Annotated in this window: 390 protein-coding genes, 4 tRNA genes and 1 pseudogene (1 of these 395 running past the window's edge); 209 read left to right on the top strand and 186 right to left on the bottom strand. The window is 47.1% G+C overall.

The window, feature by feature from the left end:
• The 4 genes from GWK09_RS06815 to GWK09_RS06800 form a co-directional block, all read right to left on the bottom strand.
• Nucleotides 1–2,658, bottom strand: partial view of a TonB-dependent receptor gene (locus tag GWK09_RS06815; protein ID WP_163692238.1) — the 5' portion only. The gene continues 93 nt to the left of window position 1, outside the view; only the first 2,658 of its 2,751 coding nucleotides appear in the window; it begins with the start codon at nucleotides 2,656–2,658; its stop codon lies off the left edge, out of view.
• 228 nt (nucleotides 2,659–2,886) lie between these two features.
• Nucleotides 2,887–4,734, bottom strand: a complete 1,848-nt coding sequence (gene glmS / locus GWK09_RS06810) for a glutamine--fructose-6-phosphate transaminase (isomerizing) (protein WP_163692237.1) — start codon at nucleotides 4,732–4,734, stop codon at nucleotides 2,887–2,889.
• Nucleotides 4,735–4,847: 113 nt separating this feature from the next.
• Nucleotides 4,848–6,674: a DUF4270 domain-containing protein gene (locus GWK09_RS06805; protein ID WP_163692236.1), complete on the bottom strand. Its 1,827-nt coding sequence runs from the start codon at nucleotides 6,672–6,674 to the stop codon at nucleotides 4,848–4,850.
• A 5-nt stretch (nucleotides 6,675–6,679) separates the two neighbouring features.
• The gene (locus tag GWK09_RS06800) at nucleotides 6,680–7,489 is read right to left on the bottom strand and encodes a glycogen/starch synthase (RefSeq protein ID WP_163692235.1); all 810 of its coding nucleotides are present in this window, start codon (nucleotides 7,487–7,489) and stop codon (nucleotides 6,680–6,682) included.
• 103 nt (nucleotides 7,490–7,592) lie between these two features.
• Here GWK09_RS06800 and panC point away from each other — a divergent pair, with 103 nt between their 5' ends.
• The 6 genes from panC to GWK09_RS06770 all read left to right on the top strand — a co-directional run bounded on the left by panC (nucleotide 7,593) and on the right by GWK09_RS06770 (nucleotide 13,500).
• Nucleotides 7,593–8,441: a pantoate--beta-alanine ligase gene (gene panC / locus GWK09_RS06795; protein ID WP_239530729.1), complete on the top strand. Its 849-nt coding sequence runs from the start codon at nucleotides 7,593–7,595 to the stop codon at nucleotides 8,439–8,441.
• Nucleotides 8,442–8,454: 13 nt separating this feature from the next.
• Complete coding sequence (gene panD, locus GWK09_RS06790; RefSeq protein ID WP_163692233.1) at nucleotides 8,455–8,805, top strand: aspartate 1-decarboxylase; 351 nt, start codon at nucleotides 8,455–8,457, stop codon at nucleotides 8,803–8,805.
• 3 nt (nucleotides 8,806–8,808) lie between these two features.
• Nucleotides 8,809–9,774 (top strand): lysylphosphatidylglycerol synthase transmembrane domain-containing protein, encoded by a 966-nt coding sequence (locus GWK09_RS06785; RefSeq protein ID WP_163692232.1) that lies wholly within the window; start codon nucleotides 8,809–8,811, stop codon nucleotides 9,772–9,774.
• Nucleotides 9,775–9,801: 27 nt separating this feature from the next.
• Nucleotides 9,802–10,947, top strand: coding sequence for an alpha/beta hydrolase (locus GWK09_RS06780; RefSeq protein WP_163692231.1), 1,146 nt, complete (start codon nucleotides 9,802–9,804; stop codon nucleotides 10,945–10,947).
• A gap of 92 nt (nucleotides 10,948–11,039) precedes the next feature.
• On the top strand, nucleotides 11,040–12,401 hold the full coding sequence (gene radA / locus GWK09_RS06775; RefSeq protein ID WP_163692230.1) for a DNA repair protein RadA: 1,362 nt from the start codon (nucleotides 11,040–11,042) through the stop codon (nucleotides 12,399–12,401).
• A gap of 46 nt (nucleotides 12,402–12,447) precedes the next feature.
• Nucleotides 12,448–13,500, top strand: a complete 1,053-nt coding sequence (locus tag GWK09_RS06770) for a proline iminopeptidase-family hydrolase (RefSeq protein ID WP_163692229.1) — start codon at nucleotides 12,448–12,450, stop codon at nucleotides 13,498–13,500.
• A gap of 1 nt (nucleotide 13,501) precedes the next feature.
• Here GWK09_RS06770 and GWK09_RS06765 read toward each other — a convergent pair whose 3' ends face one another.
• Nucleotides 13,502–14,542 (bottom strand): NADP(H)-dependent aldo-keto reductase, encoded by a 1,041-nt coding sequence (locus GWK09_RS06765; protein WP_163692228.1) that lies wholly within the window; start codon nucleotides 14,540–14,542, stop codon nucleotides 13,502–13,504.
• 55 nt (nucleotides 14,543–14,597) lie between these two features.
• Nucleotides 14,598–15,365, bottom strand: a complete 768-nt coding sequence (locus GWK09_RS06760; RefSeq protein WP_163692227.1) for an exodeoxyribonuclease III — start codon at nucleotides 15,363–15,365, stop codon at nucleotides 14,598–14,600.
• Nucleotides 15,366–15,515: 150 nt separating this feature from the next.
• On the opposite strand from GWK09_RS06760, the gene GWK09_RS06755 reads away from it, so the two are divergent.
• The gene (locus GWK09_RS06755; protein ID WP_239530718.1) at nucleotides 15,516–16,085 is read left to right on the top strand and encodes a DUF3575 domain-containing protein; all 570 of its coding nucleotides are present in this window, start codon (nucleotides 15,516–15,518) and stop codon (nucleotides 16,083–16,085) included.
• 29 nt (nucleotides 16,086–16,114) lie between these two features.
• A complete protein-coding gene (locus tag GWK09_RS06750; RefSeq protein ID WP_163692226.1) occupies nucleotides 16,115–18,196 on the top strand; it encodes a TonB-dependent receptor family protein in 2,082 nt (693 codons plus the stop codon).
• A gap of 1 nt (nucleotide 18,197) precedes the next feature.
• Here GWK09_RS06750 and GWK09_RS06745 read toward each other — a convergent pair whose 3' ends face one another.
• Together GWK09_RS06745 and GWK09_RS06740 are read right to left on the bottom strand one after the other, a co-directional pair.
• Nucleotides 18,198–19,742 carry a glycine--tRNA ligase gene (locus GWK09_RS06745; protein ID WP_163692225.1) on the bottom strand — a complete coding sequence of 515 codons (1,545 nt, stop codon included), beginning with the start codon at nucleotides 19,740–19,742 and terminating at the stop codon, nucleotides 18,198–18,200.
• Nucleotides 19,743–19,779: 37 nt separating this feature from the next.
• Complete coding sequence (locus GWK09_RS06740; RefSeq protein WP_317174502.1) at nucleotides 19,780–20,700, bottom strand: hypothetical protein; 921 nt, start codon at nucleotides 20,698–20,700, stop codon at nucleotides 19,780–19,782.
• 199 nt (nucleotides 20,701–20,899) lie between these two features.
• Here GWK09_RS06740 and GWK09_RS06735 point away from each other — a divergent pair, with 199 nt between their 5' ends.
• Both GWK09_RS06735 and GWK09_RS06730 read left to right on the top strand, forming a co-directional pair.
• Nucleotides 20,900–21,427: a ComF family protein gene (locus GWK09_RS06735; RefSeq protein ID WP_283401216.1), complete on the top strand. Its 528-nt coding sequence runs from the start codon at nucleotides 20,900–20,902 to the stop codon at nucleotides 21,425–21,427.
• Between the two features lie 49 nt (nucleotides 21,428–21,476).
• Nucleotides 21,477–23,096 (top strand): Ig-like domain-containing protein, encoded by a 1,620-nt coding sequence (locus GWK09_RS06730; protein WP_163692223.1) that lies wholly within the window; start codon nucleotides 21,477–21,479, stop codon nucleotides 23,094–23,096.
• Here the strand turns inward: GWK09_RS06730 and GWK09_RS06725 are convergent.
• Nucleotides 23,083–23,856 (bottom strand): amidohydrolase, encoded by a 774-nt coding sequence (locus tag GWK09_RS06725; protein ID WP_163692222.1) that lies wholly within the window; start codon nucleotides 23,854–23,856, stop codon nucleotides 23,083–23,085. The genes GWK09_RS06730 and GWK09_RS06725 overlap by 14 nt on opposite strands.
• Nucleotides 23,857–23,869: 13 nt before the next feature.
• Entirely contained in the window at nucleotides 23,870–24,346 is a 477-nt protein-coding gene (locus tag GWK09_RS06720; protein WP_163692221.1) for an ankyrin repeat domain-containing protein, read from the bottom strand.
• Nucleotides 24,347–24,483: 137 nt separating this feature from the next.
• Here GWK09_RS06720 and GWK09_RS06715 point away from each other — a divergent pair, with 137 nt between their 5' ends.
• Nucleotides 24,484–24,861, top strand: a complete 378-nt coding sequence (locus tag GWK09_RS06715) for a DUF2237 family protein (protein WP_163692220.1) — start codon at nucleotides 24,484–24,486, stop codon at nucleotides 24,859–24,861.
• Between the two features lie 17 nt (nucleotides 24,862–24,878).
• On the opposite strand, the gene GWK09_RS06710 is transcribed toward GWK09_RS06715, so the two are convergent.
• Together GWK09_RS06710 and GWK09_RS06705 are read right to left on the bottom strand one after the other, a co-directional pair.
• On the bottom strand, nucleotides 24,879–26,255 hold the full coding sequence (locus tag GWK09_RS06710; protein ID WP_163692219.1) for a DUF5689 domain-containing protein: 1,377 nt from the start codon (nucleotides 26,253–26,255) through the stop codon (nucleotides 24,879–24,881).
• A 1-nt stretch (nucleotide 26,256) separates the two neighbouring features.
• Nucleotides 26,257–28,962 carry a TonB-dependent receptor gene (locus tag GWK09_RS06705; protein WP_163692218.1) on the bottom strand — a complete coding sequence of 902 codons (2,706 nt, stop codon included), beginning with the start codon at nucleotides 28,960–28,962 and terminating at the stop codon, nucleotides 26,257–26,259.
• Nucleotides 28,963–29,144: 182 nt separating this feature from the next.
• Between GWK09_RS06705 and GWK09_RS06700 the strand changes: the two genes are divergently transcribed.
• Complete coding sequence (locus tag GWK09_RS06700) at nucleotides 29,145–30,209, top strand: endonuclease/exonuclease/phosphatase family protein (protein WP_163692217.1); 1,065 nt, start codon at nucleotides 29,145–29,147, stop codon at nucleotides 30,207–30,209.
• On the opposite strand, the gene GWK09_RS06695 is transcribed toward GWK09_RS06700, so the two are convergent.
• The 10 genes from GWK09_RS06695 to uvrC form a co-directional block, all read right to left on the bottom strand.
• On the bottom strand, nucleotides 30,192–30,785 hold the full coding sequence (locus GWK09_RS06695; protein ID WP_163692216.1) for a 3-keto-disaccharide hydrolase: 594 nt from the start codon (nucleotides 30,783–30,785) through the stop codon (nucleotides 30,192–30,194). The two genes, GWK09_RS06700 and GWK09_RS06695, sit on opposite strands and share 18 nt — an antisense overlap.
• Nucleotides 30,786–30,796: 11 nt before the next feature.
• Nucleotides 30,797–31,234: a hypothetical protein gene (locus GWK09_RS06690; RefSeq protein ID WP_163692215.1), complete on the bottom strand. Its 438-nt coding sequence runs from the start codon at nucleotides 31,232–31,234 to the stop codon at nucleotides 30,797–30,799.
• An 87-nt stretch (nucleotides 31,235–31,321) separates the two neighbouring features.
• Nucleotides 31,322–34,576 (bottom strand): TonB-dependent receptor, encoded by a 3,255-nt coding sequence (locus tag GWK09_RS06685; protein ID WP_163692214.1) that lies wholly within the window; start codon nucleotides 34,574–34,576, stop codon nucleotides 31,322–31,324.
• A 172-nt stretch (nucleotides 34,577–34,748) separates the two neighbouring features.
• Nucleotides 34,749–36,386 carry a glucose-6-phosphate isomerase gene (gene pgi, locus GWK09_RS06680; protein WP_163692213.1) on the bottom strand — a complete coding sequence of 546 codons (1,638 nt, stop codon included), beginning with the start codon at nucleotides 36,384–36,386 and terminating at the stop codon, nucleotides 34,749–34,751.
• Between the two features lies 1 nt (nucleotide 36,387).
• Nucleotides 36,388–37,668: a peptidoglycan DD-metalloendopeptidase family protein gene (locus GWK09_RS06675; RefSeq protein WP_163692212.1), complete on the bottom strand. Its 1,281-nt coding sequence runs from the start codon at nucleotides 37,666–37,668 to the stop codon at nucleotides 36,388–36,390.
• A 6-nt stretch (nucleotides 37,669–37,674) separates the two neighbouring features.
• Nucleotides 37,675–38,640, bottom strand: coding sequence for a tryptophan 2,3-dioxygenase family protein (locus GWK09_RS06670; RefSeq protein WP_163692211.1), 966 nt, complete (start codon nucleotides 38,638–38,640; stop codon nucleotides 37,675–37,677).
• Between the two features lie 7 nt (nucleotides 38,641–38,647).
• The gene (locus GWK09_RS06665; RefSeq protein ID WP_163692210.1) at nucleotides 38,648–39,427 is read right to left on the bottom strand and encodes a DUF3108 domain-containing protein; all 780 of its coding nucleotides are present in this window, start codon (nucleotides 39,425–39,427) and stop codon (nucleotides 38,648–38,650) included.
• Nucleotides 39,428–39,735: 308 nt separating this feature from the next.
• Nucleotides 39,736–40,878, bottom strand: a complete 1,143-nt coding sequence (hppD, locus tag GWK09_RS06660) for a 4-hydroxyphenylpyruvate dioxygenase (RefSeq protein ID WP_163692209.1) — start codon at nucleotides 40,876–40,878, stop codon at nucleotides 39,736–39,738.
• Between the two features lie 200 nt (nucleotides 40,879–41,078).
• Entirely contained in the window at nucleotides 41,079–43,343 is a 2,265-nt protein-coding gene (locus tag GWK09_RS06655) for a patatin-like phospholipase family protein (RefSeq protein ID WP_163692208.1), read from the bottom strand.
• A 17-nt stretch (nucleotides 43,344–43,360) separates the two neighbouring features.
• On the bottom strand, nucleotides 43,361–45,148 hold the full coding sequence (uvrC, locus tag GWK09_RS06650) for an excinuclease ABC subunit UvrC (RefSeq protein ID WP_163692207.1): 1,788 nt from the start codon (nucleotides 45,146–45,148) through the stop codon (nucleotides 43,361–43,363).
• Between the two features lie 392 nt (nucleotides 45,149–45,540).
• Between uvrC and GWK09_RS06645 the strand changes: the two genes are divergently transcribed.
• Complete coding sequence (locus GWK09_RS06645; RefSeq protein ID WP_163692206.1) at nucleotides 45,541–46,101, top strand: 5-formyltetrahydrofolate cyclo-ligase; 561 nt, start codon at nucleotides 45,541–45,543, stop codon at nucleotides 46,099–46,101.
• On the opposite strand, the gene GWK09_RS06640 is transcribed toward GWK09_RS06645, so the two are convergent.
• The 8 genes from GWK09_RS06640 to GWK09_RS06605 all read right to left on the bottom strand — a co-directional run bounded on the left by GWK09_RS06640 (nucleotide 46,089) and on the right by GWK09_RS06605 (nucleotide 57,260).
• Complete coding sequence (locus GWK09_RS06640; protein WP_163692205.1) at nucleotides 46,089–46,745, bottom strand: lipoprotein signal peptidase; 657 nt, start codon at nucleotides 46,743–46,745, stop codon at nucleotides 46,089–46,091. The genes GWK09_RS06645 and GWK09_RS06640 overlap by 13 nt on opposite strands.
• Nucleotides 46,746–46,827: 82 nt before the next feature.
• Nucleotides 46,828–47,451 carry a DUF4097 family beta strand repeat-containing protein gene (locus GWK09_RS06635; protein ID WP_163692204.1) on the bottom strand — a complete coding sequence of 208 codons (624 nt, stop codon included), beginning with the start codon at nucleotides 47,449–47,451 and terminating at the stop codon, nucleotides 46,828–46,830.
• A 39-nt stretch (nucleotides 47,452–47,490) separates the two neighbouring features.
• On the bottom strand, nucleotides 47,491–47,874 hold the full coding sequence (locus GWK09_RS06630) for a TraR/DksA family transcriptional regulator (protein ID WP_163692203.1): 384 nt from the start codon (nucleotides 47,872–47,874) through the stop codon (nucleotides 47,491–47,493).
• 4 nt (nucleotides 47,875–47,878) lie between these two features.
• Nucleotides 47,879–51,280 carry an isoleucine--tRNA ligase gene (gene ileS, locus GWK09_RS06625; RefSeq protein ID WP_163692202.1) on the bottom strand — a complete coding sequence of 1,134 codons (3,402 nt, stop codon included), beginning with the start codon at nucleotides 51,278–51,280 and terminating at the stop codon, nucleotides 47,879–47,881.
• 162 nt (nucleotides 51,281–51,442) lie between these two features.
• The gene (locus GWK09_RS06620; RefSeq protein ID WP_163692201.1) at nucleotides 51,443–53,854 is read right to left on the bottom strand and encodes a TonB-dependent receptor; all 2,412 of its coding nucleotides are present in this window, start codon (nucleotides 53,852–53,854) and stop codon (nucleotides 51,443–51,445) included.
• 2 nt (nucleotides 53,855–53,856) lie between these two features.
• On the bottom strand, nucleotides 53,857–54,576 hold the full coding sequence (gene recO, locus GWK09_RS06615) for a DNA repair protein RecO (RefSeq protein WP_163692200.1): 720 nt from the start codon (nucleotides 54,574–54,576) through the stop codon (nucleotides 53,857–53,859).
• 81 nt (nucleotides 54,577–54,657) lie between these two features.
• Complete coding sequence (gene gdhA / locus GWK09_RS06610; protein WP_163692199.1) at nucleotides 54,658–56,001, bottom strand: NADP-specific glutamate dehydrogenase; 1,344 nt, start codon at nucleotides 55,999–56,001, stop codon at nucleotides 54,658–54,660.
• A gap of 104 nt (nucleotides 56,002–56,105) precedes the next feature.
• A complete protein-coding gene (locus tag GWK09_RS06605; RefSeq protein WP_163692198.1) occupies nucleotides 56,106–57,260 on the bottom strand; it encodes a cystathionine gamma-synthase in 1,155 nt (384 codons plus the stop codon).
• A gap of 135 nt (nucleotides 57,261–57,395) precedes the next feature.
• Between GWK09_RS06605 and GWK09_RS06600 the strand changes: the two genes are divergently transcribed.
• Nucleotides 57,396–58,145 carry a DUF3298 and DUF4163 domain-containing protein gene (locus tag GWK09_RS06600; protein WP_163692197.1) on the top strand — a complete coding sequence of 250 codons (750 nt, stop codon included), beginning with the start codon at nucleotides 57,396–57,398 and terminating at the stop codon, nucleotides 58,143–58,145.
• Between the two features lies 1 nt (nucleotide 58,146).
• Here GWK09_RS06600 and GWK09_RS06595 read toward each other — a convergent pair whose 3' ends face one another.
• A complete protein-coding gene (locus GWK09_RS06595; RefSeq protein WP_163692196.1) occupies nucleotides 58,147–58,614 on the bottom strand; it encodes a DinB family protein in 468 nt (155 codons plus the stop codon).
• Nucleotides 58,615–58,700: 86 nt separating this feature from the next.
• On the opposite strand from GWK09_RS06595, the gene GWK09_RS06590 reads away from it, so the two are divergent.
• Both GWK09_RS06590 and GWK09_RS06585 read left to right on the top strand, forming a co-directional pair.
• Nucleotides 58,701–59,057, top strand: coding sequence for an arsenate reductase family protein (locus GWK09_RS06590; protein WP_163692195.1), 357 nt, complete (start codon nucleotides 58,701–58,703; stop codon nucleotides 59,055–59,057).
• Nucleotides 59,054–59,959, top strand: coding sequence for a DMT family transporter (locus GWK09_RS06585; RefSeq protein ID WP_163692194.1), 906 nt, complete (start codon nucleotides 59,054–59,056; stop codon nucleotides 59,957–59,959). The genes GWK09_RS06590 and GWK09_RS06585 overlap by 4 nt, the downstream gene beginning before the upstream one ends.
• Here GWK09_RS06585 and GWK09_RS06580 read toward each other — a convergent pair.
• Complete coding sequence (locus tag GWK09_RS06580; RefSeq protein WP_163692193.1) at nucleotides 59,931–60,410, bottom strand: acyl-CoA thioesterase; 480 nt, start codon at nucleotides 60,408–60,410, stop codon at nucleotides 59,931–59,933. The genes GWK09_RS06585 and GWK09_RS06580 overlap by 29 nt on opposite strands.
• 101 nt (nucleotides 60,411–60,511) lie before the next feature.
• Between GWK09_RS06580 and GWK09_RS06575 the strand changes: the two genes are divergently transcribed.
• From GWK09_RS06575 to GWK09_RS06530, 10 genes are all read left to right on the top strand, one after another.
• A complete protein-coding gene (locus GWK09_RS06575) occupies nucleotides 60,512–61,486 on the top strand; it encodes an NAD(P)H-dependent flavin oxidoreductase (protein WP_163692192.1) in 975 nt (324 codons plus the stop codon).
• Between the two features lie 9 nt (nucleotides 61,487–61,495).
• On the top strand, nucleotides 61,496–62,503 hold the full coding sequence (locus GWK09_RS06570; protein WP_163692191.1) for a bestrophin family protein: 1,008 nt from the start codon (nucleotides 61,496–61,498) through the stop codon (nucleotides 62,501–62,503).
• On the top strand, nucleotides 62,503–63,462 hold the full coding sequence (locus GWK09_RS06565) for a YheT family hydrolase (RefSeq protein WP_163692190.1): 960 nt from the start codon (nucleotides 62,503–62,505) through the stop codon (nucleotides 63,460–63,462). Before GWK09_RS06570 ends, GWK09_RS06565 begins: the two co-directional genes overlap by 1 nt.
• 45 nt (nucleotides 63,463–63,507) lie before the next feature.
• Nucleotides 63,508–63,987 carry a c-type cytochrome gene (locus GWK09_RS06560; RefSeq protein ID WP_163692189.1) on the top strand — a complete coding sequence of 160 codons (480 nt, stop codon included), beginning with the start codon at nucleotides 63,508–63,510 and terminating at the stop codon, nucleotides 63,985–63,987.
• Between the two features lie 118 nt (nucleotides 63,988–64,105).
• Nucleotides 64,106–65,539, top strand: coding sequence for a sodium:solute symporter family protein (locus GWK09_RS06555; protein ID WP_163692188.1), 1,434 nt, complete (start codon nucleotides 64,106–64,108; stop codon nucleotides 65,537–65,539).
• 35 nt (nucleotides 65,540–65,574) lie between these two features.
• The gene (locus GWK09_RS06550; RefSeq protein WP_163692187.1) at nucleotides 65,575–65,934 is read left to right on the top strand and encodes a hypothetical protein; all 360 of its coding nucleotides are present in this window, start codon (nucleotides 65,575–65,577) and stop codon (nucleotides 65,932–65,934) included.
• 47 nt (nucleotides 65,935–65,981) lie between these two features.
• A complete protein-coding gene (locus GWK09_RS06545) occupies nucleotides 65,982–66,716 on the top strand; it encodes an NAD(P)-dependent oxidoreductase (RefSeq protein ID WP_204260365.1) in 735 nt (244 codons plus the stop codon).
• 79 nt (nucleotides 66,717–66,795) lie between these two features.
• A complete protein-coding gene (locus tag GWK09_RS06540) occupies nucleotides 66,796–67,245 on the top strand; it encodes a hypothetical protein (RefSeq protein WP_163692185.1) in 450 nt (149 codons plus the stop codon).
• 188 nt (nucleotides 67,246–67,433) lie between these two features.
• Nucleotides 67,434–68,504, top strand: coding sequence for a serine hydrolase domain-containing protein (locus GWK09_RS06535; RefSeq protein ID WP_163692184.1), 1,071 nt, complete (start codon nucleotides 67,434–67,436; stop codon nucleotides 68,502–68,504).
• 122 nt (nucleotides 68,505–68,626) lie between these two features.
• Complete coding sequence (locus tag GWK09_RS06530; protein WP_163692183.1) at nucleotides 68,627–68,929, top strand: hypothetical protein; 303 nt, start codon at nucleotides 68,627–68,629, stop codon at nucleotides 68,927–68,929.
• A 23-nt stretch (nucleotides 68,930–68,952) separates the two neighbouring features.
• Here the strand turns inward: GWK09_RS06530 and GWK09_RS06525 are convergent, their stop codons facing one another.
• A complete protein-coding gene (locus GWK09_RS06525; RefSeq protein ID WP_163692182.1) occupies nucleotides 68,953–69,171 on the bottom strand; it encodes a hypothetical protein in 219 nt (72 codons plus the stop codon).
• Between the two features lie 308 nt (nucleotides 69,172–69,479).
• Here GWK09_RS06525 and GWK09_RS06520 point away from each other — a divergent pair, with 308 nt between their 5' ends.
• On the top strand, nucleotides 69,480–70,748 hold the full coding sequence (locus GWK09_RS06520; protein WP_163692181.1) for a DEAD/DEAH box helicase: 1,269 nt from the start codon (nucleotides 69,480–69,482) through the stop codon (nucleotides 70,746–70,748).
• Between the two features lie 19 nt (nucleotides 70,749–70,767).
• Here the strand turns inward: GWK09_RS06520 and GWK09_RS06515 are convergent, their stop codons facing one another.
• Entirely contained in the window at nucleotides 70,768–71,778 is a 1,011-nt protein-coding gene (locus GWK09_RS06515) for a hypothetical protein (RefSeq protein WP_163692180.1), read from the bottom strand.
• On the bottom strand, nucleotides 71,775–72,803 hold the full coding sequence (locus tag GWK09_RS06510; protein WP_163692179.1) for a prenyltransferase/squalene oxidase repeat-containing protein: 1,029 nt from the start codon (nucleotides 72,801–72,803) through the stop codon (nucleotides 71,775–71,777). Before GWK09_RS06510 ends, GWK09_RS06515 begins: the two co-directional genes overlap by 4 nt.
• 186 nt (nucleotides 72,804–72,989) lie before the next feature.
• On the opposite strand from GWK09_RS06510, the gene GWK09_RS06505 reads away from it, so the two are divergent.
• The 6 genes from GWK09_RS06505 to GWK09_RS06480 all read left to right on the top strand — a co-directional run bounded on the left by GWK09_RS06505 (nucleotide 72,990) and on the right by GWK09_RS06480 (nucleotide 80,422).
• Complete coding sequence (locus GWK09_RS06505) at nucleotides 72,990–73,361, top strand: hypothetical protein (protein WP_163692178.1); 372 nt, start codon at nucleotides 72,990–72,992, stop codon at nucleotides 73,359–73,361.
• A gap of 2 nt (nucleotides 73,362–73,363) precedes the next feature.
• On the top strand, nucleotides 73,364–75,124 hold the full coding sequence (locus GWK09_RS06500; RefSeq protein WP_163692177.1) for an adenylate/guanylate cyclase domain-containing protein: 1,761 nt from the start codon (nucleotides 73,364–73,366) through the stop codon (nucleotides 75,122–75,124).
• A gap of 114 nt (nucleotides 75,125–75,238) precedes the next feature.
• Entirely contained in the window at nucleotides 75,239–76,051 is an 813-nt protein-coding gene (locus tag GWK09_RS06495) for a patatin-like phospholipase family protein (RefSeq protein ID WP_163692176.1), read from the top strand.
• An 81-nt stretch (nucleotides 76,052–76,132) separates the two neighbouring features.
• Nucleotides 76,133–77,782: a DUF885 domain-containing protein gene (locus GWK09_RS06490; protein WP_163692175.1), complete on the top strand. Its 1,650-nt coding sequence runs from the start codon at nucleotides 76,133–76,135 to the stop codon at nucleotides 77,780–77,782.
• Between the two features lie 79 nt (nucleotides 77,783–77,861).
• Nucleotides 77,862–78,578, top strand: a complete 717-nt coding sequence (locus GWK09_RS06485; protein ID WP_163692174.1) for an SIMPL domain-containing protein — start codon at nucleotides 77,862–77,864, stop codon at nucleotides 78,576–78,578.
• 107 nt (nucleotides 78,579–78,685) lie between these two features.
• The gene (locus tag GWK09_RS06480) at nucleotides 78,686–80,422 is read left to right on the top strand and encodes a glycoside hydrolase family 13 protein (protein ID WP_163692173.1); all 1,737 of its coding nucleotides are present in this window, start codon (nucleotides 78,686–78,688) and stop codon (nucleotides 80,420–80,422) included.
• Between the two features lie 9 nt (nucleotides 80,423–80,431).
• Here GWK09_RS06480 and GWK09_RS06475 read toward each other — a convergent pair whose 3' ends face one another.
• The 3 genes from GWK09_RS06475 to GWK09_RS06465 all read right to left on the bottom strand — a co-directional run bounded on the left by GWK09_RS06475 (nucleotide 80,432) and on the right by GWK09_RS06465 (nucleotide 84,083).
• Nucleotides 80,432–81,961 (bottom strand): SulP family inorganic anion transporter, encoded by a 1,530-nt coding sequence (locus GWK09_RS06475; RefSeq protein WP_163692172.1) that lies wholly within the window; start codon nucleotides 81,959–81,961, stop codon nucleotides 80,432–80,434.
• A gap of 82 nt (nucleotides 81,962–82,043) precedes the next feature.
• Complete coding sequence (locus GWK09_RS06470; protein WP_163692171.1) at nucleotides 82,044–83,015, bottom strand: phytanoyl-CoA dioxygenase family protein; 972 nt, start codon at nucleotides 83,013–83,015, stop codon at nucleotides 82,044–82,046.
• Between the two features lie 129 nt (nucleotides 83,016–83,144).
• Nucleotides 83,145–84,083 (bottom strand): nicotinic acid mononucleotide adenyltransferase, encoded by a 939-nt coding sequence (locus tag GWK09_RS06465; RefSeq protein WP_163692170.1) that lies wholly within the window; start codon nucleotides 84,081–84,083, stop codon nucleotides 83,145–83,147.
• A 126-nt stretch (nucleotides 84,084–84,209) separates the two neighbouring features.
• Here GWK09_RS06465 and GWK09_RS06460 point away from each other — a divergent pair, with 126 nt between their 5' ends.
• Complete coding sequence (locus tag GWK09_RS06460) at nucleotides 84,210–85,211, top strand: NAD(P)H-dependent glycerol-3-phosphate dehydrogenase (RefSeq protein ID WP_163692169.1); 1,002 nt, start codon at nucleotides 84,210–84,212, stop codon at nucleotides 85,209–85,211.
• An 8-nt stretch (nucleotides 85,212–85,219) separates the two neighbouring features.
• Here GWK09_RS06460 and GWK09_RS06455 read toward each other — a convergent pair whose 3' ends face one another.
• The 3 genes from GWK09_RS06455 to GWK09_RS06445 form a co-directional block, all read right to left on the bottom strand.
• The gene (locus GWK09_RS06455) at nucleotides 85,220–86,890 is read right to left on the bottom strand and encodes a glycerol-3-phosphate dehydrogenase/oxidase (protein WP_163692168.1); all 1,671 of its coding nucleotides are present in this window, start codon (nucleotides 86,888–86,890) and stop codon (nucleotides 85,220–85,222) included.
• Nucleotides 86,891–86,970: 80 nt separating this feature from the next.
• Entirely contained in the window at nucleotides 86,971–87,291 is a 321-nt protein-coding gene (locus GWK09_RS06450) for an antibiotic biosynthesis monooxygenase family protein (RefSeq protein WP_163692167.1), read from the bottom strand.
• Nucleotides 87,288–87,644 (bottom strand): hypothetical protein, encoded by a 357-nt coding sequence (locus tag GWK09_RS06445; RefSeq protein ID WP_163692166.1) that lies wholly within the window; start codon nucleotides 87,642–87,644, stop codon nucleotides 87,288–87,290. Before GWK09_RS06445 ends, GWK09_RS06450 begins: the two co-directional genes overlap by 4 nt.
• Nucleotides 87,645–87,734: 90 nt before the next feature.
• Between GWK09_RS06445 and GWK09_RS06440 the strand changes: the two genes are divergently transcribed.
• The 6 genes from GWK09_RS06440 (at nucleotide 87,735) to GWK09_RS06415 (ending at nucleotide 92,373) form a co-directional block, all read left to right on the top strand.
• Nucleotides 87,735–88,244, top strand: a complete 510-nt coding sequence (locus tag GWK09_RS06440; RefSeq protein WP_163692165.1) for a CvpA family protein — start codon at nucleotides 87,735–87,737, stop codon at nucleotides 88,242–88,244.
• A gap of 191 nt (nucleotides 88,245–88,435) precedes the next feature.
• Complete coding sequence (locus tag GWK09_RS06435) at nucleotides 88,436–88,912, top strand: CAP domain-containing protein (protein WP_163692164.1); 477 nt, start codon at nucleotides 88,436–88,438, stop codon at nucleotides 88,910–88,912.
• A gap of 76 nt (nucleotides 88,913–88,988) precedes the next feature.
• Nucleotides 88,989–89,534, top strand: a complete 546-nt coding sequence (locus GWK09_RS06430; RefSeq protein WP_163692163.1) for a 3-hydroxyanthranilate 3,4-dioxygenase — start codon at nucleotides 88,989–88,991, stop codon at nucleotides 89,532–89,534.
• Between the two features lie 9 nt (nucleotides 89,535–89,543).
• Nucleotides 89,544–89,903: a DUF1304 domain-containing protein gene (locus GWK09_RS06425; RefSeq protein WP_163692162.1), complete on the top strand. Its 360-nt coding sequence runs from the start codon at nucleotides 89,544–89,546 to the stop codon at nucleotides 89,901–89,903.
• 102 nt (nucleotides 89,904–90,005) lie between these two features.
• The gene (gene amaB, locus GWK09_RS06420; RefSeq protein ID WP_163692161.1) at nucleotides 90,006–91,559 is read left to right on the top strand and encodes an L-piperidine-6-carboxylate dehydrogenase; all 1,554 of its coding nucleotides are present in this window, start codon (nucleotides 90,006–90,008) and stop codon (nucleotides 91,557–91,559) included.
• A 289-nt stretch (nucleotides 91,560–91,848) separates the two neighbouring features.
• Nucleotides 91,849–92,373: a hypothetical protein gene (locus tag GWK09_RS06415; RefSeq protein WP_163692160.1), complete on the top strand. Its 525-nt coding sequence runs from the start codon at nucleotides 91,849–91,851 to the stop codon at nucleotides 92,371–92,373.
• Nucleotides 92,374–92,402: 29 nt separating this feature from the next.
• Here GWK09_RS06415 and GWK09_RS06410 read toward each other — a convergent pair whose 3' ends face one another.
• Nucleotides 92,403–93,398 carry an acyl-ACP desaturase gene (locus GWK09_RS06410; protein WP_163692159.1) on the bottom strand — a complete coding sequence of 332 codons (996 nt, stop codon included), beginning with the start codon at nucleotides 93,396–93,398 and terminating at the stop codon, nucleotides 92,403–92,405.
• 64 nt (nucleotides 93,399–93,462) lie between these two features.
• The gene (locus GWK09_RS06405; RefSeq protein ID WP_163692158.1) at nucleotides 93,463–94,188 is read right to left on the bottom strand and encodes a metallophosphoesterase family protein; all 726 of its coding nucleotides are present in this window, start codon (nucleotides 94,186–94,188) and stop codon (nucleotides 93,463–93,465) included.
• Between the two features lie 159 nt (nucleotides 94,189–94,347).
• Here GWK09_RS06405 and GWK09_RS06400 point away from each other — a divergent pair, with 159 nt between their 5' ends.
• Nucleotides 94,348–95,304: a carbohydrate kinase family protein gene (locus tag GWK09_RS06400; protein WP_163692157.1), complete on the top strand. Its 957-nt coding sequence runs from the start codon at nucleotides 94,348–94,350 to the stop codon at nucleotides 95,302–95,304.
• The gene (locus tag GWK09_RS06395; RefSeq protein ID WP_163692156.1) at nucleotides 95,301–97,241 is read left to right on the top strand and encodes an alpha-amylase family protein; all 1,941 of its coding nucleotides are present in this window, start codon (nucleotides 95,301–95,303) and stop codon (nucleotides 97,239–97,241) included. The genes GWK09_RS06400 and GWK09_RS06395 overlap by 4 nt, the downstream gene beginning before the upstream one ends.
• Here the strand turns inward: GWK09_RS06395 and GWK09_RS06390 are convergent.
• From GWK09_RS06390 to GWK09_RS06380, 3 genes are read right to left on the bottom strand one after another with little or no spacing between them, the layout of a single operon-like run.
• On the bottom strand, nucleotides 97,238–98,374 hold the full coding sequence (locus GWK09_RS06390; RefSeq protein ID WP_163692155.1) for an ATP-binding protein: 1,137 nt from the start codon (nucleotides 98,372–98,374) through the stop codon (nucleotides 97,238–97,240). The two genes, GWK09_RS06395 and GWK09_RS06390, sit on opposite strands and share 4 nt — an antisense overlap.
• Nucleotides 98,371–99,135: an SDR family NAD(P)-dependent oxidoreductase gene (locus tag GWK09_RS06385; protein ID WP_163692528.1), complete on the bottom strand. Its 765-nt coding sequence runs from the start codon at nucleotides 99,133–99,135 to the stop codon at nucleotides 98,371–98,373. Before GWK09_RS06385 ends, GWK09_RS06390 begins: the two co-directional genes overlap by 4 nt.
• An 11-nt stretch (nucleotides 99,136–99,146) precedes the next feature.
• A complete protein-coding gene (locus GWK09_RS06380; protein ID WP_163692154.1) occupies nucleotides 99,147–100,022 on the bottom strand; it encodes an aldo/keto reductase in 876 nt (291 codons plus the stop codon).
• Between the two features lie 156 nt (nucleotides 100,023–100,178).
• Between GWK09_RS06380 and GWK09_RS06375 the strand changes: the two genes are divergently transcribed.
• The 13 genes from GWK09_RS06375 (at nucleotide 100,179) to pheS (ending at nucleotide 114,896) form a co-directional block, all read left to right on the top strand.
• Entirely contained in the window at nucleotides 100,179–101,180 is a 1,002-nt protein-coding gene (locus tag GWK09_RS06375) for an AAA family ATPase (RefSeq protein ID WP_163692153.1), read from the top strand.
• Between the two features lie 63 nt (nucleotides 101,181–101,243).
• Complete coding sequence (locus GWK09_RS06370; protein ID WP_163692152.1) at nucleotides 101,244–102,110, top strand: DUF58 domain-containing protein; 867 nt, start codon at nucleotides 101,244–101,246, stop codon at nucleotides 102,108–102,110.
• A gap of 10 nt (nucleotides 102,111–102,120) precedes the next feature.
• Complete coding sequence (locus GWK09_RS06365) at nucleotides 102,121–103,770, top strand: BatD family protein (protein ID WP_163692151.1); 1,650 nt, start codon at nucleotides 102,121–102,123, stop codon at nucleotides 103,768–103,770.
• Nucleotides 103,771–104,769, top strand: a complete 999-nt coding sequence (locus tag GWK09_RS06360; RefSeq protein ID WP_163692150.1) for a vWA domain-containing protein — start codon at nucleotides 103,771–103,773, stop codon at nucleotides 104,767–104,769. It begins immediately after the preceding gene.
• 3 nt (nucleotides 104,770–104,772) lie between these two features.
• Nucleotides 104,773–105,819 carry a VWA domain-containing protein gene (locus GWK09_RS06355; RefSeq protein ID WP_163692149.1) on the top strand — a complete coding sequence of 349 codons (1,047 nt, stop codon included), beginning with the start codon at nucleotides 104,773–104,775 and terminating at the stop codon, nucleotides 105,817–105,819.
• A complete protein-coding gene (locus tag GWK09_RS06350) occupies nucleotides 105,812–106,615 on the top strand; it encodes a tetratricopeptide repeat protein (protein ID WP_239530704.1) in 804 nt (267 codons plus the stop codon). Before GWK09_RS06355 ends, GWK09_RS06350 begins: the two co-directional genes overlap by 8 nt.
• Nucleotides 106,615–108,399, top strand: a complete 1,785-nt coding sequence (locus tag GWK09_RS06345; protein WP_163692147.1) for a BatD family protein — start codon at nucleotides 106,615–106,617, stop codon at nucleotides 108,397–108,399. The genes GWK09_RS06350 and GWK09_RS06345 overlap by 1 nt, the downstream gene beginning before the upstream one ends.
• Nucleotide 108,400: 1 nt before the next feature.
• On the top strand, nucleotides 108,401–109,159 hold the full coding sequence (locus GWK09_RS06340; protein WP_163692146.1) for a tetratricopeptide repeat protein: 759 nt from the start codon (nucleotides 108,401–108,403) through the stop codon (nucleotides 109,157–109,159).
• Between the two features lie 46 nt (nucleotides 109,160–109,205).
• Entirely contained in the window at nucleotides 109,206–109,517 is a 312-nt protein-coding gene (locus GWK09_RS06335) for a hypothetical protein (RefSeq protein ID WP_163692145.1), read from the top strand.
• 68 nt (nucleotides 109,518–109,585) lie between these two features.
• On the top strand, nucleotides 109,586–111,166 hold the full coding sequence (locus GWK09_RS06330) for a SulP family inorganic anion transporter (RefSeq protein WP_163692144.1): 1,581 nt from the start codon (nucleotides 109,586–109,588) through the stop codon (nucleotides 111,164–111,166).
• Nucleotides 111,167–111,186: 20 nt separating this feature from the next.
• The gene (locus GWK09_RS06325) at nucleotides 111,187–111,813 is read left to right on the top strand and encodes a carbonic anhydrase (RefSeq protein WP_163692143.1); all 627 of its coding nucleotides are present in this window, start codon (nucleotides 111,187–111,189) and stop codon (nucleotides 111,811–111,813) included.
• Between the two features lie 100 nt (nucleotides 111,814–111,913).
• The gene (locus tag GWK09_RS06320; RefSeq protein ID WP_163692142.1) at nucleotides 111,914–113,791 is read left to right on the top strand and encodes a SulP family inorganic anion transporter; all 1,878 of its coding nucleotides are present in this window, start codon (nucleotides 111,914–111,916) and stop codon (nucleotides 113,789–113,791) included.
• A gap of 85 nt (nucleotides 113,792–113,876) precedes the next feature.
• A complete protein-coding gene (gene pheS / locus GWK09_RS06315) occupies nucleotides 113,877–114,896 on the top strand; it encodes a phenylalanine--tRNA ligase subunit alpha (RefSeq protein WP_163692141.1) in 1,020 nt (339 codons plus the stop codon).
• A 3-nt stretch (nucleotides 114,897–114,899) separates the two neighbouring features.
• Here the strand turns inward: pheS and GWK09_RS06310 are convergent, their stop codons facing one another.
• From GWK09_RS06310 to GWK09_RS06300, 3 genes are read right to left on the bottom strand one after another with little or no spacing between them, the layout of a single operon-like run.
• Nucleotides 114,900–115,403: a YciI family protein gene (locus GWK09_RS06310; RefSeq protein ID WP_163692140.1), complete on the bottom strand. Its 504-nt coding sequence runs from the start codon at nucleotides 115,401–115,403 to the stop codon at nucleotides 114,900–114,902.
• On the bottom strand, nucleotides 115,388–115,864 hold the full coding sequence (locus tag GWK09_RS06305; RefSeq protein WP_163692139.1) for a CYTH domain-containing protein: 477 nt from the start codon (nucleotides 115,862–115,864) through the stop codon (nucleotides 115,388–115,390). Before GWK09_RS06305 ends, GWK09_RS06310 begins: the two co-directional genes overlap by 16 nt.
• Nucleotides 115,857–116,525, bottom strand: a complete 669-nt coding sequence (locus GWK09_RS06300) for an NAD(P)H-binding protein (protein ID WP_163692138.1) — start codon at nucleotides 116,523–116,525, stop codon at nucleotides 115,857–115,859. The genes GWK09_RS06305 and GWK09_RS06300 overlap by 8 nt, the downstream gene beginning before the upstream one ends.
• Nucleotides 116,526–116,553: 28 nt before the next feature.
• Between GWK09_RS06300 and dinB the strand changes: the two genes are divergently transcribed.
• Nucleotides 116,554–117,651 (top strand): DNA polymerase IV, encoded by a 1,098-nt coding sequence (gene dinB / locus GWK09_RS06295; RefSeq protein WP_163692137.1) that lies wholly within the window; start codon nucleotides 116,554–116,556, stop codon nucleotides 117,649–117,651.
• 4 nt (nucleotides 117,652–117,655) lie between these two features.
• Here dinB and pyk read toward each other — a convergent pair whose 3' ends face one another.
• The 5 genes from pyk to GWK09_RS06270 form a co-directional block, all read right to left on the bottom strand.
• Entirely contained in the window at nucleotides 117,656–119,098 is a 1,443-nt protein-coding gene (pyk, locus tag GWK09_RS06290; protein WP_163692136.1) for a pyruvate kinase, read from the bottom strand.
• 3 nt (nucleotides 119,099–119,101) lie between these two features.
• Nucleotides 119,102–119,548: an IPExxxVDY family protein gene (locus GWK09_RS06285; RefSeq protein WP_163692135.1), complete on the bottom strand. Its 447-nt coding sequence runs from the start codon at nucleotides 119,546–119,548 to the stop codon at nucleotides 119,102–119,104.
• 108 nt (nucleotides 119,549–119,656) lie between these two features.
• A complete protein-coding gene (gene rnc, locus GWK09_RS06280; RefSeq protein WP_163692134.1) occupies nucleotides 119,657–120,394 on the bottom strand; it encodes a ribonuclease III in 738 nt (245 codons plus the stop codon).
• A gap of 7 nt (nucleotides 120,395–120,401) precedes the next feature.
• Nucleotides 120,402–121,652, bottom strand: coding sequence for a beta-ketoacyl-ACP synthase II (fabF, locus tag GWK09_RS06275; RefSeq protein ID WP_163692133.1), 1,251 nt, complete (start codon nucleotides 121,650–121,652; stop codon nucleotides 120,402–120,404).
• A 110-nt stretch (nucleotides 121,653–121,762) separates the two neighbouring features.
• Nucleotides 121,763–121,996, bottom strand: coding sequence for an acyl carrier protein (locus GWK09_RS06270; RefSeq protein ID WP_009778413.1), 234 nt, complete (start codon nucleotides 121,994–121,996; stop codon nucleotides 121,763–121,765).
• Between the two features lie 243 nt (nucleotides 121,997–122,239).
• Here GWK09_RS06270 and purN point away from each other — a divergent pair, with 243 nt between their 5' ends.
• From purN to GWK09_RS06250, 4 genes are all read left to right on the top strand, one after another.
• On the top strand, nucleotides 122,240–122,809 hold the full coding sequence (purN, locus tag GWK09_RS06265) for a phosphoribosylglycinamide formyltransferase (protein WP_163692132.1): 570 nt from the start codon (nucleotides 122,240–122,242) through the stop codon (nucleotides 122,807–122,809).
• On the top strand, nucleotides 122,809–123,447 hold the full coding sequence (locus GWK09_RS06260; RefSeq protein WP_163692131.1) for a ribonuclease H1 domain-containing protein: 639 nt from the start codon (nucleotides 122,809–122,811) through the stop codon (nucleotides 123,445–123,447). The genes purN and GWK09_RS06260 overlap by 1 nt, the downstream gene beginning before the upstream one ends.
• An 80-nt stretch (nucleotides 123,448–123,527) precedes the next feature.
• Entirely contained in the window at nucleotides 123,528–124,454 is a 927-nt protein-coding gene (locus tag GWK09_RS06255) for a PfkB family carbohydrate kinase (RefSeq protein ID WP_163692130.1), read from the top strand.
• A gap of 38 nt (nucleotides 124,455–124,492) precedes the next feature.
• Complete coding sequence (locus GWK09_RS06250) at nucleotides 124,493–126,391, top strand: amidophosphoribosyltransferase (RefSeq protein ID WP_163692129.1); 1,899 nt, start codon at nucleotides 124,493–124,495, stop codon at nucleotides 126,389–126,391.
• A gap of 690 nt (nucleotides 126,392–127,081) precedes the next feature.
• Here GWK09_RS06250 and GWK09_RS06245 read toward each other — a convergent pair.
• Nucleotides 127,082–127,690, bottom strand: coding sequence for a superoxide dismutase (locus GWK09_RS06245; RefSeq protein ID WP_163692128.1), 609 nt, complete (start codon nucleotides 127,688–127,690; stop codon nucleotides 127,082–127,084).
• 74 nt (nucleotides 127,691–127,764) lie between these two features.
• Between GWK09_RS06245 and GWK09_RS06240 the strand changes: the two genes are divergently transcribed.
• The 4 genes from GWK09_RS06240 (at nucleotide 127,765) to GWK09_RS06225 (ending at nucleotide 136,434) form a co-directional block, all read left to right on the top strand.
• Nucleotides 127,765–130,923, top strand: a complete 3,159-nt coding sequence (locus GWK09_RS06240) for a UvrD-helicase domain-containing protein (protein WP_163692127.1) — start codon at nucleotides 127,765–127,767, stop codon at nucleotides 130,921–130,923.
• A 2-nt stretch (nucleotides 130,924–130,925) separates the two neighbouring features.
• Nucleotides 130,926–132,119 carry a glycine C-acetyltransferase gene (kbl, locus tag GWK09_RS06235; RefSeq protein ID WP_163692126.1) on the top strand — a complete coding sequence of 398 codons (1,194 nt, stop codon included), beginning with the start codon at nucleotides 130,926–130,928 and terminating at the stop codon, nucleotides 132,117–132,119.
• 111 nt (nucleotides 132,120–132,230) lie between these two features.
• Nucleotides 132,231–133,598 carry an OmpA family protein gene (locus GWK09_RS06230; protein WP_163692125.1) on the top strand — a complete coding sequence of 456 codons (1,368 nt, stop codon included), beginning with the start codon at nucleotides 132,231–132,233 and terminating at the stop codon, nucleotides 133,596–133,598.
• An 82-nt stretch (nucleotides 133,599–133,680) separates the two neighbouring features.
• Nucleotides 133,681–136,434 carry a PD-(D/E)XK nuclease family protein gene (locus GWK09_RS06225; RefSeq protein WP_163692124.1) on the top strand — a complete coding sequence of 918 codons (2,754 nt, stop codon included), beginning with the start codon at nucleotides 133,681–133,683 and terminating at the stop codon, nucleotides 136,432–136,434.
• 2 nt (nucleotides 136,435–136,436) lie between these two features.
• Here the strand turns inward: GWK09_RS06225 and GWK09_RS06220 are convergent, their stop codons facing one another.
• On the bottom strand, nucleotides 136,437–137,141 hold the full coding sequence (locus GWK09_RS06220; RefSeq protein WP_163692123.1) for an SDR family oxidoreductase: 705 nt from the start codon (nucleotides 137,139–137,141) through the stop codon (nucleotides 136,437–136,439).
• Between the two features lie 136 nt (nucleotides 137,142–137,277).
• Here GWK09_RS06220 and GWK09_RS06215 point away from each other — a divergent pair.
• Nucleotides 137,278–137,351: transfer RNA gene (locus tag GWK09_RS06215), tRNA-Ala, on the top strand.
• 768 nt (nucleotides 137,352–138,119) lie between these two features.
• Nucleotides 138,120–139,121, top strand: coding sequence for an Acg family FMN-binding oxidoreductase (locus GWK09_RS06210; protein WP_163692122.1), 1,002 nt, complete (start codon nucleotides 138,120–138,122; stop codon nucleotides 139,119–139,121).
• Nucleotides 139,122–139,127: 6 nt separating this feature from the next.
• Here GWK09_RS06210 and GWK09_RS06205 read toward each other — a convergent pair whose 3' ends face one another.
• Nucleotides 139,128–139,925, bottom strand: a complete 798-nt coding sequence (locus GWK09_RS06205) for a universal stress protein (protein ID WP_163692121.1) — start codon at nucleotides 139,923–139,925, stop codon at nucleotides 139,128–139,130.
• 50 nt (nucleotides 139,926–139,975) lie between these two features.
• On the opposite strand from GWK09_RS06205, the gene GWK09_RS06200 reads away from it, so the two are divergent.
• From GWK09_RS06200 to GWK09_RS06170, 7 genes are all read left to right on the top strand, one after another.
• Nucleotides 139,976–140,476: a GNAT family N-acetyltransferase gene (locus tag GWK09_RS06200; protein WP_163692120.1), complete on the top strand. Its 501-nt coding sequence runs from the start codon at nucleotides 139,976–139,978 to the stop codon at nucleotides 140,474–140,476.
• A 10-nt stretch (nucleotides 140,477–140,486) separates the two neighbouring features.
• Nucleotides 140,487–141,821 (top strand): MATE family efflux transporter, encoded by a 1,335-nt coding sequence (locus tag GWK09_RS06195; protein ID WP_163692119.1) that lies wholly within the window; start codon nucleotides 140,487–140,489, stop codon nucleotides 141,819–141,821.
• A gap of 21 nt (nucleotides 141,822–141,842) precedes the next feature.
• Nucleotides 141,843–142,610: an enoyl-CoA hydratase/isomerase family protein gene (locus GWK09_RS06190; protein WP_163692118.1), complete on the top strand. Its 768-nt coding sequence runs from the start codon at nucleotides 141,843–141,845 to the stop codon at nucleotides 142,608–142,610.
• 23 nt (nucleotides 142,611–142,633) lie between these two features.
• Nucleotides 142,634–143,512, top strand: coding sequence for a LytTR family DNA-binding domain-containing protein (locus GWK09_RS06185; protein ID WP_163692117.1), 879 nt, complete (start codon nucleotides 142,634–142,636; stop codon nucleotides 143,510–143,512).
• Between the two features lie 90 nt (nucleotides 143,513–143,602).
• Nucleotides 143,603–144,763 carry an acyltransferase family protein gene (locus tag GWK09_RS06180; RefSeq protein ID WP_163692116.1) on the top strand — a complete coding sequence of 387 codons (1,161 nt, stop codon included), beginning with the start codon at nucleotides 143,603–143,605 and terminating at the stop codon, nucleotides 144,761–144,763.
• A gap of 49 nt (nucleotides 144,764–144,812) precedes the next feature.
• Entirely contained in the window at nucleotides 144,813–145,265 is a 453-nt protein-coding gene (locus GWK09_RS06175) for a 6-pyruvoyl trahydropterin synthase family protein (RefSeq protein WP_163692115.1), read from the top strand.
• A 33-nt stretch (nucleotides 145,266–145,298) separates the two neighbouring features.
• A complete protein-coding gene (locus tag GWK09_RS06170) occupies nucleotides 145,299–146,066 on the top strand; it encodes a UDP-2,3-diacylglucosamine diphosphatase (protein WP_163692114.1) in 768 nt (255 codons plus the stop codon).
• Here GWK09_RS06170 and recJ read toward each other — a convergent pair.
• The gene (gene recJ / locus GWK09_RS06165; protein WP_163692526.1) at nucleotides 146,063–147,757 is read right to left on the bottom strand and encodes a single-stranded-DNA-specific exonuclease RecJ; all 1,695 of its coding nucleotides are present in this window, start codon (nucleotides 147,755–147,757) and stop codon (nucleotides 146,063–146,065) included. The two genes, GWK09_RS06170 and recJ, sit on opposite strands and share 4 nt — an antisense overlap.
• Nucleotides 147,758–147,855: 98 nt before the next feature.
• Nucleotides 147,856–148,278 (bottom strand): OsmC family protein, encoded by a 423-nt coding sequence (locus GWK09_RS06160; RefSeq protein ID WP_163692113.1) that lies wholly within the window; start codon nucleotides 148,276–148,278, stop codon nucleotides 147,856–147,858.
• A 74-nt stretch (nucleotides 148,279–148,352) separates the two neighbouring features.
• Here GWK09_RS06160 and GWK09_RS06155 point away from each other — a divergent pair, with 74 nt between their 5' ends.
• Together GWK09_RS06155 and GWK09_RS06150 are read left to right on the top strand one after the other, a co-directional pair.
• Nucleotides 148,353–148,955, top strand: a complete 603-nt coding sequence (locus tag GWK09_RS06155; protein WP_163692112.1) for a carboxymuconolactone decarboxylase family protein — start codon at nucleotides 148,353–148,355, stop codon at nucleotides 148,953–148,955.
• Between the two features lie 12 nt (nucleotides 148,956–148,967).
• The gene (locus GWK09_RS06150; RefSeq protein ID WP_163692111.1) at nucleotides 148,968–149,438 is read left to right on the top strand and encodes a hypothetical protein; all 471 of its coding nucleotides are present in this window, start codon (nucleotides 148,968–148,970) and stop codon (nucleotides 149,436–149,438) included.
• 11 nt (nucleotides 149,439–149,449) lie between these two features.
• Here GWK09_RS06150 and GWK09_RS06145 read toward each other — a convergent pair whose 3' ends face one another.
• The 3 genes from GWK09_RS06145 to GWK09_RS06135 all read right to left on the bottom strand — a co-directional run bounded on the left by GWK09_RS06145 (nucleotide 149,450) and on the right by GWK09_RS06135 (nucleotide 152,053).
• Nucleotides 149,450–150,577, bottom strand: coding sequence for a DUF819 family protein (locus GWK09_RS06145; RefSeq protein ID WP_204260362.1), 1,128 nt, complete (start codon nucleotides 150,575–150,577; stop codon nucleotides 149,450–149,452).
• A 38-nt stretch (nucleotides 150,578–150,615) separates the two neighbouring features.
• The gene (gene rsmI, locus GWK09_RS06140; protein WP_163692110.1) at nucleotides 150,616–151,287 is read right to left on the bottom strand and encodes a 16S rRNA (cytidine(1402)-2'-O)-methyltransferase; all 672 of its coding nucleotides are present in this window, start codon (nucleotides 151,285–151,287) and stop codon (nucleotides 150,616–150,618) included.
• Between the two features lie 79 nt (nucleotides 151,288–151,366).
• A complete protein-coding gene (locus GWK09_RS06135; protein ID WP_163692109.1) occupies nucleotides 151,367–152,053 on the bottom strand; it encodes a hypothetical protein in 687 nt (228 codons plus the stop codon).
• Nucleotides 152,054–152,155: 102 nt separating this feature from the next.
• On the opposite strand from GWK09_RS06135, the gene GWK09_RS06130 reads away from it, so the two are divergent.
• The 5 genes from GWK09_RS06130 to GWK09_RS06110 all read left to right on the top strand — a co-directional run bounded on the left by GWK09_RS06130 (nucleotide 152,156) and on the right by GWK09_RS06110 (nucleotide 158,480).
• Nucleotides 152,156–152,818 carry a thymidine kinase gene (locus tag GWK09_RS06130; protein ID WP_163692108.1) on the top strand — a complete coding sequence of 221 codons (663 nt, stop codon included), beginning with the start codon at nucleotides 152,156–152,158 and terminating at the stop codon, nucleotides 152,816–152,818.
• Nucleotides 152,819–152,887: 69 nt separating this feature from the next.
• Nucleotides 152,888–154,006 carry an alanine racemase gene (alr, locus tag GWK09_RS06125; protein WP_163692107.1) on the top strand — a complete coding sequence of 373 codons (1,119 nt, stop codon included), beginning with the start codon at nucleotides 152,888–152,890 and terminating at the stop codon, nucleotides 154,004–154,006.
• Between the two features lie 181 nt (nucleotides 154,007–154,187).
• Nucleotides 154,188–155,192: an aspartate-semialdehyde dehydrogenase gene (locus tag GWK09_RS06120; RefSeq protein ID WP_163692106.1), complete on the top strand. Its 1,005-nt coding sequence runs from the start codon at nucleotides 154,188–154,190 to the stop codon at nucleotides 155,190–155,192.
• Nucleotides 155,193–155,272: 80 nt separating this feature from the next.
• Nucleotides 155,273–157,429 (top strand): prolyl oligopeptidase family serine peptidase, encoded by a 2,157-nt coding sequence (locus tag GWK09_RS06115; RefSeq protein ID WP_163692105.1) that lies wholly within the window; start codon nucleotides 155,273–155,275, stop codon nucleotides 157,427–157,429.
• Nucleotides 157,430–157,499: 70 nt separating this feature from the next.
• Nucleotides 157,500–158,480, top strand: a complete 981-nt coding sequence (locus GWK09_RS06110; RefSeq protein ID WP_163692104.1) for a sulfate/molybdate ABC transporter ATP-binding protein — start codon at nucleotides 157,500–157,502, stop codon at nucleotides 158,478–158,480.
• On the opposite strand, the gene GWK09_RS06105 is transcribed toward GWK09_RS06110, so the two are convergent.
• From GWK09_RS06105 to pdxA, 8 genes are all read right to left on the bottom strand, one after another.
• Nucleotides 158,477–159,811, bottom strand: coding sequence for a GntP family permease (locus tag GWK09_RS06105; protein ID WP_163692103.1), 1,335 nt, complete (start codon nucleotides 159,809–159,811; stop codon nucleotides 158,477–158,479). The two genes, GWK09_RS06110 and GWK09_RS06105, sit on opposite strands and share 4 nt — an antisense overlap.
• Nucleotides 159,812–159,899: 88 nt before the next feature.
• On the bottom strand, nucleotides 159,900–161,009 hold the full coding sequence (locus tag GWK09_RS06100; RefSeq protein WP_163692102.1) for an NAD(P)/FAD-dependent oxidoreductase: 1,110 nt from the start codon (nucleotides 161,007–161,009) through the stop codon (nucleotides 159,900–159,902).
• A 36-nt stretch (nucleotides 161,010–161,045) separates the two neighbouring features.
• On the bottom strand, nucleotides 161,046–162,401 hold the full coding sequence (gene accC, locus GWK09_RS06095; RefSeq protein ID WP_163692101.1) for an acetyl-CoA carboxylase biotin carboxylase subunit: 1,356 nt from the start codon (nucleotides 162,399–162,401) through the stop codon (nucleotides 161,046–161,048).
• 77 nt (nucleotides 162,402–162,478) lie between these two features.
• The gene (gene accB / locus GWK09_RS06090; protein ID WP_163692100.1) at nucleotides 162,479–162,964 is read right to left on the bottom strand and encodes an acetyl-CoA carboxylase biotin carboxyl carrier protein; all 486 of its coding nucleotides are present in this window, start codon (nucleotides 162,962–162,964) and stop codon (nucleotides 162,479–162,481) included.
• 26 nt (nucleotides 162,965–162,990) lie between these two features.
• The gene (locus GWK09_RS06085) at nucleotides 162,991–163,983 is read right to left on the bottom strand and encodes a beta-ketoacyl-ACP synthase III (RefSeq protein WP_163692099.1); all 993 of its coding nucleotides are present in this window, start codon (nucleotides 163,981–163,983) and stop codon (nucleotides 162,991–162,993) included.
• 168 nt (nucleotides 163,984–164,151) lie between these two features.
• Entirely contained in the window at nucleotides 164,152–164,349 is a 198-nt protein-coding gene (gene rpmF, locus GWK09_RS06080; protein ID WP_163692098.1) for a 50S ribosomal protein L32, read from the bottom strand.
• Between the two features lie 8 nt (nucleotides 164,350–164,357).
• On the bottom strand, nucleotides 164,358–164,891 hold the full coding sequence (locus GWK09_RS06075; protein WP_163692097.1) for a YceD family protein: 534 nt from the start codon (nucleotides 164,889–164,891) through the stop codon (nucleotides 164,358–164,360).
• Between the two features lie 114 nt (nucleotides 164,892–165,005).
• The gene (gene pdxA, locus GWK09_RS06070; RefSeq protein WP_163692096.1) at nucleotides 165,006–166,058 is read right to left on the bottom strand and encodes a 4-hydroxythreonine-4-phosphate dehydrogenase PdxA; all 1,053 of its coding nucleotides are present in this window, start codon (nucleotides 166,056–166,058) and stop codon (nucleotides 165,006–165,008) included.
• Nucleotides 166,059–166,187: 129 nt separating this feature from the next.
• On the opposite strand from pdxA, the gene GWK09_RS06065 reads away from it, so the two are divergent.
• Nucleotides 166,188–166,772: a riboflavin synthase gene (locus tag GWK09_RS06065; RefSeq protein ID WP_163692095.1), complete on the top strand. Its 585-nt coding sequence runs from the start codon at nucleotides 166,188–166,190 to the stop codon at nucleotides 166,770–166,772.
• Nucleotides 166,773–166,793: 21 nt separating this feature from the next.
• Here the strand turns inward: GWK09_RS06065 and GWK09_RS06060 are convergent, their stop codons facing one another.
• Genes GWK09_RS06060 through GWK09_RS06040 form a run of 5 tightly spaced genes read right to left on the bottom strand, consistent with a single transcriptional unit; the run spans nucleotide 166,794 to nucleotide 171,880 of the window.
• Nucleotides 166,794–167,990: a hypothetical protein gene (locus GWK09_RS06060; RefSeq protein WP_163692094.1), complete on the bottom strand. Its 1,197-nt coding sequence runs from the start codon at nucleotides 167,988–167,990 to the stop codon at nucleotides 166,794–166,796.
• On the bottom strand, nucleotides 167,987–168,823 hold the full coding sequence (locus tag GWK09_RS06055) for a type 1 glutamine amidotransferase (RefSeq protein WP_163692093.1): 837 nt from the start codon (nucleotides 168,821–168,823) through the stop codon (nucleotides 167,987–167,989). The genes GWK09_RS06060 and GWK09_RS06055 overlap by 4 nt, the downstream gene beginning before the upstream one ends.
• A gap of 60 nt (nucleotides 168,824–168,883) precedes the next feature.
• Nucleotides 168,884–169,981: a carboxylate-amine ligase gene (locus tag GWK09_RS06050; RefSeq protein WP_163692092.1), complete on the bottom strand. Its 1,098-nt coding sequence runs from the start codon at nucleotides 169,979–169,981 to the stop codon at nucleotides 168,884–168,886.
• Between the two features lie 18 nt (nucleotides 169,982–169,999).
• Nucleotides 170,000–171,148 (bottom strand): ATP-grasp domain-containing protein, encoded by a 1,149-nt coding sequence (locus GWK09_RS06045; protein ID WP_163692091.1) that lies wholly within the window; start codon nucleotides 171,146–171,148, stop codon nucleotides 170,000–170,002.
• Between the two features lie 21 nt (nucleotides 171,149–171,169).
• Nucleotides 171,170–171,880: an alpha/beta hydrolase-fold protein gene (locus tag GWK09_RS06040; RefSeq protein ID WP_163692090.1), complete on the bottom strand. Its 711-nt coding sequence runs from the start codon at nucleotides 171,878–171,880 to the stop codon at nucleotides 171,170–171,172.
• Between the two features lie 125 nt (nucleotides 171,881–172,005).
• Between GWK09_RS06040 and GWK09_RS06035 the strand changes: the two genes are divergently transcribed.
• Complete coding sequence (locus tag GWK09_RS06035; RefSeq protein ID WP_163692089.1) at nucleotides 172,006–172,827, top strand: alpha/beta hydrolase; 822 nt, start codon at nucleotides 172,006–172,008, stop codon at nucleotides 172,825–172,827.
• Between the two features lie 29 nt (nucleotides 172,828–172,856).
• On the opposite strand, the gene GWK09_RS06030 is transcribed toward GWK09_RS06035, so the two are convergent.
• Together GWK09_RS06030 and GWK09_RS06025 are read right to left on the bottom strand one after the other, a co-directional pair.
• Nucleotides 172,857–173,945: an acyltransferase family protein gene (locus GWK09_RS06030; protein WP_163692088.1), complete on the bottom strand. Its 1,089-nt coding sequence runs from the start codon at nucleotides 173,943–173,945 to the stop codon at nucleotides 172,857–172,859.
• A gap of 12 nt (nucleotides 173,946–173,957) precedes the next feature.
• Complete coding sequence (locus GWK09_RS06025) at nucleotides 173,958–175,769, bottom strand: sodium:solute symporter family protein (RefSeq protein ID WP_163692087.1); 1,812 nt, start codon at nucleotides 175,767–175,769, stop codon at nucleotides 173,958–173,960.
• A gap of 64 nt (nucleotides 175,770–175,833) precedes the next feature.
• Here GWK09_RS06025 and GWK09_RS06020 point away from each other — a divergent pair, with 64 nt between their 5' ends.
• Nucleotides 175,834–176,592 carry a sulfite exporter TauE/SafE family protein gene (locus tag GWK09_RS06020; RefSeq protein ID WP_163692086.1) on the top strand — a complete coding sequence of 253 codons (759 nt, stop codon included), beginning with the start codon at nucleotides 175,834–175,836 and terminating at the stop codon, nucleotides 176,590–176,592.
• Between the two features lie 66 nt (nucleotides 176,593–176,658).
• Nucleotides 176,659–178,122: an MltF family protein gene (locus GWK09_RS06015; RefSeq protein ID WP_163692085.1), complete on the top strand. Its 1,464-nt coding sequence runs from the start codon at nucleotides 176,659–176,661 to the stop codon at nucleotides 178,120–178,122.
• Here GWK09_RS06015 and GWK09_RS06010 read toward each other — a convergent pair.
• Nucleotides 178,108–179,130: a CotH family protein gene (locus GWK09_RS06010; protein ID WP_163692084.1), complete on the bottom strand. Its 1,023-nt coding sequence runs from the start codon at nucleotides 179,128–179,130 to the stop codon at nucleotides 178,108–178,110. The two genes, GWK09_RS06015 and GWK09_RS06010, sit on opposite strands and share 15 nt — an antisense overlap.
• A 185-nt stretch (nucleotides 179,131–179,315) precedes the next feature.
• On the opposite strand from GWK09_RS06010, the gene GWK09_RS06005 reads away from it, so the two are divergent.
• From GWK09_RS06005 to GWK09_RS05985, 5 genes are all read left to right on the top strand, one after another.
• Nucleotides 179,316–179,492 carry a hypothetical protein gene (locus GWK09_RS06005; protein WP_163692083.1) on the top strand — a complete coding sequence of 59 codons (177 nt, stop codon included), beginning with the start codon at nucleotides 179,316–179,318 and terminating at the stop codon, nucleotides 179,490–179,492.
• Between the two features lie 330 nt (nucleotides 179,493–179,822).
• Entirely contained in the window at nucleotides 179,823–180,749 is a 927-nt protein-coding gene (locus GWK09_RS06000; protein ID WP_163692082.1) for a DUF3078 domain-containing protein, read from the top strand.
• A 49-nt stretch (nucleotides 180,750–180,798) separates the two neighbouring features.
• Nucleotides 180,799–181,203 carry a large conductance mechanosensitive channel protein MscL gene (gene mscL / locus GWK09_RS05995; RefSeq protein ID WP_163692081.1) on the top strand — a complete coding sequence of 135 codons (405 nt, stop codon included), beginning with the start codon at nucleotides 180,799–180,801 and terminating at the stop codon, nucleotides 181,201–181,203.
• A gap of 133 nt (nucleotides 181,204–181,336) precedes the next feature.
• A complete protein-coding gene (locus GWK09_RS05990; RefSeq protein ID WP_163692080.1) occupies nucleotides 181,337–181,861 on the top strand; it encodes a peptide-methionine (S)-S-oxide reductase in 525 nt (174 codons plus the stop codon).
• 67 nt (nucleotides 181,862–181,928) lie between these two features.
• On the top strand, nucleotides 181,929–182,351 hold the full coding sequence (locus tag GWK09_RS05985; protein WP_163692079.1) for a DoxX family protein: 423 nt from the start codon (nucleotides 181,929–181,931) through the stop codon (nucleotides 182,349–182,351).
• Here the strand turns inward: GWK09_RS05985 and GWK09_RS05980 are convergent, their stop codons facing one another.
• Nucleotides 182,352–182,846, bottom strand: a complete 495-nt coding sequence (locus GWK09_RS05980) for a heme-binding domain-containing protein (protein ID WP_163692078.1) — start codon at nucleotides 182,844–182,846, stop codon at nucleotides 182,352–182,354.
• Nucleotides 182,847–183,121: 275 nt separating this feature from the next.
• Between GWK09_RS05980 and GWK09_RS15080 the strand changes: the two genes are divergently transcribed.
• On the top strand, nucleotides 183,122–183,250 hold the full coding sequence (locus GWK09_RS15080; protein WP_262886019.1) for a hypothetical protein: 129 nt from the start codon (nucleotides 183,122–183,124) through the stop codon (nucleotides 183,248–183,250).
• 453 nt (nucleotides 183,251–183,703) lie between these two features.
• On the opposite strand, the gene GWK09_RS05975 is transcribed toward GWK09_RS15080, so the two are convergent.
• On the bottom strand, nucleotides 183,704–184,105 hold the full coding sequence (locus GWK09_RS05975; RefSeq protein ID WP_163692077.1) for an endonuclease domain-containing protein: 402 nt from the start codon (nucleotides 184,103–184,105) through the stop codon (nucleotides 183,704–183,706).
• Between the two features lie 100 nt (nucleotides 184,106–184,205).
• A complete protein-coding gene (locus tag GWK09_RS05970) occupies nucleotides 184,206–184,619 on the bottom strand; it encodes a hypothetical protein (RefSeq protein ID WP_163692076.1) in 414 nt (137 codons plus the stop codon).
• Nucleotides 184,620–184,744: 125 nt separating this feature from the next.
• Here GWK09_RS05970 and GWK09_RS05965 point away from each other — a divergent pair, with 125 nt between their 5' ends.
• Together GWK09_RS05965 and GWK09_RS05960 are read left to right on the top strand one after the other, a co-directional pair.
• Nucleotides 184,745–185,140, top strand: coding sequence for a hypothetical protein (locus GWK09_RS05965; RefSeq protein WP_163692075.1), 396 nt, complete (start codon nucleotides 184,745–184,747; stop codon nucleotides 185,138–185,140).
• A gap of 63 nt (nucleotides 185,141–185,203) precedes the next feature.
• Nucleotides 185,204–185,593: a hypothetical protein gene (locus tag GWK09_RS05960; RefSeq protein WP_163692074.1), complete on the top strand. Its 390-nt coding sequence runs from the start codon at nucleotides 185,204–185,206 to the stop codon at nucleotides 185,591–185,593.
• Nucleotides 185,594–185,662: 69 nt separating this feature from the next.
• On the opposite strand, the gene GWK09_RS05955 is transcribed toward GWK09_RS05960, so the two are convergent.
• Nucleotides 185,663–185,953, bottom strand: coding sequence for a DUF2188 domain-containing protein (locus tag GWK09_RS05955; protein ID WP_163692073.1), 291 nt, complete (start codon nucleotides 185,951–185,953; stop codon nucleotides 185,663–185,665).
• Between the two features lie 521 nt (nucleotides 185,954–186,474).
• Between GWK09_RS05955 and GWK09_RS05950 the strand changes: the two genes are divergently transcribed.
• Nucleotides 186,475–186,768: a helix-turn-helix domain-containing protein gene (locus GWK09_RS05950; RefSeq protein ID WP_163692072.1), complete on the top strand. Its 294-nt coding sequence runs from the start codon at nucleotides 186,475–186,477 to the stop codon at nucleotides 186,766–186,768.
• Nucleotides 186,769–186,784: 16 nt separating this feature from the next.
• Here GWK09_RS05950 and GWK09_RS05945 read toward each other — a convergent pair whose 3' ends face one another.
• The 14 genes from GWK09_RS05945 to GWK09_RS05880 all read right to left on the bottom strand — a co-directional run bounded on the left by GWK09_RS05945 (nucleotide 186,785) and on the right by GWK09_RS05880 (nucleotide 218,189).
• Nucleotides 186,785–188,635: a hypothetical protein gene (locus GWK09_RS05945; RefSeq protein WP_163692071.1), complete on the bottom strand. Its 1,851-nt coding sequence runs from the start codon at nucleotides 188,633–188,635 to the stop codon at nucleotides 186,785–186,787.
• Nucleotides 188,628–194,387, bottom strand: coding sequence for a hypothetical protein (locus GWK09_RS05940; protein WP_163692070.1), 5,760 nt, complete (start codon nucleotides 194,385–194,387; stop codon nucleotides 188,628–188,630). The genes GWK09_RS05945 and GWK09_RS05940 overlap by 8 nt, the downstream gene beginning before the upstream one ends.
• A 9-nt stretch (nucleotides 194,388–194,396) precedes the next feature.
• On the bottom strand, nucleotides 194,397–197,996 hold the full coding sequence (locus tag GWK09_RS05935) for a hypothetical protein (RefSeq protein ID WP_163692069.1): 3,600 nt from the start codon (nucleotides 197,994–197,996) through the stop codon (nucleotides 194,397–194,399).
• Nucleotides 197,993–201,490, bottom strand: a complete 3,498-nt coding sequence (locus GWK09_RS05930; RefSeq protein ID WP_163692068.1) for a DUF6603 domain-containing protein — start codon at nucleotides 201,488–201,490, stop codon at nucleotides 197,993–197,995. The genes GWK09_RS05935 and GWK09_RS05930 overlap by 4 nt, the downstream gene beginning before the upstream one ends.
• 23 nt (nucleotides 201,491–201,513) lie before the next feature.
• The gene (locus GWK09_RS05925) at nucleotides 201,514–203,472 is read right to left on the bottom strand and encodes a hypothetical protein (protein WP_163692067.1); all 1,959 of its coding nucleotides are present in this window, start codon (nucleotides 203,470–203,472) and stop codon (nucleotides 201,514–201,516) included.
• A 1,075-nt stretch (nucleotides 203,473–204,547) separates the two neighbouring features.
• Complete coding sequence (locus GWK09_RS05920; protein ID WP_163692066.1) at nucleotides 204,548–207,892, bottom strand: DEAD/DEAH box helicase; 3,345 nt, start codon at nucleotides 207,890–207,892, stop codon at nucleotides 204,548–204,550.
• Nucleotides 207,893–207,895: 3 nt separating this feature from the next.
• Entirely contained in the window at nucleotides 207,896–209,839 is a 1,944-nt protein-coding gene (locus tag GWK09_RS05915) for a site-specific DNA-methyltransferase (protein ID WP_204260361.1), read from the bottom strand.
• A 3-nt stretch (nucleotides 209,840–209,842) separates the two neighbouring features.
• The gene (locus tag GWK09_RS05910; protein ID WP_163692065.1) at nucleotides 209,843–212,590 is read right to left on the bottom strand and encodes an ATP-dependent helicase; all 2,748 of its coding nucleotides are present in this window, start codon (nucleotides 212,588–212,590) and stop codon (nucleotides 209,843–209,845) included.
• A 119-nt stretch (nucleotides 212,591–212,709) separates the two neighbouring features.
• Entirely contained in the window at nucleotides 212,710–213,363 is a 654-nt protein-coding gene (locus GWK09_RS05905) for an NUMOD1 domain-containing DNA-binding protein (RefSeq protein WP_163692064.1), read from the bottom strand.
• The gene (locus tag GWK09_RS05900; protein ID WP_163692063.1) at nucleotides 213,356–214,759 is read right to left on the bottom strand and encodes a primase-helicase family protein; all 1,404 of its coding nucleotides are present in this window, start codon (nucleotides 214,757–214,759) and stop codon (nucleotides 213,356–213,358) included. The genes GWK09_RS05905 and GWK09_RS05900 overlap by 8 nt, the downstream gene beginning before the upstream one ends.
• 208 nt (nucleotides 214,760–214,967) lie before the next feature.
• Entirely contained in the window at nucleotides 214,968–215,714 is a 747-nt protein-coding gene (locus GWK09_RS05895) for a hypothetical protein (protein WP_163692062.1), read from the bottom strand.
• A 164-nt stretch (nucleotides 215,715–215,878) separates the two neighbouring features.
• Nucleotides 215,879–216,856 carry a DUF3871 family protein gene (locus tag GWK09_RS05890; protein WP_163692061.1) on the bottom strand — a complete coding sequence of 326 codons (978 nt, stop codon included), beginning with the start codon at nucleotides 216,854–216,856 and terminating at the stop codon, nucleotides 215,879–215,881.
• The gene (locus GWK09_RS05885; RefSeq protein WP_163692060.1) at nucleotides 216,837–217,730 is read right to left on the bottom strand and encodes an AAA family ATPase; all 894 of its coding nucleotides are present in this window, start codon (nucleotides 217,728–217,730) and stop codon (nucleotides 216,837–216,839) included. The genes GWK09_RS05890 and GWK09_RS05885 overlap by 20 nt, the downstream gene beginning before the upstream one ends.
• 114 nt (nucleotides 217,731–217,844) lie before the next feature.
• Nucleotides 217,845–218,189 carry a hypothetical protein gene (locus tag GWK09_RS05880; RefSeq protein ID WP_163692059.1) on the bottom strand — a complete coding sequence of 115 codons (345 nt, stop codon included), beginning with the start codon at nucleotides 218,187–218,189 and terminating at the stop codon, nucleotides 217,845–217,847.
• Nucleotides 218,190–218,353: 164 nt separating this feature from the next.
• Here GWK09_RS05880 and GWK09_RS05875 point away from each other — a divergent pair, with 164 nt between their 5' ends.
• The 7 genes from GWK09_RS05875 to GWK09_RS05845 all read left to right on the top strand — a co-directional run bounded on the left by GWK09_RS05875 (nucleotide 218,354) and on the right by GWK09_RS05845 (nucleotide 225,500).
• Nucleotides 218,354–218,647, top strand: a complete 294-nt coding sequence (locus tag GWK09_RS05875; RefSeq protein WP_163692058.1) for a helix-turn-helix domain-containing protein — start codon at nucleotides 218,354–218,356, stop codon at nucleotides 218,645–218,647.
• A gap of 53 nt (nucleotides 218,648–218,700) precedes the next feature.
• Nucleotides 218,701–219,399: a hypothetical protein gene (locus GWK09_RS05870; RefSeq protein WP_163692057.1), complete on the top strand. Its 699-nt coding sequence runs from the start codon at nucleotides 218,701–218,703 to the stop codon at nucleotides 219,397–219,399.
• A gap of 90 nt (nucleotides 219,400–219,489) precedes the next feature.
• Nucleotides 219,490–220,287 carry a DNA adenine methylase gene (locus GWK09_RS05865; RefSeq protein WP_163692056.1) on the top strand — a complete coding sequence of 266 codons (798 nt, stop codon included), beginning with the start codon at nucleotides 219,490–219,492 and terminating at the stop codon, nucleotides 220,285–220,287.
• 60 nt (nucleotides 220,288–220,347) lie between these two features.
• On the top strand, nucleotides 220,348–222,252 hold the full coding sequence (locus GWK09_RS05860; RefSeq protein WP_204260360.1) for an ATP-binding protein: 1,905 nt from the start codon (nucleotides 220,348–220,350) through the stop codon (nucleotides 222,250–222,252).
• Between the two features lie 19 nt (nucleotides 222,253–222,271).
• Nucleotides 222,272–223,579 (top strand): hypothetical protein, encoded by a 1,308-nt coding sequence (locus GWK09_RS05855; protein ID WP_163692054.1) that lies wholly within the window; start codon nucleotides 222,272–222,274, stop codon nucleotides 223,577–223,579.
• Nucleotides 223,580–223,680: 101 nt separating this feature from the next.
• On the top strand, nucleotides 223,681–224,226 hold the full coding sequence (locus tag GWK09_RS05850) for a hypothetical protein (protein ID WP_163692053.1): 546 nt from the start codon (nucleotides 223,681–223,683) through the stop codon (nucleotides 224,224–224,226).
• A gap of 8 nt (nucleotides 224,227–224,234) precedes the next feature.
• Nucleotides 224,235–225,500, top strand: coding sequence for a DGQHR domain-containing protein (locus tag GWK09_RS05845; protein ID WP_163692052.1), 1,266 nt, complete (start codon nucleotides 224,235–224,237; stop codon nucleotides 225,498–225,500).
• 17 nt (nucleotides 225,501–225,517) lie between these two features.
• Here GWK09_RS05845 and GWK09_RS05840 read toward each other — a convergent pair whose 3' ends face one another.
• The 5 genes from GWK09_RS05840 to GWK09_RS05820 all read right to left on the bottom strand — a co-directional run bounded on the left by GWK09_RS05840 (nucleotide 225,518) and on the right by GWK09_RS05820 (nucleotide 229,662).
• Nucleotides 225,518–227,002, bottom strand: coding sequence for a DUF2779 domain-containing protein (locus GWK09_RS05840; RefSeq protein ID WP_163692051.1), 1,485 nt, complete (start codon nucleotides 227,000–227,002; stop codon nucleotides 225,518–225,520).
• Between the two features lie 11 nt (nucleotides 227,003–227,013).
• On the bottom strand, nucleotides 227,014–227,502 hold the full coding sequence (locus tag GWK09_RS05835; RefSeq protein ID WP_163692050.1) for a hypothetical protein: 489 nt from the start codon (nucleotides 227,500–227,502) through the stop codon (nucleotides 227,014–227,016).
• A 110-nt stretch (nucleotides 227,503–227,612) separates the two neighbouring features.
• Nucleotides 227,613–228,494, bottom strand: coding sequence for an 8-oxoguanine DNA glycosylase OGG fold protein (locus tag GWK09_RS05830; RefSeq protein ID WP_346770606.1), 882 nt, complete (start codon nucleotides 228,492–228,494; stop codon nucleotides 227,613–227,615).
• Nucleotides 228,495–228,705: 211 nt separating this feature from the next.
• Nucleotides 228,706–229,167, bottom strand: a complete 462-nt coding sequence (locus tag GWK09_RS05825) for a 5' nucleotidase, NT5C type (protein WP_163692048.1) — start codon at nucleotides 229,165–229,167, stop codon at nucleotides 228,706–228,708.
• A 27-nt stretch (nucleotides 229,168–229,194) separates the two neighbouring features.
• Complete coding sequence (locus GWK09_RS05820; protein WP_163692047.1) at nucleotides 229,195–229,662, bottom strand: 5' nucleotidase, NT5C type; 468 nt, start codon at nucleotides 229,660–229,662, stop codon at nucleotides 229,195–229,197.
• 74 nt (nucleotides 229,663–229,736) lie between these two features.
• On the opposite strand from GWK09_RS05820, the gene GWK09_RS05815 reads away from it, so the two are divergent.
• Nucleotides 229,737–230,717 (top strand): helix-turn-helix transcriptional regulator, encoded by a 981-nt coding sequence (locus GWK09_RS05815; protein ID WP_163692046.1) that lies wholly within the window; start codon nucleotides 229,737–229,739, stop codon nucleotides 230,715–230,717.
• 38 nt (nucleotides 230,718–230,755) lie between these two features.
• On the opposite strand, the gene GWK09_RS05810 is transcribed toward GWK09_RS05815, so the two are convergent.
• The 3 genes from GWK09_RS05810 to GWK09_RS05800 all read right to left on the bottom strand — a co-directional run bounded on the left by GWK09_RS05810 (nucleotide 230,756) and on the right by GWK09_RS05800 (nucleotide 234,644).
• Nucleotides 230,756–232,885 (bottom strand): BspA family leucine-rich repeat surface protein, encoded by a 2,130-nt coding sequence (locus GWK09_RS05810; RefSeq protein WP_163692045.1) that lies wholly within the window; start codon nucleotides 232,883–232,885, stop codon nucleotides 230,756–230,758.
• 213 nt (nucleotides 232,886–233,098) lie between these two features.
• Entirely contained in the window at nucleotides 233,099–234,307 is a 1,209-nt protein-coding gene (locus GWK09_RS05805) for a site-specific integrase (protein ID WP_163692044.1), read from the bottom strand.
• A 263-nt stretch (nucleotides 234,308–234,570) separates the two neighbouring features.
• Nucleotides 234,571–234,644 (bottom strand) — tRNA-Ile (locus tag GWK09_RS05800).
• A gap of 268 nt (nucleotides 234,645–234,912) precedes the next feature.
• On the opposite strand from GWK09_RS05800, the gene hemG reads away from it, so the two are divergent.
• Nucleotides 234,913–235,440 (top strand): menaquinone-dependent protoporphyrinogen IX dehydrogenase, encoded by a 528-nt coding sequence (gene hemG, locus GWK09_RS05795; protein WP_163692043.1) that lies wholly within the window; start codon nucleotides 234,913–234,915, stop codon nucleotides 235,438–235,440.
• A gap of 63 nt (nucleotides 235,441–235,503) precedes the next feature.
• Here hemG and GWK09_RS05790 read toward each other — a convergent pair whose 3' ends face one another.
• Entirely contained in the window at nucleotides 235,504–236,286 is a 783-nt protein-coding gene (locus GWK09_RS05790) for a formyl transferase (protein ID WP_163692042.1), read from the bottom strand.
• Nucleotides 236,287–236,422: 136 nt separating this feature from the next.
• Between GWK09_RS05790 and GWK09_RS05785 the strand changes: the two genes are divergently transcribed.
• The gene (locus GWK09_RS05785) at nucleotides 236,423–237,280 is read left to right on the top strand and encodes a glycoside hydrolase family 16 protein (RefSeq protein WP_163692041.1); all 858 of its coding nucleotides are present in this window, start codon (nucleotides 236,423–236,425) and stop codon (nucleotides 237,278–237,280) included.
• Between the two features lie 58 nt (nucleotides 237,281–237,338).
• Here GWK09_RS05785 and GWK09_RS05780 read toward each other — a convergent pair whose 3' ends face one another.
• The 17 genes and pseudogenes from GWK09_RS05780 to GWK09_RS05705 form a co-directional block, all read right to left on the bottom strand.
• Nucleotides 237,339–238,064, bottom strand: coding sequence for a DUF6090 family protein (locus tag GWK09_RS05780; RefSeq protein WP_163692040.1), 726 nt, complete (start codon nucleotides 238,062–238,064; stop codon nucleotides 237,339–237,341).
• A gap of 76 nt (nucleotides 238,065–238,140) precedes the next feature.
• Nucleotides 238,141–238,902, bottom strand: coding sequence for a DUF6090 family protein (locus GWK09_RS05775; RefSeq protein ID WP_163692039.1), 762 nt, complete (start codon nucleotides 238,900–238,902; stop codon nucleotides 238,141–238,143).
• An 11-nt stretch (nucleotides 238,903–238,913) separates the two neighbouring features.
• The gene (locus GWK09_RS05770) at nucleotides 238,914–239,690 is read right to left on the bottom strand and encodes a DUF6090 family protein (protein ID WP_163690981.1); all 777 of its coding nucleotides are present in this window, start codon (nucleotides 239,688–239,690) and stop codon (nucleotides 238,914–238,916) included.
• The gene (locus GWK09_RS05765) at nucleotides 239,687–240,469 is read right to left on the bottom strand and encodes a DUF6090 family protein (RefSeq protein ID WP_163692038.1); all 783 of its coding nucleotides are present in this window, start codon (nucleotides 240,467–240,469) and stop codon (nucleotides 239,687–239,689) included. The genes GWK09_RS05770 and GWK09_RS05765 overlap by 4 nt, the downstream gene beginning before the upstream one ends.
• A gap of 4 nt (nucleotides 240,470–240,473) precedes the next feature.
• The gene (locus GWK09_RS05760) at nucleotides 240,474–241,250 is read right to left on the bottom strand and encodes a DUF6090 family protein (protein ID WP_163692037.1); all 777 of its coding nucleotides are present in this window, start codon (nucleotides 241,248–241,250) and stop codon (nucleotides 240,474–240,476) included.
• 128 nt (nucleotides 241,251–241,378) lie between these two features.
• Nucleotides 241,379–242,167 (bottom strand): DUF6090 family protein, encoded by a 789-nt coding sequence (locus GWK09_RS05755; RefSeq protein WP_163692036.1) that lies wholly within the window; start codon nucleotides 242,165–242,167, stop codon nucleotides 241,379–241,381.
• Between the two features lie 117 nt (nucleotides 242,168–242,284).
• Nucleotides 242,285–246,583 (bottom strand): adenylate/guanylate cyclase domain-containing protein, encoded by a 4,299-nt coding sequence (locus GWK09_RS05750; protein WP_239530701.1) that lies wholly within the window; start codon nucleotides 246,581–246,583, stop codon nucleotides 242,285–242,287.
• 93 nt (nucleotides 246,584–246,676) lie between these two features.
• Nucleotides 246,677–247,429: pseudogene (locus GWK09_RS15125) on the bottom strand (serine/threonine protein kinase); the annotation flags it as partial.
• 23 nt (nucleotides 247,430–247,452) lie between these two features.
• Nucleotides 247,453–248,808, bottom strand: a complete 1,356-nt coding sequence (locus tag GWK09_RS05745; RefSeq protein WP_163692034.1) for an FAD-dependent oxidoreductase — start codon at nucleotides 248,806–248,808, stop codon at nucleotides 247,453–247,455.
• Between the two features lie 150 nt (nucleotides 248,809–248,958).
• Nucleotides 248,959–250,458: a carotenoid oxygenase family protein gene (locus GWK09_RS05740; RefSeq protein WP_163692033.1), complete on the bottom strand. Its 1,500-nt coding sequence runs from the start codon at nucleotides 250,456–250,458 to the stop codon at nucleotides 248,959–248,961.
• A 48-nt stretch (nucleotides 250,459–250,506) separates the two neighbouring features.
• Nucleotides 250,507–251,826 (bottom strand): patatin-like phospholipase family protein, encoded by a 1,320-nt coding sequence (locus GWK09_RS05735; protein WP_163692032.1) that lies wholly within the window; start codon nucleotides 251,824–251,826, stop codon nucleotides 250,507–250,509.
• A gap of 174 nt (nucleotides 251,827–252,000) precedes the next feature.
• Nucleotides 252,001–253,860: an NHL repeat-containing protein gene (locus GWK09_RS05730; protein WP_163692031.1), complete on the bottom strand. Its 1,860-nt coding sequence runs from the start codon at nucleotides 253,858–253,860 to the stop codon at nucleotides 252,001–252,003.
• A gap of 41 nt (nucleotides 253,861–253,901) precedes the next feature.
• A complete protein-coding gene (locus tag GWK09_RS05725; RefSeq protein WP_163692030.1) occupies nucleotides 253,902–254,576 on the bottom strand; it encodes a hypothetical protein in 675 nt (224 codons plus the stop codon).
• Nucleotides 254,577–254,878: 302 nt separating this feature from the next.
• Nucleotides 254,879–255,916 (bottom strand): serine hydrolase domain-containing protein, encoded by a 1,038-nt coding sequence (locus tag GWK09_RS05720; protein WP_163692029.1) that lies wholly within the window; start codon nucleotides 255,914–255,916, stop codon nucleotides 254,879–254,881.
• Nucleotides 255,917–255,973: 57 nt separating this feature from the next.
• Nucleotides 255,974–256,780 (bottom strand): DUF6090 family protein, encoded by an 807-nt coding sequence (locus tag GWK09_RS05715; protein WP_163692028.1) that lies wholly within the window; start codon nucleotides 256,778–256,780, stop codon nucleotides 255,974–255,976.
• Between the two features lie 67 nt (nucleotides 256,781–256,847).
• Complete coding sequence (locus GWK09_RS05710; protein WP_163692027.1) at nucleotides 256,848–257,972, bottom strand: acyltransferase family protein; 1,125 nt, start codon at nucleotides 257,970–257,972, stop codon at nucleotides 256,848–256,850.
• Nucleotides 257,973–257,993: 21 nt separating this feature from the next.
• On the bottom strand, nucleotides 257,994–258,566 hold the full coding sequence (locus GWK09_RS05705; RefSeq protein ID WP_163692026.1) for an ankyrin repeat domain-containing protein: 573 nt from the start codon (nucleotides 258,564–258,566) through the stop codon (nucleotides 257,994–257,996).
• Between the two features lie 211 nt (nucleotides 258,567–258,777).
• Here GWK09_RS05705 and GWK09_RS05700 point away from each other — a divergent pair, with 211 nt between their 5' ends.
• Entirely contained in the window at nucleotides 258,778–260,826 is a 2,049-nt protein-coding gene (locus GWK09_RS05700) for a helix-turn-helix domain-containing protein (RefSeq protein ID WP_163692025.1), read from the top strand.
• A 48-nt stretch (nucleotides 260,827–260,874) separates the two neighbouring features.
• Here GWK09_RS05700 and GWK09_RS05695 read toward each other — a convergent pair whose 3' ends face one another.
• Nucleotides 260,875–261,744 (bottom strand): DUF808 domain-containing protein, encoded by an 870-nt coding sequence (locus GWK09_RS05695; RefSeq protein WP_163692024.1) that lies wholly within the window; start codon nucleotides 261,742–261,744, stop codon nucleotides 260,875–260,877.
• Between the two features lie 173 nt (nucleotides 261,745–261,917).
• Nucleotides 261,918–264,455 (bottom strand): DUF2339 domain-containing protein, encoded by a 2,538-nt coding sequence (locus GWK09_RS05690; protein ID WP_163692023.1) that lies wholly within the window; start codon nucleotides 264,453–264,455, stop codon nucleotides 261,918–261,920.
• Nucleotides 264,456–264,802: 347 nt separating this feature from the next.
• Between GWK09_RS05690 and GWK09_RS05685 the strand changes: the two genes are divergently transcribed.
• On the top strand, nucleotides 264,803–265,537 hold the full coding sequence (locus tag GWK09_RS05685) for a carbonic anhydrase family protein (protein WP_163692022.1): 735 nt from the start codon (nucleotides 264,803–264,805) through the stop codon (nucleotides 265,535–265,537).
• A 184-nt stretch (nucleotides 265,538–265,721) separates the two neighbouring features.
• Here the strand turns inward: GWK09_RS05685 and GWK09_RS05680 are convergent, their stop codons facing one another.
• From GWK09_RS05680 to GWK09_RS05665, 4 genes are all read right to left on the bottom strand, one after another.
• Nucleotides 265,722–266,522: a carbonic anhydrase gene (locus tag GWK09_RS05680; protein ID WP_163692021.1), complete on the bottom strand. Its 801-nt coding sequence runs from the start codon at nucleotides 266,520–266,522 to the stop codon at nucleotides 265,722–265,724.
• 167 nt (nucleotides 266,523–266,689) lie between these two features.
• On the bottom strand, nucleotides 266,690–266,881 hold the full coding sequence (locus GWK09_RS05675; RefSeq protein ID WP_163692020.1) for a hypothetical protein: 192 nt from the start codon (nucleotides 266,879–266,881) through the stop codon (nucleotides 266,690–266,692).
• A 216-nt stretch (nucleotides 266,882–267,097) separates the two neighbouring features.
• On the bottom strand, nucleotides 267,098–267,283 hold the full coding sequence (locus tag GWK09_RS05670; protein ID WP_163692019.1) for a hypothetical protein: 186 nt from the start codon (nucleotides 267,281–267,283) through the stop codon (nucleotides 267,098–267,100).
• 263 nt (nucleotides 267,284–267,546) lie between these two features.
• Nucleotides 267,547–268,275: a DUF6090 family protein gene (locus GWK09_RS05665; RefSeq protein WP_163692018.1), complete on the bottom strand. Its 729-nt coding sequence runs from the start codon at nucleotides 268,273–268,275 to the stop codon at nucleotides 267,547–267,549.
• 539 nt (nucleotides 268,276–268,814) lie between these two features.
• On the opposite strand from GWK09_RS05665, the gene GWK09_RS05660 reads away from it, so the two are divergent.
• The 4 genes from GWK09_RS05660 to GWK09_RS05645 all read left to right on the top strand — a co-directional run bounded on the left by GWK09_RS05660 (nucleotide 268,815) and on the right by GWK09_RS05645 (nucleotide 272,026).
• Nucleotides 268,815–269,735, top strand: a complete 921-nt coding sequence (locus GWK09_RS05660) for a nuclear transport factor 2 family protein (RefSeq protein ID WP_163692017.1) — start codon at nucleotides 268,815–268,817, stop codon at nucleotides 269,733–269,735.
• Between the two features lie 254 nt (nucleotides 269,736–269,989).
• Nucleotides 269,990–270,433, top strand: coding sequence for a hypothetical protein (locus GWK09_RS05655; protein ID WP_163692016.1), 444 nt, complete (start codon nucleotides 269,990–269,992; stop codon nucleotides 270,431–270,433).
• A gap of 169 nt (nucleotides 270,434–270,602) precedes the next feature.
• On the top strand, nucleotides 270,603–271,100 hold the full coding sequence (locus GWK09_RS05650) for a GNAT family N-acetyltransferase (protein WP_163692015.1): 498 nt from the start codon (nucleotides 270,603–270,605) through the stop codon (nucleotides 271,098–271,100).
• Between the two features lie 551 nt (nucleotides 271,101–271,651).
• Complete coding sequence (locus GWK09_RS05645) at nucleotides 271,652–272,026, top strand: hypothetical protein (protein ID WP_163692014.1); 375 nt, start codon at nucleotides 271,652–271,654, stop codon at nucleotides 272,024–272,026.
• Between the two features lie 124 nt (nucleotides 272,027–272,150).
• Here the strand turns inward: GWK09_RS05645 and GWK09_RS05640 are convergent, their stop codons facing one another.
• The 5 genes from GWK09_RS05640 to GWK09_RS05620 all read right to left on the bottom strand — a co-directional run bounded on the left by GWK09_RS05640 (nucleotide 272,151) and on the right by GWK09_RS05620 (nucleotide 280,461).
• Complete coding sequence (locus GWK09_RS05640; protein ID WP_163692013.1) at nucleotides 272,151–273,902, bottom strand: hypothetical protein; 1,752 nt, start codon at nucleotides 273,900–273,902, stop codon at nucleotides 272,151–272,153.
• Nucleotides 273,903–274,012: 110 nt separating this feature from the next.
• The gene (locus GWK09_RS05635; protein ID WP_163692012.1) at nucleotides 274,013–276,841 is read right to left on the bottom strand and encodes a type I restriction endonuclease subunit R; all 2,829 of its coding nucleotides are present in this window, start codon (nucleotides 276,839–276,841) and stop codon (nucleotides 274,013–274,015) included.
• Entirely contained in the window at nucleotides 276,841–277,668 is an 828-nt protein-coding gene (locus tag GWK09_RS05630; protein WP_163692011.1) for a DUF2971 domain-containing protein, read from the bottom strand. Before GWK09_RS05630 ends, GWK09_RS05635 begins: the two co-directional genes overlap by 1 nt.
• Nucleotides 277,669–277,673: 5 nt before the next feature.
• A complete protein-coding gene (locus tag GWK09_RS05625; protein ID WP_163692010.1) occupies nucleotides 277,674–278,897 on the bottom strand; it encodes a restriction endonuclease subunit S in 1,224 nt (407 codons plus the stop codon).
• 1 nt (nucleotide 278,898) lies between these two features.
• On the bottom strand, nucleotides 278,899–280,461 hold the full coding sequence (locus GWK09_RS05620; RefSeq protein WP_163692009.1) for a type I restriction-modification system subunit M: 1,563 nt from the start codon (nucleotides 280,459–280,461) through the stop codon (nucleotides 278,899–278,901).
• Nucleotides 280,462–280,786: 325 nt separating this feature from the next.
• Here GWK09_RS05620 and GWK09_RS05615 point away from each other — a divergent pair, with 325 nt between their 5' ends.
• From GWK09_RS05615 to GWK09_RS05600, 4 genes are all read left to right on the top strand, one after another.
• Nucleotides 280,787–281,239, top strand: a complete 453-nt coding sequence (locus GWK09_RS05615) for a 5' nucleotidase, NT5C type (RefSeq protein WP_163692008.1) — start codon at nucleotides 280,787–280,789, stop codon at nucleotides 281,237–281,239.
• A gap of 273 nt (nucleotides 281,240–281,512) precedes the next feature.
• Complete coding sequence (locus tag GWK09_RS05610; protein WP_163692007.1) at nucleotides 281,513–284,335, top strand: alpha/beta hydrolase family protein; 2,823 nt, start codon at nucleotides 281,513–281,515, stop codon at nucleotides 284,333–284,335.
• A gap of 530 nt (nucleotides 284,336–284,865) precedes the next feature.
• Nucleotides 284,866–285,285 carry a hypothetical protein gene (locus GWK09_RS05605; protein WP_163692006.1) on the top strand — a complete coding sequence of 140 codons (420 nt, stop codon included), beginning with the start codon at nucleotides 284,866–284,868 and terminating at the stop codon, nucleotides 285,283–285,285.
• A complete protein-coding gene (locus GWK09_RS05600) occupies nucleotides 285,282–285,977 on the top strand; it encodes a helix-hairpin-helix domain-containing protein (protein WP_163692005.1) in 696 nt (231 codons plus the stop codon). Before GWK09_RS05605 ends, GWK09_RS05600 begins: the two co-directional genes overlap by 4 nt.
• An 855-nt stretch (nucleotides 285,978–286,832) precedes the next feature.
• Here GWK09_RS05600 and GWK09_RS05595 read toward each other — a convergent pair.
• From GWK09_RS05595 to GWK09_RS05565, 7 genes are all read right to left on the bottom strand, one after another.
• The gene (locus GWK09_RS05595) at nucleotides 286,833–287,906 is read right to left on the bottom strand and encodes a formylglycine-generating enzyme family protein (protein ID WP_239530699.1); all 1,074 of its coding nucleotides are present in this window, start codon (nucleotides 287,904–287,906) and stop codon (nucleotides 286,833–286,835) included.
• Nucleotides 287,907–287,994: 88 nt separating this feature from the next.
• On the bottom strand, nucleotides 287,995–288,699 hold the full coding sequence (locus tag GWK09_RS05590) for a hypothetical protein (protein WP_163692003.1): 705 nt from the start codon (nucleotides 288,697–288,699) through the stop codon (nucleotides 287,995–287,997).
• Between the two features lie 87 nt (nucleotides 288,700–288,786).
• Nucleotides 288,787–290,343, bottom strand: a complete 1,557-nt coding sequence (locus GWK09_RS05585; RefSeq protein WP_163692002.1) for an aryl-sulfate sulfotransferase — start codon at nucleotides 290,341–290,343, stop codon at nucleotides 288,787–288,789.
• Nucleotides 290,344–290,404: 61 nt separating this feature from the next.
• Nucleotides 290,405–290,962, bottom strand: coding sequence for a lipase family protein (locus tag GWK09_RS05580; RefSeq protein ID WP_163692001.1), 558 nt, complete (start codon nucleotides 290,960–290,962; stop codon nucleotides 290,405–290,407).
• A gap of 156 nt (nucleotides 290,963–291,118) precedes the next feature.
• Complete coding sequence (locus GWK09_RS05575; RefSeq protein WP_239530697.1) at nucleotides 291,119–292,801, bottom strand: arylsulfatase; 1,683 nt, start codon at nucleotides 292,799–292,801, stop codon at nucleotides 291,119–291,121.
• Between the two features lie 50 nt (nucleotides 292,802–292,851).
• Entirely contained in the window at nucleotides 292,852–294,390 is a 1,539-nt protein-coding gene (locus GWK09_RS05570; protein WP_163692000.1) for a flavin-containing monooxygenase, read from the bottom strand.
• On the bottom strand, nucleotides 294,387–294,914 hold the full coding sequence (locus GWK09_RS05565; RefSeq protein WP_163691999.1) for a hypothetical protein: 528 nt from the start codon (nucleotides 294,912–294,914) through the stop codon (nucleotides 294,387–294,389). Before GWK09_RS05565 ends, GWK09_RS05570 begins: the two co-directional genes overlap by 4 nt.
• 238 nt (nucleotides 294,915–295,152) lie before the next feature.
• Here GWK09_RS05565 and GWK09_RS05560 point away from each other — a divergent pair, with 238 nt between their 5' ends.
• A complete protein-coding gene (locus tag GWK09_RS05560; protein ID WP_163691998.1) occupies nucleotides 295,153–295,644 on the top strand; it encodes a hypothetical protein in 492 nt (163 codons plus the stop codon).
• 1 nt (nucleotide 295,645) lies between these two features.
• Nucleotides 295,646–296,056, top strand: coding sequence for an RDD family protein (locus GWK09_RS05555; protein WP_163691997.1), 411 nt, complete (start codon nucleotides 295,646–295,648; stop codon nucleotides 296,054–296,056).
• A gap of 86 nt (nucleotides 296,057–296,142) precedes the next feature.
• Here GWK09_RS05555 and mce read toward each other — a convergent pair whose 3' ends face one another.
• Complete coding sequence (gene mce / locus GWK09_RS05550; protein WP_163691996.1) at nucleotides 296,143–296,544, bottom strand: methylmalonyl-CoA epimerase; 402 nt, start codon at nucleotides 296,542–296,544, stop codon at nucleotides 296,143–296,145.
• Between the two features lie 264 nt (nucleotides 296,545–296,808).
• Here mce and GWK09_RS05545 point away from each other — a divergent pair, with 264 nt between their 5' ends.
• From GWK09_RS05545 to GWK09_RS05530, 4 genes are all read left to right on the top strand, one after another.
• The gene (locus tag GWK09_RS05545; protein WP_163691995.1) at nucleotides 296,809–298,632 is read left to right on the top strand and encodes a PAS domain-containing sensor histidine kinase; all 1,824 of its coding nucleotides are present in this window, start codon (nucleotides 296,809–296,811) and stop codon (nucleotides 298,630–298,632) included.
• Nucleotides 298,625–299,026 (top strand): response regulator, encoded by a 402-nt coding sequence (locus GWK09_RS05540; RefSeq protein ID WP_163691994.1) that lies wholly within the window; start codon nucleotides 298,625–298,627, stop codon nucleotides 299,024–299,026. The genes GWK09_RS05545 and GWK09_RS05540 overlap by 8 nt, the downstream gene beginning before the upstream one ends.
• A gap of 199 nt (nucleotides 299,027–299,225) precedes the next feature.
• Complete coding sequence (rbfA, locus tag GWK09_RS05535) at nucleotides 299,226–299,615, top strand: 30S ribosome-binding factor RbfA (RefSeq protein ID WP_163691993.1); 390 nt, start codon at nucleotides 299,226–299,228, stop codon at nucleotides 299,613–299,615.
• Between the two features lies 1 nt (nucleotide 299,616).
• Nucleotides 299,617–300,816: an ABC transporter permease gene (locus tag GWK09_RS05530; protein WP_163691992.1), complete on the top strand. Its 1,200-nt coding sequence runs from the start codon at nucleotides 299,617–299,619 to the stop codon at nucleotides 300,814–300,816.
• Here GWK09_RS05530 and dusB read toward each other — a convergent pair.
• From dusB to GWK09_RS05515, 3 genes are all read right to left on the bottom strand, one after another.
• Complete coding sequence (gene dusB, locus GWK09_RS05525) at nucleotides 300,813–301,805, bottom strand: tRNA dihydrouridine synthase DusB (RefSeq protein WP_163691991.1); 993 nt, start codon at nucleotides 301,803–301,805, stop codon at nucleotides 300,813–300,815. The two genes, GWK09_RS05530 and dusB, sit on opposite strands and share 4 nt — an antisense overlap.
• Nucleotides 301,806–301,858: 53 nt before the next feature.
• Entirely contained in the window at nucleotides 301,859–304,270 is a 2,412-nt protein-coding gene (locus GWK09_RS05520; protein ID WP_163691990.1) for an outer membrane beta-barrel family protein, read from the bottom strand.
• Nucleotides 304,271–304,382: 112 nt separating this feature from the next.
• On the bottom strand, nucleotides 304,383–305,609 hold the full coding sequence (locus GWK09_RS05515) for a M28 family peptidase (RefSeq protein WP_163691989.1): 1,227 nt from the start codon (nucleotides 305,607–305,609) through the stop codon (nucleotides 304,383–304,385).
• Between the two features lie 38 nt (nucleotides 305,610–305,647).
• Between GWK09_RS05515 and GWK09_RS05510 the strand changes: the two genes are divergently transcribed.
• Together GWK09_RS05510 and lepA are read left to right on the top strand one after the other, a co-directional pair.
• Nucleotides 305,648–306,754, top strand: coding sequence for a TolB family protein (locus tag GWK09_RS05510; RefSeq protein WP_163691988.1), 1,107 nt, complete (start codon nucleotides 305,648–305,650; stop codon nucleotides 306,752–306,754).
• 53 nt (nucleotides 306,755–306,807) lie between these two features.
• Nucleotides 306,808–308,604 (top strand): translation elongation factor 4, encoded by a 1,797-nt coding sequence (gene lepA / locus GWK09_RS05505; protein ID WP_163691987.1) that lies wholly within the window; start codon nucleotides 306,808–306,810, stop codon nucleotides 308,602–308,604.
• Here the strand turns inward: lepA and GWK09_RS05500 are convergent.
• A complete protein-coding gene (locus tag GWK09_RS05500) occupies nucleotides 308,594–310,465 on the bottom strand; it encodes a cation:proton antiporter (protein WP_163691986.1) in 1,872 nt (623 codons plus the stop codon). The genes lepA and GWK09_RS05500 overlap by 11 nt on opposite strands.
• Nucleotides 310,466–310,696: 231 nt before the next feature.
• On the opposite strand from GWK09_RS05500, the gene GWK09_RS05495 reads away from it, so the two are divergent.
• Genes GWK09_RS05495 through GWK09_RS05480 form a run of 4 tightly spaced genes read left to right on the top strand, consistent with a single transcriptional unit; the run spans nucleotide 310,697 to nucleotide 315,992 of the window.
• Nucleotides 310,697–311,557: an MBL fold metallo-hydrolase gene (locus GWK09_RS05495; RefSeq protein WP_163691985.1), complete on the top strand. Its 861-nt coding sequence runs from the start codon at nucleotides 310,697–310,699 to the stop codon at nucleotides 311,555–311,557.
• A complete protein-coding gene (locus GWK09_RS05490) occupies nucleotides 311,541–312,431 on the top strand; it encodes an SMP-30/gluconolactonase/LRE family protein (protein ID WP_163691984.1) in 891 nt (296 codons plus the stop codon). Before GWK09_RS05495 ends, GWK09_RS05490 begins: the two co-directional genes overlap by 17 nt.
• Nucleotides 312,432–312,441: 10 nt before the next feature.
• Complete coding sequence (locus tag GWK09_RS05485) at nucleotides 312,442–314,112, top strand: S8 family peptidase (protein WP_163691983.1); 1,671 nt, start codon at nucleotides 312,442–312,444, stop codon at nucleotides 314,110–314,112.
• Between the two features lie 8 nt (nucleotides 314,113–314,120).
• Nucleotides 314,121–315,992 (top strand): M1 family metallopeptidase, encoded by a 1,872-nt coding sequence (locus tag GWK09_RS05480; RefSeq protein WP_163691982.1) that lies wholly within the window; start codon nucleotides 314,121–314,123, stop codon nucleotides 315,990–315,992.
• A 6-nt stretch (nucleotides 315,993–315,998) separates the two neighbouring features.
• Here GWK09_RS05480 and GWK09_RS05475 read toward each other — a convergent pair whose 3' ends face one another.
• Together GWK09_RS05475 and GWK09_RS05470 are read right to left on the bottom strand one after the other, a co-directional pair.
• Nucleotides 315,999–317,192 carry a succinylglutamate desuccinylase/aspartoacylase family protein gene (locus GWK09_RS05475; RefSeq protein ID WP_163691981.1) on the bottom strand — a complete coding sequence of 398 codons (1,194 nt, stop codon included), beginning with the start codon at nucleotides 317,190–317,192 and terminating at the stop codon, nucleotides 315,999–316,001.
• A gap of 3 nt (nucleotides 317,193–317,195) precedes the next feature.
• Nucleotides 317,196–319,046: a CBS domain-containing protein gene (locus GWK09_RS05470; RefSeq protein WP_163691980.1), complete on the bottom strand. Its 1,851-nt coding sequence runs from the start codon at nucleotides 319,044–319,046 to the stop codon at nucleotides 317,196–317,198.
• Between the two features lie 119 nt (nucleotides 319,047–319,165).
• On the opposite strand from GWK09_RS05470, the gene rnpA reads away from it, so the two are divergent.
• The 7 genes from rnpA to GWK09_RS05435 all read left to right on the top strand — a co-directional run bounded on the left by rnpA (nucleotide 319,166) and on the right by GWK09_RS05435 (nucleotide 326,449).
• Nucleotides 319,166–319,552, top strand: a complete 387-nt coding sequence (rnpA, locus tag GWK09_RS05465; protein ID WP_163691979.1) for a ribonuclease P protein component — start codon at nucleotides 319,166–319,168, stop codon at nucleotides 319,550–319,552.
• On the top strand, nucleotides 319,533–321,161 hold the full coding sequence (locus tag GWK09_RS05460) for a S41 family peptidase (protein ID WP_163691978.1): 1,629 nt from the start codon (nucleotides 319,533–319,535) through the stop codon (nucleotides 321,159–321,161). Before rnpA ends, GWK09_RS05460 begins: the two co-directional genes overlap by 20 nt.
• A 147-nt stretch (nucleotides 321,162–321,308) precedes the next feature.
• Nucleotides 321,309–322,952, top strand: coding sequence for an alpha-glucan family phosphorylase (gene glgP, locus GWK09_RS05455; RefSeq protein ID WP_163691977.1), 1,644 nt, complete (start codon nucleotides 321,309–321,311; stop codon nucleotides 322,950–322,952).
• A complete protein-coding gene (locus tag GWK09_RS05450) occupies nucleotides 322,949–323,947 on the top strand; it encodes an MBL fold metallo-hydrolase (RefSeq protein WP_163691976.1) in 999 nt (332 codons plus the stop codon). The genes glgP and GWK09_RS05450 overlap by 4 nt, the downstream gene beginning before the upstream one ends.
• A 3-nt stretch (nucleotides 323,948–323,950) precedes the next feature.
• Nucleotides 323,951–324,811: a fructosamine kinase family protein gene (locus tag GWK09_RS05445; RefSeq protein ID WP_163691975.1), complete on the top strand. Its 861-nt coding sequence runs from the start codon at nucleotides 323,951–323,953 to the stop codon at nucleotides 324,809–324,811.
• A 90-nt stretch (nucleotides 324,812–324,901) separates the two neighbouring features.
• Complete coding sequence (locus GWK09_RS05440) at nucleotides 324,902–325,972, top strand: Gfo/Idh/MocA family protein (RefSeq protein ID WP_163691974.1); 1,071 nt, start codon at nucleotides 324,902–324,904, stop codon at nucleotides 325,970–325,972.
• A 102-nt stretch (nucleotides 325,973–326,074) separates the two neighbouring features.
• The gene (locus GWK09_RS05435; protein ID WP_163691973.1) at nucleotides 326,075–326,449 is read left to right on the top strand and encodes a hypothetical protein; all 375 of its coding nucleotides are present in this window, start codon (nucleotides 326,075–326,077) and stop codon (nucleotides 326,447–326,449) included.
• On the opposite strand, the gene GWK09_RS05430 is transcribed toward GWK09_RS05435, so the two are convergent.
• From GWK09_RS05430 to rpiB, 3 genes are read right to left on the bottom strand one after another with little or no spacing between them, the layout of a single operon-like run.
• Nucleotides 326,446–326,931, bottom strand: a complete 486-nt coding sequence (locus GWK09_RS05430) for a GNAT family N-acetyltransferase (RefSeq protein ID WP_163691972.1) — start codon at nucleotides 326,929–326,931, stop codon at nucleotides 326,446–326,448. The two genes, GWK09_RS05435 and GWK09_RS05430, sit on opposite strands and share 4 nt — an antisense overlap.
• Before the next feature lie 4 nt (nucleotides 326,932–326,935).
• Complete coding sequence (locus GWK09_RS05425) at nucleotides 326,936–327,841, bottom strand: cation diffusion facilitator family transporter (protein WP_163691971.1); 906 nt, start codon at nucleotides 327,839–327,841, stop codon at nucleotides 326,936–326,938.
• A gap of 40 nt (nucleotides 327,842–327,881) precedes the next feature.
• Nucleotides 327,882–328,313 (bottom strand): ribose 5-phosphate isomerase B, encoded by a 432-nt coding sequence (gene rpiB / locus GWK09_RS05420; RefSeq protein ID WP_163691970.1) that lies wholly within the window; start codon nucleotides 328,311–328,313, stop codon nucleotides 327,882–327,884.
• A 607-nt stretch (nucleotides 328,314–328,920) separates the two neighbouring features.
• On the opposite strand from rpiB, the gene rnr reads away from it, so the two are divergent.
• The 3 genes from rnr to GWK09_RS05405 are packed head-to-tail and all read left to right on the top strand — an operon-like array spanning nucleotide 328,921 to nucleotide 332,526.
• Nucleotides 328,921–331,107, top strand: coding sequence for a ribonuclease R (gene rnr, locus GWK09_RS05415; RefSeq protein ID WP_163691969.1), 2,187 nt, complete (start codon nucleotides 328,921–328,923; stop codon nucleotides 331,105–331,107).
• Between the two features lie 50 nt (nucleotides 331,108–331,157).
• On the top strand, nucleotides 331,158–331,838 hold the full coding sequence (locus GWK09_RS05410) for a head GIN domain-containing protein (protein ID WP_163691968.1): 681 nt from the start codon (nucleotides 331,158–331,160) through the stop codon (nucleotides 331,836–331,838).
• 10 nt (nucleotides 331,839–331,848) lie between these two features.
• Nucleotides 331,849–332,526: a LysE family translocator gene (locus GWK09_RS05405; protein WP_163691967.1), complete on the top strand. Its 678-nt coding sequence runs from the start codon at nucleotides 331,849–331,851 to the stop codon at nucleotides 332,524–332,526.
• A gap of 37 nt (nucleotides 332,527–332,563) precedes the next feature.
• Here the strand turns inward: GWK09_RS05405 and GWK09_RS05400 are convergent.
• The 8 genes from GWK09_RS05400 to GWK09_RS05365 all read right to left on the bottom strand — a co-directional run bounded on the left by GWK09_RS05400 (nucleotide 332,564) and on the right by GWK09_RS05365 (nucleotide 352,028).
• Nucleotides 332,564–332,634: transfer RNA gene (locus tag GWK09_RS05400), tRNA-Cys, on the bottom strand.
• 88 nt (nucleotides 332,635–332,722) lie between these two features.
• A tRNA-Cys gene (locus GWK09_RS05395) sits at nucleotides 332,723–332,797 on the bottom strand.
• A 55-nt stretch (nucleotides 332,798–332,852) separates the two neighbouring features.
• A complete protein-coding gene (gene folB, locus GWK09_RS05390; protein ID WP_163691966.1) occupies nucleotides 332,853–333,209 on the bottom strand; it encodes a dihydroneopterin aldolase in 357 nt (118 codons plus the stop codon).
• Between the two features lie 45 nt (nucleotides 333,210–333,254).
• Complete coding sequence (locus GWK09_RS05385; RefSeq protein WP_163691965.1) at nucleotides 333,255–334,199, bottom strand: PorP/SprF family type IX secretion system membrane protein; 945 nt, start codon at nucleotides 334,197–334,199, stop codon at nucleotides 333,255–333,257.
• Between the two features lie 23 nt (nucleotides 334,200–334,222).
• Nucleotides 334,223–347,395, bottom strand: a complete 13,173-nt coding sequence (locus tag GWK09_RS05380; protein WP_163691964.1) for a T9SS type B sorting domain-containing protein — start codon at nucleotides 347,393–347,395, stop codon at nucleotides 334,223–334,225.
• A gap of 6 nt (nucleotides 347,396–347,401) precedes the next feature.
• Complete coding sequence (locus GWK09_RS05375) at nucleotides 347,402–347,629, bottom strand: hypothetical protein (RefSeq protein WP_163691963.1); 228 nt, start codon at nucleotides 347,627–347,629, stop codon at nucleotides 347,402–347,404.
• A complete protein-coding gene (locus GWK09_RS05370) occupies nucleotides 347,629–349,764 on the bottom strand; it encodes a PorP/SprF family type IX secretion system membrane protein (RefSeq protein ID WP_163691962.1) in 2,136 nt (711 codons plus the stop codon). Before GWK09_RS05370 ends, GWK09_RS05375 begins: the two co-directional genes overlap by 1 nt.
• Before the next feature lie 8 nt (nucleotides 349,765–349,772).
• Nucleotides 349,773–352,028, bottom strand: a complete 2,256-nt coding sequence (locus GWK09_RS05365; RefSeq protein WP_163691961.1) for a T9SS type B sorting domain-containing protein — start codon at nucleotides 352,026–352,028, stop codon at nucleotides 349,773–349,775.
• Between the two features lie 230 nt (nucleotides 352,029–352,258).
• On the opposite strand from GWK09_RS05365, the gene GWK09_RS05360 reads away from it, so the two are divergent.
• Nucleotides 352,259–353,944, top strand: a complete 1,686-nt coding sequence (locus tag GWK09_RS05360; RefSeq protein ID WP_163691960.1) for a glutamine--tRNA ligase/YqeY domain fusion protein — start codon at nucleotides 352,259–352,261, stop codon at nucleotides 353,942–353,944.
• 225 nt (nucleotides 353,945–354,169) lie between these two features.
• On the opposite strand, the gene GWK09_RS05355 is transcribed toward GWK09_RS05360, so the two are convergent.
• From GWK09_RS05355 to GWK09_RS05345, 3 genes are all read right to left on the bottom strand, one after another.
• Nucleotides 354,170–355,102 carry an SPFH domain-containing protein gene (locus tag GWK09_RS05355; RefSeq protein ID WP_163691959.1) on the bottom strand — a complete coding sequence of 311 codons (933 nt, stop codon included), beginning with the start codon at nucleotides 355,100–355,102 and terminating at the stop codon, nucleotides 354,170–354,172.
• 112 nt (nucleotides 355,103–355,214) lie between these two features.
• Nucleotides 355,215–356,726, bottom strand: coding sequence for a glutamate--tRNA ligase (gene gltX / locus GWK09_RS05350; protein WP_163691958.1), 1,512 nt, complete (start codon nucleotides 356,724–356,726; stop codon nucleotides 355,215–355,217).
• Nucleotides 356,727–356,794: 68 nt separating this feature from the next.
• Nucleotides 356,795–357,871 (bottom strand): alkane 1-monooxygenase, encoded by a 1,077-nt coding sequence (locus GWK09_RS05345; RefSeq protein ID WP_163691957.1) that lies wholly within the window; start codon nucleotides 357,869–357,871, stop codon nucleotides 356,795–356,797.
• A gap of 73 nt (nucleotides 357,872–357,944) precedes the next feature.
• Here GWK09_RS05345 and GWK09_RS05340 point away from each other — a divergent pair, with 73 nt between their 5' ends.
• From GWK09_RS05340 to GWK09_RS05320, 5 genes are all read left to right on the top strand, one after another.
• Nucleotides 357,945–361,295 carry a DUF4175 family protein gene (locus tag GWK09_RS05340; RefSeq protein WP_163691956.1) on the top strand — a complete coding sequence of 1,117 codons (3,351 nt, stop codon included), beginning with the start codon at nucleotides 357,945–357,947 and terminating at the stop codon, nucleotides 361,293–361,295.
• Nucleotides 361,288–361,707 carry an rRNA maturation RNase YbeY gene (gene ybeY / locus GWK09_RS05335; protein ID WP_163691955.1) on the top strand — a complete coding sequence of 140 codons (420 nt, stop codon included), beginning with the start codon at nucleotides 361,288–361,290 and terminating at the stop codon, nucleotides 361,705–361,707. The genes GWK09_RS05340 and ybeY overlap by 8 nt, the downstream gene beginning before the upstream one ends.
• Before the next feature lie 3 nt (nucleotides 361,708–361,710).
• On the top strand, nucleotides 361,711–363,579 hold the full coding sequence (gene mnmG / locus GWK09_RS05330; protein WP_163691954.1) for a tRNA uridine-5-carboxymethylaminomethyl(34) synthesis enzyme MnmG: 1,869 nt from the start codon (nucleotides 361,711–361,713) through the stop codon (nucleotides 363,577–363,579).
• Nucleotides 363,580–363,651: 72 nt separating this feature from the next.
• A complete protein-coding gene (locus GWK09_RS05325; protein WP_163691953.1) occupies nucleotides 363,652–364,479 on the top strand; it encodes a class I SAM-dependent methyltransferase in 828 nt (275 codons plus the stop codon).
• A 248-nt stretch (nucleotides 364,480–364,727) separates the two neighbouring features.
• A complete protein-coding gene (locus tag GWK09_RS05320) occupies nucleotides 364,728–365,243 on the top strand; it encodes an OmpH family outer membrane protein (RefSeq protein ID WP_163691952.1) in 516 nt (171 codons plus the stop codon).
• On the opposite strand, the gene GWK09_RS05315 is transcribed toward GWK09_RS05320, so the two are convergent.
• Nucleotides 365,240–365,638, bottom strand: a complete 399-nt coding sequence (locus tag GWK09_RS05315; protein WP_163691951.1) for a DoxX family protein — start codon at nucleotides 365,636–365,638, stop codon at nucleotides 365,240–365,242. The two genes, GWK09_RS05320 and GWK09_RS05315, sit on opposite strands and share 4 nt — an antisense overlap.
• A 31-nt stretch (nucleotides 365,639–365,669) precedes the next feature.
• On the bottom strand, nucleotides 365,670–366,821 hold the full coding sequence (locus tag GWK09_RS05310) for a DNA polymerase III subunit (RefSeq protein ID WP_163691950.1): 1,152 nt from the start codon (nucleotides 366,819–366,821) through the stop codon (nucleotides 365,670–365,672).
• 108 nt (nucleotides 366,822–366,929) lie between these two features.
• Between GWK09_RS05310 and GWK09_RS05305 the strand changes: the two genes are divergently transcribed.
• The 3 genes from GWK09_RS05305 to GWK09_RS05295 all read left to right on the top strand — a co-directional run bounded on the left by GWK09_RS05305 (nucleotide 366,930) and on the right by GWK09_RS05295 (nucleotide 370,826).
• Nucleotides 366,930–368,123, top strand: coding sequence for a phosphoglycerate kinase (locus GWK09_RS05305; protein WP_163691949.1), 1,194 nt, complete (start codon nucleotides 366,930–366,932; stop codon nucleotides 368,121–368,123).
• A gap of 110 nt (nucleotides 368,124–368,233) precedes the next feature.
• On the top strand, nucleotides 368,234–369,817 hold the full coding sequence (locus tag GWK09_RS05300; protein ID WP_163691948.1) for a lytic transglycosylase domain-containing protein: 1,584 nt from the start codon (nucleotides 368,234–368,236) through the stop codon (nucleotides 369,815–369,817).
• A gap of 28 nt (nucleotides 369,818–369,845) precedes the next feature.
• Nucleotides 369,846–370,826, top strand: a complete 981-nt coding sequence (locus GWK09_RS05295) for a DUF4837 family protein (RefSeq protein ID WP_163691947.1) — start codon at nucleotides 369,846–369,848, stop codon at nucleotides 370,824–370,826.
• 41 nt (nucleotides 370,827–370,867) lie between these two features.
• Here GWK09_RS05295 and GWK09_RS14940 read toward each other — a convergent pair whose 3' ends face one another.
• The 4 genes from GWK09_RS14940 to tatA form a co-directional block, all read right to left on the bottom strand.
• Nucleotides 370,868–371,038, bottom strand: coding sequence for a DUF6747 family protein (locus GWK09_RS14940; RefSeq protein WP_204260359.1), 171 nt, complete (start codon nucleotides 371,036–371,038; stop codon nucleotides 370,868–370,870).
• 214 nt (nucleotides 371,039–371,252) lie between these two features.
• Nucleotides 371,253–371,423, bottom strand: coding sequence for a DUF6747 family protein (locus tag GWK09_RS14935; RefSeq protein ID WP_204260358.1), 171 nt, complete (start codon nucleotides 371,421–371,423; stop codon nucleotides 371,253–371,255).
• 221 nt (nucleotides 371,424–371,644) lie between these two features.
• Nucleotides 371,645–374,500, bottom strand: coding sequence for an OmpA family protein (locus GWK09_RS05290; RefSeq protein WP_239530687.1), 2,856 nt, complete (start codon nucleotides 374,498–374,500; stop codon nucleotides 371,645–371,647).
• A gap of 331 nt (nucleotides 374,501–374,831) precedes the next feature.
• Nucleotides 374,832–375,014, bottom strand: coding sequence for a twin-arginine translocase TatA/TatE family subunit (tatA, locus tag GWK09_RS05285; protein WP_163691946.1), 183 nt, complete (start codon nucleotides 375,012–375,014; stop codon nucleotides 374,832–374,834).
• A 196-nt stretch (nucleotides 375,015–375,210) separates the two neighbouring features.
• Here tatA and GWK09_RS05280 point away from each other — a divergent pair, with 196 nt between their 5' ends.
• From GWK09_RS05280 to purD, 19 genes are all read left to right on the top strand, one after another.
• Nucleotides 375,211–376,080, top strand: coding sequence for a M23 family metallopeptidase (locus tag GWK09_RS05280; RefSeq protein WP_163691945.1), 870 nt, complete (start codon nucleotides 375,211–375,213; stop codon nucleotides 376,078–376,080).
• A gap of 5 nt (nucleotides 376,081–376,085) precedes the next feature.
• Nucleotides 376,086–377,585, top strand: coding sequence for a GH3 auxin-responsive promoter family protein (locus GWK09_RS05275; protein ID WP_163691944.1), 1,500 nt, complete (start codon nucleotides 376,086–376,088; stop codon nucleotides 377,583–377,585).
• Between the two features lie 58 nt (nucleotides 377,586–377,643).
• A complete protein-coding gene (locus GWK09_RS05270) occupies nucleotides 377,644–379,326 on the top strand; it encodes a DUF6909 family protein (protein ID WP_163691943.1) in 1,683 nt (560 codons plus the stop codon).
• 5 nt (nucleotides 379,327–379,331) lie between these two features.
• Nucleotides 379,332–380,336, top strand: coding sequence for a hypothetical protein (locus GWK09_RS05265; protein ID WP_163691942.1), 1,005 nt, complete (start codon nucleotides 379,332–379,334; stop codon nucleotides 380,334–380,336).
• Nucleotides 380,336–381,424, top strand: coding sequence for a dTDP-glucose 4,6-dehydratase (rfbB, locus tag GWK09_RS05260; protein WP_163692516.1), 1,089 nt, complete (start codon nucleotides 380,336–380,338; stop codon nucleotides 381,422–381,424). The genes GWK09_RS05265 and rfbB overlap by 1 nt, the downstream gene beginning before the upstream one ends.
• Nucleotides 381,421–382,281 carry a glucose-1-phosphate thymidylyltransferase RfbA gene (gene rfbA, locus GWK09_RS05255; RefSeq protein WP_163691941.1) on the top strand — a complete coding sequence of 287 codons (861 nt, stop codon included), beginning with the start codon at nucleotides 381,421–381,423 and terminating at the stop codon, nucleotides 382,279–382,281. Before rfbB ends, rfbA begins: the two co-directional genes overlap by 4 nt.
• A gap of 1 nt (nucleotide 382,282) precedes the next feature.
• A complete protein-coding gene (gene rfbC, locus GWK09_RS05250) occupies nucleotides 382,283–382,837 on the top strand; it encodes a dTDP-4-dehydrorhamnose 3,5-epimerase (protein ID WP_346770607.1) in 555 nt (184 codons plus the stop codon).
• Nucleotides 382,834–383,610, top strand: a complete 777-nt coding sequence (gene rfbD, locus GWK09_RS05245) for a dTDP-4-dehydrorhamnose reductase (protein WP_163691939.1) — start codon at nucleotides 382,834–382,836, stop codon at nucleotides 383,608–383,610. Before rfbC ends, rfbD begins: the two co-directional genes overlap by 4 nt.
• A 27-nt stretch (nucleotides 383,611–383,637) precedes the next feature.
• Nucleotides 383,638–384,768 (top strand): non-hydrolyzing UDP-N-acetylglucosamine 2-epimerase, encoded by a 1,131-nt coding sequence (wecB, locus tag GWK09_RS05240; protein ID WP_163691938.1) that lies wholly within the window; start codon nucleotides 383,638–383,640, stop codon nucleotides 384,766–384,768.
• A gap of 1 nt (nucleotide 384,769) precedes the next feature.
• Nucleotides 384,770–385,981, top strand: a complete 1,212-nt coding sequence (gene wecC / locus GWK09_RS05235; RefSeq protein WP_163691937.1) for a UDP-N-acetyl-D-mannosamine dehydrogenase — start codon at nucleotides 384,770–384,772, stop codon at nucleotides 385,979–385,981.
• A gap of 80 nt (nucleotides 385,982–386,061) precedes the next feature.
• On the top strand, nucleotides 386,062–387,459 hold the full coding sequence (locus tag GWK09_RS05230) for a D-glucuronyl C5-epimerase family protein (RefSeq protein WP_163691936.1): 1,398 nt from the start codon (nucleotides 386,062–386,064) through the stop codon (nucleotides 387,457–387,459).
• Between the two features lie 23 nt (nucleotides 387,460–387,482).
• Nucleotides 387,483–388,724, top strand: a complete 1,242-nt coding sequence (locus GWK09_RS05225; RefSeq protein WP_163691935.1) for a lipopolysaccharide biosynthesis protein — start codon at nucleotides 387,483–387,485, stop codon at nucleotides 388,722–388,724.
• A 65-nt stretch (nucleotides 388,725–388,789) separates the two neighbouring features.
• Nucleotides 388,790–389,860, top strand: coding sequence for a glycosyltransferase family 4 protein (locus tag GWK09_RS05220; protein WP_346770608.1), 1,071 nt, complete (start codon nucleotides 388,790–388,792; stop codon nucleotides 389,858–389,860).
• Nucleotides 389,847–391,088 carry an O-antigen ligase family protein gene (locus GWK09_RS05215; protein WP_317174497.1) on the top strand — a complete coding sequence of 414 codons (1,242 nt, stop codon included), beginning with the start codon at nucleotides 389,847–389,849 and terminating at the stop codon, nucleotides 391,086–391,088. Before GWK09_RS05220 ends, GWK09_RS05215 begins: the two co-directional genes overlap by 14 nt.
• Before the next feature lie 145 nt (nucleotides 391,089–391,233).
• Nucleotides 391,234–392,337 (top strand): O-antigen ligase family protein, encoded by a 1,104-nt coding sequence (locus GWK09_RS05210; protein ID WP_163691932.1) that lies wholly within the window; start codon nucleotides 391,234–391,236, stop codon nucleotides 392,335–392,337.
• A gap of 40 nt (nucleotides 392,338–392,377) precedes the next feature.
• Nucleotides 392,378–393,076: a WecB/TagA/CpsF family glycosyltransferase gene (locus tag GWK09_RS05205; RefSeq protein ID WP_163691931.1), complete on the top strand. Its 699-nt coding sequence runs from the start codon at nucleotides 392,378–392,380 to the stop codon at nucleotides 393,074–393,076.
• Nucleotides 393,077–393,087: 11 nt separating this feature from the next.
• Nucleotides 393,088–394,233, top strand: coding sequence for a glycosyltransferase family 4 protein (locus GWK09_RS05200; RefSeq protein WP_163691930.1), 1,146 nt, complete (start codon nucleotides 393,088–393,090; stop codon nucleotides 394,231–394,233).
• A complete protein-coding gene (locus tag GWK09_RS05195) occupies nucleotides 394,233–395,228 on the top strand; it encodes a UDP-glucuronic acid decarboxylase family protein (protein WP_163691929.1) in 996 nt (331 codons plus the stop codon). The genes GWK09_RS05200 and GWK09_RS05195 overlap by 1 nt, the downstream gene beginning before the upstream one ends.
• Nucleotides 395,229–395,272: 44 nt before the next feature.
• Nucleotides 395,273–396,544 (top strand): phosphoribosylamine--glycine ligase, encoded by a 1,272-nt coding sequence (gene purD / locus GWK09_RS05190; RefSeq protein ID WP_163691928.1) that lies wholly within the window; start codon nucleotides 395,273–395,275, stop codon nucleotides 396,542–396,544.
• On the opposite strand, the gene GWK09_RS05185 is transcribed toward purD, so the two are convergent.
• The gene (locus tag GWK09_RS05185; protein WP_163691927.1) at nucleotides 396,539–396,760 is read right to left on the bottom strand and encodes a DUF6341 family protein; all 222 of its coding nucleotides are present in this window, start codon (nucleotides 396,758–396,760) and stop codon (nucleotides 396,539–396,541) included. The two genes, purD and GWK09_RS05185, sit on opposite strands and share 6 nt — an antisense overlap.
• A gap of 40 nt (nucleotides 396,761–396,800) precedes the next feature.
• Between GWK09_RS05185 and GWK09_RS05180 the strand changes: the two genes are divergently transcribed.
• The 3 genes from GWK09_RS05180 to GWK09_RS05170 are packed head-to-tail and all read left to right on the top strand — an operon-like array spanning nucleotide 396,801 to nucleotide 399,402.
• A complete protein-coding gene (locus GWK09_RS05180; protein ID WP_163691926.1) occupies nucleotides 396,801–397,739 on the top strand; it encodes a DUF6427 family protein in 939 nt (312 codons plus the stop codon).
• A gap of 27 nt (nucleotides 397,740–397,766) precedes the next feature.
• Complete coding sequence (locus GWK09_RS05175; RefSeq protein WP_163691925.1) at nucleotides 397,767–398,375, top strand: DUF4254 domain-containing protein; 609 nt, start codon at nucleotides 397,767–397,769, stop codon at nucleotides 398,373–398,375.
• Nucleotides 398,356–399,402, top strand: a complete 1,047-nt coding sequence (locus GWK09_RS05170; RefSeq protein ID WP_283401218.1) for a glycosyltransferase family 9 protein — start codon at nucleotides 398,356–398,358, stop codon at nucleotides 399,400–399,402. Before GWK09_RS05175 ends, GWK09_RS05170 begins: the two co-directional genes overlap by 20 nt.
• A 2-nt stretch (nucleotides 399,403–399,404) precedes the next feature.
• Here the strand turns inward: GWK09_RS05170 and GWK09_RS05165 are convergent, their stop codons facing one another.
• The 3 genes from GWK09_RS05165 to GWK09_RS05155 form a co-directional block, all read right to left on the bottom strand.
• Nucleotides 399,405–400,019, bottom strand: coding sequence for a TetR/AcrR family transcriptional regulator (locus GWK09_RS05165; protein WP_163691924.1), 615 nt, complete (start codon nucleotides 400,017–400,019; stop codon nucleotides 399,405–399,407).
• 242 nt (nucleotides 400,020–400,261) lie between these two features.
• Nucleotides 400,262–401,317: an arsenosugar biosynthesis radical SAM (seleno)protein ArsS gene (gene arsS / locus GWK09_RS05160; protein WP_163691923.1), complete on the bottom strand. Its 1,056-nt coding sequence runs from the start codon at nucleotides 401,315–401,317 to the stop codon at nucleotides 400,262–400,264.
• Between the two features lie 49 nt (nucleotides 401,318–401,366).
• Nucleotides 401,367–401,702 (bottom strand): arsenosugar biosynthesis-associated peroxidase-like protein, encoded by a 336-nt coding sequence (locus GWK09_RS05155; protein ID WP_163691922.1) that lies wholly within the window; start codon nucleotides 401,700–401,702, stop codon nucleotides 401,367–401,369.
• A gap of 438 nt (nucleotides 401,703–402,140) precedes the next feature.
• Between GWK09_RS05155 and GWK09_RS05150 the strand changes: the two genes are divergently transcribed.
• Nucleotides 402,141–402,923, top strand: a complete 783-nt coding sequence (locus GWK09_RS05150) for a patatin-like phospholipase family protein (protein WP_163691921.1) — start codon at nucleotides 402,141–402,143, stop codon at nucleotides 402,921–402,923.
• A gap of 18 nt (nucleotides 402,924–402,941) precedes the next feature.
• Here the strand turns inward: GWK09_RS05150 and GWK09_RS05145 are convergent, their stop codons facing one another.
• A complete protein-coding gene (locus GWK09_RS05145) occupies nucleotides 402,942–403,985 on the bottom strand; it encodes a ferredoxin--NADP reductase (protein ID WP_163691920.1) in 1,044 nt (347 codons plus the stop codon).
• A 122-nt stretch (nucleotides 403,986–404,107) separates the two neighbouring features.
• Between GWK09_RS05145 and GWK09_RS05140 the strand changes: the two genes are divergently transcribed.
• The 21 genes from GWK09_RS05140 to GWK09_RS05040 all read left to right on the top strand — a co-directional run bounded on the left by GWK09_RS05140 (nucleotide 404,108) and on the right by GWK09_RS05040 (nucleotide 423,614).
• A complete protein-coding gene (locus GWK09_RS05140; protein ID WP_163691919.1) occupies nucleotides 404,108–404,446 on the top strand; it encodes a PadR family transcriptional regulator in 339 nt (112 codons plus the stop codon).
• 876 nt (nucleotides 404,447–405,322) lie between these two features.
• Nucleotides 405,323–406,015: a hypothetical protein gene (locus tag GWK09_RS05135; RefSeq protein WP_163691918.1), complete on the top strand. Its 693-nt coding sequence runs from the start codon at nucleotides 405,323–405,325 to the stop codon at nucleotides 406,013–406,015.
• A 61-nt stretch (nucleotides 406,016–406,076) separates the two neighbouring features.
• Complete coding sequence (locus GWK09_RS05130) at nucleotides 406,077–407,558, top strand: DUF5687 family protein (RefSeq protein WP_163691917.1); 1,482 nt, start codon at nucleotides 406,077–406,079, stop codon at nucleotides 407,556–407,558.
• Nucleotides 407,559–407,573: 15 nt separating this feature from the next.
• A complete protein-coding gene (locus GWK09_RS05125) occupies nucleotides 407,574–408,269 on the top strand; it encodes an ABC transporter ATP-binding protein (protein ID WP_163691916.1) in 696 nt (231 codons plus the stop codon).
• Between the two features lie 127 nt (nucleotides 408,270–408,396).
• On the top strand, nucleotides 408,397–410,949 hold the full coding sequence (porW, locus tag GWK09_RS05120) for a type IX secretion system periplasmic lipoprotein PorW/SprE (RefSeq protein WP_163691915.1): 2,553 nt from the start codon (nucleotides 408,397–408,399) through the stop codon (nucleotides 410,947–410,949).
• 5 nt (nucleotides 410,950–410,954) lie between these two features.
• Nucleotides 410,955–411,419 (top strand): bactofilin family protein, encoded by a 465-nt coding sequence (locus GWK09_RS05115; RefSeq protein WP_163691914.1) that lies wholly within the window; start codon nucleotides 410,955–410,957, stop codon nucleotides 411,417–411,419.
• Entirely contained in the window at nucleotides 411,397–411,627 is a 231-nt protein-coding gene (locus GWK09_RS05110) for an AtpZ/AtpI family protein (RefSeq protein WP_163691913.1), read from the top strand. Before GWK09_RS05115 ends, GWK09_RS05110 begins: the two co-directional genes overlap by 23 nt.
• Nucleotides 411,627–412,025, top strand: coding sequence for a DUF6168 family protein (locus GWK09_RS05105; RefSeq protein ID WP_163691912.1), 399 nt, complete (start codon nucleotides 411,627–411,629; stop codon nucleotides 412,023–412,025). Before GWK09_RS05110 ends, GWK09_RS05105 begins: the two co-directional genes overlap by 1 nt.
• A 114-nt stretch (nucleotides 412,026–412,139) precedes the next feature.
• The gene (atpB, locus tag GWK09_RS05100) at nucleotides 412,140–413,267 is read left to right on the top strand and encodes a F0F1 ATP synthase subunit A (RefSeq protein WP_163691911.1); all 1,128 of its coding nucleotides are present in this window, start codon (nucleotides 412,140–412,142) and stop codon (nucleotides 413,265–413,267) included.
• Between the two features lie 61 nt (nucleotides 413,268–413,328).
• Entirely contained in the window at nucleotides 413,329–413,520 is a 192-nt protein-coding gene (gene atpE / locus GWK09_RS05095) for an ATP synthase F0 subunit C (protein WP_129606654.1), read from the top strand.
• A gap of 80 nt (nucleotides 413,521–413,600) precedes the next feature.
• Entirely contained in the window at nucleotides 413,601–414,101 is a 501-nt protein-coding gene (locus GWK09_RS05090; protein WP_163691910.1) for a F0F1 ATP synthase subunit B, read from the top strand.
• Between the two features lie 4 nt (nucleotides 414,102–414,105).
• Nucleotides 414,106–414,645, top strand: coding sequence for an ATP synthase F1 subunit delta (gene atpH / locus GWK09_RS05085; RefSeq protein ID WP_163691909.1), 540 nt, complete (start codon nucleotides 414,106–414,108; stop codon nucleotides 414,643–414,645).
• Between the two features lie 60 nt (nucleotides 414,646–414,705).
• Nucleotides 414,706–416,286 (top strand): F0F1 ATP synthase subunit alpha, encoded by a 1,581-nt coding sequence (gene atpA / locus GWK09_RS05080; RefSeq protein ID WP_163691908.1) that lies wholly within the window; start codon nucleotides 414,706–414,708, stop codon nucleotides 416,284–416,286.
• 19 nt (nucleotides 416,287–416,305) lie between these two features.
• Nucleotides 416,306–417,166, top strand: coding sequence for an ATP synthase F1 subunit gamma (gene atpG / locus GWK09_RS05075; protein WP_163691907.1), 861 nt, complete (start codon nucleotides 416,306–416,308; stop codon nucleotides 417,164–417,166).
• 119 nt (nucleotides 417,167–417,285) lie between these two features.
• The gene (locus tag GWK09_RS05070; RefSeq protein WP_163691906.1) at nucleotides 417,286–417,804 is read left to right on the top strand and encodes a hypothetical protein; all 519 of its coding nucleotides are present in this window, start codon (nucleotides 417,286–417,288) and stop codon (nucleotides 417,802–417,804) included.
• 55 nt (nucleotides 417,805–417,859) lie between these two features.
• The gene (locus GWK09_RS05065; RefSeq protein WP_163691905.1) at nucleotides 417,860–419,326 is read left to right on the top strand and encodes a lipopolysaccharide biosynthesis protein; all 1,467 of its coding nucleotides are present in this window, start codon (nucleotides 417,860–417,862) and stop codon (nucleotides 419,324–419,326) included.
• Nucleotides 419,316–419,750 (top strand): dUTP diphosphatase, encoded by a 435-nt coding sequence (gene dut / locus GWK09_RS05060; protein ID WP_163691904.1) that lies wholly within the window; start codon nucleotides 419,316–419,318, stop codon nucleotides 419,748–419,750. Before GWK09_RS05065 ends, dut begins: the two co-directional genes overlap by 11 nt.
• A 30-nt stretch (nucleotides 419,751–419,780) precedes the next feature.
• Nucleotides 419,781–420,695, top strand: coding sequence for a tetratricopeptide repeat protein (locus GWK09_RS05055; RefSeq protein ID WP_163691903.1), 915 nt, complete (start codon nucleotides 419,781–419,783; stop codon nucleotides 420,693–420,695).
• Nucleotides 420,685–421,485, top strand: coding sequence for a DUF4292 domain-containing protein (locus GWK09_RS05050; protein WP_239530677.1), 801 nt, complete (start codon nucleotides 420,685–420,687; stop codon nucleotides 421,483–421,485). The genes GWK09_RS05055 and GWK09_RS05050 overlap by 11 nt, the downstream gene beginning before the upstream one ends.
• A gap of 1 nt (nucleotide 421,486) precedes the next feature.
• The gene (locus tag GWK09_RS05045; RefSeq protein WP_163691902.1) at nucleotides 421,487–422,716 is read left to right on the top strand and encodes a murein hydrolase activator EnvC family protein; all 1,230 of its coding nucleotides are present in this window, start codon (nucleotides 421,487–421,489) and stop codon (nucleotides 422,714–422,716) included.
• A 10-nt stretch (nucleotides 422,717–422,726) separates the two neighbouring features.
• Nucleotides 422,727–423,614 (top strand): aldo/keto reductase, encoded by an 888-nt coding sequence (locus tag GWK09_RS05040; protein WP_163691901.1) that lies wholly within the window; start codon nucleotides 422,727–422,729, stop codon nucleotides 423,612–423,614.
• On the opposite strand, the gene GWK09_RS05035 is transcribed toward GWK09_RS05040, so the two are convergent.
• Nucleotides 423,603–424,112, bottom strand: coding sequence for an acyl-CoA thioesterase (locus GWK09_RS05035; RefSeq protein ID WP_163691900.1), 510 nt, complete (start codon nucleotides 424,110–424,112; stop codon nucleotides 423,603–423,605). The two genes, GWK09_RS05040 and GWK09_RS05035, sit on opposite strands and share 12 nt — an antisense overlap.
• A 56-nt stretch (nucleotides 424,113–424,168) precedes the next feature.
• Nucleotides 424,169–425,158 (bottom strand): HU domain-containing protein, encoded by a 990-nt coding sequence (locus GWK09_RS05030; RefSeq protein WP_239530674.1) that lies wholly within the window; start codon nucleotides 425,156–425,158, stop codon nucleotides 424,169–424,171.
• A 58-nt stretch (nucleotides 425,159–425,216) separates the two neighbouring features.
• Between GWK09_RS05030 and dprA the strand changes: the two genes are divergently transcribed.
• Nucleotides 425,217–426,320, top strand: a complete 1,104-nt coding sequence (gene dprA / locus GWK09_RS05025; protein WP_163691899.1) for a DNA-processing protein DprA — start codon at nucleotides 425,217–425,219, stop codon at nucleotides 426,318–426,320.
• Between the two features lie 24 nt (nucleotides 426,321–426,344).
• Here the strand turns inward: dprA and trpS are convergent, their stop codons facing one another.
• Nucleotides 426,345–427,313, bottom strand: coding sequence for a tryptophan--tRNA ligase (gene trpS / locus GWK09_RS05020; RefSeq protein ID WP_163691898.1), 969 nt, complete (start codon nucleotides 427,311–427,313; stop codon nucleotides 426,345–426,347).
• 72 nt (nucleotides 427,314–427,385) lie between these two features.
• On the opposite strand from trpS, the gene GWK09_RS05015 reads away from it, so the two are divergent.
• Complete coding sequence (locus tag GWK09_RS05015; RefSeq protein ID WP_163691897.1) at nucleotides 427,386–428,126, top strand: lysophospholipid acyltransferase family protein; 741 nt, start codon at nucleotides 427,386–427,388, stop codon at nucleotides 428,124–428,126.
• A 95-nt stretch (nucleotides 428,127–428,221) separates the two neighbouring features.
• Here GWK09_RS05015 and GWK09_RS05010 read toward each other — a convergent pair whose 3' ends face one another.
• The 4 genes from GWK09_RS05010 to recA all read right to left on the bottom strand — a co-directional run bounded on the left by GWK09_RS05010 (nucleotide 428,222) and on the right by recA (nucleotide 431,749).
• The gene (locus GWK09_RS05010; protein WP_163691896.1) at nucleotides 428,222–429,673 is read right to left on the bottom strand and encodes an outer membrane beta-barrel protein; all 1,452 of its coding nucleotides are present in this window, start codon (nucleotides 429,671–429,673) and stop codon (nucleotides 428,222–428,224) included.
• Nucleotides 429,674–429,683: 10 nt separating this feature from the next.
• Complete coding sequence (locus GWK09_RS05005) at nucleotides 429,684–430,214, bottom strand: RNA polymerase sigma factor (protein WP_163691895.1); 531 nt, start codon at nucleotides 430,212–430,214, stop codon at nucleotides 429,684–429,686.
• 40 nt (nucleotides 430,215–430,254) lie between these two features.
• Nucleotides 430,255–430,674, bottom strand: a complete 420-nt coding sequence (locus GWK09_RS05000) for a hypothetical protein (protein WP_163691894.1) — start codon at nucleotides 430,672–430,674, stop codon at nucleotides 430,255–430,257.
• Between the two features lie 67 nt (nucleotides 430,675–430,741).
• On the bottom strand, nucleotides 430,742–431,749 hold the full coding sequence (gene recA / locus GWK09_RS04995) for a recombinase RecA (protein ID WP_163691893.1): 1,008 nt from the start codon (nucleotides 431,747–431,749) through the stop codon (nucleotides 430,742–430,744).
• 269 nt (nucleotides 431,750–432,018) lie between these two features.
• Here recA and trhO point away from each other — a divergent pair, with 269 nt between their 5' ends.
• The 8 genes from trhO to GWK09_RS04955 all read left to right on the top strand — a co-directional run bounded on the left by trhO (nucleotide 432,019) and on the right by GWK09_RS04955 (nucleotide 440,557).
• Complete coding sequence (gene trhO, locus GWK09_RS04990; RefSeq protein WP_163691892.1) at nucleotides 432,019–433,089, top strand: oxygen-dependent tRNA uridine(34) hydroxylase TrhO; 1,071 nt, start codon at nucleotides 432,019–432,021, stop codon at nucleotides 433,087–433,089.
• An 88-nt stretch (nucleotides 433,090–433,177) separates the two neighbouring features.
• Nucleotides 433,178–434,344, top strand: coding sequence for a PSP1 domain-containing protein (locus GWK09_RS04985; protein WP_163691891.1), 1,167 nt, complete (start codon nucleotides 433,178–433,180; stop codon nucleotides 434,342–434,344).
• Nucleotides 434,337–434,819: a gliding motility lipoprotein GldH gene (locus GWK09_RS04980; RefSeq protein WP_163691890.1), complete on the top strand. Its 483-nt coding sequence runs from the start codon at nucleotides 434,337–434,339 to the stop codon at nucleotides 434,817–434,819. Before GWK09_RS04985 ends, GWK09_RS04980 begins: the two co-directional genes overlap by 8 nt.
• 4 nt (nucleotides 434,820–434,823) lie before the next feature.
• Nucleotides 434,824–437,169: a penicillin-binding protein 1A gene (locus GWK09_RS04975; protein ID WP_163691889.1), complete on the top strand. Its 2,346-nt coding sequence runs from the start codon at nucleotides 434,824–434,826 to the stop codon at nucleotides 437,167–437,169.
• A gap of 16 nt (nucleotides 437,170–437,185) precedes the next feature.
• Complete coding sequence (locus GWK09_RS04970) at nucleotides 437,186–437,896, top strand: CoA transferase subunit A (protein WP_163691888.1); 711 nt, start codon at nucleotides 437,186–437,188, stop codon at nucleotides 437,894–437,896.
• Nucleotides 437,886–438,539: a 3-oxoacid CoA-transferase subunit B gene (locus GWK09_RS04965; RefSeq protein ID WP_163691887.1), complete on the top strand. Its 654-nt coding sequence runs from the start codon at nucleotides 437,886–437,888 to the stop codon at nucleotides 438,537–438,539. The genes GWK09_RS04970 and GWK09_RS04965 overlap by 11 nt, the downstream gene beginning before the upstream one ends.
• 326 nt (nucleotides 438,540–438,865) lie before the next feature.
• The gene (locus tag GWK09_RS04960) at nucleotides 438,866–439,390 is read left to right on the top strand and encodes a GNAT family N-acetyltransferase (RefSeq protein ID WP_163691886.1); all 525 of its coding nucleotides are present in this window, start codon (nucleotides 438,866–438,868) and stop codon (nucleotides 439,388–439,390) included.
• Nucleotides 439,391–439,405: 15 nt separating this feature from the next.
• Nucleotides 439,406–440,557: a serine hydrolase domain-containing protein gene (locus tag GWK09_RS04955; protein ID WP_163691885.1), complete on the top strand. Its 1,152-nt coding sequence runs from the start codon at nucleotides 439,406–439,408 to the stop codon at nucleotides 440,555–440,557.
• Here GWK09_RS04955 and GWK09_RS04950 read toward each other — a convergent pair whose 3' ends face one another.
• The 5 genes from GWK09_RS04950 to GWK09_RS04930 all read right to left on the bottom strand — a co-directional run bounded on the left by GWK09_RS04950 (nucleotide 440,558) and on the right by GWK09_RS04930 (nucleotide 448,293).
• On the bottom strand, nucleotides 440,558–441,706 hold the full coding sequence (locus tag GWK09_RS04950; RefSeq protein ID WP_204260356.1) for a methionine aminotransferase: 1,149 nt from the start codon (nucleotides 441,704–441,706) through the stop codon (nucleotides 440,558–440,560).
• Nucleotides 441,707–441,813: 107 nt separating this feature from the next.
• Nucleotides 441,814–442,560 (bottom strand): succinate dehydrogenase/fumarate reductase iron-sulfur subunit, encoded by a 747-nt coding sequence (locus GWK09_RS04945; protein WP_163691884.1) that lies wholly within the window; start codon nucleotides 442,558–442,560, stop codon nucleotides 441,814–441,816.
• 6 nt (nucleotides 442,561–442,566) lie between these two features.
• Entirely contained in the window at nucleotides 442,567–444,570 is a 2,004-nt protein-coding gene (locus GWK09_RS04940) for a fumarate reductase/succinate dehydrogenase flavoprotein subunit (protein ID WP_163691883.1), read from the bottom strand.
• A gap of 3 nt (nucleotides 444,571–444,573) precedes the next feature.
• Nucleotides 444,574–445,242 carry a succinate dehydrogenase cytochrome b subunit gene (locus GWK09_RS04935; protein WP_163691882.1) on the bottom strand — a complete coding sequence of 223 codons (669 nt, stop codon included), beginning with the start codon at nucleotides 445,240–445,242 and terminating at the stop codon, nucleotides 444,574–444,576.
• Nucleotides 445,243–445,446: 204 nt separating this feature from the next.
• Complete coding sequence (locus GWK09_RS04930) at nucleotides 445,447–448,293, bottom strand: VPS10 domain-containing protein (RefSeq protein ID WP_163691881.1); 2,847 nt, start codon at nucleotides 448,291–448,293, stop codon at nucleotides 445,447–445,449.
• Between the two features lie 108 nt (nucleotides 448,294–448,401).
• Here GWK09_RS04930 and GWK09_RS04925 point away from each other — a divergent pair, with 108 nt between their 5' ends.
• Complete coding sequence (locus tag GWK09_RS04925; protein ID WP_163692506.1) at nucleotides 448,402–449,694, top strand: aminopeptidase P family protein; 1,293 nt, start codon at nucleotides 448,402–448,404, stop codon at nucleotides 449,692–449,694.
• A gap of 24 nt (nucleotides 449,695–449,718) precedes the next feature.
• Here GWK09_RS04925 and GWK09_RS04920 read toward each other — a convergent pair whose 3' ends face one another.
• Entirely contained in the window at nucleotides 449,719–450,990 is a 1,272-nt protein-coding gene (locus tag GWK09_RS04920) for a branched-chain amino acid transport system II carrier protein (RefSeq protein ID WP_163691880.1), read from the bottom strand.
• A gap of 257 nt (nucleotides 450,991–451,247) precedes the next feature.
• Between GWK09_RS04920 and GWK09_RS04915 the strand changes: the two genes are divergently transcribed.
• Nucleotides 451,248–451,466, top strand: coding sequence for a hypothetical protein (locus tag GWK09_RS04915; RefSeq protein WP_163691879.1), 219 nt, complete (start codon nucleotides 451,248–451,250; stop codon nucleotides 451,464–451,466).
• A 1-nt stretch (nucleotide 451,467) separates the two neighbouring features.
• Here GWK09_RS04915 and thiL read toward each other — a convergent pair whose 3' ends face one another.
• Nucleotides 451,468–452,517 carry a thiamine-phosphate kinase gene (gene thiL / locus GWK09_RS04910; protein WP_163691878.1) on the bottom strand — a complete coding sequence of 350 codons (1,050 nt, stop codon included), beginning with the start codon at nucleotides 452,515–452,517 and terminating at the stop codon, nucleotides 451,468–451,470.
• A gap of 75 nt (nucleotides 452,518–452,592) precedes the next feature.
• Between thiL and GWK09_RS04905 the strand changes: the two genes are divergently transcribed.
• From GWK09_RS04905 to GWK09_RS04865, 9 genes are all read left to right on the top strand, one after another.
• Nucleotides 452,593–453,849 carry a choice-of-anchor B family protein gene (locus GWK09_RS04905; RefSeq protein ID WP_163691877.1) on the top strand — a complete coding sequence of 419 codons (1,257 nt, stop codon included), beginning with the start codon at nucleotides 452,593–452,595 and terminating at the stop codon, nucleotides 453,847–453,849.
• Between the two features lie 8 nt (nucleotides 453,850–453,857).
• On the top strand, nucleotides 453,858–455,201 hold the full coding sequence (locus GWK09_RS04900) for a hypothetical protein (protein ID WP_163691876.1): 1,344 nt from the start codon (nucleotides 453,858–453,860) through the stop codon (nucleotides 455,199–455,201).
• A 162-nt stretch (nucleotides 455,202–455,363) separates the two neighbouring features.
• A complete protein-coding gene (locus GWK09_RS04895; protein ID WP_163691875.1) occupies nucleotides 455,364–455,693 on the top strand; it encodes a HesB/IscA family protein in 330 nt (109 codons plus the stop codon).
• A 17-nt stretch (nucleotides 455,694–455,710) separates the two neighbouring features.
• On the top strand, nucleotides 455,711–457,156 hold the full coding sequence (sufB, locus tag GWK09_RS04890; protein WP_163691874.1) for a Fe-S cluster assembly protein SufB: 1,446 nt from the start codon (nucleotides 455,711–455,713) through the stop codon (nucleotides 457,154–457,156).
• A gap of 35 nt (nucleotides 457,157–457,191) precedes the next feature.
• Nucleotides 457,192–457,944, top strand: a complete 753-nt coding sequence (gene sufC, locus GWK09_RS04885; protein WP_163691873.1) for a Fe-S cluster assembly ATPase SufC — start codon at nucleotides 457,192–457,194, stop codon at nucleotides 457,942–457,944.
• 48 nt (nucleotides 457,945–457,992) lie between these two features.
• Nucleotides 457,993–459,309 (top strand): Fe-S cluster assembly protein SufD, encoded by a 1,317-nt coding sequence (sufD, locus tag GWK09_RS04880; RefSeq protein WP_163691872.1) that lies wholly within the window; start codon nucleotides 457,993–457,995, stop codon nucleotides 459,307–459,309.
• 100 nt (nucleotides 459,310–459,409) lie between these two features.
• Nucleotides 459,410–459,979 carry an outer membrane beta-barrel protein gene (locus tag GWK09_RS04875; RefSeq protein WP_163691871.1) on the top strand — a complete coding sequence of 190 codons (570 nt, stop codon included), beginning with the start codon at nucleotides 459,410–459,412 and terminating at the stop codon, nucleotides 459,977–459,979.
• 59 nt (nucleotides 459,980–460,038) lie between these two features.
• Nucleotides 460,039–460,599: an outer membrane protein gene (locus GWK09_RS04870; RefSeq protein WP_163691870.1), complete on the top strand. Its 561-nt coding sequence runs from the start codon at nucleotides 460,039–460,041 to the stop codon at nucleotides 460,597–460,599.
• Nucleotides 460,600–460,704: 105 nt separating this feature from the next.
• The gene (locus GWK09_RS04865; RefSeq protein WP_163691869.1) at nucleotides 460,705–461,280 is read left to right on the top strand and encodes an outer membrane beta-barrel protein; all 576 of its coding nucleotides are present in this window, start codon (nucleotides 460,705–460,707) and stop codon (nucleotides 461,278–461,280) included.
• Nucleotides 461,281–461,373 lie beyond the last annotated feature (93 nt).

Genomic DNA, 461,373 nt, shown 5'->3' with positions numbered 1-461,373 from the left:
TCCCACTTTGAACACCGATTTGATATCCGGCACAGCATAATTGATCTGGGCGTCGAGAACGGTGAACGAAGGTAGTTGCCCGTCAGCGAAGGTCGCCTGCCAGAAGTAGGTATCGCTCCAGCGGTAATTCACGTTAAAGCCGAAGTTCTTGAACAACTCCGTATTCCCGAAAGAGGCTTTCACCTTATGGTTGGGGGTGTTGAAGTTGGTCCTGAAATCCGGGAAGGCGGCCTGGTCGAAATCGAGTTCCGCGTAGGTGTAATTCACACCCAGGTCAAAGTTGCCGAACACCTTTACATCCACCCCTATATTCGCACCATAGGAATTGATGTCTGCCAGGGAATTCGTATAGGTCTGATAGGCAAAGAAATCCCCGTTCTGTAAAGCGAGCAGGGAAAGTGCGTTGTCCCCGGCCTGTCCGTAAAATGGAACCAGCACGGTAGTGTTAGAGATAAAATTATTGTATTGGTTGTAGTAACCACTCAGGTCGATGGTGACCTTCCCGAACTGCCCCCTGTACCCCAGTTCGAACGCCGTGATCTCCTCGGGCTGTACCAAAGGGGTATTCACTGCTGTAGGTGTTCCCGCATTGACGGAAGCCAGGGAGAAGGCGTTCTCATAAGCATCCCTGCCTACTACGGTGGCCGTACTGGAGCCCGTGATGGTTTGTCCGGAACTGCTGACAGGGAAAGACCTGATGTCCCTGTCGAGGTTATTAGGAGCAGAACCTACAAGAATAGCCCTACCTGCATTAAGACCGATGAATAGATCCTGGGTAGTAGGGTTTCGGAATCCCTGCTGGGCTGAGATGCGAATATTATGATTTCGATTCTCTCCAGCCGTATATGCCAGGGAAACCCTCGGAGAGAAGAACCCATCAAAGAACTCGTTCTTATCGTAACGAACAGATCCCGTGAATTTTAAACGCTCTTCCAGAAATTTCTTTTGGATCTGCAAATAGGCGCCGTATTCATTGTAGTTGATGGGCCCATCGAAGTCTGTGAATATAGTCCCGTTGGAATTCAAAACATACTCCCTGAAGGAACCTCCGATCTGGATGTCAGCAAAATCTGAGGTGAGGTGAGTGAAATTGTAATTGGCATCTACGTGCCTCAGTTGGGTGTTGTCGATGAACTTAGCCCCTGTGGTAAGGTCCCCGTCATTGATCACCTGGTTAAAGGCATTCTGGAATTGTGGGGTTCCGGGCAGAAAACGTCCGGTATCTGCAGTCTGTCTTGCAATGGCATGTGCTGTGGCATCATCCAGTGGATTCCCTGTTCCCACTCCAAGTCGGGCCCCAATATACGTCTGGGCGTATTCCGTAAACCACTGCGTATCTCCTTTCCATCTTCGGTTTACGTTGATGGCCGCAAAACGGGTGTCGTAGGAATCCCCTGAGCCCTCGGAGGTGATATATCCCCTGAGGAAGAAATTGTCATTGCGGAATTCCAGTTTGTGCTGTTGCAGGATGAAATTTTTGATGGAGTAACGGTTGGCACCCTGGTAAAGGGTATTTCCACGTCCTATCCTTCCGTTGTAGACGATCTCAAAATCATCGGCGAAAGGCCTGTAGTAGACGGAGAAGTCCGTTTTTACACTTTCGGCTGCATAATTGGCCAGGTCGATCTCATCGTATCCGGTCCGGGTAACAAAGGCTGAACCTACTGTTCCCGAAGGCAATCCAGCCAGGGCATCGAAGTTGAGGAGGGTTCCTACCTCATCCCCGTAAACGTTGAGGCCGTCATAGGCGGGATTGGTCCTGTCGGCTCCGGGTCTGTTCAGGTCGTCTGTGCGGTTTGCATGCCAGTCTTCCCCTTTGAGGAAGGAGAAATTGGCCTTTACAGCCAGTTTATCACTAAAGGCGTGTGCTGCCCGTATTCCGAAGTCGTAATAATTGTTGTCTCCTGCTGCTTCCTGTGAGGTGATCCCTGTCTTGAAGTAGGCACTGATCCCCTGAAAGTCGAACGGACTCTTACTCCTCATAAACAGGATACCGTTGAAGGCACCTGCACCGTATAGGGCAGAAGAGGCCCCCGGAAGGATCTCCACGCTTTGCACCTCCAATTCGGACATACCCACAAGGTTACCTAGAACGAAGTTGAGTCCGGGTGCCGAGTTGTCCATCCCGTCTACCAATTGCATAAAACGGGTATTGGCAAAGGTTGCAAAACCCCTGGTGTTGATGGATTGGAAGGTCAAACTGTTGGTATTGATGTCGACTCCCTTCAAATTCTGAAGTCCGCCATAGAAAGATTCCGCTGCGGCGTTCTTGATCTCTTTCAGACCAAATCGCTCCACGGAGACCGGGGATTCGAAAAGCCTTTCCGGAGTCCTAGAAGCGGAGACCACGATCTCATCCAGAAGGGTCTGCGCCTCCTTAAGAACGATAGCGACCGTCTGATTACTTGAGGTGATCTGAGTGGTTACCTCGGTATATCCTATACTTGAGACCCTGATGACAAAAGGAGGATTCTGGGAGGTGGCCAGAGTAAAGTTACCGTCAAAATCAGAAACCGTTCCTGTGGTAGTTCCAATGATTACGACGTTTGCTCCGGGGACAGGTTCACCGGCTTCGTCCTTTACCGTACCCTGTACGGTAGTTTGTGCATGCATTCCAAATCCTAGGAGCAGGAAGAATAATAAAAGCGTTGTTCTCATTCGTCTGGGTCTTTAATTTGCGAGCAATTTAACGATTTTTTTACATCGTCGAATACTAATATGAAAAAAAGCTATGGGATCAATTGACAATCCCTAAACAAAAACGAGGGAAGATTGTCAATCCCTCAAGAAATGAGGATTCTTCAGGGATTCATGTTCAGGAGAAATCCAAATAAAAACAGGCCCTTTTTGCAAAGGGCCTGTCATTTGAAATCAGGTTAAAATCTTTTATTCCACCGTGACCGATTTGGCAAGGTTTCTGGGCTGGTCCACATTGCAACCCCTCATCACAGCGATATGGTAGGAAAGCAGTTGCAGGGGGATGGTCGTAACCAGGGGGCTCAAACTTTCGAGTACCTCCGGCACTTCGATCACATGATCTGCCAGTTCCCTTACCTGGGTGTCCCCTTCGGTGACGATGGCAATGATCTTCCCTTTCCGGGTCTTGATCTCCTGGATATTGCTCACTACTTTTTCGTAATGCCCTTTCTTGGTCGCAATCACGATCACGGGCATCTGTTCGTCTATCAGGGCAATAGGTCCGTGTTTCATTTCAGCAGCCGGATATCCCTCAGCGTGGATATAACTGATCTCCTTGAGTTTTAGGGCGCCTTCAAGGGCTACCGGAAAATTGTATCCCCGACCGAGGTACAGGCAGTTCTCAGAATCCTTGTAAACATCGGCGATGATCTCTACCAGGGGGTTTGCCTCCAGGGCTTTTTCCACTTTCTTGGGAATGTTTTCCAGTTCTGACAGGATCTCGTGATACCTCGATTCATTGAGCTCGCCTTTTTCTTTGGCCAGCTTTAAGGCCATCATCATCAGAATGGTGATTTGTGTAGTAAACGCCTTCGTAGAGGCCACCCCTATCTCAGGTCCGGCGTGGGTATAAGCCCCTGCGTGTGTCTCCCGGGCGATGGACGAACCCACCACGTTACAGACACCGAAGACAAATGCACCTCTTTCTTTTGCTAATTTTATGGCGGCCAGCGTATCAGCTGTTTCGCCGGACTGGGAGATCGCGATCACGACGTCCTTGCTGGTGATCACCGGGTTTCTATACCTGAATTCAGAGGCGTATTCCACCTCTACCGGTATGCGGGCGAGATCCTCGAAGATGTACTCCGCGACCAATCCTGCATGCCAGGAGGTCCCGCAAGCCACAATGATAATGCGGTTCGCATTCATAAAACGCTCCAGGTTGTCGTCAATCCCGGACATCTTGATGATGCCCTGGTCTACCAGCAATCTTCCCCTGTAGGTGTCCTTGATGGCCCTGGGCTGCTCGTAGATCTCTTTGAGCATGAAGTGGTCATACCCTCCCTTCTCGATTTCCTCCAGGTTTAGTTGTAATTCCTGTATCATGGGATAAGCCACTGCATCGTCCTTGATCTTGCGCAATTTTATCTCCTTCCCAGGCCTGATAATCGCCATTTCCTCATCCTCTAGGTAGACCGCATTATTGGTGTATTCTATAAAGGGGGAGGCATCCGAGGCGATAAAAAATTCCCGATCTCCTATTCCTATGGCTAGCGGACTACCCAGTTTGGCAACGACGATCTCATCCGGTTTTTCCTTGTCGAACACGGCGATGGCATAGGCGCCCACTACCTGGTTCAGTGCGATTTGTACGGCTTTCCCGAGTTTTACTTTTTCCTTTTTCTTGACCTCTTCGATCAGATTCACCAGAACTTCGGTGTCGGTATCCGATTCAAAGACATATCCCCTTTTGGAAAGTTCGGTCTTGATGGCTTCGTAATTCTCGATGATCCCGTTGTGGATGATCACCAGATTCCCTGAATTCGAATAGTGAGGATGGGAATTGACATCGTTAGGGACCCCGTGGGTAGCCCAGCGGGTATGCCCCATTCCCAGGGATCCGTTAACGGCAATGTTCTTTTCGGATTTGTTCTTCAGGTCCTCCACCTTACCCTTGGTTTTGGACATATTGATCTGGTTGCCGTCGTAAAGTGCAATACCGGCACTGTCATATCCCCTGTATTCGAGCCTTTGCAGCCCTTTCATGATAATGGGATATGCTTCCCGGTGTCCTATATAACCTACTATTCCACACATAGTTAAAGGATTAAGCCAAATTTTGGTCCGTAAATTTACGGGATCGGTTGAAAATACTATTTTTTTTGCGTTATATAACGCATTTTCTCCGTCACTCGTATAGGCGTGTCCGTTTAGTTAGCCTCGGTGTAAAAAATCTCCAGCTTTAGCTTGTTCGCTTCCGGAACATTGGCGCCACTGCCGTAAAGTACGGTGCCAAGTGGACTCAGATTGGATCCCACAGGGAGATCTTTCTCCGAATTGCCCGCCAGGACGGCGTTGGAAACCCCTGAAATCCTTATGTCAGCAGAGATAGCCAGGCCCAGGGTGGCATTGGTAGAATCCCTCAGGATCAGATCATTGATATGATCAGTGATCCGCACCGTGTATTTGATCCCCTGTCCATTTTCCTCCTGCAGCCTGGCATCATAATCGAGGTAGATCCCGAATCGCGAATCTGCCGCGTTATTCTCGTTAGCAGGATTGTACACAGGAGCATTGTTATCGGTATTGTACATATAAAGCCTCGGGGGTTCCTGAATTCCGCCTGCAGCGTCCAGGGTTTCCCGGTCTACATAGAACACCAGATTGGCTTCATTGATAATCCAGTTTCTGGACTTGATCTCGTTGATCACGGTCTCCCCATTATTTTCCTCGAACAGAGCGATCTCGGCAAAGGTCCCGGGACCTCCTTTCAGATAGATCCTGGAGGCATTTTGACCTGTGTCCAGGTTATCTCCAACCTGAGCAGGATACGGTTCGGCAAGAACAGTATTGACAGCATTACCGATGATGGGCGCGTTGCCCTGCCCAGTGATCAGGTTCAGGGTGTAATCCCGTTCGGCTGTTTCCAGTTCCCCGTCCACGATCCTGTCATATTCATAGGAAATGGTGATACTTGCCGTCCGCAGGTCGAGCAGCAACATGATGTCGTCTGCAGTAGGAGTTACGGACATATGAATCCCCCTGAAGAATTCCTTGAAATTAGAATTGCTGATCAATTCCGAGGACCCTTCCTTATCGAGGATATTCTGCTGGAAAAAGTCGGCGTCCAAAGCCACCCGGATCCCGGGTTCTATCACTCGCGGGGCCTGCAGGGATTCGTCCTCCTCCGTATCCGGATCGTCCTCTGTAAAAATAAGGGTCTGTTCATCCTCAATCAGGACCTGGCCGTCAAAGAGTACCTCAGAGACAAAAGAAGGGACGAACTCCTGACTCGAATAGTATTCCTGGGCCTCGAGGAAATTAGTGTTGGGGTCGAGGTCCCTCAGAAAATACGTAGAGCGTTCCACTTTAAAGTTAAAAGGCACGTCCCGGTTTCCGTAGATACTGTCCAGGTCTCGCTTCACCGGGAATCTGTTGGGAAGCGTACTCGTATCTTCGTTGTCGTTGATCCCATCCCCATCGGTATCAGGATTCAGGGGGTCAGTACCCCCTATCCTTTCCTGATTGTCCGTGAGTCCGTCTCCATCGCTGTCGCTGTTCGGGTCGTCAGGATCCGCATCCAATTCGTCTATTACTCCATCCAGGTCCCTGTCTGCACTGCCATTTCTGAGGTAAGGGATATACAGAATGACCTCCTTGATCCTTTCATTTTCGTCAATGGTCGCATCCACGCCATCTGTGGCAGAATTGTCTTCCGTGATCTGGGAGTAATTCCCGAAGGTTGGGTTGCCAGTGCCTCCTGAGAGGGAAACCTGGGAGGTGATACTGGCTGTCGTCCGGCCATAGATAGGGTCATCAAACACCCCTATCTGATATACAGGTAACTTGTTGGTTTGTACCGCCACCACATTTCTGTTGTAGGCAAAAACGTCATAAACCTCCTTGTCCGAAACAAAAGGGCTGCCATCGATCACTCCGTTTCCCAGAGTAGTAACGTCCTCGTCGCATGAAATAAGCACAAGGAGGAGGAAGGTTCCTATACAGGCCGGAACCGCGCCTTTGAATAAAAATCGCATGGGGCTTAGTTTAATACTTCGGTGTCATAGAAATGCGCATAGGCCTCTTCAAATTCCTGGATGGGCACATACGGTAACACGGGTTTCTGCTGATCTTTGATGTATGAAAGCAGATCTTCAGGAATGCCTTCAGCAGCTAAAATTACGGCATCAGAATAACTCACTCCTATTTTTAACAAATTATTATAGGTAGGTTCTTCCAGGAGGGAGAGTGCCTCTTCCGGAATACCGTCAAAGGCCACTTTTTTCATCAGCTCCTTGTCCAGCACCCCTTCAAAACTCTTTCCATACACGGAAAGAACGATCTTACTGTCTGCGAAAAGGGGTTCGTCCGAATAGAATTTTCGAAGATATAGTGGAAGAAGGGAAGACATCCATCCGTGGACGTGGATGATGTCGGGATTCCAGTTGAGTTTCTTTACCGTTTCCACCACCCCTTTGGCAAAAAAGATCGCGCGTTCATCGTTGTCTGTGAACAACTCCCCGTTCTCATCCGTAAAAGTTGCCTTTCTCTTGAAATACTCCTCGTTATCGATGAAATAGACCTGTATCCTTTCCCTTGGGATGGAAGCCACCTTAATGATGAGGGGCATATCCATATCATTGATCACGAGATTCATTCCCGACAACCTGATAACCTCGTGCAATTGGTGTCTCCGCTCGTTGATATTGCCATATCGCGGCATAAAGATCCGGATCTGGCCGCCTTTGCTGTTCACCATCCTGGGTGCTTCGTAAGACATTAAGGAAACTTCGTTCTCTGGTAAGTAGGGCACTAATTCTGAAGATACAAACAATATCTTTTTACCATTCATACAGGTCGACTTTAATTTATCGCGGAAACGTAGGCGCAAAATTACAAAAATTATGCAGATTAGCCGTAATTATAGTAAGTTTGCACCCTTTTTAAGTTGTGCTATGAAGTTGATTTCGGGCAGGAAAGAACTGCTGAACCATCTTGGTTCCCTTAGGGGTGCACATGAAAGCCTGGGACTGGTTCCAACCATGGGTGCCCTCCATGAAGGACATCTGAGTCTGGTAAAAAAAGCCCTTGCCGAAAACGACTCCGTGGTAGTCACCATCTTTGTCAACCCTACCCAGTTCAACAATCCCGATGACCTCGAGAAATATCCCAAGACACTGGATGAGGATCTGGCCCTTTTAGGTTCTGTGGGTCAGGAGATCACAGTATTTGCTCCGGCTGTTGAGGAATTGTACAATAAGGGTATTACCTCCAAGAAATATTTCTTTGACGGACTGGACAAGGTGATGGAAGGGGCCTTCCGCCCAGGTCACTTCAGCGGTGTCGCTACCATAGTGCAAAAATTGTTCGAACTCATCAGGCCAGACAAGGCGTATTTCGGCGAGAAGGATTTCCAGCAATTGCAGATCGTCAGAAAACTCGCTCATAACCTGCCATTCGATTTGCAAATTGTGGGGTGTCCGATCGTTCGCGAACCCAACGGCCTGGCCATGAGCTCCAGGAATCGCCTGCTTTCCGAGGAGATGAGAGAGAAGGCCGGACTCATATACAAAACCCTGAAAGAAGCCGGACGTATGTTTGGCACGGAAAATGCGACTAAGGTAGGTGAATATGTCTCCGGGGTATTCTCTGGGGAAAGTGATATGGAACTTGAGTATTTCCAGATCGCTGACGAGGCAACCCTTACACCTGTCAAAAGGAAGCAGGAGAACAGCAAATACAGGGGTTTCATCGCTGTTTATGCCGAAGGGATCCGCCTCATTGACAATATCGCTATGAATTGATTATTTTTGCGCCATGAAAATTGAAGTAGTTAAGTCCAAAATACACAGGGTAAAAGTTACCGGGGCTGACCTTAATTATATAGGAAGTATTACCATAGACGAAGACCTGATGGACGCCGCGAATATCATCCGGGGTGAAAAGGTCCAGATCGTCAACAACAACAATGGTGAACGCCTTGAGACCTATGCCATTCCCGGACCCAGGAATTCAGGTGAAGTAACCCTGAACGGTGCCGCGGCCCGCAAAGTGGCTGTGGGTGATATTCTCATCCTGATCACATACGCATGGATGGAGCTGGAAGAAGCCAAAGTCTTCGAGCCTGCCATGATCTTTCCCAACGAAGAGAACAATCTGTTAAACTAACCTTTGAACACCGGTTTCAAAAGACTTCTCAAGATCGTCGTCCCTATCCTCCTGGGAGTCTTTTTGGTTTGGTATTCCTACGGCAGCACTTCCCCTGAAGACAGAAGAGAGATCTTCAGGTATATCAGGGAGGCCGACCTGTTCTGGGTTGGGATCTCAGTATGCATTGGGATCCTTAGCCACATCTCAAGGGCCGTCCGATGGAACTATCTTCTGGAGCCCCTGGGCTACAAACCCAGGATCAGCAACAACATCCTTTTTATCCTTATTGCCTATTTCGCCAATTTGGGCATCCCAAGATCTGGAGAGGTCCTTAGGGCTACTGCTTTGGCTACCTATGAAAAGGTGCCCTTTCAGAAAGGTTTCGGGACCATTGTAACGGAACGGGTGATCGATCTGCTGATGTTGTTACTCATTATTTTCATCGCCCTGATCTCCCAGACGACGGTCATCCTGTCTTACCTGAAGGCAAATGGCATTGGCCTCACAGCAACCCTTGTCCTGGTGGCAGGAGGGATTTTAATGCTCTTCGTATTCCTCGCATTCCTCAGAAGGTCGAGCTCCCGCCTGGCCATCAAATTAAAGGACCTGGTCAAAGGGCTATTAGACGGGGTGATGAGTATCTTCAGGATGAAGTACAAATGGCTCTTCCTGCTCCATACCCTCTTTATATGGGGGGCCTACATAGCGATGTTCTGGGTGATCAAGTTTACCGTGCCTGAAACCCTGGGGCTTTCCATATCAGAGTTCCTCGTGGCATTCATTGCAGGGGCTTTTGCGATGTCGACGACCAACGGTGGCATAGGCCTGTATCCCATAGCCGTGAGCAAAGCTCTCTCCATTTACGGGATAAGTACCGTTTCCGGGGATGCCTTTGGCTGGATCATGTGGATCTCCCAAACCCTTATGGTGGTAGTATTTGGTGCAATATCCTTTCTACTCTTACCGTTATTGAACAGAAACCGGTAGGTTTTTTCAATACCAAATACCACCTTGATGAAAAATACCATACTTATAGCCCTGGGCTTGTTGTTCACCCATCTGACCTTTGCCCAGGTGACCCACGAAATCTTTGAGTCCTTTAAACTCCAGGAGAGACGGAATGTTTCCTACTACTTTCCCGAGGATTATTCCCCGGTAAAAAAATATCCCCTGGTAGTCGTTCTTGACGCGGAATACCTGTTCGACCAGGTAGTGGCCCATGCCAAGTTCTACAGTAGGTTCGAAGGCATGCCCCAGGTAATCGTCGTGGGAATAGAACAAAGCAAGAACAACCTCCGTTCAGAAGATTGCGCCTTTGAGGAGGATTCCGGCCTGCCCACTGAAAAGGGTAAGAGGTTCTACGAATTCATAGGAATGGAGATCGTGCCTTACCTCGATACAAAGTACAGTACGGCCCCATTCAGGATGATCATCGGATATGACATCACTGCCAATTTCGGCAACTATTACCTTTTCAATGACCGATCCTTTTTCAATGCTTTTGTAAGCATTGCACCCAGGCTGGCCCCGGAAATGGAAGTGCGTGTCCCAGAAAGAATCCAGGCTATGGACCAGCAGATCTTCTATCACCTGATCACCGGTGGAGCCAAGCAAAATGCAAAAAACGGCATTGGGATCCTGGACCAGAATCTGAAGACCATCCAAAAACCTACCTTTCATTATACCTTCGATGCCTATCCGGAGGCCGGTGAAGTTTCCGTAGCCACCTATGGCCTTGGCAAGGCCTGGGAGAAGATGTTCGAGATCTTCAAACCCATATCCCCCAAGCAATACAAGGAAGAGATCCTCACCTCAGATGAACCCGTCTATAAATATCTGGAAGACAAATACGGCACCATTGAAGAACTCTTCGGTTTTAAAAAGGATGTAAGCCTGAATGATGTCATGGCCATCTACGCGGCCACAAGGAAAAAAGAGGATTTTGAGTCCTTAAAATCCCTCTCCGATCTGTGCAAGAAAGAATTCCCGGATACCATGATGGGTTTTTACTTCGAGGGGGAGTATTACGAGCATTTGGGAGAGGCCAAAAAGGCCCTGCGTACGTTTGAAAAGGCCTTTGGGATGCAGGAGATCGACTTCCTTACCAAAGACCACGCCCTGGAGAAGATTGACGCCATCAAAGCCGATTTTGGATTCTAATGGGCAAGGGTAAAGACAGAATTATACACCCCGCTTTTTAGCGGGGTGTTTCTTTTGTTATTAGAGGGAACCACAATATCTTTAGCCATACTATGGCCAAGACCAAAACCGCTTTTTTTTGTCAGAATTGTGGAACCCAGTTCGCCAAATGGGCCGGACAGTGCACGGCCTGCAAGGAATGGAACACCATCGTGGAGGAGGTTGTTCAGAAGGAGGAAAAACCGGACTGGAAACCGATCATGAACGGCGGGCCCAAGTCGGCAACCACAGTAAACATCTCGGAAATAAACACGGATGACGATGTGCGGTACGACCTCAAAGACCAGGAATTCAACAGGGTCCTGGGAGGTGGGTTGGTTCCGGGGTCCATGGTTCTCCTCGGCGGTGAGCCCGGGATTGGAAAAAGCACCCTCTTGCTGCAAATAGCCCTTCGTCTGCCTTATAAAACCCTGTATGTCTCGGGGGAGGAGAGCCTGAAACAGATCAAAATGAGGGCACAGCGGCTCCATCCGGACAGTGAGAATTGCTATATCCTTACAGAGACCAAAACCCAGCTGATCTTCAGGCAGATCAGGGAGGTATCCCCGGATATAGTGGTCATAGATTCCATACAGACCCTGCATTCGGAATACATCGAATCCTCCGCCGGGAGTATATCACAAATCCGGGAGTGCACCGCAGAGCTGATCCGCTTTGCGAAAGAGACCGGCACCCCCGTGATCCTCGTCGGACATATCACCAAGGACGGGACCATTGCAGGCCCCAAGATCCTGGAACACATGGTGGATACGGTTTTGCAATTCGAAGGAGACCGGAACTACATGTACCGCATCCTCAGAGCCCTGAAGAACCGGTTCGGCTCCACCGCAGAACTCGGGATCTACGAAATGCAGGGAGACGGACTCAGGGAGGTCAGCAATCCTTCGGAGATCCTGATCTCTAAATACGACGAGGCTCTGAGCGGCACAGCCATTGTCGCCACCCTGGAAGGCATGCGCCCCCTCCTTATCGAAATACAGGCCCTGGTGAGCACAGCCGTTTACGGCACCCCTCAGAGGACAGCAACGGGTTTCAACGCCAAAAGACTGAATATGCTCCTGGCCGTACTCGAAAAAAGGGCCGGCTTTAAACTCGGCGCGAAGGATGTGTTTCTCAATATCACTGGTGGTATCTCCGTGGATGATCCTGCTATTGACCTGGGGGTGGTAGCCGCCGTACTTTCAAGCAATTCGGATATCCCCTTGGAAAAAGGGGTTTGCTTCGCAGCCGAGATCGGACTGGCCGGGGAGGTCAGGCCGGTGAGAAGGATAGACCAGCGGATCCTGGAAGCGGAAAAGCTGGGTTTCACACGGATCTTCGTTTCCAAGAACAACAAAATAGGTTTGAAGAAACACAACATCCTGATCAGCAAGGTGTCTAAAATAGAAGATGTCATCCGGGAATTGTTCGGTTGACATATCCCGATAATTTTTACCTTTAAACTTCACCAAAATCGCGATTATGAAAGCATTTGCCAGCATCTTCGTTTTTCTATGCTTCCTGTGGTCCTGTCAGGATGCGCCCAAAGAGGAAGGGAAGTCAGATAACACTGCCTGTGAAGAGTATCTGAGTTTTGAGAACCGGGACGATCAGTTCACAGGGGGGATCAAAATGATCCCCATCACCACAGATAAAGGCACCTTCAGGGTCTGGACCAAACGCATCGGGAACAATCCCACCATAAAGGTTCTTTTGCTCCATGGCGGACCAGGGATGACCCATGAGCTTTATGAGTGCTTTGATGGCTATTTCCCCCAGGAGGGCATCGAATATATCTATTACGATCAGTTGGGCTCATATTACAGCGATCAGCCAGACGACCTCAGCCTGTGGACCACGGAACGCTTTGTGGAGGAAGTGGAACAGGTGCGTAAAGCCCTCGGGCTGGACGCCTCCAACTTTTATCTCCTCGGGCAGTCCTGGGGCGGGATCCTGGCCATGGAGTATGCCTTCAAGTACCAGGAGCACCTCAAGGGACTGGTTATCTCTAACATGATGAGCAGCGTGCCCGAGTACAACGCCTATGCGCAAACCGTATTAGGGCCCCAGATGGACCCGGAGATCTACAAAGAGATCAAGGCCATGGAAGATGCGGAAGATTTTGCCAACCCCAGGTATGGCGAACTGCTCTTCGAACACTACTATACGGAACACGTCCTGCGCATGCCTCCGGACCAGTGGCCGGAAGCGGTCATGCGTGCCCTGAAGCACGCAAACAACCAGGTGTATGTCCATATGCAGGGGTACAGCGAATTCGGCATTACCGGTGACGCCACGCTGAAGGACTGGGATGTAAAGGACCGGATGAAAGAGATCCGTGTGCCTACCCTGGTGATCGGGGCACAGCATGATACCATGGACCCTTCCCATATGGAATGGATGTCAAAAGAAGTACAGAACGGCAGGTACCTTTACTGTCCAAACGGGAGCCATTTGTCTCAGTACGATGATCAGAAGACCTATTTTGATGGAGTGATCCGCTTCGTGAACGATGTGGATCAAAAGAATTTCTAAATCAGGGTGCCGGATCCGGAATTTCCTGATGGATCACTTCTATCCCCTTGAGCACTTCATCCGAGAGGTTTACGTGGATGCTGCCGATATTTTCCTTCAGCTGTTCCATGGAGGTTGCCCCAATGATGTTGCTCGTAAGGAAGGGCCTTGAGTTCACGTAGGACAAGGCCATCTGAGTCAGGGATAGGCCGTGCTCCCCAGCCAGCTCAGAGTATTTTTGCGTGGCCTTCTGGGCCTGTTCATTACTGTACCTTTTATAGGCCGGGAATAGAGTAATCCTTGCATTTTCGGGCTTTTTGCCCCCCAGGTATTTCCCGCTGAGCACCCCGAATCCCAGGGGGGAATAGGCAAGCAACCCAATTTTTTCCCGTATGGAAATTTCTGACAGTCCTACCTCAAAGGTGCGGTTCAGAAGACTGTAGGGGTTTTGTATAGTGATCATACGAGGCAGGCCTTCGTGCACCTTGCTCTCTTCCAGGAACCTCATTGTACCCCATGGGGTCTCGTTGGAAAGGCCCACATGGCGTATCTTCCCTTCCTTTATCAAATCCCTCAGGGTCTCCAGGACCTGGTGGATATTGTCTTGCCAGAAATCAGACAGGTCGTGCCTGTACCCCCTTTGGCCGAAGTAATTGGTTGTACGCTCAGGCCAGTGAAGCTGGTAGAGGTCGATATAGTCTGTGCGCAACCGCTCAAGGCTGCCATGGACGGCCTCTATTAAAGATTCCTTTCTGAAACCGGTGGTCCTGATGAACTTGGTGAATTCGGCCTTACCGGCTATCTTGGATGCCAGTACTACCTTGTCCCTGTTCCCGGTTTTCACAAACCAGTTGCCGATGATCTTCTCCGTCAGGGCATATCGATCGGGGTGGGCCGGGATGGGGTATAACTCTGCCGTATCGAAGAAATTAACCCCCTGGTCGAGGGCGTAGTCCATTTGCTGATGGCCTTCTTCCTCTGTATTCTGTTTCCCCCAGGTCATGGTCCCCAGGCAGATCTTGCTCACTTCGATATCGGTATGCGGCAACGTGGTATAGATCATGGTATTCCGGTTTGAATTCGGCCGCAAAGGTAGGGATCAGAAGGGTAAAGTAAAACTATGGGGTTTCCAGCTCCACAAGGATGGGACAATGGTCGCTGTGTTTTGCCGCCGAAAGGATCACAGACCTTCGCAGGCGTTCCTCCAGGGATTGGCTGACCATCCCGTAATCCAGTCGCCATCCCTTGTTCTTATTGCGCGCATTGGCCCTGTAGGTCCACCAGGTATACTGGTGGGGCTCCTGATTAAAATACCGGAAACTGTCGATAAACCCGCTGTCGATAAAGTTGCCTATCCATTCCCGTTCTACGGGCAGAAAGCCCGAGACATTCTTGTTCCGTACAGGGTCGTGTATGTCAATGGCCCTATGGCAGATGTTGTAATCCCCCAGGATCACAAGGTTAGGGTTCTCCTTTTTGAGATCATCTACATAATCCTGGAAATCCGCCATGTACTGAAGTTTGTGATCCAGCCTTTCAATGTTGGTCCCGGAAGGGATATAGAGGCTCATCACAGAGACCCCGTCAAAATCAGCCCTCAGATTCCTGCCTTCTTTGTCCATATATTCGATCCCTGTGCCGAATTCCACGTGGTCCGGTTGCTTTTTGGAAAGGATGGCCACTCCGCTATACCCTTTCTTCTCTGCACTAAACCAGTAGTGGTAGGGATACCCCGCCTTTTCAAACAGGCCCACATCGAGCTGTTCTTCCATCGCCTTGATCTCCTGCAGGCAGACCACATCGGGATCTACGCCCTCAAGCCACTCCAAAAACCCTTTATTGAGGGCGGCACGGATGCCATTGACATTGTAGGATACGATCTTCATACATTCAAATTTCGTCCGAAAATAAAGAATCCAGGGCATTTGAGAAAACCGAGGTTCTAGCCCAATGCAGGGTTGCTGTCTCCAAAATTGGATAAAAAACAGCCTTGGATTTTCCTCATTTCGACCTATCTTTCCAAAAAGATTATGCGAATGAAATACCTCTGGATGGCCGCTCTGTTATTCACAATGGCCACAAACCTTTCTTCGGCCCAGGACACTCTTCCTGTGGAGGAACCCAATCCCGGAATACAACAGAATGAGCTAAAGCTGAATGTGTTTAACCTGATCGCCTTTAAATTTGCAGATCTCACCTATGAGCGACTGATCAACGAGGAGACCTCATTCGGTTTCGGACTCTTGTTAAGGATCGGTGAATACGATGAGGATATCGGATACGATCGGAGTTTTTCATTCACCCCGTTCTACCGCAAGTATTTTTCCAGGAGCTATGCCAGTGGATTTTTTGTGGAAGGCTTTGCCATGTTGAATTCAGGCAATGAAGATGTATTCACCTATTTCGACGAGCAAACCGGGAACCTGATCCGTTCTGATGAACAGTATACCGACTTTGCCCTGGGAGTCAGCATAGGCGCTAAATTCATTTCCAAAAGAGGATTTTTGGCGGAGGTGTACGGTGGGATAGGGCGCAATTTTCTCGATTCGGATTTTGCCCCTGAGGTCGTCCCCCGGGGGGGTATTTCCCTGGGATTCCGCTTTTAATGCGTATTTTTGCGCCTCAGTTTTTTCACATGAGGTCGATCTTTCTATTAATCCCCTGTTTTTTCTACACCCTTATCCTGTTCGGTCAGAAGAGCATCCCCTCTGATAGTGTTACCGTTTTACCTGAGGTCCTCCTCCTGGAGGAGAAAAAGGTAAAACAAACCGAAGGGATCATCCCATCGCAGATCATCGGGGAGAAGATCTTTGACAATTTCAGCCCGGTAGATGCCGTATCGGCCATCAACCAGATCCCGGGGGTATACATCCTTTCGGGGGCGCTGAATACCAACCGGATCACTATACGGGGTATAGGCGCCCGCACCCTCTTTGGCACGGACAAACTCCGGCTCTATTACGATGAGATCCCGGTGACCAACGGAAGCGGGTTTTCGAGTATAGAAGCGTTCGATCTCGAGAATTTCAGCCAGGTGGAGGTGGTAAAAGGCCCAAAGGCAACTACGTTTGGGACCAACCTGGGTGGCGCTATTCTCCTGAGCACTCGGGAAGGACTCGGGCAGGGGACCAGGTTCAGCAACCATACTACCTTCGGCTCCTACAATCTGTTCAAGAACAACCTCGCTTTCTCCCAGACGGATGAACGATTGAAGGTGAACCTGAATTACGAACATCTGGAGACGGACGGGTACAGGGAGAACAACCGCTTCGAAAGAGATGGGTTATTGTTGCGCACATCCTATTCCCTGAATGACCGGAATGAAATTGGGATCCTGGTGAACTATGTCGACTACATTGCCCAGATCCCCAGCTCTCTGGGAATCACCGCCTTTGAGGAAGATCCTACTCAGGCGGCATTTACATGGGCAGCCTCAAAGGGTTTCGAGGACAACCGGTATACCCTGGTCGGACTGAATTACACCCACCGATTTTCTTCGAACTTCCGGAATACTAGCAGTATCTTTTATTCTTACCTCGACCATTACGAGGCCCGGCCTTTCGGGATCCTGGATGAATACACCAACGGGTTTGGCCTGCGCACCCATTTCAAGGGGTCGACAAACCTCTTCGAGCGGAAAACCGAGTACTCATTTGGCACGGAACTCTACAAGGACGAATACACCTGGAGGGAATTCGAGAATGATTATCAGGACAATGCAGGAGAAGGGAGCCTGCAAGGAGATCTTTTTGCAGACAACCGGGAATTCAGGGCCCAGATCAATGCATTCGGCACCCTGAACACTGAAGTCTTCAATCATCTGAACCTGCAACTGGGCCTGAACATCAACCATACCCAATACGATTTCCGCGACCGCTTTAACCCAGGTGATGCTAACCGGAGTGCCGCCCGGGATTTCAGGACCATCGCCCTGCCCAGTATCAACCTGAGTTACCGGTTCTCTGACTACCAAACCCTCTATGCGAACATCAGCAGGGGGTTTTCCAATCCCACGGTAGAGGAGACCCTGACGCCGGAGGGGGTTATCAACCCGGATATCGAACAGGAAAAAGGGGTGAATTACGAGATTGGTTCCCAGTTATTCCTTTTAGACAGCAAATTACATATTCTTCTCACTCTTTACCAGATGGACGTGAAGAATCTGCTGGTCGCAGAGCGGGTTGGGGACGATCAGTTTGTGGGAAGAAATGCCGGAAAGACCAGACACAGGGGACTGGAAGTCGCCTTGAACTACCGATGGGTACTGGGCTCGGATTGGGAACTGATGCCGTTTGTCAACTACACATTCAGCGATCATCAGTTTGTAGATTTTGTGGACGGAGACGATGATTTTTCGGGGAACCCGCTTACCGGCGTACCCCGGCACCGATTCAACAGTGGCGTTCAATTCCGGTACGGCAACCGCTTTTTCTGGAATACAACCCACCAATATGTGGGCAGCATCCCACTCACCGACGCCAATACCCTCTTCAGCGATCCCTTCCATCTCTTCGGGACGAAATGGCGGTATGAAAAGAATCTGAGTAACCGCTTCGGCCTGGGACTCAGTTTCGGCATCAACAACCTCTTCAACGTACGGTATGCACAATCCGTGCTGATTAATACGAATGCCTTCGGCGGGGCAGAACCCCGGTATTATTATCCCGGCAACGCCCGGAATGTATACGGGAGCATTCGCCTCAGATATTCCCTATAAGCTACAGGATCTTTTTGAGCCAGTGCCTCATCCCCACCTCTCGGTCGATAGCTCCGTGCAGTTCTTCAATCGGAAGTCGTCTTTGTTCCATGGTATCGCGGTGGCGCAGGGTGACCGTTCGGTCTTCCAGCGTCTGGTGGTCAACGGTGATACAGAAAGGGGTACCCGCTGCATCCTGTCTCCTGTACCTCCTGCCGACCGCGTCCTTGTCATCGTAAGACACGTTGAAATCGAGGCGCAGTTCATCCATGATCTCCTGAGCGATCTCGGGGAGTCCGTCCTTTTTCACCAGGGGTAGTACCGCGGCTTTGGTCGGCGCCAGCACGGCCGGGATCTTCAGCACGGTGCGGGTCGATCCGTTCTCCAGCTCTTCATCCACCAAAGAATGGGACAGGATGGCCAGGAACATACGATCGAGGCCAATGGAGGTCTCTATGACGTAAGGGACATAGCTCTCTTCCAACTCGGGATCAAAATACTGGAGTTTTTTACCGGAGTATTTCTCATGGCTTCCCAGGTCGAAATCGGTTCGGGAGTGGATCCCTTCGAGTTCCTTGAATCCAAAGGGGAAACGGAATTCTATATCCGCAGCGGCGTCTGCGTAATGGGCGAGTTTCTCATGGTCGTGGAAGCGGTAATTCTCTGCCCCCATACCGAGGGAAAGGTGCCATTTCATACGGGTCTGTTTCCAGGTCTCATACCATTCCTTCTGTGTGCCGGGCCTGATAAAGAACTGCATCTCCATCTGCTCGAACTCCCGCATCCTAAAGATGAACTGACGGGCCACGATCTCGTTCCTGAATGCCTTTCCGATCTGGGCGATCCCAAAAGGGATCTTCATTCGCCCGGATTTCTGGACGTTCAGAAAATTCACGAAGATACCCTGTGCAGTTTCCGGACGGAGGTACAGGTCCATGGCAGATTCGGCCGTAGCGCCCAGCTTCGTGCCGAACATCAGATTGAACTGCTTGACATCCGTCCAGTTCTTGGAACCGGATACCGGACATACGATATCGAGTTCCAGGATGAGGTTCTTCACATCCTCCAAATCTTCCTTCTCCAGGGACCGGGCTAGCCTTTTGATAATGGTATCCGCCTTTTCCTGATATTCCATCACCCTGGCATTGGTGGCTCTGAACTGGGCCTCGTCAAAGGCATCCCCAAAACGCTTGGCAGCCTTTGACACCTCTTTCTCGATCTTGGCCTCGATCTTAGCCACGTGTTCTTCTACGAGCACATCGGCCCTGTATCGTTTCTTGGAATCCTTATTGTCTATGAGGGGGTCGTTAAATGCGTCTACGTGCCCTGAGGCTTTCCAGGTTGTGGGGTGCATAAAGATGGCGGCATCGATACCCACGATGTTCTCATGGAGCTGTACCATCGCCTGCCACCAGTATTCCCTTATATTCTTTTTGAGCTCTGCCCCGTTCTGAAGGTAGTCGTACACCGCACTCAGGCCGTCGTAAATCTCACTCGACTGCACCACATACCCGTATTCCTTGGCATGTGATATTACCTTTTTAAAAATGTCCTCTTGATTTGCCATGGGGCAAAAATAGAATTTTACGGAAAGACTGCAGGGATTATTTTAACTGAAATTCGGTGGTAGCCAGCAATTTCTCGTCCTCGAACACATTGAGGGTATAAGTGCCCTCAAGGAGGGACCCCTCGGGTACCGTGATGAAATCACAAACACTCATTTCCTCCCCTCTGAAGATCAGGGTTACCCTTTTGCTGTAGATATTTCCATTTACGGAGATAACATTGGCATTATCTTCAATGATACCCATATTCGGACCCAGGAATTGAAGATAAATGACCTTCTCTTTGGGAGCGAGGATATCCGGGTCTTCCTGAATGGTTACGCATCCCCTCAGCTTCTCTATGGTGGATGCCTTGTTGGTCTTGATAGGCTTGCCGCTTCTCATCCTGAATCCGCTTCCCTCTGCATTGATAAGGTTTAGGTAGCTCTTCATCTTGAGTTCCCGGCTTAATTCCTGATTCTTCCTGCGAAGCAGCGCCTCGGTTTGCGCCAGGGAATTGCTCTTACCCCTTAGCTCCTCCAGCATTTCGCGCGTTTCTTCATACTGGTTGGCCAAGAGCCTGTTGTTGTACCTCAGCAGATTATTGTTGAGCTTGATACTGTCGTATTGTGCTTCCAATTTGCGGAGTTGGGACTTAAATTCGCTCAATTTGCCGATGGTGAAATTCAAGCGCCCTACGGAGTCGAGCAGTTGCTGGACCCTGTCCTTGGAATCCTGAAGTTCTATTTCGTTGACCTCGTTGAGTGCAGAGAGGCGGTCGACCTCCGTTTTCATAAGGGTCAGGTCACGGACCAACAGGGTCTTTTCATCTTCGAGGTAAGTGATCTGGTTCTGGCTTTGTGCATAACTGTAGTAAAAGGCGATCAGGATACCAATAATCACCGCCACCAATGCCGCAAGAATGATTTTGTAGTTGAATGTATTTTCCTGAAGATCCATTCGCTGGGAGGTACGTTGCAAGTAGGTTTTAATGCGTAAAGATTTGAATATTACTAAGCTACCAAATATACTAAATGATCTGAACACGGTTCTGTTCCCTCAAGTCTGTTTTGGATGTAATGCACGATTATATCGGGGAGAGCAAACTTTGTGTGTTCCTTGTCGAGACCAATTGCCGCTTACCGAGTTCAATTTTTCGGCAGAAAATCGTTTAGACCGGGTGTTTTACGGACGAATCCCCATCAAAAAAGCCTCCTGTTTCCTCTATTTTCAGGAAAAAGGCATTGTACGCAACCTCATACACCACCTCAAATACAGGAATCAAAGGCAGATAGGCCCCTTCCTGGGGAAGTGGTATGGGAAGATTCTCTCGGAGGATAAGGCACTTCCGGTCCCTGATTTGGTCATCCCGGTTCCCCTCCATCCCAAAAAGCTCAAAAAAAGAGGCTATAACCAGGTCTCCGGATTCAGTATGGAAGTGGCCCGGATGCTATGTACTTTGCATAGGGAAGATCTGCTGGAGAAGAGCACCCATACTCAGACCCAAACCAGGAAGTCGAGGCTGTTCAGATGGCAACACCAACGCCCCTTGTTCCGGGTTACGGACGTCACAGAACTCAGTGGAAAAAAAGTACTCCTCATGGATGATGTGATCACCACGGGAGCCACGCTGGAAGCCTGTGTCCAGGCTTTCTCCCAAGCACAGGATATGGAGGTTTACATTGCCGCCATAGCGATGGTCCCCTGATTTTCGAATTCTGCAAATTAGTTGTTTCTTTGCCCAAACATCGGGCTTCATGGTGCACTTAAAGCGATTTATTTCAGGGATCTTCCTGTTTTGCCTGGCGCTCGCCCTTCATCAGTGCGCCCGTCGCGGAAGTCCGACAGGGGGTCCAAAAGACATGGAACCCCCCGTACTGCTCAGGGCCGAGCCCGAGAACCTCAGCACCAACTTCAAAGGGAATAAAATACGTTTGTACTTCGATGAATACATCAAGCTGCAGGATGTGCAGAACAAACTGATCGTCTCCCCTCCTTTCAAGTACCCCCCTGACATCAGCCCCCAGGGCGGGGCCCGAAAATATGTGGAGATAGTGATCAAGGATACCCTTAAAGAAAATACCACATACACCCTTAATTTTGGGGAAAGCATAGTGGATAATAACGAAAACAATCCCTATCCCTATCTGACCTACGTCTTTTCCACGGGGGACTACCTGGATTCTCTCTCCCTTCTGGGTGTGGTCAAGGATGCTTTCAACAGAGAAACAGACGATTTTATCAGTGTGATGCTCTACGAGATCGATTCGACCTATACGGACACCGTGATCAGAAAATCGCCTCCCAATTACCTCGCCAATACTCAGGACAGTACCACCATATTCAAGCTGCAATACCTCAAGGCGGGGAAATACCGGCTGATCGCCGTCAAGGATGAGGCCAAGAACAATCTGTACGATCCCGTGGTGGACAAGATCGGTTTTGTGGCAGATACGATCAGCCTGCCCACGGATTCCATATTCCTTTTAAGCCTGTTCCGGGAAGTGCCCGAATACAGCCTTTCTGTACCCAAATTTGAGGCTTCCAACCGGATCCTGTTCGGCTATAAAGGACCAGGGGATCCTTTGGAGATCAACCCGGTGAGCAACATCCCTGACTCCGTATCGACCTACCTTTCAAAAGTACCCAACCGGGACTCCCTCAATTTCTGGTTCACACCCTTTGAACCGGATTCTCTCGTTTTTGAGGTGGTCAACCCAAGGCTGCAGCAAAGGGATACATTCACGGTAAAGTCCCGTAGCCTCACGAAAGATACCCTCCAGCTGACCCCGAGTTACAGAAGCAACATAGGGTTCCTGGACACCATGTATATCTCGGCCAACATTCCCCTTCGGGCAAAAGATTCTTCGAGAGTGTCCATGATCAACAGGGATTCCGTGCCTCAATCCCTTGAAATGCTCCTGGATACTACTTTAAACCGGGTGATCTTCGATTTTAAGAAGGAGCCCAATGAGACCTATTCCCTCAGGCTTCTCCCCGGTGCACTTTCGGATATTTTCGGAGATGGGAATGACACCCTGAATTATCGGCTTACCACCGGCAGCTATGCCGACTATGGCAATTTGCGCGTCCGCCTTGAAAGCGCCCTCCCATATCCTGTACTCCTGGAGCTGACCGATCCTAATGGCAAGATGATCCGGTCCACCGACGCAAGGGATGATGGGGTCTTTGAATTCAATCTGCTCAGTCCCGGGAAATACCTCGTCCGGGCGATCTTTGATACCAATGATAATGGACGCTGGGACACAGGGGATTTATTCAGGAAGATACAACCCGAAAGAGTGGTCTACTTCCCTTCCGAGATCGAGGTAAGGGCCAATTGGGAACTCGAGCAGCTCTTCCTTATTGAAGAGTAAAAGCATCCCGATCATCCAGGAACCTCAGCTGATCCCTGACCTTCTTCAGATTTGATTTATTCAGGTTAACCAAAAGTACCTCATCTTTAGTGGAAAAGGCCATCTGTTTTCCCAATCCGTCGTAACAGGCCGTATGACCTGGGTATTCATACCCGTTCTTATCGACCCCCACCCTGTTCACTCCAATGCAAAATGCCATATTCTCTATGGCCCTCGCCTTGAGCAGGGTGTCCCAGGCGTCGATCCTGGGCTTTGGCCAGTTGGCCACAAAAAGCAGCAGGTCATAATCCTGTGTATTCCTAGCCCAAACCGGAAAACGAAGGTCATAACAGATCATAGGGCAAATGCGAAAGCCACGAAAGTCGAGGATCAGTTTTTTATCGCCACGGGCGTAGGAGAGGTGTTCCCCGGCAAGGGTAAAGGTATGCCGCTTGTCATAATAGCGAAAGCTCCCGTCCGGCTCCACAAAGAAGAGTCGGTTGGTATATTGCCCTTTTTCGAAAAAGGGAATGCTCCCTGCAATGGCAGCATCTTGCCTCTGCGCCATTTCCTTCATCCAGCTGAGGGTGAGTTCACCTTCAGAAGGATCTATTTCCGTAGGGGTCATGGTAAATCCGGTGGTAAAGGTTTCGGGCAATACGATGAGGTCGACTTTCTTGCTGATTCCATCGATGAGGGAAGTAAAGTGCTCTCGGTTCTTCTCCGGGTCATGCCAGAAGAGAGAGGTCTGAACAAGTGCTATATCAAGGGATGTTTCCAACTTCGTATACCTATCAGGAAGTGAGTGTTAATAAAGATTCCAATTGAGCAAAGCCCTGCATTCTGGCATGATCCAGGGCAGAGTACCCCTTCGCATCCCTGATCTGTGTTTGGGCACCATGACCCAACAGCAATTTCGCGATCTCCAGCTGGTTAAAGGTCACGGCATAGATGAGGCCCGTGGAACCCAGAGTGTTTGTGGCGTTTACATCGGCCCCTGCCCTGATCAGCCTCTTTGCCACTCCGGTATAGCCCTTGAAGCAACAACCTATAAGCGCCGTATTGCCCGCCCCGTCCTTATCATCCACTTCTACTCCTTTTTCGAGCAGGTAATCCACGATGTCTTCCCGGTTGTAGTAGGCCGCGAGGAGCAAAGGGGTTGACCCTCTTCCGTCCCTGGAGCGTAAAAGTTTGGAGTTTTTGTCGCCCAGGGATTTGACTGTTTGGAGATCCCCCTGCCTAATCGCATTGAAAAAAGAATCCTGTTCCATTGATCCGATTTTAGCTACTATAAAGGTACAATATTGCTCAGGAGGTTGAACCTGAAACCATAGAATTCCTCTATCGGTCTATCCTGATCCGAAATTTTGCCTCCATGAGATATGGAGGAATTCGAGTATATTGCCGTATGGAACCACAAGCGCTCAATGTCTTCGGACTTCCCCTGGAATCCTGTTGCACCGACCCGGTAACGGGATACTTCAGGGATGGTTACTGCAGAACCAAACAGGAAGACCTCGGGACCCATGTGGTCTGTGCCAGGGTGACCCAGGAATTTTTGGAATTCTCAAAAAGCAGGGGTAACGACCTGATCACTCCCATTCCCCAATGGCAATTCCCCGGTCTGAAACCCGGAGACCAGTGGTGTTTGTGCGTAACCCGATGGATAGAGGCAGAAAAGGCCGGTGTGGCACCCCCTGTGATCCTGGAAGCCACACACGAAAAGGCCCTGGATTTTACAAGTATGGATACCCTGCTCAAATACGCATACAGAACTTCTGATTAAGGCTGTCTATATGAATCTCATCCCCTCGAACCCGGAGTAAAATCCTGAGGGGCCCTTTGGGGCTGGTTCACGGTCCCGGATGCACCTGTATCATTGAACACTTCCCATTCCGAGGGGTCGAAAACAGGATTAGCTTTGTTAATGTCTTCTTTACGGAATGCCCTGCCGTCCTCAAATTCATGTGCTGTTCCGGAACCATCTTCCCCTATGATTCCAAAGATATCGATGATGGTTCCGAAGGGATCCACCAAAACGAGGTTGTCGTCCCCGTTGGAATCCGCAGGACTGTTCAACCCCCCTTCGATATCCGGAGCTGTACCATAGATCTCCTGAAAAACCGCGGCGTTGGATGCAATGAGGAGAAATTGACCCGAGTTGACCGTGATATCAGACAGGTCTATGGAAGATCCTCTTTCCGTATTGTCATTCGTGTACCGGTCTATATGCCATCCATTAAGAGAAAGCGGTTGATCTCCTGCATAGAACAATTCGACATACCTGGCAGCACTATTGTTATCGGGGTCCGCGAGTTCTGAAAAGATAAGGGAATCGGATGTGAATTCTGTGATCAATTCCTCACATCTTTCTGCTGTCAGATCCAGGTCTTCCTCTGATCTGACCACCAGGAGGGCTTTGCCCCCTTCGGGATAGTAGACAGCCGTGATGGGTCCCATCCCGGCAGGTAAAGTTTTCTCGTAGAAATCAGAATATCCGCTGGTCATCAGAGATATCTCCCGATCTTCACAATCCAGTAACCTGCGCAGTGTGGGTACTTCACTCTGGGCATAGGTGGAGTCTAGTAATTCCTGAGCGAATTCCAAATTCTCCAGCCGGACCAGGGTGTTCGCCGGTTGGGACGTCAGATCGGGTATGGCGACTGTTTTCGGCCTGAGTGCCATAGGAGCTTCGCAAGCTTTCAGGACATGGTTGCCAACCGCGTGTTTAGGGATCCTGCCGACCTGCAGGTTGCCAAAAGATGTATAGGAGCTCCCAAGTTTGAAGATCCCCTTGCTCTTGCCGAGAAAAAGCCCTTTCAGTTTCAGGAATACCTTTTGACCCGGAGGAAAGAACAGATGAGAGTCCCGAAATTCGAATTCGACCTGTATACCTCCCTCAGGGTCAGCGATTCTATCCTGCAGATGCAGGGTATTGAAGAAATTACCGGTCTCATCTGAAGAGATCACATAGGCCTCCATCACCCAATCATCCAGGATCTCCTGAGTACTCCCCTGATAAGAGTCCAGCACCTCCCTCAGGGTAATGTTCGGGGATAGTTCCGATACGCATTCACTCGAGGGAACTTCCCAGTCCTCCTGCATGAGGCATGCCTGAACCAGAAGCAGCAAAGGAGCAAGTACAGGGATCCAACGGGCTTTCTTATTTATTATTTCCATGCTAAAAACTTATTGCTAAGTTCAGGAAGAAGGTCCGCCCAAACCCATACCAGTATTTAGGACCAAAAGAGGGCGACCCGCTGAGGTGGTCCCTGTACATCTGACCGTAATTCCCGTTGCGGCTTTGTTCATATCCTCCGGATTTATACACCACATCAAAGAGGTTGTTCACACTCAGGAACGCACTTATGTATTTTCCTTTGTGCAACCAGGACTTGCCACCTGTAAGATTGAGGAGGTAAACGGGAGGGATGGGATCCTGGTTCAGCATAGTTCGAAGGTCGCCCTCCTCAATACTTTCAAACTGCCGTCCGGTCAGCGGATCAATCTTAAAACTGGGGGTTCTTTTAATAAAGGCGATGTCAATGTGATTGTCTGCAAGGTAGTTGGCCGTTGCACCTATCCACCAGTAGTCCGGGTCCCTGTATTCAATCCCGATCGATAGGGCTGTCTGTGGTCCCTGCGGCAATTTGTATCCTTTGATCAAGGCGGTACCCAGATCAATGCTTCCATTCGTTTGCCGCATCTCCCCCTCGGCATCTGATGTATCAAAATTAATGGATATATCAGGATCGCTTGCATAGGTAAAGCTTCCCACGGAGGCTACCAGGCTGGTCCTGGTGGTGGGTGAGACCTGGTATTCCAATCCGATTTCCACTCCCTTGTGCAACCTGTCCAGACCGGTAACCACCTCCTGTACAAAGTCGGATCCGAATCCTGAATCCACGTAAAAAAAGTTGACCTCAGTGCCGTGCTGGAACCTGGAATAATAGGCGGAGGCCCTGCCTTTGAGCCCTGGCAATCGCAGGTGGTAGTTCACATCTGCACTAAACACGGTTTCTTCCTCAATTCCCGGGACAACCTGGTTGCTTTCCCTCGGATTCACGAACAAATGTTTTAACAGAGGCGGTCTCCTGCCATTGTATATGTGGGCCTTTATCCAATGTCTGGAGCTGATCCCATAGGAAAGGGCTGACTTTATTCCCCCATAAGTGAACTGCGTATTCTCTCCTTTTCCAAAGGATTGATTTGGAAATCGTTCATTCAAAAAAAACCCGTCTCTCCGAAAACTCTTTTCAGCATATTCTCCAGCGACATAAAAATCCCATTGTTTCCGGATGAAACGGGTTTGTATAAAACTTGTAAGGCTCCTGGCATCGATCCTGTAATGGTACCCAAAGATCTCACCTTCCTGCTTGTCAATCTTTCCGTTAAGGTCGTTGCGGGTATTGGAAAAGGTATCCATATCCAGCAGGAAAGTCGCACCCATAAGATCGTTGACCCGTGAAAAACTCTGTATTGTCGAGTACTGAAGGGCCATCCCTGCATCCACCCTAATTACCTTACCCAGGGGCAGGTTTATAACCGTATTGGTAGTAAAACTGTCTTCCTCGTTCCTGTCCTCGTAGTAAGCGTAGGCTGCCCTGCCTTCCAAGGCGGGAGCCGCATTGGCCTCGTAGAGGTCTGCCCACGGCCATTGAGACCTTAACTGAAAACCTTCCCTCGCCTCATTAGCACCGGTATAGTTTGCTCCGATCGGACTGTTGCGGTAAAAGCTGGGGAGGTAGCGGTAATAAGTAGGGTCCGGATTTGGGGCATCAAAATACCCGATTCGCGTATAACTCACCCCTCCTGTCTGATAAGCCGTATTAACCCTCAGACGGAAATCCTTCCTTGCGTATTCATAATTCAGCATGAGTAAGGGCTCCTGAAGGGTCCGCATTCGGGAAGACCTCCATGTATCTCCCTGCTTCGCCCAGTAAGGATTGTAGCGCGGCCCTGCCAGTTCTGAGACCTCATCGGTCAGAGCCGCAGAACGACCACGACTGTTATAGGCATTGATGACCGTGAAGGCAATGGAATGTTCTTCGTTCAGGGCGATGCCGGAAGAGATAAAGATGGAATAGGCATCATAGGGCGTTCCATGCACATAGCCCTCCTCCGCCCATCGGCGAGAAAGGGAAAGGGAATGCGCAAATCCCCGTTTTCCCTGACCCGTATGGTAGGTCGTCATCAGCCTGTTCCTGTAGGTCCTGTCGGATGCTGCTGCAGAGATACGGATTCCCGGCCTTGCCTTCAGAGGGGAGGTATCTATAAGGGTCGTACCCAAAAGACCTCCAAAGGCATGATCAGAAGCTTCCAGGCCGAAGCTAAATTCCTGGTCCCTGGTGGCATCATTGAGTCCGCCCCAATTGTTCCACTGTGGCCTGTCATCCCAGTTCCGATTCATGGGAACCCCGTTGATCAGGACCTTTCCTTCCCTCGAATCATATCCCCTGACACGGAAGAATGCCTGTCCGAAATCAAAAGCTGCACGGTTGAGAAAGACGTCCCTGGTTGCCTGTAAAAATCCGGAATTGGAACTAGAGCCGGCTTCATCGATAAGGTCAAATTCCGTAAGGGTTATAAGGTTGTCGGTCTTTTCTATTTCGAGGTCGCGTTTCATAAAAACCGGTCCCAGCGCGACAGGTTCCTTTCCGATCATTAGGGGAAAGGTCATGGTTTGGTATTGCGGGGCGGAAATCAGCAGGGTTTGAGGGCCTTTTGCAGTTGTCGTCAGGCGAAAGTTCCCCAAACGGTCAGTCATCACCTGGCCATCATCTCCTTCCAGACTGACTAAGACCCCCTGCAGTCCTTTTCGATCCCGGTATTCCAGAACCTGACCTGTTATCACAATCTCCTGGGCATTCCCCAGCACTGCCATCATGCACATCATTAGCAATAGATAATTTCGATTTAAAACATGTACTATACCGCAGCTTCCACCGATCCCCTTCATATCTCCAGCTTTTGAAATTCCCCTATGAACGAAGCCAAAATAAGAGCGCATGCTGCAATCCCCTTGCACCTTGGAAGGATACCTTGCAGACTCAGTATATAACACAAAGAATGAATCAGAAGCTGCTGTTCCTGAGCCTCGGCCTGGTCCTGTATACCGGCGCGATGTGTCGTGGACAGGAAAGGACCTATCTGTTGCGGACCATAGCCTTTTACAACCTCGAAAACCTGTTCGACACCATTAACGATCCCGAGGTGCTGGATGATGACTATACCCCCAATGGTGCCTATCAGTGGGACAGAAAAAGGTACGAGTTGAAGATAGAGCGATTGGCTGAGGCTATCCTCAGCATAGGGGCAGAGGCCGGAAATCACCCCCCGGACATCCTGGGAGTATGTGAGGCCGAAAATTACCGTGTTTTATCGGATCTGGCGAATCACGAGATACTCACCCCTTTTGAGTACGGGATCATCCACAGGGACGGACCGGACGAAAGGGGGATCGATGTCGCTCTGTTGTACAGGAAGGGATCTTTTTCACCCGTGAGCATGAAGTGGCATACCTTGCTTATACGAAATGAGGAACGCTACTGGGAGTATACCCGGGAACAGCTGGTAGTGCACGGTTATATGGATGGCCTGCCCATTTACCTGCTTGTGAATCACTGGCCTTCACGCAGGGGCGGGGAACAGCGGAGTCGACCTTTCAGGATCGCCGCTGCAGAACTGAACCTGAGGATCATCGACTCCATCCGGAAGATCACTCCTGAACCTATGATCATTGCGATGGGGGATTTTAATGACAATCCCACGGATTACTCCTTCAGGAAGGTAATGAAGGTCAAAAAGGATGTGGTCAATACGGGCCTTAACGAATTGTTCAGTCCGATGGTTGCTTTGTTCAGGGAAGGTGTGGGCAGTCTCGCCTACAGGGATTCCTGGAGCCTTTTTGATCAGGTCTATATGAGTGGGAACCTGGCCACTGGGGAGAAGCCGCTGAGATTCTGGAAAGCGGGCATTCACGCCCCTCCTAATCTGGTTCAGAAAAGGGGTTTATACAAAGGATATCCTTTCAGAACCTTTGTCTCCGGCAGGTATACGGGAGGATACAGCGATCACTTCCCCGTGTACGCCTATTTTTTAAAAGAAGTAAACGCCTTATTCAGGAACGATTAACCGGATATTCCTCCACTTCACCCTGATCCCGCCTCCGTCGTGGATCTGCAGGGCGATGGAGCCTTCTCCTCTTCCGATAGCCTCATCGGAGATTCGGACCATTTCCACCCCGTTCAGCCAGGAGGTAAGCTGGTCTCCCATCATGCGTATCTTCAGGGTATTCCATTGACCTTGCCTCAGGACACCTTCGAGTTCTGCATCGGGTTTGATCAGCCAGCCGCGGCCATAGGATTCATAGACCCCTCCGGTGTGTTTCCCTTTGGGCGCCACTTCCACCTGCCAGCCGCTGACCTTCGTCCCATCTATGGTAGAGCGTACAAAGACCCCGCTGTTTCCATCGGCTTCCTGAAGGAATTCCAGGCTGAGCTCGAAATCCTTGTAGTGGTCATTGGTGGCCAGGTACCCATACTGGGCATCGGGTCCGCTTTCGGAGACCAGGAGGCCGTCTTCCACGTACCATTTCTCGGTGCCGTAGACGGTCCAGCCATCGAGGTTTTTCCCATTGAAAAGTTCTTTTTCCTGGGCTGATACCCCTGCCGTAAGGATCAGGGCTATAAGTATCTGTATAGTTTTCATATCGGATCTGTTTAGTTAAACCATTGGTTCCAGGGGATACGGCTGAGGATAAGGACCAGGCCGAGGCCGTAGAAGATGGCGATGCTTTTGAATTTTTTCTTCCCTTCCATAAACTTTTTGTGGCGAGACCAGCCCACGGTGATCAGCACAATAGCCAGGATATTGATTAGGGGGTGCTCCAGAGCCAGGAGTCGGGCCGCAGAATTCATATTGCCCATTGGCACGTTCATGAGGGCATTGAGCCCGCTGGCTGAAAAATAGTAGACCACCAATCCCAGCACCAGCTGGATATGACTCAGGATCAGGGTAAAGAGGCTGAGGCGATAATCCTTCTCCAGGGTGAACATGCGGTTGGCCATCAGGCCCGTGATGGCGTTGGCCACCGCGATAAAGAGGATCAGCAGGACCACATAGGCCAAATAAGAATGTACGTTTTGTAATAGTTCCATGAATGTGTATTTGAACTTTAAAAGTACGGATTTTTGCCATTAAAAAACCCCGCTTGAAGCGGGGTTTATAAACGATATAGTAATTGTTTAATTGAAAAGGTAACGTACCCCTACCTGTAATCTCCAGGTATCTCCTATACTGGTAGATGGCCTGAAAGTTGAGGTTGGGAAATCAGTTGTACCAGGGATAGTGTTCAAACGGTAAATTGGCTCGTCAGATGCATTCCTTCCCCTGTAGCTGAGAGGGGAACGCTGGAATGCAAACTGGGGAACGCCCCACTCTGAATTAAGCATATTTCCGATGTTCAGGAAGTCAAGAGACAATTGGATCTTATTCTTATCATCGTCGGTAAGCTTGATATCCTGTGTGATCCTGAGATCGTATCGATTCAACCATGGGTTCTTCGCGCCATTCCTCTGCGCAACGGTACCTCTGTTGGCACTCAGGTATTCATCCCTGTCAATGTAATTGTTGAACAGGTCAACCTGCTGCTGGGCGGTGATGGTATTACCTCCCACGGTGAACTCCTCAAAATTCAGTTCAGATGCGTCATTGGGGATATAGATCAACCGGTTGGAGTTGTCCCCGAAATCACCTGAATAGGTATAGCTGAAGCGACCGTTCTCACCACCCTCCCAGAAGAGAGAGATCGTGCTGTTTTCCGTTTTGTAAGCTACGTTGGCGATAAAACGGTTAGGCTGGTCGTAGGATGCAAAACTGAGCTCCGGATCGTTCCTGTTCTCCTGAACCACTGCAGTCCACAAGGATCCTGCCTGAGATCCTCCTGAGGCATCCAGGTCCCTTGCCCTTGAAAGGGTATAGGCGATCATGGTATAGAACCCGTTGTCCCATTGCTTTTGTAACTGACCGGTCAGGGAGATATAATCCGCTTTCCTGTCTGCGTTGGTGAGATAAAACACGTTCCTGAAATCTGAATCGTTGGAGTATCCGCCATCCCAATATGGACGTTGGTCAGGACCCGCCAGAGTTCCGTCGGGATCCCTGAGCACAGGGTTAAATACAATAGGAGTAGAGATATCCCTGGAATAGATGAAATCCATTGTTCCTGTGATTCCCCATGGCAATTCATGATCTACCCCAAAGTTGGTCCTCCAGACCTGAGGCAATTTGAAGTCCCTGTCCGTTAGGTTCAACTCATTGGACAAGGTCTGTGATGGATTCGCTGGGTTTCCGAAGGTAACGTCTGGATTGAAAACCCAACCAGGACCAAATGCGGCAGCAACATCGGCACCTTCATATCCAAGTCCTCCACGTACCACTCCGGAACCATTGACCTGGTTGCTCAACCATACAAAGGGAATACGGCCGGAGAATACTCCCGTACCTCCTCTGACCTGGGTCTTTCCTTCTCCGTTGACATCCCAGTTTACGCCGACCCTTGGAGAGATCAGAGGTCTCACTTTTGGGAACTGGCTTACATCTGGTGTAAAGGTGTTGCCATCGCCATCTGTAAAGGTCTTATTTAGAGCGTCAAGCAGTTCGTTACTCGGAATATCGGTGGCATAAAAGGGGAAATCGATTCGAAGTCCACCTGTCACCTTCAGGTCATTATTCACCTGGAATTCATCCTGCACGTATACCCCGAATTGGCCAAACTTGGTCTCGTCTACAGGAGGAGTGGTAGAGCCGTCAAGAGCGTATCCCTTAGCGAAAGCATCGGGGTAGGCACCAGGGGTCTGGTTGATCACAGTTTCTACAAAACTGTCGTAGCTGGTAAACCTGTAAAAGCCATTGAACACAGGGTTAAATGCGTTTTTAAAGGTCATGAACTCAAAGTTGGCCCCAATGGTATAAGTGTGCCTTCCTTTGAAGATAGAGAAGTTGTCTGTAATATTGAATACATTGTTCTCCAAGAGGTTACCAACTGTAAAAAGCTCGTTACCCAGCGCCGTGTAATACAGCAGGTTTCCACCTGCATCGGGCTCCAGCACCTCTATGAATGGGAACTGCTGGCCTCCGGGGATCCCTCTTTTGGGATCCGTAATGGAAGTATAGCCTACGGTGAGCTTGTTAGACATGTTGTCCTTTACCCGGGCAATCCATTCACCTACCCAGGACTCTACATTACGGTCATTGGTATAGTTGGCATTGGCAAAGGTCATGGCCTCTATGGCATCCCTTCTCGTATTCCTATATCGGGTTGCAAGATACCTGTTGGAATTGCCATTGATGGTAACATCATTGGCAGCCTCATAGGCATTGTAACGCAATGAGAATTTGTTATTCTGATTCAGGTTGTAATCCAGTCTGGCGTTGAATCTGGTTTGCGTAGACGCAAAAGGATAATTCTCGTAAGGGCCGGTCTCATAGCCATAGAGGGAACGCATGCTCTCTCGGATGAAGTCCAGTTCGGAAGCCGGCACCCTCGATACGGTAAGACCGTCGGGGGCAAGGCCGGGACGTGATGCAATCCGTGTAAAACCGGGTACGGCTTCTTCCTCCTCCTCATAGCTCACGAAAAAGAATAGTTTGTCCTTGATGATCGGACCTCCAAGGGAGATCCCCTTGATATCGTTCTGAGAGTTCCCACGGTTCAATTCAATGTCCCTTAGTTTATTCCCCACCATTTGGTCATTTCTGAAGAAATAATAGGCAGATCCTTTAAAGTCATTGGTCCCGGATTTGGTGATGGCATTTACAGCAGCCCCTGTAAAGCCGGCGAGCCTTACATCGTATGGGGCCAGGTTTACCTGTACCTCCTCGATGGCATCAAGGGAAATAGGGTTAGAACCCGCAAATTGGCCACTTCCCAAACCAAAGTTGTTGTTGTAAATGTTACCGTCAATGGTATAGTTGTTAAACCTGCTCGAAGTTCCTGCAAACGAGGTTCCGCTTGATTGGGGAGTGAGTCTGGTAAAGTCGTTGATACTCCTGTTGATGGTGGGCAACGCATCTATGGTCTCCCTTCTGAGGTTCACCGCAGGACCGGTCCTGTCTGGGTCAATGATCCCACCACTGATGGATGTGACCACCACCTCTGCCAACTGGACCCCCTCGATCATGACGACCTTCAGATTGTAGCTTTGTCCAAGACCCAGGTTGATCCCGTCAAAAAGCTGGTCTTGATACCCTACATAGGTAACATTGACTGTGTAAGGACCCCCTACCCTGATACTAGGCAGGTAGAAACGCCCCTCTTCGTTGACAATTGCCCCATAGGTGGTCCCTGATGGGGTGTGAACAGCTACCACGTTCGCCCCGAACAAGGGTTCCCCCTGCTCATCGGTAACCGATCCCTGCATATTCGCAGTCGTAATACCCTGCGAAAATGCCATCGCAGACACAAAAAGGGCCGCGAAAAAAAAGTAGACTTTTTTCATAAGTTCTCTAGTTGATTAGTAATTAAACTGTCCGCAAAAATGACGTAAATCGGTCAAAATTACATTAAGACAGCGTTAAGTTTAAGAAAACAAAATTAACATATAATTGGCAAAATATCCCTTTAAAAGACCAAAGAAATAGGCCTTTTTCCAGAAATGTGAACCTGCCTGATTATTTCTTAAAATATTGCAGTAATTGCGATGTAGAAGGGTCGTGTTTGGAGATTTCGGAAGAGGTGATGTCCTTCAGGGTCTGAGAGGCCAGTTGCTTGCCCAGTTCCACCCCCCACTGGTCATAACTGAAGATGTTCCAGACCACACCCTGAACGAAGATCTTGTGTTCGTACAGAGCGATCAGGGCTCCCAGGCTGCGTGGGGTAAGCTTGTCGATCAACAGGGTGTTGGTAGGCTTGTTCCCCTCAAAAAGTTTAAAGGGAAGCAGTTTTTCGACTTCCTCCGGGGAATGTCCTTTCGACTGGAGTTCCTGTCGTACCTCAGCAGCCGTTTTGCCATTCATCAGGGCTTCTGTCTGGGCGAAGAAATTGGCCATCAGCTTTTGATGGTGATCCTTGTTCCCATAGAGGGAATTTATATAGCCAATGAAGTCGGCCGGGATCAATTTGGTCCCCTGGTGGATCAACTGAAAGAAAGCGTGCTGGGCGTTAGTGCCGGGTTCTCCCCAGATGATGGTGCCGGTCTGGTAGTTGACCCTCGACCCGTCCCTGGCCGTGCTCTTGCCATTGCTCTCCATGATCCCCTGCTGGAAATAAGCAGAGAACCTGCTCAGATACTGGGTGTAAGGGATGATAGCCTCGGTCTCCGCCCCGTAGAAATTGTTGTACCAAATACTGAGCAAGGCCATTATTACCGGGATATTCTCCCTGAATGGTGCGCTTCTGAAATGGGTGTCCATTTCCCTGGCACCTTCGAGGAGTTCTTCGAAATGGTCGGGGCCTACTGCCAGTGCAATGGAGAGGCCCACCGCACTCCACAGGGAGAAACGCCCCCCTACCCAGTCCCACATGGGGAAAACATTCTCTTCTGAAATTCCGAATTCCCTGATCTTTTCGGTATTGGTGGAAACAGCCGCAAAATGCAGGGCGATATCCGCGGGAGAAGCATTTTTGAGGAACCATTCCTTGATCGTAAGGGCGTTGGTAAGGGTTTCCTGTGTCGTAAAGGTCTTCGATACGACGATAAACAAGGTGGTCTCAGGATCGAGATGCTTCAGGACCTCCTGTACATGGTCCCCGTCTATATTGCTGACAAAATGCGTCCTGAGATGGTTGTTGTAGAATTTTAGGGCCTCGGTCACCATTACCGGGCCCAGGTCGGACCCGCCAATCCCAATATTTACGACATCTGTAAAGGCTTTCCCGGTATATCCCTTCATTTTCCCCGAGATGACACTTTCTGAAAACCTCCGAATATGGTCTCTTACCTCGTACACTCCCGGGATCACGTTTTCTCCGTCTACGAGCACCTTATCTGCTTTCCTGGCTCTGAGAGCGGTGTGCAATACCGCTCTGCCCTCGGTCTCGTTGATGATGTCCCCGGAAAAATATCGGTCTATAGAAGCCTGTAATTCAAGTTCTTCTGCAAGGCCCAGAAGGAGATCAAGGGTGGTGTCGTCTATCCTGTTTTTGGAGAAGTCCAGGAAAAAATCGGACCATCGAATGGAAAATCGCTTTGCCCTTTCTGGGTCCTGGTCGAAGAGGTCTTTAAGGTGGGAGTTTTTTGTCTTCCCGTAATGATCCGCAAGTCTTTTCCAGGCTTCTGTAGTGGTCGGATCGATCTTCGCTAAAGGCATCTTACGGATTGAGCGTTAGGAGTTGGTCAGACGGATCCCCTGAGTACTCGATACAGTCTAGTTGAGTCTTAACGGGCTCCATATATTCGTAGTACGCCGGTCTCAGGATTTCGGCCAGGGGTTCTGCCACCGGCAATTCCTCCCTGAGGGGGTCTACCTGCCGACCATTCTTCCAGAAACGGTAACAAACATGGGGGCCACCTGTATTTCCCGTCATTCCTATCCAGCCAATGACGTCGCCCTGGCGGACGTATTGTCCCTGTCGGACGTTCTGCGCCTTCATGTGCAGGTATTGCGTACTGTACGTGCCGTTGTGGCGTATTTTGACGTATTTTCCGTTGCCGCCTCTTCGGGTCGATTCGGTCACTACTCCATCTGCCGTGGCCAGGATAGGTGTTCCGATAGGCGCTGCGTAATCTGTACCCTTGTGGGGCCTGACCTTGTATCCGTAATAACGGATCCTTCGCTTGAGATTGTAGCGGGATGACAGCCTGCCGAACTTCAAAGGCGCCCTGAGAAAGGTGCGTCTTAGGTTATTGGCCTCGTGGTCATAGTACTCTTTGATATCCAGGGAATCATTGTGATATGCAAAGGCGTAAAAAGGTTCTCCCTTGTGCTCAAAATAGGCGGCCTTAATGGATCCCGCTCCTGCATAAATGCTGTCATTGATGTATTTCTCGTCATAGATGATGCGGAACTTGTCGCCTGCATCCAGCTTGAAGAAATCGATGGTCCAGGCATAGATCCCGGAAAGTTCGTTCACCATGAGGTAATCGATGTTCTCTTGTACGATCACATCTGAGAGCGAACCTCCCCTCGGTATGATCCCCGAAGCCTCCCTTTCCACCAGTTTCACTTTCTTTCTGCCCTTGTATGCCAGGACCGTATCCCTGAAATCCACTACGGTGTAGTTGACAGGGTCGTTTTCGTAAATGAACAATTGGGCGACCTCAGATGTGTCCTTTGATTTCAGGATGGTATAAGGGTTTCCTACGCGTATCCTCCTAACGTCAAAGGTATCTTTGAACTTTTGGGTGAGCTCGTAGATCTTGGGATAATCCACCTTGTTGCGCGTCATCAGCTCACCGAAGATATCCCCTTTGCGGATGGTATCCTCCACCACGATAAAGTTAGACAGGTCAAAACCGTACTTTACTGCCGGCTTTGTGGAAACAGATTTGGAGTGTTCTTCAGGAAGATCGGCTTCAGAAGTTGCCGGTTTATCCTCTCCACAGGAGGAAAGGAGTATGCATGCTAAAAAGAGGCCCCAGTATTTTCGCATTGTAAATTATGTCGTTCTTTCGGGATTAAACAGGTGGTCTACCCATTGCTTTCCCCAGTTTTCCAATTCTTTTTCGGTGTGCAATTTCGGAAAAAACACCACCTTTTGAAAGCTTGGAGGTAAATATTCCTTCCAATTGGTCCCTCCCGTAGCCTCGATGGTCTTGTCTCCTTTGCTGAGATAGCGATAGGCCGATCCCATGTGCATCAAAGGCCAATTCACATTGGCGTTCAGGTCCATCTTTCTTAACGCATCTTTGAGGGCTTTAGTATTCCTGCTCTTCTCAGGCATTTTCAGGTATTTGTGGTAGATGGTACTGCCTTCAACCTCCCTGGCGATCCTGATGAATCTCGGGGTATAGCGGTATTCAAATTGCTTAAGGGTAAGTGTCTTCTCCCCGGTATTCACATCGGTGGCCCCTTTCTTCCAATAGATGTTCTCGTACAGCTCCTCTATACTGTTCTCCGCGGAGTAATCAGCCCTGTCCGATTCGTGCACCAGGTTCTCAAGGGGAGTGGCATAGATCTCTATCATCCTGTACTGGGCAGACTGGAACCCACTGGATGGCAGCAGCGCCATCCTGTAGCGCATGAATTGTTCCCTCTCCATGCCGGTGATCATAATGCTGAAAGAGGAGATGAGCGCCTTGTAATAGTTATTGATACGATTGAGCTTTTCCACGAAAAGGTTCACTTCCTGCGACTGGTCGTCCACGATCTGTTTTTCTTCGTGTATGATCAGTTTAAAATACAACTCCGTGATCTGGTGATACATGATAAATATCTCCTCGTCCGGAAAATAGGTGCGGGGTACCTGGAGGCTCAAAAGGGTATCTAGATGGATGTAATCCCAGTAGGTGAGGTAACGCTGGTAAAGCAGGCCGTCGAGGTAAGAGCTGAGGTCCTGGCCGGAATCCTTGTATTTTTCAGCCAGCTTTTCGATCTGTGCGGCTATCTGCTCCTTGTTCTTCATTTGTATTTCAGTCCATTATGATCTTGAACTGGTGTTTCAGCCCATTGTACCCATCCAGGTCTGCCTTTAGAGATCCAACGGCCAGATCGGCCTTGATCCGTATCGGAATGAGGTTCTTGTCATTCGACACCCACAGGGTGAGGCTTTCCTGCTCTTTGAAGACCCTGCCTGCCTGGACATAGGGCCTGAACATCAGGCATTCCACCTTCCCAAACTTAGTCCTCAGGACCTCCTTCCCCAGGTATTTCAGCCTGAATTTGAATATGCCGTCATCGTCATACAGCATGTTGAGCTGTATGGACTTCCCGATCTCCAGGTCCTCGGGCCGGTAGTTATTTCTGAGGTAATAAAATCCAGACACGAGGTCCTGTAAGTTATTCTCAAGACCAAAATTAAACTTTTTATTGTTCTTCTTATCTTCGAGGAGGGCCTCTTTTCTTTTGTAGTCGAAGTTGATCTCAATATCCTTGGTGTACCCTCCCTCATCGACCTTTCGGATAAAGCGGTAGGGTCTACCGTCCTCCATGTCAAAATAACTCTCATAGGTATCATCCACCTTGAAAAAGATACTGGCAAAACCCGTGGTCTTTCCCTTCCCTTCCACGTGGTAGACGGGCCTACCCCTGACGCTGTCCGTCTTCACGTGCAGGGTGGCATAGCTCGCATTCAGGAATCCGTAGTGTATCCTGAACTTAAGCCACTCGCCCGGGTTGAACGCCTCATGTATGTTCTGACCATACACCAGCCCCTGGAGGAATAGAAAGCAGATGAATAGGTTTTTCTTCATTGTAAAATTTGGTCAAAATTAGCAAAAGGAGGCTATGCGCCATCTCGATAACGTCAATAAAACAATATTTATTCCAAAATGGGTCAAACAAAAAAAAGCCCCGACGGGCGTCGGAGCTTTTTCCTAAATAACCAACCAAACTTTAAATTATGAAAAACCAATACTTAAAGTTATAAGGGAACCACCCCTTATGACAACAAATGTATAATAACTAACTGAAAATACATTTCGTTTTAACTTTATTTAACGAGTCCCTTAACAACTCTTTATAAATTCTAAGGTCAGACCTTAAAAAGAGTATGGGAAATCTACAAAGTTCCCCTGGATTCCTGCTCTCGTTCTATCGCTTCAAAAAGCGCTTTGAAATTTCCCTTTCCAAAGGACTTTGCTCCTTTTCTCTGTATGATCTCGATGAACATGGTAGGCCTGTCGAGAATGGGCTTGGTGAAAATCTGCAACAAATACCCTTCATCATCCCGGTCTATGAGGATTCCGAGGTCCCTCAGGGGTTCGAGTTTTTCATCGATCTCTCCCACGCGGTCCAGTACATCCTCGTAATAGGTGACCGGAACCGTGAGGAATTCCACTCCCCTGTCCCTGAGTGAGCTGACCGTCTCTATGATGTTGTCGGTAGCCAGGGCCATGTGTTGTACTCCGGCCCCGTTGTAGAATTCTATGTATTCCTCTATCTGTGATTTCTTCCTGCCCTCCGCGGGTTCGTTGATCGGGAATTTGATCCGTCCGTTACCATTGCTCATCACCTTGCTCATAAGAGCCGTGTATTCTGTGCTGATGTCCTTGTCATCAAAGGAGACCAGCTGTGCGAAGCCCATGACGTGGGCGTAGAACTTACACCACTTATTCATTTCGTTCCACCCTACGTTCCCCACCATATGATCGATGTATTTCAAACCGACATCCGAGGGCTGGTAATGCGGGTTCCAGGGTCTGTAACCCGGCATAAACGCACCTTTGTATGCACTTCTTTCCACAAAGACATGTACGGTCTCTCCATAGGTGTGTATCCCGGAAAGAACCACCTCACCGTGTTCGTCCTTTAAGGTCCTGGGCTCAAAATAAGACTCCGCTCCTCGCTTCACGGTTTCTTCATAACTCTTGGCAGCGTCGTCTACCCACAGGGCTATCGCCTTCACCCCATCCCCGTGCAGATCGATGTGCCGGTTGATATCCCCACCCGACTTCAGAGGGGAAGTGAGTACCAGCCTGATCTTGTCTTGTTGCAAGACATAGGAGACCCTGTCTTTGAGTCCTGTTTCCAGTCCGGCATAAGCCAGGGGCTGGAACCCCCAGGCCGACATATAATAATGGGCTGCCTGCTTGGCATTACCCACGTAGAGTTCCACATGATCGGTTCCCAGCAGGGGGAGGAAATCCTCTGCAGAGGGATTTTCTTTGGGCAGGTGTAAGGAAGTGTTGTCTAAAGTATCCATGATTTTGTTTTGAAATTAGAAGTTTGTGAATTTATAAGGATCCATGTTGTATGAGTCCCTTTACCACATTGCCCTCAAGTGGGCCGTTATCTCTTCCACCTTGTGTAACATCAAAGTACTTTATCCCTGCAAAGATCGTAAAAAAAGAGCGAAAGTAGTGCACCTTATCCCATTAGAGGGCCCGCCAAGGAATTCCCGTTTCAGAACCAATACCCCAGGGAAATAAAGAATTGCCCGTTACTGATCTCCGGAGACCAGGAATAGAGGAACTGGACCGGGCCAAAGAAGGATTCCCATCCATAGCCTATGCCATAGCCGGTGTAATCCGGTGCCGTAAACCATTCTCCCGTCCGGAAGATATCATCTTCCACGTTGGCGATGTTGGCCGCAAACAACAAGTGGTTTTTGGGCCTGATCTCATAATCCAGCCTGATATAGGATTTTACATAACTGTTCCCGGGAAGACTCAGGAAGTCGTACCCAAGGAAAGGCTGGAAGTTGTTGAGTGGATAATTGCCAAAACCGCCGAGCACGAAATCAAAAGAAGTAACCCTTGAGGTACCTAATTTGAATCCTCCCTCGGTCTCAATATTTACACTCAATTTTGGGGAAAGAGGAAAGGCTGCCCCCATGGTCGCTTTGGCTATGGAGAATTCCTTGAAGTTGTCATTGAAGTCGGATGACCAGAAATACAAGTGAAAATCCCCGTTGAAATAAAGCCCCCTGGAAGGAAAATACTTGTCGTCATAGGTGTCCAGGATCAACTTCCCATAGGCCGAAAGATAGTTGCTCTTTTCAAAAAAGGTCACATTTCCTGGACTGGCCGGAGCAGGAATGGAGTCGTTGCCCGTTTCATTCAGGGTAGTGGTGCTATATCGCAGCAATTTGTGTTCCGCGCCTATCAGGAAAGCGAACTCCTCCTTCAGAACCGTTTGAAGGTAGATCTGATTGGTAAGGTCTGTAACCTTTAGGTTGATATTACCCACGTTGCTGTTGATCGGGACTTCGTAGTTCGATTCGAGCACCCTGTAATCCACTTGCTTATCGAACTCGTAGAACCTGGAATTCATCCCGAAACTCCAGTAGGAGCCCTTGTCTACGTAATACTGGAAATTATAGCGAAGGTTATCTCCCAGGATCAGGTCCATGGATGCCACATCGTCCTGGAGGAACAGGTTTTTCTTTGTGAGATTGATCAGGGCCGCGCTATTGTACAGGTTGTCGTAATGGGCCGAGATACGGAGGAAGGTTTTGTCCATGCTCTCTGTCAGGGTCATGACCAGGTCCTGTTCAAGGCCATTCGCAACCAGCTCGTATCGTATGGTCCTGAAGTTGCCGGTGGCGACCAGGTTGTTGATCCCTTGTTGTAATTTGGTAAAGCTGACCTTTTCATTGAGGTTGATTCGCAACTTACCCTTGATGTATCCCCTGGAAAAATTCGTGTCACCTTTCAGCACAAGTCGGTTGATAACCAGAGAATCCGGAAGTAGGATCGCCGGCCTCTTTGGGGCGGGCATTCCTTGTTTGGATGCCAGTTCACGCAATTCGGGCAAATGCTCCCGGGCCACCTTTTCACCCGTGTCGATGATACTGTCTTTCTTTTCAAAATCTATGACGGAATAATTTTCCATATCAGGCTTGATATAGATATCGGTCAGGGCCGATTTTCGCGACATGTCCTTGATGGTCCTGAAATTGTTGATCTGAAGCAGGATCTCGGTGGCGGAAGACAGGTTAGACCGGTCGCGAAGGCCGTGCTGCACATCCACGCCGATCACGATTTCCGCTCCCAGTGCCCTCAGTTCCTCAACCGGGTAGTTATTGAGCACCCCTCCATCGATCAGCACCTCTTCTTCCACCTCTGCCGGCTGGAAGAGGGAGGGAAAGGTACCGCTTGCCAGGATAGCTTCTGGCAGATACCCTTGGTTGAGCAAGACCTGTTTCCCGGTTTCCACATTCGTCGCAATGCAAAAGAAGGGGATCTGAAGGTCATTAAAGTCTCGTATGTCCTTCACATGGTAGAGCATTCGTACCAGGGCGTTATAGATATTCTGGCCGCTGGACAGCCCCTGGGGAAAGGAGAGTTTGAAGTTGTTAAAAGGAAGTGTCAGGGCGTATCGTTCCGAATCCTCCTTTTCGTAGAAGGTCTTTGCATCCCTGGGCATATTGTCCTGGATAAGATCCGCAAGGTCTGTATTGCGGAAGAGGGAATCGAGTTGACTGGCAGAAAACCCCGAAGCATACAGGGCTCCTACAATGGCCCCCATACTGGTGCCTCCAATGTAATCGAGATGAACTCCCGTTTCCTCTATCACCTTCAGGGCGCCGATATGGGCCAGGCCTTTGGCTCCTCCCCCGCTAAGTACCAGCCCGACCTTCGGGGGGGCGCTTGGGGGGTCCGATTGCTGTCCTTTCAGCAGGTGCCCGCCAAGCAGGAGGAAGAGAATCAGAAGATACTTACCCATGGAATGAAGATAGGCGTTTAGTGAAAGTTTTCATATATTTTCTTTGCTTTGGCAAATCCCACCACCTCACTGAGGTCTTCCAGGGAAGCTTCTTTCACCCTTTTGACGGATTTGAATTTCTTGAGGACCTGCTCTGCTGTCTTATCCCCTATCCCCTGAATTTCCTCCAGGACCGAAAGGATCGCATTCTTACTGCGCTTGTCCCTGTGAAAGCTGATCCCGAACCGGTGTGCCTCATTCCTCAGCTGTTGAATGACCTTGAGGGATTCCGATTTCTTGTCGAGATACAGGGGTATAGGATCCCCCGGGAAATAGATCTCCTCCAGTCTTTTAGCGATCCCGATGATCGCGATCTTGCCCCTGAGCCCGAGGGCCTCAAGACTTTTCAGGGCAGAGGACAACTGACCCTTACCCCCGTCGATGACGATGAGGTGGGGCAGGGAAGAACCTTCTTCGAGCAGTCTCCGGTACCTTCGGAATACCACCTCCTCCATGGAAGCAAAATCGTCCGGACCATCTACCGTCCTGATATTGAAATGGCGGTATTCCTTTTTGGCCGGTTTTCCGTCCTTAAAGACCACGCAGGCAGCAACGGGATCACTGCCCTGAATATTGGAATTGTCAAAACATTCTATATGCCTGGGTTCATGCGAAAGCCTGAGGTCTTTTTTCATCTGGGCCATGATCCTGTTCACATGCCTGTCCGGGTCCGTGATCTTTACCTGTTTGAACCTTTCCTGTCTGAAGAACCTGGCATTGCGTTCCGAGAGGTCGATGATCTTTTTCTTATCCCCCAGCTTGGGTATGGTGATCTTCAGATCTTCAGGAAGTGCCAGGGCAAAGGGTAAGTACAACTCCTTCGACTGGGACTGGAAGCGCTGTCGGATCTCGACAATGGCCAGTTGTAATAGCTCCTTGTCAGTCTCCTGAAGTTTCTTTTTGATCTCCATGGTATGAGAGCGGATGATGGAACCGTGGGAAAGCTGGAGGAAATTGATATAGGCATAGGCCTCATCCGAAATAATGGAAAACACATCCACATTGTTGATCCTGGGATTCACGATGGTAGATTTCACCTGATAGTTCTCCAGGACCTCTATCTTGTTCTTGATCTGCTGGGCAGCCTCAAATTGCATGTCGGCCGCGAGCGACTTCATTTCCTTTCGAAAGTAGTGAAGGGAGGATTTGAAATTGCCCTTGATGATCTCTCGGATGTCGTCGATCTGCTGTTCGTATTCCTCTAAAGGCTGGAGGCCCTCACAGGGTCCCTTGCAATTGCCCATATGGTATTCCAGGCAGACCTTGTATTTGCCCGCTTCTATCTTCTCCTCAGAAAGGTCGTAGTTACAGGTCCGCAACGGATATACGCTTCGGATCAGGTCGAGCAGGGTCCTCACCGTTTTCATGCTGGTGTAAGGCCCGAAATACTCAGACCCGTCCCTGATCAGTTTTCGGGTAGGGAAGATCCTCGGGAAGCGTTCTTTCTTGATACAGATCCAGGGATAGGACTTATCGTCCTTAAGCAGCACATTATATCTGGGCTGGTATTTCTTGATGAGATTGTTCTCCAGCAGGAGGGCATCCGATTCTGTGGGGACCACAATGTGTTTGATATGGCGGATCTTTTTGACCATGACCCGTGTCTTACCGTTCTCATGAGTCTTGGTGAAGTAAGAGGTGACCCGCTTTTTGAGGTTTTTGGCCTTCCCGACATAGAGCATTTTACCATCCTTGTCATAGAACTGGTAGACCCCGGGGGATTCCGGAAGGGTGTTGAGCTGAAGTTCTACGGATAACTCTGACATGGGGATGCTTTGGGAGCGCTTTCCACAAAGATAATGTAGCAAAATCTATTGATTCCTTACGGCTTAAGTATTTATTTCCTCGTATGGGCTGAGTACAATGCACCTCACCTTTCGGTAAAAATCATTCGAAACAGACCCTCTTTTGTTGAAATTTTCCCCCTCCCTGTTAAATCTTTACTAAAAACAATGCATTTCATCGAGTAAATTGAACCACTTGTAGATTCGTTTTACATTTTTTATTTATTTTTAAAGCGTAACAAGAGACAATGGATAATTACTTGATCACCTTAGGAATGTATCTCATTTTGATGCTTTTCTTTAAGATTTATTTTACCGTTTCAGCAAAAGACTAAAGTTCCATTGCGCCCCACTGCTAAGAACTTCTTGCCCTGATGCTCAAAAAAGACCTCCGGATCCACTTCCTGGAAAAGAGAAAGAGCGCCCCTCAATCAGCTCTTCAACAAGTCGGGTTTCAACTATCGCAACACGCCAAAAACCTTCCCATCTGGGACCTTTCCGTTTACCATATCTTCCTTCAGAGCGTCAAAAAAAATGAGATAGACACCACTGCTATCATTGACCTGCTCCGAGAAGAAAACAAGGAGATCGTCGTCCCAAAAATAAGTGCAGACTTTCATCTCCAGCACTTTCATTTATTAAAAGATACGGTACTGGAAAACAATCCGTGGGGGATCCCCGAACCAGTAAATGGTATCCCTGTGCCTCCCTTAAAGATAGATGTGGTATTTGTTCCTTTGCTGGCTTTTGACCGCAAGGGACATAGAGTGGGATATGGGAAAGGGTATTACGACCGGTTTCTCTCCGAATGCAGAAAGGATTGCCTCAAGGTAGGCCTTAGCCTTTTTGAGGCGGTAGAGGAGATTTCAGATACCGGGAAGCAGGATATCCCTATGAATTACTGCCTGACCCCGGAGAGGATCTATTCCTTTTGATCGGTATCCATAGCCTCGGTTACCGCCTCATCCTTTTTCCCGAATGCCTTTTTGTTAAAGACTACCAGGATGCCCACTCCCGTGCTGATAGCGGTATCCGCAATATTGAACACCGGTTCGAAAAACCTGAAGTTCTGGCCCCCAACCATCGGAACCCAATCCGGCCATACGGTATCTATCAAAGGAAAGTACAACATGTCCACTACCTTCCCATAAAACAGTTTACCATAAGGGTCATCAGAAAAGAATGTGGCCACGGTATTGTAGCTGTCATTGAAGATCAAGCCATAAAAAAGGGAATCTATGATATTGCCAATAGCACCGGCAAAGATGAGGGAGACCGCAATGATCAGGGTCCTGGAGGCCTTTTTTCGGATGCTGTCCCAGAGCCAGTACCCTATCCCCGTGATGGCGAACAGGCGAAAAATGGTCAGGACCAGTTTCCCTGCACTGTCCGAGATCGGGAGCAGGTCACTGAGTTTGGTTCCCCAGGCAGCCCCTTCATTCTCAATGAACAGGATCTTGAACCAACTGAAGACGTCGACTGATTCTCCCAGGATAAAGTGGGTCTTGATGTAAACCTTGCTGATCTGGTCTACCAGCAGGATGAGCAGGACAAGGGCGAGGGATTTCTTAATATTCATAGTTCTCTTGTGCAGGGGCAAAAATAGGGATATTTCACACAATTATTCCCGCTGACCCATTTAGCATCATTCTCTTTTTGTGTTAATCTCCCCTGCTTACATAAATGTCACCACTCACGGATTCCAGGGTATACCGGTTTTCTCCCGGAGGGATCTTCTGTATTTCAACCTTCCCGTATCTGCTGCTGGCCTTCAGTATCCCGCTTTCTACGGTGAGATACATATCCCCGCTTTGGGTGGCCACACGGATCTCTCCTTCCGGGTTATCCAGGGTGCAGGAACCGTCGTTCAGGACGATCACCAATTCTCTGTATGCGCCTTTTACCAGTATTCTGCCACTTGTCCCGTAAAGTCCTATGAACCTGTCTTCCGGAACCTGAAGCAACAGGGTAACGGCCACTACCTTGTGTGCGCTCAGTTTGTCGTTGGGAGATTCGAAGTAAGGCTGGAATGACCCGGCAATTAGCAAGGTATTCCCGCTTTCTGTTATCTCTACCGCTATGTCTTTCTGATACTCCCCTTCCATTATCGCCTCCAAGCGGAGTTCAACTCCCACCGTAGTTTCCAGCCTCACCTCCGAAAATGATTCGACATCAACCTGAATGTTTGTAATGTGCGGCAGGAGCATCTCTTTTACCACCGTCTTCTGGCTCTGCGCCAGATGGGCCACAAGGAACAGAAGCGAAAGGGATAAGGGGATCTTCAAAGAATGGATATAAAAACGCCCCTGATTGGGGGCGCTGTTTTACTTTTGCATATTCTTGGCCTCTATGCTCAGTGTGGCATGAGGGACCAGTTTCAACCGTTCCTTGTTAATCAGTTTCCCGGTTACCCGGCAGATGCCATAAGTCTTGTTCTCAATGCGCAGTAAGGCATTCTTTAAGTCGCGAATGAATTTTTCCTGGCGTATGGCCAATTGGGTATTCGCCTCTTTGCTCATGGTCTCCGAGCCTTCTTCAAATGCCTTAAAAGTGGGGGAGGTATCATCCGTACCATTATTCCCGTCATTCATATAGGAGCTGCGAAGCAATTCCAGATGGCTTTTTGCCTTTTCAATCTTTTCCTCTATCAGAACCCGAAATTCTTCCAATTCCTTATCTGAATACCTAACCTTTAAGTCTTGTCCCATATTCTCAATGTTTTTGAATCAACAATTTTGTATTTACCTCGTCAAACACGATCTCCGTACCTGTCTCCAATTTCTCCTCTAGTGCAAGATCAGCTGTAAGCGTCTCCGTTTTGATGTATTGCATGTTACTTTCGATCGCTTTTTCTACAAAACCGTCTTTGAGTACTTTAATATCTATCTTGTCGGTTACCTCGAACCCGGATTCCTTTCTCAGGTTCTGGATTCGATTCACAAGCTCTCTCGCGATCCCTTCTTTTCTCAATTCTTCATCTATGGTCACGTCTAGCGCAACGGTCAGACCCCCTGCACTTGCTACCAGCCAACCAGCGATATCCTCTGAAGAGATCTCTACCTCCTCTAACTGTAAGATAATACTTTTATTTTCTATCTCAAGGGATATTTCGCCTTCCCGTTCGATTTTCTGGATGTCTTCCTGGGTGAAATTTGCGACCTGCTGCGCTATCCTTTTCATATCCTTGCCAAACCTGGGGCCCAGGACCTTGAAATTGGGTTTGATCTTTTTCACGAGGATTCCGGAAGCGTCGTCAAGCAACTCCACTTCTTTCACGTTGACCTCGGATTTGATCAGGCTGGCGACGGCTTCGATCTCTGTTCTCTCCTTTTGATCGAGTACCGGGATCATTACCTTCTGCAGGGGTTGCCTCACCTTAATCTTCTCTTTCTGCCGAATGGACAGGACCAGGGAGGAAATCGTCTGAGCTTTTTCCATCTTGCTCTCCAGCGCCGGGTTGACCATATTCCGGTCGAAGGCCGGGAAATCCGAAAGGTGTACGCTCTCTTCCGCCGGAAGACCGGTACCTTTCATCAGGTCCGAATACAATTGCTCCATAAAAAATGGGGCGATGGGTGCAGACAACTGGGCCACGGTTCTCAGGCAGGTATGCAGGGTCTGGTAGGCCGAAATCTTGTCTTCCTGGTAGTCCCCTTTCCAGAACCGCCTCCTGCACAAACGCACATACCAGTTGCTCAGGTTTTCCTGGACGTAGTCCGATATGGCCCTGGCCGCTTTAGTAGGCTCATAGTCGGCATAGGCCTCATCTACGACCCGTATCAGGGAATGGAGTTCAGAAAGGATCCACTGGTCGATCTCCGGCCGGTCTTTCAATGGAATTTCATCCTCGCCATACTTAAAACCATCGATATTCGCGTACAAAGCGAAGAAGGAGTACGTATTGTACAGGGTCCCGAAGAACTTGCGTTTCACCTCCAGGATGCCTTCCATGTCGAATTTCAGGTTATCCCAGGGATTGGCATTGGAGATCAGGTACCAGCGGGTTGCGTCCGGACCGTGTTCGCCCACCACCTCAAAGGGATCTACGGCATTCCCCAGTCTTTTAGACATTTTCTTCCCGTCCTTATCCAGGACCAGTCCGTTGGAGACCACATTGCGATAGGCCACAGAATCAAAGACCATGGTCGCGATCGCGTGAAGGGTATAGAACCAGCCTCGTGTCTGGTCTACACCTTCTGCAATAAAATCGGCCGGAAAGGTTTTTCCCTTATCTATGAGTTCCTTGTTTTCAAAGGGATAATGCCACTGGGCGTAGGGCATGGAGCCACTGTCGAACCACACATCGATCAGATCGGCCTCCCTCTTCATGGGTTTCCCGCTTGGGGATGCCAGGATAATGGCATCCACCACGTTCTTATGCAGGTCTATCTTTTCGTAGTTCGACTCGTCCATGTTCCCGGGTTCGAAGGATGCGAACACATCTTCCTTCATAAAGCCGGCGGCTATGGACTTACTTATTTCCTCTTTTAACTGGGCTACCGAACCGATGATAACCTCTTCCTTTCCGTCCTCTGTCCGCCATATAGGTAAAGGAATTCCCCAGTAGCGGGATCGGGAAAGGTTCCAGTCGTTCGCATTCGCCAGCCAGTTCCCGAATCGCCCGTCTCCTGTGGCTTTGGGCTTCCAGTTGATGGTCTGGTTAAGCTCGTACATCCTGTCCTTGATCTCCGTGACCTTGATGAACCATGAATCAAGGGGATAATACAGGATGGGTTTGTCCGTCCTCCAGCAGTTTGGATAGCTGTGAAGGTATTTTTCTACCTTAAAGGCCCTGTTCTCTTCCTTGAGGCGGATGGCGATCTCAACATCTACCGACTTTTCAGGGGCATGGCCTTCTTCGTAGTATTCGTTCTTCACGTATTTCCCTCCCAGTTCCTTCATTTCCGGACGGAATTTACCCTGCAGGTCTACCAGGGGTACCGGGTTCCTGTTTTCATCCAGCACCAGCATGGGCGGGACCTCGGGTGAGGCCTGTTTCGCCACCAGGGCATCATCTGCCCCGAAGGTAGGTGCCGTGTGCACGATCCCTGTTCCGTCCTCCGTGGTAACGAAGTCGCCCCCTATCACGCGGAAGGCATTTTCAGGATGCTGGTACGGGAGGGCATAGGGCAGGAGCTGTTCGTATCTCGATTCAATAAGGTCCTCCCCCTTCATAGTCCTCAAAACCCTGAAAGGTATCTTTTTGTCCTCTGTCTTGTACTGATCCACCTCTTCATCGGAGGTCACCTCAAAGAATCTGCCTTTGAACTGTTCGCTGACCAGGGCTTTGGCCAGGATCACATGGATGGGCTCAAAAGTGTACTGGTTGTAGGTCTTTACAAGGACGTATTCGATCTTTGGGCCCACCGTAAGGGCCGTGTTGGAGGGAAGCGTCCAGGGGGTAGTGGTCCAGGCCAGGAAATAGATGTCCCCTTCGACTTCCTGAAGAAATGCCGGCAGACTTTCCTTTTTTGCCCTGAACTGGGCCGTAACGGTAGTATCGGTGATATCCTGGTAAGTGCCCGGCTGGTTGAGTTCGTGAGAGCTCAAACCGGTACCAGCCTTAGGTGAATATGGCTGTATGGTGTATCCCTTGTACAAAAGACCTTTGTCGTAGATCTGTTTGAGGAGCCACCAGACGGTTTCCATGTACTTCGACTTGTAGGTGATGTATGGATCCTGCATGTCTACCCAGTACCCGATCTTCTCGGTCATGGAGTTCCAGACATCGGTGTAGCGCATCACTGCCTTTTTGCAGGCCGCATTGTATTCCTCTATGCTGATCCTGACACCTATATTTTCCTTGGTGATCCCGAGTTCCTTTTCAACCCCGAGCTCAATGGGTAGGCCGTGAGTATCCCATCCGGCCTTGCGCTTTACCTGGTATCCCTTCATGGTCTTATACCTCGGGAAGATGTCCTTGATGGTCCTGGAGATCACATGGTGAATTCCGGGCATCCCATTGGCGGAGGGAGGTCCTTCGTAGAAAACGTACCCGGGTTTTCCCTCCCGTGAGGAAATACTTTTTTCAAAAACGCGGTTATCCTTCCAGCGCTGGAGGATCTCCTCCCCGATACGGGGCAAATCCAGTCCTTTGTATTCCTGAAATTTCATAACCGCTATACTTTCACCTATTTAAAGGTGGCAAAATTAGTGAATTTTGACCAAAATCAAGACCATCTGTAAACAAAAAAGGCCCGTTCTCTGGCCTTAGTTTCTTGAGGAAGTGATAGCAACGGTCTGTTGCTTTTATTGCCCAAAACGAAAAGTTCAAGATTAAAAAGTATAGCCCAGGGAAAGGATGAGGTTGATCCCGGGCGCAGCGATGCCTGAAGAATACGGTCTGTATCGCTGGTCCGTGAAATTCTCCAGCGCAAGGGAGGCCGTAAGGGCATCGCTCAGATTGTATTGAGACCTTATATTCAGGGTGTACCAGGAGGGGGAGTAGGGATTGCCGTTCCTGTCCAGATCATAGATATAATCCTTGCTCCTCTCTGAAAGTGCCAGGTCTTCATAACGTATCTCCCCATTGAAGACCAGAAAGAGGTCTGTTTTCCATCTCGGCTTTGTCCAGATGAAATGAAAATCCCCAAAGGTAGGTGCTGCGTGCCGGGCAGCCGAATCCTGCCCATTGTCATCCTCCTCCGTCCCTTTTGTGATCGTAAGGTTTGAGGTGAACTGCATCTCAGGGTTCATACTTACCTGGGCACCGAATTCAAACCCGTATACATAGGCCCTGGCTGCATTCTGAATGGCCTGAACATTACTCAGCTCCCCATTGTAGACGATCTCACGTTCCCCGTTGAAGGTAAAGTCACGTCTGACCAGCGCATCCACGAGATAGGTGTAGAATGCGTTGGCCATGAGAACGGCCCTATCCCTGAAATTCTTTTTAATTCCCAGATCCACATTATAGGCGTACTCCGGCTCCAACTGGGGGTTGGGGACGACCACAGACCCGGGTTCCGAGTCGAAGACCTTCCCTATGTCGTCAATATTGGGTGCCCGGAAACCGGTAGATCCATTGAGGGTCACCTGAAGGGTCTGATCGGGGAACCAGCTCAGGCCCAGGCTGCCGGTCAGAGCACCATTGTTGAGATTGGCAGAGGTAAAGGGAAAGGGATAGAACGCAGTCTCAAAATCGGCATTGATCCAGACATGGCTGTACCTCATTCCGGACAACAGGGTGAGGTTGGGCATAGCCCTGTATTCTGCGTTTATATACCCGGCCAGGGTTTGCCAGGTAGAACCATCCGGATAACGGGAAGGTGCACGCTCCTCTTCACGGGTCTCAATATTCAACAGGCTTCCTTCCGAGCTTACATAGTTAAAGATGTATTCGGCCCCGTAGTAAAGCCTCAGGGCGCCTATACGCTTATTCTCGAAATCGAGGTTCAGAGAAAGGGCGTCTACCTGTTCCCGCGTCCTGTTCAGATCGGTGTCCTGAAAATTTCTGTCATTCCTGCTCTCCTCAAAGAACTGGTAGGCCGTGGTAAACCTCAGCCCGTCATAGAACCTGTTGTTCCCCTTGTTGAAGGCCTGAAAATTTCCCATGAACCATTTCTGGGGCCCGTAATACCATTCTGCCGAACGAAGCCCGGTCCCATCTCTGCCGGGCCTGATCAGGCGATCGTACCGGGAATAGTCTGAGGTCTCAGAGTAATACAACCCGAGGTCATATTGCCAGTCTGTATCAGGTCTGTGAGATATTTTTTGGAGGAAGTTGATCTGGTCGTACCCTGTCGGGATCTGTTTTCTGGGGTTTTCATTCTCTGCCAGCACATCCGCCCCGTTCTCGCGTAAGACAAAGTTCTGCCTGAGATATCTTTCAGGACCGTGACTCCCCATCCGAAGGTCCCCAAAGCGATTGTAGCTCACGCTGCTGATGGAGGCCCATCGATTCGAGGAAACCGACACATCTCCGTGAAAGGTGGATTCGCTGTTGGCGGAAGCAAACCTCAGGTTTCCCTTTCCTGTCACAATCACCGTGTCAAGGCGGGGAAAATGGGGTTTGAGGGTGTAGAAATTCATAACACCCCCTATGGCATCGCTCCCGTATATAACCGAGCCCGGGCCAAAAACCACCTCCGTATTCTTAATGGTAAAAGGATCTATGGAGATGACATTTTGCAGGTTGCCCCCACGGAAGATCGCGTTGTTCATCCGCACTCCATCCACAGAAAGTACCAGCCTGTTTGTGGCAAAACCCCTGATCATAGGACTGCCTCCGCCAAGCTGACTCTTCTGCACGAAGATCTGCCCGCTGTTCTGAAGGAGGTCGGCAGCGGTCTGTGGGTTGGTGAAAGCGATGTCCCTGGCACTGATCGACTCGATCTTTTGAGGGATGTCTTTTTTCTGTTGCTCCCATTTGGATATAGACATGACCACCGCATCGAGCTGTTCTGTCCTTGGAAATAATAACACACGATCGCCCCTTTTTCCGATCTGAGCCTTGCTTGTGATCCGGGGTTCGTACCCTATATGGCTGATAGTGATACGTTCAGAAGAAGTGAATACAGAGAGGTCGCAAACCCCTTCGCCATCCGAAATTACGGTCTTTGTTTTGCTCTCGTTATAGAGAAGTGCATTCACGAGAGGCTGGTTGGTCTCACCGTCCAATACCCTGATCTCCTGTGAAAAAACACAGAGGGTGAAAAAGAAAAATACGATGCCGAGTAGTCCGCGCATGCTCAGTTGAAAACTTCATTCAAAACCTCCAGGGACCTGGGTTTTCTAAAACCGTGCAAATGTAATTCAAAATAGAGGACTATTTTATCCAACACGGCCTGCCTCTCTTTTTTGGACATTCTGATTGTGTGTATAACATCAAAATTTGTGCCTAAGAGGGCTTCGAACAGCCTTAATTCTTCCCCTGTGATCATGGGGTTGAGTGAAGGTCGGGAAGTGAATTGACCGTCCTGAAGGTCGAAGTATTCGGACCGGGGAGGCGACATATCGGGATAGAAACCGAGATACTTGGTTACCTCTAGTAAAAAATAAAGGTGAAAATTTGCGATCTGACGGTTGTGATCCACCCATTGGAAAGCGGCTTCTAGGAAACGAAACAGGCCCTCGTTGCGCTCCTCTTCCTGTATGCTGTTGCTCATCATCTCAGCCAGAAAAAAAGCCAGCGCATTCTTGACGACATCCGTGTGAAGTGATTCATAGGGATAGGCCACCCTGACCTCCTGCAATCGTTCCATGCTGCCCTTGTTCCTGTGCACCGCGACGATCTCGAGTTGGGTGAGGGGTTGGAAATAAGCGATCTTTAGCTTCCCCTTTTTGGTCTGCAGGATCCCTTTGAGGAGGTAGGTCCTGAGTCCGTCAGACGCTGTAAACATTTTGACGATCAGGCTGGTATCCCCGTATTTTATGGAGGAGAGAACAATGGCCCTGGTGGTTACCCGCATAGGAAATTTATTGGCGTTCAAAGGTACAAAAAAGCCTCCTCGGGAATCCGAAGAGGCTGTTTCTGTTATAAATTTCAAACGTCAGATCACACCCTGAGCGAGCATGGCGTCGGCCACCTTTACGAAGCCGGCTATGTTTGCCCCCTTCACATAGTTGCAATAACCGTCCTCTTCCTTCCCGTACTGGATACAGGAATCGTGAATGTCTTCCATGATCCCTTTAAGGCGCTCGTCCACTTCTTCCCTGGTCCAGCTGATTCTGAGGGAGTTCTGTGACATCTCCAGTCCGGAAGTCGCCACACCTCCTGCGTTGGAAGCCTTTCCGGGAGCAAAGAGTATCTTCTTCTCGTGGAAAATGTGAATGGCCTCCGGGGTAGAAGGCATATTGGCACCTTCGGCCACGCAGATACATCCATTCTTGATGAGCTTCTTCGCATCCTCCCCTTCGAGTTCATTTTGGGTTGCGCAGGGCAATGCGATCTTGCAAGGCACCTCCCAGGGAGTCTTTCCTGCGTGATAGGTGGCCGATTTGTACTTATCAACGTACTCAGAGATACGACCCCTTTTGTTGTTCTTCAGGTCCATGACCCATTGCAGCTTCTCTTCGGTGATTCCGTCCTTATCATAAATATATCCGCCGGAATCCGAAAGGGTAAGCACTTTACCCCCTATTTGCAATACCTTTTCGGCTGCGTACTGGGCTACGTTCCCACTTCCGGAGATCACCACATCTTTGCCTTCGATCCCCTCTCCGCGCGTCTTCAGCATACTCTGGGCAAAATATACGGTTCCGTAACCAGTCGCTTCTGGCCGGATCTTGGACCCTCCCCAGGAAAGTCCCTTCCCGGTGAGTACTCCCGTGAATTCGTTCCTTATCTTCTTGTACATCCCAAAAAGGAAACCTATTTCCCGGGCACCTACGCCGATATCTCCGGCTGGGACATCCGTATTCGGGCCGATATGCCTGCAAAGTTCTGTCATAAACGCATGGCAGAACCGCATGACCTCGTCATCGGATTTACCTTTGGGGTCGAAATCGGATCCCCCTTTCCCGCCTCCCATGGGGAGGGTGGTGAGGCTGTTCTTAAAAACCTGTTCGAAGGCCAGGAATTTGAGGATACTGGCATTGACGGTGGGATGGAATCGGAGGCCGCCTTTGTAAGGGCCAATAGCCGAATTCATCTGTATGCGATACCCCCGGTTGACGTGGATTTCCCCGTCGTCATCTACCCAGGCCACCCGGAACGAGATGAGCCGCTCGGGTTCCACCATACGAAGGAGAATGTTCTTGCCGCTGTAGATTTCGTGCTTGGCAATGTAAGGGATCACGGTCTCGGCTACTTCCTGGACCGCCTGGATGAACTCGGGTTCGTGTCCGTTCCTCGCCGTCACCTCATCCATGAAAGCTTTAATTTTTGCATCCATATGTATTGTGTATTAAATGGCTGTTGTTAGATTCTTAACATAGCGGCAAAATTATAGTATTTAAATAATTTTTTAGCCTTTTTTTTATGTATTTGATAAAATGTTCACTCCAGGGCCTGTTCGAGATCCGCTATCAGGTCCCGCACGTCCTCTATCCCCACGCTGAGCCTGATCAGGGCGTCGACCACCCCGCTCTTTTCCCGTTCCTCTTTTGGGATACTGGCATGGGTCATGCTGGCCGGATGACCGGCAAGACTCTCCACTCCCCCTAAAGATTCTGCCAGGGTAAAAACCTGTAGTTTTTCCACGATCCTGACGGCATCCCTGAAGGAACTTCCTTTGGGGATAAAAGAGATCATCCCTCCGAAATGGCTCATTTGTTCTTTCGCGATACTGTGATTGGGATGGTCCTCAAAACCCGGCCAGTATACCTTCTCGATCCCGGGATGTTCCCTGAGATACCGGGCGATGGCCTCCCCGTTCTCACAATGGCGCTGCATACGCACATGAAGGGTCTTGATCCCCCTCAGCACAAGGAAACTGTCCATGGGGCCACAAACGGCCCCGCTGGCATTCTGAATAAAGTAGAGCTGCTCTGCCAGTTCTTTATCACGCACCACGAGTGCACCCACGACTACATCACTGTGGCCGCCCAGGTATTTGGTAGCAGAATGCATGACGATATCCGCCCCCAGATCCAGGGGTCTTTGCAGATAGGGAGTTGCAAAAGTATTGTCTACCGCCAGCAGCAAACCGTGCTTCTTGGCCAGTCGGGATGCCCCTCGGATATCGATCACGTTCATCATGGGATTCGTTGGTGTTTCCACCCATAACAGCTTTGTATTCTCGGTGATCCTTTCCGCTATCTTCGATAGATCGGTCATGCCTACGAAATGAAAGGTGATCCCGTATTTCTCGAAGACCTTTTTGAACAGGCGATAACTCCCGCCGTAGAGGTCGTTGGTTGAGATCACCTCATCTCCGGGAGACAATAATTTGATCACTGCATCTATTGCAGAGAGTCCGCTGGCAAAAGCCAAGCCGTATTCCCCGTTTTCAATGCTCGCCAGGGACTTTTCCAGCGCAGTCCGCGTGGGATTGGCGCTTCGGGAATACTCGTATCCCTTGTGCCCGCCGGGGGTGGACTGGGCATAGGTGGAGGTTTGATAAATGGGCGGCATAACCGCACCGTAGGCCGCATCGGGCTCCTGGCCCCCGTGGATGGCCTTGCTGTTGAAGTGTAAGGGTTTCTTGCTCATGAACTTTGTCTAAAGCTACAAAGGTATCGTTCTGGCCCGGAATTAACGAATGCTTTTTTGATCGAAATTGGCAGTCATGGCCGTGCTTCTGTTTAGAATAAAATGTAGTTTTGTGTGTCCATCAGATTGAATCCTATGAAGTTTTCCAAGCCTCTTATTATATTATTCTTCTTGTGTTTTATCGTTTCCTGTGAGGAGGAATCAACCCTTGTCATGGAACCCGTGGTCTATACCAATGCCCCCTGTGATGATTGTCCGGAGGTAAGCATTGAGTACCCCAGGGTGATCGAGGACACGAAGATCGCACGGGCCGTAAACAGGGGAATAGAGGAAGAGATCATCGGCTTGCTGACCTTTTCGGACAGTCTCGAGGTCAGCGACATCAATGAGGCGGTCAACTCCTTCTCCCTCGGATATTCAGAATTGAAATCCGTGTATCCGGATGAGACCGTTCCCTGGGAAGCCAGGATCAAGGCTGAGGTCTCCTTTGAGAACCATCGGGTCCTTTCCGTTCGACTGGACTCCTATCTCTTTACCGGGGGAGCCCACGGATACACTTCGACGAACTTCCTGAATTTCGACATAGAGAAAGGGGAAAAGATCAACACCCAGGAACTCTTCAGGGACCTGCTGGCTTTTCGCTCCTACGCTGAGTCGGCCTTCAGGGAACAGGAGAATATTCCTGCCGATGCTCCTATCAACAGCACAGGGTTTATGTTTGAACTCGATTCCTTCTACCTGCCGGCCAATATCGGACTAACCCCCAACGGGATCCTGTTGCTGTACAACCAATATGAGGTAGCCTCCTACGCCGATGGGCAGATACAGCTCACCATTCCATTCAGGGAGGCCAAGCAATTTATCACTCCGGGGATGAAGCTCTGATTCAGGCCGGGGTATTGAGCAATTTCTGCATGCTGCGAATAGTTCCGTAATGCAGCCCCAGGTGGAATAGGTTGAAAGCGATGGCATCTTCCACAGTATTCAGGGTAACATGGGCACTGGTCGTATAGGAGTTAAAATTCTTGAAGACCCCTTTCTCATAGTCCTCCTTCATCCATCCGGTTGTAAGGGGCAGTGCCTCTGCCACCTGTTCTACCTCACTGCGGTCTACCCCAGCCTCAGGAAAGGTTCCTTTGCTGTATTTGCTTATCAATTCCCCGTCCAGCCTTGGGGGCAGGTTGCTCAATTTGTAGACCAGGGCCTGTTCCGTGACCAACCCATGGGCGATATTCCAGAAAAGATTGTTGTTATGGGGTTTAGGTACCACAAAAAGCTGGTCCATAGGTGTAGACAGCAAGGTTTTTAAGTAGATCTCGTGCAGTTTTTCGGTGATCTCGAAGAGCTTTTCCATAGAGTTCATTTTGATAAAAGTAGAGAATTCGCAGATAAATAGGTTTCTTTGCAACAGGATATTCAACCCATCCCCAGGAGAAAAAAATGAAGGACACTTTTTTTTATCTGAGCACATGCGATACCTGCCAACGGATCCTGGGTGAACTCGACCTGCCTGAGGATGTCAGGTTGCAGGATATCAAAAGTGAACCCTTGAATTCTGACCAGGTCGAAGCACTCATGAAACTGGCCGGCAGTTTCGAGGCCCTGTTCAGCAAGAGGGCCAGGCTGTACAAGGAGAGAAACCTGAAGGCGAAGAACCTGGCTGAATCCGATTTTCGGGACCTCTTGTTGGAACACTACACCTTTTTAAAACGGCCGGTCCTCGTTCACAACGGCCAGATCTTTATCGGGAATGCCAAAAATACCGTGGCCCTGGCCCGGCAATCCCTTCACCCTTGAGCAACAGGACGCTCGCTCTTTTCGCCGCCCTTGGCGCTACGACGATCTACGGATTGAACCACACTATTGCCAAAGGCGTGATGCCTCTTTATGTAAAACCCTTCGGATTTATCATGATCCGTGTACTGGGAGCCACCGCTCTTTTCTGGGCGCTTTCCTTTGTGGGCCCCAGAGAAAGGATCGAAAAAAAGGACTGGGGCCGACTCGTACTCTGTTCCCTCTTCGGGATGGCCATCAATATGCTTGCCTTTTTCAAAGGTCTCGACCTTTCCACGCCTATCAACAGTTCCGTCCTGGTTACCACCACCCCCATCATCGTAGTGGTCCTTTCTGCCCTGTTGATCAAGGAAAAGATCCGGCTGGTAAAAGGCCTTGGCATCGTTATCGGGCTGGTAGGAGCCCTGGGCCTCATCTTTTACGGAGAGGAGATACGGCAGGATGCCCCGAATATCCCGTTGGGAAATTTGCTGTTCCTCGTAAATTCGCTGTTCTTTGGGCTTTACCTTATCCTGGCAAAGAAGCTGGTTGAAAAATACCACCCTTTTACGCTGATGAAATGGTTGTTCCTGATAGGGATCTTCCTGAACGCTCCTCTGGCATTGCCAGAATTCCTTGAGATTTCCTGGGGTACCCTCCCATGGGAAGCCGTTTGGAAGATCGGCTTTGTGGTCCTGGGCACCACCTTTTGTACCTACCTGTTTAACGCCTTTGCCCTCACCCAGCTCAAAGCCTCTACAGTAAGTGCCTTTGTCTACGTTCAACCCCTGGTAGGTATCGTCTTTGCGGTACTGAGCGGGAAGGACCAACTGAGTCCCGTGAAGGTGACCGCCGCTCTGCTGGTCTGTCTAGGAGTCTACCTGGTAAGCAAAAAACCTAGTCCAGATCCTTCGGTATCTTCCTGAATTTTCGGGTGTCCTCTTTGGTAAGCTGCCTGAAGTTCCCCGCCTTTGTAAACTTTTGAAAGTTTTCAAGGAGTTCCCCTTTCAACCCGGTGAGTTTCCGTGTATCGAGGTCGATCCAGCCTCCCATCATTTCACAGTGGGCCACGTTCTTCCCGTCGGCCGTATAGAAATTGTGATGGAATTCGAAGAACATCCCATCCTCACTCATCCCTGTAACTTCCACAGAGACCTTCAATGGCTTGCCTGGAAAGACTTCCTTAAAATAATACATATGTTCGTAAAAGACCACGGGGCCCAATTGGTTTTTTATCAATGTCTGGTGATCGAACCCCCTCTCCATAAGAAAGGCCATTCTGGTGTGGCTCATGAAATTGGTATAGGCACTGTTGGCCATATGCCTGTTGGCATCCAGGTCGCTCCACCGCACTTCGAATTCCTTGAAATAGGTCATATTTCCTCGTTTTTCCGGGAGCAAAAATACCATTGTTTTTGCGCAACACAGGGAGGTTTGCAAAAAAATTAATCCCTATTTTTAGGCCTTAATACAAACCGATGACTTCAAAACCCGCTTTTATCAAGACCCTCTCCCTCCCCGCTATCGCAGCGCCCATGTTCCTGATCTCCGGCCCGGCACTGGTAATAGAATGCTGCAAAAACGGTATCGTGGGGACATTCCCTGCCCTCAACCAGCGTACTAGCGAGGGTTTTGAAGAGTGGCTTATAGAGATCAAAGAGTCCCTGGCCAATTACGAAAAGGAAAGCGGGAAAAAAGCAGCCCCTTTCGGGGTTAACCTTATCGTACACCCCACCAATCCCAGGCTGCAGGCAGACCTCAAACTCTGTATCAAGCACAAGGTGCCCATCATCATCACCTCCCTGGGGGCCGTATCCCAGGTGGTCGATGCGGTACACAGTTACGGCGGACTCGTATTCCACGATATCATCAAAAAAAGGCATGCTGAAAAGGCAGCAGAAGCGGGGGTAGACGGCCTTATCCTGGTAGCAGCAGGGGCAGGGGGCCATGCCGGTACCATCAACCCCATGTCACTGGTGGCCGAGGTCAAGAAATTCTATCACAAGACCATTATCCTTTCAGGCTGTATCTCCACCGGGAGGGACATCGCCTCCGCCCTGCAGATGGGGGCAGACCTCGCCTACATGGGCACCCGCTTCATCAATACAGAAGAGAGCAAGGCCCCTCAGGCTTACCGGGAGATGATCATCAATGCCGGAGCCAGTGACGTGGTCTATACCGCTGCCATTTCCGGGGTCCACGCCAATTTTTTACACGCCAGTTTGAAGGCGGCGGGAATCTCCGAAGAGGACCTTAAAAAAGACCGGAAGATCGACTTCGGGAAGGAACTAGACACCGAGGCCAAAGCCTGGAAGACCATCTGGTCTGCCGGTCAGGGAGTGACCACCGTACAGGACGTACTGCCGGTAAGCGACCTGGTGAACAGGCTTAAGCAGGAATTCAGAGAAGCCGTACAGTCCCAGGCCGCTCTCCTGGATACCTATCCGAAATAACAAGCTTCTATGTATGTAAAACGCAATATAGGCTGGGGATTGATCATGCGATTTGCATGGAAAAATCTCATTTTCTTTACGCTATACGCAGGCATCATTTTTTATGCCTATCACTTTTTGTGGCTCGACTTCCTCGACATCCCTTTTCAGCCTCTTTCTGTGATCGGTATCGCGGTTGCTTTTTACATAGGTTTTAAGAACAGTCAGAGTTACGACCGTTTTTGGGAAGGGCGAAAGATTTGGGGAGGTATTGTCAATTACAGCAGGACCTGGGCCCTGCAGGTCATCAGTTTTGTTCAAACCCCGGATGCAGAAGCAAATAAAAAAATACAACGCGAGATGATCTATCGCCACCTGGCGTGGATCAACGCCCTCAGGGTGCAGCTGCGTCAGCCTAAATCGTGGTCTATAAAGATGAATGCGACGGTCGAGAATTTGCACAAGAGACACGGGGAAAGCCAGGCCTCCTGCGATGAGGCCAGTCCGTTCGTTTCAGCCCAGGAGTATGCAGACCTCAAAAACCGGGTAAATCCGGCCACCCATCTGATCAAGAATCAGGCGAAACAGCTGGTGGACCTCAAAAAGAAGGAGATCATTGACGGTTTCCAGGAAGACCAATTACAATCGGTTCTTGAAGAATGCTATAACCTTCAGGGAATGTGCGAAAGGATCAAGAACACCCCCTTTCCCAGGCAGTACGGGTATTTCTCCAAGATCTTCACCTGGATCTTTGTACTGCTGATCCCCTTCGGACTGTTAAATGTGTTTGGGTCCGAGGATATGGGAGGTTCCAAAGCCTGGTATGAATTCCTTATGATCCCCTTTTCCGTACTGATATCCTGGATTTTTGTCTCCATGGAGAGTATAGGGGACAACAGTGAGGACCCATTCGAAGGCAGGATCAACGACGTCCCCATGACCGCCTTGTGCAGGACCATTGAGATCGATCTACGCGACATGCTGGATGAGGAAGAACTCCCCGACCCAGTTCAACCACAGGATAATATTTTGTACTGATGCCCAATTTACCATCAGCATATCTGCCACCGCTCCTGTTCAGGAACGGCCATATCTCAACCGTTTACTACGGCCTGTTCAGGAAGATCGCCGACTTCGAACAGGAACGGGAGCGACTCGAACTCCTTGACGGGGACTTTATGGATCTCGACTGGAGCTACACGGGGAAAAACACTGAAAAAGTGGTCATCCTTCTCCACGGTCTGGAAGGCCATGGGCAACGACCCTATATCACCGGAAGCGCCCGGCATTTCAATGCTTCGGGGTTCGACTGCTGTGCGGTGAATTTCAGGGGTTGCAGCGGGGAACCGAACCGGCTGTACCGTTCCTACCATTCAGGGGCGACAGAAGACCTGGATGCCGTTGTACAACATATTCTCAATACGAGAAAATACGGGGAGATCTATATCAAAGGGTTCAGCCTGGGCGGCAATATGGTCCTGAAATACGCAGGGGAAGGAAGGGAGATCCCGGGGGCATTGAAAGGGATCGCTGCGATCTCGGCCCCGGTCGATCTTTACAGTTCCCTAAGGGCTCTGATGAGTTGGGAAAACACCCCTTACGCCATCCGGTTCAGGAAACACCTGGTAGCCAAGCTCAAAGCCAAACAGCCCATGTTCCCCGAACTCCTGTCCGACAGCGAGATAGAGAAAATAAAAACCCTTAAGGATTTCGATGATATCTATACCAGCAGGGCCCATGGCTTTGCCGATGCCCTGGACTATTATTCCCAATGCAGTTCTAATCAGTTCCTCCACAATATTCGCGTCCGCACACTCATCATCAACGCCCGAAACGACTCCTTCCTGGGGCCTGAATGCTATCCTTTCCGGGAATCAGAAGCCAACCCCTCTGTTTACCTGGAAGCGCCTGAGTACGGGGGTCATGTGGGCTTTTACGATGCTCAGAATATCGCCTACACGGAAAAAAGGGCGTTAAAATTCTTTGAGGAAATTTAAACCGATACGATTTTTATATCTTAGTGCGATTATAAATCTGGAAGCATGAAAAAAATACTACTCGCCGCAGTACTGGGTCTTTTTGCCCTGAGTTGCGGAGAAAAGAAAGAAGAGAAGAAGGAGGGTTTTGAAATGAGTCGGACCAAAACCACCACAACCACAGAGACCGCATCGGAAGGGGTGCCGGTAGACCTGAACAATAAAGGGATAGGCCCTATTACTGATCTCACCTTTCCGGATGAGATCGATAAGGAAATGGCTGCCAGGGGAGAGGCAAAATACAACGCCATCTGTACGGCCTGCCACCTCCCGAATCAGCGGATGATTGGCCCAGCCCTTTCAGGTGTTTACGAAAGACGCAGTCCGGAATGGGTGATGAACATGATCCTGAACCCCGATGTGATGCTGAGGGAAGATCCCATTGCCATGGCCCTATTGAAGGAATATAACAACGCCATTATGCTCAACCAGAACCTCACCCAGGAGGAGGCAAGAGACGTGGCCGAATACCTGAGAACTCTTTAAAATATGATCATCTGAAGGAAAGCCCTTATCTCCGAAACCAAGGAAATAAGGGTTTTTTTTGTTCCTGACCTATTGAAAGAGGTCAGACCGCAACCAACCAAAAACCAACCAAAGTCTATTGATCACCAGTTTTATCATTCTATACCTTCTCCTGACCCTGGGTGTCGGGTTCTGGGCCTCGAGGCGGATCAAGACCTCTGATGACTTTACTCTTGCCGGGAAAAGCCTGTCGACCTCCTTTGTAGGGGTCACCCTTTTCGCTACCTGGTTCGGATCCAGCCAGATCATGGGCAACCCCAGCCGTTTTGTAGCAGAAGGCTTTACCGCATTTTTTAATCTCGTACTCGCACCAGGCTTGTGTCTGCTGGTCGTGGGTATTTTCTATGCGCGAAAGCTCTATCGCATGAATATCGTGACGGTGGGTGATTTTTTTAAACTGAGGTATAACAAATCCCTGGAGGTGACCTCTTCTATCCTCATGGTGGTGTCCTACCCCCATTGGATTGCCGCCCAGTTCGTTGCCCTGGCCTACCTGTTCAATGCCATCATTGGGGTGCCCCTGGACTATGGCATCTTTCTCGGAGCCGTGATCGTCATCATTTATACCTATATCGGGGGTATGTGGGCAGTTTCCTATACGGACATGATCCAGAGCATCATGATCCTGCTGGGGCTGATCATCCTCTTGACTGAAGTGCTGCAACAGGCCGGCGGTATCGGGCTATTTTTTGAAGAACGGAGGGCCGAATTCTACGACCTACTTCCTACCGCGGGAATAGATTCCTGGTCTGAGTTCATCGCCCTTTTCCTTGCCTTCGCCGTGGGCCCAATCCCGGTACAGGAGATCTACCAGCGGGTTTTTTCTGCCAGGAATGAAAAGGCCGCCAGAAATGGGCTTTTCCTCGGTGCCTTTCTGATGGTAACCATCCCCAGTATCCCTTTGTTGATCGGTCTGGGGGGCGCCCAACTCTATCCCGAATTGATGGATGCAGGGGACGGGCAGGAGATCATCCCCGCCATGGTTCTTATGTTCACCAGTACGCCTGTGCAAATCCTTTTTTACGGGGCCATGATCTCCGCTATCCTGAGTACTTCCAGCGGGGCCATGCTGGCACCGGCCACCGTAATCGGCGAAAACCTCATCAAAACGTATGCCCGGGGAATTTCAGACCGGAGATTGCTGCTGTACACCCGACTCAGTGTGGTGGTCGTAGCGGCGTTCTCTTGTTATTTTGCCTTTAGCGATATCGACATAGTGGGCCTGGTGGCTGCTTCCCTGGCCTTGATCCTCGTATGCCTTTTTGCCCCTTTTACCTTTGGCCTTTTCTGGAAAAAAGCCTCTGTGGCAGGGGCATGGGCAGCCGTGATCACAGGGGGCTTTGTCTGGTTCTTTTGCTATCTTTACGAGACCCGGATAGACGCCACTATTTACGGCTTTGTACTGAGTTGCCTGGCCATGGTCATAGGAAGTCTGGTATCGCCGGATAAGAAGCATCCGGCCTGGCCTTCCGATCAGGTGAAACTCACTCGGAACCCCCCGGGGCCAGAATAGCCCGGACCTCAGGAATTCATTACGCGACAGATCATATGAACAACAGACCACACATCGCGAACGCCGGGAAGAAACTATGGGCCATCAAATTAATCCACACCGTGATCTGGGCTTTTTTTGTCTTTGTTATCTTTTATATTCTGTACACGGGAATTGCAGATACCGTGAATATCTACACCTGGATCGGCATTGTCCTTATCCTCGGAGAGGGCCTTACCTTATTGATCTTCAAGATGTTCTGCCCGCTTACGCTGATCGCCAGGAAATACTCGGATTCCACAAAGGACAATTTTGATATATTCCTTCCCAACTGGCTTGCCAGGCATAATAAGCTCATCTTCACTTCCATTTTTGCCATTGGGGTCCTCATCGTGATCTATCGAACAATAGAATAAACCCTAAAACCTCCCAGCATCATACGAATAGAAGTTGACCCTATCCTATGGGATCATCCTTTCAATTGGGGAAGGTAATCCAACAGTTCAGGATCCCTGATAAGGTGATCAACGGGATAATTCATAACCTTTACCTCAAAATCCATCTCGTGAAAATTCTTGTGATAGGCGGCACCGGTAAAACGGGCAGGGAGCTGATCAAACAAGGCCTGGAGGCAGGTTACAGGATCACGGCCCTGGTACGCAATCCAAAAAAAGTTAAGATCGACCATCCCAACCTCAGGGTGGTACAGGGCGATGTCCTCAGGCCCGAGAGTTTCGGAAAGGCCTTTCAAGGACAGGATGCGGTGCTCTCAGCCCTTGGCCACAAGAGATTTATTGTGCCCACCTCCATCCTTTCAGCAGGTACCCGAAACGTGATCGTTGAGATGGAAAAGCAGGGGATAAAGCGTTTAATCTGTATCACCTCCCTGGGGATAGGTGACAGCCGCTTCAGGATGGGGTTGTACTACACCCTCTTCGCAATCCCGTTTATCCTTTTCTTCTACTTCCGGGACAAGGCAAAACAGGAAGACCTGATACAGGAAAGCGAGCTCGACTGGACCATCGTACGCCCGGGTCAGCTCACCAATGGACGGAGGAAGGGGAAGTACAGAACCGGGAAAAATCTGGGGAGTTACATCCTGACCCTGTGGATCTCCCGGGCCGATGTGGCTCATTTTATGCTCAAACAGATCGAAGATCCTGCTTATCTCCATCAGACACCCGGAATCATTTATTGAGTTTAATATATCTCCGACTTTGGCTCGAAAATTGCACCACTCCATGAAATATTCCAAGTGGTTAAACCGAGACAATAACATGAAAGTTCTGACTCACATATTTCTGTTGCTAATCCCATTTGCCTCATGGGCCCAAATCGATCAGGTTCAAGGAGAATACACCCTGGAAATGGGGAGTGAGGAACAGCATTTCATCGTATATACACTCAGGCTGAACCCTGATGGGACCTTTTATTTCCATTCGCGAACACAGCGAAAAAAAAGCCTTCCCTCAGAGACGGACCTTTACGGAAGAGGATCATGGAAGGCAGAGGCCAGAAGGAAATTTAGTACGGAAATCCCGGTGATCTCATTTGTTACTGAAACTGGCGATCTCAATGAGCAATACACCCTTGATTTTACGGGGACCCAGGCGCGGTGGATCTCAAAATCGCCCCGGGATAAGAGCGACAGGGAAGTGACAACCCGACTTCGTTTTTTTGAATCACAGATCTTCTGGATGAAGGGTGTGGACCTGATCAAAAACTGAGTACCTCCAAAAAGCGCTTCCGAAACCGGAGCTCCCAACGAGTTAGAAGACCCTCTATTCCGAATGAAAACAAGGGAAGGCGGTCTTTTTCCAATACAACAAAACCCTTATAAATTCGTTTGTACCTTCATAAGTAAAGCGATATAAATCAACTGATCCCTTTCAACGTTCACCCTGATCACCAACTTATGAAAAAGACCCTGATCCTCCTTTCCTCCTTATTGTTTTTGACCAACTGCAGCAAGGATGACAACAACACAACGCCTGAGCCTGATTCGGGCATGTATTTTCCACCGGTTTCAGGTATCAATTGGGAGACCACTTCACCCTCCGAATTGGGCTGGAACGAAACTGCCCTTCAACCCCTGAAGGATTACCTGGCGGAAAAGAATACCAAATCCTTCATCATCCTCGTGAATGGAAGGATCGTAGTAGAAGAATATTTTGACGGGCAAACAGCCGCGGATACATGGGAGTGGAACAGCGCCGGGAAGACCCTGGTGGGCACTACGACAGGCCTTGCACAAGAGGACGGTTTCCTCAATATAGACGCCCAAGTGTCTGATTATCTCGGAGAGGGATGGACGAACATGACCCTGGAAAAAGAAGACCTGATCACCCCCTGGCATCTGCTCACCATGACCTCAGGGATAGATGACACCAAGCAGCTGGTGGTAAAAGATAACCTGACCTACCTGGCGGACGCAGGTACCCGTTGGGCCTATGGCAACGTCTTCCAGAAGCTCATCGATGTGGTCGCAGAAGCGGGCAACCAGGAATTTGAAGCTTATTTCAATACCCGGCTCAAAAACAGGATAGGCATGGACGGATTCTGGAATTACGGTGCTATTTTTACCATTTATCACAGCACCGCCAGGAGCATGGCGCGGTTTGGACTCCTCGCCCTGAACAACGGAAACTGGGATGGAGATCAGGTGGTCAATGAGTCTTTTTTCATCGATAGCCACAATACTTCCCAGGATATTAATACTTCCTACGGATACTTCTGGTGGCTCAATGGCAAATCAGTCTTTATGCTCCCCGGGGGTCAGGAGCAATACACGGGGCCCCTGGTCCCCAATGCTCCTTTAGACATGTTTGCCGGGATGGGAGCCCTGGACCAGAGGGTCTATGTCGTGCCTAGTCGAAATATGGTCGTCATACGAATGGGAAATGCTGCAGATCCAGCTAACCCGGCGTTTGCCATCTCCGGGTTCGACAATGAATTATGGGCCAGGATCAGTGCGGTAACTGACTGAAATACAGAGGCCTGATTCCTTCCTTTTCCAAAACCTAGGAGTCCTTTGCTTTATTGTCCGGGAAACATCTCATGGATTCTTGGAAAAAAGCTACATTGATGTCCAACCGTAAAATTAACCCAATGAAAAAAGCGACCCTAATGGCTCTTCTCCTCTCTTTTACCCTGGGCCTGTCTTCCCCCGTTCAGGCTGCAAAGAAAGATAAAACACCAGAACCCACGGAGATTCCGGCTGAGGTAAGGGTCATGCTAGACCGCCTGGAAGAGATCAAAGCCATGGACAAATCCAACCTGGAACGGGCAGAAAAAAAAGCCCTGAGAATGGAGGTGCGAGCCATCAAAACCCAGTTGCGTACTACCGGGAACGGGATCTATATTTCTGCCGGAGCACTGATCGTTATCCTGCTCCTTATCCTCATCCTGTAATAGACCCGAGACATTCTATGATCTTATTTGCTGTCTGATCTGACCAGTGCGATCCCGCCTATGGCTGCAATGACGGCAAAGCCGATAAAGATGTAAGAGGTGTTCTTTTGCTGGTTATCCTCCGCCTTGAGTTCCACCCCCAGGATGTCTACCGAGGATGAACTGTCAGAAAATTTCGTAATTCCGGTATATCCCAGATAGACTGCCAGTAGCAGAAGTAGGATTCCAATAATTCTTTTCATACGGTCAGATTTTAAAGGGTCCGCGATCTTGTTTAGACTTCTGGGTCTTCTGATCGATCGCCATAGCCTGTTAAAAGATACGGATATTTTACGGGACCCTACCTCCCATTTCTTCTATCATTTCAATAGATATTGTCCGCATCTCATGTCTCAAAAACTCCATTAGGCCTGAAATGAACAAATTCTTCAAAACACAAGCCTATTTAAGCCGGATAGTCTCAGGATAGGTCAACCTCAGGCAGTTATTGCTCTATTCCCTATGCTGTCGGCTCATTTAGTAGTACTTTTGCGGCTTGAAAGAAAACAATATGACCTTTGAAGATCTTAAATTGATCCCTCCCATCCTTAAAGCACTTAAAGATGTGGACTATATTATTCCAACTGACATCCAGGCCAGCGCCATTCCCCTTGCCCTGGGCAGAGAAGATGTCATCGGCAGTGCACAAACGGGAACCGGGAAGACCGCAGCCTTTGCCATCCCTATCTTACAGCACCTTGCTAACGAAACAGAACACGGCAAGGGTAAAAGAAGTATACAGGCTCTGGTTGTGACCCCTACACGGGAACTGGCCATTCAGATCGCTGAGAGCTTTACCGAGTACGGCAAATACACCCATCTGCGGAACACGGTTATTTTTGGGGGTGTCTCCCAGAATGCCCAAACCACTGCACTGCGCAACGGGGTGGATATCCTGGTGGCCACGCCGGGTCGATTACTGGACCTGATGAACCAGGGCTATATCACCCTGGATCACATCAAATATTTTGTACTGGATGAGGCAGACCGCATGCTCGACATGGGTTTTATCCACGACATTAAAAAGATCATTGCCAAACTGCCCAAACAGCGACAGTCCCTCTTCTTTTCGGCCACCATGCCCCAGAGTATTGTGGAATTGTCCCGTCAAATCCTGAAGAACCCCAAAAAGGTGGCCGTCAGTCCCGTGTCTTCGACGGCGGAGACCATCCAGCAGTACCTTTACACCACCAACAAAGCCAACAAGAACGACCTCCTCCTGCATATCCTTCAGGATCCGGAGATGGATCAGGTACTTCTTTTTTCACGTACCAAACACGGGGCCGACAAGATCGTCCGCAACCTTCATAAAAAGAGGATCGAAGCGGCTGCCATCCACGGGAACAAATCCCAGAACCAGCGCCAAAAGGCCCTGAATGATTTCAAGGACGGGAAAAAGAGAGTACTCGTAGCGACCGATATCGCCGCCCGGGGAATAGACATAGACAAACTCCGGCATGTGATCAACTACGACATCCCCAATGAACCTGAGACCTATGTGCACCGAATCGGGCGCTGTGGCCGTGCCGGTGAAGAGGGTATTTCAATATCCATTTGTGAACCTGAGGAGAACGCCTTTATCACCGATATCGAAAAACTGACCCGCCAGAAGATCGAGGTCATCACGGACCATCCCTTCCCCCAGACGGACCGCCCCATGAATGCAGCGGAAAAGAAGGAAATGGAAAAAGAGAAACAGCGCAGGAAGCAGGAGTTTTTTGCCAACCGTAACAATAATAACGGGCGGCACACACAGGGATTTCGTAGGAAAAAAAGATAAGAAGGAAGATACGGGCTGCTTATCCTAACCACTCCTGCAAAGAAGCAGCAATCAATCCCATGGTCTTATCTTTTGTTTTCTGAGTAGTGTGGAGGGAATCAAGAGCTCCCGTTAGTTCTTCTAAAACAGCATGGGTTAGTGCCTCAGGATAAGCGACCAATTGTAAAATATCTGTTATTTCCTTTTGGTTATACACTTGATTTTCTTCTTGGAAAAGAGCGGGATCTAAACGTGCAACTTCAGCCAGAAAGAGATTCCAATTTCCTTCGTTCAAATCTGTCCAGATGTCACGCGCATCGTCAACCATCCAGTATAATTTGCCTAAAACTTGCCCCAGACTCCGGTTCCGTTTCATCCGCTCCTGATCCTTTAACCCACCATGTCTGGCTACGAAAGCAGCCATAAGAGAAAATGGTTCGGCTGATTTTATGAATAGGGCCTTCTGGATCTTCAAAAGGTCTACAGACATGTGAATCTTTTTCTGGGACAGGTAGAGCTGGGCATCGAATAACGGCTGAAGATCTTCCAGACTGAATCCCGTTTGTATGAACTCTTCTAGGACATCAGCAGTAAGCTTGACAAGTAACTCCTGTGCCGGTGTTAAAACTGTCCGCTCTGCAGTATCTGATTTCGAAAACTTCTGAAATACAGGTAATTTGATCAGTTCTGTTGCGCCTTCCTGTTCATCGGTGATAAAATCAAAAAGGCTGATTCCCAGATTAAAACGGCCGCACCAGTCTGATGCCTTTTCTTTTTGCTCCGGGCTCAAACCAAACAGATCTGAAAAAACATTCCCAACAATATTTCCAAATCCATATACCGAATAAAGTCTTGTCCCATGAATTCCTGGGGAAATCTTATGGTTTGTCTTAATCCAATCACCAGGTAATTGCTGGTGTTCCCGTTGTGCGATATACCTGGTAATATGTCCAGCCGGATCTGGCAGACCCACTCTCTTCCATGCTTTGAAAAAGATACGTCCAAAGTGATCATGCCAATCTATAAAGGATACCTGGTTATCTTTACTCATTGTTTGGATGCGCTTATCTTTTCTCCCCAAAGTGCGAGGGAATGGCAGGCTAGGGTAGTAGTGAAAAGTCCGGCCCTGTCTGCAATGAATGAATTTCCTCCGCCCTCCGGGTTATTCCAGGAAAAGACCGTTTCAGGATCCAAAACGTCAGGTGCCGGAAGGCGTAAGATGAGATGACCTTCCCAACTGCCGTCTGGGTTTTGCGCACTCAGCAAATAATTGACGCATGCCTTCATGTTATCGCTCAACACATCCTTCTCTAGGTAAATCATGCATTCTAAGGCCAAAGCAGCGCTAAAAATGTCAGGGGTGTCCGAATCATCCAACCCGTATCCTCCATTATCCATCTGATCTCTTTGAAGGGTGGTCACCAATATTGATTGATCCACTGTACTCAGGTTCTTTTTAAGGGCCTTAATTGCCCTGAGGTAAAGGGCCGTGCTATAAAAAGGGCTGCGCCACCAGTAGGAAGCTATCATTCCGTCTTTCTTGGGCAAACCTGCTATCCAATCAAGAGTTTCAGGCATATGAATGCCATGAATATCTGCCAGTACGGCTGCTATGGAAACATCCGGGTGAGCATTGTACCAGCCAGTCATGAACTCTTCAGAAGGTGCCCCAATGAACTGCTGAATTCCCGAAGCGGGGATATAGGTAGCGATCCCTTTGCCTGTATAGTGACCCCAAAGGAAAGTTCTGGATGCTTTCAGCATATCTTTAGTGAGATTCTGCTGGCCACTGAGCGCAGCCAGGCACCAGGCTGTAGAATCTGCATCTGGGGGAACGATAGCGCTGTAAGACCACCCTCCCTGAGGATGACGGGCGTTAATTAGAAATTCATGGGTCCTTTGCCTGGTAGATGTATTTCCGGTAAGAGACGAAATATGAGCCAGTACAAAACCGGTGACCCAGATATCGGAAGTTCCGGCCAGAGTTGGGAATCCTTCCCAGAATCCGTTTGCATTTCTAGACCAAAGATAATCAAGGCTCTTATTGACGGCCTTTTTAATATCAGGTGAGTCCATCTCGTTTAGTTCTGCTAAAAATCCCTAGTTAATCATTATTTGTAAATATATATCCCCCATGAATAGATATTTGTCTATAGTAACACGTATTTGTATTAACAACTTAATTGCAGAGCCGAATGAAGACTTCGGAATAAAAAATAGTATCTTGTTGATTAAAACTCAAACCAACTAAAATTTAAATAAATGGGAGACATTATCATTAAAATTACCGGAAGTGATCCTAAAACAGGAAAATTGACCATGTCAGATGAAGGAACTACGAATGCCGTACAGGGTGATCAAATTACCTGGGTTATTGAACCTGGTTCGGGTGTAGCGGCAATCACAAAAATTTCAGAAAAACCTATGTCTTTTGATGTTTTCAAGCCCGATCCTAAACAACTTCCAAATTCTATAAACTGGCAAGGCACGGTCAATCCTGACATCGGAAGTGACCAATGGGAAGATTATTATATAGAATGGACAACAGCAGGCACTGGATGGCTTGGAAAAGACGGTGCAGGGCAGCGCAAAAAGTTTGATCCCCGCATTAAGATTCAACCGAAACAAAAATAACCATGGTTATACAAACAAAGGCCTATTACATTCTAATAGGCCTTTTTTGGGTTATTTCCATCACTTTATTTGCCCAAGACCAAAGGGTCGCAGATAGACTGACTGCAGTTTATAAGGCAGACACCGTAACTGGTGATGCGAAACTTCAATTACTCAGTGACCTGGCTTTTAACGAGATCAACAATTTTGAACTTGTCGTTGAATATGCTGAAGAATTGATAGCCCTTGCCCGCATAAATAATAATTCTGACTATTTATCACAGGGGTATTTTCAGAAGGGTAATGCCCACATACAAATGGGTGAACTTGAAAAAGCACTTGAAGCTTATATTAAATGTGCAGAAATCTCTAAAAGGGAAGGTCTCGGGTCCCTCGAAGGAAGTGCCTATGGTGCGATTGCAGATATCTATACGATCTCTGATAATCACGAGAATGCAATGCTTTACTACCATAAAGCAGTCACGGCATTGCGCAAATATACAGATAGGGTTGCCCTGGCTGCCACACTTTCCAATGCGGGCGACGCACTCCTTGGCCAGAAAGTATATGATTCGGCGTTGGTCTATTTCAAAGAAGCAGAGCAATTATTTGAATTAGAGAATTATGACATCGGCAAAGCCTATACGCTGGGAAATATGGGTATGGTTTATGCCAACCTGGGACAAAACGACCTCGGCGAAAAAAATATCAATGAAGCAGTTCGCATATTGGAAGCCTATAAAGACTATTACCCTATAAGTGTATATCTCCTTTCCATAGCCGAAATTGAATTAGAGAAAGGCGATAGTGAAGCTGCCATCAAATATGCCCAAAGAAGCCTGAATCTAGCAAGACAATACGGGTTAAAGGACCAGATTAGTGATGCAAACCTCAAACTGTCTGAACTTTATGAAACCGTTGGAAACACCAGCGCCTCTCTAAAACACTATAAAGATCATGTTGCCTACCGGGATAGTGTAAACAACATCAAGGCCGTACAATCCATGGCCGACTTGCGGACAGACTTTGAAGTGTCTCAAAAACAGGTAGAGGTTGACCTGCTCAACCAGCAGAAGAGAAATCAGCGCATTATACTGGGATTTACGTTAGTAGGACTCATAACCTTATTCTGGTATTATCGAAGTATTTCCAAAGAGAAAAAAAAATCAGAGAAGTTGCTTCTCAATATTTTGCCCTCAGAAATAGCCAAGGAATTAAAGAGCAATGGTCGCGTTGAGGCTGTAAAATGTGAAGCAGTCACTGTTTTGTTCACTGATTTTGTGGAATTTTCGAAAATAGCAGAACATACAGAACCTGTTAGACTTGTAGAAAGTATCGACAGCTATTTCAAAAAATTTGATGAGATTTCCTCAGCCTACGGGTTAGAGAAAATTAAAACGGTGGGAGATTCCTATATGTGTGCAAGCGGACTGCCCACGCCCAATTCCTCACACGCGCTGAATGCCATTAAAGCAGCCAAGGAAATGACCGCCTTTGTTGCCAAAACCCGGGGAGCAAAGGATGGGCTAAATCATTTTGAGATCAGGGTCGGACTGCATTCCGGGCCCGTTGTTGCAGGGATTGTAGGGATAAAAAAATGGCAGTACGACATCTGGGGGGATACCGTGAATATCGCTTCGCGCATGGAGGCGAATTCCCAACCCGGTCGGATCAATATCTCTGAAACCACTTACATGGAGATTAAGCAAGAGTACGAGTGCGAATACCGAGGAGAAATTGAGGTCAAAAACCGTGGAGCCTTGAAAATGTATTTTCTAAAGTAAATTCTCGGAATTCCCTAAAATGGTATTCATCCAATGAACAGTCAAATAAACATTTTAATGTAAATTATCCCGAGTCTAGATATACTTATCGGTAATATCTGAAATAACATCTCTATGAAAAAAATGGGTCTTGCCCTCGGGGGAGGTGCCGTGCTGGGGGCCGCACATATTGGCGTGCTAAAGGCACTCGAGGAGAGGGAGGCCAGGATAGAATTTATCACTGGAACAAGCATCGGTGCCTTCGTAGCGGCCCTCTATGCTTTTGGGAAGAACTGGAAGGAGATCAACGAGATCTCCTGTAAGCTGAAATGGATGGATATCACCAGTATCTCCCTTTCCAGATACAGCCTGTTATCCAATGAAAAATTCGGGGAACTCCTCGTGGATCATATCGGCGACCAGCGCATAGAAGATGCAGACATCCCCCTGGCCATCATCGCCACCGATGCCAGCAAAGGGGAGAAAGTGATTTTGAGGGAAGGTTCGGTCGCCCAGGCCGTTATGGCCAGTACCTGCATTCCGGGCCTGTTCAAACCGGTAAAGATCGGGGGGAGAATGTTGTTAGACGGGGGTATTGTCGAGAATGTTCCTATTAAAACCCTCCGGGAGATCGGGGCTGAATACGTCATCGGCGTAGACCTGAATGCCGAACACGAATACAAAGACCCCGAAAACATCCTGGATGTTCTTATGAACAGTTTCCACTTTATCATGCAACAGGCTGCTAAACTTCAGACTGAAAATGCCGACCTGCTAATCAAGCCCGACCTATCTACCTTTGACCGGGCCGATACAAGCCAGATCCAGGAGATCATCAACAAGGGGTATGAGGATGCCATGAAAATTCTGGAAGATAAGGACCTGAGTCAGAAAACAAGCTGGTTCAGGACCCAGTGGGATCGGCTCCGGTCAACACTCGGATTGTGACCGAATGGCACATCCGGTAGACACTTCCATCTTGCCCGAAATTCCTACTTTAGCCTGTGTGCATTCTAAAACAGACTCCTGATGAGAAAATACTATCCCCTTTGCTTTGCCCTTTTGCTTTCATTTTCCCTGACGGGACAAGGAAATGATAAAAGGGATAACAGCCCCTCCTATGGCGATCTTGAGGACCTGTTCAAGACCTGGCGTGCCTTTGAGGAACCCCCTATGCGCAATGGAGCACCCGATTACACCGCTGAGACCTTTGAAAACAGGTGGCCCCGGTTCCTGGAACTTAGGAGTCGGCTTACTTCCATAGACACCACAGGCTGGGAGGTCCCTCAAAAAGTAGACTGGATGCTGGTCTGGGCGGAGATGAACGGATATGATTTCAACCACCGAATCCTCAAACCCTGGGAAAGGGACCCGGCTTTTTACAAGTCGGTTTGGACCTACCAGTCGGATGTACCTGCACACGAAGGGCCCACCCATCACAAGACCACGGAGCTCTGGACCTATTCCTTCCCCCTGAACCCGGAAGAAAGAAAGCGACTGCTCTCTGACCTCAGCGTCATCCCTTCTCTGAATGCACAGGCACGGGAGAATCTGACCGGGAATGCCGCCGAACTCTGGAAGGCCGGAATACGGGTCATTGAAGATCAGGTCAGGGACCTTAGGGAAATACTAACTCGCGAAGGTGTAACCCGTGATTCCCAACTGGTAAAGGCCGTAAATGAGGCCATATCATCCACAGAAGAATTCGCTGTCTGGTTGAGAAATGAAGGCGGTAAAAAGAATGGTCCGTCAGGGATTGGTAAAGAGAACTATACCTGGTACCTCCAGAACGTGCATCTGGTACCCCTGAACTGGGAGGACGAGGTGATGTTGTTAAAAAGGGAACTGGCACGGGCCTGGTCTTCCCTGAAAATGGAGGAGCACCGGAACAGGGCTCTTCCACCCATGGTGGCAGCAAACAGTCCGGAGGCCTATGAAGAAATGGCCGACAGAGCCGCGGAAAGCCTTATGGCCTTCCTTGGCGGGCAGGACATCGTTACGGTCAGGGACTATTTTGAACCCGCCCTCCGTGAACACCTGGGCAACTTTGTCCCGGAGGAGAAGCGCAATTTTTTCGTGATCGGGGAACACTATGACCCCAGGCCCCTCTATTCCCATTTCTACCACTGGTTCGAGTTGGCACGGATGCGGGAAGAACCCCACCAGAGTGAGATCCGAAGGGGACCCCTTCTCTACAACATCTTTGATTCCCGCAACGAGGGTACGGCTACGGCTGTGGAAGAATTGTTCCTGCAAGGCGGATTATACGACGATTCCCCCCGGAGCAGGGAGATCGTCTATATCATGATCGCCCAGCGCGCTGCCCGGGGCCTGGGATCCCTCTATGCACACGCCAATATGATGACCATGGAAGAAGCGGGTGGGATCCATTCAGAATACACCCCGAGAGGCTGGATGAAGACCGAAAAGGAACTTTTGCTCTTCGAACAACACCTCTACATGCGGCAACCCGGTTACGGGAGCAGCTATATCACGGGGAAATACCTGCTTGAAAGCGCCATGGCCGACTTTGCCAAAATGAAAGAAACCCAGGGTACGCCCTTTACGGTAAAGGAGTTCATGGACCGGCTTAACAGTATGGGTAATATCCCGATCTCTCTCGGACATTGGGAAATGACCGGACAAGATTGGCATCTGAAATCCATCTTTGATGAGTGACCTCCTTCGCGTAATCCTTATTTTATGGGGAAGCTTATCAGTTGGCACAGGATTTGAAATCAATTCAAAAATGAAATCTATGAGAACACTCACAATACTTCTGGCCTTTCTGTTCATCGCCGGTTGCCGTGTAGGCAGCACTCAAATTCAGAACCCTCCAAAGACTATCATGCTGAAATCGGTTGGGGAAATCGAGACCCTGCCTAACATGGCCTCCTTCCGGGCCAACCTGAGCTGCGTGGAGTCGACTGTCCTAGCTGCTAAAGAATGCCTGGTGGTAAAATCGAATGCGCTCACCGATCAGTTGAAGGGTTTTGGGATCGCACCCAAAGACATTCTGACCACCAATGTGGAGCTAAACAAAAAGTACCGGTGGGATAACGGGGAGCAGGTGTTCATCGGGTATGAAAGTTCGACCTCCATTGTGGTCACCGTGAGATCCATGGATTCCCTGCCGATGATCTACTCCACCTTACTCGAGAATGAGAACCTGAATCTGGGTGGTCTGTCCTATTCCCACTCAGATATCAATGGGCTGGAGAATAAAGCCTACCTGGATGCCCTTTCCAAGGCCAATGCCCTTGCTGACGAACTTCTCTCCCAATTGCCGGAGACTGAGAAGGCGATCAGCAGGATCAGCAATGTGACCCCGGAAGTATCCTTCCCTGTGAATGACATGCAAAGGAATAGCGTGATGAACCTTGAAATGGATATGAAACAGGGCGGCGATATTGCCGTCAATACTGGGACACTCAAGGTCAGGGCCCTGCTCTATGTGGAATACCAAATTCGATAAAAACAACGCCCCTTTCTTACGGTAAATCGGGATTTAATTTGAAGACAAGGGTTCTGAAACTGGCCTATATTCCCTATTTTTAAGGAGATTTCTAACACTTGCCCAATATGAGATACTTCCTTCTGTGCACCGCCCTGGTCTTTTGTATAACCGGTTGTTCTGAGAAGGCCGAATCTACTGTAATTAAAGACGACACCTGGTGGAAGGAAGGAATCGTCTACCAGATCTACCCCCGCAGTTTCAAGGATACGGACGGGGACGGGGTTGGCGACTTGAAGGGGATCATCGAGGAATTAGACTATATCCAAAGCCTGGGAGTGACCATGGTCTGGCTTAACCCTATCTACAGCTCTCCCAATGCGGACAATGGGTATGATATCAGCGACTACCGAAGTATTATGGAGGAGTTCGGCACCATGGAGGATTTTGATGCTATGCTCAAAGGCATGCACGACCGCGGGATCCGTTTTATCATGGATGTGGTCGTGAATCACAGCAGTGACCAGCACGAGTGGTTCCTGCAGTCGCGCAGCTCCAGGGACAACCCTTACCGGGATTACTACCACTGGTGGCCTGCCGAGAAGGGAAAGCCCCCTTATCGCTACAGCCTCTTTGACGCGGCCGGTGACGCCTGGAAATACGATTCCATCACCGATGCGTATTACCTGCATTACTTCTCACAACAACAACCCGACCTCAAATGGGAGAATCCAAAGGTGAGGCAGGAGGTCTATGACCTGATGAAATTCTGGGCAGAAAAGGGAGTGGACGGTTTCCGGCTTGACGCCTTCCAGTTTGCAGCCAAGGATACCACCTATCCGGAATTCCCGGATGACTTGGAGCAAAATTTTATACAATACTACGCCATGCAGCCAGGATTGCACGACTACCTCAGGGAAATGAACCAGGAAGTCTTTAGCAAATACGATGTGATGTCGGTGGCTGAGGGAGCTGGTCGTAATTTTGAGGAAGCCCACGAACTGGTGGATGCTGACCGGAAGGAACTCAACATGGCCTATGCCTTTGAAGGGGTGGATATCGCCAAACCGGAAGGGTACTCCCTGGCACATTTCAAGGAGGTCTTTTCCCGCTGGGATCAGGAATTCGCCGAAAAGGGGTGGCTTTCCATCTTTTTGGCCAACCACGACCAGGCCCGACTCGTGAGCCGTTTCGGCAGTGATGACCCAAGATTCAGGGCAGCCTCCGCCAAACTACTCAACACTTTTATCCTCAGCATGAGGGGTACTCCCTACTGCTACTACGGGGACGAGTTGGGGATGACCAATATCGGATTCGACAGTATTTCCCTATACAGGGACATCGCTGCCCTGAATGGATATGAAAAGGTGAAGTTGGCCGGAGGAGACCTGGAAACCTATATGGCTAACCTGAAATTCTCCTCCAGAGATAATGGCCGTACCCCCATGCAATGGGATACCACCCTCAATGCCGGGTTCAGTTCCGGAACCCCATGGCTGCCTGTCAACGAGAATTACAAGACGGTCAATGTGGCGGTGGAGAAGGAAGACCCTTCGTCAGTACTCAACCATTTCAAGGCCATGGTTTCCCTGCGAAAGGAAAGTCCTGCCCTCGTCTACGGTGCCTATACCCTCCTTTTGCCGGAGCACGAGAAGATCTATGCATATACCAGGGAATGGGAAGGTCAGAAAATGCTCGTCATTTTGAACTTTTCGAACGATATCGTGACCCTTCCGGTGCCCGTGGAAGAAGAACTGGAAGACCTGCTGTTGAACAATCTGCCGCAGGTGTACTACAAGGACCGGGTATTCTCCCTGGAACCCTGGCAGGCCCTGGTGTTTACCTTAGGTCCTTTGCAGGAATAGGTACCTTCCTCAGATCTTATCGACCACCACCTTGTAGGTTGGGTCTTCCAGGACATTGACCTCGATGATATCATCTGCATTTTTGAGTAGCTGTTTGCAGTCCCTGCTCAGGTGTTTCAAATGCACCTTCTTGCCCACTTTGAGGTATCTTTCGGTGATCTTGTTCAAGGCTTCTATGGCCGACATGTCTACTACCCTGCTTTCCCTGAAGTCGATGATCACCTCATCGGGGTCGTTTAGCACATCGAACTTTTCATTAAAAAGGGCAACCGATCCAAAAAAGAGGGGGCCGTAGATCTCATAGTGCTTTACCCCATCTTCATCTAGATATTTTCGGGCCCGGATACGCTTGGCGTTGTCCCAGGCAAATACCAGGGCAGCAATGATCACCCCTACTAGCACAGCCAAAGCGAGGTTGTGCAGGAAAACCGTTACCAGGGTGACCAGGACCATAACAAGGACATCACTCTTTGGCATCCTCCTGAAAGTACGAAGGCTTGCCCATTCAAAGGTTCCCAGGGCAACCATGATCATCAGGCCAGTTAGGGCCGCCATAGGCACTCTTTCTATCAGATCTGCACCATAGACCACAAAGACCAGGAGCATAAGGGAGGCCACGATGCCTGAAAGTCGCGCCCTGGCACCGTTGGAGGTATTGATTAGGCTCTGCCCGATCATAGCACATCCTCCCATCCCGGAAAAAACCCCGGAGAGGATATTGGCCGTGCCCTGTGCCACAGCCTCTTTGTTTCCGCGGCCCCTGGTCTCCGTGATCTCATCCACGATATTCAGGGTAAGCAAACTTTCTATGAGTCCGACCCCGGCCACGATCGCGGCATACGGAAAAATGATCTGCAGGGTCTCCAGGGTGAAGGGAACCTCCGGAAGGTGGAAGGGCGGAAACCCTCCCTTAATGGAAGCTATATCCCCTATGGTTCGGGTTTCAATTCCAAATAAAAAGACGATGCCAAACACCAGCAGGATGGCTACGAGAGAAGCAGGCACGGCCTTGCTCAGCCTGGGCAGGCCCCAGATGACGAGCATGGTCAGCAATACCAGTCCGGAAAATAAAAGCAATGTACTTCCCCCCATCCAACTCCCGTCGGAATTCTTGAATTGATCTAGCTGGGACATGAAGATGATGATGGCCAGACCGTTCACAAACCCGAAGATCACCGGGTGGGGCACCAGTCGCATGAGCTTACCCAACCTTAAAACCCCGGCCAGTACCTGCAGGAGTCCGGCCAGTACGACCGCCGCAAAAACGTATTCCACCCCGTGTTGCTGGGCGAGGGTTACGATAACCACGGCTACGGCACCTGTGGCTCCGGAGATCATCCCCGGCCGGCCTCCCAGGACGGAAGTGACCAGCCCCATGACGAAAGCGGCGTAGAGACCCGTAAGGGGAGAAAGCCCGGCGATAAGAGCGAATGCGATGGCTTCCGGAACCAGGGCCAGGGCTACCGTTAGTCCCGATAAGATCTCGGTCCGGTAATTAACTTTCTGGGAAAAATCGAACAAATGGAGGTACTTCTTCAAATCCTTGTGAATTTAAGGGGGCAAAAGTACCATTAATTTACAAGGTGGCCGACTCCCGCAAGAGATTTCAGGATTTTAGGGCTTACCAGGAGGTGAGACCCAACAACTTTTCTCCCAGAGGAGATAATTTCGCAGTCCCGTATTTTTCCTGCTCCCAGTTCCTGGGATCGCCGGGAAAGGCGTACCCATCCGGGGCAACGCGGTTCTTCCAGGAATGTATCCTCCAGTTGAGCAGGGCCTCGTTTTCGGGTTCTGCCGGCATCATGGAGATGTACTGGGCGATCCGGACCCGATCCTTGGAGCGATTGGGCCTGATCCCGTGTGGCTGGAGGCTGTTGAAGATCAAGAGGTCACCCGTCTCCAGTTTTACCTTTACGATCTTGTCCTCGAGGCCCGTAATGTCTGGCTGGAAACGATCCCGGTCTTTAGGCTGACCCTCCTTCCAGGTCTCATAATTTCTGAAGAGCCAGGGGATGCACTGAAATCCGCCCATGTTCTCGTCTGTCTGGTCTGCAAGGGCAAGGACCCCCTGAACATTCTGGGGCTTGGTCTCCGGATCGTAATCCCAGTGTATAAAGCCCTTCTGTTCAAAGCCGGGACGTTGTGGAAAGTTGAGGTTGGCCCGGTCTATGGTCACCCACAATTTCTCCGTCCCCCAAATATCCACAAAGGCCTCATAGACCATTTGGGTCTGCCTGTTGTTCCAGAGGAGCTGGTGGTTGTATACCTCCACCATGCCGGTACCCGCCAGTTCCTTCATCTTCATTTCGGCTCTTGGTGGTGCGTACCAGGTCTCGGGGTTATTTGGGTCCTTTTCGTCGAATTCCCAGAGAAACCGGGCCGTTTCTTGTGCCTGTTCTCTGGGCACGGCTTTTTTGATCACCACATAACCGTTGTGAACCCAGAATTGCCAATCCTCCTCACTCATTACTTTCAATGGGCCGCCTGCCGAACGGTCGTTCAATTTCTTGCTACTGCTGGTAGCTGTGGAAGGGTTCCCCGGGATCTCCTTGTGCCCCGTATTTCCCGCTTTAACGTCATACCTGGAATCCATCTTTTCTCATTGAAGAATTGCTGAGTTAAGGTACGAAAAAATAGGAGTGAAAAGATAAAACCGCCCTGCCCGGGAAGGGCAGGACGGTTTCTAACCAAATAACCAACCAAAAAAATTATGCTTCTTTATCTATTTCCCGGAAACCGCCTTCCTTTGCCTTTTCACATCCATGGTGGGATGGTTGCTTTTCAGACGCTTCCTGGATTCAGGGGTTCTTTCTGATTTCAGGTACTGGATATAGCCCCTCCCTGTGAACTCATAGACCGTTCCGCTGTCTGGGTGGTACAACTCTATGGTCCTGTCATCAATAACGTACAACTCAAAATAATCATTGCCCATAAAGGAGTAGTCCAGTGTTAAAGTTTTGAGCGTTTCATCGTTTTGTACATTGTAGATCTCGTAAAACCCTTCGTAATCCCAGACAATATTCGGTAAAGGAGTCCCAATGGGATCTATGGACGACCTGAAGCGGGTGCCGGTACCACCCTGAAAGAACTGCAGGAAGTTCTCCTGGTCAAAGTCATTGAGGTAGCCGGTATCGCTCACATAGGTCTTTTCCCAAACGTCGTATTCCTGAAGGAGGAGTTCTATGTTCTCATAGAATAGTCGGTCATAGTCGAAATCAGAACGCTGATATCCGTCAAGGAAATAGGAAGTATTAGAACGCCTGTTATAGAGTTCTATGGTCCTGCCATTCACATTGTACACCTCGAAAGTCCACACCCCGTCAATATCGTGGTCGATCTCCAGGACACCTCCTCCGGCATCGAAATACCCAACCCGAATCCCGAGTCCGTTACCCGTTCTTCCGATGCCAGACAGGTTGTTATTGGCATAGAGCAACCCATTGACAAAGGAGAGGGTAAAGGCTCTCTGCATAAATGGCACTTCCCCCAGCCCCTGGGTAGACTCGATATCGACATACCACAGATCATAGGCCTGCAAGACCTGTCTGGTCTGCAGAGGAACATCATCCACAATGACATCATCCACAATGACCTCGGTATAACAGCTGCTTAAGGTAAGCATCGCGAAGGTCGCTAAACTTAAAAGGGTAAAATTTCTCATGGCACTCGGTTTTATGATTCTTGTATATTTGTAAACAAGCATCATGCCATTTGTTTTAAATATCTGATTTACTGATATTTACATACTATTTGATTTTAATTACTTTTAATCCCCAAAGAAGGGAATATGAAAAAGCAAGTGCGATTTGCCGTTCTGGGAGGAGGCAGCTGGGCGACGGCCCTGGTGAAAATGCTGACAAAAAATCTTCCGAAGGTAACCTGGTATATGAGGAATTCTGAGGCCATCGAATTCATAAAGACCAACAAACACAATCCGAACTACCTCACCTCGGTAGAATTCAGGTTGTCCCAGCTCAACCTTACGGACAATATCGACGTAGCCGTGAAAGCCGCGGACGTACTTATCTTTGCTATCCCATCGGCCTTTTTGGAAAGCGAATTGCAAAAACTCAGCATTCCGCTGAAGGACAAGATCATCTTTAGCGCCATCAAGGGGATCGTGCCGGAAAGCGGCAAGATCGTGGGAGAGCATTTCCACGATGCATACGACATCCCATTAAAAAATATCGGTGTGATCACCGGACCATGCCATGCAGAGGAAGTGGCCTTAGACCGGCTCTCTTACCTCACGGTAGCCTCTGCAGACAAGGACAAGGCTAAACTGGTAGCCTCCAAACTGGGCAGCGAGTCTATCAAAACCAAGATCTCAGATGATATCATCGGCACGGAATACGCCGCCATGCTGAAGAACATTTACGCCCTGGCAGCAGGGATCGCGCACGGTTTGGGTTATGGGGACAATTTTCAGAGCGTGCTGATGAGCAACGCGATCCGGGAGATGAAAAGGTATATCAAGAGGGTGCATAAGATGAAGCGTAACATCAACAATTCTGCCTATCTGGGCGACCTGCTGGTGACCGGCTATTCCACCTTCAGCCGGAACCGGATGTTCGGCAATATGATCGGAAAAGGCTATACCGTAAAGAGTGCTATGATGGAAATGAACATGGTGGCCGAGGGGTATTATGCGACCAAAAGCGCCTATGAGCAAAAGAATTCTTTCAAGAACAAGGTCCGCACCCCCATCATAGATACGGTCTACCGCATCCTCTACCAGAACGAAAGCGCCCGAAAGAACTTTAAGGCACTTGCGGATCGTATGGACTAAGGTGAAGCTTATTTATCCTTGTCGAGGGTGAAGCTTGAATGGGTTTTCAATTCGGCTTCCAGTTCCTCCTTCCAAACGGCTGTGGCCTTTTTGTCGGCCTTAAAGGTCCTGCCCAATTCCCCGATAACGGCATCCATGTGATCCCTTACGCTCTGGATGTCAAAATAAAGCCGCCCGGTTCGCCTGACAAAGAAGTCGAGGGGCGACTGAACCATTTCCCTGGCAACGGTGAATCCGAGTTCTGACAGGATCATTCTTTGGTGTATGTCCTTTTCTTTCCGCTTTTCATAGAGCTCTAGGATCTCCTCGGTCTGTTTTCCGTAATTGGTGACCAGGTACCAGGCGTCGTATTTCGAGAAACCATCCGGTTGGATTCGGCTATGGACCTGTTCGATGTATTTTTTTACCTCCTTGTATTTTTTAAAGTCATTGCCGCAGAGGGGGATGGTATCCGTCTTGCACTCGGGCCATTTCTTGTCTTCCTCCTCTTCCATTTTTTTGGCGATCCTGTTCACTACCCGCTCGGCCATCTTTCGGTACCCCGTAAGTTTCCCCCCGGCTATGCTTATGAGTCCGCTGTCCGAAGTGAAGATCTCATCCTTCCTGGAGAGTTCCGAGGCAGATTTCCCCTCTTCATGGATAAGGGGGCGAAGACCTGCCCAGGAAGATTCAATGTCTTTCATCTCCAGTTCGATCTCAGGGAACATATTGTTTACGGCGGCGATCAGGTAAATGGCATCGGCAAGGTCGGTTTCCACCTGGTCCTTGTCCGAGTTGTAGTTGGTGTCTGTGGTCCCCACGTAGGTGATCTTTCCCCTGGGAATGGCGAAGATCATCCGGCCATCGGGCACATCGAAATACACGGATTGCTTTACAGGCAGCTTTTTGTGAGGAAAGACCAGGTGCACCCCTTTTGTGAGGTGGAGGCGTTTCCCTTTCTTGCTGTGGTTGATACTCCGCAGGTCGTCCACCCAGGGACCGGCCGCATTGATCACGTATTTGGCCTTCACCGGGAAGGTATCTCCGCTTAGGACATCCGTAAACTTTACCCCGCAGACCATATCCTCTTTGTAGAGGAATTCGGTGACCTCTGCGTAGTTGAGCGCCTTCGCCCCGAACTCCAGGCTGGTCTTGATGTTCTCCAGGGTGAGTCGGGCATCATCCGTACGGTATTCTGCGTAATACCCGGCACCTTTTACCTTTTTCTTGGGTAGCAGGGGTTCCAGGGCCAGAGCCTCTTTCTTCTCCAGCATCTTCCTCTTGTCATCCCCGCTTACCTGTGCCAGGATATCGTATACTTTGAGTCCGACGGAAGTCAGCCATTTCCCATAGGACCCTCCATCGATAAGGGGCAGCAACATTTTCTCCGGAAGGACCAGGTGGGGTGCCAGTTTGTGAACTATGGCGCGTTCGGAACCCACTTCCTTGACCAGCCAGAAGTCGAACTGCTTCAGATAACGCAGCCCCCCGTGTATGAGTTTAGTGGATTTACTGCTGGTTCCAGAGGCAAAATCCCCTTTTTCCAGGAGGAGCACCTTCATCCCTCTCGAGGCAGCGTCGAGGGCAATTCCCCCTCCGGTAATCCCTCCGCCTATGACGATAAGGTCGAAAGTAGTTTTGGCGATCTCTGCCGTGGTCTTCTTTCTGTTGAGGTTTGAAAAGAATGGGGTGGTCGACATAAAATTAATTTCATTGGATTAATCCTCTCGAAAATAAGGGTACACGTCCGTAAGACAAAATCGGCCGGATTAAGATTACGTTATTCCTGAGGGTCCCGATTAAACCCGTATTCCCTTTCCACCCTGCAGATCCTCAGGGTGTAATGTTCGTACCATTTTTCCCTTCCAGTTCGCTGGGCTTCGAGGTGCTGGGCGTTTTCCTTCCATCGGGCAATGTCGTCCAGGCTCTTCCAGTAGCTCACGCTTATGCCGATCTCACTTCTGGCAGTTTCAAAGCCGAGGAAACCCGGTTGTACCCTGGCCAGAGCTTCCATCCTATCTGCCATTTCCGCATAGCCCAGATCACCTTCAGCCCGCACGGTGGTAAAGATGACGGCGTAATAAGGAGTAAAGCCTTTCATGACAAATAGTCTTTCTCGAGAAAATAGGATACGATGGCCTCTTTCATCAGTACGGATTGTTCTCCGGGTTTCAGGGGAGGGAGGGCCTCTTTTGTTTTGTAATGTGGCCATCCCTCCTCATCGAAATACTCAAATTCGTAGTAGCCGTAAGGTTCGAGTAGCCTGCAGATGGCGATATGCATGAGGTTGATCTTTTCGTCCTTTTTATAAGTGCGGTGGTACTGTCCGAGTTCCTGTACCCCGATCAGGTAAATGATGGCGTCCAGTTCAAGGGGGTCCCCGTCCGAGAATTGAGAGGATAGTTTATCCACCAACGCTTCCCATCGATTCTTAAGCACTTCGTCCCTGGCCATGTGATCCCGGATTTTATCAGGCTCTTCAACCTTTGTTTACGGGGTTAAAGGTACAAATCAATGTCCTATATTTGTACAAACCGCCAACCAGTGAATTTTATCGACATCGTTTTGGGCCTGTTGTTGTTGTACGGCCTCTTCAAAGGTGTAAAAAATGGCCTCGTCGTGGAGATCGCCTCCATTCTTGCCCTGGTGGCGGGCCTTTATGGGGCAATCCATTTTTCGTATATCGTCGGCAACTACCTGGCCTCCCATTTTAACTGGAATGAGAGGGTCATGAGCCTGACCTCCTTTATCATCACCTTTTTAATCATTGTCTCCCTGGTGATACTGGCTGCGAGGTTGCTCACCAAGATAGCCGAGATTGCCATGCTTGGCCTGCTCAACAAGATCGCCGGCGGGGTCTTCGGCACCCTCAAAGTCGCCATCATCCTCGGTGCCCTTCTCGTATTCTTCGAAAGCGTGAACAAGAATTTGGGGCTCATCAACGATGATGTGAAAGAGGAATCAGCCCTTTACGAACCTATACGGAATCTTGGGAACCTGGTCTTTAGCAAGGTGATCAGGAAAGATACCGAAGATGAGGAATCATCGTATTGAACGCTCCTGACCTCTATTCAATTCCCTCTTCATAATTCGGGTTTGCCAAGGAAGCCGATTTGTGCATTTCATCGAATTTTCCGGACGAATAAACCCAAACTTCGAACCTTTTTAGTATACTTACCCTCTTCTTTTACCGAAAGGAGGAAAAGCCCCCAACTTCTTCCCTACCTGCTTGCGAGGAACACTATATGAGAAGAAGTTTGCCTGTTTTTTTCTGGGCGATAGTCCTGTTGTTTGGGGTATCCTGTTCTAAGGAATCCCTGGATGAACCTGTTATCCCCGTAGCTTTGAATGCGGTGGAAGTGGAACAGGAGCTGCTATATATCGTCAACGAACACAGGGTGTCATTGGGTGCGCAACCTTTACAGTTCAGCGAACTGGCCTATGACTACGCCAACCAGCATACTGATTATATGGTGGCCAAAGGCACTATCAGCCATGATAATTTCAGTGCCCGGGCTTCCAAAATAGCTGCCGAGGCCAATGCCAAGGAGATCGCCGAAAACGTGGCCATGGATTACCCAACCGCCGCTGCCGCCTTTCAGGGATGGTTACAAAGCCCGAATCACAAGGGTACGATGGAGGCTGATTACACCTTCACTGCCATCAGTGTGAAAAGAGGTTCGGATGGAACCCTATTCTACACCCAGATCTTCTACAAGTAACCCTACATTTGAGTCCCTTTTTCGTATTTTTGAGCATAGCCGGCAGAATGCCTGCTCTTAATCTCACATTAAAAATATGTCCATCAGACCCCCATTTAACCTCAACCAGTGGATAGAGGAAAACAGGGACTCCTTAAAACCCCCCGTTGGAAATAAGAACCTCTATAAAGACGCCGGCGACTATATTGTGATGGTCGTCGCGGGCCCAAACGCAAGGAAAGACTATCATTATAACGAGACCGAGGAACTCTTCTACCAGCTGGAAGGCAACATCGAAGTGCACATACAGGAAGACGGAAAGAAAAAAACGATGAACCTCGGTCCGGGGGACATGTACCTGCATCCCGCAGGGGTGCCTCATTCGCCGTTTCGGCATAAAGGTTCAATCGGACTGGTCATTGAACGCAAACGGGCAGACCTCGGAGGTAAGGACGGCTTGCTTTGGTTCTGTGATAACTGCAACCACAAACTCTACGAGGCCTACTTCACTCTGGAGGACATTGAAAAGGATTTTCTTCATCACTTCGAGCGTTTCTACGGCTCTGAGGATTTTCGCACCTGTTCCCAATGTGGGCATGTGATGGAATCAGATCCGAGGTTTGTCGCGAACGATCAGGAATAACATCGTATTATGAGGGTAGCCATAGAAATTTTGATCGGACTTATCGCATTCATGCACCTCTACTTCCTGTGGCTCGAAATGTTTGCCTGGACCAGCAAAGGGCCGAAGGTCTTTAGAGGATTCCCCCGGGAACTCTTTGAACCCACAAAGGTCCTTGCGGCCAACCAGGGGCTATACAATGGTTTTCTTTCAGCAGGGTTGATCTGGACCTTTTTTATTGAGGATCACATGTGGAAGATTTACATCTCCATTTTTTTTCTAAGCTGTGTGCTGCTTGCCGGTATATTCGGGGCAGTTACGGCCTCCAAAAAGATCTTCTTCATCCAGGGGTTACCAGCCCTGATCGCTCTGGTCCTTCTGCACCTTTAGGAAGTACACGCAGCCCGAACTGTATCCCGGGTAGCATTCCAAGAGGGTAATTATTCGTAGCTTTGCACGACAACGAACTATTCAATTCAAAACACTCAAATTATGGCAACTGCAATGGTTGATTCCGGAATACAAAACACATTGAAAGCTCTCAGAATAAAAGAACTCAACGAAGGCTCTTCTACGGGCACGAAGTTCTTTTCCTCGGGGGAGGTTATAGATTCTCATTCCCCTGTAGACGGTACACTGATCGCCCGGGTCAGATCCACCACGAAAGAAGACTACGAAAGGATCATGGAGAGGGCCTCTGAAGCCTTTGAAGTGTGGCGTTTGAAGCCCGCACCCCAAAGAGGGGAGATCGTCCGCCAGTTCGGGCAGCGATTGAGGGAACTCAAGGAACCCCTCGGAAAACTCGTATCCTATGAAATGGGCAAATCCTATCAGGAAGGTCTTGGGGAAGTACAGGAAATGATAGATATCTGTGATTTTGCCGTGGGACTCTCCCGCCAGCTGCACGGTCTTACCATGCACTCCGAAAGGCCCGGTCACAGAATGTATGAACAATACCACCCTCTTGGAGTGGTGGGGATCATTTCCGCCTTCAACTTCCCGGTGGCCGTTTGGGCCTGGAACACAGCACTCGCTTGGGTATGCGGGGATGTGTGTGTCTGGAAGCCTTCCGAGAAGACTCCCCTGTGCGGAATTGCCTGCCAGCATATCATCGCCGATGTCCTGAAAGAAAACAGTCTGCCTGAAGGTATTTCCTGCCTGATAAACGGGGACTACAGGGTAGGGGAATTCATGACACATGATAAGCGCATCCCCCTGGTCTCAGCTACAGGGTCTATCCGTATGGGTAAGATCGTGGCCCAGGCCGTGGCCGGCAGGTTAGGCAAATCCCTTCTTGAACTGGGCGGGAACAACGCCATCATCGTCACTCCCAAGGCGGATATAAAGATGACCGTGATCGGAGCTGTTTTCGGGGCCGTAGGTACGGCGGGGCAGCGGTGCACTTCCACCAGAAGGCTGATCGTGCACGAATCCGTCTACGACAAGGTAAAAGAAGCCCTCATAGCAGCTTACGGCCAGTTGCGGATAGGCAATCCTCTCGATGAAACCAACCACGTCGGGCCGCTGATCGACCGGGATGCGGTTAAAATGTATAAGGAAGCCCTCGAGCAGGTGGTTGCCCAGGGAGGAAAGATCCTCGTGGAAGGCGGTGTGCTTGAAGGCGAGGGATACGAGAGCGGGTGTTATGTAAAACCTGCCATAGCAGAGGCCAAGAACACCTTTGAGATCGTACAGCATGAGACCTTCGCCCCCATTCTCTATCTGATCCCCTATTCAGGAGAGGTCGAAAATGCCATTGCCCTTCAGAATGGTGTGGTACAGGGACTTTCATCAGCCATTATGACCGGAGACCTCAGGGAGGCCGAAAAATTCCTTTCCGCCGCCGGAAGTGACTGTGGGATCGCCAATGTCAATATCGGGACCTCAGGAGCCGAGATAGGAGGCGCATTCGGAGGGGAGAAGGAAACCGGTGGAGGACGGGAATCTGGTTCCGATGCCTGGAAGATCTATATGAGAAGGCAGACCAACACCATCAATTACACCACAGAGCTGCCCCTGGCACAAGGGATCAAATTCGATCTGTAAGATCGCATACTCCTTTACCGAGGATAAAACCTAAGCCATACCTGCATCCCGGGTATGGCTTTTTTTAATATCTTGTAGGAAGAATTCACTAACCATTACAAGTATGTCCAGAAAAACCACGAATATCCTCGGGTTTATCATAACCCTCCTCGCAGGTATCTACTTCTTTGTCATGTATTGCGGCCAGTGTTCATGAATTTGTCATCCCCTTATACAATTGAGTTCAAAAGAGCTCCTTGTCAGAGGTTAGTCGAATCTCAAAAAACAACAACGAAATAAAACACTTCCCATGGAATTAGAATATATGAATATCTGGTGCTGGCTTATCCCTTTAAGCGTGGGCCTCATTTGTGGATTTTTTGGTTACCTCATCGGCAGGGGCGCCAACCCTACGGTAGACTATAAATCTCAGATAAAGCAGCTTACGCAGGAAAAGGAAAAGGCCCGGGTGGAGCTCGAAAAGTGCAAGCACAAACTGGCCGCGGGGTCTTCACTTAACCACGATGACTACCAGAGCTTTGATGCCGACGAAGCCCGTAAGATCATGGGCAAGGCGGTAAAACTCAATGACCTTACCTTAATTGAAGGGATCGGCCCCAAGATCAGGAGCCTCTTCCACAATTACGAGATCAAGACCTGGAGAAACCTTGCAGAAACCTCGGTAGACAAATGCCAGGAAGTGCTGGATTCCGGAGGAGACCGCTACAAGGTGCACGACCCCTCCTCCTGGCCAATGCAGGCCAAAATGGCAGCAGAGGGCAAGTGGAAGGAACTCGCCAAATGGCAAAAAGAACACAAGCACGGTAAGTTGTAAAGGAAAGAATTCTTCCCCGAAGCTGCTCTTTATAAGAGCCCGTTGGCCTGAACCCAGGCAAACTTGTAACGCTCGTCCGGGAACCTCATGCGCGAAGCGATCCTTTCCAGTCTTTCGGGAAGTTTCATCAGATATTCCCTGGCTTTCTCCGCTTCTTCAGTAAGCCCTCTCAATGACCCAATATCCCAGTAATTGTTGAGTTTGGACAGGATTTCGACATAGTCGTTTGCGGTGTAGACCCCGAGTCTCTGGGCACAGATTGAGAAATTTTCGAAAGCCTCCCCTATGGCTCCTCCGGACTCCCTCAGGAAATGAGCCGGCATGACGATCTTCTTTTTCATCATCTCAGCAAAAGCGAGGACCATCCCGTTGGGATCGTATTCCAGGATAGACTTTACGAATTCTCGATACGCCAAATGATGACGCATTTCGTCTCCGGCGATAATACTGCACATCTTACCCAATAAAAGATTTCCTTTTTTCTTGGCCATCTGGCCGACGCGCTTATGGGAAATGTTGGTAGCCAGTTCCTGAAATGTGGTATAGATAAAATTTTTATAGGGGTCCCGGTCCGTTCCAATATCAAAACCGTCGGCGATGAGATGCTGGGTGGAAATCTCGACCTGTCTCATATCTACCCTTCCTGAGAGATACAGGTATTTGTTAAGGACATCGCCGTGTCTGTTCTCCTCTGCCGTCCAGGCGCGCACCCAACGGGTCCAACCGTTTTTGTTCTCTCCGTGCTGGTTGATCCCCTCTACATCCATCAGCCAGGATTCATAGGTGGGCAGGGCCTCTTCGGTTATCGTATCGGCTACGAGGGTGACCCAGAAGTCGTATTCGAGTTCCTTGGCTTCTTCCCTGAGCTCTTCAACCGCATCAAAAAATCCCTCGGATCTGGAATCCGGCAGGAAGTCGGTAGGCTGCCAGATCTCATCTGGCGGGATCAGATAGGATTCCATAAATCCTGAGATCTCAGGCTCTAAGGTTTCCATAACTTCCAATCGAACATTCTTTATCATCACGGGATACTTTTCCTTCAAAGGACGGTAAAATAAGATGGAACACTTACTAAAGAATTGCCAAAATTCAGTTTCTCCCTTTCTCCCACGGATAAAAAGAGCAAACGGGGTCACTTTGCCAGAATTCCTTGGTATCGGCATCCAGGACGGAAAGGGGTCCCTTATAGGCAGCTGCGGTATCGATATTCCACACGTTGGCTGCCCGGTGAGGGGTAGACTTGCCGATCTTGCTCAAAGGGGTATGCCCTATGAATATCTCAGCGTAGTGGAGAAGTCTCTTTGGATAGTAAATACTGTCTTTTGGGATGGAAGGATCGAGGGAGAGGGCGAGTTCCCATAAGGTACGGTCCCAATAGAATGTCTTCGTAAAATATTCGAATTCCACCCCTTTCAGGTTGGTAAATCCGGCGTGGAGGAAGAGTCGGTTTGCCGAATCCAGGTGATAGTTGCGAAGGGCTTTGTAAAACGAAATATGAGCCTGCTTGATCTCTTTTCCCGCCTTTTCGTAGGAATCGATGGTGGCCTGTCCTCCGTTCTCGAGCCAGAGGGGATTGTGCTCCCCGGTCTCGAGCCAGCGATAACAGAGTTCGTCATGGTTTCCCCTGAGGAATACACACCTGTACTTCTGCTGCAATTCCAGGAGGTACTCCACGGTTTCGACGGCTTCGCTCCACCCGTCGACGTAATCCCCCAAAAAAATAAGCAGGTCGTCCTGCCTTATCCCTGCCCTCTCGAGCACCTGTGGAAGGGCCTTGCCCCCTGCGTGAATGTCCCCTACGACCAAAGTTCTCATGGTGCAAAATTCGCAATTTATCGCGGTTAGCCCCCATGGCAGGGCGAAAAATATTTTGGACAGAATGCGCAATCCCCGATGAGATTATGTTTTAGGAAGTTTAAAATCCGCTTATTATTTCCTATACTTGATCCTCATAAAAGTTGACAGGTTCTTCAAATGCTATCCAAAAAGATTTATTGTATCGGTGAGCTTCTCATTGATTTTGTAGCGGAAAATCAGGGAGCCGACCTAACCAAGGCCTCCCTCTTCACCAAGAAGGCCGGAGGGGCTCCTGCCAACGTCGCCTGTGCCATCTCCAAATTAGAAGGAAAAAGTGCCTTTATAGGCTGCGTGGGCGAGGATCCATTTGGAACGTACCTTATCAAAACCCTGGAAGCCTGTGATGTAGACCTCTCCCTCCTTCAAAGATCGGATACCTTTACTACACTTGCTTTTGTTTCCCTGGCCGAGAACGGGGAGCGGGATTTTGTATTCTCCAGGGGAGCCGACCGGGAACTTACCTATGATTCCTCTGTCAAGGACAACTTCCGCGACCAGATGGTTCACCTGGGAGCAGCCACCGCACTGCTTGGAGGCCCGTTGGAAAAAACCTATGGACATTACCTGTTTGATGCCATCACGGAGAATGCCTTTATCAGTTTCGATCCGAACTTTCGCGCCGATTTGTGGCACGGGGCCGAAGACCTCTTTATAAAAAAGTGTATGCCCTATATTGAAAAATCACACCTCTGCAAATTCAGTTTGGAAGAGGCCAGGATGTTATCCGGGAAATCCGATCTGGTAGAGGCGAGTAAGGCACTGCACGAAATGGGCACGGGGATCATTGCCATTACCCTGGGCTCTGAAGGAACATGGATAAGTACGAACCAAACCCATCGCACCATCCCCAGTATCCCGGTGGAACCGGTAGATACCACCGGGGCGGGGGATGCCTTTATCGGCTGCTTGTTGCAGCAGATCAGTGAGCTGTCTTCGCATTCACACCTCCTTGAAAATGATGAACTCCTTATGGAAATGGTCCTCACCGCCAATAAGGCCGGGGCTATTACCACTACGGGGTACGGCGCTATCGATTCCCTTCCGGATAAAAATCAACTGAACAATCTCCCATGAACCAAACGGCCCTCCACAAAAAGCTGGCCTCAAAGGAATTGCGGGATCTTCAGAATGTTCATCCCCTGTCGCTTTTTAAAAAACGCCTGGAAACCAACCTCCCTTTGATCCAGGGTCTCTTCCGAACACTGTATCCGGAGACGGAACACGACTTATACAGGAAAAAGTTGCCCGGATTGCTCGAGAAACTGTTCGAGAAAAGGCCTGAAGAATTAAGACTCCGTGACCTGCAGTTGCTGAAAGCAGGAGACTGGCACCAATCCCATAAGATCACGGGGATGCAACTCTACGTGGATCTCTTCAACGACAACCTCAAAGGCGTGCAGGAAAAGATCCCGTATTTTGAGGAACTGGGGGTGAACTTCCTTCACCTGATGCCCATCACCAAAAGGCCAAAGGGAGAGAATGACGGCGGATATGCCGTCAACAGCTACACGGCGGTAGATCCCAGGTACGGAAACAAGAAATCCCTCCTCGAACTCACCGCTAAATTAAGGGAGCACGGGATGTACCTCATGCTCGACTTCGTGGTGAATCACACCTCCGATGAATACCCCTGGGCTAAAAAAGCCCTCAGTGGAGATACCACCTATCAGAACTTTTACTATATGTATCCGGACAGGACTGTGCCCGACGCCTTCGAGGCCACCCTCCCTGAAGTATTTCCCTCAACTTCCCCGGGGAATTTTACCTACAGGCCGGAGATATCCAAATGGGTGATGACAGTTTTTAATTCCTATCAGTGGGACTTGAATTACACCAATCCCAGGGTATTCACAGAAATGCTGACCAACCTGGTGGATATGGTGAACAGCGGAGTAGATGTCGTTCGCTTCGATGCCCTGGCTTTTCTGTGGAAGAAAATAGGCACCATCTCCCAGAACCTGCCGGAAGCTCACAAACTCATCTCCCTTTTCAGGATGTGCCTGCAGGTAATTGCCCCGGGGGTGGTGTTCCTCGCAGAGGCCATTGTATCTCCCCATGACATCGTCAAGTATTTCGGGGAAGGGGACCTGGAAGGGAATGAATGCGAAATCGCCTACAATGCCTCTCTCATGTCCCTTCTCTGGAACTCAATCGCTACAAAGAAGACTCTGCTCCTGCAGAAATCCCTGAAAAGTGTACCCAAGAAGCCGGACACTGCCACCTGGATCAATTACCTGCGCTGCCATGACGATATTGGCCTGGGTCTGGATGACGGCTACATCGCCCAATTGGGACTCGACCCCTGGATGCACCGGAGTTTTCTGATCAATTATTACTGCCAGGGGCTTGAATGGAGCCCGGCCATGGGGTACAAGTTCATGGAAAATCCGGCTACGGGAGACAGCCGCATCACGGGAAGTTGCGCCTCCCTCCTGGGGCTTGAAAAAGCGATGCGAAACAGTGATCCCGAAGGCGTGGAGATTTCCCTGAAGAAGATACTGATGTTGCATGGCATCATCCTCTCTTTTGGGGGTATTCCCCTGATTTACGCAGGGGATGAACTCGGGTCCCTCAATGATTATTCGTACCTGGAAGATCCACACAAGCGAAATGACAGCCGATGGGTAAACCGCCCCAGACACAACTGGGAAGCCGTTTCCCAACTGAAGGATCAGGAAAGACCCTCGTCCAGGATATTTGCAGGCATTAAGAAGATGATCGCCCTCAGGAAAAAGAAGGGCGTATTCGCGGACCATAACAACCTGGAAATCCACGACCCTGCAAATCCCCACCTTTTCGTATACGAACGCACGGGCAAGGAAGGTAGAGGCGTGCTCGTGATCACAAACTTCGATGAACATCCCCAGCTTCTCGATACCCATTTGCTCCACCGCCTGGGATACCTCAGGGATGGGAACCTGAAAGATCTCCTTCGGGAAGGAGATTGGAAGCTTTCAAGCGGACTCGTAGAGGTACAACCCTACGAACTTATTTGGCTTACTAAACCTTAACTGTACCTCACCTTCCTGAGGATCCTTTGGGATTCCTTCAGGTTGTTGTACGTCTCACGGTCCCTGGTTTTCACAAGCTCCTTGAGGGTCTCCATATGGTCCTTTGCCTCTTCGAAGCCGTTCAGATAGCACAAAAGATAGGTGGCCGGTGCCAGTTTAAGGTCGGCCGTGTCTGCCTTGTTGAGCCTGAGGTTCTTTTGGAGTTTTTGTAACAGAGTGTTATTGGTGTTTAAGATGTGGTAGAGTGTCTTCCGGTCGTAGCGAGGGGGCTCAAAGATCAATTCGCTCTGTATCTGATAGGTTCCGTTGTCCTGGAAGGTGATCGCCACCTCTTCGAGGGGGTAATAGCGCTTTTCCTTGCCGAGGCCCAAATGTACGTATTCGGTGATGGCAAAGGTTTCTTCCGTGATCACGATGGTGATCTCATCCAGCGCTGAGTAGAAGAGTTTTACCTGCTCGTTGATCAATTCGATGTCTACCCTGGAATAATAGGTTTGATCCTTGACCACCTTTTTGTTTCCGGCCCAGCAGATCACAAATTGTTCCTTAAACACCTTGTAGCTGCTGCTGAGGTCCTTGTGGCGGTGGTTGATAAAATCGATCACCCCGTCCAGGGTAAGTTCAATGTTGTTCCGGGCGTGCTGTTCTATGGTGGAGACCATGTCCGAATTGAGGTCCTTGAGTTCGATGTCAAAAGCCTTGGGCATGCTGATACTCCCCTCGCGAAAAAAGACCGCACCCCCGTAGTACTTCCAGATGTTCTTCCTCAGGGCACAGACCTTGCCGTTCGATTTGATGGTCACAAGTCCTACTACCTTTCCTTCGGGGAGATGTGGAAAGGGGATATTTTCATAGGAGATCAATGGGGGGTTGTCCAGGTAGGCATTGACCAGGTTCTGGATCTTGCTGTCGTCGAAAAAATCGACTCCTACGATCTTGTTATCCTCATCCTCAACCCCTATGACAATAAAAGAATGGTTTCTGGGATTGCTGTTGGCCAGGGCACAGACGTGCTTTAAAAACTTCGCCTTCCCTTCCCTCTGCCCAATGTCTATGAACCGCTTCTTGTCGTAAAAGCTATTCTCGTCATTGTGGGCCAACAGGTTCTTTACCAGAAGGCGTTTATTGATCATGCTTCTTTCTTCACAATCGTACTGCTCGCCTGGGCGGTGGGCATCACCACAAGGTCAGCAATATTCACATGGTAGGGTCGGGTGATCACAAAGTAGATGATATCTGCGATGTCCTCGGGTTTTAGTGGCTGGTATCCCTTGTAGACCTTCTTTGCCCTCTCGAGGTCGCCCTTGAACCTCACCTCGCTGAATTCGGTTTCCACCAGGCCGGGATTTACGGCACCCACCCGTATCCCGTACTCGTTCAGGTCGAGCCTCATCCCCTGGTTGATCGCATCCACCGCATGTTTACTCGCGCAATACACGTTCCCGTTAGGATACACTTCCTTTCCAGCCGTGGAACCGATATTGATAATATGACCGCTCTTTCGGGAGATCATCCCAGGGAGGATCGCTTTTGATACATAGAGCAATCCCTTTACGTTGATATCGATCATCGCATCCCAGTCGGCCAGATCCCCTTTTTGAATAGGATCCAGTCCGTGCGCATTGCCCGCGTTGTTCACCAGGATGTCTATATCTGCAAATTCCTTGGGAAGGGACTGAACAGCATCGGCTACCACGTCCTTGTCCCGTACGTCGAAATTCAGGGTATGTACTTCTGTAATCCCTCCCAATTCCTTCCGGAGGGCGTTGAGTTGGGCCTGCCTCCTCCCGCAAATTACCAGGGAGATACCGTGGGACGCAAAAACCTCGGCGGTGGCCTTTCCAATGCCACTGGTCGCCCCTGTAATAAATGCTATTTTCCTTTTCTTGTTCATCATACCTGCCTTTAGGGAACCTCATGCCCCTGTGAGGCCTGAAGCAAAATAAACCAGTCTTCGAGGTCCAGGGATATCTCTACTGCTCGCAGGGAATCGGTTATTCTGCCGGCGTTGGAAGTCCCGATCACGGGATAGATCTTTGCCGGATGCTTCATCAGCCAGGCGAGGATCAACTGGTCTTCAGAGGCCGAATACCTTACCTTCATGGGCTGTAGTGCCTCCCTGATCCTTTTGGTCTTATGATTGTCCTCACGGAAATAAGAGCCCAGGGGAGACCAGGCCATGGCCATCCTCTTGTTCGCGATACAATCATCCAGGGTCCCGTCATACATGACCCCTTCAGCAGTCAGGGAACATTCCACCTGGTTGGACTCCACGGGTATTGCAGTTTCCAGCATGGCGATCTGGGAAGGGGTGAAATTGGAAACTCCGAAAGAGCGTATCTTTCCACTTTTCAGAAGTTGTTCAACGGCCCTTGCGATAGGTTCGGGGTCCATAAGCGGACTGGGTCTGTGGAGAAGAAGCAGGTCTACGTAGTCTGTGCAGAGTTTCTCCAGGGATCGCTCGGCAGACCAGATGATGTATTCCTCTGAATACTCATAATGTTTTACCTTATTGTCCCTGGCTTTGGTCAGATACTGTATCCCGCATTTGGTGATCAGCTGTATGTCTTCCCTTGGGATTTTGCTGAAAGCGTAGGCATTGCCGAACTCTTCCTCATTGCCGTAACCCCCGTAGATATCCGCATGATCAAAGGTCGTCACGCCAGTTTCAAGACAATGGTTCATCAGGGTGATCATCTCCTGCTTGGAGAGTTTCTTTCCCCATGCTCCCCAGGTCATAGTTCCGGCTATGATCCTGGAGAAATTTGCTAGTGTTTTCATAGGCAGGTGAAATTACTAAAAATCCCTTAAAAACATCATAAAACTTGGGGTTCCCGCAATTTTTAACCAATCGTTAACAGGCTGTAAATGAATAAATTTTGAATTTGCAAAGCCTTTCAACCAAGGGATAAATAAACAACTGATAAAAATCAATGTATGGAAGAGAATAACACGGTAGATATAAGTGCGGTAAATGAGAAGATTGCCAGGGAAAGCGCATTTATAGACCTGCTGATGATGGAGATGAACAAGGTCATCGTAGGACAAAAGCGGATGACGGAACGGTTGCTGATAGGCCTTTTGGGACAGGGTCATATCCTGTTGGAAGGGGTACCCGGACTGGCCAAGACCCTGGCGATTAACACCCTGGCCAAAGCGGTCAAAGGAAGTTTCAGCCGAATACAGTTCACTCCTGATCTGCTCCCGGCCGATGTGGTTGGTACACTGATCTACAATATCAAAGCGAATGATTTCTCTATCAAGAAGGGACCCATCTTCGCCAATTTTGTCCTTGCAGATGAGATCAACCGGGCTCCGGCCAAAGTACAATCTGCCTTGCTGGAAGCCATGCAGGAACGGCAGGTGACTATAGGGGACGAGACCTTTCCCCTGGATCCCCCTTTCCTGGTAATGGCTACTCAAAACCCCATAGAACAGGAAGGAACCTACCCCCTGCCGGAAGCTCAGATAGACCGGTTTATGCTCAAGACCGTCATCGACTATCCCAAGATGACAGAGGAGCAGCTAATCATCCGTCAAAACCTCAACGGGGCATACGAAACGGTAAAACCGGTGGTAAGTCTCAAACAGATCCTGGACGCACAGAAGGCTGTGAGGGAGGTGTATATGGATGAGAAGATCGAAAAATATATCCTGGACCTGGTCTTCGCCACCCGGTACCCGGAAAAATATGACCTGGAGAACCTCAAGCCGCTGATCAGCTTCGGGGCATCCCCCAGAGGTAGTATCAACCTTGCCATAGCGGCCAAATGTTATGCCTTCATCAAGAGAAGGGGATATGTGGTCCCGGAGGACGTCAGGGCCGTCATCCATGACGTACTGCGGCACCGAATAGGGATCACCTACGAGGCAGAAGCAGAGAGCATTACTTCTGAAGAGATCATCAATCGCATCGTAAACGAGATTGAAGTACCCTAACAGTTCAAGGCGTAAATTTCGTTCAAAGCCTGCTTTTGAACCCTCCTGCTCAAACTTGAACCTATGGATACCAAGGAATTACTGAAGAAAGTTCGGAAGATCGAGATCAAGACCCGTCGGTTGTCTGATCATATTTTCGGAGGAGAGTACCACTCCACCTTCAAGGGGCGTGGGATGACCTTCAGTGAGGTCCGCCAATACCAGTACGGGGATGACGTGAGGTCGATCGACTGGAACGTGACTGCCCGGTATAACGAACCTTTTGTCAAGGTCTTCGAGGAGGAGCGTGAACTCACCCTGATGCTCCTAATCGACGTGAGTGGGTCCGAGCATTTCGGTACTGTGAACCAGTTCAAGAAAGAGGTGATCACGGAGATCTCGGCCACCCTGGCCTTTTCTGCCCTGCAGAATAATGACAAAGTTGGCATGATCATGTTCTCGGACGAGGTGGAATTGTTCATCCCGCCTAAAAAAGGGAAAAGCCATGTGCTTCGAATCATTCGCGAATTGCTGGAATTTCACCCCAAAAGCAAAAAAACCGACCTCAGTGAGGCCCTGAAATACCTCTCGAATGTCATGAAGAAAAGGGCCATCGTATTCGTCCTTTCAGACTTTCTGATGGAGGAGTACGAACACACCCTCAAGATCGTGGGGAACAAGCACGATGTAACGGGGATCCGCGTGTACGATCCGAAGGAAGAACACATGATCAACCTCGGGATGGTACAGATGCAGGACGCCGAATCGGGGGAATTCCACCTGGTGAATACCTCATCCAAACAGGTAAGAAGGGCCTACGAGGCCCATTACAGGGAGAGGGTGGATTATTTCAGGAACGCATTTACCAAGTCGGGTGCGGGAATCCTGCAATGCAGGGTGGATGAGAGTTATGTAAAAAAATTACTGGGATATTTTAAGCAACGCGCTTGATATTATGAAAATGTGCAACCCTACAGAGAATAGATTTTCAGGCCTCGGCAGATGGGCAGGGACCCTGGTATTGCTATTGGGACTCACATTTTCCTCCCTGGCCCAGCAGGGGCCGAAGGTCTCTACTTCTGTAGATACCACTGCGATCAAGATTGGTGAACAGATCCGGTTCACGGTCACCGTGGAAGCCGATTCGACCTCCAGTGTGATTTTCCCAGAAGGACAGACCTTCTCTCCCCTGGAGACCGTGGAAGCTTTCAAGACAGACACCACGCGCCAATTAGACAGGATGACGCTGCAAAAGATCTATGCCCTGACACAGTTCGATTCCGGGAACTACCTCCTTCCCACCCAAAGGATAGAGATAGACGGTAAAGGATATTTTACGGATTCCCTGAGGATTTCGGTAACCTCCATAGAGGTGGATACGGTCTCCAAGGAATTCTACGATATCAAACCCCTCATTCCGGTGGAAAAGAACACCGCCTCTATTCCCTTTTATGTATGGGTCATTCTGGGCTCCCTGCTGTTACTCGCTGTGTTGCTGTGGTATATCTTAAGGCGCAAGCCGCTGAGTCAGGAAGAGGAAGAGGCCCTACTTCCGCCATACGACCGCGCCTTGCTCGAACTCAAACGCCTGGAAAATTCCAAATATATTATACAGGAAGAATACAAGAAATACTATTCCGAATTAACCGAGATCGTCCGGTCCTACCTGGAGGAGGATGTACATATTTCGGCCCTGGAAAGTACCACCGATCAGCTCATAGCCAAGCTGGAATTGATGAAGGATGCGGGTGAGCTCAAGATCGAAGATGAGACGATCCGGCAATTCAAGCGGATCCTGGACACGGCCGACCTGGTGAAGTTCGCGCGTTCAAAACCGGAATCCTCCCGGGCTGAGGAAGACCGCAAGGCCATAGAACAGATCGTGATCAAGACCAAGGAGGCCATCCCTGAGCCCACTGAGGAAGAATTGATGGAACAGGCTGCGTATAAAGAAGAGCAGAAGAAAAGAAAACAACGAAGGCGAAAGGTACAGATAGCCCTGGCCACAGCAGCCGTGATCGTTCTGGGATTGATCGCCACGGTATTTTACTACGGGCTGGACAATGTCCGGAACAACCTCATTTTCCGATCTTCCAAAGACATGCTTGAAGGCGAATGGGTATCCAGCTCATACGGCTATCCCCCTGTGGAACTCGCAGCCCCTGACGTCCTGATACGGCAGGAGGTGGAGATCAGTCCTGAGGAAAAGGACGTTGTCCGGGACAAGCAGGTATTTTCCTTTTATAATCCAGACAACCTGCTGGGCGTGGGAACTTCCTCTATATTGTTGGCAGAACCTAAGGAACCGGATTACCAGAAAAGCATCGATCAGATCCTGAAAGGATTTGTGGACAAGGGCGCGAGAAATATCATCACCAAACAGGAGGAATTCAGTTCCGCCTCAGGGGTGCCCGGTATAAAGGTTTTCGGCAGTGCGATCTATCAGGATGAGAGTGGAGGAGAACGGATCAGGGGTAAATACGCCATTATCCTCTTCGGGGGAAAAGGTTTCCAACAGCAGGTAGTCCTTTCCTGGGAGGAAGGAGATCCCTATGCCGAAGAGATCATGGACCGTATCATCAATTCTATTGACGTAAAAATACAGGTATAGATGTTTGAGAACATACAATTTGCAAATCCACAGTTCTTCTGGTTGCTCCTGGGGCTACCGGTGGCCGCGCTCTGGTATTTTTTCAAACGCAAGGAACAAACGGCTGCCTTAAGGATGCCCAGTTTGAAGGGTTTCCCCAAGAATGATTGGCTCCCGCGTTTGAAACCTGTATTGTTTGCATTTCGGCTGATAGCCCTGGCGTGTATCATCACGGCCATGGCCAGGCCACAGATCAGGGAGGTATCTACCCGAACCAAAACCACCAGGGGTATCGACATCGTCATGGCGATAGACGTATCCTCCAGTATGCTCGCAAGAGATCTCAGGCCTAACCGCCTTGCGGCTCTGAAAGAGGTGGCATCCAAGTTTATAGAGGAAAGACCCAACGATCGTATCGGGCTGGTGGCCTATGCGGGGGAAAGCTATACCAAGACCCCGATCACCAGTGACAAGGGGATTGTGCTCAATGCCCTCAGTGAGATCACCTATGGCCAGCTGGCAGACGGCACAGCCATCGGAATGGGGCTGGCCACTGCGGTAAACCGCTTGAAGGACAGCAAGGCGACCAGCAAGGTGATCATCCTGCTTACCGACGGAGTAAACAACTCCGGGTTTATAGAACCCGAAACGGCTTCCAATCTGGCCGTTGAATTCGGGATAAAAACCTATACCATAGGCCTGGGCACCAATGGGAATGCCCTTTCACCCATCGCCTATAATGCGGATGGAACCTTTCGCTATGGGATGAGGGAGGTGGAGATCGATGAGGCCCTGCTGCAAAAGATTGCCGAGGTTACCGGGGGCCAGTACTTCAGGGCGACCAACAACCAAAAGCTGGAGGCTATCTACGATGAGATCAACAAATTGGAAAAAACCGAAATAGAAGAATTCAGATATTATAATTACGAAGAAAAATTCAGACCCTGGATCCTCCTTGCCGGTGTGCTCCTGCTTTCTGAGTGGCTCTTCAGAACCACCGTATTTAAAAGTTTTGTGTAAACCGTGATACAGATAGATCAAGCTACTTATTTCTACCTCTTCCTCCTCTTTCCGGGAATGGTCCTGCTGTATCTCGTATTGCTGTACTGGAAAAAGAGGACCCAGCGCAAATTCGCGGATCCGGAACTGCTCAAAAAACTCGCCCCGGCCCGTTCGGGATTTAAAAGCGTTCTAAAACTTATCGTACTCCTGCTGGGACTCTCCGGACTGATCCTGGGGCTGGCCAACCCCAAGATAGGCACGAAACTGGAGACCGTAAAAAGGGAAGGGGTCGATATCGTCTTTGCCATCGATGTATCCAAAAGCATGCTGGCTGAAGACATAGCCCCTAACAGGCTTGAAAAAGCAAAACGGCTGGTCTCTGAGATCATCAATCAACTCGCCAGCGACCGGATAGGCATCATCGCCTATGCCGGACAAGCGGCTCCTCAACTGCCCATCACCACGGATTACGCCGTGGCAAAGATGTTCCTGCAATACCTGAACACAGACCTGCTGTCGTCTATGGGAACGGCCATCGATGAGGCCATTAAACTGGCCACGACCTTCTACGACGACCAGGAACAAACCAACCGGGTCTTGTTCATAGTATCGGATGGGGAAGACCACAGTGACGGTCTTGCCATAGATGCCGTAGACCTGGCGGTCGAGCAAGGGATCAAAGTATTTACGATAGGCGTTGGGAAAGAAAAAGGAGCTCCTATCCCCATCAAGAGAAATGGGATCACCCAGGAGTTGAAAAAGGATAGCCAAGGCGAGGTGGTCATTACCAGACTACATCCCGAGATCCTGGAGGAAATTGCCGATAAGGGAAATGGAGCATATATTGACGGCTCCAATACAGAAAAAGCCGTAGAAGAGATCAAGGATGCGCTCAACCAGATAGACAAGACCGAATTTGAGGCAAAGCAGTTTGCAGATTACAAGGATCAGTTCCAGTGGTTTTTGGGCGCAGCCTTATTCTTCCTATTTTTAGATGTCTTTTTACTGGAGAGAAAAACAAAATGGCTCCAAAAGTTGAACCTTTTTAATGAAGAAGATCATGAATAAGCTGTTTTTTTTACTCGCGCTGGGTATGATCTCTTCTGCTTTCGCTCAGGAAGAGAAGGCCAGGGAATCCGAAAAGGCTCTGAAGAATTCCCTGAACCTGACCTGGCAAGCGAACGAGGAACTGTCTGAGAACGAATTTGTAAAAGCCGAAGCCGATTACCGCAGGGCCATCTCAAAAAGCGGGGAAAACGCCATAGCCCCTTACAATCTGGGTACTGCGTATTACAAAAAGGAGAGTTTGGAAGAGGCTTTTGGCCGGTTCAAGCAAGCAGGGGAGATCGCAGGGGAAAAACCGGAAAAACACAAGGCATTCCACAACATGGGTAATGTCTTTATGAAAAACGAGGAGTATGAAAAGGCCGTCGAGGCCTATAAGGAAGCCCTCAGAAATAACCCGTCTGACGAGGAGACCCGATACAACCTCGCACTGGCAAAAGCACTGGCTAAAAAACAGCAAAATCAGCAGAAGGACGGGGAAGACGAGAAAAAGGACCAAAAAGAAAAGGAAGACCCGCAGGAGCAGGAAAATAAAGAAGACCAGCAAGACCAACAGGAAAAGGAAGGAGGAGACCAGGAAAAGGAAGACAATAAGGAAGGGGAAGGAGAGGAGAAAAAGGAACAGCCCAAACAAGGGGAAAAGCCCGAGGAGAAGAATCAACCCAAACCCAATCAGCTTTCCCCCCAACAGATAAAGAACCTGCTGGAGGCCATGCAGAATGAGGAGAACAAGGTGCAGGAGAAGATGAATGAAAAAAAGGTAAAGGGACCTAAAAGCAAGAACGCAAAAGACTGGTGATGAAACAGACCGTACTACACAAGGTTCTGGTGATCTTGTTCCTGTTCGGAGCCATGATCGGATTCGCACAGGAGGATGAGGCCGTGGAGTTTGAAACTAATCTGAGCAAAGAAAAACTCGGATTGAATGAACGCCTGCGTGTGGAATTCACCATGAACCGGGATGGGGATAACTTTACCCCTCCCAATTTCGAGGGATTCAGGGTCCTGATGGGGCCTTCCCAAGCTATCAGTTCTTCGTGGATCAATGGGGTTAAAAGTTATTCCAAGACCTACTCCTACACCCTGGCCCCCACTCAGAGAGGGGTGTTTACCATCAATCAGGCGACCATTGTCATTGACGGGATTACCTACAAGACCACCCCAAAAAAGGTGGAGGTGACCGCGGCGGTCGACAAGCCCAGTGACCAGCTCACGGCGGATGACATCGCCGATCAGAACCTGCACCTTGTGGCCGAGGTCTCAAAATCCAATCCCTACATGAATGAGGCGGTGAGCGTGGTTTACAAACTATACGTGAGCCCTACGATTAATGTGTCTAATTTCCGCCCTCTGGACAACCCTACTTACAACAACTTCTGGAGCCAGGATATTCCGGTTACCTCTTATAGTGTAAAGAATGGTACCTACGAGGGGAAATCCTACCGCTACGTGATATTGAAACGCGTGGTCCTCTATCCTCAGAAAAGCGGGGCCCTTGAAATTGAGCCCCTCTCACTGGAGATCACCCTGGACGTACCCACTAACCGGAGGGATTTTTTCGGGCAGCCTATCTATACCCAGACCAATAAGACCGTATCTGCCGGAAATAGGACCATAGAGGTACAACCCCTTCCCCAGGAGGGGCAACCCAGCGATTTTAGTGGGGCAGTGGGAAGCTTCCGCTTTCAGGTAACCACGAGTAAAAGCACGCTGAAGGCCACTGAATCCCTGCAGGCCGTCGTGGAAGTGGAAGGAAATGGGAACCTCAAACTCTTCCAGTTACCCGCCCTCGAAATGCCGGGTTCCCTGGAAGTTTACGAGCCGGAGTACAACGAAAACGTGAGGACCACCCTCTCGGGAATGCAGGGGAAGGTGAGCAACAACTATACGGTGGTGCCTTCATTCAAAGGCAACTATCCCATACCCCCTATCCGCTTCAGTTATTTTGATCCCGAGGATGAGACCTATAAAACACTGTCTTCGGAGGAGATCAATATTGAGGTGACCAGCGGACCCCTGGAATCCTCAGGGGGTAGCATTCCCATCGCTTCCAACAACAAAAGGCCGGTACAGGCAACAGGGAGCCAGTTCCACTTTATAAAATTATCTCCTGATCTGACCCCCAGGACAGAGACTCCGTTCTTCGGCTCTCTGAACTACTACCTCTTTTTCCTGAGCCCGCTTTTGATCATTCCACTCGCCATCATCTTCGGCAGGAGAAGAGAAGCAATTGCAAGCGATGTCGCAGGAAGGAAGATCAAAAGGGCCAATAAGCTCGCGAGGAAATACCTGTACAAAGCCAGGAAGGCCATGGGAGAGAAGGACGAATTCTACATAGCACTGGAAAAAGCGCTCCACAACTATCTCAAGGCCAAACTGAAGATAGAGACCACCGAGTTCAGTAAGGAAAAGATCGAAGCTCTCTTCACAAAAAAGAAAGTCGATGAACTTGCCACAGACGGTTTTATTTCCCTTCTCAAGAACTGCGAAATGGCGAGGTACAGTCCCTTTTCACAGGTGCAGATGCAGCAGGATTACGACAAGGCCATCGAAGTCATCTCATCCCTCGACAAACAATTGTAATATGAAAAAGCACATTCTTCTATTGTGGTTATTCGTTGCCTCGTTCTGTTATTCCCAGAATGAGGTGTTGTTCGAAGAGGCGACCAAAGCCTATAACGAAGGCGACTATGAACTGGCCATCGAGAACTATCAGCATATCCTCGAGAGCGGGTCTCACTCACCAAGCCTCTATTTCAATCTGGGCAATGCGCACTATAAACTCAAAGAAATAGCGCCCTCTATCTATTATTATGAAAAGGCCTTGTTGCTGGATCCCAACGATACGGAGATCAGGGATAACCTCAACTATGCCCGGCAGATGACGATCGATGAGATCGAACCCATCCCTCAAAGCGCGATGACAAGGATCACCTCCCGGGTGATGAATATCATGACCTATGATCAGTGGGCCTATACCTCAATCGTTCTTATGATCCTTTTTGTCCTGCTGTATATAGCCTTCTATTTCTTCAGGTTTGCGGATAAAAAAAGACTGGCGTTTATTGGAAGCATGGTCTGCCTTTTTCTCACGGTCATGAGTGTGACCCTCGCCGTTCTGCAATACCAGGAATACAGGGATACCCGGCCTGCGATCATTTTTGCCCGGGAAACAGCAGTGAAAGAAGAACCCAACAACAGGAGCACTACCCTTTTCACCCTCCACGAAGGAAGCAAGGTTTTTGTAGAGGAGACCCTGGAAGACTGGAAGAAGATCAGGTTGTCCGACGGCAAGAACGGGTGGATCCCAGCCTCGGATATGAAGGCTTTGAAAGACTTTTAGTTTACTTTTTACTTGGAATTGATAGTATTCCTTTTATTTTTGGGAAATGGAGCTAAAAAAAATCAGATCTGGTCTCGTCGTGTTCGTCAGTGTCCTTTGGCTTCTGTCGATCACAGCTCCGCCTATTCTTCAATTACTGGATGAGAACAGCCCTGGTATAGCGTTTAATTTGAACGAAGAGGAGTCTAAGGAACAGGAAAAAGTGGATCATTCTGAAGAGACCCTCTTCTCCCTGCCCTTTAGCCTCAGAAACGGATTATCTTCACTCTATTCAGAGCACTCGGCCTGGAACACTAATGAAACCTTCCGTGCCATCTATCTGGAAATAAAGCTCCCCCCTCCCGAAGAACTTTCCTGACCGCCTGAATTCTACATTATTTAATAACTCCCCGTACCGGTCTGGTACAGGAACAAACACATTCTCTTATGTTCAAAACACTTAAAAATGATTTGCCGGCTAGTATCGTAGTCTTCTTTGTTGCCCTTCCTCTCTGTTTGGGGATAGCTTTGGCCAGCGGGGCTCCCTTGTTCTCCGGACTGATCGCGGGAATTGTAGGAGGCATTGTAGTGGGTTCCCTCAGTGGCTCCACCATAGGGGTAAGCGGTCCCGCGGCAGGTCTGGCGGCTATTGTTCTCACCGCCATAGGCGCCCTGGGGGGATACCAGAATTTTCTATTGGCGGTGGTTTTGGGTGGTATGATCCAATTGCTTTTCGGGTTGCTGAGAGCGGGAATTATAGGATACTACTTTCCATCTTCCGTGATCAAAGGGATGCTCACTGGGATAGGTATCATCATCATTCTCAAACAGATCCCGCATTTCTTCGGATATGATGTGGACCCCGAAGGAGATCTGGCATTTGTACAGGTCGACGGGGAGAATACATTTTCGGAAATCTTCAATGCACTGCGATATATTAGTCCGGGGGCTACGGCAGTAGCCATCCTCGGGCTGGGAATACTCTTGTTATGGGACAGGGTTCTGGTAAAAAAAGCCAGATTCTTCCAGCTCATTCAGGGTCCTCTAGTCGCGGTGATTACCGGTATACTTTTTTTTGTGCTCACGAAGGGACATCCCTTCTGGGGGATTACCACAGATCACCTTGTAAAGGTACCCATACCCGATGATGCAGCGTCATTCCTGGCACAGTTCAGTTTTCCTAATTTCGGAGTGATCACACAGCCAGAGATCTGGATTACCGCCTTCACCATAGCTCTTGTGGCCAGCCTGGAGACTTTGTTGTGTGTGGAGGCTACGGATAAACTGGATCCCGAGAAGCACGTGACCCCCACCAACAGAGAACTCCTGGCACAGGGTACAGGAAATATCATTTCCGGTCTGATAGGCGGTTTGCCAATCACTCAGGTGATCGTCCGAAGTTCGGCCAATATACAGTCGGGGGCAAAATCCAAGATGTCTGCCATTATCCATGGATTTTTATTGCTGATCTCCGTAATCCTGATCCCAAGGTTGCTCAATATGATCCCTTTGTCAGTACTGGCAGCAATCCTCTTCATCGTAGGGTATAAACTCGCCAAGCCTGCACTGTTTAAGAAAATGTACGCCCTTGGCTGGAAGCAGTTCATCCCGTTCACGGTCACCGTCCTGGGGATTATATTTACCGACCTCCTCGTGGGGATTGGACTGGGACTTGGCGTGGGGATCGTCGTGATCCTGATCAAGAGCTATCAGAATTCCCATTTTCTTCACATACAGGACAAAAGCAATGGTTTTCACAAGATTAAAATGACCTTTGCAGAAGAAGTGACCTTTTTTAACAAAGGGGCCATCCTTAAAGAATTAGAAGGTCTCCCTAAAGATACTTATCTTGAACTGGATGTGCGAAATACCCGCTATTTGGATAACGATATTATCGAAATTCTCGAGGATTTCTCTTATAAAGCCAAAGAAAGGAATATTCACATTACCCTGATATCTGAAAAAGGTATCATCAAAGATCCAGATAGTTTTATCAAATTCTTTACACTCAGACCCAAAACGGCATAACAACCCCTAATAAGCGACAGATGAAAATAGAAGAAGTTTTTAAGAACAACGAAAAATGGATCAGTGAAAAGCTCAAGACAGATTCCCGATTCTTCGACGAAATGGGAAAGGGTCAAAACCCTGAAATGCTCTATATCGGATGTTCGGACAGCCGGGTCACGGCTGAAGAGGTCATGGGGCTGGGGCCCGGGGAGGTCTTTGTCCACAGGAACATTGCCAATATGGTCATCAGCGTGGATCTGAACGTCATGTCTGTGGTAGAATACGCCATACAACACCTGAAAGTGAACCATGTAGTGGTATGCGGGCACTACGGCTGTGGAGGGGTGAAGGCCGCCATGCAGTCGGCAGACCTGGGCGTTCTCAACCCCTGGCTGCGCAATATAAGGGATGTATACCGCATTCACAGGAAAGAGCTCGATTCCATTTCAGATGAAGAGAAAAAATACGAACGGCTGGTGGAGCTCAACGTGCAGGAACAGTGCGTGAACCTCATCAAAACAGCGGCCGTACAGAAAGCCTACCGGGACCGAAACTTAAAGGTCTACGGCTGGGTCTTTGACATACATACAGGGAAACTGGTAGACCTAAGGATCAATTTTGAGGACATCCTCAAAAACATTATGGAGATCTATCATTTGGACTAAATGTACTTTTCCCACAAATTCATGAAAGCCAGTATATTTTACTGGCTTTTATTTGCTTAAATAAGAGTATCTTAGAAGGAACAACCGATCCAAACCTCTTATGAAAGCTCTATTCACGCATTTTCGGGGCGATCTCCTTGGGGGGATCACCGCCGGGATCGTGGCCCTTCCGTTAGCCCTGGCCTTCGGAGTTAGTTCAGGCCTGGGGCCCAGTGCCGGATTGTACGGCGCTATTTTCATAAGCATCTTCGCAGCCCTTTTTGGGGGCACACCCACTCAGATATCCGGGCCTACTGCGCCCATGACGGCGGTGAGTATGATCGTGATCGCCGGTATTATTGCGGGCTATGACGGCAGTGTGGAAAAAGCTCTTCCTGCCATCCTTACAGTGTTCCTCCTGGGGGGGCTCATGCAGATCGGGCTCGGTCTGATCGGCATTGGCAGTTATATACGGTATATCCCATACCCCGTCGTGTCCGGGTTTATGACAGCCATCGGCCTCATCATCATTATCACACAATTACTCCCTGCCCTGGGATATTATCCCAAAGAAGATGAGAGCTACGTAAAACCCTTCACTCCGGAAGCAGAGGAACTGATCCTGGAAAATATCCTTAGAGAAGAAGCAGGAGAGGGGATCCTGGTCCTGGAAGATTTTAAGGAGACCATCTCCAGGGCCGGAGAGATCACGGATGAGGAGATCCTCAAGGAGGCACAGGTTCTGGCTGCGAAGGAAGCTTCCGGAGTGATTGGCGCCATCTCCGTTCTTCCCAGGGCGCTCCGCAATATAGATTTCATCGAACTCATCCTCGCACTGATCACAGTTGGGATCATCTTCGGCTTAAAAAAAATCACCGACAAGGTGCCAAGTACTCTGGCTGCCCTGATCCTGGTCTCAGGAATAGCGTATGGTATTGGTCTGGATTACCGTCCTATAGAGACCATCCCCGAAGGATTTCCCGTACCAAATCTCGGAATTGTAACCCAGTTCAGGCTTACCTCAATTACCCCTTATGTCTTCACGGCGCTTACCCTTGCCCTGCTGGGATCCATAGACTCCCTCCTCACCTCCGTAGTGGCAGACAACATGACCAAGACCAGGCACAATCCCAATAAGGAACTGGTCGGACAGGGAATTGGCAACAGCGTTGCAGCCATCTTTGGAGGAATCCCCGGAGCCGGAGCCACTATCAGAACAGTGGTCAATATCAATGCCGGAGGGAAAACCCGGTTATCCGGAGTCATCTCGGGCATTCTCTTATTGATTATCCTACTTGCCTTAGGGCCGGTGGCCTCACAAATTCCGGCAGCAGTACTGGCAGGTATACTGATCACCGTAGGGATCAAGGTGATGGATTACAAAGGTTTAAAAGCCATTCCCAGCCTTCCCAAGGATATGGTGATAGGCCCTGTTAAATTGAGTTCTGAGGTCATTATTATGCTAGTGGTCCTGGTATTGTCGACCATATGGAACCTCGTTTACGCCGTGGGAATCGGACTCGTGATCGCTTCCCTGATGTTTATGAAGAAGATTGGTGACCTCACGGCCAAACGTTCGGAGATCCGCTCGGCGGGAAGTGAAAAGGCCTGGGCCGATGAGAAAGGATTTCCGGATTCACTCAAGGAAAAAGTCTTTATCAAGCACATTAAAGGGCCTTTGTTCTTTGGTACTACCAGTGATTTCCAGATGCTGGCTGACCAGATCCCGGAATCGGCCACCACGGTCATCATACGCCTGGGCAGGATGCAGTATATGGACCAATCAGGACTCTACGCCATGGAGGACGTACTCCAGGACCTGCGTTCTAAAAATATCCGTGTCCTGTTTGTCAGGATCCTGGACCAGCCCCGGTATATGATGGAGCGAATAGATATTATCCCGGATCTCATCCCCCCTGAACACATTTTTGATACATTCGGACAGAGCGTAAAGTTTGTGCTGAAAAACCCGGTCCCATCTCTGCAGCCCTCGGGTTGAACTCCTTGATGGAATCTTTGTAAGAACGAGTGGCGGAAAACAAAAAACCCCTATTTTTGAACGCGGGAAACCAAGTCTGCCTAAAATGATCGATCAATTAAAGGAACATATCAGAGAGGTTCAGGAATTCACTGCCACCTCCGAAGAAGTTGTTGAGGAATTCCGGATAAAGTACCTCGGGAAAAAAGGGATCCTGAACCATTTTTTCAGCGAATTCAAGAAAGTTCCTAACGACCAAAAAAAGGAATTCGGCAAGACCATCAATGAATTGAAGGTCCTGGCCACCGAGAAGGTGAGTGCACTCAAGGCCAGTCTGGAAGAGAGCGTTACCCGAAAATCCGTTTATGGCGACCTCACCCGCCCGGGGGAACCGCTGGAATTAGGTTCCAGGCACCCTATCTCCATCGTGAAGAACCAGATCATCGATATCTTCAGTCGAATTGGTTTCAATGTCTCCGAAGGGCCTGAGATCGAAGACGACTGGCATAACTTCACCGCCCTGAACCTCCCGGAGCACCATCCGGCCAGGGACATGCAGGACACATTTTTTATTCAGACCAACCCGGACCTCCTCCTAAGGACCCATACCTCCTCTGTACAGGTGCGCTATATGGAGACTCACAAGCCCCCCATCAGGACGATATCCCCCGGCAGGGTCTACCGCAACGAGGCTATTTCAGCCCGGTCTCATTGTTTTTTTCACCAGGTAGAAGGCCTATACATCGATAAGGACGTCTCCTTCGCCGATCTCAAACAGACCCTGCAATTCTTTACTACCGAGCTTTTCGGGAAGTCGAAGATCAGGCTAAGGCCTTCCTATTTTCCTTTTACCGAACCCAGCGCTGAAGTGGATGTGTATTGGGGCCTCGAATCCGAAACGGATTACCGTATGACAAAGGGCACCGGATGGCTGGAGATCATGGGCTGTGGCATGGTAGATCCCAATGTACTCGACAATTGCGGTATCAGTTCCAAGGAGTATTCCGGTTTCGCTTTCGGGATGGGTATAGACCGTATTGCCCTATTGCTGCATCAGATCTCGGACATCCGCCTTCTGAGCGAAAATGACCTGCGATTCCTCGAGCAGTTCAAAAGCGCTTTTTAATCCCTATCTGAGGGGAAAACCCTTGGCAGCCCACCAGGGATGGACCTCAATGACGAGTCGGCCTGCTTTTACCATAGGATCCGAATTGGCCAGGCTATCGGCCATCTCCAAGGTGGGAGTATTGTAGATTGTAATACCCCTGATCTCCCCGTCGTCCCCGAAAGGCCCTGAAATGTCTGCGTAGCCCAGATCGTACATCCGGCTGAGGTGCTCCAGGTGTAAGGCCTGTAAACTATCTGCCTCTTCCTTGCTTTTAGATCTGGTAGGACCCTTCTTTAAAAAGGCAATAAAATACTGCTGCATCAGGACCGTGTCTGCTGTCTTTGGATCTATATAATCGAAGATTTCATATCCTTTATCCACCAGGTTCTGCTTTACCTGTGCAAGGGAAGGCCGAGATTCCTCATGGGTATCTGCGTGTGGTTCCTTTGGGCTTTTTCTCTCAGCGCAGGAACTCATTAATATAAGAACGAGGATCAGGCAGAACAGTTTCAGACATTTTTCCATGTGGTATACGGCTTTTTGCTAAGCTGGGAATTGTAGTATTTTGGTTCACCTGTTACTTCATCCCCCAGCCAGTCTGGTTTTAGAATAAACTCATTGATTTCATTCATTTCGATCTCGGCGACGACCAATCCTTCATTCTCTCCTGCAAACTCGTCGACCTCAACCAGGTGTTCTCCGCTCCTGACCAGATAGCGCACCTTGCGTATCACTCCGGGTTCGCAGATCTCCAGAAGGGCCCTGACCTCCACGGCCGGTATTTCCCTTTCCCACTCAAACCTGGTGATCCCTTCCGCATCCGTCCTTCCCTTTACCGTTATAAAACCCTTGTTACCGCTCAGGCGCACCCTTACGGTCCTGTCTGGGTGGGTGTTGAGGAACCCCTGAATAATCTCCTTCTTGTCAAAGGCCTCCATTCGGTAAGCATCGGACTTTACCAGAAACTTTCTTTCAATCTCAAGCATTAGCCAGGCTTTTTATGGTATCAGATTCTATCCTCTTAAATTCATAGTCGTTGTTGGCAAGCCAGATCATGGCCCTGGCGATCTCCTCGGCCTTTATGGACCTGTACTTTTTCAGAGGTCCGATCAGCAAAAGGTCCAGCACCTTAAAAAGCTGCTTTGCGATCCATTCCCCGGGCCTGCTTTCATCCCTTTGCCCACTTATCAACGCAGGCTGAAGTATAAAGATTCGCTTAATCCCTCTATTCAAAACCGCCTTTTCCATTTCCCCCTTGGTACGGTTGTAGAAGACCCGGCTCCTGGGATCTGCCCCCAGGGCAGATATGACCAGGAAGGTTTCTATACCGTTCTCCCTGCACAATTGTGCAGCGGCCACTGGGATGCCGTAATCGATGGCCCTGTACTTTTCCTTATCGGGGGTACGAGCTTTGGTCGTGCCTATACAGCAAAAGACCTCATCTGCTTTAAAGGACAACCTGAACTCGGAGAGCTTTAAGAGATCCCCCTTGTGCACTTCCAGTTTGGGATGGGAAATATCCAAAGGGGAACGGGAAAAAACCCTGATCCGTCCATACCTCGTGTCGGAGAGGAGATTTTCCAGCAATCTACCCCCAGTCAATCCTGTAGCTCCCAAAAGTATAGCGGTTTTAACGGCCTGGTCCATAAAACTAAGATATGACTTAAATTTGTTTATGTCTTTCGAATTTCCCATCCGCAAAATAATCCATGTGGATATGGATGCCTTCTATGCATCCGTAGAGCAGTTAGACCATCCGGAGTTGAAAGGAAAGCCCATTGCGGTTGGAGGAGGTGCAAAAAGAGGGGTTGTGGCTGCCGCCAGTTATGAGGCCAGAAAATTCGGGGTGAGGAGTGCCATGAGTGGCGTTTTGGCCGCCAAGTTATGCCCTGAACTCATTTTTGTAAAACCTCGGTTCGACCGGTATAAGGAGATCTCCTCCAGGATCCGGTCTATCTTCTTTGACTACACAGACAAGGTGGAACCCCTTTCCCTGGATGAGGCTTATCTGGATGTAACGAGTAATATGGCGGGCAATCCCTCCGCCTCCCTGATCGCCAGTGAGATCCGCAGACGTATTTTCGAGGAAGTCGGCCTGACGGCTTCAGCAGGTATCTCGGTCAATAAATTTATAGCCAAGGTAGCCAGCGATATCAATAAACCCAACGGGCAGAAGACGATAGAACCGGAAGAAGTGATCCCATTTCTCGAAGACCTGGACATCAGGAAGTTCTACGGTGTGGGCAAGGTGACCGCAGAAAAGATGTATCAGCTGGGGATCTTTACAGGAAAGGATATGAAGGATAAAAGCCTGGAATTCCTGGAAGAGCACTTTGGCAAGAGCGGGATCCACTATTATGAAGTGGTCCGGGGGATCCATCGCAGTGAGGTCAGGTCTCACCGCATTCCCAAATCCCTGGGGGCCGAACGGACATTCAGCGAGAATCTGAGCAGCGAGGTATTCATGAAAGACCGGCTGGGACTCATCGCCGAAGAACTGGCCAGGAGGGTTGCAAAAGCGGGCACCTCCGCCAGAACGGTTACCCTAAAGATCAAATACAGTGATTTTACGCTGCAAACCCGAAGCAGGACCCTTCCTTATTTCATCTCAGACAAAGACCTGATCCTGGACACCGCCCTGGATCTGCTCTACCAGCAGCCCCTGGACAATTCGGTCAGGCTTTTGGGGATCTCCTTGTCTAACCTCAGGGGAAAGGACGCTTCTCACGAGGGGGAAAAGAGTGTTTCTGTACAGCTCAGACTTGAGTTGTAATCCCCTAAAAACTACAGGAATCGATTTCTGTGACCCTAAGGGTGTTCACCATTCCCTTGGCTTTGATGGGCATGGCCGCCAGGCTGATAAGCATATCCCCGGCTTCCAGGAAACCTTTTTCACAGGCGATGCGGTTCACATCCTCTATGGTCTCATCGGTAGACACGAATTTGTCGTAATAAAAAGCCTTAACTCCCCACAGCAGGTTCAGCTGGGTGAGGATCCTCTTATTGGAAGTGAAAACCAGGATATGTGCACTGGGTCTCCAGGCAGAGATCTGGAAGGCCGTATATCCGCTATTGGTCAGGGTCGATATCGCTTTAGCCTTGATCTCATTGGCCATGGTGGCCGCGTGGAAACAGACCGCTTTGGTGATGTATCGCTTAGTCCTGATATGGGGTGGTTCCTGGGGCACTTTGATAAGCTCAGATCCCTCTACGCTTTGCAGAATACTCGACATTTTCTCTATAACCTGTACGGGGTAATTCCCCACCGAGGTCTCCCCGGAGAGCATGACCGCATCGGCACCGTCCATAACGGAATTGGCCACATCGTTCACTTCAGCCCGGGTGGGCGTAAGGCTGGTGATCATGGTTTCCATCATCTGAGTGGCTATGATCACTGGTATTCTGGCCCTTTTGGCCCTTAGCACAAGTGTCTTCTGGATCAATGGTACTTCCTGGGCAGGTACTTCAACCCCCAAATCTCCCCTGGCCACCATGAGTCCGTCGCAGTAAGATACGATCTTGTCGATGTTCTCAACGGCCTCTGGTTTTTCGATCTTGGCCACGATGGGGATCTTGTGCTCGGAGTGTTCCTCGATCAGGTTCTGCAGGTCGATGAGGTCCTGACTATAGCGTACAAAGCTCAATGCGATCCAGTCTACCTTTTGGGAAATGGCGAAGATCGCATCTTTGATGTCCTTTTTGGTCAGGGCGGGAAGCGAAATGTTCGTGTTGGGCAGGTTCACCCCTTTTTTGGATTTCAGCGGCCCTCCCTGGATCACCCTGGCCTGTACTTCATCTTTCTTGTTGGTGGCAAGCACCTCGAAGATCAGTTTTCCGTCATCGAGGAGGATCCTTTCTCCCGGATTTACATCCCTGGGGAATTCGCTATAGTTCATATAGACTTTTTGGGAATTGCCTTCAAAAGGCTTTCCCGTCTTAAAGGTGATCTCATCCCCAGGGGCCACCACCACTTCCCCGGCCATTACTCCTACCCGGAGTTTTGGTCCCTGAAGATCGGCCAGGATGGCCGTGTATATGCCCAGCTCATCGTTGAGCTCTCGGATCATTTCAATACGCGCCTTAACATCGTCATAATCCGCATGGGAGAAGTTGACGCGAAACACATCAACCCCGGCCTCAATCATTTTCCTGAGCGTTTCCTTGTCACTGCAGGCAGGTCCAAGGGTAGCTACTATCTTTGTCTTCTTCTTGTTCGGCATTCTCTAAAAAATTAAGTTGGTCTTCGACTTCAGGCTCACTGTTTCAATGACATAGGCCGTAATAACACCGGGAATGGTTTTGATCTTTGAGATCACCTCCGCATTCAATGCATCCTCTTCTGTTTTTAGCAGGAAGTTCACTCCTTTGTGTTCGGGCACCAGGGGATGGTTCGAAAAAGAAGGTTCTTCCGGAAAAAGATCATCCGAATGGCCCCTGTGCATCGTTATACATGAATTGGTCAGGAGCGACCAGTTCCGGTCATACAATTCATCCTTCCATTCAAAATACGGGTAAAAGATCCCGGAGGTAAAAGAAAGATCCTCTACGGCCCTCCTGAGGTTGAGTTTCAGGATTTTGTTAAGGGCGTAGACCAGGGAGTAGTCCTCCAGGCCGGTGTGAATCCCTGCCAGCGCAAACTCCTCAGCATAAAAATCTTCCAATATCCGCATGCTTGACCCCATAAAAAAGCCTAAGATGTAAATATATAATTTATAACGTTATTCACCTAGTCAGTTCCCGGTGAAATAGGAGCGCACATCTTTTCTCAATGGAAAGGATCAGGAATTTTCTATTTTGTGCTGCAGGGCAAAAAAGGCTCTTTTTGAGGCCTTTTCTTCTGCCTTCTTCTTGGAGGTGGCCCGGGCCTTGGCCACCTGTTTGCCGTTGATGGTCAGCCTCACCCCAAAGTGTTTCAAAGGATCGTTCCCGTTGTCTTCGTACACATCGTATTTGAATTCCTTCTTTTGTTTCTGGCACCATTCGATCAGAAGGCTTTTGTAACTGATCACTTTGCCTTCCAGCTGTTCGATGTCGACGTAGGGTTCTATCACCCGTTCCTGAATGAACTTTTCACAGTACTTATACCCTTTGTCGAGATAGATGGCCCCGATCAGGGCCTCAAAAACGTTCCCGTGGATATTGTCTCCAAAATGGGATTTTGGGATCTTTGTTTCTACAAAACGTATGAGGTTCAGGTCCTTCCCCAGTTCATTGAGGTGCTTCCTGCTTACGATCTTGGATCGCATTTTTGTCAGGTAGCCCTCATCCCCTCCAGGAACTTCGTTGTAGAGGTGTTTGGAGATAATGGTTCCCAGCATGGCATCCCCCAGGAATTCCAGGCGCTCGTAGTTCATCGGATTGCCCTTCTTATCTTTTTGGTTGGCGGAACGATGCAGGAACGCCTTTTTATAGATACTGACATCCTTTGGCTTGAAGCCCAGTACTTTTGATATCCCTAAAAAAAAATCCCCATCCTTTTTAGAATGGGAATTGAAGATATTTGAGGGAAAATTCATCCGGCGTCTAACTTATTTTTTTAAAGATCACGCAGGCGTTGTGCCCGCCGAATCCGAAGGTATTGCTCATGGCCACCTTTACATCCCTGGGTTGTGCCTTGTTCAGGGTCAGATTCAATTTTGGATCGATATTATCGTCTACGGTGGAATGGTTGATCGTAGGCGGTACCAGACTGTGCTTCATGGCCAGGATGGAGGCGATGGCCTCTATGGCCCCTGCCGCGCCCAGCAAATGGCCCGTCATGGATTTCGTCGAATTGATATTGATATCAGGTGCGTGTTCTCCGAATACCTGGGAGATCGCCTTCAGTTCGGCCACATCCCCCAGAGGTGTAGAAGTTCCATGGGTATTAATGGCATCTATTTCTTCGGGTTTCATGCCGGCATCACGAAGGCAGTTTTCCATCACGCGGACCACACCGATCCCATCGGGGTGAGGAGCTGTCATGTGGTAAGCATCGCTGGACATCCCTCCGCCGACCATCTCGGCGTAGATCTTGGCGCCCCTGGCTTTGGCGTGCTCGTATTCTTCCAGGATAAGGGCACCTGCGCCTTCCCCCAGGACGAATCCGTCTCTGGTGGCGTCAAAAGGCCTTGAGGCCGTTTCCGGGCTGTCGTTTCGGGTGGAAAGAGCATGCATGGCGTTAAAGCCCCCCATACCGGCCATGGTCACTGCAGCTTCGCTTCCTCCGGTCACAATTACGTCACAATATCCCAGTCTGATGTAATTAAGGGCATCGATCATGGCGTTTGCCGAAGAGGCGCAGGCCGAAACCGTCGTATAGTTGGGACCCATGAACCCGTGCTTGATCGAGATATTCCCCGGGGCGATGTCTGCGATCATCTTGGGGATAAAAAAAGGATTGAATCTGGGAGTTCCATCCCCCTTGGCGAAATCCATCACCTCGTTCTGGAAGGTCTCCAGACCCCCGATCCCGGCTCCCCAGATTACGCCTACCCTGAACTTGTCCAGCGCATTCAGGTCGAGACCCGAATCTGCAATAGCCTCATCTGAGGAAACCAGGGCGTACTGAGTGAATCTGTCAAGTTTTCTGGCTTCCTTCCTGTCAAAAAAATTCTGAGGATCGAAATTTTTTAGCTCACAGGCGAACTTGGTCTTAAATTTTTCGGTATCGTAGTAAGTAATAGGTGCAGAACCGCTTTTCCCTGATTTGAGTCCTTCCCAGTATTCCTCGAGGGTATTCCCAATGGGCGTTAATGCGCCTAATCCGGTGACTACTACTCGTTTTAACTCCATAGAACCATTTTTTATGAGAGATGTACCTATACCAAGCGAAAATTAAAAAAAATATCCATGCAGCGTGGAAACCACATGGATAAATTACAAGATGTTACTTATATCATTATTTATTTGGCCTCTTCAATATAGCTTATAGCCTGGCCGACGGTTGCGATATTCTCTGCCTGGTCATCCGGGATCTGGATATCAAACTCTTTTTCGAATTCCATGATCAGTTCAACAGTGTCCAATGAATCTGCCCCGAGATCGTTGGTGAAGCTAGCCTCTGCCACAACTTCGTTTTCATCAACTCCTAACTTATCAACGATGATTGCCTTTACTCTTGATGCAATGTCTGACATAATTTTTTTGGTTTAAATTTTTAATTGTTGGCAAAAATAAAAAACTTTGGTGGAAATTCACCACCAGAAGCCAAATTGTAGGGTAATTTAAGAAATTTAATCGCAAGTATATTACTTTAGTGGCATAAAAAATACGCGTGAGGACAGGTTACTGATGCCAAGCTGATCGCCCTTTTCTGAACTGTAAACCATGTTGTTAGCCTCCCGACGGGTCGATCAAACTTCCACTACTTGAATTCAAAAATGAAACATATCGTCCTGTTCGCTTCAGGTTCCGGCACCAATGTGGAGAACATCGCCAGGTACTTTGAGGATCATCCCCGAATTGCTATTTCCTGTGTCCTTACGGACAAAAAGGATGCCTATGTCCTGGAGCGTTGCAACTCCCTCGGTATCCCGGCGTTTTATTTTAATCGTGCCAGCTTCAAAGGAGGGGGGTTGGTCCTCCAACTCCTGAAAAGTATCAACCCGGATCTCATTGTACTGGCGGGCTTCCTCCGCCTGATACCAAAGGAAATGGTACAGGCATTCTCCGGCAAAATCATCAACATTCACCCTGCACTCCTCCCCAAATACGGGGGAAAAGGCATGTACGGGCATTACGTCCATGAGTCGGTAAAAGCCCATGGGGAAAAGGAATCCGGCATCACCATCCACTACGTGAATGAAAGGTATGACGAGGGAGCTGTTATCGAGCAACAGAGAACATCCCTGGATCCGGAAGATTCGGCAGAAGAGATCGGCAGGAAGGTAAGGCTGCTCGAACACAAGCATTTCCCGAGGGTTATCGAAGAGCTTTTAACCGGAAACTGATGGCGTCTAAAAACAAATTCTACGTGGTCTGGAAGGGAAAGGTCCCCGGGGTTTACGGAAGCTGGGAAGAATGTAAACGGCAGATCTCCGGAATAAAAGGTGCTCAGTACATGGGTTTTGCAGATAAGGAGCTGGCCGAAAAGGCCTACAACAGTTCATACGCCGCCTTTAAAGGGCAAAAAAAGAAGAAAGAGCCCCGGCTCACGTCCGAGGAATTGATCAGGATCGGGGAGCCCAACCTGCATTCCATAGCCGTAGACGCAGCTTCCAGTGGCAATCCCGGTAAAATGGAATATCAGGGCGTCGATACCAAGACCGGGAAAAGACTATTTAAACAAGGACCTTTTCCAGAAGGAACCAATAACATCGGGGAATTCCTGGCCATCGTTCACGGCCTCGCGTTTTTAAAAGAACGCCGCTCGGACAGGGTCCTGTATTCCGATTCGCGTACCGCTATCAGTTGGGTGCGGAAAAAACGCTGCAACACCAAACTGGAACCCAATCCCAGAAACCGGGAACTTTTCGACCTCGTAGAACGGGCAGAGAAATGGCTGCAAAAGAATTCCTACACCACCCCCATCGTAAAATGGGAAACCCTTGCCTGGGGTGAGATACCGGCTGATTTCGGTCGAAAATAAGCGAGGGGAGTATTCCTGAATTCTAAGTCTGCCGGGGCAATTACAAAAGCGTATATTTGCATCGAATTTGAAGCTAGTTTATGGGCAAGCTCTTGATATTGGGAACGGTAGCTTTTGACGCTATAGAAACCCCTTTCGGAAAAACGGATAAGATCCTGGGAGGTGCTGCCACCTTTATTGGCCTGGCTGCCGCCCAATTCAAGGCAAAAACAGCCATCGTTTCCGTAGTAGGAGGGGATTTTCCACAGGAGTACCTGAGCCTGCTCAAGAAAAAAGGGATCGACATCTCTGGCATTGAGATCAAAAAAGAGGGGAAGACCTTCTTCTGGAGCGGTAAATACAATACAGACCTCAACAGCAGGGAAACCCTGACCACCGAGCTGAACGTCCTGGCGGATTTTGAACCTGTGATCCCGGAACACTTCAGGGATGCAGACGTGCTCATGCTGGGCAACCTGCACCCTTCCGTCCAACTCAAGGCCATCGAACAGATGAAGGAAGAGCCAAAGATCACCGTACTCGATACCATGAACTTCTGGATGAACCACACCATGCCTGAGTTGAAAGAGGTGATTGGCAGGACGGATGTGATCACGATCAATGACAGCGAGGCAAGGCAGCTTTCCAACGAATATTCCCTGGTCAGGGCGGCACAGAAGATCCATCGAATGGGTCCGAAGTACGTGGTGATCAAGAAAGGGGAGAACGGGGCCCTGCTATTCCACAATGGGGAAGTTTTCTTTGCTCCTGCCCTCCCGCTTGAGGATGTTTTTGATCCAACCGGGGCGGGCGACACCTTTGCAGGCGGATTTGTGGGATACCTGGCAGAAACGGAAAATGTGTCCTTTAACAATCTCAGGAATGCGGTGATCCACGGATCCAACCTCGCTTCCTTCTGCGTGGAGAAGTTCGGTACCGAGCGGATGCAGGATCTGACTAAGGAAGAAGCTGAAAGTCGACTGGAGCAATTTAAACAGTTGACACAATTCGATATTGAGTTGAGATAATGCCCTGCCGGATCAGGGCTTTTTTTATGAATTGAACTATGAGCGACGCCATAAAACACGAATGCGGGATCTCGCTGATCCGATTGCTGAAACCCCTTGATTATTACAAGAAAAAATACGGTTCTGCTTTCTACGGGGTGAACAAGATGTACCTCATGATGGAGAAGCAGCACAACCGGGGACAGGACGGGGCTGGTTTTGCGAGTATCAAACTGGATGTACAACCCGGACAGCGATATATGAGCAGGGTAAGGTCCGTACAGGCACAGCCGATTCAGGATATCTTCGCCCAGATCACGGACCGCGTCAACCGGGCCTTTGTGGAGCATCCGGAATACGCCGATGATGCAGAGGCTCAAAAGAAGCATATCCCCTACATTGGCGAAGTACTTCTGGGCCATGTTCGATACGGTACGTTCGGGAAAAACAGTATAGAGAACGTCCACCCCTTCCTGCGCCAGAACAACTGGATGCACAGGAACCTGATCGTAGCCGGAAACTTCAATATGACCAACGTGGCCGAGTTGTTCGACAACCTCGTACAGCTGGGACAGCACCCCAAAGAAATGGCGGACACGGTAACGGTCATGGAAAAGATCGGTCATTTCCTGGACGACGCGGTCGCAAAACTTTACAAACAGATCAAAAAGGAAGGGTTCAATAAGATGGAAGCCTCCCCCCTGATCGCTGAGCGTCTCAACCTGGCAAAGATCCTTAGAAAGGCTGCGAAGAACTGGGATGGCGGATATGCCATGGCCGGCATGCTCGGACACGGGGATGCCTTTGTACTCAGGGACCCTTCTGGTATTCGTCCTGCCTATTTTTACCAGGACGAGGAGGTTGTGGTCGTGGCCTCTGAAAGGGCGGCCATACAGACCGTTTTCAACGTTCAGTACCAGGCCGTGAAAGAACTGGACCCCGCGCATGCGATCATCATCAAGAAGAACGGAAAAGTAAGCGTGAAAAAGATCATGGAACCCATGGAGAGGAAGGCGTGTTCCTTTGAACGCATCTATTTCTCGAGAGGGAGCGACCTTGAGATCTACCAGGAACGGAAGGAACTGGGGAGGCTCATTTTCCCCAAGATCCTTACCTCCATCGATCACGATATCAGGAATACCGTCTTTTCCTATATCCCCAATACGGCAGAAACCTCCTTTCTGGGGATGGTGAGAGAAGCCCAGAACTACCTGAACAAGAAAAAGGAAGAACAGATCCTGGAGATCGGATCGGGCATCAGCAGGGACGAATTACACGAGATCCTCGAGATCCGGCCGAGAATTGAAAAAGTCGCTATAAAGGATGCCAAGCTGAGGACGTTTATCACCCAGGACAGCAGCAGGGATGACCTGGTGGCACATGTCTACGATATTACCTATGGCTCGGTTACCGAAAATGACAACCTGGTGATCATAGATGACAGTATCGTCCGTGGCACTACTTTAAAGAACAGCATATTAGGTATCCTCGACCGGCTGTCGCCCAAGAAGATCATCGTGGTTTCTTCTGCTCCCCAGATCCGCTATCCCGATTGCTATGGGATAGATATGGCAAAACTGGAGGATTTCATCGCCTTCAAGGCAGCGTTGGAGTTGCACCGTGAGAACAACAGTCTGTCTCTCGTGGAGGACATCTATCACAAATGCAAAGAACAGATCCACCGGCAGGACAGCGAGATCATCAATTATGTAAAGGAATTTTACGCCCCCTTCAGTGCGGATCAGATCTCTCAGAAGATAGGGGAGCTCCTGAGTCCGGCAGGAATCAAAGCCGAGGTCGAGATCATCTACCAGACCATTGAGAACCTCCACCAGGCGTGTCCGAAGAATCTGGGCGACTGGTATTTTACAGGCGATTATCCCACTCCGGGAGGAAATAAGGTCGTAAACAGGGCATTCATCAACTTTTATGAAGGCAAGAACGAACGGGCCTATTAGGGTAAAACAGGAGGGTTTTGTTAAAAATTGTGCATTTCATCGATATTTTATGCATTTCATCGCCTTTATCGTCGAACGGGGGCAATCAAAGTTACATTTAGACTTGCCATAGCATAAGTAGGTTAAGTTCATGGTAAGATTTGGGGCAAAAAAGGTGGAGACTTCTCCACCTTTTTTATTGTTCAACCGTCCAGAATGCCCTCAATACCGCCTTTTGTAGTCCGTTTCTTCAACCTCAGCCCGTCAATCCTCCTCAAATGGTATTTCATCTGATTAAAAAGGATTTTGTCCAAAACCTTTTTGCGGCGCCCGGCCTTGAATTACATTTGGAGGACCATAGCATAAGTAGGTTAAGTTCATGGTAAGATTTGGGGAAAAAAGGCAGGATCTATCCTGCCTTTTTTATTTCTGATTATCAGAATATTACCTGAAATCTTTTCTTTTCAGTCCATTTCTTCTTTGGCTGAAAGTATCTTATTGTCCAAAATTTCCTTGTTTTTTTTTGTTATTTCTCACAATACCAGTAATTTAGTAGTGCCATAGCATAAGTAGGTTAAGTTTATGGTAAGATTTGGGACGAAAAGGGTGGAGGCTTCTCCGCCCTTTTCTATTGACAGTCATATCATTATATAAAAAAACCGCGACCCAATTAGAGTCGCGGTTCTCATTATAATTCCTGTCTCTGCTCAATTATTTGTGTGCCTTGTAGCTCTCAGCCACTTTATTCCAGTTGATCACATTGAAAAAAGCGTTGATATAATCAGGTCGTCTGTTCTGGTAGTGCAGGTAATAAGCGTGTTCCCAGACGTCTATCCCCAGGATGGGATACCCTCCACAGCCTACATTGGGCATCAATGGGTTGTCCTGGTTCGGCGTCGCACAGATCTCAACCTTTCCTCCTTTGTGTACGCAAAGCCAGGCCCATCCGGAACCGAACTGACCTCCGGCCGCATCGCTGAATTTGTTCTTGAAGTTCTCAAAAGACCCGAAAGCATCTCCGATAGCGTCTGCGAGTTCGCCAGACGGGTTTCCCCCGGCATTGGGACCCATGATCTCCCAGAACAGGCAGTGGTTGAAATATCCCCCACCATTGTTTCGCACCGCTTTGTTATTCATGTCGAGTCCTTTGAGGATCTCTTCTATGCCCTTGCCGGCCATGGGTGTTCCCTCAATGGCAGCATTTAGTTTTGAGGTATATCCGTTGTGGTGCTTTGTATGGTGGATCTCCATGGTACGCGCATCTATATACGGTTCGAGCGCATTGTATGCATAGGGTAATTTTGGTAGTTCAAATGCCATATTTGTATTGTTAATTGTTAATAATCCGTGAGTGTCAAATTTAGGGATTTTAACATTTATAATCCCCTAATTTTATGTTAAGAACTGTCGGCGTTTGCTTATTTTGCGAGGTAAAACAACGACTGCTGCACTCCTATCAGATTTACGATGCCTCTGCGGGTTCAGGCAAGACCTTTACCCTGGTCAAGGAATACCTGAAACTCATCCTCGCGGAAGACGGCCGGCAGGAATTCAGGCGAATCCTTGCCATCACTTTTACTAACAAGGCTGTCAATGAAATGAAGCAGCGGATTCTGAAAAGTCTATCCCTCTTCGCCTCAGATACTGAAAAAACCCACAATGACGCCCTGTTTTTACAGGTTTCCGAGGAACTTAGTTTACCTCCGGCAGCATTGTGCGCCAGATCCGGCAGGGTCTTGAGGGAGATCCTCCACAACTACGCATTCTTCGATATTTCCACCATAGACAAGTTTAACCACCGGATCATCAGAACCTTTGCGCGCGACCTGAAACTACCGCATAACTTTGAAGTGGTCCTGGACAAGGACCTGTTGCTCAGCGAGGGTATAGACAGGATGCTGGGAAACGCAAGGCCAGGCAACAGGCTTACGGACTTGATCGTCGACTTCGCCCTGGAAAAAATAGAAGAAGGTAAAAGCTGGGACGTCAGTTATGACCTGAATAAAGTAGGCTCCATGCTGTTCGATGAGAACCACCTCTCCTTCCTGAAAGTCCTGAAGAACAAGGACACCGATGCCTTCCTGGACCTGCAAAAGAACCTGAAGAGGGTTATCCGGAGCCTTTACGGGGATATTAATAAGATGGCGACGGAAGTTTTGAAGCACATAGCCGAAGCCGGATTGGAAAGGTCGGATTTCAGATCGGGCTGGTTCCCCGATTTTATGAAAAAAATGCAGGAAAATCCTGTAGGTACAAACTACAAGGCAGACTGGAAAGCCAATTTTGGGGACGAGGCGCTTTACAGTAAAAGCCTCTCCGAGCACAAAAAGACTGTTATAGATGGACTCATGCCCAGGTTTACAGAGCTTTGGACGCCTCTGAGAGAGGCCCATAACAGATTGCTCTTCCTGAGAAATATCTATCAGAACCTCGTCCCCCTGACCTTGCTCAACGCCTTGCAAAAAGAGATTGACACCTTGCTCGAAGAAAGGGTACAGATCCACATATCAGCCTTTAATACCCTGATCTCAGGACAGATCCGGGATCAGCCCGCCCCTTTCATATACGAGCGCCTTGGGGAGAAATACAGGCATTACTTCATAGATGAATTCCAGGACACTTCCCTTTTGCAATGGAGAAACCTGGTGCCATTGATCTCCCATGCGCTCCAAAGTGAAGATCTGCAAGGTAGAAGAGGCAGCCTGTTCCTGGTAGGGGACGCCAAACAGGCTATCTATCGCTGGAGAGGAGGGCGTTCAGAGCTCTTCCTCAATCTGATCCATGGCAGTGACGCCCTTTTTGGCATCCCTCCCGAAACCAAACCCCTTCAACGGAATTTCCGCAGCTATAAAGAGGTAGTAAATTTTAACAACCGCTTTTTTACTTCCGCGGTACCTTACCTGAACAACGAACTCTACCGGCAGTTGTTTTTTCAGGGCAACAACCAGGAGCACACCTCCCTGGATGGCGGACTCGTCAGTTTGAGGTTCCTTGAAAAGGACACGGCCGATAGAGACCTGTATCATTGTACCGAAGTGATGCAGGTCATCGGGGAGTTGTTGGAAAAGAATGTTCCCTACAGGGATATATGCGTTCTCGTAAGATCCAATATCCAGGGTGTGAAGGTCGCCAGACAATTGATGGAGAAGAGGATCCCCGTGATCTCGTCGGATGCCCTTTTGCTCGAGAGTGATCCTTCGGTCAGGTTCCTGATCAACCTACTTAAACACGCTTCCCAGACCACAGACCTCAACGTTCAGTACGACCTCCTTCTCTATCTCAGCAAGTCAGAGGGCAGGCACGCATTCATCTCCAAAAACCTTTCAGACCTTCCTCGTTTATTTAAAAATAAATACGATTTCGATACAGCCAATTTTGCCCGAAGAACCCCTTATGATGCCCTGGAGTACGCCATTGAGAAATTTGGCCTGGCAGATGTTTCGCATGCGTTTATCAGTGCCCTGCTCGACGAGATCCTGGAGTTTGAGAAACACATGGAATCCGGGATCAATTCCTTCCTCGACCACTGGGAGAAGAATAAGGGAAATTGGAGCATCCCTGCCCCTGAGAACACGGATGCGGTCCAATTGATGACGATCCACAAATCCAAAGGCCTGGAATTCCCCTTTGTGATATTCCCTTTTGCCAATGCCAATATATATGATGACAGAGGCACGCAGTTATGGGTAAACTCCAGGGACGAAGTCCTGAGGGGTTTCGACCATCTGCTCCTGAGCAAAAAGGCGGAAATGGAGGGGTATAACGATGCATCCAGGGAAGTGTATCTCGAGGAAGAGCACAAACAGGAACTCGATGCCTTCAACGTCCTTTACGTAGCCCTTACCCGGGGAATTCAGGGGGTATATGTGATCTCCGAAATGGACCTGGACAAAAATGGTGTTCACAAAACAAATCTCTACTCGGGCTTATTCATAAATTTCCTTATAGCCGAAGGCTTATGGGACAGGGAACGAAGCAGGTACGATTTTGGCAAACTCGGGGAAGTTGGGCCCGGGCATTCTTCCGATCTCGAACAGGAGTCGATCCCCTATACCTATTCAACCAAGTCCGAGGGGCGCCTGGAAATCAGTACACGTGCAGGTGAACTCTGGGGGACTGCCAGAGAACTCGCCCTCTCCCGCGGCAATCATTTTCACTTCGGCATGAGTATTATTGAGTCTGGCGGGGACATCCCTGCAGCGGTCTCGGAACTGGTGTCGAGCGGTACCATACCGTTAGAAGAGGAAGAGGCCTATCTAAAGCTGTTCACAAGCATCGTTGAGCATCCCCGGCTGGCACCTTTTTATGAATCCGGCCCCATTATTAAGAACGAACAGGCCCTAATTGCAGAAAATGGGGTAATTTTGCGACCCGACAGGATGGTTTTCGAAGGTCTCAAAGTATCGGTTCTCGATTATAAAACCGGGATTCAAAGCCCGGCCCATGCAGACCAGCTCAATTCCTATTCGGAAGTACTGAGCTCCATGGGATACCAGGTCGAAAACAAGGTCCTGATTTATGTAGGCGAACAAATCAAACCCGTATTCATATAGATATGTATAGCACTATCAAGAACTATCTCCAGGAAGAACTGGAATCGATCAAAGAAGCAGGCCTCTACAAGAAAGAGCGCGTCATTACCTCTCCTCAGGGTGCCGTCATTACCATATCGACAGGGCAGGAGGTGATCAATTTCTGCTCCAATAACTATTTGGGGCTTTCCTCTCACCCGGAAGTGATCAAGGCGGCCAAGGATGCATTGGACTCCCACGGATTCGGGATGTCCTCCGTAAGATTCATCTGCGGTACCCAGGACATCCACAAGGAACTTGAAGAAAAAATCGCCAAATTCTACGGTACCGAGGACACCATCCTGTATGCAGCCGCCTTTGATGCCAATGGAGGGGTCTTCGAACCCTTACTATCTGCCGAGGATGCCATCATCTCGGATTCCCTTAACCACGCCTCTATCATAGACGGGGTCAGGTTGTGCAAGGCAAAGCGGTACCGATATGCCAATAATGATATGAAGGACCTGGAGGCACAGCTAAAACAGGCCAGTGCAGACAATGCCCGATTTAAGATCATCGTTACTGACGGGGTATTTTCAATGGATGGCTTGCTCGCTCCCCTCGATGAGATCTGCGACCTGGCGGAGGCCTATGACGCACTGGTGATGATAGACGAGTGCCACGCAGCCGGATTCATAGGGGAGACCGGGCGCGGAACCCTGGAGGAAAAAGGCGTGATGGGCCGCATAGACATCATAACCGGTACACTTGGGAAGGCGCTTGGCGGGGCCATGGGCGGCTACACCACCGGGAAAAAAGAGATCATAGAAATGCTCAGGCAGCGTTCCCGCCCCTATCTCTTCAGTAATTCCCTGGCCCCGGCCATTGTGGGGGCCTCTATTAAGGTTTTCGATATGCTGGAAGGAAGCACAGAACTCCGGGACCGCCTTGAAAACAATACGCGTTACTTTAAAAAAGGTATGAAAGAAGCCGGTTTCGACATTATAGACGGAGACTCAGCCATTGTGCCCGTGATGCTGTACGACGCCAAATTATCTCAGCAAATGGCTGATATGTTGCTCGAAGAGGGAATTTACGTCATAGGATTCTTTTATCCGGTGGTTCCCAAGGGAAAAGCGAGGATCAGAGTACAGTTATCAGCAGCCCATTCCAGAGCACATTTGGACACCGCAATCGAGGCGTTTACCAAGGTCGGAAAAGTGCTCAAAATCCTCTAAAACCTTCCGTTTTCTGGGGCATACGCGAAAAAAAAAAGAAATTGATTTTGTTAATAATTATTAACAACTTACATTTGCAGCTAATAAACACTTAAACTTAAAATTTTGAACATGAAACAGCTTAGCAGATTATTAGTTGTTGGCCTATTTCTTATTGGGTTTAACAACCTTCAAGCGCAGGATGAGAATAATCCGTGGCAAGTTAGCTTTGGTGTAAACGCGATAGATGTTTATCCTACTAATGACCAGGACGCCGCTTACCCAACAGGTACTTTGTTCAGTGAGTACTTTAATGTTAACGATCACTGGAACATCTTGCCTTCTATATCCTATGTATCTGTTTCCAGATATGTTGGAGATGGTTTCTCTGTAGGAGCAAGGGGTAGCCTGAACAGGATTAGCAAATTGGGTGATGTTGCAGCTGACGACCTTTCTCACTACGCTGTTGACGGTACGATCAAGTACAATATCTTAAAGGAAAAAATGATCATCCCTTTCATCGAGATCGGTGGTGGTTATACATGGGTTGACGAAATCGGATTTGGTACTGCCAATGCCGGTATCGGTGCCAGCCTTTGGTTCACTGACAATATTGGCTTCACACTTCAAACTGGATACAAGCACGCATTCGAGGACTACGGGGTGAAGCACTTTCAGCACATGGCCGGTATTTCCATCAAATTTGGTGGAACCGACACTGACGGTGACGGTATTTACGACAAGGACGATGCTTGTCCTGAGGTTGCCGGACTGGCTGCCTTCAACGGATGTCCTGATTCTGACGGTGACGGCATAGAAGATGGAAAAGACAGTTGCCCTAATGAAGCTGGTTCTAAAGAACTTAACGGTTGCCCTGACTCTGATGGTGACGGTATCGCCGACAAGGATGATGCTTGTCCTAACGAAGCAGGTCTTGCTGCCCTTGCCGGATGTCCTGACGCTGATGGTGACGGAATAGCCGATAAAGATGATGCTTGTCCAAACGAAGCAGGTCCTGCAGCTAACAATGGATGCCCATGGCCAGATAGAGATGGTGATGGTGTATTAGACAAAGATGATATCTGTCCAGATGTTCCAGGTACCGTTGCTAACAATGGTTGTCCAGAAGTAACTGAGGCAGTTCAAAAGACCTTGTTAGACTATGCCAAAACTATCCTTTTCGATACTGGCAAAGCATCCATCAAAACAGAATCAGAAGCAGTTCTTCAAAACATCGTTGCTATACTTGCTGAATATAAGAATTCAAAGTTCACCATCGATGGTCACACAGATAGCGTAGGTAGCGCCAAAACTAACCAAAGACTTTCCGAAGAAAGAGCCTATTCTGTTATGAACTATTTGATTGAGAACGGGGTTGCTTCCAGCAGACTGTCTGCAACAGGATACGGTGAAGACAGACCTATTGCTGACAACAATACTAGTCAAGGTAGAAGGACAAACCGTAGAGTTGAAATCAACTTAGTTAAACCTTCTAACTAATACGACAGACTTTGCTTAAGTTTTAATAACTTAAAGACGAACTAAAAGCTCCGCAAATGCGGAGCTTTTTTTATTTTTGGATATGAGAACATTTCTGGAAGAGGCGGTCTCAGAGATCAGATCCCAGTATCCTGTAGATGAACGACTCGTACTGGTCGTTCCCAGTAAAAGGGCGGGGCTTTTCCTTCTGCAATTGTTCGCTAAGACGGCTAAAAAACCCGGTTTTGCTCCCACCATCTATACCATAGAAGAGTTTGTTTCCATGCTTTCAGGCCTCCGGTATGCTTCCAATACCCAACTCCTGTTCGAACTCTATGGTGTGTATCAAAGACTACAGGGAACAAAAGCAGAAAGTTTCTACGATTTTTCCAGATGGGGAGGTACCCTCTTGCAGGATTTTAACGAAATAGACCGCTATCTCATCCCCCAGAAACAGATCTTCTCCTATCTCAGCGCCATACAGGAAACAGACCATTGGTACTTGAGGCCTGAAAGGACTCCCATGATCGAGACCTATATAGAGTTCTGGAATTCCCTGGAGCCTTTGTACAATGCTTTCTCGGAGCATCTGCTGGGTATGAGCACGGGATACCAGGGGCTGGTATATCGCAAGGCGAGTGAGGCCGTTGAGGACTACGCCCTGAAATCGGAAGATACCCGGCACGTGTTTATCGGCTTTAACGCACTGAATACTGCCGAACAGGTAATATTTCAGACTCTCCTCTCCCATAAAAGAGCAGAGATCTTCTGGGACATAGACCCGGTATTTATCCAAGATAAGATCCATGACGCAGGGTATTTTATCCGTTCGTACCTGAAAAAATGGAAATATCTGTCCGGAAAATCTCTGAAAGGTGCAGTGGAGAGCTATAATTCTCATAAGGAGATCAGGGTTATAGGGGTCCCCAGAAGTGTATCACAAGCTAAGTATATAGGCTCCCTCCTGGAAGAGATCGCCTTTCAAAGGCCGGATTTTCAAAAGAGCACTGCCATCGTACTGGGAGACGAAAATCTCCTTAACCCTATCCTTAATGCCATTCCTCCTGTCATATCCCAACTGAACATTACCATGGGGCTTCCTTTGGCCCAAACACCGGTAGCGGGTTTGTTCCATGAGTTCATTTCCATTTTAGTAAACTGGAAGGGGCAGGGCTGGTATCACAAAGATGTCCTGTCTCTGGTGTCCCATCCTTATGCGAAGGGTTTATTCGACAAGCCTGAAAAAACGCTCGAAACCCTTAGTACCATGATCCGTGAGAGAAACTGGATTTATATCAAAACCCCTCAATTGATTACAGGTGAGACCGGCGACAAAGCAGTGCTTTCCCTTTTGTTCCCGCAAGGAGTTACCACTCCCTTGTCCCTATTAGAAAGTTCTAAATCCTTGATCTCAGCGCTGAAACATCAATACAAGACAGAAAACGATTCCATAGCCCTGGAATACCTCAGCAAAATGGAGGCTGTTTTTAATGAGATCGGCACCTATGTACACAAATACGATTTTATATCCGATCTCAAGTCGTTCCAGAGCCTTTTCAGGGAACTAATGGCCAGGGAGACAATTGATTTCTACGGCAAACCCCTGGAAGGGATACAACTCATGGGGATGCTGGAAAGCAGGAATCTCGACTTTGAGACCGTGATCATTACCTCCCTGAATGAGGGCATACTCCCCTCGGGTAAAACCCATGGGTCCTTTTTGCCTTTCGACCTCAAAAAGGAATTCCAGATGCCCACCTATAAGGAAAAGGACGCGGTGTACACCTACCATTTCTACAGGTTAATCCAAAGGGCCAAACACGTATACCTACTTTACAATACAGAACCTGATGTGCTTGAGGGAGGGGAAAGAAGCAGATTTATATCTCAATTGCTGACAGAGGACAGAAAGGAGGGAAGTATAAGGCATATCATCGCCTCACCCCTTTTAAAATTGCCCGAACCTGTAAGGGAAACCATCCATAAGGATGCGTCCGTGCTGGAGATTCTCAAGGCAAGGGCTTCGCGCGGATTCTCTCCCTCTGCCCTGGCCACCTATATCCGTGATCCCATCCTTTTCTATAAGAAATACGTGCTGGGTATAGAGGAAACCGATGTGGTGGAAGAGAACATCGCTGCCAACACCTTCGGAACCATCATCCACGCCTGCCTCGAACGGCTTTACGCTCCTTTTGTGGGCACCGTACTCGATCCGGCTAAGATCAAAGCCCTGCTCCCCCAGATCCCTGTCATCACCAGGGATGCCTTTGCAGAATTCTATCCCAATGTATCTCTCGACAGCGGGAAAAACCTCATAGCCTTTCAGGTCATCCAGCACTACCTTGAGAAGTACCTTGAAATGGAAATAGAGGAAAGTACCCGTCACGAAGTGGAGATCCTGGCTGTCGAGGAAAAAGTACAGGTACCCATCGAAATCCCGGAACTGCCTTTCCTCCTATTCCTGAAGGGAACCATTGACCGGGTAGATAAGAAGGATGGGGTGCTGAGGATCCTGGACTACAAGACCGGAAACACCAAAAAATCAGAGGTCGAGATAAGCGAATGGGAAGACATCGTTTCAGATCCGGAAAAAAACAAGGCTTTTCAAATGATGTCCTACGCCCTGATGTACCATTACCATCACCCTACACCACTTTTCGAGGCCGCGATCATTCCTTTCAGGAACCTTGAAAACGGGATCTTTCGATTAGGCTTTCCGGATCCATCCCGAGGCGGGACTTCGGGGAAACAGTATTTTGTAAACCCCGATGCCCTCCATACCTTCGGTGAGCAACTCCGGAAACTTCTACTCGCTTTGTGTGACCTGCAGGTGCCTTTTGAGGCCAGGGCCGAATAGGCCTATTTGCGGTCCGGGCGTGATGGGCGTACCTCAATTTTGCTAGGAAGGGTCCTGGGATTCATTCGCAAAAGGTCTTCCACTAGTTCTCCTATGTCCTCCGGCTGGATCTTCCAGGCATCGCTCTCATCGGGTTCGTTCCCGTTAAAATGAGAGGCCACCGACCCGGGCATGATCGTAGACACCTTGATATCATAAGCTCTGAGATCGAGCATGGCAGCCTGAGTAAATCCGACCAGCCCGAATTTTGAAGCGTTGTACCCCGCACCTGCAGCAAAGAAATTGGTCCCCGCAAGGCTGGCGATGGTAATGTAATATCCCTTTGAACGTTTCAGGGCCTCCAGGGAAGCCTTCAGAGTGTAGAAAGGACCATTGAGGTTGGTGTCTATCATTTTTTGCCAGTCCTTTATACTGAGGGTATCCACTGGGTTGAAGATGCCCACTCCTGCATTCGCGATAACCACATCGAGCTGTCCCCATTTTTTCAGGATCGAACCCACGGCCTTTTCCTCATCCTCTGGACGGGTCACATGGGAACCCAGCCCCATCACCCGGTCCTCAGGACCCAGTTCACGGGCCACGGATCTCGCATCTTCAGCATTTCGCCCGCTAATGGCCACTTTCATCCCTGCTCCCAGGAGTGTCTTGGCGATTCCTAAACCTATTCCTTTGGTGCCTCCGGTGATATATGCTACTTTACCTTTCATACTTTTTCTGTTTACGCCTAAAAATAGGAAGCAGGAGAGGAGAAGGAAAACATCCTGCGTTATTCTTTTCTTAAAATAAATAAGGGGACGAATTTTGAAACTTTCTTAAAAATTAGTTCCTTTGCGCTTCCTAAGCGGGGGATTAGCTCAGCTGGCTAGAGCGCTTGCATGGCATGCAAGAGGTCACCGGTTCGACTCCGGTATTCTCCACAGAACAAGCACAAAAATTTGTGTGATTCAGAATTCAAAAAACCACCAAGCTTGCTTGAGTGGTTTTTTTTATGAAGAAGCGCCTGGTCTGAAAGACCAGAAAACAAATTTTTGTATTTGCAGGACGGGAGATCATCCGGAGCAGCGACAGCTAACCCGGTATTCTAAACCATTAATATTAGCCGAGTTCACTCGAGCGGTTTTTTGTTTTCTGAAGCGTCAATGCCGAAGGCATTGCCGAAGCGATGAAAATTGCATTTGCAGGACGGGAGATCATCCGGAGCAGCGATAGCTAACCCGGTATTCTAAACCATTAATATTAGCCGAGTTCACTCGAGCGGTTTTTTTGTTTCTGAAGCGTCCATGCCGCAGGCATGGCTCAAGCGATTTAATTGGCATTTGCAGTACGGGAGATCATCCGGAGCAGCGATAGCTAACCCGGTATTTTCATTCTATAATAACCAAGATCACTTCAGTGGATTTTTGCTTTTGAAGCGCCTGGTCTGAAAGACCAGAAAACAAATTTTTGTATTTGCAGGACGGGAGATCATCCGGAGCAGCGCCAGCTAACCCGTTTTCTAAATCACTCGATCATCTGATTTATTCCTGAGCGTTTTGCAGTACTCTTCTTTTATATCACTTTACGTAACTCACTATTTACAAATGTTTTATTTGACTTAATGTTCTCATTTTTCCTGACCATTATCATTGTATTATTCAACTTCTCCAACATACTTTAGAGCCGAAAATTATTAACTCTTTCAGGTCATGAAAACAAATTCAGCCATCCGGAAAATTATCGAATATGGGATTATGGCCCCTTCAGGACACAACACCCAACCGTGGAAATTTAAAATCGACCAAAATGAAATCCAGATCTATCCGGATTTTACAAAATCCCTGCCTGTAGTGGATGCTGACCACCACGCTATGTACATCAGCCTGGGATGTGCCGTTGAAAACATCGTCCTAGCAGCCTTGAATGACGGGTATTTTCCTGAAGTCAGGATCGTAAAAAAACATGGAGATGCAGAATTCATCTGTATTGCATTACAAGTCAACAGCGAGAGTCACAAGGACTATTTGTACAGGTACATCAAAGAAAGACAAGTAACCAGAAATGAGTATAAGGATACTGAGGTATCTCCCGAAGATCTTGAACTTCTTATAGATTCCACACGATTTCCAGGTGTTCAGGTGCGATCATTTATAACCCCTGAAGAAATTAACCAATTAGAGCCCTTGATCATAGAGGGAAGTATCCGCCAATTCCGGAACAAACAATTTGTAGAAGAATTGGTCTCCTGGATTCGGTTTTCAAAGACGGAAATTGAGAAGAAAAAAGATGGCATCTGGCACGCAAGTATGGGATTTCCCGGAACTGGTAAGTTTCTGGGGAATCTCATCATGAAAAAGTTTGTCTCAGCTGAAAGCGAGGCCAAGCGATGGAAAAAACTGATAAGGGCTTCTGCGGGCTTTCTGCTATTTATAGCTGAAGAAAACGATGTCACGCACTGGGTAAATTTGGGCAGGGCCTTTCAGCGATTCGGTCTTACCGCCTGTAAACTTAAGATCAGTCATGCCCATGTGAATATGCCTTGTGAAGAATTCGAAGTGAGAGAAAAAATGACAAAATTACTAGGTATCGATATAGGGTATCCACTTCTGTTGATCCGATTCGGGTATTCGAACAAAATGCCTTATTCCTATCGTAGGCCAATGGAAGAAGTTCTGTCTGATGCCTCCCCTTTAGTCGAACAAAGCATCTGATGGTTTCTAATCCTTTTTAACACTAAGTACCAGGACCGGGATCTTTGCAGAGAATTCGGATTTGTGGATGGTGTTCTTCTCCCAGAGATTCATAAACACTCCTCTTTTTCGTCTGAAAACACAAAGGAGGTCGGGTTTCATTGCCTGAATGTGTTCCAGAATACCGAGGTAGGTGGTGGCGTGTTCAGCCAGTGTAAGCCTGGAACTCAGATCCAACAGGGCGGTGTTCACCTGCAAGTCCTTATCGTTATACCCTGGGGTTTTGACCAGAAGCAATTGTACGTCACTCTCAAATTTGTTCTTGATCTCCATAAGGGGATTTAGAATTCTTTTCTTTTTCAGAATACCTGATTTAAAGCCGGTCAGGATCATCTTAAAGGGACTGAATTGGGTGCCCTTGGGGACAATCAGTGTCGGAATATCCGTGCGTTTGATCATCCGGCCTGAGGTATGCCCCAGATAGAGTTCCTCCTTGATATCATTGCTCCTCGGGGCAATGACCAGCAGATCTATGCCTATCTCATGGTCTATCTCCTTCAATCCGTCTATCAGGTCTCCGTTATAGGTTGCGATCTTGATCTCAACCCCTTTGGCATCTACCTTCCCAATGACCTCCTTCAACCTTTCTTTTCCACTTTTCTTTACCATGACAGAAATATCGATCAGGCTACCGGCACCGCCTGCCACATTGAAAACCTCCATCACGTATACTTTCGATGAGAAATGTGAGGCGAGATCAACTGCGTATTGCAATGTTTCGTGGGCGTTGGGAGAGGTTCCGATGGGTACTAGGATGTTCTTCATATCGGTTAGGGATTTAAACCATAAATTTACGCAATAATTGGCTTGAATCAATGATCAGAACGGCAAAGTTAGGGGAAATTCCGAGGATCATGAGCCTTACCCGGGCCTGTGCAAAGCACATGATAGAGATGGGAATAGAACAGTGGAATGACCACTACCCGTCCGAAAAAGCTTTCCTAAAAGATCTGAGTCGGGGTGAACTCTACCTCCTGGACATTTCGGGAAAAATCGTCGGTTGTATCACCATCTCAACCCACATGGATGAGGAATACAGGCCGGTGAAATGGCTCACTCCAAACGGGAATAACGTGTACATTCACCGACTGGCCGTGCATCCCGAGCATCAGGGTCAGGGCCTGGCCCGACAGTTGATGGACCATGCTGAAGACATGGCAAAGGCTGAGAATTGCATTTCCGTTAGACTGGACACATTTAGCAAAAATGAACGAAACCAAAGATTTTATGAAGCCAGGGGGTACAAAAAACTGGAACCGGTCTATTTCCCCAAACAAAGTCCGCTTCCCTTCTATTGCTATGAACTCATCCTTTAATCCCTGACGCTTGACCACCCGAGTTAGCTACAAGACCATTAACCGCCTCGCCATTCCTGCAACCATTGCAGGGATCGCGGAGCCTATCCTGTCTATCACAGATACCGCCATCGTGGGCAATATTCCTGAAAACGGGCTGGAATCCCTGGCAGCCGTGGGGATCGTCGGAGCCTTCCTCTCCATGCTGATCTGGATACTGGGGCAGACACGCAGCGCGATCTCTGCCATTATTTCCCAGTATCTGGGTGCAGGCAAACTCGACCAGGTTACCACCCTCCCCGCCCAGGCCATCGCCCTTAATGTCATGCTCAGCATAGTGATCCTGCTGGGCACTGTATTTATTGTAGAAGAGATCTTTCTCCTTCTCAACGCCAAAGGAAAGATCCTGGAATATTGTGTTTCCTACTACTCCATACGCGTCTGGGGCTTCCCCCTCACCCTCTTTGCCTTTGCGGTTATGGGCATATTCCGGGGGCTACAGAATACCTTCTGGCCCATGATGATCGCCATTGCAGGAGCCACTTTAAACATTGGGCTCGACTTCCTCCTGGTCTTTGGAGTGGAAGGGTTCATCCCCCCGATGAACCTGGAAGGAGCAGCCTGGGCGAGTCTGATCTCCCAGGGGGTCATGGCAGCCATGTCGCTCTACCTGCTTATGACCAAGACCCATATTTCCCTCGTGCCCAGGTTACCCGTTCACCCGGAGCTGGGCAGGCTGATCGGGATGAGCCTGAACCTCTTTGTGAGGGCTGTGGCCCTGAATATCACTTTGGTACTGGCGGTGAGGGAAGCGACCGCACTTGGCGACCGTTTTATCGGTGCCCATACCATTGCCATCAACCTCTGGCTCTTCGCAGCCTTCTTTATAGATGGGTACGGAGCTGCGGGGAATATCATGGGAGGCCGTCTGCTCGGTGCAAGGGATTACACCAATCTCTGGAAACTGGCTAAAAAGATCATGCTTTACGGAATCGGCGTAAGCCTGGTCCTGATGCTGGCAGGCTTTGTCCTGTACCGTCCCCTGGGCATGTTGTTCTCGAATGAGGAAGAGGTCCTCATTACTTTTTATTCCGTCTTTTATATCGTGATCCTTTCCCTGCCCATCAACACGGTCGCCTTTGTCTTTGACGGCCTATTCAAGGGCCTGGGGGAGATGAAATACCTGCGCAACGTGCTCCTTTCAGCCACTTTCCTCGGGTTTATCCCCGTCCTTTACATAGGTCAGTTCTATAACTCAGGCCTTTACGGTATCTGGATCGCCATCACCGTCTGGATGATGATACGCGGCGGAGCCCTGGTATGGAAGTTCAGGAGAAAATTTCGCCCCCTTTTACAAAAGGCTTAATTTTGAGAAAAGCGATCTCCTATGGGAACAACCCGACCTAACGGCAGCCTTTACACGGATATACAAAACGGCGTAGCAACCATAGAATTTGGCCACCCGGCCGGGAATTCCTTTGTTTCTGAAATGCTGGACCGACTCAGGAGAACTTTGGAGGAGATCTCCGGGAAGGAAGATGTCTCAGTCGTTGTCCTTAAATCGGAAGGAGACAGGGCTTTTTGTGCCGGGGCTTCCTTTGACGAACTCCTCTCCGTATCTAGCCACGAAGAAGGTACCGTGTTCTTCAGCGGCTTCGCCCATGTGATCAATGCCATGAGGAAATGTCCCCAACCCATTATCGGGAGGGTACAGGGCAAAGCGGTTGGGGGCGGTGTGGGCCTGATAGCTGCCTGTGACTATGTCTTCGCCACAGAGGAAGCAGCCGTCAGGCTATCTGAACTTACCATCGGAATTGCCCCCCTGGTGATCGCTCCTGCCGTAGAACGCAAGGCAGGGGTAGCCGGACTGGCAGAATTATCCCTGTCCCCGAAAGAGTGGAAAAATGCCTATTGGGCGAGAGACAAAGGCCTCTTTTCCAAAGTGTTCCAGAATGTAAAAGAGATGGATAAGGAACTCGATTTCTTCTCTTCACAGCTCTCCTCATACAACCGGGACGCATTGATTGCCCTGAAGAAAGTGTTGTGGCAGGGGACGGGCGAGTGGGATCAGCTGCTGGTCAGCAGGGCAGCCATCACCGGGAAACTGGCGCTGTCAGAACAGACCCGAAAGGCTATGGAGGCCTTTAAGAAGTAATCGCTTTATCCAGAATTGAAAATATGGCCGTATTTCCTTCCATTAAGAAGTTTTTACAAACCCCCTATCCTTTTTATTTCAGAGGAAGGTCACTTCTGTATTTTGGTCTTATCATCTTTTTCCTGGCCCTATTTTTCAACTATTTCTTTATCCCATTCAATGTGAATTCGGCTGAACACAAGATGGACTATTTCTGGATCTGTGTATTACATTCGCTCATGCCCCTGGCGATTCTTCTTCTGATGTACCCATATATCCATTTTTCCCCCACCCTTGACGAGCATTGGAACATAGGAAGAGAGCTAGTTTTTCTTTGTGCTTTTCTTCTGCTCATTGGTATAGGGCAATTTCTGATCAGAGACCTTATTTTCGACAATCCTAACAACTGGTCCTGGGGATATCTGCGGGAAGAGGTAAGCAATACATTTTTGGTCGGTATTCTCCTGGTAGGCCTCATCGTGTCTGTTAATTTCAACAGGCTGAATGCGCGCTACATCAGAGATGCGCAGGAACTGGAACGCAGCAGACTCCTCGAGGCCCGAAAGAAGGACAAGAGTGTTATCCCCATTGAAACACAGGTGAAGATGGACAATTTCGATCTCGAGGTCGAAAAATTTATCTTCGCCAAGGCAGAGGGCAACTACCTCACCATCCATCTGAACAAGGAAGGCCAACCTGTTAAAATGCTCAAACGCATCTCCATCTCCGATTTTGAACAACAGGCCCAGGCTATTGACAATATTATTCGAACGCATCGCTCCTATGTCGTGAACCTCTCCTTCCTCAGGCATGTAAAAGGAAATGCCCAGGGTTTTCAACTCAGCCTGGAACACTGCGCCCAGGAGATCCCCGTGTCCAGGAACATGATCCCCGCCTTCGAGAGCCGACTCAGGGGCTCTTAGGTTTGTCGTTGGTCCCAAAACCTTGTCATCCGTACCAAAGAACCCACAAGCCTTGTTATTCGGGATATCTTAGCTCTAAAATTTGAAATCATGAGACGTTACGATCTGGACTGGCTGCGGGTTTTTGTTTTCGGATTACTCATCCTCTACCACGTGGGGATGTTCTTTGTCCCCTGGGGGTGGCACATCAAGAACAATGTGGAATACAGCTGGATCCGCTTCCCCATGCTGTTCGTCAATCAATGGCGTCTTCCCATCCTCTTCGTGATCTCGGGGATGGGCACCTATTACGCTCTCAACAAGAGGACCCCGGGACAATTCAGCCTGGAAAGGATCCGAAGGCTTTTTCTGCCCCTGGTCGTGGGCATGCTTCTCGTGGTTCCTCCCCAGGTATATGTGGAACGTATCGCAGAAGGCCAATTCAACGGGTCCTACTTCGAGTTCTGGCCTTCACAGGCCTTTATGGGGGTCTATCCCGAAGGGAACCTCAGCTGGCACCACCTCTGGTTCCTTCCCTATCTGCTGTTGTTCTCCCTGGCCCTGTTACCGGTCTTTGTATCCCTGCGGAAACATCCGGATGGCAGCTTTCTTCGTTGGGTGAAGGCCATAGTCTCCAGAAGGACTGGTCTGTTCTGGTTCCTGATTCCCCTCTATCTCACAGAGTCACTGGTAGAGCCGTTTTTTGAGATCACCCATGCGCTTATAGGCGACTGGTTTGCCATTGCCAATTATTCCATTTTATTCTTTTTCGGCTTTCTCCTGATGACCGTACAGGATACGTTTTGGAAAACAGTGACAACAAACAGGCGGTTCTACCTGTATTGTGCCATAACGGGTTTCACACTTTATCTGGGCCTGATCATGTCCTTTGAAGATTCTATAACCGTGCATTTTACAGAAGCCTTCCTCAAGGTATTCAACCTTTGGTCCTGGATCCTGGTGCTTTTCGGTTATGCAGCCACGTACTGGAACAAGTCGAGCCGCACATTGTCCTATTGCAACGAGGCCGTTTATCCTTTTTACATCCTCCATCAAACGGTCACTATCATCGCGGGATTCTTTATTATGGATCTCAACTGGGGTTTCCTGCCCAAATTCCTCTATTTGATCGCAACGACCTTTGCAGGATCCTGGATCCTCTATGAGTTTGGTATTCGCAGGTGGAAATGGATACGTCCTTTGTTTGGTCTGAAAACGAAAAAGGCGACTTCTTACCTCCAAACTGTAGGATCTGTTCCTCAGGGAAAGTAGGCTCATCCTTTTAAAGAATTCCTACCTTTGCCGAATAAGCTATAACCCCATGAGCAGGATTCGCGTAACCAAGGAATTCAGTTTTGAAACCGGACATGCCCTCTACGGGTACGACGGGAAATGCAGGAATGTACACGGCCATAGTTACAAACTGGCCGTTACCGTCATAGGTACGCCTGTCGCCACCCAAGGTGCTGTTAAGCTGGGGATGGTGATCGACTTCGGGGACCTGAAAAAGATCGTTCGGGAAGAAGTGGTGGACCCTTTTGACCACGCGACCATCTTTAATAAGAATACCCCCCATCTGGAGCTGGCCATGGAACTCGAATCTCGCGGGCATAAGGTGATCCTGGCAGACTACCAGCCCACCAGCGAGAATATGGTGATCGACATTGCTTCGAGGATCAAGGCACGACTTCCGGAGGACCTGCAGCTGCATTCCCTGAAACTCAGGGAAACCGAATCGGCCTATGCTGAGTGGTTTATGGAGGATAACCCCTGATCCACAGGCCTATTTTCCTATCTTTACACGCGGATGATACAGCTACACGTACCCAAAGGAAAGAAGGTCTATTTTGCCAGTGACAACCACCTGGGGGCCCCTAACAGGGAAAAGAGCAAAGCCAGGGAAAGGCGCTTTGTCTCCTGGCTGGAGGAAGTGGAGGAAGATGCCGCCGCGATTTTCCTTCTCGGGGACCTTTTCGATTTCTGGTTCGAATACCGGACTGTGGTACCCAAAGGTTTTGTACGCACCCTGGGGACACTCGCACGCATCAGCGACAGCGGAATCCCTGTTTACTTCTTTGCAGGCAACCACGACCTCTGGATGAATGGATATTTCGAAGAGGAACTCGGGATACAGGTATTTCACAAACCCCAGCAATTCGAGATCGAAGGCAAGCGATTCTTTATCGGCCATGGGGACGGGTTGGGCCCTCATGACAAGGGCTATAAGAGGATGAAAAAGGTATTTACCAACCCAGTGGCCCGTTGGATCTTCCGCTGGCTGCATCCCGATTGGGGGGTGCGTCTGGCCCAGTATTTCTCAGTAAAAAACAAACTGATCTCCGGGGAGGAGGACAAGGAATTCCTGGGAGAGGAAAACGAATGGCTGGTACAATACGCCAAACGCAAACTGGAGGATGACCACTTCGATTTCTTCATTTTTGGCCACCGCCATCTCCCCCTTGAAATAAAGGTCGGAGAGAATTCAACCTACTACAACCTGGGCGACTGGATCAGCCATTTCACGTATGGGGTCTATGACGGTCAGGGGGTTGAGGTACTTGCCTACAAGGTCTAGTCGGGCCTGATATCCCTGATCTTCAGCTGCAGGCTTACCTGCCCGTTCCAGTGGTTTTCCTCCAGGGAATAGACCGCGCTGAATCGGCCGCCGTCTTTTACAAGAGGTAATTTCTCGCCCAGGCCGAAACCGATGGCCTGTAGAGGATTCGACCTGCCTTGTTGCACAGCCAGCTTGAGGTGTTTTTCATCATCCCCCACCCCCTTTGCAAATCCTGAATCCCTCAACTGGTGCGTCAGGAAAACAGGTTTCATATTCCCGGGGCCAAAGGGTTCAAATTGTTTCAGGATCCTCATGAGTTTCGGGGTGATGTCTGCCAGGTTGATCTCCGCATCGATACGGATCTCCGGACGCAGCATCTCAGGAGCGATCGTACTCGAGACCACCTCCTCAAAACGCGCTTTGAATGCTGCATACTGGTGTTCTTCCAGGGTAAGACCTGCAGCGTATTTGTGGCCGCCGAACTGCTCCAGGTAGTCTTTGCAGGCTTCCAGGGCATTGTAAAGGTCGAATCCCTTCACGGAACGGGCAGAGGCAGCGAGCTTTTCCCCGCTGCGGGTGAAGACCAGCGTAGGCCGGTAGTATGTTTCCGTGAGCCTGGAAGCCACGATCCCGATCACCCCTTTGTGCCAGCTTTCTTTGAAGACCACCGAGGTGAACCGGTCCTCTTCCTTATTCTCCTGAATCTGAAGCAGGGCCTCCTCGGTGATCTCCTTGTCGAGATCGCGCCTGTCTGCATTAAATTGTTCTATTGCCTTAGCCATCTCCTCTGCGCGTGCCTGATCGGTTTCTGTGAGGAGGGCTACAGCATAACGGCCATGTTCCATCCGGCCGGCGGCATTGATCCTCGGTGCAATGATGAAGACCACATCCGTGACGTTGAGCTCTGACTTCCTTACTGTATTGAGGATGGCCCGTATCCCCGGTCTTTTTTTCTGGTTGATCACCTCCAGGCCATAGTAGGTCAACACCCTGTTCTCCCCGGTAATGGGGACGATGTCTGCCGCAATGGCCGTGGCTACCAGATCGAGATAGGATAAGATCCCTTCGACCGGCCTCCCGGCCCTCTCTTCAAGGGCCTGAATAAGCTTAAATCCGATCCCGCATCCGCAGAGTTCATCGTACGGATACGAACAATCCGACCTCTTGGGATCCAGCACGGCGACGGCCTGTGGGATCTGATCCCCGGGTCTGTGGTGGTCGCAAATGATAAAATCAATCCCCTTTTCCCTGGCATAAGCCACCTTGTCCAGGGCTTTGATCCCACAATCAAGGGCTATGATCAGTTTTATTTCGTTATCGTGTGCAAAGTCGATTCCCGCAAATGAAACCCCATATCCTTCAGCGTACCGGTCCGGGATATAGGTGGCCACATTCGGGTAACGTTCCAGGAGGTATGAAGAGACCAGGGCCACTGCCGTGGTCCCATCCACATCGTAATCCCCGTATACCAGGATGTTCTGACCCAGTTGAATAGCCTCCTCGATCCTGCGTACGGCCAGGTCCATGTCCTTCATCAGGAAGGGATCGTGCAGGTGACTGAGCTGGGGCCTGAAAAAACGCAGCGCATCCTCATAGGTTTCAATCCCCCTCTGCAAGAGCAGGGTGGCCACCAGGGGATCCACCTTGATGGCATCCATGAGATCCCTGATCGCATCCTGTTCGGGTTTGGGCTTTATGGTCCAGCGCATTTCACAAATATCTTCAGCCTTCATAAAATAAGGTCGGGTTGTGCATGTTCCTTGCGGTACTTTCTTTTTCGAACACCGAGCCTGTCCTTTTTAACATTTCAACCTTTGTGGTAAATGTTCTCAGCAGAGACCTCGGCAAACCTCCTGAACATTTCCATCACCCCGCAGTATTTGTCGATAGAAAGATCGACGGCCCTCTGCAATTTTTTTTCGTCCAGGGCCTTCCCGTAGAAGTGGTATTCCAGGTGCACCTTGTGATAGTATTTCGGGTGTTCTTCGGTAAGTTCTGCAAAGATCTCGATATGGAAACGGTCTACCTCCAGCTTCATCTTCTCTATCAGGGAGACCACATCGAGGCCGGAGCATCCTGCCAGGGAGGTAAGCATCAGGGCCTTGGGTCGGTATCCTTTTCCTTCACCCCCATCTTCCGGACCGGCATCGATCTTCAAGTCGATTCCCGAAGGATTGTTACTTTCAAAGGCCATCCCGCCTATCCATTTGGTGCTGATATGATTTGTCATGCTCTCTTTTTTTCGTTTCTTGTAATGCGGATCAATTGATCCCAAAATTACAACAATAACCCATACTTCATCCTATGCCCCTGGTCAACCCACTCCCTCCCGAACACGACGTCGAAACCCGTAAACTCGCCGAATTTTTTAACGAGACCCTGGGATTCTGCCCGAATTCCATTCTCACCATGCAACACAGGCCGGCCATCTCCAAGGCGTTCATCGAACTCAACAAGGCCGTGATGGACAATAAGGGGAGGGTCACCTCTGCCCTCAAGCGCATGATCGCCTGGGTGAGCAGTAATGCCACGGGTTGCCGGTATTGCCAGGCGCATGCCATCCGGGCTGCGGAAAGATACGGGGCAGAACAGGAGCAACTGGATAATATTTGGGAATACCAGACACACCCCGCCTTTTCAGATGCCGAAAGGGCTGCGCTGGATTTTTCCCTGGCCGCTTCCCAGGTGCCCAACCAGGTAAGCGATTCGATCAAGACCGAACTCTACGAATACTGGAATGAAGGGGAGATCGTGGAGATGCTGGGGGTGATTGCCCTGTTCGGCTACCTCAATCGCTGGAATGATTCCATGGGGACCAGCATCGAAGCCGGGGCCGTGGAGAGTGCGGAACAGTACCTGGGCAAACACGGATGGGAAAGGGGAAAACACGACGGGCATCTCTATTAGCTTTCTGGAAATATGAAGCAAGGTCTTATCGTTTTGATTCTCCTGGGTGCGGTCTCATGCAGGTCTTTTAAGTTTGATGACCGTATGATTTCCTATACCTATACTGAACCGAACGTAAAACCGATAAAAATTAGTGGGGATTACGAAGTACTGGATTTTACAGAAGATGATCCGATCTATATTATGTGTTATTATTTCAGGGACTCTGAAATATCTCCGAGATCGTTGATTGTAAGCATCGTCATCGATAATAAATTCGCTTTCGAATCCTATGGACAGGTCGTATCCAAGGAATTTGGTTTGATCCCATTAAGCGATGGAAGTCCATTTAGGCTGCTTGGATCTAGGAAAGATCACCGTTATATTTTATCCCTTGATACCATGGATATGGCCGAAAGAAAATCCCGCATATTGAGGGATACCATTTCCATAAACTTTGGAAACCGTAGCTTTACATACGCCCCCAAACCCCGTATTGACTGATCATCTGTACTCTACAACAGAGAGGATTCCAGGAAAAAGATCGTCAACATCCCCCAGAAAGTCCCCGTGGCCATGCTGAGGATAGCCAGGACCACCGCATGGGGCATCCACTTCTTTTCATAGGCGGCCGTCACCGCAGGGGCCGTCGCGATACCGCCCACGTTGGCCATGCTGGCAATAGGTACCCATGCCATATGGACGTTCAGGAGCTTGGCCACAATCGTCATAAAAAGGAAATGACCCACCAGCCAAACCGCCATAAAACCGAGGAAGGCGGTGTTGAAGCCCAGGGTAGCGAACTGTAATTTCAGTCCCAGTACCGCCATGACGATGAGGATTAGGACGGAACCCGACCTCAATGCGAAGTTGAAATTCCACCTCGGCCACAGGTTGCTGATGGCCAGTCCGATCACCGATAGCAGGATCACCTTCCCGATAAAACTGTCAAGGATGAGATTGACCAGTACCACCGTTCCCAGGAGTACAGCGAGCGTAAGCCATGGCCGGATCGTTTTCATCCTGTTCATCCTGAGGCTTTCGGGGATCGCCGTATCCGTGATCCTGAAGAAACGGTTCAGGGCGTTGCTGCCTTTTATGGACTGAAACATGAGGATGGTCCAGATGTTGACCAGGATATTGTCCATGACGAGTACGGAGAGGAAGATGGCCTCCGGGCATTCCACGAGTTCTTTCAGGACCAGCTGACTTGTACTCCCGCCGATCCAGCCGCCCACGATAGGCGGGATCCCCTTCCAGTAACCCTGGTTGACCAGGGTGTCAGTCACCAGATCAGATTCAGCAAGAACCAGGAGAGGGAGGACAGGGAAGAGGGCGATAAAAAAGGAACCGCTCACGAAGAGGAGGATGGGTTTCCAGCCGATGGACCTCAGTTGCCCCAGGGAGAGGCTGCTCATGACTGCCACAATGGCCAGGGGGATGAAGTAGTCCCTGCTGAAATCGTGGATCCCCGCCTGGGAATAATCCACAGCGGCAAGGTGACTTATGATGGCAGGAATGAGGTAGGCCAGCAGTATGGCCGGAACCCAGTCAAAGAGGGACCTGATATGCCTGTTTTCCCAACGATCCAGGAAAAAAACCGCCACTACGGTAAAAAGGGTAATAAGCCAGGGCACGATCATGCCTGAAAAAATACAACTTTTCACTACAGTGACCTGAACTATTTTTTACCGCCTACCACGATAACGAATTCGCCTTTGAGGGGATTCTGATTGTAATACATTAAAAGTTCCGACAGGGACCCTCTGACGGTCTCCTCGTACAGCTTGGTCAGCTCACGGGAGATGGAAGCGGGCCTGTCCGGACCCAGGAATTCGATCAGATTTTCCAGGGTTTTCAGGAGTTTGTGGGGAGATTCGTAAAAGATCATGGTCCGACTTTCCTCAGAGAGTTCCTTTAAGCGGGTCTGTCTTCCTTTTTTCAGAGGAAGGAATCCCTCGAAGGTAAACCGGTCTGAAGGGAGTCCGCTATTGACCAGGGCCGGGATCAGGGCTGTGGGGCCCGGCAGGGATTGGACGGAAATACCGGCCTCTATACAGGCTCTTGTTAGCAGGAAGCCGGGATCGGAAATCCCCGGTGTGCCTGCATCAGAGATCAGGGCCATGTTCTCCCCCTCTTTCATTCGGTAGACCAGCTTATCGGTGATCTTGTGTTCATTATGCATGTGATAAGCCTGCATGGGCGTACTGATCCCGAGATGCTGAAGCAATTTGCCGCTGGTGCGGGTATCCTCGGCAAGGATCAGGTCTGCTTCCCCCAGTACTTTGATAGCCCTGTGGGTGATGTCATCGAGGTTGCCGATCGGGGTTGGCACAAGAAACAAGGTTGCCATGGGATTGCCTGTTTAAAAGTAAGAAGCCGAAAGGCGTTGGCATCACTTTCGGCTCTTTGTGGTTATTGGATGAGCAGGTCTAAGAGAACCTGCGCGCTATCAATGCCATAAATCGGGAAGCGTATTCTTCTTTCCCCTTCCAATGATCGTATTCGGGCTTTACCATATTCTCAATAAAGGCCAAGGATCTGTCTGCTGATTCTATGGTGTTCAATTGAGAAAGGACCCTGTTGAATTCCTCTGTGCTGTCATTGAAGAGGTGTTTGACAAAGGCCAGCCTGTCATTGAGGCCGATGACGATCTCCCGGGTGGTCAGTTTGTCGTTCAGGGATTTTGGTTTTTCTTGTTTGGGGATGTCCCTCACCTCAGGGGTGACCTCCTTTACATCATTCTTCATCACTTCGGCCTTGGCGACGAATTCTGCGAAGAGCTGTTCTAAATGGAGATCCTTGGGCATTTCTGAGACCATGTGCTTGATGGTATCTATGCCCGGGGTCATGATATCCTCCTCGTGGGGGTTGTTTTCCGGGACCGCCCTGTTGCCGTCTATGACGGCACTGGCCATCTTCTCGAACTTGGAAGCGATCACATTCTTGGAGATATCGATCTCTATATCGCTGAGTTTTTCTTCTATGAACTTGAGAACAGCGAGTTTCTCATACAGGTTTTTGGCTTTTTCATAGAGTTCCGGAATGTCACCCGCATCCTGAGAGGTAATAATCTCTGTCGACAGTTTCACCAATTCCTCTTTCAGTTTCCGCTTCATTTCTTTTTGATTTGCATCCCTGTAAAGGTCTGTCTTTTTTAATACTTTTATATCGTCTTTGATACTAACGGGGAAAGCCCGTATTTCGTCTAAAATTACAAAATGTTTCTCGAAAACACTGTTAATCATAAAGAACAATTTGGGTGGATAGAAGTGATCAGCGGGTCCATGTTTTCGGGTAAGACGGAAGAACTCATCAGAAGGTTGAAGCGCGCAAAATTCGCGAGACAGAAGGTGGAGATCTTCAAACCCATCATCGATACCCGATACAGCGATGAAAGGGTGGTCTCCCACGATGAGAACGAGATCCGGTCTACGCCCGTACCCACTGCTGGTCATATCCGCATGCTTGCGGAGGATTGCGATGTAGTCGGGATAGATGAGGCACAGTTCTTTGACGACGAGATCGTTTCTGTCTGCAACGATCTCGCCAATAAAGGGGTGAGGGTAGTGGTAGCCGGACTCGACATGGATTTCAAGGGCAATCCCTTTGGGCCCATGCCGGCCCTGATGGCCACCGCGGAATACGTCACCAAGGTACATGCGGTGTGTACCAGAACCGGCAACCTGGCCAATTACAGCTTTAGAAAATCGGACAATGACAGCCTGGTTTTGCTTGGGGAGACCGAAGAATACGAACCTTTGAGCAGAGCAGCCTTCTTTAAAGCCATGCTCAGGGAAAAAGTGAAAGCCATGGAAGTGGACTCAGAGGAAGTCCTCCTCCCCCCATCGACAGACGAGAAAACTAAACGAAAAAAAACCTGATACGCCTGAAGTACATAGGAATACACTACCCCAAGTGCTTTTTGCCTGCTAGACTATATCCACACCTCTATGCCTGACATACACGAGACCGTTCTGGAAATAGACCTGGGGGCCCTGGAACACAATTACCGGTTTTTGAGATCCCGGATAAAACCCTCCACAAAATTCATGGCGGTCGTCAAGGCTTCCGGATATGGCAGCGATGCCCTGGCCATAGCGAACAAGCTGGTCTCTCTCGGTATAGATGCCCTGGCAGTGGCCTATGCCTCGGAGGGCATTGCCCTCAGGGAAGGAGGGATACGTTGTCCTATCCTGGTACTGCACCCACAGGTGGGGAATTTCGATGAAATTATTGCCTATGAAATGGAACCCAGCCTCTACAGCGCAAGGATCCTGAAAGGTTTCCACCAGGCGGCAAGGAAGGCGGCTCAGGAAGGGTATCCCGTTCACTTAAAATTCAATACCGGCCTCAACAGGTTGGGGTTTTGGGAAACCGATGTGCGTTTTATCAAAGAGGAGATCGATGCGTCCGGAGCTCTTAAAATAAAGGGTATCCTGTCTCACCTGGGGGCCTCTGAGGACCTGGACGAAAAGGAATTTACCCAAAGGCAGATAGCCTTGTTCAGCAAAATTGTGGAAGAGGTTGAAAGATCCCTGGGCCCCATCCCATTGAAACACCTGCTGAACACCTCCGGAATTCTCAATTACCCCGAAGCCCAATGGGACATGGTCAGGAGTGGGATCGGTGTATACGGCTACGGGAATGATCCCCGCTTCGATCCCGAGCTGAGGCCGGTGGTCTCATTAAAAACTGTCATTTCCCAGCTGCATCGCATTGAACCGGGTGAAACGGTAGGCTACAACCGGGCCTATCGGGCCGATGGTCACCGTACCACAGCAACCCTTCCCCTGGGCCACGCAGACGGGATAGGCAGGCAATACGGACAGGGAAAGGCAAGTGTGCTCGTACAGGGCAACCAAGCCCCCATCATCGGGAATGTCTGTATGGACATGCTGATGATCGATGTGACGGGTATCGACTGTAAAGAAGGCGATGAGGTCATTCTGTTTGGGGAAGGACAGAGTGCAGATCAGTTTGCCTCCTATGCCGGAACCATCTCCTATGAACTTCTTACCGGCATTGCTACCCGGGTAAAGCGCATATATAAAGATCCTAACCCCTTGTAGCAGGGGATATCCGCTACACTATATTATCAACCTTAACCCCCTTTCCCGGTGTCGCTGACCTGGAAAGGGGATCTTTTTTGTTGTATTTATAACATAATGTGATATTATTTGTAAATCGGTCCTCCTGCCTTGTACTCTATCCGGGTTTCCTTTACCTTTGGACCAACTTAAATAGAACCTAATGAAAGTAGCGGTTGTCGGTGCCACGGGCATGGTTGGCGAAGTGATGCTCAATGTCCTGGCCGAACGAAATTTCCCGATCTCGGAACTATTGGTGGTCGCCTCCGAAAGGTCGAAAGGCAAGACCCTGATGTACAAAGGAGAGCCGCATACGGTGATCACGCTGGAGGAAGCCGTCGCGGCCAAACCGGACCTGGCTATTTTCTCGGCAGGAGGGGAAACCTCCCTTCAATGGGCACCGCGTTTTGCCGAGGTGGGCACCACCGTGGTAGACAATTCCTCTGCGTGGCGCATGGACCCTGCCATCAAACTCGTGGTTCCGGAGATCAATGCCCATGTGCTCTCCGAGAAAGATAAGATTATAGCCAACCCCAACTGCTCGACCATTCAATTGGTTATGGTCCTAGCTCCTCTTCACAAGGCCTACAGGATGAAAAGGGTGGTGGTCTCCACCTACCAGTCCGTAAGCGGTACGGGGGTAAAAGCCGTCCAACAGATGGAAAATGAAATGGCTGGGATCAGGGCAGAGATGGCCTATCCCTATGCCATCCACAGAAATGCCCTGCCTCACTGCGATGTCTTCCTCGATAATGGTTATACCAAAGAGGAGATGAAACTCGCCAGGGAACCCCGAAAGATCCTTGGAGACGACAGCTTTGCAGTGACAGCCACGGCCGTCAGGATCCCTACCTCCGGGGGACACTCGGAATCCGTCAACGTGACCTTCGAAAGGGATTTTGACCTCCGCGAGGTGAGAACACTGCTCAGTGAGACCCCCGGGGTCGTCGTTCAGGACAATCCGGACACCAACACCTATCCCATGCCCCTGTATGCCCACAACAAAGACGAGGTCTTTGTAGGCAGAATACGCAGGGATGAGACCCTGCCTAACTCTTTGAATATGTGGATCGTTGCTGATAATCTCAGGAAAGGCGCGGCCACGAATGCCATTCAGATCGCAGAGTATCTGGTCAGTAAAAACCTGCTCGCCGGAAAGGTTGTTTAAATTCTGTTAAAAAGGCCAGGAGTCTTCCTCTCCCAGGAGAAATTGAGGTATTTTTAGGGGTCAAAAAATTTTTGAACCCTATGAAGAAAATCGCCTTTGTCCTCGCCGCACTGACTACCTTTGTGGCCTGTAAGAAAGAAAACAAAGCAGACCGAATCGCCGTGAATTATCCTCAAACTGAAAAAGCGGACAGCACAGATACCTATTTTGGGGTAGATGTTCCCGATCCCTTCCGATGGCTGGAAGACGACATGAGCCCGGAGACGGAAGCCTGGGTTAAGGCCCAGAACGAGGTTACTTTTGGCTACCTGGAGCAGATCCCCTTCAGGGGAGAACTGAAAGACAGGCTGGAAAAACTCTGGAATTACGAAAAGGTCAGTGCCCCCTTCAAGGAAGGCGATTACACTTATTATTATAAAAACGACGGGCTGCAGAACCAAAGCGTGGTATACAGGAAAAAAGAGGGAGGGGAAGAAGAGGTCTTCCTCGACCCCAATACCTTTTCCGAAGACGGTACCACCTCCCTGGCGGGCCTGAGCTTCAGTAAGGACGGATCCCTGGCTGCCTACCTGATCTCCGAGGGCGGGAGTGACTGGCGTAAGGCTATCGTCCTCGATGTGAACTCCATGGAGATCCTGGAAGACACCCTGACCGACATAAAATTCAGCGGGATCGCCTGGAAAGGGAAGGAAGGATTTTACTACTCCAGCTATGACAAGCCCAAAGGAAGCGAGTTGTCTGCCAAGACCGACCAGCACAAGGTGTATTACCATAAGCTGGGAACCAAACAAGCCCAGGATGAACTGATCTATGGTGGGGTCCTACCAGAAAAACACAGGTATATTTCGGCCAGCGTGACCGAAGATGAGCGCTACCTTATCCTCTATCCCAGGACCACCACCTCCGGGAATAAGATGCTGATCCGGGACCTGACCGATCCGAACGCCCTGTTTGTCACGGTTCTGGACGATACGGATTCTGACAGCTATGTGATAGACAACGAGGGTTCCACCCTATTTATACAGACCAACAGGAATGCCCCCAATGAGAAGGTGGTTACGGTGGATGCTTCCAATCCTACCCCGGATCAATGGAAGGATCTCATCCCGGATACCGAGCATGTGCTCAGCACCAATACAGGTGGGGGTTACCTCTTTGCAGAATATATGGTCGACGCCATCTCCAAAGTGATGCAGTACGACTACAGTGGGAAACTCATTAGGGAAGTGGAATTGCCCGGGATAGGAAGTGCCGGAGGTTTTGGCGGTAAAAAAGAGGAAGAAACCCTTTACTTTTCTTTCACCAACTACAATACCCCGAGTTCTATCTACAAATTCGATCCCGGGAATGGGGAATACGAGGTTTACTGGAAGCCCGAGATCGACTTCAATCCGGCCGATTACGAGTCTACACAGGTGTTCTACACCTCCAAGGACGGGACCAAGGTGCCGATGATCATCACCTACAAGAAAGGCCTGGAACTCAACGGAAAGAACCCGACCATCCTCTACGGATACGGTGGTTTCAATATCAGCCTGACGCCCTCTTTCAGTGTGGTGAACGCCATCTGGATGGAACAGGGAGGGGTCTATGCCGTTCCCAACTTAAGAGGAGGTGGCGAATACGGAAAGAAATGGCATGACGCCGGCACCAAGATGCAAAAACAGAATGTCTTTGACGACTTTATAGCCGCCGGGGAATATCTGATCGCAAACAATTACACCTCTTCAGATTTCCTGGCCATACGGGGCGGATCTAACGGAGGCCTCCTGGTAGGGGCAACGATGACGCAACGACCCGACCTGATGCGGGTGGCCCTGCCAGCTGTAGGCGTACTGGACATGCTCAGGTACCACACCTTTACGGCAGGAGCAGGATGGGCCTATGACTACGGTACTTCGGAAGACAGCCCGGAAATGTTCGAGTACCTGAAGGGATACTCCCCTGTCCACAATGTAAAGGAAGGGGTAAACTATCCGGCTACCCTGGTGACCACCGGGGACCATGATGACAGGGTCGTACCGGCTCACAGTTTTAAATTTGCAGCCACCCTACAGGAAAAACAAACCGGCGAGAATCCTACCCTGATCCGGATAGAGACCAATGCAGGACACGGAGCCGGCAAGCCGATCAGCAAGACCATAGAGGAATACGCAGATATCTTTGCCTTTACCTTCTACAATATGGGATATGATGAACTCCCCAACCAGATGGTGCTGAAGGAATTTAAGGACTGAACCTGACCAGAAGACCTAAAAATCCGTTTCTTTAGAGACGGATTTTTTGCATGTTCACCAGACACCAACTATGCTTCGAGTAGACAATCTCTCCTTCGCTTACCAAACAGCCGACGTGCTGGAAGAACTGTCCTTTGTCGTGGACAAAGGGGAGCATATTGCCGTGATGGGTGAAAGCGGCTGTGGCAAGAGCACCCTCCTGAAACTGATCTATGGGTTGCTGACCCCCTCCCGGGGACAGATCCTGTGGAATGACGAGATGGTGAGAGGCCCCTTGTACAAACTGGTGCCTGGTGAATCCTATATGAAGTACCTGTCACAGGAATTCGACCTTATGCCTTATACCACGGTAGCCGAGAATATCAGCCAGTACCTCTCCGTATTCTACCCTAAGCAACTGAAGGAAAGGACTCATGAACTGCTGGAGATGATTGAAATGACCAAGGACGCACAGACCAAGGTGAAGAACCTCAGCGGAGGCCAACAGCAAAAGGTTGCCCTCGCCAGGGTCCTGGCGCAGAAACCCGATCTGCTGCTGCTGGATGAACCTTTTAGCCATATAGACAACTTCAGGAAAAACAGCCTGAGACGCAACCTTTTTCAATACCTGAAGGACGAAAAGATCACCTGTCTTACGGCTACCCACGATCATCAGGATGTCCTGCCCTTCACGGACCGCATCCTGGTCCTGAAAGACAAGGCACTTGTGGTAGATGGAGGTACTAAGAAAGTGTATGAATCCCCCTCCAATTTCTATGTTGCGAGCCTGTTCGGTGAGGCCAATACCCTGCCCATCACCTTGTTGAAACCCTATGGTGACGCCAAGCGGGACATCATCGTTTACGCCCATGAATTCAAGGTGGCCAATTCTTCCGGACTAAAAACGAAAGTGAAGAAAGTGTATCCCATGGGAGGATATTTTCTGATGGAAGGGGATACAGAGAACGGCAGGGTCTTCTTCCATTCCGAAAAAGAACTGAAAATCGGTTCTAAGGTGTACCTGAACGTATCTATAGAAACGATCAATAAACGCCTGAGAGAACTTCCCTAGGTCAGGATCAGGGAGGCGAGGAAGACCGCGAGGGCCCCGGTGATCCCTAGAACCGAGGTGCCCAGGCCGAATAACCTGTAACCCGTCTTCACATTCATCCCGCTCATTTGGGTGACCACCCAGAAAAAGCTGTCGTTGGCATGGGAGACCATGGCCGATCCAGATCCGATGGCCACGACCACGAGGGCTTTTTGTATCTCAGAATCGTAGCCTAGGGAAGACATCATCGGGGCCAGGATAGAAGCTGTGGTAACCAGGGCTACGGTGGAAGACCCCTGTGCCGTCTTAAGTGCAGCTGCCAGGATAAATGGCAAAAAGATCCCCATGTTCAGGTCTTTTAATGCGAGACCGAGCAATTCCGCAATCCCAGACATTTGCAGGACCGTTCCAAAAATACCCCCGGCACCTGTGATCATCAGAATGGATGCCGCATCCTTAATGGCCTTTCCCACCCAACCTCCTGAGGAAAGCATATCCAGGTGCAATTTCTTGGGCAGGAAAAGGCATAGGAACACTCCTATGAGAAGGGCGATCACGGGTTCCCCCACAAAGTTGATCCCATCGATGATCCAGGAAGTTCGATCCGCTGCCCCAGTAGAAAGGACGGACTTCAGGACGATGAGTAAGATGGGGACTACAATAGGGAGGGACGACCTCCAGAAACCAGGGGCATCCGCTTCCGCCTGAGCCTCTGCTTCCGTCTGATCTGCTTCGGAGCCGGGATCGATATACGTTCGGGATGCGTATCGGGTCGCGAAGATAATTCCCGCCGTAAGGGCAACGAGGCTAACGGGAATCCCCAGGGCAATGACGAGTCCCAGGTTGGCCTGCAGGATACCGGCTGCCGCAATCGGACCAGGTGTGGGTGGCACCATGGTATGGGAGGCCATCAGTCCCAGGCCCAGGGCAATAGCCGCACCGGCCAGGGAGATTCCTGCTTTTTTGCTCAACCCTTTGTTGAGGGGGTGGAGCAACATAAAGCCACTGTCGGCGAAGACGGGAATGGATACGATATAACCGATGGCCCCCATGGCCAGGGGAATGCGTTTTTTGCCGATCAGGCCGAGTACCTTCATCGCGATGGTCCGCGCTCCCCCCGTATGTTCCAGGAATGCCCCAATGATGACCCCCAGGACGATGATAAGCCCGATCTTTCCAAGGGTTCCTCCAAACCCTTCGTTTATGGCCAGGGTAATTTTATCGAAAGGCATTCCTGCAAAGATTCCATAAGCGATGGAGATCACCAGCAGGGCAAGGAAGGGATGTACCTTCAGCCGTGTGGTCAACAGGACGATACAGATAACCGCTATGATCAAATAAAGTATTTCCACCTTCTTTCGCGGAGTGATTAGTAATGATCTCTAAAATACATATTTCCAGAGACCCGGGACGGTTTCCCCGGTTTCCATTCTCCTTTTTCTACAGGATTCGGGCCAGTTCCCTGCCTACATTACTGCCTATGGCGATCCCCATCCCGCCCAGGCGCACCCCAAAAGCCACCCGGTCTGATCTTCTTTCGAGGATGGGTTTTTTCATAGGTCCGGTACCCATGATCCCACTCCATCTGCGATCGATCTCAAAAGGCGTTCCGGGGAGGATGACCTCCTTGAGCAGGGAAACCAGTTGATCCTGTATCTTGTCTGTAAGGCCGAATTCTTCGGTCTCCTCCCCTTTAAAATCGAGGTTCCGGCCTCCTCCCAGGAGGATCCTGTCCCCAACGTTCCTGAAGTAGTAATAACCTTTGTCCAGGTGGAAGGTCCCTCTGAAAGAGAGGCCGTCAATGGGCTTGGTGATAAGCACTTGCGCACGCGCCGGTTGGACATCATCCACCCATTTCGCAGCGAATCCGTTGGTGGCTATCAATAGATTTTTCGTCTCGAAATTCGTACTCCGGGTAACAACCTCTACCCCTTCCGGACCTTCTTCGAAGCGTAAGACCTCGGTCGCATTGAGGATCAGGGTCCCCGAAGCCTGTACCTTGTTAAGGAGAGCATTCATCATCATCCCGGTATGGATCTGCCCTTCGAGCTCATTGGTGATGACAAAAGATCCGATCTCGCGAAAACCAAAGGAGTTGGGGTTCTTTTTAAATGCCGACCGACCGAATACAGGCCGTAGCAGTGAATTGATCTTCTCGAGTTCTTTCTCGCATTCCTCAAAAAGGGCAAGGTCTCGTTTCAGGAAAAGCTCATGCCCGCCATGTTGGTGATAATCCATGGCAGCGTCTCCCAGGGTGGACCTCAGCAGTTGGATCCCTTCATAACGACGCCGGACCAGTTCAACCACCTCCTCAGGGGTGTGGTTTCTGAGGTCATCCAGGATCTCCGACAGGCTCCCAAAACAAGCAAAACCGGCGTTTTTGGTGCTGGCTCCCTGGGGAAGGATGCCTTTTTCGAGGATCAGGATCTTTGCCTCTGGATATTTACTCCTCAGTTCAAGCGCGCAGGAAAGCCCGACAATCCCACTGCCAACGATCGTAAAATCGACCCCTTTAAACCAAGTATCGTATTCCCAGTGACTGAGGTGCATCCTTATAAAAAACTCCGGACAAAGCCGGAGTTCAAGTTAGTTGTTTTCTGCTTCCGGATTCATCTTGAATCCTTCCATGAATTTAGTGGTGTAATTCCCTGCGATATAATCCGGGTGGTCCATTAACTGTCTGTGGAAAGGGATGGTCGTTTTGATTCCCTCGATCACAAACTCGTCCAGGGCGCGCCTCATCTTGTTGATCGCCTCTTCCCTGGTCTGGGCCGTGGTGATCAGTTTGGCGATCATGGAATCGTAGTTGGGCGGGATGGTATACCCGCTGTACACGTGAGTGTCGAGCCGGATTCCGTGACCTCCGGGGGTATGCAGGGTTGTGATCTTACCGGGGGATGGCCTGAAACCGTTGTACGGGTCTTCTGCATTGATCCTGCATTCGATGGAGTGCAGTTTAGGATAATAGTTCTTCCCCGAGATAGGGACTCCTCCTGCCACCAGGATCTGTTCCCGGATCAGGTCATAGTCCACCACCTGTTCGGTTATGGGATGTTCTACCTGAATCCGGGTATTCATCTCCATAAAATAGAACTTGCGGTGTTTGTCTACGAGAAACTCTATGGTCCCTGCCCCTTCGTATTTGATGAATTCGGCCGCTTTGATAGCGGCTTTTCCCATTTCCTCCCGGAGCTTATCCGTCATAAAAGGAGAAGGGGTTTCCTCGGTCAGTTTCTGATGGCGCCTCTGAATAGAACAATCCCTCTCCGATAGGTGACAGGCTTTTCCAAACTGGTCACCAACCACCTGTATCTCGATATGGCGGGGTTCTTCAATGAGTTTTTCCATGTACATCCCCCCGTTGCCAAAAGCCGCGGTGGCTTCTTTTACCGCACTGTTAAAGGCTGCTTCCATGTCCTCTTCCTTCCAGACGGCCCGCATTCCTTTACCCCCGCCCCCGGCGGTAGCTTTGATCATCACGGGATAGCCTACCTTTTTGGCGGTTTTTTTCGCATCGGCCACATCCTTGAGAATTCCTTCAGAGCCCGGCACACAAGGCACCCCAGCCTTCTTCATGGTTTCCTTGGCAGTGGCCTTGTCGCCCATCTTGTCGATCTGTTCCCCGGTGGCACCGATGAACTTGATGTCGTGTTCCGCACAGATCCTGGAGAATTTAGAGTTTTCCGAGAGGAAACCGTAACCCGGGTGTATTGCATCTGCATTGGTGATCTCAGCAGCCGCAATGATATTCGGGATCTTCAGGTAAGATTCGCTGCTGGGAGCCGGTCCAATACAGACGGCTTCATCTGCAAATCGAACATGCAGGCTTTCCTCATCCGCCTTGGAATACACCGCCACGGTCTTGATCCCCATCTCCTTGCAGGTACGAATGATCCTGAGGGCAATCTCTCCTCTGTTTGCAATAAGTATTTTCTTAAACATATTTACCTACGTTTATATGACCCCTGAACAGACAATAGCTGCCAAAGTGGAATTTCCCAGGAGTCGCTTATTAAGTACTAGGACGGGTCTACCAGGAAAAGAGGTTGGTCAAACTCAACCGGTGAAGAATCCTCCACCAGGACCTTCACGATCTTTCCGGACACTTCAGATTCGATGTCGTTGAACAATTTCATGGCCTCGATCACGCAAAGCACATCCCCAACGGCAATATTGTCGCCTACTTCCACGAAAGCAGGTTTATCAGGAGACGGTTTTCTGTAGAAGGTTCCGATAATGGGCGATTTGATCGTGACGTACTTGGAATCCTCTTCTTTCTTTGCCGGAGCAGCATCGCCTGCCGGGGCAGGGGCTGCGGCGGGAGCCTGCGGTGCCGGAGAAGGGGCTACGGCAGCAGGGAGCTGCTGTATATATGTGGTTTCCCCACCGGAGCCTGCCGGACCTGTTCTGATTGTGATCTTGATATCATCCGTTTCCAGTTTCACCTCACTGGCTCCGGACTTGGCCACAAACTTGATTAAACTTTGAATTTCTTTGATGTCCATGGAATTCGTATTTGATTAGTTCTCGTTTAATTATAAGCCCATTTCAGGTAAATGGACCCCCAGGTGAATCCCCCGCCAAAGGCAGCGAATACCAGGTTGTCCCCTTTTTTCAACTCTTTTTCATAATCACTCAGCAATAAAGGAAGGGTAGCCGATGTGGTGTTCCCGTACCTCTGTATGTTCATCATGACCTTTGAGGGTTCAAGTTCCATGCGATTGGCCGTGGCATCGATGATGCGCTTATTGGCCTGGTGAGGGACCAGCCACTGCACATCGTTGTGCGTGAGGTTGTTCCTTTCCATGATCCGCGCGGCTACATCGGCCATATTGGATACGGCAAACTTAAAAACAGACTTCCCATCCTGATACACATAGTGCTGCTTGTTCCTGATGGTTTCCTCAGTCGGGGGAAGGAGGGAGCCTCCTGCCTCGATCTTGAGGAATTCCCGGCCCGTTCCATCAGACCTCAGGTATTCATCCAGCAGCCCGTAACCTTCTGTATTTGGTTCAAATAAGACCGCTCCGCCTCCATCACCAAAGATGATACAGGTGGTCCTGTCTGTATAGTCCAGAATAGAGGACATTTTATCGGCTCCGATTAAGAGCACTTTTTTGTACTTTCCAGATTCAATATACCTGGCTGCCGTCGACATGCCATATAGGAAATTCGAGCAAGCCGCCTGTATGTCATAAGCAAAGGCGTTCACGGCGCCGATCTTCGTAGCCACGTAGACAGCTGTGGACGCCACTGGCAGATCTGGGGTGGCCGTTCCCAGCAATACCAGATCTATTTCGGCTGGGTCTACCCCGGATTTCTCAAGGAGGTTCTCGGCAGCCTTGATCGCCAGATAGGAAGTTCCCTTGTCCTTGTCCTTCAGAATCCTTCTCTCCTTGATCCCGGTGCGGGTAGTGATCCATTCGTCTGTGGTATCCACCATGGTCTCAAGGATCTCATTGGTCAACCTGTAGTCTGGTACGTAAGCCCCCACAGCTGTGATCGCTGCTGTAATTTTGGTCATGCTGTCAAGCGTTTTTTATCGGAAACCTCCAAAAATGCTCCAAAAGTTGTGAAAAATAATGATTTTTTGTGACTTTCCGCCAAAAGCGTGGGTTTTTAACCAGCTCCCGTAGGGCCATAAAAAAACTCCCATTTGTCACAATGGGAGTCTTATCCGTTTTGAGGGGACTTAAGCTGTGGCTTCCTCAGCCTTATCGATCAGCACCTGACCGCGATAATACAACTTACCTTCGTGCCAGTGGGCTCTGTGGTACAAATGCATTTCCCCTGTAGTAGGGTCCTTGGCCAGGGTTGGGGCTACGGCCTTATAATGTGTCCTTCTCTTGTCTCTTCTGGTTTTGGAGGTTTTCCTCTTTGGATGTGCCATCGCGAAACTTATTTATCCGTTAGTAAATTTTTTAAAGCATCCCACCTGGGATCCGTATTGTCTTTATCAGCCTTTGATTCCTTTGGTTGTAATTCCTCGAGTTTTTTCAGTGCATCGGATTTGAGGGACCCGTCTTTTACCCCGGGATGTACCCTTTTTTGTGGTACGGCGAGGACCAGCATCTCATAGACATACTGTGCGATATTGAACTGGTGTTCCCCGTGAGGGATCACCAGGATCTCATCATCCTCATCGTTGTAGGTATCCCCGAACTTTACCACCAGGGACAGGCCCGCTGTCACTTCCTGATCAAAAGGCTCATTTGTGAGGTCGCAGGCGACGTTTACCGTTCCATTTGCCTCCATTTCCAGTTCCATCACCGTACTCATCTTGTTGAACAAGACCTTAACAACGATATCCGTTTCGTTGAACTCAAAATACTCAAAAGACTCAAAGAACGTATTATTAATTTGATACTCAAACGTGTGCGCCCCTACCTTCAGTCCTGAAAAAGGAATATTAAATTCCTTATGCGTTGTCATTGTGTACAATCGTTTAAGGCGTGCAAAGATACTTTTTTTTTGCCAATAGCAAATCAATTTCTCAATTATTTCGGGCCATTCCACGCACAAATATCCCGAAATCCAGACTGTTCCCTATGTGGCCTTGACTTTCTGCCTCTTGAGGGGGTTTCTGCTGATCTCCTCGTATTCCATCCGGTTCCTGTAGATCTCTATTCCCTTGAACACGGCTTCCTTGAAGGATCCCGCGTCTGCTTTCCCTTTCCCGGCTATTTCATAAGCGGTCCCGTGATCGGGGGAGGTCCTCACCCTGCTGAGTCCGGCTGTAAAGTTCACCCCCATCCCGAAGGATAAGGTCTTGAACGGGATCAGTCCCTGGTCGTGATAGGCGGCCAGGATAGCGTCGAATTGTTTGTATGTATCTGAGCCGAAAAAACTATCGGCCGCGTAGGGGCCAAAGATCAATCTTCCTTTGTCGGCCATTTCCCTGATGACTGGCCTGAGCACCTCGTCATCTTCCTTGCCGATCACCCCGTCATCCCCACTGTGGGGATTGATCCCCAGCATGGCGATCCTGGGCCTGCGAATGGCAAAATCCATTTTCAGGCTCTTTTCAATGATCTCGATCTTTTCCCTGATCAATTTTCTGTTGATATTGCTGACCACATCCTTTACAGCCACATGGTCTGTGAGCAGCCCGACTTTAAGGGTATCCGTGACCATGAACATCAGGCTTTCCCCTCCGAGTTCCCGGGCCAGATAATCCGTATGCCCGGGGAAGTTAAATTCGTCTGACTGTATGTTCTTCTTATTGATGGGTGCGGTGACCAACAGGTCTATCTCCTCATCCTTGAGGGCCTTTACCGCTGCTTTCAGGGAACGGATAGCGTACTTCCCTGCCTCAGGGGTAGAGACCCCATACTGGATGTTCGGGGTTTCCTTCCATACATTGACCACGTTGATCTTTCCGTCTATGGCATGAGCTGCCTGGTCTACCCCGTTAAAGGTGATATCCATTCCCAGGTCGTTCTTTTGCTGGGTGATGGTCTTGTTGGAGGCGAAAATGATGGGAGTGCACAACTCCAGCATCCTGCTGTCCTCAAAGGTCTTCAGGATCACTTCACACCCTATCCCATTGAGGTCTCCCACGGAGATCCCCACTCTAATATTCGCACTTTCCTTCTTCATATCTCTGTACTTTGCCTTACCTTTGAAGCCTTGGAAAAGCCCCTTGCAGACCGCATTTATTTGATTCAAAAATAAGATATCCGGGGCGTTCCGTAAGGGAAAAAACCTCTTTTTTAAAATTCATGTACCATGTTTACCGGAATCATTGAAACCCTCGGGGAGGTCAGAGATCGAAAAAAGGAAGGGAGCAATCTCCACCTTACGATCGCAGCCGAGATCACCCCGGAACTGAAGATCGACCAGAGTGTGGCCCACAATGGTGTCTGCCTGACGGTTGTAGGGATTGAGGGAAAGGAATACACCGTTACGGCTGTAGAAGAGACCCTCCTCAAGTCGACCCTCGGCGATCTCGCTAGAGGGGACCGTGTAAACCTGGAACGGGCGATGATCCTGGGAACCCGCCTCGACGGGCATATCGTGCAGGGACATGTAGACACTACCGCTGTGTGCACAAAGATCGAGCAGAAGGACGGGAGCTGGTATTTTACCTTTACCTATACCCCTTCCAGGGGGCATGTGACCATTGAGAAAGGATCGATTACCGTAGACGGAGTCAGCCTTACCGTGGTCGATTCAGAAGAAGACCGTTTTAGTGTGGCCATCATTCCTTATACCTATGAACACACCCGGTTCCAGCAGTACGAGGTAGGAAGCAGGGTAAACCTGGAATTCGACGTCATCGGGAAATATGTAGCCCGACTCCTGGGGAAATAACCCAAAGGGGGTTTCCGGAATCTATTTTTCGAAAAAACTGATGGAAGAACCTATCCAGGTATCATTGGTGTTGTGAGAGACATTGATCATCCCGCCTTTACCCATCCGGGTAAGGTTGATCACCGGCTTTAATCTGCCCTCTTTTTCATCCCTGACAAACAATATGCGCAATTCAACCCGGGAATTCCGATCGGTAAGGGTCTTGATAAGGGGAGAATACTTCACCTTTTTCTGGAGCATGTAGTTCTTCATATCCTTGATCGTATTGAGCAGCTCCCAGGTGGGCTCCAGATTCACCCCTTTCCCCGCAAAAGAGAACAGGGGCTTAAGCACATACTGTTTCAAATCGATGTCTCGCGGCACCTCATCCAGGTAGTAAGACTCAGGGATGCTCTCATGGGAAAGCATCGGCATGATGCATTTGGAGATCATAAAGAACCAGTCTGGATTTGTGATCCAGGTCACCTCCAGATCATCAAAAATGTTGAAGCTCGTCTTAAGGTCCTTGAACTGGTACAGGTCGTCAAAAATCACACGGTTGTAGATCCTGCGGATCTGTATCTTTCGGCCTTCCTTCTCATAGTACAACCGCTTGCCTTCCTTGATGACCTTGGTCATACAAACCACCTCTATCCCCAGGGCTTGTTGGGTAGCCCAGAAATCGATCCTCGTCTTTTGAGCTTCCGGGAATATTTCCATCAGGATCACATTTTCCGCGGCTTCATCCCCTAAAATCACTTCCCGCAGGGCCTCCAAATAAGATTTTTCGGTATGCCCCCCCAGAAAATAGTGGAAGTCATCCACCGGGATATTGGGATAATTGTTCAGATAGGCCTTGGCCAGAAAGGGTTGATAAAAGAAGAGGGAGGGAAAAGCCTGCAGTTCTATCAATTGCGGACTCAGATTTCCGTGTTCATCCTCGCAGATCCCAAAATCGATCCCCAAAAAATGCGGGTTGCCCACAGGAGTAGGAGAATGCAGTTGTTTAGGCATGAATCGCTGCCTTACCGCCTCAAAATCGAGATCGTCCAGTTGCCGGAGTATGGCATCACAGGCATCGAACACTTTCCCCTTCATCTCCCTGTCAATAAACACAGGGGTCTCCGAGATCCGGAAAGGGCAGGGCTCTCCGAAGGTCTTGAGCACTTCCTTTTGAAGCCCTTCGTAATAAGCGTCCCTGAAGCCTGAGTTAAAGCGTTCTCTTACCTTGGAAATCATACGGATACTGGGGTTTGATGGTCAATGGCGTCTGCCGCCTGTTGCAGGAAACGGGGAATGATGGTCCGGTTGGTCATCAGGATCTTATCGTCATCATCCAGGTGGATCATCATGTCCTCGTATTTCTTCTTCCCGTGGTGCTTGATGATATGAGCTCGTTTATCCGGCCTCTGGAAATAGCGCATCATCCCCTCTGAATCTGCTTCGGGGTGGAACTGCACCCCAAAGATCTCGGGGGAGAATCGTATCGCCATCACCGCCCGTTCGAGGGGTACGTGAGGCCTTTTCTTTTCTTTGCACAACACCTTGCACCCCAAACTTTTAAGGCGTTTCTTTCTGGGCTTTACCACCTGGTAGTCCCTGGAATCCACGGCATAGAAAGGGTTGTGCAGGCCCTCGAGCAGGAATTCCTCCTTGCCTTTCTTGGTCTTGTGGACCGGCATGATCCCAAAAGCTGTGGATTTCCGCCTTTTGATCTTGGCGAGTTTCCAGTGCAGACAGGCTATCTGGAAGGAATGGCAGATCAAGAAGAGGTATTTCTTGTTTTCCTCCAGCAGGTTGTGGTCATATATGGAATCCAGGAATCGGTAGAACTTCTTTTCCCATTTTTCACCAACCGGCTTCGGGGAATCAGGCCCCCCGGAAGCTATGAATATATCGAAGTCCTCCACCTCGGGTACTTCGTGTTGTACCCTTACATCGAAGATCTCAAAACTTCCCTGAATATCATCCCGTTCTAAAAACTGTTGGACCAGCATCTTAATGCAGCGCATACCCTCATTGGGCTGACCCGCATTCATGTCGAGAATGGCGATTTTATATGTTGGATGCATGTATACTTGTTGTTTGTTCCTCCCGGAAAGCGGAGATAAATAAGACTTGGTTTTTAATGATCACAGGCCTTTCCCTGTCTCTTCCACTATGTACTTGACCACTTCCTTCAGGTCGTTGGTCTCGTTGAATACTTTGAGTTGCCTATCCGCCCCGGACCCTTGTTCCAACATCTGGTAGACGTAATTCACTTCTGTTCTGCAGCCCAGTTCGTCCACCACATCTTCGACAAAGTCGAGTAGTTCATTGATCAGGGTCTTAAATGGCACTTCTTCCTCTTTCCCGAAATCGATGAGTTTGGCCTCTATCCCCCAGCGGGCGGCCCTCCATTTGTTCTCGTTGATCAGTACCCTGCGATAGGACCTGAAGCTCTGGTTCTTCTGGTGCAATTTATGCAACTTGGCTATGATACACTGCATCAGGGCCGCAATACAGGTCACCTCATCCACGGTCATCACCATATCGCATACCCGAAACTCCACCGTCGGGTAGAAGGGGTGCAGCCTGATGTCCCACCAGATCTTCTTCCCGTTGTCAATACAGTTGGTCTTGACCAGCACTTCCACAAACTTGTCATACTCCCCCACACTGGCAAAATAAGGGGGTATTCCCGTACGGGGGAACTTGTCGAAGATCTTGGACCGGAAAGATTTAAATCCTGTATCCCGCCCTTCCCAAAAGGGGGAATTGGTAGATAATGCATAGAGGTGGGGGAGAAAATACCGGGCGATGTTCATGATCTGCAAGCCCTCTTCCCTGCTCGGGATCCCCACGTGGACGTGCAGCCCGAAAATGAGGTTGGAACGGGCTACGTCCTTCATCTCCGCTATGAGTTCGTCATACCGGGGATTGGGTGTGATGGGCTGATCGCTCCAGTTGGAAAACGGGTGCGTTCCGGCGGCTCCTACTTTCAGGCCTTCTTTGGCGGCCAGCTCTATGACCTGTTGCCTAAGATAAGATACCTCGTCCCTGGCCTGGTTGATATTCTCGCAGATATTCGTCCCCATCTCGATCACGGCCTGGTGCATCTCCTCCTTGATCCGCTCCTTCAGGAAAACCTTCCCCCCTTCGAGGATCTTTGACATATGGGACCTGAGGGTATAGGTCTCGCTGTCCAGGATCTGGAATTCCTCTTCAATGCCGAGGGTGAACTTTTTCATGTCGGGTTATTTATGGCTTTATTTCTTCTTTTTTGGACTCGTTTTTGGCTTGGGGCTCTCCTTCTTCCCAGTCGTTTTCTTGGTGGTCTTGGCAGCCGTGGTCTTGGCGGGCGTAACTTTGGTCCTGGCCGGTTTTACCGGTGTCTTCTTGACGGCCGACTTCTTTACCTCTGCGGCTGATTTTAAGGATGACTTCGGAGCCTTTACCGCAGCGGGGGCCACGCAATCTTTAACAAAGGTACCCCAGGAACTGTTGTTCTTCTTCTCCTTGTGCTCCAGGGCCTTTTCAACCGCGAGCTTAGCCGCGTGTTCCACGATCCATCTGAAATTCCCTTCTCCTACGGAGTGCACATCTGCATCGGGGGCCGGGTTACAGAAATCAATGGCATAGGGGATCCCGTTTCTTACGGCAAATTCCACCGTATTGAAATCATACCCCAGGGCCTTGTTCAACTTGATGGTATAGTCATGGATGGTCTTCATCAGTTTCTGATGCTCTGCACCGGTGGTCTTGGGCTCTGTCACATATCTGAGGTGAAACTCGTTCCTGGGTTCATAGGGCATGATATGCACGTATTTCTGCCCAAGGCAGTACACCCTGTAATAATCTTCAAAGACGATCTCCTCCTGCAGCATCATGACCAGTTGCTCGGTCTCCCCGTGCTTGGCGAAGAGGTCGTCCGGATCGTTCACTTTGTATACACTTTTCCACCCTCCACCTGAGTGGGGTTTCATATAGGCTGGAAAGCCTATATAATTGAAGATATACTCCCAGTCCAGTGGAGCCTTCAGGTTTCTGAATGACCTCTCCGTGGTGTCATCTGGCCTGTGTTTGGAAGGCAAGAGAACCGTTTTAGGCACAGGGACCCCGATCTGCATAGCCAGGCAGTTGTTAAAGAATTTTTCATCAGCACTCCACCAGAAGGGGTTGTTGATCACACAGGTTCCCATCAGGGATGCATTCTTCAGGTAGGCCCTGTAAAAGGGTACTTCCTGGGAGATCCTGTCAATGATCACGTGGTACCCATAGTCTATCCCCTGCTGAACCTTGTCGATCAGGACGGGTTCAGCCACCACCTTGCCGTTCCCCAGCTCGTTCACCTTGTCGATAAAGGCCCAGGGGAAAGTGTCTTCCATTCCAAATAAAATTCCAACTTTTTTGATCATCTTATGTAATGTTTAATTCGATTAAAAATATCGGCCGATGTATTCCGGAAATACCATCTTCCACAAAGGCCAGTCATGCTCAATCCATTTTTTTTCGTCGTACCAGTAAGGGATCCCTTTAGATTGGAGGATCCCCGCCATATGCTCGTTCTTGGGCTTACAACTGTCCCAGTCGGATGTGCTCAGCACGATGTTCATATGCTGATATTTCCAGCCCTCCTCATTTCGCATGAATTCATCCGGACAGTTGAAATAGATCCTCATATCATCCGAAAGGGGTACAAAGTTACGAATATTGAAAACCCCGGACATGGAGAAGAGGTGTGAGACCAGGTCTGGGAACCTGAAAGCAGTATTCCCGGCGTGGTACCCTCCAAAACTCACCCCTGCAACCCCAATCCTGTGGGTATTGCATTCCCGCTGAATATAAGGAATTAGCTCATTTTTCAGGAATTGCATGTACAATTCGTAGTTGTGAATCTTCATCTCAGAGGACATGTTCTCCGCATAGAAGGTAAGTCCGTCTATGGTCTCCACATTATAGAGTTTGATCCGGCCTTCCTCCACAAAATTCATTACCGAACCATTAAGTCCGAAATCGTTGTTCTGGGTAAAACTGCCATAGGAAGACGGGAACATCAGAATGGGATATCCCCAATGACCGGTGATCTCCAGGTTGATGTTCCGTTCAAGGGTATGGGAATAGTACTGAATATACTGTACAGAAGCCATGGGATAATGTAACCTAAATTTCTAAGTTTACCAATAAATTTAACCGGGCAAAGGTATTTTATTTTCGGTTATACCCCGCTAAAATTCAAGGGATTCCTTATACTTGCCCCCTTTAGAATGACCCGATGATTCTACATGTAGACCACATAAGCCTCAAAGGTTCCTTTTCCTCCCGATATCTGCAAAGAAAGGTGCATTTCAGGCTTATCGCACCCCCCTCTTTCCGTAAAGGGGCCAAGGACTTTCCCGTTTTGCTGATGAATGACGGGCAGGACTACACAGCTCTCGGACTCGAAAAGATTCTGACGGCAGCCTATGGCAGCAGGAACGTAAACCCCTTCCTGTATGTGGGCCTGGAAACAGATGAAAACAGAATGCGCGATTACGGCACCGCCTGTACAGCAGATTATAAAGGCAGGGGTGACAACGCCAGATCGTATACCAGCTTTGTCACAGAAGAATTCATTCCCTTTTTAAAAAAGGAATTCAGAGCCTCCCCCTCCGGACAGGAGTGGGTCTATTGCGGGATGTCCCTGGGTGGATTATCCGCCTTCGATATCGTGTTCAATCACCCGGATCTGTTCGGTAAGGCAGCGGTATTCAGCGGGTCCTTCTGGTGGCGGAAAAAGCCTTACTCTAAAAAAGATCCCGAGGACCGCAGCCGGATCGTCCTGGATATGGTCAAGGAAGGGGCCTTCTCCCCTCACCTCTCCTTCTGGTTCCAGTGCGGCACGCTGGATGAAAAGGCAGACCGCAACCACAATGGTATCATCGATTCCATTGACGATACCCTGGACCTGATCAAAGAATTGGAACTCAAAGGGTATACCCGGCCCGGGCAGATCACCTATGTGGAAGTTGAAGGGGGAAAGCACGACCTGCCCACCTGGTCAAGGATCTTTCCCGACTTCCTCAAATGGGCTTTTTCCCGCCACGATGCCCATTGATGCATCCGGGATCCTGTAAGGAGAATACCTCAGACTTTAATAAATATCTTTCGGCGATACATCCACCAGGCCAGTAACAAATAGAAACTCACTACGGCTAATCCATACAGGAGGGAGGACATCTCGCCTGAAAGGAAGGAGTGAACAAAGATCTTCTCGTACAACCAACCATGCAGGGACATCCCGTCTGCTACCTCAACAGAGTAGAAGATCTTGGTAATAAAACTGGAGAGGAAGTAGACCGTGATTGCATTCGCACCTGTGTATTTGAAGATGCTGCCGAATTGTATTCCTTTTACGTCTGTGAGATAATAGATCAGTGCCAAGACGATATTGGCCCACCCGGCGGTCACAAGTACAAAACTGCTGGACCACAGGGCTTTGTTGATGGGAAATGCCAGATCCCACAGGTAACCCAATACCACCATAGCAGCCCCTAGGGCAAGCAATAGCACTTCTTTTTTGGGCCTCTTTGATAACAGGATAAGTCCCGTAAAGATGCCCAGCAAAGAGGAGGCGATGGAAGGAAATGTGCTCAGCAATCCTTCCGGGTCGTAATCGTCTTTGTACATATGGGTGCCAAAGACCTGCAGGTCTATATAATTGGCCCAGTTGTTCGGGGCGCGTTCAAAGGTGGGAGCTGCCCCGTCAAAAGGAACGAAGCCCAGCCAAATCCAGTATCCGACAAGGATGGCGACGCATATCCCCAGGAGCGCCTTCCAGTTCGCATTCAGGTAAAGGACAGCCGCAAAGAAAAAGACAACCCCGATTCGCTGAAGCACCCCGGGAAACCGTATCTCAGCAAAATCCTTGACAAAGGGGAAGCTGAGGGTAAAAGCCCCGAGAAATAAGCCCAGCCCGATCAGTTTTAACGTCCGTATGGAGATCTTGCGATACGTTGCTGCATTGGGTTCCTTGTTCCTGTAGGCAAATACGATGGAGGTCCCCACGATAAAAAGGAAGAACGGAAATACCAGATCTGTAGGGGTATAACCATGCCAATCGGCGTGCCTGAGCGGGGGGAACACATATTCCCATGTCCCAGGGGTGTTAACGAGTATCATCAGGGCGATGGTAAGCCCCCTGAAGATGTCTACAGAGATGATCCTTTCCTTCATATTTTTGAATTTTTACAATATACTTCCCTTCATTCTGTTCCAAACCCTGGTCAGGAGAAATCCTGAGATCACGGCAATGGCGGTCAGGATGGATGCCGGAAGGTGTTTCCCGTAAATCCAATAACCCGTTGCGAACATAATGGTATAGATCAGGACACAGCCCAGCAACATAGCGGTAATTCCTGCTGGCACACTCCATTTTTCATTCGTATTCACGATCCTCTGCTGATCCTTTTCGGCTTCCCTGATCACCCTTGCCCAGCCCGGACCGCCGGGTTGGATCTTCATATAGAAAGACCTCAGCACCTCCTTGGATTCCGGCTGTGTGAGGAACGTGGCTGCCATCCAGATCGCAGTGGTGAGTACAACTACAAAGATGTATTCAGACCAATCCGGAAACACACCTGTTTCAGGGGCAAAAAAGAAGGCTCCTACAGGGGTAAGCTTTAACAGGAGTGAAATAATCCCGGAAGCGAACATGGCAGTGATCTCACTCCAAGCATTGATCCTCCACCAGAACCAGCGAAGGATAAAGATGAGACCCGTGCCGGCTCCGAAGACCAGCAACACCTCAAAGAGCTGAAGCGCGTTTTGTAGCAACAGAGCCAGGGCAGCGCTGAAGACCATCAGGACCACTGTGGAGATCCTTCCCACGGCTACAAGCCTCTTTTCCGAAGCATCCGGATTGACCTGCTGTTTGTAAAAATCGTATACGATATAAGAAGAGCCCCAGTTGAGCTGGGTGGAAATGGTAGACATGTAAGCGGCGATAAGAGAGGCCAGAACCAGTCCGAGTAACCCGCTGGGTAGTTTGGTCAGCATGGCCGAATAGGCCAGGTCATGGCCCAGTTTATCATCGGCAATGAAAGGGAAGGCCTCATGTATGCTCGCCACGTCGGGATAGACCACCAGAGAGGCCAGGGCCACCAGGATCCAGGGCCAGGGTCGAAGGGCGTAATGCATGATGTTAAAGAAAAAGGTAGCCCCAATGGCGTGGTTCTCGTTTTTCGCCGCCAGCATACGCTGGGCGATATATCCACCCCCGCCGGGTTCTGCTCCGGGATACCAGGAACTCCACCACTGTACCGCCAGGGGGATCACGAAGAGGGTGATCAGGACCTGGGTATTGCTAAAATCGGGAAGGATGGAGAGTTTGTCGGTGACGTGCTCATTGGCCATAAGGGCTTCGATCCCGCCCACCTCAGGAAGATTCACGAGGTAGAAAGCCGCCCCTATCGCCCCGGCCATGGCCACGAAGAACAGCAGGAAGTCTGTATATACAACCCCTTTGAACCCTCCAAGTGCACTGAAGGTAACGGTGATGAGTCCGGCACTGACCACCGTCTGCCAGGGTTCGAGCCCCAGCATGATCCCCCCTATCTTGATAGCCGCCAGGGTAACGGCAGACATCGTTATCACATTGAAGATGACCCCGAGGTAGATCGCCCTGAATTTCCTGAGGAATCTGGCCGGTGCACCCCCATAGCGCAGTTCGTAGAATTCCAGGTCGGTGTTGACGTTCGATTTGCGCCAGAGCTTTGCGTAGACAAAGACCGTGAGGAGGCCGGTAATCAGAAAGGCCCACCAGACCCAGTTACCAGAGACCCCGTTGGTCCTGACGATGTCCGTCACCAGGTTAGGAGTGTCCGTAGAAAAGGTGGTTGCCACCATGGAAAGCCCCAGAAGCCACCAGGGCATGGTACGCCCGCTGAGAAAGAATTCGGAAGTGTTCTTACCTGATTTTTTGGAAACGATGACCCCTATGGCCAGTACCGTGGAAAAGAAAACGATGATAAAGCCATAGTCGAGCGTGCTTAGTTCCATAAGGTCATACGTTGGTCAGTGGCTAAAGATATTATTTTTTGGGATACCTTTATCCGACCCGCTAATGGGAATTATACCCGTCGCCTTGGAAATCAGCCTTACATCCTGGATACTCGCCTATGTGGCTTCCGTGGTGCTGGGCATCTCAAAGTCGGGCATCAAAGGGATCGCCGTGATCATTATCACGCTGATGGCCCTTGGATTCGGGGCTCGTGCCTCAACCGGTCTTCTGGTTCCTCTCTTCGTCGTGGGCGATATTTTTGCGGTGGTCTATTACAACAAGCACGCACGCTGGAATTACATCAGGCGGTTCCTGCCCTGGATGATGTGCGGAGTTGTCATAGGGGTGTTTCTGGGCAACGACCTCCCGGAGGATAGGTTTAAGGTATGGATGGTCATCGTGATCCTGGCAAGTGTGGCTATGATGACCTGGTGGGATCTTCGCAAATCGAAGGTAGTCCCTTCGCACTGGAGCTTTGGAGGGTTTATGGGAATCCTTGCAGGTATTACAACGATGATAGGGAACCTTGCAGGGGCATTCTCCAACATTTTTTTCCTGGCCATGAGGCTTCCAAAGAACGAATTCATAGGTACGGCAGCCTGGGTTTTCTTTTTCATCAATCTGTTTAAACTCCCCTTCCATATTCTGGTCTGGAAAACCATAACTCCTGAAACCCTCCTGATCAATGCCATGCTCCTGCCCGGTGTTGGGCTGGGATTATTTCTCGGCGTCAGGCTTGTCAAGGTGATACGGGAAGGATTCTATCGCAAGATGATCCTGATCTTGACCGCTTTAGGCGCTCTGATACTCTTGCTCAGGTAGTTATTTCACAAAAATTAGTATTTTACATCTGCTTTGCCGGCTTAACCGGATAAGCGAACTGAGGTCATGAGCAATTTTAAAAAATACCTTTTGCTCTTTTGTCTGTTGCTGATCTCCTGTGAGGGATTCAGGCAGAACAGGGAAAAGAGAATGGCTGAACTGGCAGCCGGCAGGGACCTCACTGAGATCCAGGCCGATGGCAAATTAAGGGCCCTGATCGCGTATAGCGCCACCAGTTACTTCCTGTACAGAGGCCAGCCAATGGGATACGAATATGAACTGCTCAAGCGCCTGGCGGACGACCTGGGTGTGGAACTCGAGTTACACGTTTCCCGAGATCTGGATGAGATGCTCAATGAGCTCAAGAAGGGAACGGTGGATATCGTAGCCCATGGCCTGGCAATCACTGCTGAACGAAAACAGGAAGTGGCCTTTTCTGAATTCCTCTATATCACAGAACAGGTTCTGGTACAGCGCAAACCCGAAGGGTGGAGGCAGATGACGAGGGATCAGATCAAAGAGGCTATGATCAGTGACCCCATAGAACTTATTGGAGATACCGTTTCCGTCCGCAAGAACTCCTCATACTTCAAAAGGATTCGAAACCTTTCCAGGGAGATAGGGGGAGAAATCGTTATTGATACCCTGAGGGGGAATATCACCACGGATGAGATCATCAAAATGGTAGCTGACGGGGAGATCAAATACACCCTTGCAGACAAAAACCTGGCGAGTATCAACGCATCCTATTATCCGGACCTGGATGTGGAAGTGCCTCTGAGTTTCTCCCAACGCATCGCCTGGGCGCTGAGACCGGGGTCCAAGGACCTGTTGAAAGCCACCAACCTTTGGATCCAGAAGGAAAAAAAACAGGACGACTACTACGTGATCTACAACAAATATTTCAAGAACAAAAGGAATTTCAGGAGGCGTGTGAACAGTCCTTTTTACAGCCTGAACCAGAAACAGATCAGCAGGTTCGACCCGATTATCAAGGAGAATTCCCGCAAACTAGGGTGGGATTGGAGGCTCCTGGCTTCCCTCATTTACCAGGAATCCCGTTTCGATCCCGAAGCCCAGTCCTGGTCAGGCGCAAAAGGCCTGATGCAGCTCATGCCCGATACCGCAGAGGAACTGGGTGTTACCGCCACGGCGGATGCAGGGGAAGTGATCCGTGCCGGAACACATTACCTGGGGCAGCTGTATGAGAACTTCTCCCATATCGCGGATTCCGTACAGCGGATCAAATTTACCCTGGCCTCTTACAATTGCGGTTACAGCCATGTGCTCGATGCTCAGAACCTGGCTCAGGTAAAAGGGCTTAAGGATACGGTATGGGATGGAAACGTCGCTGAGATGATCCTGGCTTTGAGTTTCCCACAGAACTACAACCACGAAGTTGTAAAATTTGGCTATGTACGAGGCCTGGAACCCTTTCAGTACGTGGAACAGATCTTCCAGCGGTACGATCACTATCGGAAATTCATCGACAGGGAAGAACCGGAAAATCTCAGCTTAGCGGGATCTTAAACGGTTCAGGACCTGCCTTTCGAACTTTTTTTCATCTTCCAGGATGCTAAAAAATGATTCCAGGAACTCATAGGCCTCCCTGTATTGCAGTGGATCCTGAAAGTACGTTTCAAGTGCTTCCAATTCCGACAGTATTTCGGGACGTTTCTGCAGGAAGTCGCGGCGAACGTTTTGCAGCAAGGCCGTGTCCCGTTCATATCCTTTGTAGATCCTGTCTGTGACCTGGGTGATGGAACCTTCGAGATTTTGAATATTGGTGACAGCGGCATAAGGGGCATTCACCAGGCCTGACATGTCAAAATCGTATGGCAACGGGATGATCCTCTTTTTGACGAACAGGAGTTTCTGATTGTGTTGTTGAGTAGTTGAAAAATCCGTATTGGCGATCATGAATTCAAAAAGGTCGTTCTGAGCGGAGGCCAGGTCGTCCTGTTGCAAAGGGTGGATCAGCCTTTTGACTTCCTGCCCCTCATACCGTTTACAGAGGTGGTCCATATCCTCAATAAGAAACCCATAAAACTCATGAGTAACCTCTCGTCTCCCCTTATCCTCTATTAGAGTAACCTCGGCCAGCCGGGTCTTGAAATGGAAAGGGGCAAGTCGTTCAAATATCTTGTACGCCAGGTATTCTCTGAGGACGTAATCCCCTGTGTTCCGATCGAGCTGGCACGGGAGTACCATTTTCAGTTTCTCACTACCCTGGAATGGGGTAGAAGAGCTTTTCGACCTTTTGATCCTGATCTTCAAAGGGGCGAAATAACAGGTCTTACGCCGAAAATTCCCCCTGGCCCTCAGGTCGGCCGGCAGGGAATCCCAAAGCTCACCATCCGAGAACCAGATCATGGACTGCAGATAGGTGCTGTCATTGGTGTCCCGTTTCAGTGATTTGTTGGAATATTGGAGTCGGACCTTCAGGGGGGCATCCTTTCGGAAAAGTTCCGGTAGTGCCTCTGCCGAGCTATTGGACGAATCCTCCTGAGCATGTTGATACAAAGTAGGTATCAACAAAAAAAGTAAGATCAATATTTTCGCCCGGAACGCTTTCATAGAGGAATCCCAAACCATCAAGATACGGATAAATTCAAGAGTCCCTAAAGAGGACGGAAAAGGATTGTTAAAAAGTTTATCTTGTTAAGACTTTGTTAATTTATTAACTTTTGTTTAACTTTATAGTATACCAATTAAGTGAACTGATGGATAACACTGTAAGACTGTTTGGTGCCAGGATGTTAACGGGGTTGTTTTTGATCGCGATGATCACCCTCGTTATTTTAGCCTACCAGGAGTATTCTGCTGAATTAGCCAAAGAAGCCGAACTCTATGTTGCTTCCTCCTTACATCAATTTGACACCTCCCTGGCTGTCAGGTAAGGACTGCCCTGTTGGTAATGGCTGAACGGCATTATAGATCTGTACAATTCTATCAATTAGCACTGGAAAATCCGGCTTATTTACAGCCGGATTTTTTACATCCAGGGCCATGGAATCCGTTTGTTAGAAAAAGTCTTCATCCCATTATTAAAAGGTCAAGTAAACCATTCCAAAACCGGGAATGTACTTTGATATCACTGCCTCATCACCCCTGTAGGCTAATTTCCTCCTTCTATCGCAAAGGGGTAAAAGCCCGGTCTGTTTATTTCCTTATGGCTCAGATATATAGGAATTTTAATTATTATTGCCCTGAATAAAATCTATTGAACTATGAAAAAAACAGGATTACTCGCACTGCTCTTGCTCACAGGGTTTTTTGCTTTTTCCCAGAGTGAGGCAGAGCTCAAGGCAGAGCTGAAGACCAAAAAGGATTCCATAGGGGCCATTCAGGGCCGGGCCAATGCCATACAGGCACAGATCGATGCCCTGCCCGGGTGGAAGACCGGGGCCTTTGGTACCATAGGGGTAAATCTTTCGAGTTTCAGCAACTGGTATGCGCAGGGATTCCCTAATAACTCTGCCGGAAATATTGGCTTTACCGTCAACGCCTTTGCCAACTTAAAGGAAGAGAAGTTCTTTTGGAGAAACTCCGCCAATGTAAACCTGCAGTGGGTAAAACTGGATGACAAGGACGACCCCGCAGACTCCGACAGTTTCAGGGAAGCCACCGATGTCTTCAACATCACCTCCCTCTATGGCTGGAGGCTCAGCAAGAGTTTTGCGGTTTCCACCCTGGGGGAATACCGAACCACCATCCTGAACAATTTTAACGATCCCGGATACCTCGACATAGGGGTGGGAGGTACCTGGACCCCCACAGATAACCTGGTGGTTGTGATCCACCCTCTTAACTACAACTTTGTATTCAGCAGTGAGGACACGATCTTCAACTCTTCCCTTGGAGCCAAGATCGTTGCGGATTACACCCGGCAGGTAGGCGCTATCAATTACAAGAGTAACCTCTCTCTCTTCCAGAGCTACGAAAGCGGAGACCTCAGCAACTGGACCTGGATCAATTCCTTTTCCTACACCCTGTGGAAAATGATAGGAGTAGGATTCGAATTCGGCTTGAGGAACAACAAGCAGGAAGCCCTCAACTACTCCGTCAATACTCTTGGGAATACGACCGAAACATTCGACACGGTGGATAACGAATTGCAAACCTATTGGACACTGGGTCTGAGCTATATGTTTTAAAGTACATACGAGTTTTTATTGTTAACACTAATCATTTAATTTCAACACTATGCTAAAAGAATTCAAGAATTTCATTATGACCGGCAATGTCATTGAATTTGCCGTAGCCGTGATCATGGCCGGGGCTGTTGGCCAGGTGGTCAATGGATTTGTGAACGACATCGTCATGCCTGTCGTCGGGGAATTTACCGGAGGGGTGGATTTTGCCAACCTGAAGTTCGTCCTTACCGAAGCCTCAGGCGTAGCGGGTGAAGCCGGTGCCATCGCCGAGAATGCCATTCGCTATGGTGCATGGATCAACACCCTCGTAAACCTTGTGATCGTGGGATTGGTGATGTTTGTCATCATCAAAGCGTATAACAAGACCAAAACGCCTCCCCCTCCTCCTGCTCCTAAAGGCCCGAGTCAGGAAGACCTTTTGGCTGAGATCCGCGACCTGCTTAAAAAGAAATAAGCTTTAGGATTCATACCATACTAGACAAAACCCCTGTGGAATGTTTTTCACGGGGGTTTTTAATTTATCCGAATCAGGAAGGAATGAAAAGAACATTTCTACAGGGCTTACTACCTTTGTTCTTTGAAAACGGATGAAGACCATGGTTCAAAAGATAGGGCTGGGTGGAGGATGCCACTGGTGTACCGAAGCGATCTTCCAGTCTTTGCGCGGTGTTTCCAACGTGCAGCAGGGATGGATCGCAGCCTTGGAGGCACCGACGTTCTCAGAGGCGATTTTGCTCGATTTTAATCCGGAACAACTGCCTGTAAATGCCTTGCTTCAGATACACCTCTCTACTCACAGTTGCACCTCTTCCCACGGCCTGAGATATAAATACCGGTCTGCAGTCTATGTTTTTTCAGCAGAACAAAAGGCAGAAGCCGAAAAGGTCATACAGGCCCTGCAAGAGGGCTACCGGGAAAAGATCCTTACCCGTGTCTTACTATTCCGGGAATTTAAAGGGAATACCGAGAATTACCTGGATTACTACCGCAAGGACCCCGCCAAACCCTTTTGCCAAAATGTGATCACACCTAAGCTCAGGAGCCTTTTGAGGGATCACGGAAAATGGGTGGATACGGAAAAGCTGTCCCTCCCGGAATCCGGGAAAGAGTAGCAGAATTTGTTTTGTGATCTCCCTAATAATCAGTACCTTATACTAGGTAATCCTAAACATCGGCCAAATGGGAACAATCAAAACACTGAACAAATGGGCCAATGCCCATACGTACTACGGCTTAGACATGCTACGGGTGGCACTCGGGGTTTTTCTGATCTTAAAGGGGGTGGATTTTATGTCTGATTCCGAAGCCATGGCCCTGGTGATGGAACCTTTTCGCAATCTGCCTGGCAGCATGATGATCATACACTACGTGGCTGCAGCGCATTTTGTGGGAGGTTTCTTTATCATCATCGGATTACTGACGCGCTGGAGTGTGGCACTTCAACTGCCCATTATGGTCGGCGCCATCCTCACCAATTTCCTTGGGGTGATGATTGTAAGCAACTTGATACAGGCCCTGATCGTATTCCTGATCTGTATCTTCTTTATGGTCTACGGTTCCGGGAAACATTCCCTGGATTACTACCTTAAAATGCAGAAATAACTATCTCCTCCTGGGCATGACCAGGCTGTCTACAGGATAATTTTCTGCCAGGAAGGCCATTTGATCTTTTGCCCAGCGGATCAGTACCACTCTCTGGGCATCCGTAAGATTTGCCTCAGGGTGTAAACCCAGATAGGTATAACTCTCCAGAGGCATTTCCTTTTCCTCTACCATTTCCACCGTCTCCTCAAATTTATGGTTCTGTATGGCGATAGGTCTTTTGGTAAGTTCAGAGAAGTTCAAATGTCTTTTTCCGTCTTCCACATGATCATTCAACCACCACCCTACAGGCTGTATCTCGGCATACCAGGGGTATTCTGTCTTATTGGAGTGGCAGTCGTTACAGCTCACCCTGAGGATCTTATCCACCTCCTCGGGTACTTCGTATTTTGTGCTGATATCATAGGTCAGGTCGTTGCTTTCATTCTTTTCGGGGCGGAAAAACTGAATGACCACAAGGGCTATGAGCAGGAGTATGCCAATTTTCTTGAGCATGGATATCGGGTTTTGGTTGAACGGATTAAAACTATGATATTTCCTTAAAAGAGACTTCCACCCGATTGAGAATTCCCAAAATTTAACACGGAAATACGCCCTGTCATAAGGTGGAGGGTGCCCGATTTGAGTTCTCACTTTGGAAGATCATCGGTGAACGACCTGCCGTTTACAGTTTCACCACAATTTATCGGGCTTTCACAACAATTTTAACCTCTTTCACCACAGGATGACCTATCTTAAAGAGAGAATATGAACTCTAAAACCCCACCGCTATGGAAACAAAGACTGAAAAACACCCTATCCTGAATCGGATTTTAACCGCTCTTAATTTCAGCCTGGAAGTGATCCTTTTATTGATTGCCCTGGGTTTTCTGATCGGCCTCTATAGCCTGTTTGGATAAAATGAAAATTTTCATCATAGCAAAAGGCCCCTGCATCTGTGTGGGGGCTTTTTTAGTTCCATTCCTCCAGAAAGAGCCCATTTGGGCCAGACAAGCAGTTAGTCTAATCACGCACTTTCTCCCCTCCCGGGAGGAGCCGGGGGTGGGTTCAACTGCTACGCAGTAAACCTGCCTGTCGGCAGGCAAGTTCCAATCTCTATAACTATCGGGGCCAAAGCCCAGATTCCGAGATTATCCCCTCTTGGGAGAGGCCGGGGTGATTCGGGTAGGTAGTTGGTTTAATCTTGTGCCCCCTCCCCTCCTGGGAGGGGCCGGGGGTGGGTTCAACTGCTAAGCAGTAAACCTGCCTGTCGGCAGGCAAGTTCCAATCTCTATAACTATCGGGGCCAAAGCCCAGATTCCGAGATTATCCCCTCTTGGGAGAGGCCGGGGTGATTCGGGTAGGTAGTTGGTTTAATCTTGTGCCCCCTCCCCTCCTGGGAGGGGCCGGGGGTGGGTCATTTGTATCTCCCTTTCTATCTCACCAACAACCCATCTAAGGTTATTTTTAACGTCTGTATCACTGAATCTAAGAATACGTACACCAAGAGCTTCAAGTCGTCTTTGACGAATTCTGTCTCTCACCTCTTTCTCCGGCCAAAAATGGACGGAACCATCCACCTCGATTGCGAGCCTGAGATCTTTGCAATAGAAATCGACAATATATCTGTCAATTGATATTTGTCTGCTAAACCTCACTCCGAGCTTTTTACCCTTGATCTCCCGCCAGAGTGCAATTTCCCCAAAGGTCATTTTATTACGCAGGTTTTTTGCCAAGGCGATGAGATGAGCATGATAAGGAATAATCTTTCTCACAGTACGACCCACCCCTTAATCCCCTCCCGGGAGGGGAGAATTATATAATTCAGCTTGAAAATAGCTAAGATAAATTCCCAGATTGAAATAGTATTTCAGCCTATTCACTCACCCGTACATAACGGTACTCTGGTCCGTCGCAGGGGATGAAATCACTTTGGATGAGGAATTCCTGAGCGCGGAAAAAGAATTCCTGCGGTTCTGCAAAGCAATTGCGGATAAATGCATTGTCTTCGTCATAGGTGACCAGGAAACCCGTCCTGCCATCCTGTTCGGCCGCCGTCCAGCGACCTTCTACAACAGTCGTCTCCCCACCCCGGGTTTGGGATTTCAGGAAGAGGCCGTCCGAATCAAATTCAATCCGCTCTGTATAATTCAACTCTGAAGCCTCCTGTTCCGTCTGGGTCATATAGCTATAGATACTGTACAATTGCCAGGCTTCTGCCTCCATAGGGTCATTGGAAGAGCCGCAGGAAATCAAAAATAATACTGGAATGAAAAGTAGTCGTGACATAGCTTCTATTTGTACAAAGATGATAAAACGGGAAAAAGTTGCTTCTCTGTTAACTTTCAAACCCTAAAAAAGGGGATGCAAATCCCGGGCTGCAGTAATCTTTCTTATCTTACGCAAAACTGAATATGACTATCGCCATGCGTTCCTTATCTCTGTTACTTCTATTCGTGATACTGACCTCATCGATCCAACCTACGGAAGGAAATGATTCGGTCTCATTGAACACCCTGGAAGGGGTTTGGGTGATCGATCTACGGCCGTCTCCGGACGCCGAGCCCTATACACAGGAATTCGAGGTCACACAAGTGTCAGGCAATACCTTTCAAGGTTTTTTCTATGGAAGTCCGCTGGAAGGAGCCCGGATCAACCCCAACTGGGATCAGCTTTACTTTGCCTTCAGCACAAAAGACCGTTCTTTTGATTATTACCATTCCGGTTACCTGAAGGATGGGAAACTCTACGGAGTTTCCTATTGTCCGGGCAGGGAGTTTGTCCAACCCTGGACTGGGGTCAGGAAATGATAATTCAGAAAAAATAACTATTTTCTAGGAGGAAAAATATTCATCAAATCAAAATACACTTCCATGAAAATTAAATCCCTGGGGATCTTTCTCTTATTCCTGTTCACTGCCTGCAGTACCACCAAAACCTTCCCTGTGTCTCAGGTGGCTCCGGCAGCAGAGATCACCGTAAAACAAAAAACGGACAACAACGACAACAACCAGATCACGGTCAAGGCCAAGTACCTTGCGAGCCCTGACCGGGTAAGCAGGGGTGCTACCGCCTATGTGGTCTGGCTGGTCAGTGAAGAGAACGGCATCAAGAATATCGGGGCTTTGTACAACGAAAATGGGGAAGACTCCGAATTGGAAACCGTCACCTCCTTTATAGGAACGGAGATCTTTATCACTGCAGAAAGGGAGGCCGGGATCTCACGTCCTGATGGGGTGGAGATCAGCAGGGTGAAGCTGTGAGCAATTATCCCTTGTAACCTCCTGTTAATCAATTTCGAAAGTATTTTAGCTCTCTTCACATAGTGTTTGCTAATCGTAATTGATACGATCTCGAATACCTCCATCCTGTCTGTGGATGATCACATCCGCCTTGTGTTTTCTGGCCAGCCGTTTTGCCTTTCTGATAGCGGTCTCCTGAAGTCTGTGTTTGGAGGTGATGCGTGTATTTCCTTCCCGCCTTACGGCCCAGCCTTCTTCATATGGCACTACATGCTGGTGCCAGGTGCGGCCTCGCTGGGTTTGACGACTGCTTTTAAAGAAGAGTTCGACAAGTTCTCTTAAAATATCTATCCAGGACCGGGAATTAGTGGTTTTGGTCATGTAGTTGATTTGATCCTCTCTAAGATACTCTTTTCAACTAAGAATAAAGTAGACGGTCTCTCAAGGCCACTTATGTCTATAGGACGAACGCGCAAACCAGATAAGAACCGCTCCTGCAAACTGACTGCCGCAGGCAGGTAGCAACCCACACAGCCCTGGTGGGCTCCGGTTCATTTTTTGTCCACTGCCTTACAAAAACAAGTTTTACATATGGGTTCATTCCTTGCAGGTTTCTTCATAAAAGGTGGTGCTCACTGTACAGGTTTTGGCTGTAAAGTAAGTCCTCCCGGTTTCTTTGCTCTTCACTGGAACTACGTTGCCCTATAGTACTAAAATATAAAATTCCTTTCCCTCCTTGGATTCTCTTTGTTTGTAATCTTTTACGGTTACCATGATGATTAAGTTTTAAATTAAAGGACCCGGGGGGACCATCCCCCCATCGCCACCATAGGGAGGGTTGTTTTTGGTAATTATCAGACACATGAGCTTTCAAAAAGCATGTAAATCGAAAAAGAATCAATATGGGACATTTAAAATTTGAAGATCTCCCAAGAGCAACGGAGATTATACTAAAAAAGCTATCGGCATTAGAGGAAGAGCTTAAGAAAATTAAGGAGCATTTTCAACCGAAAGAACCGGTAGAACTTTTAACTCGGGAAGAAACCGCAGAGTTTCTGAAAATTTCACTAACTACCCTTTGGCAATGGTCTAAAAAGGGAGTCTTGCCTTCAAATGGTATTGGAAATCGTGTATTTTATAAGAGGTCTGAAATCTTAAATTCCATACTTGAATTAACCCACAGGCAACGCAAATAACTGGGTATGGATATAGTTACTTTTTGGCCTCTTTAGCTAAAATTCGATCAAAGGACAGTCCGCTGCTGCCTTCCCCGCGTCCAACGGTTTTTCGAATACCGAGCCATTTGAAAACCTTTCCGCCATACCAACGGGTCCGCTGATAGTTTTTGAACACATGAATACCTGCCCTGGGAACTTCTTCTTCATGGATATAATACGCTGCTTTGTTGCCATCCAAACCAAACCGCAGCAATGAAGTCCTAGGTTTTATAGGTGGGGTGGGGGCCATTCCTGGAATAATTCTAGGCATCGAAGCACGACGCAGCTGAATTTGGCGATTGCTTCCCTCAACTTTGACAGGAATAAAAGGTATCCAGTTCTCAGGGACACTGTTCATAACCTCATAACGTATCTGAGCATCAACTTCGCCTACGGCTTGAGGGATTACCTTATTTTTATATAACCGCTCATAGAAACTCACCAGTTCACGTGCTGCTTCCGTTCCTTTTTTAGATTCACCTGAGGCCAAAGGCACTTCAAGTTCTATTGCCCAAACCATATTGGCCAATTCATCACGAATAATGGCAATTTTCTCCAGAGCCGGACCCTCCTGTATTTTTTCCACCGTAGGCAACATTACTAAACTATAGTCAGCCTCTTTTAGGTCTTTTCCTTTTTTATCGATGGTAAACATTGTCCAGCGATGCCAATCATCATCTTTACCTTTTCCGGTTGGTTCAATCCAGGTGCGTTCCCCAAAACAGTTGGTGACGGCTAGTCCTTTTAAATTAATTATATTCCCTGCAGTGACCTCTTGCGGAAGTAAAAACCAGTCATTGGCGTATAGTAAGGTAAACTCCATAAAAAGAAGTTTAGAGATGTCCGTGGTATCGGTTTTAATATCTCCTAAATACGTATTTCGATCTTCGAATTTCCACCATCGAGTATCAGGCATTCCTTCGTAATCAATATTTGCCGGGATAAATGAAAATACATTTTTATTACGCTCAGGAATCTGATGTTTAATTTTTGGCGGAACCGTGATGTTTCCCATAACGTCCTTCTCATCAATCGATAAATTAAACCAGTCGAGTTTCCCTGAATAATACTCCTCGGCTTTATACACTTTGTCTTTCCCATTCTCGGTCGTGGAAACCTTGAATTGGTATTCCAAACGGGAGGGTAGATATGCATGTTCTTCACCTTTTTCAGGTTGAATAAAAAACGAATCGAACCAATCTGTAAATACCTTGCCATGGGAAGCAATCAGCGCAGAGTCATCAAAGCCATCCGATTGAGTTCCCCCTTTTTTTAAGAAGAGATAAAACGTATATCCATCCATTTTTCGATTTTCTACCGCTGCAAACTTTTGCCACACCTCAGGATGTGAAAGGATCTTATCATCCACCTCAGCATTTGGATTGCCTGGGGCAACAATAGGGTATTCTGCAATGTATTTTTTACTCAACAACGCATCGGCTTTGATCATTTTTAGCCAATGGCGCCCTATCATAAGACGTAAGTCCAGGGATACCATCTTATTTTCCATCTCGAATGGAATAGGCATTTGTTCTACCAGGCCTTCTAGGGGAATGTTATTATGATACGCCTGGGCCTTAAAATCTGCCAATTGATACTTATCCAGTTTACGTTTATCGATCAATACTTTAGCCAAAATAGGCGAGCCGGCATCATCACCCTTGAATTCACCCATTTGCCATTGTTTGGTGAGCATCCAGAGTGGATCCCTGATCTCGGCTTTCAGGGCCCGATCAAAATCATCTTTACGTGGCCGTCCTTCGATGCGATTCCACATAGTAATTGTGGGAATACTCAGTTCCAAAGGCTGGATCCATAATTGTGCTATTTGGTTCGTGTCACTCATTGTTCTGCTGGGTTACAAGGTTCATATACGCATACGAACTAGTCGCATAATTGGCAATTGCAGTGATCGGAATAGTAGTAAAAGCTGAAAGTGTGGCAGGCAAAAAAGAGGAATAGCCTGTCTTATCTATTTGTTCGGGCTCTACTCCTCGCAGCTTAGCTTCGTCCAAAGTTTCATTTAAAGCATCCAAAAGATCATTCCATTGCCAATTTATTTCTACCTGAGGGGAACAGACCAATAGAATGTTTTGTGGTGCTTCGGAGTTTGGCTTGTCGTAATGAAAAGCTGTACCCGTGGTTTCTTCTTCGGTTGGAATTACTTCTGTCCACTCATCGATCAGAATGCCACATTGCTTTTCATTGGCGTTATAAGGTGTATGATAGCAGGCAGTATATAACAAATGGTCATGTTCCTTATAATTTTGTAGCATCTGCTTGTGTTTATCTGCATCCGCATGGCCAAATTCCATAGCGAGCCAACCATATGGCTCAACATATGGAAACTGAGCCGGGGTTAGTTCTATACTTATTTCACTAAAAGCTTCCGCCAGTGAAATGGTCTGCTCCAAATGACCTATCTTTTCTCGAACTTTCGAGACTCCATACATCCAGTCATCCACAGGCAGTGGGTTACCTTCTACATTGATCAAATAATCCAACAGCTCATTTTGATGTGCCATAGCCTTGCTCCACTCCTCTTGGTGAAGAGTTAACAGGGAAAAAGAAGGAATCATTTTAAAGTCTTCACTAAAGAGGGTTTTACCCATTTCTTGAACTAACTCTGCTTGCGCAGTCATTGAGGTCTGGTTGGAATGGCTAATGAGTAACTCATCATAACGTGCATATCGTTTATCAAGCTCTTTTCTGATTAGACTAACACGTGTATAGAGATCCTGTGTTAGAATTTTAAATGCCTTTTGTACTTCAGCCGTTTCTGGAATTTCACGATCGAATTTATCGTAGTCGGTTATGATATCATTCTTAAATACCGTTAAGGCTTCTAAAACGGTTTGATGATAGCCAGCTATAAAATCTAAGATTTTTTGTTTGGCCGTATCGAACTTTCCTTTTTGAACCACCGTAACGTCATTTTTGAATGTGGCAGGATTGGGATTAATCGTTGCTACTGTAGAGATCTTTAATTCAGCCTTGACTAAAATTTGAATTAACTCTTGCTGAGACATCCCGGGCACTATCTGTTCTATCAGCACATTGTACTCCTTTTCTCGTTCGGCAAACCGATCTTTGGCTTGGTGTGCAAGTCCCAGTAGCGCCTGGATTTGCTCTTTCTTCCATCCATATATAAAGCCCATGCCGACATGTGGAATGCCAAACATAGCTAAGAAGTTTAAGTAGCCCAGGAGTTGTTGGGCTAGGTTCTCTGCTGCAGGGACAATGGCATTTAATTGATCGGCATCCAGTAGCGTTCGTAGATCCATCTCTAATTTAAGCAGGGGATTTGCCGCTGGATTAGGGTTATCAGGATTATGAATAGCTTTCAAAGCAGCGTACGCCCCAGTGATGCGATTGACATCCAAGGAAAGGGAACTATCCACTTTTTCTGATGTTTCATTAGGCAGCGACACATCCGAAGGCCTAAGTGGGCGGGACCCAAGCAAAAGGGCGCGCAGGTGTCGCAACAGAGGCATGAGTTCAAAGACGGAAACTTCCTCATCGGCGTCTTTTACCGGGATATAATAGTTTATTTTTATGCTGGTATCTGGGCGAAGCTTGACATTACCTACTGAATTATAATTTTCCAGAATGTGCATCACCAATAAATCATCCAAGAGGGTCATCGCCTGTTCGGAATCATCCGAAACAATATAAAGCAGATCAATAGGTGATATTCCCAAGGACTCCATTTTTACTTTAAGGGTATCGTTTAACCCTAGGTCTTGATTGGAAATATCGATGCTGCAGATTATATTCTTTAGTTTTGGCAAGATGGTGGTCAAATACTCATTGATAGCCGGTTCGCTTTTTGCCCGTGGTGAGGCTCCTGCTCCAGCCGCCGCTTTGGGGTTAAGCTGAATACCTACCCGATGAGTTAGGTTAACTCCACTACGAGGGGTTTGGATCACATCTGGAACCTGGGGATGATTCCCTTTACTATACGTATCCAAGGTTCCTGCAGCCCGATCGATATTACCTTGTACTACTTGATGGATGCTTTCCGCCAATCCCAAATCCGCTAAGGCATCATTGGTATCTCGAATATGGTCTATGGCCTTTACTAATATGGCCTTTTCGGCATCATTTAATCCCTGAAGGTCAAAGTCATCCAAATAGTTCGGCTCTCCACTGGGTCCTAGACGCTGTTGGACAAAATCGATCAGACTTGAACCATGTATAACGTTACGTGCCTCCAGAGCTTCAATAGGAGCGGTGGTATAGTCTGCATCACCGGTTTGGGTTGATGCCATTTGATCACTTACCAGCGGAAACTGTCGTCGCAGTGGGAAGATGAGGTAATCTACTTCTGCGCTGGTACTATCATGGATAAAACGCTCAAACTGATACCCAAGCACCGCTGCCAAGTTTTGTCCATTTTGAATGCCTTCAATCACCGCTAGGGCTTTTCTTACCCTTTCCGAAGAGAGATTGATATTATAGAGCTCAGGATTTTCTTTATCTGCCCTTGCCAAGTAAGCATTTCTTAGTATCGAGGCGGTCACAGCATGATTCAAGGAAGGAGCCTGAATGTATCCTAAATTACTGCTATCTTTCATCAGCTGTGGCAAATCAGCATCACCAAAGATTTCTTTAAGCTGGTTATCTTTAAAGGTGACCTTTTCCAGAGTTCGGGTATCGGGACGTAAATCTTCCAGCCAACCATAAGCCCCTAAATATAGACCATCAGGGGAGAGTCCGCCAGATGAAGAGGGTATACTTTCCTGCTTGCGGGTGGCAAGTAGCTGAGCATTGATAAACCCCCATTTCCAGGCATCAAATCGATATGAGGCACAGTCCAGATGTTCTGCCAATAATCGCTCTAGTGCAGCCGATGATACATCTTTCAGATGCTCCATAGCTCGGATCTGCTGGTTGACATAAGCGCTTTTCCAAGTGACTTCCTTGAGTTTGAAAGTGATGTATTGGGCTATGTTCATCGTATGTACTCCGGTAACAGTAGCATTGTTCTGTTCCAATAGACTGAATTTTTTTTCTGCCAAGGAAATTCCGTCTAAGGATTTCACTGAAATACGGTCTTTACTGGCCACATCATTTCGATCATGAAAGTCTCGGATCCCTATAAAATCAGGATCCGTTTTAAGTTTCTGAACATTCTTAAGAGAAATCAGCTCTGCCTCCTGGTAGAGTTTTAGCCCCGTTTCAAAATATCCCATCTCCAAGGCATGCTGTAAGAGAGTATAGAGAAGGGCTCTGGGTTTTTTTCCATCGATAAAGCCCTCTTTTTCCTTTTTTAAGATATCGAAAGAGGTACTTGCTGCATCGATTAACCACTCGATGTAGTTTCTGTCATCGGTGGTATAGGATCGAATTCCTGACTGCTCGGAAAGGGGCTGGTCATGAATCAGTTCATCGAGCTTCAAAGCAGTTTCACTGAAATACTTTTCGAGAATTTCCGGGGTTTGCCCTTTGTAGTTAAAATCATGGTATAGCAGGAGTCTTCCCAATAGCGTTTCAAAGTATTTATCGTAATAGTTATGGGCAGCCTCATAGGCAGAAACCCCATTGGATTGTTCTTGAGCTAATTGATATAAGTTCCACAAATGATTAAGGCTTTGACCGATACGACTATGATACTCTACCGAACCCCCGTGGTGACCAAGAACATCTAAAAGAATTTGATCGGGATCCCCTGCCATATGCACATGGGGAACATCTTTGGCCATATTTTTCCAATGCGCTTGCATGGTGAGGAAAAAACTGTGCATCTTACCGTAAAACCCAAAAGTGGAGCTAAGACGCTCATCAATGACATGATACGAAGGATTGATATCATTATTATACCAACGAATTTTAGAAAATGCTGTGGTAGGTAAGATTCCATAAGGTTGATCATCGATACGAATGCTAGGAATAGTACCTCTGGCCGTGACAAAAAAGTTAAAAAAATGTCTGAGGTCCTTTTGTTCCTTCTCCGTAAATATAGGTTGCATCATACTCTCAAAGAAGTATCCTAAAGTGGCTGGCCAAAGGGCCGTATTGATAGCTCTTGCCTGACGTTGATCATAACCATTGGTATGAGCTGTGTCGGCTAGAAAATCCTTGGAGAGTCCTAAAAGGGTGTTGAACCAGGCTCTATCACTACCCGACCACCAGTCTTTGTGTTCCTCTTGTAACGGATCATCGGCAGACTTAAAAATGGCATCAAATGAATCATCCGCATCTTCACGCTCCGTATATCCCGAGGGGGCTCCTTGTATATTATTGGTTGGAGTGCCTACAGGTAAAAACCGAAATCCTGAATTCCCATAATAATGATGGGTAAACAGCTCTTCGGTTAGTGCCTTCCCCTCTTCCTTTTCTGCGGTAATGCGTACCCCAACAACCATGAGCCTATCGTATCCTAAGATTAATTGCGCATCTTCTTTTTTGGTCACGACAAACCCCATCCCTTTGCCTACGGCCTCTTGAAAATCAACCATCCATTTCATTCCAGGTGAGACCTTTAAGTCGCCATCGAATAAATCCACCAGTTCTTGTTGTTCCTCTAAGGGATCTGGACCACAGATAAGGGGTAGAGGAATTACATTCCCCAGTTTCTTTAACACCACTTTTCCTGCCCGATAGCCAACCAGATAGAAACGCTCAGGGAAAACCCTTACTTTAGGTGGGTGGGACCAGGTGCGCTGTTGATAGCCTACTTCTAGCGATTCTTCATCGGGAAACTCAACAAATTTTAAGGTAATGCTCGCTTGATTGCGATCCTGGATATGAGAATAATTATCATCAAAATTAATGGGAACGTGCTGTTCTAAAACAGCTTTTGTACGGTCTTCGCCTAAGGAATTTACAAGGTCCTGAAGCGCTTGATTTAAACTATTCACCTGGCCATTCGATTTCCATGCCGATAACCAATAATCACGAATAGGCTGTTTTTCCGCTTCTATTATCGTTCCAAAAGGCACGGCAATGGCAAGGATAACCTCTTCAGAGTCTTGTTGCGCATCAGGCATGAGATCCTCCAAATTGATCGGGCGATAGTGATTAATGAGGTATTGAGCTCGCCCTGCCCCATGAGATTCGGTAAGGGATCGCCACGCCCCTCGCATTTTGGTTTCAACCACTCCGGCTGCCACCCATTCACTCCAGAAATTTTGGGCGTTCTTAAGTTCTGCCAAGGAGAGGGATTCTTCAAAGCTATCTACAGCACAATCATCGGGAAATACCCTAACCCAAAGCTGATCTACTGTATTAGTTGCACTGCGTTTAAAGCGAGTCTCCAATCGCAAAGGAAGCATGATAATTGGAAAATGGGCATCGAGTTTATTCAAGTGTCTTGAAGGATCGGTATCGGGTAAAAGGGCTTCCCATGCTGACTCATAAAGACCTAGACGATTTCCATAAGCATCTTTTAAATCCTTTACATTATCCTGAAGCTTCTTTTGTTGTAAGGAGAGACTTGCTTGCAGTTTTTGATGTCTGGTATTCTTCGGATCAAAATATCGATCCAGGGCAGCCTGCCTTTGCTCTACTTTTTTTTGCTTCTGTTTTTCAAAAAAAAGTGCTTTTTCGGCCTTTTTAAGGTTTTGACGTAAGCTATGAATATGAGAACTTGACATGACTGGTAATTAGGATTTTTGGGTATGTAGCATCTCTGCGGCATGCACTGCTATCATTACAGGAGATTGATATAAGACATAAGCCAGCTCTGCGGAGTTCATTTGTTTGCTCCAGGTAAGCTGTTTGTCCTCTTCATGTTGTTGCTGCTTCTCGGTTTCTCCTGTAGCCAAGTTTTGGATGGTAAGGGTTTGGAAGTTATCAACATTAAGGTGCTGGTCACTACTCCCTTCTGGGATTACCGTTCCCCAGGATAAATCGTTCCATACCTTAATATCACTGGGCTGAGTAGTGCCCATATCCAAACCAAATCGAGGCTCACCAGGACGCTCTTTGATCACAAAAAACCATCCTGCAGCCGTATCGCCTTCTTTTCCACTACCTCCTTTCGCTGTTTTGGAATCCAGGTCAAAACCAAAGAAATAAATATCAGGGTCTACTTTGGCTTCATAGAGCGGTGTTTTTATTTTAGTACGTGGTGGGTTCTCCATTTCACTCTCTATCAAGGTTACTAGTTGCCGCTCTTCATTGGTATTGATCTTGCCATCCTTCATTTGCCATTCCGCCTTATGGGCATAGATCACAGCATTGGGATATTTTTTAAGCAGCTCACCACGGATAACGAGCACCACTTCACTTTTGTCCTCAGCATGATCCTTGCTTTGCTCAAGTTTAGCATTGCGATAAGCTTCTCGGTGATCATGATCTCCCAAATTGTTATATCTTGACCATAGGTGAAGCTTCGGAATGTCCTTAAGACTCTCGCGTATCTCATCAGTCATTTGTTTTTCAATATCTTCAGAGGTTGCATCAGCAGGCAATTTCGATTTGGCGAGAGTGAGGAATTTCTGTAAGTCTTCCTGGTCATATGTAAAATCTGACACATCCCAAAACTGCCTGAAATAACTTCCGCGGTTATCTGATGGATATTCTCGCCATAACAATTCTCTTGCGAATTCATGATTGAGACCCACCATATAGGCCTCTATAAATTCCTGGTTGGTCTCTAGCAGTGAAATTGAGTTTTGAGCAACATAATTAATATTAGGCAAGAAAAGGTCTGGGGAGATATCTAGCAGATGCTCATACATCGGAATATCAAATTCAGGATATGCCCATGCCTCCTCAAAGGTTTCTTTTTTGCGCTCGCGAGCGAGGCGTTCTGGAATTTTTACTTGTGTTTTTAGCACATAGTCCCTAATGGTTTTTTTAGGATCTAATGCTGTAATCGTTGCGGTAGCAATGGTATCTAGATTCAGCTTGGGTTTTATGGGTTCTATAGCTGCCTGTTGATACGTCTTTAAAAATCGATTGGACTCCAGCAGGGCTGCCTTGTAACGCGTTGCCTCCTGGCTATCTCTGGCACCGGTTTGACCTTTTTTAAAAGAGATTCTTTCTCCAGCAACGGTCAAGGTAAAATCGGGTTTTCTAGGTAGTCGACTGACGGCTTCCGGCGTTTGGCGGTTAAACTCCAGGGCTTGGGCTGCTTTTTTGTCTTTTTCTACTTTCTGAATTCTGTAAAATAGAAGTATGAGTCCCGAGGCCACCACTAGAGCACCAGCTAGGGTACCTATGGATGTGGAAGTGAAACTTGCACCTGAGCCCACAACACCAATGATCAAAGCCAGGATTAGGATCACTAGAATCAGTAACAGCCATTTAAACCAACTCTTTTGGGCCATCCATTCCAAGATACCGGGGACATTTTCAGGTTGAAAGGCCTGGGCAAAGTCATCTATGGTTTGCACTTTTGGGGTCGTTTTTTCAGGAGCAGGATGAATCTCGCCTGTATTGATCCTATCAATAAGATGATCCGCCGGTGCCTCACTAGCATGGTAATTAAGGACTTTATATCCTCTGGAATTGGGCCGGGTAAAGGCGCGTATCCTTGGAGAAAATATTACGGAGGGGACTTTGCTTGCTTTTACCTGATGTTTTAGGGTTAGGGTCTGTTCATTGCCACTCAGGGTAAGTCCTTTGGAAACGATTCGCGCTTGCATGGGCTGGGTGAGCATCATAAAGGTCCCTGGGTGCACTTTGACCAGAGGAGTCAGGTACTTAACATGCCATACTAAGGAAGCCATTTCGGCTAATTTGGCCTGACGGATACGTTTGTTAGCCTCTATTATATCCCCAACCTGTTGCCAGGCCGCTTCCATATATTGCTCTTGGTTTTTTTGAATAACCTTGGTTCCAAATCCTGCTGTCACACGATGTCTTGGATCCAGATTCAAATCATGTACCCAATTATTCTTGGGAAATGGATTTGTGGGGTCCAACAGACGTTGGGTTAGGGAATGCCATCGCCCATAGAGTGGGGCAGTTATCAGTGGGTCAGGGTCGTCCCCAGGATTCGCCCTAAGTGAAAGAGGAAGGTTATTATTGTTATGTGCTTGTCCGGTAATTTTTTTACCATACTCATCCGCCAAATTGATAAAAGATGCCAATTCCCTCTGAAACTGCCTCGGATAGGGCTGATCCCAATTCTCATATTTTTGATGGGTCTCTAGGTCTACAATAGCCTCTTCTGGAATACGCAGCGCGCCACCCAGACGCAGAACTCCTTCCAAAGGGGAGTATTTCTCTCCATTAGGCTTAAGCTCTTGGTCACTAATTCCAGAAATGTTGGATCCAGGATTTGTGCAATCCATATTTCGGGTACCTACCCGTGAGTCTATAGGTTGAGGTTTAAGTAGGCGTACGAGGTATTCGAAATCCCCAGCATTCCCGGTACGGAAATACCATCGGTGATAGTAAGGAAAACTCTTGGAATCAACCCTTGAAATAATAGTATTATAGACAATTTCCTCCCCACTGGGCCAGGAGGTGGTGGTAGGGCGAAGCGCCGTGCCTGCTTGATAGAATTGCGCTTCTGGGGAGATGCCTAATCCAGCCAATCGACCACTTTCGAAGGAAGGGATCAAAAAAGCATGGTAGGCGGTATTCTCCTTTAATTTAACAGGACACAATATTCGGGAATAGGCCATATCAGGATTTTCGCTGAGTACCCGCTTATACTCTGTCAGCACCTTATCCAGATCATTAGTTTCTGCTACAATTTTTTCCGTGTTAGTGGTCTCACCCTTGATTAAATCCTCATTGATATGGACATGGGCCCATGCCCAAAGTTGTTCTGCGGGTTGGAAGAGCGTCTCAGGACTCACATCCTCGTTTAAAACAAAATATGAAAGGGGTTTATCGGTAAGGTCTTTCCCCTCGGTAAAGGTTCCTTCCTCAATAACTACCAAGGCCAGCCAGGGTTGTAGACGATCTTCATTATCGGGTTTAGTTGGAGAGTAGCGCCATGGGAAATCCTCATCGTAGAAATCGATGCATGGTAGGTAGTTCGGTTCAAAATTGGTGATCCAGTCGTGTGGTTCGGTTTTAATGATGATGGATTTATTAATCCCCACGATATCCCCAGGACCATAGGTAGAGATTTGTTGGTTGATGGTCTCTTGTTTGTCGCCATCAATTCCAGAACCCTTTAATTTAAAAGGCATTTGAAGCCGTGCACGCAGATTGTCCTGTAACGGATCTATCTGTAGCTCGTTATTGATCCCTTCGCGAACCCAGGGTAAGAACGAATATGTATCTAGTTTTAAACTCATGCTGCTGAGGTCATGGCTTCACTAGCGGGAATGATATGAATCTGTTCAGCTAGTTTAGGATTAGTTTGTATTTCAGAATAGACAAAGGCTTCGGCCTCTGTAAAGTGTTCAAATTGTGCTCCTTCCTGGTAAAGAGTATTATTGCTGGTATTGGCCACTAGATAGCTGCCGGCAAGGGCTGAAATTTTATCGGCAAAGGGCTGTTTTGCCGTGAACTGCTTATTGGAAAGCGTGCATTTCGCAGCGGCATTGTTCATCAAGAAGGCACGGAATAATCCTGATAAGAGTCGGTAGAGTCGCTTTTTACCACGTTTGTAGGCTGTATCAATGGTTTGGAGTTCATAGCGCACATGGCGTACTACCATCTTAGCGGTACGCAGTCCTCCATCTTTGGCGGTGATATATTTACCTCCTGTATATTTTCTTGTAGCTTTTTCTGTCAGCAGGTCACTGGCCTTTTTATTATAGAACTGACCAGGAGCAAAGGACTCCATGACATCACTACCCCAGTCAAACTGATTGGGCAGATCCACCAGATCAAAATGATTGGCATCTGAAGGTTTTTGGTTACCAACCTTATCAACGGTGACTTTCAAAGGAACAGCGCGTTGAGTAATCTTAATTCTTCCCAGTGGGTGTAATACGATAGGGTTCGGCTGATCAGCGCCCGGTTCAGGAATCTCTCGTAAGGATACCAACAGCTGTCGTTTGGCAGGGGCAATAGCCTCCCAATTTTGTCGGTTGTTGAGTTCCTTGGCAATGATAGGCATTACCGGGATAGGCTCCAGTTTGGTGTTCTTGCGTTCGCCCCAAGTCTCATCAAACCGCGCTTTGAAGGTAAAGAATAGGATCTTGATTTTGCCATACCCCTTGGCACGCCATGGCGTAGGTCCTTCCAGGGAGAATTTAAGGGAGATGCTAAATAGCCCTGCTCCAAACACTTTGAGGGATACCTTACCGGAGATCTCCACAATGAAATAGAAGGGATCGAATTGAAAGAGCACATCCATACCGACAGAGCCTTCGATTTTAAAGGCATCAAAGCCGAATTTCAATTCTAGGTGTGCTCCAAACTGTACGGTGTTAGTGGTTACAGCAAAATAGCCGGACACCCTTATTTTACCCCAGGACTCATTAAGGATACTAATCGACAGGCGTTTAGGGACTGGGAAAGGTAAAGGGGGTGGGTTAAATCGGGGATGGAAGCCACCGACGGTCAATACAAAATCAGAATTATCACCCCAGGCGACCAGAAGGCCCATATCTCCTTCGATAGTGATAAACAATATCCTGGAATCAAAAATCGAAGCGTAAAAGAATAAGTATTTGGCGGTAAAGTCAATGGCGCCGATAAAGTTGATCTGGAGTTTTAATATGACCTTATCTTCATCAGGAAGAATACATTTCAGTACCCCTAGAATGGCAATCCGCTCTATACTTCCTCCATTATCGGTGCGGATTTCAATGATTATTCCCAGGGCAACGTCTATAATCGGTGGCTGACCCCAACCAATTTTGACCATGGGGCCAATCAAAAAATGATCCTGAAGGATGGGGAAGAAATCACGGATATCACTAATGATCTTCGGTGCGTTTTCCACGATATTTGTAGGGAACAAGAGATTCGCCGTAGCCCCAGACTGTACCCCTGCTGCCAAAGGCGTGAGCTTGGCAGTACGATGTAGCCCTAATAAACCTCCAGCTCCCAAAAAGACAAAACCAAAACCCAATTGAATAGTGAACTCGGCAGTAATAATAACCAGCAATGAAAAGCCTGCTGACCCATCGGGCATTTTTGTGGAGATTAATCCAATGGCTTTCAGAGATAAAAATTCATTGAAGGTGAGCTCTAATGCCCCTGCATATTCGCCACGGTCTGCATCGATATAGAGGTATCCGGCCCCTTTGACTACACTGGCGTCGATAGACAACCCCACACCATTAGGGGGCTTAAAGCCCAGATCCAGGTTGAAGGGGCCCATGTTTCCTGAATTATTGGGCGGGAAGGTGATATTGAATTTTACACCAACATTCTCTACCACGGCGCTTAATGGTCCTAAGCTCCCTTTGATTGTAGTGCCGAATTCAATGGGTATTTTACCATCACCTGGTTTTATAGCAATTACTGCAGATTGTAGTTCAATAGGCCCAAGTTCAATGTGGACAGGAAGTTTGATCTCCAAGGCGCTACTGCCTTTAAAATAGAATCCTGATTTCTGGGAAAAGCCTAATGTAAAATCAAAATCTACCTTTAGCTCATCAGCAGGGAGCAATTCTTTGATAAAACCGTCCCCCTCCTTGCTGCTCAGTATTAAGCTCAGTGCCTTGATATCCGTTTCAACAAATATGGATTCATTATCCTCAAATCCCATCCGAACAGCCCAGGATTTGAACTGTAATTTGGCCCCAATCGGGGTATTAAAAATTATAATAGGTTCATCCTCTTTTTCAAATATAAATTCCGGGACAAAATTCTTCAGCTCAAACCCGTTAACTGTGCCATTATTAAAGACATTAGTCACCATTTGCACTTGTTCACCGTGCTTTAGGGTAATACCTGCATTTAGGCGACTATCTCCGGTATATTTAATCTTAAAGGTTAAATGTTCTGTAATAGGGATCTCCAGTCCATTGCCGGGATCAAAAAACACGCCTAATCCCGCTCCCACAGGAGCGGTTTTAGCTGCATTGTAAATAGGATAAAGTTCTACGCTTAGGGCGTCTGTCAAATCACCCAATAGGGGAAATTTAAGGATGCGAATCGTGCGAGCATTCTGCTCTGTGACAACATCTACTCCATTGTTAAAGACCTGGAGCGCCTGAGGATCTACACTGGTAATTTCTGAATAGAGGTTGAGAGAAAGCCCAAGAAGACGTAAGTTTTCAATTAGCTTATCAAAGGATATTTCTGCACCGGTCCAATTATAAGTGGTTTCAATAGCACTAGCGGGATCGCTTATATAGTCACCAATTTTATCCCAGTGGATTTCTCTTTTGGTGTAGGAAACTTTATGGGGTTCATTTTGTTCAACAAATTCGATATTGATGATCCCCATGGTGCGCAGGATATTATGCGTGATAGGGAACTGCTGCTCAAGGGCTTTTACCGTTAAGTAATTAATTAGTTGCCCGGGCAGTTGATTGACAATATTGGTAGCATTTAAAAAATCCTGAGAATAAAGCGAGTTTAAGGCATTGGATAAATTATTAGCGGTTTTAATCGCATCAGAGAGTGTCTTGACAACTTTAACGAACAACTCCAGGTATTCCTGTTCTGATTTATTATCCAGGTTGTTCTCAATGTCATCAATGATATCGATGACATTACCGAGTACTCCATTAAATTCCTGAAATACGTCAACAATGGCAGGGGGCTGATAACCAAATTCATTGAGAAATGCCTTGACGCTTTCCCCATCATCGAGTGCTTCCACCAGCGGGTCGAAGTAGGTAAAAACGGCGTCAGAAATGACTATGACATTGGCTTTCTGCACGATAGAAAGGGTTAAGTTTTACATTATATAGCTCCTGCGATTTTAAGATAATTTTGATAGGCATTCGAAAAATTCACTCGAGGTCTGATGATATAAGCATCACTATTGCTGTCTAGCCGATGAAAAGGTGAGATAGCCTGTATATCTTCAAATTTGAAGGTCTCGTTGATGGGTAATCCACCATCGCTAGAAGAGAATAGGTGCCATTTTTTTATTTTTCCGGTAACCGTGTCATAAAATTTGAAACAATAGTTTTCTGGCTTATATCGGGTGGTGCTATTATTAACAGCCCCATCGAAGAAGAATGGTTCTATAAATCGATTTTGGTCATCCGATGAATCTTTGGACATGTAGTTGAAAAGGAAAAATTCTTTACTATCTATTTTCTCTTGGGCAAATACAAAGCCAGTGGTTGAGGTTTTAAAAGCTCCTTCAATTGGATCGTAAAAAGTAAAAGCCATATCATACTCTAAAAGTTTGTAGGCCACAGAATTGATAGTTTTGGACTTAACCGTAACATTAGAACTGGAATTAAGTTGATTCAATTTTAGATTGGCTAAATGAATCTTTACCATTTCTTGTACGATATCAGCCACTAAATTCATATGTGCTATCATGCTGTTCATCATGCCTTTTAGAGAATTGGACAAGCCGTGTCCTGCCACATACATTTGGTCACCCATCAATGAGCTATTAAATTTTCGCGTACTGAGTTGGACTACCACAGAATGTTCTCCCCCCCAAACACCATTAGGATAAAATGAAGCGTACAAGGGATGATTTCGGATGTATATATGGTCGCCAACCTGCAGATCAATGGATTTGACGGATAATTGTTCATAGAGGGCCTTATCCTCACGAGTATCCATAATAAGGTGATACGGGGTGGGGACATCGATGTATTTATAAATTTTAGCTCCTTTGGAATATGAATTAGCCAGGCTTTTAAAGCGTATTTTTTGTTTTACAGGGTTTACAGCAATGATTTCTGCTTTTTCAAATGTATTCCCCTGGATAATATGACATTCCTCAGATTTTGGTAAACTGAAATATTCATCTTTAGTTCTATTAGACTCATCTTTCATGATAAAATCTTTCATAAAGAACCAGACACGTTGTATCTCGACTTCAATATCCGAACCTGAATTGGCAGTTGCATCTAAAATGGTATATAGGATAGTTCCTCTTTTTAAATTACCAAATATGGAATAGGGATGGTCAATAACAAGATGTTGTTCCCCTTCGGTTACGAGTTTACTTAACAAGGTAGTAGGATTTTTAGCTTCTAATAAGGAATCAATATGAACACAACTTATAGTGGGATCACATGGAAATAAGTTTCTATCGCAATAGGCTGACTGTTTTGTAAAAAGTTTCTCAACGGCTTCAACGGGTTTAGCCTTACCAGTAGGGGTTAGAAAAAATGGTGTTGCTTTTTGCAAACCGATAATATGCGACCAGTGATTTTCAGCCGCTTTGTTAACTCTGAAAATGTTGTATTTCTTGGGCGGGTTCGAGCCAGGGATATCTTCCTGGCAAGCATTTGAAGGATAAGCAAAAATGTTACGTTTCTTATTGGGATTCACATAGAAAACCATTCTTTTAATCATTCGGTCTCTACGATTGACAATGAATTTGAGATAGGATGCATGCTGTGGTTGCAAGAGTTCGGGATGCGAAGCGATTACTCCATAAATGATTTGTAATCGAGAACGTGATTTGCTAAAGGATCTCCACTGATCTTTTAAGGTCCCTGTCTGATAACCACCATTGATGTTCGTGTTAACGTATGCCGTCGTGTCAACAATGAATTGAAGCGTTTTGGCCTCAATCTGAGCCGTGGGGGTATTTTCTGCCAGTAGGTGTTGAATGATTTTCCAAATGAACCAACGTCGATTGTTCTCTGAGTACCTCAAATTGAAAGCGGAGTCCTTCTTGGCACTTAGCTTATTAATGAGCTTTTGTTGTTCCTCCTCGGTCATAATCCAAAAGGCTGGTTGTTATTCCCCAGCCCTCGCTCAGATATCACTTTAATCGATACATCTATTAAACGATTTCACTAAAAGTAAAGAGTTAATAAAGGGCCGAAGGGTGCCATTTAAGGTAGTAAATTTTGAGGATAAAGGACTATAGTAAAACCTTTAAAATTCTATGGCTTTTTATTAAACTGTTTGTGGCGATTATTTCTCACCGTCTTTTCTTAAAATCATAATTTTCAGCTTCTGGAACTAAAATATCTATTGAAAACCAGCAGGATCAGGAGGTGCTATGGTTGGTGCAGTTGCTGGTGGGGTGCAAGGTCATGCCTCTGGTTATACTTTAGGATGGCTAGGATATAAAATATTTGGATAGATTCAATGAAAAATAAAGTAAGAATTACATACATATTATTTGCACCCCTTGTTGTAATCGGTGTATTGTATAGGTATTGTATTCTTGATTCTTTTTGGGAATTTATTGGCACCTATTTATTAGGACTAATGATATTTTTTCTTGGGGACTTACTTCGAGAGTATATGATGAAAATTTATTTCAGAAATAATTAAAGTAGCCATTTTAACCGCTTTTTAATAGAGAAGAGGGGATTATTGCTTTCTTCTCTTTTTTTGAAACATGATTAATCAAGTTTTTTCAAAAAGAAGGAAATGAATTCACTTATATTCATTTTTATATACTATTAATAATCAGAGGCTTAGTTCTTGGTTACTTTGAAAAGAGATTACATTTGTCGTATACAGAAATAAAAAGCCCCGTAAACATTATCGTTTCGGGGCATTCTGTGGTCTCACCTGGGTTCATTCCTTCCAGGAATGGACCAGAGAGTGCGCGCTCCTGCAAATAGCAACCCACACAGCCCTGGCGCGCTGCTGTTCATTTTTTGTCCGCCGCCTTACAAAAACAAGTTTTTGACGGCTCCGTCCAAAAAAGAACCCCGCGCATTTGCGCGGGGTTTGCTGCTTGATGTGGTCCCACCTGGGCTCGAACCAGGGACGCCAACTTACTTATTACCAGCTACTTGTCACCTTGTGAACTATTAAGGTATCCGAATTGTGTGCCTTATTTTTTTACTCCAAGAACATTAAATTGTTCTAATTTATGCTCTATTGTAATACTGTCCTCTAAATTAGAGGAAAGAATTATTGTTCTTATAGTCTCGTCAAACATACCAATTTTTCGAGATTCTTCTCTATAATTAAAAGTCCTTATGGTTAATCCTTTTCTGCCATAAGAATTGTCATTAATTATTGGATGATAAGCTAGAACAATTTCGTTTTCAAGATCCTCTGGGTTATGTTTCCTGGAATCAAATAGTATCCACTTGTTTTTTAATTCATCTCCCAAATCAGCATTTTTAACCATAGTAGCAAAAATGCTTTTTGAATAATTTCCTGATTTAACTTTTAACCATTTTAAAGATTTTGGTTCCTTATGAAGAATAAACTTTGAGTATGCTTGTTTGGCTTCGTAGGCAGGTACGTATTTTATGTATTTTAATTCTTCAGGCACTTCATCATCAGTTATTACTTCTGATTTTGTTTGTAATTGATTAAAGTATTCTTCTGCTTCTGCTCTAAATTCATCGAAAGATTTTGTTAGGTCTTTTAGGTTCTTCATCTGAATTTCAAAAACCACCATCCCCACATAACCCTCAACGTTGCCAATACCTTCTACATTATTTAATTCTAGCAGAAGCCTGTTCTTTTTAACATTTGAAAAGACTTCACCTTTGATTTCAATAACATAAATTATCTTATTGTAAAAGAATATAAAATCAGGAAAGTACTTATGAGTTCCATATTTAAAATGAATATTCCGCTCGTTTCTTAACCAAAATGGATCATTTCTATTTGTGACATTGTAATCTATTGCTTCTTCCGCCGCCAAATTCAATCCATCGGCGACTTTCATTTCTTGGGATTCTTTTCCTTTAGTAATTAGATAATTTACATAATCTGCCAACAGTTTTTCAGGATATGAATCAAACTTGTCATAGTCATACGCTGAATGTTCATAGCCATAGAAATAATATCCGTTTTTTATTAGAGCAACTAACTCATTTTTATCCGAAATACTTCTGGAATCATTGTTTTTATCCTTAGTACGTATTTTAATGTTTTCTGTTTTGAACTCGTTCTGTAATAACCAAGTATTTGATTCTGAATCTAATGTGTCTAGGTCTAGTTCAAAATATTCATTCTCAACATAATGTATATAGAAATAAGTGAAGCTATCTTTAAATCTATTAATGGCGAGTTTATAATCAACGTCATCTAGATTATAGAAGTAAAAGCCTATCTTATTCAATAATTTACCATACTCTTGAAAAGTTGTATATGTGTTAGGAATATCAGGTATTGCCTGTAGTTCCTTCAAAACCCTGCCATACACCTCTTTCATATCCTTTTCAGAAATCTTTAAAGCATCAAAGTTCCACTCTTGGTCTTCTCCCAACTTATGAAATATCTTTTCGTCAGTAAATAAATCTACTTCAGTGAAGAAACTGTTTGGCGTGTATTTCAAAAAACTCTTGTTCTCTGAATCTATTTCCCTATTAAATGAATTTGAAGCCAAAAAGTCTTTAAGAATTTTATCGTAATTGGTAATTACATCCTGGATTTTAGCCCCTTGTTTACGTTTAAAATCAATAGTAATCTTTGGTATTTGAATACCTTTTAATTTTTCCGTTTTAACAGGATTTTCTATTACTTCTTCTGCACCTCTTTCCATTGCAAAAGTTTTATCATTCAATCCAAATTCTTGTTGAATCTGAAGCACTACTTCTTCAAAAGAAGCTCCTTTGTCGCAAACAATATGAAGTTTTTCGGTATGTGTAAGTAAGTCGTTGTCTTCAACTTCATCATAGTCTCTATTTAGCTTATTTAATCTTACACCACGACCAACAATTTGCTTTACAGACGTTTTAAATTCAGAGGGAGTATCATTAATAATAACTATTGAATAGATGTTTGGCATGTCTATTCCTTCATTCAACATATCTATGAAAACTACAATCTCTACATTGTTTTTCTTTATGTCATCAAATTGTTTTTTAATTATTTTATCTGATTTAGAATGTAATAAAATGGAAGTTTGAGCAACTTTATCAATGTCTTTTAACAATACCAAAAAGTCTGAATTATAATCCTTTTCAAACATCTCCAAGATTAAATTCGTTGTCTCTGTGTCTTCAGTTTTAGCCTTTTCTAATATTACTTGTAGTATTTCTAAAGCGGTTCCTAAATCATTTTTGATATAATCTTCTACCTTTTCGGCAAAAGAAATTTCATTTTTTACTTTAACAAAACCTATTGGCTTTAGGTCTCTACATTTTACATCGCTATTTAACGCCTTCTTTTTAATTAAATGAACTAAAAAGAATGTGAGCAGTTTATACTTTTCTAAATCTGATATTTCAGTCTTCTTCCCTTTTGTTTTTGATTCTTGACCTGGTAAGGCTAATACACGAACCTTTTTGCCATATTTATCTTCCAAAAACCGTTTAATATCATACTTATAGACAATAGTTTGATTTTTCTTGTTCTGATTTCTTTCTGTCTCCACAGCAGTTGCAGTGAACTCAATAACCGCTAATGGGTGAAAAGCATTAATAACTTGTTTAGCCTTTTTACTTTGTGCATGGTGGGCCTCGTCAGTTATAATTACTAAATCGTTTTTGGATAGAAATTCCAATAGGCTAATGGTATTACCATCTATATCTTTCCAATCTGAACCTTCCCATTGCTTTTTAGTCTGAGTAGCATTTGTGCCAAACTTGTCAATATTAAATACGAATATGTTAGCATCTGTATCTGAAGCAAATAAGTCCTTTGTGTCCTTATAATTATCTCCGGTTATCAGGTTAAACTTAAAAGGGACTTCATCATTCCATACTGTTTCAGCTGTTCCTATAGTAAAATTGCGTATAGTTTTCTTGTAGATTTCAGTTGAAGATGGTGTGACAATTAGAAAGTTTTTAACATCATGGTATTTATTAAGGTAATATACTGTAGCCCCCATTAGCATAGTTTTACCCGAACCAGTCGCCATTTCGTATCCAATAAAAGGAGCTAGCTTTCCCGTTTCTTTATCTACTTTCTCTAAAAGGGGTTTTATGTGAGCGTAGGGTTTATTCCTTAATAAATTCTTTTGTATTGATTCAGGTGATTTACACAAGTCTATAGCTTGCGGGTAGATAGCATGTAAAGTATATATAGCCTCTTTTTGATAATACCTGAAGGGATATTTAGTAACTCCTTCAGCCAAGTCTTTTAAGAAGGAAGCTTCTGGTGTTAAGTTTCCAAATATATCTCCAGTACTTGATTCTATTCTGCTTTTAATATCCTCCAGTTTAGAATGGAGTATTTTTCTAAACTCTTGGTAATATGGTTTATTTACGGGCATAGACTATCTTTCTAATTCTGAAAATATGGCATGAGGAACTTTGATAATGTCTAAATCCTCAGGAATAGTATCTTGTGCTATGTCTATGCCTTTATTCGTGTAAATCGCTAAGGATTGAAAATCAGGTTGTTTTTTTAAAGAATTGTAGATTGTTTTAATCTCCTCGTTAGTAATTGTGAGACTCCTTTCTTGTGGTGTTGCCAATAAAGCTAAACCGTATACTGCTTTGTTTGAAGTGCCTAGTATTTTGCCAACTGTTGGCCTATTTTCTTCATCCTGGAATATTTGAACAGGAAAAACACTGATGTTTTGAACTGCAAAGTCATAAGATTGTAATAGAGATTCTTGAATGAACTGTTTGCCTAAGGACCAATTAAATTCTCCTTTTTTGGTTTCTTCATCTATACTAATAATAGATTCTCCTAAGTGATAATATTTAAAAGAACCTCCTCCTTGCCACTCGTATTCTTTGCTAATTCCAGTTTTATCTACACCTCCAATCACATTTTTCATTCGAGGAATTATATGTGATTCTGCTTGTTCTCCAATCTCAATACCAATCCATTTTCTATCCATTTTATGGGAAACTCCAAATGTTGTCCCAGAACCACCAAAACAATCTAAAACTATATCTCCAGGCGATGATGCCATTTCTATTAATTTGGAGATTAAAATTTCAGGCTTCTTACCACTTTTAAATTCTACACCTCCTTCGTGCCTACAGTTGCCGAAGTATGAAGCTAAATCAATAAAGTTACTTATTGGCACAAATTTATATGTAACATCTTCTGATTGCCTGTTTTCGGGCACTCCTTGATAGTATTTACCTCTTGTTGCAGTTTCCCTTTTAGGTCCAGTAAAATATCTATATCCTCTCCCGTCATCACCAATATTGGATACTTTGTAAAGCACTTTTAAACCATCGATTTTATCTCTACCAGTTAAATAATCTCTGAAAAACCTACCAGAGGAATTACCATCTAAAATACTACCTGAAGCCCATATTTCTTTAAGCCCTTTTTTACTGGGCTCCGCCTTAATGATTTTATAACTACCTTCTTTAAAAATTCCTACTGTTTTTCCCCCAAGTTGAATTTCAGAATCTGGCTCAGATAATTCTTTAATATAATAACAGAATTTTTCATCCGTATATTCTACTTGATCTCTATTGACATCTCCTTTGACATCTGAATTCTTTCTATAGATATACACTTGCTCTATTAGTTTATTAAAGAGCATATCTTCTTTTAAAGTCTTTTCATCATATCTTACTTGGATATACATTGTTACAAGGAAGTTGTCTCTTCCAAAAACATCGTCCATAACCATTTTACCGTATGGGCCTTCACTATCATCCAACTGAACAAATACAAAACCCTCTTCCTGAAGCAAATCCTTTAAAATTACAAGTCTATCTCTGAAAAGAGTTAACCATTCCGAATGCTCCAAATTATCATCATAGTGGTCAAATGCAGCACCTGTATTATATGGTGGATCTATATAAATACACTTTACTTTTTCATTGTCTGGTAGTTTATCAAAATGCTTTTTCAAGGTGTTTAATGCCAAAAGATTATCACCTTTAATTAGCATATTTTCAACATCTAGTGCATCTTCTTCATTTTCTATTTCTTGAATAGAATATTCTTTAACTGTACCTGGCAAAGTACCTTCTTTATCTTGCTCAACTGCCTTAAATGCTTTTTTAAATACTAGAGGCCTTGCTTCTTTTACACGAATATCATCTCTATTTACCCAATAAGGTGTATTTCCTTTTCCTTCTTTCTCATTTAACTCATAAAAAAGTGCTTCTTCCTTGTTAATCCAGTTAATACGAGGAGCAGGAATATCTGATTCTGATTTAATGCTATTCTCATCAAGATTGATAATTGCTTTCTGCTTATTATACCACTCCAGGGATAATGATCCTTTATATTTTTTTGCCATATTTTAATTTGTTTTAATCCCCGAACAAAGAGGTTTTACCCAACAACTTACGCAGGCAGTTGGAGCACATGATTTTTCTAAGTTGTTGTCTCTTATTTCATTTGCAGATGAAATTATACGCTCTTTTATTTCTTCTATTCTCGAATTTTCTAGTCTTTGCGTATGCTTGGAATTCTTGCTCTCATCTAAATTATATATTTGAAGTCTGTCAGCAGTTTTGCCAGTAAGCTCCTTATAGCCCAAAGCATACATAGATAATTGTTCCATTGTAATATCCTGGTCTTGAGACTCCTTTTTACTTTTGAAATCAATTATAGTAGTAATTTCATTTCCATCTAAATCCAACTTCTTAATCAGGTCCATTCTTCCATTTACTAGAATACCGTCACCAAGATCAATTTGAATTTCTTGTTCAGCGTATTCAATCCTATCAAACTCTTCATAGTTTTCTTGCAAATATGTTGTGGCAACCTTATTGGTGGTTTCTTTAATGTCTTCTAATACCTTTTCAGTAGCATAAGGTATATGAACATGACTATCTACTAATTTACCTATATTTAATTCTAGTACATTTTCACCATTTAAATGCCTTCTGTGTATTTCCATGAGCACATTATGAATTGAATTCCCATAGCCCATTTGTTCAGAAATGGGAAATACAAACCCATAAAGACTAAGTATCTTGAATCTATATGGACAATCAAAAAACGCCTTTAATACTGAGAAGTTAAGTTGTATGGCACCAGTATCAGCTTTAGGTTTAGGAGTTAAATTTTCTAAATGTGAATAATCAGGGTTCTTATCTGATATTATATAATCTGAATGACTAATTTCCCTGGCGAAAACAGATTCGTGCTGATATAATCTATTTTCTACACTCCTAGTTAAGAATAAATATTTTTGAGAGCGCGTTATGGCTACATAAAAGAGCCTTCTTTCTGCTTCAATGCTGCCCTCAAGTCTTTCTTGATCTTTTATCCACTCACGCTCAATAAAATGCCATATCTGTTTCCCTCCAGGTTTTTTAATAGGCAGGTAATTTTTATTTAACCCAGGTACGAATACAACTGGAAACTCTAGACCTTTTGCCTGGAATATGGTCATTATTTGTACTGCATTTGGTTTTTTATAACTATTATTTAGCCATCCCTCTGGATAATAACCGTCTGCAGAATATCGGAGAAAATTTAGAAAGCGACTTAGTTTATATATCGGTTTATCTTTAAAATGAATACTTTCAAAATCATTTATGATTTGAGAAAACATCCCTAGATTATAGAATATCACCTCATTTATCTCATTACCAACAATACCTTCATGATCTTTCTCGGCGAATGTTTCTTCAAAAAGATTTGCTTCCTCAATAAAATTCCAAAAAATCTCTTGAATATTGAATGTGCTGAAGTACATCTTGGCTCTAGGCCGTTTCTTATCCAAATTGTCTATAGCCGCTAGAAGAGCTTCACGTTTAATATTGGCTGTTACAGCTTCCCAATATGCTAATAAAGTATCAGCCTCAATATCATTATTTAAATATTGATAGATTGCTCTTGCGGCTCTAATTTCAGGCCGTTGAAACAAGTTATTTACGCCGCCTACAACGAATGGAATATTTTCTTCTGTTAATTTATCAATAATTGAATTAGCCTTCCTCCAAGTTCGTAATAAGATTGCACAATCCGAATAATCAATTCCGCGAGGGATGGAGTCTTCCTTGTCTTTAAACTTTTTTCCCCTTAACTTCTTGACTGTGTCCGCTATAAATTGATTCTCATCATCTAATTCCTCATATTGATTATATATGATATCGGCATCTTGATATCGTTGATGCCCTTTAGCATTCATCACTTTTTCTAACCTTAAAGCATTGTGCGAAATACATTTTAAAGCGGAATCAATAATACCTTTGGAAGACCTGAAATTATCCTCAAGCTTTATATAGCTAACATCTTTGTATCGTTCTTTAAATTGCTGTATATATTTTACATCGGATAAACGCCATTCATAAAGAGTTTGATCATCATCGCCAACTACACAAACATTACAATTCGATTTGGATAATTCAACGATTAGCTGTTCTTGAATAGGGTTAACATCTTGGTATTCATCAACTACTAAATACTTTAAATTTTCATATAACCTTTCTCGAAAGCTTTTATCAGTATTAAGGTTCTTTAATACTTCACTCATAATCATAGTAAAGTCAAAATATGAGTGCTGATGTAATAATGATTCATAGCTCTCAACAGCCTCTTTCCATTCAGCAGGTAATTGAATCCCTTCATTTAGTTCGGCTTCCCTTAGAACAGCGAGAATACCTAAGAATCTTCCCGTATCCTTATACCTATCCATTCCCACAGAGGCCATCCCGATAATATTATAGTATTTATCAACAAAAAGCTTCTGCTTAATTTCATCCAGAATGGAATATTTCTGAAAGTGAAAGATATTGTCCTGTATGGCCTGCAAGCACCAGGAATGAATAGTTCCAATATACATTTCAGCCAACCCCTTGATATCACCAAGTTGTTCTCGGCATAGTTTTAGGACCCTTGTTTTTAGTTCTGCGGCTGCCTTTTCCGTATAGGTAAATGCAATAATATTTTTAGGAATTATTTCTTTATCATCCTTTAGAATATTCACAATTCTTTGAGAAATAACTTGTGTTTTTCCCGAGCCTGCACATGCTATTATTTGTAGGTTATCTTTTATTGTATTAATAGCATTTTGCTGCTCTTTGGTGTATTGCATCTGGGAAGTAATCTATTTATATTTATCTCCTATAAAAATAGACAAAGCCTTTGTAAAAAAAAGATTTGCTAAATGTTCTTAGCAATAAAAAGGGCAACATTTCTGCTGCCCTTTCATTCTTAATCGAGGTAATACCATCGAAAACCTCCTGATTTGTCTCGTTCTCCTCTACAGCATCTTGAGATGCAAGTTTTGGAAATACCAGTTTTAACTGACGCCTCTGCAACCGATGAATATTCAGCTAAAATATTGCCTTCCAAATCGATTTGGATTACTAATTTTCTCCTACCCTCTACGGGCGGGACAAAATGCTCAGGGCCTTTGTAACTCCAATAATACCCCTTACAGGTTCGGTTCTCCCCGGAACAGGCTTTCGCAATACAATTTTTATGAGCGTCTACTGAATTACCTGCTTCTTCCAAGGAATCGTACTCAGCGAGTATTGCAATTGTGTCGATATCATATTGATAGACCTTCTTCTTAAAACCACCACCTGAATCCTGATTAAAGCCATTTTCTAGAGCATCATATTTCAGGATATACTCTTGCTCTTTATCGGCGAGCTCATTCAGGCTATTGGCAGTATCAATCTGCTCCCAGGTGAAAGCTTCGGGACCATAAGTCCCGATTGCTTCCTGGAAATAGCTGCCAATTCCTTTATTGGCTTTTTGGATATGATCTTCTATTCGATCTTCCAAATCTTTGGTCGTGGCCCCTATGTAGACTCTACCAGAGGCTCGGTGCAAAGCTTTATATATGATACGCTTAAGCATCCTGCACCTCCTTTCTTATTCTAAATAAATAATTACCTCCTGTTGGTTTGGTTTCTAATGTTGCTCTTTTAGATGCTGCAAATGAGTCTAACCATTTTTTCATTCTATGGGGGGCAATAGGTGCTAACTCAGGATAAAATTCTTGGAATGTCGCTTCAAATTCCCTTTTATCCTGCCATTCTCCAAATTCTATGAAGGTTTCGGCAAATTCTACAAACTTCTCATTTGTTTTATCCTTCAATTTCGCAATTCCGAGATTGATTGGCTTCACTTCGATTAGTCCGTGCTGCAAATACTCCTTTGCGCAATTCATCATAAACTGAAAGAATTTATTCCACTCAGATTCTGACCAATCATTGCCAAAAAATCGATTGCCAAATTCCATCTCTGGAGTATAGTGGGCACTATAATAATTTGATAGCTCAAATTCGTGACGCCTCCTTTCGTCTGAAGATCCTCCAGGGCCATTAACGGGATAATTTGATGAAATCATGATTTTAGGAGCGTTTTCCGGATCAATATAAAATGCCTGTTGTCTTTTCCTCTCAACTTCAATGCCGGATGTGATCATGGCATAGAATCGCTCAAGGCTGACATTGCGATCAAGGTCGTCGTACACCAAAATATCTGTCGTGATATCAATTCGCTGATTTCGAAACCAACTGCCCAATTTATTCTCTTTACCATCAAAAATCTCTACAACACGACATTTTGACAATGCCCTGCCAAGTAGTGACTTCCCGGTTCCACCATGCGCCTGATTATTTTGACCCATGTTCTCATCATAAAGAATAATCGCTTTAGTTTCACTAACCTCTTTATTGCGATGCAATAAATATCCAAGGATTGTCTTTAGCGCTAAAAATCGCTCTTCGGACTTACCAGTGATGTTATTACAGAACTTTTCAAATTGGCCCATTTGATCATCCGTGGGGGGCTCGAAAACCCTCATATTAAGGCGATTCTCCCAAATTGGCCATTGAAGGTGTTCATAGGGATGAATATCAATTTCATCCTTTGTTACTTTGCAAAAACAGTTCTGATAATAGAAATAGGAATTATCCGTTTTATCCCTGTCATTGACAAGTTCAATTAATTTCAAGAAATTAAAACTCCTTCTATTAACGTAACTACCCGTACTGCGGGCGTATTTCTCATAAACATCCAATTGATCATTTTCTAGTAGGTAATCTCTAATGGTATGATCTACATGGGCCTCATTAGCCTCAGACATCATATTGTTTACCATTCTAACGAGAATCTGATCTTTATCAGAGGCTTTTGCCATAGCAAACCCTTTACTTTCTAAAAATTTATAAAGCTTTGTGTTTAAAATTTGGATCTTCCCATTTTCATCTTGTTTCCAAAAATTGACGTTGTTATTGTTGTTAATCATTTTTCAAAAAATTTGATCTCCATTCGTTAATAATAGTCTGCAACGGAATGGCCACGCTGCTGTTGATAAATGAGAGGGTGAGAAATGGCGATCGCTTAAGCTTTATTCTCACCACGATTCCTGGTACCGCGGAGTACTCATTTAATCTGCAGCTAAGATCTCTATATTGTGTGCGTAATGTTGAGGAAACTATTTTGTCCCCAAATGATTATTCTTTATAAAAGTCTGGATTACTGAATGTTGTGAGGAGTCTGTTTTTTGATTCAGTAACTATAGTTGGGACCTTTTGATTGAATGCACTAAGCCTTTTTCTAGAATCCGTGATGGGAGAATATCTATCTCCATCTTTGTATTCTACCATGTTATCAATAAAGCGTCCATATTCTGAATTGGATCGATACTCTATCTGTTTGTTTTCTCTCAGAAGGTGAAAAAAGTAAAGCACATCGGCTTTGTTCCAATTAAATTTGAGTTTGGCTTCAGCATATGCAAAAGGATACTTGGAGTAATGTTCAATATCCTGAATGTATCTTTCTAATTGTTGTAATATCTGATGTTTTATTTCATCATTGAGGTAAAGTGACTCTCTTATCTTAGAGGACCAAGGTAGAGATTGATTGATAACAAATTTACCGTAGTCCTTTATAGCATCTGGATTATACAATTGCTTTTCATCAATCTTTCTTTGGAATTCATTAAAATGTTGTTCCGCCATTCTAGGAATATTCATTGATAAGAAGTCATCCAAAAAGGTCCTGTAAACTTCTCCCACAACATAACCATTATCATCGATGTCATCTAGCTTGATTTTAAAATCTTCTTTTGAATCCAAACTCTCCATTTCGTGAATACTTGGCTGTGCGTCCGAACAACAACGATAATATATTTTCAGTGTGTGATATTTCTTCTGTGTAGTAAAATCGGTAAACCTTAGTTTTTTAGAAATATAGCTCATATGCTAATTTGCTTTAGGAAGTTGACAACTTGGCTGTCGTCAACTTGTCAAGTTTTATTAAAGATAGTAACCCCCTCCCTATTATTTTGTCAGGAGGGGGCTCTTTATTCCTAATTTTAAAGAATGTTTGATGACTCCTAAATCACAAAATAGCCATAGAATTATTATGACAGAAGCCAATTTGCAGAACCATTTTGCATCGAATTTCCAAGCATATTCACTAGTTCATACGCGTGTACGGAGCGCTCAAAAGAGTTATCTATGTAGGAGGACTTGTTGGCTTCGGTAAATAGGTTGTAAAGGTTCCAAAGGTTTATGGATCCGTCTTCTTCCTTTCCAAAATTTGAACACCCATAGTACTCCTTAACCACACGAGTCACTTGGCCATCATTCAAGGCTATGGGAAATACCTGCTCAGTGTCTTTTCCCAAATAAGGATACATCCTAAGCTTTCCCACTAAATGGGCAAACTGCTGTTCATTTAGGCTAAATCCGCTCATTCGTTCCATCATCCCCAAATGCTTTTCCATGTTGTACCCCTGAACCAGCTGTTGCACTGCTTCAGACAACTCACTTACTGATCCTACACGTATCTTGTTGGAGAACCCATCTGTCGAAATACACAGATTGGTGCAAACCCAGTTTTTAAACCCGACAAATACCTTAAATTTTTCCAGGGACTTTTTACTGTAGAGGTTTTCCTGGTTGTAAGCTCTAACCCCTCCAATGCTTAAACTAAGTGTATTCCCGTTGACTGTTTCTGTAATACCAGGAATGTCAATTAAGAAGGCACAACGCTCATAATAAATGGTTTTCTCGTGTTCTGATAACTCTTTGGCAGGTTTCCCTACTGCAGAAGGAATACGCCCTTTCACCATATGACTCGCCCTAATCTTTGGAGCAGCTATTTCAAATTCAGGATAGAGCTCACGAGCAACTTCGTAGACTTGATTTATAAACTGAGCGTGACTTATCGTGGATTCATTATCCTTAGAAAACACAGGGATGATGCAGTCCTTTTTTAAGTGTTCCAAAGTTACTTCCTCGGTGTTGGCTTCTATGAACCCACTAGAGGAAATATAGCTTTTGACATGCTCCTGGTTGAGCTCACGCGGGAAATAATTATTGATTGTCTGTTCCATTTGTTTTTTCTTTAGAGGGCTCAGGTATAATTTGCTTGTTGGATATAATACTATGGTGGTTCTCCAGTGCCTCTTTTTTCTTTAGAAGCAAAGGAGTTATTTCGCTTTGTATGCTTTGATACTTGGCGTATAAATGGCGAAGGCCAGCCACATCTGTACAGGATTCAATTTCTTTCCTAGCGTCTGCAAGGCTCAAACCGATGCTACACCACTGCATGAGTTTCTTACCTGTTGCCGCGTTAATCACGAATTCAGGCTTGTCCATGAATAGTCCAGTACGATCTTTGCTTGCTTTTGCCAGGTGCTGATCATTAATAAGCTCAAAGTTTACGGTCAGCTCATATTCAAAACCTTCGCGTGTGATTTCCTTGGTACCGTGCTTGACCACTTGAGTTCTACCATTGGAACCCAGGTCCAGTGAGTAATCAATTTTTCGTCTGGTGGTCGTAATTACATGACAGGAAGAATTTAGAATAGCATCTAAAAATGCTTGGTGTCTGGGTGAAATTTTAGCCCAATCCTGAAAACGTCCTCCCAATTTTTGATGCAGTTCAAGACACCCTTCTTTTCCTTGCCATTCATGGGTAATACTATCTATGATAATGACCTCCATTTGGGCCTTCTCGCACGTTTTAATGGCCTCTATGTGACGTTCTGGACTGTAAGGCTCCGTTAGTGGCAACACATTAAAATCGCCTAAATGAGCGTACAGACTGGCACTATTATTTTCGGTGTCAATAACAACGATCTTAGACCAATCATTAGTGATCCCATGTGCTAATAGAAGAGCTGAATAGGTTTTTCCGAATCCACTGGCTCCACTTAGGCCAATCCTTAGCTTTACCTGATGTCGTTGTGCTTGTTGTAATTTCATGATTTGATATTTATGAGGGTTAATACTTTTTCTGATGATGTGTTATCATGGTCTTGGTGAGTAAAAAAAAGGGACCCCGATTGGAGTCCCCATTTGTTAAAGCATAAACAAGAATTAAGCTGCTGCAAGCATGGTTTTTAGTGGCTTAGTTTCAAGATCATCCAGTTCGCTCACGAATTCATAGCGATGGTTTAGGGTAATGATTTCACCAGTCTCAGGGATGGCATACTCATAAGGATCTACCTTTACTTTCTTGATCCGTCCATCCATTTCAGTCCCAATTAAGGCTTGACACATGGATGCGTCAAAAGTGCATGCTACTTTCGCTGTTTTGGCAGTCAGGTAAAGCTTTCCTGTTTTTTTACTTCGGACTGCTTCGACTTCTCCTTGTACGACAAGAACCTGAAAGTCTGTTCCATCCTCTCTTTGATACGTTTTGTAATCTGCAATCGTAACCATAGTTTTTACTTTTTAGATTATTAATAAATGATTGTTGCGGGGGAGCCCGCAAAATCCAAAAAGGGTGGGGGGTGATCTTTAGGTTAGATCGCATTTTCATTTAGGCTTGGGGTAAAAAAATTTTTAAAAAAAATTTTCGAGTTTTGAAGTAAAACAAAGCTAAAATGAACAATCTGAAATTTGAAGATCTGCCATCAGCTATGGAAATTGTCCTTGATAAACTGACGAAATTAGAAGAAGAGTTACAGGCGATTAAGGAAAACTTTCAGCCCAAGCATCCAGAAGAATTATTAACAAGGGAGGAAACAGCGGAATTTTTAAAAGTTTCCATGACAACTTTGTGGCAGTGGTCCAGAAAAGGTATTTTGCCTTCTTATGGAATTGGGAATAGGGTATATTATAAACGCTCTGAATTAGAAAATACTCTCGTTAAATTAGAAAGTAAAAATTACGGATAGGTTATTATTAAAAAATTTCTGGAAAAACTACGTTCTACAACAACTCAAATTAAATGACTGAACTTCTTGAGACTACATACAACAAAGTCTTAGCTCTAGACGTTGATTGGCCGATTGAAGATTTTATAGTGGTTAAACTGGTCGAAGACTACCGAAATTACTGGAAGCCAAAGGAAATTAAAACTATCCTTTTAGCTGAATCTCATGTCTATACAGAAAAAAACCTAATAAGAACGAGGCATTGCTTAAATATTTCTGGATATCCTAAAGGCTACGTGCGATTTGTTTACAACTTGGCCTACGGACAATCAAATATCTTGAATGAGCCGTTGGACAAAAATACAGGAACCCATCAATTTTGGAATCTATTCAATCAAATAGTGGATAAAAACTTTCAAGTAACTAATAACCCTAATGCAGGTAGTAAATTGAAAGAAAAAATTAGCTTGTTAAAGTACATGAAGAAATCTGGGATATGGCTCCTGGACTGTAGCATCGTGGCTGTTTATAAAAATAAAGAAAAGCCATCTAAGAATGATTACAACAAGATATTGGACACTTCATTTCAGAACTATTGCGAGCCGATTATTGAAGAGTGTAACCCCAACAACATTATCGTAGTGGGTAAAACGGTATACGATTTGGTTATTGGGAGATTATCTAATAAAGGGTATAATATAGTTTGGATTCATCAGCCAAATGCCATAATTTCAAGTTCTAAGAGAAGGGGAATTGCAAATACGGGAATTTAAATCCGAAATTTCATGATTTACATTACTGTTCATTTAGAAGAAATCAGTTTTGATCCTTTATAACTACGAAATCATCAAGCCATCACGAAAATGAAACCTAAACCATTTTTAAAATGGGCAGGAGGAAAGAGATGGTTTGTAGCAAACTACAAGAACATAATTCCTCAATTTAACGGCAAATATGTTGAGCCATTTTTGGGTAGTGGTGTTGTGTTTTTTCATCTTACTCCCAGAAAAGGGATTATTGCGGATATAAACGAGGAATTAATTACCACATATCAAGCTATCAAGGATTCACACGTCAGAGTAACAAATGAGTTGAACAATCTTAAGGAATTAGGTGCAGATTACTATGATGTTAGAGAATGGAGCCCTGAGGATAGAATTCAAACAGCCGCGAGATTTATTTATTTAAATAGGACTTGTTGGAACGGATTGTACAGAGTAAATAAGCAAGGTCAATTTAATGTTCCTAGGGGAACAAAAAAAATAGAAAATTATCCCGAAGATGACTTTTCAGTTATTTCAAATTCCTTACAAAAAATTCATATACGCAAAAGTGACTTTAAGCGAACAATAGGATATGCCAGAGAGGGTGATTTAGTTTTTACGGACCCCCCTTATACCGTACGACATAATAACAATGGATTCATAAAATATAATGAAAACATATTCTCATGGGAGAACCAAAAGGAGCTTTCATATTCACTAATCAAAGCAGCTGAAAGGGGATGTAAAATCATTTGCACAAATGCTAACCATTCCAGTATAAAAGCACTATATCCTAAAGAGCTTTTTAGTATTAAAGAAGTGTCAAGGTTTTCGAGTATATCCTCAAAGACTTCTTCCAGAAATGTCTATAAAGAAATTATAATTCAATCAATTTAAATGGAGTCATTTTTTGATCAAACGAGGTATTCTGACAATCCCCTTTCCAAAATCGTTCAAATGGTAGAGCGAGACGATAAGTTCGAGGTTTCAGAGCAATTTGAGAAAATGAGATTTATAGGCTACGTCCTAGAAATTGGATATGAATATGTAACTATAATTACTGCAGATAGTTATAAGCAAAATGTTGGTGGAATCCCAAGAGGTTCATTTTTGGTTGCTGTTCCTGATAAGTTGGATGGATTGCCTCCTCACTTTTCCCTTTTACGTGTAGACTCAACTGCTCCTACTCCATTATCCAAAGAAGTTCAACAAACATATTTTGAGTTGCATAAAAGATCAATGCCTGAAATTGATCGCTTTACCGCTGGCGAATTACAATGGGGGGCGTTAAAAACCAATGTGATGGGAATGTTTTATCCTAATCCTTCAAATAAAGACAAAATTGAATTCTCTGGAGATGTAAACAATGTTGTATCTGGTCACCGATACAAAGTATACTCTCCTACTGCAGATATCTTGGAGATTATAGTAAACGGTACTCTAAATCCAAAAAATCAATGGTCTCTTGGAAAGCTGAGATTCACAGAATGCCAGCTTCCTTTTCAGAACATAGCACCTTTAGATGTAGATGCTATGGTTAGTACTGAAGACTTCAAGGGCTTTAGAACAGCGATGTTTGGAAAAACTCGACTTGGAAAATCAAATGTTGTGAAACTGATTGCAGAAAGCCTTATTGTTTCAACAAAAGATGATAAATCTGTCGGACAGTTGATCTTTGATATTAACGGTGAGTATGCCAATGATAACCCCCAAGATGGCAATATTTCTATCAGAAGCAAATATTCAGATAGGTGTGAAGTATACGCCATAAATAAAAGACCTGAAACTCCCTCCAAGCCGCTTAAATTGAATTTCTATTTACAGCCTGAAAAAAGTATAAAAATAATTGGTTCATTGCTTCGACAAAGCGGTAGAGATTCAATTTATATTACAAATTTTGGAAGCTTAGACTTGCCTTCTATTGAGGATATTCAAGGTTTAAGTTCGGGGGATAAATTACGAGCACAAAGACGAATCTTGGCCTATTGGGCTTGTTTATATGAAGCGGGATTTTCCAATGGAGTCGTTGGAAACCCCTTAAGAACAAAGGGTAGCTCATTAAATCCCCAGTTTTCCGAAGGTCTGAGAATGAGAATCTATGATGTTCAAGATCCCTCAGATTTGCCTGAGCCTCCAACTGAGCTAAACTCTCTTGTGACTGAATTCAAAAGACTAAATTCATTCAGTAGAAATAATCCAGATGACCCTAGTCTAAAGTCAGGAAGTGGTAAAAAATTAATTGACCCAGAACTATCCTCCATATTATCATTTCTAGATCCAGGAGGAGTAGGTGCTGGAGCATCTAAATTACTACCACCTATTAAAAAATATCACGACAAGGAAGCTGGGGACTTTATAATAGAAATATTATCTCATATTGATGAAGGTAAGACCGTCATACTAGACTTAGGAAGTGCAGACGAAACGGTTAGATCTTACTTTTCAGATTATTTATCAACGGAGATCTTTAGGCATCAGGAAAGAAAATTCACTTCAAACAATCTAGGCAAACATTACGTCCAACTCTATTTTGAGGAGGCCCACAACTTGTTTCCGAAAAATGATAATGATGTAACAGATGTCTACAGTCGATTTGCAAAAGAGGGAGCAAAATTCCACATAGGAATGGTTTATTCGACACAATCCCCTTCTACCGTAAACAAAGACCTTTTAGCTCAAACAGAAAACTTTTTTGTCGCTCATCTTTCAAGTCAGGACGAGGTAAATGCATTAGCAAAACTTAATACTTCATATGATGGGCTTCAAAGAGATATATTGAACTCAAAAACAAAAGGGTATATCCGAATGCTAACATTCTCCAATAGGTTTGTTATTCCTATTCAAGCAAAGCTATTCCAATAAAATATTAACTTTTTACAATATGCCATACGAAGCAGGAGGAAGACTTGGTGCAGAACGTGCTAGTAAATTAAGCCATATAGATGTGGTGAATTCACCATTAGTAAACAAGCTTATTGAAGAATTTGAACACCCAATTGACTTAGAATCTCTCGGAGAAATCAACCTCGAAAATATCCCCGAGGATCAAAAGGTATTTTCTCATGTTTTTGCAGTTGATGGATCAATACAGCATATTGATTCTGGACAAGGCAAGGTGTTGAGACAAATGGCATTTGTGAAAACAGCCCTCTACAGATTAGATCAGAATAGATTGAGCAAAATGGATCCATTTGCCCCTCATCCTCTGGCTATAAGGGCATTAATGAATGAATCTGCCATGTTTCATGCCACTGTTTTCCCATTAAGAAACATAAGATTGGGGCAGAACTCTGTTTATGATTCAATAAGAGAAATAATATTTGAGTCTTTAAATGATCCAAAGTTAGAAGATGAAACTTTCTCTATTTTTGAGACTCTTAAATGGCTTGCATATCAAAAATGGGATGGAAAAACAAACCGATCTCCTAGTTTTCAATGTCCACATTGTGAAAGAGATATAGAGGGGCTTTCATATGATCATGATAAGGAAAACTGTATTCATTGTGGGCAAGAGGTTTACTTATCTGATATGCTTGGTTTTCATTTAGAAATGGGAGAGGATAGTGCCCCTGGTAGTGTTGCATCTTCATATATGATGATCCATGAAACCTTATTTTTATTTGCAGGCATTAGGTATCTCTGGCAATCTGGTCAAAGGGATTTATTTGACAAGTGTTTATTTCTTAAAGATGGTCCATTAAATCTGAGAAGCCAATATGTCAAGTTAATAGATCCGATAAGGAACTTCTTAAAATTTGCCTTTGAACAGGGTACTATAATTTATTTATGTGGACAGGAGAAGACAGGAATGTTTGTTGATCACCTCAACCTAATTTCTAGGAAATTAAAACCAAACACCTACTTTATACCTGATAATGACTATATCCGATCACATGTGCAGCAAAGAAAAGCAGAAGAGCAATATGGATATCGGACAAATTATGGGAATAAGCTTTTTGTGAAAATAGGAGATCACCATCAAATGGTGATCATGATAGCCACTGGAAGTTATAAGAATTCCAAGTCGAAAGACGATTTCATAGGATTTGATAGAATTGTCGGAACATTAAAGTATTTTCTTAGTTTTAGGCATGAAAATGCTTTGGTGCCTATTGAAATGGCACATGGAGTTGCTTCGTTAAGCACGTACCCAAGTGCCCAAATCTTTAGGTTATTTGCCAATTTATAGATTTGATATTTGATTCATTCAGGGGGGTAATGCAATTAATTTGATAATGATTCACAACCTTTTGAGTTGGCAAAAGTTCCTAGTTTAACAAATAATACAATATGCTTGATATCAAAGAAAATTTGGGTACAATTCAGGAGGCCTTTATCTACACTATGGTTACAGTCTTTCTTAGTCTATTACCATTTATTATTCTATATGCCCTAATCTATTTCAGCGGGTTGGACCTTCCTCGTTTATTAGAAATTATAGGACGAGGTGAGTTAATAATTGTATGTGTAAGTATTGGAGCGGGAATTATTTATACTTTGGTTAATACTAATCGACAAAGTAAAGTGCCTCTTTTTCATCTGGCCTTTTGGGTTACTCTTGGATTTATAGTAATAGGAGTTGCAATTTATGCTGCTGAATTGAGGAGCTATTATTTAGAGGGGTTAATGGAATTAAACGATAATACAGGATTAGAAGCATCTAATAAAAGCATGGGTTTTAATAGAATCACAAAATTCTCCAAATATTTTCTAGTATGGATTTTTATAACACTATTGTATTCCAGATTCTTTGATAAAAGAAACCCAACCTCATTGGTCAGAAGTCGAAATAGGGACGAAGATGATTTGTTCAAAAAAGTGACTCCGTCAAATTAATGATTTCAATGAAATATATTCAATTGCCTTTTATTGAAATAAATCAACCAATAGGAACATTCTATATATGTTCAATGTCTTGGAAAGAACTTCTTGACATATCATTTGCTGATATAAGACAGATAGAAAAAGGAAGTGAGAATAAAGAGAATATTGATAATTATTTAGGTATTCAACGTAAAATATCCCCCAATAGGATTAAGGAAATCTCTCAATATGTTACTAATCTTGATGCCACTTTCCCAACCAGCATAATATTGCATATTAGGTCAAGATCTCTTTTTTACAAAGGAGAGGAAATAACTAACTATGACGACGAGTTTCTAGAAGAGCACGCTGAAGAAATTGAAGAAAGACAAAATGTAATAATTGAAACAAGTAAATGTATTACAACAGAAAAAGATAGCCTGGATTTAAAAAGACTGAAAATAGTTAAGGACGAAAACGTTGCGAAAATATTAGATGGTCAGCACAGGTTAGAGGGGTTAAGACAGGCCATTGAAAAAGAAGGTGAGCTCTCACAATTTGACTTGAATGCAACAATATTTGTGGATTTAGATTTAGATGATCAAGCTCAAATATTTTCAGTTATCAATAAAGCCCAAACAAAAGTCAATAAATCCCTCGTTTATGACTTATATGAATATGCAAATCATCCAAGCCCCCAAAAAACCGCTCATGATATTATTCGCGTTCTTAATAGATCTTCAAAAAGTCCTTTTTATAGAAAAATAAAAATCTTAGGAACAGCAAGTGAGGAAAACAAAGAAACTGAAACTATTGCCCAAGCAACTCTGGCTGAATTAATAATTGATAGCATATCTAAGGATCCTATGGACGACAGGGATCTTCTAAAAAGAAAATCAATTTTTAAAACTGGAGGGTTAAAAAAAACTAATGATCCAAAAGTGCTTAGTAGGAGAATATTTAGAAACTTATTTATAGATGATCAAACAGACGTTATCTATAAAATAATTAACAATTATTATTCGGCTGTTGCTAGTAGGTGGAATCACGCGTGGTATAATGAGCCCACTATCGACAGGAATATTTTATCTAAATCTACTGGTGTGATCGCATTATTTAGGTTTTTACGATACCTATATAATAAGATGGGGAAAAGGGACGAACTTGTAAGTGAGAAAGAATTTAAAAATGTTTTTGATGGTATTCTATTAGACGACAAAGATTTTACTACAGACAAATTTAAACCAGGATCTTCTGGGCAAAGTGCCCTTTTCAAGACTCTTGTTGAAAAATTTGAAAACCCTTAAACGGAAATTCAGTTTCTTCACAGTAATTTTTTCAATTCATTTAAAATATTTACCATCCCCCAAGTATCCATCATACAATATTCTTTCAAGGCTTCCCTTATATTTTGAATGTCCCCATTAAAGATTCCACTTACCATTTGGCTAAAAATAATGCTTGCAGAACCACCCTCTCGGATTTCTAATTCATCATATGAAAGCTCTGGAACAAGGGCTGGAAGCACATATTTAATGGAATAACTCCCTTTCATTTCTGGAGTGTAATACCATTTATTCTTAAAGGGAATCATGAGGTCTTTTAGCCGCTTTCTGACAGCATTAATTTCTTTCTCATATTGTGGAAATGCTCTTTGAAGATCTTTTAATTTACCCTCTTCGAAACCTTGATTGTAAACCAAAATATCTCCTTTGGTTCCAAGGTCATCTATCAACTTTTCTACGAATGGGATTCTTGGGTCTTTATCCTGGTCAGCTTCTGCCAAAAACTCTCGATGTTCTATGATACCATCCTCTTGTTCAATATGTAGGGAGTATTGAAAAGGTACTTGTTGATAGGGTCTGCTGTGGTCATAAACAGGAACCGCAAAGGACATGGTTTCAAAATCCAGGTGATATAATGGATAGCTAAGATTACTAACAAAGTCCTTGATTTTTATATGATCTATATGACTTAATCCATTTTGCTCGCTTTCTACTTGTAGATGCTGATGGGCACTGAATGAAACCTCGGTCAGATTTACTTCTTCTAAAGTTAGTATACCCTGATCGTAGAGTTCAAACTTCCTATTCACCCGTAAGTTGGCAATATTAAAAATGGAATAGTCAGGCACGTGGTTCCAACAATAACCTTTAAAATCACAGGAGTAGGGGTCATCACAGTGAGGGCCAATGTCAATGTTGGGAGCCATATCACCTTCAATAACCTGCTTAAATCTTTTGATTTTTTCAGGGATTCCACCTTGTAAAGCTATTACCCTGCCAAAGACAGATTCGATTGTAAAAAGCTGGTGAATGTCAATTGGTCCTTGCTTTACATATTGATTGTTGATATGTACAATAGAAATATCTACCAAATCAATTCCTGAATTGACTATAGTGAAGTACTGAATGGCAGCATCGTGGATATTAACTTCCTTGACTGATGTAGAGCTTTTTACTTCATATCCCTTCCATCCATCCTCATCTTTAACCAGGATATCCAATGCGGCCAACACTCCATTGTATTGAAAGGTGGCTTCATAAATTCTGGCTTCTCCAGCTTCCAAGAAACTTTTAGTCTTCTGGACTGATTCTTGCATTTCATAGTGGCTGGAAGGGGAGGCGTCTACTCCTACAGGAAATAATTTTTGTGCCAATAATCCTATTTCCGTACCCTGGTCAAATATGGCTTGCTGTTGGGCTGAAATCTCATCCTTTAGGTCATAATGATGTTTATAGAGGAATAGGGACTTTTCGCATTGCAGCCCTCTTAAAAAAGTAGATTTTGAAAGCTTATACTTATCCATTGTATAAAAATTTAAGCGGCTCGAAAATATCCCTCTACATGGGCAACACCCTCACCCCTTAGAACCAACGGGGTTTTATGAAAATTAAAAAGACGCATAGCATACCTTGGTACATCATCAAAGGCTGTGATTAAAAAGGGATAATTAATTCCCCCATAAAAATCATCCATGCCATGCTTATCAATAAACCACTGAATGCCTGCTTTTCTGGTATCAATTTGCCAGAAATCATAACCATATTTCAACATGAAATACAGAAAGTCCAAATCCCTAGAATCAAAATCTACAGATTTCTCCCAATAGAATGACTCATCAAAACAGAAGGGATACCATCTCATATCAGGATATCCTGCGTTATGGGCAAAAACACACTTTGCCTCATTCATCTTGCTATAGTTAGCTAGAAGACCTTCCTTTTCTATACTATCACGACAAGAGGCATAAGACACATGATACACATAACGAAGGGGGGCAATCTTCCTGTAGACTGGTGCTTCCATAATCTTGCGAGTTTTTTTTAGTTATCTGGAAGCAAAGCTAAATTCTAATAATGACAAATCGTGTCTACCAAAAAATCTATTTTCAAATATTTTTTAAAACGAGCTATGATTTAATTATCAAACAATCTAGCTAGATTCTTATTTATTGCTTCAAGTAGGACTACTCTAGGATTACTTTTATTTCTGTTTTTCTTACTCCTTAATTCTTTGCCGAACAAATACTCTTCCAGACTATTAACTTTTATTCCATAATTGCTTGCGAGAACATTCATTCTATTTACGTAATCCGCATAAGCCTCTTCTTCAAAATTGTCCTTTATCGAAATATCGAGATTAGAGGAGTTTCTTTTAATTTTGATACTCAACCCCATCTCTGTGTAATTTGCAGACTCTGTCGATAATTTACTTAATTGGTTTTTACTATAGAACTGAGTAAGCTTGTCGATTTCATTTTCTTCGACCAGCAATTCAACGTGAATTAGCTTGGTCCATTTATCATAAATAAGAGGCATTACTTCCATGTTGTTTGCCAAACCTTGGAAAAACAAAATTTTCGTGAAATATGATGATCCTATTCCAGGAATCTTATAGTCCGAATTGAATAATTGATAAGCCCCCTTGATGTTGGAATTTTCTAATTCCTTTTTAGAGGCTATTAGTGCATTCTCTATATTGATTTTACCATGATTTAGGGCACAGTAAAAAGGGGTTCTAGTTTTGTCTCCTTTATATCCCTTTTGTGGCCTTTCAGCGTTAATTTTACCCCACATCATAGTAAAGGCAAAAGCTTCATAGTATTTACTTTCTTTGTACAAGTTGATGATGTATTCTCTATCTAAAATCTCTGGTATATTGTGATTTTCAATGATTTTTCTAAAATCTCTAATCTCTTTCAAAGATTCGTTTTGGCTATACTCTCGCCAACTAAAACCCTGTTGTTTGTGGTTTCGAATTTTATTGGTGCTATTTTTAATGTAATTCACTATTGACATAGAACAATTCTTTATTTTAAGATTCTGTGAACAATCCTTTTATAATCCAGTAAATCATAAGAGGCCAGATAATAATATACAGCACTCTATCTATATTGCTAAGAATCGCTTTGTCTTCTTCATCCAACTTAATCTTATAAATTTCCGAGATAACAATACTCACAAACAAACCTGAAACGAGATAAAAGACCAAATATTCCATAAATAAGACCTATTGGTTAATATTAGCAAAATAATCCATAACACTCATCCAGTCAGGGTAATCCTTACTCCCAAAGTGGATCCATTTTCCCTTAAACTCAGACGCCCCATTGAACCTTCTATCATCTATCAGATAGTCACCAATCATAAGATGCTTCTGGTGGCTTAGGATCAATCGTTTTCTGATCTTCCTGGTTTCAAAATACTTGTCAATCCAGAGTCTCTTGTGCATCCATGCTTCCGGATTGTCCCATGGAGCCGTAGAGAGAAAGTAGACATCGTAGTTGGGGGTATCCAATAGTGTGTTTACACTTTCAATGGCTCCTTCAATAGGCACTAGGTCCTTGTAAATACCTGGGATGGTATCGGGTCTTCCCCTAAAGGGAGTTGTTCTCGATAAGGGATGATTTGACCTGGCTTTTTCAAAGTCTGCCATAACCCCATCCATATCGATATAAATGATTTTTTTCATAGTTGAATTTGTAGTTATATTAATTATTTAATTCGATGTTTGACTCATCAAATATTTCATTACCTCTTTCCATCTTGGGAATTGCGGGTCAACTCCAATTTGAATCCACTCTCCTTGAAAATTCTTTGATCCATATTGCCAGCTCTGATCAATAAGATAGTCTCCTCTTAATAAGTGTTTTTGATGACTCAGAATTAATCGTCCCCTTACCTTTTTCAACTTAAAAAGCTGACATAACCATTCCTTCTTTTCTGACCATGCGTCGGTATCTCCCCAAATAGGGGTCGAAATGAAATAGACATTAAACTCTTCTATATTCAAAAGAGACTCCACAGCTTGAACACCTCCTTCTGCTGGGGGTACCATTTCATACATGGCGGACCTAAACTCGTAATTATGGTTGTGTACAATTGATTTTATTTGTTGAAACATCTTGGACTCAAGTTCTGCCAGGATACCATCAATGTTGACATAAATTATCTTTTTCCTGTTCATGAGGTTAGATACTTCCTTGTTTACATTGCAAACTTAAATTGTACCTTAGACAAATCATGTCTACCTAAATTATTATGTCGAAATACCCAAATATTGAGCGGCTTGTTTTAATTAAGAATCTACTCTCTGTTAGGCCCCGGTCATCTGCAGAATTATTAAGTCACATAGAGGAAAAGGGTGGATTGATTGAAAGTGCAAGAACAATTGCCAGGGATATAAAAGTCCTCAGAGATCTTGGGTATGAGATAGAAAATCCCACAAAGATCAGAGGGTATCTTTTAGTTAACACAGGCTATAAAGAAGACCTGTTGGAGAGGTACAACGATTATTTGAAGCTTTCAAAACTTCCAGAAACGAAGAATGAAGATGGACTGATTACCACACCTCAGTTAAGGGGGGTGGAAATGCTTCCGAATCTTTTTAAAGCGGTAGATGATTTTTATGAAATCGAATTTGACCATAAAGGGTATACCTCTAAAACAAAAAAAACCTCAGAATTTCTTACATGGCGTGTATTCCCTCTGTTGCTAAAGGAATATCAGAGCAAATGGCACCTCCACACTTATGTTCCCTCTTTAACAGAAAACAACTTCAGAACTTTTGGAATTGATCGAATGTCCAATCTAAAGCTGTTAGCAAAGTTCGATCCGAATAGAGTTCCTAATGCGGATGAAGAAATAGAGCTTTTCAAGAAAAGGCTTGGAAGTGCCAAGCCATTGGACGATTATAATTACCAAGATTTAAAAGGCCAACCACAATTTATTAAAATCTGGGTCTCTTCGTTTTATCTAAATTATTTAAAAGCAAAAAAACTTCATTTCACTCAAAATATAACCAATGAAACCAAGGTGCTGTTGAACTTTGCAGAGAAGAAGGAAATGACCTATACATTGGTCACATATCTCCTTGTGCCCAACTATGACTTGATAAAGGTAATTGTTGCAGGTCTCGGAGATATTATTTTGGAACAACCAGAAAGTTTAAAAGTGTATATCTCAAACAAATTCAATGGACTAATATCAAAAATAATAATAGATAAAAATCCGCACCGGTAAGAGGTACGGGAAACGTATGAATTTAAAATCCTTAAATATTATCCCCCTGGACAGGTTCCCCATATAGGTTTATTAGCAGCTTCAAGACTACTGTTACTGGAAAAATTTGAAGGTTCACTTTGTATTAACTCTACACACCAACTTGAAAGATTTTGATTAAATAGAAGTGCCCCATTAAACATACTATCCATGGTATATACGGAAGCCGTATTCCAATTGGACAAGTCTTGGTTAAATGATTCTGCTCCGATAAACATAAATGCCATAGATGTAACAGAACTAGTATCCCAACTATTGAGAGGTTGATTAAATGATGTTGCGCTTCCGAACATTGCCTCCATGCCTATAACATTAGAAACATTCCAGGAGTCAATGGGTTGATTAAATGAATATGCTCGCTCAAACATGATATACATATACTGAACATTCGAAACATTCCAGGAGCCTATTGGCTGGTTGAAAGAGTGCGCGTTTTGGAACATACCTTGCATATTTACAACTTTAGATACATCCCAAACTCCAATAGGCTGATTAAAAGCAGTAGCGCCATTGAACATATCAAACATGTCATTAACATTGGATACGTCCCAATTACTTATGTCCAAATTAAATTCCGCGTTATTCTGAAATAGACCTGACATTGAAGTCACAAAAGTGGTAACAGCCAATGTGACATCCTCCCCAGATGCGATCATTTGCCTGAGTGTACTTTCATCAACTACGACATATTCCTTACCATCAATTATTTTCCTGTCATTGATAAGAGCATATTCTCTGGCCTTTATTGTAATTCCATTTACATCTTTATAGATATAGTCATCACATCCTGTTGCGTTCACTTCAGTACCTATAGGTGTTCCTGGACACTGATCTTGAGAATCTAATACACCATCACCGTCGGTATCCCTTTGATCTGGAGCACAACCATCAGCATCAATACCATCTCCTTGCCATGTTGTACCAGGACAAAGATCTAGAGAATCTAATACCCCATCTCCGTCCGTATCCCTCTGATCAGCCGCACAACCTTGGGCATTTACCTCAGATCCAACAATAGTATCGGGGCACTGATCTTCTGAATCTAATACACCATCACCGTCGGTATCCCTCTGATTTGCAGCACATCCTTGTTGATTGACTTCAAGACCTGGATCTGTATTTTCACACTGATCAATATCGTCGGTAATCCCATCCTGATCTGTATCTAATTGAGATTCTGCACAGCCTGTAGAACTTACTGCTTCACCAGGTGATGAATCGGGGCATTGATCAATATCATCGGTAATTCCATCCAAGTCCAGGTCACTAAGAAATTTACCATTAGGTTTTTTTATGCTATCCAAATAACTGCTTTGAAATGACTCCGCTGTCAAATTAGGGTAAGCTCTTGAGTATTTATTTAGGACATTTTGAATTAAGTTTTCCTTATCCAAAAATCTTAATTGTCCTGCTATATCATCTATTATCTCCTGGTCAACAATATTGCCATTATTCTTGAACTCCAATGCTAGCTTACTAAGTAAAACAGAAACTTCACTAACACTTCTATTTCCCTGTATCACTGCAGAAAGGACTAAGAGTATTTTACTTGTTTCATCTCCTTTAACGAAGCTGAATTCTTCAGCATTTGTGAGGTTTATGGGGGAGCTTATATCGAAGGCCTCTAAAATTTCGTTTAATGCTTGTTCCTTGGATTCATCAAAAGTAAGACCTTCCTCAAGGTATAGATATCTTACCCTATCTGCTTCCATATGGGTAAGAATATTCACATTTATTGAATTATTAAATTTAGATAACGCCACAAGAGATATCCTGTTTTGTGTATTTTCATTAGTAACCTCGTTCCAATAAAAGCCCTCTCCTGTAACTCGTGCATATGCTTCAGCTATCCCTGTGGCACTTAGCTCATAATTACCAAAATCGTCATCAATATTTGTTGAGAAACTTCTTCCTGTTTGATTTAGTTCATCATCGATTTCGAAAAATGTTAAGGATGATCCAGCAACGAAACTACCTTTTGAAACAGATCCAGATATTTCAAACGACTGGGATTGATTAGGGGTGTTCGGGTTTGTATTCGGATCTTCTGAATTTTTACTACAACTAATCAATAGTAATATTGAATAGAGGATAGTTAATAAACTGGATTTAGGTACTTGTAAACTCATAGGATTTGGAGTCTTTAAGAGGTATAGAGAGGCATTAATAACAAAATTCGCTATTTATAAATCAATCCTTTATGACACTTATCTCAAAGGATCATCCTGGTTCTGGTGATTATAGAGTATAAACTATAGTCCAAAGCAATCTTCGAATAATTTTCAAACGAACATATTATACAAATATTCTACTAGTGGTGTCTATAATACTTCAAAATATAGTTATTTCAATTCCTTAGCAATCCTCCTCATCTCCTCACTCACTCTCTTCTGAACAATTTTACCATAATATTCCTGAGTGATCTTGATACTGGAATGTCCTAACAGTTCACTAACAATCTCCATGGAAACATTATTGTTTAGAAGCACTATAGAGGCAAAAGTTTTTCTGGCTGTATGATGGGTAATTCTTTTCTTAATGCCCAAAATACCTGCAATTTCCTTCAGATAGGAATTGATCTTTTGGTTGCTAATTCTGGGAAGTAGAAACTCTGAGTCATTCTGATATAAATATAGAAGGGTTTTAGCTTTAGGTAAAAGTGGAACAGAAACCAACTTTCCTGTTTTTCCTCGTTTCATTTTAATCCACTGATTTCCATCAAATCCATTTACGAGGTGTTCTTGCCTCAAATTGGCCATTTCATTATAGGGCAGTCCTGTATAGCAACAGAAAACAAAAAGGTTCTTAACCAGTTCCAACCGAGGCTGTTTAAATGTATGGTTTTCAAATACCGTCAACTCTTCCTGGGTAAGGAAAACGACCTCCTTTTTTACTCTTCCTGGTTTGTAGAGCATAAAAGGGTCTTGCTTAATATATTCTTCGGCAACTGCAATCCTAATAGGTTTTCTAAAGCGTTGAATGCACTTGTTAATGGTAATCTGACTTTGGCTTCGCTCTGTCTTCAGGTAGTACTCAAAATCATGTAAGAACTGTAGATTAAGTTCTTTCATGGGGAGATCATGCTGACCAAACTTCCATTTAATGTAATCCCTTGCTTGCTTATGGGCATAATTAAATTTCTTCCAGGTTCCTAGTTGCAGGTCTATTCCAATAAGTCTCCTTTGCTTTTGTAAAAACTCCTGAAAATAATCTATTACGTAAGCCTCTTTTCGTTTCTCAGTTACTTTGAAGTAAGCATCATAGATGTCCTGTACGCTAAAATCTTCCTTTTGCAATTGTACCTGTAAAAACTCTTTCTTAAGGTTAGAGGCAATGATCTCCAATTGCAGGTTGATCTGCTCATTTTTAAGCTCTCCAGGAGATGCTTTTTGCTTTTTGGACATCCATTGTCTTGGACTAATAAACTCCCCTGTAGTGAACTCTTTTCGCTTTCCTAGATAGGTTATTCTGCAACGGATAGGACAGACGCCTGATTTGTTCGTTCTAACTTTCTGTAGGTAGAATAGGATTGATAGTGTTTTTTGTTTCATGACCAATTGATTTAAGTGTTAAACAATTGGCACACAATTCATTACAAAAAATGGTACACCTAAAAGTGTTAAAATCGCTAATGGTACACCTAATTTTTAGGATAGGGTACCCGAATTGTACACCTATTTTTTGCCTTAAAAAGTTGACAAGTTGACTTTTCTGGAAAGTGCAGTTAGTGCAATCAGTGCAATTAATTCACTGAAAGACATTGCATTAAACAAAAAAATCCAGCCGTTTCAAATAGACTGGATTTCTTACTAAGTGGTCCCACCTGGGCTCGAACCAGGGACCCCCTGATTATGAGTCAGGTGCTCTAACCAGCTGAGCTATAGGACCATTGAAATATCATTATGTGAAGAACTATGGTATTCGGTTATCTATCCAGAAGCGAGCCTGTCTGCCGCAGGCAGGCTTTGCTCTGCTTCTGGAAGGGGACTGCAATATTACTACTTATTTTGGGATGCTGCAATACCGAACACTCAACAAAATTGCCCTTATTCTATCGCAAGAAAGGGTTTGCAGCGCAGATAAAAGATCAAAAAACAGTAGCTTAGGGCTCGCTTAGTCAGAATTTCAAGATCCATCTTATAGATCCTTTTAAGATATGAAACATAAAACCGCCCTGATATACGCCACCGTGGATGGCCATACACGTAAAATATGCGAAAAATTACAAAAGGTAATCCAGGGAAATGGTCAGTCTATTGATCTCATCAATATCGAGGACTTTGACGGGGACCTCGCACCTTATGACAAGATAATCCTAGGCGCGAGCATCCGTTACGGGGTGCACGACAAAAAGATCGTCGAACTGATCAATACACGGCAAGAGGAACTGGAATCCAAAAAAACCGCCTTTTTCTCTGTAAATCTGGTGGCCCGCAAGCCGGAAAAAAGCAATCCGGAAACCAACCCCTACGTGGTTAAGTTCTTTAAGAAGATTTCCTGGAGACCCGATATGGCAGAAACCTTTGCAGGGATGCTCGATTATCCCCGCTATTCCTTCTTTGACCGCACCATGATCCGACTCATCATGTGGATGACCAAAGGCCCCACCGATCCTACAACGGTGAAGGAATACACCAACTGGGAAAAGGTTGAGGCCTTTGGAAAACGACTGGCCGGTTTGTGATCCTGGAATAAAAATTGTTCCGACGGAACAATCCTCATGAGAAAATATAGAATATATCCGAATTCATTTTACTCCTTTAATCCATCTTTTGTACAAATAAAACCACAACGTAGGGTGGTAATAAAGCCTATTGTTTATTTCTTTTTTGGTATTAGCTTTTGTCTTCAGACTATTTGATTGAATATCCCGAATAGATCTTTTTAGGAGAGGTATGGCTTTTGCCAATTGAAGATAAGTATAGGTCATAAAATTATCCCGTGGGGTAATTTCATTGGTAATATTATCTTGATATAAGATATTGCCAGTATCAATCCCTTCATCTACCAAGTGAACGGTCACCCCACAGTTTTCCCTGTCATCATTTATAAGTGCCCAATAGGCACCGTGTAGTCCTCTGTATAATGGGGTTATTCCCGAGTGAATATTGATGAATCTGGCATTGATGGTATTCAGGGTCTTTTTGGATAGAATTCGGGTAGTGACAATCACCACAATATCAGGGTTTAACCTTTTCAATAGATTTCGTCCTTCTTCAGAATTGATCGTATTCACCTTTGTGGTTTTCTCAGGCTCGTAGTCCCTCTCCCGGATTCCGTTTGCGTCCAGGATCTCCTGAAATCGTCCTTTTGATCTTCTGTTCAATTGGGAAACCACCAGGATTCTGAATAATACCTGACCAATCACGTGAAGAAGACCCAGTCGTTTGATCCTTCGTCTTAATAATTTACGGGTACTCTCCCCCCTGTCCACGATGATATGCTCAATATTGAATTCAGATGCCAGGCTGTGGTATACCATTTTAGGGTAATACCAATCCCCAACCAACATGATGATTCTTTTCTCCATTGGAGTCAATTTATATCTTCTTCAAAGATAAACTCAATGCTTCTTTTTTATGCATTAAAACCAGTGCTCAGTTGCGAAGTCGAATTATTAAAATAAGTTATGTACATTAGATACTATCGAAAGAAAATATTGATCAATGATAAATAGAATAATTACAATAGTCTTTTTCCTTCTTCTAACCTTTGGTTGTAAATCCAAAAAAGAGAAAGAAAAGGTAGCTGAGATATCAGAAAAGACCGCCTGGGAAACCGATTTTCGGGACGACTTCGACACTTTCAATTCCGAGAACTGGCAGGACCAGCGGATCTGGGTCAACAATGAGCTTCAATGCTATGTCCCGGACGGGGAATACGGCACCCGGGAGGTGAGTGATGGCACCCTTAAACTGAAGGTGGTCAACGTGGGAGAAGCACTGCCCTGCGATAACCTGGACAAACACGGGACACAACATCCGGATACCCCCTATATGGCCGGGCGGATCTGTTCCAAGAACCGTAAGGAATTCATCAAGGGAAAATGGACGGCCCGTTTGCGCCTGCACGGCAACGGAGAACCCAGTATGTTCCCTGCCTGGTGGCTATTGGGCGCCCGTAACAACGAGGTCCCCGTACAGGAACCTGACGAAACTGTATGCTGGCCACTCACAGGTTCCGGGGAGATCGACATTTTCGAGCATCACGGGGATGTGATGAAAGACCACTTTACAACCGGGGCCATCAAGAGCCAGGGGGAATGTGACAAGGGCGACTGGTGGAGTTTTCGCAAAGACTTTCCGGCTACCCTGGATGAGTACCACGAGTATTCCGTGGAATGGGAAGGCAGTGACCTGGTCTACCGTTTAGACGGAGAAGAGGTGTACCGCAATGAAGGGGAAGGAGACCACTATCCCGAACCCATGTTCGCCATCCTCAACTTCGCGAAGATCACCGATAACCCCATGGAGGGAGAATGGGTGATGGAAGTGGACTGGGTGAAGCACGAGAAGCGAAAATAAATCGGACTTTGCGGGGTGTGATCCACAGTCAAACGCTTCACGCCTTACCCGCGGCACTTTACTTTTGGGCAGAACTGACAGAGTCGATCTTTGCAATCAATTCCCTGGCATTTTGTAATGCCTCTGCATGGGCATCCAGGGTAGCAGTCAGATTGATGAGATTCATCTTGAGGGTCATCAGGAACCAGGAGTCTTCCTTAATCTGTTGATTATTCAAAGGAATGGCTTTTTCTCCGAAATCCCATTCCGAAAAATGTGAACGCACATACGGGAGCCAAGCGTCTTCAAATTCCATGATATCATCGGCCAGTTCCTTTTTTATCCGACTATGGCCATGCTCGTAATACCCAACCAGGGCGTTCCTGAGCATTCTATCGTTAAGGTTGCTCATCCCGAGTTCGTTGATCAGGTCATACCCATTGGATAGTAAGGTCGTTGGCCTTTGGAGCATCACCCTGCCCAGGTCAGCATAGGTCTGTTCCGTAAAGCCTTGCTTTTCTTGCAGCACCTGGATCACACGGCTCTGAGATTCCAGGTCGTCCATCCTTATCGCAATTTCCTGATGCAAGTGCAGGGTATCCATGACCAGGTCTTCCCGAACCTCTTCCAAAGCAGCGTTCAATGCAGTTCTCAGTTTCTTATCCTCATTCCAGTTGTTTATCTGAAGGGCGATCAGGATCCCGATCACGACCAGGATGATCTCTCCAATAGCATATAAAAGGTACTTGCTTACCCGGTTTTCAGTGAGCAGTCTCTGGCGGAGTTGGCGGAAGAAGCGAAGCATGTTGGACTTTTTATTCTGGTAAAAATAGGGTTGTTATCAATTCCTTTGTGAGCATATACTTGGCTTATCAGAATCATCAATCAGAACTTATTTCGGGATAACTTGATTCCAGCAAAAGTTTCAGCTCCCCGATCTTATCCAGGCTTCTGACCAGCAACATGATGAAAGGGATCACATCCCCCTGCATGTTATTTATCACGTTATCAAATACCGGGTCAGCCAAAAGGTTTTCATGGCCCCTGTTCGGATAGTTCCTTTCATGGCGAATCCCCAGGGCCGTATTCAGGTTCCTGAAGGAATAATTGGTTATCAAATAGGGCTGCACAACCTCTTTCCACGTGTCCAGGTTATAGGAGAAGTATACGTTCAGGGCGTCATAGAGCCCGGCCAGATTCATCATTTCCTTAATAAGGTCCTTGGATTGGCTGAATTCGAAATTCTCTTCGCCCAATACGCGATCCAGCTTCCTCCGCCTCGGGGTGAAATTGCGAAATGTCAACGCCTCTATCAGGATACTATCAAAGGCCCGTTGACCCAGTTGCAGATTCTCCGTTACCAGCGTATCAGATAACACCTGTATAAATGCATTCCTGCGCCGCCAGAGTTCCAAAGTTTGATCGAGGTACTTCTCGCTTTCCAGGAGCTCCACATACAAGTCCTGGGCCACAAAAAACTCGTCTTCCCGCTTCAATCGGTCCTCATTCCAGTTGTTCACCTGCAGGGCGATCAGGATCCCGATGACCACCAGCAGGATCTCACCTGTCGCATAGAGCATGTATTTGCGGAACCTATTTTCAGCTAGCAGTTTGTTTCGTAATTCCTTAAAAAATCGAAACATCTCGTTATTCTTTATTCTGTTTCAGTTTTTAATTCCCGATCAATGAGATCGATGATGGAATAGCATAATTCCTTCATGGCCTCGAACTGTGAATTCATCACAGAAAATTCATAGACCGCCATCATAAAGCCATTCTTCTGTTTTAGATCACGGAGCATGGCCTCGTAGTTCTCCCGGGGGAGTTCCACATCCTCCCCTGCCTGTCCGTTCGTGACTTGGTAGGTGAAGTTCTTCACGATGGGGTTGAGGTCGAGTACCGCATAGGAGGGTTCGTACAGCAGCACCTCAGCGTCATAGCGGAAGTGGGCTTCCTCGTTCTTGAGTTTGCTGTAAAGGGATTGTAGATTGAGGAGGTCATCCTTGATAGAGTCGTTGGAGATCAGTGCCAGGTTCCCTGAGTTGATGAGTTCCTGGAAGGTGTTGTCCTGCTGGGTGAATTTTTGCCAGATATAGATATTGGTCGTGTGGAAGGCAAAGTCGTTCAGGTAGATCAGTGGCTTCCCTTCAAAATACTCCAGTACCTTGTTGGCCGATTCGATGCGGCCGTTTCGCACCGCAATATAATTGTCGAGTTCAGAAATATTGAGTTGGAGATCGGTCTTTAGGTTCTGCAGGTAGTGCACCTCCTGCCGGCGCTGCTTCTTAGCCTCATTGTAGTTGTTGATCTGAAGGGCGATGAGGATCCCGATGACCACCAGGACGATCTCTCCAATGGCGTATAAGAGGTACCTGCTCACCCGATTTTCAGAGAGGAGGTTTTGACGGATCTTTCTGAAGAAGTGGATCATTTTCCTATGTAATTATCAATTTCCTGCTTCATGTCTTTTATTCGCAGTTGCAGGCGGTTCATCAGGTCGAGGTGAACGCTGCTGGTACGGCCACGGGCACCTACTCGATTGAGTACCGCCAGGAGGAGAGGCTTATCTTTCGCCAACTCTTCCTGTAAGGAGCGGGCCCAGGGAATGTGTACGGCCTCGAGGGAGAAATCCACCCCAGCAGCCACATCAAGGGTGTTCGTATAATTCATATTCACCACCCGGTTATCATTCAGAAAATTGCGTAAGCTGGCCACGGAGGTTTCATTGTCGGTCTTGATGACCAAAGCGCTGTACTCCAGATACTGGTAAAAGGAAAGGAGCTTTTTGCGAAGGCTGTTGTCTCGTATAATGAGAATATTGCCGGAACTCTTCAAGTCCTGGAAAGTGGGGTCGTTGATCACAAAAGTCCTTCGGGTCACGGTGGTCAGATAGGCATTTACACTGTCAAAGTTGATGGGCTCTGCAATGAGTTGTTTCAGTGCCTTTTGACACAGGGACCTCATCAGGGCCTCATGTTCGATTTGAGCATTTACCTGCTGTTGTTGTGTGTCGAGGTCTTCCATCAGGTTCCTGAGATATTCCTTTTCCTTCTGGCGATCTTTATGCTCCGTGTTCCAGGTGTCGATCTGCAGGGCCAGCAGGATCCCGATCACGACCAACAGGATCTCTCCTAAAGCATATAACAGGTACTTGCTGGTCCGATTTTCGGTCAACAGTTTTTGGCGGATCTGACGAAAGAAGCGGAGCATGGTTTTATCTTTTGATTTCGTTGTCTATGGTCTCTATAATATGATGGGCCTGCAAAGTCAATTCCTCAATTTCCCCATTGGTTATTCGCATATGGGTAGCACGCATCCGAAGATGATTGAGGAATTCCCTGTCCTGAAACATGTCCTCATAGCGGTTGGGAAAGGTTAATGAGGAAAACCGCTCTTCCTCAATCTCGGTCCCGAAAAAGGAGGTGGACAAAACCTTCTCGATTAATTCATCCACGTTTACATACTTAGCTGCTGCCGGATAATAATGCTCCATAAACATTTCCGTGGCATATCCTTCTTCTTCCACCATATCGTCTATCAATCCCGGCCAGAACAGGAGCATTTCCCGGATAGAGTCGTTATGGATCAGGTTGATCTTGCCGGAGGTAAATAACAGGTCGATTGCGCCCTGTTTGTTGTTAAAAGTTGGTCGGTAAAAGGTGAGTCCCATAAGGCTGTCCAGCAGTTCTTTATTAACCTCCCCCTTGTCGATCTCCTCAAAGATCCCCCGGGTGCCATAAAGCACCTTGTTCCGGATGCCGTTCAGGAACTGAAATTCTGCCACGGTATCAGAGAGGCCCTTTCTCACGCTTTTCAGTACTTCGATCTCCTCTGCCCGCTGCTTGCGCTCCTCATTCCAGTTGTTCACCTGCAAGGCGATCAGGATCCCGATCACCACTAGTAGGATCTCCCCAATAGCGTAGAGCAAGTATCGGGAGATTTTGTTCTCGGTCAACAGTTTTTGGCGGATCCTTCGAAAGAAATGGATCATAATGGTTGGTTGGTCTGGTCTGGTCTGGTGAACAAGAATCATTTACTTCCCGCACGTTTAAATATACTATTTATCCGTAAATCGTTCGCACCGAAATAATTATCCTATGAACACTATACAGGGCTCAATTACTCCCTTGAGAGCTCTTCATCCAGGATGTCGATGATTTCCGTGATCTGTTGCCTGGTGTTTTTCAGGGTGTTCAGGTTATAGGAATAATTGATCTCCAGGAGGAAGATGTTATTGAGGAACACCTTATTTCTCAAAAGATCGCGTACTTCTGCCTTCATGTCTTCTGCGTGTTTCGTGATATTCACAGAATCGTATACTAATACCAGATTAGGGATGTCAGACCTGTTGAGATCGTAGTATCTCCCCCAATCCACGTAGTGTTCAAAGTCTTCGAGAAACACATTGAAGTCGTACCGCATATGCTCCTGAGCAGAGGCGATCTCGGTATAGGTTTTTTTCAGGTTGATCAATTTGAGCTTAAGGGAGTCATTCTTCATGGAACTGAAGTTACCTGCGCTCTTCATCTCCTCATAGGTGTTCTGATCGGGCCGGAACTCATCGACAAAGATGAGATCCATCAGATCTCTTGAGAAATCGTACAAGGACCCGATGGAATCCCTGTCTGCTTTGCGTTTGACCCTTTTTGCCGCCTCAACCTTGTCCTGGGAAATCCCTATCATATATTCCAGCTTCTCCATGTCCGTATACAGGTCATTTTTCAGATTATGGAAATACTTCTTTTCTACCCGCCTTTCCTTTCGTTCTTCGTTCCAGTTATTCACCTGGAGGGCGATCAGGATCCCGATGACCACCAGCACGATCTCTCCAAAGGCGTACAACAAATACTTGCTAACCCGATTCTCGGTCAACAGTTTTTGGCGGATTTGACGGAAGAAGCGGAACATAATGTTATCGGGGTTTGTTTCCTACTCGATGATAAAGATGAGAAAAGAACACATTCCATTCTAACCCTAAGCGTGGAATTATTGTGTTGCTTAAACTAACTCCATTTCTATGGGCAATTATTCTTTTACAGAGTCGACAAAGTACATCTTCATATTTCCCTTGTTCTTTACCTCGAGGTTTCCGCGATATTGAAAATGGAATGTTTTGCTTTGATCACTTGTTGAATCTGTCTGCTTGTTATTCAACAGACTATAGGTAGACTCCGAAATATTGATTTTGCCGGGAAGACAATTCTGTTCCATACGCGCAGCAACATTAACGGTATCCCCCCATATGTCATAGGCGAATTTTTTTGCCCCTACGATCCCGGCAACCAATGGCCCGGTATGTATTCCTATTCTTAATCCAAAACTCCGTTGATCCTTAGACGACCGATTCGCGTTGTATTTTCGGACAAATTCCTGCATTTCCAGAGCAGACTGAACGGCTGATTCAACACTTTTTTCATTGTTCTCAGGCATCCCGGAAACACAGAGGTAGGCATCCCCGATCGTCTTAATTTTCTCCATGCTGTTTTTTGAAATAATCTCATCAAACCCCCTGAAAAAGGTGTCGATTTCAGCAACTAATTCCTCTGGTGACATGGTTTCCGCAAGAATTGTAAAATCGACAAAATCAGTAAACATAACCGTGACCTGCTCAAAATTCCTGGCTTTGAAATGACCTAATTCCTTTAGTTCCTCTGCCACATCAGCCGGTAGAATATTTAGCAACAGATCATCTGATTTCTTTTTTTCTTCCTGTAGCTCTGTGGTTCTGTCTTTGACCCGCTGTTCGAGCTGATCATAAAAAAGGGCATTCTCGATTGATATAGCGATCTGTCCGGTAAGTAGCCTTAGCAGAGCCAGGCGGTTTTCTGTAAATGCCCCAACAGACAGGTCGTTTGCCAAATAAATGATCCCTTGAGTCTTTCCATGGTTTAGAAAAGGCATGCATAAAATCGATTTAGGAATCCCCGATTGTATGTATTTATCGTTGGCGAATTTAGAACTGGCTGAGGCATTGTCGAGGATCACGGATTCTTTGGTCAGTGCCACATACTTTACGACGGTTTCAGCTAAGAGGCCACAGTCCTCGACAGGAATCGATTGAAGTGTTTTGATCTTTTCCGTATTCTGATAACTCTCGGCTTCAATGAAGTATTGTCCGTCTTTTTCCAACAACAAGAACCCTTTTTCCGCTCCTGCATTTTGTGTGATAAGCTTCATTACTTTGATGAGGAAGTTTTCCAGTACAATTTCACTTGAAATAGTTTGGGAAGCCTTTAAAACCGTTAAGATATCCATGCTTGTAGATTCTGTTCCGGCACTTTTATCGGTGGGTGTATAATCGTTTTTGTAGTATTTATTCCTGTAATCTGATGTTGTTAATATTGCCAGACTCAATAACTTTCCATATTGCTGATCCAAAGATTCAACTTTCGCCATCGCACCCCACTTCAGGTACGCATAGCGAGCTTTAACCACATAGGTTAACGCTATATCATTTTTGTTCTGGGCGATGTAAAATTTCGCTGCAGATTCATTCGCGATTGCCTCGTCATTCAAATATTTGTTCTGATGGGCGTTTTCTATGGCGCGTTCGTAATAATCCGCTGCCTTTATATTCTTGTTTTTTACCCGATAATTTTCCGCCATTACCAGCTCGTATTTGTGCTGGTAATTTTCAGGGCAATCCTTTGACCATTTCTTCAACTTTTTGAGATAGCCTTTGAGTTTTTTAGATCGTTTTCCTTCCGTGGCACCGATGATCGAGAGTGCTGCAAAATAGTAGAATTGAGGGGTGTATTCCAGCCCCATGACCGACTCAATTAATGGCTCTGCCTCATTGAAGCATTTTTGGGCCTGTCTGTAATCCCCAAAATAATAATTGCACATCCCCACCGTTAAATACCGCTCGAAGATACCTGTGGAATAGTTGAGATCTTTGAGTACCGGCAGCAGTTCATCTTCAAATTCAGCTCCGATCATCTGATTTTCATGAGGGCTATTGCCAATCAGGAAATTCATTGCCGGAATCCAAATGTCCATCAGTAAGGTGACCTGTTTAATCCCCAGTTTCTCACCTTGCATCTTCATCTCCAAAAGGTTGCGAACATTTTCGCCCAAAGGTTCACCGGCAAAAAAGGAGTAGGTAGAGTGATGGAAGATACTCCATCCTCCGTATTCGAAATCGCCGGTTTCAAGACCGCTTTTATACCCTTCCAGAAAGTAATCAAAGGTGTCCCGAATCGGAAATTGCCACTGATAGATGAATGCGTAATAGACAAAATACGTCTTGGCCTTCAGAGCCGTTGCATCGTATCGATGCATAATGTCTAGTGCGATGTTTCCGAAATGATTCCCAGACTTCATATGCCCGAGAGCCCCACATAAAATCAGACCATATGTAACATACCCGTATGTCGAATATTTTGAATTCCCATGTTTGAGGGAAAGCTTAACCAGATTGAAAACTATTACAGGAAACATGTTGGGCATGGCGAGAAAGGCAGATGAGGCGGTGCTGATAAGTATTCTCATGGCCGCTAATTTTAGCGGATCCTGCATTTCAGGAAGGTTGATGATTTCATGAGCCTTTTTGCGTCCTATAGCCCATTTGGTGCTCATTAAACCCGCCATAATATCCATATTTCCGGGTTTTTTTGGAAGTTTAACCCCCAAAAGAGATAACACAGACCTCGCCTCAGAAATCGCTTCTATAAGCTTTGACTGGTCTGCCAAAGCCTGAATCTTAAATTCAAGGGAAGGCACCTTGTCCTTCAATTCCCGGGAATTTTCTTCAACCGATGCCAGTAGTCGATCGAGTTGCGCGAAGTCCTTGTTTAAAAGCGATATCTCTATCCCTGTTGTATGTAGTGCCAATGTCAGGTCGTATTCACTTGCCCAGCTATTTGCCGGGAGCAGCGACATCCCGGCTTTCACATATTCCTGGGCTGCTCCATATGCGTTCGATGATTTAGCCCTGGAAGCAGCCTGCAGGTTAAGCTGCGCAAGTTTATTTTTCTCCTCCTCATTCTCCAGAAAACGATGCGATAAATTCAGGTGGGTAACAATGTCGAAGAGTTTTATTTCAATTTCTTCTTTTGATGCTTCAAGCATCAGTTTCCCGATCTTATAGTGAAGTTTAATTGATTCATCCTTAACAAGTAAGGAATAGGCCGCTTGTTGAACTCTGTCATGAATAAATTTATAGTCCGAGATTAATCCGACAGAATTTAGTATTGGAAGAATAAGTCCTTCTTCTACTGCTTCACTTAGATCCGATCTTATTTCCTTCTTCGGCTTTCCCAGTAAATTCGACAAGATGGCCACCTCGTATCGAACACCGACAATGGAGGCTATCTTTACTGCATTCTTCGCAGTCTCTCCTAAGCGTAATATCTTTGAAGACATCAAATCAATTACGTTATCGGTATAGTTTTTTTGTTTGATGTGGTCGCGATTCCACAACCAAACTCCTTCTTCGGAATTAAAGAGCAACAATTTCTCCTGATATAATTCCCTTAAAAATTGATTGATGAAAAAGGGGTTCCCGGCTGTTTTTTCATATATGATCTTTACCAGGGATTCCACGTTTTCTTCACTTTCAAGAGCGTCAGCGATCAGATTCCGGGTGTCGTCAAAACTCAGTGGTGCCAGTTCAATATTATTAATGACAACTCCAAATTCCATTATCCGATTGAACATGATCATCAAAGGATGGGCCGCCGATACTTCGTTATCCCGGTACGCCCCTATAAGGAAGAGATACTGGGATTCGCTATTAACGGCAACTTTCATCATGTCATGGATCAAATCGATGGTTGCCATATCTGCCCACTGTAAGTCATCTAAGAAAACAACCAGAGGATGCTCCTGGGACGGCAGGGATTTAATGAAGTTTCGAAAAACGATGGTAAATCTATTCCTCGCTGCTTCTCCTGACAAGGGGATTGGGGTTGACTGCTTCCCGATAATCAATTCCAATTCGGGAATAACGTCTATCATCAACTGGCCATTCGGTCCGAAGGCAGATAGAAATTTCTCTCGCCATATCGCCAGTCTTTCTTCTCCTTCCGTGAGGAATTGTTGTATCAATAATCGATAGGCGCTGATCATAGCGCTATAGGGCAAATTGCGCTGAAATTGATCGAACTTGCCATTTATAAAATACCCGTTCCGCGCAACCACCGGCTTGAGGATCTCATGTACCAGCACAGATTTACCGATACCGGAATATCCGCTAACCATAAAAATTTCCCGGGAACCATTGCACACTCTTTCGAAGGCAGAAAGCAGTAATTCTATCTCTTTATCTCTTCCATATAGTTTTTCCGGAATGCTGAACTGGCTTGAAATATCGTCCTTTCCCAATTCAAATTCTGTGATCGAATTTCTTTCGAGATATTCATCCCTGCACCTGTTTAGATCACTGAGCAGTCCGAAAGCACTTCTGTATCGCAATTCCGCTGTTTTAGACAACAACTTGCTCACTATATCCGATATCATGTTTGGAATTCCACTGGTAACCTCGTTCAGAGGCGCAGGAGGAGTGGCCATGTGGGAGTGTATCAAAGTCAGCTTATCCACGGATTCAAATGGTCTGCTGCCCGATAGCATTTCATAAAAAACGATCCCCAGCGTATAAAAATCCGATCTGTAATCAATGGAACGGTTCATCCTGCCGGTCTGTTCCGGAGATATGTACTCCAGGGTTCCTTCGATATCATTAACGGCGCTTAAACTCTGTTTTTCTCTCTGAAGTGAAGAACAGATGCTGAAGTCATTTATTTTTACTTCATAGGTGACCGGGTTAATGAAAATATTGAAGGGGGTAAGGTTTTTATGGATGATCAGATGTTCATGAATTTCCCCCAAAGCTTCGGTAATTTTTGAGGCCAAATCCAAAAACAAACCGAGCTCGATTTGGTTTTCGTCCATGAACTGCCGCAAGGTCACCCCCCCGAAATCTTCGGCTATTATGGATATAGAGTCTTCCCTGTGCTCGAGGTCGAGGTATTTTACAGTCCTTTTGCTCGAAATGGTATTCGCTATTCTAAACTCATTCTTATACCGATTGATTTCACTCAGGGAAGGGTTGTATGCAGAGTTCTTGAGTACGACTGAAAGCCCATCTGATTTCCTGATGGCTCGGTAAATAGTGGTCTTTGCCCCTGAATAAAGTTTTTCTCTAAGCTGGTATCCGGGAATAGTCTCCATGAGTTTCTAGATTGTGGTACGCCTCACAAAAAATACTTTTTTACCAGGGAATCTGAATAATTCAGGATGGGTTCTATCAATTCAAAGGCCATCAGGCCTCCCGTGAAATAAGTATTGTTCTTCCCCTGCATCTCTTCCAAACGATCGTAGAATCCCTCTTTAAACATGTCCACAGGAACGTGAGGAAAGTAAGTCCACCTGTCATGGGTATAATATTCTCCTTTGTATTCGCTTCCCATTAAGCGATATAAGTCTTTGACTTTCTCAATCACATCGTGTTTGCTGGGAACATCATCCGTTTCGGTTCTGGAATAAAATGAAACAAAAGGATTCCCCTCAAATTGTTGGGTCACGATAAAAACGTCCCCAATATCCGGAACCGGCATAATATTGACCAACCTGTGAGGTAAATGAGTGTCTTCCAGGATAAAGGTCGTCATGCAAAAAGGGTTCGTTTTTACTTTCCCAAACAAATATCTCTCTTCCTGGGTGAGATAACATTCCTTGGTCCTTTTATTCGTAAACAGGTCTTCTACTATCTTCAGGGTCAAAGGAACGGCCACGATGAGATGGTCGAATTCCATTTTCCTCTCGGAGCGAATTAGCTCATTCATCTTATGTTCGGAAACCTTAAAGTGGATTGTTATCTTTTCACCTCTTTTGATCTCCTGTATATCAACACTTGTGATAACGGTAAGATTCCAACTGATCTGTTGCCAGAAACGCTGAAAACCATGTATAAAACGCTTTGGCCAGATCGAAGGCAATCCCGCGCCGAACCATAACAAACTGAAAAAGGTTGGGTTACTCATATAGGTCAGGGCATAGGGTGCCGGAATCTCTTCCAGTGCACCATACCCCATCAGCGTGATCGGTACTTTAAAAAGCTCACGTAATGCGGTCAATTTCTTATCGATCAACCATTGATCAAATGTGCAGGTCAGCTCGGCGTGTTGAACTACTCCTGCGTAACCGGCTTCGGGCAAGTGTTTAGAAGCTCTCCAGCGTTCGTAAAAGTATTTAAGGGATTGCCACAAAAACTTCCACACCGTTGTGTTTTTAGTGGCTTGCCCGAACAATGAAGTGTATTTTTTGTCTGCCGGATTAAAACAATAGGCATGGGATTCCGAGTAGAGCTTAGCGCCTACTTCCCGGGCCAGTTTAAGTGTTTTTTTATAGGCAGGTGTGAGGTAATTGGCCCCGAGATCAAAGGATTTATTCTCAAAAGTAATGGTGTTGCACAAGCCCCCTACCTCGGGAAGTTTTTCCAGAATAGTCACGTATTTATACCCCGCTTTTTGAAGAAAGTAGCCCGTGGAAAGACCACCAGGTCCTGCGCCTATAATACAAATACGGCTATTTTTGTCGATTTTAGTCATTGGTTGGTATTTAGAACGAGAACCCCGCGATGAGGCTGCTCCAAGTTAATCAATTATTTGCATGGGATGGGCTGGCTTTTCAATTCGCCTTAAATTCGAGGTTAGAAAATCCAGTCTTCTGTTTCCTGCCAAACTCATTTTTCAGAGAATTTAAATAACGTTTCCGTGAAAGTCGTACTCTATTCTTCTGGGCAGATGCACCGTGGCTACCGGACCAGCGGATACATTCATCGCGTCAAAAACGGTTAGGCGACTCTTATTTTCCTGGGCGTTGTACACGATATTCAATAAATAGCCTTCACCTTCCTTAGATCCTTCATGTGAAGGTGTAAATACGGCTTCTCCTGTGTAATAGTCCTTCCCAAAACAGTATTCGTCGTTGACATTTGTTTCGAAATTCCTGTGCACGACCGTATTCCACAGCCCTTTTTCCTGATCGGCGTCTTTGAGCATTACAAAATATCCGTGTTTGTGTTTCCGGGTCAGGAATCGGCTATCCATCGTTGGAAATTCAACGGGATGGTCTGTGATAAGTTCTTCCTTCAATTCGCCGGTTTTATAATTCAATCGCCATCTGACCATGATCCCGATCGGATCCATGTATAAAGGCGGACTTGGATTATTGGTGTCAAGACCTAATAGTGGGATGCGTTCGTATTTGGCAACATCGGTTACCAACCAATCCCCCTCTTCATACATATTCATGTTATGGAACACCCAGCACAATGGGATATCAAACCATTTCGTATCGTCCGATTTGCCGTCTCTTGGCATGACACCCAGCCGTGCTCCCTTTTCCGGCATCCAGTGAAAGGGCTCACGTGTCCCGACATTTTTTATGTCAAAAACGGCCGGCATATGATAAAACATCACATAATTTTCACTCAAGCCAAAGGCGTGCATCATTACTCCATAAGGCACCTCAATGGGCTCATATTTTTCAATTTCTCCCTTCTCAGAGATCTTGTAATATTGAAAATATGGCGGCAGGGGCTGATACCCCATGGTAAAACTTTCCCCTGTAAAAGGATCGGTAAGCGGATGGGCAATAGCCGGGCCTTCGAGTTTGTTTTTGTAGTTATAGAGTCCGATGGTTCGGATTTCCCTGTCTATTTCGTAAGGCTGCCCAATCTCGTCCATGGCCAGTAATTTACCAGACAGGTTCATGACATTGGTATTCGCAGCGTTGAGGATGGTGGCAACCGACTCGTATTGAGCACGAGTAGGGCCAACACCAATAAGCGTTCGAAAGCCCATCCAAAGGAGGTTAAGCCATCCGAATTTTAGATCACTCCACCCTTTTAATGTGGTGGACATCCCAGAGCGAATGCCCCCAAAAAGACTGCGGTTCGCAGCATTTTCAAACTTCCATTTCTTGGTTTGCACATAGCGATTCTTGTACCTCACCTTCCCGTCTTCAAAATAAAAGGCATTGATCATTCCGTCACCGTCGAACCAGTGATAGTATTTCATGTCCCTCGGTTTAAATCGGGGATTGGGACCGGTGCGAACCAGGATCTTCCCATTTAAGCCTTCGGGAATTACACCTTCAATTTTAAGATCCTTGAATTCCTCCTCGGTGATTACAGGGGCGAAATTACCATTGAGGTAAGCGTTATCGGTAGGGCCAAAAGGTTGGTTAGTAGACATATCACTTGGTTTTAATTGAAGGAGTTCAGGATCTCTTATATTCCAGTTTTATTGATTTTTCAAAATATTGATGATCTCTTTGAAAGTTGATCTTCCGTCTCCGGCAAGATAGTGCTCAACGGTGTCTTTCAAGGATTTTATGTTAGTGGAGTCAATATTATCCATGGCAGCCTGCTCCAGCGCTAATGATGGTTCTAAGCGCAGATACTTAAGGCCTGCGTGTTCAAAGGCCTTCATCTGACTGTCTGACACGAGCTGTACCGCATCCATCATTATATACATGAGGGAAGCGGTTTTCTCTTCTTCAAGATTATAGATCGCTTCAGGGATGCCCATCCATGGGCCTTCCCCCCAGTTACCTGACTTTGGTATCATGTCGCGTTGGTTGGTGATCCCCACACCGGTGTTTGCCCGGTAAATACCCGTCCCCAAGGAAATTACAATGATGTCTTCAAGCCGCTTGGCCAGACCTGTTCTCAGAGCCTCTGAAACGCCCCATACCGCGGGGTCATTTGACATTACCCCTCCGTCCACAACCCATTTCTCATCTGCATCAGATCGATCCCCTGTATTTCCACCCACATGGGCAATAGGAAAATAAATCGGGGCAGCACTAGACCCCCGGGCCGCTTCCCATAAGTAATAATCCCTGTTGTTCGGCAGCGAATCAGCGTCATACCAGTTGAAAAGAAAAGGTCCAGAATCTGTGTTGATCACCGGGTTCTCAATCTTACCTCCCTTACTATTCACGATATAGGAGGTGGTAAACATCTGTTTCACTCGGGTATCTTTGAGGCTTCGGATATAGGCATGACTATGCCTCAACTTGGTAGTTGAGCCTACAAGGGATTGTAGATAAGGTTCGATTCCCTTATCTCTGTGGTCAACGGCATAATATTTAGCATAATATTTTTCCCTGAGAAGACTCTTTTGGGGCACAAAAATTTTGTCTCCATTTGTTTCGTAAATGGAAGAAATCTCCGCAGCAGAAAAAGGATGCCCGCTCACATTATTTTTTGAAGTTAGACCTACCGCTATGATCCCGCCTGTAGAATTTCCCCCAATAAGGTCGAATATCTGAAAGCTCTGTTTTTTGATGGAATCTTCTATGGATTTTAATATCAGAGCCGGGATCAGTCCTTTTATTCCTCCTCCGTCTATTGCCAGAACAATAGTTTTCCTTGGCGTCTCTGCAACGGCCATCTGTGAGTTATTTTCGGATTTTGAACAACTGATGAAAAGAAACAGCAGCATGCTGTAATAGAACACAAGGGTTGGTTTTTTCATGGTCAGCTGGTAATTTCTACGAAGACCTCTGTGAGGAAGATGTCCTGGTTGGTTATTCCAATATAAGCTTTTTTTCTGCAATAGGATCACTTTTGTTAGCGTCCGGAATATGAGTTGATGACGTAAAGAACTCGATTAATGAATGTAGGTTAAAGGTAGCATGCCATAAGCCCCGCCGATGATAAAGACAAACCCGCACCTTGCAGTGCGGGTTTTATCTTCAAATCGGGTTTTCTCCCTTTATTTGCCTGTCTTTTATTTTACCTTGTAAATGGCGTTCTCTCCGGCAATGGACAAATAGATATCTCCGGATGGGCCTACTGCTACGGCATCAAAAGACCACATGGGGGGTGCGCCCAGACCGGGTTTCCCCAATTTCAAGCCGTCCACCACGGTAGTCCGTTCTCCTGTGTCCAGATCAATACGGGATAATCGGGATTCTCCCCATTCCACAACCAGTAATCCATTGTTTTGGTCCAGTGCAAGGCCTTCGGGGTTTTTCAATCCGGTTACCAAAGGTTCAACTGAATCCGGAACCTCGCCATTGAATGTAATTTCCCAAATAGTCCCGGTTGCCCAATCGCCCACCCAAAGGGTTTCACCGTCAGTGGCCAATCCACCCGGTAAAGCAAGTGCACCGCCGAGATCAATGATATTCCCTGTACTTGCCCAAAAAAGACCTATTTCGGGGGGGGAAGCCAGGACATCCACATTACATACAATAATATCATCCTGGAACCGGACGGCATCCATGGGTGATCCAAAGTCGGGATAATACTCTGTGACTCCTTGAATGGGATTCCATACCTGTACGCCTCCGCTGAACCAGGAACTGACAACCAGATCCTCCCCGTCCTGGGAAATATTCATCGGTAAAATCAGCGGGGCAATCCCTACTTCGGGCACGATGGGGACCAGATACCCTTTATAGATAGCCTCTTGTTGGCCACTGGTGCCATTGAATTGTCTCAAATTAAAGAGGTCTGCCAAATAGACCTTGTCCTGGTTATTAGGTCCGGACATAACCGCCAACCCCATGGGTGCGATCACTCCACCCGGACTGATATACCTGGCCTGTCCACTGGGCAGGATCTCGGCTACCCAGCCGTGGTCGTTGTTGGTCATATAGAGAGATCCATCCTCGTCAAAGGTCATATTGTCTAACCCTGGTTGCAGGGTAGTGAACAAGGTTTTATCATCGGTCCCATCAGCATTTACTTTCCAGAGTTCACCGGCCTGATCTAGCACATATAACATCCCATCCGGGCCAAACTTAGCAGCAGCTGGGTTCTCCAAAGAGCCATCCAAACCTGCGACCACACGAATTGCCGGACCTCCTGCAGGGCCTCCAAACAGATCAGCAGGAAAGTTCAGTGTGGCAGTTGGTAATTCATCCGTGACATCTATAGCAATGATCAGGTTTGCAGCGAAGAGAGGTCCATATAACCACAAACGCCCATCCTCCATGCGGGTGTCAAAAGAATTGAAAAAGCCTAAACAAACTGCGGTAGGATCCTCTGGAAAATCGGGACAGGAAATGATCTGTCGAGCAGGTGCGTTAAGGTCAGGATCCAGTTCATATAGCCCATCCCCCAGGAAGTCCAGGGCTGTAAATAAACGGCTGCCATCCTTTGTAAAACGGATTGGGTTCACCCCGGGAGCGACGAACTGTTTCTTTACTTCTAAAGTTACCATATCCATTCGGCCGATCTCTCCCACCAGAATGTCTGTCCAATAAAGGGCAGATCCATCGGGATTGAAGACCAGATCATCAGGACCTAAGACCCCGTCTTCCGGACCGAAGCGCTTGAGGATCTTTCCATTGTTCTTGTTCATCACGACAATCTCCTGTCCGTTGACACTGGCAACGTATAGATGACCGTCAGGTCCCACATCCAGGCCGTTAGCTGCCTGGAGTTTAGCTCCTTTGACCAACGCCTTCACCTGGGAGTTTTGCGATTTTTTGTCATTCTTGTTCCTGGATCGGGCATTGGTCGCATACAGGTCGGACGAATTCAACTCCGGTTCCGGGCTGCAGGAAAAGGCCAATACGAGCACTGCTAAAAAGGCCAGCCTTACGGGCAACCATAGTTTTTGTTTATCAATAGTATTCATTGTTAGTTATTTAAAGTTATAATTGAAATCTTCCGTGTTTATTAGTAAATGATCTCCCCTACCAGTTCCCAGGTGGAACCCTCCGGGCCGAACTGTGCATTCATAAAATCCATGTGTCCGCTGGCTCCTTCAAATCTTCCGGTGCCCCCCGTGATTTCAATGGCATGCTCAAAACCAGCCGTCCCTACGAAATTACCCGTGGTATAGTCTATCTCTCCTTCCACGAAGTTGGGGAAGTTGATGGTGACCTGTTCCGTTGTAAAAAATGCATCCCCGTTTGCGGCTACATAGGTCACTTCGTAAACTGTAATAAGCTGGGCAAAGGTCTCGAGGTTAATGTCACAACTTACAGGTACTCCAAAACATCCTGAGATCATCTCGCCTGTATCCGGATCAGATATTCCGGATTGCAATTTGCCGAGATGCCTCATATTACCACTGATAATATTGCGGGTGAGAGAAAATCCAACTTCAGGGTTACATTGGAGCACCTCCTCTAACGGTTCATTTGGATCTGCGAAATTGCTGAGTCGACCATAAATAGATTTTGCAACTTTCTTACCCTTTGCAGATTTTGCTGTGGTGGCATTTAGATTTTCTCCTCCTTGTAAAGGATCAGTTCCGGTGTCCTGGGTGCAGGACATAAAAAATACAATTGCGAACAGGGAGGTCCATGTAAGCATAGACCTCAACTTCAGTGGGATGTGCGTTTTCATAATGTTTGGTTTTAAGGTTAAAAGAATTAGATTACAGTGTTGCATCCCTTACCAGGCAGGTATTCGGCGAGTGAAGGAAAGAGATTTAATCTAAGGAAGAAATATCAAAAGTCCCTGAATATCAGGACGAAAGCAGTGTATTAATGTCCTAAGGGAACCTTTTACTTACCCTGGGTATTTTTAGGATCATTAAAAACCTTGAAATTCCGAATCGATTACTGCTGACTAAATTTGCCTTCCAAAGAAAGTTCTGAAGAAATCATTCTACATGAAGGGCATAGCTCTTTGCCAAGTTTGGATATCTATGGGCCTTTTTTCCTTCTCAGGATCTTCACAATGCGATTGTAAATGATCTCGGATAAATTCCATTCGTATCCTTGAAAATCAGTGGTATTCACAAATTGCACAACAACCGCGTCTATGTCTTTGTGATATTCCGCGAGGCTTTGATAACCCGGAACCAGACCTCCGTGCTTGTACTCGTATATGGAGGAGTAGATCTCTTGTTCCCCTTCGCGGAAGAGAGATCCGTCATTCAATGCCCTCAAAAAAATACCCACGTCCTCAGCGGTAGCCAACATCCCATTTTCGTTGGTTTTAAAGTCGGCTTCAATCCCTACGTAATAACCACTCATCACATCGTCCAGGTCTACTTCGCTTAGCGAAAAATAGGTGTTTTTCAGCTCAAGTGGGTCCAGGATGTTCTCTTGTATATATAGGTGATGATTATAGCCTAATACGCTATCGAGGATCCTGCGGAGCAACAAATAATTCGTGTTGGAATATTGATAGCCTTTATCCGGTTCAAAACTAGCCGGCAGACCGAGGGCAAAATCAAGGGCCCTCTTGCCGTTCTCCTGTTCGTCTTCCCAGTAAGCGGGATTATCTGTGAAATTGGGTATGCCACTGCGGTGCTGTACCATAATCCTCAGGGTGATTTGTTCTGCGTTTTCAATTCTGCCCACAAGGTCCGGAAAGTAGTCAGCAAGGGTATCGTCTAGCGATATACGGTTTTCTTTCACGAGTTTGGCAACCGAGACTGCGACATACAACTTGCTGATGCTCGCAATTTTGAAGAGGGATTCGTGGTCAGCAGGTATCTTTTTCTTCCGGTCTTTCCATCCTCCGGTATAGAACGCCGGTGGTTTTCCCCCTTCGTCCACATATACGATCATACCATCAAACCCGTGCCCAATTGCCTCGTCCACTTGCTCCTGAACCGTATCAGGCAGAGGTAAAATCCAAGCCTTGACCAGGATCCAGGGCACAAAAAACAGGGAAATGACCGTACCTACCCCTAGCAGGATCCTGATGATTTTTTTTGTTTTGCTTACAGCCATTTTAAGTTGTCTTTTGCGTTGGTAGAAACATTATTTAAGCCTTGAACAAGCGTTCATTTACTCCTGAGTGATGGCATCGATTTCTTCGATCACCTTTTGGCCAGTTGCCTTTAGCTGGCCGTATTGTTTGACCATCTGATCCAATTGCCAGGCCGCAAGGCTGATGACATTCCTGTAAGGCGCTGATGCGGTATACGCCTTAAAAACCTCAGTGTATTCCGATTGGGGCGTTGCCCTTTTCATGAGGGAGTCCTGAGGTACAAACGCAGAGGCCAGGATCAGGGAGAGGTCAAACTGGGTAGACAAATAGGCCTCCTGTCCTACTACAAATTCGTTGTAACTCCTTTCATTTTGGGCAAGATCGTCCAGCAACCTGTTGTACTGGGTCAGGAGCGAATCTAAGGGGGTGTTGTTCATCCTCCCGAAATAGGGGGAATTCTTCAGAGATTCATAGCCCCCGGTATTCGGCTTAAACGAAAAATCGGCGAAGGCGGCCCCGCACTGCATAAAGAGGATCAGGTCCTCGTCTTCCGTCTTGTCCAGGATCCGCACCCGTGCCTGTTTACACAAACCGGATATATACCTTCTTCCCATGGTGATGGAATCGAGCTTGTAGCTATCCTCCAGGGTATGTGTCCTGATCTTTCCCAGATGCTCATACAATGCCTTTCTATCGATTCTTTCCTGGTTCCAGTCGTCGATCTGAATGGCGATCAAAATCCCGATGACTACCAGCAATATTTCACCAAGGGCGTAAAGCAAGTACTCCCATGCCCTGCTATGAGCGGGCTTGCGGTAGCCAGCCTTTCCTGACTGATCTTTGGATATCAATTTTTGTCTGGTCTGTTGAAAGAGTCTGAACATACTGTATTACATCTATTAAAAGTAGTGAAACTGCCTGAAACGGACATTTCCAGGATAGGGGACACCTTCAGGCTCCGTCCTTCAGGGAGCCCATCCTCTGTGAACGTGGCACCTTCACAATCATATCGGACATACCTTTACCGGTCTTGGGTTTTAACCCGAAAAGAGGTCGTAGGATCCCTATGCGCCTGATGAGGAGCTCAAAGATCAGATAGCAAAAGACCCCTGTAAACAATACCACCCCGATAAATTTGATGAGTACCGGTATCTCCAGCGGCAGGATCAGATAGGCCCCGGCATACAACACAAACATATGGATGATGTAAACCGGATAGGCCGCCTCACTCAAATATCTCAAAAGCGCACTGGGCCTGTTCAGGTATCGGTAACTCAGACCGAAAAGGGCGAAGATCCAGGAATTGGATTCAACAACCATCAGGTAACCGGGAGCATTGAACCCAAATATAAAGTATCTCATCCCGTAGAGGAGAAGCGCCAGGCCCAGGTAGGCCCACCTCCATTTCAGCATGGTCTGCCAGAAAGCCTTCCCGGTATACACAAAGAGAAACCCAAAGAGAAAGGCCAGCAGCCCGAGGAAAAACCCGTGCCAGGTCTCGGCGTACAACTCGAACAATTGGGGCTTTACCAGCATCACCTCCGCAATAAAGAAAACCGAAACAGAGATTGGGCCTAAAGGATTGCTCATTAGAATGGACAGCCCTTTCTTAAGCCTGCCTTCCGGATGCATTTTTAAATAGAAGAAAAAAGGGGAAAGCAGCAGGACGTATACAAAGATATTCCCCAGGAACCACAGGTGACCCAGATGCGGAAAGTAGCTCAGGGGCATATTGTAGAAACCCTGGAAAATGTACATGTGCAAGGGGGTGATGGCCACTACTCCGAACAGGAATGGCAGCAGGATCCTTTGTGTTCGTTCCCTCAGGAGTTGTTTCCAGTTCCGTTTTCTCAGGGCGAAGTATACGCCCATGCCGGAAACGAAGAACAATAGGGGGATCCGCCAGACGTTCAAAGCGGTCATGGGGACCCACAGGGATTCCATGAGTTCCGGGCTGCGGACAAACCCGACGAACATCGCCCAGGGCTGGAAGATGATCGCGATGTGGTAGATCAGTAAAAATCCGATCGCGATCACCCTGAGCCAATCAATATCATATCTTCTTTCGTGTGTCATGAGATTGTGAATTGTCAATTTCTATTGTAACATCATTGCGATGACCGGACGGGTCTTCTCCACTTCCTGTAAATCGAGCTGCAGACCCATGGGGGCGAGTTGTTGTTGCAGCATTTCGTAAAACGGCCTGATCTCTTGAAAGGGTCCCATCACCGTTTGCCTTGGGGTGGCCCCGAAATTGTTTAGCAGGGTTTTGTCTGCCTTGGCGTCGATGAGTTGTTGCACGATCTCAACCCGGCAAAAAAAGGCGGCTGCGTGAAGGGCGGTTGAACCATCATTGTTCTTGATACTCAGGTCGGCTCCCGCATCGATCAGAGCCTGGGCGATCTCCTTTTTCCCGAAGGTCGCTGCTGTAATGAGAGGTGTAGATCCGCCAAAGGGCTCTTTCCCGTTAAGGTCAGTCCCCGCATCGATGTGCTGGCGCACCGCTTCCAGATTGCCGGAGATCACTGCCGTGTGCAGATCCACTGTGGGTGCATTGACCATGGTCTCGGCCACTTCTTTTTTACTGTTCTGAGCGCAAGCCGAGAAGAGGAACATGGTTACCATAAGGAGACTCATTTTTCTCAGGGAATTCATTTGAATTGTTTTCATTTGTTTTGAGATTAAGGTTATTATTCTGTTTGATACAAAGGTCCGCCGGATCATGACGCAAGGCCTATCAGGTTTGCTGAGAAGTACATCAACTTTCAGGCGGGGGATAAAAATTATGCCGCAGGGATAGCAATTATGACGCAAACCTCTTTTTATCCAAAGCCATAGATGCCGATATTTTTTTCTACTTTCGAAAGGACAATCGCACGCAATGGCTGAAGCATCCACCGGCAAATCCCCCTTTATAGAACAGGCCCGAACCCTCGTCCTGGAGCACATTTCTAACGAAAATTTCGGAGTGTCTGAGCTGGCTGAGGCCCTGCATATGAGTCGGTCTAACCTGCTCAGGAAGGTGAAGAAGGAAACCGGTCTCTCGGCCAGCCGTTTTATAAGGCAGATCAGGCTGGAGGAAGCCAAGGAGTTGTTAGGGGATACCTCCAAAACCGTATCGGAGATCGCCTTCGAGGTGGGTTTTGGAAGTTCTTCCTATTTCATCAAGTGCTTTCGGGAAGAATATGGCTATCCCCCTGGGGAATCGTATAAAAACCAATCAGAATCCTCAGAAGACCGTTCGACCTCCCCTAAGAAACCCTACTGGAAATGGATCGCAGCAGCCGCCCTCCTGGTCGGTATCGCCAGCGTGGTACTCTACAGATCCCTTACCCCGTCAAAGGAGATCGATCTTGAAAAATCCATCGCCGTGTTACCCTTTAAGAATGAGAGCGGTGATGCAACCAATGTATACTTTATCAACGGACTCATGGAGTCTACCCTGAATAATCTGCAAAAGATCGAGGATTTCCGGGTGGTGAGCCGCACTTCCGTAGAGAAATACAGGTCGACCGCAATGAGCGTCCCTGAGATCGCACGCGAACTCCATGTAAACTATCTGGTGGAAGGCAGCGGGCAACGCATCGGAGACCAGGTGTTGCTCAACATCAAGCTGATCGAGGCGGCCAATGACCGGCCGATCTGGTCTGAGCAATACAGCAGGGAGATCACGGACATCTTTGCCCTGCAAAACGAGGTGGCCCGAAAAATAGCGGATGCGGTAAAAGCTGTAGTCACCCCGGAAGAACGTGAACAGATCGACAAAAGACCCACGGAAAATCTTCTGGCCTATGATTACTACCTGCAGGCGATGAACCTCCTCTACCCCCATACCCCGGAAAGCCTTGAGAAAGCCATTTCCTTATTTAAGAAGGCCATTGTAGAAGATCCGGAATTTTCCCTGGCCTATGCCAACCTGGCCATTGCCTACTACTTCATGGACGAGAACCTAAAAGAGAAACAATACACGGAACAGCTCAACAATTATGCGGACAAGGCCTTGCTCTATGACTCCCAATCAGCCCAAAGCCTGATCGCTAAGGCCCTGTACTACACCCAGGTTGGGGAATACCGCCTCGCCCTACCGCATCTGGAGAAAGCCCTGGAATACAACCCCAATAGCGCAATCGTGGTCCAGATTCTGTCCGACTTTTACGCCCGGGTGATCCCCAATACCGGAAAATACCTCGAATACGCCCTCAAAGGGATTCAGCTCGACATCCCGAATGACTCCATCGCGAAAAGCTATATCTACCTGCATCTGAGCAATGCCCTGATCCAGAACGGTTTTGTGGAGGAGTCTCTCGAATATATCAATAAGTCCCTCTCTGCTGATCCCAATAACTATTATGCGCCATTGATCAAGGCCTTTGTGCTTTATGCCAGGAACAAGGACCTGGACCAACTCCGTGATGACCTCCTCGAACAACTGGAGAAGGACCCCAATCGGCTGGACCTGCTAAACGAGATGGGCAAGATCTATTATTTCCAGGAGGAGTACGAAAAGGCCTTCGAGTACTACAAACAGTTTGCTGAAGCCAGGGAGGCAGCAGGGTTATATATTTATCCTCAGGAAGATCTCAAGATCGGACTTGTCTACAAAGCGATGGGGTTCGATAAGAAGGCGGAAGAATTATTCACTTCTTACGATGCCTATTGCGAGGCAGACGAATCCATTTACAAAGCAGCCAGTATGGCGATGAAATACGTGCACGAAGGGAAAAACGAACAGGCGATAGAACAGTTAAAAGTCTTCGCCCGGCAGGACGATATTCAGTACTGGCTCCTTTTGTTTATGGAGGAAGATCCCCTTGTCACCCCTTTAAAATCCCATCCTGAATTCCCCGGTATCATCCAACAGATCGAAGACCGGTTCTGGAAGCACCACGAACAGCTTAAAAAGACACTGAAGGAAAAGGGGTTGATGTAGGCGGGGATTTCTGAAAGCGGAACTATAGACCTCGGAAAATTACTGGTCCTAGTTTCGCAAAAAGAGTTTCTTCCCTATCATCACCAGAAGCAATACAACCAGCCCCACAATCAATCCCAGCACAAATTCATAGAGCAAGCCGGGCATCCAGGGAAAGGGATTGTGCAAAAAGGACAGGTTATGGGCAAAGATGCCCCCGGCCACGAGCAACAACGCAAGGGTTCCGATCACCCCCAGGGCCTTGATCACCCAGGGGAGGGCACTGACAAAGAACCGGCCGATCTTATCCGAGAAGGTATTGTCCTCCCCGTTCAGCGCAATGAGTCGGGCCCCAAATTCATCCATACGTACGATAAGCGCCACCAGGCCATAGACCCCCACAGTGGCCAGGAGGGCGATAAAGGATACCACCAGGATCTGCGTGAGCAGGGGTTCTTCGAGGACCGTGCCTAAAGCGATGATCACGATCTCCACGGAGAGGATAAAATCGGTGAGGATGGCCGACTTGATCTTCTTTTTCTCCATTTCCAGGATCTCCTTCTTGCTGTACTCCTTTATCTCCAACGCCGCCTTCGCATGCCCGTGGGGCACGAAGAACTCGTACACCTTTTCTGCCCCTTCATAGGCCAGGTAGAGTCCGCCCAGCACCAGGATCAAAACCACCGCCCAGGGGGCAAAGGCGCTCAGCAAAAAAGCTACGGGCAGGATGATGAGCTTGTTCAGCAAAGACCCCTTGGTGATAGCCCAGAGGACGGGTAATTCCCGTTTGGACACAAAGCCGGACGCCTTTTCCGCATTCACTGCCAGGTCGTCCCCAAGGATCCCTGCGGTCTTCTTGGTAGCCACCTTAGACATGGTTGCGACATCGTCCAGGAGGGTGGCGACGTCATCGAGGATAGCAAAGAAACCTGAGGCCATAGCGTATTGTTTGTGGGTCAAAGATAAGACTAGGGAGGAAATTCCAAATTCCAAATTCCAAATTCCAAGAAATACGCGATTGGTGCTTGGAATTTGAGATTTCGGATTTAATCTGGCCTCGCCGCTATTTCTGGCAAACTTTTAGGGAATCTTCATTAGACCACCGAAATATGTCAATCCTCAATCGCAGTTTTAAATTTATTGTACAGGAATGAGATCCCCAATAAAACCACTCCAAGGGCTAAGAAAACGATTGCCTTAGAAAGGGTCGGCAGGTCTGCCAGGTCATAGAAAAAGAGTTTGATCAGGGTAATCCCCAGGAGGGCAATGGCGGCCACCCGCAGGTGTTTTTTGGCCTTCCATATACCGAGGGCGCTCAGAGACAGGGCACAGACGCCCCAGAAGATGGTCAGGGCGAGTTTGTACTGCTCCTGGGCTCCGGAGAGGTCAAGCAGGTGCAGGAGCTCACTGCTGGCTCCCCAAACCAGAGTCAGAGCCAGGATAAGGTCGAACCCCCGGATAAATTCTTCCCTTTCGTACATCGCTTTTAACTGGCTGTAGCCCGCCCACAGCAGGGCGGCTATGAACCCAAAGACCAGGTAACGCATCCCCAGGGCGTAAAAAGCGGGGACAGGTTCGCCTATAACGTCTTCCAATAAATAGCTTTCCCGGAGTTCGCTGAGGTCGTACAACCCTATGGTAAGGAAGTAGAGGAGTCCGCCTGAGGCGAGCATAAGTCCGAGGATCCCCAGGAGTTTGGTCTTGATCCTGCCGATGTTCAGCCACAACAAAACCCCCGTATATCCCAGGAAGTACAACATCCCCCACAGGTTTTTAAGGGTTTTGAAATCAGGGTTTCTGCCACTGTTAAAGCTATCGGCCAGGGCGTCGGTAGTCGAGGCCTGATAGCGGCCTTCCCAATAGTAGGAGATCTCGTTGGAAAAGGTGAAATACAGCACGATGAGCAACAGGCCGGAGAGGCCTATGGAGAGCAGGGTATATGTGCTGTTGCCCCTTTGGAAGGGAGGAGCGTATTGTAATTGGTAATGGAGGTAGTTGAGATAGCCCGCAGCTCCCAGGAAGATGAGGGATCCCAAAAAAGTGATGTTAAAAAGGGAAGGGAATCGCTCCTTTTCCTCAAAGAACCAGCCCGGGTTGTAGGCATCCCAGTCCTGTATGAGGCTCAGGAAAGCCAGGCCCAGCAAGATATAGGAAATCTTTTCATAAAGGGACCGCGATTGTGTCCTACCGATCCAGAACAAGAGTACGCCTTCCCCCAGCCAGAGGAGGGTCACCCAGCTGCCGTCTAACTGTACGGGAATGGCGAGGGTGAGGAAGACCAGGACCAGGCCGGAGACCAGGTAAAAAACAGGCTTATCTGCCCCCCTGATGCGGAAGACCAAAAAAGCCACCGCACCGTGTATGAGAGCGTGAAACAGTGTGTACATCCCAAGGCTGTTCTCCCATTCGGGCGTATCGTTCAGGAGGTCGTATCCCAGGCCGTAGAACACGAAGGAGTTGATAAGCACCAGGATGATATCCGATACCTCAAAGGGTTCCTTCTGCAGCAACTTATAGCCCAAAAAGGTCAGGTAGAAAAGAAAGAAAAAGAGGCTGCCGAAACCAAGAGCCAGGGCATAATGGGTATCTGCCTCATAGGAATTGAAATACCAGCTAAGGACGATGATCCAGGTGAGCGCAAAGGCTACCCAGTAGAGGGGTTTCCAGTATTTTTTCAGGGCGACCACCAGGATGCCCGCATTGATAATGGCCATATAGGTAAAAAGGATACCGACACGGTCCTGCCCCTCACTGAGGAGGAAAGGCACCGCATAGGCACCAACCAGCCCGAGGTGGGCGATAAACTGCCGATTGTAATTCAGGGCCGCCAGGACGGTAGCCACTGTGATGAGTACCATCAGGGCAAAAGCGGCCACAGGGGGGAGCATGTCATAAAAAGAACAGGCCGCAAAGGTCATAAAGTAAAGGATGGCCATGGAACCGCTCAGGAGGACGGCGCTGAAATTTTCGTACCGTTCCCTTAGTCTGTAGGCGATAACGCCCAGTGAAATTCCCAGCACATAGCCCAGGAGGATGCGTACCAGGGGAGAGATCAGGTCGTGGTCTATGGAGTATTTCACCCCTATCCCGGCCCCGATCACCAGTACGGCGATCCCGATCTTGGAGATAAGGTTCTCCCCTATGTATTTTTCCAGGTCCATTTTTTTGGATGCATCCGCTGCCGGCTGATCAGCAGGTGAAAGGGGGGTGGCGGGTGTGGGCGATGCGGGCTGAGCAGGTCTGCTCTCTGTCCCTTTCGGGATGGCGATCCAAAGGACCACATAAAGGGGGACGCCTACCAGGAAAAAGATCCCAAGGAGGATCCAAAGGGTTCGCATCAGGGCCAGGTTTACCCCGTACCGCCGGGCCAGTCCGGCACATACCCCACCCAGGATCCGCTTTTGGGGATCCCGGTACAGGTCGGTCACCGGCGCCTCGGCGGGGGTTGGGGTCACCTTCTCTTCAACTTCAGGCTTTGGCAATGCCTCTACGGATTCAGGCTTAGATGGCTCCGGTGTTGCCGATGGGGTCTGCCGCAGGGCCTCTATTTCCTTTCTCAGGTCTTCGATCTCCTTTTCAAAATGGGAATGCACGCCTTTTAGGACGTTCAATTTTTCCAGGAGTTGGTCGATCTTTTGCTGGTTTTCCATAGAGTTGGTAATCTGCAATTAAAGATAGTGAAGGAATTCTGAAAACGGATGTGTTCCGAAGGAGTTATACTCAGTTCCGCAGGAGTTGCACTCCTGCGGCATTTCGAACATTTGCCAAAATCAGTGCGGCAGCAGATCTACTGCTTAACGGGGTTAGAGGTGGATCTTGAATCGTCCCGCCTGTTCACGTGTGCACTTGCCTCTGTATCCTCCAAGGACCAGATCAAATCATCATAAATAATAGTTTTACTATCACCTATTAAAAGTTTAACTCTTTATTATGAATAGTAATAGTATTAGATGATGATCCGAGACATATATTTGCGCTGAATTTAAAATTCAATGCTATGAAAAATCGAATCATCATCTTCAGTACCATGTTCGGCCTTACCTTCTCAGGGATGGCCCAACCCTCAACCCAGGATGTGATCACTATCCCCAGGAGCAAGGTCCTGGTGGAGACCGTCCTCACCAAGGAAGAACAGCGAGCCCTCACCCCGGAGGAAGTCCTTCAAATGCTGCGAGCCGGGAATGAACGTTTTGTTAGGAGCGATCTCACAGCCCGTGACCACAGCATACAGATTCGAGAAAGCGTGGAAGGTCAGTATCCCAAGGCTATAGTGCTATCTTGTGTAGACAGCCGCGTCCCTGTTGAGGACGTGTTCGACAAAGGGATAGGTGACATCTTTGTGGCGCGTATCGCTGGGAACTTTATTAATGAAGACATCCTGGGGAGTATGGAATTCGCCACCAAGGTGGCCGGCGCCAAAATGATCCTGGTTATGGGTCACGAAAGCTGTGGCGCGGTCCATGCTGCCATCGACGGAGCTGAGCTCGGGAATATCACGAACATGCTGCAAAAGATCAAGCCGGCAGTGGACATGTCCACCCAAACTGAAGGGCCTCGTACCTCGGCTAACCGACTCTTTGTACATGAGGTAATTGAAAATAACGTCCGCCTTGCCTTGGAAAATATTTTGGAGCAAAGCCCTATCCTCAGGGAAATGCACTCCAGGGGGGAAATCGACATCCTGGGAGCGGTCTACGATATGGATACCGGGGTAGTCAACTTCTTGCCGTAAAGGATCCTGAATTAGCCAGACCCTGAATGCGTAGAACCATTCAGGGTTTTTTTATGCTGTTCCGCAGGAGTTGCACTTCTGCGGCAAATCTGCCTGGTGCTAAAATCAGCGCAGCAGTTTAACTACTGCGCAACTATTTTACCCACCCCCAGCCCCTCCCAGGAGGGGAGAATATTGTCTTAATTCAGTTATAAGGTGATTCATACACCTTCACCACCCGGCCATTGAGCTCCTGTTCTCCCCGGTAGTTGTTCAGGGGCATAAGGCGTTGCAGTTCCTTTACCTGTTCCAGGGAAACGGTGATGGGCTCCTTAAAGACGATCCAGGTGACTCCTTCCGTACAGGGGGGCGTGGTGAGGGATCCCTTATACGTATAGTAATCCCGATTTGCCGGAAGGTTGGTATTGAGGTCAAAGTTTTGGTCTATGATCTTGGTCTCGCCCGGATCCAGGGGTAAGTACTGTTCCAGGAAGGTAAAGGGCACACTGCTTTCCCCTTCCATCGCCATGATGGCTAATACCACGATCTCATTTTGGGCATTGACGTGCACCATGTGCATCTCCAGGGGGTAGCGTATCCCGTTCAGGGTGTGCTCTGCGGCCTCGTGGAAGTGGATCTGCTTCAGGTCGTACCTCACATCCCAGAGGGAGATATAATCTCCTGCTTCAAAATTGTACTGTATTGTATGCCCGTTGTTGGCGACCTCGTGGATGCGCACCTGGCCGTAATAGTGGAGGTCGAGCGGCAACAGGTCGGGATCTTCCTGGGTTTGTATGTCGATGATGTTTACGGGGGATTGGTGTTTGCCCCCGCAGTGGGAGCGTTTCTCCAGTTCGGCCCAGTGCTCGGGGCCATTCTCCCCGGTGTAGGTCCAGTGAACTTCTTGGTTTTGGGCCAAATCTTCGTGTTGAGTTTGTGGTGCGTCTTTGCAGGAAACCAGGACCAGAAAGGCCAGGAACCCCGGGATTCCACTAACCGTTCTCATGGGCTATGGATTTTAAGAAAATAACACCACAAGGTAGAAACTCCCTTTTGCCCGGGATATGATAAAAGTCAGATAATATAAATTACGGTTCCGCAGGAGTTGTACTCCAGCCGGTCGGCACATTGCCAATATCCGCCCAGCAATTCAACTACTGCGCAACCTGTGCTTTACACGTATAATTGGCAGACATCACAATCCTTTACCTCCCCGTAATAGGTTTCCCGGTATTTGTGAAGGGTCTTTACGGGAATCCCGGCGACGTATTTTTTGATGTAGGTCACCTTGGTGGTGAGTCGGCCCATCCTGGGACTATATCGATTCTCGGATCTAGTTCTTCTTTTTACCTGTACAAGTTTCATACTCCTTCATTTTTGAAAGGCTGTAACCTAACAAAATGAAGATGTATTCCAAATACAGGGCGTTAAACTTTTGTTAGGAAGGACTGCGGAGCAGTAAATTCCAAGCACCAAACTCCAAATTCCAAAGGCTATTTTATTAATCAACTCTCTTGGAATTTGGGTTTTGGAATTTGGAATTTTCAATGGTGAGATCACCAAAGCAATATAACAGAGCTGCTAAGACTTTCTCACCATTGACTGTCCAATAACAAGTGCCATCAGCAGCCAGATAATAAAGGTCTCCCCGTGGGTCATCTCGTAGGTAGACCCCGCGGCCTTCGCCATAAAAAGGACGATGTACACTACGATAGGGGATAGGAGAAGGGAAATAGCCAGGTTGATCAGTGTTTTTTTGTAATCCATTGTGTTGTTTGTTAAGGGTTAGTGACGTGAATTTAATATTTCCATTTTAATTTCTTACCAATCAGTTCCTCAGGAGTCGCACTCTAGCGGCCATTCTGCCCCCAACCAAAATCAGCGCAGCAGTACAACTACTGCGCATCGGCGGTTACAATCTCCTCCCCTCCCGGAGGGAAGGAGAATGTATGCATTCCCATTCCCTCCTAATCGGAGGGATCAGGGGTGGGTAAAATAATGTGCAACACTGCCTTATTTTCTAAGTCTTATTAGTGATCTCCCCGAGCTTCGAGTTCCTCATCGATCAACCGGATCACCTCACTGGTTTTATCTACGGTTTCTAATTTGATATTTGTAGAGAACTGTCTCAGGGTCTTCCTAAAGCTCAGCATATTGAAAAACTCTTTGTCGTCCAGCCATTGTTCATAATCGTTGGGTATCCATTGATCCATATCACTGCTGAAATGTTTCTGATACAGGGGTATAACCACCGCCGGCCACAACTGATCTTCCAGTCGGCGCGTCTCCTGCATTAGAGTAGGGTAGGCCACTTCAAAAAGGTTCAGGATCTCCCTCCTCAGGCTGTCGTTTTTGATAAGGTCGAGCCCTTCAGACTTAAACGTCTCAAAGGCAGAGGCCGTCAGGACCACATCAGGCGCATAACTGGCTGTACTGAGGGATCTCGGCAGGGAGTCGCTGTATGGCAACCGATCTACGGGAAGCCGAAGGATATAATCAAAGTATTTGATGCTGTTTCTTTGTTTGACAATATCACTTTCAAGATTTTGAATATTGGTCTCCAGGTTGGTCCTGAGTTCCCTGAGCAAACTCAGTTCCCGCAGTTCTGATTTGCGTTCCTCATTCCAATTGTTGATCTGCAAAGCGATCAGGATCCCGATCACTACGAGCAGGATCTCCCCAATGGCATAGCGGGTGTATTTAAAGAACTGGTTGTCTTCAGCCAGTTTTTTTCGGGTCTTTCGGAAGAAGTGGATCATTCCTGGTGGGTCTTAGCATTCTAAGATAGGGAATATACCAATGATTTGCTTTGCTTGAATTATGGTCCTGCCTTTGTACAAGCATTTAGTTATTACCGTATCTATCTTTCTTTTTCTGTTCATTTTGGCTTGATCCAAAACGAACCAAAAGATCAAGAAGGTTTGTAGGAAATTTTTAGTCCGAATGTTTCGGTTGAGTCTTACTCTTTCAGTTTAGGACTAAAACCATGGTCTCGGCTTATCGCTCCATGCTCTTTTTCGCCTGCTTATCTGCTAAATTTTGAATTGCCAAATCACTTCACAGGCGAAACGCACTTCCGCTGGCCTCGCCATTATTTCTGGCAAACCTTCGTGTTAATCAAGATTAGACCCCTGAACACCAAGAGTTTTCTGAAAATTTAATGTAAATTTCCTCCCCTCCCGGGAGGGGCCAGGGGTGGGTGAACTTTTGCACAAAGATTTTCTAACCCCTTAAAAATCATTTAAATAAAAAATATTCACTACCTTATATCAGTTTAACCAACCTAAAACCAACCACAATGAAAAGAGGAATCCTCTGGGCCCTTACTTTGGGCCTGTTCATGGCCTACGGCCAGAAAGAAAAAAACGGAACCATTTACAAGGAACACGACGCCATCGCCAAGGTGAAGGCCATGCAGGCCGCCTGGGTGGCGGGAGACAGCGCAGCGGTGGCGAGTTATCTGCACGACGACTTTAAGGCCTACAACGGGTCAGACACCAACAAGGACCCAGACGGGGGTACCAAAACTGATTTTGCCGGGGGCGCCAAATGGTGGAAGAACAACGTGGCCTACCTTAGCTTGGAACCTTCCCCGGGGGCCTATCCCGATGCCCTGGAGTACAAGGACGGCCAGGTATGGGTGCAGACCTGGGACCAGATGAAGGGCGTACATAACAGTACAGGCGTGAAGATAGACGTGCCTGTACACCGCATGTACCGCTTTAAGGACGGGCTGATTGACATGGCCATCAGCTACCACAACGAGGCGGTCTACCGGGAGGTAGGCGAGAGCTTCCAGGACCGGCAGAACGGGATTGTCTGGAACCACCACGACAACATCAACAAGGTAAGGCGGATGATGCACGCCTTTGAGCACGGGGATACGGAAATGGGCTACAGCTTCTTTGATGAAAAGGCCCGCTTTAGCAACCTGGAAACCCCCAGGGGAGAGTCCCTGACGATGGATGAGTCCAAGGCCAACTTCAATGAGATGATGACTAAGTTTGAGATCAACTCCATTGATGTGGTGGGCTACCCGGATTATGTGGAATACGACCTCCGCGACGGCCGCACAGTCTACAGCTGGTGGGACATCCGCCTCACCCGTAAATCGGACCAAAAAAAGATCGTGATGCCAATCATGTACGCCCACGACTTTAACGAAGAAGGCAAGATCATACGATCTATGGCCTATATGAGTTCCAAATGGCTTGACTAACCCCACGTTTAGTCAGGAGAAAGATCCGGTTCTTTTAAGGGCCGGGTCTTTTTTTTGGGTTACGCAGTAGTTGTACTGCTGCGTCCATTCTGCCCGGTCCTAAAATCTGCGCAGCAGAGCATCTACTGCGCAACGTCCCCAATAGTAAACACCCTGTCTGCCCGCATTTGCACAGTACCCCCCTTCCCGTTCATCTAAAAAACCACCAGAATTGTCAGATTTAAAAAAGATCTTCGTTTTAGCTATAGATGTTATTGACAAAAAGAATATTGATAAAGAAAATACCTCTGTGTATCTTTCTTATCCTCCTCAGTTGTGGGAAAGATGATGCCGTGGGGGCATACGATGTTACCTGGGAAGTAAACGGGCAGGGAACAGCCAAAAGAATTCAGGGCGGGGGTTATGGCAATGAATATCAGGTACGTTTGCCCTGGTCCTCCAGTTTTAAAACAGACGATCCGGGTAATCTGGGGTTATTCGTCAGCTTAAATGATTCTACCCTGGAAAACGATGGCCTGGAAAGGATCACCTTAAAAGTAAATGGGGAAGTTATTGTTGAAAAAACTAAATGGATTCCCTTTGATTCCATAGCGCCCGGCATGGGACTACCCTATGATACCGGTTTATGGTTTTATTTAGAAAATACAGAGGGGAAAAACTATTCTGCACTACCGCCTGACTCATATGTTGGGGAGTAGATGCGACTCATCCAATCCCTAAAGGGCCAAACCTGCTTGCCGCAGGCAAGTTCCAAGGAAATACCAACCCCATTATTCTTATCCACCACGTTGCTTTAGCCAAAACTAGTTTATTCAAAGATCAGGAGCTGGGAAAATGCTATCTTCTCCTGTCAAAACTGCTCCATTTATGAACTTTCTTCCCATAACAACCCCCAGGCTTACCCTCCGGATGATCCGGGAAGAAGACGCTCCCTTTCTGGTGACCCTGGTACAGACCAAAGGGTGGTTGCGTTATATCGGGGAAAGGCAGATTACCGGTCCCGGAGAGGCCGAAGCTTACATCCGTAACCTCCTGAACCACCCGGGGAGACACTATCTGGTCATTGAGCATCAGGCAACGGCAGCCGCCCTGGGTATACTTTCGTTTGTGCAACGGAAGGAGTTGCCCGCTCCGGATTTCGGCTTTGCCCTGCTGCCCCAGGCGGAAGGCGAGGGGTACGCCCTGGAAGCCAGCCATGCCTTTCTCGCCCACCTTGCACAAACGGGGGAATACCCTATCCTATTGGCTATTACCGCGCCTGACAATGAGCGCTCTATAAGCCTGTTAAAGAAACTGGACTTTTCTTATAAGGAGGAGATCGAAAAAGAGGGGAAGACGCTGTTGCTTTTTCAAATGAGGTTATGAATAAGAGACTGCAGACAACGGAGTAGAAATCCCTCCTGCTCTCCACAGGCGGGTAAATTGGCATGGGAGATTTAAATTCCAATTTTCTCCCCTCCTGGAGTGAAGGAGAATGTTCCATTCCCATTCACTCCTAAACGGAGGGGTTAGGGGTGGGTAATTATCTCCCGCTCAAAACGAAGCTTTCTTTTTCCTTTTATGTCCATTTTTTCTTGATAAAAAATAGACGAAAAAATCAAGAAAGTTTATAGGAAATTTTTTGTCCGCATGCTTCAGTTGATTCGTTGTCAATCTGTCTGGGACAAAAACCGCGAACCCGGCTTGACGCTCCGTGCTATTGCGCATTCCCTCATAATAATTGGCTTGTGAAATGCACATGCGCTGGCCTCGTCGCTATTTCTGAAAACTTTCGGGGAGTACCAAAGAAGTTGTACCGTTCCGCAGGAGTTGAACTCCTGCGGTAAGTTGGCAATATGCTAAAAGCAGCGCAGCAGTACAACTACTGCGCAACGGGGTATTTGTGTTTGGAGATTCTTTTTAAGTAAATTTAAGTTATGAAAAAATTCGTCCTCATCCTTTCCCTCCTATTTCTTTCCTGTGCTCAAAATCTGGACCGGGAGATCACCCAAGAGAACTCCGAAATCCAAACCTCCATGAACAATCTTCTCAAAGAAATTGAGCATGACATGCTGACCCTGCTTGAAGATGGAGAACAGGATGGCCTTACATTCTACTACCTCAACAAAACGAGGCTCAGTCTGATGGATAAAATGGATAAATTCTCTTTTAATGAGAAGCCAGACCGGCTTACTCTGATCTTGGAGCTGAACCAGGAAAGAAGTAGGCTACTGAGATCATCCAGTCCCTCCAACCCCATTATCCAAAATCTGGATGCCCAGATCGCTGAGTTGAAGAAGAAGATGGAGTAGCTGACTGCCAAGCAGGGGGTTGCGGGTTCGAGTCCCGTCCAGACCGCATTTAAAAACCCTAACAGTTTGATTATAAAACTGCTATGGTTATTTATTTTTATTACTTCCCCGTATTATCCCCGAATTAATTAATTCCTGCTGATTTCTGTCCAAATTCTACCAACTTTTGAATTATTCCTCCACCCTGCATCAAATAATCCGGAATCGCACCTGCTTTTACCTTCTTTCGAATATAATTATCCAATGTTTGGAATTGTGCATATGGATTTCTTATTTGTTTAATATCAGTCGAGGATGCATAACCAGCTAAAAACTGATCTAGTTTGATACTTCTTTTCTTCAAAGCTTTTTGAAGTCGTTCTAATTCCCCAATATGTAGTATAACCAATCTACTTATTCGATATTCTTTAGATTCCAAAGGAATGCGTTTTTCATTCATTAGGTCGTAAAACTTTTTATTGAATATATATGTTGTTATACCCATCGATATTATTGGTTCATTTATAAGTAATACAGGATAAATAAAGAGTTTGCTTTTGGGTGTATTTGGGTCGACCTCGTACAAATATTCATTTATCCTAGCAATGCTCATATCCACAATTTGGTTTAGGCCAAACCTTTCATAAAATTCTTCCTTATTTATTTCCTTATAGTCTTCCAGAGAATAAACCTCTTTATATTTTATCTGCGGCAAAAAAGTTCTTTTAGCCTGAATAAGCACGATTTGCCTCTTTCTTCTGATAAGAAAATCAGCATATTCAACACCCTTAACCACTAGTTCATTGGTGCTTTTTATGTTTATGTCCTTTTGTTTATCAAATATTCGTCGTAGAATCGTATCAGAATACTCCTCGAAAAACTTCCCTACTTCACTTCCCCAGTCCTCTATTTTAATCCCCTTAGGTTTTAAAACATCAAAATAGAAATCCCAGAAAAAAAGATCGTAACACTTTTCTATTAAAAAAGTATTATCCATAAGTATGTAAATATCTTCATCTTTCCCCTCGGCACCTTCTAACTTGTATAAAGGAGCCTTTTTGATTTCCAAAAATTCAAACTTCTTAACCCCAGTGTTAGGTTTACCTCCACCACGTTTACTTAGCATATCCATACGTGCGATATGAAGTTTATTAGTTTTTTTAACCCTGTAAGCCTGGATATTTGTCATTCCGGAATCAAAGAAAAAGCCATTAGCTATAATTTTGATATAATCCTCAGCATCATTTATTTGATATAGTTGCGTAAATTCTTTTAATTCTTGTGAGTATTTAGACTTGATGTAATCAAAAAGACATCGACTTCTCTCGAGTAAGTTTATTGGATTTTGCACATAACTATATTGGTTATTAGGTATTTCTTTGAACATAAAAACTTCGAAAAATTCTGAACCCAAATTATCGGCTGTGATTTCTTCATCATAAACAGAGTTATAGTTTAGTAAGTCCTCGTTGCTTAGCAATAAAAATTTAAAAATTGCTTCAAAGTCTTGTGGATAAAACTTTATACCGATTATCTCTTCATGTTCAATTTGTTTACTAAATAACAAGTCATTAAGAGCATACAGACAACTAGTTCTAGTTGCTATTGCAATTCCCCCCCTACTATGCTCGAATATCTGTGAAAGCCTATCTAAATAAACTTTGCAATACTTTAAATTCTCTTTTACATTATGTATTTGAAAAATAGTAGAAATTATATTTATTTGATTCTCCAAAGTATAATTGAATTCCAATGCCAATGGAGCTTTAAGCTTATGGTTAATACTGGAAAAATTAGCTATCAATTCACTGCGTGGAATATGAGCTATTAATGAAAACCTGTCATTAGGCTTAGCGTCATTAAAAAAATCATCATATTTCAATATTCGTCCAATCACTTTACAGTTATTTCTAGATTTATTAAACAGTCTATTCAACCATCTGAAAATCGAATTTCTGATTCTCCTATATAGCTCCATTATATTCATAAATATGGAACAGATTAAGTTCATATCCCCTCCACAAAAGTCTCTATAAACTCCCGGATCTTGGCCATGATTTTCTTGGCGGCTGAGGCGCGTTCTCTCAGGCCTGGGCGTTCGTTCATGGCAGCAATGAGTTCGTCCCGTAAAGGTTCTTTTTGGGTGAAGAGGTAGTTGCTGATCACCGCCTGTACTTTTTCTGAATCCAGGTTTTCTTCCTGACTCAACTGAAGGATGCTCTTTTCCTTTTCACGGGTCCAGAATCTTTCGAATTCTTCATAGACTTGCTCGGAGTCTGTGATCAGAGGCAGGTTTTCCTCAATAAACTTTTCGATAAGTTCTTTCTTGCTTCTGAGCTGGGTTTCGGAGTCCAGGATGTCTGAAATGATCTTGCGCTGTTTCTCTCGCTCTTTGGGTTTTTGGTCCTTCAAGCCTGCCAGTAGTTTGAGGATGTAGGTGACGTTGATTTCATCCCGGTGGATAAGCTCCAGTTCGAAGTCGATGTCATCCAAAATGGAGGCCTTTTCTTTTGCATGGTCTTGCCTTACCTTGTCGTACAGGTCAAGGTATTTGCTCTTGTAATCTTCGAATAATTGTTCCGGAAAATCGAGGTCGTCTATCTCATATTCGGTAAAGGAGGTAAGCACGTTTTTGATCCGGATCAGATTGCGGAACGCCTTGACAAAGGCCAATTCTTCTTCCTCTGAAAGAAAGTCATTTATGCTGTCTACCGTGGGGGCAATTTCAAATAATTTGGAAGCGGCCTCCTTAAAATCTGCCACATAGTGATCGTAGGGTTCCAGGATGATTTCTTCTATGGCTTCCTTGTTGGAAAACAAGGTAATGGCCTCATCTGTAGCCTTCTTCAGGTTACGGAAACTCACCACATTCCCCTGGGATTTTACCTCATCCAGGATACGGTTGGTACGGGAATAAGCCTGAATCAATCCGTGGTATCTCAGGTTTTTGTCTACGTAAATGGTGTTGAGGGGCTTACTGTCAAAGCCGGTCAAAAACATATTGACCACCAACAACACATCAACTTGCCGGTTCTTTACCCGTTTGGCAATGTCCTTGTAATAGGCGTAAAAATCCTCCGTGGAATAGTTGGTTTGGAACATGCCGTTGTAGTCCTGGATAAAGGACTCCAACTGATCCCGGGAGTGGGAAGTCTGATATTCCGCCTCGGGTTCTGCAGCCATTAAAATATCTTCATCCGGGAGATACCCAATGGCATCTCCATCTTCCTCATTGGCCCGATAGGAGAAAATGGTGGCTACCTTCAACGGATTTTCTACTCCCTCCTGTTTCTGTTTAAAGAGCTGGTAATATTGAATCAACGTATCGATCCCCTGAACGCACATGAGGGCCGTAAACCGCCTGCTGTGGGTCTTCCTGTTGTGATTGAGCAGTATGTACTCCACCACCTTTTCCAGCCGCCTTTCGTCTTCCATGACCTCCCGACGGTTTATGTCTTCGATCTGAATGTCTACCACTCCTTCTTTTGATCGAAACGTGCTGATGTACTCAATGGAAAACTTCAAAACGTTCTGATCGCGTATGGCATCTGTGATGACGTATTTGTGCAAACACTCCCCGAACAACTCCTTGGTTGTGCGCTTCCCAAGGGCGTTTTTAAAGGCGTTATCTGCAAAGATGGGTGTCCCTGTAAAGCCAAACATCTGGGCATTGGGGAAGAAGTCTTTGATGCGCTGATGGGTTTCTCCAAACTGACTCCGATGACATTCGTCAAAAATAAATACGATGCGTTCTTGCTGTAATTTGGATGTCTTTTTGATATAGCGCTCCCGCTGGATGGCATTGTTTAGCTTTTGGATGGTCGTGACAATAAGCTTGGTATCATCTCCGAGCTGGCGCACCAGGGTTATGGTGTTATCCGTGGCATCAATACTGCCTTCGCTAAAGCTGTTGAACTCCTTGATGGTCTGGTAATCCAGGTCTTTGCGGTCTACCACAAAAACGGCTTTATACACCTCGGGGAGGTTGGTCAAAATCTGACTTGCTTTAAATGACGTAAGGGTCTTTCCAGAGCCCGTAGTATGCCAGATATAGCCATTTTTCTTGCTATTCTTCACCCTTTCTACTATGGCCTCTGTGGCGTAGTATTGATAGGGCCTCAGCACCATCAATTCCCCATTGGTGTTGAGGACAATGTATTTGGTGATCATCTTGGAGAGATGACAAGGCTCCAAAAAGGCTTCCGTAAAGGGCTTGAGTTGGGTGATCTTTTTGTTGTCCCTGTCTGCCCAGAAAAACGTTTGTTTAAAAGAACGGGCTTTGATAGAATTGTTGGCGTAGTATTTTGTATTCACCCCATTGCTGATCACAAACAACTGGATGAATTGAAACAGGCCCGAACCCGCCCCAAAACTATGCCGTTGGTAACGGTTGGTCTGGTTAAAGGCCTCTTTGAGTTCCAGGCCCCTGCGCTTGAGTTCTACCTGAACCAGCGGTAAACCGTTTACCAAAAGGGTAACGTCATAGCGGTTTTTATAGCGCCCTTCCATGGTGACCTGACTCGTCACCTGATACTGGTTTTTACACCAGTGAATCTGATTAATCAGCTCCAGATAGCCAGTACTCCTATCCTCTTTTTCGTAGGCGATACGGTCTCGTAGGGTCTTGGCTTTTTGGTAGATATTGCCTTTGGAAAGTTGATTAAGAATCTGACCGAACTCAAACTCTGAAAGAGTAATCTGATTATGTTTTTCAAGTTGGGATTTTAGATTGTTGATAAGACCCGCTTCATCTGTAATAACGACCTTTTTATATCCCAGCTCATGGAGCTGTTGCACCAGATTCTGTTCCAGGATGGCTTCTGGTTGGGTGGTCATTAGTTAAAACTATTTAGGTTAACTTGATTCCTTCGAAGGATTTCAACATCACCTATGTTAGACTTTACACTTCCTCTTAGCTCTTCTTCAAATTTAGGAGGCATTTTATCCCCTAGGATTATTGCAATTATTGCGTTTTGGGGTAAAGTCACCTTTCGGTCGGCTTGTGTCTCGTTATCTTTCAGAAATTTAATCGCCCTATATTCTTGTTCGAATTTCCACTCATTTGTTTTGTGGAATACCCTAATAAAAAATGCCTCATCCAAACTCATGAAGGGTCTTGGTTTAACGATAGGTAATTTTTCGACATATTTAACTGCTCCTCCACCTCCTAGGTAATTAAATAGCACTTCTGAATCATAAGCTACACAAAATCCTTTGTTGTTCTCAGAATATTTAGTCCACATCTGGTTATTATTATAATTAGCAGTAAGACTAAAAATGCCCTCTCTTTCAAAGTATTTTTCATTGTAATGACTCATCCATTCTTTAACCTTAATGGGGTCATTTAAGGGAGAGTTTTCTCTAAGTTCATTAATGAACTCTAAATGCTGAGTAGGTGAGAAATGAGGGTTACGTCTATGACTATAATCCTCAAATAGTTCTAAAATTTCATTTTTTGAAAGCAGGTCATACCGTGGCGGAGATTTACAGTCTAAATCATCTTCAAAACTTGTCGGTGAAGCAAAAAACACCTCCCGATTAGAAATAAAATATCGGTGAAATTGATTGGACCAAGTTCTGTATTTGAAAAGCGTTTTTGGAAAATCCACCTTGTTCTTTTCCAACCAAAAACTAACTCCATATTTCTTTGCAAAATCGATCATTATAATTAAACGAACATTTGTTGCAGCAAGCCTTTTTTGAACTGCTTTGTTCGCTCTATTTGTGAAATTTGAAATTCAATTTTCTTGTCAAGAGTAGATAAAAAATTGGCTATAATGTTTTGCTCCGTTTCGCTTGGCACTTTTATTCTAATACTATTAAATAAATCTATATTTAGATTTCTTCTAACAACCGATGCTCCTTGTTCAGATGATATCATGTATTCATGTTGCATAATAGGAGTTTTAAGAAAGTCATTGAAATACAATGGATTATATCCTTTCTTAAAATCATAAATCTTATAAGAAGGAGAAACAATTCCGATGTCAAATTGGGTATTAACATTAATATTGCCCATCCAAATATTTTGAGGGCTAAAGACAAGCTGATTCTTTTCTAATATTTTGTATCCTGTGTTATCAGAACTTGAAATGTCTCTAGTGAAATATTCATCTTGATAATATAGTCCCGTTGTTGTTGAAGATATTACGCGGTGTTGATTATTCGTTTTTGATTTTCTTTTGACTTCGGATAATACTTGACCGAGTCGAATTTCCTCCCACTCCGGAAACTCCCCACCCCCCTCAGGTTTAAAGCGAATTTCCCGGCTAAACAGCTTTTGCATCACCCCTTTTTTGTACTCTTCTAAGAAAGCTTTCTTTTGCTCTAACAACTGGATTTTTTTGTCCACCGCTGAAAGAAAGGAGGCGATTTTTTGTTGTTCTTCAATTTCAGGAACCTTTATTTTAAATCTTCCTATACTATCAAAATTAATTCCTTCCCTTCCACTACCTGTTTGACCTTGATAAATTAATTTCTGACCTCGCCAGGAACTTAGGAATGATTGAATGAATTTAGATTCATAAGACTTTAATCTTATTATGCATACGTGCTGATTTACATTGCCCTCTTCAAATTCTTCTGGAACTACGCAGCTTCTGCCGATAGACGCTCCTGTAATATTTAAAAGCACATCTTTAGAATAAACTTTACTGCTCTTCATTTCCTGATGTACTTCATGAGTTATGTAGGTGCCATCCAATTTTAAAGAACCATCAACTACATTTTGACTTCGTATAAATGGTATGCCGGCATCAGTATATACTGTTTCTCCTCCTAGTGGAGTTTTACCACTACCTATTTTAGTCGAAACATCTTTTAACTTAACCTCATTCCAACTACTATTAAACTCAGGAAACCTTAATGCTGGATTTACTTTTACAGATTGCATCTTAAAGTGGAGCCTCAATGTTTAATTCATTACAAAAAGAAAGAATTTTTTTATCTACAATTTCCAAATCCCAAGACAAAGTCTTTAATTCTAAAGCAATACTATCTAAATCAACAGGCTCTTCTTCCTCAAATGTATCCACATAGCGTGGGATGTTTAGGTTGTATTCATTTTCCTTGACCTCAGAAATTGGGGCCACATAACTGTATTTATCTAGGGTTTCCCTATTCCGATAGGTGGAGATGATTTTATCAATGTCCTCTTCTCTGAGTCGATTCTGATTACCCACTTTTTCAAAACTTTGTGAAGCATCAATAAACAGGATATTATCGTCCTGCACCCGGCATTTACTGATCACCAAAATACAGGTAGGGATGCTGGTACCGTAAAAGATGTTGGCGGGCAAGCCAATGACGGCATCCAGATAATTGAGTTTCTTAATCAGGTATTTTCGTATGGTTTCTTCTGCAGCACCCCTAAACAAGACCCCATGGGGTAAAATACAGGCCATGGTGCCGTTTTCAGCCAGCTGGTAGATCATGTGTTGGACAAAGGCAAAATCGGCCTTAGAGGAAGGCGCTAAACGCCCGTACTGGCTAAACCGCTCATCGTTCTCATTCAAAGGATTCTTATTCCCCTTCCATTTGGCCGAAAACGGAGGATTGGCCACCACGGCCTCAAACTTCATGTCCAGATGCTGGGGGTGTTCCAAGGTGTCTTCCTGCCGGATATCGAAGTGGCGGAAATGCACGTCGTGCAATATCATGTTCATCCTGCACAGGTTGTAGGTGGTGCGGTTGAGTTCCTGTCCAAAGAAGTCATCCACCTCCACTTCCCGGGCTACCCTCAACAGCAATGACCCGGAGCCGCAGGTGGGGTCGTACACACTTTTTAATCTCTTCTTCCCCGTGGTCACAATCTTGGCCAGAATCTTGCTCACCTCCTGAGGGGTGTAAAACTCCCCGGCCTTCTTCCCGGCCCCACTGGCGAACTGAGCAATCAGATATTCATAGGCATCTCCCAATACGTCACTCTCGCTGTCTTCCAAGGCAAAATCAATCTTATCCAAATGGGCCAGCACCTTGGCGATAAGACTGTTCCGCGCTTCCACGGAACGCCCCAGTTTGGTGCTGTTGAGGTCAAGGTCTTCAAAGAGCTTGTTGAAGTCGTCCTCACTCTCAGTACCCATGGTGCTCTGCTCAATGTTGGTGAGGATTTTCTCGAGATCACTTAGGATAAAATTGCTTTCCGTTTCCTTATTCGCATTTCCCTTGGCCGCCATGGCACTAAACAATTCTTCTGGTCTTAAGAAGTACCCCAGTTTGATCAAAGACTCTTCTCGGATAGCCTCCAGGTCTTCCTCATTGGTTACCTTTCGGTAATCCTTTATAGCTTCCGTTTCCAGAAGCGTATTGGCATAGAGGTATTGCTTTTCCGACAGGTATTTGTAAAAAATAAAGCCGAGAATATAGTCCCTAAATTCATCGGCATCCATCTTACCGCGCAGTTCGTTGGCGATGTTCCACAGCTGTTGTTCCAACTGCTTTTTTTGATCGTCAGACATATGTTGATAAAGTTTCTTGGAGATTGTTCATGTGAATCTCAAATATATAGAAAGATATGGTGGGACAAGAAGAAGAATCCTCCGATTTATTCCAAGTAAACCTTAATATTTCTATGGTTGGAAATTGAAATAAACCTACTAAATCTAAAGGTGACATTTGGGGTCTTGTTTACCCACCCCCAGCCCCTCCAGGGAGGGGAGAAGTTATTCCGCCATTTTTTGTGCTTTTTCCGCAGCTGTGCAACTACTGCGAAACAGAGATGAAGTTTAAGTCTTAAATGTGCTACATTTAAATATTTCAACGATTAATACCCTTGTGAATACAATGAAAAAGAAAATCCTCTACGTAGACATGGACAACGTCCTGGTGGACTTCCCAGCAGCCATCGCCAAACTAGATGTAGAGACCCTGGCAAAATACGAAGGGCGGTTGGATGAGGTCCCCGGTATCTTTAGTATGATGCCCCCTCTGGAAGGGGCAATCGAGAGCTATGCACAACTCAGTGAATGGTTTGACACCTACATCCTCTCCACCTCACCCTGGGAAAACCCCTCCGCTTGGAGTGATAAATTGAACTGGGTAAAACAATACCTGGCCGATCCCGCCTACAAGCGACTCATCCTCTCCCACAACAAACACCTCAATTATGGAGACTACCTCATCGATGACCGCACCAAGAACGGGGCCGACCGCTTTCAGGGAGAACTTATCCACTTTAAAACCGATCTCTTCCCGGATTGGCCTTCCGTTATGGATTATCTGAAAGATAGAAGATAACATGTGGGCCCCCGAAGGTTTGCCAGAAATAGCGGCGCGGCCAGCGCATGTGCATTTCGCAAGTCAATTAACAAGATGCGATGCTCAATAGCACGGAGCGTCAAGCCAAGTCCGCGGTTTTTGTCCTAAACAGAAGGAGTCTTAGGTAACCATATCACTCGGACAAAAAATTTCCTACAAACCTTCTTGATCTTTTCGTCCATTTTGGATCAAGCCAAAATGGACAAAAAAAATAGAAGTCTTATCTTTAGACCTTTCACAAAAAAGCACTGTATGAAAGCTCTGTTTACCTCCCTATTTCTAATCATTACTATCACCCTTTCGGCACAGAAAAAATCCTTGGAAATCTCCGACATCGAGCTCTGGAACACCATAGAAACCCCCCGTTTGGCCCCCAACGGGGCCTATGTGGCCTACAGCCTGGAGAAAGGGGAGAAGGATCAGACCCTCTATCTGAGTGATGCCAACGGGAAAGAACTCTTTACCTACCCCCGGGCTTCCAAAGGCGCGTTTACGGATGACAGCAAGGCCCTGATCTTCTCCATCACCGCCTGGAAGGACAGCGTCATGGATATGAAGAGGCGCAAGGTGAAGAAAAAAGATATGCCCAAGGACAGCCTGGGGATCTACCACCTCAACAGCGGGAAGCTGGAGAAGATCGCGAACGTCCAATCCTACAAAGTACCTGAAGACTGGAGCGGGTATATCGCCTACCAGCTGGAAGAGATCGAAGTCCCCAAAGACAGCGTCAAAGACGCCTCAAAGGATAGCACTGCGAATAAAGACAAGAAAAAGAAGGGCAAAGAAAAGAAGGTCTCCAAAAAGAACGGCTACCACCTCGTCCTCCGTTCTCTGGAAAGCGGGGCTGAAGACACTATAAAATTCGTGACGGACTACACCTTCGCAAAAAAAGGCAAAGCCCTGGCCTGGGCCACTACAGGGGAGAATGACAGCGCCAACGCCGCCGTCTATGTGCTGGACCTGGTGAACAACACCCGTACCCTCCTGCACGAGGCTAAAAAGGCAGACTACAGCAACCTCCGCCTGAGCGAATCCGGAAAACACCTCGGCTTTGTAGTGGATACCGATACCACCAAAGTACAGCTCCGCCCACGAGAACTCTACCACTGGCAAACCGGCATGGCCAAAGCTGAAAAACTGGCCGGCCCGAATACCCCCGATAGCTATCGGGGTGACCTTCGCCCCTCCCCTTACCAAGACATCCGCTTCTCCAAGGACGAGTCTAAACTCTACTTCGGCCTGGCCCTGCGCCCTGTGATCAAGGACACCATGCTCCTCGATGAGGAGATTTCCAGCGTGGAGGTGTGGACCTATGACGAGCCCCGCCTCTACACCGTACAGGAAATGGACCTCAAGAACGACACCACCCAGGCCTACCTGGCCGTGGTGCACCTGGACAAGTCCAAACGCATCCTCCAACTGGCCAACGAGGCCTTCCCGGAGTCCGGCCTTACCGACCACCGCAACGCCCCCTGGGCCCTCCTGATGAACGAAGAACCCTATGCCCTGGAATCCCAGTGGACCGGTCAGCGCGCCCGGGACTATGCCGTGGTCAATGTCAACACCGGAGCCCGAAAACCCATCCTGAAAAAAATGGCAGGCCGTATAGACCTCAGCCCCAAAGCCTCCTTTGTCTATGGGTACAGCAACCTCGACAGCCTGTGGTTTACCTATGACATCGAAAAAGACAACTACCTCCCCCTTACCAAAGGCAAGGTCTTTTACGACGAGACCAATGACAGCCCCACGCCTCCCTACCCCTACGGCTCAGCCGGGGTGACGGAAGACGATAAGGCGCTCATCCTCTACGACCGGTACGATCTCTGGAGTTTTAACCCCCGCAGTGGGGCACCTACCCGCCTGACCACAGGACGGGAGAACAAAACGGTCTACCGCTATGTATCCCTCAATCCCGAGGTAGATCATATCAACACCAAAGAGCCCGTCCTCCTGCGCTCCTTTAACGAGGCCGACAAGAGCAGTGGGTATGCCCTGCTCGACATCCGCACCCGCACTATCAAACCCCTGCTGAGCGGACCCTATGACTACAGCGATCCCACTAAAGCCGAAAAGGGTAGTGCCCTCCTCTTTACCCGGGAATCCTTCCAGGAATTCCCCGACCTCCGCCTGGCCAATGCCGATTTCAGCAAGGTGACGCGGATCTCCAATGCCAACCCCCAGCAGTCGGATTACAACTGGGGCACGATCGAACTGGTGAACTGGACCTCCCTGGACGGGATCGAACTCACCGGTATGCTGGTCAAACCCGAGAACTTCGACCCCAACAAGAAATACCCCCTCCTGGTGAATTTCTACGAGCGCAGCTCAGACGGCCTGCACCGCCACCGTACCCCCCGCTTTGAACGTTCCAGCATCAACTACAGTTTCTATACCAGCAGGGGCTACGTCATCTTTAACCCGGACGTGCACTACCGCATCGGCTACCCGGGAGAAAGCGCCTTTAACTGCGTGATCCCGGGCGTGACCGCCCTGGTCGAAAAAGGGTTTATAGACAAGGACAACATTGGTGTACAGGGCCACAGCTGGGGCGGGTACCAGATCGCCTACCTGGTCACCAAGACCGACATTTTTAAAGCTGCAGAGGCCGGGGCACCCGTACCCAATATGATCAGTGCCTATGGGGGCATCCGCTGGTGGACGGGCCTGAGTCGCCAATTCCAGTACGAGCACACCCAGAGTCGGATCGGAGGCACCCCCTGGGAATACCCCACCCGCTATTTGGAAAACTCCCCCATCTTTAACATCGACAAGATCAACACCCCCTTGCTGGTCATGCACAACGACGCCGATGGGCATGTGCCCTGGTACCAGGGGATAGAATTCTTTACGGCCTTGAGGCGACTCGGAAAACCTTCCTGGTTCCTCAATTACAACGGGGAGCCCCACTGGCCCCTCAAACTGGCCAACCGCAAGGATTTCAACACCCGTATGGCCCAGTTCTTTGACTATTACCTCAAAGGGGATCCCAAACCCGTTTGGATGGAACGGGGTGTTCCCCCTATGGAGAAAGGCATTAATCAAGGGCTTGAATTGCTTCCGGCCTCTGTGGATTAATCCTGCTTAACTGAAGGTTTGCCAGAAATAGCGGCGAGGCCAGCGCATGTGCATTTCAAAAGCTAATTAATAAGTGTGGATGCTCAATAGCACGGAGCGTCAAGCCAAGACCGCGGTTTTAGCCCCGATCCCGATAACTATCGGGACTATCGGGGCTAAAAATTTCCTACAAACCTTCTTGATTTTTTGGTTCGTATTGGATCAAGCCAAAATGAACGAAAGAAAAAAAGAAAGTTTCCGATTGAACTAAAAGATAAAGTTGACGCAGCAATTTAACTCCTGCATAACAGGACCCACCCCTAACCCCTCCCAGGAGGGGAATAGGTTAAATGAAGCGATTGGAATTCAACCAGGCCTCGCCCTTATTTCTGGAAAATCTTCGGAAAATCTTTAAATTAATCTCATTGCCGATCCGTGGGGCAGGTAGTCGAGACCCATGTCCGGTCCCTTCCTTCTAAGTCTATTTAGAAAAATTCTAAATAATTTTTACAGCTCGATTTCCCTCCTTACTTTTATCCCAAGAACGGATCATGCAAGTACCAAAACCCGGATTACGCCAGACGATCATCCTTGCCCTCCTCTTTATGATGGTGGGTACGGCCTTTGAGCTCATCCTCCTCGAACATTACGAGGACTGGCAACAGCTCATCCCTTTGGTCTGCATTGGGGCAGCCATGCTGTTGGTGATTGTGCTTTTTCGGAATCGGAGTCGGCTTGCGGTCGTCTCCTTCAAAACCGTTTTGGGGCTGACCGCCCTGAGCGGGGTGTACGGCACCTACCTCCACCTTCAGGCGAACTACGAATTCGAACTGGAGATGCGGCCTACCGCCGCCGGGTGGGACCTTTTTGCGGAAAGCATGGCCGGGGCCTTGCCGGCATTGGCGCCCGGCAGTATGATCCTGCTTGCTTTAATAGGATACTCATTTTTAACCCTTATAACAAAACCATGATGAAACAACTCTCAAAATTCGCTTTGATCACCGCCCTGGCGGGATTCACCCTGCTCAGCTGTAAAGAAAAGAAGTCGGAAGACACCCCGGCCGAAACCATGTCTGAAGAAACCACCTCCTCAACTGAAGAGACAGCCCCTTTGATGAAGCAAAACGTGCTGAATGTCAACCTGGCAACGGAAGCAGAACTGCAGGAAAAGGGTCTGGCCCCGGAAGTGGTGGCTGCGATCCTGGAAAAGAAACCCCTGATGGATATGAAAGAACTGGATGCCCTGCTGGGAGACGGTGTGGATAAGGCAGCACTTTACCAAACCCTGTTTATCCCCATGAACCTCAACACCACCCCCGAAGCGGATTTCAAGATGATCCCGGGGGTAGGCGACCGTATGGCCCACGAATTTGAAGAATACCGCCCCTATACCAGCGTGGCCCAGTTCAAGCGGGAGATCGGCAAGTACGTAGACGAGGAGGAAGTGGCACGCTACCTCAACTACGTCTTTGTCCCTGTGGAACTGAACACGGCTTCGGAAGAAGACATCAAAGCCCTTCCGGGCGTGGGCGATCGTATGGCCCACGAATTTGAGGAGTACCGTCCCTACACCAGCATGGAACAATTCCGCAGGGAGATCGGCAAGTACGTAGACGACAAGGAACTGGCTCGACTGGAAAGATTGGTCTATTTGAAAAAATAAGCGCAGGAAATTACTGCACGCCAATCGTACTACTGCACTGTGTTGCGCATTAGCTGTACTGCTGTGTACGCTTTTATCTTTCGCTCAGACCGAAGCTATTTTTTCTTTTATGTCCATTTTGGCTTGATCCAAATGCGCAGCATTCATGAATACCAAAATGGAAATAAAATGACATGAATAAAATGGACGAAAGAAAAGAAGAAAGTTTCCGATTGAACTAAAAGAAAAAGTTGACACAACAGTCTAACTACTGCATAACAGAACCCACCCCTGACCCCTCCCAGGAGGGGAATAGGCTAAATGAAGCGATTGGGATTCACCCAGGCCTCGCCGCTATTTCCGGCAAACCTTCGGGGGGCTTAAAATTAATCTCATTGCCCATCCATGGGGCGGAATAGACCTGATTTTTTTTTGTCTTGCGCAGTAGTTGTACTGCTGCGCTACATTTGACTCCCAAGCTATTTGCCGCAGGAGTGCAACTCCTGAGGAACTACTCCTGCGGAACACATCTCATGTATAATCCTGTGTAACCGAAGATTTTCCAGAAATAAGGGCGCGGTAAGCGGAAGTGCGTTTTGCCTGGTTCGACATTACACTGGTTCAATTTTGCCAGTACGCAGGCAAAAAAGAGCATGGAGCGATAGGCCGCGTCCCTGGTTTGGACCGAGCCCGAGCTTTCCGATAGGCATCGGGATCGGGACAAAATTTCCTAAAATCTTCTTGATTTTTTTGGTTCGTTTTTTATCAAGAAAAAACGAACAAGAGAAAGAAAAAAGAAGGGTTCGGACTGATACGAAACATGAACCGCTTGCAGCAGTATCGTTATCTCCTAACCATTCCTGATAAAATCCTCCTTTAATTAAAGCTATCAACGGACATCACCGTCCTAAACCCCACGTGGTCCGTAGAAGAATCCGGGCTCATCCCCATGCGGGCTGAGATGCGGAAACTGGCGCAATAGGAGGCGTGGCAAAGATAGGAGCCCCCTTTGATCACCTTTTCGGGCTGGTAGGGGTTTACGGGGTTATAGGAGGTATCCGGGCCCCGGGGATTTAACAGTCTGCCTTGACGGGCTACTTCCGCGTAATGGTCGGGTCGGAACCAGTCCTGTGTCCATTCCCATACATTCCCGGCCATATCGTAGAGTCCGTTTGCATTGGCAGGAAAGGAGCCCACCGGGGCAGCCGCCACAAACCCATCTTTACTATCATTCCGATCCGGGAAACGCCCCTGCCAGGTGTTGGCCTTTTGGGGTAGGAGGTCCGCGTCTGTACCCCAGGTAAAGATGGCTTCGGGATTCTCTCCCCGGGCAGCCAGTTCCCATTCGGCTTCTGTGGGCAATCGCCTCCCCGCCCAGTTGCAATAGGCCAGGGCATCCTCATAGGAGATATGGACCACGGGGTATTCGTCCCTTCCTTCGATCGTTGACCCCGGGCCCTGAGGATGTTGCCAGCTGGCGCCGGGTTGCCACCTCCACCACTGGGAGATGTCACGGAGGTCAGACACGGGGTTTTGGGGGGGTGTAAAGACCATGGATCCCGGTAAGAGGAGGGAGTCAGGTGGCTTTGTCGTACCCGGGGGCAGGGTCTTTTTCATCACCTCCCAGTCGACCGGCCGCTCTGCCGTGGTCACATACCCGGTCTGGGTGACAAAGGCCCTGAATTGGGCATTGGTCACCTCGGTCACATCTATATAAAACCCGTCTACCTCCACCTCGTGGGCCGGCCTTTCCCAGGACATGGCATAGGGATCCTCTGCCCTGGCGCCCTGCATAAACACAGAGCCGGGCACCCATCGCATCCCCTCGGGGGCCTCCCTGTGCATCTCTGCATTTTTTGGGCCATCCCCGCAGGAGGTCAACAGGGCAAGGGTGCAAAAACAGAGTCCTATCCTAAGGATGTACCTGCCATTGTCGGTCATATTCAGCATCTTCACAGGCTTTAAGGTATCAAAAAAGACCGACATCCCCGAGGAATACCGGTCTTCAATGGTCTGTGCCTCCTCTGAGGATCTCCTTTTACCAGGCGCCCAGCAAAATGCGCATTCCGGAGCCTACGACCTCAACGCCTCCATGGGCAGCCATATAGGCATCCCAGGCTTTTTGACGGGCCGTAAGAGCTGCCCCTGAGACTAATTGGTTTGCTCCCCCCATGGCCGAATTCATATCCTTAAAGGCGGCAATGACCCAGCGGTTGTAATGGCCTGTGCCCTGGCCTACGATGGTATTCCCCATGTTGACCAGCATGCCCGGAGGGTTGTGCTTGGAGTGGAATTTATTGAACTCCGCGTCGAACTTATCGGTATCGGCCGCATCCAGTAAATAATACCGCTGGAAGGGATACCGGGTATTGGTGTCTCCATAGATGGCAATATGCTTACCCATGGCAGAGCCGGCCCCGTCCTTGATGTACTGGTTGAGCTTAGTGATAAAGAGGTCGAAGTTCACATTGCCTCCACCGGCATACATGTTGCCCACAGCCTCCTGGGTTCCTAGGAACACGATGGAATGGGTGGCCTTCATATCCTCAGCCTTAAAATGGTTTTCGAACAGCCTTACATAGACCCCTTCGGGCTTGTTCTTGGAATAATAATCGTCTACCAGTTTGTAGACGGTGGACTCATTATGTGGTTCTACCACAAAAGAGTAGGTGGTGTAATAATTGTCCTGGGCGCTTAAGGCGAAGGACAGCAAAAGGGCAAATACAAATACGGCTTTTTTCATTTGAATTGGTTTTAGGTTGGGTTTGTTCGACTCAGGTCGAATTTCTATTTAAGGTCACTCCTGTACCAAAATGCACAGGTAAGGGTTCTATTCTTCTTTTTCTTCCTTGGGAGGAGGCGGAGGCAACTTGAATTCTTCCGGCTGGGGATCCAGGGGTTCCAGGGTCTTTCCTGCAAAGGCAGGGTGGTCTGCGGGGACAAAGGTGGCCCGGAAGGTGGAATAGGCCATGGGCATAGGGTCATCGGGATCCCCGTTGGGTTTGGTGGCCTTCCCCCTGTAGGGGTTGATGTATTCCCAGACGATGTCCCGGTCTGGTGTCACTTCAAAGAAGCGGCCCATGGGCCCGGCATTGATAAAAGTATTGCCATTCTCCATGCGGTGGGCGCCGGAGATAAAGCTCGCGTAAAAGGAGAGGGTATCCTTGGCCACATAGCTCCACTCCAGTTCATCCGGTCCGTAGTCTCCAGTCTCCCTGAGCAGGTAGGTCCCATCGTCCAGCAGAGGGGGTTTGATCTCGTAGATGGCCGTGTATTGGAGGGAATCCGGCACATTGGGGATGTTGTTGTTAAAAATGGTCAGGTTGCCGGCCCCGGGTTTTCCGGGTTCTATCCAGCGCACATCGTGTTGGTACATGAGTCGGCGTTGCGTGGAATCCCCATGGTGATAGTTTTCGGGGTTCCCCCAGCGGTAGAGGAAATCGCCCCCTTTACCCCTCTTGCCTCCGCTGTGGGAGGCGGCTTCTTCCGTGGTGGTACTTTGGTCTATGATAAGGATCTCGCTCAGTTCAGGCGAACTGATGGCGATCTGTTCCAGTTCTGGATGGTAGTTGATGGCGTTGAAGTGGTAGAGGTCGGACATGGGATTGAAACGGGTGAGGTTTCTCCCTCCATGGCCCATGGTTTTGAGCTGGTCCAGGCTGTCCTGACTGATGGGTTCCGGAATGGAATCCCCAGTGTTGAAGTTCAGGAGTTCAGGATGGGCTCCCGGGTCCCCGTAATTGGGTTTTTCGGGATCCAGATCCTGGATCAAATGGTCAGCCAGGTTCCATTCCCATACTACTTTGGCTCCCCTTTCGCCCTGGGGTTCCAGTTCCACGATCTTCTCCAGCCAGGGACCGGAATGGGGGATCAGGTGGGGTGCCCGGCCCATGGCCAGGGCCTCTTCATAGGAAATGGCCTCATAGACGATGGCCAGGATATTTCCATTGGGTTTCACGGCGAAGTCGTGGTGGAGGATATGCTTCTCATCGGCCAGTTCGTAATCCCAAAGGACCTTTCCATCCCAGCTGATCTTTTGGATGCGGCCGTAAGGGCCACCAAAGCCAAATACGGGGTAGTCCACGTCATTTTCCCCAACGAATACGGAACCGTCGTCCATAAGGTAGGAATTGAAGGCCTCGTACGTGCCTTTCCATTCGTGCACCACTTTTCCATCCCGGTTCACGAGGTAGGTGGATCCGGAATTGGGGACAGAGAACATCACGTAGCCCGGGGTGAGACCTTCGGTGGTGATGGTGAGACCGCGGGGGATGTAATGGCCGAACATATTCCGGTCCTTTTTATCCTCCTTGCCTTTGTCCTGGCTGCAGTTGATCATCAGCCCCAGCATCAAGGCCGAGACCGCGTAATAGAATACTTTTTTCATGCGTTGGTTTTTGGTTGGTTATTGATTACTAATGATTATTCCTTGGTCATAAGCGTATTTATCATTCTTTTTGGATCCACTTCCTGGCCGGGTCCATCCAGGCCTCGTGGGGGGTGTATAAAAAACCATGCCCCAGCCCCGTGTTTATTTGTATTTGTTCGAAGGCCTCTGCATCCGGGGAGCGCTGTATCCAATAGGAATACTCTTTGCCCGCTATCTGGTCTGAGGCCTCATAGATCCCCAGGATACGGCCGTGCAGATGCCAGTCAAAACTCTTCTCATTGCGATCGCTGTTCGCCCCCAGGAGGACGTAGTTTATGGGGTTGAGGTTGAGGTCTGAGATCTGCATGGCCATCAGTGCGCCCATGGAGGCTCCAATGACGGTGATGTCACGGGGGGATACCCCTTTTTTAATGAGTTGGTCGATCTCGTCGGATGTTTTTTGGCAGAAGGCGTCAAAATCGGTTTGTGTGGTGCGCACTTCTGCGTGTACCTCATAGCCCTCCGCTTTCAGGGCATCTATGATGGCATCGTATTCATAGGGGCCAAATTCCTCGCTTACCGCCTGCCTGCCCTGCACCGATACGATCATGCCATGGAGATAAAAAACATGTTTCATTGGCTCTGTTTGCTGGCAGGACAAGGTGATGCTCATCAGCCAGACCCATAGTAAAGGATAAAAACGGAACATGAGCAAGTCGCTGTAAATAAGAAATTTACGAAATTAAAGGATACGGAGGGGCGTTTGGACTTTAAAGTTGCTCAGGGAGATAGGTCACCTGGGGAACTGCAGCCTGACCTCCCTGGAAAAGGCGTCCCATTCCAGCAATAATTCCCGGTATTTTTCAGGCGCAATCTGCCTGAGGTCATGTTGTTCGCCCGGGTCTTTGGAGAGGTCGAAAAGCCCGAACCCGGATTTCCTGAAAGGGCGATCGATACTGATGATCTTCCAGTGTCCCTTCTGCAGCATGGTGTACTCTGCGTGTTCCAGGGCGAACACATAGGTGTCCGCATGAACTGTCGTCTGCCCCCCGGTAAGCAACGGCAGCAGGGACTCCCCCCTCATGGGGTAGACCGGCCTTCCCTTCCAGGTGTCGGGATAGGAGGTCCCGGCCAACTCCAGTACGGTGGGTGCAATATCCATGATGGAGGCGAAGGCCTTGCTGATGGAGTTCGCGTTCTTTACCATGGGGCCGGCAATGATCATGGGGGTGATGATGCCCCCGTTGGTGCTATACTCCTTGAAATACCGGAAGGCCGGGGTGGAGGCCTCGGCCCAGGGTGGCCCATAGGAGATAAAGGAATCGGCCTCTCCCATGGTGGCGTACTCATCATTGAAATAGGCGTTCACATAGGGCCTGATATTGGGGTCCGAGAAATAATCCTCCCCGGCCGCCCCGTTATCCGAGATAAAGATGATCAGGGTGTTCTCATACTCCCCAATCTCCTTCAGATGGCGAAGGATCCTGCCAATATTGTGATCGAGGTTGTCTACCATCCCCGCATAGATCTCCATTTTCCGGGACTCTTTTTTCTTCTCCTCTTCAGACAGTGAATCCCAGGGCGGAACGGAGGGGTGGAGGGCTGGCAGTGTAGCCTCCGGCGGGATCAGCCCTGCCTCCTTCAGGGCCGTAAACCTGCGTTCCCTCAGGTCTTCATATCCCCCATCGTATTTTCCCCTGTACTTCTCGCTGTATTTTTTCTCCACCTGCAGGGGCCAGTGAGGGGCGGTAAAGGCCGCATAGGCAAAGAAAGGCTTTCGGTCTGCCCGCTTTGCATCGATATAACCCAAGAGCTTGTCCGTATAGTGGTCAGTGGAGAAAGAGCCTTCCGGCCAGGTGGACTCCTTCCCGTCTTCCGTGTAATGGGAGGTGGAGCCTGTACCAAAAAACCCTTCGGAATTAAAGTGGTTGCCCACCCCTTCAAGGAGGACGAAGGAACGTTCAAAACCCAGCATGTGCGGATTGTATTCCGGTTGAGCGCCCAGGTGCCATTTCCCGGCCATATAGGTGTGGTAGCCGTATTCCCTGAGGATATCCGGAAGTGGGGCCACCCTGTCCGTGATATGCCCTTCATACCCAAAGACATCCACCTCCAGGGCCTGCCTGCCCAGACCGGCGATATGGTTGTCATTCCCGGTCAGCAGCATGGCCCTGCTGGGTGCGCACATGGGAGCCGTGTGGAAGTTGGTGAAACGGATCCCCTCAAGGGCCAGGCTGTCCAGGATGGGGGTAAGGATCTCCCCTCCGTAACACCCCAGGTCTGAGTACCCCAGGTCATCAGCTACCAGGACCAGGATGTTGGGCCGGTCTTCGGAGGCAAGGTGAACGGGTTGGCCGCTGCAATTCAGCAGCAGGAAAACGGTAAGCATCAGGGGAAATGGGATGATCTTACGGCCAAAAGGAGCGGCGTGCTTTAACCGGGCGTGCAAGTTTGAAAGAAGAATCCTTTTCCTCATGGGTGCGTTTTTCTGGTTTCCCGGGCATGGCCTGGTGACAGGCCCCTTCCTCAGGACGCCGGCCTCAAAAAAGGGGGGACCAGGGATCTGAGACCAAAATAGATCCGACCTCTGAGTCCTGCTTTTACGATATGGTTATAGGTGCTGATCGGTAGTTTTTCGATGATCTCATGGGCCAGTTTTACCTTCTTTCCGGGGCCCCTGAGCCTGAACTGGGTGGCCTGGGTGGGCCCGTACATCAGGTGGAGCCAGATCTTCGGGTGGGTGAAGAAATAGGAGCGGAGGGGAGGGTAGCAACCTATGATCCTGGCCATGCCGTTCATGTAGCGATGGTAATCCACCAGACTGCGGATACGGGCAGCATTCTCTTCAAATTGTTCCAGGTACATGGCCTCATCTTCTTTTGCAACCCGGATCATTTCTTCCTTCTCTGGGAGTTTCATGTCGCCGTTGAAAAGGAGGGCACAGTAGCGCGCCTGCATCTCCATGATGGGAAACTGGCTGCCAAATCCGGGTCTCGCCCATCCTATCCAGGCCAGTTTGTCCCCGTAATCGGGGTGAAAAATGTGTTTGTACATGCTGCGGGGATCACAGGCTTTCAGGCCTTCGGGCATAAACTCGGCCCGATTGAGGTAGCCCGTGCTGAAAACGATGGCATCCAGATCCTCCAGGACCACACCATCTGCCGTTTCCAGGGTCTTTCCGCCTTCTTTCACCCGGGTGACCGCCCCCACCACCTTACACCCGTGATGGGCGATGGCCTTGGGCAGGGCGAGGGTCTTGGTCCCGAAGATCCCCCAGATCCCGTTGCGGGATTTAACCTTTTCATTCAGGTCGGCCAGGGCATCGAACACAGGGTCTTTCCGGCCCCTCTCCAGTTTCAGGACGAACGGGCTCAGTTTTCGCCCGTACTCCCGCGGCAGGTCCCAGATACCCCTGTGGGTAGACACGTCGGCAGCGTGATCGCCCCTTTTCCGGGGAACAATCCACCCGGTGGTCTCCCTCAGGCTCACCCAGGATTTGTTGGCTACCTGTGAGATCTCATAGGCTACATCCGATCCGGATTCCCCTCCACCCACCATAAGTACGTTCTTCCCTTTAAAGGGAGCGGCATTGGTATATTCCCTGGAGTGGTAACAGGGTATCTCCGTCACCTCCTCCTTCCATGAGGGGAATCTTGGGACGTTGTTGTTCCCAATGGCTACCACGAGATGGGTGCACGACAGGGATTCCCCATCGGCAAGGCGTACTTCCCAGACCTCATCTTCCCCTTGACTTACGGATTCGACCTTACACCCAAAACGGATGTGGTCGTTGACACTATAGTGTTCAGCGTAAGAAGACCAATAGGCCACGGCCTCCTCCTTGGTCCAGAAATGATGGTTCTTGCCTTCTCCTACCCAAAAATCGGAAAACATGCTGAAGGTAACCGAAGAGGTAAGGACGAGGTTGTCGTAGCTGCGGGAGAAGACACCCCCAAGGCCGGGGGCCTGTTCGAGGCAGACCACTTCGGATATCCCTTTTTCGAGGAGCTCCTTGGTGGCCACAATGCCTCCCGGGCCCGCTCCGATGACAATACATTTCATCATAATTCGGTATCGTTTAATGATATAGTGATTCCGGCAAAGCTCAGTAAGTTCGCGCAATTCTCTGCTGCCGCCTGATGGGTCATGGGGGGTTTGGGTACTAAATGTATGATTTCCGGCGGGATTATCTCAAAGAGGTCCGCATATAAAAAACGCCTGCCTTTGGCCCGGTCCTCTATGGTGATCCTGGAATAATTGGCAACGGTGGTATCCTGGTCCGACAAAAAATCCCGGCTGACCCATGCCGGAAGGCATACCTTTAATTGAAAAAGGGTGTCTTTGGAATAGGGGATCTCTCTATCGAGCAGGGTCTTCCCCAAAAGAGCTCCTCCGAGAATACACCCATGGGCCGCTTTGATGAGCGGGTGGTCAGTATTCCTGAAATGCACGATGCCCATCGTCCTGGAAATCTCATCCTTATCCAGCAAATGCACCATACGCAAAGAATCCTCCTGTCTGAGGATACGGAGTCGAATAGGCCCGAACAACTCCTCCAGGAGGGCCGTATGCAGCTTTATGCCATTCATCTGAATCAATGATATTCAGAGTAAGATAATCAGAATTTGTTAATAAGGGACCAGGGTTTGGTATCCCATGTGAAAAAGGACTCAAGATTTTATTACTGCCTTTTTGGAAATTATCTCACTCCTGCACGAACCTTTCACAATGCGCCTTTAAGTTTGACCTGAATGAAAGGCTACCCGGATCCTTAACCGGTTGGGATGGGGAAGCCGAATGAAGTCTAACTTAATCAAAAGGAGTATCATGAAAAAAATCGCATTTAATTCAGTATTTTTAATCGTCGCCCTGCTGGTCCTGTCCTGTTCAAGGGATGAGGAGAAGGCAGACGAACCCCGGGTAATGATCCTGGAAGACCTGAGTGTGTTATTTGACAAGGAGGATGGGAACCCCGCATCAAAAGGAGGTTGCCCGGCCACTCTCGAAGATGTACAGGCATTTCCCGTCAATGGCTGTGGTACATTTACCCTGAAACAGTCCATTAATTACGTCTTCGGGGAAACGACCATAGAGACCAAGGTCACCGTTTGCTGTGTGTGCGCCGTATGTTTCCCTGTGCGGTTCAGTGGGAAGGAAACCCTGGCCAGGAAGACCATGGGCAAGGTCAAAGGGATCACGGTGGAAAGTTCATCGAGCATTCACTTCAGGAATTACGAGATCAGTATTGCTGAGGGGGATTATGCGGTAGATGAATACGGGAATATCAAGAAATTGAAGTATAAGGTCATAGTGAAGTGATATGGGAATAAAGAGTCAGAGGTTTCTCGCCTTTTTTATCGATCTGATCATCATCAATGCGGTGATCGGTGTCTTTGGGTTATTGTTGAACCACCAGATATCTCTGTATCGGATGGTCACAGGGGAAGCCTCTGTCAACTTTAAGGTCAGTTTTGAACTCTTCTACTACCTGATCTACTTTGTCTTTTTTGACGTCTTTAAGGAAGGGGTCACCGTTGGGAAAAAGGCCACCGGCCTCTTTATCCTCGATCAGCAGGGGGGTATCCCTGACCGAAACGAACTCGTAAAACGGACCTTCCTGAAAATGATAGGGGTGATCTTTCTGCCCATAGCCGCCCTGGTCTATCTCATAGCTGAAAAGACCATACAGGATTCCACTTCGGATACTAAGGTAGTTCAGGGCAAGCCCTGAACAAAATCCAAATTCCAAATCCCAAATTCCAATAAAAGAACCAAAATTGGAATTTGGTATTTGGTATTTACCTGCCACAGGCAGGTTTACTCCCTGTTCTGACAAAGTTCAATCAGCACCCCATTGGTGGTTTTGGGATGTAAGAACGCCACCCATTTGTTGTCTGCCCCCATTTTGGGTTCTTCATTCAGGACCGTAAAACCCTCAGCCTTGAGTCGGGCGATCTCTGCCCGGATATCCTCCACCTCAAAAGCGATGTGGTGGATCCCCTCTCCTTTTTTCTCTATGAACTTAGCAATGGGGCTGTCCGGATGGGTCGCCTCCAGGAGTTCGACCTTGTTGGGACCCGATTTGAAAAACGAGGTCTTTACCCCTTCGGAGGCTACCTCTTCCGTTTTGTAGTGTGGCGTGCCCAGAAGCCTGGCAAAAAGGGCGTTGCTCTCTTCCAGGTCCTTTACGGCAATACCGAGGTGTTCAATCTTTTTCATCAAAGTGGATTCTCTTTTCAAAAATAGGGTTTTGACGGCATTATTTCCCTAAAGATGAATGGGCAGGTTGGGAGATGGGTGTCTCTCAAGCTGGATTACGGTTTGATCTATCACCGTACATCTGCACTTTCCATCTGCCTGAACCCGAGAAAAAACAACGCTTTGTCTACAATAATTGGGGATTTAGGTTGTTTTAAAAATGTTAAAGTGTAAGTATTTTCTAACTTGCACGTAAGTTGATCATTAAAATATTTGTAAGACCCCATGGTGCAAACCTCAATTCCGATCTACGATGCCCCCTTTGCAGTGGCCATATTGGATCACGACCTTAATTTTAATGCGATCTCCCAAAGGCTGGCGGAGGCATTCGACCTGGACGACTCCTTTAAAGGTAAGTCATTTTATGACCTCCAGCACCGACTTCCCGAGGAACTCTACCTCGATCTCCACCTGGCAAAAGAAGGGATCAGCCGGAAATCAGAACCGGTAAAATTTGTGCACCCGGATGGAGAGGCCGACTGGTATGAGTGGAAGATCAATCCCTGGCAGAACGGCAAAGAAGGACAAAAGGTGATCATGCTGATCCTGGAGAAAGTGACTTACAGAATGCTGGGAGAAGACCTCCACCAAAGGGCCCAGCGTATGGCCCGCGTAGGCAGCTGGGTAGTAGACCTGAAAAAGAACACCATCTATTGGTCTGAGATGACCAAGGAAATCCACGAAGTGCCCATGGATTTTGAACCCAACCTGGAAACGGGCATCAATTTTTACAAGGAGGGATTCAGCCGGGATACGATCTCCGAATTAGTAGCTAAAGGAATTGAACACGGAACGCCCTGGGACGTGGAACTCATCCTGGTGACCCAAAAAGGGCGGGAGATCTGGGTACGCGCCATTGGAGAGCCCGAAGTGGTAAATGGAAAATGCATACGGATCAGCGGAACCTTTCAGGACATAGACTCCCGGAAACGTGCAGAGCTGGAGGCCAAAAAGATTCGGGAAAGGCTGGAGATCGCCACGGATGCAGCCAAGATCGGGATCTGGGATTTCGACATCGTCAATAACGTCCTGGAATGGGATGATAATATGTATGAGGTATACGGCGTCCCTAAGGATAAATTCAATGGTGTCTACCAGGCCTGGGAGGCTACTGTACATCCGGAAGACCAGGAGTGGACCTCCAAGTATGTTGAAGAGACCATAGCCAAAAGAGACCGTCTGGAAATGGTCTTTCGGATTCTTTGGCATGATAAGGAGATCCGCTGGATCCATGGAGAAGCTTCTGTGATCCGTGATATGGAGGGAAATCCACTCAGGATGATCGGGGCCAATTGGGACGTTACGGCCCAGAAAAATGCAGAAGCCGAAATGAAGCACCTGCTCAATACGACCACCTACCAGAATGAAAGTCTGATGAACTTCGCCCATATTGTGTCCCACAACATGCGCTCCCACGGTTCTAACCTCTCTATGCTGACCGATTTCCTGCTCGAAGACCGCATTACTGAGGAAGAGAAACAGAACGCCCTGCAGATGCTAAAAAGGGCTGCAAATGGCCTGAATGAGACCATCGCTCACCTGAATGAAGTGGTGCAGATCAAGACAGAGGCAGAACAAAATATGAGCCGGATCAACCTCCACAATGTGGTTCACAAAGTGAGCCAGACCCTGGAGGCGCTATTCGAAGCGAATAAGGTAGCCCTGCATATCGACATCCCCGAAGATTGCCTTGTTATGGGGGTGATGGCCTATGTGGAAAGCGCTGTGCTGAACCTGATGACCAATGCCGTAAAATACAGGGATCCGGACAAAGAAGCCAGGATCACCCTTCGCACGGAGTGCCGTGAGAAACGCGTCGTGCTGCAGATAGAGGACAACGGCCTGGGGATAGACATGAAGAAAAACGGAGAAAAACTCTTCGGCATGTACAAAACATTCCACCACCACCCGGAAAGCAGGGGGATCGGTCTTTTTATCACCCGCAACCAGATCGAATCCATGGGAGGCACCATCGTGGTGAGCAGCCAGCCCGGAAAAGGGAGTATTTTCAGCATCACCTTAAAAAAACCATTACCTGCCCATGAATAAGATCCGAATAGCAGGGATTGTAGACGATGACCCCATCGTGATCTTTGGCATGAAACTCATGCTCAAGCAGGTGGATGCCGATCTTCAAACCCATGTTTGGAACAACGGGCAGGAGGCCATAGAGGGCCTGAAGGCCCTGGTTGAAAATGGGAAACCCCTGCCGGATGTGATCTTCCTGGACCTCACCATGCCCATCATGGATGGGTGGGACTTCCTCGATGCCCTTCAAAAGGCCACTCTCCCGGGGAAAGAGAAGATGCGAATCTTCGTGCTGAGCTCTTCCATCAATCCCGTAGACCGAGAACGCGCCCTGGAAAACAAGGAGGTGATCGATTTCATTGTCAAACCATTGAAAGAGGCCCGCCTGAAGGAGATCCTTTCCCTGGCTTCCTAAACAAGAATAAATTCCATCCCGATAGTTATCGGGACCAAAACCCAAATTCCAAATGGAGGTATTGGCATTTGGGTGTTGGTCCGAATAGTTATAAGGATCGATTTTTCGGCGAAGCTTTACAGCTCCTGAGAAATCAGGAAGAAGAGAATCTATTAATTTGGAATTTGGCGCTTGGAATTTACCTGCGTACTTTTACCCCATGGAAACACAAAGGCAGAAAAAAATAGGGGGACTCCTCCAACAGGACCTGGCGGATATCCTGCAAAGGGCAGCCACCCAGGGTGCCCCAGGGACCCTGATCTCCATCTCCAAGGTGTCTGTCACTTCCGACTTGTCTATAGCCAAGGTATATGTGAGCGTCTTCCCGACAGCCAAAGCGCAAGGGGTGATGGAAGAGATCAAAGAAAGCAACCCCGCTATCCGGCACGAACTGGCTCAGCGCACCCGCCACCAGCTCAGGCGTATGCCGGAACTGCACTTCTACCTGGACGATTCCCTGGAGTACATAGACGGGATTGAACGCTCTTTGAAAAAAGGGGAGAACCCCATAGAAAATCCCGATCTCCTCCCGCGGAGAAAGAAATCCTAAAATGAATTTCCCCTGGTACATCGCCAAGCGCTATGTGCGCGCCAAGAGCAGCCAGAACGCGGTTAACGTCATCAACTTTATCACCTTCCTGGTGATCGTCATCGGCTCGGCAGCCCTTTTTATCGTGCTGTCCGGATTCGCCGGACTCAAGACCTTTTCCCTCTCTTTTAGCGAGACCTTTGATCCCGCCCTCAAAGCCGAACCCCTGACGGGAAAATACTTTAGCCTGACCCCGGATCAAAAGGAAGAGCTCAGCAAGATCCAAGGTATCACGGCCTTTTCAGCAGAGCTGGAAGAACGTGTCTACCTCACCCACAAGCAAAAAAGCCACGTAGCCTGGATCAAAGGGGTAGATTCTGCCTATGCCCGGGCCACCCGAATAGACTCCGCCCTTTACTGGGGGGAGTGGGCCATTGAGAACCAGCAGGGAGTGATCGGACTCGGGATCGCCAATATGCTGGGGATCGTGATCAACGATTACCGCAACCCCCTCATCGTACTGGCCCCCAAACCGGGAAAAGGCAGCCCCTCCCTCCAGGCCAAACCCTATAACCAACTGGCCCTGGTAGTGGCAGGAGTATACGCCGTGGAAGAGAACCTCGACAAGAAATACGTCTTTACCTCCCTCCCTCTGGTACAGGCCCTCCTGGAACGCAGCCCGGATGAGATCTCTGGAATCAACTTCGAACTGGAGGCCGGGGCCGATATAGAGGAGGCAAGGGAAAGGATCAAGGCCGTCTTGGGGCCCCAGGTGAGCCTGAAAAACCGGGAAGAACAGAACAGCACCCTCTATAAAATGCTGAATACGGAAAACCTGGCCACCTACCTCATCTTTACCCTGGTACTTATCATCGCGCTATTCAATGTGGTGGGGGCCATCATCATGATGATCCTGGATAAACAGCAGAACTCCCGTACCCTTTACAGCCTGGGGACCACGGTAAGAGAGATCAGGCGTATCTATTTTTTGCAGGGGGTGATCGTGACCGGGCTGGGCGGACTCCTCGGGATCTTCATCGCCTCCCTCCTGATCTGGTCCCAGCTCCTATTTGGCTGGCTGAGGATCACGCCCTCCCTGGCTTATCCGGTAGAATACAGGATGGTGAATGTATTGATCGTGCTGGGTACGATCCTGGTACTGGGGGTGATCGCGGCTAAGATCGCCAGTAGCAGGGTAAACAGGAAGTTACTGGCTGCTTAGGCGAACTGGTAGTGCCCGAACGTCTCCAGGGCCTCGTCAAAGGCGGCAAAGACATCGGCTGCATCGTCGCTGGTCACCATCTTCATCCGCAATTCCTTAAAGTTGGGGATCCCCTTAAAATAATTGGTATAATGTCTTCGGGTCTCAAAGACGCCCAATTTCTCTCCCTTCCAGTCGATCGCCATCTGCAGGTGCCTGCGAGCGGCATCCACCCGTTCTTCCATGGTAGGGGGTGCCAGGTGGGTACCCGTCTTAAAGTAGTGTTTTACCTCTTTAAAGAACCAGGGATAGCCAATGCTGGCCCGGCCGATCATGGCCCCGTCCAGCCCAAATTCGTCCCGCATCCTCATGGCTGCTTCCGGGCTGTCTACGTCCCCGTTCCCGAAGACCGGGATATGCATCCTCGGATTGTTTTTTACCTCGGCTATAGGATGCCAGTTGGCCTCCCCCTTGTACATCTGCACCCGGGTACGCCCGTGGATGGAAATGGCTTGGCAGCCCACATCCTGCAAACGTTCCGCTACCTCCACGATACGGATGGAAGATTCGTCCCATCCGAGTCGGGTTTTAACGGTAATCGGGAGTTTGGTGTGTTTCACCATCGCTGCCGTAAGGGAGACCATCTTGTCAATATCTTTTAGAATACCGGCCCCGGCCCCTTTGCAGACCACCTTCTTTACCGGGCAACCGAAGTTGATGTCGATGATATCCGGGTTGGATTGCTCCACGATCTCCACCGATTGCAGCATGGAATCCAGGTTGGCCCCGAAGATCTGTATGCCCACCGGGCGTTCCTTCTCGTAGATGTCGAGTTTCATCACACTCTTGGCCGCATCCCGGATGAGTCCTTCAGAGGAGATAAACTCCGTGTACACCACATCGGCCCCCTGTTCCTTGCACAGAGCGCGAAAAGGGGGATCGCTCACATCCTCCATGGGGGCGAGCAAGAGGGGAAAATCCGGCAGCTGTATGTCTCCTATATTGGGCATATGGGCTTTATGAGAGTGGCAAAATTAAAAAGAATGCTTGAAATAACAGCAATTTACTCGTTGTCAAGCCGTTGAAGTTCACTTTTTTGAATGTCTCCATCGGCATTGGAAAGCCTGAAATTACCAAAGTTATAGGTAAAACTCAGGCGAACGAACTGGGTCTCCGGACGCGAAAAATGAGTGTTGTCCTGGTTGGAGTAGCGGGAGACATATGTTCCGTTGGCCCTCCGGAGCAGGTCTTCCGCAGTAAGAGAAAAGGTGGCCCGGTTATTCCAGAGTGATTTCCGTATGCCGGCATTTAGGGTGATCATCTCGGAAACCTGGAAAGAACCGTAGAGGAATCCGGTAAGATAGGTCAGGGAGGTATCGGCCTTCCAGCTCCCGTCCTTAGATAGGGTAAAGATGTTGCTGAGATTCCCGTAATAGCCTGATACTTCGTTGGTAAACTGTTCGATCGGACTTTCCACAGCCAAAAAGGTTTCATCCTCATAGAAGATGGAATTGTAGAAATACACGTACCATTTGGGGGTCAGGGAAGTGGCAAGGGTAAGGTCGAGCCCGTAAGATGTGCTCTCCAGTACGTTCTGCTTGATCTCCCTCAGGGTCTGGTTGAGGTTGTCCTGGAAGGTGATCCGGCTGATGTAGGCCCCGTTGTCCCTGTAGTAGAAGTCGATGAAATAGGTGTCCTTGATCGAAAGGTTCAGGTTGAAATTATGGCTGAAGGCGGGGACCAGGTTCGGGTTCCCTTCATCAAAGTCGTTTTCATTCAGGAAGTAGCGGAAAGGGTTGAGGTCTGAATATTTAGGCCGGGTGATCCTGCGGCTGTAATCCAGGGTAAAGCTGTTCTCTTCTCCCAGTTTACGGCTGAGAAATAGGGAGGGAAACAGCTCGAAATAATTCTGGTTGTTGATCTGATTCAGGGCGAGGGAACGTGCCTCTACCTCAGTCTGCTCTCCCCTCAGGCCCAGTTTCAGGGACCATTTTCCCCAGTCCTGGTAGAGGCTGGCATAGATGGCCCCTACGTCCTCGTTGTATTCAAATTCGTCCGAAAGGGCTATATCAAAAGGGGGCTGCGAATTGTTCACATCAAAATAATCGATGGCGCTGTTAGAGCGGATAGCGGACGCCCGAACCCCGGTTTCGAAATTCCCATTTTTAATGGGCGTGTAGAAGTCGAATTGCCCTGTGTAAATATCGATCTGCTGGCGTGCATCGGTAGAGAATCCAAAGGTACGCAGGAAGTTACCGCTCGGGTCGAAATAGTCGCTAGCCCCCGCCTGCTGTCGGGAAAAATCGTAGTAGGTATAATGGGCATTCCATTTGATGAAAGCTCCGTCCTTCTTCAACCGTCTTTCATGGCTCAGGTCGGCGGAGAGGTTGATCAGGTCGTCATCCAGCTCACTTTCATTGACCAGGGTCGAATCGAGTTGTCCGGCCCCGTCTCGCATCACCGTGAATACCTCGTTCCGGATCTGTTTGTTTGGAGAATAGCTCGCATTGGCCGTGAGGTTGAACAGGTCCTTCTCAGAAGGGGTGTAATCCAGGATGGCCGTGGCCTGCTGAGCCCAGGAACGGGTGGTGATATCGTTGTTAGTCTGCCAGTCGGCATAGGTGGTATTCGCAGGATCCTTGAACCGGATCCCTATATCGGAACGGCTAAATTCCTTCCGTGGGTTGATGGTGTAGTTGGCGAAGAAACTCAGTTTATCCCCTTTGAAATAATGTCCGGTGCCCAGGCCGTATTTTGGGAAGATAGATTGTTCTGCCTGTGCCCGGATACTCCCCTTATAACCAGGTGCTACATTCGTCGTTGTCCGTATGTTGAGGATAGGGCCGTCTTCTGCCTCGTAACTGGCCGGAGGGTTTGGGATCACCTCTATAGCAGAGATCGTATTGCCCGAAAGACCTGTCAGGAACTCACTGATCTCCTCCTGGGAGAGCTGTACCTTGCGGTTATTGAAGTAGACCGTGGCCTGTTGTCCGCGGATCTCCAGGTTCTCCCCTGTAACGATCACCCCGGGGGACCGGCGGAGGACGTCATAGGCATTGCCTTCTCCGGCTATGGTATTCTCCACGTTAAAGACGAGGCGATCTGCCTTGCGTTCAATTACAGGCTGGTTGCCCAGGAGCAACACCTCATCGAGCCATTCCACGTCCGGCTCCAGGACGATGGCGCCTATCTCCAGGTCTCTGCGGATATCCAGCCCGACCAGTACGGAGCGATAGCCAAAATAGGCGGCCTGGAGGTAATAGATATCGGGTTTGATCCCGGAAAGGACAAACCTGCCGGTTTCGTCGGCGGAGATCCCTTTTACCTGGGTGCTGTCTGAGACTTGCAGGAGGATAACGTTGGCAAAGGGGAGCGACTTTCCGTCTGCATCCCTTACCGATCCCGATACGGAAAACGACTGCCCATAGATAAGCACGGGAAGTAAGCCCAAGATGATGAAGATGGGGTATCTCACAGTGTCGTAGGTTGACTGTAAATCTATGAAATAAATTCTGATACCTCACAAAAAAGGACAGCCCTGTGGCTGCCCTTTTAAGATCACTCTTGTAAGAAATTCTTTTCAGGGTCTAAAAACCAACCCTTACATCCATGGTCTTCCCATCTCTAAGGATGACTATGGTAGTGGTATCCCCCTCATCAAAGACCGAAAGGGCCCTCATATAGCTCATCATGTCCGTTACGATGCTGTCTCCCATCTTCACTACGATATCGCCTTTCATCAATCCTGCCTTTTGCGCAGGTTTGTCTTCGCTTACCCCGTCTATCCTCATTCCTTCCCCTCCGAAAAGGTAATCCGGGATCACCCCAAGGCCCACCTTGAAACGGGGTACTTCCTCACTCTCATTCTTGGTTTTCCTGAAGGCCAGTTTTGGGTTGTCATTCAACTCGCCTATGACCTCCATGATATAGTCCGTGATCTGTTCCATCCCCTCGTAGTTAAGTCGGTCCGCATCATCCGTGGGTTTGTGGTAGTCTTCGTGCTGTCCTGTAAAGAAGTGCAGTACCGGGATGTCCTGCAGGTAGAAAGAGGTATGGTCAGACGGGCCTACGCCTGATTCCTTCAACACGAGTTCAAAACCGGGATTGTAGGCGTTGAGCACCTGCGGCCAGATGGGGGATGTGCCGGTCCCGCTGACAGACAGCACCTTGCTATCCCTGAGGCGGCCTACCATGTCCATGTTGATCATGTAGGTGACGTCCTTGAGGTCTATGGTCGGGTTCTTGGAAAAGTAGTTAGACCCCAGCAAGCCGATCTCCTCCCCGGAGAAGGCCATGATAAGGTAATTGTTCCCTTTGAGTTCCCCATCCTTAAGGCGTTTTGCGAGTTGGAGTAAAACGGCTACGCCACTGGCATTATCATCTGCCCCGTTGTGTATAGCGTCTTCTCCCCTGTGTAGAGAACCTTCTCCCCCCATCCCCAGATGGTCATAATGGGCCCCTAATACAACCGTACTCTCTGCCTGGTTGTCAATAAAGCCGATGACGTTAGTTCCCGTGATGGTACTGTCTGAAGCCTCCACGTACTGGATCTCCTGATGCGGGTCCTTCTTGGGTTTGAAAGTAAAGGTCTGAAAGTAGGTGCCGGCATTTCCGCCAGGGCTAAGGCCGATCCCTTCATAGCGTTGAACGAGGTAGTCTGCTGCCATCAGTTCATTCTGTGTCCCCGTTTCCCGTCCCTTCAGGGAGTCACTGGCGAGGAAAGCGACATCGTCCTGCAGGGTATAGACCTTTGGGGCTTCCTGCCGGCAGGAGACGAAAGCGGCAATAAAAATGAGCCAAAAACTGTATTTCATCATTTTTGAGTTTATTTTTGATCAAAATTAGGCAAAGCATGAGAAAAATACTCTTTTTATTGTTGATATCGGCTGCCTTCAGCTGCAAATCAGACCCAAAAAAAACAGAAAGTGCCCCGGACACAGGCCCCTCCCTTATGGCGGGGACAGACACTTTGATCTACCCTGAGGAAAAATATTTCAAGTCCATCCGGCAGGTGACCTTCGGAGGGAACAACGCCGAAGCCTACTGGAGTTTTGATGACAGCATGCTCATCTTCCAGTCGGATTACAACAAGTGGGGGGTGGAGTGCGACCAGATCTTCCTAGCCCATGCAGATGAGCAATACGGAGACACTACCCCGCCTATGATCAGCACCGGGATGGGACGAACCACCTGTTCCTATTTCCTGCCAGACAACAAGCATATCGTCTACGGTTCTACCCACCTGGGCGGAGAGGCCTGCCCGGAAGTTCCCCTGCGTTCCAACGGGAATTACGTATGGCCGGTCTATGATACCTTCGATATTTTTGTGGCCGACCTGGAAGGGAATATCGTTAACCAGCTTACAGATACCCCCGGATATGATGCCGAGGCCACGGTCTCTCCCAAAGGAGATAAGATCGTCTTTACCTCCACGCGCAGCGGAGACCTCGAACTCTATACCATGAACCTGGACGGGAGTGACGTAAAACAGATCACGGATGAACTGGGCTATGACGGAGGGGCGTTCTTCTCCCCGGACGGCAGTAAGATCGTCTTCAGGGCGAGTCGGCCAAAAACCGAAGCCGAGATCACAAAATACAAAGACCTCCTGGCCAGGGGGCTGGTGGAGCCTACCGACATGGAACTCTTTATCTGCGATGCAGACGGGAGCAACCTGAGACAGCTCACCTTCCTGGGCAATGCCAACTGGTGTCCGTACTTCCATCCTTCCGGCGAGAAGATCCTTTTCTCCAGCAATTTTGAGGCGGAAAGAGGCTTTCCTTTCAACCTCTATTTCATCGACATTGACGGGAAAAACCTGGAGCGGGTCACTCACGGTAAGACCTTTGACGCCTTCCCGGTCTTCTCCAATGATGGAAAATACCTGGCCTTCTCCAGCAACCGCAATAACGGCGGCACGCGAGACACCAACTTGTTTATAGCAGAATGGCAGGAATAAGCATTTTTCGCACTATCTTTGCCGCTCTCTGAAATTGCGTGAGGAAAAAGGAAATGAAACACATCAGGAACTTCTGTATTATCGCCCATATCGACCACGGGAAAAGCACCTTGGCCGACAGGCTGCTCGATTTTACAGGATCCGTCACAGAGCGGGATAAGAAGGAACAGCTGCTGGACAATATGGACCTGGAGCGGGAAAGGGGTATCACCATCAAGAGCCACGCTATACAGATGGAATACACCTACGAGGGCGAAAAGTACATCCTCAACCTCATCGACACCCCCGGGCATGTGGATTTTTCCTATGAGGTGTCCCGTTCCATTGCCGCTTGTGAGGGAGCCCTCCTGGTAGTGGATGCCGCCCAGAGCATACAGGCCCAGACCATTTCCAACCTCTACCTCGCCCTTGAGAACGATCTGGAGATCATCCCGGTCCTCAACAAGGTAGACCTGCCCAGTGCCAATCCGGAAGAGGTCACCGACGACATCGTGGACCTGCTGGGTTGTGACCCTGAAGACGTGATCCCTGCCAGTGCCAAGACGGGCATAGGCATAGGGGAGATCCTGAAAGCCATTATAGAGCGCATCCCTGCTCCCAAAGGGAACGTGGATGAGCCCTTACAAGCCCTTGTCTTTGATTCTGTCTACAATCCCTTCCGGGGGGTGGAGACCTATTTCCGGGTGATCAACGGGCAAATCAGCAAAGGACAGAAGATCAAATTCGTGGCCACCGGAAAGAACTATTACGCCGATGAAGTAGGTACCCTGAAGCTCACCCAACTGCCCCGCCCCACCATCAAGGCCGGGGATGTGGGCTACCTGATCACGGGCATCAAAGATGCCCGGGAAGTGAAGGTGGGTGATACCATCACGGATGCAGACAACCCCACAAAAAACCCCATTGAGGGCTTTGAGGACGTAAAACCCATGGTCTTCGCCGGGATCTATCCCGTAGATACGGAGGATTTTGAGGAATTGCGATCTTCCATGGAGAAGTTGCAGCTCAATGATGCTTCCCTGGTCTTTACGCCAGAGAGCAGTGCTGCCCTGGGTTTCGGCTTCCGTTGCGGCTTCCTGGGCATGCTCCACATGGAGATCATACAGGAGCGCCTGGAGAGGGAGTTCGACATGACGGTGATCACCACCGTTCCCAACGTGAGCTACCAGGCGTTTACCAAAAAGAACCCGGACGCCCCTATCACGGTAAACAACCCGTCAGACCTGCCGGATCCGTCTACCTTAGACCGGGTTGAAGAACCTTACATCAAGGCGACCATCATCACCAAGGCAGATTACGTGGGCAACGTCATGTCTCTCTGTATTGAAAAACGGGGTCAGATCACCAACCAGACCTACCTGACCACGGAAAGGGTGGAGCTGAATTTTGACATGCCCCTGGCGGAGATCGTATTCGATTTTTACGACCGACTCAAGACCGTTTCCCGGGGATATGCTTCTTTTGATTACGCCCCTATCGGGATGCGGGTCTCCAAGCTGGTTCGCGTAGATATTTTGCTGAACGCACAGCCGGTGGATGCCCTCTCGGCCCTGATCCACGCAGACAATGCGGCGAACATCGGGAAGAAGATGTGTGAAAAACTGAAGGAACTTATCCCCAGACAGCAGTTCGACATTCCCATCCAGGCAGCGATTGGCGCCAAGATCATTTCCAGGGAGACCATCAAGGCCCTGAGGAAGGATGTGACGGCCAAGTGTTACGGAGGGGATATCTCCCGAAAGAGAAAGCTGCTGGAAAAGCAGAAGAAAGGGAAAAAACGCATGCGGCAGGTGGGCAATGTGGAGATCCCTCAACAGGCTTTTATGGCCGTGTTAAAACTCAACGACTAGACTTCGCCTTTTTTTTGGATGCGGGAGATTGCTCCTCCACCTGATCCAGCCTTTTCCCCAGGTACACTAGTTGATATCCGGCTTTGATATCCTTAAACGTCTTACTGAAGGAAGGGATGATCTGCAGGTCCCCGTCCGGTGCTTTCAGGAAGAGGGGAACGATGTGGTCATCGGCCTTGGTGATCTCTATCAGGCCTTCATAATGTTTCTGGTCCTTGAGTTTGATCTCGTGAATGGCGGGGAATTTCCTGGCCGCTTCGGTAAGCTTGATAAAATCATCCGTATGGGAGAACAGCCCTTCTTTCGGGTTGTTCTCGGGGTCGCCCATCTCATCAGAGTCCACCAGTCGGAAAGAGCCATTCTCCCCGAACTCCGACTGGAATTTGTCGATTGCGTATTTGTTGATATCTGAGTTCCCGGTGAGTGCCATCAGGTACCCTACATCGTTCAATTCAATATTATCTGTGAGGTTGTCCGAATAAATGTTTGCCGCAAAAGCCTCAAGGCCCATGTTCTTGCATTTCTCAATATTGGTCTCGTTGTTGTCGATCACCACCACATGGCGGTTGTTGTTCTTGAGGTAATTCGCAATGATCCTGGAAATCTTGCTGGCTCCGATGATAAGGATGCCTTCGGATCGTTCGAGGAACACGCCAATCCATTTGGCAATAAGCCTTGCTGTGGTGGCATTGAGCAGTACCGTCCCCAGGACGATCATAAAAACCAATGGGGTGATGTATTCGGCCCCGGGCTCTCCTTTTGCGATCAGCTTGGAGCCAAAAAGGGAGGCGATACCGGCTGCCACGATCCCCCGCGGGCCCACCCACCCGATAAAAAGTTTTTCATTCAGTTTCAGACCCGAACCCTGCGTACTCAGAAAGACCCCCAAAGGCCTGATCAGAAATACGATGATCAGGAAGAGGATGGCCGTGTTCCAGTTATAGATCAGCTCCATGTCGCTGATATTGATGTTAGCCGCCAGCAGGATGAACAGGATGGAGATCAGCAGGACGCTGAGGGACTCCTTGAAGTAGAGCAGCTCTTTGAGGTTGGGCAGATTCATGTTCCCCATCACCATTCCCATGACCACCACGGCCAAAAGGCCCGATTCATGGGCAAAGATATCCGATTCTACAAAGACCAGAAGGACTACCGAAAGGGAGACTACATTGAGGAGGTAGTGGGGGATAAAATTCTTTTTGATGGCAAAGGCCAGGGCGTGCGCAAAGGTAAATCCGAAGGTAAATCCAAAAAGCAGGATCTTGCCGAATTCGATCAGGGCGGTCTTAGTATAGGCCTGTCCTTCCCCCACACTGATGAATTCGAATACCAGTACCGCAACCAGGGCACCGATAGGGTCGATCAGGATACCTTCCCACTTCAAAATAGCAGAAACATCTTTTTTTAGCGGAATGTTCCGAAGTATGGGCGTGATAACCGTAGGTCCGGTGACAATCACGAGGGCCGAGAACAGAAAGGACATCTGCCAGCTGAGGTCAAAGATAAAATGGGCCGCGATCCCAGCCCCAAAAAAGGTCACCATGGTCCCTATGGTGATCAGCTTCGTGATCACCGGTCCCACATTGGAGATCTCAGACCGCTTTAAGGTGAGTCCCCCTTCAAAGAGGATGATACTGATGGCCAGGGATACAAAATAATACAACCCATCCCCGGGAAAAAGCCCCTTCTCCCCATTCCAGACAGGCTCGATGAGTTTGGTGCCGTCCTCCGTATACAAGGTGGAGATGGGTCCTACCAGCAAGCCGATAAGGATAAGCGGCAGGATGGCCGGAAGCTTTAATCTCCAGGCCACCCATTGCGCCACAATTCCCAGAATAATTATCCCCGCCAGTTCAAGCATTTCTTTCTATTTAAGCAAAAGGTCATGATTCTTCCCTTTTTGCATCTTTGACAAATAAAAACAATATTCCGTTAACACCCATCGGAACGCTTAGGATTTCCTTCGATACAGGTACTTTCCTCAGGAATATGTCCCTTCGTCGGAGGAATGCTCAAGGATTTGTTAAATTCCGCCGGGAAAGGAAGTTGTAGCCCTCTCTTTTCTTAATTTGCGCACTGTTTTGTCGATTTCATGAAGCTGTACCCCATAGAAGCAGGAAATTTTAAATTAGACGGAGGCGCCATGTTCGGTGTTGTACCCAAGTCGCTTTGGAACAAGTCCAACCCCGCAGATGCCAACAACATGATCGATATCGCCGCCCGTTGCCTCCTCATAGAGGACGGAGACAGGCTGATCCTCATCGATACAGGGATGGGGGACAAACAATCGGATAAATTCTTCAGTTACTACTATCGGTGGGGAGATCATACGCTGGACGATTCTCTGAAGAAGGCCGGCTTTCACAGGGATGACATCACCGATGTGTTTATGACTCACCTGCATTTCGACCACTGTGGGGGAAGCGTCCAATGGAATGCAGACCGTACGGGATACGAGCCCGCCTTTAAAAATGCCGCATTCTGGACCAATCAACCCCACTGGGAATGGGCGGTAAACCCCAATGCCAGGGAAAAGGCCTCCTTCCTCAAGGAGAACCTCCTCCCAATGGAAGAAAGCGGGCAACTGAAATTCGTATCTGTCCCCGGCTCACCCTACGGACATGCTCCTGAACTGGGTTTTGATATCCTCTTCGTGAATGGGCATACAGACAAACAGATGATCCCCCACATTCAATACAAAGGGAAAACCCTCGTCTTTATGGCCGACCTCCTGCCAACGGTAGGGCATATCCCACTGCCTTATGTGATGGGGTATGATACACGCCCCCTGCTGACCCTGCCCGAAAAGGAGGCTTTCCTCAACCGGGCTGCTGACGAAGGTTTCTGCCTCTTCCTGGAACACGACGCCCATCAGGAGGTCTGTACCCTGCAGCACACAGAAAAAGGGGTTCGCTTAAAAAACACCTATTCGTTTGATGAAATCTTCTCATAGGCCCGTACTCATTATCTCACTGATCCTGAGCTTCTGGAATCCTTTACACGCCTTCCAGAGCGAGGACCTTACCCCTGAATTCAGCTTTACCGAAGGAATCGAGGGTCCTGCTGTGGACAAATCAGGCGCTCTCTATGCGGTAAACTACGGGGAACAGGGCACCATTGGACGCGTAAGTGAAACAGGGATGGCCGAGTTATACCTCACACTGCCGGAGGGCAGCATAGGCAATGGCATACGCTTTGATAGGGAAGGAACCATGTATATAGCCGATTACGCAGGCCACAAGGTCTATCGGGTAAAACGCGATTCAAAACAACCTGAAGTGTACGTGGAAGGCCCTGAAATGAACCAGCCTAACGACCTGGCCCTTTCCGATACCGGGGTGATCTACCTGAGCGACCCGAACTGGGGGGAAGGTACCGGCAACCTGTGGATGGTACCAGGGGCCGGAGAACTGGTCCTGCTCGAGTCGGGTATGGGAACCACCAATGGGATAGAGGTAAGTCCGGACGGTAAATACCTCTATGTGAATGAATCAGAACAGCGGAAAGTATGGAAGTACGACATCCTGCCTGACGGAACCCTGTCCGGGAAAAAACTTCTGATCTCATTCGAGGATTATGGCCTGGACGGAATGCGTTGCGATGTAAAGGGGAACCTGCTCATCACGCGATATGGGAAGGGAACGGTGGTTCTGGTCTCCCCCAAGGGAAAAGTCCTGAAGGAGATCCGCCTAAAAGGAAAGAACCCTTCAAACCTGGCCTTCGGGGGGCGGGACGGCAGAACCGTGTACGTGACCCTGGCAGACAGGGGGTGTGTGGAAAAGATCCGCCTTCCCCATAAAGGAAGCTATTACAGTAAAATTCATTAAAAGAAACAGAATGATAAGGAATCTGAAACTGAAGTCCCTGCTCTGGAGTGCAGGTTTTGCCATGATGGGATGCGGAAGCATCAATATCGTATCGACCCCCATCGAAAACATAGATGCGGTTCCGCTGAAAATCGCCCCTCTCACGGAGGCAGAAAAAGAATCCTGGGGGCATGCAGACCTGCTTACAGATACCATTCCCGGGATGAGTGTAGACAAGGCCTACGATGAGATCATCGGCAAGAAAAAGGGGGAGAAGGTGGTCGTGGCTGTCCTGGATTCAGGAATTGACCTCAACCACGAGGACCTGGACGAGGTGATCTGGACCAACAAAGGGGAAAAACCCGGGAACGGTGTGGATGATGACGGGAACGGCTATGTGGACGACGTGCACGGGTACAACTTCCTGGGAGAGGCCTATAACGAACAACTGGAATACGCCCGCATCCTCAGGTTGAATCTGGGAGATGAAGCCCTTAGGGCCACCGCCAGGAAAAAGCTGGATGAAGAACTGAAGGAGGCCCGGGAGACGAGGGAAATCCTGTTGTCGAACAAACAGCAGACGGAGCAGATCCTTGGGATCGTAAAGCAATCACACGAAGCGGTCAGTGAAGAACTCGGGAAAGCAAACTACTCCAAGGAAGAGGTTGCGGGTATTGACACCACGGACTCCGGACTGCAAAGAAGTGTGAGCGTGATACAGCAGATGTTCAACTACGGGGACAACATCCCGGAAGTCATCGTCCTGATAGAGGAGGACATCGAACGAGCCAGTGAAGGGGTTGACTATTTCAATGAGCGCATAGATTACCACTTCAATGTGGACTTTGACGGCCGTAAGGCGGTAGGGGACGATCCGTATAACTTCAACGACCGGATTTACGGGAACGGGAACCCTGTGAACCGCGTGGAGGATGAAAGCCACGGCACCCACGTGGCAGGGATCATTGCCGCAGAACGCAACAACGGCCTGGGTGTGAATGGCGTGGCAAACAACGTGGAGATCATGAGCATAAGGGCTGTGCCCAACGGGGATGAATACGACAAGGATATCGCCCTGGGGATACGATATGCGGTAGATAACGGTGCAAAGATCATCAATGCCAGCTTCGGAAAAGCCTTTTCCCCCAATGCGGAATGGGTATATGACGCCATCAAATACGCGGCAGACAAGGACGTGTTGATCGTGCATGCCGCCGGGAACGATGCCCTGGACCTGGACGATAAGAAGAATACCAATTACCCCAACGACCATATGATTGGCGAAACAGAATTCGCAGACAATGTGATCACCGTGGGAGCCCTGAACAACACCTATGGTTCTGAGATGGTGGCCTCCTTTTCCAATTACGGGAAACAAAATGTGGATCTCTTCGCCCCCGGGGGCAGTATCTATTCCACTATGCCCGGGGGCAAATACGAATTCCAGGGAGGTACCTCCATGGCGGCTCCGGCCGTGAGTGGTATCGCGGCCCTGATCCGGTCCTACTTTCCAAACCTGACGGCTTCAGAAGTAAAGCATATCCTTATGGATTCCGGCCTGAGCACAAAGATGTCCGTTGTAGTTGGTGGAGATCCCGAAAAAGCAAAGCCCTTTGACCAGCTTTCCAGAACGGGTAAAATAGCCAATGCCTACAACGCCCTGATCATGGCACAAAAAGTTTCAGATTCTAAATCAAAATAACAAAAGACATGTTTTTCAAATCAAAGATCTGCCTCGGTATCTCCTTTCTTCTCTCAGTGGTATTCACCGGAAGTGCACAGGGTAACCGGGGTTACTGGCAACAGGCAGTAGACTATACCATGGACGTAGCTATGGACGTGGAGACCTACCAATATTCAGGAAAACAACAGCTCATATACACTAACCACTCCCCGGATACCCTCAACAGGGTCTACTACCACATGTATTTCAATGCCTTCCAGCCCGGCAGCGAGATGGATATGAGGTTACAGCACATCGAGGATCCGGATGGCAGGATGGTAGACGATGCCGGGAAAAGCAGGATCGCGGCCCTAAAACCTGATGAGATAGGATATCTTCGGGCTTCCAATTTATCACAGGATGGAAAACCCGTCTCCTATTCCCTGGAAGGTACCATCCTGGTGGTGGATCTTGATCATCCCATCTTGCCGAATACCTCCTCCACCTTCAACATGGTCTTTGAAGGACAAGTGCCCTTACAGATCAGGCGTTCCGGTAGAAATAACAAGGAAGGCGTGGCACTCTCCATGAGTCAGTGGTATCCCAAATTAGCTGAATACGACTTTGAAGGATGGCATGCATATCCCTATATCGCCCGGGAGTTTCACGGGGTGTGGGGCGACTTCGATGTCACCATCACCATCGACAAAAATTACACCCTGGGGGGCACCGGCTATCTGCAAAATCCTCAAGAGATCGGGCATGGATATGAAGCCCCGGGGACCAAAGTGAAGCAGCCCAGAGGCAAGACGCTCTCATGGCATTTCAAGGCGCCCATGGTACACGATTTTATGTGGGCCGCCGACCCTGATTATATACACGATATCCTTCCCATGGAAGACGGCCCTACCCTGCATTTCTTCTACAAGAACAAACCGGAGATCAAGGAGAACTGGAAGAACCTCCAGCCCAAGACGGCTGAGGCCATGCGTTTTTTTAATGAGAATATCGGGCCCTATCCCTATAAGCAGTACTCCGTGGTCCAGGGAGGGGACGGGGGAATGGAGTACGCCATGAGTACCCTGATCACCGGGGAGCGCAGCTTTGGCAGCCTGGTGGGGGTGATGGTGCATGAATTGGCCCATTCCTGGTTCCAGCACCTGCTGGCGACCAACGAGGGCAAACACGAATGGATGGATGAAGGCTTTACTTCCTTCATTTCAGACCTGTGCATGAACACTGTCATGAATCAGAACAAGTCCAACCCCTTCGAGGATTCATATAACGGCTATTACAACCTGGTCCTCTCCGGGAAGGAACAGCCTCAGACCACCCATGCAGACCGGTATGAATTCAATCAGGCCTATGGCCGTTCTGCCTATAGCAAGGGCTCAGTATTCCTCTCCCAGCTGGGGTACATCATCGGGCAGGACAAACTGATGGCCACCTTGAAGAGGTATTATGCCGACTTTAAATTCAAACACCCTACCCCAAATGACATCAAGCGCACAGCTGAGAAAGTGTCAGGGATGGAACTCGACTGGTACCTGACAGACTGGACGCAGACCACCAATACCATCGACTATGGGATTAAAGGGGTTCGCGACTCAGAAGGCAAAACGCAGATCGAATTGGCACGCATTGGCCTGATGCCCATGCCGCTGGACATTCTGGTGGTGTACGGGGATGGAAGCCGGGAGACCTACTATATCCCCTTGCAGATGATGAGGGGAGAAAAGGAGAATCCCTACGGACAGGTAAAACGCACCACCTTGCCGGATTGGAACTGGGCCACCCCGGAATATTCTTTCGAGATATCAAGGCCTTTGAGCGAGATCAAAGCGATCGTTATAGACCCTTCCCAGCTTATGGCGGATATAGAGATCAATAACAATATCTGGTTGTCTGAACAGGAATAAAAAGGCTCAATACCAGGGGGCTTCTTCATAAAGCTCATTCCTGGCAGCCCTTTCCCTGTTTTTGATCAAAAGATGGTTTTGGTCCAGGGTGCGGTTCCTGAATCCCAGCAGGTGAAAGATCGCCTTGCTGTAAAAACGGGCAACCCTGAGGTTTACGATCAGCTGTGATTTCTCCCTGTCCTTCCAACTCACGCCCGGCAAACTGGCGAGGAGGTGTTCGGCCCTGAACTTCCTGAGAGCTCCAGAGAGGGCGAGGACCCATTTTGGGATCCGCCGGATCATAAAATATCCCTCCGCTCCCTGTTGCTGATACAGGGGCATAAACAAGATTCCCTTTTTCTCTGCCACTACCTGCTTCTCATTGTGGGTGGCCAGTAAGTTGCCCTTTTTCACAGTCTCAAAACTGCTAAATCCGGGAATCATTTCGTAAGTGTCACCGGATTCAATAGCATAGCGTTCAGTGATCTCGTAAAAGTTCCGGTTGTTCGCGGCAGACTGTTTTAATTCGGCAAAATAGGTGTTGAAATCCTCAACCTCTTCTTCCTGCAGGGCCCCTGTGAAAACCAGACTCAGCCAGAAAAAGGCAATGTTGTTTACACGGGCCTCCTCACTGGCGTGCTGGCCCGATTCGAACCCAAGGGATACATACCCGAATTCATTGATGTAGTTGAGAACAGGACCCTCTAAGTATTCCTCTATCCCCAAAATAATGGGGACAGGGAAGTTTCTCGCAAATTTCCTGTTGATCATGGCGTCGTTGATCGTGATGAACGGCAGGGTCTTGCTGGAAGTCGTATGGAAATCGATAAAGTAGAAGGGCGCTTCATGAGCCTTAAGCAGGTCTCTGATCACCCCGAGGATCTCCAGCATCTGCCGGTCTTCGGATGTGATAGGCGTTTGTTCGCCCCTCTCCAGGGCTGCTATATCCTCCCTGAACCAGGTCCTGTTCAGGTCCTTTTCCAAGTATCTCCTGTTCTGAAGAATGGCAGGGATATTACCGGCTATGCCATAAATGTGGCCCTTGATGGAAAGAGGGTTCCTGCTGAGGTCGTCGAATACCTTCTCCAGGGCCTGTATGCCTGAAGGTTCATTCCCGTGGATGCCTCCGAAAAACACCAAGACAGGGCCGGGTTCCCGGCCTTTAATGTGGCCTAGGATCCGTTTCAGGTGAGTATCTATGGCAGTCCTGGCCGTTGGCATGGATCAGAGGTCGTTGCTCGTGATGATCCCCACCAGTTTTTCGCCCCTTACTACGGGAAGGCAATGGATCTTATGCTCTTTCATCATTTTCCTGGCCTTTTCAAGCGGAAGGTCCTCTGTGGCAGTAATAAGATCTGTTTTCATAATCTCCCTGATGCTGCCCGGTTCTTCTTCGGGATTATTCTTGAAATGTTCCACATCCACCCAGCTCAACAGGCCTGCCAGGTTTAGATCATCGTCCAGAATGGGAGCGTGGTGTATATTTTTCCACAGCATCATCCTCAGCACAAGTTCTGCGCTGTCGCTGTCCTGGGCTGTGATGATCCTGGTATTCATACGATCCCCGACCGTGAGTTCCTCTTTCGAGGTCTTGTACTCATCCCCCCGGGCCAATTGCCAGGCATCTACCGCATACCTCTTTTCCTGCCTTTCATACATGGTCGCCACCAGAATTTTAAGGGCCTCGGGGACCCTGTGTTCCTTCCTGAGTTTGCGAAATGAATGGATCATCCATCGGGATCCCGTGTGCGACCTGATCCGCCTTTCTATAATAGAGAGGTAGTGCTCTGCGTCCCTGGGTTCTACATTCATGCTGTAAAGCCCCCTGAAAGCCATGGGCAGGAGATGATCCAGGAGCAGGTCCTTGCTGCTGATAAGTTTCCCCTCCCAATAGAACTGGGTGCTCATCCCATAGCGCGCAGCGCTGAAAAAATTGCTCTTCGCGTCCTTGAAATCCATTTTTAGGTGGATGTCATCAAGGTGTTTGGGTCTCCCTTGCATCAGGCCTACCCAGAACATCATATTGGCGATCTCATCATCCGTGGTGGGGCCGGAAGGTAGATACCTGTTCTCTATCCTCACGTGGGGTTTCCCCTCGGTAACCCCATAACACAGTCGGTTCCACCGGTAGGTTGTCCCATTGTGCAGGGTGAGCGCCCTTAGTTTGGGGATCTCTCCTTTATGGAACTGACTCAGGCTGTCTGCCTCAATGGTGGTGGTCACCAGGCTCCTGAAATTGATCACGGCATCCTTGTAATAATCTGCCACACTGCCCTTTACCCAATCCTGCCCGAAATGAACGCGGGATTCCTTTTCGTTCAGGATAAAGGTGCTGCTTCTCGTGTCCACGCTTTGAGTGAACAGGGCGATCCGGGTCTCTTCCCAAAGCTCCTTCCCCATCAGCATGGGAGAATTCACACAAATGGACAGGACCGGCCCTGCGATGGCCTGTGCCCAGTTGTATGTGTTGGCGAACTGTTCAGGGTCTATCTGAAGGTGCAACTGGAAGCTGGTATTGCACCCCTCGTAGAGAATAGTGTCGTGGTGGAGATTCACCTCGTCGACTCCTTTGATATGGAGCTCAATATCGTCCTTCCGGATTGCCCGGATAGCTTCGTTGAGGATCTGATACCGATCAACCGGCGTCATGTAATCATACTGCAGATACTTCTGTGTGATCGTGGGAAGGATGCCGGTGAGGATCACCTTGGCCCGGTGTTTGGCTGCTGCATCCTTGGCCCTGGAAAGCAGGCTGTTGAGCTGCTTGTGTATTTCGGAAAAGCAGGTTCCTTCGAGCTTTACCGGGTCCAGGTTGACTTCCAGGTTGTATTTGTTCAGCTCGGAAGTAAAATGGTCATCTGCAATATCCTTCAATACGCTAATTCCCTGATCTGAAGGGTTCCAGGAATCGTCGACCAGGCAGAATTCCTGTTCCGCCCCTATGTGTACGGGGGTCGCCGCCAGAAGGCCCTTGTTGAGCATGAGTTCGAGGGTCTCAATGTCATTGAGCAGGTGGTCGATGTATATTTTTTTGTCTTCTGCGGTCTTGATCCTTTGGACAATTTTTTCTCCCATGACGATTTGTTTGTTCCTATGCGTGCAACAAAGACACAATGTACGGCCTTCCTGCAGGTGAAAATATGACAATTGTCATTCCCACCCCGCATGCTTATTCTTGCTATTTTTACCCCCAGATGAGGTTTACATTTCCCAAAGAAGAAAAATTAAAACGCGAAAAACAAATCAGGGAGGTTTTTGACAAAGGCACCTCCATTACCGTTTTTCCGCTCAAGCTGATCTTCCTCAGAACAGAGAATAAGATATCCAAATTTCAGGTGGGTTTTACCGTGCCCAAAAAGAACTTTCGCGAAGCAGTGCAGAGAAACCGAATAAAACGGCTGTTAAGAGAGGCCTACCGGCTCAACAAGCATCGCATTTTTAACAAATCTGAGGGAAGCTATGCCTTAATGTTTTTATACCTTGGGAAGGAAATGACCTCTTTTCAGGACGTTGAAACGACCCTGCGCAAAGTATTCGAAAAATTTTTAACACGGATGGATGATGAGAAAGCTGATTCATAAAAGAGTTTTAATTCCAGTACTGGCTATCTTCCTGTTGGTAGGAGCGAGCAGCTTCAAGACCGATTTCTTCGAAATTGCCAAACAGATCGAGATCTTTACTACCCTGTTCAAGGAGCTCAACATGAACTACGTGGATGAGACCAATCCCGCAGAACTGATGGATACCGCCATCAAGAATATGCTGGACGACCTGGACCCTTACACCAAATTCCTCAATGAGCAGGATGTTGAGACCTTTAAAATCAACAATACGGGGGAATACTCCGGGATCGGTGCCCTTGTGAGGTCCTATGAAGACAGGCTCGTCATTGTAGAACCCTACAAAGGGTATCCCGCAGATAAGGCAGGCCTCAAAGCCGGAGATGAACTCGTGACCATAGCTGGGATCGATGTGAAAGATTTTCAGGATGATGCCAGCGAACTCCTCAAAGGGGCTAACAATACCACCGTAGACGTTACCTACAGGCGACAGGGGAAGACCTATGAAGCCACCATCGAAAGGGAGGCCATCGAGGTGGATGCCGTTCCCTATTTCCATATGGTAGATGAAGAAACCGGCTATATCGTCCTTTCCCGTTTTAATAAAAAGGCCTCTTCCCAGACCAAAGACGCCATTGAATCGCTCAAGGCCGAAGGGGCGAGGAAACTGATCCTCGACCTCAGGGGAAATCCCGGGGGCCTGCTTTCAGAGGCTATCAACGTCACCAACCTCTTCGTGCCAAAAGGCACCCTGGTGGTTACCACCAAATCGAAAGTCAAAAAATTCAACCAGAGCTACGAGACCCGCAACAAAGCCCTGGATGAGGAAATTCCCCTGGTAGTGCTCGTAGACGGAAGAAGCGCCTCTGCCAGCGAGATCGTCTCGGGCAGCTTGCAGGACCTGGATCGGGCCGTGGTGATCGGAGCCAGGAGTTTTGGGAAAGGTCTGGTGCAACGTCCTTTGAAACTCACTTATGGGACCCAGTTGAAAGTGACGATTTCCCGCTATTACACCCCTTCCGGGAGATGTATTCAATCCCTGGATTACTGGAACCGGGACGATTCGGGAAATGCGGTGAAGAATACCCAATTCAACGATTTTAAGACCAGGAACGGAAGGAAGGTACAGGACGGAGGCGGAATCATGCCAGACATTCCCATCGCCGCCCTGAATACCAATGATCTTGTAAACGCCCTGGTCAACAACCATGTCCTCTTCGATTACGCCACCGATTACTACTACGCACACCCCGAAATGAATGTGGGTGATTTTTCTTTGTCGGATGCTGATTTTGAAGCTTTTAAAAGATTCGTTTCTTCCAGCAGTTTCGATTTCCAGACAAAAACAGAACTCGCCTTAAAGGAGTCCCTGACAGGACAGAACAAAGAGATCTTTAATCAGGAGGTGGAAGAAAACACCAAAGCCCTGCTGCTGAGTATTGAAAAAAGCAAGCTGGCGGCTCTAGACACCTACAGGAAAGAGATAAGTAAGCACCTGGAAGACGAGATCATCAAGCGACACGTATACCGGGAAGGTCTCTATGACTACTATTTGGAGAACGACGAGGCGATCCTGGCCAGCACGCAGTTACTTCGGGATGCGTCTAAATACAAAGCCATCCTGAAATAATAGGACTCCAGTATTTTCTCTACATCAATAAATAGGCGATCGGTTATATCCTTTTTGTATTTCCCTCTATTCAAAAGGTTTACCTGATTCTGCGTTTCACATCGTCCGTTTTCCTATTTTTGCCACTTTCATTCTCTAGCTAAAGACATGACCAGCAAATACTACCATTGGTATCACCCATACAAGCCCAGTGCCCCTTTTAAGAAAAAAGTGGCCTATTTCAGCATGGAATTCGGCATTCACCAGGCCCTGAAAATATATTCCGGGGGGCTCGGTTTCCTTGCGGGATCCCATATGCTATCTGCTTTTGAACTCAAACAGAACGTTATCGGGATCGGCATGCTCTGGAAATACGGCTACTACGATCAGAGTCGGAACAAAGACCAGACCCTGCGTCCCGACTTCGTCGAAAAACATTACAATTTTCTGGAAGACTCCGGCCACGAGGTTGAGGTCTCCATTTTTGGTAACACGGCCGTAAAGGTCAGGGCCATGGTCCTGAAGCCGGAGATATTCGGTTCGGTACCCATTTATTTACTTACTACCAATCTGGAAGGCAATGACGATCTTTCCAGGTCTATCATGAACCACCTCTATGACAGCAACGAACTCACTCGTATCTGCCAGAACATCGTACTCGGAATAGGTGGTGCCAAACTGGTTCAGGCGCTTGGGGGTGCGGATATCTATCACCTCAACGAGGGACATGCCTTACCGGCCTTCTATTACCTGAGAAATCAGGGGGTGGGGAAGGAAAGTATGGCCTTTACCACCCATACTCCCGAAATGGCAGGGAACGTAGAGCGCGATGCCTATGCCCTGAACGACAGTGGTTTCTTTGGGAGGAGGCTCTCTGAAGAGGAACTGATGCAGGAAACAGGGGGTTCCCACCGGCTTAGTTACACCGTGGCTGCCCTGCGAATGGCAAACAGGACCAACGCTGTATCCAAATTACACGCCAAGGTTTCCAGGGAAATGTGGAAGGGACACGCGGGAAGTTCGAAGATCTTCCCCATTACCAATGCTCAGAACCAGAAATTCTGGCAGGACGAGGACCTTCAAAAAGCGAGGAAGGCCAACAACATCAAAGCATTTCAGAAGAGAAAGGCCCACCTGAAACAAGACCTTTTCAGAACGGTCCTGGACCAGACCGGCAAGCTCTTCGATCCCGAGGTGCTCACTATCGTCTGGGCACGTCGTTTTGCGGGTTATAAACGGGCAGACCTCCTGTTGCACGATATGGAGCGTTTTGAGAAATTACTGAGCAATACAGAGCGCCCGGTGCAAATTATTTGGGCCGGAAAGCCGTATCCAAAAGATATGGGTGGTATCGGAGTATTCGACAGACTGGTCCACTTCACCAAATACCGACACAATACAGCTGTGCTGACGGGGTACGAAATGGCTCTTTCCAAGCTGTTGAAAGCCGGTTCCGATATATGGTTGAATACCCCGCGGATCACCAGAGAAGCTTCGGGAACCAGCGGTATGACCGCCGCTATGAACGGCAGTGTGAACCTGTCCATCAATGACGGTTGGGTGCCCGAGTTTGCCAAGGATGGAAAGAACTGTTTTGTTCTTCCGGAGGCAGACTCGAAAAGTCCGGTTGAGGAACAAGATGTTTTTGACAGCCGTAACCTTTATGACTGGCTGGAAAATAAGGTTCTACCTTTGTACTATGATACTCCTGGCAAATGGTCGGATATCGTCTTTAAGGGAATGGATGACGTCCTGGCGGCTTTTACAAGTGAGCGAATGGCCAGGCAGTATTACGAAGAACTCTACAAATGACGATCAGACCCCTGAAAAATCAAGTGTTGATAGGGGTATTTTTAGCTCTGGTACTTCTGCTGTCCTGCCGGCAGGGTGCCGTTAGTACTCAGGCCAAAACCCAAGAGGAGGGTGCAACCGCTACTCTGCCTGCCGTACAACTTGTTGTACTGGGCACCGTGCAGGATGCGGGTTCCCCTCAGATCGGTTGTGAAAAGGAGTGTTGCCGCGAACTTTTTGAAGATCCGGATCCCAGGAGAAAAGTAGTCTCTCTGGGTCTGGTGGACCGCTTACACGAAAAGAGATTTCTTTTTGAGGCCACCCCTGATATCGCCTCCCAACTCGCACTTTTAAATCGCATATCAGGAGTTTCCAGAGGAGTGATGCCGGATGGCGTTTTCCTTACACATGCTCATATTGGGCATTACGCCGGACTCATGTTTTTCGGGAAAGAGGCTATAAATGCGGGCAAAGTGTCCGTCTTTGCTATGGGGAGGATGACTCATTTCCTGGAAAATAACGGCCCCTGGGATCAGTTGGTCAGCCAAAACAATATAAGTGTAAGTACTCTTGAGCCAGATTCCCTGTGGTCTCTCACTCCTTCGGTTTCTGTCGAACCCATTCTTGTGCCGCACAGGGATGAATATTCAGAAACAGTGGGTTATCTCATCAGCGGACCCCGAAAAAAAGCCCTCTTTATCCCCGATATCGACAAATGGGACAGGTGGGATCGCGATATCTCGAAGTTGATCTCCGGAGTAGATTACGCCTTTCTAGATGCCACCTTTTTTGACGGGGATGAGATTCAAACACGGGATATGTCAGCCATACCCCATCCTTTTGTCGTGGAGAGCATGAAGCTCTTCGGGTCCCTGCCCCAGGGAGAAAGGCAAAAAATTCACTTTATCCACTTCAATCATACCAACCCCCTTTTATCCCCTGATAACAAAGCGTATAATGAAGTAATCTCAGAGGGATTCCGCATCGCCGCCTTCGGAGACAGATTCAGCCTGTAAGCCGTGGAGCGGTTCCTGAGAGAACATATCGAACAAGTGATGGGAAAGAGGGTCTCCTCTGCCGTACCGGTACAGGGTGGAGATATTTCCTTTGCTTTGAAAATAGACCTGGAAGGAGATCACTGCTTCTGTAAATACCAGAGCGGATTGCAGGGGCACGCCATGCTCCAGGCGGAGAAAGACGGATTGGAAGCCATTGCCGCTGTCGGTTGTATCAAAACTCCGGGGGTCCTGCATATCGGAAAACTGGAAAACGGCGGGTGCCTGCTCCTGGAATACATCGATAGAGGAACTGCCTCAGAAATGGATATGATACATTTCGGAGAACAACTTGCAAGACTACACGCCACAAAAGACTCTCTTTACGGGTGGGATGCAGATAATTTCATCGGTTCCCTCCCCCAGACCAACGAAAAGCGGACGCACTGGCCGGAATTCTACACCACACAAAGGTTGATCCCTCAGCTTAAAATGGCACGGAACAAGAAACTGCTGGATTCCGGTGAGATCCCCGGAGAAGATTTGATGGAAGAGCGACTCAGGGATCTCTGTAGTCCTTCTGAGCCTTCCCTCATACACGGCGACCTTTGGGGTGGTAACTACCTGATTTCCCGAAAAGGGGAAGCGTATCTCATAGATCCAAGCACGAGCTTTTCCCATCCGGGTATGGATATCGCTATGAGTAAACTCTTTGGTGGTTTCTCCTCTTCTTTTTATCAGGCCTACGAAGCGGCCTATCCCTTTCCCATGCCTGATAAGGCGGAGATAGATCTTTACCAGCTGTACTACCTCCTGGTACATCTCAACCTTTTTGGGGCGTCCTATGCCAGCTCCGTGAAAGGACTCCTTAATCGATATTTCTAACGCCCGGCCCGGCTCTGTTTCTTCTCTGTCATACCGGTTTTTCCTACCTTTATAAAGCCTGTACTGGCAAGTAAAGTTCAGATAGCGGTTATGGAGGAAAAGAAGAAAATCAGGGTCCTGGTGGTGGGATGCGGCCATATGGGGGCCAGTCATGCAAGGGCATACAGACAGATCGATGCGTTTGAAATCGTCGGTCTGGTCAGCAGAACCCCGCAAAGCAGGGAGAACCTCTCGAGATCTCTCGGGGGAATACCCACATTTTCGGATTATGAAACAGCGTTGAAAGTGACCCGGCCCGATGCGGTTTCCGTGAACACCTACCCCGACACCCATTTTGAATACGTGAGGATGGCCCTGAAAGCAGGGGCTCACGTGTTTGTTGAAAAACCCTTGTCGACCACGGTAGCCGAGGCCGAGGAACTGGTTGGCCTGGCTGAAAAACGTAATAGAAAACTCGTCGTGGGCTATATCCTGAGGGTGCATCCGGCATGGAAACAATTCGTAGAAATTGCCAAAACCCTCGGCAAACCCCTGGTGATGCGCATGAACCTGAATCAGCAAAGTTCAGGGTCGCAGTGGCAGACGCACAAGGAGCTGATGAGATCTATGTCTCCCATTGTAGATTGCGGGGTGCATTACGTAGACATTATGTGTATGATGACGGGGTCAAAACCCCTTAGCGTCTCCGCTATCGGAGCCAGGCTTACGGAGGAGATCGACGCGGAAATGTACAATTACGGCCAGCTGCAAATTCGGTTTGAAGACGGTTCCGTGGGTTGGTATGAAGCGGGATGGGGGCCTATGATGAGCGAAACTGCCTTCTTTATCAAGGATGTCATAGGTCCTGGAGGTTGTGTTTCCATAAGCGATGCACCGGCCTCGGCTTCTGATGATGTCGAAGGACATACCAAAACAGGGCAGCTGAGACTGCACGACAGCCATATCGATGGAAAAGGAGAGTTTAGTGCGAAGGATCGGTTTATTTCCACCAGGGACGAACCGGACCACGACGGACTTTGCCTTCTCGAACAGGAATTCTTCCTCCAAGCCATCTTACAGGATAAGGACCTCAGTGACCATCTCAGGGATGCCGTTAACAGCTTAAAGATCGTCCTCGCAGCCGACAGGTCCGTGAAGACAGGGAAGACCGTCTCCCTGTAAACCTGGCAGAATGATACCTGATCATCCACTGAAAATCTTAAACACCTGTTAATCAATGATCTTAAATTGCATGAGTCCCCTATTTTTTGTATCTTATCCCCTATGGTAAAGTCAGAAAAACAAGAACATTCAGCATTTATTGAGAAATCGGTACACCACCTTGAAGCTCGTGGCTTCGAGAAGATCAGAGTTGACCTTGACGGTTATGAGAAACCTAAATCCTTCCTGAGGAAAATGAATGGCACCAGGGTGACCCCTGATATTGTGGCCAACAAAGACGGAAAGAGGTATTTTTTTGAGATCAGTCTCAAGACCGATAAGCCCCAGTTACTAAAGACCAAATGGGTCTTTCTGGATGCGTTGAGCAGGATGAAATCCGATGCCTTCAGGATCATCACAACCAAAGGCCATTACAAATTCACGGATACGCTTCTAGAGGATATCAACCTCAGCAACAAGAATCCCATAAGGATCTAAGCAGTGTCCTCCTGAGAAGTATCTGCAGGGGTATGAGCAGGGTCTGTCCTCCTCATTCGGATATGTGGTATGTCGTCCTCCAGGTATTCTTCCCCTTCTGTTTTAAAACCCATTTCCTCGTAGAACTTCCTGAGGTACAACTGGGCAGAGATTACCGTATACCGGCTGTTTAAGGTGTTGCTAATGTAAGACAAGGACGCCTGCATGATCTCTTTCCCATACGCTTTTCCTCTTTCCTGAGGCGAAACCACCACGCGCCCGATACTCGCCTCCTCAAAATAATCTCCCGCCCTGAAGATGCGCGTATATGCGCAAATATCGTTTGATCCATACCCAATGACGTGCAATGCCTTCTGATCTAATCCATCCAAATCCAAATAGGCACAAGCCTGTTCTACCACGAACACTTCTGCCCTTAACTGTAAGATGCGGTAGAGCTCTTCTTTGGTGAGTTCCTCGAAGGATTTGATCTTAATCTTCATAGTCTTAGTCCTGTACGATCACCTGGCTGGAGTGGCATCGGCCGCATTCGGGCTGAATACTTACATGGGTAATTCCATATTCGTGATGAACCCTTACTTCTATATCTTTCAGGATAGCATCGAATTCCCTTATACTGATATTCTCATGGAAATCAATATGGGCTTCCAGGTGGATCTCGTGTTCATTCAATTGCCATAAATGTACGTGATGTACATTTTTTATGGCCCTGTGCCTGCTGATCTCCTCAACCATGCCTTCTACTTCAATGCTGTCTGGAGTGAAGAGCATAAGCACCTTGGTTGAGGATTTGAGAAGATCATAACCCATATAGATGAGGTAAAGTCCAATGGCAATTGTGAGTGCCGGGTCTATCCAATAAAGCTGGTAAAAGTACATCAGGAGTCCACCTAACAGTACCGCTACGGAAGCCATCATATCAGTGAGCAGGTGAAGGTAAGCCGACTTCATATTCATATTGTTATCAGCATCTTTCCTGATCAGTAGGACGCTGAGGCCGTTGGCCGCTATCCCCAGGGCAGAAAGCCAGATGACAAGGGAGGGAGCGATGGGCTCGGGCTGGAAGAAGCGCTCTACAGCTTCCTTGATCAGGAAGAGGGCGATGACGATCAGAGTAGCCGAATTGACAAAAGCCGCCATGATCTCTGCCCTTTTATACCCGAAGGTCCGCTTACTCGAAGCCTGCTTTTTGGTAAACCGGTTAGCGAGATAGCTGATGATAAGGGAGAGAACATCGCTGAAATTGTGGAGGGCATCAGACAACAGGGCGAGACTACCGGAAATGATCCCCCCTATCACCTGGGCCAGGGTAATGCCAATATTCAATAAAATGGAGATCAGCAGATTCCTGCCGCTCCTCTCGTGATGGTGATGGTGGTGTGCGTGCGCCATAAGCTATTAGGGTCCTTGAACGCGCCCCTGCCCTATCGGGTTATGAACAAGCTATTTTCTCAATTCGCCTTTCATGCCTGCCACCTTCAAAGGGTGTATTTAAAAAGGTTTTAACCATGTCCAGGGCTTGCTGGAGCGAAATGAACCTGGCCGGCAGACTCAGAATGTTAGCATCGTTATGAGCCCGTGCCAATTCAGTGATCTCCTTATTCCAGCACAAAGCGGCCCTAATCTTCTGGTGTTTATTTGCGGTCATGGAAGCGCCGTTCCCACTTCCGCATATGATGATCCCAAGGTCCGAACTTCCATTTTCCACATCCTCGGCCACAGGGTGTACAAAGTCAGGATAATCAACACTGTCATTGCTGTCGGTTCCTCGGTTGATCACTTCGATACCCAGGGATTTAAGTAAGCCTACAATAGCCAGTTTGTAGTCTGTACCTGCGTGATCATTCCCAATGGAGATTTTCATATCTGTGTCGAATTTGGTTTGGACTAAATTACGAATCCTGTATGTTATAACACGGGAATTGAGTTATTAACAATAATAAATTAACATTCATTGCAATAGACTGGTAAACAGTATTTTCGAAATAACCCCTATTGTTGAATTCCAATGGAAAACTATTGAATAGTTGAGATCGGTTTTTGAATTACAATGTCTAATGCAAAATATAAACGACATGACGAAAAATAGTCGTAAAAAGATGACATCATATTATCCACTTCTCTATTGGGAAATATAAACAGGGAACTGAGTAAAACTTATTAACCTGAAAGAGTTGATTAAGGTTATTAACCGTGTTTGATAAAAGAGTTAATGTGTTGACTTAGAGTTCTTATATTGTTTAAAAAAAAACTCATAAAGTTTATTTGGTGTTCAACGCAAGTTCTTATCATAAAATTTATACCCTGTTTTAACAGACCATCATTATACATATGTTTCTATTTAAAAATTCAAAAAAAGATAAATATGTATGTATATATGTTAACAAATAGATAAAGAGTAAGGATATAAGGGGATCCCTGTGAAGGCAGTGGATTTAAATTCGTAATTTTCGCCCCAAATTAAAAATTGAATGTCGAAGAAGAAGAAAAGGACTAAACAACACAGAAAGAACGAGATAACGAGGGGGATTTTTGAGGTTCTTGAAAAAGAACCTACTAAGAGTTTTAACTACAAACAGATCGCTTCTAAATTAGAGATCAACGATACAGAAGGCAGGAATTTCCTCATCAAAAGACTCGGGGAACTCAAAGCTAAAGAAAGGATAAGGGAACAGGAAAGAGGAAATTACAAATCCCTGGAAAACAAATTGCTTCACCAGGGGAAAATAGAAGTTACCGCCAGGGGGAATGCCTATGTGATCGTCGACGGTCTGGACGATGATGTGTTCGTTTCTTTCAATAAAATAAACAGAGCTTTTGACGGGGATATCGTAGAGATTCTAGTGAAACCCAAACGCAGATCCAATAAACTCGAAGGGGAGGTCGTTTCCATCCTGGAGCGAAAGAAAAACAATTTTGTCGGTATACTCGACATGCACAAGACATTCGCCTTTGTGCGGCCTACAGATCACAAGATGTACACAGACATCTTTGTTCCTTTAGATAAGGTGGGTAAGGCAAAAGATGGGGAAAAGGTCATCGTAGAGGTCCTTTCCTGGGAAAAGGATTCGGATTCCCCTACCGGTAAAGTAGTTGAAGTACTCGGTATACCCGGAGAACACGATACAGAGATCCATGCTATCCTCGCAGAATACGGTCTTCCCTATCAGTTCCCTGCCGAAGTGGATAGGTTCGCAAACAAACTCGATACCTCCATTAAGGAAGAGGAGGTGTCCAAAAGAAGGGATATGCGACAGGTACTTACCTTTACCATAGATCCTAAGGATGCCAAGGATTTCGATGACGCCCTTTCTTTTCAGGAACTCCCAAATGGCAACTTCGAAATAGGAATTCACATCGCAGATGTTTCCTTTTATGTAACTCCGGATACGCTCCTGGATGAAGAGGCGTATGAAAGGGCTACTTCTGTCTATCTGGTAGACAGGGTGGTACCGATGTTGCCGGAAATACTCTCCAACAATGCCTGTTCTCTCAGGCCTAAAGAGGATAAGTATACTTTTTCGGCCATTTTTGAGATCGATGGAAATGCGAATGTAAAGAAAGAGTGGTTCGGGAGGACCGTCATACATTCTGATGAGCGTTTTGCGTATGAGGAAGCCCAGTATATCATCGAGAATCAAACAAACCGTATAGGAGAGGAAGTATCTATCAGAGGAAAGGCATATGAAGTTTCTAATGAGGTGCGGGATGCCGTGTTGAAATTGAATTCCCTGGCTGTGATTATAAGGGAGAGACGGATGAATGCTGGCGCGATTTCCTTTGATAAACTGGAGGTGAAGTTCAACCTCAATGAAAAAAATGAACCCGTGAGTGTCTACTTCAAGGAAGCGAAGGCAGCTAACAAACTTATAGAAGAGTTTATGCTCCTCGCAAACAGGAAGGTGGCTGCGTTCATAGGAAAGCAGAGACCTGAAAAAACCTTTGTATACAGGATCCACGACGAACCGAACGAGGATAAATTGATGGCGCTGAACGGGATCATTTCAAAATTTGGTCATAAACTTAATTTCCACAACAAAAAGACCATCAGCGAATCCCTGAATAAACTTCTTGAGGACGTCAAAGGACAGAAAGAACAAAACCTGGTGGATACACTAGCTATCCGAAGTATGAGCAAGGCGATTTACACCACGGATAACATCGGGCATTACGGCTTAGCATTCGATTATTACACTCATTTTACTTCCCCTATACGCCGTTACCCGGATGTGATGGTTCACAGGTTGCTCCAGCACTACCTCGATGGAGGTAAGGCTCCCAAAGCCGAAGCTATAGAGGAGAAGTGCAAGCATTCTTCAGACATGGAATACCTGGCATCGAGTGCTGAAAGGGATTCCATAAAGTACATGCAGATCAAATTTATGCAGGATCACAAGGATCAGGAGTTCGTGGGTGTTATTTCCGGAGTTACTGAATGGGGGATCTACGTGGAGATCATCGAGAACAAATGTGAAGGTATGGTCCGAATCCGCGATATAAAGGATGATTATTATACCTTTGATGAAAAGCAGTACGCCCTGGTGGGAGAAAGGCGGAAAAAAGTCTACCAGCTCGGAGATGAAGTGAGGGTTATGGTGAAGGACACAGACCTGGTTAAAAGACACCTGGATTTTACGCTTCTAGGTAAAGCGAAGTAAGTTTTAATAAATTTACACGTTCTTTACAGGGCATGCTAAATCAACAGCAGATGAAAAAGCGGTTCCTTTTCTTCTTTTTATGTCTGGGAATTTGGGTACTTCAGGCCCAGGATGGCAAGGTAACGCAGAGTCTTACCAAATTTACGGAGGTCAAGGTCTATGACGGACTTTCCGTAAATCTGATCCGTTCAGACAGGAACCAGGCTGTCATCACCGGAGCCAATACTTCCAAGGTGGCCTTTGTAAATACCGATGGGGTACTCAAGATCAGGATGGAGATCTTCAAGATCTTCAGCGGCTACAGAACCTTTATAGACCTCTATTATACCGATGATCTGATCGTCATAGACGTAAACGAGGATGCCCGGATCACGACCAAGGAAACTATTACTCAGAATGTGCTGGACCTTCGCGCCCAGGAAGGTGGTGAGATCAGGATTCAGACAAAGACCGAACAACTATTGGTTAAAGCGGTCACCGGCGGGGTCATCAATGCCAGTGGGAGTGCAGATAACCAGGATGTTCAGATAAATACTGGCGGAATCTACAAGGGAAAGGACCTTAAAACCGGATTTAGTACTGTCAATGTAAATGCGGGCTCTACAGCGGAGATCTTTGCGACGAATTACGTAAAAGCGAGTGTGAAGGCGGGGGGCACCGTCTATGTTTACGGGGATCCCGCCAAGATGGAGGAAAAGACCGTGTTTGGGGGTAAAATAGAACGAATGTAAAGGCAGAGGGATGATCGAAGATGTTCAGGCAGCCATACCCCTTGGATTTTTACTGAGTTTTATGATCGGGCCTGTGTTCTTTGTTCTCCTGGAAACCAGTGCCACCAAAGGATTCAGGGCCGGACTGGTCTTTGATATGGGGGTGATCATCGCAGATATCCTCTTCCTCGTCATCGCGTATTTCAGTAGTTTTCAATTGTTGGAGAATCTCAGCAACCAGCCGGGGCTTTACGTCTTTGGGGGCGTTATCCTCCTGGTCTACTCCATCACCATCCTCTTCAACAGGGCCCCCGTCAAGGAAGAGACGGATGTCCATATCAGCAAGACTGGGTATATGGGACTTTTTATAAAAGGATTTCTCCTGAATTTCATCAATATAGGCGTTCTGGTCTTCTGGCTGGGGGTGATCATCGTCGTAGGGCCTAGTCTGGATAACGATCCCAATCGTATCCTGGTGTTCTTCTCAGCCATGATCGGTGCTTATCTGATCACAGACCTGTTTAAGATCCTCCTCGCCAAGCAGCTTAAGACAAAACTGACTCAAAAGCGGATTCGAATAGTCAAAAAAGCATTGGGTGTGATCCTGGCAATCTGCGGTATTGTGCTTATAATCAAAGGGTTTTTACCAAAAGACCAGTTGAATATTGAAAAAGGCATAGAACTAATACGCGAAGCCGAAGGGCAATAAAAAAACCCCTTTGATGGACAAAGGAGTTTATCTTCTGAGGCATCGAGCGGATTCGAACCGCTGTACAAGCTTTTGCAGAGCTGTGCCTAGCCACTCGGCCACGATGCCTTTACAAGACTGCAAATTTACGAAATAAGATGAAAAACCCTCCTGATCACACTTAATTTTAGGGTATTCAGGAGGGAAACGATCTCAGTGGAGGCATCGGGTGGACTCGAACCACCATAAAAGCTGTTGCGCAGCTCCGTCTAACCAATTCGACCACAATGCCTTGATCAACAAATCTAAAGATTAAACAAAGAATAAACTTAAGTTTAATTTGCACCTTATCGTGAAAATCGATATTTCATCGAAACCGAGGCCACATCCCCACCAATAGGAGGATTAATCTTAGCCACCTTCACATTACCTCCCTGAACCATGGGGATCTCCTCCAGTATTCTAAGGGCGATCCGCCTGGCCACGTGTTCGAGTAATTTTGAAGGAATCTTCATTTCCTCCTTTACAATGCGGTGCATGGTGACATAGTCTGCAGTATCCCCCAGTTCATCTGAAATAGCGGCCTTTTCGAGTCTGGCCTCAACCTCCACATCCACCCTGTAGTCACTTCCGATGAGGGTTTCTTCCTCCAGGCATCCGTGGTAGGCGTACAGCCGAATATTTTCAAGGGTTATCGTATCCATCTTTGCTTCGTGAGGAGGCAAAGGTAGTCTAAAAGGCACTAAAAATTAATAGGTACAGCGGCAATTGCTAAGCCCCTGGAAGAGGTCTACACCCAGGGTAACGACATGCGTTCCCGTGCTGAAGCCAAGGATCTCGTTCAGGATGATCTGGTAGGAATACCCGAAATAGAAATTGCTTTTCTTCAGACCCATAATAGGGGCGATATACAAGGGATTCCCCACCTGGTCATTCAGGAACCTGTAGGTGACTCCTGCATAGTAATAGTCCTCAAAATCGTACCACCTGAATTTCACATTGAGGTCGGTTACCGAACGCCCATCGCTCTCGAACAATTGAAAGAAGACAGAGGGTTCTATCTCCAGCCGACTGTTCTTGTTTTTGGTGTAACGATATCCTGTGTATACGTAATAATTTCTTAGCCTGTTTGGTTCAAAGACCGGATTAAAACGGGTCAGGTCCTTGTCCAGAAGGTTAGAGGCGTTCACACTGAAATAGAATTTGTCCTTGCGATAGAGCACCCCCACGTCAAAGTTGTGGTTGGTGGTTGCCCGATCGTCCGTGACCGTGGGATCCGGACTGTCAAAGTTCTCTATGTCAATGCGGAACTGGTTGAAGTTATAAGATATCCCAAAGGAGAGGAATTCGTCATCATAACGGTCTAAGGTCAGGTGGTGAGCAAAGGAAAGGCGCGCCCCCCTTTGTTTGGTCTCCCCATTGCTGTCGTTATAGAGAAGCATCCCGAGCCCCGATTTATTACCGATGCGGGCATCTGCTGCCAGGGACTGGGTGTCCGGGGCATCCTTGATCCCTACCCACTGGGTGAGCCCGTTGATTCGCACCTTGATGTGATCTCCGATACCGGCGTAGGTGGGGGACATCACAAAAGGATTGTCTGCCAGGTACTGGGACAGCTGCGGCAGGGTAAGCTCCTGTCCCCTGGCGAACATCACGCTCAGTGAAAAAATTCCTAATATGATTGACTTACGCATAGCACACTGTCGGTTAAATCGGCTTATCGGTATAATGTAAAGTGACCCACGAATTCCCTGTCATCCCGTTCTCCATTGAGTTTCACGATGTACCAGTAATCCCCGGTAGGCAATTCAGATCCTTTGTACGTCCCGTCCCAACCTGTGTGGTCTATGGACATTACACCGATCTCCCTACCATAACGGTCAAATATTTTTATTAGTATTTCAGGGAAGCCCTCCATATTCCTCGGGATCCAGAGATCGTTCATCCCATCTCCGTCCGGAGTGAAGAAATTTGGGATCTCTATATCGATGAATTCCATAAAGATCTGGGCCTCCATCTCACATCCCAGGCTGTCTACCACTCGCACGGTGTGCGTTGCAGTCTCTGTGATGTAATACGTGTTGTCAGAACCATTGTCATCATCATTGAAATAGAAGGTGTAAGGGGGCAATCCGCCTGCGGCTATCGCTGTGATCTCATTGATGTTGTTCTGTTCCAGCGTCAGGGTGAGCGGCTGGTAGTCTTCGATCTCAAAATCAAGCGTCAGGACACAGCCATTCGCATGCGAGATTGCAACATAATGAGGCCCGGGAGCGATGTTGGTAAAATCAGGGTTCAGCTGCATGTCTGCAGGATCCGTTGAATCCAGGGCGTACATAATGGAACCGAGCACCGATGGGTCGTCCATGGTAATGTTGATATAATTACCAGGGATATTTCCGGTACATTCATACACAGGTACCACCACCCCATTTAAGTTCACTCCGGGTTCGATCTCAACGATAACGTTGGTTTCACAATCATTCGCATCCCGAATAAAGACCACATAGGTTCCTGCGGCCAGGTCTGAATAGAAGAACTGGTCCTGTACAAAGGCTGAATCAACCGTAGTGTTCAGCGCAGTCCTGTATGGGGCCGTTCCTCCGGAAACACTGACGGTAATCGTTCCATCCTCGCTACCGGCACATATCTCAGGCTCGGCCACAAAGGTTGCCGTAACAGGCGAAGGCTGGGTTATGGTGAACTGGAAGGTGATAAAACACCCGTTCACATCCTGGGCGATCACGTCGTACACCCCTGGGGCCAGTCGGTCAAAGTAATTTACCGTATCGAACTGGTTCAGGTTGGGAGAGATGGCGTATAAAATATTGCCGGTACCTCCTGAAACTTCTACCGTAATGGTACCATCTGCCTCCCCGGCACAGGTAACATTGGTGAATTCCTGCCGGTCTATCTGAAGCGGCATCGGATCTGTGATCAGGATCTCTGAAGTTACCTCCACACAATCCCCGCTGGTCACACGGATATAATAACTGCCGGCGAGCAGGGTATTGAATTCCCCGTCTGCCTGCGGACCAGTCAGCAAGTTGGTCAGGGCAGCATCGGAATAGAGTTCGTAATTGTAATTTCCGAGTCCGCCTGTGGCATCCGCAATGATGGTAGCGGTGGCCTCACCCGTACAATTGATCACGGCGGCACTGAGGTCGAGGTTGATCATCAGGGGCGGCACAGGGTCAACTGTCACCTGGTTGCTGATATTGGCCTCACATCCAAAAGAATCTCTGACATAGTACTGGTAGGCACCTGGAGTCACGGTAAAGGTGTGGGTATTGCCACCAGACATAGGTGAGAAGACCACGTTATCCGTGCTGTATTCATAAGGCCCGGTTCCCCCTGTGGCGGTCAGGATGATTTGTGCATCATTAGTACAGGTCATTGCAGATGCCTGGATCAGAGAACTCTCCACATCCGAAGGTTCACTGATGATAACCTGGACGGTCTCCACGTCACAATCCCACCCATCGGAAACAGTAATGCTGTAAATACCAGCGCCGAGGTTGTTAAATACTGGGCTTGTCTGTCCTCCACTGGTAAAATCGATCACGGTCCCTGTGGGGTCGTAATAATTCAACTGGTATTGGTAAACACCCTGTCCCCCCATCACGTTGATAGCCGTCACGGTGGCATTGGTATCCCCATAACACACCAAAGTGGTTGGGGTTGCAGTGATATCCGCAGAAATAGGTGCTGGCTGTGTTAAAGTGATGGCGTCGTTGAGAACACATCCTCCCGCATCGGTTATATCCACGGTAAAATTACCAGCAGACAGACCTGTAAAGATCCGGCTGTTCACTCCGTTTGCGGTGTACACCTGCCCTGTGGTGGTATTGGTCAGCACGATGTCATAGGGTGCGTACCCACCGGAAGGATCCACCAGGATCTCTCCCTGGTCATTCGTACAGGTCACGTTCGCAATCTCATTCACAATGGCTGCCAGAGGCGAGCTTGGAGAGACAATGGTAATGATGTTGCTGTCTTCAGCACAGAAGGGATAGGCCGTCTCGGTCACCCTGATAAAGTAATTTCCAGCGGGCAATCCATTGACGGACAATGGATTTGTGCTCGTATCAGCTGATCCCACAATACCTGTGGATACTCCTGCTGAAGTGAAGACTTCATAGTCATAGGTTCCGGTAAATCCGGTGATATTGATCTCCGCTGCACCGTTCGAATCCCCGTAGCACACCACTGGAGTAGTTGCAGTTGCAACCACATCGATGGTGTCATAAGGCAGGATCTCATAAGGAGCGGTTGTGAAATAACATCCCGTGGTATTGTCGGTGATCCTGAATACATAACTTCCTACCACACTGAGGTCGAATTCGGCCGTGGTACTCGTAGGGGTCGCTGTGAGGGTTGCATTAGGATTACCCACAGGAAGAGCCTCCACGGTATAGGTATTGGCAGGATTACCGTCATCGGTGATGGTGATCAGCACCTGTTCCGGATCCACACAGGAAATAGCTGTAACCTGGCTGACGCTGGCCGTAAAGACATTCAGCGGATCGATGGTGACCAGGTCTGTGGCGATGCAGCCGTTGTTATCCCTTACGGTGACAGTGATATTCTGTACCACACCGGTATCGTTGATATTAAAGGTGTTGTTGCTAAAGAAGTTCACCCCGTCAATGCTGTAAGAATAAGGAGCTGTTCCGTCTGTAGCCACTGCCGTGATAACGGCCCGGGCTACCGAATTATCCGGATTACAGGCAAAGGTCGTAGCCGAAGCGGTCAATGTCAAAGGCAGGGGCTCATTGATGATCACCGTCTCTGTATGGACACAATTGCGGTCTGATGTGACCGTGATGTCATAGGATCCTGCAGCCAGATTATTGAACAGCGGACTGGTCTGAACAACAGGTGGATTCACTCCATCGTCCAGGGTATAGGTATAGGGCGGATTGTCATTAGACGGATCCAGAACCACCTGAATAAAGCCATCACTTCCCCCCGCACAGGAGACATCTTCCAGGTTGTAGGTAAATGTCACCGGGGTTGGGGTTTCAAGGGCAATAGGCGCCTGAGCATCACAGCCTGAACCTGAAATATCGTATACCACAGCCGTGTAATTGCCGGGGGCAAGGCCTGTAAAGGTGTTGGATGCCTGGGGCACTCCACCGATCACACTTACTCCACCTCCGTCCAGAAGGTCGTACTCGTAGCTTCCAGAACCACCACTTGCCGTGATCCTGATCTCCCCGTCATTCAGGGCGCAGGATGGCTGTACCACCACTTCAGGGGTGAGGCTGAGCGGAGGCAGGATGGTAATGATATCCGTATCCAAACATCCGTTGGCATCCCTGACAGTCACGGTATAAGTGCCTGGGGCGGATACCGTCAAGGTGGGGCTCGACTGGTACCCTGCGCCCACGCTGTACTGAAGCGGTGTTACTCCCGTACCCACAACGGTAAAGCTGTAGGTGGTTCCATCGGAAGTACACTGATCTGTAGCGAAAGCCGGTGCGGTCACTGTAGGCAACGGATCCTCGTTTACTGTCACTGTGATGAAAGTGAAACATCCATTCGCATCCTGTACATAGATATCGTAGTCTGCCGGATAGGTAGCCGGATTCAGGATGGCACTTGCACTGGCTGAATAATCACCCGGCGCGGGGACGTTTCCGGTAGGCATAAAGGCATATTGATAGGCAGGAGTTCCTCCTGAAGCCTGCACGCTTACCTGTGCTCCGATATTACAATTCGCATTGATATTGCTTGTTACTACAAGGGCTACCGGGGCCGCAGGAGCACCAATGGTCACGGTATTTGAGAGATCATCGCAGTAAGGTGTATCGGTTGCGATCACCTCCACGTAGAAATTCCCTGCAGGCAGACCTGAAATGGTCCTTGGATTGACAGAAGTGTCTGTTGGTACTACTCCCGTTACCGGAGCCCCGGCACTGTCAAACACCTGGTAGGTATAATTGCCGAGGTAATTGTTTACCTGTATGGACATCTCGCCATCAGCGTCTCCGAAGCAGGTTACAGGCGTAACCGCTGTGGCAATCACCTCGATAAGGTCATATGGCGGAATGTTGTAAGGTACGGTGGTGAACCAGCAACCCGTTACGTTGTCTGTTACCCTGAACGTGTAGTCCCCGGGAGCAGACAGGTCGAAATCAGCTGTAAATATTCCTGCACCAGGTGATTGTGTAGGTTGGCTACCCAAAGGCAGCAGGTCGAAATCAAAATCGCCTGATCCTCCTGTAACGGTCAGCCTTACAGTCTCATCGTTACTGCATGTGATGGCAACGATCTGTGCCAGGCTAACATCAGTGATCACTGGCAATGGATTGATGGTCACGATGTCTGTATCCGTGCATCCATTCGCATCACGTATGGTCACGGTTATATTTTGAACGGCTCCGGTATCATTGACATTAAAAGTGTTTGAGCTGAAGAAATTTACCCCATCTATGCTGTACATATATGGTGCTGTACCATCAGACCCAACAGCCGTGATCACGGCCTGGGTTGGTGCATTTCCTGCATCACAGGCAAAGTCGGTTATTGTAGCCACCACGTCAACAGGGGCGGGTTCTGTGATCGTAAAGGGTATCCTGTCCTCACAGAGCCTGGAGGAACGTGTAAGGATCTCGTAGTTGCCTGCGGCAAGACCGGTGAAGGTGGGAGAGGCCTGAGGTCCGGATAGAAGGATCAATCCTGTACCGTCATACAGTTCGTATTCGTAAGGCGGGTTATTCATTCCCGGATCAAGGACGGCCGTTACCGTACCGTCACTGCCGCCAGAACAGCTTACATCAGTCTGTGTAATGGTAAAGGACACCAGGGTGGGTATAGTAAGTTCAAGACTTACAGATGCACCGCACCCCAAGACGAGGCTGTCATATACATAAGCAGTATACACGCCGGGAGCAAGCCCTGTGAACAGAGGAGATACCTGAGGCCCCGCAACACTCAGGGCGCCGAGGAAGAGCTCATAGGTATATACTCCGGAGCCTCCATATGGGGTTAAGAGTAATTGGCCGTCATTGGCGGCACAGGTAGGTTGAACCAGAGCCTCCGCTGTAAGGGATGAAGGCGGATAGATTGTAACTGAATCCGAAAACTCACATCCGTTGGAATCTCTGACAGTATACGTGTAGCTGCCTGAGGTCAAACCAGTATAGTCGAATATATCTCCGGCATTGACCAGGGTGGTGCTCTGAAAGGCGCCCCCGTTCACACTGATGGCGTATGGACCAATTCCGGCATTATCCAATGTTATCCTGACCTCAAAAGCTCCTTCGGAGGCCGCACACTGATTGAGTACAACCGCAGAGATCACAGGCTGAGGATCTGCAGCGATCACCACGTCCAGAACAGGAGACATACAACCGTTGGCGTCCATGGCGTACACATCCCAGTCGGTATTTACGGCAGGATCCAGTTCGGCGTAGTTGCTCGCGGTGAAGTCGCCCGGATTCGGGGCCACACCGTCCTGTACAAAGGCATAGGTCAAGCTTCCGGAACCTCCATTGGCTATTACGGTTACCTGGGCATCCTCGTTACAGTTCGCGTTGTTGTTATCTACGAGATTCAGGATGATAGGGCTTGGCTCCAGGATCCTGAATGCATAGGTATTGGAACAGAAAGGAGAAGTAGCTTCCTCAAAGAAGAGCACGTAATCTCCCGGAGGGATGTTGGTGATATTGACCACAGGGGTAGGGCCGGGTCCGGCCGGACCTGTTACTGTGCCACTATAAGGGGCTCCCAAAGGATTATTGGTGAGAGATTCCAGCACACTGTAATTGATATCGGTCACGGTTCCGTCATACCCTTCGATCTGGAAGGAAATACTTCCGTTGGTATCCCCGAAACAGGTCACGTCGGTCACCACAGGATCTGCCACCACATCGATGGACGAGAGGGTCGGAATGGTCACTTCCACATAGCTGGAACACATCGTTCCATCATCGATGGCCTGGAAGATATAGGTCTGTCCGGCATTCAGCCCGGTAAAGGTGGCGGTTTCTTCAAGAGGGCCTGGGCCAGGCACCTCCGTAGTGGGGCCTACTCCTGAACCGTAGATGGAGAAAGTATAACTACCGGATCCTCCATCAGCCGAGAGTTCCACCGTACCTCCCGTTGGGCAGTCCACGATGGCCGGCGCTGCATTCAGGGTAAGGAAAGGATTGGCCCTGACGCGCACCGGGTTTTCGTAGTATTCACATCCGTTTGCATCGATGATACGCACATAGTAATCTCCAAAATCCAGCCCGTCAAAGGAGACAGAAGTTGCCGAGGTATTGACTATGGGGTTCGACCCGGTCACGGGTACGATATTGTTCAGGTTGTCGTAAAGCGTATAAGTAAAGTTTGGCACTCCACCACTGGTAATCGTAATGTCTATCCTACCAGGAATATCTCCTACTCCTACGCCACCGCAACTCACGTCTATAGGTGTGACCGTAGCATCAAAGAGAGCCGGGTCATTAAGGGTTACGGTATCTGTATAAAGACAGCCCTTGGAATCCTGGACCGTAAAACTGTACGTCCCCGCGCCAATACCTGTGTATACGGTTTGAGATGTAAAAGGAGAACCGTCAAAGCTGATGAGGTAGGGAGAAATTCCAAAATTCGGATCCACGTTGATCTCCACGATCCCGTTGGTATCCCCATTACAGGTCGGATCTGTGGCAGAGGCCGTAGCAAATGGGTTCACGGCCGGGGTCACGGTGACCACATTGGATTCACCCACACATCCCTGGCTGTCGGTAACCCTGAACTGATAAGTTCCTGGTGTGGAGGTGGTATAAGGGAAACCGCCGCCATAAGCGACATATCCTCCGCCGTTTACATTGATTTCATAGGTATAAGGACTGTACCCTCCTGTTGTGGTGACATCTATGACAGCATCAGGCGATACCGAACAATCGAGGTCCTTGGTCAGATTGGCATTTGCCGTGAGTTCGGGCTCAATGGTTAGTGTTACATCATCTGTACATCCATTTGAATCCAGGACAGTAAAGGTGTAATTACCGGGGATCAGGTCATTGAACGTATTGGAAGTCTGGGTAGGACCTCCGTTAATACTGTAATAGTAAGGGGCGAGACCTCCTGTTGCGCCTACTACCACAGTAGCCAGGCTTGTGGAGGCATAACACAGGTCGGACGCAGGATCTATACTGGCCACGGGATTCGCTGGGGTGACGATATCAAATGTATCTGAAACGGTACACCCACCTGCATCGGTGACATTGATGGTGTAAGTACCCAGTTGGTTCAGTCCGTAGAAGGAGTTAAGGGCCTGTGGTCCCAGGGTACTGGTATCCGGTTGGACGAGCTCATAGGTATACCCGCCCCATCCGTCTGTGGCCGTGATGGTCACACTCGCATCTGTGGTACAGGTCAGCGGAGTAACCACAAAGGTAAAGGCGAGCGGATTGGCAGGCTCGCTCACAGTAATGGTATCTGTATCCGTACAGTTAGTGGTTTCATCAGTCACTACAATGGTGTAGTTTCCAGCCAACAGGCCGGTAAGGTTGATGGTCGCAGCGGATTGACCGGTCACGGCTGCCCCTCCATTGACGGAATAGGAATAGGTCGTGGCAAAATCAGAGACCGCAAAATCGATCGCACCATCGGCTGCCCCCACACAACTTACGTCGCTTACCAGAACCCCTGCAACCTGCACCTGTGTGACAGGGTTAAGGGTGAAATTCTCGTCATAGCTACATCCGTTGCTGTCAGTTACCCTGAAAGTATAGGTGTCGGGCGCAAGTCCGGTAAATACGTTGCTGTTCCCATTATTCACGGCAACAGGGGCGATGATCTCATAGGTAATCGCTCCTACTCCCCCGGTCACGGTGAGTGTGATATCCGAGGTCTGTGCAGGACAGTTCGGAGGTGTAGCCGAGAAAGAGATGTCTGTTGGTGGATCCAGGGGCGGGATCACGGCAGGGGCTGTAACAAACGTACAACCGTTACTGTCCATTACAGTGATGGTATAGGTGCCATCTGTAAGACCGGTAAATGTATCCCCGGCCTGGAAGGTAATTCCGTCTATGCTGTAGGTGTAGCCGGGTGTTCCGCCGGACACATTCTGGACTTGAATAGAGCCTGTCTGAAGGCACGTATAGCTCTGGATGATCACTGCATCAGCCGAGATAGGATTCGGCGCTGTAAGGGTCACAGAACCGCTATATAGACATGATTTGCTGTCCCTGATAACGTAATTATAAGTACCGGCAGGCAGATTGCTGTACACGGTCTGGTTCGAGAACCCTGCCCCGTTAAAATCGACCTGATAAGGCGCAGTTCCGAAATTGGGGTCGATCAGGATCTCCACGGAACCATCTGCATTGCTGTCACAGGTTGGATTCGTAGCAGCATGAGTTGCAACCGGGTTCGTGATTGGGTCCACGACGATAGTGGTCTGGGCGGTACACCCCTCGCTGTCCGTCACCAGGAAGGTGAAAGAACCATCGGTTGGAGTGGTGAATGTAAAGCTATTGCCCACCACGGCTACACTTCCACCGCCATTTACCTGGTAGCTGAAAGGCGCATAGCCCCCATTAATGGTGACATCGATCACGGCATCAGGAGATACCGTACAATCTAATTCTTTGGTAAGGACACCGCTAAGGGTGAGCTGAGGTTCGATAGTAACAGTATTGGAGGTAGCTGTACAACCGTATGAATCGGTCACCACAACAGTGTATGACCCAGGACTCAGATTGGCAAATACATTGGAGCTCTGGTTGGCACCTCCGTTCAGGCTGTAGGAATAAGGGCCTACTCCACCGGTAACGTTGGCATTCAAAGTCACCCCTGTGGCAGGGTCATAACAAAGGTCCGTAGCCGGGTCGAGCGTAAGGCTCGGAATACCGGGTGCAGCGATCACAAAAGTGTCTGCTACCACGCATCCCTCAGAATCCGTAACCCTGATCGTATACGTTCCTGTTTGGGTCAGGCCGGAGAAGAAATTGCTTCCCTGGGGCCCTAAAATCGTCGTGTCTGGTTGTTCTAATTGGTAGGAATAACCACCCCATCCTCCACTGGCTGAAATAGTTACCGAAGCGTCGGAAGCACAGGTAAGTGGAGTCGTATTGAAGGTAAAGCTCAAGGCTGTTGCGGGCTCGCTGACCGTAATGGTTTCGGTGTCCGTACAGTTCGTGACCTCATCTGTGACCACAATGGTGTAGTCTGCAGCAACAAGTCCGGTGAGGCTGATGTTGTTGGCAGACTGTCCGGATACGACGGCTCCCCCGTTAATGGTGTATGAATAGGTGGAACTAAATCCTGATACAGAATAGGACACCTCTCCATCGGCACCGCCAAAGCAGGATACGTTGCTCACCAGGGTCCCCGACACCTGTATAGGGACTACGGGGGCGATAGTGTAATTTTCTTCGTAAAAGCATCCGTTCGCATCGGTTACCCTGAAGGTATAAGTGTCTGGACTGAGTCCGGGAAATACGTTGTTATTCCCATTATTTACGGCGGAAGGGGCTACGATCTCATAGGTCAGCGGAGTGGTTCCTCCTGTAACACTTAAAGTAACATCCGAGGTCTGAGACGGACAATTAGGCGCTGTAGCAGTAAATGAAATGTCCGTAGGAATATTCAAAGGAGGAATTACCACGCTATTAGTCACAAAAAGACATCCATTGGCATCCCGTATGGTGATGCTGTAGGTGCCGTCAGTCAGCCCTGTAAAAGTTTCCGAACCAGGACCGGATACAAAGTTCACCCCGTCGATACTGTATTCATAGGGGGGATTTCCTCCGGTTACACCCTGTGCCTCTATGATGGCGTCCTGCAGGCAAGTGTAAGGCTGAGTGAGAACGGCCGTTCCTGTAACACTATCTACAGGTCCGCCTATAGTAAACGTTTCTATAAAATCGCAGGTGTCAGAACCATTGGTCTGAGTCAGGGTGAGGGAATAATTCCCCTGTCCAAGTCCGGTAAATGTCCCCGAACCATTAGACACTGTAGAAGTATCGGGATAGGTCAAGGTATAGGAAACGGTATACCCATTGCTGTTGTTGATGGTCACAGACACAGAGCCGTCTGCAGCACCCAAACAGGCCTCATCCACAGGGTTAACCGTGTAGTCCACGGCTGGTTCTACGGTGATCGTTGCCACATTTGAAAGGGCCCAGCAGTTGTTTCCATCAACCACCACAAATACGTAGTCTCCTTCTTCCCCATTGGTAAATGTAAAATCATTCTCAACCTGGAATTCAGAAGGCGGGATATCGGAAATATCGGTATATGTGGTTGCACCGTTATAGCTCCAAATCGCATAGACATATTCCGGGTTTGGAAATCCTCCTGTACCGGTAACCGTAATGGTTCCATCGGTACAATCTATGGGTTTAGTAGTAACGGCATTGACAGCCAGATCAGTTACGTCGTTGATGGTGACTGTCTGGGTGATATCGCATCCGTCATCGGTAGTAACCCTCACATCGTAAACCCCGTCATTGAGATTTTGAAATGTATAGTTGTTGTCATTAGTTGGACCATGGGTGTCAATCGTAGTTCCACCTTGTGAAATTTCGTAATAGTATTGGGGTTCAACATTCAGAGCGGAAATGGAGATTTCACCCAAACCATTACAATCCGTATCCTTGGTTGATATGTCCAGCTGGATGTCCCTGTCGAGAACCCCTATGTTCTCCAGGCGGAAAACACACCCGTCTGTCACACCGACCTGCCTCATTTCAATGCTGTAGGCCCCGTTGCTGGTGATCGTAAAACTAGGTCCGTTATTGGCACTAAAAGGAACCAGAATGTTGCCAGTCGTGGCATCCAGCAACTGGTATTCATATCCGGCCGGCATATTGGTAACAGTAATGTTACCGTCACTTGCACAGATCAGATCGGTTTTGTTGTATTGTGGATCAAGCGGGTTCTTAAAGATGTTGAAGTAGAAACGGGTAAAACACCCGTTCTGATAATTGATGATAAGGCGGTATTCCCCGGCGTTCTCCGCGAGGAAATTGCTGCCAATGCCGACATTGTTCCAGGTACAACCCGAATTCTTGTTGGCACAATCTGCCCCGGCTGAAGAACAGCTGGCAGTATCCAATTGTTCCCATTGTATACTGGTCGCATCCGGGATGTTGATCTGGATCAGTTCGGTATCATTGAGACCGCACAGGAATATTTTTGGAAGTAATTCTCCGTCATTAGGACAGGTGACCACCTCTCCCTCCACCGTATTGGTGGGGTCGTTGATCAGATCGATGATGGGATTGGTTTGAGTAGTTCCGAAATTCTCTACGGTGATGATCTCCTGGAACCCCTTGCAGGGATCGGCTACGATCTTGTCGACGATGTACATTCCTACCTCAGTAACGAGCTGCGTACTGGGATCTCCATCAGGGTCTCCGTCATCAATAACCGTATCTCCCGGGTCTATCACACCGTCCTGATTCTCATCCCGGTACCAGACATAGCTATCAAAATTATCGCCTGCGTCGAGCAGAACATTGTCTCCGCATAGTTGCACAGTACGGCTGTAGTCACAGCTTTCAAGATCATCCAAAAGGAAGTTCGTCGCTCCAGGAGTCACAAAACCACAGGCGTCAAAATCAGAAACACTGGGGTCGTCCGTGATTACGTTGTTGTTGATCACCCCCTGATAGGTGGAATAGGCCTGGTTGGGGATCTGGTCGGTACAGGCGTCCACGAAGTCAAAACAGTTTTCTGCCACCCGAACCCGCATCCGGATGGACCGAGAGGGATCTCCTTCTTCTACGATATTGTCTGGGATATAAAAAGCGATCTCATTGCTGGCTGCATCGAATACATAGGTAACCCCAGGTGGGAGAACAAGATTGGCAAGGTCAATAGTTACGTTCACGGGAAGGATGTCCCGCAGAACGTAATTGGTGGCATCGTCATTTCCTATATTTTCAAAGGAAAGGACATAATCAAGGTACTGGCCAAGATTGACACCCATTCCTGTTATATCATTTCCGGCAATATCCTCCACCTTCTTTTCCACCACGATGTTCGGCTCTATGATCTCAATATTAAAAGAGTTGAAGAAGGGATAGTATTGATCTCCGTTGGAAGTAAATCTCAGCGTTGCTGCAGTCTCATTGTTAGGTATGACTGAGTTCCCTGGGTTGTTCAAAAGGAACATGTCGGTATCATAACCCAGGGTGTTGACGCTATTGGGATTTCTGTTCGTTGTTATTGCCCCGTTTAAGGTAATATTGCTGTTAAAGAAATTGTTGGCCGGATTTACACCATTGCTAATGGTTGTAAATCCTGGAACCATTGCCGAACTGATCTGCATCCGGTCACCAGTGATCCTGTTGTCCCCTTCTAAAGAAGCAGCGCCGATATTGGCTCGTACCGGACCTACAGGGATCGTATTAAAGCCAGAATAATTGATATCTACCGAAGGGTTTGCACTTCGCACCCTGGCAAATCCGTCAAAAGTAGTGATCAGTTTTCCGGTGAGCGTTGGGTTTTCATAGACTATTACCAAAGTCCATCCCGCTGCAGCTCCTCCTCCGGGAGACAGGGAGCCCACTACGGAGCGGACATTTGCAACGGTGTAATCCCCGGTGGGATCTGGTAATGCGGTGAGCAGGGCCGTAACATCGGCATAACAGGCATACGGACTGTTCTGCCTCATGGAGGCGTCTCCGCTTGTAAAACCATCGTATATGACCTGGTCCGCGGTAATATCTACATAACCTGCGCCAGGTACCCTGAACCTTACCTGGTTAAAATCATTCTGCCGATTGGTGCCCACTGCCTGCCCTGCCTGTTCGCTCGGATAGGTAGCAGACCAATACAATCCGGCGTATCGGATAAGGTTACAGCTGGCATCCGGGAAGGTAAAAGTGGCCGAACTGGAACTGAATGTAGCGGGATCGCTGTCAACGTCGATGTATTGCATGTTCAGTCAATCGTTGTAGGTAGAGGAATTCCCCGTGGCATTGTAGGGGTCTTCGGGTTCCGTGTTGCCGGTGCCCCCATCTCGGTTTACGATATTGTTGGCAATAAAGGTCAGGTCGCCCTTGATATTATTCTGATATCGAATAGTAAAAGGCGTAAATTCCTGTGCATAACCCATTAATGTAAAAAGGGTTATACCAGCAAGCAATATTTTTCGAGTAAAGTTCAGTCTCATTAGGCAATAAGATTTGGGGTGACTCGCATGATCCACATCTTGTCGTTATAGGAGTCGTTGAGTTTTGAGTAGTAAGAGATCAGGGCGTTGTTCCAGGAGTTGTGCTTTTTTAAATATACGTAGCGGTATTTATTTTCCGGATTGATAAAATAACTGGCGCTGAGCCCTTTTGAATTGAGTAGTCTTACGAATTTTACAGCATTGTTCGGATTGGCAAAAACATTGGCGATGATATAGTAATCTGTATGCCCGTTTTGGATACCGGGATTTTGTTCCTCAGGCAGGTTTCCGGCCACTTTGTCCTGCACCACCACATTCTTTCTCAGCACGTCTGCACCGAACTTGGAAGACCTTTCCTTGATCTTGTCTGCATTTGCGATATACCGATCGTTTCGATAACGATTTTCTACATTCATTACCCAGAGATCCCCACTGTAGTTCCCTCCCATTTTGCTGTGGTAAGCCTGTTCAGCCTCTTGCCAGCTGTCGAATCTCTTCAGGTATACATATTTTAATCCGTTCTTGGGGTTGTCGATATAACTGGCAGGGAAACCTTCCCCTGTCATGGCATCCACAAATTTGTTGAGGTAATGCTCATCCCTGTAGACATTCGCTACCACGTAATAGCCGTCTTCCACGCCTTCCAGGTCCCTGAACTTTCTGCTTTTTACTCCGGTAGCCTGTGTGGTGTTGGCCGACTTCTTCTTTTCCTGAGGAGCCTGTACCTGGGCTACGGCATCACGCGACTGTGTTTCTGTTACTGCAGGTGGGGTTTTCTTCTTTTCGATCACGTCCCTTACTTGTGTCTTGGCTATGATCGGGCGGGTGTCTTCTGCCTCCTGGAGATTTTTCTCCGGTCCTTCTTTTTGATCTTCGGTATTTTCTTGGGCGAGGGCCGGCTTGTCATTGTTGATGAAGTAGACCTCTTCTGCTCGTTTTTCCAGATCAGGACGGTTGCCGGCAGTCTCACGCCTTACCATCCTCATGACCCTTTCAAACCGGTCTTCCAGGTCTCTTTGCCTGTTGTTTTCCAGGGAGTCCTGTCGGTACATGAGTTCGGCCAGGATGGCATCGTTCTCAGCGAGCCTCCTTTTGAGTTCCTTTATCTCGGTGTCCTTATCAGTTAGGTCCTCAGAGAGTACTGCCTCCTCGTCATCCTCATTCTGCGCAAGAACATCCTCGGAATCTTCCAGCATTACCCTGTCTTCAGTAAGGTTGGGGGTAAAGGAATAAGCAAAGGAGATCTCATGGGTGAGTCCGAAATTATCAAAGTTGTTGGACAGGCCTTTTTCCATGGTATAGCCTATGGAAAGCCTTTTGTTCAGGTTGAAACCAACCCCGGCGGATGCTCCGTAAAAACTGTCATATCCTCCCTGTACCCAACCTAGTTTGGGCATGTCCAGGATGAGGTTTCCGCCCAGGACAAAGTCGTCTTGCCCTACTTTTCTCGCCCGGGCTAATGGCATGAGGCGGGCATTCTCAAAGATGCCGGATGTATTTTCAAACTGATGGGTATATTGCAGGTGGCCCGAAAAGGTCTTGTCTGCGAAATCCGAAACGGATTCCTGGGTTTTCAGGTTGTAATCAAAGAGGTTTTCTGCAAAGAGTCCAAAGTCGAACTTCCCGTAGGAAAGGTTAAATCCTGGCTGGAATGAAAGGAGGGACACCTCCTGGAATCCGTTCAGCAGCGGGTCATCCTCTACAGGATTAGCCCTGTTTCTGTCAAATCCACTATTGTAATAGGATACGTTCGCACCAAAGGTAAAATTGCTCTTGTCATTGAGCTTGATACCGTAGGCGTAATTGGCAAGAACGCCGTAGTTGCTGATGATCCCTTCCCGCTGGGTATAAAGGCTAAGCCCCAACCCTGTACGGTCATTCATCCGTCCGCTATAACTCAGGAAATAAGTCTGGTTATTGTCGTCGAAGGTAACCGATTGGTTTCTGTGCAGGAGGTTGATGTACGACTTGTCTTCCCTCACCGTTGAAAAGGTTGGGTTGATGAGGAACCTGTTAAACTTCAACAGGTTCTGTGAAGGCACATCATACGTTATAAACGGATTGTCTTCCTGGGCTTTAACACCCAGGAAGCTCAATGCACATAATAACAATAGAAGGGATATTCTTGGTTTCATCGGTTTGGTTAGCGTATAACGGTAATCGTTCCTTGTTTTAGGACCTCTCCCCCGTTCCTGATCTTGTAGAAGAACACCATGTTCTGTCTTGGAAAACTCACGGAAGATGAAGGCCAGTTGTTTTGATAACTGAATTCATTAAGGACCTCTTCGCCCTTTTCATTGTAAATGATCACATTTACATCGGATTTGTTGGAATAGGAATTGGGGATGATCCACTGGTCATTGACCCCATCTCCATTCACGGTGATCACGTTGGGCACCTTAAAGGTGTCCAGGTAGGTGACACTGATATTTCGGATTACCTGGCAATTCCCTACCGATGCTATCAGGACAAAGGATCCCTCTTGTGTAAAGGTCATGGAACTGCTATTGCTCATTTCATTATTATTGCTGTCAAGCCACCTGTAACTGCTTCCACCTGAAGCCGTTACTGTCCTTGATCCGCCCTCCGGGAAGACCACGATATCTCCCGGATCTAAAGTGATCAGGTTCTCATCCAGAGGAGAGATCACGATCTCATTGGAAGGGAGAGGACAGCCATTTCGCATTAATACCAATTGGTATGTACCTGCTTCTGTTACGGTTAGATCAGGGGTTGATACACCTGTATCACTGTTGTTTCTCAACCAGGAAAAGGTCTCTCCGGTCAGGTCGGTCGCGGTACTGATAGTGATAGGTTCTGATGGTCCGCAGCTCATTGTTCCCGTACTGGAGATGGTGAGCGTTTCGTTAACCAACAATTGAACGCTAAGGGAATTCGAAGAACTCGCATAAGAACTCAGGGTACCGTCTAGGGTATACGCACCATTCTCGGAAGGGTCCGTAAGGCTCAGGGAGCTTCCGGTTGCCCCACCCACATTAACTCCGTCTCGTTTCCACTGGTAGGCAAAGTTGTTTATTACTGAGGAAGTGACATCTGTAGGATTTCCCCCGGTATCCAGGGCGTTGATGGTAACTACCTCAAGGGCAATGCTCGTATTCTCACATGCAGTATACGGAGCGGTATAATCCACGATAAGTTCGAAGGAATCAGGTGTGACCACCTCTGTGGTCTGGGAATCCTTGGAGGTAGAAGCACAGGCGCCCCCACTGAGGGTAACCCTGGCAAAATACGTTCCTGTTTCTGTGTCGCTCACCACCAGGCTGGAAGTCGTGGCTCCCGCTACGGGACTTCCGTTCCTGTACCATTGATAGGTAGGAGATGAGGCATCCGTGCTCACACTCAGGGTCGTATTTTGTCCCGGAAGCAATACGACATTGGCCGCATTGTTCCTGTTTACGGTAAAATCACCTGCATTTGTCATGGTCACCACAGCCGACCTTTCCACACAGGCGCCGGGTCCGAAGATCTCTACCTGATAGTCCCCTTCAAATCCAGGGCTGGAGGCATCTACAGTATATATGTAGTTATTGGACGATGGAATCACCGTTCCGTTCTTAAACCAGGTGTATGTAAGGCTGGGGTTGTTGATATTGGCCTCCAGGTTTTGAATCTCACCCGAGCAAAGGTCCGTTTTGGCCGGAGGGTTGATCGCGATCCCCAGACTCGATCCCGAGGTAACGTCAATAAGGTTAGACAAGGTGTTTCCCGATCCGGAGCAAGCTCCGTAATCGACCTCCACGTTGTACATTCCGGAGGAAGTAACCGTTATGGATTCGGATTTTTCAGCTAGAAGCGTTCCTGAACGATACCAGTTGTAAGTATAGGTATCCGCGTTGGCAAGGCCGTAAACTTCAAGAGTGATGGAATTTCCATCACATACCTGAGCGGTACCGTCTCCAAAGTCGGACTGGCCCTGGGGCCTGATCGTCAATCCACTGTTTACACTGATGTAGTACATGGGGTAGGGAGCGGAAGCCGGACTGGTAACAGCCGGACTCGTACTTCTCACCCTCAGGCGGTAGTTTTCTCCTCTGGTATCCGTGGGAACCTGGAATTGCATGTAAAAGTCGAACACAAGGTTCTTGCTGCCGTCACGTGCCAGCTCCACAGGACTGCCAAAATTTCCATCGGCATCAGAGAGCTCGAGGATAAATTCGTTGTCGGTGTTCACCATAGGGGGGTTCCAGGTAAATCGGACCCAGTAATCGTTGAAGGAAGCAGAGGCACATGCCCTGTTCCAGGGGGTCGAACCCGGAGGAGGGGTCTGTTTCGGTGCCGCAACAGGAGCGTTGAGCACCTGGGCCTGAACATTACCGATCGCAAGTAGGACAACCGGCAACAACAAAACCCGTAAGCTGAAGAATAATTTTGTTTTCATAAGCGGGTGTAGTTTTGGGGGACTACGCTGGCGTTAAGCTTTTCATTTCCACCAGTTTTCAGAATCCCATAGTATTCATTAACAAATATGTCATATAAATGGCGCGGGGAGAATTTAATGTTGTAGGCCTGTTTAAATATGTTGTGAAATGGGACTATTTGTATGGATAGGCTTTTTTATGGGCCTCATACTCCCATTTTTACTAACTTTGCGGCTTCTAATCAAGGGGAATGAGCGAAGAGAAAAAAGCCTTGAATTTTATCGAGCATATTGTCGAGGAAGACCTCGCCAATGGTTTTCCAAAATCGGCACTCAGGTTTCGGTTCCCGCCGGAACCCAATGGGTATCTCCATATTGGTCACGCCAGTTCAATTTGTTTGAATTTTGGCCTTGGACTGCGGTATTCAGCCCCCGTGAATCTCAGGTTTGACGACACCAACCCGGTGAAGGAGGAAAAGGAATATGTCGATGCTATAAAAAGGGATGTGGCCTGGCTTGGATTTGCCTGGGACAGTGAGTGTTACGCCTCGGATTATTTCCAGCAATTGTACGACTGGGCCGTGGAAATGATTCGAGAGGGCAAGGCATATGTAGACAGTCAGACTTCGGAGGAAATGGCGGCCCAGAAAGGCACGCCTACCGAGCCGGGGACCAATAGCCCTTACAGGGATCGCAGCCCGGAGGAGAATCTCGCCCTGTTCGAGGGGATGAAGGAAGGAAAGTATCCCGAAGGCAGCCATGTACTCAGGGCTAAGATCGATATGACTGCTCCCAATATGCTGATGCGTGATCCCATCATGTACCGTATCCTCCACAAGGCTCATCACCGCACAAATACCGATTGGTGTATTTATCCGATGTACGACTGGACGCACGGTGAGAGCGATTATATAGAACAAATTTCCCACTCCCTGTGTACGCTTGAATTTGCTCCGCACCGGGAACTTTATGATTGGTTCCTGGATCAGGTGATCGACCCGGAGAAGATCAGGCCGAAGCAGCGGGAATTCGCCAGAAGAAATTTAAGCCACACCGTAGTAAGCAAGCGAAAGCTCCTGCAATTGGTCGAGCAAAAAGTGGTAAAAGGTTGGGACGATCCGAGGATGCCCACTATCTCCGGTTTGAGAAGGAGGGGCTATACGCCTGAGTCTATTCGAAATTTTGCCGATACTATCGGGATCGCCAAGAGAGAAAACCTCGTGGACGTCTCCCTCCTCGAATTCCACGTTCGGGAAGACCTCAATAAAAAAGCCCCGAGGGTGATGGCCGTACTGGACCCTGTAAAGGTGGTGATCACCAACTATCCGAAAGAAAATACCGAATGGTTGAAAGCTGAAAATAACCCTGAGGACGAAAGCGCCGGATTCAGGGAAGTGCCCTTTAGCAGGGAGATCTACATAGAAAGGGAGGATTTCAGGGAAGAAGCGAACCGCAAATTCTTCAGGCTGAAATTGGGAGGCGAAGTCCGACTCAAGAACAGTTATATCATAAAAGCAGAAAGCTGCACAAAAGATGAGGAAGGCAGGATCACCGAGATTCAATGCACCCATGACCCCAAAAGTAAAAGTGGCAGCGGAACGGAGGAAAGCCTCAGGAAAGTAAAGGGTACCCTGCATTGGGTTTCTGCAGACCACGCGTTGGAAGCGGAGGTCAGGCTGTACGACCGACTGTTCACGGATGAATCTCCTGACACTCATAAGGACAGGGATTTTCTCGACTTTGTGAATCCGGAATCCCTTAAGGTGATCACGGCTTATGTGGAACCTAGCCTTAAAACCGCACGGGAAGAGGAGCACTACCAATTCCAAAGGATTGGATATTTTAATGTAGACCGGGATTCGACGGAAAACAAACTGGTCTTTAACCGTACCGTTCCTCTAAAGGACAGCTGGGCCAAGATCGACAGTCAGGAATAAGAATAATCTATTGAAAACAATATAACAATAAGTATAATGTATTAAAAACGACTGCGATAGCTCAGTTTTATTGCATTATCAGTTTTAGGTGGGTGTCGGAGTTGAGAAGATAGCCGATTCGCGCTTTAAAGCCTCGAAAATAACCAGATGAAGGATTAGGCTATATGGAGAATGAAAAAACCCGGATCTGCAATAGATCCGGGTTTTTGATTTTAAGTCAAGTTCCTATTTCTGGTTCTTGGGTTTTGGCTGATCTTTTTTCATCGCCTCCCCTATCATATTACTCGCGGTGAATGAAGCGACCATATTGTTCAGCATATCACTTCCCGCCTGGGGGGAATTCGGCAAGAGGATGAGATTGGTATTCGTCTCTTCTCCTATGGCCTGAAGGGTGTCATAGTGCTGGGTGACCACGATGAGGGCCGAAGCTTCCTGAGAATTGATGCCCACCTTGTTGAGTACTTCCACGGATTCTTCGAGGCCGCGGGCGATCTCCCGCCTCTGGTCGGCGATACCCTGCCCCTGTAAGCGTTTGCTCTCCGCCTCCGCCTTGGCCTTCTCCACGATAAGGATTCGGGCAGCATCCCCTTCGAACTGGGCAGCTATCTTCTCCCTCTCCGAAGCGTTGATCCTGTTCATGGCGGCTTTAACCTGTGAATCTGGGTCGATATCCGTGACAAGGGTCTTTATGATGTCATACCCGTAATCGAGCATAGCGTCCTGAAGTTCGGCCTTTACGGCGATGGCGATATCATCTTTCTTTACAAAGACATCGTCGAGTTTCATCTTGGGGACCTCTGCCCTCACCACATCAAATACATAGGAGGTGATCTGTTCGTGTGGGTACTCCAGTTTGTAAAAGGCCTCATAGACCTTGTCTTTGATCACGACATACTGTACGGAGACCTTGAGTTTCACGAAGACATCATCCAGGGTCTTGGTCTCCACGATCACATCGAGCTGAGTGATTTTCAGACTCACCCGCCCCGCTAATCTATCGACCAGGGGGATCTTCATCTGAAGTCCCGAGTTCCTGACACTTTGAAACCGTCCAAACCGTTCTATAATAACGGCGGTCTGTTGCTTTACGACAAAGAATGACATAAAGAGAATGAGGAGTCCGAAAAATAAGATCGGAATAAGGATAAAAGTACCCATGGGATAAAAGGATTTAGTTAATGATTATTACGGTGATTGGTCGTTGTTTTTGAGTTCTTGTTACAAGATACTCCTAAATTCTGCGTCAGGAAGGCCCGAAGGAAAAAATACTTCAGGAAAGTTTTTCCATTCCCTGGCGGATGCGGAGAAGGCTCTTTTCCCTGCCGATCAGAGCCATGATATCAAAGAGGTGTGGTCCTTTCAATCCCCCTACAATGAGAAGTCGGAGCGGAGCCATTACCAGGCCGAAAGACAACCCCTCTTGCTCTATCCATTCCTTTACGGCGGTTTCAAGACTCCTTGAATCAAAGGATCCTATGCCGTTCAGCACTTCGAGCAATTGCTGCATAATCCCCGGGGTCTGTTCCTTCCACTGTTTTTTAACGGCTTTTTCATCGTACTGCTCCGGGGCTTCGAAGAAATAGGAACTCAATTCCCAGAGGTCATTGACAAAATCAGCTCTTTCTTTTACAAGGGAGACCACCTGTGTGATATAGTCCAACCCAAAATGCTCCTCGGCCTGCCCCATTTGTTCTTTGAGCTTGGGCCTGAAAAGTTCGGCAAGTTCTGTATCCGGTTTCAACTGCAGGTAATGGTGATTGAACCACCGGGTCTTCTCGGGATCAAATCGCGCCCCGGCATTGTGGACCCGTTCCAGGGAGAACGCATTTGTGAGTTCCTCCAGGGAATAGATCTCCTTGTCATCTCCGGCGTTCCATCCTAACATGGCCAGGAAATTCACGACCGCTTCCGGAAAATACCCGGCTTCGCGATACCCTTCAGAATTACCCCAGGAAAGAGGGAAGACTGGAAATCCCATCTGTTCACCGTCCCTTTTGCTCAATTTTCCTTTCCCTGTGGGCTTCATGATCAGAGGCAGATGGGCAAATACCGGAGGTTTCCACCCGAAGGCGTCGTATAACTGCTTGTGAAGGGCCAGAGAGGGAAGCCACTCCTCCCCCCGAATCACATGGGTGATCTTCATAAGGTGGTCATCCACTACATTGGCCAAATGATAGGTGGGCATGCCATCGCTCTTAAAAAGCACTTTATCATCGAGCAGGGAGGCTTCGACATTGATCCTGCCCCGAATTTCATCTATTAAATGTACGGTCTCTTCGTGCGGTGTTTTGAAACGTATCACGTGTTCCTCTCCCGCCTCGATCCTGGACCGGGTCTCTTCTGGAGTTAAGGTCAGTGAATTCTGCAATTTTTCCCGGTTGTGCCAGTTATAAATAAAAGTCTTACCCTTTTCCTCCTGTTCTTTCCGGTGCATATCGAGTGATTCGGCTGTGTCAAATGCGTAATACGCCTTCCCTTTTTGCACGAGTTCCTCCGCGTACTTCTTGTAATGATCTTTTCGTTCACTTTGGCGGTAGGGTCCAAAGCCCCCTTCCTTCCCCGGACCTTCGTCATAGGGAATACCGCACCAGTTCAGAGCATCGATGATGTATTGTTCGGCTCCTTCCACATAGCGGTTCTGGTCCGTGTCCTCAATTCTGAGGATAAAAGTTCCCTTATTTTTCTTGGCGAAAAGAAAGTTATACAGGGCTGTGCGAACCCCTCCTATATGCAAGGGACCCGTTGGGCTGGGTGCAAATCGGACACGTACCGGCTCATTCATGAAAGAAATATTAGACTTCAAAGATAGGGGGAAGAGGGCGAATCCCAAAAACGATTAGGGGCACACGCCTATTTAAATGCTGCCTCCTCATGGGATCCGTTGAATCCGGGTTTCATCGTCTCGGGTATCCTCGGATTCATCAATCGAAACCAAAGAGGGGGAACAAAAGAAAGGACCATGGAAGTTGGATAACCAAAAGGCATTTGAGGGGATTCCTCATGGCAGTCGAGCAACTGGTATTTCTTGGAAGAAAGATAGTGGTGATCACTATGCCTGGTAAGCTCATAGAGAATGATTCTTCCCAGGACGTGGTTGCTGTTCCAGGAATGTATCTCCCTCACACGTTCGTATCGTCCGGATGGTTTTCTTTTCCTGATCAGACCGTAATGCTCAATATAGTTGACGGTTTCGAGTAAGAGGAAACCAACTACGGCTGTGCCAAGGGCAAAGCCAAGGCCTATCCACCCAAAGAAGATATACACCAAAAGGAGATAAGTCGCCTGTATGACCTGGTACCAGAACATGTCGTTTCGAAGTGAGAAAAAATCCAGACCTTGTTTCTGGAGTAATTCGCTTTGTATCCTCCAGGCGTTAATGAACTGCCTGCTGACCGAGGTGATCCAGAAGGAGTAGACAGATTGGTTATAGCGGGCTGTGGCCGGATCCTCAGGGGTTGCTGCATGAACGTGATGCCCGAAATTGTGTTCTATATAAAAATGCATATAGAGGGAGGGCAACAGGAGGAGCTTTCCAAGAAATCGCTCTTTGGTTTGCAGACGATGCCCGAGTTCATGCCCTACATTGATACCGTTTGTTCCCAGGACGATGCCGAGTGAAAGTGTTAGTCCAATAAGTTCTGAGATTGCATAGTTGTTGGAGGTCACGGAAACTAGATAGAATATCAACAGGCCGTAAACGATGGGGAGATTCGCATATAACATCCAGTCGAATAGCATGTCCTTACTCTTCCTAACACGGGTCTCTGGGTCATCATTGGCAGGGTCTACCGGAAGAAGGACCTCGAGAATGGGAATGATGACAAAGGCATAGACCGGGGTGAGGAAAGACCAGTAGCCCCCCATGGAAATACCGATGATGGCGGAAAGAGGGATGCTGAGAGCCGAAAGGTATTTTAAATCCTTCATCTATAGCTTTTTAACAAATTTTTGACCCGTGATTCTGGCATATCGGGTATCTTGGTATTAAATATAATGGATTTTGGAAAGCTATAATGCCATACTCGGGAAACTGTCGGTCTTTATCACGAAGTATTACAAGACCCGTATGATCAAAGGGGCCTTTCTCTTTGTGTCTATGGGACTGTTGTTTTTGCTATTGCTCGTCTCCCTGGAGTACTTTTTCTGGTTGGGTAGTGGAGCAAGGCTTGCTTTGTTCCTATTGGCAACCGCAGGAACCCTTTTTTTACTGATAAGATACCTGGGGATTCCTCTCCTCTATCTGTTCAGGCTAAAACAGGGACTCAGCCTGAAAGAGGCGGCCCGAATTATTGGCAATCATTTTCCTGAAGTAGGAGACAGACTGGTGAACCTGCTCGACCTGTCTGCGGATGAAAAGAAAAGCGAACTCTTACTCGCCAGCGTGGAACAACGTTCTCGTGCCCTGTCTCCCATTCCCTTTCAACAGGCCATCGATCTTAAGAAGAGTTACTCGTACGCGCGTTATGCGGCCATTCCCATGCTGTTGATTGCAATTTTATGGATCTCTGGAAAGATTGGGGAATATCTGTATTCCCTTGACCGTGTAGTGCATTATGATTTGGCCTACGAAAAACCGGCCCCATTTAGATTCCTTATTTTAAATCCTTCTTTGAAGACGATTGCAAGAAAGGATTTTACGCTGCGCGTGGGAACAGAGGGAGAAATAAGACCGGAAAATGCTCGTATCGTCGTTGAGGGGGTGGAGAAGTTAATGCACGAAGAGGATGGGCATTATGTGTACACCTTTACGGCGCCAGAAGGAAGTCAGGAATTCTATTTTGTGGCCAATGAGGTGAAATCCAGGACTTATACCCTGGAAACCTTGAACCCCCCTGTGATCGAACAGTTTCAGACGGTCCTTAATTTTCCTGACTATACTGGTCGGAAGACGGATACTTTAAAAGGTACGGGGAATGCGGTTATTCCTGAAGGGACCCGTGTGAAATGGCATGTAAAAGCTGGTAATACGGAAGAAGTAAATCAGATCACAGAAGATACTACCCGTAGTTTTAGTAAGCAGGGGGATCGATTTGTCTTGGAAATGTTTCTCGAATCTGACCTGATCTATGAGATCTCAACATCCAATAGGGAACTTAATGATTACGAACGACTCGGTTATACAATGAGAGTCGTAAGGGACGAACCCCCATCTATATCCGTAGATGAAATCCGGGATTCCATCACAGGCGATTTAGGATATGAAGGAAGGGCCCGTGATGATTACCAGGTAGCTCGACTCGAATTGGTCTATTATGAAAAAGGGGTAGATAAGGAGAATTCAATTTTAGAATTAGACCGCCCAAAGGAGAAGGACTATATGTTCGCCTATGTTTTTCCAACGGGGCTTGATCTTCGGAAAGGGACGGTATATGACTACTATTTCCTGGTTACAGATAACGACACCAGACATAGGGGCAAGACCGCCAAGAGCAGGATTTTCAGCATGGAGATACTGGATGAAGCGCAGATGCAGGAACAACGGTTGGATGAACAAAAGAGAACCCTGAAAGAGTGGGATAAGGGTTTGGAGGAATTGCAGTTACAGGAAGAAAGACTCAAAGACCTGGAGCAGAATCAGAAGGAAAAGAACGTGTTGGATTACAATGATCAAAAAGCGCTTAAAGATTTCTTACAATCTCAACGTCAGCAGGAAGCCCTTATGGAAAAATTCAGCAAAAAAATTAAGGAGACAATTGGGAACAATAAGGAGGAAACGTTGGATAGGCTATTGAAAGAAAGGCTGGAAAGGCAAGAATTGGAGGCGAAAAGGAATGAAAAACTTTTAGAAGAACTCCAAAAAGTGGCGGATAAGATTGATAAGGAAGAACTGTCCAGAAAACTGGAAGAGGTGGGTAAACGGCAACAAAATAACAAAAGAAATTTGAGTCAATTATTAGAGCTCACCAAACAGTATTATGTGACAGAAAAGGCCAGTAAATTGGCAAGAGACTTAGATAAGCTTGGAGACAGGCAGGAGAAATTGGCTGAAAACGCCGGCACTTCTAAAGAGAGATTAAACGAGCAAGAACAAATTAAATCAGAGTTTGACAAGATTGACGAAGGACTGGAAGACCTGGAAAAGGCTAATAAGGAATTAGAAAAACCACTACCCATAGACACGGGAGCTGAACTGAAGGAAAAGGTTAAAGAAGACATAGAGAAGGCAAAAGAGGATTTGAAGGAGCAAGGCGAGCAGGAGGATAGCGGGGATAATAATACAGAAGCTAAAAGCACAAAACAAAGACAAAAATCCGCAGCTGATAAGATGAAGAAGATGTCGGAAGCGCTGCAACAATCTGCTATGAGTGGTGGGGCGGAAAGTATGGCTGAGGATGCTGAGATGCTCAGGCAGATTCTTGAAAATCTCATCATATTTTCTTTAAAGCAGGAAGATCTGCTGGATCAGTTGACCGAGGAGGGGGAGGGGAATGCATTTGCTGTAAGCGTGGTTAGAGAGGAGCAGAGGCTCAGAGAATTGTTTGAGCATGTAGATGACAGCCTCTTCGCCTTATCCCTTAGACAGGCAGAGATATCGGAATTTGTAAATGAACAGATCACGGAAGTGTACTACAATATAGACCGTTCATTGGAGAATTTGTCGGATGGGCAATCCTATCGGGCAGGCGCCCATCAGCAGTCGGTCTTAACAGCAGCGAATAATCTGGCAGACTTTCTTGCGGATGTATTGGGGAATATGCAACAATCCCTGGCCCAGGGTCAGGGCACCGGCAGTCCCCGGGATGGCTTCCAATTGCCGGATATAATTAGGGGTCAGCAGGAGATTGAGGGGAGTATGCAGAAGCTTGGGCAGGAAAAAGAGGGAGAAAAAGGGAAAGAGGGACAGGAAGGCAAAGGTCAGGAGAATAACGGTCAGGGAGAGGACAGAATGGGAAAGGAGAAGGGAAATGCAGGAGACGGTCCATCGCAAGAGGATGATATGGGGGAGTTGTATGAAATATACAAACAACAGCAATTGATTCGCGCTAAATTAGAGGAACAGTTGCAAAATATGATCAATCAGGAGGAAAGAGGCTTAGCTCAAAGACTTGCGAGGCAAATGGAGGAATTTGAAAATGATCTTCTCGAGAATGGGATCACCAGGCGAACCATGGAAAAGGTGAACAGAATTAAGCAACAATTAATGAGGTTGGAGAATGCGGCCATGGAGCAGGGCAAAAAGGATGAAAGGGAAAGTGAAAAAGCACAGGAGCGTTTTGAAAGACCGCTTATTTTACGCAGAGAGGAGTTGTTGAAAGACCGGGGTATAATGGAATTATTACAGAGACAAGCCTTACCTTTGCAGGAATTTTATGGAGAGGCTTTAAAGCGATATTTTCGGGAGGATGATTGAGTTCTGTTATAATATTTCTTTTACCCTGGAGAAAGAAGAAAAATATACCGAATGGTTGAAAAAGGTAATTCAATCGGAGGGTTTCAATTTAGTTGATTTGTGTTATGTTTTTACGGACGATGTGGAACTTAGGCGTATGAACAAACAGTATCTCAACCACGATTATGATACCGACATCATCACTTTTGATTACACCGAAGGCCGTGAATTGCAAGGAGACATTTTTATATCAAAGGATCGGGTCGAAGATAACGCAAAGAAATATGAAGCCACTTTCCCGGATGAATTGAAAAGGGTCATGGTTCATGGGGTATTGCATCTGATGGGTTATAATGATAAGACGGAAGGGGAACAGAAAAGAATGAGGAAGTTAGAGGAACAAAAGATGAAGATGTTCCACGTGGAACAATAAGGTATGTTTGAAAAAGAATACGATGTAGTTGTAGTGGGTGGAGGCCATGCAGGAGCGGAAGCGGTCGCGGCAGCGGCTAATATGGGCTCAAAGGCTTTGCTGGTCACAATGAACCTGCAGACGATAGGGCAGATGTCCTGTAATCCTGCTATGGGAGGCATTGCAAAAGGGCAGATCGTAAGAGAAATTGATGCTTTGGGAGGCTATAGTGGGATAGTATCTGACAAATCGGCCATACAATTTAAAATGCTCAACAAGAGTAAGGGTCCGGCTATGTGGAGTCCAAGGTCACAGAATGACCGAATGCGTTTCGCAGAGGAATGGAGGATGATGTTGGAAGGCACCCCTAATGTGGACTTTTACCAGGAAATGGTGGTGGGATTATTGGTAAAAGGAAACAGGATAGCAGGGGTTCGTACCTCTTTAGGTTTGGATATCAAGGCCAAATCGGTGGTGCTGACCAATGGTACATTTTTAAACGGACTTATACATATAGGCGAGAAGCAATTTGGGGGTGGTAGAGCCGGTGAAAAGGCGGCAACCGGAATCACTGAGCAGCTGGTGGATCTCGGGTTTGACAGTGGGCGGATGAAAACAGGCACGCCTCCGAGGGTAGATGGCAGATCGCTCGATTACGAACGTATGATCCCTCAACCAGGAGATCAGTTCCCAGAGAAATTTTCATATCTTGACACTCCAGTTTTAAAAACCCAACGGGATTGTTTTATGACCCATACCTCAAAAGAGGTCCACGAAATTTTAAAGGAGGGGTTTGATAGATCTCCTATGTTTAACGGAAGGATAAAAAGTATTGGCCCTAGATATTGTCCATCAATTGAAGATAAGATCAATCGTTTTGCAGAGAAAGACAGTCATCAGATATTCGTGGAACCGGAAGGATGGAATACGGTAGAGGTCTATGTAAACGGTTTTTCTACTTCTTTGCCTGAGGATGTTCAGTACAAAGCCCTTAGGACAGTACGCGGTTTTGAAAAGGTTAAGTTCTTTAGGCCAGGCTATGCTATAGAATATGACTATTTCCCCCCTACTCAGCTCAAACATACACTGGAAACTAAGATCATAGAGAACTTATATTTTGCAGGACAGATCAACGGAACTACAGGATATGAGGAAGCGGCTTCACAGGGGCTGATGGCGGGTATCAATGCGCATCTGAAGATTCACGACAAGGAACCCTTTACCCTGCAGCGAGATGAGGCTTATATAGGTGTGCTCATAGATGATCTCATCACAAAGGGTACTGAAGAGCCCTATAGGATGTTTACATCAAGGGCGGAATACAGAACGCTTTTACGACAAGACAATGCGGACCTGCGTCTTACACCCAAAGGATATGAAATTGGGTTAGCCTCAGAAGAAAGAATGAGGAAGATGGAGGAGAAAGAAAGAAAGTCAAAGGAATTTGTGGAGTTCTTCCGAAACACAAGTTTTGATCCAACGGATATGAATCAGATCCTGGAAGAGGTTGAATCTGCTCCCGTAAAGCAGGCTGATAAGATGTTTAAGGTATTTTCAAGGCCTAAGGTAAGTATGGAACACATGTTACAGCTCAAGGAGGTTTCTGACTATGTAAAGGAAAGAAACATTGATCGGGAGGTGATGGAGCAGGCTGAGATCCAGGTCAAGTATTCGGGATATATAGAGAAGGAAAAGAGTAATGCAGACAAACTTCAAAGACTCGAAAATATCAGGATCCCCGATAATTTTGACTACACAAAACTCAAATCTCTTTCTTTTGAAGCAAGAGAAAAACTGCAAACTATACGGCCTGTGACGATCTCACAGGCGTCCAGAATAAGCGGGGTATCACCCAGTGATATCAGCGTACTTTTAGTTTTCCTGGGGCGATGATAAAAATTGTTCCACGTGGAACATTCTACCCGGAATTACTTTTCAGCACTTCGTTTTACTAATCTATCCAAGATGCAATTCTATTTAAGAACCAGGGATCATGCCTTCACGGGAAAGGAGTTTACCCTGATGATGGACAAAGAACTGCAGCTGCTCAAAACCACCCCTTGTCCTGAAAATCTGGAGACTTATTATGAACACGAAACCTATATTTCTCATACAGACCGGTCGAAAACTTTAGTTGAAAAAATATACCAACTGGTTAAAAGAGTAAGTCTCAAAAAGAAGGAGTCGTGGATACGAACTTTTGCGGGAAGGAATCTCAGGGTTCTTGACGTAGGGGCTGGTACGGGTTCGTTTATTTCTTATTTGAGATCCAGGGGATGGCAAGCGGATGGGGTTGAACCTAATCCAAGGGCCAGGAATGCTGCAAGTAAGAAAGGAGTCTGCTTACAGCCATCGCTCTTAGAAATTCCGGATAGGCAGTACGATGTGCTCACCCTTTGGCATGTGCTGGAACATTTTCGCGATCTGGATAAAGAGGTAGATGCTCTGTTGAGCCGGATCAAGGAAGATGGAACGCTCTTTATTGCCTTGCCTAACTTCAGGTCTTATGACGCTAAAGTCTATGGGGAGTATTGGGCGGCCTACGATGTGCCCAGACATGTATGGCATCTGTCACGGACTTCTGTGGAAAAGATCTTTGGAAGGAAAGGGTGGAAGGTTATTGGAGTACGGCCCATGCTTTTTGACTCCTTTTATATTTCTCTTCTTTCGGAAAAGTACAGGGGTGGAAAGCACAGTTGGATGAACGCTCTCTGGACGGGAATACGATCCAACTTCCACGGTTGGAGAACCGGAGAATACTCTTCGATGATATATGTACTTAAAAAGGCCTGAAAGGCATTCAGATCATCTCTAAGCCTCTATCTTTATCCTAAAAACGACATACCTATAGACGAAAAGAAAAAGGCTTAGAACGCTTTAAATTAGCGCCTTATCAATAGTTATATCTGATTAAAAATATCAAATGCATAGAGAACGTTTATATATTAAAATGCTACGTAATTCTTTCCGAAAGAGAAAATCGTATTGAAATCAGAATTACCAATTTTCCTTTACTATTTTTGGCGAATAAATAAATTAAAATGAAGAAAGTCCTAATGATTATAGCCATGGTTTCTCTTTGGGGATGCCAGCAAGACAAGATCGGTTTTGTAAACAACGTCCGACTTATGGACGGCTACAAGGAAAAAATAGCGGTAGAAGCGCGCTTTGCCGAAAAGCGGAAAGACTTCGAATTGAGAAGAGACAGTATTTCAAGGGTCTTCCAAAATGAGGCCCAGGCCGTGGAAATCGAAATGCAAAAGATGAGTCAGACCAAGGCTCAGGAGACCTTCAGCAACCTGCAGCAAAAAGGTCAGCGCATGGGTCAGATGCTACAACAGCAAGAACAGCAACTCAACATAGTGGGACAGGCGGAGATGGACAGCGTAGTCCAAAAGGTTAGGAAAGAGATCGAGGCCTACGGGAAAGCAAACGGATATACTTTCATTCTAGGCGGAGGTGAAGGAGGAAGCGTCCTTTATGGAGACGAAGCCAAGGACATAACCGATGATCTTCTCAAAGTTCTTAACGCAGAGGAGCAGCCCCAGGGGAATTAATATTGCAGGAGCAGCACCAGGATCACGGTAGGAATAAAGTAGATCACGATGGTCTTAGCCCCATCGTAGTCCTTAGCGACTCTTTGGCCCAACAATAACATCAACAATGAAATGGCGGCGAGAACCGCTCCCGCCCGGGCTACCTCATTAGAACCCGACACTATCAGTTGTATTCCTCCCACCAGGCTGGCTATACCAGCCAATAATTCCATGATGGTAATCACGAGAAGAAGTAATGGGACTAGATTCCTCAGCGGAGTCTTCGAGAAATGTTCCCTGAGCCAGGATAGATTTCCTTTCCAATCCCAAACCTTATCCAGGCCGCTCTGAAGGAAAGTAATTACGACAAAGAGCAACAGCAATAATTGGGGTAAATTTTCTGTAAAGCCTTTCATATTTGGTTTATTATTGATTACTATGGTAAGGTCAAGCAGCCGGCTTGTGTAAGAGCCTTGTGATTTTGATGGATAGATCCGTTAAAATGATCTTGGAATTTCCGTTTCTCTCCACGTGATAAATGGCTTTTTCCAACTCCTCCATGATCCCCACCACATTATTCTCATGCACAAAGCCTGCGAATTTATCGAATTGGAACCCGTCAACATGGATCTTCATATAGGCCAACGCATCAGCTTTATAATTGACAAGCATAGCCTGCCGAAAAACAGACATACAGTACTTGAGGAAATTCTTTTGTGTTTCCCTTCCGGTTCTGGCCACCTCTTCACTCCACAAGATCAGTTCGTGTATAGCCGCCTTTTTGCCCTTCGCCTGAAAAGCGCTTCTCACCCACTGGACGAACCACTTCTCAAAGATCAACTCTTCTGAATCCTTATTCATCAGTTCCAGGGCCTTGTTGAAGTTCCCATTCGATTCGTGCGCCAGATGCCTCGCTTCTTCCCGGGCTACTCCGCGTTCCACAAGGGCCTGTGCAATGGCATCTTCTGACAGGGGCGGGAAATGCAGGAGTTGGCAGCGAGATCGTATGGTCTGCAAAATTTGTTCCTCGTCCTCTGCGATCAATAAGAAGATGGTCTTATGCGGAGGTTCCTCTATGAGTTTCAGCAACTTATTGGAGGCTGCCGTGTTCATCGTTTCGGCCATCCAGATGATCATCACCTTGTAACCACCTTCGTAGGACTTAAGGGAGAGTCTCTTGACGATGTCCATGGCCTCATCGACACCTATCTGCCCCTGCTTCTTTTCAATCCCGAGGCATCGGTACCAGTCGAAAAGGCTGCCATACGGATCATCCTTCAGGAATTGCCTCCATTCTGAGAGAAAATGATTGCTTACGGCATGGCTCTTTACGGATTCCGTATTCGCAACCGGAAAGGCGAAATGCAGGTCGGGGTGAGAGAAGGACCGGCATTTCAGATTGCAGGCTTCATCCCCTCCCGAATTTTCACCCCCGGTATTACCGCAAAGGATATATTGTGCGTATGCCAGGGCCGCCGGGAGTGTTCCCGAGCCTTCAGGCCCTACAAAAAGTTGGGCATGCGGGATCCTCCCTGATTCAGCACTGTGGGTCAGGTGTTTTTTGATGTGATTCAGCCCTAAGATCTCCTGAAATAGCATGGGATCAAAGATAAAGAATTAGGAATGGTTTGCGCCGGATAATCCAAAGGCCTGCTTTCCCCTCGTCCTTTTATTCTTTACATTTGTTTTTCCTTAATTCACCAATGCATGAAAACAATTGATGATTTTGATTTCTCAGGCAAAAAAGCCCTGATTCGGGTCGATTTTAATGTGCCCTTAAACAGTAAGTTCGAGGTAACAGATACCAACCGCATAGAAGCCGCCAAACCCACTGTGCTCAAAGTGCTGGAAGATGGCGGAAGTGCCGTACTAATGAGTCATTTAGGCAGGCCCGATGGAAAAGTCGTACCTGAAATGTCTCTCAAACATATCATGGATGCTGTAAGTGATATCATTGGGGTACAGGTTAAGTTCGCAGAGGACTGCTCAGGACCCAAGGCGAAAAAGGCTGTCGATCAACTCGAAGACGGGGAGGTACTCCTGCTGGAAAACCTCAGGTTCCATGCGGAGGAAGAACAAGGAGATTCCGAATTTGCAAAGTCACTTTCTCAACTTGGGGACATCTATGTGAATGATGCTTTCGGAACGGCACACAGGGCGCACGCTTCCACCACTATCGTGGCAAATTACTTCCCGGGTCAGAAGTGTTTTGGATATCTGATGGCAAAGGAGATCGAAGCCATAGACAAGGTAATGAGGACAGGGGAGAAACCCGTAACTGCTATCTTGGGAGGAGCAAAGGTATCCTCCAAGATCACCATCATCGAAAACATTCTCGGCAAGGTGGACCACCTCATCATTGGAGGAGGCATGACCTATACCTTTGTCAAGGCACAAGGGGGCCGGGTAGGATCCTCCATATGCGAGGATGACAAGATGCCGCTGGCTCTGGAAATACTGGATACTGCTAAGAAAAAAGGCGTTAAAGTACACCTCCCGGTGGATGTTCTGGCTGCTGATGATTTTAACAATGAAGCGAAAACAAGAGTGGTGGCCGTAGATGCTATCCCGGAAGGATGGCAGGGACTGGACGCCGGCCCAAAGACTTTGGAAAACTTCGAAAAAGTGATACAGGCCTCCAGGACCATACTTTGGAATGGTCCGGTAGGGGTATTTGAAATGGATAATTTTTCCAAAGGAACTATCGCAGTAGGCCATATGATCGAAGATGTGACCAAAGAAGGCGCGTTTTCCCTTGTGGGGGGAGGCGACTCGGTGGCAGCGGTGAAACAGTTCGGTTTTGAAGACAAGGTAAGTTACGTTTCCACAGGCGGAGGGGCCATGCTGGAAAGCCTGGAAGGCAGGGTGTTACCGGGCATTGCAGCAATAATGAAAGATTAACCCCGTTTTTTAAAAGCAGGCCATGAGAACGGAAGGCCAGCCCAAAGATTATTTTCTTCTTTCGGAAAAAAATCGCATTTTCGTTCATCCCCACAGTCAATTCAAAAACAATGTACACACTTAGACATCAGCTGCTTACCTGCTTCCTTCTGGGAGGGTTCCACTTCATGTTGGCCCAGGCACCTGCAAATCCTGAAATGGCAAAAGGAAGGGATTTGATGACGGACAGGGATACGCTTTTGGATAAAGGGCAAGGGGATTCCACATTTTGGATCAGGGCAGACAAGAAGGTGGTTCTCAAAGACCATCCCGATGCGGCCCGGTACGATAGCCTGTGGTTATCCGAACTTTATCAGAATGCGGAACTTTCGAGCCAGATCTTTGAGGAAGTCAACCTTCTGGAAGAGATCATGGCTGATACTACCGGCCTTGAAAGCATTGTACTGGATACAGAGCTGCTCAAGGAACGCCTGCAGGCTCTGGATCAGAAAACCCCATTCAATATTTCATACAACCCTTCTCTGGAATCCGTTATCAAGTCCTTCCTTATCCGCAAAAAGGACCTGATGGAGCGCATGCTCACCGCAAGCCAGTTTTATTTTCCTCTCTTTGAACAGGAATTAGACAAACACAACATACCTCTTGAGATCAAATACCTGGCGATCATTGAATCAGCTTTAAATCCAAGAGCAAAATCCCGCGTGGGGGCGACCGGCCTCTGGCAATTCATGTATGGAACGGGAAAGATGTATGGACTGGATGTAAGCAGCTATGTGGATGAACGCAGTGACCCTGTAAAATCGACCATAGCCGCCTGCCAGTACCTTTCCAAACTTTACGACATCTTCGGGGATTGGGATCTTGCCCTGGCGGCCTATAATTCAGGACCGGGTAACGTGAATAAGGCGATACGAAGGTCAGGGGGCTATACCAACTATTGGAATATCAGGCGCAACCTCCCCCGGGAGACCGCGGGCTATGTTCCTGCCTTTTTGGCTACCATGTATCTGTTTGAGTACGCAGAGGAACACGGCCTCAAGGCAGTGGAGGCACCAAGGCCCTATTTTGAAACAGATACGGTGCACGTGAAGCGATTGATCACCTTTGAACAGATCTCAAAATTAGTGGATGTAAGTGTGGAGGAACTCACTGTTTTAAATCCCTCCTACAAACTGAACATCATCCCCTATATCCCGGAAAAGAAGTATACCCTCAGGCTGCCGAAAAGGGAGATCGGAAAGTTTGTGGCCAATGAAGATTCTATCTACGCCTATGTGGAAGAGGAATTAAAGTCAAAGGAAACACCCCTTCCACAGCTGGTAAAAGCAGAGGACAGGATCAGATACAGAGTCAGGAGCGGAGATTATCTCGGAAAGATCGCGGAGCAATACGGCGTTCGGGTAAGCCAGATAAAAGAGTGGAATGGCTTGAGGAGCAATACCCTGAGGATAGGAGATCGCCTTACGATCTACCCCAGAAAACCTTACGTCTCGGCAGAAGCACAACAGGAATCGGATAAACCTCTGAACAACAGCGAGATAAAATTCCACACGGTAAAAGAGGGAGACTCCTTATGGACCATTTCGCAAAAATATCCCGGAATTACTATTGAGAATTTACGAGAATGGAACGGTATTCGCGGTAATAAGTTGTTGCCGGGCACTAAACTCAAATTGTGTGCCTGCTCCTCATGAATATCGAGATACCCTAGAGCACATAAAAATGAGACACTATTTCTTGCTATTATTAGCCGTAATTGCAGTTTCCTGCAATGATGGGCCAAAAAAAACCTATAGACCCGAATCCATTGGCGCTATCAACAGCGTGGGTGTGGTGATTGAAAACAACCTTTGGGAAGGCCCCGTCGGGGATAAGATCAGGGAGCACTTCGCTGCCCCGGTGGTAGGCCTTACCTGGGATGAACCCGTATTCAGTCTGGAACAAATGCCCCAAAAAGTCTTTACAGGTACCACCCGGTACCGACGGGCGGTTTTATTTGTGGACATAGATACCGTGAACGTAGCCCATATGAAGTCGGACCTCTACGCCGCACCTCAGCGGATAGGAGTGATCAAGGGGAGGACACAGGAAGAGATCATTGAAAATATTGATTCCCATGCTGATGAAATTATCGCTTCCATCAAGGAAATGGAATTGGAAGAGACACAAAGGCGGTTTCTGCGCTCCTTAAACAAGGATAGGCTGCTTGAGGAAAAGTTTGGGGTGACCTTTCGCCTTCCCTCAATCTATAAGTTGGGAAAACAAGAGGACAACTTCGTCTGGATAGACCGGGAGATTCAGAAAGGAAGCATGAACATAATCGCCTATGAGATTCCCTTCAACGCCCTGAACAATGATTCAACCTTGGTGGTCGATTTCATCAGGATGAGGGATTCGATCGGAGAGAAGTATATCCCAGGGCCTGATATGCGCGATAAAAAGACCTACATGACCACTGAAGATGCCTTTGCCCCGCATTTCTTTAAAACGGAAATAGACGGCCATCAGGCCCTTGAGGTAAGGAGTATTTGGGATATGGAAAACTATCCCATGGCGGGTCCTTTCGCGACCTTTGTCATCGATGACGAAAAGAATGACCGAAAACTAGTGGTGGAAGGCTTTACCTTTGCCCCGGCAACAAACAAAAGAGACTACATGTTTGAACTCGAGGCCATCCTGCGGACGATTGAATTTAAAAAGTAAAGAAGAAAAAAGCGCTACCTAATCCGGTAGCGCTATGATTATCAATCGAATGCGAATCCTGTGGAAAGCCTGAAAATAAAGGCGTACATGGTAATGACCCACAAGGCAAAACAAAACCAGGAAAAAGCCTTAAAATACTTTCTAAGGAAGATGTTCCTCCAGTTCCTGAATGCTTCAATGTAAATTTCTTTAACGAGTAGAATTTTATCCATATCCCTGTTTAATAGTGTTTATCCAAGGACAAAGATTATGTTCTTACTTCGAAGTAGTATACTTTATAGACGAAAAGCTAATAAATCAGATTAGCAAGTTTTCGAGTCTTTTGAACATCTTTGAACGGGTGTATTTTTCCGATCAAACGATACAGCTCGAAAAAGAAAACACGGTACAGATGCACCGTGTTTTGGAAAAATAAAGTGGGGTTGGTTAATCGAACGCGAATCCTGTGGCTACCCTGAAAATGAAAGCGTAAAGAACGATCACCAGACAGGCCAGGCAGAACCATGTAAAGACCTTGAAAATATTCTTCACAAAATAAGATCCCAGATTTTTAAAGGCTTCCAGGTAAATTTCCTTGATGAGTAAAATATAATTCATATGGTGAGATTTAGGTTAACTGTTTTAGGGATATAACTGTTTTTTGATCAGGAACGTATTGGGCCGGCACCGATTTGTTGTATACCGGTCAAAAGATGTTGAGAACTACCGTAATCGCAAAAATCCGTCTGAAAAAAGCTCCCTAAACGCCCAATTTCCCAATAAAAAACCACCTGCTTCTGGGCCAGGTGGTTTTCCTTTCGGTTGGGGTGCCAAACGCGTTACATATTCACGATAATGAATTCCGAGCGCCTGTTGAGTTGGTGCTGTTCACTGCTGCATCGGATGCTGCCATCACACCCGTTCAACAGTCTTTCTTCTCCATATCCTATGGCGCTTTCTATCCTCTTCGGGTCGATTCCCTGGGAGATAATATAGTCCCTGGTCGATTTTGCCCTGCGGTCAGAAAGGTATTTGTTGTAAACAGCAGGACCGCGGCTGTCGGTATGGGATTCGATCTTGATGACCATAGACGGGTTCTCCTTCATGACCGCCACCAGTCGGTTTAATTCCGTAGCGGCATCATTCCTGATATAGGATTTGTCGAAGTCGAAGAAGATCATATTCAATTTGATCTTCTTGATCCCTTCTTCCAGAACGATCAGGTCTTCCAGTTTTTCTAGTTTAACTTCCACGTTTACGACCTCATTGTCCCCGGTAGGCGCATTCATGACCACTTCAGAATAGCCTTCCTTTGTAGTCCTCACCGTATATTTGGTAGTTCCATCCAGATCCTCAAATACAAAGCTGCCATCCTTGTCTGAGACGACCTCCTTGAGTTTGATGTTGTTCTCATCCAGAAGGGTAACGAGGGCTTCCGGCATTACCTCCCCGGTAACCAGGTCTGTCACCACCCCTTCTATTGCATTGAGGTTCAGTTCTTCAGGCATGAGTTTGGAGAAGGAATAAATATCGTCATCTCCTTGACCTCCCCGCCTGTTGGAAGCAAAAAAGCCCTTTTGAGTATCTTCATGTACAATGTAGGAGAAGTCGTCACTCTTACTGTTGATGGGCTTACCCATGTTTTTAACCTCCTGGAACCCTTCTTCTTCCGTATAAGCCACTTCGTAAACATCCAATCCTCCCAGACCTATATGTCCGTTGGATGAGAAGTAGAGTTTTTTATCCGTGATAAATGGGAACATCTCCTTTCGTTCCGTATTGATCTCCGGACCGAGGTTCCGCGGTTCTGAAAAGCTGCCATCCTCGAATACATCGACGACAAAAATGTCGGTTTCCCCCAGGCTGCCGGGCCTGTCAGAAACAAAGTATAGTTTTTTACCATCCGGACTCAAGGCTGGGTGTCCCGTTGAGAATTCGTCGCTGTTAAAAGGGAGTTCGGTAGCTTCTGTCCAGGCTCCATCCACTTTGCGGGATCGGTAGATCTTAAGGTTGTTCACTCCGTTTTTATCCCTTTTCAGTTTCTTGCCGTAATTGTTACGGGTGAAGTACATGGTTGAATTGTCCGGGGAAAAGGTCACGGAAGCTTCGTGGTACTTTGTGTTGATCTTCTTGGAGAATTTGATAGCGTCCTTTACCTCCTGAGATTCCTGGTTCACCTTGGCCACATACAGGTCCAGATAAGGCTGGTTATTCCATTTATACCGCCTGGTAGTGAAAAATGAAGAATCCATGGCGGAAGCGAAGACCAGCTGATCCCCATTGTAAAACATAGGTGAAAAGTCCGAATACTCTGAGTTTGTGGCAATATTCCGAAGAGTATATTCCTGTTCCGTATTGAGGATATTGTCCAGGGCTTTTTCTTTTGGAGTAGTGCGAGGGTCGTCTACGGCGTAGCGCATCCCTTCTTTTTTGACCCGCCTGTCATAGATGCGCATTAGCCTTTTTGCCCTGGAGTATTTTCCCGTCCCTTTAAGGCTGTGTGCGTATTTAAAGATATTCTCTGAACTGATCTCATCGGCATAACGGTTGTAAAGAATATCATACCAGTATAGAGCTCGTTCCATATTGCTATTGAAGTAATGGGAATCCCCGGCTTTTTGGAGAATCTCATAGGAATAATGATCCTCATGACCGTTGAGGTATTCTTCGTAGAGTTCAGCAGCTTCGGCATACCACATCTTGTCGAAATAGGCGTCTGCCTTCTGAAGGAGTTTGGCTGGAGGATCTTTTGAGGACGAGATCCTTCCCTTGGTTTTCTTTGGTGCTTGAACCTTTTGATCAGCAATAACTTGGTTCTTGATCCTTTCCATCGAAGGGGATAGATCGGGAGCTATTCCGTTATCCACTTCCATGATCCAGGTCTTGCCTTTGTAGCGACCATCGAACCCACTGCTTACTTCCGTAAGCACCTCTTTCCAGTCCGTATTATGCGAAAGGTACACATAATTCAGGCCGGTTTCGGGATGGACCACAGTCTGACTTCTAAACCCTTTTGCATCCAGGGATTTTTTGAAACGGAAAACATTGCTCATATCGCCAAATACACCGACCACCGCGTAATATCCGTTGGTTAGCCCTTGAAGTCCCTCTACTTTTCTAGTGGCAATACCCATATTCTTAGCGGTTTGAAGAAATGTTTTACGGGAATTTTCATGAGGGCCAGCGACATCTTTAGAATGAGATATACTGGCAGCCTGGGGCGTATTCCCTGAATCCACTTGCAGGATCCACATTTTCTTTTCGTAAGAAGTGTTCAGGTAAGCCTCTATAGCCTGGTCCCCCGAAGTGGTCTTTTGGAGATAAACATAATGCATGCCGTTTTCCGGGCTCTTAAAAACCTCTGCCGCGAATTTTTTCCTTCTAAGGGTCTTAGCGTAGGAATAGGCGTTATCATAAACTCCGAAAACCCCTGCTACTAGATAATAGCCCGAAGAAATAGCCGAACTAACAGTGATGGTCTTGGTAGCAATGTGATGCTGCTTCGCTTTTCTCTTGAAAACCAAGTATGTGGAGACATCCTCAACGGGCCTGTCCGTATTCGGAGATACGGCCGACAGGCTGAGGACACCCGAAAAAAAGATGACCATTAAGGCGTAAAGCGGTCTGAGTTTCATGCGTTTGATATCCCCGTTATTGTCCTTGATCTCAGCAAGAGCTTTAAGGTTTTTAATCAATTGGTTTACAAGGGACACAAAATCCCCTTTAACATAACGCCGAAAATAGAAGTTCTCATGCTATGGCATTATTTTTTGTTGTGAAATGGAGGTTTTTTGTCGTGTATTCCTGTTCTATGTGTCTTTCCAGGTAGAAAGGATACGGGAACGGCCTGAAACACAGGCTTTGATGTAAACAGCAAGGGGAGGAGATTTCGGACGCAGAATGATGCGTATGACTATTAGGTGGGTTACAAAAACAACCCGGAAGTGTAAAGAGAAAAGGGTTCTTGAACGTATTGAAAACAAAAAAGCACCCTTTTGGGGTGCTATAAGTTTATAAAAAGGGAGATCAATCCTTCTTCTCCCCTAATTTGTCATCCTCCTTGGAGGCATCTTTAAATTCCTTGATGCCGCTGCCCAGACCCCTCATGAGTTCGGGAATCTTCTTTCCGCCGAATAAAAGGAGCACTAAGACTACGACTACGGCTATTTGCCAGGGGCCTATGGCCAGAAAAGGTATTGCTAAGTTCATCACTTGAATAGATTAGTAAACAAAGGTAGTAAAAAAGTCGATAGACTGATGGAATATAAAACGTTAAGATGTGCGTTTAATTGCTTGGAAATGTTAACTTTTTTCTCGGTCTTCAATCTAAGGACCAACGGAGGGGTATTGCAATTTTATCATTGTTGTGGACTGATATTCAAATCGAAATGTATCTTTGTGATTCATGGAAAAAAAAGGCAAAAAAAGGAAAGAAATCAAGCGCAAGCTGCTGCACAAGTACCGCCTGGTGATCCTGAATGAGAGTACTTTTGAAGAAAAGATCTCTTTTAAATTAAGCAGGCTGAATGTTTTTATTACAGGCACGCTTTTCATTATTGTCCTGATCGCCCTGACTACATTACTCATCGCCTTTACCCCTTTGAGGGAATATATTCCGGGGTATTCGTCAACCCGACTCAAGCAGCAAGCTACGGAACTCACCTACAAGACCGATTCCCTGGTAAATGTTTTACAATATACCAATCGGTATTTAGATAATATTCGCATGGTTTTAAGAGGGGATGTAGAGAACAACGAGATCAACAGGGATTCCCTGTTTGCTCAGTTTAAGATCGATCCCTCAACGGTTGATCTTACCCCCATAAGGGAAGATTCTATCCTCAGGGCCCAGGTAGCACTCGAAGACAAGTACAATCTCTTCCAAAGAAGCATCAACGGGGGTAGTCCGGTATTGTTCTCCCCTGTTTCAGGGGTGGTCTCCCAGGATTATGACCCCAAAAAGAAACACTTTGCAGTGGATATTGCGGCAGAGAGGGATGCTCCGGTCAAGGCCGTGGCCAACGGGACGGTCATTTTCTCGGAATGGACCGTGGGTACGGGTTACGTCATTATCATGGAACACGAAGAAGGCCTGATTTCGGTATACAAACACAATGGATCGCTGAGCAAGGACCAGGGAGACATCGTTAAGGCAGGTGAGGTCATTGCCTCAGTAGGGAACACGGGAGAGCTGACTACGGGTCCGCATCTGCATTTCGAGCTCTGGAACAACGGCAGCCCGGTAAATCCGTCGGATTATATTGACTTCAATTAAATCCTATGTCTTTTAAAGCAATCGCAGCCCGCATCTTTGCTGAAATAGTATACCGTAGGACCCGGAAATGGGCCAGGGACCCCCTGGAGACTCAGGAAAAGGTGTTCAAAGCACTTCTCAGCAAGGCAAAAAATACGCAATTCGGGAGGGATCACGGGTTTGCCGGCATCCATACCTATGAGGATTTCGCCAGGAAAGTGCCCGTAAGGGATTACGAGGCCTTAAGGGAATACATCGAAAGGGTCGTTGGTGGGGAAAGCGACATCCTTTGGCCTGGCAAGCCCGATTATTTTGCCAAGACCAGCGGTACCACTTCAGGGGCAAAGTACATCCCAATCACCGGGGAATCCATAAAATATCAGGTTGAGGCGTCCAGGGATGCCATCCTGCATTACATCCATGAGACCGGAAGAGCCTCCTTTGTGGATGGAAAAATGATCTTTCTACAAGGCAGCCCCGAGCTTTCGGAGAAGAACGGGATCAAATTCGGCCGACTTTCCGGGATTTCCGCCCATTATGTGCCCAATTATCTTCAGAAAAACCGCCTGCCGAGCTGGGAGACCAATTGTATCGAAGACTGGGAGACCAAAGTGGACAAAATAGTGGAAGAGACCCTGGAGGAAGACATGACCGTCATTGCGGGCATTCCTTCCTGGGTTCAGATGTATTTTGAGAAGTTGAATGCAGTATCAGGAAAGAAAGTAGGGGGCCTTTTTGAGAATTTTGAACTCTTTATCTATGGCGGGGTCAACTACGAGCCTTATCGTTCCACTTTTGAGGAGCTCATCGGGCGTAAAGTGGCCAGTATTGAACTCTTTCCCGCCAGTGAGGGCTTCTTTGCCTATCAGGACAGTCAGAAAGAAAAAGGGATGCTCCTCCTGCTCGATTCTGGTATCTTTTACGAATTCATCAAGGCAGATGAATACAATGATGAGAATCCAAAGAGGCTCACGATCGCGGATGTGGAGATCGGAGTGAATTATGCCATGGTGATCTCGACCAATGCCGGGCTGTGGGGGTATGATCTTGGAGATACCGTTCAGTTTATTTCTCTGAAACCCTATAGGGTCATTGTTTCAGGGAGGATCAAACATTTTATCTCAGCCTTTGGTGAGCACGTGATAGCGAAGGAAGTTGAATACGCCATGCAGGAGGCGATTCAAAAAACAGGGGCCCAGGTACAGGAGTTCACTGTGGCACCTCAGATCACCCCTCAAAGAAAGGAGTTGCCTTATCACGAATGGTTCATAGAATTCGTAAAGAGACCCGATGACATGGAGGCATTCGCCCAGATCCTCGACAAAGCTCTTCAGGAACAGAACAGCTATTATTTCGACCTGATCAAAGGAAAGGTACTGCAACCCTTAAAGATCACCCCGGTAAGAAAATCAGGATTTCAGGAGTATATGAAATCTTTGGGCAAACTCGGTGGGCAGAACAAGGTGCAGCGATTATCGAATGACAGGAGGGTGGCAGAGGGACTGGAAAAACTGTCCCAGGGATAGAAACACCGCCATAAATGCAAAGGCTGGCTTCGATATATAATGTATTTTTGCCCTTAAGATGAGCAAGATCAAGAATACAACACGCGCGCAGGAGTCTACGAACGCCATTGAGCGACTGTATATTACCATGCGTCACCTGTTCAACAGGGGTTTCTATAAGCCCATGGGAGTTTCGGGGGAAACCCTTAGAAATGCCCTGTTGTTGCTCAGGCCGGAAATCTACGGCTCCGTAGCCGAAGAAAAATCAGAGCTCAATGGATTGATCTATGTTCTTGAGAGGCTTCCGGAAGGAATAGAACAGTGCCGGTTCATCAACCTCACTTCAGATGAAGGGTATTCCAAATCTCATTTTCATCCGATTATACCTCCTAAAAGGAGGCGCAATTGTTACCGGATCGATACGGAACAGATGAATATCGAGATCACCCGTGGCCGTTCCGATATTTACGATATCCTAACCCACCTCACCTTTCTTTTTATCGAATCGGGTAAGATCTGCAAAAAAGTCCTGATCGAAGATACGGACAAGACCATCAGGGACTGGCAAAAGCTCGAAGAAGCCGCAAATAAGAACAAGTTGAGTCAGGCCGAAAAAGAGGTCGCCCTGATCCACACAGCGAATATTCTCGGCAGGTCCTTTGTAGAGACCATGGAAGTGTATCAGAAACTCGCCACCAAAAAGGACCCGGAGCGATTCCTGAAGATCATTTACTGGCTAGGGAAACTCGCTCTTGAGGAAGAGACCGGCGGAGAGAAGAGGATCATCACCTTCAGCACCCTGTTAAGGGAGCGACTCGGGCATCACATTCACGGCGAACAATGGGCAGATCAGATCAAGGAGGTTCTCCACAAGCATGGGCTATTGCAAAGGCCCATACACATCATCAGTGCCAACATGCACAGTGTTTTGAACTCCCTGTACGCGAAAAAAGCATTGCGAAAGGAATTTCCGGGAGAAGGGAAACTGGAGATGTTCCAGCAGCTCAGCCTGGAGAAAAATGGCGTGTTGAGGGAAAAAGTACTCACCTCAGCCCGAAAGAACGGGATGATCGAGATCAACGACCGATCCGGCACAAATATAGACGTACAGATCTTCGACATGGCAAGACTGGGCCGGGACGCCTGTTGTTATGAATTGGATGAGAATATCCCCGAAGCAAAAAAACCTGTTATCTTCGTAATGGATTACGCCTTTGGAGAGCAGGCCTTTGAAACGATAGATGAGCTGTTAAAACCTTATAAACGAAAAAGGCAGAAGCCGGTGTACCTGGATGTGGCCTCTATTTCCATCATGGGTAAAGCCGGGATCCTCGAAGGAGGGAAGGGGGATCTGATGATCCCGACGGCCCATATCTTTGAGGGAACAGCAGACAATTATCCATTTGATAACGAGTTCAGAGCCGATGATTTCAGGGGAAATGGCCTGAAGGTCCTGGAAGGCACTATGGTGACGGTTTTAGGCACGTCATTACAGAACAAGGATATTTTGAAGTTCTTCCACGAATCAACCTGGGGCGCGATCGGACTGGAAATGGAGGGCGTGCATTATCAAAAGGCGATTCAGTCGGCCTCCAAGATCCGGAAGAGCATACGGGAAGACGTAAAAGTGAGATACGCCTATTACGCCTCGGACAATCCCTTGGAAACAGGAAGTACTTTGGCATCAGGAGGGCTGGGTACCACGGGAGTGAAACCAACGTATTTGATCACGGATAAGATATTGAAACAGATTTTTAACTAACCACTATGTCCAAGGAAATTCAACCAAAAAAAATGGAGCCCAGTGACGAAATCGACCTGGGTCAGCTCTTTGCGCTGATCGGGAAAGGGTTCAACCGCTTATTCAGAGGTTTCTTAAGCATTTTTCTTTACCTGAAAAAGAACCTTATCATCCTTTCCATATTGATCGTCGTTGGCACTCTTGGAGGCTTCGGTCTTAAGCTTTTAACAGGGGAGGAGCAAAAACTGGATGTGATCGTAACGCCAAATATAGAAACCAAAAACTACCTGTATGATGTGGTAGCTGAAATACAATCAGACATCAGGTCTAAGGACACGGTATTTTTCTCTGAGCTGGGAATGGAAATTGCCCGGATGAAAGGATTTGAAATTGAAATATCCCAGGTAAAGGTACAGGGAAGTTCTTCGAAAGAAGATGAGATGAAATTTATTGAACTGTTAAAGGATTTTGAGAATTCAGAGGCTATTTCGGATTTGGTCAGGTCCGAATTGGAGGAGAAGACTACCAAAGATCATAGAATTACATTCTACTTTAAAGATTCAAGTATTGGTGAAGAGTATGCTCGAAAAATCCTGGATTACATCAATTCCAATTCCTACTATCAGTCTCTTTTAAAGGTCTATACTGAAAATGCTCAAAACCGCATTCAGCGGAATGATTCCCTGATCTCCCAGATCGATTTGCTTATATCAAATTACACCCAAAAAATGCTAAGGGAACAAGCTTCATCTGAGGGGCGATTGGTCCTCGAGAATCAGGAATCCCTGGATATCCCTTCGTTGCTCAATTTGAAAAACCGACTGATACAGGAAACAGAATCTAAAAAGCTTGAACTCGAAAAGCGTAAAGACGCAATAACGGTGGTTAATTTTGGGAAACCCCACAAGGTGCAAAAACCCTTATTTCAGAAGAAAATTGCCTGGGTCCCTTTGAGCTTCATAGGTATATTTTTTCTGTTCTCTTTTGTGAGGTATCTGAATCAAAAGGCGAAGGAAATGCAGCTTGAATGATGAAGGAGCAATCCCATAGAGATATTTTGATAACAGGAGGCGCCGGATTTATTGGCTCTCATGTGATCCGTCACCTTGTAAATCACTACCCCAACTATCGTATTACCAACATAGACTGCCTGACTTATGCAGGCAACCTGGAAAACCTAAAGGACGTTGAATTCTTTGACAATTACCAATTTCTCAAAGGGGATATCTCCGACAAAACCTTGCTCTCAGATCTCTTTGAAGAACACAATTTTGACGCAGTCATCCACCTCGCTGCGGAGTCTCACGTAGACCGATCCATTAAAGACGCTTCTGATTTTTTAAGAACTAATATAGCAGGGACAGTCAATCTTCTGGATGCCTGCAAACATAGCTGGGGGAAGGATCTCAAGAAAAAGCGATTTTATCATATCAGCACGGACGAAGTTTATGGATCCATTGCATCCGGCAAATTCAATGAAAACTCTCCCTATAATCCCAATTCTCCCTACGCAGCGTCAAAAGCTGCTTCCGACCACTTTGTAAGGGCATACGGCACTACCTATGGGCTTCCTATTTTGATCAGCAATTGTTCCAACAATTATGGTCCTTACCAGTTTCCCGAGAAGTTGATCCCCTTATGCATTAATAATATCCTAAAGCAAGAACCGATTCCCGTTTACGGCAGAGGGGAAAATATACGCGACTGGTTGTATGTTGAAGACCATGTCAATGCCATTGATCTGGTTTTCCATAAAGGGAAACCGGGAGAGACCTATTGTATTGGAGGTAAAAATGAATGGCGCAATATAGATGTGGTAAGCGAATTATGTGATCTCTTGGATTCTTTACAGGATCGGGAAAAGGGAACTTCCAGAAAGCTGATCGACTTTGTTTCTGATAGGCCTGGGCATGATCTAAGGTATGCGATTGACTCTAAAAAAATATCAAGCCAGCTGGGGTGGAAACCTCATACACCATTTCGAAAAGGATTGAAAGAGACCGTTCAATGGTATTTAGATCATTCGGATTGGTTGGCAAATATTACCAGCGGATCTTACAAGCGCTATTATGAAGCAATGTACAGCGGCAGACGACATATCAAAAAGAATTTGAAATGAAGGGAATTATCCTTGCCGGAGGTTCAGGAACTCGACTCTATCCTATAACACGTGTTGTTAGCAAACAACTCATGCCGGTTTATGACAAGCCCATGATTTATTATCCTCTGGCTACGCTGATGGAGGCGGGTATTAGGGATATCCTGATTATCACGAACCCAAATGACGCACATCTCTTTAAAGAGTTGCTAGGCGACGGCACCCAATTGGGATGTCATTTTTCGTATGCCATACAGAGTGAACCAAAGGGGATCGCAGAGGCCTTTTTGATCGGAGCGGATTTTATAGGGACGGATAAGGTGGCACTTATCCTCGGGGACAACATTTTCTATGGAGCGGGATTGGCATCATTGCTTCAGCAGAACAACGATCCTCAAGGAGGGATCATTTATGGGTATCATGTCCAGGACCCCGAGAGATATGGAGTAGTTGAGTTTGATACAAATGGTAAAGCAATCTCAATAGAGGAAAAACCAACACACCCAAAATCGAATTATGCGATTCCCGGGATCTATTTTTTTGACAATGAGGTCGTGGAAATCGTGAAAGGCATACAACCAAGTCAGAGGGGAGAACTAGAGATTACCGATATCAATAAGGCCTATTTGAACAAAGGAAAATTAAAGGTCAGTATCCTGGACAGAGGTACGGCCTGGTTAGACACAGGCACATTTTCCTCCCTTATGCAGGCGGCTCAGTTTGTAGAGGTCATAGAGAACCGACAAGGACAGAAGGTGGGCGCTATTGAAGAGGTCGCCTATACCATGGGTTATATTGGGGAGGATCAATTGCGTAAACTGGCCGAGCCGCTTAAAAATAGTGGGTACGGAGAATATTTACTGGGATTGATGAAGTAACATGCAAGATTTGGAAATTAAAAGCACTAACATACAGGGATGTTACATACTTGAACCGGTAATTTGCAGGGATGCCAGGGGAGTCTTTATGGAGACCTTTCACAAAAAAAAGCTCGAAACCCTGTTGGGGGGGCCACTGGAGTTTGTACAAGACAATCAATCGGTTTCCAATAGAAATGTATTAAGGGGATTGCATTTTCAGAAAGGAGAACATGCTCAGGCAAAATTGGGTAGAGTGGTCAGGGGAAGGGCTTTGGATGTGGTGGTCGACCTGAGGGAAAAAAGTAAAAGTTTCAGGGAGGTCTTTACCATTGAACTTTCCGAGTACAATAATCTGCAGTTGTTCATTCCCAGAGGGTTAGCACATGGATTTCTTGCACTTGAAGACCAAACGGTATTTTCTTATAAATGCGATGCCTATTACTACCCTGGATCAGAATCAGGCATCATCTATAACGATCCGGAACTGGCCATAGATTGGGGTATTCCCGATTCTGAACTCATCATTTCTGAAAAAGACAGAAGGTTACAGTATTTAAAAGAGCTTTTCCCATGAAGCGTATATTGGTAACAGGATCTAAGGGACAATTGGGAATGACCTTGAAGGAGTTGGCGCCAAAGTATTCGGATTTGGAATTCCATTTTACGGATCGGGAGACTTTAGACATTACAAATCTTGAGGAAGTACATAAAGTTTTTAAGGAGATTGAGCCGGAATACTGTATCAATTGTGCGGCATATACCCAGGTCGATCAGGCCGAAAAGACGCCTGAACCTGCTTACGATGTCAATGTAAAAGGCGTTAAACATCTCGTTCAGGCCTGTCAGCAAACTCGAACCATACTTATACATATCTCTACGGATTACGTGTTTGATGGTACCAAAGCAGAAGGTTATTTCCCTTGGGATAAACCGAACCCTATCAATGTATATGGCAAGACTAAATTGGAAGGAGAAAAAGTAATCCAGGAAACTTTGGAAAAGTATTTTATCGTCCGGACCTCCTGGTTGTATTCAAAAAAGTACGGGCATAATTTTTATAAAACGATCCTAGAAAAGGCCAAGGCTGGAGAGTCCATAACGGTGACCGATCAACAGCGCGGATGCCCAACGGATACTGAAAATTTAGTGAGATATCTTCTGGAGCTAATTCAATCAGATAGCACCGATTACGGAATAAAGCATTTTACAGATGGTGAGGCGATGACCTGGTATGAATTTGCCGTAAAAATCCTGATCGATGAAGGCTTCAATGATCAAAAGAAACTTCGGAAGGGAAAGAATTATCGTACTTTTGCTCGTAGACCAAGGGTCAGCAAATTAAATTAGCAATAACCATACTTCCTAATTTCTTAGATGAAGAAAAGAAACCTCATCGTTTTTGGAACCCGACCAGAAGCTATTAAAATGGCACCGCTGGTAAAAGCTTTCCAAAATAATATACAAGAATTTGACACAAGAGTTTGCGTAACAGCACAACACAGGGAAATGTTGGATCAAGTACTTTCATTTTTCGAAATAATACCCGATTATGACTTGGATCTGATGCAACCGGATCAGAACCTGTACTCCTTAACGTCAAATATTATAACATCTTTGAAACCGATTTTAGAGGATTTCAAACCGGATTTCGTTTATGTACATGGGGATACAACCACGACAATGGCAACGTCAATAGCTGCGTTTTACGCGGGTGCAAAGGTTTGTCATGTGGAAGCCGGATTGAGAACATTTGATAAGCATTCTCCTTTTCCTGAAGAAATGAACCGTAGAATAACGGGTGCTGTTGGCGATTATCATTTCGCACCCACCCAAACCTCAAAAGATAATCTTGTACTGGAGAACACGAGTGAAAGCCAAATACTGGTAACTGGCAATACGGTAATTGATGCCTTGAAATATAGCTCTTCTAAAGTCAACAGAAGTGATTTTAAGAATGAGGAAATTACTGGTTTAATGGAATCCATTGACCAAGCGAAAAAAATAATTCTTGTCACGGGGCACAGGAGAGAGAATCATGGCGAGGGCTTCATAAACATCTGTCATGCATTGAAAAAGATTGCACAGGCAAATAAAGATGTTGAGATTGTTTATCCTGTTCATCTAAATCCTAATGTACAGAAACCAGTCTATGATATTTTAGACAATATTCCCAACATTAAACTTATTGCCCCTCTATCGTATCCCGCTTTTGTGTGGTTGATGACTAAATCCTATCTGATCATCACAGATAGCGGAGGCGTCCAGGAAGAAGCACCTAGTTTAGGCAAACCTGTTCTTGTTATGCGCGACACTACGGAAAGACCAGAGGCCGTTGAAGCAGGCACCGTAATATTAGTGGGCACAGATGTTTCTAAAATCACAAGCGAAACTGAGCGTTTGCTCAGAGATTTTAATCACTATAATGAAATGAGTGCTAAGCACAATCCTTATGGAGATGGAACGGCCTGTGATAGAATAGTAAAGTTTATGGATAATCTGGTATAATATGCTTAAAATAGACGTAGTCATGATGGGTTTGGGATATATAGGTCTTCCCACAGCAGCCCTAATCGCCAAAAACGGAAGTAAGGTCCATGGTGTAGATGTCAATCAACAAGTTGTGGACACCATTAATAAAGGCCAAATCCATATTGTTGAACCAAGTTTAAAGGAGGAGGTTTCCATCGCAGTAAGTAAAGGCTTGCTAAGCGCTTCCACCCAACCAGTTCAAGCTGATGCGTATTTGATTGTAGTACCGACCCCGTTCAAAGGAAAAAATGAACCGGACATTTCATTTGTGGAAGCGGCAACAAAAGCCATTGTTCCTCTGCTAAAAGAAGGAGACCTATACATTATAGAATCTACGTCTCCCATAGGAACAACGGACAAAATGCAAAAACTAATTTTTTCGCAGAGGCCAGAACTGATAGGGAAACTGCATATTGCCTACTGTCCGGAGAGAGTATTACCTGGGAATGTTATGTTTGAATTAGTTCATAATGACAGGGTGATAGGTGGAGTTGACCAGAAATCCACAGAAAAGGCGGTTGAGTTCTACCGTAAATATGTCAAAGGTGAATTGCATAAGACCAACGCCAGAACGGCTGAGATGTGCAAGTTGGTTGAAAACTCATCGAGGGATGTTCAAATTGCTTTTGCCAATGAGTTGTCACTCATTTGTGACAAGGCAGATATTAATGTTTGGGAATTGATAGCTTTGGCCAACAAGCATCCAAGGGTAAATATTTTAAATCCTGGATGCGGAGTAGGGGGTCACTGTATTGCGGTTGATCCTTATTTTATAGTATCGGACTACCCCATGGAATCCAAAATAATCGGAACGGCCAGGGAAATAAATAATTACAAATCATTTTGGTGCGCCGAAAAGATCCAGAATGCAAAATTAGAGTTTGAACTTGAACATGGACGCAAACCTAGGATTGCACTCATGGGATTGGCATTTAAACCAGACATTGATGATCTCAGAGAATCTCCGGCCAAGTATATTGTACAGAAAGTTCTTCAAAATGCGAACGATGAAGAGTATTACATTGTTGAACCCAACATTAAGGTTCACAAAGTATTTAAATTGACAGATCACAAAAAGGCCTTTAAAAATGCTGACATTTTGGCTTTTCTGGTAGCACATAAAGAATTCAAAAATCAGGAAATACCTGAGCATGTGAAGGTCCTGGATTTCTGTGGGGTGTTGAATTAGTATTCAGGACAATGGTTGGCTTCATAGAAGCAAACCAATAAGAGTAGTCTTTTTACAAATCTCGTCTATAATACATCAGAATGAACAAGTATGTATGCAGGAGTTGCAATGTCTTTTGTTTGGTATTTCTACCTTTGGTCATATTCAGTCAAAAAAGTAAGAATTCATTACCCAAATTTCCTTTTGTAAATTCAAATATTGAACAGTTTAAAGATGTGCCTAGGGACAGCAACGGGATTCCCATGTTGGCGTATAACGATAAGACATTTCATTACCCTATTCAATACACCCAAATAGCCCTACACTATTATGCAAATTATTTAGAGACGGGAAATGAAATTGTCAAAAGAGACTTTTTAAGACAGGCAAAATTTATTCAGGATGCAATTACCCATTATAAAGACTTTTCAGTTTGGGAATGCAGTGAAGAAATTACGGGATACGAGTTGCCAATTCCTTGGGCCTCAGCCATGTCGCAAGGGTATGGTATAGGTATCATGCTTGAAGCATATAATCTAACTGGGGAAGAAAAGTATCTCGAAACTGCAAAAAAAGCTATAAATGCTTACAATTATCAAATATCCGAAAAAGGTATAAAGAGTTATTGGGATGGTTATGACTTCTATGAAGAATACGCTGATGAAAAATCTAAAGTTCTTAATGGATTTATTTATTCGTTAGCAGGATTATACTATTTCCATAAAGTATTAAACACCAAAGAATCAAAAGACCTTTTTGATAAAGGTATTGAAACTTTAAAAATAAAAATAAATGAGTATGATGCAGAGTTTACTTCATATTACAGCAAATTACAAAAAGGGGGATATCAATACGCCTCTGCAAAAAACGAAGACCCTGATCATTATCATGAATTAGTGATATACCAATTATTAACCTTATACGTCTGGACTCAAGAGGGAATATTTATGGAGTACGCCCATAAATTTCTGAAGTATGATACCGGAGAAGTTACGGATTATTATAACGAGGATAAATTCAGTGAAATTACTGCTTCATATGCAATTGATCCTTTGAATTATGGCACAGGCCATTTAAATGATGAGTTGTGGAGCTGGGGGAAGTATTGGAGCACAAATAAATTTCCAACAGATCTCCGCATTCTTTTTCCAAAAGAAGAAAAAAATATTTCTCAAATTGTATTTTATTCCACTTCAGAAAATACGCTGCCTCAAAATTTTGCAATTTATACTTGCAAAACTAACGGAGATTGTGAGTTGATACTGGATAGCGAGGAGGTCAAAAACTCTTATTTAAAGACCTACAAAACAGGAAAATACGAAACATTTATTCAAGGATACTACATCGAAGGGAAACCTAAGGGATCTGAGGTCGTGATTAAATTCTTAAGTGGAAACAATGACATGGTCGCGTTAAGGGAAATAAATGTCATTTTTGACAGAAGAGACATTCTCATGGACCTTTTAAAGCTCGTAGAAATCAGAGAGAAACTCAATTAGATTATGACGCACTGGTCGAACTAATGTCAAAATCCTTTCTTAAAGATATTGTTCTAAACAACCTTTCTCAGGGACTTCAATTTGGATCGAGATGGATATTTAACCTTGCCCTTATTGCGCTGCTGGATATTGAATCCTATGCACTATTTTCTTTTATTTATTCATTGTCAAACATTTTGCTTTCCGTTTTACCTTTTGGCAGTTCAACGTATTTGATAGCCAATGGAAAAGCTGATAAATTAGGAACAAAAGAACTAATTCATTCGATTGTAATTACAACAGCAATAATGTTCTTATTGTTAATATCTTACTTTGTGCTTACTCCTTTTTTCAATGTCTTGAATGGATGGGATTATGCTATCTATGGTATTATTTTAAGTTATTTCCTGTCTCTCAATCTGCTGTCTTTCTCCTATTTTAAAGGGCTTGGACAATTCACACAAGAATTGAAGGCGTACTCAATATTTGCAGCCGGTATTTTGATGTTTACGGGATACTTTTATTTCATGTCCAAAGATTTAGCGGATATTCGAATTATCTTCTTGGTGTTAATAGGATTGAATGCCACCATTATCGCATATACGTATCTGTTTTCGGAATTAAGAGAAAGAATGAGTATTTCAATAGAGTTAAGGCAGATTAGTATTAAACAGATTTTGCATGGTCTCAATAAGAGAAAGTATTTTGGTTTTCAAGATATTGTGACTGCTATTTATACTCAAGCAGGCTTACTAATTCTCTTTTATATAATCGATGAAAAAACGTATGGGTATTACAGGGCTCTTTTTGTTATTGTAGCCCCCTTATTTATGATTACTGTCGCGATCTCGCAGGTAATTTTAAATCGCCTTGCTAATTCGAATAAAGCAAATATTCTAAACCTTTTTAGAAATATTCAGAGATATACAATTCTATTAGGGATTGCAATCTGTATTATGCTATTGTTAATGAAGAGAGTTGTCCTCTCATTTATTAATTTAGATATTACTTATGTATCAAATCTCTCCTTTATTATCATTGTCGCGATTACTTTAATGCGCTTTATTTTTTCTAATTATGAAATGTTGTTAGTCGTATATGATATGCAAAAACAACGTTTTGTCATAATGGCGATTGCCGCCTTTATTGGCATCTCAGCCATTTTTGTGCTTTTACCAAGATTCGGATTAGTGGGTGCGGTTACCACAAATGCAATATCTTATTTTATAGTACTCCTTGGTCTTGTTATGATTTCTGAACAGAAAATTAGATCACTCAAGAAATGAAAGTCGCCATTATCACATCCAGGTACCCCAGTAAGGACAACCCTTACAACCATATGTTTGTTCATATGAGAGCTAAAGAGATGCTGAGAATTGGGATTTCAACAATCGTTTATGTTCCCTCTATTAGTCGCCACTATTACGAACACGAGGAAATTCCAATACATAAAATAGGATATTCAGAAATAATAAAGGAAATCTCAAAATATGATCTTCTTTATCTTCACCTCCTAAACATTTACCCATTTAGTAAAGCGAATGGTTGGCCAATTTATAAGCATATCCTAAGAACAAAGATTCCATTTGCCATCTACGTGCATGGGAATGAGGTCCAAAAATACTCTTCCAGATTTTATGAATTCAATTTCAGAATAAGCGAAGTTTTAAAGTGGATAAAAAAGGATCTTTTTGTAATTCCGAAAATGAGAAGATTTATAAGGGCGACCAAAGACATCGAAAATAGTGCATATATTTTTCCTTCGAAGTGGATGAGGAATAATACTGAGGAAAATTTAAACCTAAAAATTGATAAGTTTTTTATTATTCCAAACGGTATTGATACAGCGTTATTTAAATATCGATCACTCGAGGAAAAGAGATTTAAAATACTTACCATAAGATCTCTATCTCAGAAAGTATATAATATTGAACAGACTATTGACACAATTAATTTGTTGCCCGAAAAATACAGTTTGGTTATTTATGGTAAAGGGAAATATAAAAGGAGTTATGATCGAAGAATTAAAGCCTTAGGACTTCAACATAGAATAAAAATAATCGAGCAATTTCTTAGTAGAATAGAAATGCTAGAGGTATTTGATCAATTTGGGGTATTCATTTCAACCACACGGATAGATTCACAAGGAATAACCATGATGGAAGCTATGTCTCGAGGCTTATTAGTCGCTACAACAAAGAACTCATCTAAAGGTGAGTTTATAGAAAATATGAAGAGCGGGATTTTGGGTATTGATGAAAAGGAATTATTTGAGGGGATAATTGAGGTGACTAGTGATTTGGAAAAGTACAGAAAAATAACCCTGAATGGTAGCAATCAGATAGAACAGATAGAACTAAAAAAGACGATGAAAAAAGAAATTGAGGTCTTGTCGTCTTTATTATCAAATGGAGATGTTTAAATTACGACATCTAGACTCTTTAATTGTCACAATTCTATTTGCATCACTGCCGGTAGATATGATTAATGGAATACTGTTGAAAAGTAACAACGTGTTACCAGTATCTATTGGTCAAATATTTAAGACTCTAGTACTGATCCTAATCTTTGTAAGATTTCTATTTTCTGTTAAGTACCTGATAATTAGCATATTTCTATTCTTTCTGCTTTTAATTCCCTCCTTTTATCAACTGGTAATCAACTCTGAAAACTCTTCTTTTTTATTTGATATCGTTAAAGTATCAAGATATCTTCTTCCCCTTTTTAGCTTACTTTTTTTTATACCCATCATTCGTCGTAAGGACCAGAGTATAATAAGAATGCTTTTTAATCTTGTTAAATTCTCATATATCATTTTGGTAGGCAATATTCTATTAAAGCTCTTTGGCTTGGGTTATCCCATGTATGAAGAAGGGAATATTGGAAGCAAAGGTTATTTCTTTGCTGGAAATGAGATTTCTGTTTTACTGATCATACTAGCCTCCATAATCGCTTTTGATTTGTGGTTAAGAAAAAGAAGGGGCTTGTATATCCTTTTTCTAATCTTAAATATAATGGTCGGAGTTATGGTAAGCTCCAAGACTGGGTTGATAGGCATTGGATTGATTTTTCTGTTGATTCCAATAAAAAAACCCACCCGGAAATTTGGCCTTAAAAAGTTAAAAGGAGTCATTATTACATCAATTATCGCTCTGCCTTTAGGCCTACTTGTTACGTGGCGGATTATAAAAAACTCGCCAATATTCGATCGATTCAGTTTCTTTTGGGACAAACTTGATTTCTGGACATTTGTGTTGTCGAGCCGAAATAAATTTTTTGGAAGAGCATATGAAAACTATAAAGAAAACTATAATTTGATCGAAAAGTTTATTGGAGTAGGACAGTCTAAATATGAGGCACTGAATCAAGGGAAGATAGTTGAAATGGACGTGGCAGATATCTTTTTTGCCTATGGTATCTTTGGATTAATTTTATTTCTGTTTTTGACGTATGTTTTGTGGATTCAATTGTTAAGACTTAGAAGATATAGCGCCTTTTACTTCGCCAATTTTGTCTTTCTTATGGTACTTGTTTTACTATCAATATCTACCATGGCGGGTCATGTATTTAGTTCAGGTATGGCAGGAATATTTATCGGATTACTCATCAGTTTAATGTACCTTAAGCTAGATGACAAAACTTCAAAATAGTCTTTATAGCTCAGCATTTATATTTGGACTGGTATTGCCTTTTAGCACGAAGGCGGGAAATATTAGTCTACTTTTATTTTGTGTTGTCATTTTAATACAACTTTTTCTGCGAAAAAGAGTTTTCGAGTCCAGAAACATAGGCTTGTTGAAATATTCTACTGTTTTGTTGTTTATCCCCACTTTGACGACCTTTATTTTTGCAGAGGAGATATTTCACAATCTAAATATAACTGGCAAAAGAATCACCTATTTAGCGATTCCATTCTTTTTCTTATTTCTAAGAACTAATGAGGTTCTTTTATTAAGAAAGAAGGCATTATTGGGGCTCATATATGGGGCCATATTTTCGTCTCTTTTGCTTATATCCATCAATTTCTTTGAATATTATCAGCAAAAACCTCTATGGACAATAGATAAAGATCTTTTTAATTATTACTACACGAATAAAAACTATACTGAAATTATCGACATCCATCCCACCTACTATGGAATGTACTTGCTGTTAGCATTAGTTGGACTATTGCATGACCCGGGTTCCTGGTATAAAATTTTTAGAGGAGCTTCTATAGGTATTATTACGCTTTCAATTTTCTTCGTTGGCTCTAGAATTATCTTGGCTCTTTTTGTTCTCACAATACTATTTTACATCTTAAGGAATCTTAAGAAATATTTTAAGCAAGACAGAAGAGCTTTTGTAGCCTTTGCCTTAATGTTTACAATATTTAGCGTTGGGTTTTTTTCATTTTTCAAGAATACCTACCTCTATCAAAGACTCACTACAGAATCAATCTGGGAGTTGTCCTATGAAGTTGGAACTAATTATAATTCATCAGGCAAAGGGGATTCTAGATTGGCACGGTGGGCAATAGCGGTTGAGCAGATTTCTAAGTCCCCATTAATCGGATATGGGGCGGGAAATGAGTCAACAATTTTGGCGGCTGAATATCGAAAAAGTGGAATGACCTCCGCTGCAAAGTATGAATACAATGCACATAATCAATATTTAGGATTTGCCCTGGAGGCAGGCCTTTTAGCATTGATACTACTATTTCATGTGCTTGGTACCAATATATATTTTGGAGTCCGAAATCATGATCATATTGGTATTTTATTTTTTGTATTCATCGCTTTTGTCTGTCTTTTTGAGAATTATTTAATCAGAAACGCAGCAATTATCTTCGTTTCATTTTTTGGAACTGTATTTCTATTTAGTAATCGAATCACGACTTATCAAAAGAGAAGTAGTTGATTTATCGGAAGTTTTCGGATTAATTTAGATTTAATTCATTATGGAGATAAAGACTCATGTATTAAATAAAAAAAAAATATACGCATTTACTTCTAAGAAGGAATTCTTGAGTTTTATTAGAAATAAACATAAGATTCTAATTGCCCTGAACGCAGAGAAACTCAACAAAAGTGACCCTAAGCTTGATAAAATCATTAATGAAAATATTGGATATCCTGATGGAATAGGTGCGGTGTGGGCTTTAAAAAGAAAAGGAATAAGAGCTGTTAAAATTGCGGGTGCTGAATTCTGGCTAGACATTATAAAGCAATTTAAAGATTCAAAATCCTTTTATTTAATAGGATCTTCACAAGAGGTTATTGATCAAACTGTTCAGAAACTTAGATCAGAGTTTTCGGAATTATGTTTAAAGGGTTATCGAAATGGATATCTGTTAGAAGGAGATATAGAAAAGATAGAATCAGAATTGAAACTTCATAAGCCAGACATCGTATTCATAGCCATGGGAAGCCCAAAACAGGAGTTTCTAATGGAAAGATTAATGAAATACCATTCTGCCTTATATATGGGCCTAGGAGGAAGTTTTGATGTCTATTCAGGTAAGAAGAAAAGAGCGCCAAAAGGATATCAAAAATTTGGGCTAGAGTGGTTGTATAGATTATTGAACGAGCCGACAAGGTTTGGCAGGCAGCGAAGTTTAATTAAGTTCTTTTTTAGAATTATATTTGATAGACTATAATTCTGTAAAAATTGTATTTTCTCGAAACGGCAGTTGCCCTCTTTATTGGAGCATTCCTATTAACGTATCTGACAATTCCAAAGATTATTGGAGTTGTTGAATACAGGCGGCTTATGGATGATCCAAATCAGAGAAGCTCTCATACTCAGAAAACACCTACATTAGGGGGGATTGCTTTTTTCTACACCTTAATTTTTGCTCTTTTTTTTATTCATGGGCGGGATACTTTCGATGAGGCCATTTATCTTATTCCAGGTCTTACTATTCTATTTATCGTCGGATTAAAAGATGATTTAGTAGTGCTCTCGCCGGGATCAAAATTGATAGCTCAGTTTATAGCTGTGTCTTTTGTTCTTATAAATGATAGTTTCACAATACACTCCCTAAATGGCTTTCTAAATATCAATGAGATCCCCTATTACTTGTATTTTGCAATAGGGACATTTATGATGTTGACCATCATAAATTCTTATAATCTTATCGATGGAATAGACGGACTGGCTTCCGTAGTTGGGATAGTCATCATGATTATTTACACGACTATTTTTTATCTTACCAAAGAGTACTTTTTTGCTTTGATCAGCATTACTATGAATGCATGTCTCATGGCATTTTTTGGTTTTAATATTTCTTCTAACAGAAAAATATTTATGGGCGATACAGGCTCATTGTTAGTAGGTTTTATTATAAGCATCTTAACAATAAAATTTCTTTCTTTAAAACCCTATGTATATTCCGAACTCCCTTTTCTATTAGAAAATGCTCCGCTTATTGCAATAGCCATCCTAATTGTTCCCCTTTTCGACACTGCACGGGTTTTTACGATTCGTATAGCTAATAAACGAGGACCTTTTTCACCGGATCGAAATCATGTACATCATGTTCTTATTGATTTCTGGGGGCTAAGTCATAAACAGGCGAGTTTTCTAATAGGTTGCTTTAACTTGCTATTTGTTTTATTGTTCGTAGTTCTGGGGAGTACAGCGAAAAATCTTTCAATGATGCTTCTTCTAGTTGGGTCCGTTATAATCCTGGCTTATATTTTTTTCAAGTACAATTACAATTTTACTACTCTTAAGCAAAAGATCATGCTGAAGAGAAAAATTAAAGGAATGTCTAAAAAGATCAAAAAAAAAGGGTCTGATAACGATAGTTAATGGCTAACTCGGCACTAAAAAAAGTACTAATCACCGGCGCAGCGGGATTCCTGGGATCCCATCTCTGCGACCGGTTTATCGCTGAAGGATACCACGTGATAGGGATGGATAACCTGATTACAGGAGACCTGAAGAACATCGAACATCTATTTCCTCTGGAACACTTCGAATTCTACCACCACGATGTTACCAAATTTGTTCATATTCCTGGGAAACTGGACTATATCCTTCATTTTGCATCCCCGGCAAGCCCCATTGATTACCTCAAGATCCCTATTGAGACCCTGAAAGTGGGGTCTATGGGCACTTTGAATTGCCTGGGCCTGGCCAAGGAAAAGAATGCAACTATTTTAGTGGCCTCCACTTCTGAGGTATATGGTGATCCCCTGGTGCATCCGCAAAATGAAGATTACTATGGTAACGTTTCCCCGGTTGGGCCTAGAGGAGTATACGACGAGGCCAAGCGCTTTATGGAATCCATCACCATGGCCTATCACCGTTTTCACGGGCTGGATACCCGGATCGCCCGGATCTTTAATACTTATGGATCCAGGATGCGATTGAACGACGGAAGGGTAGTACCGGCTTTTATGGGCCAGGCGCTCAGAGGAGAAAACCTTACCGTATTTGGGGATGGGACACAGACGCGCTCTTTCTGCTATATCGACGATCAGGTCGAAGGGATCTACCGTCTCCTGATGAGCGATTACTCCGATCCTATCAACATCGGTAACCCCGATGAGACCACTATCAATGAATTTGCCAGGGAGATCCTGGAGCTCACAGGCAAGGACCAGAAGATCGTCTACAAACCCTTGCCCAAGGATGATCCATTACAAAGACAACCGGACATCACCCGGGCCAAAGAGATCCTTGGCTGGGAACCCAAGGTTGAACGAAAGGAAGGGCTAAAAAAGGTCTATGAATATTTCCGATCTCTTTCACCAGAGGAATTAAGACAGAAAGAACACCGGGATTTCTCAGGTATATCCTGATACTTTCTCTGCCATAACTTATTTTTGCTCAAAGCAACATAAAAATGAACATCCTCCTCCTGGGATCCGGAGGTCGGGAACACACCCTGGCCTGGAAACTCAAGCAAAGTAAAAGATTGGAAAAGCTCTTCGTAGCACCCGGGAACGCCGGCACTGAAGGAGTTGCAACCAATCTTCCCATAGATCCGAACGATTTTGTGGCTGTTAAGGCTGCTGCGATCGAACATAAGATCGACATGGTGGTGGTTGGACCGGAAGACCCCCTTGTTCGCGGGATAGCAGATTATTTCCGTCAGAACCCTGATTTAGACCACATTCCTGTCATCGGGCCGGAAAAAAAAGCCGCAGCCCTGGAAGGCAGCAAGGATTTCGCCAAGCAATTTATGATGCGTCATGGTATACCAACCGCGGCATACCGAAGCTTTACTGCTGAAACCCTGCAAGAAGGATTTAATTTCCTCGGCACCCTGAACCCCCCCTATGTGCTGAAGGCGGATGGTCTGGCCGCTGGGAAGGGGGTTGTGATCCTGGATAATCTGGACGAGGCAAGGGCCGAACTGAGCCGTATGCTGCTCGATTCCAAGTTCGGGGAGGCCAGTACCACTGTGGTGATCGAAGAATTTCTCAGCGGCATTGAATTGAGCTGCTTTGTCCTCACAGACGGAGATCATTTTAAGATCCTTCCCACCGCCAAAGACTACAAGCGTATAGGGGAAGGGGATACCGGGCTTAACACTGGGGGCATGGGGGCCATTTCCCCCGTTCCCTTTGCAGATGGACCCTTTATGGAAAAGGTTAAGGAAAGGATCATCCTTCCTACTGTCATTGGGCTAAAAAAAGACCAATTACCTTATAAAGGCTTTATATTCATAGGATTGATCAAGGTAGGTGAGGATCCTTATGTGATCGAATACAATGTCCGGCTCGGGGATCCTGAAACCGAGGTGGTTCTCCCAAGGATACAAAACGACCTGGTTGAGGTTTTCGAAGCCGTAGCAAAAGGAGAATTAGATCGCATCCACCTGGAGATCGACAGGCGCTGCGCCGTGACCGTAATGGCCGTCTCCGGAGGGTATCCAGGTTCATATGCTAAAGGCAAGGAGATCATAGGCCTGGAAGACGTCAGGGATTCTGTGGTGTTCCACGCAGGGACGCGAAATGAAAAGGGTACGCTGGTGACCAAAGGAGGGCGAGTCCTCGCAGTCACTTCCTATGGGGAAGACTTCCGAAAAGCACTGAAGGATTCGTACCGCAATATGGAAAAGATCCGTTTTGACGGGATGTATTACCGCAAAGATCTGGGGTTCGATCTATAAGTAGGAATGGGAGGTGATGGTCTTATCCTCTTCCTGATTGTCATTGAATTTCTTCAATTGTAACAGCCAGTATACCATGGCAACCAGCCCTATAGCCATAAATAACCAGTTGACGGTATTGGAGGTCCACCAGTTCTGCATGAACCTGAAAAAATCGTAAGGCCAGAACAGGTGGTTGACGAATAAATCTTCTATGCCGTAAAAAAATGAGCTCATCTTGGTTATATTTACGAGGACAAAAATATAAAATCCGGGGATGATTTCAGGCATTTTTGGCAAAACAAAACCTATAAACTACGTAATTCTCCTCGGCCTGCTCTCTCTCCTTTACGGAATTGTCTTTTTTTCGACGGAAGGAAGATCCTCTGATCCGTCGGATTGGGTTTACCAGATTTTTATCCTTCTTCTGTTCTTGTTTTCGGTCCTGGTGATCGATTTTGTGGTAAACAGAAACCAGATTTCGAACACCAATGCCTATGTGGCCCTCTTTTTTGTCATTTTAGTTTTTCTATTTCCTGCCTCTGTAAGAGACACCAATGCCATTGGGTGTAATTTCTTCCTCGTCCTGGCATGCAGAAGGCTCATCAGCATGCGCACCCTCAAGAATATAAAACTCAAGATCCTCGATGCCACCCTATGGGTGCTGGCCTCCAGTATCTTCTTTGGATGGGCTGCTATTTTCCTCTTCCTGGTCTATATCGCCATCTATATATACGAACCTAAGAATCTAAAGAACTGGTTTGTCCCAATCGCCGGCGCCATCGCTTTTTTATTGATCTGGAAAGCTATACTCATCCTCAGTAATACCGAAGGGTTTTTTTCTAAGCACTACAACTTCCGTATTGGGGAATGGGACCTTCTGTTACGCGACTGGACAAGAAATACAAAGCTGATCATTTTCGTACTGGTGATTTCGATTACGGCGATGGCAGTATTCCTGAAATCCGGCAAACTGGGTCTGGGCAGGATCATTAATCTGAGGGTTGTCTCTATTTACTTCCTTTTGAGCATCATCGTTGTCTTGTTGTCCCTGACATCAGATAAATTTCCCGTACTGATCACATTCTTCCCTGCTGCCGTTTTCCTGGGGAAATATATAGAGATGATCAAGCGGGAAAACATTCGGGAAATGGTGCTGGCGGGCGCTATACTTAGTGCATTTTTCATTTTTACCCTCGAGCTACTTTCTAAATAAAGGATACCTTTGCAAAAAAGCACGCCTATGTTCAGTAAAGAGGCTTTCAGGATATTTGAGGAAAGTATTGTTAAATACCACGTGAAGGACCGGGTGGATCAGGAATTCATCAACCCGTATACCGCAGGCGAGATCGCTCACCTCCTCTACCGAAAAAATTGGATAGACACGGTTCAGTGGCATTATGAGGACCTGATAAGGGATCCGGATATTGAACCAGGAGCTGCCCTGGTACTCAAACGCAAGATCGATGCTAGCAACCAGGAAAGGACGGATCTGGTGGAGTACATAGACAGCTATTTCCTCCAGAAGTATGCGAAGGTCGAAGTAAAGGAGGATGCCACGATCAACACGGAATCCCCTGCCTGGGCTATAGATCGCCTTTCTATCCTCGCCCTAAAGATCTATCACATGAAAGAGGAAACGCAAAGAAAAGATGCGAAGGAGGAACATTTGCAGGCGTGCAGACAGAAACTCGCTGTTCTCCTCGAACAGAAAAAAGATTTGTCTACAGCAATAGACCAACTTTTAGCGGATATCGAGGCCGGAAGGAAATACATGAAGGTATATAAACAGATGAAGATGTACAACGATGACGAGCTAAACCCTGTTCTACGTGGACAAAAACAAGGGTGATACCCTTCTGGTGATCAGACTATCAGCCATGGGCGATGTCGCTATGACCGTACCTGTCTTGCTGTCTCTGCTGCGCCTGAATCCCCAACTCAAACTTCGGATCCTGACAAGGCCTTTTTTTACACCCATCTTTAAGGATATACCTAATATAGAGGTGATTGCGGCCGACCTAAAGAATAAGCACAGAGGAATCCCCGGAATTTACAGGCTTGCTAAAACGCTTAAAAAAGACTCCATTTCCGGAATTGCCGACCTGCACAATGTGTTACGAACAAAGATCTTGCGGCTTTTCTTTTTCGGGACCGGCCTTCCTTTTATTCAGCTCAACAAGGGAAGGAAGGAAAAAAGGAACCTGACCCGCTGGAAGGAGAAGGATATATCCCCTCTAAAGTCGACCCACGAACGATATGCCGACGTTTTCCGCAAGATGGGATATTCCGTTGAATTAAAACCGGTAGACACACTGGCAAGGCGCAGTGCTTCGAAAGCGGCTGAAGAGTACGCGTTCAAAGAAAGTAAAAAACTGATCGGTATAGCACCTTTCGCGGCATTTCAAGGTAAGATGTATCCTCTAGACCTCATGGAACAGGTCCTGGAATATTTAAATAATACCAATAAGTATAAAATATTGCTTTTCGGCGGTGGCTCTGAAGAGATCGCTCATTTAGAGGAGTTTGAGTCGCATTTCGAGCATTGTTCTTCTCCTGCAGGCCGTCTTTCCTTTGAGCAGGAACTCGAACTGATCTCCCATTTAGACCTCATGGTATCCATGGACAGTGGAAATGGTCATCTGGCTGCCATGTTCGGGATTCCTACCCTGACCTTATGGGGTATCACACATCCTTATGCAGGGTTTACTCCTTATGGGCAACCTATGGAGAACAGTATCATGGCAGACAGAGGTAAATATCCCATGATTCCAACTTCTGTGTATGGGAACAAGTATCCAAAGGGTTATGAACAAGTCATGCAAACCATCGAGCCTGAAATTGTTATTAATCGGATCACAGCCTTAATGGGCGAGTAGGTCTACACCAGCCTGGTTACTGCAAGGGATTTCAGGTACTGTCTTGTCTGCTGCATAAAATGGTAGGACAAGTTTTTATTGTTACCCTCCACCATCAGCATACGTATCCCCATATAAGAAGAGATGAGATAGGCTGCAACCCCTTCACTGTCTAAATGCCTTGGCACGAAACCGTCCGTTTTACCCTTTTGCAGTGTAGTAACCAGGTTCACTTCCCAAACTTTATAAATGTCCCTTAAATATTTTGAGATTTCGTCATTTCTGCCGTTGAACTCGTTGATGAAATTCCCCAGAACAAAACCGTAATCGAATTCGTTGTGTTCGGCGGTCGACAAGGCATTCTCAAAACAATGCTCTATGGCTACTAAGGGATCTGATTCACCCTCAATGGGTTCGATGAGCATACTGTAAACCTTCCTGACTATCAGGTTTTGAATGATACTAATAAAAAAATCCTCTTTGGATTGGAAGTGATAATAGAAAGCCCCTTTAGACAGGGAGAGTTCTTTCAAGATGTCATCAATACTGGTGTTATAAAATCCTTTTTTGTAAAATAATTCCAGGCCTTTTGCCTGCATCCGGTGCATGGTAGCCATGCGTTTGAGATTCTTGTCCATAAGATTTGGGTTTAGGGGTAAAAAGACCTTGTGGTCTGTTACAAAGAACCCCCGAACCTCATTTTTACTTAGGAGTATAGGGTGAAGCCCCCTAAAAAATCGATAAGAAGTCAAAAAACGGATGAAATACCCGAATTTGGCAATAGCTGACCGACCACTTGGTCGGTTTTTTTTCTCGATGAAGGGTAAAAAGGAGCTTTAAAGACCCCATGAGGACATATCATCCTGAATAAAGGATGGCCTTATGCGACCACTCCCTGACAACTACTGCCAGCACCAGCCGTACAACCATAACAGTGCTGGGAAATAACGATCTTGCGATCATTGAGGAGATCCTCATTGTAGTCGCGTATGTGTTTGACCTTGCTGGCCACCTTAAGATCTAGCATCTGGTTAAAATCGCAATCATACAGCCATCCATCCCAGCTTACCGATATGGTATTGGTGCACATCACATTCTGTACCGCTGCCGGATTATACGCCTCCACCAGTGAATACATGTAATCCTCGTAATTTTCTGAGGCGATCAGATAATCGAGGAAACGGGATATAGGCAAATTAGTGATGGCAAAAAGGTTGTGGAAATAAATGTTAAAGTCCTCCCGCAGGGCTTTCTTAAAATCCCTTTCCAAAGCTGCCTGGTCTGCAGGCAGGTAAGCTCCTGATGGGTTGTAGACCAGATCGAGCCTCAGTGGACTGTCCGGCATGCCGTACCCTACTGCGTTCAGTTCCTGCAAGGCAGAAATGGATTTGTCAAAAACCCCATTCCCCCTTTGCTTGTCGGTTTTACCCCTTGTATAATGGGGCATGGAAGACACGACGTGTATATTGTATTTTTTAAAGAACTCAGGCAGGTCGTGATATTTCTTATTGGCCTTGATGATGGTCAGGTTGGATCTTACAATAAAATCCTGAATGCCCGCTTTGGCGGCTTCTTCCACAAACCAGCGAAAATCGGGATTCATTTCGGGAGCTCCGCCGGTGAGGTCAAGGGTATGTGCCCCCGTATTCCTGATCACTTCCAGACATAAGCCCATGGTTTCCCGGGTCATGATCTCCTTTCGGTCCGGTCCAGCATCCACATGACAATGCTCACAGACCTGGTTGCACATGTATCCTACATTTATCTGAAGGATCTCGAGCCGTTTGGGTTTGAGGGGAAACTGCCCCGTCTCTGCGATCTTGTCCTTGAAATAAGGCAAAAGTCCTTCATCAAAAATTCCTCCGTTCAGAATTTCCAGTTGCCTGTGATTATCCGCCAGGGCTTTATGCCTGGCTTTTAATGATTTCGTAGCCATTCATCTGATTTCATGACAGGAAGAGGCCAATTTATGGCCGAAATCCTGCTTACATACTCAACTTATTGTATTTGTTCATCATTTGTACCCCATGAACAAGGGTGGCACCACTTTCTATAGCCGCACCTGCGTGAACGGCCTCCATCATCTCCTCCTTGGTAATACCTCGCTGAAGGCCGTCCTTTGTATAGGCATCGATACAATACGGGCATTTAACCACATGGGCCACGGCCAGGGCGATCAGGGATTTTTCCCTGGCGGAAAGCGCCCCTTCCTCAAATACCTTATTGTAGTAATCAAAGAACTTGGTCCCCAGTTCTTCGCTCCATTCCGTGATCTTTCCGAACTTTCTCAGGTCCGCCGGGTCGTAGTAAGAATTTGCCATTAGGTACACTTAAATTAAATCTCTTCTAAATAATGAATTCCATGATTCTCATTGTCATTCCGTCTTAAAGGATGAAAGATCCCCAAAGGAACTTCAATGACTTTTCAAAGGTATCTGTTTCGTCGACGAAATTTGCCAAACTTACAACGAAATGATCAGGTAGGCAGGTCAATTTATATTAAATCAGGAAGAGGATCTTATAAGATTTGCAGGTCTATGAATCAGTGGGGAGAACCAACCAGCCGGTCAGTTTTACATTTAATTTTGAAAAGGCTGGAAGTTTAATAGCTGACGAATGATCAGATAATCAGGTAAAGGGTAATTTTTGGGATGCATGTGTCTACTTCCGTTTCATTAAACAGACCAGACAGTCGGTTAAGGCGAAGTTCCTATGGGAGAAAATTGACTTTAATGTGTAGCTTTGAATAGCATATTTTGATGATTCTGTCCGATTTAAACAACAAGACCGTAGGCATGGTCCTCTCCGGGGGCGGGGTTAGGGGTATGGGTCATATTGGAATGCTCAAAGCCCTGGAAGAGCGCGGGATTGAGGCATCTGTGATTTCCGGCAGCAGTGTAGGGGCCCTTGTGGGAGCCCTTTATGCCGGTAAGAGCGACCTGAAGGACATGCTTGCCTTCTTTAAGGAGACTCCCCTTTTCAAATACAACTTCCTGACCATTAATAAACCGGGGTTGGTAGATACAGAGCGTTACTACCCCATTTTTAAGGAATACATCCCCTTTGCGGATTTTGAATCCCTCCACAAGGAATTATATGTAATTGCCACGAATTTGCAGAAAGGTGTCGAAGAAGTATTCTCGAAAGGGGAGCTGATCATGCCATTGCTCGCTTCGGCTGCCCTTCCTCCGGTATTCAGTCCGGTTGAGATGAACAAAATGCTTTACGCAGACGGGGGAATCATGAATAATTTTCCATCAGAACCGCTGAAAGGGAAAGCCGACTTCATCATTGGCAGCAATGTGTCCCTGGTAAGAGAAGTATCCAAAAAGGAAATAAGCTCTTCTTTGCAATTGGCTGCAAGAACCACTAGTTTGATGGTCTATGCCATCAACCGGCAGAAGATCAGAAGCTGTGACATCATTTTTGAGCCCGTAGAGTTGGAGCACATAGGGGTATTTGATAAGAAGGCCATTGAAAAGGCTTATACGATCGGGTATGACCACGCTTCCCGGGTGCTCGACAGCCATTTGGCGAACTAAAGGCAGGCCCTCTTCCCTTTAAACATCATCGTAATCGATCTTCAAAGTAGGGGTCAGGGGGTGCGACTGGCAGGTGAGGATAAATCCCTCTTCGATCTCGCTGTCTGTCAGGATCTGGTTCTTTACCATTTCAGCCTTGCCCTCGATAACCCTCGCAATGCAGGTACTACAGACCCCGCCCTGGCAGGAGTAGGGGGCATCGATATCTGCTTCCAGAACGGCGTCGAGGACCAGCTTCTTTTTGTCCATCACAAGAGAAAAAACCTCATCATCCAGGGTGACCTCCACCTGGGTTTGTCCTTCGAGATCGGAGATGTCCTCTTCCTGACTGGTGGTAAACAACTCGAAATGTATTTTTTCCTGCTCTACCCCATTCTCTTTGAGGGTTTCCTTCACAGTATTGATCATATCTTCGGGACCACAGAGGTAGAAATGGTCGAAGGAGCGATCCTTGAATTTATTTTTGGTGATCAGGTTTACAATAGACCCGTCGATCCTGCCGAACAGGGCATCGTCTTCCCGCGTTCTGCTATATAGAAATTGAGTAAAAAACCGATTAGTATATTTACTGATCAGGGCCTGTATATCCTCCAGATACATGGTTTCTTCAGGAGATTGGTTCCCATAGACCAGCACAAAGGTGTTACCAGGATCCGCATCCAGCACACTTACCGCAATACTCATAATGGGAGTGATTCCGCTTCCGGCCGCAAAAGCAGCTATATGTTTAGAATTCCCTTTTGGCGGATAGATAAAATGGCCGGTTGGAGGCATCACTTCGAGGGAGTTGCCGACCTTGATATGCTCGTTGGCCCAGGTCGAAAACACCCCATCCTCCACTTTTTTAATGCCGATGGTAAGCGCATCTTCTTTTGGATCGCTCGATATGGAATAGGACCGTCTAACCTCTTTTCCATCGATCTTCTGTTTGATGGTGAGATGCTGTCCGGCCTGAAACCTGAATTTTTCTTTTAGGTCTTGCGGGACCTGAAGCGAGATAGCAACCGAATTCGGCGTTAAAGGCTTCACTTCAGCTACCTTTAGGGAATAAAATGTGCTCATTCTGCAATTTTTTGCAAAATTAATGAATGGGATCCCGTTAAAAAACACAAATCAAGAATTTTATACCTAAAGACTATATGCATAAGAAAATTATGTATATATTGCGAAAGTATTTAAACTCCATGGGAAATTCTAAACTGTACAAGGGAAGTCTGAATACCATCATTTTAAAACTGCTGGAAGAGCAGGGGAAAATGTATGGGTATGAAATTACCCAAAAGGTAAAGGAACTGACCAAAGGGGAATTAAAAATAACTGAAGGAGCATTATACCCCGCTCTTCACAAATTGGAAGCAGAAGGGCTGCTCGATGTTGAAGTAGCCAAAGTCGACAATCGAATTCGAAAGTATTACAAGTTAACAAAGAAAGGTGTAAAAGAAACAGGTGATCGGCTTTCAGAATTGGAGGATTTTATCAGAAGCATGCAGCAATTGGTGAATCCCAAGTGGAATATTTCTTGATTTTTCGCCATGCATTTATCCAAAAGTGAAGAAAAATTTATCATTGAGTACTTGATTGGGAATAAGGTTAATTATTGGAACATGAGGATGGAATTACTCGGCCATATGGCAATGGCTGTTGAGAAGAAAATGTGCTAATCTCGCCCGAAAAGGCCATGAATATAGCCTTCCCTCTATCAAATTAAAAACACAGTAAATTGATCATTGAACCATTTCTCAATGTAAACATCATATAAAATTGGCCCTAGCTGCAGTAAACATAAGGTTTATAGATAACTATCTCAAAAACAGTGACATTCGGTACGCTGATGTACGCTCTGAAATGACAGATCATGTTGCCGAGGCTGTTCAACATCGTATGGCCATAGGAAATGAATCCTTCTACGATGCCTTTAAAGCCTATATGATCGAAAATAAAAAGGAACTGTTAGCCAATCACAAGATCTTTCAGAAAGACCTGGACAAGCAAAACATTCAACGAATGTCAACCTTACTAGTTAAACCCGTGATGTTGGGGCTGTTTCTACTTTGTTATTACTCGTATTATAGTTTTTCGGCATACGAGCAATCCTATAACCTGTGGTTATATTCCATTGCGATTCTTTTTGGTATCCTACTATTGATCTCGGGATTTTGCTATTGGAGAGTAGGTAAGGATAGGTATTCAAGTTTAGAACGAATGGCATTCTTTATGGTTTTCTTTCAGCAATTTGCCTTAATCCTAACGCATATGCTGAGGCCTACATTTTTTCTGAATAAATACCCATTGGTGGTTGGGTTTTTCTATGCCCTTTATGTTGGTTTGAGCCTGGCCTATTCCATTCGGTTTCTTGAGTTATATATTAATTATCGCAAACGAACACAATTCCTTGTCTATTGAAACTTACTCAAAGTCAAATACAAGATCTGTACGATTTCACGAGGCGTCATTTCGTGGAGCATTACGATGTGCAAACGGAACTGGTAGACCATCTGGCCAACGGGATTGAACAACAATGGGCTGTAGATCCAAATATTCCCTTTCAGGAAGCTTTACAGGCAGAATTCAGTAAATTTGGTGTTTTTGGCTTTCACGATGTGATCAGCGAAAAGACCAAAGCCATGGAGAAAAGATATTGGAAAATCCTCTGGTCCTTCTACAAGACTTATTTCAAACTTCCCAGGATATTGATGTTGATTATTATGACACTTGTGGTCTATACCTCGATGGGTGTCCTGACATATGAAAGCAAGGGGTACTTTATTTCTTTTCTGTTTTTAGGGGTAATGAGTGTGATCTTCGTCAAAGCTATTAAAAATCGCAAAAGGCTTAAGAACAATTCTAAAAAGTGGTTGATGGAGGATATGATCCTCAACCACGGTACTTCCCTTGCCTTCGTGAACTTAGGGTTACAGGTTTGTATTAATCCTATGATCCTCAAAGAAGTGGTGTTGCATCCAATAGGAGCATTTGTTATGGCCTTCCTTCTCACTGCCATGGTTCTTTTGTTCTATGTCATGGTCTACGTGATCCCACCCCGAACAGAAGAATTTTTAATCAAGACCTATCCGGAATACAAAATGGGATGATTTAGTGTAACAAAATCTATATTTGCCCTACAAACACAAAGGAATTCATGATCCAACCTCTATGCTAAAGCATTTTTTTACCCTTCAATGGAAATCCTTTTTCCGAGCAGCCTCCTTTAAAACGAATCTTGCCTTTAAGATCCTGATGATCTTTATGGCGCTTTATTTTATCCTGGTCTTCCTCTCTCTGGGAGTAGGTTCTTATTTCATCATAAAAAAGCAAGGACTGGGTGATCCCCTAAGGGTAGTAAACCGTTTTATGATCTATTATCTGGTAATCGACCTCTACGTTCGTTATATGTTCCAGAAAATGCCCATCCTGAACATCAAGCCGCTCTTGTATATGCCCTTTAAAAAGAGTGAGGTGGTGAAATATTCTCTGGGGAAAACGGTATTCTCCTTTTTCAACTGGATGCACGCCTTTTTCTTCGTGCCTTTTTCCATCGTCCTGCTCACCCAGGACTACGACCCCCTTGCCGTAATCAGCTGGCACATTGCCGTGATGGCGCTTTTTTATTGCAACAACTTCCTGAACATCATGATGAACAACCTGGATAAAGTATTTTATCCTGTGGTGGCCCTTTTGGCGGTATTTGGGATCTTGCAATACAAAGGGTGGTTCGATATTACGACCTACACGGCCCCTGTATTTGATGCCTTCTTCGACCTCCCGTACGGACCTGTGTACGCCGTCATTCCCTGTTTGTTGTTGATTGTACTGATCATCGCCTCCTTCAGGTATTTCCGGAAGCATATGTATCTGGACGGTGGTCTGGCCACCAAACACGAGGAAGCGAAGACAGAGGATTTTACCTGGCTAAACCGGTTCGGGAACCTCGGCACCTTCCTCAAGAACGATATCAAGCTCATCAAGAGGAACAAACGGTCCAGGACCTCTGTCATTATGGGCTTTCTTTTTATCCTCTACGGGCTGCTCTTTTTTACAGGGAGTATGGAAGTCTATGAGGGTCCCACTTGGGGGATCTTTGCGGGGATCTTCGTTTCCGGGGGATTTCTCTTCAGTTTCGGTCAATTTGTTCCCAGTTGGGACAGTTCCTACTACCCCCTGATGATGAGCCAGAATATTCAATACAGGGATTACCTTTCCTCTAAATGGTACCTGATCGTCTTTGCAACGGTCATTACCACCCTCCTCTCCTCTTTTTACCTGTACTTCGGATGGCAGGCATATTTGGCCATAGTCGTTGGCGCCATTTACAATATTGGAGTGAATTCCTATCTGGTGCTTTGGGGAGGTGCCTATATCAAGACCCCCATTGATCTGACCTCCAACAAAAAAGCTTTCGGGGACAAGCAGGCCTTTAACGTTAAGACCATGTTGCTCACCATTCCCAAACTGGCCCTTCCCTTGCTTGTGTTCGCCGCCGGGTATTATCTCATAAGTCCGGTTGCCGGCTACCTGGCTGTTGCACTGTCCGGGATCCTGGGCTATGTGTTCAAAGAACAAGTGTTCAAATTGATCGAGAAGATCTATAAAAAAGAAAAATACAAGACCTTGCTGGCTTATAAAGAAACCTCATAAAATCTGCTTATTCATATGATTTCAGTTCACGACATCACTAAGACATACGGATCCCAAACCGTCCTCAATATCCCTCATCTGGAAATCCCGAAAGGGCAGAGTTTTGGGTTGGTAGGCAACAACGGGGCAGGAAAGACCACATTTTTTAGCCTGCTCCTCGACCTGATCCAGCCCTCCTCCGGCAAGATCCTCAACAATGAGGTACAGGTGGATGTAAGCGAGGCATGGAAGCCCTTTACTTCTGCCTTTATCGATGAGACCTTCCTTATCGGATATCTCACGCCTGAGGAATATTTCTATTTTATAGGGGAATTAAGAGGGCAGAATAAGGCCGACGTGGATGCCCTGATAGGAGGTTTCGAGAACTTCTTTCACGGGGAGATCCTGGGACAGAAGAAGTATCTCAGGGATCTCTCCAAAGGGAATCAGAAAAAGGTGGGCATCGTCGCTTCCTTTATAGGCAGCCCTGAGGTGGTCATACTCGATGAACCCTTTGCGAACCTGGATCCCACGACCCAGATCCGTTTAAAACAGATCATCAAGGACCTGGCCTCCAACAAGGATGTAACCGTGCTCGTTTCGAGTCACGATCTCATTCACGTGACGGAAGTTTGTGAGAGGATCGTAGTATTGAACAAAGGGGAGATCGTCCGTGACATTCAGACCTCCCCCCAAACACTCAAAGAGCTGGAATCCTTTTTCGCAGGCTGATAACACCTATTTGAACTGGGGAGAATGCGCTTCACATATCCGTTCTACCTTGAGGTGCATTTAATCGAGAAGGGACATACTAAACGGGTGCTTTTGGAGTTTACAATAGGGACGAACATCGCGAAATTTGAAGCTTCGAAATACTTTTCACGCCCTTTGCCTCGCAGGGATCGTTTTGGTGAGTTCCTGCTCCACCAAAAAGGACGCCTTTGTGAACAGGAACTGGCATGCCCTGAATACCAAATACAATGTGCTCTACAATGGCAACCTGGCTTTTGAGGAAGGAAGGGAGCAACTCAACGAATCTTATCGGGACAACTACTGGGAGGTACTTCCAGTAGAGCGTTTGGAGGTTACCGATGATATCAAACTCGATTCTGAGGATAACAACCCGAATTTTGAAAGGGCAGAAGATAAAGCCACAAAAGCCATACAAAAACACAGTATGGAAATCGGGGGGGAGGAGCGCAATCCTCAGACAGACGAAGCCTTTCTATTGCTTGGAAAAGCCCGCTATTTTGACCAGCGATATGTGCCTGCCCTGGAAGCCTTTAACTATGTATTACAGAAATACTCGGACAGCGACAAACTGAATGAAGCAACCATCTGGCGCGAAAAGACCAATATCCGGCTTTCCAATGAAGAACTCGCCATAAAGAATTTGAAGCGATTGATGAGGCTCGAACGCCTGAAGGACCAGGAATACGCTGATGCCAGGGCGATGATGGCACAGGCCTATATCAACCTCAAGGCACCTGACACTGCCGTCCAACAGCTGAAGATTGCCACGGCATATACCGGAAAAAACTCGGAAAAGGGAAGATATTTCTTTATCATAGGCCAGCTTTACAATCAGCTGGGGTATAAAGACAGCGCTAATCTGGCCTTTGACCAGATCATCAGACTGAAGCGAAGCACCCCCAGGGTTTATTGGGTAAACGCTCATCTTCAGAAACTGATGAATACGGAGATCACGGATCACAACAGGGAGGAATTGCTGGAATACCTCACCTGGTTGGAAGAAGATCGTGAGAATCGCCCTTTCCTCGACAAGATCTACAGGCAGATCGCCGTCTATCACAATACGCTAAACCAGGACAGCCTCTCCCTGGCGTACTATAACAAATCCCTGAGGATCGCCAGGAATTCTCTGCAACTGCTCGCTTTGAATTACGAAGATATGGCAGAGTACCACTTTGATAGAAGCGAATACAATACAGCCGGGGCTTATTATGACAGCGTGCTGCCCAATCTGCCGGAAAACACCAAGAAATACCGGGCAATTCTCAAGAAGCGGAACAATCTGGAGGATGTAATCACCTATGAAGGCACGGTTCAGTATGCAGACAGTGTGATCGCCCTTTATAAGATGTCACCCTCCCAAAGGGAAACCTTCTTTCAGGAGTATATAGACCAATTAAAAGCACAGGCTGAGGAGAAAATTGCGAAGGAGGAAGCCACACTGGAGGCCGGGTTTGCGGCTTTTGGCGCTTCCAAAGGGGGCAAGGAGAATAAAGGCAAATTCTATTTTTACAATATTTCCAGCCTTGGGTATGGGAAGACCGAATTCAAGCGACGATGGGGCAACAGGACCCTGGAGGACAACTGGAGATGGAGCAACAGGGCTTCCGGTCAAGCTTCGGAGATCGTTTCTACAGAGGCTATTGGAGGCAATGAATCCATAAGTTCATTGACGGAGGACCAGAAATATTCTCTGGAATATTACCTGAGCAAAGTACCTACGGATGTTGAAATTATCGATAGCCTCCAGAGGGAAAGGAATTTCGCCAATTATCAGCTGGGGCTTATTTACAAGGAGAAATTCAAGGAGAATCTGCTGGCAGCCGTTAAACTTGAAAGAGTGCTGAGCTCTGATCCAGAAGAGCGATTGATCCTCCCATCCAAATATAATTTATACAAGATCTACGAGGAAGTTGAAAGTCCGCTTGCGGCGGGGATGAAAGACAACATCATTACCAACCATCCCAGTTCGCGATACGCGGAGATCCTTCTGAACCCCAGGGCGGTCCTGGAAGCGTCCGAGGACAGTCCGGAAGCCCAATACGCGAGGTTGTTCGAACTTTTCGAACAACAGGAATTCCTCAGGGTGATCACTGGAGCAGAAGAATCCATCAACCGGTTTACTGGAGACCCGATCGTACCTAAACTCGAGATGCTCAAGGCAACGGCCATTGGAAGGCTGCAGGGATTCAAGGAATTTAGGGAAGCCCTCAATTACGTGGCCCTTAACTATCCCAACCAGGCTGAAGGTAAAAAGGCCCAGGAGATGGTTGCCGAACAATTGCCCAAACTGGAACCCAACGGGTTTGTTTCGGGTATCGATGATACCGGTGGTAATTGGAAAGTGGTCTTTCCGTTCAAAAGAAGTAATGACGAAGCCGCTGTAAAACTCATGAACCGGCTAAAGGAATCCATGAAAGACCTAAGATATTCTAACAAGGTTTCCAAGGACATCTATAACCTTGAAGATGAATTCGTTGTGGTACACGGATTCAGATCAAAGGACTATGCTTTGGGATATGTGGAACTGCTAAAAAACAACAAAGATTACCGGATCCGTCATGAGAATTTCGTAATTTTAGCTGCGAACTATAAAACCGTACAAATACACAAGAATCTTGAAGATTACAGAAGACTCAATTTAACCCCAAAACCCTAGAATCCATGTTTTCAGATAACAAAAAACCTAAAGCTATGACAGAAACAGGAGGACAACCCAACAGAATAGAAAAACATACCAAGATCAAAGGAGACATCGTCTCTGAGGCTGATTTCAGGATCGATGGCAAACTCAACGGAAACCTGAAGACCTCCGGAAAAGTAGTCATCGGAAAGGACGGCTACATCAACGGAAAGGTAGAATGTCTCAATGCTGACATCGAAGGCAATTTCAATGGGGAATTGCTCGTCTCTGAACTCCTTACCCTCAAATCCTCTGCCCTGATCGAAGGGACAGTTACGGTGGCCAAACTGGCTGTTGAGCCGGGGGCTACATTCAATGCTTCCTGTTCCATGAAGGGGAAAGGTGGCGTGAATACCACGGCGGGAACAGAGTCAGGGGGTACTTCCACTTCCGCTTTTAAAGCGACGGCAGTCCAAAGTAAGAATGAACCAGCAAAAGCCTCCTAAGGGGAATAATCCGCTCAAGAATATAGCTGTTTTATCCGGTATCGGGATCGAAATGGGCCTGATCATATACCTGGCGGCACAGGGGGGTATATGGCTGGACGAGCATTACCAGACGGAAAAAAGGATTTTTACTGCCATAGCGACCATCCTCGGGGTGGCCATCGCTATTTATGTGGTCCTACTTCAGCTTAAACGAATAAAATATTGATGAGGCTTCCCGGATTGGTCATCGCGTTTTTGACCCTTTTAATTTCTGTCCTTCTCCTTTCCTTCTGGCTGCATCTACTTTGGCAGGACTACGCAAACATCGAGAGGGGTTCAGACATGCTATTCACCTCCTATTACGTGAATTTCCTCCTCGCAGCCGGGATTTTTTTGCTCCTTTACGGGTTGCGAGAAAAGTACAAGAACCAGATCGGATTTCTCTATATGGGGGGAAGCCTTATAAAATTTCTCGTCTTCTTCATCGTCTTCTATCCTGAATATCGAACAGACGGAATCGTTACGCGATCGGAGTTCGGAGCCTTCTTTATCCCCTACCTTATCTGCTTGATTTTTGAAACCGCCTATGCCTCTAAAATACTTCTCAGTTCGCCAAAGGAATAACGGGCTTCAGGCCCCTGTTGGCGGGGTCTAAAATAAACGGACAAATGCTTTTTTCTTTTTGGGAGAATAGCTTACATTTGCACCGATTTTTAGAGACCCGCATTTTACGGCCCTATGAGAACCATTTTTACTCTTAAAATTTTACTGCTCTGCACCTTTTTGTCCGTTTCAGGATTTGAAGTGTCTGCCAAGGAGGAATCCCCTGAGGGTTCAAAGAAGGACATCAAGACAGAGATCAAGGAATACATCGATCACCACCTCAAGGACTCCCATGACTTCTCCATCTTTTCTTATACTGAGGATAACGGGGAACACGTGTATGTGGGCATTCCACTTCCTGTCATCCTTTGGGACGAAGGTTTGAAAGTCTTTTCCTCTTCCAAATTCCACCATGGAGAAACTATAGCAGAGGCAGGCGGAAACTACTACGCGCTCGAACACGGTAAGATTTACAAGACAGATGCTGAAGGGAATCTTAACCACGATGAGGAAGGGCATGTCACCAACGCCAAACCTATTGACTTTTCGATTACCAAGAATGTGGTAATGATGATCATCACCGGGGCGTTGATGCTCTGGCTGTTTTCCAGCCTGGCCAGGTCCTACGCTAAGAACAACGGAGTGCCAACAGGGGCCGGCAGGTTTTTTGAACCCATTGTGATCTATATCCGGGACGATATTGCCAGGCCTACCATAGGGGAAAAAAGGTACAGGAAGTATATGCCTTTTTTGCTGACCATTTTCTTTTTTATCTGGTTCCTCAATATGTTCGGGCTTACACCGCTCGGGATCAACGTTACCGGAAATATCGCCATAACCTTTGGCCTGGCCCTGCTGACCTTCCTGATCACCAATTTCACCGGCACCAAGGATTACTGGAAGCACCTGGTGGATCCCCTGGGAGACGCCATGCCCTGGTATGGGAAAATCCCCATCTATATCATATTGGTCCCCATAGAATTACTTGGACTTATCATCAAGCCCTTCGCCCTCCTGATCCGTTTGTATGCCAATATGCAGGCAGGACACATCGTTTTGATGAGCCTGATCGGGTTGATGTTCATTTTTAAGAGTTGGATAGGCAGTCCACTGTCATTTTTCCTGGCATTTGCGATTACCCTTATAGAAGTTCTGGTCGCTTTGCTACAGGCATATATCTTCACCATGTTGTCCTCACTCTACTTTGGCTTTGCCTCTGAGGAGCACGATCATGAAGAAGAACCCGAGTTGGCCCATCTGTAAGGGACGATCGGCAAAAGAATTTATTAAGTGAATTGAATTTTAATTTTAAACTAGATAGAGTATGGAAATTCCAGTAATGGTAGGTGCAGGTTTGGTAGTAATCGGCGTTGGTATCGGCATCGGTAGGATCGGTGGTTCTGCCATGGAGGCGATCGCGCGTCAGCCTGAGGCTTACGGTAAGATTCAAACAGCGATGCTTATTGTAGCGGCGCTTATTGAAGGTATTGGTTTCGCGGCCCTTTTTGCCGTGTAACACACCAGCTTAAGGAGGCGGCCATAACGGTTGGTTATGGCCCTCCTTAGTTTAAAATTGAATGTAAAAAACAACATTTCATGGAAAAACTGATCAATGATTTTTCGTTTGGCCTGTTTGTATGGCAAACGCTCCTCTTTTTGATACTGCTTTACCTGTTGTACAGATTTGCCTGGAAGCCCATCCTGAATGCGATCAATGACAGGGAAGAAGGGATCAAAAATGCCCTTGCAGCCGCTGAGGATGCCAAAAAGGAGATGCAGAACGTTACAGCAGACAGTGAAAAACTGTTGCAGGAAGCCAGGGGCGAGCGCGAGGCCATGTTGAAGGAAGCCCGAGAGATCAGAGAAAAGATGGTAGCAGACGCCAGGGATCAGGCCAAGCAGGAAGGAGATAAACTCATCGCTCAGGCCAAGGCCACCATCGAAAGTGAGAAAAAGGCAGCCGTAGCCGAGATCAAGAGCCAGGTCGCCGACCTGTCAGTTCAGATTGCGGAGAAAATCCTGAAGGACCAATTGGCCAACAAGGACAAGCAACTGAAGCTGGTCGATGATATGCTGGGGGATATAAAACTGAATTAATCACATGAACGAAGCAAGAGCAGCAGCGCGCTACGCCAAGGCGGTCCTTGACTTTGCCGTGGAGAAAAAGAAGACGGACGTCCTCGAAGGGGATATGAGGTCTATTGTCGAAACCATTGGCGGGAGCAAGGAACTGAGGGAGATGCTGAGCAGCCCGGTATTGAAAGCCGAGGTTAAGAAAAATGCATTGCTGGCTATTTTTAAAGGGTGCGACACGATCACAGCAGGCCTTTTTGATCTCTTGTTCCAGAACAGGAGGATCAACCTCCTCAATGAAGTAGCCCTGAAATATATCATTCTAAATGAAGACCTGAAGGGTGAAGGGGTGGCATTTGTGACAACGGCTGTTCCCTTATCCGGTGACCTTGAAAAAAGGGTTTTGAAAGAGGTTACTAAACTTACAGGGAACAAGGTCATACTAAAGAATAAAATTGATGAGACGATCGTGGGGGGATTCATCCTTCGGATCGGCGACCTGCAATACGATGCGAGTATTGCCAACAAGTTGAATACCATTAAAAGAGAGTTTACAAAAAGCGTATAAATTTTAATTTCGGACCCGGGAAAATAATTTCCAAAGGCTCCGACAGATATTTAGAAACATATGGCAGGAGTTAAAGCCGCTGAGGTATCAGCAATCTTGAAGAAGCAATTATCTGGCTTTCAGGCCGAGGCAACTTTGGATGAAATAGGAACCGTCCTTCAGGTCGGTGACGGTATTGCACGCGTATACGGCCTTTCCAATGCTCAATACGGCGAATTGGTCGAATTCGAAGGCGGCCTTGAAGGGATCGTTCTGAACCTGGAAGAGGATAACGTTGGGGTGGTCTTACTGGGACCTTCCAGAGAGATCAAGGAAGGTACTACCGTAAAAAGGACTCAGCGTATCGCTTCCATCAACGTAGGTGAAGGCATCGTAGGCCGGGTAGTGGATACCCTCGGAAATCCTATTGACGGAAAAGGTCCTGTATCAGGGAAGACCTATGAGATGCCTCTGGAGCGAAAAGCACCCGGTGTTATCTTCCGCCAGCCTGTAAACGAACCCCTTCAGACCGGTATAAAAGCTATAGACGCCATGATCCCGATCGGACGCGGTCAGAGGGAGCTTGTGATCGGTGACCGTCAGACCGGAAAGACAACCGTCTGTATCGATACCATCATCAACCAGAAGGAATTCTACGACGCTGGTAATCCTGTATATTGTATCTATGTGGCCATCGGGCAAAAAGCTTCCACGGTTGCGAACATCGCAAAAACCCTGGAGGACAAAGGAGCACTTGCCTATACGACCATTGTGGCAGCAAATGCATCTGACCCTGCACCTATGCAGGTATACGCACCTTTTGCCGGAGCTGCGATCGGTGAGTATTTCCGTGACACAGGCCGACCTGCTCTGATCATTTACGACGACTTGTCGAAACAAGCGGTGGCTTACCGCGAGGTTTCCCTTTTGCTCAGGCGTCCACCGGGGCGAGAAGCATATCCGGGAGACGTTTTCTACCTCCACTCGAGGTTGCTGGAGCGAGCTGCCAAGGTTATCAATGACGACTCTATCGCCAAGAATATGAATGACCTTCCGGACGTCCTGAAGCCTATGGTAAAAGGAGGAGGGTCTTTGACCGCACTTCCCGTTATTGAGACACAGGCTGGTGACGTTTCTGCCTATATCCCCACAAACGTGATCTCCATTACGGATGGCCAGATATTCCTGGAGCAAGACCTTTTCAACCAGGGAGTAAGACCAGCGATCAACGTGGGTATCTCGGTTTCGAGGGTTGGAGGATCTGCCCAGATCAAGTCCATGAAAAAAGTGGCAGGAACACTGAAACTTGACCAGGCCCAGTTCCGCGAACTGGAGGCATTTGCCAAGTTCGGTTCAGACCTGGATGCAGCAACCCTGAACGTGATCGAAAAAGGAAGAAGGAACGTGGAGATCCTGAAGCAGGCCCAGAACGATCCTTTTACTGTAGAAGATCAGGTGGCGATCATCTTCGCAGGTTCCAAAAACCTGCTCAGGGACGTGCCGGTTGAAAAAGTAAAGCAATTTGAACAGGACTACCTGGAAATACTGAACGCCAAGCACAGGGATGTACTGGACACCCTGAAGGCAGGCAAACTTACCGATGAGGTGACCGAGACGTTGACCGCTGTCTGCAAGGATCTGGTAAAGAAGTACAAAGGATAAGAAAGCAGTAGTCTGAATTATGGCAAACCTAAAGGAAATACGGAACAGAATAGCCTCGGTATCCTCTACCATGCAGATCACCAGCGCCATGAAAATGGTGTCGGCTGCAAAGTTGAAAAAGGCTCAGGATGCCATTACGGCCATGCGCCCGTATGCCGATAAACTCACAGAACTCCTTCAGAATCTCAGCGGAAGCCTGGATGCAGATACAGGGAGTTCCTTTGCCGAGGAACGGCCGGTCAGGAAGGTATTGATCGTAACCATTACCTCAAACAGGGGATTGTGCGGCGCTTTCAATTCGAATGTTATCAAGGAGAGCATTTCATTGAAATCCAATACATTCGTAGATCAGGAAGTTCATTTTTTGACGGTTGGGAAGAAAGGTTTTGACCAGTTGAAAAAGAAAAATACGGTAGTTGCGGATCACAGTAAGGTATATGATGATCTTACGTTCGACCATATTGCGCAGATCGCCGAAGAACTGATGGAGCATTTTATCAGCGGATCTTATGATAAGATCGTGCTGGTCTACAATAAATTCAAGAATGCGGCCACTCAGATCCTGATGACGGAGCAATTTCTCCCTATCGTTCCTGTGACTTCAGAAAACAGGAGTTCTACGGATTATATCTTTGAACCGGAAAAGGAGAAGATCGTCATGGAACTCATCCCTAAGTCGCTTAAAACCCAGTTGTACAAGGCGGTAAGGGATTCATTTGCCAGTGAGCACGGTGCCCGTATGACCGCCATGCACAAGGCCACTGACAATGCATCAGAGCTCAGGGACCAGTTAAAACTGACTTACAACAAAGCACGTCAGGCAGCCATTACCAACGAGATCCTGGAGATCGTAGGGGGTGCAGAGGCCTTGAACGCGTAAGGATTGCTGCTCAATATAAAACATTACCCCGGACCTTTCCGGGGTTTCTTTTTTTCCAATCCCGGGAATACCTACTTTTGGCATTACTATTGAATACTGTTTTAAAAAAGGACTGTCTTATGAAGAAATTGCCTTTGTACACTATCGTTCTCATTTTAGGTTTATTTGGTTGTTCTTCCCAGAAAAAATTGGTGGAACAAGCTCCATTTACCATAAAGAATCCAACCTGCCAGGAATTCGCTGCCGGCAGACCGGAAGGAGGTTCCGGGTTTACCCTTGAGATCCCAGTAGACGGGCTGCCTTCTGACATCCATTTTGAAAAAGTCTATTTCAGGGGGCATCAAATGATCCCTCATAACAAAGTAGAAAATGGAAGTACAGTATTGATCTGTGAATACCAAAGAAACATCCCTCCGGCATCTAAGGATATTATTATGCATGCAGATCCAATGGAAGAAGTGGGTAATCAACCTCCTGCTTTACTGAAGGAGAAAGGAGAAGAATTCCCATTCGAATTAAAAGGAGACGAGGCTGTACTCGAATACAGGCTGGAAGGGAAAAGGAAGTCACGTTACTATAAAATCAGCGGGATCAAAGAAAAAACGCCCAGGCAATATCCATCGAGACCGCAAAACTAACTTTGCAGGCAGACTCGAATTACCTAAATTTAAACCTTACCTAACATCCCAGCGGTTGAGTCTGTTTCAAAAGTTATTCAAGCAAACCTTTATCTACGGATTGGCTACGGTCTTACCCAGGATGTTGTCTTTCATACTGGTTCCGCTTTACACCGAGGTAATGCCTACGGGGTCATACGGTGAGGTTACCCTGATATTTGCCTGGTTCGCTATTTTCAATGTGGTACTGGCCTATGGGATGGAAACGGCCTTCTTCAGATTTTATAACAGTGATGAGAAACCCGCACGTGTCACCTCTACCGCCCTGATCTCCCTAGGGGGAACCACGGCCACCTTTACCATTTTAGCGCTTCTCATCAGGGAACAAATGGCCATTTGGCTGAACATCGAGCCACAGTATATTACTTATGTGATCCTGATCCTCGCCCTGGATGCCCTCGCCATTATCCCTTTTGCTATGTTGCGCGCCATGCAAAAACCGCAGCGTTATGCGGTGATCAAGATCCTGAACGTGGCCGTCAATCTCGGACTCAATGTGTTCTTTTTACTCATCCTGCCAGGTTTATCCAAGGACCGTCCTGATGGATTTTTCGGAAGTATATACGTAGAGGATTTTCAGATCTCCTACATATTCATATCCAACCTGATCGCCAGCGCCCTTACCCTGGCACTGATGTTCCCCAGCTACCGATTGCGAGCCTATACTTTTGACAAAGCCCTTTGGTCCCGGATGATAAGGTATGGCCTGCCTGTGATGATCGCCGGAATTGCTTTTACGATCAATGAGGTCTTTGACCGTATCATGCTCTCTGAATTGCTTCCTGCAGGTATTGCCAAAAGTGAGATTGGCAAGTATTCGGCCTGTTACAAGATCGCTTTGTTCATGACCTTGTTCGCCACAGCATTCAGGCTGGGGATAGAGCCTTTTTTCTTCAGCCATTCCAAATCCGAAAACCCCCAGAGGGCATACGCACAGATAACGAATTACTTCGTGGTCCTGGGCAGTGTGATCCTGCTTGCGGTGGTCGTTTTTGCCGATCCCCTCAAAGTTCTAATCGTCAGGAATTCGGATTATTGGGAAGCGATGCCCGTGGTTCCCGTTATCATTCTGGCGAGTTTTTGCCTGGGGATCTATCACAATTTGTCCGTCTGGTATAAAGTTACGGACCGGACGCGTTTTGGAGCCTATATTTCAATAGCAGGTGCCATCATTACCATCGCCATCAATTACCTCTTTATTCCCACAATTGGGTATTACGCTTCTGCTTATGCCACCCTGGCGGCTTATGCGAGTATGATGCTCCTTTCCTATTACCTGGGGAAAAAGTATTATCCCATACCTTACAATTTCAGGAAGATCTGTTTCTATTTGGGGATTTCAATACTCTTTTCAGGCCTCTCATTCTATGTTTTTAATCGGAATATCCTGATCGGATCCATTTTCCTTTTAGTATTTTTACTCTTGGTTTACAGGATGGAGTACGCTTTCCTAAGAAGAATATTTATCGGAAATGAAGATTAAGATCATTAATACATCCCGCCATCCCTTACCCGGATATGAGACCGATTCCTCTGCAGGGATGGATATCAGGGCGAATATCGATCAGCCTGTTCGGCTGGAGCCACTGGAAAGGAAGGTGATCAAAACGGGATTATTCCTGGAATTGCCTTTAGGATACGAAGCTCAGATAAGGCCCAGAAGTGGATTGGCTGCCAAACACGGGATATCCGTGCTCAATACTCCGGGGACCATTGATGCCGATTATCGGGGGGAAATTGGCGTGATTCTTGTAAACCTATCCCAGGAGGCGTTCGTCGTTGAAGATGGGGAACGTATCGCACAGATGGTCATCGCCAGGCACGAACGCGCCAGTTGGGTCGAGGTTGAGGAATTGTCCCAGACAAGCAGGGGTTCGGGAGGCTTCGGAAGTACCGGGACTCGCTGATCATCTGGAAAGGACAGAATCGCTACTGCTATGAAATGGGTTAGACTCATCAAATATTTCGTGTTCTTATGCCTATGGCTACCCCTACCGGGTATTGCTCAGGAGGAAGAAAGTGCCGAAATATTCCTGGAGGACTACACGGACGAATTTCAGGAATACTTTTTCGAGGCCCTTAAACAGAAAGGGATCGAGAATTATGACAAAGCGATCAACGCCCTGTTGAAATGCAAGGAAATGGACCCTGAGAGCCCTGTGGTGGACCATGAATTGGCTAAAATGTACCAGCTCAACAACCAGATGGGGATCGCACAGGAGTTTGCCCTGGAGGCCTTGAGAAAACAACCGGCAAATCTCTGGTATCTCAATACGTACGTTAGCATGATATATTACCGTTCCCTGGACCTGGATGCTATGAAAAGACAATTGCCCTATGAACATACTGAACTGAGAGAGAACCTGGCCCGTATCCTGGTCGATAAAGGGGAATACGATCTGGCTAACAGCCTCCTCAAGGATCTTCAAAAGAACGAGCTGACCAGAGGTCTTCAAGCTCGAATCGCAGATTCTCTCGCCATGAAGGACAACAATTTAGATACAGAGTCCGTTGATGGGGAAAAGGCAAAGGATAATCCCTACCTCGAATTGGTAGGAGAATTACAGGGTCTTCTCGACAAAGGACAGTACAGCCAATTGGAGATAAGATCGACTGAGGTTCTTGAGGCTTATCCGCTTCAACCCTTTTTCTATTTTACAAAGGGCGTTGCCCTGAACGGGCTCGGGCAATTTCGATCTGCAGAAGAATATCTTCTAATGGGGTTGGATTTTTTGACGAATGATGAGGATCTGAAAAATAAGTTCTACAAAGAACTCGTCCTTGCCTACCAGGGGCTGGGGGATACCGATAAAGCAAATATGTATCTTAGCAAGTTAAAGAATGGATCTTAAGATGATGAAGAAGGCGTACAGATTTGCTGCCATGGCCGGATACGGGCTGCTGCTAATAGCGGCCATGTCTTCATGTAAGTCGACTAAACTGCTTACTGATAAGACATTCGATGAAAACCTCACGGCCAGGACGATCATCCGGAATCACTACAAGAACCAGGTTGATTTCCGTACGCTGACCGGGAAATTGAGGATATCGTATTCAGATGGTGAATCCAGCCAGACTCTGGGCGTGAGCCTGAGAATGGAGAAAGACAAGGCCATTTGGTTGAGCGCTCCCCTGGGGGTTGTCAAGGCGATCATCACTCCGGGACGTGTGTCTTTCTACAACAAGTTGGAAAACAACTATTTCGATGGCAGTTTTGAATACCTGAGCAAGTTGCTAGGGACCGAACTGGATTTTAAAAAAGTTCAAAACCTCCTGCTGGGGGAAGCCTTATATGACCTTCGGGATGAGAAGTACGAAGTTTCTACTAATACATCGACATACGAACTGAAGCCGGTCAGGAGTCTCGACCTTTTCAAAATCCTCTTTACCGTGAATCCGAACAACTTCAAGTTGGCCTCCCAGCAGATCTCCCAGCCCCTGCAAAAAAGGCTCCTCGAGATCAGATACAAGGATTACCAGGAAAAGAACAAGAAGATAGTACCCAATACTGTCGGCATAGTGGCGATAGACAACGATCAGCGGAATGTGATCGATATAGAATATCGCAATATCGAATTCAATACCAAAGTCAGTTTTCCGTACAAGATCCCAAGTGGATATGAAAAGATCGTGTTGAATTGATATGAGGACGTTTACAGCACACCGGCTTTTTATCCTCTTCGCCTTTCTCGCCTTCTCGATCTCCTCGGCTTGGTCTCAGACCAATGAGCAAAAGGCCCTGGAGGCCAAGAGAGAACAACTGCAGCGAGAGATCAGCGAGATGAACCGCCTGCTCTTCGCTGAGCGAAAACAGAGGGGCACGGTACTGGATCAGCTGGAATTGTTAGACCAGAAGATCAACGTAAGGCAACAACTGATCAGGGTCACCAATCAGCAATCCAACCTGCTGAGCAGACAGATCAATGCCAATATCAGGAATATTGCCAAGCTGCGTGAGGACCTGGAGATCCTCAAGGATGAATATGCACAAATGATCCGAAAGTCCTATCGAAATAGATCTCAGCAAAGCAGATTGATGTTCCTCCTTTCCTCCCAGAGCTTTTACCAGGTCTTTAAACGGCTTCAATACCTGAAACAATACACACAGTACAGGAAAGAGCAGGGATTGCAGATAGCTAAAAAAACGGATGACCTCATCGCCTTGAATAATGAACTCACTGAGCAACGCAAAGAAAAGGAGGTCCTGATCGCGGAGAACAAAGCGGCCAGGAAGGAACTCTTTGAAGAGATGGACGAGCAAAAAGGATTGCTTAAAACCATCCGGCAAAATGAGAGTAACTACGCTGCGGCCATCAACAAGAAAAAAGCGGAGGCTAAAAAGATAGATGAGCAGATCGAAAGGTTGATCCGAAGCGCGATCGCTGCCTCAAATAAGGAAGCGGGCAATACGTCTAACACCAGCAAGTTTGTACTTACCCCTGAAGCTGCAATTATCGCCAATAATTTCTCGGCGAACAAAGGCCGACTGATATGGCCGGTGGAAAAAGGGATCAAGAGACAAGGCTTCGGTATCTACAGTGATGCGGTCTATCCGGGGATAAAGCACCAGAACAACGGAGTCATCATCGCAACGGAGGAAGGAGCTAAGGCCAGGGCTGTATTTGAAGGGGAAGTGATCGCTATCATGGCTGTCCCCGGCGGGGGCAAAGGGGTTCAGGTAAAACACGGAAACTATATAAGTGTTTATTACAACCTGGGCAATCTCTATGTCAAAAAAGGGGATAAGGTAACTGCAAAGGAAGAACTGGGGGAGATCTTTACCAACAAGCTGAACGGACTAACACAATTGAAGTTCTATTTGTACAGGGATGCTGCCAGACTTAACCCTGAGGAATGGATCTATCAGCTTTAAAATAGAAGGCATGAAGAATATCACGGACATCAAAGGAGGGTTCACGCTCCACAATGGAGTAAAGATGCCTTACCTCGGCCTGGGAGTATGGCAAACCCGGGATGGGGATGAGGTGATCAACGCTGTTAAATGGGCCCTGGAGGCCGGATACAGACACATAGACACGGCGTCGATCTATCAGAACGAAGATGGCGTGGGCACCGGAATAAAGGCTAGTGGTGTTCCCAGGGAAGAGGTCTTTCTCGTAAGTAAGGTTTGGAACGCCGACCAGGGACATGATGCGACCATGCGGGCGTTCGAAAGCAGTTTAAAAAAGCTGGATACCAACTATCTGGATCTTTACCTCATCCACTGGCCCGTCCGGGGCAAGTACAAAGATACCTGGAAGGCTTTAGAGACACTTTATCGCGAAAAGAAGGTCAGGGCTATAGGAGTGAGTAATTTTCTGAAACATCACCTCGAAAACCTCCTGGATAGCTCCTCCATCACGCCCATGGTTAATCAAATGGAGTTTCATCCCTATCTGGTTCAACAGGATTTGGTCGATTTTTGCCGGGATAACCAAATACAATACGAAGCCTGGTCTCCTCTGATGCAGGGACGCATTTTTCAGATCCCTGAACTTCAGGAAATGGCAAAAAAGTACGGCAAGACCGTTTCGCAGATCGTTTTGCGATGGGATATTCAGAAAGGGGTGGTGACCATACCTAAATCCAGGAATAAGGAAAGGATCATTGCCAATGCTCAGGTATTCGATTTTGAACTAACTACGGATGACCTCAATTATCTGGATGGTCTGGACAGGAAAAAACGATTTGGCCCCCATCCGAGGGCCATGGATTTTCCCTCCATAATAAGAAAAGGCTGGAATTTTTGTATCAGGCAATTAAACAAATAAGGCTTTGAGTTCCGTTGCATCGTGGGGTTTCATTTTCCCGGCGAGGACCAGGCTGAGTTGCTTTCTCCTCAAAGCCCCGTCGAATCGGGCCTTTTCTATTTCCGTCTCCGGAACGATCGGCGGTACCAGGGTCGGTTTTCCCGTTTCATCTACGGCCACGAAAGTATAAATGGCCTCGTTGGCCTTGGTCCTTTCGCCACTGACCCGATCTTCCATCCACACGTCTATATACACCTCCATGGAGGTCCTGAAAGTTCGGGAAATGGCCGCTTCAAGTGTGACGACACTCCCGAGGGGCACGGACCTGTTAAAGGCCACGTGATTTACGGAAGCCGTTACAGCCACTCTCCGGCTGTGCCTCCTTGCAGTGATACTGGCTGCCCTGTCCATCCTGGCCAGCAATTCGCCTCCGAAGAGGTTATTTAGAGGGTTGGTTTCACTGGGAAGGACCAGGTCAGTCATAACGGTCCTGGAATCACTGGGCGTCTTAGGATTCATGAAATTAGCTTTTGGCAAAGATACGAGCTAAAGATAGGCAGGAAAAGGACAGAAATTTATTTTACCGAAAGGAGCCAGGCATCCCTGGATTCGGCCGCCCGTATCCTCTTCAGGGCTTCAAGGGCTTCCCTGGGGTCGTCATGGCTTTCAAAGGCCACCTGGTAAAGACCGAATTTATTCTGCCCAACATAGAAAGCGTCGTAACCCTTATCCCTGAGCTGGCGAATTTTTCTGTCTGCATTGTCTTTCTCCCTGAAGGCCCCGGCGATGATATGGTGATGTTTTCTTACATTCTTTTCAACCTCAATACGGAATACGGGTAATTCCAGGGGTTTAGTGTCGAAAAAGGTAGCTTCCTGAATGCTGTTGGAAATGATTTCCTGAGCCTTTTGCTGGGAAAGAGCTGAATTGAACCGGGCCTGATCGTAGGTAAGGTATCCGCTAAATCCCGCAGACAAAGCAATGAAAATGATGGCTGCATATTTGAGCAGTGGTCTGAATTGGCTCTTTTGTCTTTCTTCCCGGGTAATTATAAAGGGCACTTTCTCTTCGAGTTCCTCGACCTCCTGTTTGAGAACTTCCCTTAATACGGGTTTGCTGATTATCGAACTCAGACCAAAGGAGGAAGTGAGATAATTGGTATTTCTGGCAGGCTGAAATATCAGTTTTGCTTCCTTCGTAGGCTTAAAGGATCCGATATTTTCGAGAACCAATGGTTGTCCCTGCTTTAATTGTGCTTTCCAGCCTTCTACCTTTACGGCTAATTTTTTCTGAACCTCCTCATAGGACGTTTTCTCCGCTTCAGCCATATAGGAGATGAGCAATCCGTCATTGGTCTTTAACTGACTATTGAAGGACAATACTTTAGAAGGGGGATAGATGGTATTAGTTGAGCTATCGATGAAGGCTGGTTTTACATGCGTTAGCAGGGCTCCGAATTCCGGAATAACAACGCAATTATACCTGTAAAGAAGTTCCTGTATGTATTCAGCAGCACTCATCAGGACAAAGATGGAAAAAAATAGACCTGCTTCAAAATGGGGCATCACTTTTTATCAACATTACTTTTAGACTATTTTTTAAATGAGAAATTGAAGATGCGAGATGAGGAATGAGGAGGTAATTTCTTTGCTCAGGCTGCAGGCCATACCCAATATAGGTGAGATCTCAGCGAGGAAACTCATCCTTCGATGCGGTAGTGCAGAAGAAGTTTTTGGGGAGAAAAGGAGCACATTGCTGAAGCTCAAGGGAATTGGGAAGACCATCACCCATCACCTGTATGACTCGCGATACCAAAGAATGGCAGAAAAAGAGTTGCGTTTTGCGTCCGAGCAGGGGATTGAGGTGATCCCTTTTTCGGATGACCGGTACCCCCCATATCTCAATCACTGTCCCGATGCACCTTTGATACTTTTTACCAGGGGCCATATCGACCTTAAGGGGAAAAAGGTCATCAGTATTGTGGGCACCAGGAATATGACCAGACAAGGGGGCGACTTCTGCAGGAGGATCGTCCAAGAGTTAAAGTCCCTTGATCCAGTGATCGTAAGCGGTTTTGCGTATGGAGTGGACATCAGCGTGCACAGGGCAGCTGTTGAATCCGGGCTGCAGACCATAGCCTGCCTGGCACATGGTCTCAATCAGATATACCCGAGGGCACATGAGAGATATTGCAGGTCTATGGAAAAGAACGGGGGTTTCCTCACAGAGTTCTGGAGTGACAGCAAACCGGAGAAGAACAATTTTTTGAAGAGGAACCGCATCATTGCGGGGATGAGTGCTGCCACCGTGGTCATTGAGTCGGCGGAAAAAGGGGGAAGTCTGGTCACGGCAGAAATGGCAAACGGATATAACAGGGATGTCTTCGCCGTTCCCGGCAGGCCGGAAGATCAATTCAGTACGGGGACCAACCATTTAATCAGGACGCAAAAAGCCCATCTGCTGACCTCTGCCGCTGACCTGATCTACCACCTCAACTGGGATCTTGAGGAATCTCCTCCTTCCGGAATACAGAAAAAGCTATTTGTACAATTAGATAGTACCGAACAGAAGGTATTAGCCGAATTGGAAAGAGCCGGAAAGTCAAAACTGGATGACATCGCTATGAAAAGTGGCCTGGCCGTAGGCCGGACGGCTTCGGTCCTGCTCTCCCTTGAAATGAAAGGGGTGGTTCGTCCTTTGCCTGGAAAATATTTTGAACCTATATGAGCTGTGAGGAACCGACTGTTAGGATCAGTACCCCAGTTTCTCTCTAACCCTGAGCAGGACGCCATTTGCTACTCCCTGTGCCTTTTGTGAACCGAGATGAAGTAATTCGTCTATCTCAGAGAGGTGCTCCATGTAGTAAGTGAATTTTTTTCGCGGAGCCTCAAATTTGGTAAGAATACATTCGAAAAGCGCCTTTTTAGCGTGGCCGTACCCATAATTCCCACGAAGGTAGTTTTCCCGCATCTCCTTTACTTCAGAAGGGGACGCCAGGAGGGAATACAGGGTGTAAACGGTGTCCTTGTCCGGATCCTTGGGATCTTCCAGTGGGGTACTGTCTGTCTGTATCCCCATGATCTGTTTCTTCAGCTGTTTTTCAGGGAGGAAGATATCGATGAGATTTCCCTTGCTTTTGCTCATTTTTTCCCCGTCCGTACCCGGGATATACATGGTCTCTTCCTTTACTCTGGCCTCAGGCATCACAAAGGTTTCCCCCAGCTGTGTGTGAAAGCGAGCTGCAACGTCCCTGGTCATTTCCAGATGCTGCAGCTGATCCTTGCCCACAGGTACAATATCTGCGTCGTAAAGCAGAATGTCTGCCGCCATCAGCATGGGATAGGTAAATAAACCTGCATTGACATCTCCCAGTCGGTCTGCCTTATCCTTGAAGGAATGAGCCAGAGTCAGGCGCTGGTAGGGAAAGAAACAACTCAGGTACCAGGCCAATTCCGTGACCTGAGGGACATCGCTCTGCCGATAAAAAACGGTTTTATTCACGTCAAGGCCAAAAGCCAACCAGGCCGCTGCGGTGGCATATGTATTCATCCTCAATTCCTCCCCGTTCTTGATCTGGGTGAGCGAATGCATATCTGCGATAAAGAGGAAGGATTCATTCTCGGCATCCCCTGCCATTTCAATAGCGGGGATGATAGCTCCCAGGAGGTTTCCCAGGTGCGGTGTGCCTGTGCTCTGAATGCCTGTTAATATTCTTGCCATACGCCTTCCGGTAAGGAATGACAAAAGTAAAAGAAATCCTAGAACCCTGCTAAAATTGTTATTTTTGATTCTATGGTAAAGGGAATCCTCAGCGCCGGTCGATTGCTGTATCGCATTTGGTTTTATGTACTGGTGGCCATCCCCATAATAGTCTTTTTTCCCATTCTTGTTGCCTTCACCCTTTCGGAACGAACCTATCCGCAGTTCTTCTGGCTGGCCAGGAACATCTGGGCCAACCTGATCCTGTATGGCATGGGCTGTTTCCCGAACATACGCTATGAAGATAAGCTCATCAGAGGGAAAAGCTATATGTTGATCGCTAACCATACCAGCATGCTCGATATCATGCTCATGCTGAAGGTGAGCAGAAACCCATTCGTCTTCGTTGGAAAAAAAGAACTGGTGAACATCCCAATTTTCGGATTCTTTTACAAAAGGGTCTGTATCATGGTAGATCGGGATAACAGCAATAGCAGGATGGGGGTTTACCGCAGGGCTCAGCGCAGGCTTGACCAGGGTTTGAGCATCTGTATCTTCCCCGAAGGAGGGGTACCGCCAGAGGATGTGATCCTCGACCAGTTCAAGGACGGAGCGTTTAAATTAGGGATCTCACATAAAATACCCATCGTCCCCATGATATTCTTTGATGCCAAAAAACGTTTCCCTTTCTCATTGAACAAAGGAGGACCCGGAAGGTTGAAGGTAACCGTATACCCTTTTATCCAGACCGAAACCCTGACAGAAAAGCAGGCGATCCCTTTAAGGGATTCAACGAGGGAGTTTATGCTGAAAAAATTAAAGCAGGGTGCATGAGCTTTTCAAAACAAATACCCTGTAAAAAAACACCCCGCAAAGTCACGGGGTGCCTCAGGGTTACTGAGAAGGCAGCAACCAACCTAACCAACTTCTTAAAACCTGAAATTAAGACCGGAATAGATGCCCATGGAAAAAGGCTGAAAGTTTCCAGAGGTATCTGAAAAGGTATTGAGCTGATATTTGAACATGGGTTCCAGGTTGAGTTTTATTCGGTCATTGATCTGATAGGAGAAGCCTACTCCAAAATTGGTACTGAAATTCAGGTCGTTTATATTGTTCGCTTCACCCATCTCCGTAGTATTTCCATTGGCCTCAAGAACCACCGTATTGTTCGTGAGGAAGAGTGAGCTAACCCCACCTACCAGATTTACTCCCACCTTTCTGTCCAGGATCTCATAGGTCAGTTCCAAAGGGACTTCGAGGTATCCGAACTCCTGCACCATCTTGCCGTTAAGGGAAGGATCAGGACCCGCCACATCCTGTGCATTTTCCAGGTCCACCTTTCCGCTATTCGTGTTGCTCCTGACCACCAGATTCCTGGAACTCAGGTTGTAATTGATGTTGTTGATGATCCCATTCGTATTGGCGTTGAGGGAGGAAGAAAAAGAGACATCCTGGGTGTCATAGCCAAAATCGACCCTGTGTACCCCAGACCTTACTTTCAATCGTTTTCCGAGTTCATAGGTTACCGCCACTCCATAACTCATATTCACATTCCCGGATTTCGCATTGTCCCGGAAACTGGAGTGAATAGGGGATCCCTGGGCCAGGGAGCTGAAGTAGACCGGGGCTACCCTCGGACCAACTTCCCATCGTTTGGCCGAGGTCTCTTCTGAAAGTTCCTCTTCCTGGGCAGCAATGGCATCCAAGATGGGGGGTTTATTGCTTTCCGTGAGCTGTATTGCATTCGACTCGTCTTCTGCAGGCTCTTTTTTACTGTTCCGGGCCAAAATATCTTCCGTGGGTGCAGGTGCCTGAGAATCCATTTGCGCATTCTGCTTTACAGTGGGTGTCAGCTGTGCGATATCCGAAATATCAGATTTATTGGCATACTTCTGAAGTGGATCCTCTGTCAAGGGGTGCTCCGGGGTTACAGGCACATCGTTTTTGGCGAATTCCGACTCTTTAGAAGGGAGGGAATTCCTAAGGGTCTCTTCGTTGGCAATAGTCGGGGCATCATTTTCCTGATTCTCAGGTTCTTTTCCTTTCACTGAATTCTCTTCAGAGGCAAGGATGGAGTTACTTTCCTCTTCCATCTTTTCAGGGACCACATTCCCGGGCTCCTGGACCACGGGAGATTCTGTAGTTGTCTTGGTAACAGGTTCTTCTGAAGTGGTCTGGTTCCCGGAAGGGAGGAAGAGGAATAACCCGGCAAGGAGCAAAGCAGCCACTCCGGCTATCCGCCACCAAATGGGAATGATCCTTCGTTTGTTCTTTTTGTTATCCAGAGAAGCGGATATGCGCTCCCAGACCTGTTCTTCCGGGATCTCACTGTGATCCTTTAGCTTTTCCTGGAATACCTTTTCTATATCTTTCTTTTTCATGCCCGTGGAATTAAGCAATGTTGATGTTTTCTTTCTTAAGTTTTTCCTTCAGGATCATTTTGGCCCTGGAGAGATTAGACTTGGAAGTCCCGGTGGATGTGCCCAGCAGTTCACTGATCTCTTTGTGGGTGTACCCGTCGAGTACGTACAGGTTAAAGGTCAGGCGGTACTTGGTCGGCAACTCCTGTACGTATTGCAGCAAGGTAGAGAGTTGGACGTCTGCATATTCATATTCCAACTCCTCCTCTTCCTTTATGTTTTCGGAGACCACATTCATATACTGTTCTTTTCTGTATTTCTGCAGAACCGTGTTCACGGTGATCCGCTTTAACCAACCTTCAAAGGAACCTTTGAACTCAAACTGGTCTATTTTGTCATAGATGGTTAAAAAACTGTCGTGTAGGTTATCTTCAGCCTCCATTTTATTTCGGGAATACTTCAAACACAGTCCAAAAAGGACAGCGGAATACTTCCGGTAAAGCTGCTCCTGCGCTTTCCTGTCTCCTTTAATGCAACGATGTATGAGCTTTTTCAGATCCAAAATGTTGGTCAGATTTTGATCCCTGTGCCCGTAATGAGGATCAGTTCACGGGGACTTCCACCTCTAAATACTGTTGATTTCCGTTTTCGTCTTCCCCGGTCCAGAATCGGAACAGGTAGGTATCCTCATAGAGGCAGATAAAATTGAAGGACGCTTCTTGTTCTTCCACGGCCTGGGTACAAACTTCATCGTAGAAATCGGTGCCAATTGCCACTACATTTCTGGTGGTAACTCCTTCTTTGGTGATATCAAATCCCTCAAAAAACACACAGGCGCTGGGGCGCAGGTATCGTACCCTGATCTCATAGGTCTCATTGAGTTCGAAGGCCTCAGGAACGTCAGCGCTTAAAATTTGCAAAGGGACAAATCTGAAATTGACACGGTCATCTTCCAGCTTACAGGAAGAAAGCCCGAATACAACGAAGCAAAGCAACAAGGGTATGGATTTCTTTAAGCTCATCTCATTACAGGTTTTCCTTAAGATGAAATAAAGGGATAAGGGTTGCTTTGTGCTCTGAGGGAAAGGCTTAGACCTTTATGGCGGTGATGGCCTCTTTGATCTTGTCCTCGAGTTCCTCCAGCAGTTCCGGGTTGTCCTGTAAGAGGACCTTCACCGCATCCCTGCCCTGTCCCAGCTTGGTGTCACCGTAGCTGAACCAGGAACCGCTCTTTTTGATGATTTCGAATTCCACGCCCAGATCGAGTATTTCCCCTATCTTGGAGATTCCCTCCCCGTACATGATATCGAATTCCGCGGTCTTGAAAGGAGGTGCGACCTTGTTCTTGACCACTTTTACCCGGGTCTTATTCCCCTGAACATTTCCGTCGGTATCCTTAATCTGGGTAGACCGGCGGATGTCGAGCCTGACGGAGGCGTAAAATTTAAGGGCATTACCTCCTGTGGTTGTCTCTGGATTACCGAACATAACCCCGATCTTCTCCCTCAACTGGTTGATAAAGATCACCGTACAGTGGGTCTTGCTTATAGATGCCGTCAGTTTCCTGAGGGCCTGGGACATGAGTCGGGCGTGCAGTCCCATCTTGGAATCCCCCATTTCCCCTTCTATCTCGCTCTTTGGGGTAAGGGCTGCCACAGAATCTATGATCACGATGTCAATAGCTCCTGAACGAATCAGGTTGTCTGCGATCTCCAGTGCCTGTTCCCCGTGATCGGGCTGTGAAATAATGAGGTTGTCTATATCCACCCCCAGTTTTTGGGCATAAAAACGGTCAAAGGCGTGTTCGGCATCTATAAAGGCCGCGATTCCGCCGTTCTTCTGAGCTTCTGCGATCGCATGCAACGTCAGGGTGGTCTTTCCCGATGATTCAGGGCCGTATATCTCGATGACCCTGCCCCTTGGATAACCACCAACTCCCAGGGCAATGTCGAGACCGAGCGAGCCGGAGGGAATTACCTCTACATCCGCTACCACATGATCTCCCATCTTCATCACAGCCCCCTTCCCATAGGTCTTATCGAGTTTGTCCAGGGTCAATTTCAGGGCTTTTAACTTGGCTTCTTTCTCACTGCTCATGTCTTCTGTTTCTTGTATTAAAAGGGTGACTAAATTACCACTTCTTTTTGCATATAACAATCAGAAAAGCAACCTTTTTGAAATTATCACATCTACTCAAAAAGCATTATTCATTCTTGTTCACTTTATTGGTTTTGACTACTATGGAAAAGAGAATTTCCTTAAAGTGATCACTAAGGGTCCTGATATTCAGGGCCCTTTTTTATTTGATTGCTGTTAAAAGTTGTATTTTTGTCCTTTAGTTTCATTCACCTTAATTACGGTATAGCATGCAACTGTACAATACATTAAGTGCGAAGGAAAGGGAAGGTCTCATTGAAGAGGCCGGCAAAGACCGACTCACCATCTCCTTTTACAAGTACGCACACATCGGGAACCCTCAGATCTTTCGGAACCATATCTTTCTGGCCTGGGATGCCCTGGAAGTCCTGGGCAGGATCTATGTGGCCCATGAAGGTATCAACGCGCAACTCTCTGTTCCGGCTGAGAACTTCGACGCCCTGAAGGCGCATCTGGACAGTATTACATTCCTCGAAAATGTACGGTTGAACATCGCCATTGAACAGGATAACAAATCCTTCCTGAAACTTAAGATCAAGGTGCGTGACAAGATCGTGGCAGACGGGTTAAACGATGCCACTTTTGATGTTACTAACAAGGGGATTCACGTAGGGGCAGAGCAATTTAATGAGCTCATTGAGGACCCCAACACCCTTCTGGTAGACATGCGCAATCATTACGAGAGCGAGATCGGTCATTTCAAGAATGCCATCACTCCTGATGTGGATACTTTCAGGGACTCCCTGGATATTATAGAAGAACAGCTCTCGGAGTTCAAAGAAGACAAAAAACTGGTGATGTATTGCACCGGCGGTATCCGGTGTGAAAAGGCAAGTGCGTATTACAAGCACAAGGGATTCAAACAGGTCTATCAGCTAGAAGGGGGTATCATTGATTACACCCGGCAGGTTATGGCCAAAGGGCTGGAAAACAAATTCATGGGGAAAAACTTCGTTTTCGACCAGAGAAGAAGTGAGCGAATCTCCGAGGATATCATCTCTAATTGCCATCAGTGCGGACAACCCTGCGACACCCATGTGAACTGTGCCAATGAGGCGTGTCACCTGCTATTTATTCAGTGCGAATCCTGTGCAGAGAAGATGGATCAGTGTTGTTCCGCGGAATGCAAGGAGATCCATGCCTTGCCGGAGGAGGTTCAAAAGGAACTCAGAAAGGGCAAATCCAAAAGCAACAAGATCTTCAAAAAAGGGCGCTCTGAGGCATTGCTTTACAAAAAGACACCGGAAGAGTCGGCCAGGACCATTTTTACTTCACATTAAAAAAATAGTATCTTTACCTGTAAGAATTTTTATGAACCTTTTTTGGTCACAGACTCAGTAGTCCTGGTCCAAATCAAGATAAAAAATTATGGGTTGTAGCAGTTGTTCAACCGTCAAGGATGGACAACCTAGGGGATGCAAGAACAATGGTACTTGCGGTACGGATGGTTGTAATAAATTAACGGTATTTGACTGGCTTGCCAACATGTCGCTTCCCAATGGAGAGAAGCCTTTTGACTGTGTTGAGGTCCGGTTTAAAAATAGCAGGAAGGAATTTTTCAGGGTCCCTGAAGACATTTCACTGTCCATAGGGGATGTAGTAGCTACCCAGGCCAAATCGGGACACGATGTGGGCATCGTGACACTTATGGGGGAACTCGTCCGAATCCAGATGAAAAAGAAAAAGGTGGCTTATGACGATAGTGAGCTACCCAAGATCTACAGGAAGGCCACACAAAAGGACATAGATAAATGGCAGAAATGCAGGGGAAAGGAAGATGAGATCAAGAAGAGGGCAAGGGAAATGGCCATCTTGCTCAGACTCCAGATGAAGATCTCCGATGTGGAATTCCAGGGTGATGGGTCCAAAGCGACTTTCTATTACACCGCAGACGACAGGGTTGATTTCCGACAGCTTATCAAGGATATGGCAAAGGCCTTCGGGATCAGGATCGAGATGAGGCAGATCGGCTACCGACAGGAAGCACAAAGACTGGGGGGGATTGGCTCCTGTGGCCGAGAATTGTGTTGCTCTACCTGGTTAACCGATTTCCGGTCTGTCAGCACCTCAGCCGCCAGATATCAACAACTCTCCCTCAATCCTCAAAAACTGGCCGGGCAATGCGGCAAACTGAAGTGCTGCCTCAATTACGAACTCGATATGTATCTGGAGGCGCTTAAGGATTTTCCTTCCCAGGACAGTAAACTTTATACAGAAAAGGGTACTGCATTTTGCCAGAAAACGGATATTTTCAAGGGATTGCTCTGGTTTTCATACAAGGACGAACCTTCCCACTGGCATACCCTGACCAAAGATCAGGTACAAGAGATCATTCAAAAGAACCAGGCAAAAGAAAAGGTGGCCAGCCTGGAGATGTACGCCACAGATAATGTGGAAAGGGAAGCTACTCTTTTTGAGAATCCCGCGGGACAGGACAGCCTGACGCGTTTTGACAGACCCAAGAACAACAACCGAAGGAAAAAGAATAAAAAAAGGAGGAGGAATCCCTCAAAATCTTCCAAGAAAAATGCATAGAGGAATTTTACTTATTTTTCTTTCAAGCCTTTTCCTTCTGGGATGTGGCAACCACATAGAATTCTCTGAATTCCGCCCCCTGGAGAATGGTCGTTGGGCAAGGGACGATGTCAAGGAGTTTAAAACTCCCGAGTTGAATGCTGAACAGTCCTATGATATGTATATCAATATCAGGAATGACCATAGTTTCCCTTACAGTAACCTGTTCCTGATCACCGAGTTGGAGTCTCCGGAAGGGGAGACGGTACGGGACACCTTGGAATACGTCATGGCGGAAGCAGACGGTACCTGGCTGGGAAAAGGGTATGGAAGTATAAAAGAAAACAAGCTCTGGTATAAGGAAAACATCAATTTGCCCGTTTCAGGCGTATATACCATACGAATAGAACAGGCTATGAGAAAGAACGGGAACGTTGAAGGTCTATCAGAACTTCAGGGGATCACCGATGTAGGCCTGGAAATTGAAAGGCATTAAACCCATGGCAAAGACGAAAAAAAAACCTGACAACAAAGCTTTTTACCCATTTATAAAATGGTTTTGGATCCTGCTCCTCAGCGGGGTACTGGGGGTATTCCTCATCTTCCTGTTGGCTGCATGGGGAGTATTCGGGGAGATGCCAACCTTTGAAAGGCTTGAGAATCCACAAACCAATCTCGCCACCGAGATCATTTCTTCTGACGGGGCCACCCTGGGCAAATTCTATCTTGATGACAACAGGACCCCGGTTGCCTATGAAGACCTGCCGGATAATCTCATCAATGCCCTGGTGGCAACAGAAGATGCCCGTTATTATGATCATTCCGGTATTGATGGGATAGGGACGCTGAGGGCTTTTGTCTTCCTGGGACAAAGGGGAGGTGCCAGTACCATTTCCCAGCAGTTAGCCCGGCAATTATTCGTGGGCGTAAGATCCAAGAACCTCTTCCAGGCCGTTACCCAGAAGATCAAGGAATGGGTGATAGCTACCCGACTGGAGCGCAGCTATACCAAACAGGAGATCATAGCCATGTACATGAATATCTATGATTTCGGGTATAACGCAGACGGTATCCGCTCTGCCTCCAGGATCTATTTCGGAAAGGAACCCCGGGACCTGAAGACGGAGGAATCTGCTGTGTTGGTCGGGATGCTCAAAAACTCCTCCCTTTACAACCCCATACGAAGAGAACAACTAGTGCTCGACAGGAGAAATACGGTCCTTTCCCAAATGGAGAAATACGGTTATATCACCGAGGAGGAAAAGGATTCTCTCCAGGCACTCAGAATGGATATCAATTTCAGTCCGGAGTCCCATCGGGAAGGCCTGGCCACCTATTTCAGGATGTATTTGCAGGGCTTTTTAAATGACTGGCTCAAAAAAAACCCAAAACCCATCACGGCAGAAGGCGAAAGGGAAACATGGAATCTTTACCTCGACGGACTGAAGGTATATACGACCATCGATTCCAGGATGCAAAAAAATGCGGAGGATGCAGTAGCTGAGCACATGAAACGACTTCAGGCCGAGTTCTTTCATCAGAATACACCCCAACGGAACCCGACCACTCCATTTCTCGAACTGGAGAGGGAAGAGATCCGGGGGATCATGGAGCGGGCAATGAAGAATTCTGACCGATGGAGGACCATGAAGGCAGAGGGAAAGACGGAAAAAGAGATCCGGGAATCCTTCAATCAGAAAACGGAAATGACGGTATTCGACTGGAACAGTGAGACTAAGGAGAAGGATACAGTGATGACTCCCATGGATTCCATCCGCTACTACAAGACCATCCTGAGAACGGCCATGATGTCCATGGAACCTCAGACGGGTCACGTAAAGGCATGGGTAGGCGGGATCAACTACAAGCACTTTCAGTATGACAATGTAATACAGGGAGCAAGGCAGGCAGGATCTACCTTTAAGCCCTTTGTCTATGCAGCTGCAATAGACCAGCTGAGGATGTCACCCTGTGATCAGCTGCCTGACAGCCAGTACTGTATTGAGGCCGGTAAACACGGAAACCCGGAACCCTGGTGTCCTAAAAATTCCGACGGAAGGTATTCAGGGGAAATGTACACTCTTAAACGGGCACTGGCGAATTCTGTGAATACAGTAACCGCACAGCTTATCGATAAGGTAGGACCGAAGCCCGTGGTCTCCATCGTAAAAAATCTCGGTCTTACGAGGGAGATCCCGGAAGTGCCTTCCATCGCCCTGGGCACACCGGATTTCAATGTCTATGAAATGGTGGGGGCCTATGGTACTTTTGCGAATCAGGGAGTATACGTAAAACCTGTCATGGTCACCCGTATCGAAGACAAGAACGGAACCGTGCTTTATGAGTACGTCCCTGAGACGAAAGATGTATTGAGCAAGGAAGTGGCTTATGCCATGATCAACTTGCTCGAAGGGGTGACCGAAGGAGGATCCGGAACGCGTCTTAGGCACAACTATAACAAGGAAGATGCCTTGTACAAAGAGATCATCACCGGATACCCCTACGGATTTACGAATCCGATTGCCGGAAAGACGGGAACGACACAAAACCAGAGTGACGGCTGGTTCATGGGTATGGTTCCCAACCTGGTCACCGGTGTATGGGTAGGCGGGGAGGACCGAGCTACCCATTTCAAGACGATCAATTACGGACAGGGGGCATCTATGGCCTTGCCTATCTGGGCTCTCTATATGAAAAAGAATTACGAAGAGGAGGAACTCGGAGTGTCAAAGGAAGAGTTCCCCAAACCGGAGAATATGACCATAAACCTGGATTGTTCCAGGGCAACGCAAAACGTTGGCGAAGAAGACGACCTGGAGGACGACCTGGACGATCTCGATTTTTAATACAAGTACACTCGTTATGATCCCAAAAACGGTCAAAGGGCCAAAAGAAGCACTGGAAGGAGTTAAGGACGGTATGACCTTGATGCTGGGAGGATTCGGACTTTGCGGCATCCCGGAGAACGCCATAGCCGAACTGGTAAGGCGGGGCGTGAAGGACCTCACCTGCATCAGCAACAATGCCGGGGTGGACGACTTTGGCCTTGGGTTGTTATTGCAAAAACACCAGATCCGTAAAATGATCTCCTCTTACGTGGGTGAGAATGACGAATTTGAGCGCCAAATGCTCAGTGGAGAATTGGAGGTGGAACTGACCCCTCAGGGAACCCTGGCAGAGAAATGCCGGGCAGCCCAGGCCGGATTCCCTGCATTTTACACACCGGCGGGCTATGGGACCGAGGTGGCTGAGGGAAAAGAAACGAGGGAATTCAATGGGAAGATGTACGTGCTCGAATACGCCTACAAGGCCGATTTTTCCTTTGTGAAAGCATGGAAAGGGGATGAAGCAGGCAACCTTATTTTTAAAGGAACCGCCAGGAATTTTAACCCCTGCATGTGCGGAGCGGCCGGGATCACTGTGGCTGAGGTAGAGGAGCTGCTACCTGCCGGCTCTCTCGACCCGAACGAGATCCATATCCCGGGGATCTTTGTACAAAGGATCTTCCAGGGCGAGAAATACGAGAAAAGAATTGAACAACGAACCGTTAGAACCCGCGAAGATGCTCGATAAGAATGGAATAGCAAAAAGGATCGCCAAGGAAGTCAGGGACGGCTATTACGTCAACCTGGGTATCGGGATACCGACGCTGGTGGCCAACTTTGTCCGCAGCGATATACACGTTGAATTTCAGAGTGAGAACGGCGTTCTGGGCATGGGGCCTTTCCCCTTTGAAGGAGAAGAAGATGCTGATATCATCAACGCCGGAAAACAGACCATTACCACCCTTCCAGGGGCATCCTTTTTTGACTCTGCACTCAGTTTCTCCATGATCAGGGGGAAACACGTAGACCTCACCATCCTCGGGGCCATGGAAGTCGCAGAGAACGGGGACATCGCCAACTGGAAGATACCCGGGAAAATGGTCAAGGGAATGGGAGGAGCCATGGACCTGGTGGCTTCTGCGGAGAACATTATCGTCGCCATGATGCACACGAACAAGGCGGGAGAATCCAAGTTGCTAAAGCGTTGTACACTGCCTCTGACCGGGGTGGGTTGTGTAAAAAAGATCGTCACCAACCTGGCAGTCCTGGAAATAGTCCCCAAAGGTTTTAAATTGATGGAAAGGGCTCCAGGGATCTCGGTAGAGGATATAGTGAAAGCCACCGAAGGAAACCTTATCGTGGAGGGTGAGATCCCCGAAATGATTTTATAGACTTCTCATTTTTCTTTGTTCACAACTTTTGTCTTTATTTTAACAACAATTATTGTGCTTTTTTTTCGTTCTATTAGTATTTTGAGGGCCCTTTGAAAATGAAAGAACTTAAACCTAATCTTAACCCCAAGAAGCTATGGACACTCAAACTAATCAGACGCCCTCTGATGAAAAGGTACAAGTCTACAGAAACGATTTTTACCACGGCATTTTGCAATTAGCAAAGAAACTCTTTATGTTCTGAGAAAAGGACATGAAGGAAGAAAGGAGTAAAATCTCAGGTTTTACTCCTTTTTTTATTAGTTTTCGGGTCGTTAGCCCATCTTGTGAAACTGGTTTTAAAGCATTGTACTCCCGAGGATTTGGAAGTCCTGGTTCGTATATCCAGGCAGACCTTCTCAGCTGCTTTCGAGGCGCAGAATGACCCTGTCGATTTTCAGCTCTACCTCGATACTGCACTTTCTGGTGAGAGGTTGTTATCCGAATTGAAAGACCCTCTTTCACACTTTTATTTTGTATACCTGAGGAACGACCTGGTCGGGTTTTTTAAGTACAATGAAGGAGAGGCACAAACAGACCTGAAGGATGCCAGGGCCATTGAACTGGAACGTATTTATGTGTTACCGGAATACCAAAAAATGGGAATCGGCAAGGGTATCATAAAGGAAGTGGTACAAAAAGCGATCGAACTTGGGAAAGACTATATCTGGTTAGGGGTCTGGGAAGAAAACTTAAAGGCACTATCCTTTTACGAGGGCCTGGGCTTTATTAAATTCGGAAAACACCCTTACTTTATTGGGAAAGACAAGCAGATGGACTGGCTAATGAAACTCCATTTAACTACCTTGTAACTTTAATATCAATCCATGAGAACACCATTCCTGATTTTAATAGGCCTTTTCCTTGCCCTGACGGTGAAGGCCCAAGGAGTTAATTATTTCCCTGCTCGCAACGCAGATTGGGTTACCAGGTCCCCCGAGGAAGTCAAAATGGAGGCAACAGCAGTCAATCAGGCGCTTGCTTTTGCCTTGCAGAATGAATACTCGGGTTCACGCGATCTCAGGATTGCCATCCTGAAAGGATTTGAGCGAGAGCCTTTTCACGAGATACTCGGACCCACCAAGAAAAGGGGAGGTCCGGCCGGGATGATACTGAAAAACGGATACTTGATCGCATCATGGGGAGATATCCAAAGAGTAGACATGACCTTTAGTGTCACCAAGAGTTTCCTCTCAACGGTTGCCGGCCTGGCCGCTGACAGAAAGTTGATCGAATCAACCTCGGACAAGGTCGATTCCTATATCTGGGACGGCACTTTTTCAGGGGAACACAATGCGAAAATCACCTGGGAACATTTGCTTCAGCAGACCTCAGACTGGTCAGGCGAACTTTGGGGCGGAAAGGATTGGGCTGACCGACCCCCAAGGGAAGGAGACCTGGACGACTGGAAATTCCGAAAACAGAATGAGCCCGGTACCGTCATGGAATACAATGATGTGAGGGTGAACCTGCTGGCGTACTCTCTTACGCATGTGTGGGGTAAAGCCCTGCCTGCTGTGCTCAGGACAGAGCTGATGGATCCCATAGGGGCAAGTACTACCTGGAGATGGTTCGGATATGAAAATGCCTGGACGGAAGTAGACGGTGTGGAGTTGAAATCTGTGACCGGTGGGGGTCACAGCGGAGGAGGGATATTTATTAATACACTGGATATGGCCCGCTTTGGATTGCTTTTCCTCAATGAAGGTAAATGGGAAGGAAAGCAATTTATCAGCAGTGCCTGGATCCAGAAAGCCACGACACCTTCTATTCCCAATCCTAACTACGGTTATTTATGGTGGCTGAATACGAAAGGCGAAAGACATTGGGAAGGATGGTCAGAAAGCTTGTTTTATGCCGCTGGTTTTGGGGGGAACTTCATAATCGTTGACAGGGAGCACGACCTGGTAGTCGTGACGAGGTGGCTGGAACCCTCCCAAATAGAAGAATTCATGAAGATTCTACGAAAGGCATTCTGATCAAATGGCATTGAGGATCTCGGCGGCCTTGTAAAGGGTGTCATCCGTTTTAGCGAAACAGAAGCGAAGTTGGTTTTGGTCGAGGTTCCCGAGGTTGAAGACGGAGATCGGAATACTCGCAATCCCTTTCTCCTGTATGAGTCGCCTTGCGAACTCCACATCCCCCTCATCCGTGATACCTGAGTAATCGAGCAATTGAAAGTAGGTCCCTTTACTTGGGGTAAAAGAAAAGCGGGAAGGCGCAATAGCCTCCAGGAAGAGGTCGCGTTTCCTCTGGAAGAAATCCGACAGGTTGAGGTAATGCTTTGGCTCGGACAGATATTGAGCAAGGGCCCTCTGAATGGGGTGATTGATGGCATACACATTGAACTCATGTACCTTCCTGAACTCCTTCATCAGGTAGGCAGGCGCAACACAGTATCCCATTTTCCAACCCGTTACGTGAAAGGTCTTCCCAAAGGAGGCCATGGCAAAACTGCGTTCTGCCAGTCCGGGGTATTTAGAAACACTCCGCTGCCCCTCCCCATCAAATACCATATGTTCATAGACCTCATCACTCAACACCAAAACGTCCGTACCGCTCAATGCAGCCGACAGTTCCTTCATATCATTATCTGATAAAACGGTACCGGTAGGATTGTGGGGAGAATTGATGATGACCAGTCGAGTTTTCTCCGTAATAGCCGACCGGAATTCCTCCCAGTCAATACGGTATTCCCTCCCTTTCATCTGAAGGGGGACTGTAATCCCTCCATTGAGTGTGATAGCGGGCTCATAGCAGTCGTATGCAGGTTTAAAAACGATCACCTCGTCCCCCTTGTGAACTACGGCCGTGATGGCCGTAAAAATACCTTGTGTGGCCCCGGCTACCAGGGTGATCTCCTTATCCGGATCATATGACTTCCCGTAAAGCGCATGGATCTTTTCACTGATCACCTCCCTCAGGGAATAAATGCCCTCCATGGGAGCGTATTGGTTATACCCGGCCTTCATGGCCTCGGCAACCAGTTCCAGGAGTTTTGGGTCGGCCCCGAAATTAGGGAACCCCTGGGAAAGGTTCAGAGCCTTGTGCTCATTGGCCCATTTCCCGATCACGGTAAAGATGGACGACTGTATATCCGGAAGCTTGGATGGAAGGGATTCTATCAAGTGAGTTGTATTTACGTGCTTTTAAAGGTAGTAAAATTGGTCGTGGCAGGATTAAACAAAAAACCCCCGCCATTGAGGACAGGGGTGAAATTATTTTGTAATCAGGGTTATCCTTTGATGGAAGCACTCAGATATTCCCGGTTCATCCTGGCGATGTTTTCAAGGGATATACCTTTAGGGCATTCCACTTCACAGGCACCCGTGTTTGTGCAATTTCCAAAGCCTTCAATATCCATCTGCCTTACCATATTGAGTACCCGGTCTGCAGCTTCCACACGCCCTTGTGGCAGGAGTGCAAACTGGGATACCTTGGCGGAGGTGAACAGCATGGCACTGGCATTCTTACAGGCGGCTACGCAGGCTCCGCATCCTATGCAGGTCGCGGCGTTGAAGGAATGATCTGCCTTGTCTTTCTCGATAGGGATTGCATTGGCATCTACGGTGTTCCCTGAGGTGTTCACGGAGATATAACCTCCGGCCTGCTGAATCCTGTCGAAGGCCGAACGGTCGATGATCAGGTCTTTTACCACAGGAAATGCCTTGGCCCTGAAGGGTTCTATGGTAATGGTATCCCCGTCCTTAAAGCTCCGCATATGCAACTGGCAGGCGGTGATTCGGGTATCCGGGCCATGGGGCCTGCCGTTTATCTGGAGGGAACAGGTTCCGCAGATCCCTTCCCTGCAATCATGGTCGAACTCAATGGGCTCTTCCCCTTGAGAGATCAGCTCTTCATTGAGAATGTCCAGCATTTCCAGGAAGGACATATCGCCTTCAATGCCTTCCACCGTGTAATCGACCATTTTTCCTTTGGAGGAGGCGTCTTTCTGCCGCCAAATCTTCAAATATATTTTCATAGCAATTTATTTGTACGATCGTGTCTTAAGTTCAATATTTTCATATACCAATTCCTCTTTGTGGAGTTTAGCATCTTTGGGCTCTCCTTTGTACTCCCAGGCAGCCACGTATTTGTAGTTCTTGTCGTCCCTCAGTGCTTCACCTTCCGGCGTCTGGTATTCTTCCCTGAAGTGACCGCCACAGGATTCGTTCCGGTCTAGCGCATCCTTGGCAAAAAGCTCCCCGATCTCCAGGAAATCGGCTACGCGACCTGCTTTCTCCAGCTCCTGGTTCTTGGAATCTGCACTACCGGGAACCTTTACGTTTTCCCAGAAATCCTTGCGCAATTCTGCGATTTCCTTCATAGCCTCTTTGAGCCCTTTTTCGTTCCGGCTCATCCCGCATTTGTCCCACATGATCTTCCCAAGTTTCTTGTGGTAGTAATCAACGGAGTGCTTGCCTTTTCCGGACATCAGTTTCTCGAGCCTGTCACGGACATCCTTCTCGGCCTTGTCGAATTCCGGACTGTCCGTTGGGATCTTCCCGGTACGGATATCTTTGGACAGGTAATCTCCTATGGTGTAGGGCAGTACAAAATAACCATCTGCCAGGCCCTGCATGAGGGCAGAGGCCCCAAGGCGGTTGGCTCCGTGATCACTAAAATTGGATTCTCCTATGGAGTAGCACCCTGGAATCGTTGTCATCAGATTGTAATCCACCCAAAGTCCGCCCATGGTATAGTGGACAGCGGGGTAGATCATCATAGGGGTTTTATATGGATTCTGGTCTACGATCTTCTCATACATCTGGAAGAGGTTCCCGTATTTTGCCTCAATCACTTCTTCCCCTAATCTCCTGACCGTATCTTCGTCCGGATCCTGGATACCTGAGGTATAAGCCTTTTCGGTACCGTATCGTTTGATTGCCGATGCGAAATCCAGGTAGACTGCCTCACCGGTCTTGTTCACTCCATATCCCGCATCACACCTTTCTTTGGCCGCACGGGATGCCACATCCCTGGGGACAAGGTTCCCGAAGGCGGGATACCTTCTTTCAAGATAGTAATCCCTGTCTTCTTCTGCGAGTTCTGTAGGTTTCAGTTTCCCCTCGCGGATCGCCTTGGCGTCCTCCAGTTTTTTAGGCACCCAGATGCGTCCGTCGTTTCTTAGGGATTCAGACATAAGCGTAAGCTTTGACTGGTGTTCTCCTGAGACGGGGATGCAGGTTGGGTGGATCTGGGTGAAGCACGGATTGGCGAAGAAAGCCCCTCTTCGATGGGTCCTCCAGGCCGCCATCACATTGGCTCCCATGCAATAGGTTGAGAGGAAAAATAAGTTTCCGTATCCTCCTGAGGCGATGACCACAGCATGGGCCGAATGCCTTTCTATCTCCCCTGTCACCAGGTCTCGCGCAATGATCCCTCTTGCCTTGCCGTCAATGACCACCAGGTCCAGCATTTCATGCCTGGTAAAAGACTTGATCTTACCCCTGTGGATCTGACGGTTCATGGCTGCATAGGCACCCAACAGAAGCTGTTGCCCGGTCTGCCCTTTTGCGTAAAAGGTCCGGGAGACCAGTACTCCTCCGAAAGAACGGTTATCCAGAAGTCCGCCGTATTCCCTTGCAAACGGCACTCCCTGTGCCACACACTGGTCGATGATATTTCCTGAGACCTCTGCAAGCCTGTAAACATTGGCTTCTCTCGACCGGTAATCCCCTCCCTTGATCGTATCGTAGAAGAGACGGTAATCGCTGTCTCCGTCACCCTGGTAATTCTTGGAGGCATTCACGCCACCCTGTGCGGCAATGGAATGGGCCCTCCTGGGAGAATCCTGGTAGCAGAAGGTCTTGACATTATATCCCAGCTCAGCCAGGGTTGCAGCGGCAGAGCCTCCGGCAAGGCCAGTTCCTACGACGATCACGTCTATGTTCCGCTTGTTGGCGGGATTGACGAGGTTGATCTCGTTCTTATGTTTGGTCCACTTTTCGGCCAGGGGCCCTTTGGGAACTTTGGAGTCTAGAATGCCCATATCTTAGTGTATTATCGGATTAAAATGATGATATATGGCGATAAAGGCAAAACCCAGAGGGATTGCCACGGCATAGATCTTGGTGAAATTAACAATGGAAGGGGTGTATTTGTTGTTCACCCCCATGGTCTGGAAGGAAGATGCAAACCCGTGCCATAAGTGAAGGGAGAGAAGGCCAAAGGAGAGAACATAGAGCAGGGTCCTCCAGAAAGGAGCGAATTTCTCCACGGTCTCCGCATAGTACCTCGTTGGGTCTTCGGGATTTGCCTCGATGTACTTATAGGCCATTTCGTGAATCCAGAAATCGTAGAAATGCAAGCCCAGGAATGCCAGGATAACGGCTCCGGAAATTATCATGTTCCGGGAAACCCACGGAGCGTTGGCACTTCCTTTGTACTGTACGTATTTTACCCCCCTTGCCCTGTTGTTTTGAATCTCAAGGACAAAGCCCATTACAAAATGGATGACCACACCGGCGATCAGGATGGGTTGCATGATGAACTGAACAATAAAGTTGTACCCCATGAAGTGGGACAGTTCATTGAAAGTATCCGGGGAGACCACCGAGGTAAAATTGATCGTGAAGTGCAATGCCAGGAATAAGACCAAAAAAATGCCAGAAAGGGCCATGACCACTTTTCTGGCGATGGAGGATTGTATGATTTTACTCATTACAGTTACGGTTTAGGGTCACAAATTTACGGCAGAAGCCCCGCAATAGCAAACGAAAACGGCCTTTACTTAGCGGGCTTTGGCCTAATTTTCACAGTCGTTGAACTGTGTTCAATCCTATAGCCAGAAAGAGGCGGTTTTCAGCTTCTAAAATTCAACAAAATCCCTGATCTTCTTAAGAAGAATTTAAGGGTTATTAAAGAGTTACTCTATCGTGACCGGTGTTTTTACTTCCTGTCCGTTACCGCTCAGGACCAGTTCATAGGAACCTTTGGGCAGGTAGGTCTTTCCGTCATCTGCTGTTTTGAGTTCCACCTTGTTCTTTGAAAGGTAGGCCAGTTTCCCCGGTTTGGAAAAGGCGACGTCATAAGAAAGGATGTTGAAGCCCTTGTCTGCTTCCATCTCAAAACCGCTAACCTCAATCCCGTCCAAAGTTCTGATACTGGCAGAATACTTCCCTTTCTTCTTGGAATAGAATACAAGGTCTATTCCCGGCGTATTGGGTTCGGACCAGCTGCTCCAGGAATTCCCCCATCGGCTGGAATGCTTGATCGCAGGGATGTCAAAAACCACGAGATCTTCATCTAGTTTCTCCTGTGTCATTCCTTGTAAATGAGTGATGTCGGCCTTATAAATACTCCTGCCATGGGTACCCGCAAGCAGGTGTTTTTCTTCCGGTTGTATCACCAGATCGTGTACTGCCACATTCGGCATGCCATTCTGGAACAACTCCCAGGAGCTACCCCTGTCAAAGGAAACGTACAGGCCATTATCTGTGCCGACAAACAAAAGGTTTTCGTTTACCGGGTCCTCCAGGACCGCGTTCACAGCGGATGCGGGCAGTCCGGATCCGATATTCTTCCAGGTCTTGCCCAGGTCCTCGCTCAGAAAGACATAGGGGGTAAAGTCGTCCCAACGATATCCGTTTAGAGAAGCATAGACACGTTCCTTTTTGTGTTTGGAGGCCGCCACACGGCTGACCCAAAGATCTTTTGGTAAAGAGCCGGAGACCAGTTCCCAGCTACTCCCGCCGTTATCGCTCCTGTAGATGAGTCCATCGTCACTTCCGGTATACAGGAGCCCGAATTTCAGTGGGGATTCCGAGATCGTCGTCAATGTCCCATAGGCCACATTTCCCTGTTTTCCACCCCGGGTCAGGTCGCCCGAAATAGCCTCCCAATCGTCCCCTTTATTCAGGGATCGATGCAGTTTGTTCCCCCCGAAATAGACGATATCCTGATTATGGGGTGAAAGTAAAATAGGAGTTTGCCAGTTGAAACGATAGGGTTTTTCCCCCAGTTCGTGCTTGGGTTGAATGTTCTTTCTTTTCCCTGAGGAGAGGTCGAGCCGGTAGTAATTTCCGAACTGGAACCCGGTGTACACGATGTTCGGATCCCTGTTGTCTATCTGCACCTGCATCCCGTCACCACCCAGGATGGACTTCCAGGGATACTCCCCGGTCTGGTGCCAGCGGCTGTTTTCTTCGGCATTGTGAGGTCCCATCCACACTCCGTTGTCCTGAAGTCCGCCGTAGACGTTGTAGGGTTTCTGGTGGTCGATATTGATAGCATAGAACTGGCCTACTTCCGGGGAATTGTTCTTGATCCAGTGAGCCCCGTCATCATAGGAAATGTTTACGCCCCCGTCGTTCCCGTTGATCAGGTGGCCCGGTTTCACCGGGTTGATCCACAGGGCATGATGGTCAGAATGCACATTGTCTCCATCAATAGCCTTATAGGTCTTACCCCCGTCCCCCGAGGCGATCAGTGGGACCCCGGCCAGATAGATCTTTTCCGGATTGTTCCGGTCTACCCGGATCTGGGCAAAGTAATACCCATAGCTGTAAAACAGATCGTCTATGTATTTTTCATTTTGTTTTTTCCAGGTCTTACCCCCGTCATCGCTGCGGTAGACCTCGGCCCCTATGACCGGGGTGTCGAAAAGGAGGGAATTCGCATCCTCCAGGTACTCGGCAAGGTCAGCGGGTTTTACAGCCCCGCTTCTGACCATTTCCTTGACATTCTCGGCCCTGTATTTTTCCTGAAAGTCGTTGTCCTTTAGGAAGTCATTAAGTTTTTTATCATCCAGGTCAAGAAAAGCTTTCACACTCATGGTCTTGAAATCTTCCTTGGTAAGGCCCTCCTCTTTTTCCTCTTCCTCGGTTTTTTCCCTTCGGTACTGGTTGTCGTGCACGGCATAGACGATATTGTTATCAAAGACAGCCAGGCCTATTCGCCCAACCCCGTCTCCCGTCGGGAAACCACTGGTGGGACCTGAGACAAGCTTCCAGGTAGCCCCCCCGTCTGAACTTTTATAGATGCCCGATCCAGGTCCGTTGCCCTCGAAATTCCAGGCCTTCCGGTCCTTTTCCCAGGCGGCAGCATATTGAATATTGAAGTCGACAGGGGATACGGCCAGGTCAATGATCCCGGTCTCATCATTCACAAAAAGGGTCCTTTTCCAGGTCTTTCCGCCATCGGTGGTCTTGTACACCCCGCGCTCATTGTTTTTCGAGTACAGGTGCCCTGTAGCCGCCACTACAACTTCATTTGCATTTTCGGGATTGATCAGGATACGCCCGATATGGTGGGAATCCGGCAGCCCCATGTTTTGCCAGGTCTTACCCCCATCGGTCGATTTCAGCAGGCCGATCCCTGCATAGGAAGAACGGGAACTGTTGTTCTCTCCCGTGCCTACCCATAGCGTCCCGTTTTTCCAGTCGACTGCGATATCCCCTATGTTCTGGGTCGAAGACCCATCCATTACAGGGGTAAAGGAAGTGCCGTTGTTCGCCGTATACCAGAGACCTCCGGAGGCATAGCCCACATAGAATTCCGTGGGGTCGTTCGGGTTCACATCAAGGTCTACCACCCGGCCGCTCATCACGGTGGGCCCGATATTCTTAAACGAAATGTTCTTCACAAGGGAGGTTGCCGCCATTTTTTCTTTCCGGGCAATGCCTTCCATTACCTCTTTTGAAGAGGTTGCCTCAGGCTGGCCGTGAAGCATTAATACACCGCAGAAAGCGCACAGGAAAACTAGGATTCTCATAGATGTCAACTTTGATTTTTGGAAGGTATGAATTTGGCCGACTTATGACAAGCGACCTTCAAAAGAATTCCTCGTAAATACCTACATTTGAAAAAACATGAGACCCCTATGAAATATCACCCTATAGACCCAAAACTCTTTGTGCGGAGCCGTGAGAAATTCATGGCAAAAATGAAACCGAAGAGCCTGGCAATATTCAATTCCAATGACATCTATCCCATTAGCGCAGACAGTACCATGCCATTTCAGCAGCACAGGGATATCTTCTACCTGAGTGGTGCAGACCAGGAAGAGACCATCCTTTTGTTATTCCCGGATGCCTTGAACAAGGAACAGAGGGAGATCCTCTTTGTAAGAGAGACCAATGACCACATAGCGGTCTGGGAGGGGGAGAAGCTCTCAAAGGAACAGGCCACGGGCGTTAGCGGGATCCAGAATGTTCAGTGGCTCAGTGATTTTGACAAGGTATTCTTCGATCTGATGACGGAGGCCGATACGGTGTATTTCAACACCAATGAGCACTACCGCCAATCCGTGGAGACCCAGACACGGGAGGACCGTTTTATCCGCAGGTGCAAAGAAAAATTCCCCGCCCACAGCTGGGCCAAGAGCAATCCCATTTTACAGGAAATAAGGGGGGTCAAGGAAAAACAGGAAATAGACCTCATGCAAAGGGCTTGCGATATCACAGAAAAAGGATTCAGGCGTGTCCTCAAATTCACTGAACCTGGAGTCTGGGAATACGAGATCGAAGCGGAATTCCTCCACGAATTTATAAGGAATCGTTCCAGGGGGTTTGCGTATACCCCCATCATTGCCTCCGGGAACAATGCCAACGTGTTGCACTATGTGGTCAACAATCAGCAATGCAAGACCGGTGACCTTATTCTTCTCGATGTAGGTGCGGAATACGCGAATTACTCCAGTGACATGACCCGTACCATTCCCGTGAACGGCAAATTCACCAAAAGGCAAAGGGAAGTGTATGAAGCCGTCCTCCGCGTTAAAAATGAAGCTACCAAGATGCTGGTTCCCGGGACGATGTGGGCCGAATACCACAAAGAGGTGGGGAAGATCATGACCTCGGAACTCCTCGGTCTGGGTTTACTCAGCAAGGCCGATGTGCAGAACGAGAACAAGAACTGGCCCGCCTACAAGAAATACTTCATGCACGGGACCAGTCACCATATAGGCCTGGACACTCATGATTACGGGCCGATAAAAACCCCGATGAAGGCAAATATGGTCTTTACGGTTGAACCGGGCATCTACATCCCTGACGAGGGATTCGGCATCCGGCTGGAGGACGATGTGGTCATTCAGGAAAAAGGCGAGCCTGTGAACCTGATGAAAAATATCCCGATCGAGGCTGAGGAGATCGAAGATATCATGCGGTCTTAGGAGCACATAAACTCTCGCAAAACTCTATTTGAAGTAGAACTTCCTGGCATTTAAAACAAGAAAGGTAAGTGTGGCAGGGATCACCCAGCCCAGTTGTACTCCGCTTAGCGGAATTAGGGCATTGACCGCTTTCAGGTACGTCCCCAAATCCAGGCTCTGCAGGAAGTCGGGTACGCTGAAAAGTATGGTCACCCAGACCACGCTTTTAAATACCCCTGCAGAGGCCCAGCGTTCCGGAAGGACGTTGAGGATGATCAGGACGATGGTGATGGGATAGATGAACATCAGGGCGGGCAATGCCACATCGATGATATAGCCCACTTCCAGTTGCCCCATGAGCACTCCCAGCAGGCTGCCGATCGCTGCTGTGAGCACGTAGGCCCTCTGTGAATTTGAGAAACGCGACTTCACAAAATCTGCTGTTCCGGTCACGATCCCCACAGCAGTGGTGAAACAGGCCAGGGCTACCAGCACGGAGAAGATGCCCCTTCCCGTCGGGCCCAGGGCAAGGTAGCTCATCCCCTGAAGGAGAGCGGTCCTGCTGATATCCGTTTCGAAATCCGACTGCATGAGCGCGGCCGATAACATCAGTCCGGCATACACCAGTAAAAGTGTGAGGCCGGCCAGCCACCCTGCATTGGCGATCAGTTTGCGTTTCTCCTCATAGGTCTTGTTGTTTTTCAGGTTGATGGAGACGATGATCACCCCTCCTACAACTACGGCCCCTATGGCATCGAACGTCTGGTACCCTTCTAAAATGGAATAGCTGAAGGGATACATTATGAGGGGCTCCCCGAATTCGAACGGACTGGTGAAGATGATCACCCCCATAATGCAAAGCAGGATCAACAGGATGGCAGGGGTCATCAGTTTCCCGATAATATCCAGGATCTTGTTCCGGTTGAGGGCGAAGATAAGGACGAGCCCGAAATAGATAAAACTGGTGGTCAGAGGGCCTACCTCAAAGAAGGGGGCTATGGCCATTTCGTGTGTGACCGATGCGGTCCTCGGGGAGGGCAGGCCGATGGCGATGGCGTAGACCAGATAGCAGTAGACCAGGCTGAACAAGGGGGAAACCTTTGAGCCAAAATCAAAGATAGTGCCCTGTAATCTCGCATGGGCCCTTATCCCTAAAATGGCTATTAAAACGCCGGAAATGGCAAACCCCAGGGCCACCAGCCACCAGTCGGGACCTGCCTTAAATCCCAGCAGGGGGGGCAGGATGAGGTTCCCGGCCCCGAAGAAGAGTGAGAATAGGGCAAAGGCCGTGACCAGGAGTTCCCGGAATTGTCGCATACTATTGAGTTATTGTTGAAAGATACTGGAAAAAACGAGATCCGAAAAAACAGAAAACTCGTAATACTTATAGGTGAAAGGAATACGTTCATCGAAAAAATGAGAAAAAAACAGGGGGTCACTCAATAAATGTTCCTCAGCAAGCGTTCCTTTTTAAAATGTTAACGAGAAACCTTGTGATGAATGCTGAAACCTGAAATGTAACAATGCACGGTGAAGGTTCCCCCGACCGGACCATGCGACTAATAACCTACTTCATGAAAAAAATATTCTGCCAGATCTTTGGACACCACTACTCCGTGTCCAAGAAAGTTACCCAGCACATCAAGGAATACAAATGCGTTCACTGTGGTAAAGAAGTGACCACGGACGTCAGTGGCAATTTATCCGTACTTACCCCTGAGTTACAGGATATCAACCACACCCTCGAGATCATTTACCGAAAAAGACACGCAGGCGAACAACAAGTAGCCTGAACTATCCTTGCCCAAAGGAATTCCAACCCTGGGCTTTCAAGGGTATGCTTTCCTCATTCCTGGTAATTAAGTGTGCGCCCCGATCTGCTTCTGTCATATGCCCCACGACAGTAAGGTTGGGGTTGCCCTTTATTTTAGGGTAGTCGTCCTGGTCTATCGTAAAGAGCAATTCGTAATCTTCCCCACCGCTCAGGGCGATCATCGTACTGTCTAATACAAATTCCTCACACGCGGAGATCACGGTAGGGTCCAGCGGGATCTTCTCCTCATAGACGTTGCATCCTACCTTGCTCTTATCGCACAGGTGGAGGATCTCAGAAGACAATCCGTCACTGATATCGATCATGGAAGTGGGTCTCACCCCGAGTTCCTTTAACAGGGAGACGATGTCTTTCCGGGCTTCGGGCTTGAGTTGTCTTTCTATGATATAAGAGTAGGGTTCCAGATCGGGTTGGTTGTTGGGATTCACTTTGAAAACCTCCTTTTCCCTCTGTAGAACTTTGAGCCCCATAAAGGCACCGCCCAGGTCGCCTGAAACGACCAGCAGGTCATTGGGTCTGGCCCCGCTTCGGTAGGTGACCTCCTCTTCTGCCGCATGCCCTATGGCCGTGACTGAGAGATACAGCCCCCGGTCGGAAGAGGTGGTGTCGCCCCCCACAAGGTCCACCTGGTAGATATCACAGGCCAGTTTGATCCCGGTATAGAGTTCTTCCAGGGCTTCCAGGGGAAAGCGGTTGGATACCGCTATGGACACCGTGATCTGGGTAGGGACACCATTCATGGCGCAGATGTCGCTGAGGTTTACCACGACCGATTTGTACCCAAGGTGTTTCAGGGGCATATAACTGAGGTCGAAGTGGATGCCTTCTACCAACTGGTCTGTGCTCACCAGCAATGCCCTGTCTCCGAATTTCACAACGGCTGCATCATCCCCCACGGCACGAAGCGTGGAGGGTTGTTTTGGGGAAAAGGTACGGGTGAGATGGTCGATCAGGCCAAATTCGCCCAGTTTTTCAAGGGATGTTCTTTCAGGTTCTTTGTCTTCCAGCATCCTGCAAAATTAAGGAGGATCTTACAGAAATCGTATCTTTACCATAAAAAGTACACCTTCCCAAATCAGACTGCTATGAAAAGATCCCTCCCTTTTTTCATTTTACTCATCTTTCTGGCCTGTTCAAAAAATGATGATACAGGACCAGACCTCGTTGTTATCGATCCCGTTGATGATCCCCCAGTGGAAGACCCCGTTGATCCGGGGACCAATTTTATTCCCTGTGAGAATGGCTTTGCCGGCGCTTATCCCTGCCAGGGATACGACCTGCTGGGACGGTTGAGTCTGAGCAGCCTTGGCGCTACCGCAGGGAATGATATCTGGGGGTGGACAGACACTGCCTCTTCCCGGGAATTCGCCCTGATTGGCCTGAACAACGGTACGGCCTTTGTGGAGATCACGGATACGGAAAACCTGGTCTATCTGGGTAAACTGCTTACAGCTACCACCTCCAGTGCCTGGAGGGATATCAAGGTATATGGTGACTACGCGTTTATCGGTTCCGAAGCTGCGGGCCATGGCATGCAGGTATTTGACCTTCGCAAGCTCTTGTCCGTGAGCAACACCCCCGCTACCTTCTCTGCAGATACACGCTACACAGGTTTTGGAAACTCTCATAATCTCGTCATCAACGAAGAAACGGGCTACGCCTATGCCGTGGGGACAGACAGGGGAGACCTTTACAATGGAGGAGCACATTTTATCGACATACAGGATCCCATGAACCCGACGGCTGCCGGGGGTTACGGCGACAACGGATACTCCCATGACGCCCAGGTAGTGCTCTACCAAGGTCCTGATCCTGATTATACAGGGAGAGAGATCTTTATCGGGGCCAATGAGAACGCAGTAGTGGTCGTGGACGTGACAGACAAGCAGAATCCTGCAGGGATTTCTACCATACAGTATTCCAATATTGGTTATACCCACCAGGGGTGGTTCACGGAAGACCAGCGGTATTTTATCCTCGGGGACGAACTGGATGAGATCAATTTCGGCTTTAATTCCAGGACCCTGGTCTTTGACCTGCTCGATCTGGATGCGCCGGTACTTCTCACTACTTATACAGGGACCACATCGGCTATTGATCACAATGGGTATGTGAAGGGGAACACCTATTACCTCGCCAACTACACGGCGGGGGTACGTATGCTCGACATTACCAACCTCCCCGGTGGGACGATCACCGAGACGGGGTATTTTGACAGTTTCCCCTCTGGCAACAGTGCCTCTTTCAACGGTGTCTGGAGCGTATATCCCTACTTTCAGAGTGGCAAGATCATCCTGAATGACATCAATTCCGGTTTCTTTGTGATTGCCCCATCCAACTAACGAGCATCATGCGCAAAAATATAGGATACCTCAGCTTGATCCTGGCCCTTTCGGGATGCTCCTATGACCAGATGTCTGATCCCGTCGAGGAATTTCCCGAATTCAAAGGGGAGGTAGCCTGGATCCGTTCTTTCGGAGGCTCAGGGGACGATACGCCACGCTCTGTGGTCCAAACAGATGATGGGGGATTTGCCGTGCTCGGTTTTTCCAATAGTACAGATGGAGACCTCCAACATAAGTCGGCCAATGTCAACGACTACTGGCTCCTCAAGACCGACCGGAATGGCAATGTAGAGTGGTCCAGGACCTACGGAGGCTCTAAGGACGACCAGGGGCAGGCAGTCATCCAGACCTCTGACGGGGGCTTCGCGATCACGGGCTATGCCATGAGTGATGACGGGGATGCGAGCAATAACGAAGGCTTCCATGACAATTGGGTGTTGAAGGTCGACCGTCAGGGTACACTTCTTTGGGAAAAGAGTTTTGGCTTTTCGGGCCATGACCACAGCTATGACCTGGTGGAAACTGAAACAGGCGGACTCTTCTTTGCAGGTTTTCTGGATATAACCTCAGCCCGGGCCGATGGGTATACGGAAAAGGCCTATTCCCTGACCAGACACGGGGTGGGTGAATTCTGGGGGACCAAACTCAACTCCCAGGGAGAGATTGAATGGAGGACCTATTTCGGGGGGACCAACAACGACCGCGCCCATGCCGTAACCAGGGCCCATGACGGCGGATATGTGATGGCCGGGTTTTCCGAAAGCGATGACTTCGATATCTCCGATCCCAGGGGATCCTACGATTTCTGGGTGGTGAAAGTAAGCGAGGCCGGGGAATTGATCTGGGAACACTCCTATGGCGGAACCGGCATAGACATCGCCCAGGATATTGCCCAAACCGAAGACGGGGGATATGTGATCACCGGCAGTACGATCAGCAGCGATGGAGACGTATCTGCCTCGCACGGAGAATCCGATATCTGGGTGATCCGGATCAACGCACAGGGAGAATTGCTGTGGGAAAGGACCTATGGGGGTTCGGGATTTGACGCAGCGGAGTCCATCCGCCCTACCCGGGATGGAGGGTTTGTGATCGCGGGAAATTCTAGGAGCAGTGACCAGGACCTCAATACCAATGCGGGGGAGAACGACCTCTGGATCCTGAAGGTCGACAGCAGGGGAGCGCTGGTATGGGCACAGGCATTCGGGGGTACGGACCTCGATTTTGGCTTTGATACCATGGAAACCTCCGATGGTGCCATCCTTGTGGTCGGAGAGTCTAAAAGTTCCGATCTGTTTCCTCTTCAAAACCGGGGCGGCACCGATCTCATCATGATCCGGATAGAATAACTTTTTCCTATCATCCAAACACCCTCTACTTCCTTCTAGTTTTTCTTGATCTGGAACATAGAAAAGACTGATCCTCATATATGTTATTATAATGTTAGGATCTGTTTGAATCCCCCGCATTTAGTGTATATTTGTAAACTATTTAGAATAAGTCCAATTAAGATGATCAAAGTATCAGAAACGGCTAAAAAAAAGGTGACCGCCCTTATGACAGAGGAGGGATTCGACCTCTCCAAAGACTACGTGCGGGTGGGTGTCAAGAGCGGAGGTTGCAGCGGCCTGTCCTATGAGCTCAGGTTCGACAACCAGATCAACGATACCGACAAGATCTTCGAGGACAATGACGTGCGCATCCTCGTCGATAAAAAGAGTTTTCTCTACCTGGTGGGAACCACCTTGGAATATTCGGGCGGACTCAACGGGAAGGGATTTGTATTCAACAATCCGAACGCCCAGCGTACCTGCGGTTGCGGAGAGAGTTTCTCCCTTTAATCAGAAGAACACAGCATATGGCATATACTGAGGAAGAATTAAAGAAAGAACTGGAGACCAAAGAATACGAATATGGTTTCTATACGGACATAGAGTCGGACACATTTCCCAAGGGACTGAGTGAGGAGGTGGTGATAGCCCTTTCCAAAAAGAAGGAAGAGCCCGAATGGATGACCCTGTGGAGACTCGAAGCCTACAAAGGCTGGAAGGAAATGGTGGAGCCTGAGTGGGCCAATATCCACTACAAGAAACCAGATTTTCAGGACATCAGTTATTATTCGGCACCAAACAAAAAGCCCAAGTACAACAGCCTGGACGAAGTAGACCCGCAATTGCTCGACACCTTCAAAAGACTGGGGATCTCCCTGGACGAGCAGAAAAAACTCGCTGGAGTGGCGGTGGATATCGTTATGGATTCAGTCTCCGTAGCTACTACCTTCAAAAAGACGCTAGCCGAGAAAGGGATCATCTTTTGTTCCATCTCTGAGGCTATCAAAGAACACCCTGAGCTGGTCAGGAAATACATCGGTTCTGTGGTACCTCCCAAGGACAATTTTTACGCGGCCCTGAATTCTGCGGTCTTTTCAGACGGATCTTTCTGTTATATCCCGAAAGGGGTGAGGTGCCCCATGGAACTCTCGACCTATTTCAGAATCAATCAAGCTGGGACCGGGCAGTTCGAACGGACCCTGGTCATAGCAGATAAGGGAAGCTATGTGAGCTATCTCGAAGGATGTACAGCCCCCTCCAGGGACGAGAACCAATTGCACGCTGCCGTGGTGGAACTCATCGCCCTGGACGATGCCGAGATCAAGTACTCCACCGTTCAGAACTGGTTCCCGGGAGACAAGGAAGGAAAAGGCGGGGTTTACAACTTTGTGACCAAGAGGGGCATTTGCGAGCGCAATGCAAAGATCTCATGGACACAGGTGGAGACCGGATCTGCTATCACCTGGAAATATCCTTCATGTATTCTGAAAGGGGATAATTCCATTGGGGAATTCTACTCCATCGCGGTCACGAACAACTTTCAGCAGGCCGATACGGGTACCAAGATGATCCATCTCGGAAAGAACACCAGGAGTACGATCATTTCAAAAGGGATCTCCGCCGGAAAATCCCAGAACAGCTACAGGGGTCTTGTACAGATCAACAGCAGGGCCGAGAACGCCCGGAACTTTTCCCAGTGCGATTCCCTCCTGATGGGGAACGAGTGCGGGGCACATACCTTTCCCTACATAGAGGCGAAGAACAAAACAGCACAGGTAGAACACGAGGCGACCACCAGCAAGATCGGGGAAGATCAGATCTTCTACTGCAACCAGAGGGGGATCGATACCGAAAAGGCCATCGCCCTGATCGTCAATGGGTTCAGCAAGGAAGTACTGAATAAACTTCCCATGGAATTTGCCGTGGAAGCTCAGAAATTACTGGAGATCAGCCTGGAGGGCTCAGTAGGATAAATACAAAACAAGAACAGAAGAAAAACGATCATATTATGTTGACAATTAAGGATCTGCATGCCGGAGTAGAGGATAAGGAAATCCTGAAAGGGATCAACCTGGAGGTAAAACCCGGGGAAGTGCACGCCATAATGGGACCTAACGGTTCCGGAAAAAGTACCCTTGCATCGGTTATTGCAGGGAAGGAAGACTTCGAGATTACCAAAGGCTCTATCAACTTTGAAGGAGAAGACCTGGAAGAGGTGTCTCCGGAAGAACGCGCCCACAAGGGGATCTTTCTCTCTTTCCAGTACCCGGTGGAAATACCCGGCGTCTCCGTGACCAATTTCATGAAAACAGCCATCAACGAATCCCGAAAGGCAAGGGGTATGGACGATATGCCTGCCAACGAGATGCTGAAGTTGATCCGGGAGAAATCCGAATTGCTGGACATAGACAGGAAGTTCCTGTCCCGTTCTCTGAATGAGGGTTTTTCGGGAGGAGAAAAGAAGAGGAATGAGATCTTCCAGATGGCTATGCTCGAGCCCAAGCTCGCCATCCTTGACGAGACGGATTCCGGCCTCGATATCGATGCGCTCCGAATCGTGGCCAACGGGGTCAACAAATTAAAGAGCAAGGACAACGCAGTGATCGTGATCACCCACTATCAGCGTCTCCTGGAATACATCATCCCCGATTTTGTGCACGTGATCCACGACGGGAAGATCGTTAAGTCGGGCACCAAAGAACTGGCCCTGGAGCTGGAAGACAAGGGATACGACTGGCTGAAGAAAGAAACGGTAGCATAAATTAAGGTAAAGACGGGCTTTGCCTGTCCTAAACGAGAGAAAATCACAATGGATCTAAAGGAAAAACTGGTATCGTCCTTCATGGCTTTCGAGAACTACGTGGATGTGGAACACCCCATTCACGATATTCGGACCGAGGCGATCAAGAATTTTGAGGCCAAAGGATTCCCTTCCAAAAAGGAAGAAGCCTGGAAATACACTTCTCTGAACAGTATCCTGAAAACCGACTTCAGCATCTTCCCCAAGGAGGAGAATGCCCTGGAGTACCATCAGGTAAAGAAGTATTTCCTCCATGAGATCGACACCTACAAGATCGTGTTCATCGACGGGATCTATAGCTCCTATCTCTCGGAGACCACCCATGACGGGGTCGATATCTGCCTGATGAGCTCTGCCCTTACCAAGCCGATGTACAAACAGGTCATAGACGTATATTTCAATAAGGCGGCTTCCAGGGAGGAGTCACTCACTACCCTGAACACGGCCTTTAGCCGGGAGGGCGCTTACATCTATATTCCAAAGAACAAAGCCCCTAAAAAACCGGTTGAGATCATACATTTCGCCACCGGGAACGAGGCCTCTCTCATGCTGCAGCCCAGGAACCTCATCATTGTCGAGGAGAATGCTGAACTCCAGGTCATCGAAAGGCATCAGAGCCTAACCCATAATCCGGTCCTGACCAATTGTGTCACCGAGATCTTCGCCGCACAAAGCGCTATCGTGGATTATTACAAGGTACAGAATGACAGCGAGGATGCCACACTGATCGACAATACCTATATCGCCCAGAAAGACAAGAGTTCGGTGAACGTACACACCTTTTCCTTCGGGGGTAAACTCACGCGAAACAACCTCAACTTCTACCAGCACGGGGAACATATTGAATCGACCCTCAAAGGGGTGACCATCCTGGGAGAAAAACAGCACGTAGACCACCATACCCTGGTGCACCACACCCAGCCTAATTGCGAAAGCCATCAGGATTACAAAGGTATATTCGGGGAACGTTCTACAGGAGTGTTCAACGGGAAGATCATCGTAGATAAGATCGCCCAGAAGACCAACGCCTTTCAGCAGAACAACAATGTGCTGATCAGCGACCAGGCTACCATCAATACAAAGCCCCAGCTGGAGATTTTTGCGGATGATGTGAAGTGTTCCCACGGCTGTACCATAGGCCAGCTGGATGAGGACGCTTTGTTCTACCTCCAGTCGAGGGGCATCCCCCGCAAAGAGGCTACCGCACTTCTTATGTACGCCTTTGCGAACAACGTACTGGAGAGTGTGCGCCTGCCCGAATTGAAAAAACGGATCAACAAGCTCATCGCCAACAAGCTGGGCGTAAGGCTTGGGTTCGACCTGTAAGGGAATTCTGCTAAAACATTCTTAATTAACTTTCTTTTAAAAGAGGTGGATAGAATGGTTGATTAGCTTAGGAAATCAAACTAAGCCAAAAAACTCAGCCATGATTCGATCCATAACTTGCGTACTACTACTTGTATGTGTGCTTTCTACCAGTGCACAGGACAAAAAATGGAGCATTGAAGTCAGCTACCCCGTTTCCGTCAACGATGCCTTTCCCTCCTCGAACGAGGGGACGATAGGAGTTGGGGTCAAATATCGCTTTGTACAGGAGGGAAAGTTTACTTTGGGAGTTTCATTGGATGGGACCCGCTTTGCCACCACCGTAATCAATGATTCCGACCCGGTTCAGGAATTAAAATACCGGGATTTCTTTTTCCAGCCCAGGCTTTTTGCAGAAGTACCGTTGTCGCAAAACGGAAAGTTCCGTTTATCCGGAGGTATAGGGTGGACCTGGTTGTATTCCAAAGGAGGAGTGGCTTTCTTAAATGAGTTCGGACGAGTTGAGGGAGGGGAAGAATGGGCAGATGGCCTGAACCTGAATGTCGGGCTGACGTACGATATCACCCCGAGTATCTTTGTACAAACTCAATACGATCTCATGTTTTTATCAGGGGTTGCCTCAGACAGGAATATCGGCCTGATCAAGGTGGGAGGAGGATTCCGATTCTGACCTTCCGGAGAATCTCTTCCTAAAGGCATTAGCAACCTCTAACATAAAACACCCTGACCATGAGAAAACAACTACTTATTCCAATTCTCGCTATGTTTATGAGCTTAACGCAAAGGGCCCAGGAAAATACATGGAGCATTGAAGTGATTGATCCCATTTCCTTCAACCATCCTTTTGCCTTATCCAATGAGGGGACGCTAGGATTGCGGGTTAATTACCGGTTTGTACAGGTGGGAAAGGTCACTTTCGGACTGTCGGCGGATGGCTCCCGCTTTGCCACAACCCTCAGACCAGACCAGGAGGGCGAATACCAGGAATACTTTTTTAAGCCCAGGCTTTTTGCTGAAGTTCCACTTACCCGGAACGGGAATTTATCATTCACCGGAGGTGTGGGATGGGCCTGGCTATATTCCAGAGGGAAACCGACTTTCTTTGATGAGAACGGGCGCCTGCAGGGTGGGGATGCCTGGGCAGACGGGCTGAATCTGGATGCCGGGCTGATCTATGACGTTACCCCCAATCTCCGCATACAGTCTTCATTCGACCAACCCTTTTTATCCGGGGAGGCAGTAGATGGGAATTCCGGCTTCCTTAAACTGCGTGGGGGATTCCGATTTTAGCCGGTCTATGGCCCAACGGAAAACCCAAATCACCCAGCCCTCGGCCATGTATTTATTTTTCAACTTTAAACATAACCCTTAATAAACTCCAAAAACAACACCATCATGAGAAAACAACTACTCTTTCCCTTCCTTTTTGTATTGTTTGGCTACACCCTGAGTGCCCAGGACGAGGCCTGGAGCATCGAAACTAGTTATCCGGTCTCTGTGGGCAATGAATTTGCGAACGACGGCAGGGGAATTCTCGATCTCGGGGTCCAATACAGGTTCGCTGAGGTCGGAAGATTAAAACTTGGGGGATCGTTTAACACCTCCCTTTTTGCTTCCCGAACGCAATTTACGACCGGAAGTGCAAACGGGGAAATGGAATACGATTTCCGCCAAAGCGATCTTTTCATTCAGCCCCGCTTCTTCCTCGAGACGGAAACTCCGGGAATCGAAAAATTGAGATGGTCTCTTGGAGTTGGATATTCCTGGCAAAGATACAAGGCAAAAGGAACGTTCATGTCTGAACCCTTGGATGGATCTGATACGCGAGGGGGATTCAACCTAAATGTTGGGGCCAGCATGGACGTCTTCAGGGACTGGTTCCTCAAAGTACAGTTCGACCATATCGCAATACCTGGAGACTTTTACGGCAATGCCAGTTTACTAAAAATGGGGATCGGGGTGCGGTTTTGATCACCCGCCAGATATTCATAATAGTTATGGCCCGACTGCTAAATATTATGTTTCCGGCCTAGTAAATACAACAGGCTTCGGTATCTTTGTGTG

The sequence above is a fragment of the Muriicola jejuensis genome (genome assembly GCF_010671595.1).
Taxonomy (GTDB): Bacteria; Bacteroidota; Bacteroidia; order Flavobacteriales; family Flavobacteriaceae; genus Muriicola; species Muriicola jejuensis.
This window is presented reverse-complemented; position numbering and strand designations above follow the sequence as displayed.

What these genes read in the sequence shown, in the direction of transcription:
- GWK09_RS05680 (WP_163692021.1), bottom strand. Translation starts at nt 266,522, where the DNA reads ATGAGAACGGTTAGTGGAATCCCGGGGTTCCTGGCCTTTCTGGTCCTG.
- GWK09_RS06330 (WP_163692144.1), top strand. Translation starts at nt 109,586, where the DNA reads ATGTTCAAAACACTTAAAAATGATTTGCCGGCTAGTATCGTAGTCTTC.
- GWK09_RS05865 (WP_163692056.1), top strand. Translation starts at nt 219,490, where the DNA reads ATGAAACCTAAACCATTTTTAAAATGGGCAGGAGGAAAGAGATGGTTT.
- GWK09_RS04965 (WP_163691887.1), top strand. Translation starts at nt 437,886, where the DNA reads ATGCTCGATAAGAATGGAATAGCAAAAAGGATCGCCAAGGAAGTCAGG.
- GWK09_RS05935 (WP_163692069.1), bottom strand. Translation starts at nt 197,996, where the DNA reads ATGAGTTTAAAACTAGATACATATTCGTTCTTACCCTGGGTTCGCGAA.
- GWK09_RS06665 (WP_163692210.1), bottom strand. Translation starts at nt 39,427, where the DNA reads ATGAAGAAAAACCTATTCATCTGCTTTCTATTCCTCCAGGGGCTGGTG.
- GWK09_RS06550 (WP_163692187.1), top strand. Translation starts at nt 65,575, where the DNA reads ATGAACAACAGACCACACATCGCGAACGCCGGGAAGAAACTATGGGCC.
- GWK09_RS06270 (WP_009778413.1), bottom strand. Translation starts at nt 121,996, where the DNA reads ATGTCAGACATTGCATCAAGAGTAAAGGCAATCATCGTTGATAAGTTA.
- GWK09_RS05945 (WP_163692071.1), bottom strand. Translation starts at nt 188,635, where the DNA reads ATGAGTGACACGAACCAAATAGCACAATTATGGATCCAGCCTTTGGAA.
- GWK09_RS06360 (WP_163692150.1), top strand. Translation starts at nt 103,771, where the DNA reads ATGTTTGAGAACATACAATTTGCAAATCCACAGTTCTTCTGGTTGCTC.
- GWK09_RS06720 (WP_163692221.1), bottom strand. Translation starts at nt 24,346, where the DNA reads ATGGAACAGGATTCTTTTTTCAATGCGATTAGGCAGGGGGATCTCCAA.
- GWK09_RS05805 (WP_163692044.1), bottom strand. Translation starts at nt 234,307, where the DNA reads ATGAAACAAAAAACACTATCAATCCTATTCTACCTACAGAAAGTTAGA.
- GWK09_RS06085 (WP_163692099.1), bottom strand. Translation starts at nt 163,983, where the DNA reads ATGACCAAAATTACAGCAGCGATCACAGCTGTGGGGGCTTACGTACCA.
- GWK09_RS05480 (WP_163691982.1), top strand. Translation starts at nt 314,121, where the DNA reads ATGTTTTTCAAATCAAAGATCTGCCTCGGTATCTCCTTTCTTCTCTCA.
- GWK09_RS06135 (WP_163692109.1), bottom strand. Translation starts at nt 152,053, where the DNA reads ATGAAGCGGAAACTGAAAGAGGAATTGGTGAAACTGTCGACAGAGATT.
- GWK09_RS06580 (WP_163692193.1), bottom strand. Translation starts at nt 60,410, where the DNA reads ATGACCTATTTCAAGGAATTCGAAGTGCGGTGGAGCGACCTGGATGCC.
- GWK09_RS06675 (WP_163692212.1), bottom strand. Translation starts at nt 37,668, where the DNA reads ATGCGAAAATACTGGGGCCTCTTTTTAGCATGCATACTCCTTTCCTCC.
- GWK09_RS05015 (WP_163691897.1), top strand. Translation starts at nt 427,386, where the DNA reads ATGGTAAAGGGAATCCTCAGCGCCGGTCGATTGCTGTATCGCATTTGG.
- GWK09_RS06630 (WP_163692203.1), bottom strand. Translation starts at nt 47,874, where the DNA reads ATGGGACAAGACTTAAAGGTTAGGTATTCAGATAAGGAATTGGAAGAA.
- GWK09_RS06515 (WP_163692180.1), bottom strand. Translation starts at nt 71,778, where the DNA reads ATGAGTAAAGATAACCAGGTATCCTTTATAGATTGGCATGATCACTTT.
- GWK09_RS06155 (WP_163692112.1), top strand. Translation starts at nt 148,353, where the DNA reads ATGCCCCTGGTCAACCCACTCCCTCCCGAACACGACGTCGAAACCCGT.
- GWK09_RS05325 (WP_163691953.1), top strand. Translation starts at nt 363,652, where the DNA reads ATGCAATTCTATTTAAGAACCAGGGATCATGCCTTCACGGGAAAGGAG.
- GWK09_RS14940 (WP_204260359.1), bottom strand. Translation starts at nt 371,038, where the DNA reads ATGGATAAAATTCTACTCGTTAAAGAAATTTACATTGAAGCATTCAGG.
- GWK09_RS04935 (WP_163691882.1), bottom strand. Translation starts at nt 445,242, where the DNA reads ATGAGTAAAATCATACAATCCTCCATCGCCAGAAAAGTGGTCATGGCC.
- GWK09_RS06715 (WP_163692220.1), top strand. Translation starts at nt 24,484, where the DNA reads ATGGAACCACAAGCGCTCAATGTCTTCGGACTTCCCCTGGAATCCTGT.
- GWK09_RS06800 (WP_163692235.1), bottom strand. Translation starts at nt 7,489, where the DNA reads ATGAATGGTAAAAAGATATTGTTTGTATCTTCAGAATTAGTGCCCTAC.
- GWK09_RS05070 (WP_163691906.1), top strand. Translation starts at nt 417,286, where the DNA reads ATGAAGAAATTGCCTTTGTACACTATCGTTCTCATTTTAGGTTTATTT.
- ybeY (WP_163691955.1), top strand. Translation starts at nt 361,288, where the DNA reads ATGATTGAGTTCTGTTATAATATTTCTTTTACCCTGGAGAAAGAAGAA.
- GWK09_RS05345 (WP_163691957.1), bottom strand. Translation starts at nt 357,871, where the DNA reads ATGAAGGATTTAAAATACCTTTCGGCTCTCAGCATCCCTCTTTCCGCC.
- GWK09_RS06065 (WP_163692095.1), top strand. Translation starts at nt 166,188, where the DNA reads ATGTTTACCGGAATCATTGAAACCCTCGGGGAGGTCAGAGATCGAAAA.
- GWK09_RS06700 (WP_163692217.1), top strand. Translation starts at nt 29,145, where the DNA reads ATGAATCAGAAGCTGCTGTTCCTGAGCCTCGGCCTGGTCCTGTATACC.
- rfbA (WP_163691941.1), top strand. Translation starts at nt 381,421, where the DNA reads ATGAAGGGAATTATCCTTGCCGGAGGTTCAGGAACTCGACTCTATCCT.
- GWK09_RS05695 (WP_163692024.1), bottom strand. Translation starts at nt 261,744, where the DNA reads ATGGCCTCAGGTTTCTTTGCTATCCTCGATGACGTCGCCACCCTCCTG.
- GWK09_RS05910 (WP_163692065.1), bottom strand. Translation starts at nt 212,590, where the DNA reads ATGCAATACACCAAAGAGCAGCAAAATGCTATTAATACAATAAAAGAT.
- GWK09_RS05315 (WP_163691951.1), bottom strand. Translation starts at nt 365,638, where the DNA reads ATGAAAGGCTTTACAGAAAATTTACCCCAATTATTGCTGTTGCTCTTT.
- GWK09_RS06075 (WP_163692097.1), bottom strand. Translation starts at nt 164,891, where the DNA reads ATGACAACGCATAAGGAATTTAATATTCCTTTTTCAGGACTGAAGGTA.
- GWK09_RS06430 (WP_163692163.1), top strand. Translation starts at nt 88,989, where the DNA reads ATGTCCATCAGACCCCCATTTAACCTCAACCAGTGGATAGAGGAAAAC.
- GWK09_RS05055 (WP_163691903.1), top strand. Translation starts at nt 419,781, where the DNA reads ATGAAATGGGTTAGACTCATCAAATATTTCGTGTTCTTATGCCTATGG.
- GWK09_RS06045 (WP_163692091.1), bottom strand. Translation starts at nt 171,148, where the DNA reads ATGATCAAAAAAGTTGGAATTTTATTTGGAATGGAAGACACTTTCCCC.
- GWK09_RS05185 (WP_163691927.1), bottom strand. Translation starts at nt 396,760, where the DNA reads ATGAGCTCATTTTTTTACGGCATAGAAGATTTATTCGTCAACCACCTG.
- GWK09_RS06690 (WP_163692215.1), bottom strand. Translation starts at nt 31,234, where the DNA reads ATGGAACTATTACAAAACGTACATTCTTATTTGGCCTATGTGGTCCTG.
- GWK09_RS05155 (WP_163691922.1), bottom strand. Translation starts at nt 401,702, where the DNA reads ATGGCAAATTCTTACTACGACCCGGCGGACCTGAGAAAGTTCGGAAAG.
- GWK09_RS05275 (WP_163691944.1), top strand. Translation starts at nt 376,086, where the DNA reads ATGTCTTTTAAAGCAATCGCAGCCCGCATCTTTGCTGAAATAGTATAC.
- GWK09_RS05715 (WP_163692028.1), bottom strand. Translation starts at nt 256,780, where the DNA reads ATGTTCAGACTCTTTCAACAGACCAGACAAAAATTGATATCCAAAGAT.
- kbl (WP_163692126.1), top strand. Translation starts at nt 130,926, where the DNA reads ATGTATAGCACTATCAAGAACTATCTCCAGGAAGAACTGGAATCGATC.
- accB (WP_163692100.1), bottom strand. Translation starts at nt 162,964, where the DNA reads ATGGACATCAAAGAAATTCAAAGTTTAATCAAGTTTGTGGCCAAGTCC.
- GWK09_RS05555 (WP_163691997.1), top strand. Translation starts at nt 295,646, where the DNA reads ATGGGAATAAAGAGTCAGAGGTTTCTCGCCTTTTTTATCGATCTGATC.
- GWK09_RS06620 (WP_163692201.1), bottom strand. Translation starts at nt 53,854, where the DNA reads ATGCGCGGACTACTCGGCATCGTATTTTTCTTTTTCACCCTCTGTGTT.
- GWK09_RS05625 (WP_163692010.1), bottom strand. Translation starts at nt 278,897, where the DNA reads ATGCAATCTGTAAAAGTAAATCCAGCATTAAGGTTTCCTGAGTTTAAT.
- GWK09_RS05355 (WP_163691959.1), bottom strand. Translation starts at nt 355,102, where the DNA reads ATGGGTACTTTTATCCTTATTCCGATCTTATTTTTCGGACTCCTCATT.
- GWK09_RS06030 (WP_163692088.1), bottom strand. Translation starts at nt 173,945, where the DNA reads ATGAAGGAAAGGATCATCTCTGTAGACATCTTCAGGGGGCTTACCATC.
- GWK09_RS06575 (WP_163692192.1), top strand. Translation starts at nt 60,512, where the DNA reads ATGACTTCAAAACCCGCTTTTATCAAGACCCTCTCCCTCCCCGCTATC.
- GWK09_RS14935 (WP_204260358.1), bottom strand. Translation starts at nt 371,423, where the DNA reads ATGAATTATATTTTACTCATCAAGGAAATTTACCTGGAAGCCTTTAAA.
- GWK09_RS05090 (WP_163691910.1), top strand. Translation starts at nt 413,601, where the DNA reads ATGGAAAAACTGATCAATGATTTTTCGTTTGGCCTGTTTGTATGGCAA.
- uvrC (WP_163692207.1), bottom strand. Translation starts at nt 45,148, where the DNA reads ATGTCAGAGTTATCCGTAGAACTTCAGCTCAACACCCTTCCGGAATCC.
- GWK09_RS06540 (WP_163692185.1), top strand. Translation starts at nt 66,796, where the DNA reads ATGAAAGTTCTGACTCACATATTTCTGTTGCTAATCCCATTTGCCTCA.
- GWK09_RS04975 (WP_163691889.1), top strand. Translation starts at nt 434,824, where the DNA reads ATGGCAAAGACGAAAAAAAAACCTGACAACAAAGCTTTTTACCCATTT.
- GWK09_RS05705 (WP_163692026.1), bottom strand. Translation starts at nt 258,566, where the DNA reads ATGAAAACAATTCAAATGAATTCCCTGAGAAAAATGAGTCTCCTTATG.
- GWK09_RS04920 (WP_163691880.1), bottom strand. Translation starts at nt 450,990, where the DNA reads ATGCGACAATTCCGGGAACTCCTGGTCACGGCCTTTGCCCTATTCTCA.
- purD (WP_163691928.1), top strand. Translation starts at nt 395,273, where the DNA reads ATGAACATCCTCCTCCTGGGATCCGGAGGTCGGGAACACACCCTGGCC.
- GWK09_RS06035 (WP_163692089.1), top strand. Translation starts at nt 172,006, where the DNA reads ATGATTCTACATGTAGACCACATAAGCCTCAAAGGTTCCTTTTCCTCC.
- GWK09_RS06645 (WP_163692206.1), top strand. Translation starts at nt 45,541, where the DNA reads ATGCTCAAAAAAGACCTCCGGATCCACTTCCTGGAAAAGAGAAAGAGC.
- GWK09_RS06230 (WP_163692125.1), top strand. Translation starts at nt 132,231, where the DNA reads ATGAAACAGCTTAGCAGATTATTAGTTGTTGGCCTATTTCTTATTGGG.
- GWK09_RS06200 (WP_163692120.1), top strand. Translation starts at nt 139,976, where the DNA reads ATGATCAGAACGGCAAAGTTAGGGGAAATTCCGAGGATCATGAGCCTT.
- atpE (WP_129606654.1), top strand. Translation starts at nt 413,329, where the DNA reads ATGGAAATTCCAGTAATGGTAGGTGCAGGTTTGGTAGTAATCGGCGTT.
- GWK09_RS06395 (WP_163692156.1), top strand. Translation starts at nt 95,301, where the DNA reads ATGAACCAAACGGCCCTCCACAAAAAGCTGGCCTCAAAGGAATTGCGG.
- GWK09_RS06100 (WP_163692102.1), bottom strand. Translation starts at nt 161,009, where the DNA reads ATGCACCTCAGTCACTGGGAATACGATACTTGGTTTAAAGGGGTCGAT.
- GWK09_RS05790 (WP_163692042.1), bottom strand. Translation starts at nt 236,286, where the DNA reads ATGGAGAAAAGAATCATCATGTTGGTTGGGGATTGGTATTACCCTAAA.
- GWK09_RS05770 (WP_163690981.1), bottom strand. Translation starts at nt 239,690, where the DNA reads ATGATCCACTTCTTCAGAAAGATCCGTCAAAACCTCCTCTCTGAAAAT.
- GWK09_RS06115 (WP_163692105.1), top strand. Translation starts at nt 155,273, where the DNA reads ATGAAGAAAATCGCCTTTGTCCTCGCCGCACTGACTACCTTTGTGGCC.
- GWK09_RS05450 (WP_163691976.1), top strand. Translation starts at nt 322,949, where the DNA reads ATGACGATCAGACCCCTGAAAAATCAAGTGTTGATAGGGGTATTTTTA.
- GWK09_RS05650 (WP_163692015.1), top strand. Translation starts at nt 270,603, where the DNA reads ATGAACTTTCTTCCCATAACAACCCCCAGGCTTACCCTCCGGATGATC.
- GWK09_RS06310 (WP_163692140.1), bottom strand. Translation starts at nt 115,403, where the DNA reads ATGGAAAAATGTCTGAAACTGTTCTGCCTGATCCTCGTTCTTATATTA.
- GWK09_RS04980 (WP_163691890.1), top strand. Translation starts at nt 434,337, where the DNA reads ATGCATAGAGGAATTTTACTTATTTTTCTTTCAAGCCTTTTCCTTCTG.
- GWK09_RS05410 (WP_163691968.1), top strand. Translation starts at nt 331,158, where the DNA reads ATGAAAAAGCGGTTCCTTTTCTTCTTTTTATGTCTGGGAATTTGGGTA.
- GWK09_RS05300 (WP_163691948.1), top strand. Translation starts at nt 368,234, where the DNA reads ATGTACACACTTAGACATCAGCTGCTTACCTGCTTCCTTCTGGGAGGG.
- GWK09_RS06445 (WP_163692166.1), bottom strand. Translation starts at nt 87,644, where the DNA reads ATGGCCAGGGACGAAGTGCTTAAGAATCGATGGGAAGCGTTGGTGGAT.
- GWK09_RS05435 (WP_163691973.1), top strand. Translation starts at nt 326,075, where the DNA reads ATGGTAAAGTCAGAAAAACAAGAACATTCAGCATTTATTGAGAAATCG.
- GWK09_RS06205 (WP_163692121.1), bottom strand. Translation starts at nt 139,925, where the DNA reads ATGAAGAACATCCTAGTACCCATCGGAACCTCTCCCAACGCCCACGAA.
- GWK09_RS06770 (WP_163692229.1), top strand. Translation starts at nt 12,448, where the DNA reads ATGAAAGCATTTGCCAGCATCTTCGTTTTTCTATGCTTCCTGTGGTCC.
- GWK09_RS05115 (WP_163691914.1), top strand. Translation starts at nt 410,955, where the DNA reads ATGTTTTCAGATAACAAAAAACCTAAAGCTATGACAGAAACAGGAGGA.
- recJ (WP_163692526.1), bottom strand. Translation starts at nt 147,757, where the DNA reads ATGCGCTGGACCATAAAGCCCAAACCCGAACAGGATGCGATCAGGGAT.
- rfbC (WP_346770607.1), top strand. Translation starts at nt 382,283, where the DNA reads ATGCAAGATTTGGAAATTAAAAGCACTAACATACAGGGATGTTACATA.
- hemG (WP_163692043.1), top strand. Translation starts at nt 234,913, where the DNA reads ATGAAACATAAAACCGCCCTGATATACGCCACCGTGGATGGCCATACA.
- GWK09_RS05630 (WP_163692011.1), bottom strand. Translation starts at nt 277,668, where the DNA reads ATGATCGATTTTGCAAAGAAATATGGAGTTAGTTTTTGGTTGGAAAAG.
- GWK09_RS05895 (WP_163692062.1), bottom strand. Translation starts at nt 215,714, where the DNA reads ATGAGCTATATTTCTAAAAAACTAAGGTTTACCGATTTTACTACACAG.
- GWK09_RS05460 (WP_163691978.1), top strand. Translation starts at nt 319,533, where the DNA reads ATGAGAAAGCTGATTCATAAAAGAGTTTTAATTCCAGTACTGGCTATC.
- GWK09_RS05205 (WP_163691931.1), top strand. Translation starts at nt 392,378, where the DNA reads ATGGAGATAAAGACTCATGTATTAAATAAAAAAAAAATATACGCATTT.
- GWK09_RS06260 (WP_163692131.1), top strand. Translation starts at nt 122,809, where the DNA reads ATGGCGTCTAAAAACAAATTCTACGTGGTCTGGAAGGGAAAGGTCCCC.
- GWK09_RS06305 (WP_163692139.1), bottom strand. Translation starts at nt 115,864, where the DNA reads ATGCTTGAGATTGAAAGAAAGTTTCTGGTAAAGTCCGATGCTTACCGA.
- GWK09_RS05950 (WP_163692072.1), top strand. Translation starts at nt 186,475, where the DNA reads ATGGGACATTTAAAATTTGAAGATCTCCCAAGAGCAACGGAGATTATA.
- GWK09_RS05530 (WP_163691992.1), top strand. Translation starts at nt 299,617, where the DNA reads ATGAATTTCCCCTGGTACATCGCCAAGCGCTATGTGCGCGCCAAGAGC.
- thiL (WP_163691878.1), bottom strand. Translation starts at nt 452,517, where the DNA reads ATGCTGGAAGACAAAGAACCTGAAAGAACATCCCTTGAAAAACTGGGC.
- panD (WP_163692233.1), top strand. Translation starts at nt 8,455, where the DNA reads ATGAAAATTGAAGTAGTTAAGTCCAAAATACACAGGGTAAAAGTTACC.
- GWK09_RS06500 (WP_163692177.1), top strand. Translation starts at nt 73,364, where the DNA reads ATGGTTATACAAACAAAGGCCTATTACATTCTAATAGGCCTTTTTTGG.
- GWK09_RS05320 (WP_163691952.1), top strand. Translation starts at nt 364,728, where the DNA reads ATGAAGAAAGTCCTAATGATTATAGCCATGGTTTCTCTTTGGGGATGC.
- GWK09_RS06335 (WP_163692145.1), top strand. Translation starts at nt 109,206, where the DNA reads ATGGAGCTAAAAAAAATCAGATCTGGTCTCGTCGTGTTCGTCAGTGTC.
- GWK09_RS06240 (WP_163692127.1), top strand. Translation starts at nt 127,765, where the DNA reads ATGTTAAGAACTGTCGGCGTTTGCTTATTTTGCGAGGTAAAACAACGA.
- GWK09_RS06415 (WP_163692160.1), top strand. Translation starts at nt 91,849, where the DNA reads ATGGAATTAGAATATATGAATATCTGGTGCTGGCTTATCCCTTTAAGC.
- GWK09_RS05105 (WP_163691912.1), top strand. Translation starts at nt 411,627, where the DNA reads ATGAGGCTTCCCGGATTGGTCATCGCGTTTTTGACCCTTTTAATTTCT.
- GWK09_RS06255 (WP_163692130.1), top strand. Translation starts at nt 123,528, where the DNA reads ATGGGCAAGCTCTTGATATTGGGAACGGTAGCTTTTGACGCTATAGAA.
- GWK09_RS06325 (WP_163692143.1), top strand. Translation starts at nt 111,187, where the DNA reads ATGAAAATAGAAGAAGTTTTTAAGAACAACGAAAAATGGATCAGTGAA.
- GWK09_RS05295 (WP_163691947.1), top strand. Translation starts at nt 369,846, where the DNA reads ATGAGACACTATTTCTTGCTATTATTAGCCGTAATTGCAGTTTCCTGC.
- GWK09_RS05230 (WP_163691936.1), top strand. Translation starts at nt 386,062, where the DNA reads ATGAACAAGTATGTATGCAGGAGTTGCAATGTCTTTTGTTTGGTATTT.
- GWK09_RS05905 (WP_163692064.1), bottom strand. Translation starts at nt 213,363, where the DNA reads ATGCTTAAGCGTATCATATATAAAGCTTTGCACCGAGCCTCTGGTAGA.
- GWK09_RS05840 (WP_163692051.1), bottom strand. Translation starts at nt 227,002, where the DNA reads ATGGATAAGTATAAGCTTTCAAAATCTACTTTTTTAAGAGGGCTGCAA.
- GWK09_RS06750 (WP_163692226.1), top strand. Translation starts at nt 16,115, where the DNA reads ATGAGGTCGATCTTTCTATTAATCCCCTGTTTTTTCTACACCCTTATC.
- GWK09_RS06490 (WP_163692175.1), top strand. Translation starts at nt 76,133, where the DNA reads ATGAGAAAATACTATCCCCTTTGCTTTGCCCTTTTGCTTTCATTTTCC.
- GWK09_RS06190 (WP_163692118.1), top strand. Translation starts at nt 141,843, where the DNA reads ATGGGAACAACCCGACCTAACGGCAGCCTTTACACGGATATACAAAAC.
- GWK09_RS05000 (WP_163691894.1), bottom strand. Translation starts at nt 430,674, where the DNA reads ATGAGCTTAAAGAAATCCATACCCTTGTTGCTTTGCTTCGTTGTATTC.
- GWK09_RS05780 (WP_163692040.1), bottom strand. Translation starts at nt 238,064, where the DNA reads ATGCTTCGCTTCTTCCGCCAACTCCGCCAGAGACTGCTCACTGAAAAC.
- rfbB (WP_163692516.1), top strand. Translation starts at nt 380,336, where the DNA reads ATGAAGGAGCAATCCCATAGAGATATTTTGATAACAGGAGGCGCCGGA.
- GWK09_RS05820 (WP_163692047.1), bottom strand. Translation starts at nt 229,662, where the DNA reads ATGAACAGGAAAAAGATAATTTATGTCAACATTGATGGTATCCTGGCA.
- GWK09_RS06055 (WP_163692093.1), bottom strand. Translation starts at nt 168,823, where the DNA reads ATGCATCCAACATATAAAATCGCCATTCTCGACATGAATGCGGGTCAG.
- GWK09_RS05710 (WP_163692027.1), bottom strand. Translation starts at nt 257,972, where the DNA reads ATGACACACGAAAGAAGATATGATATTGATTGGCTCAGGGTGATCGCG.
- GWK09_RS06130 (WP_163692108.1), top strand. Translation starts at nt 152,156, where the DNA reads ATGTTTCTCGAAAACACTGTTAATCATAAAGAACAATTTGGGTGGATA.
- GWK09_RS06060 (WP_163692094.1), bottom strand. Translation starts at nt 167,990, where the DNA reads ATGATTTCCAAGGTAAGAGAACGCTTTAACTCAGGCTTCAGGGACGCT.
- GWK09_RS06535 (WP_163692184.1), top strand. Translation starts at nt 67,434, where the DNA reads ATGAAAAAGACCCTGATCCTCCTTTCCTCCTTATTGTTTTTGACCAAC.
- GWK09_RS06300 (WP_163692138.1), bottom strand. Translation starts at nt 116,525, where the DNA reads ATGGACCAGGCCGTTAAAACCGCTATACTTTTGGGAGCTACAGGATTG.
- GWK09_RS05140 (WP_163691919.1), top strand. Translation starts at nt 404,108, where the DNA reads ATGGGAAATTCTAAACTGTACAAGGGAAGTCTGAATACCATCATTTTA.
- GWK09_RS06670 (WP_163692211.1), bottom strand. Translation starts at nt 38,640, where the DNA reads ATGAAGAACAAGGAGCAGATAGCCGCACAGATCGAAAAGCTGGCTGAA.
- GWK09_RS05740 (WP_163692033.1), bottom strand. Translation starts at nt 250,458, where the DNA reads ATGTCTACTAACCAACCTTTTGGCCCTACCGATAACGCTTACCTCAAT.
- GWK09_RS06040 (WP_163692090.1), bottom strand. Translation starts at nt 171,880, where the DNA reads ATGGCTTCTGTACAGTATATTCAGTACTATTCCCATACCCTTGAACGG.
- dinB (WP_163692137.1), top strand. Translation starts at nt 116,554, where the DNA reads ATGTCTTTCGAATTTCCCATCCGCAAAATAATCCATGTGGATATGGAT.
- GWK09_RS06185 (WP_163692117.1), top strand. Translation starts at nt 142,634, where the DNA reads ATGGCCGTATTTCCTTCCATTAAGAAGTTTTTACAAACCCCCTATCCT.
- GWK09_RS05365 (WP_163691961.1), bottom strand. Translation starts at nt 352,028, where the DNA reads ATGAAAACAAAATTATTCTTCAGCTTACGGGTTTTGTTGTTGCCGGTT.
- GWK09_RS06180 (WP_163692116.1), top strand. Translation starts at nt 143,603, where the DNA reads ATGAGACGTTACGATCTGGACTGGCTGCGGGTTTTTGTTTTCGGATTA.
- GWK09_RS05580 (WP_163692001.1), bottom strand. Translation starts at nt 290,962, where the DNA reads ATGAAACATGTTTTTTATCTCCATGGCATGATCGTATCGGTGCAGGGC.
- GWK09_RS06175 (WP_163692115.1), top strand. Translation starts at nt 144,813, where the DNA reads ATGAGCAGGATTCGCGTAACCAAGGAATTCAGTTTTGAAACCGGACAT.
- GWK09_RS05745 (WP_163692034.1), bottom strand. Translation starts at nt 248,808, where the DNA reads ATGACTAAAATCGACAAAAATAGCCGTATTTGTATTATAGGCGCAGGA.
- mce (WP_163691996.1), bottom strand. Translation starts at nt 296,544, where the DNA reads ATGAAAAAGATTGAACACCTCGGTATTGCCGTAAAGGACCTGGAAGAG.
- GWK09_RS06250 (WP_163692129.1), top strand. Translation starts at nt 124,493, where the DNA reads ATGAGCGACGCCATAAAACACGAATGCGGGATCTCGCTGATCCGATTG.
- GWK09_RS06745 (WP_163692225.1), bottom strand. Translation starts at nt 19,742, where the DNA reads ATGGCAAATCAAGAGGACATTTTTAAAAAGGTAATATCACATGCCAAG.
- GWK09_RS05380 (WP_163691964.1), bottom strand. Translation starts at nt 347,395, where the DNA reads ATGCAATACATCGACGTTGACAGCGATCCCGCTACATTCAGTTCCAGT.
- GWK09_RS05920 (WP_163692066.1), bottom strand. Translation starts at nt 207,892, where the DNA reads ATGCCCGTAAATAAACCATATTACCAAGAGTTTAGAAAAATACTCCAT.
- radA (WP_163692230.1), top strand. Translation starts at nt 11,040, where the DNA reads ATGGCCAAGACCAAAACCGCTTTTTTTTGTCAGAATTGTGGAACCCAG.
- GWK09_RS06570 (WP_163692191.1), top strand. Translation starts at nt 61,496, where the DNA reads ATGTATGTAAAACGCAATATAGGCTGGGGATTGATCATGCGATTTGCA.
- GWK09_RS05755 (WP_163692036.1), bottom strand. Translation starts at nt 242,167, where the DNA reads ATGTTCCGCTTCTTCCGTCAAATCCGCCAAAAACTGTTGACCGAGAAT.
- trpS (WP_163691898.1), bottom strand. Translation starts at nt 427,313, where the DNA reads ATGGCAAGAATATTAACAGGCATTCAGAGCACAGGCACACCGCACCTG.
- GWK09_RS06780 (WP_163692231.1), top strand. Translation starts at nt 9,802, where the DNA reads ATGAAAAATACCATACTTATAGCCCTGGGCTTGTTGTTCACCCATCTG.
- GWK09_RS05050 (WP_239530677.1), top strand. Translation starts at nt 420,685, where the DNA reads ATGGATCTTAAGATGATGAAGAAGGCGTACAGATTTGCTGCCATGGCC.
- tatA (WP_163691946.1), bottom strand. Translation starts at nt 375,014, where the DNA reads ATGAACTTAGCAATACCTTTTCTGGCCATAGGCCCCTGGCAAATAGCC.
- GWK09_RS06370 (WP_163692152.1), top strand. Translation starts at nt 101,244, where the DNA reads ATGGATACCAAGGAATTACTGAAGAAAGTTCGGAAGATCGAGATCAAG.
- panC (WP_239530729.1), top strand. Translation starts at nt 7,593, where the DNA reads ATGAAGTTGATTTCGGGCAGGAAAGAACTGCTGAACCATCTTGGTTCC.
- hppD (WP_163692209.1), bottom strand. Translation starts at nt 40,878, where the DNA reads ATGGATACTTTAGACAACACTTCCTTACACCTGCCCAAAGAAAATCCC.
- GWK09_RS05010 (WP_163691896.1), bottom strand. Translation starts at nt 429,673, where the DNA reads ATGAAAAAGAAAGATATAGAAAAGGTATTCCAGGAAAAGCTAAAGGAT.
- GWK09_RS06495 (WP_163692176.1), top strand. Translation starts at nt 75,239, where the DNA reads ATGAAAAAAATGGGTCTTGCCCTCGGGGGAGGTGCCGTGCTGGGGGCC.
- GWK09_RS05265 (WP_163691942.1), top strand. Translation starts at nt 379,332, where the DNA reads ATGTCCAAGGAAATTCAACCAAAAAAAATGGAGCCCAGTGACGAAATC.
- sufD (WP_163691872.1), top strand. Translation starts at nt 457,993, where the DNA reads ATGGATCTAAAGGAAAAACTGGTATCGTCCTTCATGGCTTTCGAGAAC.
- GWK09_RS04875 (WP_163691871.1), top strand. Translation starts at nt 459,410, where the DNA reads ATGATTCGATCCATAACTTGCGTACTACTACTTGTATGTGTGCTTTCT.
- GWK09_RS05195 (WP_163691929.1), top strand. Translation starts at nt 394,233, where the DNA reads ATGGCTAACTCGGCACTAAAAAAAGTACTAATCACCGGCGCAGCGGGA.
- GWK09_RS06640 (WP_163692205.1), bottom strand. Translation starts at nt 46,745, where the DNA reads ATGAATATTAAGAAATCCCTCGCCCTTGTCCTGCTCATCCTGCTGGTA.
- sufC (WP_163691873.1), top strand. Translation starts at nt 457,192, where the DNA reads ATGTTGACAATTAAGGATCTGCATGCCGGAGTAGAGGATAAGGAAATC.
- GWK09_RS06365 (WP_163692151.1), top strand. Translation starts at nt 102,121, where the DNA reads ATGTGCAACCCTACAGAGAATAGATTTTCAGGCCTCGGCAGATGGGCA.
- lepA (WP_163691987.1), top strand. Translation starts at nt 306,808, where the DNA reads ATGAAACACATCAGGAACTTCTGTATTATCGCCCATATCGACCACGGG.
- GWK09_RS06400 (WP_163692157.1), top strand. Translation starts at nt 94,348, where the DNA reads ATGCTATCCAAAAAGATTTATTGTATCGGTGAGCTTCTCATTGATTTT.
- GWK09_RS06170 (WP_163692114.1), top strand. Translation starts at nt 145,299, where the DNA reads ATGATACAGCTACACGTACCCAAAGGAAAGAAGGTCTATTTTGCCAGT.
- GWK09_RS05475 (WP_163691981.1), bottom strand. Translation starts at nt 317,192, where the DNA reads ATGCCAACGGCCAGGACTGCCATAGATACTCACCTGAAACGGATCCTA.
- GWK09_RS06730 (WP_163692223.1), top strand. Translation starts at nt 21,477, where the DNA reads ATGGTGCACTTAAAGCGATTTATTTCAGGGATCTTCCTGTTTTGCCTG.
- rsmI (WP_163692110.1), bottom strand. Translation starts at nt 151,287, where the DNA reads ATGGCAACCTTGTTTCTTGTGCCAACCCCGATCGGCAACCTCGATGAC.
- GWK09_RS05430 (WP_163691972.1), bottom strand. Translation starts at nt 326,931, where the DNA reads ATGAAGATTAAGATCAAATCCTTCGAGGAACTCACCAAAGAAGAGCTC.
- GWK09_RS06005 (WP_163692083.1), top strand. Translation starts at nt 179,316, where the DNA reads ATGGATAACACTGTAAGACTGTTTGGTGCCAGGATGTTAACGGGGTTG.
- GWK09_RS06545 (WP_204260365.1), top strand. Translation starts at nt 65,982, where the DNA reads ATGGGATCATCCTTTCAATTGGGGAAGGTAATCCAACAGTTCAGGATC.
- GWK09_RS06505 (WP_163692178.1), top strand. Translation starts at nt 72,990, where the DNA reads ATGGGAGACATTATCATTAAAATTACCGGAAGTGATCCTAAAACAGGA.
- GWK09_RS06350 (WP_239530704.1), top strand. Translation starts at nt 105,812, where the DNA reads ATGAATAAGCTGTTTTTTTTACTCGCGCTGGGTATGATCTCTTCTGCT.
- GWK09_RS06485 (WP_163692174.1), top strand. Translation starts at nt 77,862, where the DNA reads ATGAGAACACTCACAATACTTCTGGCCTTTCTGTTCATCGCCGGTTGC.
- GWK09_RS05385 (WP_163691965.1), bottom strand. Translation starts at nt 334,199, where the DNA reads ATGCGTAAGTCAATCATATTAGGAATTTTTTCACTGAGCGTGATGTTC.
- GWK09_RS05495 (WP_163691985.1), top strand. Translation starts at nt 310,697, where the DNA reads ATGAAGCTGTACCCCATAGAAGCAGGAAATTTTAAATTAGACGGAGGC.
- GWK09_RS04945 (WP_163691884.1), bottom strand. Translation starts at nt 442,560, where the DNA reads ATGAAAATATATTTGAAGATTTGGCGGCAGAAAGACGCCTCCTCCAAA.
- rnpA (WP_163691979.1), top strand. Translation starts at nt 319,166, where the DNA reads ATGAGGTTTACATTTCCCAAAGAAGAAAAATTAAAACGCGAAAAACAA.
- GWK09_RS05615 (WP_163692008.1), top strand. Translation starts at nt 280,787, where the DNA reads ATGAAAAAGAAAATCCTCTACGTAGACATGGACAACGTCCTGGTGGAC.
- GWK09_RS06605 (WP_163692198.1), bottom strand. Translation starts at nt 57,260, where the DNA reads ATGAGCAAGAAACCCTTACACTTCAACAGCAAGGCCATCCACGGGGGC.
- GWK09_RS06380 (WP_163692154.1), bottom strand. Translation starts at nt 100,022, where the DNA reads ATGAAAACACTAGCAAATTTCTCCAGGATCATAGCCGGAACTATGACC.
- GWK09_RS06520 (WP_163692181.1), top strand. Translation starts at nt 69,480, where the DNA reads ATGACCTTTGAAGATCTTAAATTGATCCCTCCCATCCTTAAAGCACTT.
- GWK09_RS05215 (WP_317174497.1), top strand. Translation starts at nt 389,847, where the DNA reads ATGGAGATGTTTAAATTACGACATCTAGACTCTTTAATTGTCACAATT.
- GWK09_RS06320 (WP_163692142.1), top strand. Translation starts at nt 111,914, where the DNA reads ATGAAAGCTCTATTCACGCATTTTCGGGGCGATCTCCTTGGGGGGATC.
- GWK09_RS05570 (WP_163692000.1), bottom strand. Translation starts at nt 294,390, where the DNA reads ATGATGAAATGTATTGTCATCGGAGCGGGCCCGGGAGGCATTGTGGCC.
- GWK09_RS05600 (WP_163692005.1), top strand. Translation starts at nt 285,282, where the DNA reads ATGATGAAACAACTCTCAAAATTCGCTTTGATCACCGCCCTGGCGGGA.
- GWK09_RS05425 (WP_163691971.1), bottom strand. Translation starts at nt 327,841, where the DNA reads ATGGCGCACGCACACCACCATCACCATCACGAGAGGAGCGGCAGGAAT.
- GWK09_RS05565 (WP_163691999.1), bottom strand. Translation starts at nt 294,914, where the DNA reads ATGAATGGCATAAAGCTGCATACGGCCCTCCTGGAGGAGTTGTTCGGG.
- GWK09_RS06695 (WP_163692216.1), bottom strand. Translation starts at nt 30,785, where the DNA reads ATGAAAACTATACAGATACTTATAGCCCTGATCCTTACGGCAGGGGTA.
- GWK09_RS06110 (WP_163692104.1), top strand. Translation starts at nt 157,500, where the DNA reads ATGCTTCGAGTAGACAATCTCTCCTTCGCTTACCAAACAGCCGACGTG.
- GWK09_RS05145 (WP_163691920.1), bottom strand. Translation starts at nt 403,985, where the DNA reads ATGAGCACATTTTATTCCCTAAAGGTAGCTGAAGTGAAGCCTTTAACG.
- GWK09_RS05915 (WP_204260361.1), bottom strand. Translation starts at nt 209,839, where the DNA reads ATGGCAAAAAAATATAAAGGATCATTATCCCTGGAGTGGTATAATAAG.
- GWK09_RS04970 (WP_163691888.1), top strand. Translation starts at nt 437,186, where the DNA reads ATGATCCCAAAAACGGTCAAAGGGCCAAAAGAAGCACTGGAAGGAGTT.
- rpiB (WP_163691970.1), bottom strand. Translation starts at nt 328,313, where the DNA reads ATGAAAATCTCCATTGGGAATGATCACGCAGGTACAGACTACAAACTG.
- GWK09_RS05575 (WP_239530697.1), bottom strand. Translation starts at nt 292,801, where the DNA reads ATGAGGAAAAGGATTCTTCTTTCAAACTTGCACGCCCGGTTAAAGCAC.
- GWK09_RS05830 (WP_346770606.1), bottom strand. Translation starts at nt 228,494, where the DNA reads ATGTCAATAGTGAATTACATTAAAAATAGCACCAATAAAATTCGAAAC.
- pgi (WP_163692213.1), bottom strand. Translation starts at nt 36,386, where the DNA reads ATGCCTTTAGCGAAGATCGATCCGACCACTACAGAAGCCTGGAAAAGA.
- GWK09_RS05405 (WP_163691967.1), top strand. Translation starts at nt 331,849, where the DNA reads ATGATCGAAGATGTTCAGGCAGCCATACCCCTTGGATTTTTACTGAGT.
- accC (WP_163692101.1), bottom strand. Translation starts at nt 162,401, where the DNA reads ATGTTTAAGAAAATACTTATTGCAAACAGAGGAGAGATTGCCCTCAGG.
- glmS (WP_163692237.1), bottom strand. Translation starts at nt 4,734, where the DNA reads ATGTGTGGAATAGTAGGTTATATAGGACACCGGGAAGCATATCCCATT.
- GWK09_RS05665 (WP_163692018.1), bottom strand. Translation starts at nt 268,275, where the DNA reads ATGATCCACTTCTTCCGAAAGACCCGAAAAAAACTGGCTGAAGACAAC.
- recO (WP_163692200.1), bottom strand. Translation starts at nt 54,576, where the DNA reads ATGCGGGTAACCACCAGGGCCATTGTTCTCTCCTCCATAAAATACGGG.
- pdxA (WP_163692096.1), bottom strand. Translation starts at nt 166,058, where the DNA reads ATGAAGAAGGAAAGTGCGAATATTAGAGTGGGGATCTCCGTGGGAGAC.
- GWK09_RS05605 (WP_163692006.1), top strand. Translation starts at nt 284,866, where the DNA reads ATGCAAGTACCAAAACCCGGATTACGCCAGACGATCATCCTTGCCCTC.
- GWK09_RS05360 (WP_163691960.1), top strand. Translation starts at nt 352,259, where the DNA reads ATGAGCGAAGAGAAAAAAGCCTTGAATTTTATCGAGCATATTGTCGAG.
- GWK09_RS05885 (WP_163692060.1), bottom strand. Translation starts at nt 217,730, where the DNA reads ATGAAATTACAACAAGCACAACGACATCAGGTAAAGCTAAGGATTGGC.
- GWK09_RS05375 (WP_163691963.1), bottom strand. Translation starts at nt 347,629, where the DNA reads ATGAGACTGAACTTTACTCGAAAAATATTGCTTGCTGGTATAACCCTT.
- GWK09_RS05855 (WP_163692054.1), top strand. Translation starts at nt 222,272, where the DNA reads ATGCCATACGAAGCAGGAGGAAGACTTGGTGCAGAACGTGCTAGTAAA.
- atpH (WP_163691909.1), top strand. Translation starts at nt 414,106, where the DNA reads ATGAACGAAGCAAGAGCAGCAGCGCGCTACGCCAAGGCGGTCCTTGAC.
- GWK09_RS06225 (WP_163692124.1), top strand. Translation starts at nt 133,681, where the DNA reads ATGAGAACATTTCTGGAAGAGGCGGTCTCAGAGATCAGATCCCAGTAT.
- GWK09_RS04940 (WP_163691883.1), bottom strand. Translation starts at nt 444,570, where the DNA reads ATGGGCATTCTAGACTCCAAAGTTCCCAAAGGGCCCCTGGCCGAAAAG.
- GWK09_RS05890 (WP_163692061.1), bottom strand. Translation starts at nt 216,856, where the DNA reads ATGGAACAGACAATCAATAATTATTTCCCGCGTGAGCTCAACCAGGAG.
- GWK09_RS06375 (WP_163692153.1), top strand. Translation starts at nt 100,179, where the DNA reads ATGGAAGAGAATAACACGGTAGATATAAGTGCGGTAAATGAGAAGATT.
- pyk (WP_163692136.1), bottom strand. Translation starts at nt 119,098, where the DNA reads ATGCCGAACAAGAAGAAGACAAAGATAGTAGCTACCCTTGGACCTGCC.
- GWK09_RS05810 (WP_163692045.1), bottom strand. Translation starts at nt 232,885, where the DNA reads ATGAGTTTACAAGTACCTAAATCCAGTTTATTAACTATCCTCTATTCA.
- GWK09_RS06385 (WP_163692528.1), bottom strand. Translation starts at nt 99,135, where the DNA reads ATGAACAAGAAAAGGAAAATAGCATTTATTACAGGGGCGACCAGTGGC.
- GWK09_RS05280 (WP_163691945.1), top strand. Translation starts at nt 375,211, where the DNA reads ATGGAAAAAAAAGGCAAAAAAAGGAAAGAAATCAAGCGCAAGCTGCTG.
- GWK09_RS05880 (WP_163692059.1), bottom strand. Translation starts at nt 218,189, where the DNA reads ATGGTTACGATTGCAGATTACAAAACGTATCAAAGAGAGGATGGAACA.
- GWK09_RS04895 (WP_163691875.1), top strand. Translation starts at nt 455,364, where the DNA reads ATGATCAAAGTATCAGAAACGGCTAAAAAAAAGGTGACCGCCCTTATG.
- GWK09_RS05900 (WP_163692063.1), bottom strand. Translation starts at nt 214,759, where the DNA reads ATGATTAACAACAATAACAACGTCAATTTTTGGAAACAAGATGAAAAT.
- rnc (WP_163692134.1), bottom strand. Translation starts at nt 120,394, where the DNA reads ATGAATTTTCCCTCAAATATCTTCAATTCCCATTCTAAAAAGGATGGG.
- GWK09_RS05815 (WP_163692046.1), top strand. Translation starts at nt 229,737, where the DNA reads ATGTCGAAATACCCAAATATTGAGCGGCTTGTTTTAATTAAGAATCTA.
- mscL (WP_163692081.1), top strand. Translation starts at nt 180,799, where the DNA reads ATGCTAAAAGAATTCAAGAATTTCATTATGACCGGCAATGTCATTGAA.
- GWK09_RS05965 (WP_163692075.1), top strand. Translation starts at nt 184,745, where the DNA reads ATGACTATCGCCATGCGTTCCTTATCTCTGTTACTTCTATTCGTGATA.
- GWK09_RS06050 (WP_163692092.1), bottom strand. Translation starts at nt 169,981, where the DNA reads ATGAAAAAGTTCACCCTCGGCATTGAAGAGGAATTCCAGATCCTGGAC.
- rpmF (WP_163692098.1), bottom strand. Translation starts at nt 164,349, where the DNA reads ATGGCACATCCAAAGAGGAAAACCTCCAAAACCAGAAGAGACAAGAGA.
- GWK09_RS06530 (WP_163692183.1), top strand. Translation starts at nt 68,627, where the DNA reads ATGAAAAAAGCGACCCTAATGGCTCTTCTCCTCTCTTTTACCCTGGGC.
- GWK09_RS05470 (WP_163691980.1), bottom strand. Translation starts at nt 319,046, where the DNA reads ATGGGAGAAAAAATTGTCCAAAGGATCAAGACCGCAGAAGACAAAAAA.
- GWK09_RS05725 (WP_163692030.1), bottom strand. Translation starts at nt 254,576, where the DNA reads ATGAAAACGCACATCCCACTGAAGTTGAGGTCTATGCTTACATGGACC.
- trhO (WP_163691892.1), top strand. Translation starts at nt 432,019, where the DNA reads ATGCAACTGTACAATACATTAAGTGCGAAGGAAAGGGAAGGTCTCATT.
- GWK09_RS04985 (WP_163691891.1), top strand. Translation starts at nt 433,178, where the DNA reads ATGGGTTGTAGCAGTTGTTCAACCGTCAAGGATGGACAACCTAGGGGA.
- GWK09_RS06600 (WP_163692197.1), top strand. Translation starts at nt 57,396, where the DNA reads ATGAAGTTTTCCAAGCCTCTTATTATATTATTCTTCTTGTGTTTTATC.
- GWK09_RS05270 (WP_163691943.1), top strand. Translation starts at nt 377,644, where the DNA reads ATGAGCAAGATCAAGAATACAACACGCGCGCAGGAGTCTACGAACGCC.
- GWK09_RS05590 (WP_163692003.1), bottom strand. Translation starts at nt 288,699, where the DNA reads ATGAAAAAAGCCGTATTTGTATTTGCCCTTTTGCTGTCCTTCGCCTTA.
- GWK09_RS05835 (WP_163692050.1), bottom strand. Translation starts at nt 227,502, where the DNA reads ATGGAAGCACCAGTCTACAGGAAGATTGCCCCCCTTCGTTATGTGTAT.
- GWK09_RS05860 (WP_204260360.1), top strand. Translation starts at nt 220,348, where the DNA reads ATGGTAGAGCGAGACGATAAGTTCGAGGTTTCAGAGCAATTTGAGAAA.
- folB (WP_163691966.1), bottom strand. Translation starts at nt 333,209, where the DNA reads ATGGATACGATAACCCTTGAAAATATTCGGCTGTACGCCTACCACGGA.
- GWK09_RS06590 (WP_163692195.1), top strand. Translation starts at nt 58,701, where the DNA reads ATGAAGGACACTTTTTTTTATCTGAGCACATGCGATACCTGCCAACGG.
- GWK09_RS05775 (WP_163692039.1), bottom strand. Translation starts at nt 238,902, where the DNA reads ATGTTTCGATTTTTTAAGGAATTACGAAACAAACTGCTAGCTGAAAAT.
- GWK09_RS05940 (WP_163692070.1), bottom strand. Translation starts at nt 194,387, where the DNA reads ATGTCAAGTTCTCATATTCATAGCTTACGTCAAAACCTTAAAAAGGCC.
- GWK09_RS04925 (WP_163692506.1), top strand. Translation starts at nt 448,402, where the DNA reads ATGAAATATCACCCTATAGACCCAAAACTCTTTGTGCGGAGCCGTGAG.
- GWK09_RS05130 (WP_163691917.1), top strand. Translation starts at nt 406,077, where the DNA reads ATGCTAAAGCATTTTTTTACCCTTCAATGGAAATCCTTTTTCCGAGCA.
- GWK09_RS05700 (WP_163692025.1), top strand. Translation starts at nt 258,778, where the DNA reads ATGGCTGAAGCATCCACCGGCAAATCCCCCTTTATAGAACAGGCCCGA.
- GWK09_RS06450 (WP_163692167.1), bottom strand. Translation starts at nt 87,291, where the DNA reads ATGAAAGGCTTTACTCCTTATTACGCCGTCATCTTTACCACCGTGCGG.
- GWK09_RS06285 (WP_163692135.1), bottom strand. Translation starts at nt 119,548, where the DNA reads ATGCGGATATTGGAAGATTTTTATGCTGAGGAGTTTGCGCTGGCAGGG.
- dprA (WP_163691899.1), top strand. Translation starts at nt 425,217, where the DNA reads ATGAGGAATGAGGAGGTAATTTCTTTGCTCAGGCTGCAGGCCATACCC.
- GWK09_RS06345 (WP_163692147.1), top strand. Translation starts at nt 106,615, where the DNA reads ATGAAACAGACCGTACTACACAAGGTTCTGGTGATCTTGTTCCTGTTC.
- GWK09_RS05305 (WP_163691949.1), top strand. Translation starts at nt 366,930, where the DNA reads ATGAAAACAATTGATGATTTTGATTTCTCAGGCAAAAAAGCCCTGATT.
- gdhA (WP_163692199.1), bottom strand. Translation starts at nt 56,001, where the DNA reads ATGGATGCAAAAATTAAAGCTTTCATGGATGAGGTGACGGCGAGGAAC.
- GWK09_RS05685 (WP_163692022.1), top strand. Translation starts at nt 264,803, where the DNA reads ATGAAAAATCGAATCATCATCTTCAGTACCATGTTCGGCCTTACCTTC.
- GWK09_RS05825 (WP_163692048.1), bottom strand. Translation starts at nt 229,167, where the DNA reads ATGAAAAAAATCATTTATATCGATATGGATGGGGTTATGGCAGACTTT.
- GWK09_RS05730 (WP_163692031.1), bottom strand. Translation starts at nt 253,860, where the DNA reads ATGAATACTATTGATAAACAAAAACTATGGTTGCCCGTAAGGCTGGCC.
- GWK09_RS05845 (WP_163692052.1), top strand. Translation starts at nt 224,235, where the DNA reads ATGAAATATATTCAATTGCCTTTTATTGAAATAAATCAACCAATAGGA.
- GWK09_RS05545 (WP_163691995.1), top strand. Translation starts at nt 296,809, where the DNA reads ATGGTGCAAACCTCAATTCCGATCTACGATGCCCCCTTTGCAGTGGCC.
- GWK09_RS05595 (WP_239530699.1), bottom strand. Translation starts at nt 287,906, where the DNA reads ATGCTGAATATGACCGACAATGGCAGGTACATCCTTAGGATAGGACTC.
- GWK09_RS05980 (WP_163692078.1), bottom strand. Translation starts at nt 182,846, where the DNA reads ATGCTCAAGAAAATTGGCATACTCCTGCTCATAGCCCTTGTGGTCATT.
- GWK09_RS05125 (WP_163691916.1), top strand. Translation starts at nt 407,574, where the DNA reads ATGATTTCAGTTCACGACATCACTAAGACATACGGATCCCAAACCGTC.
- GWK09_RS05720 (WP_163692029.1), bottom strand. Translation starts at nt 255,916, where the DNA reads ATGGCTGTAAGCAAAACAAAAAAAATCATCAGGATCCTGCTAGGGGTA.
- GWK09_RS05150 (WP_163691921.1), top strand. Translation starts at nt 402,141, where the DNA reads ATGATTCTGTCCGATTTAAACAACAAGACCGTAGGCATGGTCCTCTCC.
- GWK09_RS05310 (WP_163691950.1), bottom strand. Translation starts at nt 366,821, where the DNA reads ATGCTATTTCAGGAGATCTTAGGGCTGAATCACATCAAAAAACACCTG.
- GWK09_RS06025 (WP_163692087.1), bottom strand. Translation starts at nt 175,769, where the DNA reads ATGGAACTAAGCACGCTCGACTATGGCTTTATCATCGTTTTCTTTTCC.
- GWK09_RS06210 (WP_163692122.1), top strand. Translation starts at nt 138,120, where the DNA reads ATGAAAACAAATTCAGCCATCCGGAAAATTATCGAATATGGGATTATG.
- GWK09_RS05370 (WP_163691962.1), bottom strand. Translation starts at nt 349,764, where the DNA reads ATGAAACCAAGAATATCCCTTCTATTGTTATTATGTGCATTGAGCTTC.
- ileS (WP_163692202.1), bottom strand. Translation starts at nt 51,280, where the DNA reads ATGAAATTTCAGGAATACAAAGGACTGGATTTGCCCCGTATCGGGGAG.
- GWK09_RS06245 (WP_163692128.1), bottom strand. Translation starts at nt 127,690, where the DNA reads ATGGCATTTGAACTACCAAAATTACCCTATGCATACAATGCGCTCGAA.
- GWK09_RS05180 (WP_163691926.1), top strand. Translation starts at nt 396,801, where the DNA reads ATGATTTCAGGCATTTTTGGCAAAACAAAACCTATAAACTACGTAATT.
- GWK09_RS06435 (WP_163692164.1), top strand. Translation starts at nt 88,436, where the DNA reads ATGAGAAGAAGTTTGCCTGTTTTTTTCTGGGCGATAGTCCTGTTGTTT.
- dut (WP_163691904.1), top strand. Translation starts at nt 419,316, where the DNA reads ATGAAGATTAAGATCATTAATACATCCCGCCATCCCTTACCCGGATAT.
- GWK09_RS06595 (WP_163692196.1), bottom strand. Translation starts at nt 58,614, where the DNA reads ATGGAAAAGCTCTTCGAGATCACCGAAAAACTGCACGAGATCTACTTA.
- rnr (WP_163691969.1), top strand. Translation starts at nt 328,921, where the DNA reads ATGTCGAAGAAGAAGAAAAGGACTAAACAACACAGAAAGAACGAGATA.
- GWK09_RS04930 (WP_163691881.1), bottom strand. Translation starts at nt 448,293, where the DNA reads ATGAGAATCCTAGTTTTCCTGTGCGCTTTCTGCGGTGTATTAATGCTT.
- GWK09_RS06160 (WP_163692113.1), bottom strand. Translation starts at nt 148,278, where the DNA reads ATGACAAATCATATCAGCACCAAATGGATAGGCGGGATGGCCTTTGAA.
- wecC (WP_163691937.1), top strand. Translation starts at nt 384,770, where the DNA reads ATGCTTAAAATAGACGTAGTCATGATGGGTTTGGGATATATAGGTCTT.
- mnmG (WP_163691954.1), top strand. Translation starts at nt 361,711, where the DNA reads ATGTTTGAAAAAGAATACGATGTAGTTGTAGTGGGTGGAGGCCATGCA.
- GWK09_RS06805 (WP_163692236.1), bottom strand. Translation starts at nt 6,674, where the DNA reads ATGCGATTTTTATTCAAAGGCGCGGTTCCGGCCTGTATAGGAACCTTC.
- purN (WP_163692132.1), top strand. Translation starts at nt 122,240, where the DNA reads ATGAAACATATCGTCCTGTTCGCTTCAGGTTCCGGCACCAATGTGGAG.
- GWK09_RS06390 (WP_163692155.1), bottom strand. Translation starts at nt 98,374, where the DNA reads ATGATCAATAAACGCCTTCTGGTAAAGAACCTGTTGGCCCACAATGAC.
- atpB (WP_163691911.1), top strand. Translation starts at nt 412,140, where the DNA reads ATGAGAACCATTTTTACTCTTAAAATTTTACTGCTCTGCACCTTTTTG.
- GWK09_RS05585 (WP_163692002.1), bottom strand. Translation starts at nt 290,343, where the DNA reads ATGAAAAAAGTATTCTATTACGCGGTCTCGGCCTTGATGCTGGGGCTG.
- GWK09_RS05175 (WP_163691925.1), top strand. Translation starts at nt 397,767, where the DNA reads ATGTTCAGTAAAGAGGCTTTCAGGATATTTGAGGAAAGTATTGTTAAA.
- GWK09_RS05110 (WP_163691913.1), top strand. Translation starts at nt 411,397, where the DNA reads ATGAACCAGCAAAAGCCTCCTAAGGGGAATAATCCGCTCAAGAATATA.
- GWK09_RS06755 (WP_239530718.1), top strand. Translation starts at nt 15,516, where the DNA reads ATGAAATACCTCTGGATGGCCGCTCTGTTATTCACAATGGCCACAAAC.
- GWK09_RS05760 (WP_163692037.1), bottom strand. Translation starts at nt 241,250, where the DNA reads ATGATCCATTTCTTTCGAAGGATCCGCCAAAAACTGTTGACCGAGAAC.
- atpG (WP_163691907.1), top strand. Translation starts at nt 416,306, where the DNA reads ATGGCAAACCTAAAGGAAATACGGAACAGAATAGCCTCGGTATCCTCT.
- GWK09_RS06655 (WP_163692208.1), bottom strand. Translation starts at nt 43,343, where the DNA reads ATGGGTAAGTATCTTCTGATTCTCTTCCTCCTGCTTGGCGGGCACCTG.
- GWK09_RS05645 (WP_163692014.1), top strand. Translation starts at nt 271,652, where the DNA reads ATGAAAAAATTCGTCCTCATCCTTTCCCTCCTATTTCTTTCCTGTGCT.
- GWK09_RS05675 (WP_163692020.1), bottom strand. Translation starts at nt 266,881, where the DNA reads ATGAAACTTGTACAGGTAAAAAGAAGAACTAGATCCGAGAATCGATAT.
- GWK09_RS05960 (WP_163692074.1), top strand. Translation starts at nt 185,204, where the DNA reads ATGAAAATTAAATCCCTGGGGATCTTTCTCTTATTCCTGTTCACTGCC.
- GWK09_RS05970 (WP_163692076.1), bottom strand. Translation starts at nt 184,619, where the DNA reads ATGTCACGACTACTTTTCATTCCAGTATTATTTTTGATTTCCTGCGGC.
- rfbD (WP_163691939.1), top strand. Translation starts at nt 382,834, where the DNA reads ATGAAGCGTATATTGGTAACAGGATCTAAGGGACAATTGGGAATGACC.
- GWK09_RS04905 (WP_163691877.1), top strand. Translation starts at nt 452,593, where the DNA reads ATGAAAAGATCCCTCCCTTTTTTCATTTTACTCATCTTTCTGGCCTGT.
- GWK09_RS06765 (WP_163692228.1), bottom strand. Translation starts at nt 14,542, where the DNA reads ATGATCTATACCACGTTGCCGCATACCGATATCGAAGTGAGCAAGATC.
- GWK09_RS06525 (WP_163692182.1), bottom strand. Translation starts at nt 69,171, where the DNA reads ATGAAAAGAATTATTGGAATCCTACTTCTGCTACTGGCAGTCTATCTG.
- GWK09_RS05220 (WP_346770608.1), top strand. Translation starts at nt 388,790, where the DNA reads ATGAGAGCTAAAGAGATGCTGAGAATTGGGATTTCAACAATCGTTTAT.
- GWK09_RS05985 (WP_163692079.1), top strand. Translation starts at nt 181,929, where the DNA reads ATGGGAACAATCAAAACACTGAACAAATGGGCCAATGCCCATACGTAC.
- GWK09_RS04955 (WP_163691885.1), top strand. Translation starts at nt 439,406, where the DNA reads ATGAGAACACCATTCCTGATTTTAATAGGCCTTTTCCTTGCCCTGACG.
- GWK09_RS05040 (WP_163691901.1), top strand. Translation starts at nt 422,727, where the DNA reads ATGAAGAATATCACGGACATCAAAGGAGGGTTCACGCTCCACAATGGA.
- dusB (WP_163691991.1), bottom strand. Translation starts at nt 301,805, where the DNA reads ATGCCCAATATAGGAGACATACAGCTGCCGGATTTTCCCCTCTTGCTC.
- GWK09_RS04865 (WP_163691869.1), top strand. Translation starts at nt 460,705, where the DNA reads ATGAGAAAACAACTACTCTTTCCCTTCCTTTTTGTATTGTTTGGCTAC.
- GWK09_RS05955 (WP_163692073.1), bottom strand. Translation starts at nt 185,953, where the DNA reads ATGACCAAAACCACTAATTCCCGGTCCTGGATAGATATTTTAAGAGAA.
- GWK09_RS05225 (WP_163691935.1), top strand. Translation starts at nt 387,483, where the DNA reads ATGTCAAAATCCTTTCTTAAAGATATTGTTCTAAACAACCTTTCTCAG.
- GWK09_RS05635 (WP_163692012.1), bottom strand. Translation starts at nt 276,841, where the DNA reads ATGACCACCCAACCAGAAGCCATCCTGGAACAGAATCTGGTGCAACAG.
- fabF (WP_163692133.1), bottom strand. Translation starts at nt 121,652, where the DNA reads ATGGAGTTAAAACGAGTAGTAGTCACCGGATTAGGCGCATTAACGCCC.
- GWK09_RS06425 (WP_163692162.1), top strand. Translation starts at nt 89,544, where the DNA reads ATGAGGGTAGCCATAGAAATTTTGATCGGACTTATCGCATTCATGCAC.
- GWK09_RS06000 (WP_163692082.1), top strand. Translation starts at nt 179,823, where the DNA reads ATGAAAAAAACAGGATTACTCGCACTGCTCTTGCTCACAGGGTTTTTT.
- GWK09_RS05870 (WP_163692057.1), top strand. Translation starts at nt 218,701, where the DNA reads ATGACTGAACTTCTTGAGACTACATACAACAAAGTCTTAGCTCTAGAC.
- GWK09_RS06120 (WP_163692106.1), top strand. Translation starts at nt 154,188, where the DNA reads ATGAAAGTAGCGGTTGTCGGTGCCACGGGCATGGTTGGCGAAGTGATG.
- GWK09_RS15080 (WP_262886019.1), top strand. Translation starts at nt 183,122, where the DNA reads ATGGAAACAAAGACTGAAAAACACCCTATCCTGAATCGGATTTTAACC.
- rbfA (WP_163691993.1), top strand. Translation starts at nt 299,226, where the DNA reads ATGGAAACACAAAGGCAGAAAAAAATAGGGGGACTCCTCCAACAGGAC.
- GWK09_RS05035 (WP_163691900.1), bottom strand. Translation starts at nt 424,112, where the DNA reads ATGAATCCTAAGACGCCCAGTGATTCCAGGACCGTTATGACTGACCTG.
- GWK09_RS06020 (WP_163692086.1), top strand. Translation starts at nt 175,834, where the DNA reads ATGGGAATTATACCCGTCGCCTTGGAAATCAGCCTTACATCCTGGATA.
- GWK09_RS06685 (WP_163692214.1), bottom strand. Translation starts at nt 34,576, where the DNA reads ATGAAAAAAGTCTACTTTTTTTTCGCGGCCCTTTTTGTGTCTGCGATG.
- GWK09_RS05510 (WP_163691988.1), top strand. Translation starts at nt 305,648, where the DNA reads ATGAGAAAAATACTCTTTTTATTGTTGATATCGGCTGCCTTCAGCTGC.
- arsS (WP_163691923.1), bottom strand. Translation starts at nt 401,317, where the DNA reads ATGGCTACGAAATCATTAAAAGCCAGGCATAAAGCCCTGGCGGATAAT.
- GWK09_RS04870 (WP_163691870.1), top strand. Translation starts at nt 460,039, where the DNA reads ATGAGAAAACAACTACTTATTCCAATTCTCGCTATGTTTATGAGCTTA.
- GWK09_RS06220 (WP_163692123.1), bottom strand. Translation starts at nt 137,141, where the DNA reads ATGAAAGGTAAAGTAGCATATATCACCGGAGGCACCAAAGGAATAGGT.
- glgP (WP_163691977.1), top strand. Translation starts at nt 321,309, where the DNA reads ATGACCAGCAAATACTACCATTGGTATCACCCATACAAGCCCAGTGCC.
- GWK09_RS06455 (WP_163692168.1), bottom strand. Translation starts at nt 86,890, where the DNA reads ATGTCGACCACCCCATTCTTTTCAAACCTCAACAGAAAGAAGACCACG.
- GWK09_RS05045 (WP_163691902.1), top strand. Translation starts at nt 421,487, where the DNA reads ATGAGGACGTTTACAGCACACCGGCTTTTTATCCTCTTCGCCTTTCTC.
- GWK09_RS06405 (WP_163692158.1), bottom strand. Translation starts at nt 94,188, where the DNA reads ATGAGAACTTTGGTCGTAGGGGACATTCACGCAGGGGGCAAGGCCCTT.
- GWK09_RS05440 (WP_163691974.1), top strand. Translation starts at nt 324,902, where the DNA reads ATGGAGGAAAAGAAGAAAATCAGGGTCCTGGTGGTGGGATGCGGCCAT.
- GWK09_RS06465 (WP_163692170.1), bottom strand. Translation starts at nt 84,083, where the DNA reads ATGAGAAATTTTACCCTTTTAAGTTTAGCGACCTTCGCGATGCTTACC.
- GWK09_RS06560 (WP_163692189.1), top strand. Translation starts at nt 63,508, where the DNA reads ATGAAAAAAATACTACTCGCCGCAGTACTGGGTCTTTTTGCCCTGAGT.
- GWK09_RS05500 (WP_163691986.1), bottom strand. Translation starts at nt 310,465, where the DNA reads ATGCTTGAACTGGCGGGGATAATTATTCTGGGAATTGTGGCGCAATGG.
- GWK09_RS05610 (WP_163692007.1), top strand. Translation starts at nt 281,513, where the DNA reads ATGAAAGCTCTGTTTACCTCCCTATTTCTAATCATTACTATCACCCTT.
- GWK09_RS05765 (WP_163692038.1), bottom strand. Translation starts at nt 240,469, where the DNA reads ATGCTCCGCTTCTTTCGTCAGATCCGCCAAAAACTGTTGACCGAAAAT.
- GWK09_RS05785 (WP_163692041.1), top strand. Translation starts at nt 236,423, where the DNA reads ATGATAAATAGAATAATTACAATAGTCTTTTTCCTTCTTCTAACCTTT.
- GWK09_RS06340 (WP_163692146.1), top strand. Translation starts at nt 108,401, where the DNA reads ATGAAAAAGCACATTCTTCTATTGTGGTTATTCGTTGCCTCGTTCTGT.
- GWK09_RS05165 (WP_163691924.1), bottom strand. Translation starts at nt 400,019, where the DNA reads ATGGACAAGAATCTCAAACGCATGGCTACCATGCACCGGATGCAGGCA.
- GWK09_RS06705 (WP_163692218.1), bottom strand. Translation starts at nt 28,962, where the DNA reads ATGATGGCAGTGCTGGGGAATGCCCAGGAGATTGTGATAACAGGTCAG.
- GWK09_RS06510 (WP_163692179.1), bottom strand. Translation starts at nt 72,803, where the DNA reads ATGGACTCACCTGATATTAAAAAGGCCGTCAATAAGAGCCTTGATTAT.
- amaB (WP_163692161.1), top strand. Translation starts at nt 90,006, where the DNA reads ATGGCAACTGCAATGGTTGATTCCGGAATACAAAACACATTGAAAGCT.
- gltX (WP_163691958.1), bottom strand. Translation starts at nt 356,726, where the DNA reads ATGAATGAGCCGGTACGTGTCCGATTTGCACCCAGCCCAACGGGTCCC.
- GWK09_RS05030 (WP_239530674.1), bottom strand. Translation starts at nt 425,158, where the DNA reads ATGCCCCATTTTGAAGCAGGTCTATTTTTTTCCATCTTTGTCCTGATG.
- GWK09_RS04915 (WP_163691879.1), top strand. Translation starts at nt 451,248, where the DNA reads ATGAAAAAAATATTCTGCCAGATCTTTGGACACCACTACTCCGTGTCC.
- GWK09_RS05620 (WP_163692009.1), bottom strand. Translation starts at nt 280,461, where the DNA reads ATGTCTGACGATCAAAAAAAGCAGTTGGAACAACAGCTGTGGAACATC.
- GWK09_RS05690 (WP_163692023.1), bottom strand. Translation starts at nt 264,455, where the DNA reads ATGGAAAACCAGCAAAAGATCGACCAACTCCTGGAAAAATTGAACGTC.
- wecB (WP_163691938.1), top strand. Translation starts at nt 383,638, where the DNA reads ATGAAGAAAAGAAACCTCATCGTTTTTGGAACCCGACCAGAAGCTATT.
- GWK09_RS05990 (WP_163692080.1), top strand. Translation starts at nt 181,337, where the DNA reads ATGAAGACCATGGTTCAAAAGATAGGGCTGGGTGGAGGATGCCACTGG.
- GWK09_RS05660 (WP_163692017.1), top strand. Translation starts at nt 268,815, where the DNA reads ATGAAAAGAGGAATCCTCTGGGCCCTTACTTTGGGCCTGTTCATGGCC.
- GWK09_RS06460 (WP_163692169.1), top strand. Translation starts at nt 84,210, where the DNA reads ATGAAAAAGCAAGTGCGATTTGCCGTTCTGGGAGGAGGCAGCTGGGCG.
- GWK09_RS05490 (WP_163691984.1), top strand. Translation starts at nt 311,541, where the DNA reads ATGAAATCTTCTCATAGGCCCGTACTCATTATCTCACTGATCCTGAGC.
- GWK09_RS05875 (WP_163692058.1), top strand. Translation starts at nt 218,354, where the DNA reads ATGAACAATCTGAAATTTGAAGATCTGCCATCAGCTATGGAAATTGTC.
- GWK09_RS06760 (WP_163692227.1), bottom strand. Translation starts at nt 15,365, where the DNA reads ATGAAGATCGTATCCTACAATGTCAATGGCATCCGTGCCGCCCTCAAT.
- GWK09_RS06145 (WP_204260362.1), bottom strand. Translation starts at nt 150,577, where the DNA reads ATGATCGTGCCCTGGCTTATTACCCTTTTTACCGTAGTGGCGGTTTTT.
- GWK09_RS05670 (WP_163692019.1), bottom strand. Translation starts at nt 267,283, where the DNA reads ATGGATTACAAAAAAACACTGATCAACCTGGCTATTTCCCTTCTCCTA.
- GWK09_RS05925 (WP_163692067.1), bottom strand. Translation starts at nt 203,472, where the DNA reads ATGACCGAGGAGGAACAACAAAAGCTCATTAATAAGCTAAGTGCCAAG.
- GWK09_RS05540 (WP_163691994.1), top strand. Translation starts at nt 298,625, where the DNA reads ATGAATAAGATCCGAATAGCAGGGATTGTAGACGATGACCCCATCGTG.
- recA (WP_163691893.1), bottom strand. Translation starts at nt 431,749, where the DNA reads ATGAGCAGTGAGAAAGAAGCCAAGTTAAAAGCCCTGAAATTGACCCTG.
- GWK09_RS06480 (WP_163692173.1), top strand. Translation starts at nt 78,686, where the DNA reads ATGAGATACTTCCTTCTGTGCACCGCCCTGGTCTTTTGTATAACCGGT.
- GWK09_RS06710 (WP_163692219.1), bottom strand. Translation starts at nt 26,255, where the DNA reads ATGGAAATAATAAATAAGAAAGCCCGTTGGATCCCTGTACTTGCTCCT.
- atpA (WP_163691908.1), top strand. Translation starts at nt 414,706, where the DNA reads ATGGCAGGAGTTAAAGCCGCTGAGGTATCAGCAATCTTGAAGAAGCAA.
- GWK09_RS06470 (WP_163692171.1), bottom strand. Translation starts at nt 83,015, where the DNA reads ATGGATTCCAGGTATGACGTTAAAGCGGGAAATACGGGGCACAAGGAG.
- GWK09_RS06565 (WP_163692190.1), top strand. Translation starts at nt 62,503, where the DNA reads ATGCCCAATTTACCATCAGCATATCTGCCACCGCTCCTGTTCAGGAAC.
- GWK09_RS05850 (WP_163692053.1), top strand. Translation starts at nt 223,681, where the DNA reads ATGCTTGATATCAAAGAAAATTTGGGTACAATTCAGGAGGCCTTTATC.
- alr (WP_163692107.1), top strand. Translation starts at nt 152,888, where the DNA reads ATGCCTGACATACACGAGACCGTTCTGGAAATAGACCTGGGGGCCCTG.
- pheS (WP_163692141.1), top strand. Translation starts at nt 113,877, where the DNA reads ATGATCGATCAATTAAAGGAACATATCAGAGAGGTTCAGGAATTCACT.
- GWK09_RS05560 (WP_163691998.1), top strand. Translation starts at nt 295,153, where the DNA reads ATGAAAAAAATCGCATTTAATTCAGTATTTTTAATCGTCGCCCTGCTG.
- GWK09_RS05485 (WP_163691983.1), top strand. Translation starts at nt 312,442, where the DNA reads ATGATAAGGAATCTGAAACTGAAGTCCCTGCTCTGGAGTGCAGGTTTT.
- GWK09_RS06015 (WP_163692085.1), top strand. Translation starts at nt 176,659, where the DNA reads ATGAGCAATTTTAAAAAATACCTTTTGCTCTTTTGTCTGTTGCTGATC.
- GWK09_RS04900 (WP_163691876.1), top strand. Translation starts at nt 453,858, where the DNA reads ATGCGCAAAAATATAGGATACCTCAGCTTGATCCTGGCCCTTTCGGGA.
- sufB (WP_163691874.1), top strand. Translation starts at nt 455,711, where the DNA reads ATGGCATATACTGAGGAAGAATTAAAGAAAGAACTGGAGACCAAAGAA.
- GWK09_RS06150 (WP_163692111.1), top strand. Translation starts at nt 148,968, where the DNA reads ATGAAGCAAGGTCTTATCGTTTTGATTCTCCTGGGTGCGGTCTCATGC.
- GWK09_RS05515 (WP_163691989.1), bottom strand. Translation starts at nt 305,609, where the DNA reads ATGAAATACAGTTTTTGGCTCATTTTTATTGCCGCTTTCGTCTCCTGC.